The organism is Streptomyces sp. NBC_01275 (genome assembly GCF_026340655.1).
Taxonomy (GTDB): domain Bacteria; phylum Actinomycetota; class Actinomycetes; order Streptomycetales; family Streptomycetaceae; genus Streptomyces.
In genome coordinates this window covers 5,953,154-6,407,998 of record NZ_JAPEOZ010000001.1, presented here as the reverse complement: position 1 = coordinate 6,407,998, position 454,845 = coordinate 5,953,154, and the positions used below count along the sequence as shown (strand labels likewise).

410 protein-coding genes, 6 pseudogenes and 2 riboswitches (2 of these 418 only partly in view) are annotated in these 454,845 nt (G+C 71.3%); of the genes and pseudogenes, 185 read left to right on the top strand and 231 right to left on the bottom strand.

What is annotated here, in order from left to right; genetic code table 11:
* From OG562_RS28475 to OG562_RS28465, 3 genes are all read right to left on the bottom strand, one after another.
* On the bottom strand, positions 1–1,986 hold the 5' portion of the coding sequence (locus OG562_RS28475; RefSeq protein WP_266402752.1) for an ATP-dependent DNA helicase. Its footprint begins 1,599 nt before the window's first position; only the first 1,986 of its 3,585 coding nucleotides appear in the window; its start codon is at positions 1,984–1,986; its stop codon lies beyond the left edge, outside the window.
* A 105-nt stretch (positions 1,987–2,091) separates the two neighbouring features.
* The gene (locus OG562_RS28470; RefSeq protein ID WP_266402749.1) at positions 2,092–5,520 is read right to left on the bottom strand and encodes an ATP-dependent DNA helicase; all 3,429 of its coding nucleotides are present in this window, start codon (positions 5,518–5,520) and stop codon (positions 2,092–2,094) included.
* A 266-nt stretch (positions 5,521–5,786) separates the two neighbouring features.
* Positions 5,787–6,203: an MGMT family protein gene (locus OG562_RS28465; RefSeq protein WP_266402748.1), complete on the bottom strand. Its 417-nt coding sequence runs from the start codon at positions 6,201–6,203 to the stop codon at positions 5,787–5,789.
* A 186-nt stretch (positions 6,204–6,389) separates the two neighbouring features.
* On the opposite strand from OG562_RS28465, the gene OG562_RS28460 reads away from it, so the two are divergent.
* The 3 genes from OG562_RS28460 (at position 6,390) to OG562_RS28450 (ending at position 12,455) form a co-directional block, all read left to right on the top strand.
* Complete coding sequence (locus OG562_RS28460) at positions 6,390–9,098, top strand: lysylphosphatidylglycerol synthase domain-containing protein (RefSeq protein WP_266402746.1); 2,709 nt, start codon at positions 6,390–6,392, stop codon at positions 9,096–9,098.
* 84 nt (positions 9,099–9,182) lie between these two features.
* Positions 9,183–10,727: an alpha/beta hydrolase gene (locus OG562_RS28455; RefSeq protein WP_266402743.1), complete on the top strand. Its 1,545-nt coding sequence runs from the start codon at positions 9,183–9,185 to the stop codon at positions 10,725–10,727.
* A 162-nt stretch (positions 10,728–10,889) separates the two neighbouring features.
* Positions 10,890–12,455: an alpha/beta hydrolase gene (locus tag OG562_RS28450; protein WP_266402742.1), complete on the top strand. Its 1,566-nt coding sequence runs from the start codon at positions 10,890–10,892 to the stop codon at positions 12,453–12,455.
* Positions 12,456–12,520: 65 nt separating this feature from the next.
* On the opposite strand, the gene moeZ is transcribed toward OG562_RS28450, so the two are convergent.
* From moeZ to OG562_RS28395, 12 genes are all read right to left on the bottom strand, one after another.
* The gene (gene moeZ / locus OG562_RS28445; RefSeq protein WP_266402740.1) at positions 12,521–13,699 is read right to left on the bottom strand and encodes an adenylyltransferase/sulfurtransferase MoeZ; all 1,179 of its coding nucleotides are present in this window, start codon (positions 13,697–13,699) and stop codon (positions 12,521–12,523) included.
* 63 nt (positions 13,700–13,762) lie between these two features.
* A complete protein-coding gene (locus OG562_RS28440; protein WP_266402737.1) occupies positions 13,763–14,521 on the bottom strand; it encodes a spherulation-specific family 4 protein in 759 nt (252 codons plus the stop codon).
* A complete protein-coding gene (locus tag OG562_RS28435; RefSeq protein WP_266402734.1) occupies positions 14,509–15,471 on the bottom strand; it encodes an NAD(P)-dependent oxidoreductase in 963 nt (320 codons plus the stop codon). Before OG562_RS28435 ends, OG562_RS28440 begins: the two co-directional genes overlap by 13 nt.
* Before the next feature lie 579 nt (positions 15,472–16,050).
* Positions 16,051–17,235, bottom strand: a complete 1,185-nt coding sequence (locus tag OG562_RS28430; protein WP_266402732.1) for a hypothetical protein — start codon at positions 17,233–17,235, stop codon at positions 16,051–16,053.
* Positions 17,232–19,079: a DUF3492 domain-containing protein gene (locus OG562_RS28425; RefSeq protein WP_266402731.1), complete on the bottom strand. Its 1,848-nt coding sequence runs from the start codon at positions 19,077–19,079 to the stop codon at positions 17,232–17,234. Before OG562_RS28425 ends, OG562_RS28430 begins: the two co-directional genes overlap by 4 nt.
* 235 nt (positions 19,080–19,314) lie before the next feature.
* The gene (locus OG562_RS28420; protein ID WP_266402729.1) at positions 19,315–21,075 is read right to left on the bottom strand and encodes an ABC transporter ATP-binding protein; all 1,761 of its coding nucleotides are present in this window, start codon (positions 21,073–21,075) and stop codon (positions 19,315–19,317) included.
* 17 nt (positions 21,076–21,092) lie between these two features.
* Positions 21,093–22,109 (bottom strand): ABC transporter permease, encoded by a 1,017-nt coding sequence (locus tag OG562_RS28415; protein ID WP_266402727.1) that lies wholly within the window; start codon positions 22,107–22,109, stop codon positions 21,093–21,095.
* On the bottom strand, positions 22,106–23,131 hold the full coding sequence (locus OG562_RS28410) for an ABC transporter permease (RefSeq protein WP_266402725.1): 1,026 nt from the start codon (positions 23,129–23,131) through the stop codon (positions 22,106–22,108). The genes OG562_RS28415 and OG562_RS28410 overlap by 4 nt, the downstream gene beginning before the upstream one ends.
* Positions 23,132–23,135: 4 nt before the next feature.
* Positions 23,136–24,854: an ABC transporter substrate-binding protein gene (locus tag OG562_RS28405; RefSeq protein WP_266402722.1), complete on the bottom strand. Its 1,719-nt coding sequence runs from the start codon at positions 24,852–24,854 to the stop codon at positions 23,136–23,138.
* 207 nt (positions 24,855–25,061) lie between these two features.
* Entirely contained in the window at positions 25,062–25,157 is a 96-nt protein-coding gene (locus OG562_RS46055; RefSeq protein ID WP_323187565.1) for an Ms4533A family Cys-rich leader peptide, read from the bottom strand.
* Positions 25,158–25,213: 56 nt separating this feature from the next.
* Positions 25,214–26,617 carry a DUF3152 domain-containing protein gene (locus OG562_RS28400; protein WP_266402720.1) on the bottom strand — a complete coding sequence of 468 codons (1,404 nt, stop codon included), beginning with the start codon at positions 26,615–26,617 and terminating at the stop codon, positions 25,214–25,216.
* Positions 26,618–26,625: 8 nt separating this feature from the next.
* The gene (locus OG562_RS28395; protein WP_266402717.1) at positions 26,626–27,600 is read right to left on the bottom strand and encodes an alpha/beta fold hydrolase; all 975 of its coding nucleotides are present in this window, start codon (positions 27,598–27,600) and stop codon (positions 26,626–26,628) included.
* A gap of 174 nt (positions 27,601–27,774) precedes the next feature.
* On the opposite strand from OG562_RS28395, the gene OG562_RS28390 reads away from it, so the two are divergent.
* The 4 genes from OG562_RS28390 to OG562_RS28375 all read left to right on the top strand — a co-directional run bounded on the left by OG562_RS28390 (position 27,775) and on the right by OG562_RS28375 (position 29,820).
* On the top strand, positions 27,775–27,993 hold the full coding sequence (locus tag OG562_RS28390) for a hypothetical protein (protein WP_266402715.1): 219 nt from the start codon (positions 27,775–27,777) through the stop codon (positions 27,991–27,993).
* 301 nt (positions 27,994–28,294) lie between these two features.
* A complete protein-coding gene (locus OG562_RS28385) occupies positions 28,295–28,936 on the top strand; it encodes a TetR/AcrR family transcriptional regulator (RefSeq protein ID WP_266402712.1) in 642 nt (213 codons plus the stop codon).
* Positions 28,937–29,083: 147 nt separating this feature from the next.
* Positions 29,084–29,311 carry a DUF3107 domain-containing protein gene (locus tag OG562_RS28380; RefSeq protein WP_266402710.1) on the top strand — a complete coding sequence of 76 codons (228 nt, stop codon included), beginning with the start codon at positions 29,084–29,086 and terminating at the stop codon, positions 29,309–29,311.
* Between the two features lie 239 nt (positions 29,312–29,550).
* The gene (locus tag OG562_RS28375) at positions 29,551–29,820 is read left to right on the top strand and encodes a hypothetical protein (RefSeq protein ID WP_266402707.1); all 270 of its coding nucleotides are present in this window, start codon (positions 29,551–29,553) and stop codon (positions 29,818–29,820) included.
* An 82-nt stretch (positions 29,821–29,902) separates the two neighbouring features.
* Here OG562_RS28375 and OG562_RS28370 read toward each other — a convergent pair whose 3' ends face one another.
* Positions 29,903–30,649 (bottom strand): ferritin-like fold-containing protein, encoded by a 747-nt coding sequence (locus OG562_RS28370; protein ID WP_266402704.1) that lies wholly within the window; start codon positions 30,647–30,649, stop codon positions 29,903–29,905.
* A 531-nt stretch (positions 30,650–31,180) separates the two neighbouring features.
* Here OG562_RS28370 and OG562_RS28365 point away from each other — a divergent pair.
* Positions 31,181–33,937, top strand: a complete 2,757-nt coding sequence (locus OG562_RS28365) for a DEAD/DEAH box helicase (RefSeq protein ID WP_266402701.1) — start codon at positions 31,181–31,183, stop codon at positions 33,935–33,937.
* Positions 33,938–34,089: 152 nt separating this feature from the next.
* Complete coding sequence (locus OG562_RS28360) at positions 34,090–34,986, top strand: alpha/beta fold hydrolase (protein WP_266402698.1); 897 nt, start codon at positions 34,090–34,092, stop codon at positions 34,984–34,986.
* Positions 34,987–34,995: 9 nt separating this feature from the next.
* Here the strand turns inward: OG562_RS28360 and OG562_RS28355 are convergent, their stop codons facing one another.
* Positions 34,996–35,901 (bottom strand): NYN domain-containing protein, encoded by a 906-nt coding sequence (locus tag OG562_RS28355; protein WP_266409586.1) that lies wholly within the window; start codon positions 35,899–35,901, stop codon positions 34,996–34,998.
* A 228-nt stretch (positions 35,902–36,129) separates the two neighbouring features.
* On the opposite strand from OG562_RS28355, the gene OG562_RS28350 reads away from it, so the two are divergent.
* Positions 36,130–36,282 (top strand): hypothetical protein, encoded by a 153-nt coding sequence (locus OG562_RS28350; RefSeq protein ID WP_105968294.1) that lies wholly within the window; start codon positions 36,130–36,132, stop codon positions 36,280–36,282.
* A 117-nt stretch (positions 36,283–36,399) separates the two neighbouring features.
* On the opposite strand, the gene OG562_RS28345 is transcribed toward OG562_RS28350, so the two are convergent.
* From OG562_RS28345 to OG562_RS28335, 3 genes are all read right to left on the bottom strand, one after another.
* Positions 36,400–37,005: a MarC family protein gene (locus tag OG562_RS28345; protein ID WP_266402694.1), complete on the bottom strand. Its 606-nt coding sequence runs from the start codon at positions 37,003–37,005 to the stop codon at positions 36,400–36,402.
* A 53-nt stretch (positions 37,006–37,058) separates the two neighbouring features.
* Positions 37,059–37,916, bottom strand: coding sequence for a PHP domain-containing protein (locus OG562_RS28340; protein ID WP_266402693.1), 858 nt, complete (start codon positions 37,914–37,916; stop codon positions 37,059–37,061).
* A 224-nt stretch (positions 37,917–38,140) separates the two neighbouring features.
* Positions 38,141–38,782, bottom strand: coding sequence for a DUF6758 family protein (locus tag OG562_RS28335; protein ID WP_266402691.1), 642 nt, complete (start codon positions 38,780–38,782; stop codon positions 38,141–38,143).
* A 158-nt stretch (positions 38,783–38,940) separates the two neighbouring features.
* Between OG562_RS28335 and OG562_RS28330 the strand changes: the two genes are divergently transcribed.
* On the top strand, positions 38,941–40,176 hold the full coding sequence (locus OG562_RS28330; protein WP_266402689.1) for an MFS transporter: 1,236 nt from the start codon (positions 38,941–38,943) through the stop codon (positions 40,174–40,176).
* A gap of 93 nt (positions 40,177–40,269) precedes the next feature.
* Here the strand turns inward: OG562_RS28330 and OG562_RS28325 are convergent, their stop codons facing one another.
* Positions 40,270–40,854, bottom strand: coding sequence for a suppressor of fused domain protein (locus OG562_RS28325; RefSeq protein WP_266402687.1), 585 nt, complete (start codon positions 40,852–40,854; stop codon positions 40,270–40,272).
* A gap of 468 nt (positions 40,855–41,322) precedes the next feature.
* Here OG562_RS28325 and OG562_RS28320 point away from each other — a divergent pair, with 468 nt between their 5' ends.
* Together OG562_RS28320 and OG562_RS28315 are read left to right on the top strand one after the other, a co-directional pair.
* Entirely contained in the window at positions 41,323–42,453 is a 1,131-nt protein-coding gene (locus OG562_RS28320; RefSeq protein WP_266402685.1) for a magnesium and cobalt transport protein CorA, read from the top strand.
* 24 nt (positions 42,454–42,477) lie between these two features.
* Positions 42,478–42,990 carry a hypothetical protein gene (locus OG562_RS28315; protein WP_266402684.1) on the top strand — a complete coding sequence of 171 codons (513 nt, stop codon included), beginning with the start codon at positions 42,478–42,480 and terminating at the stop codon, positions 42,988–42,990.
* A gap of 46 nt (positions 42,991–43,036) precedes the next feature.
* On the opposite strand, the gene OG562_RS28310 is transcribed toward OG562_RS28315, so the two are convergent.
* Entirely contained in the window at positions 43,037–43,789 is a 753-nt protein-coding gene (locus OG562_RS28310) for a hypothetical protein (protein ID WP_266402682.1), read from the bottom strand.
* A gap of 235 nt (positions 43,790–44,024) precedes the next feature.
* Between OG562_RS28310 and OG562_RS28305 the strand changes: the two genes are divergently transcribed.
* Genes OG562_RS28305 through OG562_RS28295 form a run of 3 tightly spaced genes read left to right on the top strand, consistent with a single transcriptional unit; the run spans position 44,025 to position 47,164 of the window.
* The gene (locus tag OG562_RS28305; RefSeq protein WP_266402680.1) at positions 44,025–45,395 is read left to right on the top strand and encodes a CBS domain-containing protein; all 1,371 of its coding nucleotides are present in this window, start codon (positions 44,025–44,027) and stop codon (positions 45,393–45,395) included.
* A complete protein-coding gene (locus tag OG562_RS28300; protein ID WP_266402673.1) occupies positions 45,385–45,987 on the top strand; it encodes a DUF1003 domain-containing protein in 603 nt (200 codons plus the stop codon). The genes OG562_RS28305 and OG562_RS28300 overlap by 11 nt, the downstream gene beginning before the upstream one ends.
* 43 nt (positions 45,988–46,030) lie before the next feature.
* Positions 46,031–47,164, top strand: coding sequence for an Mrp/NBP35 family ATP-binding protein (locus OG562_RS28295; RefSeq protein WP_266402672.1), 1,134 nt, complete (start codon positions 46,031–46,033; stop codon positions 47,162–47,164).
* An 84-nt stretch (positions 47,165–47,248) separates the two neighbouring features.
* Here OG562_RS28295 and OG562_RS28290 read toward each other — a convergent pair whose 3' ends face one another.
* The 5 genes from OG562_RS28290 to sigE form a co-directional block, all read right to left on the bottom strand.
* Complete coding sequence (locus tag OG562_RS28290) at positions 47,249–47,911, bottom strand: hypothetical protein (RefSeq protein ID WP_266402671.1); 663 nt, start codon at positions 47,909–47,911, stop codon at positions 47,249–47,251.
* Positions 47,912–48,071: 160 nt separating this feature from the next.
* Positions 48,072–48,521, bottom strand: coding sequence for a sec-independent translocase (locus OG562_RS28285; protein ID WP_266402670.1), 450 nt, complete (start codon positions 48,519–48,521; stop codon positions 48,072–48,074).
* A gap of 286 nt (positions 48,522–48,807) precedes the next feature.
* Positions 48,808–50,592 carry a S1C family serine protease gene (locus OG562_RS28280; protein WP_266402668.1) on the bottom strand — a complete coding sequence of 595 codons (1,785 nt, stop codon included), beginning with the start codon at positions 50,590–50,592 and terminating at the stop codon, positions 48,808–48,810.
* Between the two features lie 124 nt (positions 50,593–50,716).
* Positions 50,717–51,706 carry an anti-sigma factor gene (locus OG562_RS28275; RefSeq protein ID WP_266402667.1) on the bottom strand — a complete coding sequence of 330 codons (990 nt, stop codon included), beginning with the start codon at positions 51,704–51,706 and terminating at the stop codon, positions 50,717–50,719.
* Positions 51,703–52,488: an RNA polymerase sigma factor SigE gene (sigE, locus tag OG562_RS28270; protein WP_266402664.1), complete on the bottom strand. Its 786-nt coding sequence runs from the start codon at positions 52,486–52,488 to the stop codon at positions 51,703–51,705. The genes OG562_RS28275 and sigE overlap by 4 nt, the downstream gene beginning before the upstream one ends.
* Before the next feature lie 163 nt (positions 52,489–52,651).
* On the opposite strand from sigE, the gene OG562_RS28265 reads away from it, so the two are divergent.
* Positions 52,652–53,350 carry an O-methyltransferase gene (locus OG562_RS28265; RefSeq protein WP_323187666.1) on the top strand — a complete coding sequence of 233 codons (699 nt, stop codon included), beginning with the start codon at positions 52,652–52,654 and terminating at the stop codon, positions 53,348–53,350.
* Positions 53,351–53,502: 152 nt separating this feature from the next.
* On the opposite strand, the gene OG562_RS28260 is transcribed toward OG562_RS28265, so the two are convergent.
* Positions 53,503–53,670: a DUF3117 domain-containing protein gene (locus OG562_RS28260; protein WP_003966491.1), complete on the bottom strand. Its 168-nt coding sequence runs from the start codon at positions 53,668–53,670 to the stop codon at positions 53,503–53,505.
* 380 nt (positions 53,671–54,050) lie between these two features.
* Between OG562_RS28260 and OG562_RS28255 the strand changes: the two genes are divergently transcribed.
* A complete protein-coding gene (locus OG562_RS28255; protein WP_266402663.1) occupies positions 54,051–54,854 on the top strand; it encodes an enoyl-CoA hydratase/isomerase family protein in 804 nt (267 codons plus the stop codon).
* Between the two features lie 41 nt (positions 54,855–54,895).
* Here OG562_RS28255 and OG562_RS28250 read toward each other — a convergent pair whose 3' ends face one another.
* Together OG562_RS28250 and OG562_RS28245 are read right to left on the bottom strand one after the other, a co-directional pair.
* Positions 54,896–55,480, bottom strand: a complete 585-nt coding sequence (locus OG562_RS28250; protein ID WP_323187564.1) for a DNA-3-methyladenine glycosylase I — start codon at positions 55,478–55,480, stop codon at positions 54,896–54,898.
* On the bottom strand, positions 55,477–55,842 hold the full coding sequence (locus OG562_RS28245; protein WP_266409583.1) for a DivIVA domain-containing protein: 366 nt from the start codon (positions 55,840–55,842) through the stop codon (positions 55,477–55,479). Before OG562_RS28245 ends, OG562_RS28250 begins: the two co-directional genes overlap by 4 nt.
* A gap of 140 nt (positions 55,843–55,982) precedes the next feature.
* Between OG562_RS28245 and folP the strand changes: the two genes are divergently transcribed.
* On the top strand, positions 55,983–56,843 hold the full coding sequence (folP, locus tag OG562_RS28240) for a dihydropteroate synthase (protein WP_266402661.1): 861 nt from the start codon (positions 55,983–55,985) through the stop codon (positions 56,841–56,843).
* Between the two features lie 16 nt (positions 56,844–56,859).
* Here folP and OG562_RS28235 read toward each other — a convergent pair whose 3' ends face one another.
* Positions 56,860–57,618, bottom strand: a complete 759-nt coding sequence (locus tag OG562_RS28235) for a TIGR00730 family Rossman fold protein (RefSeq protein WP_266402658.1) — start codon at positions 57,616–57,618, stop codon at positions 56,860–56,862.
* Positions 57,619–57,740: 122 nt separating this feature from the next.
* A complete protein-coding gene (dapE, locus tag OG562_RS28230; RefSeq protein WP_266402655.1) occupies positions 57,741–58,820 on the bottom strand; it encodes a succinyl-diaminopimelate desuccinylase in 1,080 nt (359 codons plus the stop codon).
* A 93-nt stretch (positions 58,821–58,913) separates the two neighbouring features.
* Between dapE and OG562_RS28225 the strand changes: the two genes are divergently transcribed.
* Together OG562_RS28225 and OG562_RS28220 are read left to right on the top strand one after the other, a co-directional pair.
* The gene (locus OG562_RS28225; protein WP_266402652.1) at positions 58,914–59,966 is read left to right on the top strand and encodes a heavy metal transporter; all 1,053 of its coding nucleotides are present in this window, start codon (positions 58,914–58,916) and stop codon (positions 59,964–59,966) included.
* 309 nt (positions 59,967–60,275) lie between these two features.
* On the top strand, positions 60,276–60,728 hold the full coding sequence (locus tag OG562_RS28220) for an ATP-binding protein (protein ID WP_266402650.1): 453 nt from the start codon (positions 60,276–60,278) through the stop codon (positions 60,726–60,728).
* Between the two features lie 102 nt (positions 60,729–60,830).
* Here the strand turns inward: OG562_RS28220 and OG562_RS28215 are convergent, their stop codons facing one another.
* Positions 60,831–61,925: a bifunctional succinyldiaminopimelate transaminase/glutamate-prephenate aminotransferase gene (locus tag OG562_RS28215; protein WP_266402647.1), complete on the bottom strand. Its 1,095-nt coding sequence runs from the start codon at positions 61,923–61,925 to the stop codon at positions 60,831–60,833.
* 92 nt (positions 61,926–62,017) lie between these two features.
* A complete protein-coding gene (gene fdxA, locus OG562_RS28210; protein ID WP_007495984.1) occupies positions 62,018–62,338 on the bottom strand; it encodes a ferredoxin in 321 nt (106 codons plus the stop codon).
* 140 nt (positions 62,339–62,478) lie between these two features.
* On the opposite strand from fdxA, the gene OG562_RS28205 reads away from it, so the two are divergent.
* Positions 62,479–63,603, top strand: a complete 1,125-nt coding sequence (locus OG562_RS28205; RefSeq protein WP_266402638.1) for a GNAT family N-acetyltransferase — start codon at positions 62,479–62,481, stop codon at positions 63,601–63,603.
* Positions 63,600–64,457, top strand: a complete 858-nt coding sequence (locus OG562_RS28200) for a transglutaminase-like domain-containing protein (protein ID WP_266402636.1) — start codon at positions 63,600–63,602, stop codon at positions 64,455–64,457. Before OG562_RS28205 ends, OG562_RS28200 begins: the two co-directional genes overlap by 4 nt.
* A 7-nt stretch (positions 64,458–64,464) precedes the next feature.
* Here OG562_RS28200 and OG562_RS28195 read toward each other — a convergent pair whose 3' ends face one another.
* The 9 genes and pseudogenes from OG562_RS28195 to OG562_RS28155 all read right to left on the bottom strand — a co-directional run bounded on the left by OG562_RS28195 (position 64,465) and on the right by OG562_RS28155 (position 73,395).
* Positions 64,465–65,082 (bottom strand): response regulator transcription factor, encoded by a 618-nt coding sequence (locus OG562_RS28195; RefSeq protein WP_266402634.1) that lies wholly within the window; start codon positions 65,080–65,082, stop codon positions 64,465–64,467.
* Positions 65,079–66,251, bottom strand: coding sequence for a sensor histidine kinase (locus OG562_RS28190; RefSeq protein WP_266409582.1), 1,173 nt, complete (start codon positions 66,249–66,251; stop codon positions 65,079–65,081). The genes OG562_RS28195 and OG562_RS28190 overlap by 4 nt, the downstream gene beginning before the upstream one ends.
* Before the next feature lie 5 nt (positions 66,252–66,256).
* Positions 66,257–67,015, bottom strand: coding sequence for an ABC transporter permease (locus OG562_RS28185; protein ID WP_266402632.1), 759 nt, complete (start codon positions 67,013–67,015; stop codon positions 66,257–66,259).
* A complete protein-coding gene (locus OG562_RS28180; protein WP_266402629.1) occupies positions 67,012–67,968 on the bottom strand; it encodes an ABC transporter ATP-binding protein in 957 nt (318 codons plus the stop codon). Before OG562_RS28180 ends, OG562_RS28185 begins: the two co-directional genes overlap by 4 nt.
* A 99-nt stretch (positions 67,969–68,067) precedes the next feature.
* Positions 68,068–70,602: a hypothetical protein gene (locus OG562_RS28175; RefSeq protein WP_266402626.1), complete on the bottom strand. Its 2,535-nt coding sequence runs from the start codon at positions 70,600–70,602 to the stop codon at positions 68,068–68,070.
* 154 nt (positions 70,603–70,756) lie between these two features.
* On the bottom strand, positions 70,757–71,167 hold the full coding sequence (locus OG562_RS28170; protein ID WP_266402624.1) for a DUF6113 family protein: 411 nt from the start codon (positions 71,165–71,167) through the stop codon (positions 70,757–70,759).
* Complete coding sequence (gene mshB, locus OG562_RS28165) at positions 71,167–72,063, bottom strand: N-acetyl-1-D-myo-inositol-2-amino-2-deoxy-alpha-D-glucopyranoside deacetylase (RefSeq protein ID WP_266402622.1); 897 nt, start codon at positions 72,061–72,063, stop codon at positions 71,167–71,169. The genes OG562_RS28170 and mshB overlap by 1 nt, the downstream gene beginning before the upstream one ends.
* Positions 72,064–72,112: 49 nt before the next feature.
* A pseudogene (locus tag OG562_RS28160) lies at positions 72,113–72,518 on the bottom strand (hypothetical protein); the annotation flags it as partial.
* A gap of 25 nt (positions 72,519–72,543) precedes the next feature.
* Positions 72,544–73,395: a helix-turn-helix domain-containing protein gene (locus tag OG562_RS28155; protein WP_266402621.1), complete on the bottom strand. Its 852-nt coding sequence runs from the start codon at positions 73,393–73,395 to the stop codon at positions 72,544–72,546.
* A gap of 342 nt (positions 73,396–73,737) precedes the next feature.
* Here OG562_RS28155 and OG562_RS28150 point away from each other — a divergent pair.
* Together OG562_RS28150 and OG562_RS28145 are read left to right on the top strand one after the other, a co-directional pair.
* A pseudogene (locus OG562_RS28150) lies at positions 73,738–73,902 on the top strand (transcriptional regulator); the annotation flags it as partial.
* 4 nt (positions 73,903–73,906) lie between these two features.
* A pseudogene (locus OG562_RS28145) lies at positions 73,907–74,056 on the top strand (DUF397 domain-containing protein); the annotation flags it as partial.
* Here the strand turns inward: OG562_RS28145 and OG562_RS28140 are convergent.
* Positions 74,053–74,247, bottom strand: a complete 195-nt coding sequence (locus OG562_RS28140) for a hypothetical protein (protein ID WP_093781468.1) — start codon at positions 74,245–74,247, stop codon at positions 74,053–74,055. The pseudogene OG562_RS28145 and the gene OG562_RS28140 overlap by 4 nt on opposite strands.
* 179 nt (positions 74,248–74,426) lie before the next feature.
* Here OG562_RS28140 and OG562_RS28135 point away from each other — a divergent pair, with 179 nt between their 5' ends.
* Positions 74,427–76,559 carry a S9 family peptidase gene (locus OG562_RS28135; RefSeq protein WP_266402618.1) on the top strand — a complete coding sequence of 711 codons (2,133 nt, stop codon included), beginning with the start codon at positions 74,427–74,429 and terminating at the stop codon, positions 76,557–76,559.
* Positions 76,560–76,801: 242 nt separating this feature from the next.
* Here OG562_RS28135 and OG562_RS28130 read toward each other — a convergent pair whose 3' ends face one another.
* Genes OG562_RS28130 through OG562_RS28110 form a run of 5 tightly spaced genes read right to left on the bottom strand, consistent with a single transcriptional unit; the run spans position 76,802 to position 82,477 of the window.
* A complete protein-coding gene (locus OG562_RS28130; protein ID WP_266402616.1) occupies positions 76,802–77,899 on the bottom strand; it encodes an ABC transporter ATP-binding protein in 1,098 nt (365 codons plus the stop codon).
* Positions 77,892–78,866, bottom strand: coding sequence for an ABC transporter ATP-binding protein (locus OG562_RS28125; RefSeq protein ID WP_266402615.1), 975 nt, complete (start codon positions 78,864–78,866; stop codon positions 77,892–77,894). Before OG562_RS28125 ends, OG562_RS28130 begins: the two co-directional genes overlap by 8 nt.
* A gap of 7 nt (positions 78,867–78,873) precedes the next feature.
* The gene (locus tag OG562_RS28120; protein ID WP_266409581.1) at positions 78,874–79,914 is read right to left on the bottom strand and encodes an ABC transporter permease; all 1,041 of its coding nucleotides are present in this window, start codon (positions 79,912–79,914) and stop codon (positions 78,874–78,876) included.
* Positions 79,915–79,918: 4 nt separating this feature from the next.
* Complete coding sequence (locus OG562_RS28115) at positions 79,919–80,842, bottom strand: ABC transporter permease (RefSeq protein WP_266402612.1); 924 nt, start codon at positions 80,840–80,842, stop codon at positions 79,919–79,921.
* A gap of 6 nt (positions 80,843–80,848) precedes the next feature.
* On the bottom strand, positions 80,849–82,477 hold the full coding sequence (locus OG562_RS28110; RefSeq protein ID WP_266402610.1) for an ABC transporter substrate-binding protein: 1,629 nt from the start codon (positions 82,475–82,477) through the stop codon (positions 80,849–80,851).
* 555 nt (positions 82,478–83,032) lie between these two features.
* Between OG562_RS28110 and OG562_RS28105 the strand changes: the two genes are divergently transcribed.
* The 6 genes from OG562_RS28105 (at position 83,033) to OG562_RS28080 (ending at position 90,158) form a co-directional block, all read left to right on the top strand.
* A complete protein-coding gene (locus OG562_RS28105) occupies positions 83,033–84,061 on the top strand; it encodes an ABC transporter permease (RefSeq protein ID WP_266402607.1) in 1,029 nt (342 codons plus the stop codon).
* A gap of 81 nt (positions 84,062–84,142) precedes the next feature.
* Entirely contained in the window at positions 84,143–85,903 is a 1,761-nt protein-coding gene (locus OG562_RS28100; RefSeq protein WP_266402605.1) for an ABC transporter substrate-binding protein, read from the top strand.
* 105 nt (positions 85,904–86,008) lie between these two features.
* Positions 86,009–86,989, top strand: coding sequence for an ABC transporter permease (locus OG562_RS28095; RefSeq protein WP_266402603.1), 981 nt, complete (start codon positions 86,009–86,011; stop codon positions 86,987–86,989).
* A 49-nt stretch (positions 86,990–87,038) separates the two neighbouring features.
* Entirely contained in the window at positions 87,039–88,076 is a 1,038-nt protein-coding gene (locus tag OG562_RS28090; RefSeq protein ID WP_266402601.1) for an ABC transporter ATP-binding protein, read from the top strand.
* Between the two features lie 26 nt (positions 88,077–88,102).
* Positions 88,103–89,164 carry an ABC transporter ATP-binding protein gene (locus tag OG562_RS28085; protein WP_266402598.1) on the top strand — a complete coding sequence of 354 codons (1,062 nt, stop codon included), beginning with the start codon at positions 88,103–88,105 and terminating at the stop codon, positions 89,162–89,164.
* A gap of 208 nt (positions 89,165–89,372) precedes the next feature.
* Positions 89,373–90,158 (top strand): BTAD domain-containing putative transcriptional regulator, encoded by a 786-nt coding sequence (locus OG562_RS28080; RefSeq protein ID WP_266402595.1) that lies wholly within the window; start codon positions 89,373–89,375, stop codon positions 90,156–90,158.
* 20 nt (positions 90,159–90,178) lie between these two features.
* Here OG562_RS28080 and OG562_RS28075 read toward each other — a convergent pair whose 3' ends face one another.
* Positions 90,179–93,523: a BTAD domain-containing putative transcriptional regulator gene (locus OG562_RS28075; RefSeq protein WP_266402593.1), complete on the bottom strand. Its 3,345-nt coding sequence runs from the start codon at positions 93,521–93,523 to the stop codon at positions 90,179–90,181.
* A 127-nt stretch (positions 93,524–93,650) separates the two neighbouring features.
* Between OG562_RS28075 and OG562_RS28070 the strand changes: the two genes are divergently transcribed.
* The 3 genes from OG562_RS28070 to OG562_RS28060 are packed head-to-tail and all read left to right on the top strand — an operon-like array spanning position 93,651 to position 96,974.
* Positions 93,651–94,121 carry a helix-turn-helix transcriptional regulator gene (locus OG562_RS28070; protein ID WP_266402590.1) on the top strand — a complete coding sequence of 157 codons (471 nt, stop codon included), beginning with the start codon at positions 93,651–93,653 and terminating at the stop codon, positions 94,119–94,121.
* Positions 94,122–94,131: 10 nt separating this feature from the next.
* The gene (locus tag OG562_RS28065; protein ID WP_266402589.1) at positions 94,132–94,542 is read left to right on the top strand and encodes a VOC family protein; all 411 of its coding nucleotides are present in this window, start codon (positions 94,132–94,134) and stop codon (positions 94,540–94,542) included.
* Positions 94,543–94,544: 2 nt separating this feature from the next.
* A complete protein-coding gene (locus tag OG562_RS28060; protein WP_266402587.1) occupies positions 94,545–96,974 on the top strand; it encodes an excinuclease ABC subunit UvrA in 2,430 nt (809 codons plus the stop codon).
* Here OG562_RS28060 and OG562_RS28055 read toward each other — a convergent pair.
* Together OG562_RS28055 and OG562_RS28050 are read right to left on the bottom strand one after the other, a co-directional pair.
* Positions 96,959–97,855 (bottom strand): ThiF family adenylyltransferase, encoded by an 897-nt coding sequence (locus OG562_RS28055; protein WP_266402586.1) that lies wholly within the window; start codon positions 97,853–97,855, stop codon positions 96,959–96,961. The genes OG562_RS28060 and OG562_RS28055 overlap by 16 nt on opposite strands.
* Positions 97,856–98,077: 222 nt before the next feature.
* Positions 98,078–98,584 carry a DinB family protein gene (locus tag OG562_RS28050; protein ID WP_266402585.1) on the bottom strand — a complete coding sequence of 169 codons (507 nt, stop codon included), beginning with the start codon at positions 98,582–98,584 and terminating at the stop codon, positions 98,078–98,080.
* A 101-nt stretch (positions 98,585–98,685) separates the two neighbouring features.
* Between OG562_RS28050 and OG562_RS28045 the strand changes: the two genes are divergently transcribed.
* Entirely contained in the window at positions 98,686–99,432 is a 747-nt protein-coding gene (locus tag OG562_RS28045) for a trans-aconitate 2-methyltransferase (RefSeq protein ID WP_266402583.1), read from the top strand.
* A gap of 111 nt (positions 99,433–99,543) precedes the next feature.
* On the opposite strand, the gene OG562_RS28040 is transcribed toward OG562_RS28045, so the two are convergent.
* The 8 genes from OG562_RS28040 to OG562_RS28005 form a co-directional block, all read right to left on the bottom strand.
* Positions 99,544–100,662, bottom strand: coding sequence for an ABC transporter ATP-binding protein (locus OG562_RS28040; protein WP_266402582.1), 1,119 nt, complete (start codon positions 100,660–100,662; stop codon positions 99,544–99,546).
* Positions 100,663–100,689: 27 nt separating this feature from the next.
* The gene (locus OG562_RS28035) at positions 100,690–101,751 is read right to left on the bottom strand and encodes an ABC transporter ATP-binding protein (protein ID WP_266402581.1); all 1,062 of its coding nucleotides are present in this window, start codon (positions 101,749–101,751) and stop codon (positions 100,690–100,692) included.
* A gap of 21 nt (positions 101,752–101,772) precedes the next feature.
* Entirely contained in the window at positions 101,773–102,753 is a 981-nt protein-coding gene (locus OG562_RS28030; RefSeq protein ID WP_266402580.1) for an ABC transporter permease, read from the bottom strand.
* 75 nt (positions 102,754–102,828) lie between these two features.
* Positions 102,829–104,637: an ABC transporter substrate-binding protein gene (locus tag OG562_RS28025; protein ID WP_266402579.1), complete on the bottom strand. Its 1,809-nt coding sequence runs from the start codon at positions 104,635–104,637 to the stop codon at positions 102,829–102,831.
* Positions 104,638–104,742: 105 nt separating this feature from the next.
* A complete protein-coding gene (locus OG562_RS28020) occupies positions 104,743–105,774 on the bottom strand; it encodes an ABC transporter permease (protein WP_266402577.1) in 1,032 nt (343 codons plus the stop codon).
* 168 nt (positions 105,775–105,942) lie between these two features.
* Positions 105,943–106,065: a hypothetical protein gene (locus OG562_RS28015; RefSeq protein WP_266402576.1), complete on the bottom strand. Its 123-nt coding sequence runs from the start codon at positions 106,063–106,065 to the stop codon at positions 105,943–105,945.
* 402 nt (positions 106,066–106,467) lie between these two features.
* Positions 106,468–108,375: a translational GTPase TypA gene (gene typA / locus OG562_RS28010; RefSeq protein WP_266402574.1), complete on the bottom strand. Its 1,908-nt coding sequence runs from the start codon at positions 108,373–108,375 to the stop codon at positions 106,468–106,470.
* A 208-nt stretch (positions 108,376–108,583) separates the two neighbouring features.
* Entirely contained in the window at positions 108,584–110,782 is a 2,199-nt protein-coding gene (locus OG562_RS28005) for an ABC transporter family substrate-binding protein (protein WP_266402573.1), read from the bottom strand.
* Between the two features lie 300 nt (positions 110,783–111,082).
* On the opposite strand from OG562_RS28005, the gene OG562_RS28000 reads away from it, so the two are divergent.
* From OG562_RS28000 to OG562_RS27985, 4 genes are read left to right on the top strand one after another with little or no spacing between them, the layout of a single operon-like run.
* Entirely contained in the window at positions 111,083–111,373 is a 291-nt protein-coding gene (locus OG562_RS28000; RefSeq protein ID WP_266402571.1) for a hypothetical protein, read from the top strand.
* 58 nt (positions 111,374–111,431) lie between these two features.
* Positions 111,432–112,268: a hypothetical protein gene (locus tag OG562_RS27995; RefSeq protein WP_266402569.1), complete on the top strand. Its 837-nt coding sequence runs from the start codon at positions 111,432–111,434 to the stop codon at positions 112,266–112,268.
* Between the two features lie 17 nt (positions 112,269–112,285).
* Positions 112,286–114,271: a fumarate reductase/succinate dehydrogenase flavoprotein subunit gene (locus tag OG562_RS27990; protein WP_266402568.1), complete on the top strand. Its 1,986-nt coding sequence runs from the start codon at positions 112,286–112,288 to the stop codon at positions 114,269–114,271.
* On the top strand, positions 114,268–115,038 hold the full coding sequence (locus OG562_RS27985) for a succinate dehydrogenase/fumarate reductase iron-sulfur subunit (RefSeq protein ID WP_266402566.1): 771 nt from the start codon (positions 114,268–114,270) through the stop codon (positions 115,036–115,038). The genes OG562_RS27990 and OG562_RS27985 overlap by 4 nt, the downstream gene beginning before the upstream one ends.
* Here OG562_RS27985 and OG562_RS27980 read toward each other — a convergent pair.
* From OG562_RS27980 to OG562_RS27970, 3 genes are read right to left on the bottom strand one after another with little or no spacing between them, the layout of a single operon-like run.
* On the bottom strand, positions 115,019–115,354 hold the full coding sequence (locus OG562_RS27980) for a hypothetical protein (protein ID WP_266402565.1): 336 nt from the start codon (positions 115,352–115,354) through the stop codon (positions 115,019–115,021). The two genes, OG562_RS27985 and OG562_RS27980, sit on opposite strands and share 20 nt — an antisense overlap.
* A gap of 4 nt (positions 115,355–115,358) precedes the next feature.
* Complete coding sequence (locus OG562_RS27975) at positions 115,359–116,375, bottom strand: phosphotransferase family protein (protein ID WP_266402563.1); 1,017 nt, start codon at positions 116,373–116,375, stop codon at positions 115,359–115,361.
* A gap of 24 nt (positions 116,376–116,399) precedes the next feature.
* Positions 116,400–117,602 carry a hypothetical protein gene (locus tag OG562_RS27970; RefSeq protein WP_266402560.1) on the bottom strand — a complete coding sequence of 401 codons (1,203 nt, stop codon included), beginning with the start codon at positions 117,600–117,602 and terminating at the stop codon, positions 116,400–116,402.
* A 154-nt stretch (positions 117,603–117,756) separates the two neighbouring features.
* Here OG562_RS27970 and OG562_RS27965 point away from each other — a divergent pair, with 154 nt between their 5' ends.
* Entirely contained in the window at positions 117,757–119,310 is a 1,554-nt protein-coding gene (locus OG562_RS27965; protein ID WP_323187563.1) for a hypothetical protein, read from the top strand.
* A gap of 97 nt (positions 119,311–119,407) precedes the next feature.
* Here OG562_RS27965 and OG562_RS27960 read toward each other — a convergent pair whose 3' ends face one another.
* The 6 genes from OG562_RS27960 to OG562_RS27935 form a co-directional block, all read right to left on the bottom strand.
* A complete protein-coding gene (locus OG562_RS27960) occupies positions 119,408–122,047 on the bottom strand; it encodes a SpoIIE family protein phosphatase (protein WP_266402558.1) in 2,640 nt (879 codons plus the stop codon).
* Between the two features lie 343 nt (positions 122,048–122,390).
* On the bottom strand, positions 122,391–122,819 hold the full coding sequence (locus tag OG562_RS27955) for an ATP-binding protein (RefSeq protein ID WP_266402555.1): 429 nt from the start codon (positions 122,817–122,819) through the stop codon (positions 122,391–122,393).
* Positions 122,820–122,931: 112 nt separating this feature from the next.
* A complete protein-coding gene (locus OG562_RS27950) occupies positions 122,932–123,354 on the bottom strand; it encodes a (deoxy)nucleoside triphosphate pyrophosphohydrolase (RefSeq protein ID WP_266402552.1) in 423 nt (140 codons plus the stop codon).
* A 46-nt stretch (positions 123,355–123,400) separates the two neighbouring features.
* Positions 123,401–123,604, bottom strand: a complete 204-nt coding sequence (locus OG562_RS27945; protein ID WP_266402550.1) for an SPOR domain-containing protein — start codon at positions 123,602–123,604, stop codon at positions 123,401–123,403.
* 406 nt (positions 123,605–124,010) lie between these two features.
* Positions 124,011–124,763 (bottom strand): GntR family transcriptional regulator, encoded by a 753-nt coding sequence (locus tag OG562_RS27940; RefSeq protein WP_266402548.1) that lies wholly within the window; start codon positions 124,761–124,763, stop codon positions 124,011–124,013.
* Between the two features lie 187 nt (positions 124,764–124,950).
* Positions 124,951–126,237, bottom strand: coding sequence for a DUF4190 domain-containing protein (locus tag OG562_RS27935; protein WP_266402546.1), 1,287 nt, complete (start codon positions 126,235–126,237; stop codon positions 124,951–124,953).
* A 166-nt stretch (positions 126,238–126,403) separates the two neighbouring features.
* Between OG562_RS27935 and OG562_RS27930 the strand changes: the two genes are divergently transcribed.
* On the top strand, positions 126,404–126,985 hold the full coding sequence (locus OG562_RS27930) for a Uma2 family endonuclease (protein ID WP_266402545.1): 582 nt from the start codon (positions 126,404–126,406) through the stop codon (positions 126,983–126,985).
* A 75-nt stretch (positions 126,986–127,060) separates the two neighbouring features.
* Here OG562_RS27930 and OG562_RS27925 read toward each other — a convergent pair whose 3' ends face one another.
* A complete protein-coding gene (locus OG562_RS27925; protein WP_266402543.1) occupies positions 127,061–128,479 on the bottom strand; it encodes a DUF234 domain-containing protein in 1,419 nt (472 codons plus the stop codon).
* Positions 128,480–128,906: 427 nt separating this feature from the next.
* Here OG562_RS27925 and OG562_RS27920 point away from each other — a divergent pair, with 427 nt between their 5' ends.
* From OG562_RS27920 to OG562_RS27905, 4 genes are all read left to right on the top strand, one after another.
* Positions 128,907–129,296, top strand: coding sequence for a CPCC family cysteine-rich protein (locus OG562_RS27920; RefSeq protein ID WP_266402541.1), 390 nt, complete (start codon positions 128,907–128,909; stop codon positions 129,294–129,296).
* Entirely contained in the window at positions 129,293–130,024 is a 732-nt protein-coding gene (locus OG562_RS27915) for a HEAT repeat domain-containing protein (RefSeq protein WP_266402539.1), read from the top strand. Before OG562_RS27920 ends, OG562_RS27915 begins: the two co-directional genes overlap by 4 nt.
* A 3-nt stretch (positions 130,025–130,027) precedes the next feature.
* Positions 130,028–130,660 carry a DUF6000 family protein gene (locus OG562_RS27910; protein WP_266402537.1) on the top strand — a complete coding sequence of 211 codons (633 nt, stop codon included), beginning with the start codon at positions 130,028–130,030 and terminating at the stop codon, positions 130,658–130,660.
* A gap of 229 nt (positions 130,661–130,889) precedes the next feature.
* Positions 130,890–134,414 carry an NB-ARC domain-containing protein gene (locus OG562_RS27905; protein WP_266402534.1) on the top strand — a complete coding sequence of 1,175 codons (3,525 nt, stop codon included), beginning with the start codon at positions 130,890–130,892 and terminating at the stop codon, positions 134,412–134,414.
* A gap of 105 nt (positions 134,415–134,519) precedes the next feature.
* On the opposite strand, the gene ychF is transcribed toward OG562_RS27905, so the two are convergent.
* Positions 134,520–135,608, bottom strand: coding sequence for a redox-regulated ATPase YchF (ychF, locus tag OG562_RS27900; protein WP_266402532.1), 1,089 nt, complete (start codon positions 135,606–135,608; stop codon positions 134,520–134,522).
* 327 nt (positions 135,609–135,935) lie between these two features.
* Here ychF and OG562_RS27895 point away from each other — a divergent pair, with 327 nt between their 5' ends.
* Entirely contained in the window at positions 135,936–136,343 is a 408-nt protein-coding gene (locus tag OG562_RS27895; RefSeq protein ID WP_323187562.1) for a DUF6542 domain-containing protein, read from the top strand.
* A 37-nt stretch (positions 136,344–136,380) separates the two neighbouring features.
* Here OG562_RS27895 and ppgK read toward each other — a convergent pair whose 3' ends face one another.
* Both ppgK and OG562_RS27885 read right to left on the bottom strand, forming a co-directional pair.
* Positions 136,381–137,127 carry a polyphosphate--glucose phosphotransferase gene (gene ppgK / locus OG562_RS27890; protein WP_266402527.1) on the bottom strand — a complete coding sequence of 249 codons (747 nt, stop codon included), beginning with the start codon at positions 137,125–137,127 and terminating at the stop codon, positions 136,381–136,383.
* Positions 137,128–137,156: 29 nt separating this feature from the next.
* Complete coding sequence (locus OG562_RS27885; protein WP_266402524.1) at positions 137,157–138,206, bottom strand: 4-hydroxy-3-methylbut-2-enyl diphosphate reductase; 1,050 nt, start codon at positions 138,204–138,206, stop codon at positions 137,157–137,159.
* 175 nt (positions 138,207–138,381) lie between these two features.
* Here OG562_RS27885 and xseA point away from each other — a divergent pair, with 175 nt between their 5' ends.
* The 3 genes from xseA to OG562_RS27870 all read left to right on the top strand — a co-directional run bounded on the left by xseA (position 138,382) and on the right by OG562_RS27870 (position 140,602).
* On the top strand, positions 138,382–139,596 hold the full coding sequence (gene xseA / locus OG562_RS27880; RefSeq protein WP_266402521.1) for an exodeoxyribonuclease VII large subunit: 1,215 nt from the start codon (positions 138,382–138,384) through the stop codon (positions 139,594–139,596).
* A 4-nt stretch (positions 139,597–139,600) separates the two neighbouring features.
* Positions 139,601–139,828: an exodeoxyribonuclease VII small subunit gene (locus OG562_RS27875; RefSeq protein WP_266402518.1), complete on the top strand. Its 228-nt coding sequence runs from the start codon at positions 139,601–139,603 to the stop codon at positions 139,826–139,828.
* Between the two features lie 183 nt (positions 139,829–140,011).
* Entirely contained in the window at positions 140,012–140,602 is a 591-nt protein-coding gene (locus OG562_RS27870) for a malonic semialdehyde reductase (RefSeq protein ID WP_266402516.1), read from the top strand.
* Positions 140,603–140,726: 124 nt separating this feature from the next.
* Here OG562_RS27870 and OG562_RS27865 read toward each other — a convergent pair whose 3' ends face one another.
* Positions 140,727–141,251 carry a DUF4245 domain-containing protein gene (locus OG562_RS27865; protein WP_266402514.1) on the bottom strand — a complete coding sequence of 175 codons (525 nt, stop codon included), beginning with the start codon at positions 141,249–141,251 and terminating at the stop codon, positions 140,727–140,729.
* A gap of 131 nt (positions 141,252–141,382) precedes the next feature.
* On the opposite strand from OG562_RS27865, the gene glpX reads away from it, so the two are divergent.
* Positions 141,383–142,417 (top strand): class II fructose-bisphosphatase, encoded by a 1,035-nt coding sequence (gene glpX / locus OG562_RS27860; RefSeq protein WP_266402512.1) that lies wholly within the window; start codon positions 141,383–141,385, stop codon positions 142,415–142,417.
* 167 nt (positions 142,418–142,584) lie between these two features.
* On the opposite strand, the gene OG562_RS27855 is transcribed toward glpX, so the two are convergent.
* Complete coding sequence (locus OG562_RS27855; RefSeq protein WP_266402511.1) at positions 142,585–142,965, bottom strand: WhiB family transcriptional regulator; 381 nt, start codon at positions 142,963–142,965, stop codon at positions 142,585–142,587.
* A gap of 182 nt (positions 142,966–143,147) precedes the next feature.
* Positions 143,148–143,837 (bottom strand): DUF1707 domain-containing protein, encoded by a 690-nt coding sequence (locus tag OG562_RS27850; protein ID WP_266402509.1) that lies wholly within the window; start codon positions 143,835–143,837, stop codon positions 143,148–143,150.
* A gap of 168 nt (positions 143,838–144,005) precedes the next feature.
* Here OG562_RS27850 and OG562_RS27845 point away from each other — a divergent pair, with 168 nt between their 5' ends.
* Entirely contained in the window at positions 144,006–145,673 is a 1,668-nt protein-coding gene (locus tag OG562_RS27845; protein ID WP_266402507.1) for a fumarate hydratase, read from the top strand.
* 74 nt (positions 145,674–145,747) lie between these two features.
* Here OG562_RS27845 and OG562_RS27840 read toward each other — a convergent pair whose 3' ends face one another.
* Positions 145,748–146,188, bottom strand: a complete 441-nt coding sequence (locus OG562_RS27840) for a hypothetical protein (protein WP_266402505.1) — start codon at positions 146,186–146,188, stop codon at positions 145,748–145,750.
* Positions 146,189–146,250: 62 nt separating this feature from the next.
* Positions 146,251–146,772, bottom strand: coding sequence for a SigE family RNA polymerase sigma factor (locus OG562_RS27835; protein WP_266402503.1), 522 nt, complete (start codon positions 146,770–146,772; stop codon positions 146,251–146,253).
* 146 nt (positions 146,773–146,918) lie between these two features.
* Between OG562_RS27835 and OG562_RS27830 the strand changes: the two genes are divergently transcribed.
* The 3 genes from OG562_RS27830 (at position 146,919) to OG562_RS27820 (ending at position 151,693) form a co-directional block, all read left to right on the top strand.
* Positions 146,919–148,304 (top strand): aspartate ammonia-lyase, encoded by a 1,386-nt coding sequence (locus tag OG562_RS27830; RefSeq protein WP_266402500.1) that lies wholly within the window; start codon positions 146,919–146,921, stop codon positions 148,302–148,304.
* 73 nt (positions 148,305–148,377) lie between these two features.
* On the top strand, positions 148,378–149,070 hold the full coding sequence (locus tag OG562_RS27825) for a DUF402 domain-containing protein (RefSeq protein ID WP_266402497.1): 693 nt from the start codon (positions 148,378–148,380) through the stop codon (positions 149,068–149,070).
* A 361-nt stretch (positions 149,071–149,431) separates the two neighbouring features.
* Positions 149,432–151,693 (top strand): SpoIIE family protein phosphatase, encoded by a 2,262-nt coding sequence (locus OG562_RS27820; RefSeq protein WP_266402494.1) that lies wholly within the window; start codon positions 149,432–149,434, stop codon positions 151,691–151,693.
* Positions 151,694–151,770: 77 nt separating this feature from the next.
* Here OG562_RS27820 and OG562_RS27815 read toward each other — a convergent pair whose 3' ends face one another.
* A complete protein-coding gene (locus tag OG562_RS27815) occupies positions 151,771–154,224 on the bottom strand; it encodes a transglycosylase domain-containing protein (RefSeq protein ID WP_266402492.1) in 2,454 nt (817 codons plus the stop codon).
* Between the two features lie 247 nt (positions 154,225–154,471).
* Here OG562_RS27815 and OG562_RS27810 point away from each other — a divergent pair, with 247 nt between their 5' ends.
* The 5 genes from OG562_RS27810 (at position 154,472) to OG562_RS27790 (ending at position 159,477) form a co-directional block, all read left to right on the top strand.
* Positions 154,472–155,437, top strand: a complete 966-nt coding sequence (locus OG562_RS27810) for an SPFH domain-containing protein (protein WP_266402489.1) — start codon at positions 154,472–154,474, stop codon at positions 155,435–155,437.
* Positions 155,434–155,688, top strand: a complete 255-nt coding sequence (locus tag OG562_RS27805; RefSeq protein WP_266402486.1) for a hypothetical protein — start codon at positions 155,434–155,436, stop codon at positions 155,686–155,688. Before OG562_RS27810 ends, OG562_RS27805 begins: the two co-directional genes overlap by 4 nt.
* A gap of 233 nt (positions 155,689–155,921) precedes the next feature.
* Positions 155,922–156,446, top strand: a complete 525-nt coding sequence (locus tag OG562_RS27800; protein ID WP_266402485.1) for a PadR family transcriptional regulator — start codon at positions 155,922–155,924, stop codon at positions 156,444–156,446.
* Positions 156,443–157,132: an ABC transporter ATP-binding protein gene (locus OG562_RS27795; RefSeq protein WP_266402482.1), complete on the top strand. Its 690-nt coding sequence runs from the start codon at positions 156,443–156,445 to the stop codon at positions 157,130–157,132. The genes OG562_RS27800 and OG562_RS27795 overlap by 4 nt, the downstream gene beginning before the upstream one ends.
* A complete protein-coding gene (locus OG562_RS27790) occupies positions 157,129–159,477 on the top strand; it encodes an ABC transporter permease (protein WP_266402480.1) in 2,349 nt (782 codons plus the stop codon). The genes OG562_RS27795 and OG562_RS27790 overlap by 4 nt, the downstream gene beginning before the upstream one ends.
* Positions 159,478–159,529: 52 nt before the next feature.
* On the opposite strand, the gene OG562_RS27785 is transcribed toward OG562_RS27790, so the two are convergent.
* From OG562_RS27785 to OG562_RS27745, 9 genes are all read right to left on the bottom strand, one after another.
* Positions 159,530–159,958 carry a hypothetical protein gene (locus tag OG562_RS27785; RefSeq protein ID WP_266402478.1) on the bottom strand — a complete coding sequence of 143 codons (429 nt, stop codon included), beginning with the start codon at positions 159,956–159,958 and terminating at the stop codon, positions 159,530–159,532.
* 4 nt (positions 159,959–159,962) lie between these two features.
* A complete protein-coding gene (locus OG562_RS27780; RefSeq protein WP_266402475.1) occupies positions 159,963–160,349 on the bottom strand; it encodes a roadblock/LC7 domain-containing protein in 387 nt (128 codons plus the stop codon).
* A 119-nt stretch (positions 160,350–160,468) separates the two neighbouring features.
* Positions 160,469–161,362 carry a MarR family transcriptional regulator gene (locus OG562_RS27775; protein WP_266402472.1) on the bottom strand — a complete coding sequence of 298 codons (894 nt, stop codon included), beginning with the start codon at positions 161,360–161,362 and terminating at the stop codon, positions 160,469–160,471.
* A 154-nt stretch (positions 161,363–161,516) separates the two neighbouring features.
* Positions 161,517–162,908: an AI-2E family transporter gene (locus tag OG562_RS27770; RefSeq protein WP_266402470.1), complete on the bottom strand. Its 1,392-nt coding sequence runs from the start codon at positions 162,906–162,908 to the stop codon at positions 161,517–161,519.
* A 134-nt stretch (positions 162,909–163,042) separates the two neighbouring features.
* Positions 163,043–163,759: a transglycosylase SLT domain-containing protein gene (locus OG562_RS27765; protein WP_266402467.1), complete on the bottom strand. Its 717-nt coding sequence runs from the start codon at positions 163,757–163,759 to the stop codon at positions 163,043–163,045.
* Between the two features lie 105 nt (positions 163,760–163,864).
* Positions 163,865–164,539: a transglycosylase SLT domain-containing protein gene (locus OG562_RS27760; protein ID WP_266402464.1), complete on the bottom strand. Its 675-nt coding sequence runs from the start codon at positions 164,537–164,539 to the stop codon at positions 163,865–163,867.
* Positions 164,540–164,968: 429 nt separating this feature from the next.
* On the bottom strand, positions 164,969–166,294 hold the full coding sequence (locus OG562_RS27755) for a PhoH family protein (RefSeq protein WP_266402461.1): 1,326 nt from the start codon (positions 166,292–166,294) through the stop codon (positions 164,969–164,971).
* A gap of 350 nt (positions 166,295–166,644) precedes the next feature.
* Positions 166,645–167,418, bottom strand: a complete 774-nt coding sequence (locus OG562_RS27750; protein WP_266402459.1) for an isoprenyl transferase — start codon at positions 167,416–167,418, stop codon at positions 166,645–166,647.
* A 750-nt stretch (positions 167,419–168,168) separates the two neighbouring features.
* Positions 168,169–168,960, bottom strand: coding sequence for a class I SAM-dependent methyltransferase (locus tag OG562_RS27745; protein ID WP_266402457.1), 792 nt, complete (start codon positions 168,958–168,960; stop codon positions 168,169–168,171).
* 197 nt (positions 168,961–169,157) lie between these two features.
* On the opposite strand from OG562_RS27745, the gene OG562_RS27740 reads away from it, so the two are divergent.
* Positions 169,158–169,535: a DUF192 domain-containing protein gene (locus OG562_RS27740; protein WP_266402456.1), complete on the top strand. Its 378-nt coding sequence runs from the start codon at positions 169,158–169,160 to the stop codon at positions 169,533–169,535.
* A 3-nt stretch (positions 169,536–169,538) separates the two neighbouring features.
* On the opposite strand, the gene OG562_RS27735 is transcribed toward OG562_RS27740, so the two are convergent.
* The 14 genes from OG562_RS27735 to OG562_RS27670 all read right to left on the bottom strand — a co-directional run bounded on the left by OG562_RS27735 (position 169,539) and on the right by OG562_RS27670 (position 181,129).
* On the bottom strand, positions 169,539–170,162 hold the full coding sequence (locus OG562_RS27735) for an OmpA family protein (RefSeq protein WP_266402453.1): 624 nt from the start codon (positions 170,160–170,162) through the stop codon (positions 169,539–169,541).
* 8 nt (positions 170,163–170,170) lie between these two features.
* On the bottom strand, positions 170,171–170,752 hold the full coding sequence (locus tag OG562_RS27730) for a hypothetical protein (RefSeq protein ID WP_266402451.1): 582 nt from the start codon (positions 170,750–170,752) through the stop codon (positions 170,171–170,173).
* A 34-nt stretch (positions 170,753–170,786) separates the two neighbouring features.
* Complete coding sequence (locus OG562_RS27725) at positions 170,787–171,443, bottom strand: pilus assembly protein TadG-related protein (protein WP_266409579.1); 657 nt, start codon at positions 171,441–171,443, stop codon at positions 170,787–170,789.
* 5 nt (positions 171,444–171,448) lie between these two features.
* A complete protein-coding gene (locus OG562_RS27720) occupies positions 171,449–171,685 on the bottom strand; it encodes a hypothetical protein (RefSeq protein ID WP_266402450.1) in 237 nt (78 codons plus the stop codon).
* Positions 171,686–171,793: 108 nt separating this feature from the next.
* Positions 171,794–172,606 carry a response regulator transcription factor gene (locus OG562_RS27715; RefSeq protein WP_266402448.1) on the bottom strand — a complete coding sequence of 271 codons (813 nt, stop codon included), beginning with the start codon at positions 172,604–172,606 and terminating at the stop codon, positions 171,794–171,796.
* A 35-nt stretch (positions 172,607–172,641) separates the two neighbouring features.
* Positions 172,642–173,868: a sensor histidine kinase gene (locus OG562_RS27710; protein ID WP_266409578.1), complete on the bottom strand. Its 1,227-nt coding sequence runs from the start codon at positions 173,866–173,868 to the stop codon at positions 172,642–172,644.
* Positions 173,869–174,089: 221 nt separating this feature from the next.
* Complete coding sequence (locus OG562_RS27705) at positions 174,090–174,977, bottom strand: DUF5936 domain-containing protein (RefSeq protein WP_266402446.1); 888 nt, start codon at positions 174,975–174,977, stop codon at positions 174,090–174,092.
* A gap of 29 nt (positions 174,978–175,006) precedes the next feature.
* Positions 175,007–175,951, bottom strand: coding sequence for a type II secretion system F family protein (locus tag OG562_RS27700; protein ID WP_266402443.1), 945 nt, complete (start codon positions 175,949–175,951; stop codon positions 175,007–175,009).
* Positions 175,952–175,996: 45 nt separating this feature from the next.
* Positions 175,997–177,334, bottom strand: coding sequence for a CpaF family protein (locus OG562_RS27695; RefSeq protein WP_266402440.1), 1,338 nt, complete (start codon positions 177,332–177,334; stop codon positions 175,997–175,999).
* A 17-nt stretch (positions 177,335–177,351) separates the two neighbouring features.
* On the bottom strand, positions 177,352–177,711 hold the full coding sequence (locus tag OG562_RS27690) for a TadE/TadG family type IV pilus assembly protein (RefSeq protein WP_266402438.1): 360 nt from the start codon (positions 177,709–177,711) through the stop codon (positions 177,352–177,354).
* A gap of 1 nt (position 177,712) precedes the next feature.
* The gene (locus tag OG562_RS27685) at positions 177,713–178,093 is read right to left on the bottom strand and encodes a TadE family protein (protein WP_266409576.1); all 381 of its coding nucleotides are present in this window, start codon (positions 178,091–178,093) and stop codon (positions 177,713–177,715) included.
* 68 nt (positions 178,094–178,161) lie between these two features.
* Complete coding sequence (locus tag OG562_RS27680; protein ID WP_266402435.1) at positions 178,162–179,418, bottom strand: AAA family ATPase; 1,257 nt, start codon at positions 179,416–179,418, stop codon at positions 178,162–178,164.
* A 13-nt stretch (positions 179,419–179,431) separates the two neighbouring features.
* Entirely contained in the window at positions 179,432–180,139 is a 708-nt protein-coding gene (gene cpaB / locus OG562_RS27675; protein WP_266402433.1) for a Flp pilus assembly protein CpaB, read from the bottom strand.
* 75 nt (positions 180,140–180,214) lie between these two features.
* Positions 180,215–181,129 (bottom strand): hypothetical protein, encoded by a 915-nt coding sequence (locus OG562_RS27670; protein WP_266402432.1) that lies wholly within the window; start codon positions 181,127–181,129, stop codon positions 180,215–180,217.
* Positions 181,130–181,381: 252 nt separating this feature from the next.
* Here OG562_RS27670 and OG562_RS27665 point away from each other — a divergent pair, with 252 nt between their 5' ends.
* Positions 181,382–183,112, top strand: coding sequence for a chitinase (locus OG562_RS27665; protein ID WP_266402430.1), 1,731 nt, complete (start codon positions 181,382–181,384; stop codon positions 183,110–183,112).
* Positions 183,113–183,387: 275 nt separating this feature from the next.
* Here OG562_RS27665 and OG562_RS27660 read toward each other — a convergent pair whose 3' ends face one another.
* Positions 183,388–183,738: a hypothetical protein gene (locus OG562_RS27660; protein ID WP_266402428.1), complete on the bottom strand. Its 351-nt coding sequence runs from the start codon at positions 183,736–183,738 to the stop codon at positions 183,388–183,390.
* A 153-nt stretch (positions 183,739–183,891) separates the two neighbouring features.
* Between OG562_RS27660 and OG562_RS27655 the strand changes: the two genes are divergently transcribed.
* Entirely contained in the window at positions 183,892–184,401 is a 510-nt protein-coding gene (locus OG562_RS27655) for a SigE family RNA polymerase sigma factor (RefSeq protein WP_266402426.1), read from the top strand.
* Between the two features lie 98 nt (positions 184,402–184,499).
* The gene (locus tag OG562_RS27650; protein ID WP_266402424.1) at positions 184,500–185,786 is read left to right on the top strand and encodes a hypothetical protein; all 1,287 of its coding nucleotides are present in this window, start codon (positions 184,500–184,502) and stop codon (positions 185,784–185,786) included.
* Positions 185,787–185,869: 83 nt separating this feature from the next.
* On the opposite strand, the gene OG562_RS27645 is transcribed toward OG562_RS27650, so the two are convergent.
* Entirely contained in the window at positions 185,870–186,460 is a 591-nt protein-coding gene (locus tag OG562_RS27645; RefSeq protein ID WP_266402422.1) for an isochorismatase family protein, read from the bottom strand.
* 398 nt (positions 186,461–186,858) lie between these two features.
* On the opposite strand from OG562_RS27645, the gene OG562_RS27640 reads away from it, so the two are divergent.
* Positions 186,859–188,214 carry a M14 family metallopeptidase gene (locus tag OG562_RS27640; RefSeq protein WP_266402421.1) on the top strand — a complete coding sequence of 452 codons (1,356 nt, stop codon included), beginning with the start codon at positions 186,859–186,861 and terminating at the stop codon, positions 188,212–188,214.
* A 20-nt stretch (positions 188,215–188,234) separates the two neighbouring features.
* Here OG562_RS27640 and OG562_RS27635 read toward each other — a convergent pair whose 3' ends face one another.
* The 4 genes from OG562_RS27635 to OG562_RS27620 form a co-directional block, all read right to left on the bottom strand.
* Entirely contained in the window at positions 188,235–188,933 is a 699-nt protein-coding gene (locus OG562_RS27635) for a hypothetical protein (protein ID WP_266402419.1), read from the bottom strand.
* Positions 188,934–189,217: 284 nt separating this feature from the next.
* Positions 189,218–189,628, bottom strand: a complete 411-nt coding sequence (locus OG562_RS27630) for a RidA family protein (protein WP_266402417.1) — start codon at positions 189,626–189,628, stop codon at positions 189,218–189,220.
* 26 nt (positions 189,629–189,654) lie between these two features.
* Positions 189,655–190,410: an IclR family transcriptional regulator gene (locus tag OG562_RS27625; protein WP_266402416.1), complete on the bottom strand. Its 756-nt coding sequence runs from the start codon at positions 190,408–190,410 to the stop codon at positions 189,655–189,657.
* On the bottom strand, positions 190,407–191,462 hold the full coding sequence (locus OG562_RS27620) for a sugar kinase (protein ID WP_266402413.1): 1,056 nt from the start codon (positions 191,460–191,462) through the stop codon (positions 190,407–190,409). The genes OG562_RS27625 and OG562_RS27620 overlap by 4 nt, the downstream gene beginning before the upstream one ends.
* Positions 191,463–191,588: 126 nt before the next feature.
* Here OG562_RS27620 and OG562_RS27615 point away from each other — a divergent pair, with 126 nt between their 5' ends.
* Positions 191,589–192,860 carry an amino acid deaminase gene (locus tag OG562_RS27615; RefSeq protein ID WP_266402410.1) on the top strand — a complete coding sequence of 424 codons (1,272 nt, stop codon included), beginning with the start codon at positions 191,589–191,591 and terminating at the stop codon, positions 192,858–192,860.
* 119 nt (positions 192,861–192,979) lie between these two features.
* Complete coding sequence (locus tag OG562_RS27610) at positions 192,980–194,605, top strand: amidohydrolase family protein (RefSeq protein ID WP_266402408.1); 1,626 nt, start codon at positions 192,980–192,982, stop codon at positions 194,603–194,605.
* 21 nt (positions 194,606–194,626) lie between these two features.
* On the opposite strand, the gene OG562_RS27605 is transcribed toward OG562_RS27610, so the two are convergent.
* A complete protein-coding gene (locus OG562_RS27605) occupies positions 194,627–195,529 on the bottom strand; it encodes a serine protease (protein WP_266402405.1) in 903 nt (300 codons plus the stop codon).
* Positions 195,530–195,723: 194 nt separating this feature from the next.
* On the opposite strand from OG562_RS27605, the gene OG562_RS27600 reads away from it, so the two are divergent.
* From OG562_RS27600 to OG562_RS27590, 3 genes are all read left to right on the top strand, one after another.
* Positions 195,724–196,935, top strand: a complete 1,212-nt coding sequence (locus tag OG562_RS27600; protein ID WP_266402403.1) for a pyridoxal phosphate-dependent aminotransferase — start codon at positions 195,724–195,726, stop codon at positions 196,933–196,935.
* Positions 196,936–197,091: 156 nt separating this feature from the next.
* Positions 197,092–197,520, top strand: a complete 429-nt coding sequence (locus tag OG562_RS27595; protein ID WP_266402399.1) for a hypothetical protein — start codon at positions 197,092–197,094, stop codon at positions 197,518–197,520.
* Positions 197,521–197,898: 378 nt separating this feature from the next.
* Positions 197,899–199,173 carry a glycosyltransferase gene (locus OG562_RS27590; protein ID WP_266402397.1) on the top strand — a complete coding sequence of 425 codons (1,275 nt, stop codon included), beginning with the start codon at positions 197,899–197,901 and terminating at the stop codon, positions 199,171–199,173.
* Here the strand turns inward: OG562_RS27590 and rfbD are convergent, their stop codons facing one another.
* The 6 genes from rfbD to OG562_RS27560 form a co-directional block, all read right to left on the bottom strand.
* The gene (gene rfbD / locus OG562_RS27585; protein ID WP_266402395.1) at positions 199,174–200,100 is read right to left on the bottom strand and encodes a dTDP-4-dehydrorhamnose reductase; all 927 of its coding nucleotides are present in this window, start codon (positions 200,098–200,100) and stop codon (positions 199,174–199,176) included.
* Positions 200,097–201,071: a dTDP-glucose 4,6-dehydratase gene (gene rfbB / locus OG562_RS27580; RefSeq protein ID WP_266402394.1), complete on the bottom strand. Its 975-nt coding sequence runs from the start codon at positions 201,069–201,071 to the stop codon at positions 200,097–200,099. Before rfbB ends, rfbD begins: the two co-directional genes overlap by 4 nt.
* A gap of 114 nt (positions 201,072–201,185) precedes the next feature.
* The gene (locus OG562_RS27575) at positions 201,186–201,926 is read right to left on the bottom strand and encodes a hypothetical protein (protein ID WP_266402393.1); all 741 of its coding nucleotides are present in this window, start codon (positions 201,924–201,926) and stop codon (positions 201,186–201,188) included.
* Between the two features lie 270 nt (positions 201,927–202,196).
* On the bottom strand, positions 202,197–202,796 hold the full coding sequence (locus OG562_RS27570) for a dTDP-4-dehydrorhamnose 3,5-epimerase family protein (RefSeq protein ID WP_266402392.1): 600 nt from the start codon (positions 202,794–202,796) through the stop codon (positions 202,197–202,199).
* A 4-nt stretch (positions 202,797–202,800) separates the two neighbouring features.
* A complete protein-coding gene (rfbA, locus tag OG562_RS27565) occupies positions 202,801–203,739 on the bottom strand; it encodes a glucose-1-phosphate thymidylyltransferase RfbA (protein WP_266402391.1) in 939 nt (312 codons plus the stop codon).
* 274 nt (positions 203,740–204,013) lie between these two features.
* Complete coding sequence (locus OG562_RS27560; protein WP_266402390.1) at positions 204,014–205,861, bottom strand: phosphoenolpyruvate carboxykinase (GTP); 1,848 nt, start codon at positions 205,859–205,861, stop codon at positions 204,014–204,016.
* Between the two features lie 383 nt (positions 205,862–206,244).
* On the opposite strand from OG562_RS27560, the gene OG562_RS27555 reads away from it, so the two are divergent.
* The 4 genes from OG562_RS27555 to OG562_RS27540 all read left to right on the top strand — a co-directional run bounded on the left by OG562_RS27555 (position 206,245) and on the right by OG562_RS27540 (position 210,083).
* A complete protein-coding gene (locus OG562_RS27555; RefSeq protein ID WP_266402389.1) occupies positions 206,245–206,958 on the top strand; it encodes a hemolysin III family protein in 714 nt (237 codons plus the stop codon).
* A 168-nt stretch (positions 206,959–207,126) separates the two neighbouring features.
* Positions 207,127–208,683 carry a DHA2 family efflux MFS transporter permease subunit gene (locus OG562_RS27550; RefSeq protein WP_266402388.1) on the top strand — a complete coding sequence of 519 codons (1,557 nt, stop codon included), beginning with the start codon at positions 207,127–207,129 and terminating at the stop codon, positions 208,681–208,683.
* A complete protein-coding gene (locus tag OG562_RS27545) occupies positions 208,680–209,318 on the top strand; it encodes a TetR/AcrR family transcriptional regulator (RefSeq protein ID WP_266402387.1) in 639 nt (212 codons plus the stop codon). Before OG562_RS27550 ends, OG562_RS27545 begins: the two co-directional genes overlap by 4 nt.
* A gap of 33 nt (positions 209,319–209,351) precedes the next feature.
* Entirely contained in the window at positions 209,352–210,083 is a 732-nt protein-coding gene (locus tag OG562_RS27540) for a Mut7-C RNAse domain-containing protein (protein ID WP_266402386.1), read from the top strand.
* A gap of 5 nt (positions 210,084–210,088) precedes the next feature.
* Here OG562_RS27540 and OG562_RS27535 read toward each other — a convergent pair whose 3' ends face one another.
* From OG562_RS27535 to OG562_RS27515, 5 genes are all read right to left on the bottom strand, one after another.
* Positions 210,089–212,467, bottom strand: a complete 2,379-nt coding sequence (locus OG562_RS27535; RefSeq protein WP_266409574.1) for a galactose oxidase-like domain-containing protein — start codon at positions 212,465–212,467, stop codon at positions 210,089–210,091.
* A gap of 23 nt (positions 212,468–212,490) precedes the next feature.
* On the bottom strand, positions 212,491–213,681 hold the full coding sequence (locus tag OG562_RS27530) for a glycosyltransferase family 2 protein (protein WP_266402385.1): 1,191 nt from the start codon (positions 213,679–213,681) through the stop codon (positions 212,491–212,493).
* The gene (locus tag OG562_RS27525) at positions 213,678–215,342 is read right to left on the bottom strand and encodes a glycosyltransferase family 39 protein (protein ID WP_266402383.1); all 1,665 of its coding nucleotides are present in this window, start codon (positions 215,340–215,342) and stop codon (positions 213,678–213,680) included. Before OG562_RS27525 ends, OG562_RS27530 begins: the two co-directional genes overlap by 4 nt.
* Positions 215,339–216,643, bottom strand: a complete 1,305-nt coding sequence (locus tag OG562_RS27520) for a glycosyltransferase (RefSeq protein ID WP_266402380.1) — start codon at positions 216,641–216,643, stop codon at positions 215,339–215,341. Before OG562_RS27520 ends, OG562_RS27525 begins: the two co-directional genes overlap by 4 nt.
* 202 nt (positions 216,644–216,845) lie before the next feature.
* Positions 216,846–218,879 (bottom strand): thioredoxin domain-containing protein, encoded by a 2,034-nt coding sequence (locus OG562_RS27515; RefSeq protein WP_266402377.1) that lies wholly within the window; start codon positions 218,877–218,879, stop codon positions 216,846–216,848.
* A gap of 160 nt (positions 218,880–219,039) precedes the next feature.
* Here OG562_RS27515 and OG562_RS27510 point away from each other — a divergent pair, with 160 nt between their 5' ends.
* Positions 219,040–222,264 (top strand): tetratricopeptide repeat protein, encoded by a 3,225-nt coding sequence (locus tag OG562_RS27510; RefSeq protein ID WP_266402375.1) that lies wholly within the window; start codon positions 219,040–219,042, stop codon positions 222,262–222,264.
* A 3-nt stretch (positions 222,265–222,267) separates the two neighbouring features.
* Here the strand turns inward: OG562_RS27510 and OG562_RS27505 are convergent, their stop codons facing one another.
* Together OG562_RS27505 and mca are read right to left on the bottom strand one after the other, a co-directional pair.
* Positions 222,268–222,534 carry a hypothetical protein gene (locus OG562_RS27505; RefSeq protein ID WP_266402374.1) on the bottom strand — a complete coding sequence of 89 codons (267 nt, stop codon included), beginning with the start codon at positions 222,532–222,534 and terminating at the stop codon, positions 222,268–222,270.
* The gene (gene mca / locus OG562_RS27500) at positions 222,527–223,387 is read right to left on the bottom strand and encodes a mycothiol conjugate amidase Mca (protein ID WP_266409572.1); all 861 of its coding nucleotides are present in this window, start codon (positions 223,385–223,387) and stop codon (positions 222,527–222,529) included. Before mca ends, OG562_RS27505 begins: the two co-directional genes overlap by 8 nt.
* Before the next feature lie 125 nt (positions 223,388–223,512).
* Here mca and OG562_RS27495 point away from each other — a divergent pair, with 125 nt between their 5' ends.
* Together OG562_RS27495 and greA are read left to right on the top strand one after the other, a co-directional pair.
* A complete protein-coding gene (locus tag OG562_RS27495) occupies positions 223,513–223,914 on the top strand; it encodes a DUF4307 domain-containing protein (RefSeq protein WP_266402371.1) in 402 nt (133 codons plus the stop codon).
* Between the two features lie 212 nt (positions 223,915–224,126).
* Complete coding sequence (gene greA, locus OG562_RS27490; RefSeq protein ID WP_266402369.1) at positions 224,127–224,627, top strand: transcription elongation factor GreA; 501 nt, start codon at positions 224,127–224,129, stop codon at positions 224,625–224,627.
* Between the two features lie 127 nt (positions 224,628–224,754).
* On the opposite strand, the gene OG562_RS27485 is transcribed toward greA, so the two are convergent.
* The 3 genes from OG562_RS27485 to ilvA all read right to left on the bottom strand — a co-directional run bounded on the left by OG562_RS27485 (position 224,755) and on the right by ilvA (position 228,100).
* Positions 224,755–225,618 (bottom strand): ABC transporter permease, encoded by an 864-nt coding sequence (locus OG562_RS27485; RefSeq protein WP_266402366.1) that lies wholly within the window; start codon positions 225,616–225,618, stop codon positions 224,755–224,757.
* Positions 225,615–226,688, bottom strand: a complete 1,074-nt coding sequence (locus OG562_RS27480; RefSeq protein ID WP_266402364.1) for an ATP-binding cassette domain-containing protein — start codon at positions 226,686–226,688, stop codon at positions 225,615–225,617. Before OG562_RS27480 ends, OG562_RS27485 begins: the two co-directional genes overlap by 4 nt.
* A 182-nt stretch (positions 226,689–226,870) precedes the next feature.
* A complete protein-coding gene (gene ilvA / locus OG562_RS27475) occupies positions 226,871–228,100 on the bottom strand; it encodes a threonine ammonia-lyase (RefSeq protein WP_266402361.1) in 1,230 nt (409 codons plus the stop codon).
* A 163-nt stretch (positions 228,101–228,263) separates the two neighbouring features.
* Between ilvA and OG562_RS27470 the strand changes: the two genes are divergently transcribed.
* From OG562_RS27470 to OG562_RS27460, 3 genes are all read left to right on the top strand, one after another.
* The gene (locus OG562_RS27470; RefSeq protein ID WP_266409570.1) at positions 228,264–228,770 is read left to right on the top strand and encodes a MarR family winged helix-turn-helix transcriptional regulator; all 507 of its coding nucleotides are present in this window, start codon (positions 228,264–228,266) and stop codon (positions 228,768–228,770) included.
* A 211-nt stretch (positions 228,771–228,981) separates the two neighbouring features.
* On the top strand, positions 228,982–229,527 hold the full coding sequence (locus tag OG562_RS27465; RefSeq protein ID WP_266402358.1) for a sigma factor-like helix-turn-helix DNA-binding protein: 546 nt from the start codon (positions 228,982–228,984) through the stop codon (positions 229,525–229,527).
* Positions 229,524–229,772: a hypothetical protein gene (locus tag OG562_RS27460; protein WP_266402355.1), complete on the top strand. Its 249-nt coding sequence runs from the start codon at positions 229,524–229,526 to the stop codon at positions 229,770–229,772. Before OG562_RS27465 ends, OG562_RS27460 begins: the two co-directional genes overlap by 4 nt.
* Positions 229,773–229,831: 59 nt before the next feature.
* On the opposite strand, the gene OG562_RS27455 is transcribed toward OG562_RS27460, so the two are convergent.
* Positions 229,832–230,986 carry a cystathionine gamma-synthase gene (locus OG562_RS27455; RefSeq protein WP_266402352.1) on the bottom strand — a complete coding sequence of 385 codons (1,155 nt, stop codon included), beginning with the start codon at positions 230,984–230,986 and terminating at the stop codon, positions 229,832–229,834.
* A gap of 112 nt (positions 230,987–231,098) precedes the next feature.
* Between OG562_RS27455 and OG562_RS27450 the strand changes: the two genes are divergently transcribed.
* The gene (locus OG562_RS27450; RefSeq protein WP_266402349.1) at positions 231,099–232,217 is read left to right on the top strand and encodes a hypothetical protein; all 1,119 of its coding nucleotides are present in this window, start codon (positions 231,099–231,101) and stop codon (positions 232,215–232,217) included.
* 145 nt (positions 232,218–232,362) lie between these two features.
* Positions 232,363–233,028, top strand: a complete 666-nt coding sequence (gene msrA, locus OG562_RS27445) for a peptide-methionine (S)-S-oxide reductase MsrA (protein WP_266402347.1) — start codon at positions 232,363–232,365, stop codon at positions 233,026–233,028.
* Positions 233,029–233,127: 99 nt separating this feature from the next.
* Here the strand turns inward: msrA (OG562_RS27445) and msrA (OG562_RS27440) are convergent, their stop codons facing one another.
* A complete protein-coding gene (gene msrA / locus OG562_RS27440; RefSeq protein ID WP_266402345.1) occupies positions 233,128–233,640 on the bottom strand; it encodes a peptide-methionine (S)-S-oxide reductase MsrA in 513 nt (170 codons plus the stop codon).
* A gap of 223 nt (positions 233,641–233,863) precedes the next feature.
* Between msrA (OG562_RS27440) and OG562_RS27435 the strand changes: the two genes are divergently transcribed.
* On the top strand, positions 233,864–234,457 hold the full coding sequence (locus OG562_RS27435; RefSeq protein WP_266402342.1) for a DUF4291 domain-containing protein: 594 nt from the start codon (positions 233,864–233,866) through the stop codon (positions 234,455–234,457).
* Positions 234,458–234,615: 158 nt separating this feature from the next.
* Here OG562_RS27435 and OG562_RS27430 read toward each other — a convergent pair whose 3' ends face one another.
* Positions 234,616–235,221, bottom strand: a complete 606-nt coding sequence (locus OG562_RS27430; protein WP_266402340.1) for a hypothetical protein — start codon at positions 235,219–235,221, stop codon at positions 234,616–234,618.
* Positions 235,218–235,736 carry an RNA polymerase sigma factor gene (locus tag OG562_RS27425; protein ID WP_266402337.1) on the bottom strand — a complete coding sequence of 173 codons (519 nt, stop codon included), beginning with the start codon at positions 235,734–235,736 and terminating at the stop codon, positions 235,218–235,220. The genes OG562_RS27430 and OG562_RS27425 overlap by 4 nt, the downstream gene beginning before the upstream one ends.
* A gap of 272 nt (positions 235,737–236,008) precedes the next feature.
* Here OG562_RS27425 and OG562_RS27420 point away from each other — a divergent pair, with 272 nt between their 5' ends.
* Positions 236,009–236,275, top strand: a complete 267-nt coding sequence (locus OG562_RS27420; RefSeq protein WP_266402334.1) for a DUF4839 domain-containing protein — start codon at positions 236,009–236,011, stop codon at positions 236,273–236,275.
* 270 nt (positions 236,276–236,545) lie between these two features.
* Positions 236,546–236,860: a hypothetical protein gene (locus tag OG562_RS27415; protein ID WP_266402332.1), complete on the top strand. Its 315-nt coding sequence runs from the start codon at positions 236,546–236,548 to the stop codon at positions 236,858–236,860.
* 136 nt (positions 236,861–236,996) lie between these two features.
* On the opposite strand, the pseudogene OG562_RS27410 reads toward OG562_RS27415, so the two are convergent.
* Positions 236,997–237,425: pseudogene (locus OG562_RS27410) on the bottom strand (TerD family protein); the annotation flags it as partial.
* A 4-nt stretch (positions 237,426–237,429) separates the two neighbouring features.
* Between OG562_RS27410 and OG562_RS27405 the strand changes: the two are divergent.
* The 9 genes and pseudogenes from OG562_RS27405 to OG562_RS27365 all read left to right on the top strand — a co-directional run.
* Positions 237,430–237,625, top strand: a pseudogene (locus OG562_RS27405) (DUF4291 family protein); the annotation flags it as partial.
* Between the two features lie 450 nt (positions 237,626–238,075).
* Positions 238,076–238,513: a hypothetical protein gene (locus OG562_RS27400; protein WP_323187561.1), complete on the top strand. Its 438-nt coding sequence runs from the start codon at positions 238,076–238,078 to the stop codon at positions 238,511–238,513.
* Between the two features lie 249 nt (positions 238,514–238,762).
* Positions 238,763–239,464, top strand: a complete 702-nt coding sequence (locus OG562_RS27395) for a DUF4389 domain-containing protein (protein ID WP_266402329.1) — start codon at positions 238,763–238,765, stop codon at positions 239,462–239,464.
* Positions 239,465–239,592: 128 nt separating this feature from the next.
* Positions 239,593–240,657 (top strand): iron-siderophore ABC transporter substrate-binding protein, encoded by a 1,065-nt coding sequence (locus OG562_RS27390; RefSeq protein WP_266402327.1) that lies wholly within the window; start codon positions 239,593–239,595, stop codon positions 240,655–240,657.
* Positions 240,658–240,667: 10 nt separating this feature from the next.
* Complete coding sequence (locus OG562_RS27385; protein ID WP_266402325.1) at positions 240,668–241,654, top strand: iron ABC transporter permease; 987 nt, start codon at positions 240,668–240,670, stop codon at positions 241,652–241,654.
* Between the two features lie 74 nt (positions 241,655–241,728).
* Positions 241,729–242,754: an iron chelate uptake ABC transporter family permease subunit gene (locus OG562_RS27380; protein WP_266409568.1), complete on the top strand. Its 1,026-nt coding sequence runs from the start codon at positions 241,729–241,731 to the stop codon at positions 242,752–242,754.
* Positions 242,755–242,836: 82 nt separating this feature from the next.
* Complete coding sequence (locus tag OG562_RS27375; RefSeq protein WP_266402324.1) at positions 242,837–243,067, top strand: hypothetical protein; 231 nt, start codon at positions 242,837–242,839, stop codon at positions 243,065–243,067.
* Positions 243,068–243,313: 246 nt separating this feature from the next.
* Positions 243,314–243,943, top strand: coding sequence for a hypothetical protein (locus tag OG562_RS27370; RefSeq protein ID WP_266402321.1), 630 nt, complete (start codon positions 243,314–243,316; stop codon positions 243,941–243,943).
* A 68-nt stretch (positions 243,944–244,011) separates the two neighbouring features.
* Positions 244,012–244,503, top strand: coding sequence for a hypothetical protein (locus tag OG562_RS27365; protein ID WP_266402319.1), 492 nt, complete (start codon positions 244,012–244,014; stop codon positions 244,501–244,503).
* A gap of 121 nt (positions 244,504–244,624) precedes the next feature.
* On the opposite strand, the gene OG562_RS27360 is transcribed toward OG562_RS27365, so the two are convergent.
* Positions 244,625–245,665, bottom strand: a complete 1,041-nt coding sequence (locus tag OG562_RS27360; protein WP_266402316.1) for an NAD(P)-dependent alcohol dehydrogenase — start codon at positions 245,663–245,665, stop codon at positions 244,625–244,627.
* A 228-nt stretch (positions 245,666–245,893) separates the two neighbouring features.
* On the opposite strand from OG562_RS27360, the gene OG562_RS27355 reads away from it, so the two are divergent.
* Positions 245,894–246,817 (top strand): helix-turn-helix domain-containing protein, encoded by a 924-nt coding sequence (locus OG562_RS27355; protein ID WP_266409566.1) that lies wholly within the window; start codon positions 245,894–245,896, stop codon positions 246,815–246,817.
* Between the two features lie 85 nt (positions 246,818–246,902).
* Here the strand turns inward: OG562_RS27355 and OG562_RS27350 are convergent, their stop codons facing one another.
* The 4 genes from OG562_RS27350 to OG562_RS27335 all read right to left on the bottom strand — a co-directional run bounded on the left by OG562_RS27350 (position 246,903) and on the right by OG562_RS27335 (position 251,115).
* Positions 246,903–247,589: an ABC transporter ATP-binding protein gene (locus tag OG562_RS27350; RefSeq protein ID WP_266402314.1), complete on the bottom strand. Its 687-nt coding sequence runs from the start codon at positions 247,587–247,589 to the stop codon at positions 246,903–246,905.
* A gap of 47 nt (positions 247,590–247,636) precedes the next feature.
* Complete coding sequence (locus OG562_RS27345) at positions 247,637–249,118, bottom strand: ABC transporter permease (RefSeq protein ID WP_266402311.1); 1,482 nt, start codon at positions 249,116–249,118, stop codon at positions 247,637–247,639.
* A gap of 155 nt (positions 249,119–249,273) precedes the next feature.
* The gene (locus OG562_RS27340) at positions 249,274–250,536 is read right to left on the bottom strand and encodes an Ig-like domain-containing protein (RefSeq protein ID WP_266402309.1); all 1,263 of its coding nucleotides are present in this window, start codon (positions 250,534–250,536) and stop codon (positions 249,274–249,276) included.
* A gap of 222 nt (positions 250,537–250,758) precedes the next feature.
* On the bottom strand, positions 250,759–251,115 hold the full coding sequence (locus OG562_RS27335) for a hypothetical protein (protein ID WP_266402307.1): 357 nt from the start codon (positions 251,113–251,115) through the stop codon (positions 250,759–250,761).
* A gap of 109 nt (positions 251,116–251,224) precedes the next feature.
* Here OG562_RS27335 and OG562_RS27330 point away from each other — a divergent pair, with 109 nt between their 5' ends.
* Positions 251,225–251,572, top strand: a complete 348-nt coding sequence (locus tag OG562_RS27330) for an LPXTG cell wall anchor domain-containing protein (protein ID WP_266402305.1) — start codon at positions 251,225–251,227, stop codon at positions 251,570–251,572.
* 42 nt (positions 251,573–251,614) lie between these two features.
* A complete protein-coding gene (locus OG562_RS27325; protein WP_266402304.1) occupies positions 251,615–252,406 on the top strand; it encodes a hypothetical protein in 792 nt (263 codons plus the stop codon).
* Between the two features lie 94 nt (positions 252,407–252,500).
* On the opposite strand, the gene hutH is transcribed toward OG562_RS27325, so the two are convergent.
* From hutH to OG562_RS27310, 3 genes are all read right to left on the bottom strand, one after another.
* Positions 252,501–254,039, bottom strand: coding sequence for a histidine ammonia-lyase (hutH, locus tag OG562_RS27320; RefSeq protein ID WP_266409564.1), 1,539 nt, complete (start codon positions 254,037–254,039; stop codon positions 252,501–252,503).
* 103 nt (positions 254,040–254,142) lie between these two features.
* Entirely contained in the window at positions 254,143–255,288 is a 1,146-nt protein-coding gene (locus OG562_RS27315; protein WP_266402303.1) for a GGDEF domain-containing protein, read from the bottom strand.
* A gap of 93 nt (positions 255,289–255,381) precedes the next feature.
* Entirely contained in the window at positions 255,382–256,185 is an 804-nt protein-coding gene (locus tag OG562_RS27310) for an enoyl-CoA hydratase/isomerase family protein (RefSeq protein WP_266409562.1), read from the bottom strand.
* A gap of 217 nt (positions 256,186–256,402) precedes the next feature.
* Between OG562_RS27310 and OG562_RS27305 the strand changes: the two genes are divergently transcribed.
* Positions 256,403–257,068, top strand: a complete 666-nt coding sequence (locus tag OG562_RS27305; RefSeq protein WP_266402301.1) for a hypothetical protein — start codon at positions 256,403–256,405, stop codon at positions 257,066–257,068.
* Positions 257,069–257,081: 13 nt separating this feature from the next.
* On the opposite strand, the gene OG562_RS27300 is transcribed toward OG562_RS27305, so the two are convergent.
* Positions 257,082–258,257: an adenylate/guanylate cyclase domain-containing protein gene (locus OG562_RS27300; RefSeq protein WP_266402299.1), complete on the bottom strand. Its 1,176-nt coding sequence runs from the start codon at positions 258,255–258,257 to the stop codon at positions 257,082–257,084.
* Between the two features lie 189 nt (positions 258,258–258,446).
* Positions 258,447–259,322, bottom strand: coding sequence for a biotin--[acetyl-CoA-carboxylase] ligase (locus tag OG562_RS27295; RefSeq protein ID WP_266402298.1), 876 nt, complete (start codon positions 259,320–259,322; stop codon positions 258,447–258,449).
* A 110-nt stretch (positions 259,323–259,432) separates the two neighbouring features.
* Between OG562_RS27295 and OG562_RS27290 the strand changes: the two genes are divergently transcribed.
* The 4 genes from OG562_RS27290 to OG562_RS27275 all read left to right on the top strand — a co-directional run bounded on the left by OG562_RS27290 (position 259,433) and on the right by OG562_RS27275 (position 262,135).
* On the top strand, positions 259,433–261,016 hold the full coding sequence (locus OG562_RS27290; protein ID WP_266402297.1) for an acyl-CoA carboxylase subunit beta: 1,584 nt from the start codon (positions 259,433–259,435) through the stop codon (positions 261,014–261,016).
* A gap of 17 nt (positions 261,017–261,033) precedes the next feature.
* On the top strand, positions 261,034–261,243 hold the full coding sequence (locus OG562_RS27285; RefSeq protein ID WP_266402295.1) for an acyl-CoA carboxylase epsilon subunit: 210 nt from the start codon (positions 261,034–261,036) through the stop codon (positions 261,241–261,243).
* A gap of 132 nt (positions 261,244–261,375) precedes the next feature.
* Positions 261,376–261,504: a morphogenic membrane protein MmpB gene (mmpB, locus tag OG562_RS27280; RefSeq protein ID WP_266402293.1), complete on the top strand. Its 129-nt coding sequence runs from the start codon at positions 261,376–261,378 to the stop codon at positions 261,502–261,504.
* 25 nt (positions 261,505–261,529) lie between these two features.
* Entirely contained in the window at positions 261,530–262,135 is a 606-nt protein-coding gene (locus OG562_RS27275; protein ID WP_266402291.1) for a nucleoside triphosphate pyrophosphatase, read from the top strand.
* Here the strand turns inward: OG562_RS27275 and OG562_RS27270 are convergent.
* A complete protein-coding gene (locus tag OG562_RS27270) occupies positions 262,104–262,619 on the bottom strand; it encodes a hypothetical protein (RefSeq protein WP_266402290.1) in 516 nt (171 codons plus the stop codon). The two genes, OG562_RS27275 and OG562_RS27270, sit on opposite strands and share 32 nt — an antisense overlap.
* A gap of 352 nt (positions 262,620–262,971) precedes the next feature.
* On the opposite strand from OG562_RS27270, the gene OG562_RS27265 reads away from it, so the two are divergent.
* Positions 262,972–264,744 carry a biotin carboxylase N-terminal domain-containing protein gene (locus OG562_RS27265; RefSeq protein WP_266402287.1) on the top strand — a complete coding sequence of 591 codons (1,773 nt, stop codon included), beginning with the start codon at positions 262,972–262,974 and terminating at the stop codon, positions 264,742–264,744.
* 111 nt (positions 264,745–264,855) lie between these two features.
* Here OG562_RS27265 and OG562_RS27260 read toward each other — a convergent pair whose 3' ends face one another.
* Together OG562_RS27260 and OG562_RS27255 are read right to left on the bottom strand one after the other, a co-directional pair.
* Entirely contained in the window at positions 264,856–265,824 is a 969-nt protein-coding gene (locus tag OG562_RS27260) for a DeoR/GlpR family DNA-binding transcription regulator (RefSeq protein WP_266402284.1), read from the bottom strand.
* Positions 265,825–265,935: 111 nt separating this feature from the next.
* On the bottom strand, positions 265,936–267,384 hold the full coding sequence (locus tag OG562_RS27255) for an NAD(P)H-quinone dehydrogenase (protein ID WP_266402282.1): 1,449 nt from the start codon (positions 267,382–267,384) through the stop codon (positions 265,936–265,938).
* Between the two features lie 116 nt (positions 267,385–267,500).
* Here OG562_RS27255 and OG562_RS27250 point away from each other — a divergent pair, with 116 nt between their 5' ends.
* The 4 genes from OG562_RS27250 to OG562_RS27235 all read left to right on the top strand — a co-directional run bounded on the left by OG562_RS27250 (position 267,501) and on the right by OG562_RS27235 (position 270,965).
* The gene (locus OG562_RS27250) at positions 267,501–267,938 is read left to right on the top strand and encodes a gamma-glutamylcyclotransferase (protein ID WP_266402279.1); all 438 of its coding nucleotides are present in this window, start codon (positions 267,501–267,503) and stop codon (positions 267,936–267,938) included.
* Positions 267,939–267,988: 50 nt separating this feature from the next.
* Entirely contained in the window at positions 267,989–268,267 is a 279-nt protein-coding gene (locus OG562_RS27245; RefSeq protein WP_266402277.1) for a type II toxin-antitoxin system RelE/ParE family toxin, read from the top strand.
* Positions 268,268–268,370: 103 nt separating this feature from the next.
* On the top strand, positions 268,371–269,195 hold the full coding sequence (locus OG562_RS27240) for a purine-nucleoside phosphorylase (RefSeq protein ID WP_266402274.1): 825 nt from the start codon (positions 268,371–268,373) through the stop codon (positions 269,193–269,195).
* 138 nt (positions 269,196–269,333) lie between these two features.
* Positions 269,334–270,965, top strand: coding sequence for a phospho-sugar mutase (locus OG562_RS27235; RefSeq protein WP_266402272.1), 1,632 nt, complete (start codon positions 269,334–269,336; stop codon positions 270,963–270,965).
* Between the two features lie 97 nt (positions 270,966–271,062).
* Here the strand turns inward: OG562_RS27235 and OG562_RS27230 are convergent, their stop codons facing one another.
* Together OG562_RS27230 and OG562_RS27225 are read right to left on the bottom strand one after the other, a co-directional pair.
* A complete protein-coding gene (locus OG562_RS27230; protein WP_266402271.1) occupies positions 271,063–272,760 on the bottom strand; it encodes a hypothetical protein in 1,698 nt (565 codons plus the stop codon).
* A gap of 217 nt (positions 272,761–272,977) precedes the next feature.
* Positions 272,978–273,781, bottom strand: coding sequence for a PH domain-containing protein (locus OG562_RS27225; RefSeq protein ID WP_266402269.1), 804 nt, complete (start codon positions 273,779–273,781; stop codon positions 272,978–272,980).
* A gap of 136 nt (positions 273,782–273,917) precedes the next feature.
* On the opposite strand from OG562_RS27225, the gene deoC reads away from it, so the two are divergent.
* Genes deoC through OG562_RS27210 form a run of 3 tightly spaced genes read left to right on the top strand, consistent with a single transcriptional unit; the run spans position 273,918 to position 277,259 of the window.
* Positions 273,918–274,877, top strand: a complete 960-nt coding sequence (gene deoC, locus OG562_RS27220) for a deoxyribose-phosphate aldolase (protein WP_266409560.1) — start codon at positions 273,918–273,920, stop codon at positions 274,875–274,877.
* A 5-nt stretch (positions 274,878–274,882) separates the two neighbouring features.
* Positions 274,883–276,319: an aldehyde dehydrogenase family protein gene (locus OG562_RS27215; protein WP_266402268.1), complete on the top strand. Its 1,437-nt coding sequence runs from the start codon at positions 274,883–274,885 to the stop codon at positions 276,317–276,319.
* Positions 276,312–277,259, top strand: coding sequence for an aldehyde dehydrogenase family protein (locus OG562_RS27210; protein WP_266402266.1), 948 nt, complete (start codon positions 276,312–276,314; stop codon positions 277,257–277,259). The genes OG562_RS27215 and OG562_RS27210 overlap by 8 nt, the downstream gene beginning before the upstream one ends.
* A 98-nt stretch (positions 277,260–277,357) precedes the next feature.
* On the opposite strand, the gene OG562_RS27205 is transcribed toward OG562_RS27210, so the two are convergent.
* Positions 277,358–277,765 carry a hypothetical protein gene (locus OG562_RS27205; RefSeq protein ID WP_266402265.1) on the bottom strand — a complete coding sequence of 136 codons (408 nt, stop codon included), beginning with the start codon at positions 277,763–277,765 and terminating at the stop codon, positions 277,358–277,360.
* Positions 277,766–277,824: 59 nt separating this feature from the next.
* Between OG562_RS27205 and OG562_RS27200 the strand changes: the two genes are divergently transcribed.
* Positions 277,825–278,532: a uridine kinase gene (locus tag OG562_RS27200; RefSeq protein ID WP_266402263.1), complete on the top strand. Its 708-nt coding sequence runs from the start codon at positions 277,825–277,827 to the stop codon at positions 278,530–278,532.
* A gap of 256 nt (positions 278,533–278,788) precedes the next feature.
* Here OG562_RS27200 and OG562_RS27195 read toward each other — a convergent pair whose 3' ends face one another.
* Positions 278,789–279,550 carry a SigE family RNA polymerase sigma factor gene (locus OG562_RS27195; protein ID WP_266402260.1) on the bottom strand — a complete coding sequence of 254 codons (762 nt, stop codon included), beginning with the start codon at positions 279,548–279,550 and terminating at the stop codon, positions 278,789–278,791.
* Positions 279,551–279,970: 420 nt separating this feature from the next.
* Between OG562_RS27195 and OG562_RS27190 the strand changes: the two genes are divergently transcribed.
* The 6 genes from OG562_RS27190 to OG562_RS27165 all read left to right on the top strand — a co-directional run bounded on the left by OG562_RS27190 (position 279,971) and on the right by OG562_RS27165 (position 285,249).
* Entirely contained in the window at positions 279,971–281,125 is a 1,155-nt protein-coding gene (locus tag OG562_RS27190) for a class I SAM-dependent methyltransferase (RefSeq protein ID WP_266409558.1), read from the top strand.
* Positions 281,126–281,129: 4 nt separating this feature from the next.
* A complete protein-coding gene (gene afsQ1, locus OG562_RS27185) occupies positions 281,130–281,807 on the top strand; it encodes a two-component system response regulator AfsQ1 (RefSeq protein ID WP_266402257.1) in 678 nt (225 codons plus the stop codon).
* Positions 281,804–283,417, top strand: coding sequence for a HAMP domain-containing sensor histidine kinase (locus OG562_RS27180; protein ID WP_266402254.1), 1,614 nt, complete (start codon positions 281,804–281,806; stop codon positions 283,415–283,417). The genes afsQ1 and OG562_RS27180 overlap by 4 nt, the downstream gene beginning before the upstream one ends.
* Before the next feature lie 71 nt (positions 283,418–283,488).
* A complete protein-coding gene (locus OG562_RS27175; protein WP_266402252.1) occupies positions 283,489–284,139 on the top strand; it encodes a hypothetical protein in 651 nt (216 codons plus the stop codon).
* Between the two features lie 262 nt (positions 284,140–284,401).
* Positions 284,402–284,953, top strand: a complete 552-nt coding sequence (locus tag OG562_RS27170; RefSeq protein WP_266402249.1) for a VanZ family protein — start codon at positions 284,402–284,404, stop codon at positions 284,951–284,953.
* A gap of 95 nt (positions 284,954–285,048) precedes the next feature.
* A complete protein-coding gene (locus OG562_RS27165) occupies positions 285,049–285,249 on the top strand; it encodes a PspC domain-containing protein (protein WP_266402246.1) in 201 nt (66 codons plus the stop codon).
* 167 nt (positions 285,250–285,416) lie between these two features.
* On the opposite strand, the gene OG562_RS27160 is transcribed toward OG562_RS27165, so the two are convergent.
* Both OG562_RS27160 and OG562_RS27155 read right to left on the bottom strand, forming a co-directional pair.
* A complete protein-coding gene (locus OG562_RS27160) occupies positions 285,417–285,770 on the bottom strand; it encodes an ATP-binding protein (protein WP_266402245.1) in 354 nt (117 codons plus the stop codon).
* A 139-nt stretch (positions 285,771–285,909) separates the two neighbouring features.
* Positions 285,910–287,073, bottom strand: coding sequence for an adenosine deaminase (locus OG562_RS27155; RefSeq protein WP_266402242.1), 1,164 nt, complete (start codon positions 287,071–287,073; stop codon positions 285,910–285,912).
* Between the two features lie 113 nt (positions 287,074–287,186).
* Between OG562_RS27155 and OG562_RS27150 the strand changes: the two genes are divergently transcribed.
* Positions 287,187–287,951, top strand: coding sequence for an alpha/beta hydrolase (locus tag OG562_RS27150; RefSeq protein ID WP_266402240.1), 765 nt, complete (start codon positions 287,187–287,189; stop codon positions 287,949–287,951).
* Positions 287,952–288,045: 94 nt separating this feature from the next.
* Here the strand turns inward: OG562_RS27150 and OG562_RS27145 are convergent, their stop codons facing one another.
* Entirely contained in the window at positions 288,046–289,008 is a 963-nt protein-coding gene (locus OG562_RS27145; protein WP_266402239.1) for a LysR family transcriptional regulator, read from the bottom strand.
* A 63-nt stretch (positions 289,009–289,071) separates the two neighbouring features.
* On the opposite strand from OG562_RS27145, the gene OG562_RS27140 reads away from it, so the two are divergent.
* The 3 genes from OG562_RS27140 to OG562_RS27130 all read left to right on the top strand — a co-directional run bounded on the left by OG562_RS27140 (position 289,072) and on the right by OG562_RS27130 (position 292,922).
* The gene (locus tag OG562_RS27140) at positions 289,072–290,391 is read left to right on the top strand and encodes an MFS transporter (protein WP_266402236.1); all 1,320 of its coding nucleotides are present in this window, start codon (positions 289,072–289,074) and stop codon (positions 290,389–290,391) included.
* A 157-nt stretch (positions 290,392–290,548) separates the two neighbouring features.
* Positions 290,549–291,679 carry a DNA polymerase III subunit beta gene (dnaN, locus tag OG562_RS27135; protein ID WP_266402235.1) on the top strand — a complete coding sequence of 377 codons (1,131 nt, stop codon included), beginning with the start codon at positions 290,549–290,551 and terminating at the stop codon, positions 291,677–291,679.
* A 214-nt stretch (positions 291,680–291,893) separates the two neighbouring features.
* Positions 291,894–292,922 (top strand): sigma-70 family RNA polymerase sigma factor, encoded by a 1,029-nt coding sequence (locus tag OG562_RS27130; RefSeq protein WP_266402234.1) that lies wholly within the window; start codon positions 291,894–291,896, stop codon positions 292,920–292,922.
* On the opposite strand, the gene OG562_RS27125 is transcribed toward OG562_RS27130, so the two are convergent.
* The 13 genes from OG562_RS27125 to OG562_RS27065 form a co-directional block, all read right to left on the bottom strand.
* Positions 292,806–293,192 carry an STAS domain-containing protein gene (locus tag OG562_RS27125; protein ID WP_266402232.1) on the bottom strand — a complete coding sequence of 129 codons (387 nt, stop codon included), beginning with the start codon at positions 293,190–293,192 and terminating at the stop codon, positions 292,806–292,808. The genes OG562_RS27130 and OG562_RS27125 overlap by 117 nt on opposite strands.
* Before the next feature lie 40 nt (positions 293,193–293,232).
* Positions 293,233–294,516, bottom strand: coding sequence for a thymidine phosphorylase (locus OG562_RS27120; protein ID WP_266402230.1), 1,284 nt, complete (start codon positions 294,514–294,516; stop codon positions 293,233–293,235).
* A gap of 74 nt (positions 294,517–294,590) precedes the next feature.
* The gene (locus tag OG562_RS27115) at positions 294,591–295,004 is read right to left on the bottom strand and encodes a cytidine deaminase (RefSeq protein ID WP_266402229.1); all 414 of its coding nucleotides are present in this window, start codon (positions 295,002–295,004) and stop codon (positions 294,591–294,593) included.
* Positions 295,001–296,263 (bottom strand): ABC transporter permease, encoded by a 1,263-nt coding sequence (locus OG562_RS27110; protein ID WP_266402227.1) that lies wholly within the window; start codon positions 296,261–296,263, stop codon positions 295,001–295,003. Before OG562_RS27110 ends, OG562_RS27115 begins: the two co-directional genes overlap by 4 nt.
* On the bottom strand, positions 296,260–297,381 hold the full coding sequence (locus tag OG562_RS27105; RefSeq protein WP_266402225.1) for an ABC transporter permease: 1,122 nt from the start codon (positions 297,379–297,381) through the stop codon (positions 296,260–296,262). Before OG562_RS27105 ends, OG562_RS27110 begins: the two co-directional genes overlap by 4 nt.
* On the bottom strand, positions 297,378–299,033 hold the full coding sequence (locus OG562_RS27100) for an ABC transporter ATP-binding protein (protein WP_266409556.1): 1,656 nt from the start codon (positions 299,031–299,033) through the stop codon (positions 297,378–297,380). The genes OG562_RS27105 and OG562_RS27100 overlap by 4 nt, the downstream gene beginning before the upstream one ends.
* A gap of 314 nt (positions 299,034–299,347) precedes the next feature.
* Entirely contained in the window at positions 299,348–300,400 is a 1,053-nt protein-coding gene (locus OG562_RS27095) for a BMP family protein (protein WP_266402222.1), read from the bottom strand.
* Between the two features lie 242 nt (positions 300,401–300,642).
* Positions 300,643–301,686, bottom strand: coding sequence for a BMP family protein (locus OG562_RS27090; protein ID WP_266409555.1), 1,044 nt, complete (start codon positions 301,684–301,686; stop codon positions 300,643–300,645).
* Positions 301,687–302,030: 344 nt separating this feature from the next.
* A complete protein-coding gene (locus OG562_RS27085) occupies positions 302,031–303,335 on the bottom strand; it encodes an amidohydrolase (protein WP_266402221.1) in 1,305 nt (434 codons plus the stop codon).
* A gap of 222 nt (positions 303,336–303,557) precedes the next feature.
* Positions 303,558–304,634, bottom strand: coding sequence for a hypothetical protein (locus tag OG562_RS27080; protein ID WP_266402220.1), 1,077 nt, complete (start codon positions 304,632–304,634; stop codon positions 303,558–303,560).
* 80 nt (positions 304,635–304,714) lie between these two features.
* Positions 304,715–305,653, bottom strand: a complete 939-nt coding sequence (locus tag OG562_RS27075; RefSeq protein WP_266402217.1) for an N-acetylneuraminate synthase family protein — start codon at positions 305,651–305,653, stop codon at positions 304,715–304,717.
* Between the two features lie 14 nt (positions 305,654–305,667).
* Entirely contained in the window at positions 305,668–306,948 is a 1,281-nt protein-coding gene (locus OG562_RS27070; protein ID WP_266402215.1) for an N-acylneuraminate cytidylyltransferase, read from the bottom strand.
* An 86-nt stretch (positions 306,949–307,034) separates the two neighbouring features.
* Positions 307,035–308,459, bottom strand: a complete 1,425-nt coding sequence (locus OG562_RS27065) for a DUF6716 putative glycosyltransferase (protein ID WP_266402212.1) — start codon at positions 308,457–308,459, stop codon at positions 307,035–307,037.
* A gap of 198 nt (positions 308,460–308,657) precedes the next feature.
* On the opposite strand from OG562_RS27065, the gene OG562_RS27060 reads away from it, so the two are divergent.
* The 5 genes from OG562_RS27060 (at position 308,658) to OG562_RS27040 (ending at position 313,882) form a co-directional block, all read left to right on the top strand.
* Positions 308,658–309,644 carry a glycosyltransferase family 2 protein gene (locus tag OG562_RS27060; protein ID WP_266402210.1) on the top strand — a complete coding sequence of 329 codons (987 nt, stop codon included), beginning with the start codon at positions 308,658–308,660 and terminating at the stop codon, positions 309,642–309,644.
* Positions 309,644–311,014 carry an alpha-2,8-polysialyltransferase family protein gene (locus tag OG562_RS27055; protein ID WP_266402208.1) on the top strand — a complete coding sequence of 457 codons (1,371 nt, stop codon included), beginning with the start codon at positions 309,644–309,646 and terminating at the stop codon, positions 311,012–311,014. The genes OG562_RS27060 and OG562_RS27055 overlap by 1 nt, the downstream gene beginning before the upstream one ends.
* A gap of 174 nt (positions 311,015–311,188) precedes the next feature.
* Positions 311,189–312,208: a glycosyltransferase family 2 protein gene (locus tag OG562_RS27050; RefSeq protein ID WP_266402205.1), complete on the top strand. Its 1,020-nt coding sequence runs from the start codon at positions 311,189–311,191 to the stop codon at positions 312,206–312,208.
* Positions 312,201–312,623, top strand: coding sequence for a GtrA family protein (locus OG562_RS27045; RefSeq protein WP_266402203.1), 423 nt, complete (start codon positions 312,201–312,203; stop codon positions 312,621–312,623). The genes OG562_RS27050 and OG562_RS27045 overlap by 8 nt, the downstream gene beginning before the upstream one ends.
* Positions 312,620–313,882 (top strand): NAD(P)/FAD-dependent oxidoreductase, encoded by a 1,263-nt coding sequence (locus tag OG562_RS27040; protein ID WP_266402200.1) that lies wholly within the window; start codon positions 312,620–312,622, stop codon positions 313,880–313,882. Before OG562_RS27045 ends, OG562_RS27040 begins: the two co-directional genes overlap by 4 nt.
* Positions 313,883–313,965: 83 nt before the next feature.
* On the opposite strand, the gene OG562_RS27035 is transcribed toward OG562_RS27040, so the two are convergent.
* From OG562_RS27035 to OG562_RS27025, 3 genes are read right to left on the bottom strand one after another with little or no spacing between them, the layout of a single operon-like run.
* Positions 313,966–315,651: a hypothetical protein gene (locus tag OG562_RS27035; protein WP_266402198.1), complete on the bottom strand. Its 1,686-nt coding sequence runs from the start codon at positions 315,649–315,651 to the stop codon at positions 313,966–313,968.
* 3 nt (positions 315,652–315,654) lie between these two features.
* Entirely contained in the window at positions 315,655–318,000 is a 2,346-nt protein-coding gene (locus OG562_RS27030; protein WP_266409553.1) for a glycosyltransferase, read from the bottom strand.
* A gap of 29 nt (positions 318,001–318,029) precedes the next feature.
* On the bottom strand, positions 318,030–319,451 hold the full coding sequence (locus OG562_RS27025; RefSeq protein WP_266402195.1) for a glycosyltransferase family 29 protein: 1,422 nt from the start codon (positions 319,449–319,451) through the stop codon (positions 318,030–318,032).
* Between the two features lie 318 nt (positions 319,452–319,769).
* Here OG562_RS27025 and OG562_RS27020 point away from each other — a divergent pair, with 318 nt between their 5' ends.
* A complete protein-coding gene (locus OG562_RS27020; RefSeq protein ID WP_266409551.1) occupies positions 319,770–320,843 on the top strand; it encodes an acyltransferase in 1,074 nt (357 codons plus the stop codon).
* A 97-nt stretch (positions 320,844–320,940) separates the two neighbouring features.
* Here the strand turns inward: OG562_RS27020 and OG562_RS27015 are convergent, their stop codons facing one another.
* Positions 320,941–321,591, bottom strand: a complete 651-nt coding sequence (locus tag OG562_RS27015; protein ID WP_266402192.1) for a TetR/AcrR family transcriptional regulator C-terminal domain-containing protein — start codon at positions 321,589–321,591, stop codon at positions 320,941–320,943.
* Between the two features lie 79 nt (positions 321,592–321,670).
* On the opposite strand from OG562_RS27015, the gene OG562_RS27010 reads away from it, so the two are divergent.
* Entirely contained in the window at positions 321,671–323,101 is a 1,431-nt protein-coding gene (locus tag OG562_RS27010) for an FAD-dependent monooxygenase (protein WP_266409549.1), read from the top strand.
* A gap of 61 nt (positions 323,102–323,162) precedes the next feature.
* On the opposite strand, the gene leuE is transcribed toward OG562_RS27010, so the two are convergent.
* A complete protein-coding gene (gene leuE, locus OG562_RS27005; protein ID WP_266402191.1) occupies positions 323,163–323,813 on the bottom strand; it encodes a leucine efflux protein LeuE in 651 nt (216 codons plus the stop codon).
* An 84-nt stretch (positions 323,814–323,897) separates the two neighbouring features.
* Positions 323,898–325,478, bottom strand: a complete 1,581-nt coding sequence (locus OG562_RS27000; protein WP_266402188.1) for a methylmalonyl-CoA mutase — start codon at positions 325,476–325,478, stop codon at positions 323,898–323,900.
* A gap of 134 nt (positions 325,479–325,612) precedes the next feature.
* Here OG562_RS27000 and OG562_RS26995 point away from each other — a divergent pair, with 134 nt between their 5' ends.
* A complete protein-coding gene (locus OG562_RS26995) occupies positions 325,613–326,476 on the top strand; it encodes a L,D-transpeptidase family protein (RefSeq protein WP_266402187.1) in 864 nt (287 codons plus the stop codon).
* A 224-nt stretch (positions 326,477–326,700) separates the two neighbouring features.
* On the opposite strand, the gene OG562_RS26990 is transcribed toward OG562_RS26995, so the two are convergent.
* The 6 genes from OG562_RS26990 to OG562_RS26965 all read right to left on the bottom strand — a co-directional run bounded on the left by OG562_RS26990 (position 326,701) and on the right by OG562_RS26965 (position 332,553).
* Positions 326,701–327,861, bottom strand: a complete 1,161-nt coding sequence (locus OG562_RS26990) for a hypothetical protein (protein WP_266402185.1) — start codon at positions 327,859–327,861, stop codon at positions 326,701–326,703.
* Positions 327,861–328,520, bottom strand: coding sequence for an RNA polymerase sigma factor (locus OG562_RS26985; RefSeq protein ID WP_266402181.1), 660 nt, complete (start codon positions 328,518–328,520; stop codon positions 327,861–327,863). Before OG562_RS26985 ends, OG562_RS26990 begins: the two co-directional genes overlap by 1 nt.
* A gap of 310 nt (positions 328,521–328,830) precedes the next feature.
* Positions 328,831–329,289: a hypothetical protein gene (locus OG562_RS26980; RefSeq protein ID WP_266402179.1), complete on the bottom strand. Its 459-nt coding sequence runs from the start codon at positions 329,287–329,289 to the stop codon at positions 328,831–328,833.
* A 94-nt stretch (positions 329,290–329,383) separates the two neighbouring features.
* Positions 329,384–330,022 carry a hypothetical protein gene (locus OG562_RS26975; protein WP_266402177.1) on the bottom strand — a complete coding sequence of 213 codons (639 nt, stop codon included), beginning with the start codon at positions 330,020–330,022 and terminating at the stop codon, positions 329,384–329,386.
* 133 nt (positions 330,023–330,155) lie between these two features.
* Positions 330,156–330,809, bottom strand: coding sequence for a DUF4328 domain-containing protein (locus tag OG562_RS26970; RefSeq protein WP_266402175.1), 654 nt, complete (start codon positions 330,807–330,809; stop codon positions 330,156–330,158).
* Positions 330,810–330,915: 106 nt separating this feature from the next.
* Positions 330,916–332,553: a glycoside hydrolase family 20 protein gene (locus tag OG562_RS26965; protein ID WP_266402173.1), complete on the bottom strand. Its 1,638-nt coding sequence runs from the start codon at positions 332,551–332,553 to the stop codon at positions 330,916–330,918.
* A gap of 242 nt (positions 332,554–332,795) precedes the next feature.
* Here OG562_RS26965 and OG562_RS26960 point away from each other — a divergent pair, with 242 nt between their 5' ends.
* The 9 genes from OG562_RS26960 (at position 332,796) to OG562_RS26920 (ending at position 340,550) form a co-directional block, all read left to right on the top strand.
* On the top strand, positions 332,796–333,374 hold the full coding sequence (locus OG562_RS26960) for a 2-oxo-4-hydroxy-4-carboxy-5-ureidoimidazoline decarboxylase (protein ID WP_266402170.1): 579 nt from the start codon (positions 332,796–332,798) through the stop codon (positions 333,372–333,374).
* A 248-nt stretch (positions 333,375–333,622) separates the two neighbouring features.
* Positions 333,623–334,003: a succinate dehydrogenase, cytochrome b556 subunit gene (gene sdhC / locus OG562_RS26955; RefSeq protein ID WP_266402166.1), complete on the top strand. Its 381-nt coding sequence runs from the start codon at positions 333,623–333,625 to the stop codon at positions 334,001–334,003.
* 5 nt (positions 334,004–334,008) lie between these two features.
* Positions 334,009–334,491: a succinate dehydrogenase hydrophobic membrane anchor subunit gene (locus OG562_RS26950; RefSeq protein WP_266402164.1), complete on the top strand. Its 483-nt coding sequence runs from the start codon at positions 334,009–334,011 to the stop codon at positions 334,489–334,491.
* A 24-nt stretch (positions 334,492–334,515) separates the two neighbouring features.
* Positions 334,516–336,270, top strand: coding sequence for a succinate dehydrogenase flavoprotein subunit (sdhA, locus tag OG562_RS26945; RefSeq protein WP_266402161.1), 1,755 nt, complete (start codon positions 334,516–334,518; stop codon positions 336,268–336,270).
* Positions 336,270–337,049 (top strand): succinate dehydrogenase iron-sulfur subunit, encoded by a 780-nt coding sequence (locus tag OG562_RS26940; protein ID WP_266402158.1) that lies wholly within the window; start codon positions 336,270–336,272, stop codon positions 337,047–337,049. The genes sdhA and OG562_RS26940 overlap by 1 nt, the downstream gene beginning before the upstream one ends.
* Positions 337,050–337,216: 167 nt before the next feature.
* Positions 337,217–337,837, top strand: a complete 621-nt coding sequence (locus tag OG562_RS26935; RefSeq protein ID WP_266402156.1) for a Uma2 family endonuclease — start codon at positions 337,217–337,219, stop codon at positions 337,835–337,837.
* Positions 337,838–337,935: 98 nt separating this feature from the next.
* Positions 337,936–338,727, top strand: a complete 792-nt coding sequence (locus tag OG562_RS26930; protein ID WP_266409548.1) for a hypothetical protein — start codon at positions 337,936–337,938, stop codon at positions 338,725–338,727.
* A 174-nt stretch (positions 338,728–338,901) separates the two neighbouring features.
* Positions 338,902–339,978, top strand: a complete 1,077-nt coding sequence (locus tag OG562_RS26925) for a serine hydrolase (protein ID WP_266402154.1) — start codon at positions 338,902–338,904, stop codon at positions 339,976–339,978.
* Between the two features lie 440 nt (positions 339,979–340,418).
* The gene (locus OG562_RS26920) at positions 340,419–340,550 is read left to right on the top strand and encodes a DUF397 domain-containing protein (protein ID WP_266402153.1); all 132 of its coding nucleotides are present in this window, start codon (positions 340,419–340,421) and stop codon (positions 340,548–340,550) included.
* Here OG562_RS26920 and OG562_RS26915 read toward each other — a convergent pair.
* On the bottom strand, positions 340,537–341,178 hold the full coding sequence (locus tag OG562_RS26915) for a hypothetical protein (protein WP_266402152.1): 642 nt from the start codon (positions 341,176–341,178) through the stop codon (positions 340,537–340,539). The two genes, OG562_RS26920 and OG562_RS26915, sit on opposite strands and share 14 nt — an antisense overlap.
* 312 nt (positions 341,179–341,490) lie before the next feature.
* On the bottom strand, positions 341,491–341,790 hold the full coding sequence (locus OG562_RS46255) for a DUF2750 domain-containing protein (RefSeq protein ID WP_353962851.1): 300 nt from the start codon (positions 341,788–341,790) through the stop codon (positions 341,491–341,493).
* A 76-nt stretch (positions 341,791–341,866) separates the two neighbouring features.
* On the opposite strand from OG562_RS46255, the gene OG562_RS26910 reads away from it, so the two are divergent.
* The gene (locus tag OG562_RS26910; protein WP_266402150.1) at positions 341,867–341,989 is read left to right on the top strand and encodes a hypothetical protein; all 123 of its coding nucleotides are present in this window, start codon (positions 341,867–341,869) and stop codon (positions 341,987–341,989) included.
* Positions 341,990–342,127: 138 nt separating this feature from the next.
* On the opposite strand, the gene OG562_RS26905 is transcribed toward OG562_RS26910, so the two are convergent.
* The gene (locus tag OG562_RS26905; protein ID WP_266402148.1) at positions 342,128–342,523 is read right to left on the bottom strand and encodes a hypothetical protein; all 396 of its coding nucleotides are present in this window, start codon (positions 342,521–342,523) and stop codon (positions 342,128–342,130) included.
* Positions 342,524–342,594: 71 nt separating this feature from the next.
* Here OG562_RS26905 and OG562_RS26900 point away from each other — a divergent pair.
* Positions 342,595–342,972 (top strand): annotated as a pseudogene (locus OG562_RS26900) (transposase); the annotation flags it as partial.
* A gap of 114 nt (positions 342,973–343,086) precedes the next feature.
* Here OG562_RS26900 and OG562_RS26895 read toward each other — a convergent pair.
* Positions 343,087–344,193, bottom strand: a complete 1,107-nt coding sequence (locus tag OG562_RS26895) for a hypothetical protein (RefSeq protein WP_266402146.1) — start codon at positions 344,191–344,193, stop codon at positions 343,087–343,089.
* Between the two features lie 170 nt (positions 344,194–344,363).
* Here OG562_RS26895 and OG562_RS26890 point away from each other — a divergent pair, with 170 nt between their 5' ends.
* From OG562_RS26890 to OG562_RS26875, 4 genes are all read left to right on the top strand, one after another.
* Positions 344,364–344,771: a VOC family protein gene (locus OG562_RS26890; protein ID WP_266402145.1), complete on the top strand. Its 408-nt coding sequence runs from the start codon at positions 344,364–344,366 to the stop codon at positions 344,769–344,771.
* A 146-nt stretch (positions 344,772–344,917) separates the two neighbouring features.
* Positions 344,918–345,331, top strand: coding sequence for a hypothetical protein (locus OG562_RS26885; RefSeq protein WP_266402144.1), 414 nt, complete (start codon positions 344,918–344,920; stop codon positions 345,329–345,331).
* 74 nt (positions 345,332–345,405) lie between these two features.
* Positions 345,406–345,879 carry a thiol-disulfide oxidoreductase DCC family protein gene (locus tag OG562_RS26880; RefSeq protein ID WP_266409546.1) on the top strand — a complete coding sequence of 158 codons (474 nt, stop codon included), beginning with the start codon at positions 345,406–345,408 and terminating at the stop codon, positions 345,877–345,879.
* 10 nt (positions 345,880–345,889) lie between these two features.
* Positions 345,890–346,687, top strand: a complete 798-nt coding sequence (locus tag OG562_RS26875; RefSeq protein ID WP_266402142.1) for a TetR/AcrR family transcriptional regulator — start codon at positions 345,890–345,892, stop codon at positions 346,685–346,687.
* 15 nt (positions 346,688–346,702) lie between these two features.
* On the opposite strand, the gene OG562_RS26870 is transcribed toward OG562_RS26875, so the two are convergent.
* A complete protein-coding gene (locus tag OG562_RS26870; RefSeq protein ID WP_266409544.1) occupies positions 346,703–349,171 on the bottom strand; it encodes an MMPL family transporter in 2,469 nt (822 codons plus the stop codon).
* A gap of 195 nt (positions 349,172–349,366) precedes the next feature.
* On the opposite strand from OG562_RS26870, the gene OG562_RS26865 reads away from it, so the two are divergent.
* Both OG562_RS26865 and OG562_RS26860 read left to right on the top strand, forming a co-directional pair.
* Entirely contained in the window at positions 349,367–350,056 is a 690-nt protein-coding gene (locus OG562_RS26865; RefSeq protein WP_266402140.1) for a response regulator transcription factor, read from the top strand.
* 41 nt (positions 350,057–350,097) lie between these two features.
* Positions 350,098–351,546: a HAMP domain-containing sensor histidine kinase gene (locus OG562_RS26860; protein ID WP_266409542.1), complete on the top strand. Its 1,449-nt coding sequence runs from the start codon at positions 350,098–350,100 to the stop codon at positions 351,544–351,546.
* 31 nt (positions 351,547–351,577) lie between these two features.
* Here the strand turns inward: OG562_RS26860 and OG562_RS26855 are convergent, their stop codons facing one another.
* The 5 genes from OG562_RS26855 to OG562_RS26835 all read right to left on the bottom strand — a co-directional run bounded on the left by OG562_RS26855 (position 351,578) and on the right by OG562_RS26835 (position 355,831).
* A complete protein-coding gene (locus OG562_RS26855) occupies positions 351,578–351,979 on the bottom strand; it encodes an ATP-binding protein (RefSeq protein ID WP_266402137.1) in 402 nt (133 codons plus the stop codon).
* A 120-nt stretch (positions 351,980–352,099) separates the two neighbouring features.
* Entirely contained in the window at positions 352,100–353,653 is a 1,554-nt protein-coding gene (locus OG562_RS26850; RefSeq protein WP_266402135.1) for an ABC transporter substrate-binding protein, read from the bottom strand.
* A gap of 227 nt (positions 353,654–353,880) precedes the next feature.
* Positions 353,881–354,237 carry a hypothetical protein gene (locus OG562_RS26845; RefSeq protein ID WP_266402134.1) on the bottom strand — a complete coding sequence of 119 codons (357 nt, stop codon included), beginning with the start codon at positions 354,235–354,237 and terminating at the stop codon, positions 353,881–353,883.
* A gap of 20 nt (positions 354,238–354,257) precedes the next feature.
* A complete protein-coding gene (locus tag OG562_RS26840; RefSeq protein ID WP_266402133.1) occupies positions 354,258–355,589 on the bottom strand; it encodes a metallophosphoesterase in 1,332 nt (443 codons plus the stop codon).
* Between the two features lie 2 nt (positions 355,590–355,591).
* Positions 355,592–355,831, bottom strand: coding sequence for an SCO4848 family membrane protein (locus OG562_RS26835; protein ID WP_266402130.1), 240 nt, complete (start codon positions 355,829–355,831; stop codon positions 355,592–355,594).
* Positions 355,832–355,922: 91 nt separating this feature from the next.
* On the opposite strand from OG562_RS26835, the gene OG562_RS26830 reads away from it, so the two are divergent.
* Positions 355,923–357,299 (top strand): D-alanyl-D-alanine carboxypeptidase, encoded by a 1,377-nt coding sequence (locus tag OG562_RS26830; protein ID WP_323187559.1) that lies wholly within the window; start codon positions 355,923–355,925, stop codon positions 357,297–357,299.
* Here the strand turns inward: OG562_RS26830 and OG562_RS26825 are convergent.
* The 4 genes from OG562_RS26825 to OG562_RS26810 are packed head-to-tail and all read right to left on the bottom strand — an operon-like array spanning position 357,253 to position 360,209.
* On the bottom strand, positions 357,253–358,170 hold the full coding sequence (locus OG562_RS26825) for a YihY/virulence factor BrkB family protein (protein ID WP_266402124.1): 918 nt from the start codon (positions 358,168–358,170) through the stop codon (positions 357,253–357,255). The two genes, OG562_RS26830 and OG562_RS26825, sit on opposite strands and share 47 nt — an antisense overlap.
* Positions 358,158–358,613 carry a GtrA family protein gene (locus OG562_RS26820; protein ID WP_266402121.1) on the bottom strand — a complete coding sequence of 152 codons (456 nt, stop codon included), beginning with the start codon at positions 358,611–358,613 and terminating at the stop codon, positions 358,158–358,160. Before OG562_RS26820 ends, OG562_RS26825 begins: the two co-directional genes overlap by 13 nt.
* A gap of 53 nt (positions 358,614–358,666) precedes the next feature.
* Positions 358,667–359,629 (bottom strand): decaprenyl-phosphate phosphoribosyltransferase, encoded by a 963-nt coding sequence (locus tag OG562_RS26815; protein WP_266402118.1) that lies wholly within the window; start codon positions 359,627–359,629, stop codon positions 358,667–358,669.
* Complete coding sequence (locus OG562_RS26810) at positions 359,622–360,209, bottom strand: phosphatase PAP2 family protein (protein WP_266409540.1); 588 nt, start codon at positions 360,207–360,209, stop codon at positions 359,622–359,624. The genes OG562_RS26815 and OG562_RS26810 overlap by 8 nt, the downstream gene beginning before the upstream one ends.
* Before the next feature lie 165 nt (positions 360,210–360,374).
* Between OG562_RS26810 and OG562_RS26805 the strand changes: the two genes are divergently transcribed.
* Together OG562_RS26805 and OG562_RS26800 are read left to right on the top strand one after the other, a co-directional pair.
* A complete protein-coding gene (locus OG562_RS26805; RefSeq protein ID WP_266402117.1) occupies positions 360,375–361,736 on the top strand; it encodes an FAD-binding protein in 1,362 nt (453 codons plus the stop codon).
* A 92-nt stretch (positions 361,737–361,828) separates the two neighbouring features.
* Complete coding sequence (locus OG562_RS26800; protein ID WP_266402114.1) at positions 361,829–362,584, top strand: decaprenylphospho-beta-D-erythro-pentofuranosid-2-ulose 2-reductase; 756 nt, start codon at positions 361,829–361,831, stop codon at positions 362,582–362,584.
* A gap of 14 nt (positions 362,585–362,598) precedes the next feature.
* On the opposite strand, the gene OG562_RS26795 is transcribed toward OG562_RS26800, so the two are convergent.
* The 5 genes from OG562_RS26795 to OG562_RS26775 all read right to left on the bottom strand — a co-directional run bounded on the left by OG562_RS26795 (position 362,599) and on the right by OG562_RS26775 (position 367,669).
* Complete coding sequence (locus OG562_RS26795) at positions 362,599–363,177, bottom strand: 2'-5' RNA ligase family protein (protein WP_266402110.1); 579 nt, start codon at positions 363,175–363,177, stop codon at positions 362,599–362,601.
* Positions 363,178–363,376: 199 nt separating this feature from the next.
* Positions 363,377–364,390, bottom strand: a complete 1,014-nt coding sequence (trpS, locus tag OG562_RS26790) for a tryptophan--tRNA ligase (protein ID WP_266402107.1) — start codon at positions 364,388–364,390, stop codon at positions 363,377–363,379.
* Between the two features lie 65 nt (positions 364,391–364,455).
* Positions 364,456–365,907 (bottom strand): glycine hydroxymethyltransferase, encoded by a 1,452-nt coding sequence (locus tag OG562_RS26785; protein WP_266402104.1) that lies wholly within the window; start codon positions 365,905–365,907, stop codon positions 364,456–364,458.
* Between the two features lie 39 nt (positions 365,908–365,946).
* Positions 365,947–366,035, bottom strand: a riboswitch (ZMP/ZTP riboswitch).
* An 80-nt stretch (positions 366,036–366,115) separates the two neighbouring features.
* On the bottom strand, positions 366,116–367,300 hold the full coding sequence (locus OG562_RS26780; RefSeq protein WP_266402102.1) for a glutathionylspermidine synthase family protein: 1,185 nt from the start codon (positions 367,298–367,300) through the stop codon (positions 366,116–366,118).
* Between the two features lie 15 nt (positions 367,301–367,315).
* The gene (locus tag OG562_RS26775; protein ID WP_266402100.1) at positions 367,316–367,669 is read right to left on the bottom strand and encodes a hypothetical protein; all 354 of its coding nucleotides are present in this window, start codon (positions 367,667–367,669) and stop codon (positions 367,316–367,318) included.
* 160 nt (positions 367,670–367,829) lie between these two features.
* Here OG562_RS26775 and OG562_RS26770 point away from each other — a divergent pair, with 160 nt between their 5' ends.
* Positions 367,830–368,819 (top strand): hypothetical protein, encoded by a 990-nt coding sequence (locus tag OG562_RS26770; protein WP_266409538.1) that lies wholly within the window; start codon positions 367,830–367,832, stop codon positions 368,817–368,819.
* Here the strand turns inward: OG562_RS26770 and OG562_RS26765 are convergent.
* The gene (locus OG562_RS26765) at positions 368,800–369,486 is read right to left on the bottom strand and encodes a DUF3050 domain-containing protein (RefSeq protein WP_266402098.1); all 687 of its coding nucleotides are present in this window, start codon (positions 369,484–369,486) and stop codon (positions 368,800–368,802) included. The two genes, OG562_RS26770 and OG562_RS26765, sit on opposite strands and share 20 nt — an antisense overlap.
* A gap of 284 nt (positions 369,487–369,770) precedes the next feature.
* Here OG562_RS26765 and OG562_RS26760 point away from each other — a divergent pair, with 284 nt between their 5' ends.
* The 6 genes from OG562_RS26760 (at position 369,771) to OG562_RS26735 (ending at position 377,879) form a co-directional block, all read left to right on the top strand.
* The gene (locus tag OG562_RS26760) at positions 369,771–370,394 is read left to right on the top strand and encodes an antibiotic biosynthesis monooxygenase (RefSeq protein WP_266402096.1); all 624 of its coding nucleotides are present in this window, start codon (positions 369,771–369,773) and stop codon (positions 370,392–370,394) included.
* Positions 370,395–370,441: 47 nt separating this feature from the next.
* Positions 370,442–372,652 carry an aminodeoxychorismate synthase component I gene (gene pabB, locus OG562_RS26755; protein ID WP_266402094.1) on the top strand — a complete coding sequence of 737 codons (2,211 nt, stop codon included), beginning with the start codon at positions 370,442–370,444 and terminating at the stop codon, positions 372,650–372,652.
* Positions 372,649–374,190, top strand: a complete 1,542-nt coding sequence (locus OG562_RS26750; RefSeq protein WP_266402091.1) for a benzoate-CoA ligase family protein — start codon at positions 372,649–372,651, stop codon at positions 374,188–374,190. The genes pabB and OG562_RS26750 overlap by 4 nt, the downstream gene beginning before the upstream one ends.
* Positions 374,191–374,234: 44 nt before the next feature.
* Positions 374,235–375,803 carry a class I adenylate-forming enzyme family protein gene (locus OG562_RS26745; protein ID WP_266402088.1) on the top strand — a complete coding sequence of 523 codons (1,569 nt, stop codon included), beginning with the start codon at positions 374,235–374,237 and terminating at the stop codon, positions 375,801–375,803.
* Complete coding sequence (locus OG562_RS26740) at positions 375,800–377,047, top strand: FAD-dependent monooxygenase (protein ID WP_266402086.1); 1,248 nt, start codon at positions 375,800–375,802, stop codon at positions 377,045–377,047. The genes OG562_RS26745 and OG562_RS26740 overlap by 4 nt, the downstream gene beginning before the upstream one ends.
* Positions 377,048–377,108: 61 nt before the next feature.
* A complete protein-coding gene (locus tag OG562_RS26735; protein WP_266409536.1) occupies positions 377,109–377,879 on the top strand; it encodes an aminotransferase class IV in 771 nt (256 codons plus the stop codon).
* 86 nt (positions 377,880–377,965) lie between these two features.
* Here the strand turns inward: OG562_RS26735 and OG562_RS26730 are convergent, their stop codons facing one another.
* Both OG562_RS26730 and OG562_RS26725 read right to left on the bottom strand, forming a co-directional pair.
* Positions 377,966–378,451, bottom strand: a complete 486-nt coding sequence (locus tag OG562_RS26730; RefSeq protein ID WP_266402084.1) for a carboxymuconolactone decarboxylase family protein — start codon at positions 378,449–378,451, stop codon at positions 377,966–377,968.
* A 69-nt stretch (positions 378,452–378,520) separates the two neighbouring features.
* Entirely contained in the window at positions 378,521–380,011 is a 1,491-nt protein-coding gene (locus tag OG562_RS26725; protein ID WP_266402081.1) for a PLP-dependent aminotransferase family protein, read from the bottom strand.
* Positions 380,012–380,058: 47 nt separating this feature from the next.
* On the opposite strand from OG562_RS26725, the gene OG562_RS26720 reads away from it, so the two are divergent.
* The 3 genes from OG562_RS26720 to OG562_RS26710 are packed head-to-tail and all read left to right on the top strand — an operon-like array spanning position 380,059 to position 381,745.
* The gene (locus OG562_RS26720; protein ID WP_266402079.1) at positions 380,059–380,556 is read left to right on the top strand and encodes a carboxymuconolactone decarboxylase family protein; all 498 of its coding nucleotides are present in this window, start codon (positions 380,059–380,061) and stop codon (positions 380,554–380,556) included.
* Entirely contained in the window at positions 380,553–381,017 is a 465-nt protein-coding gene (locus tag OG562_RS26715; RefSeq protein ID WP_266402077.1) for a carboxymuconolactone decarboxylase family protein, read from the top strand. The genes OG562_RS26720 and OG562_RS26715 overlap by 4 nt, the downstream gene beginning before the upstream one ends.
* On the top strand, positions 381,014–381,745 hold the full coding sequence (locus OG562_RS26710) for an isocitrate lyase/phosphoenolpyruvate mutase family protein (protein WP_266402075.1): 732 nt from the start codon (positions 381,014–381,016) through the stop codon (positions 381,743–381,745). Before OG562_RS26715 ends, OG562_RS26710 begins: the two co-directional genes overlap by 4 nt.
* Before the next feature lie 6 nt (positions 381,746–381,751).
* Here OG562_RS26710 and OG562_RS26705 read toward each other — a convergent pair whose 3' ends face one another.
* The 6 genes from OG562_RS26705 to OG562_RS26680 all read right to left on the bottom strand — a co-directional run bounded on the left by OG562_RS26705 (position 381,752) and on the right by OG562_RS26680 (position 390,145).
* Complete coding sequence (locus OG562_RS26705; RefSeq protein WP_266402072.1) at positions 381,752–382,699, bottom strand: ABC transporter substrate-binding protein; 948 nt, start codon at positions 382,697–382,699, stop codon at positions 381,752–381,754.
* A gap of 1 nt (position 382,700) precedes the next feature.
* Positions 382,701–384,671, bottom strand: coding sequence for an ABC transporter permease subunit (locus tag OG562_RS26700; protein WP_266402070.1), 1,971 nt, complete (start codon positions 384,669–384,671; stop codon positions 382,701–382,703).
* Positions 384,671–385,876, bottom strand: a complete 1,206-nt coding sequence (locus tag OG562_RS26695) for a glycine betaine/L-proline ABC transporter ATP-binding protein (RefSeq protein WP_266402067.1) — start codon at positions 385,874–385,876, stop codon at positions 384,671–384,673. Before OG562_RS26695 ends, OG562_RS26700 begins: the two co-directional genes overlap by 1 nt.
* Positions 385,877–385,890: 14 nt before the next feature.
* Positions 385,891–387,498 carry a GMC family oxidoreductase gene (locus OG562_RS26690; RefSeq protein ID WP_266402064.1) on the bottom strand — a complete coding sequence of 536 codons (1,608 nt, stop codon included), beginning with the start codon at positions 387,496–387,498 and terminating at the stop codon, positions 385,891–385,893.
* A 46-nt stretch (positions 387,499–387,544) separates the two neighbouring features.
* Entirely contained in the window at positions 387,545–389,065 is a 1,521-nt protein-coding gene (locus OG562_RS26685) for an aldehyde dehydrogenase family protein (protein ID WP_266402062.1), read from the bottom strand.
* 150 nt (positions 389,066–389,215) lie between these two features.
* On the bottom strand, positions 389,216–390,145 hold the full coding sequence (locus OG562_RS26680) for a LysR family transcriptional regulator (RefSeq protein ID WP_266402060.1): 930 nt from the start codon (positions 390,143–390,145) through the stop codon (positions 389,216–389,218).
* Between the two features lie 115 nt (positions 390,146–390,260).
* Here OG562_RS26680 and OG562_RS26675 point away from each other — a divergent pair, with 115 nt between their 5' ends.
* The 3 genes from OG562_RS26675 to OG562_RS26665 are packed head-to-tail and all read left to right on the top strand — an operon-like array spanning position 390,261 to position 392,702.
* Entirely contained in the window at positions 390,261–391,847 is a 1,587-nt protein-coding gene (locus OG562_RS26675) for an MFS transporter (protein ID WP_266402059.1), read from the top strand.
* Positions 391,750–392,529 carry a helix-turn-helix transcriptional regulator gene (locus tag OG562_RS26670; RefSeq protein ID WP_266409535.1) on the top strand — a complete coding sequence of 260 codons (780 nt, stop codon included), beginning with the start codon at positions 391,750–391,752 and terminating at the stop codon, positions 392,527–392,529. Before OG562_RS26675 ends, OG562_RS26670 begins: the two co-directional genes overlap by 98 nt.
* Positions 392,511–392,702 carry a DUF397 domain-containing protein gene (locus OG562_RS26665; protein WP_266402057.1) on the top strand — a complete coding sequence of 64 codons (192 nt, stop codon included), beginning with the start codon at positions 392,511–392,513 and terminating at the stop codon, positions 392,700–392,702. The genes OG562_RS26670 and OG562_RS26665 overlap by 19 nt, the downstream gene beginning before the upstream one ends.
* 77 nt (positions 392,703–392,779) lie before the next feature.
* Here OG562_RS26665 and OG562_RS26660 read toward each other — a convergent pair whose 3' ends face one another.
* The 7 genes from OG562_RS26660 to OG562_RS26630 form a co-directional block, all read right to left on the bottom strand.
* Positions 392,780–393,769, bottom strand: coding sequence for a malate dehydrogenase (locus OG562_RS26660; RefSeq protein ID WP_266402055.1), 990 nt, complete (start codon positions 393,767–393,769; stop codon positions 392,780–392,782).
* Positions 393,770–394,171: 402 nt separating this feature from the next.
* Positions 394,172–395,038: an XRE family transcriptional regulator gene (locus OG562_RS26655; RefSeq protein ID WP_266402052.1), complete on the bottom strand. Its 867-nt coding sequence runs from the start codon at positions 395,036–395,038 to the stop codon at positions 394,172–394,174.
* Positions 395,039–395,105: 67 nt separating this feature from the next.
* A complete protein-coding gene (locus OG562_RS26650; RefSeq protein WP_266402051.1) occupies positions 395,106–395,564 on the bottom strand; it encodes a helix-turn-helix transcriptional regulator in 459 nt (152 codons plus the stop codon).
* A gap of 79 nt (positions 395,565–395,643) precedes the next feature.
* Positions 395,644–396,318 carry a response regulator transcription factor gene (locus OG562_RS26645; RefSeq protein ID WP_266402049.1) on the bottom strand — a complete coding sequence of 225 codons (675 nt, stop codon included), beginning with the start codon at positions 396,316–396,318 and terminating at the stop codon, positions 395,644–395,646.
* 31 nt (positions 396,319–396,349) lie between these two features.
* Positions 396,350–397,510 (bottom strand): sensor histidine kinase, encoded by a 1,161-nt coding sequence (locus tag OG562_RS26640; RefSeq protein WP_266402047.1) that lies wholly within the window; start codon positions 397,508–397,510, stop codon positions 396,350–396,352.
* 180 nt (positions 397,511–397,690) lie between these two features.
* The gene (locus OG562_RS26635; RefSeq protein WP_266409533.1) at positions 397,691–398,140 is read right to left on the bottom strand and encodes a DUF3017 domain-containing protein; all 450 of its coding nucleotides are present in this window, start codon (positions 398,138–398,140) and stop codon (positions 397,691–397,693) included.
* A 115-nt stretch (positions 398,141–398,255) separates the two neighbouring features.
* Positions 398,256–399,110: a bifunctional methylenetetrahydrofolate dehydrogenase/methenyltetrahydrofolate cyclohydrolase gene (locus tag OG562_RS26630; RefSeq protein WP_266402044.1), complete on the bottom strand. Its 855-nt coding sequence runs from the start codon at positions 399,108–399,110 to the stop codon at positions 398,256–398,258.
* A 261-nt stretch (positions 399,111–399,371) separates the two neighbouring features.
* On the opposite strand from OG562_RS26630, the gene OG562_RS26625 reads away from it, so the two are divergent.
* The 5 genes from OG562_RS26625 to OG562_RS26605 all read left to right on the top strand — a co-directional run bounded on the left by OG562_RS26625 (position 399,372) and on the right by OG562_RS26605 (position 404,115).
* Positions 399,372–400,013: a hypothetical protein gene (locus OG562_RS26625; protein ID WP_266402042.1), complete on the top strand. Its 642-nt coding sequence runs from the start codon at positions 399,372–399,374 to the stop codon at positions 400,011–400,013.
* 136 nt (positions 400,014–400,149) lie between these two features.
* On the top strand, positions 400,150–400,914 hold the full coding sequence (locus tag OG562_RS26620) for an FHA domain-containing protein (RefSeq protein WP_266402040.1): 765 nt from the start codon (positions 400,150–400,152) through the stop codon (positions 400,912–400,914).
* A complete protein-coding gene (locus OG562_RS26615) occupies positions 400,911–402,503 on the top strand; it encodes a protein kinase (RefSeq protein WP_266402038.1) in 1,593 nt (530 codons plus the stop codon). The genes OG562_RS26620 and OG562_RS26615 overlap by 4 nt, the downstream gene beginning before the upstream one ends.
* Before the next feature lie 114 nt (positions 402,504–402,617).
* Positions 402,618–403,553, top strand: a complete 936-nt coding sequence (locus OG562_RS26610; protein WP_266402036.1) for a hypothetical protein — start codon at positions 402,618–402,620, stop codon at positions 403,551–403,553.
* Between the two features lie 109 nt (positions 403,554–403,662).
* A complete protein-coding gene (locus OG562_RS26605) occupies positions 403,663–404,115 on the top strand; it encodes a peptidase inhibitor family I36 protein (protein ID WP_266402034.1) in 453 nt (150 codons plus the stop codon).
* Between the two features lie 214 nt (positions 404,116–404,329).
* Here OG562_RS26605 and purH read toward each other — a convergent pair whose 3' ends face one another.
* Positions 404,330–405,895 carry a bifunctional phosphoribosylaminoimidazolecarboxamide formyltransferase/IMP cyclohydrolase gene (gene purH / locus OG562_RS26600; RefSeq protein ID WP_266402032.1) on the bottom strand — a complete coding sequence of 522 codons (1,566 nt, stop codon included), beginning with the start codon at positions 405,893–405,895 and terminating at the stop codon, positions 404,330–404,332.
* Positions 405,892–406,521, bottom strand: a complete 630-nt coding sequence (gene purN, locus OG562_RS26595; RefSeq protein ID WP_266402029.1) for a phosphoribosylglycinamide formyltransferase — start codon at positions 406,519–406,521, stop codon at positions 405,892–405,894. Before purN ends, purH begins: the two co-directional genes overlap by 4 nt.
* A 377-nt stretch (positions 406,522–406,898) precedes the next feature.
* Here purN and OG562_RS26590 point away from each other — a divergent pair, with 377 nt between their 5' ends.
* Positions 406,899–407,681: a hypothetical protein gene (locus tag OG562_RS26590; protein WP_266402028.1), complete on the top strand. Its 783-nt coding sequence runs from the start codon at positions 406,899–406,901 to the stop codon at positions 407,679–407,681.
* A 36-nt stretch (positions 407,682–407,717) separates the two neighbouring features.
* On the opposite strand, the gene OG562_RS26585 is transcribed toward OG562_RS26590, so the two are convergent.
* Positions 407,718–409,502 (bottom strand): DUF6350 family protein, encoded by a 1,785-nt coding sequence (locus tag OG562_RS26585; RefSeq protein WP_266402026.1) that lies wholly within the window; start codon positions 409,500–409,502, stop codon positions 407,718–407,720.
* A gap of 96 nt (positions 409,503–409,598) precedes the next feature.
* Between OG562_RS26585 and OG562_RS26580 the strand changes: the two genes are divergently transcribed.
* Positions 409,599–410,729 (top strand): sigma factor-like helix-turn-helix DNA-binding protein, encoded by a 1,131-nt coding sequence (locus OG562_RS26580; protein ID WP_266402023.1) that lies wholly within the window; start codon positions 409,599–409,601, stop codon positions 410,727–410,729.
* 191 nt (positions 410,730–410,920) lie between these two features.
* Here the strand turns inward: OG562_RS26580 and sucD are convergent, their stop codons facing one another.
* From sucD to OG562_RS26555, 5 genes are all read right to left on the bottom strand, one after another.
* Positions 410,921–411,808 (bottom strand): succinate--CoA ligase subunit alpha, encoded by an 888-nt coding sequence (sucD, locus tag OG562_RS26575; protein WP_266402021.1) that lies wholly within the window; start codon positions 411,806–411,808, stop codon positions 410,921–410,923.
* 21 nt (positions 411,809–411,829) lie between these two features.
* A complete protein-coding gene (sucC, locus tag OG562_RS26570; RefSeq protein WP_266402020.1) occupies positions 411,830–413,008 on the bottom strand; it encodes an ADP-forming succinate--CoA ligase subunit beta in 1,179 nt (392 codons plus the stop codon).
* A gap of 433 nt (positions 413,009–413,441) precedes the next feature.
* A complete protein-coding gene (locus OG562_RS26565) occupies positions 413,442–414,863 on the bottom strand; it encodes a VWA domain-containing protein (RefSeq protein ID WP_266402017.1) in 1,422 nt (473 codons plus the stop codon).
* Entirely contained in the window at positions 414,860–417,328 is a 2,469-nt protein-coding gene (locus tag OG562_RS26560) for a DUF5682 family protein (protein WP_266402015.1), read from the bottom strand. Before OG562_RS26560 ends, OG562_RS26565 begins: the two co-directional genes overlap by 4 nt.
* Before the next feature lie 109 nt (positions 417,329–417,437).
* Positions 417,438–418,625 (bottom strand): AAA family ATPase, encoded by a 1,188-nt coding sequence (locus OG562_RS26555; protein WP_266402014.1) that lies wholly within the window; start codon positions 418,623–418,625, stop codon positions 417,438–417,440.
* A 167-nt stretch (positions 418,626–418,792) separates the two neighbouring features.
* Here OG562_RS26555 and OG562_RS26550 point away from each other — a divergent pair, with 167 nt between their 5' ends.
* The gene (locus OG562_RS26550) at positions 418,793–420,166 is read left to right on the top strand and encodes an SWIM zinc finger family protein (RefSeq protein WP_266402011.1); all 1,374 of its coding nucleotides are present in this window, start codon (positions 418,793–418,795) and stop codon (positions 420,164–420,166) included.
* A gap of 44 nt (positions 420,167–420,210) precedes the next feature.
* The gene (locus OG562_RS26545; protein WP_266402009.1) at positions 420,211–421,824 is read left to right on the top strand and encodes a DUF5691 domain-containing protein; all 1,614 of its coding nucleotides are present in this window, start codon (positions 420,211–420,213) and stop codon (positions 421,822–421,824) included.
* Between the two features lie 99 nt (positions 421,825–421,923).
* Here the strand turns inward: OG562_RS26545 and OG562_RS26540 are convergent, their stop codons facing one another.
* Entirely contained in the window at positions 421,924–422,340 is a 417-nt protein-coding gene (locus tag OG562_RS26540; RefSeq protein ID WP_266402006.1) for a cobalamin B12-binding domain-containing protein, read from the bottom strand.
* 390 nt (positions 422,341–422,730) lie between these two features.
* Here OG562_RS26540 and OG562_RS26535 point away from each other — a divergent pair, with 390 nt between their 5' ends.
* Positions 422,731–423,696, top strand: coding sequence for a triacylglycerol lipase (locus OG562_RS26535; RefSeq protein WP_266402003.1), 966 nt, complete (start codon positions 422,731–422,733; stop codon positions 423,694–423,696).
* A gap of 246 nt (positions 423,697–423,942) precedes the next feature.
* Positions 423,943–425,514 (top strand): M23 family metallopeptidase, encoded by a 1,572-nt coding sequence (locus OG562_RS26530; protein ID WP_266402000.1) that lies wholly within the window; start codon positions 423,943–423,945, stop codon positions 425,512–425,514.
* A gap of 77 nt (positions 425,515–425,591) precedes the next feature.
* On the opposite strand, the gene pcrA is transcribed toward OG562_RS26530, so the two are convergent.
* Positions 425,592–428,093 (bottom strand): DNA helicase PcrA, encoded by a 2,502-nt coding sequence (pcrA, locus tag OG562_RS26525; protein ID WP_266401998.1) that lies wholly within the window; start codon positions 428,091–428,093, stop codon positions 425,592–425,594.
* A 229-nt stretch (positions 428,094–428,322) separates the two neighbouring features.
* A riboswitch (cyclic di-AMP (ydaO/yuaA leader) is annotated at positions 428,323–428,494 on the top strand.
* A gap of 37 nt (positions 428,495–428,531) precedes the next feature.
* On the opposite strand from pcrA, the gene OG562_RS26520 reads away from it, so the two are divergent.
* Entirely contained in the window at positions 428,532–429,671 is a 1,140-nt protein-coding gene (locus OG562_RS26520) for a C40 family peptidase (protein WP_266409531.1), read from the top strand.
* Between the two features lie 150 nt (positions 429,672–429,821).
* Complete coding sequence (locus OG562_RS26515; RefSeq protein WP_266401995.1) at positions 429,822–430,823, top strand: tellurite resistance/C4-dicarboxylate transporter family protein; 1,002 nt, start codon at positions 429,822–429,824, stop codon at positions 430,821–430,823.
* Here the strand turns inward: OG562_RS26515 and OG562_RS26510 are convergent.
* Positions 430,801–431,154: a hypothetical protein gene (locus OG562_RS26510; protein ID WP_266401993.1), complete on the bottom strand. Its 354-nt coding sequence runs from the start codon at positions 431,152–431,154 to the stop codon at positions 430,801–430,803. The genes OG562_RS26515 and OG562_RS26510 overlap by 23 nt on opposite strands.
* Positions 431,155–431,656: 502 nt before the next feature.
* Between OG562_RS26510 and OG562_RS26505 the strand changes: the two genes are divergently transcribed.
* Complete coding sequence (locus OG562_RS26505) at positions 431,657–432,751, top strand: C40 family peptidase (RefSeq protein WP_266401990.1); 1,095 nt, start codon at positions 431,657–431,659, stop codon at positions 432,749–432,751.
* 86 nt (positions 432,752–432,837) lie between these two features.
* Here OG562_RS26505 and OG562_RS26500 read toward each other — a convergent pair whose 3' ends face one another.
* Entirely contained in the window at positions 432,838–433,605 is a 768-nt protein-coding gene (locus OG562_RS26500; protein ID WP_266401987.1) for a response regulator transcription factor, read from the bottom strand.
* A complete protein-coding gene (locus OG562_RS26495) occupies positions 433,602–434,894 on the bottom strand; it encodes an ATP-binding protein (protein ID WP_266401984.1) in 1,293 nt (430 codons plus the stop codon). Before OG562_RS26495 ends, OG562_RS26500 begins: the two co-directional genes overlap by 4 nt.
* Positions 434,895–435,073: 179 nt before the next feature.
* Between OG562_RS26495 and OG562_RS26490 the strand changes: the two genes are divergently transcribed.
* Together OG562_RS26490 and OG562_RS26485 are read left to right on the top strand one after the other, a co-directional pair.
* Positions 435,074–436,555, top strand: a complete 1,482-nt coding sequence (locus tag OG562_RS26490) for a PspC domain-containing protein (RefSeq protein ID WP_266401982.1) — start codon at positions 435,074–435,076, stop codon at positions 436,553–436,555.
* Positions 436,542–436,787 (top strand): hypothetical protein, encoded by a 246-nt coding sequence (locus OG562_RS26485; protein WP_266401980.1) that lies wholly within the window; start codon positions 436,542–436,544, stop codon positions 436,785–436,787. The genes OG562_RS26490 and OG562_RS26485 overlap by 14 nt, the downstream gene beginning before the upstream one ends.
* 424 nt (positions 436,788–437,211) lie before the next feature.
* Here the strand turns inward: OG562_RS26485 and OG562_RS26480 are convergent, their stop codons facing one another.
* Both OG562_RS26480 and OG562_RS26475 read right to left on the bottom strand, forming a co-directional pair.
* Positions 437,212–437,745 (bottom strand): DoxX family protein, encoded by a 534-nt coding sequence (locus OG562_RS26480; RefSeq protein WP_266401979.1) that lies wholly within the window; start codon positions 437,743–437,745, stop codon positions 437,212–437,214.
* A 167-nt stretch (positions 437,746–437,912) separates the two neighbouring features.
* A complete protein-coding gene (locus OG562_RS26475; RefSeq protein WP_266401978.1) occupies positions 437,913–439,202 on the bottom strand; it encodes a hypothetical protein in 1,290 nt (429 codons plus the stop codon).
* Positions 439,203–439,426: 224 nt separating this feature from the next.
* Between OG562_RS26475 and OG562_RS26470 the strand changes: the two genes are divergently transcribed.
* Positions 439,427–440,344: a DUF4429 domain-containing protein gene (locus tag OG562_RS26470; protein ID WP_266401976.1), complete on the top strand. Its 918-nt coding sequence runs from the start codon at positions 439,427–439,429 to the stop codon at positions 440,342–440,344.
* A 55-nt stretch (positions 440,345–440,399) separates the two neighbouring features.
* Here OG562_RS26470 and OG562_RS26465 read toward each other — a convergent pair whose 3' ends face one another.
* Positions 440,400–441,194: a class II aldolase/adducin family protein gene (locus tag OG562_RS26465; protein ID WP_266401974.1), complete on the bottom strand. Its 795-nt coding sequence runs from the start codon at positions 441,192–441,194 to the stop codon at positions 440,400–440,402.
* Between the two features lie 173 nt (positions 441,195–441,367).
* Here OG562_RS26465 and OG562_RS26460 point away from each other — a divergent pair, with 173 nt between their 5' ends.
* Positions 441,368–441,994 carry a hypothetical protein gene (locus tag OG562_RS26460; protein ID WP_266401971.1) on the top strand — a complete coding sequence of 209 codons (627 nt, stop codon included), beginning with the start codon at positions 441,368–441,370 and terminating at the stop codon, positions 441,992–441,994.
* Positions 441,995–442,084: 90 nt separating this feature from the next.
* Positions 442,085–442,558, top strand: coding sequence for a pyridoxamine 5'-phosphate oxidase family protein (locus OG562_RS26455; RefSeq protein ID WP_266401968.1), 474 nt, complete (start codon positions 442,085–442,087; stop codon positions 442,556–442,558).
* Positions 442,559–442,576: 18 nt separating this feature from the next.
* Here OG562_RS26455 and guaA read toward each other — a convergent pair whose 3' ends face one another.
* Complete coding sequence (guaA, locus tag OG562_RS26450) at positions 442,577–444,157, bottom strand: glutamine-hydrolyzing GMP synthase (RefSeq protein WP_266401965.1); 1,581 nt, start codon at positions 444,155–444,157, stop codon at positions 442,577–442,579.
* A 401-nt stretch (positions 444,158–444,558) separates the two neighbouring features.
* Here guaA and OG562_RS26445 point away from each other — a divergent pair, with 401 nt between their 5' ends.
* The 4 genes from OG562_RS26445 (at position 444,559) to OG562_RS26430 (ending at position 448,853) form a co-directional block, all read left to right on the top strand.
* A complete protein-coding gene (locus tag OG562_RS26445; RefSeq protein ID WP_266401963.1) occupies positions 444,559–444,870 on the top strand; it encodes a chorismate mutase in 312 nt (103 codons plus the stop codon).
* Between the two features lie 874 nt (positions 444,871–445,744).
* Entirely contained in the window at positions 445,745–446,362 is a 618-nt protein-coding gene (locus OG562_RS26440; RefSeq protein ID WP_266401961.1) for a hypothetical protein, read from the top strand.
* Positions 446,363–446,443: 81 nt separating this feature from the next.
* Positions 446,444–447,514, top strand: a complete 1,071-nt coding sequence (locus OG562_RS26435) for a hypothetical protein (RefSeq protein WP_266401958.1) — start codon at positions 446,444–446,446, stop codon at positions 447,512–447,514.
* 217 nt (positions 447,515–447,731) lie between these two features.
* On the top strand, positions 447,732–448,853 hold the full coding sequence (locus OG562_RS26430) for a hypothetical protein (protein ID WP_266401956.1): 1,122 nt from the start codon (positions 447,732–447,734) through the stop codon (positions 448,851–448,853).
* A 208-nt stretch (positions 448,854–449,061) separates the two neighbouring features.
* Here the strand turns inward: OG562_RS26430 and OG562_RS26425 are convergent, their stop codons facing one another.
* From OG562_RS26425 to OG562_RS26410, 4 genes are all read right to left on the bottom strand, one after another.
* Positions 449,062–450,849 carry a GMC oxidoreductase gene (locus OG562_RS26425; RefSeq protein WP_266401954.1) on the bottom strand — a complete coding sequence of 596 codons (1,788 nt, stop codon included), beginning with the start codon at positions 450,847–450,849 and terminating at the stop codon, positions 449,062–449,064.
* 76 nt (positions 450,850–450,925) lie between these two features.
* Positions 450,926–452,539: a succinic semialdehyde dehydrogenase gene (locus tag OG562_RS26420; RefSeq protein WP_266401953.1), complete on the bottom strand. Its 1,614-nt coding sequence runs from the start codon at positions 452,537–452,539 to the stop codon at positions 450,926–450,928.
* A 172-nt stretch (positions 452,540–452,711) separates the two neighbouring features.
* Entirely contained in the window at positions 452,712–454,733 is a 2,022-nt protein-coding gene (locus tag OG562_RS26415; protein ID WP_266401950.1) for a serine/threonine-protein kinase, read from the bottom strand.
* A 76-nt stretch (positions 454,734–454,809) separates the two neighbouring features.
* A protein-coding gene (locus OG562_RS26410) for an MBL fold metallo-hydrolase (protein ID WP_266401948.1) crosses the window boundary here: on the bottom strand, positions 454,810–454,845 show its 3' end. Its footprint extends 879 nt past the window's final position; the window shows 36 of its 915 coding nt (coding positions 880–915); its start codon lies beyond the right edge, outside the window; it ends in the stop codon at positions 454,810–454,812.

The following is a 454,845-nucleotide window of genomic DNA, read 5'->3' as shown; positions in this document are numbered from 1 at the left end:
TTTGGACTTGTGCGCGGTGAGCACCTTGACGGTGTTCTCGCCGCCGGGGAGGGCGTTGTCGAGGCCCTTCTCGTACTGGGCCGCGGTGCGCAGGAACCCGAGGAAGGCGAGCAGGCTCGCCTCGCTCTCGACGGCCGCGAAGGCGGCGGCGACGTCGAGGAAGTTCGACAGGGTCTCCCGGCGGCGGGCGGCCAGGGCGTGCGGGGACGCCGACAGCTCGACCTCGAGGCCGGTGACGGCGAGGACGCGGTGCAGGACGTCCATCAGGGGGTCGGACAGCGAGCGGCGCAGATCGCGCAGTTCGGCGGCGAGGCGGGCGAAGCGCACGCGCGCGTACGGCGAGAAGGGCAGCCCGTCGTCGTCCCCCGTCCCGTCCAGGGGGGTCTCCAGGAAGGTGTCGAGGGCGTCCGCCAGCGATATCACCTCGGACGGATCGACCCCCTCGACGGCCTCGGCGAGCCGGCGGTCCGGGTCGTCGCCGTCGCTCCCGCGCGCGTGGGACACGAGCAGACGGGCCCGCCGCCCCAGGAGGGCGAGGTCGCGTGGGCCGATGCGCCAGCGCGGGCCGGTCAGCAGCCGGACCAGGGAGGCGTTGGCGCCGGGGTCCTGGAGGACCTCGCAGACGGCGACCAGGTCGGCGACCTCGGGCAGGTGCAGAAGACCGGACAGGCCCACCACCTCGACGGGGACGTCCCGTGCGACCAGCGCCCCCTGGATCTCCGCGAAGTCGGTGGCCGTACGGCACAGGACGGCGATCTCGCCGGGCGCCTTGCCGGTGTTCACGAGGTGGGCGATGGAGTCGGCGATCCAGTCGATCTCCTCGGCGTGGGTGGTCAGGAGCGCGCAGCGGACCACTCCGTCCCGCTCGGCGCCGGGAGCCGGGCGGAGGGCCTCCACGCCCGCGTGCATGGCGCGCAGGGGCTCGGCGAGGCCGTTGGCGAGGTCGAGGAGGCGGCCGCCGCTGCGGCGGTTCTCGCTGAGCGCCTGCCGGGCGGCGGGGCGGCCGTCGGCGTGCGCGAAGTGCTCGGGGAAGTCGTCGAGGTTGGCGACGGAGGCGCCGCGCCAGCCGTAGATGGCCTGGCAGGGGTCGCCGACGGCGGTCACCGGGTGGCCGGTGCCGCCGCCGAACAGGCCGGCGAGGAGGATGCGCTGGGCCACCGAGGTGTCCTGGTACTCGTCCAGGAGGACCACGCGGAACTCCTCGCGGAGGATGCGGCCCACGTCGGGGAGGTCCGCGAGCTGCGCCGAGAGCGCGATCTGGTCGCCGAAGTCGAGCAGGTCCCGCGCGCGCTTCGCGGCCCGGTAGCGCAGCACCAGATCGGCGAGCTCACGGCGGGCGGCGGCCGTCTCGGGCACCTTGCGCAGATCGGCGTTGGTGAGCTTGGCCCCCTCCAGCGTGCGCAGCAGCCCGGCGTCCCACGCGCGCAGGTCCTCGGGCCGTACGAGGTGTTCGGCGAGCTCGGAGTCGAGGGCGAGGAGGTCGCTGACCAGGTCGGCGAAGGAGCGGGTGAGTGCCGGATAGGGGCCCGGGGCTTCGCGCAGTACGCGCGCGGCGAGCTGGTAGCGGGTGGCGTCGGCGAGCAGCCGGGAGGTCGGCTCCAGGCCGATGCGCAGGCCGTGGTCGGTCAGCAGACGGCCCGCGAAGGCGTGGTAGGTGGAGATCACCGGTTCGCCCGGCGGGTCGTCGGGGTCGATGACGTCCGGGTCGGTCACTCCCGCCCTGACGAGGGCCTTGCGGACGCGTTCGGCGAGTTCGCCGGCGGCCTTGTTGGTGAAGGTCAGGCCGAGGACCTGTTCGGGGGCGACCTGGCCGGTGCCGACCAGCCACACCACGCGGGCGGCCATCACCGTCGTCTTGCCCGACCCGGCTCCGGCCACGATCACCTGCGGGGCGGGCGGCGCGACGATGCAGGCCGTCTGCTCCGGGGTGAACGGGATGCCGAGGAGCTCCTTGAGCTGCTCGGGATCGCTGATACGGGCGGGCATGTCGCCGAGGCTAGCGGCGGGCACTGACAGTCGGTGACCAATCGGCCCTCAGGGGTGGAAGACGCGCAGGTCGGCGCAGTCAGCGCGGTAGGTCAGTGCGGTAGGTCACTCGACCACCTGCCGTCCCTCTGGCCGTGCGCTGCACGAGGCGCGGAAGGCGCAGTGGGTGCAGTGCTGGCCGGTGGTCGGGGTGAACCGTTCGTCGAGGACCTTGCCGGCCGCCGTGGCCAGCAGATCGCCGACCCACTCCCCCTCCAGCGGCTCCTGGGCCTGCACCTTGGGCAGGCTGTCCCCGCCGTCCCGCTTGGCGGCGCCCTGGCGCAGCTGGACGAGTTCGGCACCGCCCGATTCGGGGCGCACGCCCTCGAAGGCCTCGTCGACGGCGCCCTCGCGGACGGCGAGCTGGTAGACGGCGAGCTGGGGGTGGCGCTCCACCTCGCGCGTGGTCGGGGCCTGCTTGCCGGTCTTGAAGTCGACGACGTAGGCGCGGCCCTCGCCGTCCGCCTCGACGCGGTCCATCTGGCCGCGGATGCGCACCTCGTAGTCGCCCGCTTCGAGGGTGACGTCGAAGTCGTGCTCGCTGGCCACCGGCGTACGGCCGATGCGGGCGCCGCCGGTGTCGATGTGCCAGGCCAGGAAGCGCTCCAGCGCCACGCGTGCGTGCTCCTTCTCCTGCGCGGACTTCCAGGGCGCGTCGAAGGCGAGCGCGTTCCACACGGAGTCGAGGCGTTCCATGAGGACGGCGAGGTCGGCCGGGGTGTGCCCGGAGGCGACCTCGTCGGCGAGGACGTGCACGACGTTTCCGAAGCCCTGGGCGACGGTCGCGGGGGCGTCGGCCTTCACCTCGCGGCCGAGGAACCACTGCAGGGCGCAGGTGTTGGCGAGCTGGTCGAGGGCGCTGCCGGAGAGCACGACGGGCTGGTCGCGGTCGCGCAGCGGCATCTTGCTCTCGGTCGGCTCGAACATGCCCCACCAGCGGTACGGGTGCGCGGACGGCACCAGGGGGCGGCCGTCCTCGTCGCTCAGCGCGGCGAGGCGGGCCAAACGGCGGGCGGCGGCCTCCCTGAGGGGCGCCGAGGCGCGTGGGTCGACCGTCGTGGCGCGCAGTTCGGCGACCAGCGCGGCGACCGACAGGGGGCGGCGCGGGCGGCCCGTGACGTCCTTTGGCTCGACGCCGAGCTCGGTCAGGAAGCGGGAGGGCTGGTCGCCGTCGTCGGCGGGCGCCTTCACCGCGGTGACGACGAGACGGTCACGCGCGCGGGTGGCGGCCACGTAGAACAGGCGGCGCTCCTCGGCGAGCAGCGCGCCCGGGGTGAGCGGCTCGGCGAGTCCGTCGCGGCCGATGCGGTCGGCCTCCAGCAGGGAGCCGCGGCGGCGCAGGTCCGGCCACAGGCCCTCCTGGACGCCGGCCACGACGACCAGGCTCCACTCCAGTCCCTTGGCGCGGTGCGCGGTCATCAGGCGTACGGCGTCGGGGCGCACGGCGCGCCGGGTGAGGGTGTCGGCGGCGATGTCCTCGGACTCGATCTCGGCCAGGAAGTTCAGGGCGCCCCGGCCGCCGGTGCGCTCCTCCGCGCGCGCGGCGGTGGCGAACAGGGCGCAGACGGCGTCCAGGTCACGGTCGGCGTTGCGGCCGGCCGCGCCGCCGCGCCGGGCGGACCGTTCCAGACGTGCGGGCCAGGGCGTGCCCTCCCACAGGTCCCACAGCGCCTCCTCGGCGGTCCCCCCGCGCGCGAGGCGCTCTCGGGCCCTGGCGAGCAGCGCGCCCAGCCGCTGGGCGCCGCGCGCGTACGCCGGGTCGTGCGTGACGAGCCGCTCCGGCTCGGCCAACGCGCGCGTGAGGAGTTCGTCGGACGGCGGCGGCAGCGGGTTGCCCGCGGCACGCTCCTCCTCGCGCAGGGCGCGTCCGAGGCGGCGCAGGTCGGCTGCGTCCATGCCGGCGAGGGGGGAGGCGAGGAGGGTCAGGGCGGTCTCGGTGTCGAGCCAGCAGACGTCCGGCTCCGCGGAGCGGCCCTGTTCCGCAGAGCGGCCCTGTTCCGCAGAGCGGCCCTGTTCCGCAGAGTGACCCGCGTCCTCGTCGGACATCCCGTCGGAGTGCCCTGCTTCCCCGGCGTCCTCCGCTGCCGCGGAGTGTCCCGCCGCCTCCGCCGTGGCCACCGCCCGCAGGGCCGTCAGCAGGGGAGCGACCGCCGGTTCGTGGCGCAGGGGCAGGTCGTCGCCGTCGATGTCGAGGGGGACGCCGGCGGCGGTGAGGGCGCGGCGGACCGTCGGGATCGTACGGGAGCCGGCGCGTACCAGGACGGCCATCTCGCGCCAGGGCACGCCGTCCTCCAGATGGGCGCGGCGCAGGATGTCGGCGACGTTGTCCAGTTCGGTGCCGGTCGTCGGGTACGTGTAGACCTCGGCGCGGCCGCCGTCGCGCGCAGGGGCGAGCTCGCGGTGGGCGCGGACCTTGTCCGCCGGGAGGCGGGTCAGGGGCATGCGCTGGGTCAGCAGCCGGGTGGCGGTCAGCAGCGCGGCGCCGGAGCGACGGGAGGTCCGCAGCACCTCGACGGGGGCCGGGCGGCCGTCGACGCGCGGGAAGGCGTCCGGGAAGTCCAGGATCCCGTTCACGTCGGCGCCCCGGAACGTGTAGATGGACTGGTCGGGGTCGCCGAAGGCGACGAGGGTGCGTCCGCCGCCGGCGAGAGCGTGCAGCAGCCGTACCTGGGCCGGGTCGGTGTCCTGGTACTCGTCGACGAACACGGCGTCGTACTGCGCGGCGAGCCGCGCGCCGACCTCGGGGCGGTGGGCGAGGAGGACCGCGCGGTGGACGAGTTCGGCGTAGTCGATCACGCCGTGCAGGTCCAGCACGTCGAGGTACTCGGCGAGGAAGGCGGCCGCGGCCCGCCAGTCGGGGCGGCCGATGCGGCCGGCGAAGGCGTCCAGGGCCCCGGGGCCGAGGCCCAGTTCGCGGCTGCGGGCGAGGACCGCGCGGACCTCGTCGGCGAAGCCGCGCGTGGTGAGGCAGGCGCGCAGTTCGTCCGGCCAGCGCACATGCGCGAGGCCGAGGCGTTGCAGGTCGAGCTGGCCGGCGAGCAGCTCGCGGACGGCCACGTCCTGCTCGGGTCCGGACAGCAGTCGTAGGGGTTCCACGAACAGATCGGCGTCCTGATGGGCGCGGATCAGGGCGTAGCAGTACGAGTGGAAGGTGGTCGCCTGGGGCGCGCGGGCGGCGCCCATGCGCAGCGCCATCCGGTCGCGCAGTTCGACGGCGGCCTTGCGGCTGAAGGTCAGCACCAGGACACGCTCGGGGTCGCCGCCGCGGGCGATCCGGGCCGCCACGGACTCGACGAGCGTGGTGGTCTTCCCGGTGCCGGGACCGGCCAGGACGAGCAGCGGACCGGCGGCGTGGTCAACCACGGAGCGCTGTACGGCGTCCAGACGAGGGGGATCCACCTGGGCCGGCGGGGTACGCACCAGTCGGTAAGCGCCACGGTTCCCCTGTCGCCCCTGAGGGTGCGGCAGGCGCCTGGTGGAGAAAGAGGAGCTCACGTGGTTCGCCGGTCCTGGTGGGTGTGCTGGTTTGCAGACAACCGCTTCGGGAGGGCGGTGGTCGCGGGATGAGGGAGACGCGTGCGGCCGACGCTACGCCGACGGACCGTTCGGAAGCAGGGCTTCCGCTTCTTCCCTCCCGGCCCGCACGCCACGCACGCCCCACGCCCATCGAACGTACGCCATGCCACGGACGTGCCCGCTTCCTCCCGGTTCCCCCGTACGGACCACGGGGTCGCCCCGACGCCGTCCGATGGCGGACGCTGTCAGGTGTGACCCTCCGCGCGTTCGCCGCCGTCCCATCGGGCCCGCTTCATGTCGAGGCGCGGCAGATGGCCCTGGGCGGCCCTGCTCGCCTCCTTCAGGGGCGTGCCCTCGGTGCGGTAGTGGTCGAGCGCGCGCAGCTCGTGGCCCGGGAGCAGCTGCCCGTCGGCGCGCACCACACGCCACCAGGGAGCGGCTCCTCCATAGAGGGCCATTACACGGCCGACCTGCCGGGGACCGCCCTCCTCGAGCCACTCGGCGACGTCCCCGTACGTCATGACGCGCCCGGGCGGGATCAGCTCAGCGACCTCGAGGACCCGCTCGGCGTACTCGGGCAGCGCGTCCGCGTACTCCGCGTACTCCGCGCGGGCGACGTCGTACTCCGGCCCGGCGTCGTCCGGAAGGCTCTGCTCGCTCATCCGCCCCATCCTGCCCCATCCCACCGACAATGCGACGGGCCGGCGACTGTGCGTGACCCTCGCCCCCGAGCGGCGCTTCGGGCAGACTGTGCGCCCCCGCGTTTGCACCCTGATGCCCCTGTGTGTCGGTGGGGCATGCCACCATCGTGCGGGCGGTGACCGGTGATACGAGATCAAGAAGAGACCATGAAGCAGCAGGGTGTGCATCCCGAGGACGCCGAGGGCACCTCTGACGCTGCCGCGCGCCCGGACAACGCGGACGAGACCCGGGAAGACGCACGGGACGAGTCGTGCGAAGAGGTGCACATCGACGAGGTGGAGGGCGACGAACCACTGCTCCCCGCGCGCGTGCACCGCCCCTCCGACCTGATGCGCCTGCTGGTGGGCGTGCTCGCCGTCATCGTGCTGCTGGGCATCGCCGCCTTCGCGCACGGGACGACCTCCGGCCTCGAACAGGACATCAACAAGGGCACCGGACAGGCGCCCGATCTGCTCATCAAGATCGCGGGGCTGGCGTCCAGCATCGCGATCCTGCTCGTGCCGGTCGCGTTCGCGATCGAGCGGCTGATCAAACGGGACGGGCTGCGCATCGCCGACGGCGTGCTCGCGGCCGTCCTCGCCCACGGTGTGACCCTCGCCACCGACCTTTGGGTCGCCAAGGCCGCCCCGGGCTCGATCCAGGAAGCCCTCACCCAGCCGTCCCCGAGCGACATCCACGCCCTCACCGACCCGGTGCACGGCTACCTCGCGCCCGTCATCGCGTACATGACGGCCGTCGGCATGTCGCGTCGCCCGCGCTGGCGGGCGGTGCTGTGGATCGTGCTGCTCCTCGACGCCTTCTCCATGCTCGTCACCGGCTACACGACCCCGTTCTCGATCATCCTGACGGTGCTGATCGGCTGGACGGTGGCCTACGGCACGCTGTACGCCGTCGGCTCGCCGAACGTCCGTCCCACCGGACGGAACCTGATGGCGGGCCTGCGGACCGTCGGCTTCCACCCGGTGAGCGCGGCCCGCGAGGAGGCGCCGGACACCGCGGAGACCGGCGACCGCGGCCGACGCTACTTCGTCACCCTGGAGGACGGCCCGCCGCTGGACGTCACAGTGGTCGACCGCGAACAGCAGGCCCAGGGCTTCTTCTACCGCGCCTGGCGCAACCTGACCCTGCGCGGCTTCGCCACCCGCAGCAGCCTGCAGTCGCTGCGCCAGGCCCTCGAGCAGGAGGCGCTGCTCGCCTACGCGGCGATCGCGGCCGGCGCCAACGCGCCGAAGCTGATCGCGACCTCCGAACTCGGCCCCGACGCCGTGATGCTGGTCTACGAGCACACCGGCGGTCGTACGCTCGACTCGCTGGCGGACGAGGACATCACCGACGACCTGCTGCGGGACACCTGGCACCAGGTACGGGCCCTGCAGTCCCGGCGCATCGCGCACCGCCGGCTGGTGGGCGACGCGATTCTGGTGGATCGTTCCGGCACGGTGATCCTCACCGATCTGCGGGTCGGGGAGATCGCGGCGGGCGACCTGCTGCTGCGCATGGACGTCTCCCAGCTGCTGGTGACCCTGGGCCTGCGGGTGGGCGCCGAGCGGGCGGTCGCCTCGGGCGTGAGCCTGCTCGGCCCCGACGCCGTGGCGAACTGTCTGCCGATGCTCCAGCCCATCGCGCTCAGCCGCTCCACGCGCGCGACGCTGCGCAGACTGGCCCGGGAGCGGGCGCAGCGCGAGCGTGAGGCGGTCCTGGAGGCGTCCCGGCTGGCGAAGCAGGCCCGGCTGGAATCCGGGCAGGACGAGGAGCCCGTCCCCGGGAAGTCCGACAAGAAGGCCGTACGGGCACAGGCGCGGGCCGAGAAGCGGGCCATCGACGACGCGCTGGAAGGGGCCCGCGAGGAGGATCTGCTCACCCAGATCCGGCACGAGGTGCTGCGGATCCGGCCCCAGGCGCCGGTCGAACCGGCCCGGCTGGAGCGGGTGCGGCCGCGCACCCTGGGGAGTGTCATCGCCGGCGCCATCGGCGCCTATTTCCTGCTGACGCAGCTCACACACATCGAGTTCGGCCCGCTCGTCGCCAACGCCGAGTGGGGCTGGGTCGCGGCGGCCGTGGCGTTCTCCGCGCTGAGTTATGTGGCCGCGGCGATGAGTCTGCTGGGGTTCGTGCCGGAGCGGGTGCCGTTCCCGCGGACGGTGGCCGCGCAGGTCGCCGGGTCGTTCGTGAAGATCGTCGCCCCGGCCGCAGTCGGCGGGGTCGCGCTCAACACGCGGTTCCTGCAGCGCGCGGGGGTGCGGCCGGGGCTCGCGGTGGCCAGCGTCGGCGCCTCGCAGCTGTTCGGGCTCGGCTGCCACATCCTGATGCTGCTGTCGTTCGGCTATCTGACGGGCACTGAGAAGACGCCGTCGCTGTCGCCGTCCCGCACGGTCATCGCGGGGCTGCTCACGGTGGCGGTGCTCGTGCTCGTGGTGACGTCGGTGCCGTTCCTGCGGAAATTCGTCGTCACGCGCGTGAGGTCGCTGTTCGCGGGCGTCATCCCGCGCATGCTGGACGTGCTGCAGCGGCCGCAGAAGCTGGTCACCGGCATCGGCGGCATGCTGCTGCTGACGGCCTGCTTCGTGATGTGCCTGGACGCCTCGATCCGCGCGTTCGGCGACGAGTCGACCTCGCTCAGCATCGCCAGCGTCGCCGTCGTCTTCCTCGCCGGCAACGCCCTCGGCTCCGCCGCCCCGACGCCGGGCGGTGTCGGGGCGGTCGAGGCGACCCTGACGGTCGGTCTGATCGCGGTCGGCCTGCCCAAGGAGGTCGCCGCTCCCGCGGTGCTGCTGTTCCGCCTGCTGACGCTCTGGCTGCCGGTGCTGCCGGGCTGGCTGGCCTTCAACCATCTGTCCCGCAAGGGCGCGCTCTAGAGGGGCGACGGCCCGCGGCGGCGGCCGTACCTCGTACGGACCGTGCCCCGCGCGCGCGGTCGGGCCCCACCGCAGGATGGGATCATGCCGAACCCCTCCCGTCCGCATGCCGCCGCGCTGACCGCCACCGCCCTGCTGCTGTCCTCCCTGGTGGCGGGCTGCGGCGACGACGCCCGCGACGAGGATCTGACGGCGCAGCAGCTGAGCTGGAAGGACTGTCCGGCCCCCTCCCAGGCGGAGGGCGGCGGCAGCGCGCCGTCCGCGCTGCCGGACGGCGACGAGTGGCAGTGCGCCACGATGAAGGCGCCGCTCGACTGGGACGACCCGAAGGGCGACACGATCGGGATCGCGCTGATCCGGGCGGCGGCGAGCGGCGACGCGAGCGAGCGGATCGGCTCGTTGGTGTTCAACTTCGGCGGCCCCGGCGGCTCGGGCGTCACCACGCTGCCCGCGTTCGGCGACGAGTACGCGGCCCTGCGTACCCGCTACGACCTGGTGAGCTTCGACCCGCGCGGAGTCGGCCGCAGCGCCGGCGTGCGCTGCGAGAACGACCAGCAGCTGGACGCCTACTTCCAGCAGGACACGACGCCCGACGACGCCGCCGAGCGCAGCACACTGCTGGACAACACCAAGGAGTTCAACGCGACCTGCGAGAAGAACTCGAAGAGGATGCTGCCGCAGGTGCGCACCACCGACGCGGCCCGCGACATGGACCTGATGCGCCAGGTCCTCGGCGACGACAAGCTGTACTACTTCGGCATCTCCTACGGCACCGAACTGGGCGGTGTGTACGCCCACTTGTTCCCGCAGAACGTGGGGCGCGCCGTCTTCGACGCGGTCGTCGACCCGACGCAGACGGCCGAGCAGGGCGCGCTCGGGCAGGCCGAAGGCTTTCAGCTCGCGCTCGACAACTTCGCCGAGGACTGCACGTCCCAGACCGAGGACTGCCTCGTCGGGGACAGCGTGCAGGACGTCAAGGACCGGATCGCCAAGCTGCTGAAGGACCTCGACGCCAAGCCGATCCCGGGCATCTTCCCGCGCGAGCTGACCCAGAGCGCCGCGACCAACGGCATCGCGCAGGCGCTGTACTCGAAGGACTTCTGGGAGTACCTCACCGAGGGCCTGGACCAGGCCTACAGCGGCGACGGCAAGATCCTGATGCTGCTGTCCGACCTGATGAACGGCCGCAACGACAACGGCGAGTACAGCAACATCACCGCCGCCAACGTCGCCATCAACTGCTCCGACGACAAGCCGCGTTACTCCGTGGGCGACGTGGAGGAGAGGCTGCCGCAGTTCCGGGCGGCCTCCGCCACCTTCGGGGACTTCCTGGCCTGGTCCATGGTCACCTGCACCGACTGGGCCGTGCCGGGCGGCGCCGACCATCCCGACGTGAGCGCGCCCGGGTCGGCGCCGATCCTCGTCGTGGGCAACACCGGCGACCCGGCGACCCCGTACGAGGGGGCGCGCAAGATGGTGACCGCGCTGGGCGAAGGCGTCGGGGTCGAGCTGACGTACAAGGGGCAGGGGCACGGTGCGTACGACAGCAAGAACACCTGCGTGCGGACGGCGGTGAACGGCTATCTGCTGGACGGCAAGGTGCCGGCCGCCGGAACCGTCTGCTCCTGACGCCTCCTCCCCCTCCGTCCTCCGCTTTCCCGCTAATTTCCTGGAAAACCCGCAGGTCAAAAGGTTATCCACAGGCTCGGACGGGCCGAGCGTGATCCGCCTACTATGGCCTGACAGCCGTACGCCGACTCGTGCGGACGGTCCGCAAGGGGGGAAGGGCACATGGCGCGACTCGGACGGTGGACGGCACTGGGCGCCGTCGCCGCACTGCTGGTGGCCGGTTGTAGCAGCGGCACGTCGGACGGCGGCAAGGACGACAAGGGGGGCAAGGGGAGTACGACCGGAGCGCAGCCGTCGGCCGGTTCCTCGGCCACGACCGCGGCGCTTCCGGCCTCGCTGACCGGTCAGAAGCTCGACTGGGGGCGCTGCAAGGCCACCGCGGACTCCGCCGCGCCGGGCAGCGACTGGCAGTGCGCGACGCTCAAGGCGCCGCTGGACTGGTCGAAGCCGGACGGCACGACCATCGATCTCGCCCTGGTGCGCGCCAAGGCCCGCGGCGGCGACGGCAAGCGGATCGGCTCGCTGCTGTTCAACTTCGGCGGCCCCGGCGGCTCGGGCGTGTCGACGCTCCCGGCCTTCGGCTCCACGATGTCCTCGTTCCGCGACCGCTACGACCTGGTGAGCTGGGACCCGCGCGGGGTCGGCGCCAGCGAGGGCATCCGCTGCCGCGCCAACAAGGACATCCGGGCCGCCGAGCCCATCGACTCCACCCCGGACACCCCGGCCGAGGAACAGGCGTACCTCCAGGACGCCACCGACTTCGGCAAGGGCTGCGAGAAGGCCGCCGGTGATCTGATCGCGCATGTCTCGACGACCGACACCGCGCGGGACATGGATCTGATGCGCCAGGTCCTCGGAGACGCCGAGATGCACTACTTCGGCATCTCCTACGGCACCGAACTGGGCGGCGTGTACGCCCACTTGTTCCCGAAGAACGTGGGACGCCTGATCCTCGACGCGGTCGTCGACCCGACCGCAGACGCGGTGGGCCACGCCGAGAACCAGGCGCGGGGATTCCAGCGGGCGCTCGACGACTACCTCAAGTCGACCGGCCAGGACCCCGAGCAGGGCAGCGAGAAGATCGCGGACCTCCTGGACCGGATCGACGCCGACCCGCTGCCGACGTCGGACGGGCGCAAGCTGACCCAGACGCTCGCCGTGACCGGCATCGTCCTGCCGCTCTACAGCAAGGAGGGCTGGCCGAGTCTGACCAGCGCCCTGAAGTCGGCGCAGAACGGGGACGGCTCCGAACTGCTGTCGCTCGCCGACGCGTACAACGAGCGGGACGCCTCGGGGAACTACGGCACGACGACCCATTCCCAACGGGTCATATCGTGCTTGGACGACAAGCAGCGGCCCACGCCCGAGGAGACCAAGAAGCTGCTGCCGGAGTTCGAGAAGATCTCGCCCGTGTTCGGCGACTTCCTCGGCTGGGACACGGCCGGCTGGTGCCACGACTGGCCGGTGACCGGGCAGTACGACACACCGGAGGTGAGCGCGGCGGGCGCGGCGCCGATCCTGCTGGTCGGCAATACCGGGGACCCGGCGACGCCCTACGAGGGCGCCCGGAAGATGGCGGACGAACTGGGCAAGGGCGTCGGAGTGCTGCTCACCTGGAAGGGCGAGGGACACGGTGCGTACGGGAGCGGGAGCGACTGCGTCGACTCGGCGGTGAACGCGTATCTGCTGAACGGCACCGTGCCGAAGGACGGCGCTGTCTGCTCATGACGACGGCGGGGGCTTCGGACACTCGTGGTGCGCGAAACCCCCGCCGGTCAGGCAGGCAGGTCTGCTCAGTAGACGGGCTTGCTCGGCTCGATCTGGTGGACCCAGCCGATCACGCCGCCGCCGACGTGCACGGCGTCCGAGAAGCCCGCGGACTTCAGGACCGCGAGGACTTCCGCACTGCGGACACCCGTCTTGCAGTGCAGGACGATCTTCTTGTCCTGCGGCAGACCCTCCAGGGCGGTGCCCAGGAGGAACTCGTTCTTGGGGATCAGCTTGGCGCCCGGGATGGAGACGATCTCGTACTCGTTCGGCTCGCGGACGTCGATGATCTCGATGTTCTCGCCGTCGTCGATCCACTCCTTGAGCTGCTTGGGAGTGATCGTGGAGCCGGCCGCCGCCGCCTGGGCCTCCTCGGAGACGACGCCGCAGAAGGCCTCGTAGTCGATGAGCTCGGTGACGGTCGGGTTGTCGCCGCAGACCGCGCAGTTCGGGTCCTTGCGGATCTTGACCTGGCGGTACTGCATCTCCAGGGCGTCGTAGATCATCAGGCGGCCGACCAGGGACTCACCCGTGCCGGTGAGGACCTTGATCGCCTCGGTGACCTGGATGGAGCCGATGGACGCGCACAGCACGCCCAGGACGCCGCCCTCGGCGCAGGAGGGGACCATGCCCGGCGGCGGCGGCTCCGGGTAGAGGCAGCGGTAGCAGGGGCCGTACTCGGACCAGAACACGGAGGCCTGGCCGTCGAAGCGGTAGATCGAGCCCCACACGTACGGCTTGTTGAGCAGAACGGCCGCGTCGTTGACCAGGTAGCGGGTCGCGAAGTTGTCCGTGCCGTCGACGATCAGGTCGTACTGGCTGAAGATGTCCATCACGTTCTCGGCCTCGAGCCGCTCTTCGTGAAGGACCACCTTGACGTACGGGTTGATGCCGAGGACGGAGTCGCGCGCGGACTCGGCCTTGGAGCGGCCGATGTCGGCCTGGCTGTGGATGATCTGGCGCTGCAGGTTCGACTCGTCGACCTCGTCGAACTCCACGATGCCGAGCGTGCCCACGCCCGCGGCGGCCAGGTACATCAGCGCCGGCGAGCCCAGGCCGCCGGCGCCCACACAGAGCACCTTGGCGTTCTTCAGCCGCTTCTGCCCGTCCATCCCGACGTCGGGGATGATCAGGTGGCGGGAGTACCTGCGGACCTCGTCTACGGTGAGCTCAGAGGCTGGCTCGACCAGGGGTGGCAGCGACACGGGGACTCCGTTGGTCGGTCAATCACTACAGTTGTTCTGCCTGTAACACTGCCACGCCCTTCTTCATTCCGAGACACCCGTTCCGATCCGCGAGACGATCGCGTCCCAGTGGCCGGGCATGGTCTCCCAGGGGTCGGCCCGACCGCCGCGATCACCCCGGTCGGTGAACCAGATCGTCGCCGCGCCCTGCCAGCGGGCGATGCGCAGCGCCTCGTCGAGATGGACCCGGGGCACGCCGTGCACGAAGTGGCAGAAGCGCTCGGGCGGATGGTCCGCGGTCCACTCCGCCACCTGCGACCAGCGGTAGTCGCTCCAGGAGCCGGAGAAGGTGACCAACTGGTCGGCGATCTCGGCGTAGCCGGGGTGGGGGTGGGCGCCGTGGCCGAGCACGAGGTGGGGCGAGTCCCGGAGCGTGCCGAGCGTGGTGACCGTACGGCGGATCTCGGGGAGCGCGGCGCGGTCGGTCGGGCAGCGGGCCAGAAGGAAGCCGTCGACCTGGTACCAGTCGAGGTACCGCTGGGCGTCGGAGAGCGTCTCGGCGAAGGCGCGGGCGCCGTGGCGGGTGTCGAGCCGGCCGAGGACGCGGACGCCGGCGTTGCGCAGTCGGCCGGCGGCCTCCAGACAGTGCGGGTCGGGGCGGACGCCGGGACCGTCGGCGACATCGAGGACGACCCAGTGCAAGGGTGTGCCGGGGCGGGCGAGTTCGCCCCATTCGGTCGGTGCGAGGAGGGGGTGGGCGAGGCCGGGGACGCCGAGGCCGACGCGGACGTCGGTGGTGCCGGCGCTCGCGGCGCCCGCCGGGGAGCCGGTCAGATACGACATGCCGCCTCCATCCAGATGTCGGCGAGCGACTCCTCGAGGTTGATCCGGGGCCGCCAGCCGAGCCGGTCGCGGGCGGTGCGCACATCGGCCTGCTGCCAGCTGCCGCAGCCGTCCGGGTACGGGTACGCGACCGGCGCGGCATGGTCGGAGTCAGGGCGGGGGTGGCCGATGGCCGACCTGAGGTGGCCGCCGGGCGGGGCGTCGAGTTCGTGGAGGGAGCCGCCGTATCCGGCCACGCGCGCGAGGACGGAGGCGGCGTCGCGCAGGCGGACGGCACGCCCCGAGCCGATGTTGATGACGCCCTGTGCGGCGGAGAGCGAGGCGGCGTGCACCGCGCGGGCCACGTCGCGGACGTCGATGAAGTCGCGCTGGGCGCCCAGACCGGCGAGCTTGAGCTCGCCGTCGCCGGACTGCATGGCGCGGCGCATGGCCTCCGCGAGGCGGCCGAGCGGGGAGCCGGCGGGGGTGCCGGGGCCCGCGGGCGAGAAGACGCGCAGGACCACGGCGTCCAGACCGGATCCCAGGACCAGTTCGGTGGCGGCGAGTTTGCTGACGCCGTACGGGCCGCCCGGGCGTGGCACGGCGTCCTCGGCGGTAGAGGAGCCGGGCTGGCTCGGGCCGTACTCGGCGCCGCAGCCGATCTGCACCAGCCGCGCTCCGCACCCGCTGCGGCGCAGGGCCTCGCAGACGGTGGCGACGGCGACGGTGTTGTGCCGGGTGAGTTCGCGGGCGCCGCCGCGGGTGGAGCCCGCGCAGTTGACGACGACCTGGGGGTGGACCGCGTCGAGGAAGCGGGTGAGCGCGCCGGGGCTGCCGGTCGCGAGGTCGAAGCGGACGTCGGCGTCGTCGCCGCGGCCGAGCGCGGTGAGCTGGACGGCCGGGTCGGCGAGCAGACGGTCGGCGACGAAGCGGCCGAGGTAGCCGTTGGCTCCGATCAGCAGGACCCTCATCGCGCGCCTCCCCGAGTGTGCGTTTCGGGCACTCCGACGGCGCCGGGCCCTTCAGGCACTCCGACGGCCGCGCACGCCTCGGCTGCTGCGCACGCTTCGGCTGCTCCGGTGACCGCGGGGGCTCCTGCGACCGCGGGTGCCCCGGTGGCTCCGGTCGCTCCGGATCGGGAGGTGGTCATCTGGTCTCTCCTTCAAGAGTGGTGCGGTTGCCTGCGGTGAGAGGGAGGAGCGCATACGTCGTGCGGTCGGAACACGGCGGGGGTGGCGCTGCGTGCGGTGGTCGGGAGGCGGACGGCTGACGACCCGCGCGGGAACGGCGACCCCGCGACGCGGCCGAGCCGGTCGGGCGCAGACGGCGGCGCAGCGGCGCGGCCGGGGCGGTCGGGCGGGAGCCGCTGGAGGGCAGCGCGGCCGGGGCCGTGGGGCGGGGGCAGCTCGGCGGCGGCACGGCTGGGGCCGTCGCGTCGGAGCGGCTGGGTTCGGGCGCGGCTGGGCGCTGGGCGCTGCTCCGGCTCCGGTTGTGGTTGCCGTTGTGGCTGCGGTTGCCCTTGCCGTCGCGGCTGCGGCTGCCGTTGCGGGTCAGCACGGCTGGTCCGGGATGGCGTGGGCCGAAGCCCTGGTCAGGGTGCGGGTCGCGTGGATCAGGAGGGTCAGGGCGGCGACTCCGCAGATGAGGGCCGGGACGCCGGCCGGGCCCCAGGCGACGATGAGGCTCTCCACGGGGACGGCCAGGAAGCCGCAGCCGGGGAGGCGGCCCGCGAAGACCGTGGCCGGGGCGAGCGCCTCGGCGGCCCCGGCGGCCCCGATGGCGACCGCGGGTACGTGGGTGAAGCCGTGCACGGTGAGGAGGCGGGCGAGGAAGAGCAGCGCGCCCAGGGTGAGTGTGTGGGCGTAGACGGCGGGCTCCCCCACGGCCAGGGCGCAAAGGGTGGCCAGAGTCGTGAGCGCGCACAGGAACAGGGCGCACGTGCCGAGCAGCAACGGTTGCACAGAGGCGGCGAACTCCTCCAGGCCACGGCTGGTGTTCAGGCGGCGGCGGGCGCGTACGGCGAGAAGGCGGGCGCACCAGGCGGCGGGCGCGCAGGCCAGGGCGAGGGTGAGCAGCGGGGCGGTGGCGACGGGCCAGACGCCGTCCGGCGTCCCGTCGGGCAGGCCGTCGGGGCCGCCGCCGACGGCGGTGCGCAGGAGGCTGTCGCCGAGGGCCGCGTAGACGAGCAGCCAGCAGGTCCAGGCGCCGGTGCGGTGCGGGCCGGGGTGGGCGCCGCGGTGCGGGCTCAGCGGGCCTCGGCGGAATGCCGCGCGCAGGGCCAGGGTCACGGCGAGGATGCCGCCGGCGACGACGAGGGGAGTCGTCGTCCCGTGGGTGAGACGCAGACCGGCCACCGTCGCGGCGCACAGGACGCCCGGCAGCAGCGCGAGCAGCGCCCAGTCCCGGCGGGACGGCGGGGCAGCGGTGGGTGCGGGACGCGGGGGCGGGTCGGCGTCGCGGGGGACGCGGGCGTACATCTCCTCCGCGAGGGAGAAGACGTCCCGGTGCCTGAAGCGGGCGGCGGTGCGGTCGGTGACGCCGTGGGCCTCCAGACCCGCCGCGATCTCCAGCGGGTCCACCGCCCGTTCGCACAGGTCACGGTGGCGGTGCATCAGGGTCTTCACCGGATCCACGGCGCCGCGGCGGGGTGCGGCCGCTGCGGCGGGCCTGCGGGGCGGCGGTGCGGTGTCTGGGGTGCCTGGGGTGCCTGTGGTGAATTCGCCGAGTTCGTTCATCGCGCCCCCTCAGTCGCGGCGACAGGCGCCGTCCCACGTACCGGCGTCGTCCCACGTACCGGCGTCGTCCCCAGCCCGGGCCCGGTCCCCCGCCCCGCCGCCGTCCCCCGTACCGGAGGTCCCGCCGCCCAGCCCGGGCCGCGCCGGGCCGTGACGCGTGTTTCCAGACCGGTCCACAGGCCCAGCAGTCGGGCCTCGGCGGGGACGGCGAACGGCCTGGGGTCGCCTGCGTCGTCGAGGACCACCTGGCGGACCGGGCTCTGGGAGACGATCTCCAGGTAAATGCTGTGAAACGCCTCGACGTTCCGCTCGACGGTGAACAGTTCCAGCGCGCGTGCGCGGGCGGCCGCGCCCAGGCGCGCACGGCGCTCGGGGTCGCGCAGCAGCGCCCCGCACGCCTCCGCGAGCGCCCGCGGATTGCGCGGCGGGACGACCAGCCCCGTACCGCCGATGACCTCGACCACCGCACCGACGTCCGTCGACACGGTCGCCCGCCCGCAGAACATCGCCTCGACCAGGCCGACGGGGAACCCCTCGACGACGCTGGACAGGACGACGACGGCGCCGGCCGCGTACGCCTCGGCGAGGGTGGGCGCCTCCGGGCCGCCGATCTCCTCGAAGGAGACGGGGTTGTCGCCGACGGAGTGGGGCCCCTCCGCCTCGTCGGGGAAGAGCTGGGCGGCGAGCATCCGGCAGTGGCCGAGGTAGGCCTCGCCCTCCGAGCCGGTCGACGCACCGGTCGGCGCGCAGATGATCCGCAGCCGCGTCCTCGGCTGCTCCTTGCGGACCTCCGCGAAGGCGTGCAGCAGGGACACCAGGTCCTTCGCCGGCTCCACCCGGCCGACCCAGACCAGGGTGTCCGGGTCGCCGCCGTCGGGCGCGTCGCCCACCTCGGCGAAGCGGGCGGCGGCCATGCCCGGGTAGACGGTGCGCAGCTTGGCGCGGTCGGCGCCGCAGCGTTCCTGCCAGCGGCGGGCGTGGGTGTTGCCGGGCGTGACGCACGCCGCCTGCCGGTAGACCTCGGCGGCGAGCCGCCCGTGGAAGGCGGCGAGCAGGGCGCGTACGGCGGGAGCCGCGGCCGGGGCGGACGAGGCGTCCGGGTCGGCGCTCGAGCCCGAGCTCAGATAGTGCGTCCGCAGCCGCACCCCGTACTCGGTCACCAGCAACGGCACGTCGAAGAAGTGCCGTGCGAGCAGCCCGGGCAGGGCGGCCGCGCCGCCGGACGTGGCATGGCACAGGTCGACCGAGCCGAGGCCGTGCCCCCTGTCCACCGCACTGCCCCCGCCACCCCCACCAACCCCACCGTCCCCGCTGTCGTCGTACCAGTCGAGTGAGAGGGGGCGCAGGGCGCGTTCGAGGTGCGCGGCGACGGCGAGCAGATCGGGTACGCGCGCCTCGCGCGCCGGGCTCAGCGCGCCGGGCGCACGGCAGGCGCGCTCCAGCGCGCGCACAGCGCCTTCCGAGCGGAGCGCTCCCACCAGCCCGCCCTCGTGGCGAGCGAGGTCGGCGAGGCCGTACAGCGCGTTGGCGAAACGGTCCGCCTGAGAGGCGGAAGCGTCGCACAAGGAGGCCGCCAGCTCCCCGTAGCACTCGGCGAAGCGCCGGCGTGCGCGCCGTCCGTAGGCGACCCCGTCGTCCTCCGCCGTCCACAGTGGAGCGGTCCGCACCCCGCTGACCTGCGGGGGAAGCTCCACCCAGCCCGCGTTCTCCTGGCGTTCGGCGCGACTGAGCGCGTAGACGTCGAACTCGTGCTGCCCGAGCCCGCGCACGAGCCGGTCGCACCAGAGTCCGGCATCACCGCTCACATACGGATAGCCGCCCTCCGTAAGCAGTCCGATGCGCACGCGCGCACCCCCGATCTCCCGTTGGGGGAGCCGCCGTTGACCCGGCGGCTCGCAGCGGGAAGAACGTATGCGGACAAGGCGGTGGCGCGACGGACGGTTGTCCATCGCGCCACCAAAAGGGGTGAACGGTCGTAACTTTCCCGTGCGGGTCGCGTTCCGTCGCGCTAAGAGATCACTTGAGCGCGCAACGTCACGCCGCGCCGCCCATGCGCAGACCCCGGCCGCGGTACGACCGTCACACCACGGCCAACTCCCGCCGCCGCGCCCGCCGCAGCGCGGCCACCGCCGGGTCGAGCGACGGTACGGCGGCCAGGAGCTGCTGGGTGTACGGGTCGCGCGGGGACTCGTACACCATGTCGGCCGGGCCCTCCTCGACGATCCGCCCGCGCCGCATCACCGCGACCCGGTCGCTGACCTGGCGCACCACGGCGAGGTCGTGGGCGACGAAGACGAGCGCGAGGCCGAGTTCGCGCTGGAGTTCGCCGAGCAGGGCGACGACCTGGGCCTGGGTGGTCACGTCGAGCGCGGAGACGGGCTCGTCGCAGACGATGACGCGCGGGTCGGCCGCGAGCGCCCGCGCGATGCCCACGCGCTGACGCTGACCGCCGCTGAACTCGTGCGGGTAGCGGTCGTAGTGCGCCCCTTCGAGCCCCACACGCCCCAGCAGTTCCGTGACGCGCCCCCTGATGCGCGCCTCGTCCAGCCCCCCGCGCGCGCGGAGCGGGTCGGCGATGGACTCGCCCACGCTGCGGCGGGGGTTGAGGGAGGAGACGGGGTCCTGGAAGACCATCTGCACGCTCGGGTTCACGCCCGACACGGCACGCCCCTCGTAGCGGACCTCGCCCCGCGTCGGCTCCAGGAGCCCGACCAGCATGCGCCCCAGCGTCGTCTTGCCGCTGCCGCTCTCGCCGACGACGCCCAGGGTCTCGCCCCGGCGGATCGCCAGCGACACGCCGTCCACGGCCGCGAACGCCCGCTTCCCCCGCCCGAACTCGCGCCGCAGACCGACCGCCTCGAGAACCACGTCGGCTTCGACAACCACGTCGGCTTCGACAACCACCTCGGCTTCGACAACCACCTCAGCCTCAGGAAGGGCGTCAGCCCCAGGAACCACCTCGGCCTCGGAAAAAAAGTCCGCCTCGGAAAGAACGTCCGCCTCGAGAACCACGCCGGTCTCCGGAACGCCGTCCGCCTCCGGCCCGCCCGCGGCCGGCCGCCGCCGTACGTCCACCCGTGGCACCGCGCCCAGCAGCTCCCGCGTGTACGGTGCGGCGGGCGCGCTCAGGACGGTTGCCACCGGCCCGTGCTCCACGACCCGGCCGTGGCGCATCACCAGCACCTCGTCGACGCTCTCGGCGGCGACGCCCACGTCGTGCGTGACCAGCAGCAGCCCCATGCCGGTCTCCTCGCGCAAGGTGTGCAGGAGGTCGAGGATCTGGGCCTGGACGGTCACGTCGAGGGCGGTGGTCGGCTCGTCGGCGATCAGCAGATCGGGTGCGCAGGCCAGCGCCATGGCGATGAGGGCGCGCTGGCGCATCCCGCCGCTGAACTCGTGCGGGCGCGACCGGGACCGCCGTACCGCGTCCGGAATTCCCACTCTCTCCAGGACCTGCACCGCACGCGCGCGTGCCGCGCGTCGGGACACGCGCGTGTGCACGCGGTGGACCTCGGCGATCTGGTCGCCGATCGCGTAGTACGGGTCGAGGGACGACAGCGGGTCCTGGAACACCATCGCGGCCCTGCCGCCGCGCAGTCGCCGCAGCTCCTCGTCGGACGCCGTCCGTACGTCGGTGCCGGCCACCCGCACCGAGCCGCCGACGGACGCCCCCGTGCCCCGGTGCAGCCCCAGCAGGGCCGAGGCGACCGTGGACTTGCCCGAGCCGGACTCGCCGACCAGGGCGAGCGCGGCGCCCTTCTCGAGGCTGAAGGAGAGCCCGTCGACGGCCCGCAGCTCGCCGAACTCGACCGACAGATCCTCGACTTGGACAAGGCTCATGCCAGGATCACCCGTGCTCATGTCAGCACCACCCGTCGGTCGGCCACCGCGTACAGGACGTCCGCGACGGCGTTGGCGAGGACCACGAAGAATCCGATGACCAGGACCATCCCGACGACCACCGGGAGGTCGACGACGTTGACCGCGTGCACCAGCTCCTGGCCGATGCCGGGAAGTCCGAAGAGGGTCTCGGTGAGCACCGCGCCGCCGACCGCGGAACCGAAGTTGTTCGCGTTCAGGGCGATGACCGGCGCGAACGCCCCGCGCAGCGCGTGCCGCCCGATGACGGACCGCTCGCCGACGCCGTACGCGCGGAAGGTGCGGATGTGGTCCTCGGCGAGGGTCTCCAGCATCGACGCGCGGGTCAGCCGGGCGAACGAGGCCGCCTCGATGAGGGCGAGCGACAGCCAGGGCAGGAGCAGGTTCCACGCCCACTGTTCGGGGTCGTCGGTGAAGTTCACGTACTGCGGGAAGGGCAGCAGCTGCAGCTCTCCGCAGACGACGATCATCAGGATCAGGCCGATGACGAAGACGGGCGTGGCCGTTCCGGCGAGGGTGACGGCGGTCAGGACGCGCTCGGTGAACCGTCCGCGCCGCCAGGCCGAGAGCACGCCGGTGCCGATGCCGAGGATCAGCCACAGCACCATCGCGCCGAACACCAGCGAGAGGCTGATCGGCAGCTTCGTCAGGATCAGCTGGGTGACCTGCCGGTCGCTCTGGTACGACAGTCCCAGGCAGGGCGCGGAGCAGTGCTCGACGGAGGTGCCCGTGGAGTAGTCCTGGCCTACGACGAGGCCCTCCAGGAAGTGCCAGTAGCGCAGGTACAGGGGGTCGTCGAGGCGCAGTTGCTCGGCGACCTGGTGCACCTGCTCCGGGGAGCAGCGCGGGCCGCAGGTGATCTGGGCGACGTTGCCGGGGGTCACGTAGAAGACGACGTAGACGATCACCGAGATGGCGAACAGGGTGAGCGCGGCGCCGATCGCGCGACGCAGCACGAAGCCGCCGAAGCCGCTCAAACCACTGAAGCCGCTCATGAGGAGTCCGCCTTGTTCTCGCGCCTGCGGCCTGTTCCGACCCGCAGTCGGGACGCCGCGCGCGGGTCGAGTGCGGTGCGCACGCCGTCGCCGAGGACGGTGAGCGCGAGGACGGTCACGAAGAGGGCGCCGGCGGGCAGCAGCAGGTACTGCGGGGCGGCCTGGTACCAGACGTCGGCGGCGGTGAGCATCTGCCCCCAGGACGGCGTGGGCGGCTTCACGCCGACACCGAGGAAGGACAGGGCGGCCTCGACGCTGATGTTCTGCGGCACGAGCAGCGCCGCGTAGGTGATGACGGGCGCGGCCAGGCCGGGCAGGAGTTCGCGGCGGGCGATCCGCCAGGCGCCCCAGCCGCTGAGCCGGGCCGCGGAGACGTAGTCGAGCCCCTTGAGGGTGAGCGTCTGGGCGCGCACGACCTTCGCGATGTTGCCCCAGGAGATCAGGCCGATGACCAGGGTGACCAGTACGGTCCGGGGGAAGCTGGCCGGGACGATCGCCAGCAGCGCCAACGACATGATCATCAACGGCATGGCGACGAAGATGTCCGTGATCCGGCTCAACAGTTGATCAACCCATTGATTGCCGAGTGCGGCCGCGATGCCCATGGTGACGCCGATGACGACCTGGACGACGGTCGCGGCCAGCGCGACGCCGAGCGACACCCGGGCGCCGTAGGCGAGGCGGGCGAACAGGTCGCGGCCGGTCTGCGGTTCGACGCCGAGCCAGTGGTCGCCGCTGACGCCGCCCAGCGAGCCGATGGGCACGCCCCCGCGCGCGGAGTCGATGAGGGAGGGGTAGTAGGTGGTCGGGTCCTGGCCCTCGATGGCGGTGAGCAGCGGCGCGGCGAGCGCGACCAGGACGAGCAGCGCGACGACGACCGCCGCGACGAGGGCGGCGCGCTGCGCACGCAGCCGCCGCCAGAACTGACGGGCCCCCGAGGCCCCCGGCACGGACGCGGGGTCCGTGCCGGGGGCCTGGGCGGCGAGGACGGCCTCGGCGGCCGCCTTGGTGACCTCGCTCACGGTGTTACTTCACCGCGACCTGCGACGGGTCCAGGACGCCGTCCCAGTCGCTGATGACGATGTTGCGGACGTCCTCGCCGTAGAGCCGCTTGTAGACGGGGTGGAACAGCGGGACGGTCAGCGCCTGCGCGCCGATCTTCTTGTCCAGTGCGCCCCACCTCTTGGCGGCCGCGTCAAGATCGGTCAACTTGTTGATCGCGTCAATCTCGGCATTGACCGACTTGTCATCGAGGAAGCCCGTGTTGAAGTTGGCTCCGTCCTTGACGATCTGCCGGCCGTCGAAGATCGGGGCGAGGAACGGACCGCCCGACGGCCAGTCGGCGCCCCAGTGGGCGAGGAAGAAGCCGGGCTCGGTCTTCACGTCGTGGATCGTGTCGGAGTAGTCGTTCTCCTCCAGACCCTGGAGCTTGACGGTGATGCCGGCCTTCTTGAGCGCGTCCTGGACGGCGGTCGCGATCTCCGGGCTGGTCTCGAAGTCCTGGCTGTTGGAGTGGGTGAGGGTGACGGTCAGCCCGTTGGGGTAACCGGCCTCCTTCAGCAGCTCCTTGGCCTTCGCCGCGTTCCCGGTCTCACCGGCCGGGAAGAGGTCGTAGGGCTCGTAGCCGAAGGACTTCTGGCTCGGCAGATAGGTGGTGGCGGCCTCCGCGAGCGACGAGCCGCCCGCCGCGTTGACGACCGACGACCGGTCGACGGCGTACGAGATCGCCTGCCGCACCTTGATGTCGTCGAACGGCTTCACCTTCGGGTTGAACGCGATGTAGTTGGTGTAGCCGAAGTGGCCGGTGCCCACGCGCGCGGCGAGTTCCTTGTCGCCGGTGACCTTGGCGAGCTCGGCCGGGCCGAGGTTGGTGTCCGTGGTGATGGCGGTGGCGTCCGCTCCCTGGGACGCGGACAGCCGCTGGTTGATCACCGAGGAGTCGAGCCCGGACCGTACGTCGATCTTGTCCGGGTACGCCTTGCGCTCGACGTCCGTCGAGGCGGACCAGTAGGTGTTGCGCTCCAGGGTGAGCCGCTCACCGTCGTTCTCGTTCTTGACGACCTTGTAGGGGCCGGACGAGACCGGGTGCTCCTCGTACTTCGTGCCGGTGTCCTTGGCCTTCGGCACGGGCGCGAACTGCGTCTGCGTGGCCAGGTAGGGGAACTCGCCCTCCGGCTTGTTCAGATGGAAGACGATCGTGAGGTCGTCCGGCGTCTCGATGGACGCGAGCCCCTTGGAGTCCTTGTACGGCCCCTGGTAGTCGGCCGCACCGACCAGCCAGTCCCGCAGATAGGGCGCGCCGCCGGAGAGCTCGGGCGCGAAGGACCGCTCGATCCCGTACTTGACGTCGGCCGAGGTGATGGCGGTCCCGTCCTCGTACTTGAGCCCCTTCTTCAAGGTGTACGTCCAGACGGTCGCGTCCTTGTTGGAGCGCCCGGTGTCGGTGGCGAGGTCGGGGACGACCTTGGCTCCGGCGGCCCCGTTCTCGCGGTTGCGCGTGGTGAGCGTGCGGAAGACCAGGGAGGGGACCTTGCCGCCGCCGGAGGTGTAGAGGCGGGCCGGGTCGAAGTCCTGCTGCGGGTTGCGGTTCAGGATGGTCAGCGTGCCGCCCTTGTGGGGCGTGGAGTCGCTGCCGGAGGCCTTGGCATCGTTGTCTTCCGGCCCGCAGGCGGCGGCGCCGGCCACCACCACCAGGCTGACGGATGCCACGGCCACGCGGCGCGCTATGAGGGACGGTTGACGCATCGGAAAGACGACCTCTCGGTTGGCGAGTCTCACCGCCCGTCTCGATGAATGAGACAGGGCGACGAGGAGTGAGACGAGGGAGAACAGACGTCTGCCCCGGCGCCGGGTCGTCGGAGAACCACGAGAAGGTCACCACCCGTGACCGGCTCACCAGTTCACGGAGGGGGACAAGGAGATTCGCGACGCACGCGCCTGAGGGGGCGGGCGTCAGCGACAGTGGATGTCGGCCACGCAGAGCGCGGCCACGCCGAAGAGCGCCAGCTCGATGGCGGCGCTGCTGTCGACGACATGACTAGACCACATGCGCAGCAATATGTATGAACTTTGCGGTCATGTCAATGTGACATAAGTGGCGTTCGTCAACTGCTCGGGTAAGGCCAGGGGTTGGGCAGACAGTGGATTCCGTCGTGGTCGAGGAACTTCGTCTGCTGTTGCATGACCGGCGCGAGGTCGCCGTCCTTGTCGCAGGTCACATGGCCGTGGCCGAGCCGGTGGCCGACCTCGTGGTTGATCAGCATCTGCCGGTAGGCGTACATCTCGTCGCCGTAGGTCTTCGAGCCCTGCGCCCACCGGTAGGCGTTGATCATCACGCGTTCGGTGGCGGCGGAGTCGCAGGAGACGTTGTCCTCGGTGGTGTCCAGACCGGACTTGGCGCACCAGAAGGCGGTGGTGCCGGGGCTGGCGAGGGTGATGACGAAGTCGGGCCTGCCCGAGTAGATCCGCTCGAAGGTGCGGGCGCCGTTGTGCGCCCAGCTGCGGTCGTCGTTCAGCGTCTTCTGCACGGCCTGCGCGAAGAGTTCCCCATCGAGCCCCAGCCCCTGCTCGACGTCCACGCGGTAGGTGTACTTCCGCCCCTTGCCGGGGGCCTTGGCGACGCCGGGGATCGCGTCGAACTTCCCGGACCCCTTGAGCTTCGCGGCGAGCGGGTACTTGGCGTCCATCTTCTGCGCGTACGTCAGCGCCACCGCGCTGGGGGACGCGGAGGGGCTCGGGCTCGCGTCGCCGCCCGGGGCGGAGCCGAGGTCCTGGTCCTCACGGGCCTGGCCGGTCGCGGACTGCGACTGGACGGTGTCCTCGTTCCGGGTGTCCGCGACCTGTCCGGCGACCACCACGGCCAGCACCGTGGTGACCGCGGCGGCCGCGATGCCGGTGAACGTCCGCCCCTTGGCGCCCTTGACGGGCGCGGGATCACCGACGGGCGGCGCGTCGTCGTCCTCGGCGGGGGCGACGGTCCGGGTGGCCGGGCCCCGGTCGTCGACGGAGGCGAACGGGTCGCTTCCGTAAGGGTCACTTCCGTAGGGGTCGCTCCCGTACGGGGCACTGCCGTACGGGCCGCTCGCATGCGAGGACGTGACGCCGACCGGCCTGCGCCGCGCGAAGACGTCGTCGTCCTCACCGGACTCACCGGACTCGCCGAACCCACCGGACTCGCTGAAGGCGTCGAGGTAGTCCTGCCGCGGACCCCGAGGGCCGCGCCGACCCTGAGGACCCCCAGGGGGCGCCGGCCGCTGACGCGGTATGGCTGGCCCGACTCCGGGCGCCCGGCCTCCGCCCCTCAACTCACCCCAGCCGCCCCCGACTTCACGCTGCTCGGGGTGGCCGCCACGTACCTGCGGCACACCGCGGGCGGGGGTGCCGTCGTAGGACCGGGGCTCGCCCTCAGGGGCCCCTTGCGAGGCACCTCGGGGAGCACCGGCGGCACCGGCGGCGTCCGAAGCGCCCGTGCCCTTGGGGGCGGGTCCGCGTCGGCTGTGGCGTCCCACGGCGCGCCTCAGCTCCCCGCGCCCGCGCCGCTGTCCGTCTCCGCGAGCAGGTCCCGGAACGCCGTGGCCACCGCCTCGGGGTACTCCATCATCGCCACGTGTCCGGCGTTCGGCAGCGTGAGCAGGCGGGAGTCGCGGAAGGCGCGGGCGGCCCGCTGGGCCATACGGAAGCCGACGAGCTGGTCGCGGCCGCCGTAGACGAGGAGCGTCGGGGCGAGGACCCGCTCGGCCTGACGCCAGAGCCCGTGCTGGCCGCCCAGTGTGTACGCGCTGAGCAGTCCGCGCGTGGACCGCGTCAACGCGTCCCAGAAGTACGGCAGTTGCAGCCGCCGTTCCAGTTCCTCCACCGCGTGCTGGAACGCCTCCGGGCTGACCCGCGCGGGATCGCCGTAGCAGAGGGCCGTGACGCCGCGGACGCGCTGTTCGGCCGTCCACTCGCGGGTGAGCCGGCTGAAGAGCGCGGCCACGCCGGGCAGACCGACCAGTCCCGTGGGCAGCGCGGTGCGCTGTACGCGCAGTTCCGGCAGGGCGGGCGAGACCAGGGTCAGCGTCCGGACCAGATCGGGCCGGACCGCTGCCACGCGCGTGGACACCGCGCCGCCGAGCGAGTTGCCGAGGAGATGGACGGGCCCGCGGTCGACGGCGTCGAGGTAACGGATCACGGCACGCGCGTGTGCCGTGATGGAGTAGTTGCCGTCGTCCGGCGGCGGGGAGTCGCCGAATCCCGGCAGATCGACGGCCTCGCTCGCCACGACCCCGTCGAGCAGCGCCATCAGCGCGGACCAGTTCTGCGACGAACCGCCCAGCCCATGGACGCAGAGCGCGGGCTCGAGCGTCTCGCGCGCGGGCGGCCTGGACCGGATCGACAGAGTGACGCCCGGCAGCCTCACCGACCTCATCCGCTCGCCCTCCGCGACCCTGACGGCGGGCGCGTTCGTCAGCACACTGGTGGCCGGCACGGACGGCAGCTCGGTCGAAGACATGCGGCAATGTTACGAGACGATCACGCAGGGGTTCGTGTGTTCGCCATCACAAGAAGTGGTCGTGTGTGTCACAAGAAGTGGGCGTCCGAAACGAGTGTCTCCTAGGCTCGTAGTGAGGGCACCCGCTTGTAGCACCTGCATCTCGCAGGGACGTTCGTAGGAAGGGAGCCCACCATGGCCGTTGACCCCTCCGACCCCGACACGTTCGCCGAGGACGACGAACCCACGGAGATCGACGTCGAGGCGCCGGAGAACGACGCCGCCGAACAGCTCGTGGACCTCGCGCACGACCGCGACGATCCCCTCGAAGGGGTGGACCCCGCCCAGGCGAACGAGGCCGACCTCGTCGAACAGGCCCGCGTCGTCTCGCTCGACGAGGACGACTACCGCTGAGAACGAGCACCACGGAGAACGAGTACCACCGAGAAACGCCTGCCGCTGAGGACGACTACCGCAACCGCCGAGGACGACTACCGCCACCGCCGAGGACGGCCGCCGCCGAGCAGGAGACGACCGCCGCCGAGCAGGAGCGGGGCTGCCCCCTGCCCGAACCGCACCGGTTTGAAACCTTCTGTGCGGCTTATGTCATCGTCCGGTCCGTGAAATTCTGCGCTCGCACCGCGCACACGAGGGTTACTGAAAAGTACGATGGCCGCGCGGCGCTCACCGCATGAGGACGACCTTGGGAGGCGGCGTGACAGCCATCGAGCAGACAGAGGCGGCACGCCCGCGAGGCACGCGCCTACCGCGCCGTGCCCGACGGAACCAGCTGCTGGGCGCCGCCCAGGAAGTCTTCGTGGCACAGGGCTACCACTCGGCCGCCATGGACGACATCGCCGAGCGGGCCGGCGTCAGCAAGCCGGTGCTCTACCAGCACTTCCCCGGCAAGCTCGACCTCTACCTCGCCCTGCTGGACCAGCACTGCGAGTCGCTCATCCAGGCCGTGCGCGGCGCCCTCGCGTCGACGACCGACAACAAGCAGCGCGTCCGCGCGACGATGGACGCGTACTTCGCGTACGTCGAGGACGACGGCGGCGCCTTCCGGCTGGTCTTCGAGTCGGATCTGACCAACGAGCCCGCGGTGCGCGAGCGCGTCGACAAGGTCACCAACGAGTGCGCCGAGGCGATCTGCGAGGTCATCGCGGAGGACACCGGCCTCTCGCGCGCGGAGTCCATGCTGCTCGCCTCCGGTCTGGGCGGCCTCGCGCAGGTCGTGGCCCGCTCCTGGCTGCACAGCGACCGCAGCGTCCCGCGCGACCAGGCGGTGCAGCTGCTGGCCTCGCTGGCCTGGCGCGGCATCGCCGGTTTCCCGCTGCACGGCACCGATCAGCACTGACCCGCAGGGGGCCTCGGCCGTTTGTTCCCGCCCGGTGTTCGCTCCTGGCGTGGACGCCCGCGCCGTGCACGTCGCCTCGCCGGGCTAATGTGTGCAGCGTACGGCGCGGACGCCCGCGCACCTCGTGACCGTCGGAGGGACATAGCCGTGGAGGTCAAGATCGGCGTGCAGCACGCGCCTCGCGAGATCGTTCTGGAGAGCGGTCAGAGTGCCGAGGAGGTCGAGCGCGTGGTGGCCGACGCCCTGGCCGGGAAGTCGCAGCTGCTCAGCCTCGTGGACCAGCACGGCCGCAAGGTCCTGGTCCCGGCCGACCGTCTGGCCTACGTGGAGCTCGGCGAGCCGGCCCCGCGCAAGGTGGGCTTCGGCGCGCTGTAAGCGGACGAACGGAGGGGGCCCGGCAGCCGAACGGCTGCCGGGCCCCCTCCGTTGTGCCTACTCCGCGGATCTCCCGCCTGCCCACTCCGCAGATCCCCGTCCGCCGTCTCCGCAGATCCCCGTCCGCCTCTCCACAGATGGAGCACAACTCCGCCACAGAGGAGGATTGCATTCCGCAGGTCACGGGTATGACGGGCTACGACCTTGGTGCACAGCCCCGCCGTCCGGAAGGGACCCCCATGATCTTGGAAGCGCTCGGCTCCGCTGTGCTCGGTGTCGTGCTCGCGTGGGCGGCGGTCAACCGCCTGTCCCACCGCCTGCCGGTCCGCACACTGGTGTTCGCCACGGGCGTCGCCGGAGCCCTGTTCGGTGACTTCGTCACCCACAGCGCGCTGGGCCCCGGCACCCTCCTGCTGAGCCTGCTCGGCGCGGCGGTCGTCTCCGCCGCCTCGCTCTCCCTGCTGCTGCGCCCTGCCGCCGGTTTCCGCCGCCGCTCAGCGCCGGCGTGACGGTTCCCGACGGCGCAGCCCTCCGGCCTGGCTCAGCCCTTCGGGCTCGCTGAGGCCTTCGGCCCGGCTCAGGCCTGACGAACTAGGCGGCCAGCCCCAGCGCCGCCATCCGCTTGGTGTGCGCCTCGGTGATCCGGGAGAACATCCGGCCGACCTCGGCGAGGTCGAAGCCGTCCGCGACCCCGCCCACGAGCATCGTCGACAGCGCGTCCCGGTCCGCGACCACGCGCTGGGACTGCGACAGCGCCTCGCCCATCAGCCGCCGCGCCCACAGCGCGAGCCGTCCGCCCACGCGCGGGTCCGCGTCGATCGCCGCGCGCACCCGGTCCACGGCGAACCCGGCGTGCCCTGTGTCGTCGAGCACGGCCAGCACCAGCGCGCGGCTGTCGGTGTCCAGGCGCACCGCGACCTCGCGGTAGAAGTCGCTGGCGATCGAGTCGCCGACGTACGCCTTGACGAGGCCCTCCAGCCAGTCCGACGGGGCCGTCTGCCGGTGGAAGCCGTCGAGCGCGGCGACGAACGGCTCCATCGCCTGCGTCGCGTCCTCGCCGATCTCCGCGAGCCGGTCGCGCAGCCGCTCGAAGTGGTGGAACTCGGCCGACGCCATCTTCGCCAGCTCGGCCTTGTCCTCCAGCGTCGGCGCCAGCTTGGCGTCCTCCGCGAGCCGCTCGAACGCCGCCAGCTCGCCGTACGCCAGCGCGCCGAGCAGATCCACGACCGCGGCCCGGTACTGCGGATCGGCGGACGCCTGCGCCCAGTCCTGGGCGGCGATACCGGTGGCGGCGGGGGACTCGGTGGACGCGTTGTCAGGCTTGTCAGAGGTCGTCATGAAGCGCACAATAGCCCGCTGGCCGCATGACGGAAGTCCCTGGTCAATCAGTGTGACCACGACGACCCGACCGACCACGTCCGGCGGTGCGAGAACCACTGTGACAACCACAACGTGACCGAATCGGCCATCGCATGTGCGTGATTCCGGGGTATGGTGGTAATGCGCCTGCCGAATATTCGACGGGCCGCACGTATGAGGATGCCCGGTCGGTGGCCCGATCGGCTCCGACCCGACAGCCCTCCTCGCCCGTACAGCACAGTGCGTAACGGCACAGTGCGTACGGCAACCCGGAGGGGACCCCCTCAGCGGTTCGAGCGCTCGAGCGTCGGCAGAGGTCCCGTGCCCTACGGCCAGCCCGTAAGGCGGCCGACGTCCCCGGCACGGTCTGACACGACCCCCGCGCTCGCCTCGCACCGCGCACACAGAAGAGGCAGCACCCTGACTACGTTCCGAGAGCTCGGGATCCTTCCCGAGACCGCCGAAGCCCTTGAAGCCGTCGGCATCATCACTCCCTTCCCCATCCAGGAGATGACGCTCCCCGTGGCCCTGACGGGCACGGACGTCATCGGCCAGGCCAAGACGGGCACCGGCAAGACGCTCGGCTTCGGCCTCCCGCTCCTCGAGCGCGTGACCGTCCCCGCCGACGTCGAGGCCGGCCGCGCGAAGCCCGAGTCCCTCACCGACGCCCCGCAGGCGCTCGTCGTCGTCCCCACGCGCGAGCTGTGCACCCAGGTCACCAACGACCTGCTGACCGCGGGCAAGGTGCGCAACGTGCGCGTCCTCGCCATCTACGGCGGCCGGGCCTACGAGCCCCAGGTCGAGGCCCTGAAGAAGGGCGTCGACGTCGTCGTCGGCACCCCGGGCCGACTGCTGGACCTCGCGGGCCAGAAGAAGCTCGACCTCAAGCACATCAGGTCGCTCGTCCTCGACGAGGCCGACGAGATGCTCGACCTGGGCTTCCTGCCCGACGTCGAGAAGATCATCAACATGCTTCCGGTGAAGCGCCAGACCATGCTGTTCTCGGCGACCATGCCGGGCGCGGTCATCGGTCTCGCGCGCCGCTACATGTCGCAGCCCACGCACATCAACGCCACGTCGCCGGACGACGCGGGCAGGACCGTCGCGAACACCAAGCAGCACGTGTACCGCGCGCACAACATGGACAAGCCCGAGATGGTCTCGCGCATCCTGCAGGCCGAGGGCCGCGGCCTGGTCATGGTGTTCTGCCGTACCAAGCGCACGGCGGCCGACCTGGCCGACCAGCTCCAGCAGCGCGGCTTCGCCTCCGGCGCGGTCCACGGCGACCTCGGCCAGGGCGCCCGCGAGCAGGCGCTGCGCGCCTTCCGCAACGGCAAGGTCGACGTCCTCGTCTGCACGGACGTGGCCGCGCGCGGCATCGACGTCGAGGGCGTCACGCACGTCATCAACTACCAGTCCCCCGAGGACGAGAAGACGTACCTGCACCGCATCGGCCGTACCGGCCGCGCGGGCGCCAAGGGCATCGCGATCACGCTGGTCGACTGGGACGACATCCCGCGCTGGCAGCTCATCAACAAGGCGCTGGAGCTCGACTTCAGCGACCCGCCGGAGACGTACTCCACCTCTCCGCACTTCTTCGAGGAGCTCGGCATCCCCGTGGGCACCAAGGGTGTCCTGCCGCGCGCCGAGCGCACGCGCGCCGGGCTCGCCGCGGAGGAGCTGGAAGACCTCGGCGAGCCGGGCGGCCGTCACGCACGCGGCGGTCGGAACGAGCGTGGCGGCCGTGGTGAGCGCGGTGGCCGAGACGAGCGCGGAGGCCGCGGCGAGCGCGGAGGCCGCGGCGAGTCCCGTGCCGCCGAGCGTCCGGTCGAGGGCGAGCGTCCGGCCCGGACGCCGCGCCGCCGCCGTCGTACGCGCAACGGCTCCCCCCTCGACGCCACGTCGACGCCCGTCGTCGGCACCACGGCGCCGGAGCAGGCCCCCGTGGCCGAGCAGACGCCGGTGACCGAGGAAGCCGCGGCGACGCGCACCCCGCGCCGCCGACGCCGTACGCGCGCCACGGCCTCCTCCGAGGCGGCCGTCGTGACGGCCGTCGCCTCCGCCGCCCCCGAGGCCGCGGAAGCGGCCGTGACGACGGCGGAGGGCCCCGCCCTCGAGGCGCCGGCCGTCGAGGCGCCGGCCGTCGAGGCCCTGGAAACCCCGGAGCCTGCGGCGCAGCCGCGCCGACGTCGTACGCGCAAGACCGCGGAGACCGCGCCGGCCACGGTGACGGAGCTGCCGGTTGCCGAGGTCCCCGCAGCCGAGGCTGTCGTCGACGCCGCGGAGGCCGTGGAGATCGTGGAGACCAAGCCGCGCCGCCGCACCCGTAAGGCGACGGCTCCGGCCGAAGCCGCGGTCGCGGCCGTCGAGACCGTGGAGGCCCCGGCGGTCGTCGAGGCCGAGGTCAAGCCGCGTCGCACCCGCAAGACGGCGGCAGCGGCTCCGGCGGAGACCGCGGCCGAGGTCGCGGTCGACACCGCCGAAGCCGTCGAGGCCAAGCCCCGCCGACGCACCACCCGCAAGACCGCCGCAGCCCCGGAGACCCCGGAGACGGCCACCGCCGACATCCCGGCCCAGGCCACGCAGGAACCGGAAGCCAAGCCCCGCCGCACCCGCAAGACCGCGGCAACGGCGACGGCCACGGCGACCGCTGCCGCCGCCGAGGCTGCCGTCGACACGGCCGAGGGCACGGTGGTGAAGCCGCGCCGGACCCGTAAGACGGCCGCCGCGACCGTCGAGGCCACCGAGGCTCCGGCAGTCGTCGAGGCCGAGGTCAAGCCCCGCCGCACCCGTAAGACGGCGGCAGCGGCGACGGCTCCGGCCGCCGAGGCGGCGGTCGACACGGCGGAGGCCGTGGCGGCCAAGCCGCGCCGTACGCGCAAGACGGCGGCCGCCGCTCCGGTGGAAGCCGTTGCGGAGGTCGCGGAGGTCAAGCCGCGTCGCACCCGCAAGACGGCGGCAGCGGCTCCGGCGGAGACCGCGGCCGAGGTCGCGGTCGACACCGCCGAAGCCGTCGAGGCCAAGCCCCGCCGACGCACCACCCGCAAGACCGCCGCAGCCCCGGAGACCCCGGAGACGGCCACCGCCGACATCCCGGCCCAGGCCACGCAGGAACCGGAAGCCAAGCCCCGCCGCACCCGCAAGACCGCGGCAACGGCGACGGCCACGGCGACCGCTGCCGCCGCGGACACGGCCGAGGCGGAAGCCAAGCCGAGGGTGCGGCGGACGCGCAAGGCGACCGCTGCCGCGGAGCCCGCGGACGGCTGATCGACCAGCCAGAGCGGCCAGAACAGGCCGGAACAGGCCGGAGCAGCACAGCCCGACGGCCCGGTCCTCCCCCGCGGAGGAGCCGGGCCGTCGGCGTTCGCCCGCCTCAGGGTGCCCGTGCCTCGCCTCACCCCTCCCGGTAGCCTCGGCTCGTGACCAGGCCGACCAGCTCCCCCTTCCCGCCGCCCCCCGGCGCCCGTTCGTACGCTCTGCGGACCGTGCGCGGCGAGTTCGCCGTCGTCGACGCGCCCGTGCCCGCCGGCGTCGAGCCGCGGGGCGTCGCGCTGCTGCTGCCGGGGTTCACCGGCAGCAAGGAGGACTTCCACCTGCTGCACGAGCCGCTCGCGGCCCGCGGCTACCGGACCGTCGCCGTGGACGGGCGCGGACAGAACGAGTCGGACGGCCCGGAGAGCGACGAATCCCCTTACGCCCAGGAGGAGTTGGCGCGGGACGTGCTCGCGCAGACGGAGACGCTCACCGCCTCCCTGGGGCCCGACACGCCTCTGCATCTCGTCGGGCACTCCCTGGGCGGTCAGATCGCCCGGGCCGCCGTCCTCCTCGACCACTCCCCGTTCGCGTCGTTCACCCTCATCGCCTCGGGCCCCGCCGAGATCTCGGACTCCCAGAAGCAGCGCGTGAAGCTGCTGCAGGACGCGCTCGCCGCGCTGACGATGCCCGAGGTGTGGCAGGCCATCCTGGCGATGGGTCCGCCGGAGGAGGTCGGCGGCCCCGCCCGGGGCTTCGGCGGCGTGGAGCAGCTGCGGCTGCGCTGGCTGAACCACAAGCCCGCCCAACTCCTCACAACAGGACGCCAGTTGTGCGCCGAGCCCAACCGGGTCGCCGAACTCGCCGCCGTACCGCTGCCGTTCCATGTGCTGTCGGGAGCACGCGACGACACCTGGCCGGTGACCGTGCTGGACGACATGGCCGTGCAGCTGCGCGCGCACCGGACGGTCGTCCCGGGCGCCGAGCACTCACCGAACCTGGACCAGCCCCTGCCGACGGCCCACGCCCTCGCCGACTACTGGGACCGCCGCTCCCAGAGCTAGTACCGCGAGTCAGTACTGCGTCTGCACGTGCTCCCAGAACCCGTCCCGCAGCGCCCGTCTCAGGTCCGCCTGGCCGCGCAGGGAGTACTGCAGGATGCCCTCGGCCTCCACGAGAAGGTCCTGGTCGACGGAGCCGGGCAGGTAGGGATGGCCGGGCAGCAGTTCCGCCAGGGCCTCCCTGCCCCGCGCCGCCAGCCATTTCGCGGCGATCTGCGCGCCTACGAAGCGGACGTCCTCGCGGGTGGGCCGGTTCGCGCCGGTCGCCTCGAAGGCCTGGGCGGTACGCCGTGACACGTACGGCTTGAAGAAGTCGAGGTCGAGGGTGCGCTGGCTGTCGACCTCCCAGAGCAGCGGCTCGGCCTGGTTGCGGCCCTCGGGGGCCTCGATGCCCCAGAGGTGCACCCGGGCGCCGTAGCCCTGGGCGGCCTCCACCGCCGAGACCAGGTCCTCGTCGCCGCCCAGCAGCGCCGCGTCGCTGATGGCGCGGTGCCGGGCCAGGGACTCCAGATCGGAGCGGATGAGCGAATCGACGCCCTTCTGCTGGTTGTTGGCGTTGAGGTTGCCCAACCGCACCTTCACGTCCGGGAGTTCGGCGATGGACTGCTGCTCGGCGGTGTGGATGCGGCGGCGGGCGCCGTCGTACCAGTAGACGCGCAGCAGGCGGCTGTCCGCGAAGATCGAGCGGGCTCGGTCGATGAGCGCCTCGATCAGGCCCTCGGCGTCGAGGTCGAACGCCCTGCGGTCCTCCGTCCCGGAGACCAGCCGGCCCGCGGCCGCGTACAGGTACCCCGCGTCGACGAAGATCGCGTGGGTCGAGGGCGTCTTGGCCACCTCGGCGAGCATGCGGGTCAGCAGCTCGTTCGTGCGGTCGATGCGGGCGGCGAGCGCCGCTGAGTCGTCGTTCATCGCCTCCATTGTCCCGGCGGTCACGCTGCGAACACAACCGGTCCCGTTCAGTCTCCGGCAGTCTGCCCAAACCCGCTTACCCGTCAGTAATTAGCCGTTCGAAAAATTTCTTTAGCGTAGGGAATGTTCGTAACAAGAGTCGCGTTGACTACTAGTGGAACCAGGGGCACCGATGCGACCTGGGCCAGCCACTCAGTAGTTCTCCTCAGGAGGATGACCAGACGAAGGGAGAAGCCAATGCGCTTCGAAATCATGCGACTCGACGATGTCGACGGCACGCCCGTGGACAGCACCGTCGTAGACGCCGCCTCCGTCAACCGGATCGTTCAGCAGGCCGCCGCCATCGGGCAGCGTCTGTGGATCCGCCCGGCCGACTCCTCGGCCTCGTAACGCGGTCCTCGCTCGATCCCCTTACAGATTTCAGAGCCCCCTACGGCGATGCCGTAGGGGGCTCTGCGTATGCCGGGGCAGAGGCTCCGCGCATGCCGGAGCCGGGTGCGGGCCGGCTCAGCTCGCGCGGATCACCTGTGTGACGCCGTTGATGATCTGCTGTACGGCGATCGCGGAGAGCATCATGCCGGCGAGCCTCGTCACCAGCACCACACCGCCGTCCTTGATGACCCGGATGATCAGCAGCGAGTAGCGCATGACCAGCCACAGCACGACGTGGATGGCGAGGATCGCCGCCCACACCGACGCCTGCGAGGCGAAGCTGTCGGCCTTCTGCACGGCGAGGATGACGGACACGATCGCGCCCGGTCCGGCCAGCAGCGGCATGCCCAGCGGGACGAGGGCGACGTTCACGTCCTTGGTCTGCTTCGGCTCGTCGGTCTTGCCGGTGAGCAGGTCGAGCGCGATCAGCAGGAGCAGCAGCCCGCCCGCGATCATCAGCGCGGGCACGGAGACGTGCAGGTAGTTCAGGATCTGGTGCCCCAGGAGCCCGAAGACGGCGATCACACCGCCCGCCACGCACACGGCCTGGAAGGCCATCCGCTTCTGCACCTTGGCGGGGCGTCCGGCGGTCAGCGCGAGGAAGATCGGGGTGATCCCGGGGGGATCCATGATGACGAAAAGGGTCAGGAAGAGGGAGCCGAAGACGGCGACGTCGAACATGGGTGAGGAAGCCTTGCCGAAGGTGAGCGGACGTGCGGGCGAGGGGCGGAGCCTCAGGCTCCGCCGGTCCCCGGCACCGGGAACGCCCCGGTCGCCCGCCGCGTGATCTCGCCGTACACCTCGGGGTCGGTCGTGTACTCGCCGAGCAGGACGGTCTTCCGGCTGCCGTGGTAGTCGCTGGACCCGGTCGTCAGCAGCCCGAGGTCGGTCGCCAGTCCCCGCAGCCGTACGCGCGTCTCGGCGTCGTGGTCCATGTGGTCGACCTCGATGCCGTCCAGGCCGGCCGCGGCCAGCTCGGCGATCGCCGACTCCGGCACCGTGCGCCCCCGCTTGCTGGCGCCCGGGTGGGCGAAGACGGTGACCCCGCCCGCGCCCTTGACCAGGCGGATCGCCTCGAAGGGGTCGGTCTCGTGCTTCTCGACATAGGCCCGGCCGCCGTCGGCCAGCCAGTCCTCGGTGAACGCGTCGCTCACGGTCGGCACGACGCCCAGCTCGACGAGGGCGGTGGCGACGTGCGGACGCCCGACGGACCCCTCCCCCGCGATCCGCGCGACCTGCTCCCAGGTGACGGGGACGCCCAGCTCGTTGAGCTTGGCGACCATGCCCCGCGCCCGCGGCACCCGGTCGTCGCGCACCAGCTCGCGCTCGGCGAACAGGGCGGGCTCCTCGGGGTCGAAGAGGTAGGCCAGCATGTGCATGCTGACGCCGTCGATACGGCAGGACAGCTCGGCGCCGGTGACCAGCGTGAGCCCCCGCGGCAGCGCGGCGACGGCCTCGGCGTATCCGCGGGTGGTGTCGTGGTCGGTCAGCGCGACGACGTCCAGACCGGCGGCGGCCGCGTTGCGGACCAGCTCGGCCGGGGTGTCCGTGCCGTCGGAGGCCGTGGAGTGGCAGTGCAGATCGATGCGCACGACGTGGACTCCAGGCGAGGACGGAACGGAAGCGGACGCTCAAGGATAACCGGATTTTTCAGCTCCCTTGTCACACCCGAAACCATCGAGCGCCCCCTACAGTCCGGCGAGCCGATCCCTCTATAGTCCAGCGGGCCGAGCCCCCTACAGTCCGGCGGGCCGATCCCTCTACAGCCCAGCGGGCCGAGCCCCCTGCCGCCCAGCGGACCGAGACTCCGGGCGCCCTACGGCTCGAGCAAGCGCGGCGACAACGCCCCGCACGGCAGCAGGTCGACCTCCGCGCCCGCGTCCCGCAGGTCGGTCAGCACCAGTTCGTCGTACATCAGCAGGCCGGACTGCTCGGGCCAGACCACCGCCCACAGCCACAGCCCGCGCGCCTCGCCCGCGAAGACGGCACGGTCGTCCGGGGTGGCGGAGACATGCCAGAGCGGGGTGGGACGGCCGGCGGCCAGGACCTTGGTCTCGGCGGGTTTCTCGACGCTCATGTACGGGCCCGGATCCGGGCCGTCGACGCCGGCGTAGCGCGCGCCGAGGCCGACGCCGAGCTCCTCGGCGACCAGGATCAGCTCGCCCATGCCGCCGAGCGGGCCGGGTCCGGAGCAGGCCACGGCGGTGGCGCGGCCGCCGCTGCGGTCGTCGCCGGCATAGGTCACGCCCGTGAACAGCCAGCCGACCGGCAGCGGCCACGGCATCCACACCGGCACCTGCGTGCGATGCACGACGACGCTGAGGGCCTCGACGCTGGGCGGGATCACGGGCTGCAGCGGATGCACCGTCCCGTGCACATCGCACTGCCAGGAATCGGCGAAGAGTCCGGGAGCCCTGACCCGGCCACCACACTTCGGGCAACTGGGTTCGCCCCTCATAGAGCCCCACGGTCCTACCCGAGCCCGCCCACGTCAAGGACGATCACCCGTCCGGACGGAACCGGTTCACCAGCGGAAACTAGATGCAGCTTGCATTAATTAGGTGACCTAACTTACTATGTGCATATACCAACCATCTTTCGGGACGGGAGAAAGCGATGGGCGCAGAGAACGACCCCTTCGACGCGGGAACCGGTGGCCTGCTGCGACAGCCCAAGGCGGTCTGGGCGACCGCGGGCGCCTCGGTCGTCGCCTTCATGGGCATCGGTCTCGTCGACCCGATCCTGCCCTCCATCGCCCAGGGCCTGGACGCCACCGCCGGCCAGGTCTCCCTGCTCTTCACCTCGTACTTCCTGATCACCGCGTTCGCGATGCTGGTGACCGGCTTCGTCTCCAGCCGCATCGGCGGCAAGAAGACCCTGCTGCTGGGCCTCGCCCTCGTCGTGGTCTTCGCCGGCCTCGCGGGCACCTCGGACTCGGTCGGCGAACTCGTCGGCTTCCGGGCCGGCTGGGGCCTGGGCAACGCGCTCTTCGTCTCCACCGCCCTCGCGGTGATCGTCGGCGCGGCGGCCGGCGGCAGCGCGGCCGCCATCCTGCTGTACGAGTCCGCCCTGGGCCTGGGCATGGCGTGCGGGCCGCTGCTGGGCGCGCTGCTCGGCGACGCCAGCTGGCGCTACCCCTTCTTCGGCACCGCGTTCCTGATGGCGATCGGCTTCCTGTGCATCACGGCGTTCCTGAAGGAGCAGCCGAAGCCGGCCCGCAAGACCTCGCTCCTCGACCCGCTCAGGGCGCTCGGCCACGGCGGACTGGCCTCCGCGGCCGCCTCGGCGTTCTTCTACAACTACACGTTCTTCACCGTGCTGGCCTTCACCCCGTTCGTGCTGAACATGACCCCCTACAAGTCGGGGGCGGTGTTCTTCGCCTGGGGCCTGCTGCTCGCCGTGTTCTCGGTCGTCGTCGCGCCGCGCCTGCAGCGACGGTTCGGCTCGCTGAAGGTGCTCGGCGGCTCACTGGTGCTGCTCGCGGCCGACGTGCTGGTCCTGGGCTACGGCGACCACACGACGGCCGTCGTCTGCACGATCCTGTCCGGCGCGTTCATCGGCGTGAACAACACCGTCTACACCGAGTTGGCGCTCGGCGTCTCGGACGCGCCGCGGCCGGTGGCGAGCGCGGGCTACAACTTCGTACGGTGGTTCGCGGCGGCGGCCGCGCCCTACTTCGCGCCGAAGATCGAGGAGTGGACCGACATCCACGTCCCGTTCGTCGTCGCGGCGGTCACCGCGCTGCTCGGCGCGGTCGTGGTCGTCGTACGGCGCAAGTCGCTCACGCACGAAGCGGAGGAGCTGGAGCCGATCCACGCGACCGAGGACGGGGTGGCGGTCTTCGCCAACTGAGCCCGCGGGCCCGACGAGCCCAACGAGCCCGACGAGCCCCCACAGTCAACTGACGGTTTTCGGCCACGGGTTGGTGAGCTTCCTCACGAAGCGTCAGTCGAGCGGGACGGATGTCCGGGACGGATCCCGGAGGTCCGTCCCGTTCGTCAGCCAGCGTTCCTGGAGGGCCTGGGCGCCGTGCACACGCTTCCAGGCGGCCTCGTTCGGGGTCATCGGCAGCAGGGGCAGGAAGCGGACCGGGTCGAGGGGCTCGTCCAGCTCCAGGTCCTCGACCAGACCGCCGGGCTCGGCGACCAGGACCGAGGTGAACAGCGCTCCGGGCCACAGCGGCTCGCCCACGTCGAGGGAGGCTCCGGGGGCCACGACCACCCCCTCGACCTGCGGGGACGCGGCGAGCACGGCGAGCGGGCGAAGCACCTTGTCGGTGTCGGCGAGGCCGGCGCGGACGGACAGGACCAGCTCGGCGCGCGGGCCCTTGACCGGGTCGGCGAGGATCGCGGTGGGGTCCGCCATCGGCTGGGCGGACATGCCGAGCGTGGCGTAGCGGACGATGTCGCCCCCGTGGAAACGCAGCACCTCGACGCGGTCCGTGCCCAGGAAGGTGACCGCGGCACGGGCGTCCGGCTCGCCCAGCGCGGTGCGCAACCGTGCCTCGACCAGAGGAAGAACATCAGCCATGACGCGAGCATAGAACTCGTCAGTACCGGGCAAAGCAGCGCCTTGACACTTCAGTCGGCTGATACTCTTGCCCGGTGGTTCGGGGCAGCACGCAGAAGCGTCGCGATCTTGCCTCGACGCCGACGAGACTCCCTTACGAGGGACCGGCTGGAGGAGGTGGGGCTGTCATGGATCGAAGTCACCCGTGCAGTACCACTCGCTCTTCCGGCCGCTGATGCAGCTGCTCTGATTCCGGCTGACCGCCGCCTTTCACCCTCGCGTCCGCACGCGGAAGAGCACTTCGTTTCGTTTTCCCTGAACTTGCAGTAGCTGAACCAGTAGCTGAGTCAGCAACGAAACTCGCCACCGCGACGGAGCGGTGCTCCCCGCTTTGTGGACGTGCCAAACATCCGCAGTCAGGACGTCCTCATTCCGGGTAGTTCCACCCGTCGCCACGGCCTTTCGTCGCCCGATGCGAAGGAGCCTGCCATGTCGATGATCCGCGACCTGCGCGCCGCCGTGGTCCGCCCGTCCCGCCCCTCGCTGCGCAAGAGCGTGCGCCTGGACAGCGGCGCCTACGACACCACCCGCGACCCCGGCACCCCCTCGGCCGTCGTCGACTGCGCCGTCTACCGCGACGGCGCCCGCGTCGTGTTCCCGACGCCCCCCACCCCGCAGGAGGCCATGCGGCAGGTGCGGCGCGACGGAGGCTTCGTGTGGATCGGTCTGCACGAGCCGACGGAGGGTGAGTTCGCCGGCATCGCCGGGGAGTTCGGGCTGCACCCGCTGGCCGTGGAGGACGCGGTACAGGCGCACCAGCGCCCCAAGCTGGAGCGCTACGACGACTCCCTCTTCACCGTCTTCAAGACCATCCACTACGTCGAGCACGACCGGCTGACCGCCAACAGCGAGGTCGTCGAGACCGGTGAGGTCATGTGCTTCACCGGCAAGGACTTCTTCATCACCGTCCGGCACGGCGGCCAGGGATCCCTGCGCGCGCTGCGCCACCGCCTCCAGGACGACCCCGAGCTGCTCGCCAAGGGCCCCTCGGCGGTGCTGCACGCGATCGCCGACCATGTCGTCGACGGCTATGTCGCGGTCGCCGACGCCGTACAGGACGACATCGACGAGGTCGAGACCGAGGTGTTCTCGCCGGGCCGCAAGGGCACCCCGCGCGGCACCGACGCCGGCCGGATCTACCAACTCAAGCGTGAGGTGCTGGAGTTCAAGCGGGCGGTCTCCCCGCTGCTGCGCCCGATGCAGCTGCTGAGCGAGCGGCCGATGCGGCTGGTCGACCCCGACATCCAGAAGTACTTCCGGGACGTCGCCGACCACCTGGCCCGGGTCCAGGAGCAGGTCGTCGGCTTCGACGAGCTGCTCAACTCGATCCTCCAGGCCAACCTCGCGCAGGCGTCCGTCGCACAGAACGAGGACATGCGGAAGATCACGTCCTGGGCGGCCATCATCGCCGTGCCGACGATGGTCTGCGGGGTCTACGGCATGAACTTCGACTACATGCCGGAGCTGCACTGGAAGTTCGGCTACCCCGTGGTCATGACCGCCATGGTGGGCCTGTGCCTGGGCATCCACCGCACCCTGAAGCGCAACGGCTGGCTGTAGGCGCCGCCTGGATAGGCTGGCGTCATGACAAGCGAGCTGCTCGACCAGGCCCTCGTCGAGGAGGCCACCAAGAAGTCCGGCCTCATCTGGGTCCGGGGCGCGGGCGAACCGACCGCACGGGCGCTGTGGCACGTGTGGCACGAGGGCGCGGCCTGTCTGGTCGGCGACGGGCCCGGCGAACAGCCGCTGCCGGGGCTGACCGACGGGGCCTCGGCCGAGGTCACCGTACGCAGCAAGGACAAGGGGGGCCGGCTGGTCTCCTGGACGGCGACGGTCGTACAGCTCGGGCCCGGCAGCGGGGCCTGGGAGGCCGCCGTCGCGGAGCTGAAGGGCAAGCGGCTCAACGCGCCCGACGGCGAGGCGATGACGGAGCGCTGGGCGCGGGAGTGCCGGGTGGTGCGGCTGGAGCCCACGGGGGCCCTGCTGCCGCTGCCCGACGGCGACCTGGCCGCGCGGCCGGCGCCGTCCCCGGCCACCACCCGTGAGCCGGCCCCGGCGGGCCTGCCGAAGCTGCTGTTCAGAAAGAAGCGGAAGTAGCGGAAGCAGCGGAAGCAGCGGAAGAAAAGGGGAGCGGGAGGAGCGGTCAGGACGTCGGCAGCTGCTGGCCGTAGTCCACCGTCTCGCCCTTGGCCGGCTCCTTCAGGGCGAACTCCTTGCCCCAGGAGGAGAAGGTCAGCGTGCCCGCGCCGCCCGCGCGCTCCAGGCGCAGCGGATACGGCTCGCCCTCCAGGGAGACGTCCAGCGTGCCGCCGGAGCCGCCGTCGCCGGTGATCCGGATGGTGCGCACCCCGGCCTGCTCGTGATGGCCGTCCGTCTGCACGGAACCCTGCAGCGACAGCAGACCGTCGAGAAGGAGGTCCTTGTCCGTGAAGCCGCTGAACTTCTTGTACGAGGGGTCCCCCGTCGGCACCTTCACATACTTGCCGTCGAGCTTGTCCGCGGCCGCCGTGTCCGTGCCGGAGTCGTCGGACTTGCCGTCCTCGTGGGTCCAGAACGCCGCGTCGGCCTTCAGGTACAGCTGCTCGCCGACCCGCAGCAGATGGAAGGTGGCCCCCTCCGCGGTGACCGACCCGGCGCCGCCGTCTGCCTTCAGCCGCAGGTCGACCTTGTACGTCTTGCCGCTGGTGACCACGCTCCCCGCCAGCCGCACCGCGTCGACGGAGGCGGCCGCCTTCTTCGTCTTCGACTGGATCTGCTCGGCCGTCAGCTTGCCCACCCCGTTCGTGCCCGCGTCCGGATCCTCGCTGCACCCGGTCGTCCCCAGTCCGAGGACCAGTGCGCACATCGCGCCCATCAGCGCGGTCCGGCGAGTACGGCCCTGGGCGATCGCAGTCACAGAGAAGGCTGCCTTTCTGCGGGGGTGTGCTGAGCGGCGTACGGCAGCGTACCGGGGTCGCGGACCCCGGTCGGAGCCGGACCGTCCGGACCGCTCACCAGGGCGTATCCGATCGGGACGGGCTAGCCTGAAGCCCGCAGGAGAGGGCATTTCGGAAATGGTCCCCACCATCGCCCCCACCCTCGCCCCCACCCTCGCTTTCACTGACGCAGCAGTACGCAAAGGAAGCACAGCCATGGCAGCCGGCGCCCCCCGGATCTTCGTCTCGCACCTCGCCGGCGTCCCGGTCTTCGACCCGGTCGGCGACCAGGTGGGGCGTGTGCGCGACCTGGTCGTCATGCTGCGCGTCGGGCGGCGGCCGCCACGGGTGCTCGGACTGGTCGTCGAACTGTCCACCCGGCGCCGCATCTTCCTGCCCATGACCCGGGTCACCGGCATCGAGTCCGGCCAGGTCATCACCACCGGCGTGGTCAACGTCCGGCGCTTCGAGCAGCGGCCCACCGAGCGGCTCGTCTTCGGCGAGCTGCTGGACCGGCGCGTCACCCTCGTCGAGAGCGAGGAGCCAGGTGAGACGGTCACCGTCCTCGACGTGTCGCTACGACAGCTGCCGGCCCGCCGGGACTGGGAGATCGACCGGGTCTTCGTCCGCAAGGGCCGCAAGGGCGGCGCCTTCCGGCGGGCCAAGGGCGAGACGCTGACGGTGGGGTGGTCGGCGGTCACCGGCTTCTCCCTGGAGGAGCACGGACAGGGCGCGGAGAGCCTCCTGGCCACCTTCGAGCAGCTGCGCCCCGCCGACCTCGCCAACGTGCTGCACCATCTGTCGTCGAAGCGGCGCGCCGAGGTCGCCGCCGCCCTCGACGACGACCGGCTCGCCGACGTCCTCGAGGAGCTCCCGGAGGACGACCAGATCGAGATCCTCGGCAAGCTGAAGGAGGAGCGCGCGGCGGACGTCCTGGAGGCCATGGACCCCGACGACGCGGCCGACCTGCTCTCCGAGCTCCCCAAGGACGACCAGGAGCGGCTGCTGAGCCTGATGGAGCCCTCCGACGCGGCCGACATGCGGCGGCTGCTGGCGTACGAGGAGCACACGGCGGGCGGGCTCATGACCACCGAGCCGATCGTGTTGCGGCCCGACGCGACCGTCGCCGACGCCCTCGCGCGCGTGCGCAACCCCGACCTCTCCCCCGCCCTCGCCGCCCAGGTCTACGTCTGCCGCCCGCCCGACGAGACGCCCACCGGCAAGTACCTCGGCACGGTCCACTTCCAGCGCCTGCTGCGCGACCCGCCGTACACGCTGGTCAGCTCGATCGTCGACGACACCCTCCAGACCCTGGCGCCGGACGCGGCGCTGCCGGTCGTCGCCGGGTTCTTCGCGACGTACGACATGGTCGCGGCGCCCGTCGTGGACGACGCGGGGTCGCTGCTGGGCGTGGTGACCGTGGACGACGTACTGGACCACATGCTGCCGGAGGACTGGCGGGAGACGGAGTTCCACCTGGAGGAGGACACCGCGCAGGACACGGCACAGGGCACGGTGGGGAACGGGGCCGCGAGCGCGGCCGGGACCGCTGCCGAGGCCGAGGGGGCTGGTCCCCATGGCTCCTGAGCGGGAGAGCGGCGGCGGGCGCGGCGAGCGCACCCCGGCCGGGGCCACGGCCGCCACGCGGTCCCGCCCGCGGCTGGACCAGCCGCGGGCGCCCCGGCGCCGGCTGCTGCCCGAGTGGGACCCGGAGGCCTTCGGACGGCTGTCGGAGCGGATCGCGCGGTTCCTGGGCACGGGACGGTTCATCGTCTGGATGACGATCGTCATCATCGTCTGGGTGCTGTGGAACATCTTCGCGCCGCGCGACCTGCGCTTCGACAACTACCCCTTCATCTTCCTGACGCTGATGCTGTCCCTCCAGGCCTCCTACGCGGCCCCGCTGATCCTGCTCGCGCAGAACCGGCAGGACGACCGCGACCGGGTCAACCTGGAACAGGACCGCAAGCAGAACGAGCGGTCGATCGCCGACACCGAGTACCTGACCCGGGAGATCGCCGCCCTGCGCATCGGTCTGGGCGAGGTCGCCACCCGCGACTGGATCCGCTCCGAGCTGCAGGACATGGTCAAGGAGCTGGAGGAGCGGGGCAACGGACGGGTCGTATTCCCGGCGGAACGGTCAGAACGGTCGAGGGGACGTGACGTAGAAGACCGGTGACGGGCTTACCGGGGCCCCCGCGCAGCGCCGTACCATCGTGTTCATGGCTACGGAAGACGCGGTGCGTGAAGCACTGGCGACGGTGAACGACCCCGAGATCAACCGTCCCATCACCGAACTCGGGATGGTCAAGTCGGTGGAGATCGGCGCGGACGGAGCGGTCGCGGTCACCGTGTACCTGACGGTCTCGGGCTGCCCCATGCGCGAGACGATCACGCAGCGCGTGACCGACGCGGTCGGCGCGGTGGAGGGCGTCACGCGCGTCGACGTCACGCTCGACGTGATGAGCGACGAGCAGCGCAAGGAGCTGGCGAGCGCGCTGCGCGGCGGCCAGACCGAGCGCGAGGTGCCGTTCGCCAAGCCCGGCTCGCTCACCCGCGTCTACGCGGTCGCGTCCGGCAAGGGCGGCGTCGGCAAGTCGTCGGTGACCGTGAACCTGGCGGCGGCGATGGCGGCGGACGGCCTGAAGGTCGGGGTCGTGGACGCCGACATCTACGGCCACAGCGTGCCGCGCATGCTGGGCGCGGACGGCCTTCCGACCCAGGTCGAGAACATGATCATGCCGCCGTCGGCGCACGGCGTGAAGGTCATCTCCATCGGCATGTTCACCCCGGGCAACACGCCCGTCGTCTGGCGGGGCCCGATGCTCCACCGCGCCCTCCAGCAGTTCCTCTCGGACGTCTACTGGGGCGACCTGGACGTGCTGCTCCTGGACCTCCCGCCGGGCACCGGCGACATCGCGATCTCGGTGGCCCAGCTCGTCCCGAACGCCGAGATCCTCGTCGTCACCACGCCTCAGCAGGCGGCGGCCGAGGTCGCCGAGCGGGCGGGCTCGATCGCCGTCCAGACCCACCAGAAGATCGTCGGCGTCGTCGAGAACATGGCCGGCCTGCCCTGCCCGCACTGCGGCGAGATGGTCGACGTCTTCGGCACCGGCGGCGGACAGTCCGTGGCCGACGGCCTGACCCGCACGACGGGCGCGTCCGTCCCCGTCCTCGGCTCCATCCCGATCGACGTCCGCCTGCGCGAGGGCGGCGACGACGGCAAGCCGGTCGTCCTCACCGACCCCGACTCCCCGGCGGGCGCGGCCCTGCGCGCCATCGCGGGCAAGCTGGGAGGACGGCAGCGGGGCCTTTCGGGACTGTCCCTGGGGATCACTCCGCGGAACAAGTTCTAGACCCGTTCCAGACCGCCGTACGTCTCCTGCGCACCTCTGCCGCGACCATGGGGTGCCCTCCTCGCCGGGAGGGCACCCTTGGTGCTACTGGGCGTGCGCCTCGACGTCCTTGACCACGGCGAAGCCGAGCCCGTACGCGCTCATGCCCCTGCCGTAGGCGCCCACGTGCACGCCCGCCTGCGTCGACCCGGCCAGTACCCAGCCGAACTCGGACTCGCGGTAGTGGAAGGGGGTCGGCACGCCGTCGACCGGCAGGGACAGCGTCGACCAGTCCGGCCCCGCGAGGTCGTCGGCGAGGACCCACGCCGTCTCGGTCTGCTGGTCCAGCCAGTCGTCGCGCAGGGTGTGGTCCATCTGACCCGGCCAGGTGAAGGACAGCAGCCCCACCCCCGCGAGCCAGGCCGCCGAGGACACGGACGTGGCCTCCAGCAGGCCCGTGCCGTCCGCGCTGCGCCGCACCGGGTTCGCGGCGACGGTCACCACGACCGCGAACTTCCCCCGGTCCTCCGTCGTCGTCTCATGCCGTACGGAGGGTTCGTCACCGTGTCCGATGGAACCGTGCTCGACGGCTCCGTCGGCCGCCGTGCCCACCTGCATCAACCAGCGCCGTCCCGTGAAGGCCTCGTCGAGGCCGTACCAGGGGAACGGCGCCTCCAGGAAGCCGTCGACCGTACGCCGGGCGGAGGGGACCTGCTGTCCATCCTCCGCGGCCGGCGTCTGCGCGACTTCCCGACTCGTCGTCTCCATTGCCCGGACGCCTCCTCGCTCTCGGCGGAGCGGTCCGGCCCGCCCCCCTTCGGGCGTACTCGTCCGCTGCGCACAACAACCAGGCAGCATAGCCACCCCGTTCCCGGCCGCGGGTGAGCCGCCCGGAGCGCAGGTCGCTCAGGTGGCGCTCAGACGGCGCTCAGGTGGCGTCGGCGTCGAAGGGCGGGCGGTCGTCCTTGCCCGGGTCCTCGGGCTTCTTCGTCATGTCGATCCGGCCGCCGGACGTGTCCGACGCGCCCGACGAACCCGCCGCGGAGGCGTCCGTGTCACGGCCGTGGACGGAGTCCGTGACCTCGGCCATCTCCTTCTTCAGGTCGAAGCCGTTGCGGATCTCCTTCAGCCCCAGCTCGTCGTTGTCCAGCTGCTTGCGGATGAAGGTCTTGGGGTTGAGGTCCTCGAACTCGAAGTCCTTGAACTCCGGCCCCAGCTCGCTGCGGATGTCGGCCTTGGCGCTCTCCGAGAACTCACGGATCTTCCGGACGGTGCGCATCACGTCCTGGATGACCTTCGGGAGCTTGTCCGGACCGAAGACGAGCACGGCCAGGACGACGATCGTCACCAGCTCGAGCGGTCCTATGTCATTGAACACCTGAAGCTCCTTGCGATGTCCGCGGCCCTCGGCCTTCGGCCCTCGGTGGTCAATGCGGTCTTCCGTGGTCCGGGCCGGGTCCACGGTACCTGTCGCACCTGTCCGACCGGTACCGTCCCGCGGCGTCCGGGTGCGTGTACGCGGCCGGTTTTTCGCGTTGTTTGCCTTGTGGGGGCCGGTAGGAGGGTCCGATCTGTGAGGTTTCTGTCAATCTCGCGGGCGCGGCTGTGGACGCCTCCGCGGACACCGCGCGGACACCCCGTCGGACGCCCTGTCCCGGCTGCCCTCAACTGCCGTCGGCGGAGCCCAGGACCAGGGAGAGCGTGCGCTCCTGGCCGCCGCGCTCGATCGTCAGCTCCAGGCGGTCTCCGGGGCGGTGGGCGCGCGTCTTGACGATCAGCTCCTCACCGGAGTGGACGCGCTGGCCGTCGACCTCGGTGATGACGTCCCCCGCCCGGATGCCGGCCCGGTCGCCGGGGCCGCCCACGGTGACCGGGGCGCCGCCGTCGCCGCCCTTGCTCCCCACGCGGGCGCCGTCGCCGGCGTAGTCCAGGTCGAGGGTGACGCCGATGACCGGGTGGGTCGCCTTGCCGGTGTTGATCAGCTCCTCGGCGACCCGCTTGCCCTGGTTGATGGGGATGGCGAAGCCCAGGCCGATGGACCCGGCCTGCCCCTCGGCCGTGTCCGAGCCGTCGGCGGCGGAGCGGATGGCGGAGTTGATGCCGATCACCCGGCCCTGCGCGTCGAGGAGGGGGCCGCCGGAGTTGCCCGGGTTGATGGGCGCGTCCGTCTGCAACGCGTCCACGTACGACACGTCGCTGCCGTCGCCACTCTCGCCGCCGGCCGTGATGGGCCGTTCCTTGGCGCTGATGATGCCGGAGGTGACGGTGCCCTCGAGGTCGAAGGGTGCGCCGATGGCGACGACCGGGTCGCCGACCTGGACGTTGTCGGAGTTGCCGAGGAAGAGGGGCTTCAGTCCCTTCACTCCGCCGACCTTCACGACGGCTAGGTCGTAACCGCTGTCCCGGCCGACCACCTCGGCCTTCGCGGTCTGGCCGCCGTTGAAGACGACGGATATCTCGCCGTCGCCTCCGGCGGGCTCCACGACGTGGTTGTTGGTGAGGATGTAGCCGAGCGAGTCGAGCACGAAGCCGGTGCCCGTGCCGGACTCCTGACTGCCGGTGACATGCAGGGTGACGACGCTGGGCAGCGCCCGGGCGGCGATCCCGGCGACGCTGTCCGACGCCCGCCCGGTGGGCTCCGCGGAGGCCTGCGGCAGCTCGACCCCGTTCAGCCCCCCGTTCCGCTCGAGATACACGCCTACGGCCCCGCCGACGATCCCGGAGACCAGGGCGAGCGCCAACGCCCCCACCGCCAGCCCCTTCCGCACCCGCCGACGCCGCTGCCCCTCGCTGAGCACAGCGGCGCCGGTCTGCTGAAGCGGCTGCTGACCATGACCACCCTGCGGGACGGGGGCGGCGGCCCAGGGGTCGTAGCGATGCCAGGGATCGGCGGGCGGCACGGAGTCCGGTGCGGCGCCGGGGTCGGGCGTCGGAACGGGGGCCGACGGCACGGGTGGGGGGTCCGTGTAGACGGGAGCCGGCGCGGGGGCTCCGGGCGCCGGCGGGACTGCCGCGCCCGGCACGGGCGGGGGCACGGGCTGGGGCGCCGGCGGGGGCACGGGCGCACTCGCCGTCGTGCCGTGGGCGGGGGTGACCGCCGGGTGCTGTACGGGCGGTGCGGGGGCCCAGGGGCCCGGTTCGCCGTACGGCGGGGTGCTGTAGGGGTCGGGGTCGTGCAGAGGCTTGGGACGCCCGACGTCAGCCGAAGACAAGGACACCGGCTCGACCGCCTCGCCCGACTCGCCTACGGCGACCGCCTCGACCGGCTCCCCCGCCTCGGTGGCCGCAGCGGCAGTCGCAGCCGTGGCCGCACCCGTGCTCACCGGGCGACTCAGTTCGTAGTCGCCGTCGCCGCTGTCGCCCGCAGGCCGATCGCTCGACGCCCCGGTGACCTGCTCACCCCCGGCCGCCGAACCGCCGGAGGCCTCCCTGGGCTTCCCCTCGTCCATGCTCTCCCCACAGTCGGGCCCGGTCAGGGCACGGCTCGGCGTACTCCGCCGACCGCGCCCGGCCACCTGGCAGGGCACGGTTCACTCTGGATTCAACCAGGTTCGCGGCGGACCGGCGCAGTGGTCAGCGGGCGCGGTACGGCGAAGGTGAGCTGGTGGGAGCGGAGGTGGTGTCGGGGACGGGTGCGGCGAGCAGCCCGGGGTCGGCGACCTCCGGGGCGGTGGCGGCGGTCCAGGCGGTCAGCGAGATCGGCTGGGCGGTGCCGAGCGGACGTATCAGCGGGGACATGGCCGCCGCGCCGGCCAGCATGGGCGTGGTGAGCCGGTGCAGGGCCTGCTCGACCTGCCCGAAGGCCGGGGAGGGCACGCCGGGCAGCAGCGGTGCGGACACCTCGGTCGGGGCGACCGCATTGCCGCGCAGCAGCTGGCCGCCCTGGGCGAGCAGCGGCCCGGTGGCCCGGCGGCGCTGGTTCTCGGGGGTGGCCGCGGAGCCGGCGCCGGAGGTGCGGGCCGGTGTCACGTTGCTCCCGGAGCCCGAGCCGCCGCGGGGGTCCGCGGTGGTGTCGGTCGGGGCGACGCTGGTCATCCCGCCGAGGGCGATCGCGGCCAGCGACACCGCGCCGGCGGCGACGAACGCGAACCGCAGACTGCGCGAGCGCTCGGCGTCGTGCCGGTCGCCGCGCCCGACGGGGTGGATGCGGAAGCCGCGGTCCGGGCCGGGCGACAGAACGGAGCCGGGGTCGCGGACGGGCGCATAGCCGAACTCGAAGGACTCGTCCCTGCGCACGCCGAACACCCCGGACGTTCCGAAGCGGCCGTCGAGGCCCCCGCCGCCGGTCGGCGTGGAGCCGCCGTCCGCGCCGCCGCCGGGGAGGCCCTGGAGGCGGGCCAGGAAGCTCTCGGAGGGGGGCGGTGGGGCGACCTCCGCGAAGACGTTCTTCAGACGGCGCTGTGCGTCGACCTCCGCCTTGCACTTCGGACAGGTCGCCACATGCGCCAGCACACGCTCGCGCGTGTCATGACCGAGCTCGCCGTCCACAAGGGCCGAGAGCCGGTCTCCCAGGTGCTGTTCCGCCATCAGTCGTTCGGCGGGATCGTGTCGGGATCCACTCACGCGGTCGCGCCCCCTCCTCCCAGAGCGGGAACGCGGGGCACGAAGGAGCGGCGCTCCGCGCGCGCCTTCGGCGAACGGTGTGCGAGTGCCTTGCGCAGCTGCGAACGGCCGCGGTGGATGCGCGAGCGGACCGTGCCCAGCTTGACGCCCAGGGTCGCGGCGATCTCCTCGTAGGACAGTCCTTCGATGTCACAGAGGACGACCGCGGCGCGGAACTCGGGCGCGAGGGTGTCGAGGGCCTGCTGGACGTCCGCGTCGAAGTGGGCGTCGTTGAACGCCTGCTGCGGGGTGGGCTCCTTGCTGGGCAGCCGCTCGGCCGCGTCGTCGCCGAGGGCGTCGAAGCGGATGCGCTGCTTGCGGCGGACCATGTCCAGGAAGAGGTTGGTGGTGATGCGGTGCAGCCAGCCCTCGAAGGTGCCCGGCGTGTAGGTCGACAGCGAGCGGAAGACGCGGACGAAGACCTCCTGCGTGAGGTCCTCGGCGTCGTGCTGGTTGCCGGTCAGACGGTAGGCGAGCCGGTAGACCCGGCCGCTGTGCATGCTGACGATCTCCTCCCACGTGGGCGGAGTCCACGCCTGCCCGTCCGCGTCGGTGGAGAAGGTCGCGGTCTGGGCCTGACCGGCGGCGAAGCCGGCGGTGTGGCTGGGGTCAGCTGCGGTGTCGTTCACGGATTTCGGCCTACCTGCCGAACCGAGAAAGCGCCGCAGCGCTCCTCCCCGATCCACAGGCGCGGCCGCACCTCCCCTGTCGGCTCTGGTGGTGTCCAGTGGAGCCCCTACCATAGCCACCTCGCCCGTTAGCTCCGGATAAGCGGTTTTACGAGAAATTGATCTGGGCTGATACGGCTCATACGGCTGCGTCAGCACTTGCTGGGCGTCTGGTCCCTCGTCGTGATCCAACTGTGTCCCCCGGTCGTCGTTCCCACCCCTTCAAACGCCCGGTCCCATCTGCGGGTTCCCGGCGGCAACGGATACAGTCACGCCGAGGCAACCACGGGGACAGGAGAGGGTCATTACCGGCAACCGGCAGACGAGCTGGGCGTTCGCCGACGCCTATGTCGCCGAGGACGAAGCGCTGCGTTGGGCCCGTGACCGGGCCCGCGACGCAGGGCTGCGCTCGGTGTCGCCCAGCACGGGTGCCGCGCTGCGCCTGCTCGCCGGCGCGGTGGACGCCAAGGCGGTCGCCGAGATCGGCACCGGTACCGGCGTCTCCGGGATCCATCTGCTGCACGGCATGCGCCCCGACGGCGTCCTGACCACCGTCGACCCCGAGCCCGAGCATCAGCAGTTCGCCCGGCAGGCCTTCCGGGCCTGCGGCTTCGCCAGCAACCGGGCCCGCTTCATCCCGGGCCGCGCGCTCGACGTCCTGCCCCGGCTCGCGGACGCCGGCTACGACCTCGTCTTCTGCGACGGCGACCGCCTGGAATTCCTGGACTATCTCGCTGAATCGTTGCGCCTGCTGCGCCCCGGCGGTCTGGTCGCCTTCGAGGGCGTCTTCGCCAACGGCCGCACGGTCGACTCGGGACCGCAGCCCACCGAGGTCATACGGATCCGGGAGCTGCTGCGGGCGGTGCGCGAGAGCCAGGAGCTGGTGCCGTCGCTGCTTCCGGTGGGCGACGGACTGCTGTGCGCGGTCAAGCGCTGAGTCCGCGTCCTGGTTCGACCGCGCCTGTTGGGCCTTTCGGGCCGACCGCGCCCTTCACCTCTGTGACCACTTCTGTGACCCACCTGTGAAAACAGCGGCTCCGGCACCCAGAAGGATGCCGGAGCCGCTGAAGGGGTATGGTCGCTGGCGCGTCAGCCGACGACCTTCTTGAGGGCGTCGCCGAGCGCGTCGGCCTCGTCGGGGGTCAGCTCGACGACGAGCCGCCCGCCGCCTTCGAGCGGAACGCGCATGACGATGCCCCGCCCCTCCTTGGTCACCTCGAGCGGACCATCGCCCGTCCGCGGCTTCATGGCCGCCATGCTCGTTCCCCTTCCTGAAACCAGCTCAACCGTCAAAGCCGACGGCCCACGAAGGGCACGCGCAGTCCAGCGTGGGATACGCGACACCGGCATCGAACACATTGCTTCCCGGCCATTATCCCGCATCTCAGGACCCGATGACCAACATCAGTCGGCATCGCTTGGGCAACGCGCGCGAGCAAAACCACTCAATTCGGCGATGTGGCTGCGATACTTCGCGGCCGCACAGACACCCACGGTCCGTAAACCCGCCCGAATTCTTTGACGCAGGTCACACGTCGGGTCCGGTCCGTGGACGGTGATCTCCGCCATGCTGTCCTGGTACACCGGACGTACTGACCAGTAGTACGTCCGGAGCCGCGACACGGAGGGGAAACGCCATGGCCGACACCGTGCTCTACGAGGTGAGCGACGGGCTCGCGACGATCACGCTGAACCGCCCCGAGGCGATGAACGCGCTGAACATCGCCGCCAAGGTCGCCCTCCGGGACGCGGTACGGGCCGCCGCGGACGACGACGCCGTACGGGCCGTGCTGCTGACGGCGGCCGGCGAGCGGGCGTTCTGCGTCGGGCAGGACCTGAAGGAGCACATCGGACTGCTGGTCGCCGACCGGGAGGCCGGGACCGGGCAGACCATGACGACCGTGCGGGAGCACTACAACCCGATCGTGAAGGCGCTGACGGGGATGCGGAAGCCCGTGGTGGCCGGGGTGAACGGGGTCGCGGCCGGGGCCGGGTTCGGGTTCGCGCTGGCCGCGGACTACCGGGTGGTCGCGGACACGGCGGCCTTCAACACCTCCTTCGCGGGCGTCGCGCTGACCGCGGACTCCGGCGTCTCCTGGACGCTGCCCCGGATGATCGGCCCCGGGCGAGCCGCCGACCTGCTGCTCTTCCCGCGCAGCATCTCGGCGCAGGAGGCGTACGAGCTGGGTATCGCCAACCGTCTCGTGCCGACCTCCGAACTGCACGCCGAGGCCGCCAAGGTCGCGCGGGCGCTCGCCTCCGGGCCGACCGTGGCGTACGGGGCGCTCAAGGAGGCGGTGGCCTACGGGTTGTCGCACTCGCTCGAGGAGACCCTGGAGAAGGAGGACGAACTCCAGGCGCGGGCCGGGGCGTCCGAGGATCACGCGATCGCGGTGCAGGCGTTCGTGAACAAGGAGAAGCCCAAGTATTTGGGCCGCTGACGCCTGACCGCCCGGGCCGCTCGGCGCAGGCGCCGGGCGGCTCAGCCCTGTCTCGCCACGCACGCCTGAAGGTGGTCGTCCACCAGTCCGCACGCCTGCATCAAGGCGTACGCCGTCGTCGGGCCCACGAACCGCAGTCCCCGCTTCTTCAGCGCCTTCGACAGGGCCGTCGACTCGTCGGTCACCGCCGGGACGTCGGCGAGGGTCTTGGGGATCGGGCGGGCGGCCGGGTCGGGGGCGTGGGACCAGATCAGCTCGTCCAGGTCGCCCGGCGCCCAGCCGACCAGCACGCGCGCGTTGGCGATCGTCGCGTCGATCTTGGCGCGGTTGCGGATGATGCCCGCGTCGGCCAGGAGGCGTTCGCGGTCGGTGTCCGTGAAGGCCGCCACGTCCGCGATCCCGAAGCCCGAGAAGGCCGCGCGGAAGCCCTCGCGGCGGCGCAGGATGGTGATCCAGGACAGGCCGGACTGGAAGGCCTCCAGGGAGAGCCGTTCGAAGAGCGCGCCGTCGCCGTGGACCGGGCGGCCCCACTCCTCGTCGTGGTACGTCACATAGTCCGGCGTGGACAGCGCCCAGGGGCAGCGCAGCACGCCGTCCGCGCCGGCGAGTGCCGTGCCGTCGCTCACGGCGTCTCGCCCTCGGCGGACGGCTTCTCCATGGAGACGTGGGGCGCGGCGGCCGAGAGGGTCTTCTCGGCGCCGGACAGGGCGGACTCCAGGTCGGCGATGCGGGCGTCGCGCTCTTCGAGCTCGGCGGCGAGGCGGTTCAGGGCATCGTCGACGTCCGCCATGCGGTAGCCGCGGGCGGCGAGGGGGAAGCGGAGGGCGTCGACGTCGGACCGGTCGACCGGGCGGTCCGGGGGCAGCGGGTCGTGCAGTCGCTCGGGGGCGACCTCCGGCAGCGGGCCGGTGCCCTCGCCGCCGCCCACCACGGCGAGTGTCACCGCGGCGACCACGACGGCGAGCGCGATGACCAGGAACAGGAACATAACCATCGGTGGGTCTCCACGCTCGGTGTGCTCGGTCTCGGATGTGTCAGGTGTGTCAGGGTCCGATCGTGCCATGCGGGTCCGACGGTTAGGGTCTCAGGCGGCGGATGTGCAGCAGGTACTAGGAGAGGTCACAGGCGATGCTCAGGCTGGGCGGGCGTGAATTCGGGGTCCACGAGCCGGTGATCATGGCGATCGTGAACCGGACCCCGGACTCCTTCTACGACCAGGGAGCCACCTTCCGCGACGAGCCGGCCCTCGCGCGCGTGGAGCAGGCGGTGTCGGAGGGGGCCGCCATCATCGACATCGGCGGGGTGAAGGCCGGACCCGGCGAAGAGGTGACCGCCGAGGAGGAGGCGCGGCGGACGGTCGGCTTCGTGGCCGAGGTGCGCCGCCGTTTCCCGGACGTGATCATCAGCGTGGACACCTGGCGGGCGGAGGTCGGGGAGGCGGTCTGCGAGGCGGGCGCCGATCTGCTGAACGACGCGTGGGGCGGGGTGGACCCGGGGCTCGCAGAGGTCGCCGCGCGGTACGGGGTCGGACTGGTGTGCACGCATGCGGGGGGCGCGGATCCCCGGACGCGTCCGCACCGGGTGACGTACGACGACGTCATGGCGGACATTCTCCGGGTGACCGTGGGGCTGGCGGAGCGCGCGGTGGGGCTGGGGGTGCCGAGGGAGTCGATCATGATCGATCCGGGACACGACTTCGGCAAGAACACGCGGCACAGCCTGGAGGCGACGCGGCGGCTCGACGAGATGGTCGAGACGGGGTGGCCGGTGCTGGTCTCGCTGTCCAACAAGGACTTCGTCGGGGAGACGCTGGACCGTCCGGTGAAGGAACGACTCCTGGGCACGCTGGCCACGACCGCGGTGTCGGCGTGGCTGGGGGCCCAGGTCTACCGGGTCCACGAGGTGGCGGAGACCCGGCAGATCCTGGACATGGTCGCGACGATCGCGGGCCACCGCCCTCCGACGGTGGCCCGCAGGGGTCTGGCGTGAGCGCCGGCGTCCCCGTCTAGCGGCCGGCCTCCTTCGACACCAGGGCCACCGCCTCCTCCACGTCGTCCGTGACGTGGAACAGGAGGAGGTCCTTGTCGGAGGCCTTGCCCTGGGCGATCAGGGTGTTCTTCAGCCAGTCGATGAGGCCGCCCCAGTACTCCGTGCCGAAGAGGACGATCGGGAAGCGGGTGACCTTCTGGGTCTGGACGAGGGTGAGGGCCTCGAAGAGCTCGTCCAGGGTGCCGAGACCGCCGGGCAGGACGACGAAGCCCTGCGCGTACTTCACGAACATCATCTTGCGGACGAAGAAGTAGCGGAAGTTCAGGCCGATGTCGACGTAGGGGTTGAGGCCCTGCTCGAAGGGCAGTTCGATGCCGAGGCCCACCGAGATGCCGCCGGCCTCGCACGCGCCCTTGTTGGCCGCCTCCATCGCGCCCGGGCCGCCGCCCGTGATCACCGCCCACCCGGCGTCGACCAGCGCGCTGCCCAGCTGGACGCCCGCCGCGTACTCCGGCGAGTCCACCGGGGTGCGCGCGGAGCCGAACACGCTGATCGCGGGCGGGAGTTCGGCGAGGGTGCCGAAGCCTTCGATGAACTCCGACTGGATGCGCAGCACGCGCCAGGGGTCGGTGTGGACCCAGTCCGAGGGGCCGCCGGCGTCCAGCAACCGCTGGTCGGTGGTGCTCGCCGTGACCTGGCCCCGCCTTCGGAGGACCGGTCCCAGGCGCTGTTCCTCCGGCGGCTGCCGCTTGCCCTCGGGGTTGCCTGTAGCCATGTGCGCTCCCTCCGCTTGCAGTGGTTCCATCTCAGCGTAGATCCACCCGGGTTACGTACGGGGGACGTCGGCGTGTCCGCCGTGCAGCGCCCTCGCGCCCGCCTCGCGCCGACCCCGCCCCGCTACGCCGTCAGCCAGGCCCGCAGACGCTCTTCACCCGCCAGGATCTTCCCGGTATCCACCCGTTCGTCCCGCTTGTGCGCCAAGTGCGGGTTGCCGGGGCCGTAGTTCACCGCGGGGATGCCCAGCGCGGAGAAGCGGCTCACGTCGGTCCAGCCGTACTTGGGCAGCGGGATGCCGCCGACCGCCTCGATGAAGGCCGCGGCGGCCGGGTGGGAGAGGCCGGGGAGGGCCGCCCCGCTGTGGTCGTCGACCACGAACTCCGCGACCCCGCAGTCCGCGAAGACCTCCCGCACATGGGCGACGGCCTCCTCCTCGCTGCGGTCGGGCGCGTAGCGGAAGTTGACGGAGACCACGCACTCGTCGGGGATGACGTTGCCCGCGACTCCGCCGGAGATGCCCACCGCGTTCAGGCCCTCCCGGTACTCCAGCCCGTCGATCACCGGGTACCGCGGCTCGTAGGAGGCCAGGCGGGCCAGGATCGGGGCCGCCGCATGGATCGCGTTGGAGCCCATCCAGCTGCGCGCGGAGTGGGCCCGCTCGCCCTTCGTCTTCAACAGGACCCGCAGGGTGCCCTGGCAGCCGCCCTCGACCTGGCCGTCGGAGGGTTCGAGGAGGATCGCGAAGTCGCCCTCCAGCCACTCCGGGTGGGCCTCCGAGACGTGCTTGAGGCCGTTGAGGTCGGCGGCGACCTCCTCGTTGTCGTAGAAGACGAAGGTCAGGTCGCGGTTGGGGGCCGGGACGGTCGCCGCGATGCGCAGCTGGACCGCGACGCCCGCCTTCATGTCACAGGTGCCGCAGCCCCACAGGACCCCGTCCTCGTCCAGGCGCGAGGGGACGTTGTCGGCGATCGGGACCGTGTCGATGTGGCCGGCGAGGATCACGCGCTGCGGTCGGCCCAGCTGGGTGCGGGCGACGACGTTGTTGCCGTAGCGGTCCACCGTCAGGTGGGGCAGCGCGCGCAGGGCCGTCTCGATCGCGTCCGCGAGCGGCTTCTCGGCGCCGCTCTCGGAGGCGAAGTCGACGAGCCGTGCGGTGAGGACGGCGGCGTCCAGCGTGAGATCAAGCGGGGTGTCGGCCATGCGGTCGACCCTAACGCGCCAGTTGTCCGTCCCGCTCTTCCCACTGTGCTCACCCACCTCCTACTCCTCAGTACTGTCCAGTACCTTGTACGCGTGCCAGAGCCGTCACCCTCCCCCAAGCGCCGCGGCCGCCTCCTCCGTTTCGGGGCGGCCTGCACGGTCCTGTCCGCCGTCGCGGGCTATGTCGTGGTCCAGTACGTCACCGGCGGCACCGGAGATCCCGGTTGCAGAGTCGTTTCCGACGAGGCGGGCGGGGGGTCGTACGAGTTCACGCCGGAGCAGGCGGTGAACGCGGCCACGATCGCCGCCGTCGGCACCAACCGGGGCATGCCCGAGCGGGCCGTGACCATCGCGCTGGCGACCGCGCTGCAGGAGTCCGGGCTGCGCAACCTCACGCACGGCGACCGGGATTCGCTCGGCCTGTTCCAGCAGCGGCCCTCGCAGGGCTGGGGCACCGAGAAACAGGTCACGGACCCTGCCTACGCGGCCGACGTCTTCTACGAGCACCTCGCCAAGGTCTCCGGCTACACCGACCTCCCGCTGACCGTCGCCGCGCAGCGCGTGCAGCGCAGCGGCTACCCGGAGGCGTACGCCAAGCACGAGTCGGACGCCACGCTGCTGGCCGCCGCGCTCACCGGCACCTCGGCCGCCGCGCTGACCTGCGAGGGACGCCCGCAGACCACGACGACGACCACCGGCACGGACGCGGTGCGCGCCGCGCTCGTACGGGACTTCGGGCGCGACGCGCTTCAGGAGGCGGGCGCGGAGGTGGGGGCCGAGGGGACGTCCTCGACCGCCGCCTCGCCCTCGCCCTCGGCCTCGTCCTCGACCGACCCGGACGCGCCCACCGCCGAGGCCGACGGGCGGACGGTGACGCTGCCCGTCTCCAAGGACACGGTGGCCGCCGGGCGCACGATCCGCGAGCGCGGCTGGCAGCTCGCCCACTGGGCGGTGGCCAACGCCTCGGCGCTGCACATCGAGCGCGTCTCGTACGCGGGCCGGGTGTGGACCGCCGGAACCGCCTCGGCCGCCGCCAGCCAGTGGCGGTCGACCGGCGCCACCCGCACGGAGGCCGCCGGGACCTCGGGGTCCTCGGGGACCTCTGGAACGGGCGGCGGCAGCGTGCGGATCGTCACCGCCCAGTAGGACCGCCCAGCAGGACCGCCGAGCAGGACCGCTCAGCAGTACGGGACATCCCTCGGACGGGTCATGTGCGGGGTGTTCGGGGGCCCGGGTGCTCAGGTTTTCGCGCCGTCACCCTCGTATCCGGCGAATCCCTTGCGGGCGCAGGGCTTCGAGGGTTTGCCGGACTTTCACATCGGGCGGTTTTTGCCCGTTTTTATCCACAGGCGATAATGCGACGCATTGCCAACTCTTTACATCGGGCGTCCGCAACCTTCATGGCCTTCGAGCGGTAGTCACGGCGTCTTTGTTCTCTCCCGTCGAAGGAGCATCATGTCTCTCCCCCTGACCCGCAGGATCGCCCGTGCCGCACTGCTTGTCGCTGCGGGAGCGGCCGCCGGGGTCGGTGCGGCCGGCGCCGCCAGCGCGGCCCCGTCCACCCTGCCCGCCGCTCCGGACCTCGGCGGGCTGACGGCCGTGGACGCGGCGAGCGTCGCGAACACGGCCGACGGCGCGACGCAGCACGTCACCGGGCTCGCGGGCGAGGCCGGCGGCAAGGCGGTCGAGCAGACGGTGCCGGCCGCGGGCAAGACCGGCGGCAAGGCCGTGAAGAAGGCGGCCCCGGCCGCGCAGAAGGCCGCCGGTGAGGCGGCGGGCTCCACCGGGGGCATCCTCGGGGACACCGCCACGACCGCGACGAAGGGCGGGCTGCCGACGGAGTCCCTCACCAAGGGCGGGCTGCCCGGCGCGGAGACCCTGCCGGTGAAGGGCCTGCCGCTCGGCTGACGCCCGAACACGACGAGGGGGCCCGGGGAACTTCCCTGGGCCCCCTCGTCGCGAGCGGCGTACGAGCCCGTACGAGCGCCGTACGACCGTCGTACGAGCCCGTTACAGGCGCGCCACCGCCGCCCGTACCCGCTCGTCCGTCGCCGTGAGGGCCACGCGTACGAAGTTCTTGCCCGCCTCGCCGTAGAAGTCCCCGGGGGCGACCAGGATGCCCCGGTCGGCCAGGTGGGCGACCGAGGCCCAGCAGGACTCGTCCCGGGTGGCCCAGAGGTAGAGGCTGGCCTCGCTGTGCTCGATGCGGAAGCCGTGGGCGAGGAGGGCCTCGCGCAGGAGGGTGCGGCGGGCCGCGTAGCGTTCGCGCTGCTCGTGGACGTGGGCGTCGTCGCCGAGGGCGGCCACGACGGCCGCCTGGGTGGGCGCCGACGTCATCATGCCGCCGTGCTTGCGGATCTCCAGGAGCGGGCCGAGGACCGCCGGGTCACCGGCGAGGAAGGCCGCGCGGTAGCCGGCCAGGTTCGAGCGCTTGGAGAGCGAGTGGACCGAGACGATGCCCTCGTACGAGCCGCCGTTGACGTCCGGGTGCAGCACCGAGACCGGATCGGCCTCCCAGCCCAGCTCGAAGTAGCACTCGTCGGAGAAGAGCAGGACGCCGTGCTCGCGGGCCCAGGCCACGATCCGGGTCAGTTCCGCCTTCGAGAGCACCTTGCCGGTGGGGTTGGAGGGCGAGTTCAGCCAGAGGAGCTTCAGACCGGCCGGGTCCAGCTCCGTGGGGTCGTCGTAGACCTCGTAGTCCGCCCGGGCCAGGCGCGCGCCGACCTCGTACGTCGGGTACGCCAGACGCGGGTAGGCCACCCGGTCGCCGGGGCCGAGGCCCAGCTGGGTCGGGAGCCAGGCGACGAGTTCCTTGGAGCCGACGATCGGCAGGACGTGGCGGTGGGTGACCTCGCGGGCGCCCAGTCGGCGCTCCAGCCAGCCGGTGATCGCGTCGCGCAGCGCCGGGGTGCCCCAGACGGTCGGGTAGCCCGGGGAGTCCGCCGCGTCGATCAGGGCCTTCTGGATCAGCTCGGGGACCGGGTCGACGGGGGTGCCGACGGAGAGGTCGACGATGCCGTCCGGGTGCGCCGCGGCCGTCTTCTTGTACGGCTCCAGCTTGTCCCAGGGAAACGTGGGAAGGCGGTCGGAGACTACGGAGGACACGGTGGTTGCTCGCTCTCTGAACGGATACGGCAAACGCCCCGGTCCCATGCGGGACCGAGGCGGCACGAGTACTGTGCGGGCCGCTTACGTGATTACTCGGCCTGCGGCGGCAGCGCGGCGACGAAGGGGTGGTCGCGCTCGATCAGACCCAGCTTGCTGGCGCCGCCGGGCGAGCCGAGCTCGTCGAAGAACTCGACGTTCGCCTTGTAGTAGTCCTTCCACTCCTCCGGAGTGTCGTCCTCGTAGAAGATCGCCTCGACCGGGCAGACCGGCTCACAGGCGCCGCAGTCGACGCATTCGTCCGGGTGGATGTACAAGGACCGCTGGCCCTCGTAGATGCAGTCGACCGGGCACTCTTCGATGCACGCCTTGTCCTTCACGTCGACACAAGGCTGCGCGATGACGTAGGTCACGCTGTCGTTCCTCCTCGATAGGGCGCTGGCGGGCCTCCTCAGGCTCCGCCGCCTGGCGCGCGGGAGCGCGGCGTCGTCGATGCCCGCCTCTAGTATCTCCGTTCTTGGGCATGATCCGAACAGGAGGGGTGAACTGACCTGTGGAAATCTCGGCCGCTGGACGCCTCGAGGTCCGTATCACCACTGCTGACGTGGGCAAACGTGTCTCCGTACGTCGGTTGAGCGGTCCTGGGGTCACCGAGGGGAAATTCACCGACACGGTGGGTGTTCTCACATCATGGACCGACGGTGTGCTGGTGATCACACGGAAGAGCGGCGAGAGCGTCCGCATTGACGAGTCCGCGCTGGTCGCCGGGAAGGTCGTCCCGGCGGCGCCGGCCCGCCGCCGTGGACCGGCCGCCTCCTACGAGGAGCTCGCCCGCGTCTCCTCCCGGGCCTGGCGGCCCCTGGAGAGCGAGCGGCTCGGCGAGTGGGAGCTGCGGGCCGCCGCGGGGTACACCCGGCGCGCCAACTCCGTGCTGCCGCTGGGCGACCCCGGCCTCCCGCTCGACGAGGCCCTGAGCGTCGTACGACGCTGGTACGGCGACCGTGGGCTGCCTGCCTATGTGCAGACCGCGACCGGCGCCGAGGGCACGCAGGAACTGCTCTGCGCCGAGCTGGAGCGGCGCGGGTGGGTGCGGGAGGTGAGTGCCGGGATGTGGATCGGGGCGCTGGCGCCGATCGCCGACCGGTCGGCGGCCGAGGGGGTCGTGCTGGCCCGGGAGGCGGACGAGGCGTGGCTGGCGCGGTATCAGCGCAAGGGGGTGAGCGAGGTGGCTCTGAAGGTGCTGGGAGGGGGGTCCCCCCGCTCGAGCGAAGCCGAGAGCGGGGGAGGGCCGTCGGTGTGGTTCGCCTCCGTGCCCGGCGAGGGGGCCGCTCCGGACGCCATCGGGCGGTGTGTCGTCGACGGGCGGTGGGCCGGGTTCGCGGCGGTCGAGGTGGATCCGGCGCAGCGGCGCAGGGGGCTCGCCACGACCGTGATGGCCGCGTTGGCCCGGCGGGCGCTGGAGGAGGGCGCCTCGGCCGCCTGGCTCCAGGTGGAGGACGAGAACGCGGGGGCGCGGGCGCTGTACGCCGGGATGGGCTTCGGCGCGCATCACACGTACCACCACTATCGCCACCACGCTCAGGACCACGATCGGGACCAGGATCGGGACCACGATCGGGACCACGATCGGGACCACGATCGGGACCAGGATCGGGACCAGGATCGGAAGCCGTCGTGAGCGGGGCCGGGGACGACTTCGGGCCCGGCGAGGTGCGGCGGCGGTTCGCCGAGGAGGCACGGGCCGAGCGGCCCGATCTGGCGCTGCTGTGCCTGCTGATCGGCGCGACGGCGGATCCCGAGCTGGACGAGGCGGGGCTGGACGCGGCGCAGATCGAGCTGGACCGGCTGGCGGGGCAGCTGCCGTTCCGGCCCGGGGGGCCGCGGGCGTGGGCGGTGGCGCTGCGGGAGCTGCTCGGCGAGCGGTACGGGTTTCGCGGCTCGGCCGCGGACTATCGACGACTGGAGTCGTCGCTGCTGCACGAGGTGCTGGCACGGCGGCGGGGGCTGCCGATCCTGTTGTCCGTGGTGTGGGTGGAGGTGGCCCGGCGGGCCGGGGCGCCCGTGTACGGGGTCGCTCTGCCGGGGCACTTCGTGGTCGGGGTCGGGCCCGTGGACGTGGGCGTGGAGCAGCGGCTGCTCGTCGATCCCTTCGACGGGGGGCGGGTGTTGACCGGCGGGGACGCGGAGGCGTTGGTCGTCGGGGCGACGGGGGGTCCGCTGGAGGCGTCGATGCTGGTTCCCGCTGAGCCGCTGGAGGTGGTGATGCGGGTGCTGAACAACATCAGGTCGTGGGCCGCGGCTCGGCCTGAGCGGTCGGATGTCGCCCTGTGGGCCGTGGAGTTGGCGTTGGCCGTGCCTTCTCATCCGGCCCGGTTGCGGCATGAGCGGGGGCAGCTGCTGGTGCGGCGGGGAGATTTCCTCGGCGGGGCCGCCGAGATGGAGGAGTACGCGGGCCTGGTCGAGGTGGTGGACGAGGGGCTCGCGGAGCGGGTACGGGGGGAGGCCGCGGCGGCCCGGGCCATGTTGAACTGAGGTTCGCCTACAGCCAGCCCTTCTCTCTCGCCGTCCGCACCGCCTCGGCGCGGTTGCGTACCGCCAGTTTCTGGATCGCCGTCGACAGGTAGTTGCGGACCGTGCCCTGGGACAGGTGGAGGGCGGCTGCCAGTTCCGCGTTCGTCGAGCCGTCGGCCGCCGCGCGCAGGACCTCGCGCTCACGGTCGGTCAGGGGGTTCGCGCCCCCGGCCAGGGCCGCCGCGGCCAGGGTGGGGTCGATGACGCGTTCGCCGGCGAGGACCTTGCGGACCGCCTGGGCCAGTTGGGCCGCCGGGGCGTCCTTGACGAGGAAGGCGTCGGCGCCGGCCTCCATGGCGCTGCGCAGGTAGCCGGGGCGGCCGAAGGTCGTGAGGACGACCAGTTTCAACGCGGGGAACTCCTTGTGGAGTTGGCCCGCCGCCTCGATGCCCGTCGCGCCCGGCATCTCGATGTCGAGGAGGGCCACGTCGACGTCGTGCGCGCGGGCGGCCGCCAGGACCTCGTCGCCGCGGGCCACCTGGACGACCACCTCGATGTCGTCCTCCAGCCCGAGGAGGGCCGCCAGCGCCTCGCGGACCATCGACTGGTCCTCGGCCAGGAGGACCTTGATCGTGCCACCAGTCATGCCCGGGATCCTATGTGCGGCGACGGGGCGGCCGGCACGCGGGCGGCCAGGCGGAAGCCGTGCTTGACCCGGCCCGCGTCCAAGGTGCCGCCGGTCTTCTCCAGGCGTTCGGTCAGACCGGTGAGGCCGTTGCCGGGGCCCTTGCCGGAGCCGCCCGAGCCGTCGTCCTCCACGGAGAGTTCGAGGACGGGCCCGTCGAGGGTCTGGCGGCGGACGACGTCCACGGTGCAGCGGGCGGCCCCGCTGTGCCGTACGACGTTGGTGATGGCCTCGCGCAGGGCCCAGGCCAGGGCGGACTCGCTGTCCTCGGGGACGCCGTCGAGGTCCGGTTCGACGGGGATCTGGGAGGTGATGCCGGCCGCCGTCAACGCGACCTGGGCGCCCGCGAGTTCGGCGGCCAGCCGGGGGCGCCGGTAGCCGGTGACGGCCTCGCGGACGTCGACCAGGGCCTGGCGGCTGACCTGTTCGATGTCGGCGACCTGCTGGGCCGCCTTGTCGGGGTGGTCGGGGAGCATCCGGCCGGCCAGCTCGCTCTTCAGGGTGATGAGGGAGAGGGAGTGGCCCAGGAGGTCGTGCAGGTCTCTCGCCAGACGCAACCGCTCCTCGTTCGCGGCCAGTTGGGCGACCGTGGCGCGGGCCTTGCGCAACTCCACCGTCGTGCGGACCAGTTGGCTCACGCCCGTCATCGCGAAGCCGATGAGCAGGACCAGGAGGAGGAGGTTGAGCGCCTCGTCCTCGTCGGTGCGCAGGCCGACGAGGACGAGCAGCACGCCCGTGCCCGGGATGGTCCAGAACGCCAGCCGCAGCGGGAGCACTATCCCGCAGGCCACGGAGACGTAGCAGTACAGGCCGAGCCAGGCGGAGCCGAGGGTGAGGCCGAGGACGGTGGCGAGCACCGCCAAGGAGACGATGACGGCGCCGATGAGCTTCGTGGGGTAGGGCGTCTCCCCCATGTTCCGGAAGAGGAGCGAGAGGTACAGCGCGACGAACACCGCCAGGCCCAGCCAGCCGGCGACCCTGCCCCCGGTGGAGTGGTCCCCGGTGAGCAGGTCGTGCACCGGCGAGCTGAGGAAGACCAGCCAGACGCCGATCCACAGCAGCTTGCGACGCCACAGGTCGCGCCGGTTGCGGGCGGGCTGGCCGAGCATGATCTGCTGTTCGTCCGTCATGACGCTCACGCCTTCAGCGTGTCCTTCCGGTACAGCCAGGCCGCTCCGCCCGTGAACAGGGCGAAGAAGACGACGAGGATGACGATGTCCTTGGCGTGCGGAGCCTGGCTCTGCTCGATCGCCTGGCCCAGCGAAGCGTACGCGTGCGTGGGCACCCACTTGGCGATGTCCTGGAGCCAGGTCGGGAAGGTCGTCGTGGGCATCCACAGGCCGCCGAGGATCGACAGGCCGAAGTAGGTGATCATCGTGATCGGACGGACCGCGTCCCCGTTGGCGAGGTAGCCGATCGCGACGCCCAGGGCGGCGAAGACGAGGCTGCCGGCCCAGATCGCGCCGGTGAGCGCGAGCCACTGCCAGGGGTCCAGCCGTACGCCCTTCACGGTCGCGGCGACGGCGAAGACCACGACGATGGACGGCAGGCTCACGACCGCCGCGCTCGCCGTCTTCGCCAGGACGTAGCCGCGCCCCGGCAGCGTGGTCAGCCGCAGCTGCCGTACCCAGCCGCTCTGGCGCTCCTTGGCGATGCGCTCGCTGTTGCCCATCAGGACGGCCGTGAGAGCGCCGAAGGAGGCCATCGAGACCATCATGTACGTCGGGAGGGTGAGGCCGGTGCCGTCGACCTTGGTCGTGGCGTCGGCGCTGCCCGCGATGAGCAGGAACAGGACCGACGGGTAGATCACGGAGAAGAACAGGAATTTGCGGTTGCGCAGGGCGCGGGTGAGTTCCAGCTTGATCAGGCTTCGTGAAGCGAATGCGTTCGTCACTTGGTCTTCGCCTCCTCGGCGGCGGTGATGGCGACGAAGGCCTGCTCGAGACCGAGCCCGGCGACTTCGAGGTTGCGGGGGTAGAGGCCGAGGCCGTAGAGGGCGTGGACGGTGGCGTCGGCGTCGGCGGACTGGATGCGGACCGTCTGGCCGGATACGTCGAGGGTGGTCAGGAACGGCAGGGCGCGCAGGGCGGGCTCGTCGATCGGGTCGTCGGCGAGGTCGAAGGAGATCCGCCGTGCGCCCGCCTTCGCCTTGATCTCGGCCGCCGTGCCGTCGGCCAGCAGCCGGCCGCGGTGCAGGACCAGCACCCGGTCGGCGATGGCGTCGGCCTCTTCCAGGTAGTGGGTGGCGAACAGGACCGTACGGCCCTGGTCGGCCTGCTCGCGCATGGTGGCCCAGAAGGCCTGGCGGGTGGTGACGTCCATGCCGGTGGTGGGCTCGTCCAGGACGATCAGGTCGCTGTCGCCGGCCGTCGCGAGGGCGAAGCGGACGCGCTGGGCCTGGCCGCCGGAGAGCTTGTCGACCTTGCGGTCGGCGATCTGGGCGACGCCCGCGCGGGCGAGGACGTCGGCGGGCCGGTAGGGCCTCGGGTGCAGGTCGCAGGCGAGTGCGACCAGCTCGCGGACGGTGACCTCGTCCATCAGGCCGCCGCTCTGGAGCATCGCGCCCACCCGTCCGGCGACGATCGCCTCGCGCGGGCTGGTGCCGAAGACGCGGACCGTGCCGCTGTCGGGCTGCTTGAGGCCGAGGAGCAGGTCGAGGGTGGTGGACTTGCCTGCTCCGTTGGGCCCCAGCAGGGCCACGGTCTCCCCCGGGTGCAGCGTGAGCGTGAGCCCGTCCACGGCCCGCACGTCCCCGTAGCTCTTGCTCACCTGGTCGAACCCGACCACCTGAGCCGCCGCCCCCGCCCCCGCCTGTGTCGTCGCCTGTGCCGCTGTCGTCTTCGTCATGACGGCAATCGTCGCGCCGAGGGCCTGGTGGGCGGCAGTGTCGGGCGTCCGGCGTGGCGCATGACAGATGTCATGCGCCACCCGGGGAGGCGCCCGGCGTCAGCTCGGGTCGGTGTCGATGACGCCGATCCGGTCGGTCTTGCTCTTCAGGGCCGGGCGCAGGGCGCTGATGACGTCCTCGACGGTGACGGCCGTCTTCTGGCCGGTGCCGCGGGTGATCAGGACGCCGTCGAACGCGTTGCCGTACAGCTCCTTCAGCGCTGCCTTGTCGTAGCTCTCCACCAGCTTGCCGTCGATGGCCTTGACCTGGAGGAACTTCCACAGGGAGTTCGCCGGGCTCATCGGGACGGAGTGCACCGCGTCGGTCTGGACCGTGGCGGTGGCGGACATCGCCGGTTCGGCGAACTCCTTCATCATCCGGTCGACCTCGGCGTTGGTGATGGTCGGCTGCTTGGTCGTCGTCGGGACCTTCACCGCGGCGCCCGTGCCGGTCTCCACCTGGGTGCGGTAGGCCTCTACGACGGCGTCGGCGGCCTTCGCCGCGTCGATGCCCTTGCCCGCCTTGCCGTAGACGGCGACGGCCTTGCCGGACTCGAACTTGATCGTGCCCTCGGTGGCCGTGCCGGAGCCGCCCGCGGCGCTCGCCAGAGCGGCCTGGAGCTTCTCCTCGTCGACCGGCATCTCGGGCTCGACCACGCGGTGCTGCCCGAAGAGCGAGCCGATCACGGAGACCGGGTTGTAGTCGCTCTTGGCGGCGTCGTCGACCGTGGCCTGGAGGTCGAACTGGAGGCCCGCCTGGTCCGGCTTCAGGGTGACGGTGTCGCCGTCGACGGACAGCTTCAGCGCCTGGGCGGCCCGCTTGTCGAAGGCGTCGTCGAGCTTCTTGACGGCGTCGTCGCGGGTGCCGCCGCCGATGTCGACGCCGAGCACGGTGGTGCCCTTGGGCACGTCGGAGTGGTTCATCAGCAGCCCGGCGCCGTACACGCCGACGCCGGCGAGGACCGCCAGGCCGGCGAGCAGGACCAGCTTGCTGCGGCCCTTCTTCTTTTTCTTCTTCGAACCGGCCGAGGACGCGTTCTGCGCGGCCGGCTCGGTCCGCTTGGGCGGGGTGTGCGGCACCGGTCCGTCGGCGGTGTGCGTGCCGCCCGGCGCGAAGGGGCCGCCCGGACCGCCCTGGCCGTCGGCGGGCACGACGGGGATGCCGCTGGTGACGGTCTGCCCGGACACGTTGTCGACGCGCCGGCCACCGCCGTTGCCGCCGTAGCCGCCGCCCGCGCCGGGGTCGGGGAGGTGCTTCTGCGGGGTCAGGACCGCGGTGTCGTCGCTCAGCCCGCCGCCGGGGAGACGGCCGGTGCCGGTTCCCGTGCCGGGGGCGGCGGAACGGGGGCCTCCGGGCCCGCCCGGACCAGGCCCGCCCGGACCAGGCCCGCCGGGCCCGCCGAAGCCGTTGGGGTTGCCGGGACCGCCCGGGCCGCCGGGGCCCATGGGCGCGCCGGGACGGCCCGGGGCGCCCGCGGGGGCGCCGGTCGCGTTGTAGCCCACCGGAGGCACCATCGGGCCGTCGCCGGTGACCGGGCCGCCGGTCGGGCCCGCGGGGCCCTGCGGACCGCCTCGGCCGCCGGGGCCGCCGGGCAGGTCGGGACCGTTGAAGTCGTACGACCCACCGGGACCGGCCGGACCGCCGCCGGGGCCGTTCGTCCCGGCGAAGCCGTTCTGGCCACCGCCGGCGCCCATGGGGTTGCCGTTGGGGTTGCCGTTGGGGTTGCCGTTGGGGTTCGCGTTGGGGTTGCCGCCGCCGGTTCCGGCGCCGGTGCCGGTGCCGTTCCCGTTGCCGGAGAAGTACGGCAGCTCGTCGCGGCGCGGTTCCGCGGCGCCGCCGCTCTGGCCCGGTCGGGGGCCGTTGCCGAGCGAGCCCGCGGCCAGCGCCTCGGTCACGTCGAAGGAGCCGGTGCCGCCGCCGTGCCCCGGAGCCACGGGACCGCCGGTCGCACCGGTGAGCCCTGCGGCGTTGGCGCCGCCGGGGCGGGAGCCGCCCGGCGCGCCCATGGAGCCGACCACGCCACCGGGCCTGCCCGCGCCCGGACGCGCGCCACCGGGCGCACCGGCGCCCGCGGACGCGCCCGCCGCCGAACCGCCCTGCATCCCGGCCCCGTTGGTGGAGCCGCCGCCCTGACCGCCCTTGCCGGGCGAGGACTTGCGCGGGGCGAACCAGTCGCTCGGCTTCTCCGGAGCCGGAGCACCAGGCGCGGACGCGGACGCGGGGTCGGCGGGCAGCGCGAAGCTGCCGGTGTCGTCCATGCGGGCGGGACCGGCGGAGGCCGCGCCGCCCGCCGGAGAACCCGCGGGAGACGTCGACTGCGCGTCGGCGCCCGTGTCGTCGCCCGCGCTCTCGGCGTCGGCGACGGTCTTGCGCACGACGACCGGCGGAATGGGCCGCGATCCGGGGATGTTGATGCGGATCCGGGTCGTCAGCGTGGTCTCGGTCTTGCGTTCCTCCGGCGGCGCGGCCGAACGGCCCGCGTCCGCACCGCCGTCGGGCACCACGGGGGTGCCGTACGGCGGGGTACCCGACGGGTATGCGGTTCCGCCGCGCCCGTTGGGCCCGGAGGACGGACTGTCAGTTTCACGACTCAAGGCAGGTTCTCCAGGTTGGCTCCGCCGCCCGCCACGACCTCACGGGCAGCTCGGCGGCGCGCACCACCATACTGGCCACTTCTGGCCCGTATCCCACGACCGTCTGGGAAACCCACATCGGACTCCCACGGCTCTGTCACGGAGAAGTGGTACGTCAATTGCCAAGTCGGACGTCGCCGCCGGTCGGTTGCCGTCCCAAACCAAGCGTGGCGCAGATCACAGCAAGTGCCATGCCTCCGAGCAGGAAGAGGTAGGAGCCGCCTCCCGCGCCGAAGAGGAAGTCGCCCTCGGGGCGACCTGCGGTGAGCAGCACGACGGAGATCATCCAGCCGGCGGCGGGAGCGACGGCGCCGGCCCGGGTGTCCAGGGCCCGCGCCCCGCCGACGAAGAGCCCGGCCGCGCCGACGAGCGCGAGCAGCAGCCCGCCGGGGAACCAGCCGGCCTGCACGAGGGCCCCGGCCGTCCCGGCGACCGCGCCGAGCACGAAGAGCCCCAGGTAGGCGGCGACGCGTATGGCGGGGGGCCGTTGGAGGGGCTGGGCGAGGAGAGAACCGCGGTCGGACATCACACGCTCCCCTCGGTGCCGGGGCCGTCGACGACGCCGGCGAACAGGTCGGTCTCCCTCTTCTGTGCGGACCCGCTCTCTCCGGCCTCGCCGCGCACCAGCTCGTAGTACTCGGTGGTGAAGAGGGGTTGCGCGAGTTCGTTGGAGAGGGCGAAACAGCGCCCGCCGGGGGCCACGTCGATCTGGGTGACGTGGGCGCGCATGGCGGCGGCCTTTGCAGTGGCGTACGCGGAGCCGTCGATCTCGGCGGTGATGCGCTCGTCGTCGACGACGCCGGGTACGTCGGCGATGGCCGCGCTCTTGGCGAAGGGGAGCTCGGGCAGCTCGTCCTGGAGCCGGGCGAAGGCGGCCTCGGCGACGGAGCGCGGGACGCGGTTGTAGTAGACCTTGGGGATGCGCCAGCCGGCCGCGTCGGCCAGTTCGACGGCGCGCAGGGCGACGCGGTGGGCCTGGATGTGGTCGGGGTGGCCGTAGCCGCCGTTGTCGTCGTAGGCGAGGAGGACCTGGGGGCGGGTCTCCAGGATCACCTCGACGAGGTGCGCGGCGGCCGCGTCGACGTCGGCCTGCCAGAAGCAGGTGGGGTCGTCGTTGTCGGGGATGCCCATCATCCCGGAGTCGCCGTAGCGGCCCACGCCGCCGAGGAGCCGGAAGTCGTCGACGCCGAGCTCCGCCATGGCGGCGGTGAGCTCACCCAGCCGGTGCGCGCCGAGCGCGGCCCCGGTCAGATGCCGCAGCTCGGGCGGAATCACCTCACCGCGTTCGCCGAGGGTGCAGGTGACCAGGGTCAGGTGGACCCCTTCGGCCGCGTACCTGGCCATGGTCGCGCCGTTGTTGATCGACTCGTCGTCCGGGTGCGCGTGCACCAGCATCAGACGCCGGGCGGGCAGTTCCGTCATGGAGCCACCCTACGAGGCGAACCCCTGGGCCACTCGCCCGCGTCCTGGGTCAGGCTTCGGCCGTGGGCTCCGTGAAGATGTCCTTGGCGGACGGCGCGGTGACGGCTCGGGTCAGCCAGCGGCGCAGGAGGTCGGGGTCGTCGCAGCCGGTGATGCGTTCACGGACCTCGCCGGGGATGTCGAGGCCTCGGGTTTCCAGGACGAGCAGGATGTCCTCCGCACGCCCCTGGGCGCGACCCTCGTCACGGATCTCTTCGGAGATGTACGACTTGTAGAAGGAGAGGTCCACGGCCACCAGGTTCCTCCAGAGTTCCCCGGCCCGACGGTAGAGGCGGGATCTTGTACTTCGTGTACAAGAAGGAGAGGCAGTAAGCCCAGCTGGCGGGCTTGTTCGGATCCTTCGCGCTCTGCGCTTCGACGGCCAGCAACATCGGCTCGTCGCCGTCGAAGCGCAGATCTTCGGTCGGCCGCCGCCGACAGCTACTGGCAGTCGCGACAGCGGGCGTCCGGATCGGACGAGCGGAAGCCGCGGTCGCAGCCGTCGCAGTTCCGCACCGGGTGCCTGGTGACCGGCGGTGGGGCGGCGGGTTCGCGAAACGGCGGTGGAGGCGGCAGCAGGGCCGTCAGCCGGTGCGCCAGGAGGGCACTGGGGCGGCGGACGCCTTCGGGTGGAAGGTCGGCGGTGAGTGCCTGCCGTACGGCGGCGGGGCTGACGTCCCGCTCCAGCCAGGCGGCGACTCCGGGGGCGAGGTGGGCCGTGTCGCAGGTGGAGAGGAGACAGCGGGAGTCGTGGCGGCGGAGGTCGGCGAGGAGGTCGGTGGCCGCCTGAAGAAGCTTGGGATAGGGGCGTGAGGGACGCGGGACGGCGGGGAGAGGCTTGGGCTTGCGGGGTGCGGGCCGCGTCGGCCGCGTCGGCTTGGAGCCGGCCTCGGACGCTGTCGTACGGCGGTGATGACCGGGCTGGTTGCAGGAGACCGTGCGGGTGATGACGCGGCCGTCCGGGATGCGTTCGCGCTTGCGGCGCAGGTAGCCGTGGGCCTCCAGCTCGCGGAGGGCTGCGGCGATGCGGGTCGCGCCCTCGGGGAAGCGGGCGGTGAGGGACTTGATGTCGATCTGAGCGCCCGAAGGCAACGACTGGATGTGGACGCCGAGTCCGATCGCCAGGAGGGACAACTCCCCGTGCTGGGCGAGATGGTTGCCGATCACCGTGAAGCGGGTGGTGTGGCGGGCGTTGTCGTGAACGAGACCGCCGAATTGCCGCCGGTTCGGGTGTTTGTTGGCGGCAGTAAGGGACTGGGCGCGCGGGGGCGCGCTAGGGTTCTGCGTATCCATCGGGAAGGTGCTTCTTCCTTGGCGGTGAGGCCCTCGCACTGGGATTGCAGTCCCGGCGGGGGCCGTCGCATTTCTGCGGGTGTGTGGTGCTGTTGCGCTGAGAGTAAGGCAGGCAACCGCTCCCGAATCCAGCCCAGTTGGTGATGTTCACCCGCAAGGGTGAGAGCGGGCCATGGGCGGGAGGGGTGGGGTTTGGTGAGGTCATTTCACCGCCGTGGTCCTTGGAAAAGAGCGCCCCTCGCGCCGGGGCACGCGTTGTCGGGTTCCGGGGCGAGGTCCTGACGGGACTGTCGGTCCGGGTGCCGGAGGAGTGCCGGATGACACCAGGCGAACGGCCAGGCGGTGCCACTCAAGGAGGAGTCCGACGAGCCGGGTCGGAAGGTGGACCCGGACGACGAGTGGGGCGTCGCCGTCGTGGAGACGGTCGGACGCCAGCTGAAGCTGCGGCGAGAGGCCGTGGGGATGCGCGCCGCCGCCTTCGGAGTGGCGGTCGGGTACGGCGAGGACGGGCGACGGCGAATCCTGCGTCGAGATCGCCACCAGCTCCGGCACTCCCGGCACCCCCGGCACCGTCCACGTCCGTGACTCCCAGCACGCCGAGGACAGCCCCCGCCTCGCGCTCTCGCCCGAGGCGTGGGCCGACTTCGTGCCGCACGTCTAGAACTTGATGCTGCCGATCATGCTGGCCACGCTCGTCGTCAGATCGCTGATCGTCGGTGCGATGGTGGATGACGCCAGGTAGAAGCCCAGCAGCATGCAGACGACGGCGTGACCACCCTTCAGTCCCGACTTCTTGATCAACAAGAAGACGACGATCGCCAGCAGCACCACCGCTGAAATTGAGAGTGCCACGGCGGCTCACCTCCAAGAACCCGGGAACGTGGGGGCAAAGACAGAACGGGGAACGCACAGATCGATACAACTGCCAGCAGGTTCATACCCACTCAGCGCTAGTGATCATAACTATGGGTGCGTGTGCATCTCGCGGCGCACAGCCGCACAAGGGGGCGCATGGCCAATATGGTCGGGGGATGACGACCGAGCCCGACTCCTTCCCCCTGCGGCACGCCCGCACCCAGCGTTTCACTCTCGGCGCGCCGCGTTCGTTCACCGTGGCCCCCGACGGCTCCCGGGTGGTGTTCCTGCGCTCCGGTTCCGGCACGGATCGCGCGGGTTCGCTGTGGGTCCTCGACCCGGCGGACGGCGCGGAGCGCGTGGCGGCCGAGCCGCGCGCGCTCCTCGGCGGCGTCCCGGAGGACCTCTCGCCCGAGGAACGGGCGCGCCGCGAACGCAGTCGCGAGGGCAGCGGCGGGATCGTCGGCTACGCCACCGACGCGGCCGTCGAGTTGGCGTCTTTCGCCTTGTCAGGGCGGCTTTTCACGGCCGAGCTGCGGGCCGGTACCGCACGTGAACTCCCCGTCCCGGGACCGGTGATCGACCCCCGGCCGTCCCCCGACGGGCGGTACGTCGCCTACGTCTGCGGGGGCGCGCTACGGGTCGTGGAGGCCGAGGGCGAGGGTGACCGGGCGGTGGCGGATCCGGCGACGGAATCGGACACGGGTACGGTTTCCTATGGATTGGCCGAGTTCATCGCGGCCGAGGAGATGGACCGTTCACGGGGCTTCTGGTGGGCCCCGGAATCGGACCGACTGCTGGTCACACGGGTGGACGAAGCGCCGGTGGAGCGGTGGTGGATCTCCGATCCGGCCCAGCCGAAACGTGACCCACACCACGTGCGGTATCCAGCAGCTGGGACGGCCAACGCGGACGTACGGCTGTTCGTGTTCGGGCTCGACGGGGTGCGCACGGAGGTCGTCTGGGATCGGGCGCGCTATCCGTATCTGGCGCGAGTGCACTGGTCAGGGGCGGGGGCTCCGCTGCTGCTCGTACAGGCGCGCGACCAGCGCAGTCAGCTGTTCCTGGCGGTGGACACCGCCACCGGAGCGACCCGGATGGTGCACGCCGACGAAGATCCGATTTGGCTGGATCTTTTCCCTGGCGTGCCGTGCTGGAGCCCCTCCGGACAGCTCGTGCGGATCGCCGACGAGGGCGGCGCACGCGTCCTGGCCGTGGGCGAACGGCCCCTGACCGGAGCCCAGTTGCACGTACGGGCGGTGCTGGACGTCACGGCCGACGACGTGCTGCTCACCGCCTCGGCCGGCGCGGACGCCGAGCACCCGGAAACCGGCGAGGTGCATGTCTACCGCGTCAACGAACTCGGCGTCGAGCGTCTCACCCAGGAGCCCGGCGTGCACTCGGCGGTGCGCGCGGGGGGCGTGACCGTGCTGGCGTCCCACACGCTCGACCGGCCGGGCGTCCAGGTCCAGGTACTGCGGGACGGGAAGCCCGCGACGACTGTCCGATCGTATGCGGAAGATCCCGGTCTGTCCCCGCGCGTGACGCTGACACAGGGGGGCGCACGGCAGATCCCGTGCGCCGTGCTTATGCCTACGGACTACGTCGGTGACACTCCCCTCCCCGTTCTCATGGATCCCTACGGCGGTCCGCACGGTCAGCGGGTCGTCGCCGCACACAACCCGCACCTCACCTCACAGTGGTTCGCCGACCAGGGGTTCGCGGTGATCGTCGCCGACGGCCGGGGCACTCCGGGCCGTTCGCCCGGCTGGGAGAAGGCGATCAAGGACGACCTCGCCGCGGTCGTGCTCCAGGACCAGATCGACGCCCTGCACGGCCTCGCCGACCGCTTCCCGCTCGATCTGACCCGGGTGGCCATCCGCGGCTGGTCGTTCGGCGGCTATCTGGCAGGGCTCGCGGCCCTGCGCCGGCCCGACGTCTTCCACGCGGCGGTGGTCGGCGCGCCCGTCACCGACCTGCGCCTCTACGACACCCACTACCAGGAGCGCTACCTCGGGCACCCCGCACAGCAGCCGGACGTCTACCGGCGCAACTCGCTGATCGACGACGAGGGCCTGGTGGACGCGGCCGAGCCGGCCCGGCCCATGATGATCATCCACGGGCTGGCGGACGACAACGTCGTGGTCGCCCACTCACTGCGGCTGTCCTCGGCCCTCCTCGCGGCCGGCCGCCCGCACGAGGTGCTCCCCCTGTCCGGCGTGACCCACATGACCCCCCAGGAGAAGGTCGCGGAGAATCTGCTGCTGCTCCAGCTGGACTTTCTTCGGCGCGCCCTCCATCTGACCTGAGCCGAAGGACCCACAGAGCACCGCAACCATCAATTGAGGAACCACGACGAAGCGCCGACCGCCTCCGCGAGAGCGGTGCCGGTTTAGGCGCAAAAAGGGGCAACGGGCCGGGAGACATGGCGCTCCCGGCCCGTTTACGGCACCCGCACGGCCGTACGTTGTTCAGACTGACGCGTCCGTATATCGGAATCGGGTCAGCCAAGTTGCCTGCGTGTTAACGCAGTTGCTGTGCGTATGCACCGCTATGCACCCTGGTCGTCATGATCGTCCGGCGTTTCGGACAGTGGTTCCCCCAGTGTCTTCTCCGGTGGTTCCTCCGGCGGCACCACCCGCTTCTCCTCCGCGAAATGGCACGCCGAGTCGTGGGCCGCGGGGCCGCTCGTGAGGCGGAACTCCGCCGGGACCGCGAGCAGCGGCACCTCCAGCGCGCAGCGCTCCTGCGCCTTCCAGCAGCGGGTGCGGAAGCGGCAGCCGGAGGGGACGTTCGTCGGGGACGGGACGTCTCCCGAGAGGATGATCCGCTCCCGGTGCTCGCGCGCCTCGGGGTCCGGCACGGGCACCGCGGAGAGCAGCGCCTGGGTGTAGGGGTGCGTGGGATGGTCGTAGATCTCGGCGTCGCGGCCGATCTCCACGATGCGGCCGAGGTACATCACCCCGACCCGGTCCGAGATGTGGCGGACGATGGAGAGGTCGTGGGCGATGAAGAGGTAGGAGAGGTCGAACTCGCTCTGCAGGCGGTCCAGCAGGTTGATCACCTGTGCCTGGACCGACACGTCCAGCGCGGACACCGGCTCGTCGGCGACGATCACCTCGGGGCGCAGGGCCAGCCCCCGAGCGATGCCGATGCGCTGGCGCTGGCCGCCGGAGAACTGGTGCGGGTAGCGGTTGAGGTACTCGGGGTTGAGGCCGACGACGTCGAGGAGGTCCTGCACCTTCCTGCGCCGGTCGCCCTTCGGGGCGACCTCGGGGTGGATCTCGTACGGCTCCCCGATGATGTCGCCGACCGTCATACGGGGGTTGAGTGAGGTGTAAGGGTCCTGGAAGACCATCTGGATGTTGCGGCGGACGGTCCGCAGGGCCCGGCCGGACAGCTTGGTGACGTCCTCGCCCTTGTACTTGATCGAGCCGGCCGTCGGCTTCTCGAGGTTGACCAGCATCTTGGCCACGGTCGACTTGCCGCAGCCGGACTCCCCGACGATGCCGAGGGTCTCCCCTTTGTCGAGCGTGAAGTCGACGCCGTCGACGGCCTTGACGGCCCCGACCTGTTTCCTGAACAGAATGCCCTGAGTCAACGGGTAGTGCTTGACCAGTCCACTGACTTCCAGGATCGGCTCAACCATGGAGGCACTCCCTCCAGAAGTGGCAGGCGCTCACCCGCTGGTCGTCCACCTCGTACAACGGCGGTACGTCCGTCCGGCACACGTCCTGGGCCATCGGGCAGCGGGGGTTGAAGGCGCAGCCCGGCGGGATCTTCATGAGATTGGGCGGCAGACCCTTGATGGCGTAGAGCTCCTGGCCCTTCTGGTCCAGTCGCGGGATGGAGGCGAGCAGGCCCTTGGTGTAGGGGTGCGCGGGGGCCTTGTAGATGTCGTGCACGGGCGCGGACTCGACGATCCGGCCCGCGTACATCACCGCGATCCGGTCGGCCACGTCGGCGACCACGCCCAGGTCGTGGGTGATGAGGATGAGCCCCATCCGCAGCTCGCGCTGCAACTCCGCGAGCAGATCCATGACCTGGGCCTGGACGGTGACGTCGAGGGCGGTGGTGGGCTCGTCGGCGATGATCAGGGCCGGTTCGAGAGCGAGCGCCATCGCGATCATGATGCGTTGGCGCATGCCGCCGGAGAACTGGTGCGGATAGTCCTTGACGCGTTCCCGGGCGGCCGGGATGCGGACCCGGTCCATCAGCTCGACGGCCTTGGTCCGCGCGTCCTTCCTGGAGAGCCCGCGGTGCACGACGAACATCTCGCCGAGCTGGTCGCCGACGGAGAGCACGGGGTTCAGGGAGGACAGCGCGTCCTGGAAGATCATCGCCATCTCGGCCCCGCGGACCTTGCGGCGCTCCTCCTCCTTCAGCTCCAGCAGGTTGCGGCCCTGGAAGAGGACCTCGCCGCCGGTGATCCTCCCGGGCGGGACGTCGAGGATGCCCATGATCGCCTGGGCGGTGACGGACTTGCCGGAGCCGGACTCGCCGAGCACGGCGAGGGTCTCGCCGGCGTCCACGCCGTAGCTGACGCCGTTGACGGCCTTGGCGATCCCGTCGCGGGTGCGGAACTCCACGTGCAGATCGCGCACTTCGAGCAGCACGGGGCCGTCACCTCAGCTTCGGGTCGAGGGCGTCGCGCACCGCGTCGCCGAGCATGATGAACGCCAGGACCGTGAGGGCGAGCGCCCCGGAGGGCCACAGCAGGGCGTGCGGGGCGTTGCGGATGTAGGGGGAGGCGGCGGAGATGTCGATCCCCCAGGAGACGCTGGGCGGCTTCAGACCGACGCCGAGGTAGGACAGGGTCGCCTCCAGCGCGATGTAGGTGCCCAGCGCGATGGTCGCCACGACGATCACCGGGGCGACCGCGTTGGGCGCGATGTGCCGCAGCAGGAGCCGGGAGTTGGAGGCCCCGAGGGCGCGGGCGGCCTGGACGTAGTCGTTCTGCTTGGCGGTGATCACCGAGCCGCGGGCGATGCGGGAGATCTGCGGCCAGCCCAGCAGCACCATGAACCCGATGACCGGCCAGACCGTATTGCTGGTCACCACGGAGAGGAGGACCAGGCCGCCGAGGACGACCGGGATCGCGAAGAAGACGTCGGTGATCCGGGACAGGATCGAGTCCGAGACGCCGCCGAAGAACCCGGCGAGGCCGCCGAACACACTGCCGAACAGGGCGACGCCGAGGGTGGCGCAGACGCCGACCGTGACGGACGTACGGGCTCCGTAGACGGTGCGGGTGTAGACGTCGCAGCCCTGGCCGTCGAAGCCGAAGGGGTGGCCGGGCTGGGAGCCCTCCTGGGCCTTGGCGAGGTTGCACTGCAGGGGGCTCTCCCAGGTGATGGCCCCGGGCCACAGGGAGATGAAGACCAGGAAGAGGATGATCAGGCCCGCGACGAGGAAGACCGGGTTGCGACGCAGGTCGCGCCAGGCGTCGGACCAGAGGGAACGCGCCCGTTCGCCGGAGGCGACTGATGGATGCAGCTCGGTGGTGTCCGGGCCCGGCGGGAGGTCCGGGATCTTCTCGAGGCTCTCGCCCTCCGCCGTGGCCAGGTCCATCGTTCCGCCCATGCCGGTGTCGGCGATGACGCCCTCCTCCGGGGTGCGGCCCGGGCCCGGCAGGTGCGGCTCCGGCTGGTGCGGCGGCGGCATCGGCTCAGGCATAGCGGATCCTCGGGTCGAGTACGGCGTACAGGAGGTCGACGAGCAGGTTGGCCACCAGGAAGACCAGGACGAGGACGGTCACGAAGCCGACCACGGTCTGGGTGTTCTGCCGCAGGATCCCCTGGTAGAGCTGGAAGCCGACGCCGTGGATGTTGAAGATGCGCTCGGTGACGATCGCGCCGCCCATCAGGGCTCCGATGTCGGTTCCGATGAAGGTGACCACGGGGATCAGGGAGTTGCGCAGCAGGTGCCGGGTGATCACCCGGCGGCGCGGCAGACCCTTGGCGACGGCCGTGCGGACGTAGTCGGACCGCTTGTTCTCCGCGATGGAGGTGCGGGTCAGGCGGGTGACGTAGGCGAGGGAGACCGAGGCCAGGACCAGGCCCGGCACGATCAGCTCGCCGAAGGTGGCGTCCGTGGAGACCGACGGCTTGATCCAGCCCCACTCGACGCCGAGCAGCAGCTGGAGGATCAGACCGGTGACGAAGGTGGGCACGGAGATCACCACGAGGGTGGCCAGCAGGACGCCGGTGTCGACGGGGCGGCCTCTGCGCAGCCCGGTGACGACGCCCAGGGTGATGCCGATGACGATCTCGAAGAGGATGGCGACGATCGTCAGTCGGATGGTGACCGGGAACGCCGACGCCATCAGCTCGGTGACCGGCTGGCCGTTGAACGCCGTACCGAAGTCTCCGGTGAAGACGTTCCCCATATAGGTCAGGTACTGCTGCCAGACCGGCTTGTCGAGGCCGAACTCCTTCTTCAGCTGGGCGGCGGTGGCGGGGTCGCAGCTGCGGTCGCCGCACAGGCCCGCGATGGGGTCGCCCATCACGTTCACCATCAGGAAGATCAACAGCGTCGCGCCGATGAAGACCGGGATCATCTGCAGCAGACGCCGGACGACGTACCGCCCCATGGCGGGTCAGCCCACCTTGATCTCGTTGTAGACCGGGACGGAGAACGGGTTGAGCTTGACGTTCGACAACCGCTCCGCGTAGCCGGCGCTGCCGTTCTGGTACCAGAGCGGGATGGCGGCCATGTTGTCCCGGACGACCTCCTCGGCCTTCTGGAAGGTCTCCACGGCCTTGGCGGTGTCGGTCTCGGCGTTGGCCTCGTCGACGAGCTGGTCGAAGTCCTCGTTGGACCACTTGCCGTCGTTGGAGGAGGCGTTGGTGTAGTAGAGCGGCTGGAGGAAGTTCTGGATGAGGGGGTAGTCCATCTGCCACCCCGCCCGGAAGGGGCCGCTCATCTTCTTGTCGCCGATCTGGTTGCGGAAGTCGGCGAAGGTGCCCACCGGGTTGCCGACGCAGGCCTTGTCGTTGCCCAGGGCGTTGTTGATGGAGTTGCAGACGGCGTCGACCCACTGTTTGTGGGAGCCGGTGTCCGCGTTGTACGTGATCTTGACCTGGCCGCCGGGGAGGCCGCCGCCCTCCTCGATCAGCTGCTTCGCCGCCGCGGGGTCGTAGTCGCAGGCGTCCCCGCACAGACCTTCCTTGAAGCCGCCCTCCTCGCCCAGCACCGGGGAGGTCCAGTCGGTGGCGGGGGTGCGGGTGTTCTGGAAGATCGTCTCGGTGATCTGCTTGCGGTCGATCGCCCGGGACAGTCCGGTGCGGACCTTCTCCGCGCCCGCCTTGCTCCAGTTCTTGTCGTAGTACGGGAAGGCGAGTGTCTGGATGATGCCGGCGGGGGTGTTGAGGTAGCGGTCGCCCAGGTCGTTCTTGACGTTCTTCAGCTGGGCGGCGGGCACGTCGTCGACCAGGTCCAGGTTGCCGGCCAGGAGGTCGGTGTAGGCGGTGTTGTTGTCGGTGTAGACCTTGAGGGTCACCCCGCCGTTCTGCGCCTTGTCCTCTCCGGGGTAGCCGTCCCACTTCTTCAGGGACATCTGGGAGCCCTTAGCGTAGGAGTCGATCGTGTACGGGCCGTTTCCGATCGGTTTCTTCAGCCAGCCGGCGTGGTCGGTGAAGAAGGACTGGGGCAGCGGGGCGTAGGCGACGTAGCCGAGGGTGTCGGGGAACGTCGAGAACTTCTGGTTGAGCTTGACCGTGAAGGTCTGGTCGTCGACGACCTTCAGCCCGGAGAGGGTGTCGGCGCTCTGTGCGCTGCCGTCCTCGGGGTGCGTCTCGTCGTAGCCGTCGATGTAGCTGAAGAAGTACGCGTTCTTCTGGTTGTTCTTCAGGCTCGCGCCGTAGTTCCAGGCGTCGACGAAGGATTTCGCCGTCACTTTCTCGCCATTGCTGAACGTCCAGCCGTCCTTGACGGTGATGGTGAAGTTCTGCGAGTCGGTGGTGTCGATCTTCTCGGCCAGCATGTCCTCGGCCTTGCCGCTCTCCGGGTCGTAGCGCTTCAGGCTGCGGAAGAGCATGTCGAGGACCTTGCCGCCCTGCACCTCGTTGGTGTTGGCCGGTTCCAGTGGGTTCTGCGGGTCACCCCAGGAGGAGCTGAGCACCGCGCTCGTGTCACCGCCGCCGCTGTCGCCGCCCCCGCAGGCCGTCGCCGCGAGCGCTACCGCGGCCGCGGCCGCGGCCCACTTGGCGTGCGTGGCTCCACGCATGGATGCCTCCTCATTGACCGCGCCTTTACCTGAGCGCTGTGCCGTCAGCGCCGAAACACTGATCCATTAACGGTCAATATCAACTCCAAAGCCGTATAACGCACTCGGGCCGCGCCCACCCGGGGGCCGACAGAGGGCTGTTCGAGGGATCGTGGAAGAGTGCCGGACGCCGGTTGCAACTTCCTGCTGGGGGGTCGAAAAGGATCTTCTTCGCACGTCACAATGGATCATCGGTGTAGTGCGCAACGGATCACCGGCATCCGATGCCGAACCGTTGGATTGTGACCACAGGATGTACGCATTCCGACACTGAGGCGTCCGGATATCGAACTCGTTGCCCGTTTCGCGCAGTTGGTCCGAATTCAGACACGGAACGATTACGGCGCGCTACACGCGTAGCTACGGAACAGTCAAGACAGAGCAAAGAAGGTAAAGAGAAGACCAAGGCGGACCAGAATTTATTGACCTTGAACGAATTAGGTTGAAAAAGTCCCGCGTAGCCCGTAGGGGAGTGCCCTGCGGAGTCATCAGTCCCTCCCGTGGGCCAGGAGCACCATGACCCCCCCAACTCCATCAGCGGCTGCCCCGCTCGAGGTGACCGACGAGAGCGTCGAGAAGTCGACCACTTCCGACGCTCCGAAGGCCAACGAGAGCCGGTCTCCCGGGCGACTGGCATGGAAGCGCTTCAAGCGTGACCGCGCGGGCGTCATATCCGCCTTTATCGTGATCTTCTTCTTCGTGATCGCGCTCGCCGCTCCGCTGATAGCCAAGCTCTACGGCAAGGACCCGTACACCACGTACGCGAGCCAGCGGCCGGAGCTCCTCAACGCCTTCTCCTACCCCTCCGGCCCGAACGGCGGGATGAGCTCCGAGTTCTGGTTCGGCATCGAGCCCCAGCTCGGCCGGGACGTCTTCACGTTCCTGCTCTACGGCATCCGGACCTCGCTGGGCATCGCCGTCGCCGCCACCCTGCTGACCACGGTCCTCGGCGTCATCGTCGGCATCACGGCCGGCTACCTGGGCGGCAGGACCGACTACCTCGTCGGCCGGATCATCGACATCCTGCTGTCGTTCCCGTCCACGCTGTTCTTCATCGCCTTCATGCCGGTGGTCTACGGGCTGTTCGTCGCCGCCGACGAGGACGTCCCGACCTCGCTGCGGGCCACCTGTCTGATCCTCGTCCTCTCCGCCTTCGGCTGGGCCTCCATCGCCCGTCTGCTGCGCGGCCAGGTACTCGGCCTGCGCGAGCGGGAGTTCGTCGAGGCCGCCAAGATCACGGGCGCGTCACCGCGGCGCATCGTTTTCAAGGAGCTGCTGCCGAACCTGTGGACGCCGATCATCATCCAGTCCACGCTGATGCTCCCGGCCTACGTGACCGCGGAGGCGGGTCTCGCCTTCCTCGGCGTCGGCATCATCGACCCGACCCCGGACTGGGGCGTCATGATCCAGCGGGGCGCCCAGTTCTACACCGAGGACATCACGTTCATGCTCTTCCCGGGCCTGTCGATGGTGATCTTCGTCCTCGCTTTCAACCTGCTCGGCGACTCGGTGCGCGACGCTCTCGACCCGAAGTCCAAGCGGTAACACCCAGCTCCACCACCGGCCCGGTTCAACGACGTCCGGCTGGTCCCGACCGTCCCGATTGACCTACTAGGCAGGCTCTCCATGTCCTTTTCCCGCAGAAACTTCATGATCGCCACCGGTGTGGTCGCAGCCTCCACCACGGTGCTGTCCGCCTGCAGCAGCGGCAGCGAGGGCGGCTCCGGCAACGCCAAGGCCCCCAAGGTCACCGGCACCAAGAAGACCGAGATCCCGGTCGGCACCAAGGCCGACTCCACGGGTCCGGCTCCGGAGGTCACGGGCGCGGTCAAGGGCGGGACGATCTACTCTCTCGACCAGTTCGACATGGACCACCTGGACCCGGCGCAGATCTACTCCTCGACCACCGGCGCCATCACCGTCCCGATCCTGCGCGGTCTGACCGGCTACAAGATCGACGACAAGGGCGGCGCCACGCTGGTCGGCGACCTCGCCACCGACGCCGGAACCATGAAGGACGGCGGCAAGACCTGGTCCTTCACCCTGAAGGACGGCCTGAAGTGGGAGGACGGCTCCGAGGTCACCGGCGACGACGTCCGCCACACCTTCGAGCGCATCTACGCCACGTTCATCACCGAGGGCCCCCGCTACGTCCAGAACTGGCTCGAGGGCGCGAAGGACTACAAGGGCCCCTACGGCGGCAAGCACCTCGACTCCATCGAGGTCTCCGGCAAGACCGTCACCTTCCGCCTCAGCGAGGCCCGCGGCGACTTCAACTTCACGCTCGCGATGCGCGGTTACGCCCTGGTGCCCAAGGCCAAGGACACCAAGGAGAAGTACGACAAGCAGCCCTTCTCCTGCGGCCCGTACCGCATCGACAGCCGCAGCATCGGCAAGTCGATGACCTACGTGCGCAACGAGCACTGGGACGCCAAGACGGACCCGATCCGCAACGCCTACCCGGACAAGTTCCTCTTCCAGTACGGCTTCGAGCTGCTGGCGTCGACCGACCGCTACATCGCGGACAAGGGCAACGACCAGTACACGATGTCGATCTTCAACGAGATCGCCCCTGAGCGCATCGCCCAGGTCCTGACCAACGCCACGCTGAAGAAGCGCGTCCTCACCGCGATCGACACGGTCACCTACTACTGGCCGATCAACACCAAGCGCATCACGGACGTCAAGATCCGTCAGGCGATCAACTGGGCGTGGCCGCACCAGCAGCTGCAGACCATCCGCGGCGGCGCCTCCACCAGCGAGCTGGCCACCACGATCCTCAGCCCGGTGACCCCCGGTTACGAGAAGTTCGACCTGTACGGCGTGGACAAGAAGCCCGGTGGCGACCCGGCCAAGGCCAAGGCCCTGCTGAAGGAAGCCGGCAAGGTGGGCCAGAAGCTGGTCATCGCCTACCAGCAGTCCGACAACGCGGTGAAGCAGGCCGTCGCCATCAAGCAGGCCCTGGAGGCGGCGGGCTTCACGGTCGTCAACAAGCAGGTCGACAAGTCGACCTTCTACACCCAGATCAGCAAGCTCGACAACGAGTTCGACCTGTTCGCCGCCGGCTGGAGCCCGGACTGGCCGGGCGGCTACTCCGTCTTCTACCCCTGCTGGTCCGGCAAGGCGGTCGCGGACGGCGGCACCAACTGGTCGCAGCTGAACGACACGAGCGTCAACAAGGCCATCGACGCCGCGTCCCTCGTCGCCGACGCGTCGGCCGCCAACAAGGCCTGGGGCGCCATCGACCGCCAGATCATGGAGCTCGCGGCCTGCGTGCCCGACTACCACTCGATCCGCAACTGGATGTACGGATCCAAGGTCGGCAACATCGTGTACGACGCCGGCAACACCTGCATCGCGCTCACCAAGCTGTACGCCATGAAGTAAGCGCGCACGATCCTCGGGGGGCGGCCGTCACGGCGGCCGCCCCCTGCGGCCCACCCCCCTCACAACTCCCCCGGCGACGGCGCCCCGTCCGGAAAGTCACGCCCCATGCTCCGCTTCCTTGTCCGCCGAGTCACCGGCGCGATGGTCATCCTGTTGATCATCAGCGCCGTCACCTTCTGGCTCTTCTACGCCGTTCCGCGTGACCCCGCCATGATGTCGTGCGGCAAGAACTGCACCCCCGACGTGCTCGCGCAGGTGCGGCACAACCTGGGCATCGACCACCCGATCCCGGTCCAGTACTGGGAGTGGCTCAAGGGCGTCTTCGTCGGCCGCGAGTACACCGGCTACGGCCACTGCGACGCGCCCTGCCTGGGCTACTCCTTCGCCAACCGCGAGCCCGTCTTCGCGACGCTCATGGACCGGCTGCCGCTGACCCTGTCGCTGGCCTTCGGCGCGGCCGTCGTCTTCCTGTTCCTCGGCGTCGGCGCGGGCATGCTCGCAGCCCTCAAGCAGGGCAAGTTCCTGGACAAGTTCGCCAGTTCGGCGTCGCTGCTCGGCTCGTCCCTGCAGATCTACTTCGTCGGCTACATCGCCATGTTCTTCCTGGTCTCGAAGCTGGGCATCCTCGACCAGCCGTCGTACACCCCGCTCACCGAGGACCCGGCCGCCTGGTTCTCCGGGCTGCTGCTGCCCTGGCTGGTGCTGGCGATCATCTTCACCGCCAACTACACCCGCATGGCCCGCTCCCAGCTGGTGGAGCAGCTCAGCGAGGACTACGTCCGCACGGCCCGCGCCAAGGGCCTGTCCCGGGCGAACGTGTTCTTCCGGTTCGCCTGGCGCGGTGCGATGGGCCCGATCGTCACGGTCTTCGGCATCGACCTGGGCACGCTCATCGGCGGCGCGATCATCACCGAGTCGACCTTCAGCCTCCAGGGCATCGGCCGGCTCGCGGTGCACTCCGTGGACCAGAGCGATCTGCCGATGCTGCTGGGCGTCACCGTGCTGGCCTCCGGTGCGATCGTGTTCTTCAACATCGTCGTCGATGCCGTCTACGCGCTCATCGACCCGCGGATCCGGCTCGCCTGACCTCCGCCGTAGCCCCCTACCCCCCGCATCACCCCCCAGGAGCGTCCCCGTGACGAGCACCGATCAGCAGCCCTTCCTCTCCGTCAGGGACCTGAAAGTTCACTTCTCCACCGAGGACGGCGTCGTCAAGGCCGTCGACGGTCTCTCGTTCGACCTGCTGAAGGGCAAGACGCTCGGCATCGTGGGCGAGTCGGGCTCCGGCAAGTCGGTCACCAACCTGGCCGTCCTGGGTCTGCACGACCGCGACCGCACCGCGATCGAGGGCGAGATCGTCCTCGACGACAAGGAGCTGCTGACGGCCTCCGAGAAGGAGCTGGAGCGGCTGCGCGGCAACAAGATGGCCATGATCTTCCAGGACGCCCTGGCCTCGCTGTCGCCGTTCCACACCATCGGCAAGCAGATCAGCGAGACGTACCGCAAGCACACCGGCGCCTCCAAGAAGGAGTCGCGTGCCCGGGCCATCGAGATGCTGACGCGGGTGGGGATCCCGCAGCCGGAGACCCGGGTGGACGACTACCCGCACCAGTTCTCCGGCGGTATGCGCCAGCGCGCGATGATCGCGATGGCGCTGGTGTGCGACCCCGAGCTGCTGATCGCCGACGAGCCGACCACGGCCCTCGACGTGACCGTGCAGGCCCAGATCATGGACCTGCTCAAGGACCTCCAGCAGGAGTTCGGCACCGCGATCATCTTCATCACCCACGACCTGGGCGTCATCGCCGACATCGCCGACGACGTGCTGGTGATGTACGGCGGCCGGTGCGTGGAGCGCGGCACCAAGCGGGAGGTGCTGCGCTCGCCGCAGCACCCGTACACGCTGGGGCTGCTGAGCTCGATGCCGAGCCTGGACCACCCGGTGGACGTGCCGCTCAACCCGATCCCGGGTTCGCCGCCGTCGCTGCTGAACCCGCCCTCGGGCTGCCGCTTCCACCCGCGGTGCGCCTTCGCCGACAAGGTCGACGGGGGCCGGTGCGCCAAGGAGAGTCCGCTCCTGGAGCTCACGGACGGACGGGGTTCCGCCTGCCACCTGACTGCCGACCAGCGCGCCGAGTTCTTCGCCGAACTCGCCGGCAGCGCGGCGAACTGACGTACAAGAGACGGGATTTCACCACCATGAGCAGCACCACTCCCCTCCTGGACGTCTCCGGGCTCACCAAGCACTTCCCGATCAAGGGCGGCTTCCCGATCCGGCGGACGGTCGGCGCCGTGCAGGCCGTCGACGGGCTCGACTTCCAGGTCGCCGAGGGCGAGAGCCTCGGCCTGGTCGGCGAGTCCGGCTGCGGCAAGTCGACGACGGGCCGGCTGATCACCCGGCTCCTGGAGCCGACCGGCGGGACGATCTCGTACCGCGGTCAGGACATCACGCACGCGGGACGCAAGCAGCTGGCGCCGATCCGGTCCGAGATCCAGATGATCTTCCAGGACCCGTACGCGTCGCTGAACCCGCGCCAGACCGTCGGAAAGATCATCTCCGGTCCGATGGAGATCAACGACATCCACCCGGCCGGCGGGCGCGAGGCGCGCGTGCGGGAGCTGCTGGAGATCGTCGGCCTCAACCCCGAGCACTACAACCGCTTCCCGCACGAGTTCTCCGGCGGTCAGCGCCAGCGCATCGGCGTGGCCCGGGCGCTGGCCCTCGAACCGAAGCTGATCGTGGCCGACGAGCCGGTCTCCGCGCTCGACGTGTCCATCCAGGCGCAGGTCGTCAACCTGCTCCAGAAGGTGCAGCGGGACCTGGGCATCGCCTTCGTCTTCATCGCCCACGACCTGGCCGTCGTACGGCACTTCTCGCAGCGCGTCGCGGTCATGTACCTCGGCCGGATCGTCGAGATCGCCGACCGCGACGACCTGTACGGCAACCCGCGCCACCCCTACACCCGGGCGCTGCTGTCGGCCGTGCCCGAGGCCACGGTGGAGGACGAGGGAGCCCCGGCCCGGGAGCGCATCCGCCTGGTCGGCGACGTGCCCTCGCCCATCAACCCGCCCTCCGGCTGCCGGTTCCGCACCCGCTGCTGGAAGGCGACGGACAAGTGCGCGTCCGAGGCCCCGCCGCTGGTGCAGGTGGAGGGCAACAAGCCCGGTCACCTGACGGCGTGCCACTACCCCGAGACGGCGGACGCCCAGGTCACCGTGCCCGCTCCCCGTCTCTCCAAGGACCCCGAGGCGGCGGTCTGACACACCCCTTTACCGTCAGTCGCCTCCTTTCGGAGCGGACATTCCCGGCCCATTGACCCGAGCCCACGAACGTCCGGTCCAGGGGAACGAAGGCCCGCGCTCACCCGGCGCGGGCCTTCACTCTTTCCACCCGTGCAGCATCCATGCGCCAGCCGAACACCCGCCGCGCACAGTAGAGACTCCAGTGGTTCGAGGTACGGGGAAAGCCATGGAAATTCAGCTGCTCGGCTGCGTCGAGGCACGCGCCCACTCCGGCGACAAACTGCCGCTGCCGCACGGCACCAGGCTGCTGCTGGCGGCGCTGGCGTGGGCCCCGGGCACGTTCGTGTCCGACGAGGCGCTGATCGAGCGGGTGTGGCCGGAGCGGCGGCCCCAGCATCCTCGCGACGCCCTGTACATCCAGGCCACCCGGCTGCGCAAGGCGCTGCAGCCCGACGGACAGGCCGGCCAGGGCTTCGAACTGGCCCGCAAGCGCGGCGGTTACGTCCTCGTGGTCGACGAGCACAGCGTGGACACCTCCCGCTTCCGCGCCCTGGTACGGCAGGCGCAGCACACGGCGCGCGTCGGCGAGACCGAGGCCGCGCTCGACCTCTACGGGCGGGCCCTGGAGCTGTGGCGGGGCGAGCCGCTGTCGGACGTGCGCACGGCCTGGGCGGAGTCGGCGCGGGTGGCGCTGCGCCGCGAGCACCGGGAGGCGCTGGTCGGCAGCACGGAGCTGTATCTGCGCTCGGGGCGGCACGAGGAGTGCCTGCCGCAGCTGCACTGGCTGGCGGAAATGCACCCGTTCGACGAGAAGGTCGCCGGCCTGCTGATGCTCGCCCTGTACCGGGGCGGCCGGCAGGCGGACGCCCTGGACTGCTTCCAGCTGCTGCGCCTGCGCATGGTCGACCTGCTGGGCTGCGAGCCCGGCCCGGAGGTGCGTGCCCTGCACGGGCGGATCCTGTCCGGCGACCCGCGCCTCCAGGGACGTACGGCGTACGCGGCGAGCGTCTGACCGACCCGCGTCGGGCGGCCTCAGTCCGCGAAGTGTTCGGTCAGGTACAGGGTCAGGCGGGACTCCGCGTCGAGGGGGAGGTCATGGTGACGGCGGTGGGGCAGGGGGCCTCCGGCGGCGCGGCCGCCGGGGTCGGGCGGGGGGCCGAGGCCCGCGATCGCGGAGAGCGCGGTCCCGGCCTCGGTGTGGGCGATGCGGGCCTGTTCGGCGTCGCCCTGGGCCTCGTGGGCGGACGCCAGGGCGGCGGCGGCCCGGGCGTGCACCAGGCGCTGGCCGGAGGTGTGGGCCAGCTTGACGGCCTCCGCCGCCGCGTCCTGGGCCCGGACCGGCTCGCCGGTCTCCAGCAGGGTCAGGGCGGCGGCGAGGTGGATGCGCGGGAGGGTGAGGGGGTTGCCGTCGGCCGCGAGGCGTTCGGCGCGCTCCAGGCGGTCCAGGGCCTCGGCGGGGCGGCCCTGGAAGCGGGCCAGGTCGGCGCGGGCCAGCAGGACCTCGACGAGGCCCGCGCGGTGCCCGGTGCGCTCGGCGGTCTCGAACGCGGCGTCGAGATGGTCGGCCGCCTCCTCCGCGCGGCCCGCGCGCAGCTTCACCGACGCCAGACCCACCAGCGAGTCGACCTGGCAGTTGCGGTTCTCCACCCGGCGGGAGACGGCGAGGGCGTCCTCGTAGGCGAGGAGCGCACGGTCGTCCTGGCCGGCGTCGGCGCGCACCCGGCCCAGCGCCTCCAGGGCCACGGCCTCGGTGTAGGTGGAGCCGGATTCGCGGGAGACGAGGAAGCAGGTGCGCAGCGCGCTCGCCGCCTCCGCGAACCGGGCCTGTCGCTGGAGCACCAGGGCGAGGTTGACGAGGGCCATCGCGCGGTTGTGGTGGGCGGTGTCGCCGATCAGGTCGAGGGCCGCGCAGGCCGCCTCCTCGGCCGCGTCGAGGCGGCCCAGGGCGAGGTTCAGGGACGCCGTGTTGATCAGCATGATCTCCACGTTCTTGACGTTGCCCAGGGTGCGGTAGAGCGCGAGGGCGCGGTCGTAGCAGGGCAGGGCGCGGCGCAGCTCGCCCAGGAGCTTGAGGGTGACGCCCTTGCCCTGGAGGCTGCCGGCCTCGCCGTACGTCCACCCGGCGCGGCGCGCCAGCTCCTCCGCCTCCTCGTACTCCGCCAGGGCCCCGCGCAGGTCGCCGTTGCGCCAGCGGGCGCTGCCCAGGGACAGGCACATGGAGGCCTGGCCGACCTCGTCCCCTTCGCGCGCGGCCACCTCCCGGGCGAGGCCGGCCAGCCGCATCCAGTCGGAGAGCGGGCGACGGTGGTGGAAGAGGTCCTGGAGGGCGTCCACCAGCCACCAGACGAAGCGGGCGGGGCCGTGCTCGGCGGCGTGGCCGATGGCGGCGGCGATGTCGTCCCACTCGCCGTCGAACCAGGCGTACGCCTCCTCGGCGGTGGCGAACTCCCGTGCCAGGGAGCCCTCGACGGGGCTCGGGCGCATGCGCATGACGTACAGGCCCGCGGTCGCGGCCGCGTGGACGACGCTCTGCAGATAGTGGTCGAGGACGCGTTCGACGGCGGCCGCCCGCTCCTGCGGCGCGTCCTCCGCGGCGGTGCGGTCGCGGGCGTACTCGTGCACGAGGTCGTGCCAGGCGGGGCGGCCGTGCTCGACGTCGCGCAGCAGGTGGACGCGCTGGGCCAGCCGCAGCAGGTCGGCGGTGCCCGGCTCGTCGAGCCCGGCGGCAGCGGCGGCCGCCGCGACCGACCGGCCCGTGCCCGGCAGCACGCCCAGCGAGCGGAAGGCCCGCCGCGCCTCCTGCGGCAGCACCCCGTAGGACAGGTCCAGCGCGGCCCGTACGGCGACGGACTCCTCGCCCTCGACGTGCAGCCGGGCCAGCCGGCCGCGGTCGGCGAGGTCGCGGACGTAGGCGCGGATGCTGCCCGGCCGGTCGCCGATCCAGGAGCCGGCGACGCACAGGGCGAGCGGCAGCCGGTCGCAGAGCTCGACCAGCCGGGCGGCGGCCTCCGGGTCGGCGGCGACGGCCTCCGCGCCGACCGCGCCGCTGATCAGCTCCAGGGCGGCGGCGCTGTCGAGGACGTCGCAGGAGACCCGGTAGGCCCCGTCGAGGGTGACCAGGCCGCTGAGCTTGTCCCGGCTGGTCACCAGCGTCAGGGAGCCCTCGGAGGCGGGCAGCAGCTGCCGTACGGAGGAGGCGTCGGCGACGTCGTCCAGGACGACCAGCACCCGGCGGTCCGCCAGCAGCGTCCGGTACAGCGCGGTCTGCGCCTCCGCGCCCAGCGGGATGTCGCGCGGGGCGCAGCCCAGGCCCTGGAGGAGGAGGGGCAGGGCCTCCTGAGGGGTCATCGGCTCGGCGTTGTCGAAGCCGCGCAGGTCGAGGAAGAGCTGCCCGTCGGGGAAGCGGTCGGCGACCCGGTGGGCCCAGTGCAGCGCCAGGGCGCTCTTGCCGACGCCGGCCGGGCCGACGATCAGGGCGAGGGGCTCGGCGGTGCGCAGACAGGCGTCGAGGCGGTCCAGCTCCCCGTCGCGGCCGACGAAGCGCCGTGGTGCGGGCGGGAGTTGGCGCGGGACGGGATGGGCGGGGGCGGTGGCGGCGGGGCGTCCGGGCGGGGCCGCTGCGGGGGCGCCGCCGCCTTGCAGCAGACGGCCGTGCAGGGCCCTGATGTCGTCCGACGGCTCCATGCCCAGCTCGTCGACCATGCGGCGGCGCAGCGCGGTGTACAGCTCCAGGGCCTCGGCGGTGCGGCCGTCCTGTTGGAGCGCGCGCATCAGCAGCGCGTGCGGGCGTTCGCGCAGCGGGTGGGCGGCCGTCAGCCGGAGGAGCTCGGCGATGGCCTCCCGGTGGCGGCCGGTCTCGATCTCCGCCTCCGCCATGCCCTCCCGGGCCGCGAGGTGCAGTTCGCCGAGGCGTTGCCGCTCGGCCTCGCGCACCGCCGCCTCCGACAGGTCCGACAGGGGCTCGCCCCGCCACAGCGCGAGGGCCTGTTCGCCACGGCCCCGGGCCGTGCGCCAGTCGCCGTCGGCCGCGGCCCGCGAGCCGTCCCGGATGAGGTCCTCGAAGGCGAGCAGGTCCAGTTCGTCGGGGCTCGCGTGCATGACGTATCCCGGGCGGCGGGTGGCCAGCACCTCCGGTCCCGAGGGGCCGAGCGCCCGGCGCACCTCCGCGACCAGGGCCCGTACGCGCGCCGCGCCCGCGCCCGGCGGACGGTCGTCCCACAGGCACTGAATCAGCCGGTCGACGGAGACGACGTGGTTGGCGTGCAGCAGGAGCACCGCGCACAGTGCGCGCTGCCGCCCGGTGAGCACGACGGCCCGGCCGTCGATCTCGACGTCCAGGGGTCCGAGCAGGCGGAACCTGAGCCGTGGGGTGAGCATTCACAGAACGTAATGCAGCCACGACGGCCGGGCAACGCCAGCCCCTTCCAACGGCGACCGAGGGGACGGACAGGGTCGGGATCAAGCCAACAGCTCCGCTTCGCGGCCCCGACCGCCGCCCCGTGCGATGTGGCAGGCTTCTGAGGTGACCAGCAGACCCGCCGGAGCCGCCGACCCGCAGCGCCTGCGCGACCTCGCGCGCCTGCGCCGCGTCCGCGACCGGATCGACCGGGAGTACGCGCAGCCGCTGGACGTCGAGGCCCTCGCCCGCGGGGTGCACATGTCGGCCGGACACCTCAGCCGCGAGTTCCGGGCCGCCTACGGCGAGTCGCCCTACGGCTATCTCATGACCCGCCGCATCGAGCGCGCGATGGCCCTGCTGCGCCGCGGCGACCTCAGCGTCACGGAGGTCTGCTTCGCGGTCGGCTGCCAGTCGCTGGGCACCTTCAGCACCCGCTTCAGCGAACTCGTCGGGATGCCGCCCAGCGCCTACCGGCGGCTCGCGGCGAGCGCGACGGCGGGGATGCCGTCCTGCGTGGCGAAACAGGTGACCAGACCGATCAGGAATCGAGAAGCGCCGTCCCAGAGCCCCGGCTAGCGTGACGGCCATGGACATCACGATTCACTCGAGCTTCCTCCCGCAGGACGACCCCGAGGCGGCGCTGGCCTTCTACCGCGACGCCCTCGGCTTCGAGGTGCGCAACGACGTCGGCTACGCGGGGCTGCGCTGGATCACGGTCGGCCCGGTCGGCCAGCCCGGCACGTCCATCGTCCTGCATCCGCCGGCCGCCGACCCCGGCGTCACCGAGGACGAGCGCCGCACGATCGCCGAGATGATGGCCAAGGGCACCTACGGCAGCATCCTCCTGGCCACCCCCGACCTCGACGACACCTTCGCCCGGCTCCAGGCAGGCGACGTCGAGGTCGTCCAGGAGCCGACCGAGCAGCCGTACGGGGTCCGCGACTGCGCCTTCCGCGACCCGGCGGGCAACATGGTCCGCATCCAGGAACGGCGATAGCCATGGCCGCCAGGACCCAGACGCAGACACCGACGCCGACATCGGCACCGCCCAAGACCCAGTCGTCCGAGCCGCATGTCGCCGACAGCCACGGTCTGATCCGGGTGCACGGCGCGCGCGTGAACAACCTCAAGGACGTCAGCGTCGAGATCCCCAAACGCCGGCTGACGGTGTTCACCGGCGTCTCCGGCTCCGGCAAGAGCTCGCTGGTGTTCGGCACGATCGCCGCGGAGTCGCAGCGGCTGATCAACGAGACCTACAGCGCCTTCGTCCAGGGCTTCATGCCGACGATGGCGCGGCCCGAGGTCGACGTGCTCGACGGGCTGACCACCGCGATCATCGTCGACCAGCAGCGGATGGGCGCCGACCCCCGCTCCACCGTCGGCACCGCCACCGACGCCAACGCGATGCTGCGCATCCTCTTCAGCCGGCTCGGCAGGCCCCACATCGGCTCGCCCAAGGCGTACTCCTTCAACGTCGCCTCGATCAGCGGGGCCGGCGCGGTCACCGTGGAACGCGGCGGGCAGACCGTGAAGGAGCGGCGCAGCTTCAAAATCACCGGCGGCATGTGTCCGCGCTGCGAAGGCCGCGGCGCCGTCACCGACCTCGACCTCACCCAGCTCTACGACGACTCCAAGTCGCTCAACGAGGGCGCGCTGACCGTCCCCGGCTACAAGGCGGGCGGCTGGAACTACCGGCTCTACAGCGAGTCCGGCTTCTACGACCCGGACAAGCCGATCCGCGAATACACCAAGAAGGAACTCCAGGACTTCCTCCACCGCGAGCCGACCAGGATGAAGATCGCGGGCATCAACATGACCTACGAGGGTCTGATCCCGCGGATCCAGAAGTCGATGCTCGCCAAGGACAAGGAGGGCATGCAGCCGCACATCCGGGAGTTCGTGGAGCGGGCGGTCACCTTCACCGCCTGCCCCGAGTGCGACGGCACCCGGCTCAACGAGGGGGCCCGGTCCTCGAAGATCGGGCGGATCAGCATCGCCGACGCCTGCGCGATGCAGATCAGCGACCTGGCCGCCTGGGTGCGCGACCTCGACGAGCCGTCGGTGGCCCCGCTGCTCACCACGCTCCGGCACACCCTCGAGTCGTTCGTGGAGATCGGCCTCGGCTATCTCTCGCTCGACCGCCCGGCCGGCACGCTGTCCGGCGGCGAGGCGCAGCGCGTCAAGATGATCCGCCACCTCGGCTCCTCGCTCACCGACACCACCTACGTCTTCGACGAGCCCACCATCGGCCTGCACCCCCATGACATCCAGCGGATGAACGACCTGCTGCTGCGGCTGCGGGACAAGGGCAACACGGTGCTCGTCGTGGAGCACAAGCCGGAGACCATCGCGATCGCCGACCATGTCGTCGACCTCGGTCCCGGCGCGGGCACGGCGGGCGGAGCGGTCTGCTTCGAGGGCACCGTCGAGGGGCTGCGGACCGCCGGCACGGTCACCGGCCGCCACTTCGACGACCGGGCCTCCCTCAAGGAGTCGGTGCGCAAGCCCACCGGCACGCTGGAGATCCGGGGCGCGCGGGCGAACAACCTGCGGGACGTGGACGTCGACGTCCCGCTCGGGGTCCTCGTCGTCGTCACCGGGGTCGCCGGTTCCGGCAAGAGCTCGCTGGTGCACGGCTCGATCCCGGCCGGCGCGGGCGTGGTCTCGGTCGACCAGGCCCCGATCAAGGGCTCACGGCGCAGCAACCCGGCGACCTACACCGGGCTGCTCGAGCCGATCCGCAAGGCGTTCGCCAAGGCCAACGGCGTGAAGCCGGCGCTGTTCAGCGCCAACTCCGAGGGCGCCTGCCCCACCTGCAACGGCGCCGGGGTCGTCTACACCGACCTGGCGATGATGGCCGGCGTCGCCACCACCTGCGAGGAGTGCGAGGGAAAGCGGTTCGAGGCGTCGGTGCTCGAATACCGCCTCGGCGGCCGGGACATCAGCGAGGTGCTGGCGATGTCGGTGACCGAGGCCGAGGAGTTCTTCGGCGCCGGCGAGGCCCGCGTCCCGGCCGCGCACACGATCCTCGGCCGGCTCGCCGACGTCGGCCTCGGCTACCTCAGCCTGGGCCAGCCGCTGACCACGCTGTCCGGCGGCGAACGGCAACGGCTCAAGCTCGCCACGCACCTGGGCGAGAAGGGCGGCGACCAGCCCGTCTACGTTCTCGACGAGCCGACCGCGGGCCTCCACCTCTCCGACGTCGAACAGCTGCTCGGCCTGCTCGACCGGCTCGTGGACTCCGGCAGGTCGGTCATCGTCGTGGAGCACCACCAGGCGGTCATGGCGCACGCCGACTGGATCATCGACCTCGGCCCCGGCGCCGGCCACGACGGCGGCCGGATCGTCTTCGAGGGCGCCCCGGCCGACCTCGTCGCCGACCGCTCCACCCTCACCGGCGAGCACCTGGCGGCCTACGTCGGCGCCTGATCGGCCGGACAGCCGGCCTGGGGATGGCACGACCGGCAGTCCGGGCGGGCCGGATGCCGTACGAAGACGTGCTGGTCGGGGGCGTTCAGGTGCAGGCCCCGGACATAGCCCGGCGGGGTCGTGGCGATGCCGGTGAGCAGGGAGACGACCTCGTGGGCGACGAGCTGTCCGCAGACCCCGGCGACGGGGGCCGGCGCTGGGGACGGCTTCCGGCCGGGCTCGGGCCGCTCCCCCTCGCCCGCGGCGACGCACTCGAAGCAGGGTCCTTCGGGGGCGTAGACGCCGACCGTGGCGAGGAGTCCGTCGGTTCCGGCGCAGACCCAGGGCACGCCCAGGGTGACGCAGACGCGGCTCGCCGCCTCGCGGATACGGTCGCCGTCCGTGCCGTCCGCACCGTCTGCGCCGCCTGTCCCGCCCGCCCCGTCCATCCCGTCCATCCCGTCCATCCCGTCCGTGCAGAGGGCGAAGACGTCGCAGTCCCGGACGAGCGCGGTCAGGGCCTCCTCGGTGTCGGCGCGCCGGGCCTCGTAGGTGTGGCGGCCCATGGAGTTGACGGCGGTGAGACGACGGGCGGCGACCTCCGCCTTGGGGCGGCCCAGATCGGCCTCGGTGTACAGCGACTGCCAGGCGAGATGGGGCTCCTCGACCCGCCCGGGGTCCACGAGGTGCACGGAGCCGACCCCGGCGGCGGCCAGCGACCAGGCGGCGTGGCTGCCCGCGCCGCCGACGCCGAGGACGGTCACCCGGGCGTGCTTCAGCAGGAGTTGGGAGTCCCAGGGATCGCCGGCGGGCCGCGGGTCGGCGGCGCGGAAGTAGGCGTGATTCGCACGGTAGCGCTCGCGCTCGCCCGCGGTGAGCTTCGTGTCATGCGCCTCGGACACCGGCGGCCCCTCCGAAAGCGGGGGCCCACCAGGCAGAAAAAGCGGGGCGGGCGCCGTGTTTCCCCCGTGGGTCGCCCGCCCCGCTCGAACAAGACTGCGGGCACAGCCTTTCCGCGCTCTTTCAGCGATCTTTCAGTGGTCTTTCAGTGGTCTTTCAGTGGTCTTTCACTGCCGCGGTCTTTCACTGCCCGTGGTCTCCCACTGCCCGCTTCGACGCCCGTTTCACACCCCGGTCTTCCCGTCGATCAGCTCGCGCAGGACGTCGAGGTGACCGTTGTGCCGGGCCGTCTCCTCGATCAGGTGCAGCAGGATCCAGCGGAGGTCCACCGCACGGCCGTCGCGGGCGGGCTGCTTCGCCTTGGCGTCCAGATCGTGCGCGGCGACCAACTCCCGGTACCGGGCGGCCTGTTCGTCGTACTCCGCCAGCAGCTGCGCGAGCGGGAAGTCGACCGCGATGCGCATCTCGCGGTCGGGGTCCTCGTCGGTCCACGGGCCCTCGTCCGCCTCGCCGAGGAACATCACCTGGAACCAGTAGTACTCGACCCACCGCAGATGGTTGATCAGGCCGCTCGGGGTCATCAGCGGCGAGCCGGACAGCGGCGCCTTGCGGGCGTCCCCGTCGGAGAGGTCCTCGCACTTCGCGCGGGCGGTGTCACGGGCGTAGTCGAGGAACGTGGTGAGCTGGGTGCGCTCGTCCCACGCCGGAGGCATGTCGTCTGTTCTGGTCATCGCGGGGGAGCATGTCCGGCCGCGGGCACGGTTGTCGAGGGAATTTCCCCATTGTTGTGGATCTTGTGCTGCCGTGCACCGCCGTGTGGCAGACTGCCGCGGTGGTCGATCATTCGTTCGCGGATCTCGCACTCGCCGCGCTGTACGACAGCATCAATCCGTGGGGTCCGGACGACGACTTCTATCTGGACCTCGTCAGGTCCGCCGGCACGGTGCTGGACGTCGGCTGCGGCACGGGCCGGCTGCTCGCGCGCGCCGGGAGCGACGGCCACCCGGGGCGGCTGGTGGGCCTCGACCCGGCGGCCGCGATGCTCGTCCAGGCCCGGCGGCGGGCGCCCGGCGTGGAGTGGGTGCTCGGCGACCTCCGCAGCCGGCTGTGGGACCGGGAGTTCGACCTCGTCGTGATGAAGGGGCACGCCTTCCAGGTGCTGCTCGGCGACGAGGAGGTGCGCACCGCGCTGCGGTCCGTGCGGTCGGCTCTGGGCGACGGCGGCCGGTTCGTGTTCGAGACGCGGCACCCCGGGGCGCGGGCCTGGGAGACCTGGACCCCGGACCGGGTGCGCGAGGCGACCGGCCCGGACGGCACGGTCGTACGGGTGTGGCACGAGGTCGAGGGCGTGCACGCCGGGGACCGGGTCACGTTCACCGAGACCTTCGAGAGCCCCGGCTGGCCCCGGCGCAGGGTCAGCCGCGCCACGCTCCGCTTCCTCGGCCCCGAGCCCCTCGCCGGCCTCCTCGCCGAGGCGGGACTGCGGGTGGTGGAGCAGTACGGCGACTGGGGGAGGGGGCCGTTGACCCCCGCGAGCCCCGAGATCATCACGGTGGCGGAGGCGGCCCCGACGGCTTGACGGACGCCGACGCCGACTCACCGGCACCGGCACCGCCGCCGACCCGCACACCCCCTCCCCCCGCCCAGTCCCCCGCCCCCACGCGCATCGGCGTCGATTCCGCCCCGGCGGCTACCCTTCGCCGCCCTCCTCCAGCGCAGCCAGCGCCGGGTCCAGGACGATGTCCTCCGCACGCCCCTCGATCGTCGGCTCCTCGGGGAAGTGGCAGGCCGTCAGATGGCCCTCGTGGTTGCCGGAGATCCGGACCAGCGGCGGCTCCTCGGCGGCGCACTTGTCCTGCGCCTTCCAGCACCGGGTGCGAAAGCGGCAGCCGGAGGGCGGGGAGATGGGCGACGGCACGTCTCCGGCCAGCCGGATCCGCTCCCGCCGGGGCGCGTCCCCCTCCGTGATCGCGACCTCGGGGACCGCGGAGAGCAGGGCGTGGGTGTAGGGGTGGCGTGGCCGGATGTAGATGGAGTCGCGGTCCCCGACCTCGATGATCTTGCCGAGGTACATCACGGCCACGCGCTGCGAGAAGTGCCGTACGACGGCCAGGTCGTGGGCGATGAACAGGAACGCGATGCCGAGGTCCCGCTGCACCTGCTGGAGCAGGTTCATCACCTGGGCCTGGATGGACACGTCGAGCGCGGAGACCGGCTCGTCGGCCACGATCAGCTTCGGTTCGAGGGCCAGCGCCCGGGCCACGCCGATGCGCTGGCGCTGACCCCCGGAGAACTCGTGCGGGAAGCGGTTGTAGTGCTCGGGGTTGAGGCCCACGATCTCCAGCAGCTCCCGCACCCGCTTCTCGCGCCCGCCCTCGGGCTCGATCCCGTTGATCTCCATCGGACCGGAGATGATCTTGCCGACGGTCTGGCGGGGGTTGAGGGAGGAATAGGGGTCCTGGAAGATCATCTGGATCTCGGACCGGATGGGCGCCAGCTGTTTGCGTGAGGCGCGGCTGATGTCCTGGCCGCGGTAGGTGATCGTGCCGGCCGTGGGCTCCATGAGCCGGGTGATCAGCCGCCCGGTGGTCGACTTGCCGCAGCCCGACTCCCCCACCAGGCCGAAGGTCTCCCCGACGGCCACGGTCAGGTCGATGCCGTCCACCGCCTGGACCGATCCGACGGTCCGCCGGATCGGGAAGCCGCCCTTGACCGGGAAGTGCTTGGTCAGCCCCGCCACCGCCAGCAACGGCTCCCCCTGCGGGGAGGCCTCCCTGGGTGCGGGGAGGACGAGGTCCTCTTTCTTCACGTGCTCCTCCTTGGGGCCGGCCTGTACCTACCCCAGTCGGGGCTTGATCTCTTCGACGAAGATGGTCCGCTTCTGCTCCGCCGTGAGATGGCAGGCGGAGGCGCGGTCGGGGGCGAGCAGCGGGCGTTCGTTCGCACAGCGGCCGCCGCCGACCCGGTCCTGGAAGGTGCAGCGGGGGTGGAACCGGCAGCCGGAGGGCGGGTTGAGCAGCGAGGGCGGGGCGCCGGGGATGGGGGCCAGGGGTGCGCCCAGGTCCGAGTCCAGCCGGGGCATGGAGTTCAACAGGCCCCAGGTGTACGGGTGTCGGGGTGAGCGCAGCACCTCGTTCGTGCTCCCGCGTTCGATCGCCCCGCCCGCGTACATCACCATGATGTCGTCGGCCATGTCGGCGATGACGCCCAGGTCGTGCGTGATGAACACGATGGCCGAACCGACCTCCTGCTGAAGGTCCTTGAGCAGGTCGAGGATCTGCGCCTGGACGGTCACGTCGAGGGCGGTGGTCGGCTCGTCGGCGATCAGCAGGTCGGGGTCGCAGACCAGGGCCATGGCGATCATCGCGCGCTGGCGCATGCCGCCGGAGAACTGGTGGGGGTAGTCCTTCGCCCGCTCCCGGGGGTGCGGGATGCCGACCTTGCCGAGCATCTCCACCGCCCGCTCCCAGGCGGCCTTCTTCGACGCGCCCCGGTGCTTCATATAGGGCTCGGCGATCTGGCGGCCCACCGTGTAGTACGGGGAGAGCGCGGTGAGCGGGTCCTGGAAGACCATCGCGACCTTGTTGCCGCGCAGCTTCTCCAGGTCCGACTCGCGGGCCGTGGTCAGCTCCTGTCCGTCCAGCAGGATCTCGCCCTCGACGGTGGTGAACATCGGGTTGTGCAGGCCGAGGATGGTCAGGTTGGTGACGGACTTCCCGGAGCCCGACTCGCCGACGATGCCGAGCGTCCGGCCGCGTTCGAGGTCGAAGGAGAGCCCGTCGACGGCCCGGACGACGCCGTCCTCGGTGCGGAAGCTGACGTACAGGTCCCGCACCGAGAGGAACGCGCCCGCGCCGGCCGGTACGGGGGCGCCGGCCTCCTTGGTCACAGTGGTCACGACAGTGCTCCTAACGGCGGTTCAGGAGAGCCGCACGCGCGGGTCGATGAAGGCGTAGCAGGCGTCGACGAGGATGTTGAAGATCAGGATCATGGTGGCGGAGAACAGCATCACGCCGAGCAGCAGCGGCAGATCGCTGAAGATGACGGCCTGCACGGCGAGTTGCCCGAGTCCGGGCAGTCCGAAGGTGGTCTCGGTGATGATCGCGCCGCCGAACAGGGTGCCCAGGTCGATGCCGAAGATGGTGATGATGGGGATCAGCGAGCCGCGCCAGGCGTAGCGGAAGAAGACGTAGCGGCGGGACATGCCCTTGGCGCGGGCGGTGCGCACGTGCTCCTCCTGGAGCTGCTCGATCATCGACGAGCGCGCCATACGCGTGTACTGCGCGGCGAAGATCGTCGACAGCACCACCCAGGGGATGATCAGTCCGGCGAACCAGCTGACGGGGTCGGCGGTGAACTCGTTGTACGCGGGCTTCTCGAAGGCGTGGGTCTGGTAGACGAGGACCGCGAGCGCCAGCGGGCCGAGGAAGTAGATCTGCATCGAGCTGATCACCATGGCGCCCGCGGTGAACGACTTGTCGATCAGCGTGCCCCGCTTCCAGGCGGCGATCAGGCCCGTGCTCAGGCCGATGAGCAGGAAGAAGAACGCGCCGCCCAGGGTGAGCGAGAAGGTCGTGGGCAGTCGGTCCAGGAGCGTCTCCCAGACCGGGTCGTCGGTGTGGAACGAGTAGCCGAAGCAGGGGGCCGGGCAGGGTCCCTGGATGAAGTCGTCGCTGCCGACCAGGAGGTTGTGCAGGAAGATCCAGTACTGCTCGGGGATGGACTTGTCGAGGCCGAGCACATGGTGGATGTTCTCGAGGTTGGCCGGGGTGCACGTCTTGCCGCACATCAGCAGGCCCGGGTCACGCGGCATCCCGAAGAAGATCAGGAAGGTCACGACACTGAGCAGGAAGAGGATGACGACGGCGCCGAGTGCGCGGCGTACGAGGAAGCGCAGCATGACAGGGCAGCTCTCAGACGTCGGCGGGGAGGCCGGGCACGCCCTCAGCACCGGAGGGCGTGCCCGGCGGGTGGCTTACTTGACGAACAGCCGGCGCGGGTCGATGCCGCCGATGACGTCGTCGTAGACCAGGCCGCCGATCTTGGAGCCGGCGATCTGGGTCTGCTTGTAGTACGCGGTCGGGACGACGTTGACGACGTCCTTCACGATGTACTGGTCGAGCTTCTCCCAGTCGGCCGCGGCCTGCTGCGGGTCGGTGACCTTGTTGATGCGGTCGATCTCGCTGTTGATCTTCGGGTCGTTGACCTGCGAGTAGTTCTGCGCGCCGTCGGCGATCGCACGGCCGTCGTACAGCGGCGGGATCACGGTCGAGGCGGACGGCCAGTCGGCGCCCCACGCGGTGTGGAAGATGTCGTAGTCGTTGTCCAGCTTGCTGACCTGGTCGTAGTAGGTCTCGGCCGGGATCTCCTGGCGCTGGACGTCGAAGCCGGCCTTCTCCAGGCCTGCCGCCATGGCGGTGGAGTACTGCTGGCCCTCGGGGGTGTTGATGTAGCCGAAGGTCAGCTTCATGCCGACCTTGCCGGCCTCCTCAAGGAGCTTCTTGGCCTTGGCCGGGTCGCCGGCGGGCTTCTTCTTCTTGCCCCACGGGTCGAAGGCGGCGTCGTAGCCGCTGACGGTCGGGCTGATCAGACCGCCGGCGACCTCCATCGCGTCGGTGCCGCCGAAGGCGCGGACGAACGGCGTGATGGGCAGCGCGTAGGCGATGGCCTGGCGGATCTTGATGTCCTTGAGCGCCGCGTGGCTCATGTTGATGTTCATCTGGCCGACGTAGGACTGGAAGCCGGAGACCGTGCGGGACTTCAGCGCCGGGTCCTTCAGGACGTTGGACAGGTTGCCCGCGTCGACCTGGTTGTTGAGGCTGAGGCCGGTCTGGTCGGCGCCGCTGTCGGCCAGCAGGGCCTTGGTGGAGGCCTCGAACTGCTGGTTGAAGGTGAAGTCGAACTGGTCCACGTACTGGTGGCGGATCGGGTCCGTCTTCGGGTCCCAGTTGGTGTTCTTCACCAGGATCATGGACTTGCCCGACTTGAACTCCTTGATCTTGTAGGGGCCGCTCGTCACCGGGGCCTTGTCGTACTTGGCCTGGGTGTCGCCCTTCTGGGAGACGACCGAGTAGCCCGCCATGGCCAGGGCGTACGGCAGGTCGGGGTGGGCCGTCTTGAAGTGGAAGACGATCGTCTTGTCGTCCGGCGTCTCCAGGACGGTGTCCGGGAGGTGCTTGCCCTTGTAGGGGCCGCCGGGCAGCAGCTTGCGGTAGTCGGCGCCGGGGGCGTCGGACAGCCACTGCTGGATGTAGGGCGGGCCCTGGTTGATGAAGTCGGCGAACTGTCTCTCGAAGGTGTGGCGGATGTCCTTGGACGTGATCGGCGACCCGTCCTCGAACTTGATGCCGTCCTTCAGCGTGTACGACCAGGTCTTGCCGCCGTCCGAGGTCTTGCCGGAGTCCGTGGCGAGGTCGCCGACGACCTCGTGCGCCTGGCCCTTGTCGTCGGTCGCCTTGTAGCCGGTCAGGCCTCTGTGGATCAGCTGGGAGAGCGACATCTCGTCGGAGACGTAGATCTGCCCCGGGTCGAAGTGCGCGTAGCTGTCCCGCTGGAGGACTTCGACCGTGCCGCCCGACTTGGCCCCCGCGATCTCGGCGGCGGGGCCCGTGGAGTCCTTCGCGTCACCGAACTTGATGGACGCCTGCTGCCGTTGGGCGTTCTGCTTGTCCTGTTTCTTGTCGTCGCCTGCGTCGCTGCCGCCCTTGCTGCAACCGGTGAGCACGAGAGCTCCGGCCGCGAGCACGGAAAGCGCGGCGTATGCGTGGCGTCCGCCCCTACTCATCACTCAGTTTCCACCCATCTGTGTATCACCAGTGCACGGAGTTGCCAGGAAAAACCAGGGGGTAAAACAGGGGTACTGCGGCGAGTGCGGTGCCGAACTGCCCGGTCAGCGGGCCGTCTTCGGGTCGAAGGCGTCCCTGACCGAGTCCCCGAGCAGGTTGAAGGCCACGATGAAGATGATCATCGAGACGCCGGGGAAGAACATGTAGGTGATGTCGTTCTGCATCACCAGCTGGGTGGACGCCTTGGAGAACATCTGCCCCCAGTCCGGGGTGGGTTCGACGATGCCCACCCCGAGGAAGGACAGACCGGCCTCGGCCGTCACGAAGTTGGGCAGCAGATACGTCGACTGCACCAGCAGCGGGGTGACCACGTTGGGCAGGATCTCCTTGCTGATGATCCGCCACGGCGAGGCCCCGCTCACCTTGGCCGCCTCGATGAACTCCCGTTCCCGCAGGGCGAGCGAGGTGCCGCGCAGGATGCGGGCGAGACTCATCCAGCCCAGGAACCACTGCACCGCGATGAGCGCGACGACCCGGACGTACGTCGGCGTCTCGTCGCGTGGGCTGACGAACAGCGAGACCACGACGGGCATGCTCGCGATGAAGAACAGCTGGGCGGGGAAGGCGAGAAGGAAGTCGATGAGGCGGCCGATGAAGTAGTCGGTCCGGCCGCCGAGATAGCCGGCCGCGATGCCCAGCAGGATGCCGGTGACGACGACCGCGACGGTGACGGCGACGGAGATCGTCAACGAGGTGCGGACGGCGTAGATCAGCTTGGTGAAGACGTCGTAGCCGTTGCCGGGTTCGAGGCCGAACCAGAACTCGCCGCTGATCCCGCCGTTGGGCTGCACCGGCACGCCCGCGCTGTCGAACAACTCCGGTCGCTCGTCGGCGTACACGGTGTACGGGTCCTTGCCGTACAGCTTCGCGATCAGAGGGGCGGCCAGGGCGATCAGGAAGAAGAAGCCCACGACGTAGGCCGAGATCACGCCCGTGCGGTCGCGCTTGAAGCGCAGCCACATGAGCCGGCCGGGGGACCGGCCCTCGGGCACCTTGGCCTCGGTCGTCGAAGGCGGCTGGTCGCCGTCGGCCACGACCGGCGTGCCGCCGCCCTCAATGTCGGTAGGACTCGTCACAGTTCGCCCATCTCACAGGTGTGGGTGTGCCGAACCGGCGAGGGGCGCGCGGTGGACGCGCGGTCGCCGACCGGTTCGTGAAGGGACGTCAGAACACTCCGGGACGCGGGGAAACCCGCAGCCGGACGCGCGTAGTCGAACGGCCGCACTGAACGGCCGAACGGGAACTCAGTGACAGCCGCCGGACGCCGGGACGATCCGGCCCACGGTGAACGGCGCGGTCGGCACAGCCGACTCGGCCGCCGTGGGCTGCGGGAACGGCACGGACCGCAGGAACGACATGGACCGCATGGGGATCCTCCTCGTGACTCCACGTGTTCACCGACAGGAGAGGGCGCTCGTCTGTCCTCCGACACCCCTGACGGAGGGTCAGACACCCCCTGGTGCTCGCGAGTCGGCGCTGTCCCCACAGCGCGAGACCCATTGACCCGAGCGTTACGCGGCTAACTATCTGCCATGCGGTCAGATGCCGACCACCGTCTTTAAATCTCAATTCAGTCACAGCTGACGCGTAGATCTTCCAAAATCCGGACAAACACTCTGCCGCGAGAAGGCCACGAAACGGACTTGTTACATGGGTATCGGTCGCGGGTCTCCGGATTCCGGACGGTCGACCCCGAAAAATGGGTTGCAAAAAGCCCGGGCGCCCCCACCATGGGGGCACCCGGGCCTCAGCCGTGAACTTCCTTTGGATCAGCCGTGCTTGGCGCGGCTCGCCGTGCGGGCCCGGTCACGCTGGTCCAGCACGACCTTGCGGATACGGACCGCCTCCGGGGTGACCTCGACGCACTCGTCGTCGCGGCAGAACTCCAGGGACTGCTCCAGGGAGAGCTTGCGCGGCGGCACGATCGCCTCGAACGAGTCGGCCGAGGACGACCGCATGTTCGTGAGCTTCTTCTCCTTGGTGATGTTCACGTCCATGTCGTCGGAGCGCGAGTTCTCGCCGACGATCATGCCCTCGTACACCTCGGTGCCGGGGTCGGTGAACAGGACGCCTCGCTCCTGGAGGTTCGTCATCGCGAAGGCGGTGACGGCGCCGGCGCGGTCGGCGACCAGCGAGCCGTTGTTACGGGTCGTCAGCGTGCCGAACCACGGCTCGTGGCCCTCGTGGATGGAGTGGGCGATGCCCGTGCCCCGCGTGCCGGTCAGGAACTCGGTCCGGAAACCGATGAGACCACGGGACGGGACGACGAACTCCATGCGGACCCAGCCGGAGCCGTGGTTGGACATGTTGTCCATCCGGCCCTTGCGGACGCCCATGAGCTGCGTGACCGCGCCCATGTGCTCCTCGGGCACGTCGATCGTCATGCGCTCGACGGGCTCGTACGTCTTGCCCTCGACCTCCTTGGTGACCACCTGCGGCTTGCCGATGGTCAGCTCGAAGCCCTCGCGGCGCATCTGCTCCACCAGGATGGCCAGCGCCAGCTCGCCGCGGCCCTGCACCTCCCAGGCGTCGGGGCGCTCGGTGTCGAGCACGCGGAGCGAGACGTTGCCGACCAGCTCGCGGTCCAGGCGGTCCTTGACCTGGCGGGCGGTGACCTTGCGGTCCTTGACCGCGGCCTTGTTCTCCGCGCCCTTGCCGGTGCCGCCCCGGCCGACCAGCGGCGAGGTGTTGGTGCCGATGGTCATGGAGATGGCCGGCTCGTCGACCGTGATGAGCGGCAGCGCGATCGGGTTCTCGGGGTCGGCGAGGGTCTCGCCGATCATGATGTCCGCGATGCCGGCGACGGCGCAGATGTCACCGGGGCCGGCCTTCTCGGCGGGCTTGCGGGTGAGCGCCTCGGTCATCAGCAGCTCGGTGATGCGCACGTTGGACATCGTGCCGTCGCGCTTGATCCAGGTGACGGTCTGGCCCTTGCGCAGCTCGCCCTGCTCGACGCGCAGCAGCGCGATACGGCCGAGGAAGTTGTCGGCGTCCAGGTTGGTGACGTGCGCCTGGAGCGGGGCCTCCTCGTCGTACTCGGGGGCCGGGACGTGGGACAGGATCGTGGAGAAGAAGGGCTCCAGGCTGTCGCTGTCGGCCGGGACGGTGCCGTCCTCCGGCTTGGTCAGCGAGGCCACGCCGTCCCGCGCACACGCGTAGACGATGGGGAACTCGATCTGCTCCTCGTCCGCGTCCAGGTCGAGGAAGAGGTCGTACGTCTCGTTGACGACCTCGTCGATCCGGGAGTCGGGGCGGTCGGTCTTGTTGATGCACAGGATGACCGGCAGGCGCTGCTGCAGCGCCTTGCGCAGCACGAACCGGGTCTGCGGCAGCGGGCCCTCGGAGGCGTCGACGAGCAGCACCACCGCGTCCACCATCGACAGACCGCGCTCGACCTCGCCACCGAAGTCGGCGTGACCGGGGGTGTCGATGATGTTGATGGTGATGACGTCGGAGCCATCCTTCGGGTGGTACTTCACCGCCGTGTTCTTGGCCAGGATCGTGATGCCCTTCTCACGCTCCAGGTCGTTCGAGTCCATCATGCGGTCGTCGAGCGACTCGGCGGCATGCGCGGCGAAGGCACCGGCCTGCTTGAGCATGGCGTCGACCAGGGTGGTCTTGCCATGGTCGACGTGGGCGACGATGGCGACGTTGCGGATGTCGTGGCGCGTGGCCATATTGCGGCGATCTCCCGGAGTGAAGGACGGCCCTGCTGCGTACGTCTGTGGTACGCGGACCCTGCCGGGCTTGACATGCCACGGCCTCACCCCATGGTACGTGGCCCCGCGGGGGACGGCCTCCGCAGGGCCACGCAAGGCCCCGTTCGGTCACTTTTCCGGTGCCTCTGCGGTCGTTGCGTCGGTCACTTCCGGATCGTTTCCTCGGTCATTTCTTCGATGGGCTCGCCGAGGCCTTCGTGCCCTTCTTCAGGAAGCCCATGTCCTCGTAGACCGGCGTCTGGAAGCCGAACGCGCCCGCGTTGGCGACGTTCTTCTTCGCGGCCGTGAGCTGGGGGCGCTGGTAGAGAGGAATCGATCCGGCAGCGGCCCAGATGCGGGCGTCGGCCTTGCGGATCAGGGACCGCTCCTCGTCCTCGTCCAGCGTGGCGATCGCCTGGTCGAACAGCTGGTCGACCTGGTCGGTGCCGACCCGGGTGTAGTTCTGCTCGACGCTCAGCGACCCGTCGGCGGCCGGCACCGGCTTGGCGTAGATCGGGCGGGCGTCGGTGGCCGGGAAGGCGGAGGCGGGCCAGGAGTACAGGGCGAGGTCGTACTGACCGGAGGCGACGTGGTCCTTGAAGTAGCTCTCGTCCGAGACCTTGGTGATCTCCGTGCGGATGCCGACCTTCCGCAGCATCTTCGCGATCCGGTCGGCCACCGTGCGCAGCGAGTCCGAACCCGCCCCGGACGGCAGCACGAACCGCAGCGACAACGCCTTGCCGTCCTTGGCCAGCACCCCGGCCGAGGTGCCCGCCGGAGCGGCGGTGCCCTTCGGGGCGTACGCGCCGGCCGCGCCGCCCTGGTGCGGGTGCTGGTACTGCCTGCCGTCCTGCGCGAGCTGGCGGCCCCCGTCGCCGTGCCGCTCGCCGTCGCCGTCCGTCTCGCCACGCGCCTTGTCGTCCTCGCCGACGATGTACGTTCCGTCGCCGTCGGCCGCGTCGTCCGCGCCGGCCTCGCCGTCATCGGACGTCTCGCCCTTGCCGCCGGCCGCCTCCTCGCCCTTCTTCCGCTCCTTGACCGGGCCCCCGGGCACCCACCCGGCGTCGGCGAGCAGCGCCTGCGCCTCGGAGGTGTCCTGGCCGCCCAGCGCCCCGCTGTTGTCGGCGTAGGCGTCCTGCCCGGACAGCGCCAGATGGCTGCCGACCGGTACGGCGGGCAGGCCCAGCGGCTTCAGGGCGATCTTCGCCAGCTCCTTGCGGTTCAGCGCCCGGGCCACGGCCCGCCGCACCCGCTCGTCCGCCAGCGGACCGTCGGCGCCGTTCAGCGCCAGCTGCGTGTACGCGGGCTCCAGCGATCTGCGCACCTCGAAGTCGCGCAGCGCCTTCTGCTGCTTCTCCCACTTCGCGATCGCCTTGAGGAGCTTCTTGTGGGCGTACAGCTCGCCCTCGGCGGCCTCCTCGTCGGAGCCGTGCGCCAGCGCCCAGGACCGCAGCGCCTTCGCCGCGGTGCGTCCGGCGCCGGGACCGCCCAGCGGCCCCGCGCTGCCGTGCGCCGCGCTGTCGACGCGCTGCGCGGTGGCGGGGTCGATCTCGGCCAGCTCGATCTTCCCGGCGGCCAGCGCGGCGGCCCGCTTCTCCCGGGGCACGGCCTTCAGCACGATCTCGGTGAGCTTGGCCGGACGGCCCCACCAGCGCGGGTTGCGGGTGAGCCGCACCTGGTCCTTCTTGCGATCGACCTTCTTCACCACGAACGGCCCGGCGGTCACCTTCAGCTTGCGCCGCGCCCCGTCGTTGAACGAGTCGGGCGTGCCCATGACGCCCTTGGGGTAGAGCGGCGAGAACAGGGACTGCCAGTCGGAGTAGGGCCGGCCGAAGGTGACCCGGACCTCCAGGTCGTTGGCGCCCCGCTCGATCTTCTCGATGCGGTCGTAGCCGGCGTTGCGGGCGGTCCAGTAGGCGCTGTCCTTGCCCGACAGGGCCCGCCACTGGGCGGCGAAGTCGGCGGCGCCGATCTCGCGTCCGTCGCTCCAGACGGCCTGCTGGTTCAGCTTGTACAGCACGACCTGCTTGGGCTCGGTGTCGACGACCTTCGCCGACTCCAGATAGTCGGCGTTGCGCTGCGGCCGGCCGCTGGCGGAGAGCCGGTACATCGACGGCAGGACGGCCTGGGCGACCCGCGTGGTCGTGGCGTCGGCGTCCGACTGGAAGGTGTTGAAGGTCTCCGGGATCGCGTCCACAGCCCAGTGCAGGGTGCCCCCGTCCGCCACCTGGGCCCGTCCGGCCGCGGCGATGTCCTGGCGGGCCAGCGGTTTGCCGGCCTCGTCCTCGGCGCCGCAGGCGGTCAGCAGGGGCACCGCGAGCACGCCCGCGGTGAGGAAGGCGACCGAGCGCATGACCGCGCGCAGTCCAACGCCGTCGTGGGACATCTCTGGTACCTCCGGGGGAGCCGCTGCCGCCGGTGACACGGGTGCGTTCTGATCACGTTTGGCGGTATTTTGGAGTTGATCAGATCTACGGCTCACTGAAGAGGAAAGGGTTCGCCTGCCGGGAGCGACACGGCGACGAGGACACGCAAGCCCACCCGTGCGGAGCAACCGAGAGCCATCCGGGGGCCCCGCGTCCGCCAATCGCTGCACACGCCTTCACACCGACCGGTGTGACGCGCAACACTCGCAGGCGCATGAACGTTGCCGTCCCGGGCACCGCCCATGGAAGCGAGGTACGTCATGTCCGTGCACGACGACCTGACATCGGTCCAGCGCTGTCTCGACGACCTCTCCCGGTCCGTCGGCCGCCTGGAGCAGCAGCTCGGCAGCGGCGGCCTGGAGATGCGCCGCGTCCGCACCGACTCCGACCACCTGAGGGAGAGCGTCGCGCTGCTGCGCGAGGCCGCCGCGGGGCCCGCCGCCCCGGCCCGGCCCCAGCTGGTCACCATCCCCGACACCCCCTACGACGACAGCCTGTGGGTGGACACCGACGACGAGGGACTGGGGGCCCGCGACCGGCACGCCCCCTGACGCGCGCCCGGCGCCCGCGCCCGGCACGCACGCCCCCTGACCCGACCGGAGTCATACGTTGGCCACTGGTACGGAACCCCCAGCCACCGAACCCCATCCCCGAAGCGGCGGCGTGCACTCCGCCACGCGCGCCGCGATCACCCCCCGCCATCTGCGGACCGACCGCTGGTGGCTGGCCCCCGCCGCCACCGCCGCCGGGCTGCTCGCCTTCATCGTGTACTCGACATGGCGGGCGTTCGCGAACGCCGACTACTACGCGGCGCCGTACGTCTCGCCGTTCTACTCGCCGTGCCTGGCGGAGAACTGCCGGACCATGCGCGCCGGACCCAACGCCGACCTCTTCGGCGGCTGGTGGGGGATCTCCCCGGCGATCATCATCCTGATCTTCCCGCTCGGCTTCCGGCTGACCTGCTACTACTACCGCAAGGCCTACTACCGGGGCTTCTGGGCGTCCCCGCCGGCCTGCGCGGTGGCCGAGCCGCACGCGAAGTACACCGGCGAGACCCGCTTCCCGCTGATCCTGCAGAACATCCACCGGTACTTCTTCTACGCGGCGATCGTCGTGGCCGGGATCCTCACCTACGACACCGTGCTCTCCTTCCGCGACGAGCACTACCGCTGGGGCCACATGGGCCTGGGCACCCTCGTCTTCCTGCTCAACATCACGCTGATCTGGGCGTACACGCTCTCCTGCCACTCCTGCCGGCACATCGTCGGCGGCAAGCTGAAGCACTTCTCCCGACATCCCGTGCGCTACCGGGCATGGCAGCTGATCGGGAAGCTGAACGCCCGCCACATGCAGCTGGCCTGGGCGTCGCTGGTGAGCGTGGCGCTCGCCGACTTCTACGTGTACCTGGTCGCTTCCGGCGCCTTCGACGATCCGAGGTTCTTCTAGATGAGTGGGGCCAACTGATGTCCGTGGTCGACCGCCAGGAGTGGGACGTCGTCGTGGTCGGCGCGGGAGGCGCGGGCCTGCGGGCCGCCATCGAGGCGCGCGAGCGCGGCGCCCGTACGGCCGTCATCTGCAAGTCGCTGTTCGGCAAGGCGCACACCGTGATGGCCGAGGGCGGCATCGCCGCGGCCATGGCCAACGCCAACGAGCACGACAGCTGGCAGGTGCACTTCCGCGACACCATGCGCGGCGGCAAGTTCCTCAACCAGTGGCGGATGGCCGAGCTGCACGCGCAGGAGGCCCCGGACCGGGTGTGGGAGCTGGAGACCTGGGGCGCCCTCTTCGACCGCACCGCCGACGGCCGCATCTCCCAGCGCAACTTCGGCGGCCACGAGTACCCGCGCCTCGCCCACGTCGGCGACCGCACCGGCCTGGAGCTGATCCGCACCCTCCAGCAGAAGATCGTCGCACTCCAGCAGGAGGACCACCGGGAGACCGGCGCATACGAGTCCCGCCTGAAGGTCTTCCAGGAGTGCACGGTCACCCGCATCCTCAAGGACGGCACCGGAGTCTCCGGCGTCTTCGCCTACGACCGTGAGACGGGCCGTTTCTTCGTCCTGGAAGCCCCCGCCGTGGTGATCGCGACCGGGGGCATCGGCAAGTCCTTCAAGGTCACGTCGAACTCGTGGGAGTACACCGGCGACGGCCACGCGCTGGCTCTGCTCGCCGGCGCGCCGCTGCTGAACATGGAGTTCGTGCAGTTCCACCCGACGGGCATGGTCTGGCCTCCGTCGGTGAAGGGGATCCTGGTCACCGAGTCCGTCCGCGGCGACGGCGGCGTGCTGCGCAACTCCGACGGCAAGCGGTTCATGTTCGACTACGTCCCGGACGTCTTCAAGGAGAAGTACGCCGAGTCGGAGGACGAGGGCGACCGCTGGTACGAGGACCCGGACCACAACCGGCGTCCCCCCGAGCTGCTCCCCCGCGACGAGGTCGCCCGCGCCATCAACTCGGAGGTGAAGGCGGGCCGCGGCTCCCCGCACGGCGGCGTCTTCCTCGACGTGTCCACGCGGATGCCGGCGGAGGTCATCCGCCGCCGACTGCCCTCCATGTACCACCAGTTCAAGGAGCTGGCGGACGTCGACATCACGGCGGAGGCGATGGAGGTCGGGCCGACCTGTCACTACGTGATGGGCGGCATCGCGGTCGACTCCGAGACGGCCGCCGCCCGCGGGGTGCCCGGCCTGTACGCGGCCGGTGAGGTCGCCGGAGGCATGCACGGCTCCAACCGGCTCGGCGGCAACTCCCTCTCCGACCTGCTGGTGTTCGGCCGCCGGGCGGGCCTGCACGCGGCTGAGCACGCGGCGGGCGTCCCCGCGAGGTCCCCGGTGGACGACGTACAGATCGACGCGGCGGCGGCCGAGGCCCTGCGCCCCTTCTCGGCGGAGCTCTCGGCCGAGGCGGAGAGCGGGGAGCCGTCCGCGAGCACGTCCGCGGCCACGTCCGCGGGCACGCCCTCGAGGCCGCCGGAGAACCCGTACACCCTCCATCAGGAGCTCCAGCAGACCATGAACGACCTGGTCGGCATCATCCGTCGCGAGGGCGAGATGGAGCAGGCCCTGGAGAAGCTCGCGGAGCTGCGCGTCCGGGCCCGGCGGGCCGGGGTGGAGGGCCACCGGCAGTTCAACCCCGGCTGGCATCTCGCCCTGGACCTGCGGAACATGCTGCTGGTCAGCGAGTGCGTGGCGCGGGCCGCGCTGGAGCGCACCGAGTCGCGCGGCGGCCACACCCGCGAGGACCATCCTGCGATGGAGCGCCGGTGGCGCAACGTGAACCTGCTGTGCCGGCTCGTCGACCCGACCGGCGGCCTGGCGGCGACGGACCCGGTCCGCGGCCAGATCGACCTCGCACGGGAGAACACCGAACCCATCCGAACCGACCTGCTCGCCCTCTTCGACAAGGAGGAGCTGGTCAAGTACCTCGCCGAAGAGGAGCTGTACGAATGAGCAGCTACACGGCCCACTTCAGGGTGTGGCGGGGTGACGTCGGGGGCGGCGGCCTGGAGGACTACAAGATCGAGGTCAACGACGGCGAGGTGGTCCTGGACATCGTCCACCGCCTCCAGGCGACCCAGGCCCCCGATCTCGCCGTCCGCTGGAACTGCAAGGCGGGCAAGTGCGGTTCGTGCTCGGCGGAGATCAACGGGCGGCCCCGGCTGATGTGCATGACCCGTATGTCGGTGTTCGACCGCGAGGAGACGATCACCGTCACTCCGCTGCGCGCCTTCCCGGTGATCCGCGATCTCGTCACGGACGTCGGCTTCAACTACCAGAAGGCCAGGGAGGTTCCGGCGTTCGTGCCGCCGGAGGGGGTGGGTCTCGGCGAGTACCGGATGATGCAGGAGGACGTGGACCGCTCGCAGGAGTTCCGCAAGTGCATCGAGTGCTTCCTGTGCCAGGACACCTGTCATGTCGTGCGCGACCACGAGGAGAACAAGACGGCGTTCGCGGGCCCGCGCTTCCTGATGCGGGTGGCGGAGCTGGACATGCACCCGCTGGACGCGGCCGAGGAGTCCGGCCTGGACCGCAAGCGCACGGCCCAGGACGAACACGGCCTCGGCTACTGCAACATCACCAAGTGCTGCACGGAGGTCTGCCCCGAGGGCATCAAGATCACGGACAACGCGCTGATCCCCTTGAAGGAACGGGCGGTCGACCGCAAGTACGACCCGCTGGTGTGGCTGGGGTCGAAGATCAGGAGGCGGTCGTCGTAGACGTCGGGGGCAGTCCGGGCGTGCGGCCGGGACGCCTGGCGAGCGCCTGAACGGCGAGCCCGGCGAAGTTGACGGCCATCCCGACGAGCGGGACGTAGAAGTTCACCGCCAGGTCGTCGGAGCCCAGCGGGCCCAGGAACATGAAGAGACTCAGGCCCAGGGCGCTCATCAGGACGCCGGTGCCCCAGAGCCTCGGCCGCAGCACCAGCACGCGGCCGAACGGCGGCACCCACTCCCGCGTGACGGCCGCGACGCCGACCGCCGTCGAGGCCGTCACGCAGACGACCGCCGTGATCACCAGAGTCCAGTGCAGCATGCGGTCATGGTCCCACCAGCTCCAGCACCCGCAAGAGATTTGACTCGGCGATGGCCCGCATTTCCGCAGGCCTTGGGAAATCGCCGTCCAGCAGGCGCAACGGCCCTGCGACGAGGGAGACGTGCATGGCGAGCCGGTAGAACGCCAGCCGGTCCTCGTCGAGTTCGAGACCGGGGGCGCGCAGCCGGTCGTACCACTCGCCGAAGCGCAGGGCGAGGAAGACGTGTTCGTGCTCGACGTCGAAGTACATCAGACCCTCGACGTCGATCAGGACCGGTTCGCCGTCGGCGGTCAACAGAACGTGGTCGGGGCCGAGTTCGCCGTGGATGAGGGTGTACCGGCTGCGGGGCTCGACCGCGGCGGCGAGGTCGCGCACCCGCTCGGCGATCGCCTCGCGCAGGACGCCGATGCGCGCGTCCCGGCGGGCGGCCTCCTCGACGTCGCGCAGGGCCCCGTCGAGGACGGCCTGGACGCAGGAGGTGCCGTGCGAGGAGAGGCCCGCGTCGACGACGGCGACCTTGCCGTAGCGGGGGCCGGCGTGGGCGTGCAGCGCGCGCAGCTGCCCTGCCAGCCGGTCCACGATCGGGGCCGCCGCGGCCGGGTCCCGGTCCAGGGCCTCCTCCAGGCTGCCGCCCCGGACGTCCTCGACGACGACCGCGTCCGCCGGGAGGTACCGGCGGTCGGGGTCCACCAGGAGCAGCCGGGGCGCACGGACCCCGGCGGCCGTCAGCCGGTCGTGGGCGGCGACGAACAGGTCGAGGCCGGTGGCGGGCGAGAAGGGGGCGCGCGGGTCGGGGGCGGCCACGCCCGCGCCGGCCTCCGGGTCGTCCCAGTAGTTCTCCTGCGGCGACCAGACGTACGCGATCGCCGTCGAGCCGTCGTCGTACGCGAGCCGGTAGGAGCCCTTCTTGGTGCCGCCGTGCACCCGGCTGACACCGGCCAGGGCGCGGTGGGGTCCCGCGGCGGCGGCAGCGAGAGGGGCGAGGTCGGACAGGGCGAGATGCTGCCGGATACGGGTCACCGGGCCAGTCTCGCGTCAGGCGGCCTACCGGACCCAGCCCTTTTCGTACGCCGTCCAGTCGGCCTCCGTCGCCGCGAAGTCGACGTACGCGGCCACGCCGAAGTGCGCGCGGCCGGCGTCGGTGCGGGACAGCCCCAGGCGGACGCCCCGGACCGCGGCGGCGACCGTCTCGGCGTGCGCCCAGTGCCCGAACCGGTTCTCGTGGTAGAAGGGCAGGCCCATCAGCAGGTCGGTGGAGGGCGGGGTGACCTCCAGGGCGAGGGAGGTCTGCTGGGCGACGTAGCCGCCGTAGGTGCTCTCCAGCGGCTGCATGGTGTCGTACGACATCACGGCGATCTGGTCGACGCGGCGCGCGACCTGCCCGAAGAACCACTGCGACCACCACTTCGGATGACCGGTGGTCGCGCCCCAGAAGGAGTGGAAGCCGGGGACGGGGTCGATCTGGTGGGCGGCGACGGAGAGTTGGGCGTGGTGCGCGCGGGTGAGGGCGTGCAGTGAGTCGAGGAGGGCGAGGTAGTCCCGGTCGCCGGAGTGGAGGGGTTCGAGGTCGAAGTGGACGCCCTCGAAGCCGGCGTCGAGGATCTCGCGGGCGGACCGCACCACGGCGGACCGCGTCCCGGCCCGCTCCAGCCGCATGCCCGTCGGTCCCTCACTGGCGAGCACGTCCCCCAGCCAGGCCTGCACCCGCAGGCCGGGAGCCTCCCGATGCACGGCCGCTATGAACCACCGCGCGTTCGCATACGCGGACTCGGGAAGCGTGCCGTCGTGCTCCAGCGGACCGGCATGGACGTAGAGATCGCGCATGCCGGTGTCGCGCAGACGCCCGGCCAGCGCGCGCACATCGGCCTCGCCCTTACGCCCGTCGACCCAGGCGTGCCCCAGCCAGACGGCGTCCCTGCCCCGGGTGTACGTCCCGTCGGCGGGGTCCCCCAGGTAGTTCACGCCGAGCGCGACCTGGACGACGACGAGGGGCGCGAGGAGCACCAGAACGAGGGCGAGGCCGGCGCGACGCCAGCGCCTACGGCGTCCACGCCGCCGAGCCGCCTCGGCCGCCGCCTCGTCGGGGGCGGGCGGCCCCGGCGAGGCCTCTTCGCCGTCATCGGGCGCGGGGCGGATCTCCCCCTTCGCCCCCGGGTCCTGGCCGACCTCCGCCCCCGGGTCCTGATCAGCCTCCGACCGCGGCTCGGTCCCGGCCTCCGTCGGCCCCGTGCGCCCCGTCTGGTTCATCCCCGTGTCCCCTCCCGTGTCGGTCTGCCTCACGGTCCCCGAGTCGGGTGTATTCAGCTCGCGTGGCTGCATTCGCGGCCATACGCTCCGAAATGTGACGCCATCTCCGCCCCGAGGTCGAGCCCGGCATGCCAAGTCGCACATATCCGTGCGCGTGGCGCATGCCCTGGTGGGCGGTGCGGCCGGGGTCGTGTGGCTGGTGTTGCCGGGGATGACGTCAGGGGCGGACGCTCCGGTTGCGATCAAGGAGCCCGCGCCCGCCGTGTCCGCCGTGTCCGCCGTGTCCGCCCTGCCCGCCGCCGAGGACGAGACGTCCGGCGCCGACCTCGTGCTTCCCCTCGTCGCGGTCGGCGCGGTGGGTGTGGCCGCCGGATACGGGTACGTGCGCCGGGTCCGGCGGGCCCGGCGTCGGACCACGCCCGGCGGGGTCGGCAGTCCGCCGCCCCGGGCCGCGTCCCCGCCGCTCGCCGGGCTCGACGAGCGGGCCTGTGCGGCGCTGGTCGAGGCCGACGACCGACTGCGGGCCGCACGCGCCGAACTCGGCTTCGCCGAGGCCCTGTTCGGGCCGGGGGCCGTGACCCCCTTCCGCCGGGCGACCCGCGACGCCGAGAACGAGCTGGCCGCCGCCTTCCGTATGCGGCAGCGGTACGACGAGGGCGTCCCGGCGGAGGAGGCCGAACGGCGGCACGCGCTCGCCGGGATCGTGGGGCGGTGCGTGGAGGCCGGGCGGCGGCTGGACGCCGTGGCCGGGGACTTCGACCGGCTGCGCGGGCTGGAGGGACAGGGGGTGGACGCGGCGCTGGGCGTCGCCGAGGCCCGGTTCCGGGAGCTGGCCGGGCGGACCGGGGCCGTGGACGCCGTACTCGCCGGGCTCGGCGCCCGGTACGCGCCCACCGCGAGCGCCGCCGTCACCGGAAGCGTCGAACAGGCCAAGGACCGGCTGCTGTTCGCCACCGTACGGCTCAACCAGGCCCGGCAGGCGGCCGATTCGGGGCAGCCGGAGCGGGCCGCCCGGCAGCTGCGGGCAGCCGAGGGCGCGGTCGCCCAGGCGGCCGTCCTCGTCGAGGGCGTCGACCGGCTGGCCGGCGAACTACGGGAGGCGGAAGGGCTGGTGGCGGCCGCGCTGACCGGCGCGGAGGCGGAGCTGGCCGATGCGCGAGGTCGTCCCGACGCGGCCGAGGGGGCCGGCGGAGAGGGCAAGGACCCGGGCGCGGCGGCACGGTTGCCGCACGCCGACGCCGTCCTCGCCGCCGTACGCCAGGAGTCGACCGGTCGGCAGCCCGGCGATCCGATCGGCGTGCTGCGGCGGATCGTACGGGCCACCGCGCCCCTCGCCTCGGGGCGGGCCGGGGTGCTGGCGGCCGCCGGTCTGGTCGTCGCCCGCAGTTCCACCGCCGCCGCGGCCGACTTCGTCACCACGCACCGGGGCGCGGTGAGCGCCACCCCCCGCACCCGGCTCGCGGAGGCGGAACGCCTCCTCGCCGCCGGCGACCCGACGACCCGCGCGCAGGCCGACACGCTGGCCCTGGAGGCCCTGGAACTGTCCGAGCGGGACGTGCGGGCGCACGGAAACCCCTACACCGGCTCCGCCGGGGCGGGCCGTACGACCGCCGGAACCGGCGGGGCCGTCCTCGGCGGGGTCGTCCCGGCGGACGACCCCGAGAACGGGCCGCCGGCCGGATTCGGCAGACCGACGACTCCCGGATGATCCCCCGTCCGCCCCGGCCCGTCCCAGTCCGTCCCGGCCCGCCCCACTCCGTCTCGGCCCGTCCCGGTCGGGTCCCCGTCGGTCCCCGTCCGTCTCGTCAGAACAGGCTCAGCAACGCCTCCGCCGGGTCCGCGAGGCCCGTCTCGCCGTCGGGAAGCGGAAGTTCGAACCACACCGTCTTGCCGCGTGGCGTGCGGCGGGAGCCCCAGGCGGCCGACAGGAGGCCGACGAGCTGGAGTCCGCGGCCGCCCTCGTCGGTGTCCCGGGCGCGTCGGCGGCGCGGTTGGACGAGGCCCGCGTCCCAGACCTCGCACACCAGCGTGCGGTCCAGGAGGAGACGGAGCCTGATCTCGCCCTCGCCGTACCGCAGCGCGTTCGTCACCAGCTCGCTGACCAGCAACTCGGTGGTGTCGACGAGGGGTTCGAGGCCCCAGCCGATCAGCCGGGTGCGGGCGTACTCGCGGGCGCGGCCCACGCTGCGCGGCTCGCGCGGCAGCGTCCAGTCGCCGACGGAATCGGCGGGCATGCCCTGGACACGTGCCATCAGCAGCGCGATGTCGTCCTCGCCGTGGTGGGTGTCGAGGGTGTTCAGGACGTGGTCGCAGACGTCCTCCAACGGCGCCGAGGGGTCGGTGAGGGCTCCCACGAACGCGTTGAGGCCCTCGTCCAGCGGATGGTCGCGGGATTCGACGAGGCCGTCCGTGTAGAGCGCGAGCAGCGCGCCCTCGGGGAGTTCGACCTCCACCTCCTCGAAGGGCTCCCCCCCGACGCCGAGCGGCATGCCCGGCGGCACGTCGAGCATCAGGGCGGGCTCGCCGGGCTCGACCAGGACGGGGGGCAGATGGCCCGCGTTGGCGAAGGTGCACCGGCGGGTCACGGAGTCGTAGACCGCGTACACGCACGTCGCGAGGTAGACCTCGGACAGGTCGGCCTCCCGGGGGCGGCGGGCCGCGCGGGTGGCCTGCTGGACTCCGCCGGGGGTGCCGAGACCGCGCGCGATCTCGTCCAACGCCGAGAGCACCTCCGCCGGTTCGAGGTCGAGGAGGGCCAGGGTCCTGACCGCCGTGCGGAGTTCGCCCATGGCGACGGCGGCCCGCAGACCGCGGCCCATCACGTCGCCGACCACCAACGCCGTACGGTGGCCGGGGAGCTCGATGACGTCGAACCAGTCGCCGCCGACCTCGCTGGGCCGCCCGGTGGAGACGTTGCCGGGCAGATAGCGGCAGGCGATGTCCAGACCGGAGGCGACTGGGTCGCCGGGCGGCAGCAACGACCGCTGCAGCATCAACGCCCGCTCGTGCTCACGCCGGTACAGCCGGGCGTTGTCGATACAGACCGCCGCCCGAGCCGCCAACTCCACCGCCAGATCCCGGTCCCGGTCCCCGAACGGCTCACTCCCCTTGGTCCGCGAGAACTGCGCCAGCCCTACGACCGTGTCGTGGGCGACCATCGGGATGGCGAGGGTGGACTGCACGAGGCCGCCCTCCTCGCCGGGGATGGACTGCGGGCGGGCGGTGCGCAGGGCGTCCGCGCAGGGCGAGTTGAACGGGAAGTGGTGGACCGCGCCGACCGCGACGGGCGGGCCCGAGCCCGCGAAGGGGGCGTCGGAGACGGCGGAGGAGAAGGCCACCCGGCGCAGTTCGGCGCTGCCGTCGGCGAGGCCGGGCGGGGTCTCGTCGCCGGCCAGGAGGCCCTGGTAGAGGTCGACGGTGGCCAGGTCGCAGAATCCGGGCACGACGACGTCGAGAAGCTCGCGCGCGGTCGTCTCCAGGTCGAGGGAGTTCCCTATGCGGGCTCCCGCCTCGTTGAGAAGGGCGAGATTGCGCCGTGCCGCGGCGGCCTCGCGGGCGGCGGCGCGGCGGGCGGTGATGTCGGTGCCGAGCCAGGCGACGCCGATGGGACGGCCGGTGCCGCTGTGCACGCGGTAGAGGTTGATCGACCAGTGCCGGCGCTCCTCGGAGTCCGGCACGAAGCCCGTGACGTGCATGTCCGTGATGGAGTCGCCGGTCTGCAGCACCCGGCGCAGTATCGCGCTGACCCGCTCGGCCTCGGACCTGGGCAGGTAGTCGTGCACCCCCTTGCCCCGGTGGTCGTCGGGGGTCCCGCCGAAGAGGGAGGCGAACCGCTCGTTGGCCCGGCGGACCCGCAGGTCGGGGTCGATCAGCAGGAACCCGAACGGGGATTGACCGAAAATCGCCTGTGAGGCGGCGAGGTCGGTCTCGATGCTGCGCAGGGTGCGGACGTCGACGACGATGCACACGGCGGCCTTGTCGCCGTCCAGGCTGCGCGTCGGCATGACGTACACCTCGGCGAGGCCCCGCTCGCCGCGTCCGCCGCCCGGCACGGCGTCGGGGATGCGGAAGGGGACCACTCCGGTCCACTCCCGCCCGTCGAGGATCTCGGCCATCTTGCGCTGACCGCGCTCGCGCAGGTCCGGGTCGATGAACGCGTCGATGGGGTCCATGCCCACGGCCCGCTCGGCGGGGATGCCGAAGACCTGCTCGGCGCGCAGGCTCCACTGGTCGACGAGACCGTCGGGACCGATCGAGAACGAGGCGACCCTGATGTAGTCGTAGATGGAGCCGGGCGGACTGCTCTGCCACATGGCGTCACCGAGCGTCGTCCCGCCGTCCGCGAGGCCATGCCCGGCGTCGGCGGCGAGCGCACCATCGGCTTTCGCCCTCGCGCCGCCCGACGGGTCCTCGGACTCCGTGGCCTTCGCTGGTATCTCGCTCACGCGAACCGTCCCCTCCAGCTCACCGCGTCCGGCACCGGTCACCGGCAGCGGCTGCCCGCAGTATCCAGCACTACGGGTCCGCACGACACGGTGTTCACGATCACAGCACGGTCCAGGCGCTTTTTGGCCCGTCCCGCGACAACACTTCCAGTCTTCTAACCAGCGGGCACGCCGTCGAACCACACCTTCCGGAACCGACCTGCGGCCGGAACCGATCGGCGACACGGACCCGCCGTGTGTACATGCGCCTGCACACCCCCTCGTACACCTTCTGGTACTCCCGCTCGCACACCTTCCGCCACTCCCGCTCGCACGCCTTCCCGTACACCTTCTCGGGCACCCCTCAACCCGGCACCGCCAGTTCGAACCACACCGTCTTCCCGGTGTCACCCAGACGGGTGCCCCAGCGGCGCGAGGAGGAGGCCACCAGCTGAAGTCCACGGCCGCTCTCGTCCTCCGGCCGGGCGACACGCTCGCGCGGCGGGTCCGGCAGAGGGTCGGAGACCTCGACCAGCAGGACGCCCTCCAGCCCGGCCGGGCGGACCAGCCGGACGCCGATGGGGCCGGTGGCGTGCCGCAGGGAGTTGGTCACCAGCTCACTGACCAGCAGGGTCGCGACGTCGCCCAGACTGTCCAGGCCCCAGCCGCGCAGCTGGCCCCGGACGGCTCGGCGCGCGGTGCGCACCGCGCCGGGGTCAGCGGGGAAGGTCCACTCGACGCGGTCGCCTTCGGTGTCGATCACGCCGATCACTTCCCAGGCCAGCGAGTTCACCCATGTCCGGTTTAGTGGGGTTAATGGGCACATACCCGATATCCGGGGGGCATTACCGCCCCACAGGGCGCACTGTGGGCGAACGGCGTAGAGGGCGAGGCATACGCCCCGGTCAGCGAGCCCCGGCTCCCAGGTGCGCGAGGGCCTGGCGTACGGCGGGGACGTCCTGGTCGAGCCAGTTCACGTCCCAGACGTCGACGGGGGCCAGCCAGCGCAGCTCGTCGTGGTCCTCCAGCGGCGCGGGGGCTGCGGAGCCGGGGCGCAGCCGGGCGGTCCACACCTGCAGGACGTAGGGCGGCTTCAGAGGCCACTCCCCCGGGACGCGCTCCACGGCCTCGGCGTCGACGCCGAGTTCCTCGCGCAGTTCGCGCACCAGGGCCGCCTCGGGGCGCTCCCCGGCCTCGACCTTGCCGCCGGGCAGCTCCCAGCGCCCGGCGAGTTCGGGGGGCGCGCTGCGGCGCGCGGCGAGGAGGCGGACGCCGTCGAGCAGGGCGGCCGCGACCACCACGATCCGTTCCGCGGTCCGTTCGGTCATGCGCCGGAGCCTACGGGACCGCCGCGCGGGTCCGTTCCCGGCGCCGTCAGTTCCTGGTGCCCTCTTCGCTGGGGCTCGAGGTCTGGCCGATCCTTTCGACCCAGTAGAGCTGCTTGTGTCCGCGACCGTCGAGGCTGTCCGCGATCTTCTGGGCCTCGGCCCGGGTCGCGTACCGGCCCACTCGGTAGCGGTTGCCGTTGTCGTCCTGCCGTATGACGAGCCAGGGGAGGGAGAGGGCGCCGTCGTTCATCGCGCCCCTCTCTCTAGGGAAACCGCAGTCCGCATATGCCCGAGCGTACGCCTTACCTTTACTCAGCGAACACGGATTTTCACAAAGAGGTACGCAACCAGCCAAGACGGAGGGGGCGCACGAGAGAGAACGCGCCCTGCGCGCGCTGCGAGGCCTCCGGTCGGCGGGGTAACCGGCACTGACCGGACGACCTGCGAGAACGACCGGAAACGACCGGATTCCGACGCCCTGCCCCCGACTCCACGCCGGGCCGTCACCGGGGGCGATCACCGGAGGGTGTGCGCCGTCGGGCTGCGGGCGCGGGGGCAGGCGAGGTGCGCCGGGCGGGGGCAGGCGGGGTGCGCCGGGCGGGGGCAGGCGGGGACGCCGACACAGGGGACCCTTGCCCGCCCCTCCCTTCTCCCCGCTATCTCACCGGCAGGTGGTACGCCACCCGGTAGCGGTCGGCCGGGATGACCACGTCGGCCGTTTCCACCGGGCGGCCCGAGGCGTAGTAGGTGCGCTGGACGACCAGGACGACATGGCCCGGGACGCCTCCGAGGGCGAGGAGCTCCTCGGCGAGACCGGGGCGGGCTCCGACCTCCTCCGTCATGTTGTCGACGATGACGTCGATGGCCCGCATGCGCTCGACGACGCCCATGCCGCCCAGCGGGCCCTCCTCGGGCAGCATCACGGGCGTGCGGCCGGTGACCGCGAGGGGCTCCCAGGAGGTGGAGAGCATCATCGCCTCGCCGGCCTCCCGGAACACATACCGCGTGCACATCACACGGTCACCTGCGTTGATGCCGAGCCGCTCGGCGACGGCCACGCTCGCCTCGGCCTGCTCGCTGCCGGACTCCCACGTCCCGCGCGTCTGGACGTCGGCCTGCTCCTGGCGGAACGGCGTGGCCCCGCTCTCGGGGCGGTAGCCGGAGCGGGCGATCCGACGCGGCACGGGCCGCTCACGCACATACGTGCCCGAACCGGAGCGGCCCTCGACCAGCCCCTCCGCCATCAGCACCTTGCGCGCCTCGAGCGCCACGGTGTCCGAGACGCCGTACTCCTCGCGGATTCTGGCCTGCGACGGGAGTCGGGTGTGCGGTGGCAACGAGCCGTTGACGATCTTCTTGCGAAGATCCCCCGCGACCCGCAGATATGCCGGCTGCTCACCGAATGTCACTGGCCGCTCCCATCAGGTTGTACAGACAGCTACAGCCTGGCAACCGTGGGTTCAACGATGCAAGCAAAGGCCAGAGAATCACTCGATGTGATGACATGTGCCCGGGAAAGCCTTTACGCAGGCACTTTCTCCCCACTATGGGCGTGATCAACACATGGAGATCACGTCGGCGTCATCAGCATCGGCGTCACACGTCGAGCCCCCCACTGCCGCCGCCGCCCCCGCCGCCGCCCCCGCCGCCGCCCCCGCCGTCGCCCCCACCCTCGTCGTACGACGGCGGGGTGGTCGCCAGACCCAGGGCCTCGCGCGCGGCAACTGTCGTGTCGCCGTCGACGTAGTCGTAGGCGTTGTCGTAGTGCTCGTAGAACGTGTCGACGTCGGTCGCCTCGGCCGCCCCCGCCCACTCGTCGCTCGCGTCCCGCATGTCCTTCACCAGCGCGGCGACGGGCTCACGGCCCGCGCCGGACCAGGTGTGCCCGCTCAACGCCTTCGCCTGCGCTCCGGTCACGTCCCCGGTCTCGCCCGCCCAGGTCCGGTTGCTCTCCAGGTCCTCCTCGGCGTACTCCTCCGGCTCCTCGAAGAGCACTTCGTCGACGGCGGCCATCGCCTTGAGGAAGGCCAGCTGGTCGGCGTCGAGGGTCGTCGCGTCGGCGCGCAGCGAGCCGGTCAGGGTGCCCTGCTCGTCGGTGTTGGCGAAGACGCAGGTGATCTCGCGGTCGCCCCAGCTCCAGCTGTCGGAGGTGGGCGTGAGGTAGTAGACGTCGACCTCGTCGGTCAGCGCCCAGGTGTCCATCGCATACGCGTCCTGGAGGGTGTAGCACTTGTCCTCGGCCACGTCCGTGACATGGTCGTCGCCCGGATAGTCGGCCCCGGACAGCGGGATCGTGCCGAACACCTCGGCGTCGTGCCTTCCCGCGCAGGGCACCTCGTCGACGTCGTAGACGTCCTGGTCGAAGCCGGCTCCCGGCACGTCGAAGCAGTCGCCCTTGGCGAGCGAGAAGCTGCTGTTGCCGCTCGCACCCTCCTTGAACCCCTCCCAGGCCTCGGAGACGACGCCGGTGGACAGCGACACGATCCACAGCGCGAGCCCCACGGTGGACAGGATCGCCCCAGCGATCGCCATCCCCTTGCCCCGCTCTCCGCGCTTCTTGATCTGCACCAGCGCGATGACCCCGAGGACCAGTCCCACGGCCGGCAGGAAGCAGAGGACGCCCAGGACGAGCGCGGCGATGGCGACCCCGTTGACCGGCGTCGGCCGCGCGAAGGGACTGTAGCCCTGCCCCCAGACCTGATAGGGAGCACCTCCGTACGAGCCCTGGGGGTACGGCGCATACGGGGAGTACGGCCCCTGAGTCCCGTAGGGAGGCTGTTGGGCGTACGGCGGCTGGGCGTACGGATCCTGGGGTTGGGGCTGGGGCTGGGGCTGGTACGGGTCCTGGGGCTGGTGAGGCCCTGGGGGCGGGGGTATGGACACGAGTACCGTGCTCCTGGTTCGAACGATTCCGACAGCTGCGTAGAACTGCCGTACGACTGCGCGCATCGTAAGCGGGCAGCGCACCGGGGCGGAACGGCGATCTCGGGCCAGGTGCGCGGCCGACGATCTCGTGGCCCGCACCCCGCCGAATCGCTACGGTTGAGCCATGACCGCACTGCCCGACTGGATGCGCCCGCCGCGCTTGGAAGGCTGGTTCGCGGAGGACCTGGACCACCTCCCCGAGGCACCACGCCACACCGAGCTGATCGACGGAGCCCTCGTCTTCATGATGTCGCCCCAGCGGTCCTGGCACGGCCGTCTCGTCACTGCCCTGACCACGACGCTCACAGCGCAGGCACCAGCCGGCTTCGAGGTCGAGCGGGAGATGACGATCCGCCTCGATGCCCGTAACCGCCCCGAGCCGGACCTCTTGCTCACGGACCTGCCCTACGACCCGGACCGCACCTGGTACGCCCCGGAGGCCGTGAAGCTCGTCATCGAGGTCGTCTCACCCGAGTCCGCGCACCGGGATCGCGCGGTCAAGCTCCGCAAGTACGCGGAGGCCGGCATCCCGCACTACTGGTGCATCGAGGACGAGAACGGCGCCCCCGTCGTCCACGCCTACGAACTGGACGAACCGACCGGCGCCTACGCCCCTGCCGGCATCTTCCGCGGCACCCTGAAACGCCCCGTCCCCTTCGAGATCACCCTGGACCTCACCGGGCTCACCCCGCCCCGGCCCGCCTAGAAGCCGGCGCCCACGTGACACGTCTGCGGCGGGATCGCGCTCCCCAACTCCCTTGTCTTGCCCGTTATCCGCCACTCACAGCGACCAGGCGGTCAGCAAATCGCCAGGGCCGTAGACGGCATCGAGCCCCGGACAGTCGACTCCGCTGCGCGAGACCGCCACGACTGGAACGGGTTCGCCGGTGAGGGCGGCGCGGTGGCGGTGGAGAGCTGCCAGGTCGTGCCGGTCGAAGGGCGACTGCTCCAGCCACTTGATGGAGCCGACGAAGAACATCTCCTTGGCGATGGGGGCGTGGTCCGCCCCGACGATGTCGATCTCGACGTCGTTGGTACGGGTCCAGTAGCCGCCCACTGCGGGGGCCGCGGGCAGCCTGTCATCGGGCAGTATCCGCGCCAGGGCCTCGCGGACAAGGGGCTCGACGGCTCGGCCGCGCCAGCTGGTCCAGTTCTCCCGGATCCGCGCCAACGTCAGATCGCCCCGTCCCCGCTCGATCTCCTCCATGGACGGGCCGAGCAGGTGCAGCCAAAACCGCAGGTAGGGGTCTGTCACCCGGTAGCGGCGATCCTTCGACGGACGCAGCGATACGGGCAGCTCCGCCGCGACGATCCGCTTGCCCGTAAGCAGCTCCAGCGCCCGCTGCAGCGGCGTGGCCCCGATCCCGCCGGCCGCACGAGCGATGTTGGTGAAGGTCCGCTCACCACTGCCGATAGCCGCCAGCACCGTACGCGCCTGAGCCTGCGGGGGGAATTCGGCAGCCAGCGAGCGCTCGGCCGACACCAGCAGGGCCGAGACCGGGTCGCTCAGCGCCTCGCCGAGGAAATCCCACAGCCCTGCGCCCCGCGGCCACTCCGCGCAGATCAGCGGCAGACCACCGGTGACCAGCGCGGCGTCGAAGGCTTCCGCCGGTTCCAACCCGAGCATCTGCCCCACCTCGGCGGGGTTCAGCGGCCCTAGCACCATCTCCCGGCCGCGCTGATGGAAGGGGCGTCCGTAGCTGTTCAGGGCCTCCATCATCGACAGGTCGGAGCCGATGAGGACCAGCAGCACCGGCTTGGTCTCCAGCACCCGGTCCCAGGCCCGTTGCAGCATCCCCTCAAAGGCGCCGTCAGCGTCCATCAGGTACGGCACCTCGTCGATGACCAGCACGCTCGCCCCGTCGGCGGGCAACGCCGCGGCGAGCACATCGAACGCGGCATCCCAACTCTCCGGCCGCGCTGCGGCCACCAGCCCCGCCGACGGCAGTGTCGACGCTTGGGCGTCCCGGGCCAGCCGTGCCAGATCATCCCTGGGAGACGCACCGGTCGCCGCGTAGAACAAGAACGGGGCTCCGGAGCGCTCCGCAAACCGCTCGACCAGCCGCGACTTGCCCACCCGGCGCCGCCCACGCAACATCACACACCGACCGGGCCGCTCCCCGCCAACCCCTGCCGCCACCTTCTGCAGCTCTCGCTCCAGCGTCGCCAGCTCCTGCCGACGGCCCACAAAGTCCACCATGTCCGCCGACCTCCACGCATGACACTAACGACGATGTTACTAACATGGACATTAGTATGCGACCTCAGGTGCGGATGACCAGGCATGATGACAGGCGACGAGGGGTCGGCCATCCCAGCGCCATCCCAGCACGAGAAAGAATCAAGGGCCCGACTCCGAAGAGTCGAACCCTTCCCGACCTGCATGTTTGCCAGATCAGCGACGTGGTGAGATGTCACCCGCTACACGTTGAAGCGGAACTCCACCACAACCTGCCTGACTGCGGCGGAGCCCCGCGCAGGACCCTGACCTGGGATTTCCTCGTTGGCAGACGTTGGCACCCGACGGCCGTTTACGGGCGTCCCGCGGACTGGCTGCGGACTGGCTGGGTACGCCGAGGCAGAGAAATCCATGGCCCACCGGCGGGACCTGCAACGAGACTGCGCAGGTGAGCGACTCCTACCCCTGTCCCTGCTGCGGGCACCGCGTGCTCGACGACATGCCCGGCTCCCACGAGATCTGCCCCGTCTGCTTCTGGGAGGACGACGGGATCCAGTTCCGCTGGCCGACCATGGACGGCGGAGCGAACAGGGTCTCCCTGATCGAGGCGCAGCGGAACTACCAGGACTTCGGGGCCTGCGACCAACACGGCCGGCAGTACGTCCGCCCGCCAGCCGCGGACGAGCCGCTCGACCCCGCCTGGCGCCCCATCGACCTGACGCGCGACTCCTTCGAGGACTGGGAAGCCGAGGACCGAGCCCCGTGGCCCGACGACCGCTCGGTGCTCTGCTGGTGGCTGCCCACCTTCTGGCGTCGCGGTCACCCGGCGGCATCATGACGTCCCCCATCGAGGCCCTCGTCCAACAGCTCGACGGGGATGACGACGCCTCGTACGCCGCCCGCGTGCAGCTGGTCGACATCGGTCGTGACGCAACCCTCACGATCACCGACGGACTACCCGCCCTGGGCAGCTTCGGTCAGCTGACCGCCATCGAGGTCTTCGAAGAGGTAGCGGACCCACGCTGCGGCCCCGCTCTGATCGCCCTCCTGGACAGCGACGACCCGACCGTCCGGGAATGGGCGGCGATGGCCTTGGCGAGCCTGGAGATCGACGGCGCGGTCGAGCCCCTGCGCCGCGCCAATCGCGCCTGCCTGGAACGGGCGACGCCACCGGACTGGAGCGAGCCCGACGGCATCCGCTGGGCCCTGACCGAACTCGGCGCACGCAGCCCTGTCGTCCCGCCGCTCACCGCGCGCCTACGAGCCACCGCTGCGGACGACACCCCTGGCTGGCCCTCGGCTCACTTCGCCGAGATCATCAACGACCTGGCCGACCACGCCCAGGTGATCCTCTACTCCCAGGTCTGGCGGGTGGACGCGGGCCGCACGTACGGCGTCTCCGGCACCGGCCTGGACTGGGAACTCGACTGGACTGCGCCCTGGGAGCACCTGGTCGAAGAGTCCCGCACCTGGTCCCTGCTGGAAGCCTCAGAAGCCCCCGCCGGCGACAACATCTTCGTCGCCCCCACCTGGATCGACCGTACCGACCTATACCCGGAGAGGTGACCGATGCCGTTCCAGCACCCCGAGGAGATCGGCTACGGCTACGTGATCGAGCGCTACGTGACGAGGAAGGACTCGGACCACCCGCGCTACCGCGACCTGAAAAGCGGTCGTGTCCTGCGGCCCGGGTGGCCACACGCCGAACGCTTCGCCTGGCACCTCATCGACGACGCAGCCACGATCACCGATGCCGAGCTGGAGGCCCTCCTCGGCTACGAGTGGCGCTCACGCCTCACCGCCGCCTGGCTGATCGGCGTAGGCCGACGCGCCACGTTCCGCGAACGCATCGGCGACCTACTCCTGGCCAGCGAGTTCTGCTTCTCTGGCGGCGGCTACTGCTTCGCCCTGGCCCGCTTCGGCACCCACGCGGACGCCGAGATCCTCGCTTCCTACCTGGACCGCTACCTCCCCCGCCCCGACCTCCGCTACGACCAGCCCGCAGCCCTCGGTGCCCTCCTCCGCCTCGACGCCCACCTCGGCACCCACCACGCCGACCGCTTCACCCAGCCCGACGGCCTCTGGGACCAGTGGGTCAACGCCCTGGTCCACCTCCGCGACGACCCCGCCTACACCGTTGCTGAGCAGCGCCGCTGGACGGACCTCCACTGCGACTTCACCAACGGCTGGTCCCGCGCATAGTCGAGAACAGTGCCTCAGGCCACGGCGTCAGACGCTCACCTCGAAAAGACGACGTGGATGGGCTAGTCAGAGGGTCACAACGCTCCCCCCTGCCAGGTCCAGGGGGACGCCTACGTGGCAGCTTGTGAACCGTTGCGATGTGGACTGTCAGTGGTGCCCTGCATGCTAGAGGGCGACACCGAGGCCAAGGGGGAATCGCCATATGGGCGGAGTCGATACGGCACGGGGCATGAGTTTCCAGACGGCGTGCGCCATTCTGCAGCTCATCCGCACTCCGGAGGAGTACCCGGACGCCGAGACCTTCCGGGTCGAGGGCGCTGATGAGGCCATCGACTTCGAAGTACGCGACGCGCAGGGACGGCCGCTGCTGCTCGCACAGGCGAAGACCCGCGTCGAGCCGGGCTCGTGGTCAGGTCCGGAACTGGTAAGGCTGGCTCGACGCTGGGGCTCCGCAGATCCCGGAGGCACGGCGGTGCTGCGGTTCCTCTCGGACGCACCCGTGCACTCATCAGGACATGCACTGCGGAACGCGGTGGCACGTGCTCGGGCCGTGCCGGACCCTGGCCAATGGCTGGCAGAGTGCAAGGACGAAGTGCCGGCCTCGATCAGGCTGACCGTCAACGATCACGCGTTGCTCCGACGGCTGGAGATTGATACTCGGATCGGGCCCTGGGAGCAGATCCTCGACCAGGCCCGGTTGGAGCTGCTGCGCCTGTCCCCCGTCGCCATGGCGGCGGAAGACATCGACAGCACGGTCGACGCACTGTTTGTGAAGATGTTTCAGTGGTCCGGGGACCACCTGCTCGCCCGACGCACGTTCCGGTTGGCCGAGCTTCCGCGGCTCGTGCGCGGACGCCGTGCCACGCCTGGGGCCGAGGCAATCAAGCTGCCCGGGCCCGGCCGCGCGCTCTTCCGTGAGGTCCCTTCGGCTGCCGGTGTGCGCGGCCGGAGCAGGGAGCTGACGACGCTCAGGGAACGATTCAGCAGGGAGCCCGATGCAGGGACACCCCGGGTGGTGGTGTCCGGACTCGGTGGGATCGGCAAATCGAGCATCGCACGGCTGTATGCCCACCGACACCGAGACCAGTACGACTTTGTTTGGTGGATCCCGTCCGATACCCGGGAGGACGTCATCGCCGCATATCGGCGGATGGTCACCGAGGAGCGACAGGACACCGAGCCAGCCACCGACGTGGAGATCCTCACTCAGGTCGGCCTCCGCCTAGCGCACCTGGGCACCAGGCTGCTGCTCATCTACGACAACGTCGCGGACCGGGAGCAGCTGCAAGGTCTGCTGCCGACCTGCGAAGGTGCGCATGTGTTGGTCACCACCCGCGACTCGGCCTGGGCTGCGGCAGACGGCGGGCTAGTCGTTGAACGGATGACGGCCGAGGAGGCCACTGCCTGGGCTGGAGAACGGCTGCCGGATATCTCCGAGTCCGAGGTGTCCGCGCTGGTCAACGCAGTGGAGGGCATCCCGCTCGGCATCGCCCAGGCCATCGGCTACATCGCGGCGACCCAGTGCCCGGTCGGCGTCTATCTGACTGAACTCGCCAACTGCCGCGCCCAGTTGCTCGACGACCGCGGCTTCGTGCCGCTCGACTACCGGGAGGGCGCGACACTGACCGCGGCGGTCACCCTCAGCGTAAAAAGGGTGCTCGATCAGGCGCTGCACTCGTCCGACGACTCGGGACAGCATCTCGCCGCGGGGCTGCTCGCCCGCTGTGCCCTGCTCGCCCCAGACTTCATTCCGCTTCACCTCGCAACACTCGACCTGCCGACCGGATCTGCCGTCTACAGGGCTGTGGCGGAGCTGCGCAGATTTTCCCTGGTCGACCCCCGAGACGGCTTTCTCGCAATCCACCGCATCGTCCAGGAAATCATCCGCGCGATGCTGGACGGCGAGGCCGTCAATACGATGCAAGGACGCTTCCAGCACGAGCTGGTGAAACGGCTGGTGGACTGCCAGAAACAGCACTCATGGGCCGAGGCCGCCACCCTGATTGAGCATGCGGTTCATGTGGCGCATCGCGTGACCAATAGCGGCTATGCGGACGCCAACACCGTGGCACTGCTGGCCAATGTCGCGGGAGCGATCTCAAACATCCACGGTGATCTGGTGCGCAGCGAGGGACTGTTACGTGAGGCACTGACGATCGTGGAGCACGCCGGCGAAGGGGCAATCGACGATCCCGTCTACCGCCGAGCCGCCACGACGACCACACTGGCCCAGTGCCTGATGAATCAGTCGCGGTTCGACGAGGCCGCACAGGCGGCACAGACTGCCTGGACTTTGCTGGAAGGCATGGACTCACTCCACGCTGAGGGCGTCGAGCACCTGCTGTTGGCCCACGTCGCCGACATGCGCGCGGCAGTGGCAACGGACCGCTTCGCTGACATCGCCCGCGCCAACGCCAGGCTCGAGGCGGTTCTGCAGCGCGAGGATGTGGCTCCCTCGACAGCCTTCGGAATCCGGTTGGAACAGGTGCAGTCGCTCGTGTGGATCCAGAACTGGGACGACGCGGCTATGGCCATCGACCAGGCTAAGGCGGCGGCTCCGGCAGACGCCGAGACGAGCGCGGAACTCCACTTCCTGGACGCCATCGTCAAAGCATCCACGGGTCGGCTGGAGGAGGCCCTCGCCGTCACCGCGGGAATCCCCGAGCCCGCCGAGCGGGAAGCCGTGAACATCATGCGCCACCACGCGGACCATATGGTGGACGCGGCCCATGCCCTGACGGTGGGCAGCCTCCGCAGGCAGGAGAAGGGGCTACCCACTGAAGCCTGGATCCTCAAAGCCGCAGGGTTGTTGATCGACCAGGCTGAGGCGCTGCTCGTAGCACACACCGAAGCCGGGCCGGACGTACTGGCCCATGTCACGCACCGACGCGCTGTGCTCGCCTGGACCCGACACCTTCTGGGGCATCCAGACAGTGACCCGGAGCTGTGCCGCGCCCTGATGCGAGAGAGCCTTGAGCTGTTCGAGGCTGCGGGGCAGAGCCACGTACCGCTCGCGGTCACAGCACGCCAGTTCCTGGAGCTGCATGAACAGGATCCGCACGACGAGCCTTCCGAAACGGTGAGCCTGGAGGGGCCTCCTCACTTTCCGCTGCCACCGTCGGGAGGCAGTGGAACGTATCTGATAGACGAATACCCCTGGCGCAACGCCGTAGCTCTCACCCGGGCCGTTCCGCCCGATGCGCGCTCGCTTTACAGCCTGCTGGGAGCCACCTCTTATCACCTGGGTGGGCAAGCAGCGCCCTCTCCTGCCTTCCTCGTGCTGGCATTCACCACGGCCCTACGCTTCCTGGGACTGGAGTGCCGACTGGTCCCTACCATGTTGCGGGTAACCCGAGGTGACGGTAGATCGGTCGACCTGCCGGACTGGGGGCTTCCGCCGGTGGTCACACAGAACGGGGAAGTCCGGGGGCACGTAACCGTCTGGTGCGAGGAAGCAGCGCGGTTGGTAGACCCGGCCCTCCTGATCGGCCAGAGCCTGCTTGCCCCGGGCGCCGCGGAGCGCGAGATCTTCCGGTCCCCCGTAGTCTTTCCGGCGCCCGATTTGAACGCTCTGCTCGGCATCAACCCGGCCACCCACCGAGAGGGGCACCTACTCGCTTACGAGTTCCGCCTCGACTGGGAGGAGCGCCTCCGTGGGGCGATGGAGCACCTGGACGAGCCGGCTGTAGCCAGCTTTGCGCGAGTACTGGCCGCTACCGCCACCCTGGCAGCCGACACCGATCTGTATGCCTGAGTACGACTCCCCGGGCTGAAGTCCTGCGGACTGCTGCGGACAGCTGCGGACAGCACGACGGCCTGACCTGCATCGCCGCAGGTCAGGCCGCCTCTAGGTACCCGGTCACACGTTGAAGCGGAACTCCACCACATCCCCGTCCTGCATCACGTAGTCCTTGCCCTCCATCCGGGCCTTGCCCTTCGCGCGGGACTCGGCGACCGAGCCGGTCTCCACCAGGTCGGCGAAGGAGATGACCTCCGCCTTGATGAAGCCCTTCTGGAAGTCGGTGTGGATGACTCCGGCGGCCTCGGGGGCGGTGGCGCCCTTCTTGATGGTCCAGGCGCGGGATTCCTTGGGGCCGGCCGTGAGGTACGTCTGGAGGCCGAGGGTGTCGAAGCCGACGCGGGCGAGGGTGGCGAGGCCGGGCTCCTCTGCGCCGACGGACTCCAGGAGCTCCATCGCGTCCTCCTCGTCCAGCTCGGCGAGGTCCTGCTCCAGCTTGGCGTTGAGGAAGATCGCCTCGGCCGGAGCGACCAGGGCACTCTGCTCGGCCTTGAACGCCTCGTCGGTCAGCTCGTCCTCGTCGACGTTGAAGACGTAGAGGAACGGCTTCGTCGTGAGGAGGTGCAGGTCGTGGAGGAGCTCCTCGTTGCCGGAGCCCTGGACGATGCCCTGGGAGAAGAGCGTGTCGCCCTTCTCCAGGATCTCCTTCGCCGCCTCGACCGCCGCGACCTTGGGCACGATGTCCTTCTTGATGCGCGACTCCTTCTGGAGACGCGGCAGGACCTTCTCGATGGTCTGGAGGTCGGCGAGGATCAGCTCGGTGTTGATCGTCTCGATGTCGTCCTTGGGCGAGACCTTGCCGTCGACGTGCACGACGTTCTCGTCCTTGAAGGCACGGATGACCTGGCAGATCGCGTCGGACTCGCGGATGTTCGCCAGGAACTTGTTGCCCAGGCCCTCGCCCTCCGAGGCGCCCTTGACGATGCCCGCGATGTCCACGAAGTCGACGGTCGCCGGGAGGATGCGCTGGGAGCCGAAGATCTCGGCCAGTTTCGTCAACCGCGCGTCGGGGACGCCGACCACGCCGACGTTGGGCTCGATCGTGGCGAACGGGTAGTTGGCCGCCAGCACGTCGTTCTTGGTCAGGGCGTTGAACAGGGTCGACTTGCCGACATTCGGCAGACCGACGATTCCGATCGTGAGCGACACGTTGCGACTTCCCGTTGTGAGAGGGCCAGGGGGCCGGTCCCGTAGTGAGAGGGCCAGAGGCCAGGGGGCTGGCCGATCCCCCAGTTTACGGCGTGTCCGACACCCGATTCGGCACATAAACCGACCTAAGTTGGTGCAGTGGAGCAACACAGGACGCGCCCCCCGCACCAAGGAACGCGACGCCGGGACACACCGCCCCTTCCGCCCCTTCCGCCCCAGGCGAGCCGGGACCGGGAGCGGATCCGCGATCGTGCCCCGAGCCGTGACGCGTCCCGTGCCACCGTCCGAGCTGTCCGGGCCGTCCGAGCTGTCCGGGCCGTCCGGCGGATGCCGAACCCCCGGCTCACCGGGCTCGGCGGCGGGCTGTTCAGCGGGGCGGTGATGTTCGCGCTGGGCTGTCTGGACCAGCTGCTGTTCGAGGGCTCGCTGACCGTGTACGGCGTGCTGTTCCTGCCGCTGAGCGTGCTGACCGCCCTGTGGATCCGCCGGGGCGACCAGCTGTCGGCGCCCGTGGTCATGCCGATCGCCTTCACCGTCGGCCTGCTGCCCCTGGCCGAGAGCGGGAACGGCTTCGCCGCCCGCCTGATGGGCCTGGTCACGGCCCTGGCCACCCAGGCCGGCTGGCTGTACGGCGGGACGGCGACGGCCGGTGTGACGGTCCTCGTCCGCGGGTTCCGGTTCGCGGCCGCCCGTCGACGAGCCGCCGCGAACCGACGCCCCGCCGCCCGCGCGTAACGCCCCGCGCACAGCGCCCGGAGCCTCCGAAAGGCGCCTAGTGCCCCTTCACCGCGTGCATCGCCGCGCCCACGATCCCCGCGTTGTTCTGCAGCTGCGCCGGGACGATCTCGGCCTTGACGTCCTCGATGAAGTGCAGGAACTTCTCGGACTTGCGGCTGACTCCGCCGCCGATGATGAACAGCTCGGGCGAGAAGAGCATCTCGACGTGGGCGAGGTACTTCTGGACGCGCTGCGCCCAGTGCTCCCAGGTCAGCTCGCCGTCCTCCTTGGCCTTGCTGCTGGCGCGCTTCTCCGCGTCGTGGCCGTGCAGCTCCAGGTGGCCGAGCTCGGTGTTGGGCACGAGCGTGCCGTCGACGAAGAGGGCGCTGCCGATGCCGGTGCCGAACGTCAGCAGCACGACCGTGCCGCTGCGGTCGCGTCCCGCGCCGAAGGACATCTCGGCGACGCCTGCCGCGTCCGCGTCGTTGACCACCGTCACGGGCAGCCCGCCCAGCCGCTCGCTGAACAACGCGCGCGCGTCCAGGTCGATCCAGCTCTTGTCGACATTGGCCGCCGTACGGATCGTGGACCCGCCGGTGACCACGCCGGGGAAGGTGAGGCCGACCGGGCCGGTCCAGCCGAAGTGGTCGACGACCTCCTTCACCCCGTCGGCCACGCCGTCGGGCGTCGCCGGTTGCGGGGTGAGCACCTTGAGGCGCTCCTGGGCCAGGTCGCCCTTGTCCAGGTCCACGGGAGCGCCCTTGATCCCGGATCCACCGATGTCCACGCCGAAGATCTGCATGGCTCTACGTTACGACGATCGACTGACAGTCACTCAGTCGAGGTGCCCGCCGGACCAGAGGCCGCACCCGACACCGCACCGCTCACGCCGCGCTCGGCCAGCAGCGCGGCCGCCTCGTCGCGCAGGTCACGGCGGAGTTCCTTGGGCAGCGAGAAGGTGATGTGCTCGTCGGCGGCCTTGACCAGCTCGACGTCCGCGTAGCCGCGCTCGGAGAGCCAGGCCAGGACCTCTTCGACGAGGACCTCGGGAACGGACGCACCGGAGGTGACGCCGACCGTGGTCACGCCCTCCAGCCAGGCCTCGTCGATCTCGCTCGCGAAGTCCACGAGGTGGGCCGAGCGCGAGCCGGCGAGCTTGGCGACCTCGACCAGCCGCACGGAGTTGGAGGAGTTGCGGGAGCCGACCACGATCACCAGCTCGGCCTCGGCGCCCATCTGCTTCACCGCGAGCTGACGGTTCTGCGTGGCGTAGCAGATGTCGTCGCTGGGCGGGGAGATGAGCTGCGGGAACTTGCCCTTGAGCGCGTCGACGGTCTCCATGGTCTCGTCGACCGACAGCGTGGTCTGGGAGAGCCAGACGACCCTGGACGGGTCGCGGACCTCGACCTTCGCCACGTCCTCGGGGCCGTCGACGATCGTGATGTGGTCGGGGGCCTCGCCGGAGGTGCCGATGACCTCCTCGTGGCCCTCGTGCCCGATCAGGAGGATGTCGTAGTCCTCCTGGGCGAAGCGGACGGCTTCCTTGTGGACCTTGGTGACCAGGGGGCAGGTCGCGTCGATGGTGGCGAGGCTGCCGCGGGCGGCCTCCTCGTGGACGACGGGGGCGACGCCGTGCGCGGAGAACATCACGATGTTGCCCGGCGGGACCTCCTCCGTCCGCTCGACGAAGACGGCGCCCTTCCGCTCCAGGGTCTGCACGACGTACTTGTTGTGGACGATCTCGTGCCGGACGTAGACCGGCGCCCCGTACTGCTCGAGGGCTTTCTCGACGGCGATCACGGCACGGTCGACGCCCGCGCAGTAGCCCCGGGGGGCGGCGAGCAGGACACGGCGGCCAGACGAAGCAGTCATGCGTCCCATCGTAAGGCCGCGCCCGAGGGGTCGAAGATCGCCTCGTCGCGGAGGGCGGGAGGCCGGGGAGGGCAGGGAGGCCGGGGAGGGCGGCCGGGAGCCGAGGGGGAAGCCCGGGGGGACCCTCGAGGTGGGCTGGAGCGCGGGACGCGGCGTTGTCGGTGGTGGCCGTTACGCTCGCGACATGGCTGTGAACACGTCCGCTGAGACTCCGCTGCCCGTCGGCGAGATCTCGCGGCTCATCGGGAGCTGGATCGACCGGCTCGGCGCGGTGTGGGTGGAGGGGCAGATCACCCAGCTGTCGCGGCGCCCGGGCGCGGGCGTCGTGTTCCTGACGCTGCGCGATCCGTCGTACGACGTCTCCGTGAGCGTGACCTGCTTTCGGCAGGTGTTCGACGACGTGGCGGACGTCGTCGGCGAGGGCGCGCGGGTCGTCGTCCACGCGAAGCCGGAGTGGTATGCGCCGCGGGGGCAGCTGTCGCTGCGGGCGGTCGAGATAAGGCCGGTGGGCGTCGGGGAGCTGCTGGCCCGGCTGGAGCAGCTGAAGAAGTCCCTGGCGGCCGAGGGGCTGTTCGCGCCGGAGCGCAAGAAGCCGCTGCCGTTCCTGCCGCAGCTCATCGGGCTGGTGTGCGGCCGGGCGTCCGCCGCCGAGCGGGACGTCCTGGAGAACGCCCGGCACCGCTGGCCCGCCGTCCGCTTCGAGGTGCGCAACGTCGCGGTGCAGGGGGTGCACGCGGTGCCGCAGGTGGTCCAGGCCGTGAAGGAGCTGGACGCGCTGGCGGAGGTGGACGTGATCGTCGTCGCGCGCGGCGGCGGCAGCGTGGAGGACCTGCTGCCGTTCTCCGACGAGCAGCTGATCCGCGCGGTGGCGGCCTGCCGTACGCCGGTGGTCTCGGCGATCGGGCACGAGCCGGACAACCCGCTGCTGGACCATGTGGCCGACCTGCGCGCCTCGACGCCGACCGACGCGGCGAAGAAGGTCGTGCCGGACGTCGGCGAGGAGCTGGAGCGGGTGCGGATGCTGCGCGGGCGGGCGCGCCGGTGCGTGGCGGGGTTCCTGGAGCGGGAGGAGCGCGGGCTCGCCCATGCGCTGGCGCGGCCCGCCATACAGGATCCGCACCGGATGATCGACGAGCGGGCCGCTCATGTCTCGGCGCTCGTCGACCGTTCCCGGCGCACGCTCGGGCACCTCCTGGACCGCGCGGACTCCGAGCTGACGCACACGCACGCGCGCGTGGTGGCCCTTTCGCCGGCCGCGACGCTGAAGCGGGGGTACGCGGTGCTGCAGAAGGTTGACGGGCATGTGGTCCGGGATCCGGGCGAGGTGACGGCGGACGAGCCGCTGCGCGCGCGGGTCGCCGAGGGTGAGTTCAGTGTTCGTGTCGACGACCAGGGATGAGTGCATGACGAGCAAGACGGACGAAGCGCTCGGATACGAGCAGGCACGCGACGAGCTGATCGAGGTCGTCCGCCGGTTGGAGGCGGGGGGTACGACGCTGGAGGAGTCCCTCGCCCTGTGGGAGCGCGGCGAGGAGCTGGCCAAGGTGTGCCGGCGCTGGCTGGAGGGCGCACGGGCCCGGCTGGACGCGGCGCTGGCCGAGGAGACGGGAGAGAAGGAGAGCGGCGAGTAGCCCCGGCGGCGCGGTCAGGGCGGGGTGAGCCGACACAAGTCGGCGCGGCGACTGTGATGCGGGTCACCACTCCCCGGCTTTTGTTGAACCTTGAACCTTCTCTCGCGTACCGTCGGTCTCGTCAGCCGATCCGGACCACGGTCCGGTACCTCCGCCCGGACCCCACCCCGAGGAAGTTCACGCATGTCTCTCGTTCTTGACCCCGCCGCCCAGGACCTGCTGTTCCGCGAGGCCCGCACCGCGAACACCTTCACCGACGAGCCGGTGACCGACGAGCAGATCCAGGCGATCTACGACCTGGTCAAGTACGGCCCGACCGCCTTCAACCAGACCCCCCTGCGCATCACCCTGGTCCGCTCCGCCGAGGCCCGCGAGCGCCTGGTGAAGCACATGGCCGAGGGCAACCAGGCCAAGACCTCCACCGCCCCGCTGGTCGCGATCCTCTCCGCGGACAACGAGTTCCACGAGGAGCTGCCGACCCTGTTCCCGGCGTTCCCGCAGGCCAAGGACCTCTTCTTCAGCGAGCGCCCGGCCCGTGAGGGCTCGGCCACGGTGAACGCCGCCCTGCAGGCCGCGTACTTCATCGTCGGCGTGCGCGCCGCCGGCCTCGCCGCCGGCCCGATGACCGGCGTGGACTTCGAGGGCGTCCGCAAGGAGTTCCTCGACGACGACCACACCCCGCTGATGGTGGTCAACATCGGCAAGCCGGGCCAGGACGCCTGGTACCCGCGCTCCCCGCGCCTGGCCTACGACGAGGTCATCACCACCGTCTGACGGACGTGCGCTGACGCCTGACGGACGTGTACGGACGTAGGACACGCACGTACGAAAGAGGCCCCCGGACACCGGGGGCCTCTTTCGTACGTCTCACGTACCTCTTTCGTAGGTCACACCGCGCTCACGCCAGCTTCAGCGCTCCGACCATCGTCTTCAGCCGGTCGAAGGACGCCGTGCCTGCGACGACCGTCGTCGAGCCGTCGGTGTCCTGCAGGACGAGCGCGTCGTAGCGGCCGCCGGTGTAGCGGATCCAGGTGCGGCCGCCGATCTCCTCGGCGACCTTGGTGGCCCGCCCGCCCTGACTGGCCTCGTCGATGAACGTCGAGCGCTTCTGAGTGGACTGCTCGATGGTCACGTACTCCCCGTCGGGGGCCTGGAAGCCGAGATGCCAGGCGTCGAAGTCGTCGCCGCGGAAGCGCACGGAGGTCGCCTTCCAGCTCTCGGGCAGACCCTCGGGTGCGGCCACCGGGTACGAGGCCGCGCGGCGAGCCGTGAGGAGCTCGACGCGGTAGTCGACCCGTTTGACGTCGGGAGCGCGATCGTCGTGCGGGATGAAGAGGTATATGACCCACGCCGCGATCATGATCAGGCCCAGGGAGAGGATCATGTCCCGGGCCGTCTTCTGCTTGCCGTTCGAACCTGCCACGCCCCCTATCGTCGCAGGTGCCCGATGCGCTCATCCGTGGGGTCCCCTGCTCATTTTGTCGGACTGACGATAGAGTCGAGAGTCGAACCCTCATCCGGCCGTCGTCGTATCAGTCAGAAAGGTGCGCTCCGATGACCGAGCATCATCACTTGCCGTCCGAACTCGATGTCCCCTCCGAGGCCCCCGACCGCAACCTCGCCCTGGAACTCGTCCGGGTGACCGAAGCCGCCGCGATGGCCGCGGGCCGCTGGGTGGGCCGCGGCGACAAGAACGGCGCCGACGGCGCCGCTGTCCGCGCGATGCGGACCCTCGTCTCCACCGTGTCGATGAACGGCGTGGTCGTCATCGGCGAGGGCGAGAAGGACGAGGCGCCGATGCTCTTCAACGGCGAGCGCGTCGGCGACGGCACCGGGCCCGAGGTCGACATCGCCGTCGACCCGATCGACGGCACCACGCTGACGGCCAAGGGCATGCCGAACGCGATCGCCGTCCTCGCGGCCACCGAGCGGGGCGCGATGTTCGACCCGTCCGCCGTGTTCTACATGGACAAACTGGTCACCGGCCCCGAGGCCGCCGACTTCGTCGACATCGACGCACCCGTGGCGGTGAACATCCGCCGGGTCGCCAAGGCGAAGCGGGCCACGCCGGAGGACGTCACCGTCGTCATCCTGGACCGGCCCCGGCACGAGGGCATCATCGAGGAGATCCGGGCGACCGGGGCGCGCATCAAGCTGATCTCCGACGGCGACGTGGCCGGCTCGATCCTGGCGCTGCGCGAGGGCACCGGCATCGACCTGCTGCTCGGCATCGGCGGCACCCCCGAGGGCATCATCTCGGCCTGTGCGGTGAAGTGCCTGGGCGGCACCATCCAGGGCAAGCTGTGGCCCAAGGACGACGAGGAGCGACAGCGGGCGATCGACGCCGGGCACGACCTCGACCGGGTGCTGACCACCGAGGACCTGGTGACCGGGGAGAACGTGTTCTTCGTCGCGACCGGGATCACCGACGGCGAGCTGCTGCGCGGGGTGCGGTACCGGTCGGAGACGGCCACGACCGACTCGATCGTGATGCGGTCGAAGTCGGGGACGGTCCGTCGGATCGACTCCGAGCACCGGCTGAGCAAGCTGCGCGCGTACAGCGCGGTGGACTTCGACCGGGCGAAGTAGCGCACAGAGAAGCAGATCGCAGAGAAGCAGCTCACAGAGAAGCGACCCGAAAAGGTGGGGCGCCCCCGGTGCGGAGGGGGCGCCCCGTTCGCTTGGCCGTGAGCCTGAGCCGCGTGCCGTGAGCCTGAGCCGCGTGCCGTGAGCCGCGTGCCGCGGCCGCCCGCCGGCTAGCCGGCTGCCGCTATGCGGTCCGTCGTCGACCTCGCGGCCTTCTTCAGCTCCATGTCGCGGCGGCGGCGCCGGGCCAGGACCACACGGCGCTCGGCGGCCGTGAGGCCGCCCCAGACGCCGTACGGCTCGGGTTGCAGCAGCGCGTGTTCGCGGCACTCGACCATGACGGGACAGCGGGCACAGACCCGCTTGGCGGCCTCCTCGCGGGAGAGGCGGGCGGCGGTGGGCTCCTTCGACGGTGCGAAGAACAGGCCTGCCTCGTCGCGCCGGCACACCGCCTCGGTGTGCCAGGGAGCGTCTTGGTCCCTGTCGCGCGCTGGCACCCGCGGGGCCGGAACAGCGGCGACCTGCAGGGACGAATGCGGCGGTTGCAGCACGGGTCTACTCCTGACGACGGCTTCGCGAGCGAGAGACGATGCAGCAAGGCCTACCCGCTGTGCGCGTGCCTATGCACTGAGTTCCGAACCGCTGGATTACGGGGTTTTCTGAGCGCTCCCGGGACGGGACGGGCCGGATTCGGGACCCGACCGGGCCCGACCGGATTCACGACCGTCAACGGTCACAGGTGCTTGCGCAAACCCTTGTCGACCTTGCGCTGAACGCGATCGAGGATGTCCGCGACGAGCTTGCCGCGCTTCGGCTTGCCTTCGATGTTGCCCAGAACGGCCCACCCGTCGACGTAGACGACCGGGGCCTCGGGGTCGGCCGAGTCGAGCGTGTCCACCTCGAAGTTGCCGAGCACTCCGGCGCCGGTGCCCCGCAACGAGACGTTCTCCGGGACGCGGACCTCGACGTTCCCGAAGACCGCCATCGCCTTGATCACGACCTGCTGGTGCTCGAAGAGCGCCTCGCTGAGGTCGATCTCGACGCTGCCGAAGACGGCGTACGCGTGGATACGGCGGCCCGCGCGCCAGCGGCCCCGGCGGACGGCGCTGCTGAAGACCGCGATCACGTTGTCGTCGGGGTCGGCGGGTATCGCGCCGGCGGCGGGGCGGTTGGGGGTGACGCCCGGGCCCGTGCGCGGCTCGTGCGCGGCGGGCAGGTCCCGTACGAAGACGTCCAGTTCGCCGACCGTCTTGGCGGACAGCACGCCCTCGACGCGCTCCGCGTGCTCTTCGGCGGTCAGCCGGCCCTCCGCCAGGGCGTCGCGGAGGATGTCGGCGATGCGGTCACGGTCGGCGTCCGAGGCGCGCAGCTCGGCGGCCGGTGTGGGTGCGGTCGTCGCGGTCGTCTGCTTCTGAAGGTCCACGACAGCAGCGTACCCAAACACGATAGATCGCGATACCCCTGTCCGGGAACGAGCGGCGGGCGAACTGAGTCTTACCTCACCAGCTCGCCGTCAGAGACAGGTTCTACCCTGGAGGGCGCCCGCCAATGGCGGCTGGCCGCGCCGTCTGTCGAAAGAGGAATGGGCGACATGCCTGAGTTCGCGTACACCGATCTGCTCCCCATGGGAGAGGACACCACCCCGTACCGGCTGGTGACCTCCGAGGGTGTCTCCACCTTCGAGGCCGACGGGCGGACGTTCCTCAAGGTGGAGCCGGAGGCGCTGCGCAAGCTGGCCGCCGAGGCCATCCACGACATCCAGCACTATCTGCGCCCCGCCCACCTCGCCCAGCTGCGCCGCATCATCGACGACCCCGAGGCGTCGAACAACGACAAGTTCGTCGCGCTGGACCTCCTGAAGAACGCGAACATCGCGGCGGCGGGCGTGCTCCCGATGTGCCAGGACACCGGCACGGCCATCGTCATGGGCAAGCGCGGGCAGAACGTGCTCACCGAGGGCGGCGACGAGGCCGCCCTCTCGCGCGGGATCTACGACGCGTACCTCAACCTCAATCTGCGGTACTCGCAGATGGCTCCGCTCACCATGTGGGAGGAGAAGAACACCGGCTCCAACCTCCCGGCCCAGATCGAGCTGTACGCGACCGACGGCGGCGCGTACAAGTTCCTGTTCATGGCCAAGGGCGGCGGCTCGGCCAACAAGTCGTTCCTCTACCAGGAGACGAAGGCGGTCCTCAACGAGGGCTCGATGATGAAGTTCCTGGAGGAGAAGATCCGTTCGCTGGGCACGGCCGCCTGCCCGCCGTACCACCTGGCGATCGTCGTCGGCGGCACGTCGGCCGAGTACGCGCTGAAGACCGCGAAGTACGCCTCCGCGCACTACCTGGACGAGATCCCGGCCGAGGGCTCCGAGCTCGGTCACGGCTTCCGGGACAAGGAGCTGGAGGAGAAGGTCTTCGAGCTGACGCAGAAGATCGGGATCGGCGCGCAGTTCGGCGGCAAGTACTTCTGCCACGACGTACGGGTCGTGCGCCTCCCCCGGCACGGCGCGTCCTGCCCGGTCGCGATCGCCGTGTCCTGCTCCGCCGACCGGCAGGCGGTCGCGAAGATCACCGCCGAGGGCGTGTTCCTGGAGCAGCTGGAGACGGACCCGGCGCGGTTCCTCCCGGAGACGACCGACGAGCACCTGGACGAGTCCTCGGACGTCGTCCGCATCGACCTCAACCAGCCGATGGACGACATCCTCGCCGAGCTGACCAAGTACCCGGTCAAGACCCGGCTGTCCCTCACCGGCCCGCTGGTCGTGGCCCGGGACATCGCGCACGCCAAGATCAAGGAACGCCTGGACGCGGGCGAGGAGATGCCGCAGTACCTGAAGGACCACCCGGTGTACTACGCGGGCCCGGCCAAGACCCCCGAGGGCTACGCGTCAGGCTCCTTCGGCCCGACCACGGCCGGCCGGATGGACTCCTACGTCGAGCAGTTCCAGGCCGCCGGCGGCTCCAAGGTGATGCTCGCCAAGGGCAACCGCAGCAAGCAGGTCACCGACGCGTGCGGCACGCACGGCGGCTTCTACCTCGGCTCCATCGGCGGCCCGGCCGCCCGGCTCGCCCAGGACTGCATCAAGAAGGTCGAGGTCGTCGAGTACGAGGAGCTCGGCATGGAGGCCGTCTGGAAGATCGAGGTCGAGGACTTCCCGGCCTTCGTCGTCGTCGACGACAAGGGCAACGACTTCTTCCAGGATCCGGCCCCGGCACCGACGTTCACGAGCATTCCGGTGCGGGGGCCGGGTCTGGTGTGACGGATGTGATCCTGTGACGGACGCCCGCCCCTGATTGGTGCAGGGGCGGGCGTCGTTGTCAGGTCAGGGCCCGGTCAGCCGGCGCAGATGGTGAAGTTGACCGTGTCGCCCGGCTTGATGGTCTTCGGGGCGTGCGGAGTCACCTCGAGCACCGAGGTCGGCTTGCAGCCCTTGACGGCCTTCTTGGTGACGGTGCCGAGTTTCGTCTGCGTCTTTTCGAGCAGCGGCTTGGCCATGTCCAGGCTGAGGCCCGCGAGGGGGAGCCGCGTGGTCGTACCGTCGCTGAAGAGGTAGAGCAGGGTGGTGGCGTCGTCGTTCGTGGTGGCCGTGCCGGTCGCCGCCGGGGTCGAGCTGCTGTTGCTCGCGACCGAGGTGGCCAGGGCCGTCCCGCCGCCCGCCGCGATGAGGGCGGCGGCGACGGCGGCGATGCCGATGGTCCGACGGCGACGGGTGCGCCGCAGGATCTGCGGCGCGTCGAAGTCGGGGCTCTCGGCGGAGTTCGCGAATCGGTTCATGGCGTTGATCAGTTCCTCTTCGAAAGGTGTGCAGCTGGAAGGCCGTGCATCGCCGTACGAGGTCATCGGATTCCTTCCGTGTGCCGCCGCGGTGGAGGGCCGGAGAGTGCGGGGAACTGACTTCTGAGCTTCTCGATGCCCCGGGCCAGCTGGGAGCGGACCGTGCTCGTCGTGATGCCGAGGTCGGCCGCTATCTCGCTGTCCGAGAGATCGTCGAAGTATCGCAGCACCACCACGGTCCGCATCCGCATGGGCAGTTGCTGCAACGCGCGCACCAACTGGTCCCTGCTGTCGACCTGCCCGTACTCGTCCCCCGGGGCGACGGCCTCGCCGCCTTCGGTGTGGTGAGTCGTGGTCAGTCGGCGGAACCTCCGCCAGCGGTCGTTGGCCAGGTTCACCATGATCCGCCGGACGTAGGCGTCCGGAGCGTCCTTCGCCGCGATGGTGCGCCATCTGCGGCACGCCCGCTCCAGGGTCTCCTGGACCAGGTCCTGTGCCGCCTCGCGGTTTCCCGTCAGCACGAAGGCGCCCCGGAACAGCGCGGCCGACCGGGCGGCGACGAAGCCGTCGAAGTCCGTCTCCACACTCTCCCTCCCTTCCTGTCACCCGTCCTCGACGTGGCAGCCCCCCGATCTGCTGCACGGGACGGATGAGACCTGAGTCACAGGGGCGGCGCACCCGGACGGACCAAGCCCGGAACATCCCCGGCGCGTCGATCGCTGTACCGGGTATGAGCGACTACCGCATCGAGCACGACTCCATGGGCGAGGTCCGCGTCCCGGCGGACGCCAAGTGGCGGGCCCAGACCCAGCGCGCCGTGGAGAACTTCCCCGTCTCGGGCCAGCGCCTGGAGCGCGCCCACATCGAGGCCCTCGCCCGGATCAAGGGGGCGGCCGCCAAGGTGAACGCCGAACTCGGGGTGCTCGACAAGGAGATCGCCGAGGCGATCCAGGGCGCGGCCGAGGAGGTCGCCGACGGGACGTGGGACGCGCACTTCCCCGTCGACGTGTTCCAGACCGGGTCCGGGACCTCCTCCAACATGAACGCCAACGAGGTCGTCGCCACCCTCGCCACCGAGCGCCTGGGCCGGGACGTGCACCCCAACGACCATGTCAACGCCTCCCAGTCCTCCAACGACGTCTTCCCCTCGTCCATCCACATCGCGGCCACCGCCGCCGTCACCCGTGACCTGATCCCCGCCCTGGAGCACCTGGCGGCCTCCCTGACCCGCAAGTCCGAGGAGTTCGCCGACGTGGTGAAGTCCGGGCGTACGCATCTCATGGACGCCACGCCGGTGACGCTCGGCCAGGAGTTCGGCGGGTACGCCGCCCAGGTGCGGTACGGCGTGGAGCGGCTGCACGCCTCCCTCCCCCGGCTCGCCGAGCTGCCGCTGGGCGGCACCGCCGTCGGCACCGGCATCAACACGCCCCCCGGCTTCTCGGCGGCCGTCATCGAGGAGGTCGCCCGGGCCACCGGGCTGCCGTTGACCGAGGCGCGCGACCACTTCGAGGCGCAGGGCGCGCGGGACGGGATCGTCGAGACCAGCGGGCAGCTGCGGACCATCGCGGTCGGACTCACGAAGATCGCCAACGATCTGCGGTGGATGGCGTCCGGGCCCAGGACCGGGCTCGCCGAGATCAGCCTGCCCGACCTCCAGCCCGGCTCATCGATCATGCCCGGCAAGGTCAACCCGGTCATCCCGGAGGCCGTGCTGATGGTCGCCGCCCAGGTCGTGGGGAACGACGCGACGGTGGCCACGGCGGGCGCGGCGGGCAACTTCGAGCTCAACGTCATGCTGCCGGTGATCGCCAAGAACGTGCTGGAGTCGATCCGGCTGCTGGCCAACGTCTCCCGGCTGCTCGCCGACCGCACCGTCGACGGGATCGTCGCGCACCGCGACCGCGCCCGGGAGTACGCCGAGTCGTCGCCGTCGGTGGTCACCCCGCTGAACAAGTACATCGGGTACGAGGAGGCCGCCAAGGTCGCCAAGAAGGCGCTGGCCGAGCGGCAGACCATCCGGCAGACGGTCCTCGAGGGCGGGTACGTGGAGCGCGGCGATCTGACGGTCGAACAACTCGACGAGGCGCTGGATGTCCTTCGGATGACACACCCGTGACGTTTCGCGCCCCGGCGTGAGAACCGTGACGCGCGCCGCAGCGTCGTATGGCCATGGCACCTAATATCTGTGCATGGCAGACGGTGGAGCGGTGAGACGCGCGGGAACGGGTGGTGCTGCGGCTTTCTGGAGACCCGGGGATCAGATCCTGTGGCGCTACCGGGAGAACGGCGGCGCGCGCTTCCACATCGCCCGGCCGGTCACCGTGGTCCGCGACGACGCCGAGCTGCTCGCCGTCTGGATGGCCCCGGGCACGCAGTGCGTGAAGCCCGTGCTCGCGGACGGCACGCCGCTGCACCAGGAGCCGCTGCGGACCCGGTACACCAAGCCACGGACCGTCCAGCTCGACCGGTGGTTCGGCACGGGCGTGCTGAAGCTGGCCCGGCCCGGCGAGCCCTGGTCGGTGTGGCTGTTCTGGGATCCGGGCTGGCAGTTCAAGAACTGGTATGTCAATCTCGAGGAGCCGCTGGCCCGTTGGGACGGCGGGGTGGACTCCGAGGACCACTTCCTGGACATCTGCGTGTATCCGGACCGTACTTGGGGCTGGCGCGACGAGGACGAGTTCGCGCAGGCCCAGCAGGACGGTCTGATGGACGCCGAACTCGCCGAGCGGGTGCGGGAGGCGGGCCGCTCGGCGGTGGCGGCGATCCGTGCCTGGGGGCCGCCGTTCGGCGACGGCTGGCAGCACTGGCGCCCGGATCCGTCCTGGGCCGTACCGTTGCTTCCGGAGGACTGGGACCGTATGCCGGCGCACATGTCCACATGAGACCCTTGATGCGCCCCCGGGCTGCAAACGTAGGATCGTCCTCCGCAAGAGCATGCAACAGCAACTCCCGGGGCCGACACCGGGTCTGACCGAACGTCACCGAGGGGCGGCAGGACGTGAGCGAGGGGTACGAGGGCAACGCCGGTGGCGCCGCCGGGACTTTCGGCGTCGACCCGGGCTGCGGCCCAGGCGTCGGCCCGGGCTTTGGCCCAGAGGACCGTGAGCGGTCCTCCGGCGACACAGGAACAGCCTCTGACCACGCGGGAATTCCGTTCCGGGGACAGGTATTCCGGGTATCGGGTTTTCTGCGGGACCAACTGCGTGCGCGGCACGCAGCCCCGGACGGACGGATTCGACACGCGTGACGGAGCAGCCCACGTCCTACGAACGCCCCCAGGGCGTCGACGACCCCACGGACACCCGCGGGGCGCTCCTGCGTACCCCGGCGACGGGCGCGGCGGCCTTACCTCCTCCCGCGGCGGGCCAGGCCCGCACGGAGAACAAGGACGGCAAGAACGACAAAGGCGGCCTGGACGGCTTGGACGGTCTGGACGGCAAGGGAAAAGATCCGGCCGATTCGAGTCCGGAATCGGGCTCCGGCTCGGGTCTCGGCGCGGCTCCTGGTTCGAGCCCCGGCACGGGTCCCGGCACGGGCATCGGCTCGGGCTCCGGCACGGGTCTCGGCGCGGGCTCCGGTACAGGCATCGGCGCGGGTCCTGATTCGGATCCCGAGCACTCCCAGCCCTCGGCCGTCGCCGAGCCGGACACGCACCGGCCGCGGCCCGCGCCGGAGGGCATCCCGGTCCAGCCGGGCTCCGAAGCGCGCCCTGAGCGCAGTGCCGGCGGGCTGGATCGCCGGGGCGGCGGGCAGGGCACGACACCGGGCCGGCCCACGCCCATGCGGCGGGACGGCGACCGGCTGCGCTTCGTGGGCGCCGCGACCCGACGGATCGCCCGGGGACTGGACCTCGACGAGATCGTGATGGGGCTGTGCCGGGCCACCGTGCCGACCTTCTCCGACGCGATCCTGGTCTATCTGCGCGACCCGCTGCCGGTCGGCGACGAACGGCCGGTGGCGGACCGCGTCATGCTGCGGCTGCGGCGCACCGACCGGATCCCGGAGGAGCGCGACACCGAGACCGGCTTCGCGGCCCTCGCCCTGCCTCCCCCGGACCCCGCCGAGCTGACCGAGCTGTCGGCGGCGATCGGGGAGCTGTGCGAGGTGCGGCCCGGCGGTGCGCTCGCGGAGGTGCTGCGCGGGGTGCGTCCGGTGTTCGCGGACAATCCGGCCGCGCACACCGCGCTGCCGGAACTCCTCGGCGAGGACAGCCAGTTGGTCATCCCCGACGGCCAGCGGGCGATCCTGGCCCCGCTGCGCGGCCGCCGCCGGGTGATCGGCGCCGCGGTCTTCCTGCGCCGCCCGGAACGCATCCCGTTCGAGAACGACGACCTCCTGGTCGCCGCCCAGCTCGCCACGCACAGCGCCCTCGGCATCGACAAGGCGGTGCTGTACGACCGCGAGGCGTACATCGCCGACGAGCTCCAGCGGACCATGCTGCCGGAGACCCTGCCGCGCTGCACCGGCGTACGGCTGGCGTCCCGCTATCTGCCGGCCGCGGAGACCGCGCGGGTCGGCGGCGACTGGTACGACGCCATCCCGCTGCCCGGCAGCCGGGTGGCGCTGGTGGTGGGCGACGTCATGGGGCACTCCATGACCTCGGCGGCCATCATGGGCCAGCTCCGGACGACCGCCCAGACCCTCGCCGGGCTCGACCTGCCGCCGCAGGAGGTGCTGCACCACCTCGACGAGCAGGCCCAGCGCCTGGGCACCGACCGCATGGCGACCTGTCTGTACGCCGTCTACGACCCGGTCTCGCACCGCATCACCATCGCCAACGCGGGCCATCCCCCGCCCATCCTGCTGCACCTGGGCGGCCGGGCCGAGGTGCTGCGGGTGCCGCCGGGCGCGCCGATCGGGGTCGGCGGGGTGGACTTCGAGGCGGTGGAGCTGGACGCGCCCGCCGGGGCGACGCTCCTGCTGTACACCGACGGCCTGGTGGAGTCCCGGCTGCGGGACGTGGCGACCGGGATAGAGCAGCTGCGCGAGAAGCTCGCCGCGACCGCACAGCTGACCGGCCCCGACCATCCGCCGCCCCTCGAGGCCCTGTGCGACGAGGTGCTCGACATGCTCGGGCCCGGCGACCGGGACGACGACATCGCGCTGCTCGCCGCCCGCTTCGACGGGATCGCGCCGAGCGACGTGGCGTACTGGTTCCTGGAGCCGGAGGACGCGGCGCCGGGCCGGGCCCGGCGGCTGGCGCGGCGCGCGCTGTCCCGCTGGGGCCTGGAGGACATGACCGACTCGGTCGAGCTGCTGGTCAGCGAGGTCGTCACCAACGCGGTGCGGTACGCCACCCGGCCGGTCACCCTGCGGCTGCTGCGCACGGACGTGCTGCGCTGCGAGGTCGGCGACGACGTGCCGCAGCTGCCTCGGCTGCGGCAGGCCCGGGCCACCGACGAGGGCGGGCGCGGACTGTACCTGGTGAACCGGCTGGCCCGGCGCTGGGGCGCGACCCGGCTGAGCACGGGGAAGGTCGTCTGGTTCGAGCTGAACCGGAGCTGAGAGAGGCGAAGGAAGCGAGCGGAGAGGGCGCCCGGAGATCTCCGGGCGCCCTCTCCGCTGTCTGCCGTCGGTGGCCGCTACTGGCCGGAGAGCGGATCGTCCGGATTCTCTGGTTCGGTCGACGGATCCTCCGTGCTCGGTTCCGTCGACGTGCCACCCGTCGGTGTGCTGGACGGGGACGAACTCGTCGACGGGGACGAGGACGGGGAGGAACTCGTCGACGGGGACGAGGACGGGGAGGAACTCGTCGACGGGGACGAGGACGGGGACGAACTCGTCGACGGGGACGAGGACGCCGACGGCGACGCGGTCTGGACCGCCGCGCCCTGGTCGGTGTCCAGGTCGAACTTGGTGACCTTGGTCGACACGCCGAACGTGTAGTCCGCCCAGATCTGCGCCGGGAAGCCACCACCGTTGATCCGGCCCGCGACCGTGGTCAGGCCCGTCGTCGCGCCGGTCAGCGCGACCTGCGGGTGCGGGGCCTTCGCCGACTCGCCGAACAGGCCGACCGAGGTCACCAGGTCCGGGGTGTAGCCGGTGAACCAGGCCGACTTGTTGCCGTCGGAGGTGCCCGTCTTGCCCGCGACCTTCTGGCCCTTGCGCTTGGGGTTGTCCCGCACGGAGGTCTTGGCCGTTCCGTCGTCGACCACGCCGGTGAGGACCGAGGTGACCGAGTCGGCGGCGTTGCGGCTGATGACCTGCTTGCCGATGGGGTCGGACAGCTTCAGCGAGTGGACGCTGTTCTCCACCGACTTGATGAGCGCCGGGGTGACCTGCTTGCCGTGGTTGTCGAGGGTCGCGTAGACGGCGGCCATCTGCAGGGGGCTCGCGCCCATGGTGCCCAGGGTCTGCGCGGGCACCGCCTTCAGGTCCTCGGTGTCCATGCCGAGGTCCTGAGCGACCTTCAGCACCTTGTCCATGCCGACGTCGACGCCCATCTGCGCGAAGACGGAGTTGATGGACTTGTTCAGCGCCGTCTGGACGGTGACGTCGCCGTAGTCCTGGTCGTCCTCGTTCTCCGGGGCGAAGGCGATGTCGCTGCCGACGACCGGGCGCTTGCTGGTGCCGTCGTAGATCGTGTTGGCGCCGATCTCCTTGCCGTCCTGCGTCTTGGCGGCCTGGTCGATGGCCGCGGCGAGGATCACCGGCTTGAAGGTCGAGGCGGGCTGGTAGTCGGTGCGGGTGGCGTTGTTGAGGTAGTGCTCGGTGTAGCCGACACCGCCGTACATCGCCTCGACGGCGCCCGTCTTCGGGTTCACCGACACCGCGCCGGCCTGGACGTCGCCGTCGACCGAGCGCTTCTTCTTGTCGAGCTTGCTGGTCAGCTGGTCCTTGACGGACTGCTCCAGCGCCTTCTGCTTCTTCTTGTCGATGTTGAGCTCGATGGTCCAGCCGCCGCGCCTGACAAGGGCCATGCCCGACTCGAAGTCGTCGGCGAGGCCCTGGGAGACCAGCTGCTTGGCCAGTTCGGTGTTGGCCGCGTCGACGAGGTAGCCGACCTGACCCTCCTGGCCGGGCGCCGCCTTGGGCTCCTCGGGCTCGGGGAAGGTCATGGCCTCGCGCTTGGTCTTGTTCAGCCAGCCCTCCTCGACCATGTTGTCGAGGACGTAGTTCCAGCGCGCCTTGACCAGCCTCTTGCCGGTGTCGGTGGCGACGGCCCAGTCGTACTGGCTGGGCGCCTGGAGCAGCGCGGCGAGGTAGGCGCCCTGCTGGACGTTGAGCTTGTCGGCGTCGACGCGGTAGTAGGCCTGGGCGGCGGCCTGGATGCCGTAGGCGCTGCGGCCGTAGTAGCTGGTGTTGATGTAGCCGGCCAGGATGTAGTTCTTGGACTTCTCCCGTTCCAGCTTCAGCGAGATGACCAGTTCCTTCAGCTTGCGCGTGACGGTCTGTTCCTGCGTCAGGTAGTAGTTCTTGACGTACTGCTGGGTGATCGTCGAACCGCCCTGCGCGCCCTTGCCCATGAGCGTGTTGATCATGCCGCGTGCGGTGCCCCTGAGGTCGACGCCGGGGTCGTCGTAGAAGCTCTTGTTCTCGGCGGCGACGAAGGTGTACTGGACGGCCCTGGGGACGCTGGCGAGGTCGACGTTCTCGCGGTTGAGTTTGCCGTCGCGGGTGAGGATCGCGCCGCCGCTGTACTCGTAGACGTTGCTCTGCAGTTCGGCGTCGGGGTTCGCGGAGGGGATCGGCGTCGTCATGTACAGCGCGATGAAGGCGCCGACGGTGAGGACGACCAGGCCGAGGAACGTGCCGAGGACCTTCTTCCAGGTGAAGAGCCGGCGTATGAAGCTCTTGTCCTTCTTGCCGCCCTTGCCGTCCTTCTTGCCGCCGCTCGCGGCCCTGCCGCTCCGGCCCTTCTTCGCGCCCCTGCGGGCGGCCGCGCGGCCCCCGCCCTCGGCGGACGCCACAGGCTCCGACACGGGCTCCGAGGCCGACGAGGGGGCCGGGGGCGCCTCCGTCGCCGACGAGCGGTCCCTGGGCGCCGCGCGGTGGCCACCGCGCTGTCGCGCTCGTCTCTCTTCCGCTCGTCCCATGAGTCCGCTCGCTCCGCTTCCTACTCGGCAGTCACACCAGTGCCCGGAGGCAGGTCAGCTCAGAAAGCTAACACCGCTGTCTATGTCAAGGGGGCCTCGTTCCGGCCTTGCCGGGGCGTGAGAATCAGCACGCCTCCCGAACCCTGCCCCATCTTCTCGACGTACGAGAGGGGTTCAGGGTTGCCGTGACGGGTAAAAGTGATATCACTTAGCTAAGCAGAAGCTAGCGAAAGACGGGGGATCTTCCATGTCCATGTCCGCATCCGAGCACGCCTCTTCCGCACCGCCCGAGGCGACCGGGACCACCGACGCGCTCGACACGCCCGCCCCGCGCATCGAGGAGTTCACCGCGCACAGCGTGGCCGGCGGGCTCGCGCTGCTGCTCGGGCTCGCCGGGCTGCTGGCCGGCGGCGGGATGATCGCGGGGGCCACCATAGTGACCGCGGACGGCCTCAAGGCCGCCCTGATCGCCTTCGGCGTCCTGGTCGGTCTCGCCGCGTTCCTCGCGATGTGCGGGCTGAACACGGTGGCGCCGGGCGAGGCGCGCGTGGTGCAGCTCTTCGGGCGGTACCGGGGGACGATCCGCGAGGACGGACTGCGCTGGGTGAACCCCTTCACCTCCCGCGAGAAGATCTCCACCCGCGTCCGCAACCACGAGACGCCCGTACTGAAGGTCAACGACGCCTACGGCAACCCCATAGAGCTCGCCGCGGTCGTGGTGTGGCGGGTACAGGACACCGCGCAGGCCACCTTCGAGGTGGACGACTTCCTGGAGTTCGTCGCCACCCAGACCGAGGCCGCCGTACGGCACATCGCCATCGAGTACCCCTACGACGCCCATGACGAGGCCGGTCTCTCGCTGCGCGGCAACGCCGAGGAGATCACCGAGAAGCTCGCCGTCGAGTTGCACGCGCGCGTGGCGACGGCCGGTGTGCGGATCATCGAGTCGCGCTTCACCCACCTCGCGTACGCTCCCGAGATCGCCTCGGCGATGCTCCAGCGGCAGCAGGCCGGCGCGGTGGTCGCGGCGCGGCGGGAGATCGTGGACGGGGCCGTCGGGATGGTCGAGGCGGCGCTGAACCGGATCTCCGAGCAGGGCATCGTGGAACTGGACGACGAGCGGAAGGCGGCGATGGTGTCCAACCTGATGGTGGTGCTGTGCGGGGACCGGGCGCCCCAGCCGGTGCTGAACACCGGGACCCTCTACCAGTGACGGTTCCTTCCGGGGATTCAGCCCCTCAAGGTCGGCCGCAGCGCAAGCAGGTGCTGCTGCGGCTCGATCCAGCGGTGTACGAGGCGTTGGCCCGCTGGGCCGGGGAAGACCTTCGGTCGGCGAACGCGCAGATCGAGTTCCTGCTGCGCAGGGCGCTGAAGGACGCGGGGCGCCTGCCCGGCGAGGCCGGACCGATCCCGCGTCGAGGTCGCCCCCCTGGGGGCTCCGCCCCCAGACCCCCGTCGACCTGAACGGCCTCGTCCTCGGACTCCCCCGGAGGGGGCACCCCCGGACGGGCTGGCGGGCGCGGACCGGCCTCGAGGCAGACGCCAGGCCCGAAGGGGGGCGTCGGGCCCGAAGGGGGGCCTCGGGCCTGTAGCAGAACGGTGACAATCGGCCCCCACCTGCGCACTCACACCCCCCGCCGCCACCTCCACACTCCGCGTATACACACCGGGTATACACCGCATGTACAGTCCTCTCCATGTCCATCGGTCACACCCTCCTGGGACTCCTGGAGTCCGGGCCCCGCCACGGTTACGACCTCAAGCGGGCCTTCGACGAGAAGTTCGGTCACGACCGGCCGCTGCACTACGGCCAGGTCTACTCGACGATGTCGCGGCTGCTGAAGCACGGGCTCGTCGAGGTCGACGGCATCGAGGCCGGCGGCGGTCCCGAGCGCAAGCGGTACGCCATCACCGACGCCGGTGTCACCGACGTGGAACGGTGGCTCGGCACGCCCGAGAAGCCCGAGCCGTACCTTCAGTCCACGCTGTACACCAAGATCGTCCTCGCGCTGCTCACCCACCGCGACGCGGCCGACATCCTCGACACCCAGCGCGCCGAGCATCTGCGCAGCATGCGCATCCTCACCGATCGCAAGCGCAAGGGCGACCTCGCCGACCAGCTGATCTGCGACCACGCACTGTTCCACCTCGAGGCCGACCTGCGCTGGCTGGAGCTGGCCGCCGCGCGTCTCGACAAGCTGAAGGCGCAGGTGACGGCATGACCGCTCCCGAGGGATCCCTGCTCACCGCCGAGGACCTGCACAAGGCGTACGGCCCGACGCTCGCGCTGGACGGCGCCGAGTTCTCCATCCACGCCGGCGAGGTCGTCGCCGTGATGGGCCCGTCCGGGTCCGGCAAGTCGACGCTGCTGCACTGTCTCGCCGGCATCGTGACGCCCGACTCGGGCTCGATCCTGTACAACGGCCAGGACCTCGCGACGATGAGCGACGCCGGGCGCAGTGCGCTGCGGCGCTCGGAGTTCGGGTTCGTGTTCCAGTTCGGGCAGCTCGTGCCGGAGCTGACCTGCGTGGAGAACGTGGCGCTGCCGCTGCGGCTGAACGGCGCCCCGCGCAAGCAGGCCGAGCGGACCGCGCTCGGCTGGATGGAGCGGCTGGAGGTCGACGACCTCGCCAAGAAGCGGCCCGGCGAGGTGTCCGGCGGCCAGGGGCAGCGGGTGGCCGTGGCGCGTTCGCTCGTCACCAGCCCGCGGGTCGTCTTCGCCGACGAGCCGACCGGCGCGCTGGACTCGCTCAACGGCGAGCGCGTGATGGAGCTGCTCACCGAGGCGGCCCGCTCGGCCAACGCGGCCGTGGTGCTGGTGACGCACGAGGCGCGGGTGGCCGCCTACTCCGACCGCGAGATCGTCGTACGGGACGGCAAGTCGCGCGACATGGAGCGCGTCGTATGAGCGTGCGCCAGTGGTCCCAGGACCTGGGGATGGGGATCCGGTTCGCCTTCGCGGGCGGGCGGGAGGGATGGGTCCGGGCGGTGCTGACCGCGCTCGGCGTCGGGCTCGGGGTGGCGCTGCTGCTGCTGTCGACCGCGCTGCCGAACGCCCTCGCGGTGCGGCACGAACGCGAACAGGCCCGGATGGACTACTCGTTCACGGAAAAGCCGGTGCCGAAGGCCGACGACACCGTGCTGGTCGCCCACGCCGACACGACGTTCCGCGAGCAGGACGTACGCGGCCGGCTGGTGGAGCCCGAGGGGACGCACGCCCCGCTGCCGCCCGGCGTGAACGCCTACCCGGCCAAGGGCGAGATGCTGGTCTCGCCCGCCCTGAAGAAGCTGCTCGCCTCCGACGGGGCAGGGCTGCTGCGGGAGCGGCTGCCGTACCGGATCGTCGGGAGCATCGGGGAGAGCGGGCTCATCGGCTCGCACGAACTCGCCTACTACGCGGGCGCCTCCGGACTCGCCCCGCGCATCAACGGCTTCGGCGTGTCCCGGCTGACGAAGTTCGGGGACCCGAATCCGACGCCCGAGGCCACCGACCCGGTGCTGGTGCTGCTGAACATCGTGGTGATCGTGATGCTGCTGATGCCGGTGGCCGTGTTCATCGCGGCGGCCGTGCGGTTCGGCGGCGAGCGGCGCGACCGCAGGCTGGCCGCACTGCGCCTGGTGGGTGCCGACGGCCGGATGACCCGCCGCATCGCGGCGGGCGAGGCGCTGGCCGGCGCCCTGCTCGGCCTGGTCATCGGCACCGGCTTCTTCCTGGTCGGACGTCAGGTGGCGGGCTCCGTCGAGATGCTCGGCATCAGCGTGTGGCCCAGCTACCTCAACCCCTCCCCCGCACTGGCCGCGCTGGTGGCGGTGGCGGTGCCGGCGTCCGCCGTCCTCGTCACCCTCCTCTCGCTGCGCGGTGTGGTGATCGAACCGCTCGGCGTGGTGCGCGCGGCGAAGCCCGCCCGGCGCCGGCTGTGGTGGCGGCTGCTGCTGCCGGTGGGCGGCCTCGCGATGCTCTACCCGATGATCGGCCAGGGCCGTGAGAACGGCGACTTCAACCAGTACCTGGTGGTCGGCGGCGTCCTGCTGCTCCTCGTCGGGGTCACCGCACTGCTGCCCTGGCTGGTGGAGGCGCTCGTCGCCCGGCTCGGCTCCGGCGGCGTCGCCTGGCAACTGGCGGTACGGCGGCTGCAGTTGAGCAGCGGCACGGCGGCCCGGATGGTCAACGGCATCGCCGTGGCGGTGGCCGGGGCCATCGCGCTGCAGATGCTGTTCGCCGGTGTGGACAGCGACTACACCCAGGCGACGACCGACCAGGACGTCCGGCGGGCGCAGATGCAGGTGCAGGTGCCGCAGGGCGCTCCGATGGCCACGACCGTCAAGGCGTTCCAGGAGACCAAGGGCGTCCGCAAGGTCACGGCGCTGTGGGAGGAGTACCTAGGCGACGTCACCTGGACGAACGAGGACGGCCCGACCCTGTCCGACTCGCTGGCCATGGGCGACTGCATGACCCTGCGCGAGGTCGCGAAGCTGCCTTCCTGCAAGGACGGCGACATCTTCGTCCTCGACGGCTACGACGGGTACTCCGGGGACGCAACAAAGATGAACGAGCCCGGCAAGAAGCTGTACATGTCGTCGTCCTCCTACTCCCAACGCGGCCACGAGGTCGTCTGGACCGTCCCGGCCGGCATCAAGCAGGCCCACTCGATCGACGACCCGACCGGCAACCGGCGCAGCGGCTTCCTGATGACGCCGGGCGCGATGCCGAAGGACGCCGAGAAGATCCTCTCCGGCCAGCTGTACCTCTCGATCGACCAGTCCGTGCCCGACGCCTTCGACTACGCCCGCAACACCGCGGCGCGGGTGGACCCGCAGGCCGACCCGATGATGTGGGCGTCCAGCCGGGAGGCCGCCCGGTTCACCTCCCTGCGCACCGGCCTGCTCGTCGGCTCCGCCGCCGTGCTGGCGCTGATCGGGGCGAGTCTGCTGGTGTCGCAGCTGGAGCAGTTGCGCGAGCGCCGCAAGCTGCTGTCGTCGCTGGTCGCCTTCGGCACCCGGCGCCGCACGCTGGGCCTGTCGGTGCTGTGGCAGACGGCGATCCCGATCGTGCTGGGCCTGCTGCTGGCCTCGGCGGTGGGCATCACGCTGGGCGCGGTGCTGCTGAAGATGACGGGCACGTCGGTGAGCGTTGACTGGGCGAGCGTGCTGTCGATGGTCGGCATCGGCGGGGCGGTGGTCCTGGTGGTGACGCTGCTGAGCCTGCCCCCGCTGCTGCGGCTGCTGCGGCCGGACGGGCTGCGCACGGAGTAGCGACCGACCGACCCCGAAGGGCCCCTCGCCTGCGCGAGGGGCCCTTCGCCGTTCACAGCTGGTACTCCTTCACCACCCTGCGCACCTGGGCGAACAGCATGCCGACGTTGACGGACTTGCGGCAGACGACCACCGCGACGACGTCCTGCTGCTCGGTCATCCTCACGAACAGGTGAGTGAGGTTCTCGCTGTTGACGAGGATCTCCTGGAAGAAGTGGTTGTCGCTCGCGATCCCGCGGCGCTCCTTGAAGACGTCCTCGATCATCACGACCGTACGGCCCTGGAACAGGTCGAGGGTCGCGCCCGCCAGCAGGTCGAGGACCTCGGGCGGGTGGTTGTCGACGGTCTCGTAGGAGAGCAGCATGCCGGTGGACATGTCGACGACGCCGGAGGCGACGCAGTCGGGTGCGTCCGTGCGCAGTGACTTGACCAGGCCCATCACCTGGTCGGAGAAACCGGGGGTCATACGTTTCGTCGCCATCCCTTCAGACTCCTTCGGCGGCTTTCTGGGTGAGGATCCGGTCGATCCGGCGCAGGGCGGGCTGGGTCGCCGTGTGCAGGCGCTCCACGTCCATGCCCTCGTCGCCGAGTACGACCATCAGCGCGCTGTCGCCGACCGCGTAGAACGCGGCGCAGCCGTGACTGCCGTAGGCCACCGTGCGGTGCAGGGCGCCGCGGGCGGTCGCCGCGGCGGTGCGTCGGGCGAGGCCGAGGCCGGCCGCGGCGAGGGCGGCGAGGCCCTCCGGGTCGATGGCGTCGGCGGTGTCGGCGGCGATGAGCAGTCCGTCGGCCGCCGCCACCGCCGTGTCGGTGATACCGCTCACCTGCTCACGCAGGCCGCGCATCTCCCGCGCGAGGGCTTTGTGGTCCATCAATGCAACTCCCCTAACGGATCTCTATTCGTCTATTCGGTCTTCACGCGTCTTCATGAGCCTTCGTTCTTCTTCGTTCGCCTTCGTTCGTCTTCAGTCGCTTCACTCGCCTGTTTCGCCTATTTCGCCGTGGGATTCCGTAGGCGGAAGAACTCCTTCCAGCCGGGGCCGTTCCGTTCCGGTGTGAGGGCCTCGTTGATGCCGCTGGCGCCGGGGAGGCGGCGGGGCAGGGCGGCCGGTTCCGCAGCCGGCGCGGGCGGCGGCGGGGGCGGCGGGGCGGGTTCGCGGGGGCGGACCCCGTGTCCGTCGGGCGGCAGCCGGACCGGGATCGGGGCGGGCGCGCCCGCGCACTCCAGGAGCCCCTCGCCGAGCATCCGCGCCACCTCGACGGTGACGGTGTAGACCCCGCGCCCGGTGCGGAAGGCGAGGTCGCGGGCGGTGCGCCGGCCGTCGGCGTGGGTGAGCAGCTCGCGCTGGAGGGCGCTCAGCCGGGCGGCGGCGTAGGAGAGGGAGGCGGGCACGGGACGTTCCCGCTCCGGACGTACGGGGTAGGGCAGCGCCAGCAGCGCGCCCAGCTTGCGGGACGCCTCCTGGAGCAGCCGGGTGGGCGGTTCGCCGACGGCGATCGAGGCGGGCGGCGGACCGGGCGCCGGACCGCGTTCGCAGCCGTCGACGCTGCCCGCGACGACTGCGAACACGGCGTCCTGGAGGGCCATCGCGCAGACCACCCGGAGTTGGGCGGCCCCCGCGTAGCCGTGGGCGATCAGCCCGGCGGCGGGCCAGCGCGAGCCGCCGGACTCGCGCACCAGGGCCGCCCACTCCTCGCCGGCGATCCGCCCGGAGCGCAGCAGCAGGGCCTCGGGTGCGGGCGCGCCGGGCGATTCGACGGCGACGACCAGCCCGCCCGCCAGATGGAAGGAGCCGCCGGGCGAGCCGGACACGCGCACTTCCCCGGTGAAGCCGTCACGCCCGCACGCGGCCAGGTCGCGTGCCAGCAGCTCGTAGCCCGACATCACTCCCCTTGCCCTGTCGTACATACGCCTGACGCGTAGCACTGAGGGGGGAATTTCTATCAGCCCGGGCGCATATTCCAGACGGGGATTCCCTACCTGCCCCCACCTGACGGAAGTTGTTCCTCAGGGGAAGTCAAATCGCGTTGTCCGGCGCTCATTTGACCGAATCGGTGGAGTCGGTGGAGGGGATGGAGTCGGCGGATTCGGTGGAGTGCCGGTCCGTCGGCGCCGACACCGGGGCCACGTGCGCCGCCGTGGCGCCCCGCGGCTGCGGGGACTGCCGTAGCGCCTGTTCGCGTGAGTAGGTGTTCAGATAGCCGACCACCGTGTTCGTCACGGCCACCAGGGGTACGGCGACGATCGCGCCGCCGATGCCGGCCACCATGCCGCCCGCCGCGACCGAGAGGACCACCGCGAGCGGGTGGACCCGTACCGCCCGGCCGAGGATGAAGGGCTGGAGGATGTGCCCCTCGATCTGCTGCACCGCCAGCACGACCGCGAGGGACATCACGGCGGTGAACACGCCCTGCGTGACCAGCGCGACCACCACGGCCAGCGCGCCGGAGGCGACCGCGCCGACCAGCGGGATGAAGGAGAACAGGAAGATGAAGACGGCGAGCGGCACGGCCATCGGCACATCGAGGAAGTAGATGCCGAGGCCGATGAAGATGGCGTCGATGAGGGCCACTATCACCGTGCCGCGGACGTACGCCGTGAGCGTCGCCCAGGCCCGCGGGCCCGCGCCCGCCACGCCCGGCCGGGCCGCGGCGGGGACCAGCTTGAGCGTCCACTCCCAGATGCGCTTGCCGTCGTAGAGCAGGAAGAGCGTGGAGAAGAACGCCAGCAGGATGCCGGTGAGCGCCTCGACGACGACCGTGACGCCCTCCAGGCCCGCGGAGGTGATCGAGTCGGTGTTGGTGCCGACCGCCTCGCGCAGGTTCTTGGCGATGCCGTTGATCTGCTTGTCGGTGACGTGGAAGGGGCTGTTGAGCAGCCAGCGGCGCAGGTCGTCGATGCCGTCCTGGACCTGGTCGGAGAGGTTGTCGATGTTCTCCATGACCTGCCAGGTCACGAACCAGCCCATCAGGCCGATGACGACGAACCCGAGGATGGCCGTCAGCGCGGTCGCCAGCCCGCCGGGCACGCCCGCGCGCTTCAGCCGGGTGACGGTGGGCTCGAGCAGCGCGGTGAGCAACAGTGCGACCACGAAGGCCAGGACGACCAGTTGGACGGCGCTGATGACCCTCATCAGGACCCAGACGGTCCCGGCCAGCACCAGCAGCCGCCAGCCCGCCTCGGCGGCGACCCTGACCCCCCACGGCACGGCGTGCGCGGGATCGGACCGCGGCCCGGGCGGCGGCCCGGCGGGCGGGGGCTCCTCCTCGACGGGCGGCGCCACGGCGGTGTCGGGCGGGTCCGGTACGGGGTCGGCGTCGACGCCCTCCCGGCCCTCCCGCTCGACCTCGGCACGGCGTTCGTCCAGCCGCTCACCCATCTCGGTCAGACCGGCGCCGAGCCGGCCGAGCCACCCTGGCACTCGCGACATGATCCGTCCTCTTCCCCCGTCCGTCCCCACCACTCCCCTGGAGTGCCTCGGCTAAGACCGTACAGGGCTGAAGCCCCTCCCCTGAGGACGGGGAGGGGCTGCACAGGGTTGAGCGTGAGGGCGGTTTCGGCCGACTAGTAGGAGCCGTTGGCCTGCCAGAAGGCCCAGGCGTCGCAGGGGCTGCCGTACCGGCTGTCCATGTAGCTGAGGCCCCACTTGATCTGGGTGGCCGGGTTGGTGCGCCAGTCGGCGCCGGCGGACGACATCTTCGAGCCGGGATAGGCCTGGACGAGGCCGTAGGCGCCGGAAGAGGGGTTGACCGCCCGGTAGTTCCAGGTGGACTCGTGGTTCACGATGTTGCTGAAGCACTGGAACTGGCTGCTGGGCACCATCTGGCGTGCGATGGCCTGCACCTCGGCGACGGTGTACGACGCCTGCTGGGGGAAGCTTCCGCTGGTCGAGGTCGTCTCGACGGCGGAGTCGACCTCGGCCTTGGCCGCGTCGGCGGCGGCCTTGGCCGCCTTGTCGGCCTTCTCCTTGGCCGCCGCGGCCTTCTGCTTGGCCACCGCGTCCTTGGCGGCCTGCACCCGGGCGGCTTCCTCCGCCGACTTCTTGGCGGTGGTGTCCGCGGCGATGGCCTGGGTGGTGGCCTGCTGGGTCAGCGAGGCCGACTGCACCTGGACCTGCTGGCCTACGGGTAAGTCGGCGAGAAGGGTGGAGTCGCCCGCCGTCGCCTCCGCGTCGTCGCCGGGCTGCCCGGGATTGGCCTGGGCCACTCCCATGACGGCGCCGACGGTGGTGACCGCGGTGGCCGAGACCACGGCGAATCCCCGGACCGATATCCGACTCACACGGTTTCCTTCTGTCGTGACGTCAGCCTGCGGCGACATCAGCGGAAAGAGCGTAAAGGGCGCACGTGGTGGGGGGATGCGCCGAGCGGCCGAGGGCCGCACGGGCTAGTACCAGTGGTTGGCCTGCCAGAACGACCAGGCCTCACAGGGGCTGCCGTACCGGCTGTCCATGTAGTTCAGGCCCCACTTGATCTGGGTGGCCGGGTTGGTCTGCCAGTCGGAGCCGGCGGAGGCGTACTTGCCGGCGGGCAGGGCCTGGAAGAGTCCGTAGGCGCCGGAGGAGGCGTTGACGGCGTGGTAGTTCCAGCTGGACTCGTGGTCCACGATGTTGCTGAAGCACTGGAACTGGCCGCTCGGCACCATCTGCGCGGCCATGGCCTGGATCTGCGCGACCGTGTAGGAGCTCTGGATCGGGAAGTCGCCCGCGCTGCGGCTGGCCTTGGCCTTCGCCTCGGCGCGGTCCTTGGCCGCCTTCTCGGCGGCCTCCTTCTTCGCGACGGCGGTCTCGGCGGCGGCCTTGCGGGCCGCTTCCTCGGCGTCCTTCTTGGCGCCCTCGTCCGCGGCGATGGCCTGGTAGCTGGCCTGCTGCGTCAGGGAAGCCGTCTGCACCTGGGCCTGCTGGCCCACGGGTATGTCGGCGAGGAGCGTCGCGTCGCTGGCCGTCGCTTCTGCGTCGTTGGGCTGCGCAACGCTGCCCGAGGCAACGCCGACGACGCTTCCGACGGCGGTGACCGCCGTGGCCGAGGCCACTGCGAATCCCCGGACCGAGATCCGGCTCACACGGTTTTCCTTCCAGCATCGCCCGCTTCGGTGACCCTGGCGGACGCAATCGTGCCCCTGAACACTGGTCTCCGAACTGCGGGGTCACAGGAGACACGGGCCCGGTGGGCAGCTCCCGGAAGGGGAGCGCCGCGTGGTGCTCGGGCGGCATACGACGGTCGCTATGGAGTTGGCGGTGGTGCTCAAGTGATGCCATACCGCTGGGGGTACAGAAGTGCCGTATGCGGGGCCTGACAGGAGTGAGACTCTGCCGTAACCGGACGGCGGGAGGCAATTCAGAGTTGCGTGTGAAAGCTCACACCTCTCGGGACCCCGGGGATTTCGCGAAACCTCTACATACGTCGGCGCCGCCCGGCTAGGCTCACTGCCTTTGCCGGGCGACGCCGCACGTCAACTGACGCGCAAAGCATATGAACTTGGGCGGTCAGGTCAGATCTGCCCGTCCTCCAGCATTTCCGTCACAAGCGCCGCGATCTGGGACCTCTCGGACCTGGTGAGCGTGACGTGCGCGAAAAGCGGATGCCCCTTCAGTTTCTCGACGACGGCGACGACGCCGTCGTAGCGGCCGACCCGCAGATTGTCCCTTTGCGCCACATCATGGGTCAGAACGACCCGGGAATTCGCGCCGATTCGCGACAGAACGGTCAGCAGGACGTTCCGTTCGAGGGACTGGGCCTCGTCCACGATCACGAAGGCGTCGTGGAGGGAGCGGCCGCGGATGTGGGTGAGCGGGAGGACCTCCAGCATGCCGCGGGCGGTGACCTCCTCGATGACCTCCCGCGAGGTGACCGCCGACAGCGTGTCGAAGACCGCCTGTGCCCAGGGGCCCATCTTGTCGGCCTCGGAACCGGGCAGATAGCCCAGTTCCTGTCCGCCCACCGCGTACAGCGGCCGGAAGACCATCACCTTCTGGTGCTGGCGGCGCTCCAGGACCGCCTCCAGACCCGCGCACAGCGCGAGCGCCGACTTGCCGGTGCCGGCCCGGCCGCCCATCGACAGGATGCCGATGTCCGGGTCGAGCAGCATGTCGAGCGCGATGCGCTGCTCGGCGCTGCGGCCCTTGATGCCGAAGGCCTCCCGATCGCCGCGCACCAGACGGACGTTGCCGTCGGCGGTGACCCGGCCCAGGGCCTTGCCGCGCTCCGACTGGATGGTCAGACCGGTGTGCACGGGAAGGTCGGCGACCTCGGGCACATAGGCGTGCCCCTCCTCGAAGAGGATGTCCACCTGCTCGCCGGACAGGGTCAGTTCGGACATTCCGGTCCAGCCGGAGGAGCCCGTGATGGCGAGCTCGGCCCGGTACTCCTCGGCGAGGAGGCCGACCGAGGACGCCTTGATCCTGAGCGGAAGGTCCTTCGACACCACGGTGACGTCGAATCCCTCGGCCTGCAGATTGCGGGCGACCGCGAGGATGCGGGAGTCGTTGTCCCCCAGGCGGTAGCCGGAAGGCAGCACACTGGGGTCCGAGTGGTTGAGCTCGACACGGACGGTCCCGCCCAGTTCGCCGATCGGGATGGGGGCGTCGAGGCGACCGAACTTCACCCGGTAGTCGTCCAGCAGGCGCAGGGCCTGCCGGGCGAAGTAGCCGAGTTCGGGATGGTGCCGCTTCGCCTCCAGCTCCGTGACCACGACGATCGGGAGCACTACCTCGTGCTCGTCGAAGCGGGTCAGGGCGTTCGGGTCGGCCAGCAGGACGCTGGTGTCGAGAACATAGGTGCGCCGGTCTGGCATACGGCGCTTTGTGCTGGTCACCACGGAAGGACGTACCCCCTCGGATGAGGTCGGGGAGCGACGGAGTGGAGCTGGACCGGTCGTCGGCCGCCCTGCACGGGCCGAGAACCGGCCCCCCGCTGCTTCTTCCGTGCCGTGACCGCACGGTCGGGCTGGTGCAAAAGGGCCTCCCGGGCGGACGGCCCCGTGCCGCCCGCTGAGATCCGACACCCGTGGTTCGGGCGTCGACCTGCTTGGCTTATGCCCTCGAACATGCGCCGCCATGCCACGGCATATGACGGCGCGCCGGTGAACTCCTTGTTACTTCCGTCCCAGCGGCCGTCCGGACAGCCGCCTCACCAGCCGTCTCGCCGGCCGCGCCGGGGGTACGCGGTTCAGCCGCCGTAGCGGCGGTGGCGGGCCGCGTAGTCGCGCAGGGCGCGCAGGAAGTCGACCTTGCGGAAGGCCGGCCAGAAGACCTCGCAGAAGTAGTACTCCGCATGGGCCGTCTGCCACAGCATGAAACCGGACAGCCGCTGCTCGCCGCTGGTGCGGATCACCAGGTCGGGATCGGGCTGGGCGCCGGTGTAGAGGTGGCGGCCGATCTTGTCGACGGTGACGGAGTCGGCAAGGTCCTCCATGGAGGCGCCCTTGTCGGCGGCGTCCACGATCATCGCGCGCACCGCGTCGGCGATCTCCTGCCGACCGCCGTACCCGATGGCGACGTTGACCAGTATCCCGTCGACGTGGGCGGTGCCCTCCTCGGCCTCCTTCAGCGCGGTCTGCACATGGGAGGGGAGGATGTCGGGCGTGCCGACGTGGTGGACGCGCCAGCGGCCGTCGGCGGCGAGGGTGCGCACGACGTCCTCGATGATGCCGAGGAGCGGGACGAGTTCGTCCTGGGGGCGGTCGAGGTTGTCCGTCGACAGCAGCCAGAGGGTGACGACCTCGACGTCCGTCTCGGTGCACCAGCCGAGGAACTCCTCGATCTTCTCGGCGCCCGCCCGGTGACCGTGTTCGGTGGTGGAACCCGCGGCCTTCGCCCAGCGTCGGTTCCCGTCCATGATGACGCCGATGTGCTTGGGCACCTGAGCGTGGTCCAGGTGGCCTTCCACCCGGCGTGCGTACAGCCTGACCAGAAGGCCGCGCAGCTTGTCGCGCAGGTTCACGTGATTGTCAGCCCCTCCGTACGGTGGCGGTCCCCGCGGGCCGAAGCCTACCCCCGCGGGGCCGGGGCCCTGCGACAGGGGTGAGACGGGGCCGAGTTGGGGCGGGGGCGGGGAGCCGGGTGCGAAACGGCGGGGAGCCGGGCACAAAAAAACGGGCCGGTCCGTGGGGGGGAGACGGACCGGCCCGAGGGGGGGAGCTCCACCATAACCCTTCGTGAGTGATGCTGCGCGCATCAGCGCGCGAAAACTACTCTCCGGAGTCGCCCGGCGACGCGGCGGTGGCCGCCAGAGGTGTTGTTCATGGGTTAAACATGGCCGGAACACAGCGGATTCCCAGGAGGATGGGGCCGTTTACCGAGGGAAGTGGGGTTTTTGCGGCGACTTCGCTAGAGGTCGGCCACTTGTCCGGCCGTCCCTCCGACGGGCTAACCCACCCATGAACGCCGCCTTGACGCGGACGCACCGCGCAGCCCCCTCCACCGCGCGGTGACGCCCGCGCAGCTTTGCTCACGCGAATTCCTCGCCTGTGAACTTACGCGAGCTCGACCAGGGATGTGAACGGCTCGGGATAACGATGTGGAAACCCCATGGAGAGGGTGGTGGTTCCGGGGTTTCTAAGGGATCTAGGGGATATAAGGCGGGAGTCATACGGAATGCCCTTTTCGTATCCGCCCGGACGCTGGGCCTCCGCCCGGCGGTTCGAGGAGCGGTTCCCGGCCAATCCCGCCGCGATCAGCTGTCGCGGCGGCTCTACCGTCGGCGGGCCTCGAAGAGATGCCGGGCGCTGTGGGCGACGAAGGGGCCCTCGGCCTCGATCTGTTCGTGCAGGGCGCGCAGCCGGGGCCGGTACGCGGCCACGGTGAAGCCCGGCACCATCCACACCACCTTGCGCAGGAAGTGGACGACGGCGGCGACGTCGTGGAACTCGACCCGCAGGCGTTCCGCCCGCAGGTCCACGACCTCCAGGCCCGCCGCCTCGGCGTCGGCGCGCTCGCGGTCGGGATGCCGGGCGCTGCTCCCCGCCTCCGGCTGCGGCCCGAGGAAGTACTCGACGAGCTCGAAGACGCTGCGCGGACCGACGTGCTGCGCGAAGTACGTACCGCCGGGTCGCAGGACGCGGGTGATCTCGCCCCACAGGGGACGTACGGGGTGCCTGCTGGCGACGAGGTCGAAGGCCCCGTCCGCGAAGGGCAGCGGGGCGTCCTCCGGAGACGCGACGACCGCGACGCCCCGCGGCCGCAGCAACGCCGTCGCCTTGGCCACGTTCGCCGGCCACCCTTCGGTCGCGACCACGAGACCGGGGGCCTCGGGCGCGACCCGGCCGAGGGCGAAGTCCAGGACCTCCCCTCCCCCGGTCTGCACATCGAGCACGGCACTCCCCCCGGCCAGCCGCCCGGCCAGGGACACCGCATACCCCCAGGTCGGCCGCGCCTCACTGGCTCGCCCCTCGAACCACGAGAAGTCCCACCCGTCCGTGGGCACGGCGGCCCCCTCGGCGAGCAGCTCTTCGAACGTGGGGCGTCTGGTGCCGTCGTCCTTCATGGCGCGATCGTGGCAGAGGAGGGTGTGGGGTGTCGCGGGGTTTCCGGGACGGTGCAACGCGGCGGTTCGACGCCGTAGGTGAAGGTGTGGGTCCCGGCGAGGTGGAGCGGGGTCGGCGTCGCCTCGGTGTGCGGGAAGAGGGGTTGAGGGCAGTCTCGTTCACGGGATCAGAGCAGTGGAGCAGAGGGGAGTCGGGGATGACACGGCGGCGCTGGAGTGACGGGCGGGGGGAGCTTCTGGTGGGCGGCGAGGGGGGCCTGCGGCTTCCGTTGGAGGTCGCGACCTCGTACCGGGCGCGGACCAAGGGGCTGCTCGGGCGGGACCGCGTCGACGGGGCGATGCTGCTGTCGCCCGCGGGCAGCGTCCACACCTTTCGGATGCGGATTCCGATCGACGTCGCCTACCTCGACCGCCGCCTCACCGTCATCGCCGTGCGCACCATGCGGCCGGGGCGGCTGGGGCTGCCTCGGCTGCGGTCCCGGCATGTGCTGGAGGCGGGGGCGGGGGCCTTGGAGGAGTGGGGGGTGCGGGTGGGGGTACGGGTGGAGGTCGTCGTTCAGGGCAAGGGGAGGTGAGGGTCAGCTCACTGTGCGGGGGAAGGTGACCTCCACTCGGCGGTTCTTCTTGCGGCCGGCCTCGGTCGAGTTGTCGGCGATCGGGTACTGCTCGCCGTAACCGCGTACCTCGAAGGTGATGTTCGGGTCGTTCAGGTCGCCCGCGAGTTCGGCCTGGACGGCGTCCGCGCGCTGCTTGGACAGGACGTCGCCGTGGGCCGAGGAGCCCAGGTCGTCCGTGAAGCCGAAGACACGGATCAGGTTGGTGTTCTGCTTCTTGATCTCCTCCGCGATCGTGGCGATACGGGCCTTCGCCTGCGCGCCGAGTTTCGCGCTGTTCTTGCTGAAGAGGACCTCCGCCTGGAGCGCGAAGGTCACGTCCGCGTTGGTGTCCTCACGGCGCTCGTCACCGGACTCGTCCTCCACGACCTGCTTGATGTCCAGCACCTTGGGCTCGGCGAGGGTCCCGCCCTCCGGGAGCTTGAGGTCCGGGTCGTTCGGGTCGACCTCGACGGGGGCGGTGGCGGTGGGTTCGGTGCCCGGGGGCACGCTCGGGGTGTCGTCGGCGTGGGCCGAGGGCAGCACGGCGAGGTTCGCGGCGACCAGAAGCGTCACGGTGGTGACGGCGAGGGTGAGACGAGGGGTCATGACCGGCCTCACCCGGAGATCTTGATGACCGCGCTGGGGAACAGCGGGAGTTGGAAGGTGACGTCGGTGGTGCTCGTCGGCGGCGCGGGGAACTGCAGGAAGACGTCGATCGATTCGCCGGCCTTGAGCGTGGAGAAGCCTGTGGTGGTGAGGGGGCGGCCGTCTGTGTCGCGGAGGACGTAGTAGCGTTTTTTGCCCTTGGAGTCGATGAGGGTGGCTCCGCCGAGAGATCTCCCGTTGTTCATGATCTCGGTCTCGTTGCCGCTCAACTCCAGTGGAATGACCGCTACTTCACCGCCGTCGTTCTTCAGCTCACCGTTCACCGTCACGAAACCGCCTGAATCGCGAACGGCAGAGGCGATCTGGAGAAGCAGCCCGCTCGGCCCCTTCATCTCGGCCAACGGCTCGTCGGACTGTCCCTCCTGCGTGTCCGGCTGCGATCCAGTCGCCTTGGAGGCGGAAGGCGAACTCTGGGGCTTCTTGTCGTCGCCACCGCCACCTCCGCAGGCGGTCGCGCCGAGTGCCAGCCCGGCCACGACGGCCAGCGCGACCATCCCCCTACGGGCTTCCGCCGTGAACCGCATGCTCATCACTCCGCTTCCTTCTCCACTCGTCGTTCGCTCGTCAGCCTGTGGCCAGGTGGACGTCGAAGAGGTCTTCGGGGCCGGGCAGATCGGTGAGATCGGCCGGGTCCAGGTCCCAGATCCTCCCGTCCTTGCAGGTGAGCCTCGGCAGCACGACGTCCTGGGGGTCATCAGGATCTTCGGGGTCACCCGGATCCTCGGGCTCGCCGGTGTTCCCCGGGTCGCCGGACTCCTCTGGCGCAGGCTCGAACGTGCACAGCGACTCGATCACGGCAGTGGCGGAGGCGTGTGCCTGCGTGACGCTCGTGGCAGGGATCACGGACTTCCCCGCCGACTTGTTCGCCTGGACGGTGACGTCATAGCGCAGGCCGATGCGGTCGCACCGGACATCGCCCGCGTCGTTCAGCGCCGCGAGCCGGGCCGCCTCCCCGCACTCGGTCGTCGCTCCGACGCCGTCGAAGATGTCCTGCCATTGCGTCGGGTCGAGGACGTCCAGCGTCCACCGGTCGGCGAGTCGGTCCCTGGTCTCCTGGGCCGCCGCCAGCGCCGCCGCGTCGGCGGCCGTCTGCGCGCCGTTGCGGTTCACCGCGGCCTGCCCGACCGCGAAGTACGCGAACGCGAGAAAGAGCAGGCCCGCCACCACCGTGATGTAGATGGGGAAGACCTGCCCTGCGTCGCCGTGCGTGCGCTTGCGCAGTCGTGTCAGGGAGCCACCTTGGCGATCTGAGCGGTGAGCTTGTTGACGATGGTCGCGCCCAGGTTCGTGTTCGCGATCAGCACCACGATCGCCACCACCACCGCGATGATGCCCAGATACTCGACCGCGGTCTGCCCCTTGTCGTCGCCCGCGCGGCGGCGTACGGCGTCCACTGTCGTGTTCTTCCAGCCGCTCACCCGGACCTTGGCCGCGACGGCGGTCTTCAGCAGCAGGTCGCTCATGGCGTTCCTCTCCGTTCGTGGCGTGACCGGCACCGTACGTCACGAAGGTCGCCTCGGCAGAGGGTCCGTGGGCCCAATCCCGGGCCCAGTGGAGGGTTCGGCGGCGTTTCATGAAGTCACCGCCGTGCCGAGCCACTTCGCGGCCGCCTCGGAACGACTGCTGCTGTGCAGTTTGGCGAAGATGCGGTTGATGTGGTTCTTGACCGTCTTCTCGCTGATGAAACAGGTGGCGGCGATCTGCTGGTTGTTCATCCCCGACGCGATGAGGTCCATGATCTCCGCCTCCCTCGCGCTGAGTGGGAACCCCGCCCTGTGTTGCCTTGCCCTGTGTTCAGACGACGACTGTCCCATATTCGGTTGCAACTGCGAAAGCGGTTTCGAAGAAGTCAAAGGAAATAGGGGTGTTGCATCCGTTTCTCTGTGTGCAGTCGCATCGCTCTGGATATGCGCCAGCACCGCCGTCGCCGCGGCCGGAGTGAAGTGCGCCCGGCCTCGGGTGATGTCCCGCACCGCGGACGCCAACTCCTCGACGCTGAACTCCCCGTGGACGAGGTAGCCCCCCGCCCCCCGGCGCAGGGCCTCCTGGACGATCTCCGACTCATGGCTGTAGGTGAGCATCACCACCCGGGCGATCCGCACCAGGTGGGGCAGGGCCGACAGGCCGTCCACGACGGGCATGCGGACGTCCAGGAGGACGACGTCGGGGCGGTGACGCAGGGCGGCCTCGTAGGCTTCGCGGCCGTCGGCCGCCTCCGCGACGACCGTGATGTCCTCACGGCCGGAGAGCAGGGCGGTCAGGCCCGCGCGGACCACGGGGTTGTCGTCGGCCACGACCACGCGGACGGGCACGGGCCGGGGCAGTTCGGGGAACGGCGGGAAGGGCGGCTGCGCAGCGCCGGGGTGGGGCGGTCGGTCCGGCATCGAGCGGCCTCCTCTCGTGGGGTGGGGGGAGCCGCTCATGGGGTGAGGGCCGTTGGGGTGAGGGTCGTGAGGGGGAGTTCCAGGCGCACCGCGGTGCCCCGGTCGTGGTCGCCGGGGTCGATCCGGATGCGGGCCCCGACCGAGGCGGCCCGCTCCACCATGCCGACCAGGCCGAAGTGGCCGGTGCGGCGCAGCTGTTCGAGGGTGGTGCCGGGCGGCAGGCCGCGTCCGTCGTCGTGGACGGTGAGGGTGAGGACTTCGCCCTGTACGGCCGCCCTTACCTCCACCTGGGTCGGGGCCGCGTGGCGGTGGGCGTTCTCCATGGCCTCGGCGGTGATCGTGAGGAGCTGACGGGCCACGGCGGACGGTACGGGGAGCGTCGTACGGTCGCCTGTGAGGCGGCAGGCGGTGGGCAGACCGGTGCGGGTGCCGAAGTCCTCGGCACGGGCGGCCAGTTCGGGCAGCACGTCGATGCCGTCGCCGTCGCCGTTGCCGTACCCCTGCGCAGGGTCGCTCTCGCGGCGCAGGTCGGTGAGGAGTTCGCGGGACTCGGCGGCGGCGCGGCGCGCGGCGCGGGCGACCAGTTCCGCGTGTTGCCGTACGCGGGCCGGGTCCATGTCCGGTGAGCTCGCCGAGCGGGCCAGGGCGTCCGCGGCGAGGGCCACGCCGTGCAGGGTCTTGGCCACGGAGTCGTGCATCTCGCGGGCCAGTCGGGCGCGTTCTGCGGCGACCGCCTCGGTGGCGGCGAGACGGGCCTTGACCGTGGTCAGGGCCTGGGTGGCCGAGCCGAAGCGGAGCATGAGGTTGCGCAGGGTGGAGCCCACCGCGCCGGTGATCAGGCAGAGGCCGGGCAGGAGCAGCCGTTCGGCGAGGCTCGCGTGCGACTCCTGCCTCAGGGTCGCGTAGACCAGCAGCAGGATCAGCGACTGGAGGGAGGCGAAGCAGGCCGCGCCCCGCCAGCCGTAGACGATGCCGGCGAGGAGCGGGGTGCAGACGCTGACGTAGGCGAGGGTGGTGTCGGGGCCCGCGGAGATCAGCAGCAGGGTGCCGAAGAGGGTGTCGGCGGCCAGGAGGGTGGGGTGGCACAGGAGGAGGGGGCCGAAGCGTTCCCAGTCGCGGAAGAGGACGTAGGAGCCCATGAAGGTGACGACCACGGCCGCGCCGACCAGGCGGACGCCGAGGCCCGGGGAGGCGTTGAGGAGGGCGGCCGGGGCGGCCACGGCGATCATGGCCAGCCGGAAGCCGAAGACCTGACGGCACATCGCCTGCAGGGCGTTGACCTGGAGGGGGATGGGGGTCGGGGGCACGGAGGACGTACGCGGGAACCTCAGCAGACCCTTGCGAATCAGCGACCTCCCGCGCCTCCGCCTGGTCGCCGTAGTCGTAGTCGTAGTCGTAGTCGTAGTCGTAGTCGTAGTCGTCGCCGTAGCCGTCACCGTGGTCATCGCCGTGCTCATCGCCCTCACCCCTCCCGCCCCCGCCCCTACCCGCCCGTGATCGAGCTGAAGTCCGTGCCGGAGCCGAGCAGCATGCCCGCGCCCAGGAGGAGCATCGTCGCCGGGACCATGAACGTCGTGATCATCAGCGTGGCCTTGGGGACCGCGCGGGCCGCCTTGCGGCGGGCGTTCTGCGCGTCCGTACGGCGCATGTCCTTGGCGATCGCGACCAGCGTGTCGACGATCGGCGCGCCGAGTTCCTCGCCCTGCTGGAGCGCCGTGACGAACATGGCGACCTGCTCGGAGTCGTTGCGGCGGCGCAGTTCCTCGAAGGCCTCGCGGCGGCTGACGCCGAGGTCCATCTGGCGGAGCGTGATGCGGATCTCGTCCGCCCACGGGCCCTCGTACTTGGAGGCCACGCGGTCGAGGGCCTGGCGGAAGCCGAGGCCCGCGCTGACCACCACGGCGAGGACGTCCAGGAAGTCCGGCAGGGTCCGTTCGATGGCGTCCTTGCGGACCCGGATCGCGGACCAGATGCCGACCTCGGACCAGAACGCGCCGAAGGCGAGCATGAGGAGGGCGACGAAGAAGCTGCCCTGGAGCAGGGCGGCCAGGGCTCCGAAGCCGCCGATCGCGCCGTACACGGCGCGCCGGGCCGCGTAGCGGTCGATGGTCAGGCCGCCCGGGTTGCCGGCGAGGTCGATCCGGCGGCGGTACCTGGCGACCTGTTTGGGGCCCATCAGCCGCAGGACGGCGGGGGCGTAGCGCATGCCCAGGCGGTCGACGAGCGAGCCGACGGCGCTGGTGCGGGTCGCGCCGACCTCCAGGGCCAGCGCCAGGTCGGCGGGGAGTTTGACGTCGGCCCGGTACATGCGGATGCCGGCGAAGGCTCCCCAGACGCTCAGCCCCATGACGAGTGCGAGCAGAAGTTCCATGGTCCCTCCTCCCCTCTCCCTCTTGCGATTCAGACGTCGATGCGGGACATGCGGCGGATGAGGACGAAGCCGACGGCGTACAGGGCGAAGGCGACGATCACGCAGGCCTGGCCGACGGGCGAGCCCGTCATGCGGTCGAGCGTGCCGTCCTCGACGCTGTTCATCAGGAACAGCGCGCCCACCCCCAGCGCGGGCACCGCGTACGACGTCATGTTGACCTGCGACAACTGCGTCCGCACCTCACGTCGGGTCTCCTTGCGCTCCTCCAGCGTGTCCGTCAGGTTCCGTAGGGCTCCGACGACCTGGCCGCCCGCCCGGTTGGAGAGGACGAGGGTGGTGACGAGGACGACGAGTTCACGGGAGGGAAGGCGGTCGGCGAGTTCGCCCAGCGCGTCGTCCATGGACTGGCCGACGGCCAACTGGTTGGCGACCTTGGCCAGTTCCTCGCCGGCCGGGGCCTCCAGCTCCTCCGCCGCCATGCCGATCGCGGTGCGCAGGGCGAGGCCGGCGTGGGTGGCGTTGGCCAGGATGCGGGCCAGTTCGGGGAGTTGGTTGATGAACTTCTCGATGCGTTTCTGGCGTTGCCAGTTGAGGAACTGCCAGGCCGCCCAGACGCCGAGGAGGCCGGCCAGCGGGCCGAAGAAGGGGGCCAGGGTGGCCTGGCCGACCAGCCAGAGGCCGGCCACGGTCGTCAGCATGTAGACGAGGAACTCGCCGGGCGTCACGTCCAACCCCGTGGCCACCAGCCGCAGTTCGAGCTTGCGTCCCGCCTTCGTACGGCGCAGTCGGCGATCCAGGTTGCGGAAGCGGCGCCGGCGGCCGGTGAGCGGCAGCTGGCCGGTGTACGACAGCCGGTCCACCAGGTCGGCGCGCTGGGCCTGGCCCTTGGCATAGGTGTGCAGGCCGATGACGGCCAGGGCGCAGGTCAGCAGCGTCACGCCGGTGGTGAGGGCGATCAGGCTGTCGAGGTCCATGGGTGGCGTCCTGTCTGTCCTGCCCGGAAAAGGCCCTGCCGGGCCCTATCGGGCTTCCCTGGTCGTGAGTTCGTGTGCCGCGTGCGCCACTCCGAACGCCTGCGGGATCGGCTGGCTGGCCATGTAGAGCCGGTCGGCGGTGCGGCGCGGGAGGGGGAAGTACTCGAAGGCGCCGTAGATACGGCCGTCGGCGGCCATCGGCTGGGCGTTGAAGCGGGAGATCGTCGCCAGCCGGTACGGCTCGCCGCCGTGGCTGTCGAGGAGGGCTATCTCGGTGATCCGGCGGGCGCCGTCGGCGAACCGGGTGAGCTGGACGATGACGTCGACGGCGCTGTTGATCTGGTCGTGGAGGGCGACGAAGGGGATCTCGACGTCGGACATGGACGCCAGGGTCTGCAACCGCATCAGCGCGTCCTCGGCGCTGTTGGCGTGGACGGTCGCCAGGGAGCCGTCGTGGCCCGTCGACATGGCCTGGAGCATGTCGAGGGACTCGCCGCCGCGGACCTCGCCGACCACGATCCGGTCGGGGCGCATCCGCAGCGAGTTGCGGACCAGGTCGCGGATGGTGATGCGGCCGCTGCCCTCGACGTTCGGGGGACGGGACTCCAGACGGATCACGTGCGACTGCTGGAGCTGGAGCTCGGCGGAGTCCTCGATGGTGATGATGCGTTCGCCGTCCGGGATCAGTCCCGACAGCGCGTTCAGCAAGGTGGTCTTGCCGGTGCCGGTCGCGCCCGAGACGATCACGTTGAACTTCGCCTGCACCAGGCCCGCCAGCAGATACAGCATCTGCTCGTCCAGCGAGCCGAAGCCGATCAGCTCATGGAGCGTGAAGGAGCGCGGGAAGCGGCGGATGGTGAGGGTGGGGCCGGTGAGGGAGAGCGGCGGGATGATGACGTTGACGCGCTCGCCGGACGGGAGTCGGGCGTCGACCATCGGGTTCGTCTCGTCGACGCGGCGGTTGACGGTGGAGACGATGCGTTCGATGGTCTGCATCAGCTGGTCGTTGGAGGCGAAGCGGATCGGCAACTGCTCGACGCGGCCCGCCCGTTCGACGAAGATCGCGTCCGGCCCGTTGACCATGATCTCGGTGATCGACGCGTCTTCGAGCAGCGGCTCCAGGATGCCCAGGCCGAGGGCCTCGTCGACCACCCGCCGGATCAGCTGCGAGCGTTCCCCCGTCGACAGCACCGGGCCCTCGCGGCTGATGATGTGCCCCAGCACCCGCTCGAGCCGGGCCCGGCGCTCGGCCGCCGCCAGCGAGCTCATCTCGGCGAGGTCGATCTCCTCCAGCAGCTTGGCGCGGTAGGAGGAGACCAGGTGGCCGTCCTCGCCCCGGTTGCCGTTCTCCTCGGGGGAGGTGATGCGTGCCCGAAGGCTCATGGGTTCGCCGCCTTCCTTCAGTGGTCGACCGGCATGGTGGCCGTCTTGTGGGCCTGGCCGAAGTTCCCGATGCCGGGGATGACGGACGGGATGGTGACGGTGGAGGTGACCCGCACCTCGTCGCCCAGATACGCGGACGAGCAGCTCGCCGCCAGCCAACTGCTCACCGCCCGCTGGCAGTCCCCCGCATAGTCCTCCCGCAGGGACGCGCTGCGCGCCCCCGCCCGCGCCGCCGTCCCCGCCTGCTGCGCCGCGTACGCGATCACCCCGAGCTGTACGGCGGCCAGCGCGACCAGCAGCAGGATCGGCAGGAAGCCCAGGTACTCCAGGGCGACCTGCCCCCGGTCCCGGCCGCCGCGACGGCGTTGGTACGACATCTCAGTCGTCCTCTTCCTCGACGGCGCCCGCGTGTCCGTGCACCGTGAACGGGAAGTCGATGAGCCCCGGGAAGAGGACGGGGACCCGGAGGGAGACGTCCGCCGTCACATACCCGGACCCCGAGCAGCTCACGGTGGCCCCGGAGCGCCACGCCTCCGACAGCTTGTCCTTGCCCGCCTGCTCGCACACTGCCTGTCGCTCCCCCCGGTGCGCCGCCGTTCCCGCACGCACCGCCTCGTCGGCAGCATTCCCCGCGAGCGTGAACGTGTACCCCACGAGCACGAACTGCCACACCACCGTCAAGGTCACGATGATCAGCGGTGTCATGCCGAGGAGTTCGACGGTGACCTGACCCCGGTCACCGCGCGTCGGCCGCCGCATACGACTCAGACATCCCGCACGGCTCAGACATCTCATATGGCTCAGATATCTCATACGGCTCATACGGCTCACTCCCTCCGCCGCCGGAACCCGGCCGCTCCCCGGTCCCCGCCGCGCGCCCGTCCGCCGCCCCGGCGTTCGAGAGCGGTTTCCGGCGCTTTCACCAGGCCCAACTCCCCCGCCAGCGCCCACAGAGCCTGGCGGACGGCGCCCTTGCCGTCGAGGGCGTGGACGCGGCCGGCGTCCACCGCGGCCTGGAGTTCACGGAAGTTGGCGGGGACCGTGGTCGCGGCGAGGGCGGTGCCGGTGATCTTCTGGATGAGCGGGGGCTGGATCTCCGTACCGCGCGTGTGGCGGTTGACGACGACGGTCGTCTCCTCGGCCTTGCGGATCTGGAGCCGGTCCCACATGCGGACGGTGCGTTTGGCGCCGCGGACGGCGACCACGTCGGGGGTGGTGACCAGGAGCGCGCGGTCGGCCATCTCCACGGCGGCCGCGCCGGCCCCGCTGAGCTGGGCGCCGCAGTCGACGACGACGACCTCGTAGCGGGAGCGCAGGGCGCTGACGATCTGGCGGGCGGCGCGGTCGGTGACCTCCTCGCCGCGTTCGCCCTCGGCGGGGGCCAGCAGCAGGGCCACGCCGGTGTCGTGGCGGAAGACGGCCTCGGCGAGGATGCGGGGCGAGATGTCGGTGATGGCGGCGAGGTCGACGACCGAGCGGCGGAACTGGACGTCCAGGTAGGAGGCGACGTCGCCGGCCTGGAGGTCGAGGTCGACCAGAGCGGTGGGGCGGCCCGACGCCTGGGCGGCGAGGGCGAGTTGGACGGCGGTGAGAGTGGTGCCGACGCCCCCCTTGGCGCCGCTGACGGTGACGACCGTGCCGCCGACCCCGGTGAACACCTCGGCGCCGTGGCCGAGATGACGTCGTACGCCGACCGACCACTGGGCGACCGCCTGGACGCGGCTGGCGAGGTCCTCGTAGCTCAGCGGCAGGGCGACCAGGCCGCGGGCGCCCGAGTCCATGGCGGCGGCGAACAGACCTGGTCCCGCGTCGGTGGTGACGAGGATGACGCCTACCGCGGGGAAGCGCAGGGCGACCTCGCGGACCAGCTCCAACGCCGGTACGGGGCCGATGCGTTCATGGACGATCACGACCTCGGGGAGTTCGTCGACGGACTCGGCGGCGAGGTGGGCGAGGGTGTCCACGAGCTGGGTGGAGTCGGTGACCGGGGCGACCGGCTCGGCGTCGGGGAGCTGGCTGAGCAGGGTGGTGAGGGCGCGGACCGCGTCCGCGTCGCCGACGGCCGGGAGGATCCTCGTGGGCATGGGCGGCGGCCTCTCACTTGTCCGTGACGAGTTCGTACGTACGGTCCTGTTCGGGGACCGTGGTGTCGCCGCCGGGTGCGACGAGGGCGAGGCGGACGCGTTTGGCGAAGGACTCGGCGTAGGTGATGCGCTGGGCGTCGAGGGTGGACAGCGCGAAGGTGATGGGGACGGCGTCCGTGGGCGACTGGCTCCGGTCGTTCGCGTCGGGTTCGAGGGCGGTCAGCTCGCCGACGTCGAGGACCCGGGCGTTCGTCACGATGATCTTCGACTGGTCGGGGTCGCTCTCACGGGCGCCCTCGAACGTGGCGTAGACGTTGACCGTGGAGCCCGGGGTGATCTTGCCGGCCACGCCGGTGGCCGCGTCGATCATGATGGCGACCTCCTGCTCCCCTGGTTTGAGGGCGGGCTGGTCGACGATCATGTCGCTCTGCAGCAGGGAGCCCTTGCGCAGCGTCGTCACGGCGATCTTGCCGCGGATCGCGGAGAGATCGGTCACCGCGTTCTCCGACAGCCAGCGCTCGGGCATCTCGATCTTCTTGAACTGGCCCGCACCGAGGGCGGTGTAGGGCGCCACGTCGGAACGCACCTCGTAAGCGGTCACCTCGGGGCCGACCTTGGACTTCACGTCGTCGACGACGGAGAGGACGCCGGCGAACGCGCCGAGGGCGCACACGACCGACAGGAGCAGGAGAAGCACGCCGCGGCGCTGACGGGAGTTCATGAACCGTGCAACCTCGTTGGGGGTCGGGTCGAGCGGGACAGGCAGGCGGAGCGAGTACCCATGGGACGGGGGGCTTCAGTCGCCCGCGGTGAGCGCGCGGGCCGAGTGGGCGGAGTGGGCCGGGCCGGCGGAGCGGGCCGGGCCGATGGCTCGGACGGCGGGTTCGGAGGCGGGCGGCGGGGTGGCGGAGCAGAAGACGCAGCGGTCGCCGATGACGTCGATGCCGCACCAGTGGCAGACGCTCTGCCGTACGGAGGCGACCAGTTGGTAGAGGACCGAGAGGTCGGGCAGATAGGAGCAGAACTCGATCAGCTTGCCGGTGCCCCACCAGTCGGCGGACTCGGCGGGCAGTTCCGTCTCGCGCAGGCCCTGGGTCCGCCAGGCGGGGGCGAGGGTCCCGGTCACCCAGTCGGACTGGAGCTGCCCCCGGCCGACCAGCATCCAGGTGCCGAACTCCGGGCCGGGCAGGGTGACATCGGGGGCGGCCTTCACCAACTGGGGCTGAGGATGGGCGAGCACGGCGAACTGGCCGCCGGGCACCCATGACCTGGCGTGCGACTTCAGTCCGACGACGGGGACGCGGTCGAGGCGGGCGACCGAGCCGAGCAGCGCGCCGGCGTGGAGGTAGTGGGTGAGCAGCCGGCCGGCCGAGGCGAGCACGCCGGGGCCGAGGTCGCAGGAGGCGAGCTGGCGCAACTGACGGGCGAGGACAGCGACTCCGAGCGGGGGCAGCTCCGGCCGGAACAGGGCGATGCGGTCGCTCTCCAGGAGGGAACGGATGGTGTGCAGCCGTTGCTCCACGGCGACCGGGGCGCCGCGCGAGTACACGACGATCACATGCCCGTGCTGTTCGACGAGCGTCTGGACGGCGGCGAGGGCCTCGTCGAGCGGGCGGCGGTCGAGGTCGGCGAGGACGGCCGCGGGCAGGGTGCGTTCGTCCTGCGGCGGCAGCGCCAGGTCGGCGCCGGTCACGGCAATGGCAGTTGGCACGCGCAGCTCCCCGATTCCCGCGGTCCCGGTGCATCGGCGTTACTCCGGTGCACCGGGGTGACTTCATTGCGTGACTACCTCAGCACTGTATCCACGCGCCTACGGCCGGAGAACAGCTTTCCGTAGAGCTTTCCCCGGCTGCGAAGCAACTCCTCTTCCCACAAGTCCCGCCAAAACAGGGCAGATTACGCACACCAACCCTCCGCAAGCGGAGCCCTTGACAAGCGAATTGGTCTGGACCAGCTTATTGTCATGTACCTACACAGACGAGCGACACGGCCGACACGGCCGACACGGCCGACGTCATCGACACGGCGGCTGTGGGCGGGAGCGGTCACGGCCGCCCTCGCCCTGTCCCTGACGGGCGCGGCTCAGGCGTCCGCCGCGGACCTCAACAACGCCAAGAACGCCGGCTTCGAGTCCGGCCTGACCAACTGGACCTGTACGGCGGGCAGCGGTACGACCGTCTCCTCTCCGGTGCACGGCGGCGCGGCCGCGCTGAAGGCGACGCCCGCCGGGCAGGACAACGCCCAGTGCACCCAGACCGTCGCCGTGAAGCCCAACTCCACGTACACGCTGAGCGCCTGGGTGCAGGGCGGCTACACCTACCTGGGCGTGACCGGCACGGGCACCACGGACGTCTCGACCTGGACCCCCGACTCGTCCTCCTGGAGACAACTCTCCACGAGTTTCACGACAGGCTCCTCGACGACGTCCGTGACCCTCTACACCCACGGCTGGTACGGCCAGGCCGCGTACTACGCCGACGACGTGTCCGTGTACGGCCCCGACGGCGGCGGAGGCGGCGACCCGGCCCCGACGGTCCCGGGCGCCCCGAGCGGCCTCACCGTCTCCGGCACGACGTCGTCGTCCGTGTCCCTCGCCTGGAACGCGGTGTCCGGCGCGACGGGCTACTCCGTCTACCGCGGCGGCACGAAGGTGACGGCGGTGACCGGCACCTCGGCCACCGTGACCGGGCTCGCGGCGTCGACGTCGTACGGTTTCCAGGTGACGGCGACCAACGCGGCGGGCGAGTCGGCGAAATCGGCGACGGTGACGGGCACGACGTCCGCGAGCGGCGGGGGCGGAGGCGGTGCGCTGCCGAAGCACGCCGTGACCGGGTACTGGCAGAACTTCGACAACGGGGCGACCGTCCAGCGGATCTCGGACGTCTCCTCCCAGTACGACATCATCGCCGTGGCGTTCGCGGACGCGACGACGACTCCGGGCGCGGTGACCTTCAACCTGGACTCCGCCGGTCTGGGCGGCTACACCGTGGACCAGTTCAAGGCGGACGTCAAGGCGAAGCGGGCGGCCGGGAAGAAGGTCGTCGTCTCGATCGGCGGCCAGAACGGCACGGTGTCGGTGAGCGACGGCACGTCGGCGACGAACTTCGCGAACTCGGTGTACGCGCTGATGCAGACGTACGGCTTCGACGGCGTGGACATCGACCTGGAGAACGGGCTCAACGCGACGTACATGAGCCAGGCGCTGCGGTCGTTGTCGGCGAAGGCGGGGGCGTCCCTGATCCTGACGATGGCGCCGCAGACGATCGACATGCAGTCCACGTCCAACGCGTACTTCCAGACGGCGCTGAACGTGAAGGACATCCTCACGGTCGTCAACATGCAGTACTACAACAGCGGTTCGATGCTGGGCTGCGACGGCAAGGTCTACAGCCAGGGCTCCGTGGACTTCCTGACGGCCCTCGCCTGCATCCAGCTGGAGGGCGGACTCGCCCCGTCCCAGGTGGGCCTGGGCCTCCCGGCCTCGACGCGCGGTGCGGGAAGCGGTTACGTCTCGCCGACCGTGGTCGACAACGCCCTGGACTGCCTCGCCAAGGGAACGAACTGCGGCTCCTTCAAGCCGTCGAGGACCTATCCCGACCTGCGGGGCGCGATGACCTGGTCGACGAACTGGGACGCGACGGCGGGGAACGCGTGGTCGGCGGCGGTGGGGGCGCATGTGCATGGGCTGCCGTAGGCCTGACTGCCGTGGGCCTGACTGCCGTAGGTCTGACTGCCGTAGGTCTGACTGCATTCCGTAACCGGCTCGCGTGATCTTTGGGAACATGCGTACGGCGGGGGATGCGGTCGATCTGGTTGACGTCGTGCGGCGGGCGCGGGAGGGACAGGCCCCGCCGCAGGACGTCTTCGACGCGTTCCTCCGGGCCCGGGTGTACTGCGAACGGCCGGAGGAGTCGGGGCCTTGTTCCAGCCGTCGAAGAGGGCCGCGATCTGCTTCTTGGAAGGGGGCGGTCAGCCCATCGGGCGGTAGTAGCCCAGCACCCACGCCAGTTGGGCGAACCAGCTCTGGAGCTTTTCGCGGGGCTTCGCCGTCAGCACGCACTCGTAGACCCGGCCGTCCAGGTGGACGACGGCGATCATGAGGGCCTTGCCGTTGGGGCTCGCCTTGTAGTGGACGCTGCGGATCTCCGGCCAGGGGAAGTCGACGGTGATGTCGTACATCTCGAAGGCCACGCCCGAGACGTCGACGACGACCGCGTTGTGCTTGTCGACTGCCAGGAACTCCGGGCCGGGGACCGGGGCCGGGGGTGGGGGTGGGCCGAAGCCCGGTGGGGTGGGAGGAGGAGGCGGCTGGTCTGTCACACCGGGAACCTACCCCGGCGTAGACAGGTCCTTTCCATGGCTCCCCCGGTTCCCCGGCGACCCCCGCCGAAGATTCCTTCCGTCTCCCCTGAAACATTTTCCGCGCCCCACCGCATCAGTGAGATGAAGGCAGTCTGCATAGGGGGAACACGCATGAGACAGGTCCGTGCGGACGAGTACGCCGAGTTCGCGGCGGCGCGCGCCGGGCATCTCTACCGGTCGGCGTGTCTGCTCACCGCCGGGGACACGCATCTCGCCGAGGATCTGGTCCAGGAGACCCTCGGCAGGCTGTACGTCCGCTGGGGACGGGTCTCCCGGGTGGACAACCCGGCCGGGTACGCACAGACCGTGCTGACCCGGACCTTCCTCGCCCATCAGCGGCGGCGCAGCAGCCGGGAGCGGGCCGTGGACGCGTTTCCCGACGTTCCCGACGGCGCCGGCACCGACACGCCGTTGCGGCTCACGCTGTTGCAGGCACTCAGGCGGCTGCCCGCCAAGGACCGGGCGGTGGTGGTCCTGCGGTACTGGGAGGACCGTTCGATCGAGGAGACCGCCGGCGCGGTGAACGCCAGCTCGGCGGCCGTCCGGACGCGGTGCTCGCGGGCCCTCGGGCGGCTGCGGGAGCTGCTGGGCGAGGACATCGACGAGTACGCCCGCCCCTGAACCGTTCGTCTTCCCTGCGCCTCATCGCCTCGGCATCGCTTCAACGGCCTCGACGCCTCGACCTCATCCAACCAACCTCACGGAAACGGTGGTTCACCATGCCCGTCGGTCAGCACGGCGATCCCTTCGAGGACCGCCTCTCCGCCGCCCTGCACCAGGTGGGCGGAGCCTTCGACTCCCCCCGCGCCGAGCTCGTCGCCGGCGGCGCGGCACGTGGGCGGCGGCTGCGGCTTCGGCGTCGCACCGCCGTGGTGGGGAGTGCGGCAGGCCTCGCCCTCGTGGGGGTGGGCGGGGCGCTGCTCGGGCCCTGGGGCTCGTCCGCCCCCCGGCCCTCCTCCGTCGCGAACGGCACCGCCAAGCCGTCGGCCTCCGCCTCCACGTCCGCCGCCTTCTCCGCCGAGGAGGTGATCCGGACGCTCGAAAAGCTGCTCCCCAAGGGGAGGTTCAGCTCTGTGCAGGGGCGCGGGACGGGCGAGAAGCTGCCGCCGCTCGCTTTGGTCGTCTTCGACGACGGCGAGGGCGCGGCGGCGATCTCCGTGGGCCTGGACCGGATTCCGGCGAGCAGTGATCCGGGCGGCAAGGGCGGTGTCGATCCGGCCCGCGAGGTGATGCCGTGTCCGGACAGCGCGACGACGAGCGACGAGACCTGCGTGACCGAGACGCTGGCCGACGGGTCCGCCGTCACGCTCTACCAGGGGTACGAGTATCCCGACCGCCGCGTCGCCACCAAGGCCTGGGGCGCGGACCTGGTCACGCCCGACGGGTATCACGTGAGCGTCGCCGAATGGAACTCCCCGGCGGAGAAGGGCAAGCCCGTCACCCGTCCCGAACCCCCGCTGACGACTGCGCAGTTGAAGACGCTGGCCACGGCCGGGGAGTGGCGTCGCATCGCCGACGCCATTCCCGGGATCGAAGAGCCGGCCGCCCCGACCACCTCCTCCACCGGTCCCGCGCCCATGACCGGCACAATCATCCTGCGCAAGCTCAGCCTCCTGCTGCCCAAGGGCCTGGACCGGGTCTCTCACGGCAGCGACGAGACCGAGTTCGGCTACTTCGTCGTCGACGACGGCAAGGGCGAGAGCCTGGTCCAGGTCAACGTGCAGCGCAACATGTCCGACGTCGCCGACGAGCTCTTCGGCGCCGACGCCGAAACCCTCGCCGACGGCACACGCGTCGCGACGCGTCAGGCGCCGGGCGAGAAGGGCGGGGCCGGGGTCGTGATGTGGACCGTCGACACCCTGCGCACGGACGGCACCCGGGTCGTCGTCAGCGCCTTCAACTCCGGTGACCAGGAGCAGGCCGCGACCCGCGCGAAGCCCGCCCTCACCATGGACCAGCTGCGGGCGATCGCGATCAGCCCGCGCTGGCAGAGCAGCGAGGACTGAGGGCCGGGGACCACGGGGTGGACTGGCCCTCGGGCGCGGGAACAGCAACGGGAACGGGAACGGGAACGGGACCAGCAACAGGCTCAGGCGCGGGCGCCCGCCAGCAGCGCCAGGATCTCGTCCGTCGTGCCCGGCTCGCCGATCAGCGGGAACAGGTACGACACGCTGTGCCGGTGCGCTTCCTTGTCGATGTCGGTCATCGCGTCGACGGCGAACGTGACGTGATAGCCGTGCTCGTGGGCGGCGCGGGCGGTCGACTCGACGCCGAGGCTGGTCGCGATGCCGCCCAGCACGATCTGGGTGACGCCCCGGCGGCGCAGCTGGATGTCGAGGTCGGTGCCGTGGAAGGCGCCCCAGTTCCGCTTGGTGACCAGGATGTCCCCGTCATGGCCGGCGAGCGGCTCTGCGACGGGTCCCAGGTCGTAGGGGCGGGAGCGGCCGCCGGCCAGCCGTGCCGCCTCGCTGCGGCCGGGCACCGCGTCGGCGCCGTCGGGCGAGGTGGCCATGCGGACGAGGACGACGGGGGCGCCGACGGCGCGGAACCCGTCGGCGAGTGCGGCCGCGCGGGCCACGACGTCGACGGCCGCGTACGGCTTGGTGGGTGCGGCGAGGGTGCCCGCCTGAAGGTCGATCAGCACGAGCGCGGTCTTGTCGTCCAGCACGGTCACAGCCACGGCAGCACAGCACCTCTCCTAGGGAGAACAGCAGCCTAGGAGAGTTACTTGCGAAACTCAACCTTCGAGCGTCGCCCTGCAGGGCTACCCCGTTCGACATGAGGGCGCGCGCGAACTCCCGAGACCCCCCGAGATCCCCCGCGAACTCCCGCGACACCCCGCGAACTCCCGCGAACTCCCGCGAACTCCCGCGATCTCCACCCGATGCGCTCACGTGTCGCGCGTGCACCGCGTGGCCGAATTCCGCATGATTCCGGCCAGCGGCTCTTTGTTGTCCCTTGACCTGCTCATGCCACAAGCCGACGATGAGCGGCACCGCACGCACGCCGCACACAGCAAGCGCACAGCACGTCGCAAGGAAGAACCGCCCCCCACTCCCCTCCCCACAAGGAGACTTCATGCGACTTCGTATCCGCGGCTCAGGCGCCCGCAGCGGCAGACGGACCGCCACGCTCGCCGCCGTACTGGCCCTCGCCCTCGCCGCGCCGATCTCGGCGTCGGTCACCGACGCGGCGGCGGGCAGCGCCCCGAAGGCGGCCCCCTCCCCCGACGACATCCGCCAGTACGAGATCCACGTCGACCACAGCACCCCCGTCACCCGCACCGCGATCGCCGCGTCCGGGGTGAGCGTCGACGAGGCCGACGAGGAGACCGTCGTCGTCTCCGGCCGGGCGGACCAGGTCAAGAAGCTGCGGGCGCAGGGGTACGACGTGTCCCTGCTGGGTTCGGCGCCGGACCGCACCGCCGAGGACGAGGTGCGGCTCTTCGACTTCCCCTCCGCCGACTCGACCTACCACAACTACGCCGAGGCGACGGCGGAGATCAACCAGCGGATCGCCGCCTACCCGAGCATCATGAGCAAGCGGGTCATCGGCAAGTCCTACGAGGGCCGGGACATCGTCGCCATCAAGATCAGCGACAACGTCGCCACCGACGAGGCCGAGCCGGAGGTGCTGTTCACCCACCATCAGCACGCCCGCGAGCACCTCACCGTGGAGATGGCGCTGTATCTGATCCGCGAGCTGGGCGCCGGCTACGGCTCCGACTCCCGCGTCACCAACATGGTCAACGGACGCGAGATCTGGATCGTCCCCGACCTCAACCCGGACGGCGGCGAGTACGACATCGCCACCGGCTCCTACCGCTCGTGGCGCAAGAACCGCCAGCCCAACTCCGGTTCCTCGTACGTCGGTACGGACCTCAACCGGAACTGGAACTACAGGTTCGGCTGCTGTGGCGGGTCTTCGGGCTCCACGTCCTCCGAGACCTACCGGGGCGCCTCCGCCGAGTCGGCGCCCGAGGTGAAGGTGGTCGCGGACTTCGTGCGCAGCCGGATCGTCGGCGGGAAGCAGCAGATCACCGCCGGGATCGACTTCCACACCTACAGCCAGCTCGTGCTGTGGCCCTTCGGCTACACCACCGCAGACACGGCGACGGGGATGACCGCGGACGACAACGCCGCGTTCAAGGCGGTCGGGCAGAAGATGGCCGCGAGCAACGGGTACACCCCTGAGCAGTCGAGCGACCTGTACATCACGGACGGGTCGATCGACGACTATCTCTGGGGCACGCAGAAGATCTTCTCGTACACCTTCGAGATGTACCCGTCGTCCAGCTCGGGCGGCGGCTTCTACCCGCCCGACGAGGTCATCGAGCGGGAGACGTCCCGTAACCGGGACGCGGTGCTGCAACTCCTCGAGAACGCGGACTGTATGTACCGGTCGATCGGGAAGCAGACGCAGTACTGCAGCTAGTCGGCGGGTCGGCTAGTCGGCTAGTCGGCGGACTTATCCTTGACGGGCTTGTCCTTGAGGAGCTTGTCCTCCGCCGACTTGGCCTCCGCCGGCTTGTCCTCGGTCGACTCGTCCGCGGCTGAGCTGTCGTCGGTGGGCTCGTCCGCCACGACGACCTCGTCCTCGGCGCCCGCTTCGGGTTCCTCTTCCTCGAAGTAGGCGTCGAGGACCGCGTCCAGCTGCTCTTCCCACTCCTTGAAGCGGGCCCTGGCCGTCGCCTCGATCTCGATCGGGTACCAGCGGCGGTCAGGGGTGTGCACCGTGATGGTGAACCGCTTGCCGAAGCGCGGCGCCTCCGTCTCGATCGCGCCGATCTCGTCCCAGCGGAACTCGCACGCCTCCTCGTCGAGGCGGAGCCGGACGCCCTTGGCGTCGGCGGTGATCCGCGCACGGCGGTCAGAGGCCTCGAAGACGGGGCCCTCGGAACCGTCGGAGGACTCGTCCGACTCTTCGGACGCCTCCCCCGACTTCTCCTCGGACGCCTCTACGGACTTCTCCTCGGCGGGAGTCTCCTCGGCCGCCGCGTCCGTTTCCGCGGACTCGGCGACCTCCGCCTCGTCCTCGGCCGGCTTCGCGTCCTCCGGCTTCGCGGTCACGGGCGACGTGAGCCCGGGGATGAATGCCGGGTCGAATCCGGCGCCCTCCAGGGGCTGGCTGCCTGAACCTATGCGCTGCTCCACAGCGGGAAGTATGGTCGACGATCCTGTGCCGGACACAGTCAGCCCCCAACTTCGTTATGAGACGCCTACACGCGGCCCGCACCCGGTCCGGGACGCACCTACACGAAGACGCTCAACACGGCCGCCGTCGCGAAGCCCGCGACCGACAGCACCGTCTCCGGCACGGTCCTTGTCCGTGGTCGCCCTCGGCGAGCAGGGGCGCCACGATGCCGGCCGTCGTCACGATCGCCACCGTCACCGCTGCAGAAGCGGGCCGCCGGTGCGCAGGGGCGGTCGGCTGAGGGTCAGCTCAGGACGGCGAGGGCGTCGATCTCGATGAGGAGGCCGGCGGGCAGGCCGACGTAGACCGTCGTGCGGGCCGCGGGCGGTGCAGTGAGGCCCTGCTCCTCGAAGTACGCGTTGTAGAGCGCGTTCATCTCGGCGAAGTGGTCCACGTCCGTCAGATAGACGCGGATCATCATCGCGTCGTCCCAGCTCGCGCCGCCCTCCTCCAGGATGGCCTGGACGTTGGCGAGGGTCTGGAGGGTCTGTTCGCGCAGGGTGGGGCCGGCGGGCGTGGGGGGCTTGCCCTCCTCGGCGGGGAGGAAGCCGACCTGGCCGGCGACCTGGAGGATGTTGCCCTTCCTCACGCCGTGCGAGAACTTCGCGGGCGGGGTGGTGTGGGTCTTCGGGGTGAGGGCGATCTTGTCCGTCATACGAGGTCCTTCATACGGAGGGGCTTTCACTGAGGCGCTGGGGTCCTGCCGGAGTACTCGCCGCTGATCGCGTCCGCCGTGCGGCGCACCAGCGGGAGCAGGGTGAGGAGTTCGTCGGCGGTGACGACGACGTTCGGCGCGGAGACCGACATCGCGGCGACCACCCGGCCGGACGCGCCGCGGACGGGGGCGGCGACGCAGTTGATGGACTCCTCGTGGCCGCCGAGGTCGGTGGCCCAGCCCTGTTCGCGCACCTTCTCCAACTCCCGCAGGAAGGCGGGAGCGTTGGGGGTGGAACGGGACGTGTAGAGGGGGTAGTCGAGCTTCTCGGCGACCGCCCTGCGCTCGCTCTCGGGCAGATCGGCGAGGAGCAGCTTGGCGACGGCGGCGACGGTGATGGCGACGGGCTTGCCGATCCGGGAGTACATCCGCACCGGGTAACGGCTCTCCACCTTGTCGATGTAGAGGACCTCGCCCTCCTCGTGCACGGCGAGGTGGACGGTGTGTCCGCAGCGCTCGTTGAGGCGTACGAGGTGGGGGTGGGCGATCTCGCGGATGTCGAGGTTCTCCATCGCCTCCTGGGCGAGGGCGAAGAGGCGGGCGCCGAGGCGGTAGCGCTGGTCGGACTGGCGGTAGACGAGCCCGTGCTCGTGGAGCGTGCGCAGCAGCCGCAGGGCCGTCGACTTGTGCACGCCGAGGCGGTCGGCGACCTGTCCGAGATCGGCGGGGCCCTCGGCGAGCAGCGGCAGGATGCTCAGGGCGCGGTCGACGGTCTGACTCATGGCGTACGTACCTCCTCGTCGGCCCCCTCAAGTGCCTGGATCCAGCCAGGGCCGAGTCGAAGTGTCCCCCACGCCTCCTCGTCGAGGGCGGCCAGGCGGTCGGCGTGGTCGCGGGAAAGGGGGGCGGCGAGGTCGCCGGGGACGGTGAGGGCGGCGGCCGCGACGAGGTGGCCGTGGCGCAGCCGCTGCCGTGCGGGCAGTCCGCGCAGGGTGGCGGAGAGGAAGCCGGCGGCGAAGGCGTCGCCGGCGCCGACGGCCGCGACGACGTCGACGTGCGGGGCGGGGACCTGGTGGACGCCGTCGTCGTCGAAGACGGTCGCGCCGCGGGCGCCCTGTTTGACGACGAGCGTCCGGGGGTCGGGGAACGCGGCCCGGACGGCGTCGACGCCCTTCAGGCCCCACACCTCCTCCGCCTCGTCCTCGCCGACGAAGACGAGGTCGGCGCCGCGCGCGAGCTCCAGCAGCGCCCGGGGGCCGGCGCCCTCCTGCCAGAGCCGGGGCCGGTGGTTGACGTCGAAGGAGACGAGCGGCCGGCCGGGGCGGGGGGCCATGAGCTCGCGCAGCAGGTCCAGGCAGTCGCCGGAGAGGGCCGCGGTGATCCCGGTCAGATGCAGGACGCGGCCCGCGCGCACCGCGTCGAGGTCGGTGTTCCCCACGGTCATCGCGGAGGCCGCGGACCCGGCCCGGTAGTACGCCACCTCGTGGGCGTCGGTGGCCCGGTCCCCGGCGGTGCGGAAGTAGACGCCGGTCGGGCGGGCGGGATCGCGTCGTACGGACGTGACGTCGACGCCGTAGGAGCCGATGGCGTCGAGGAGGTGGTCGCCGAAGCCGTCCGCGCCGACCCGGCTGACCCAGCGCACGGTGTGTCCGGCCGCCGCGAGGACGCAGGCCACGTTGGACTCCGCGCCGCCGATGGCCCGGTCGAAGGAGGGCACGTCGGCGAGGCGGCCCGGCCGGTTGGGCACGAAGGTGACCAGGGACTCGCCGAGCGCGACGACGTCCGGGACGCCGGAAGCGACGTCGGGGGCGTTGCGCGGTCCGGTGACAGTCACGATGGTCGAAGCTCCCAGCGCCGGGGCGGGTCCGTTGACCTCGCGTTGGGCGAGATGTTAGACAGCAGTCAGCGACATACGCAATGGATGTTGCACAGAATGCAACGATCCTGATCAGGAGGTTCCATGAGCACCGAGGCGCTCGCCCGACTGGCCGAGGAACGGATCGACCACCGCTTCAAGGGCCTCCCGCCGGACGCCGAGGGCCGCACGGTCGGCGAGCTGGCCGCCGAGCGCCGCAACCTCTTCACCAGCGGATTCACCACCCCCGTCCTGGCCCTGTCCGCCGAGCGCCTGGAGCACAACCTCGCGCTCATGGAGACGTACGCCCTCCGCCACGGCCTCTCCTTCGCGCCGCACGGCAAGACCTCCATGGCCCCGCAGCTCTTCCAGCGGCAGCTCGACCGCGGCGCGTGGGGCGTCACCCTCGCCGTGCCGCACCAGGTCCGCGTGGCCCGGGCGTACGGCGTCCGGCGGATCTTCCTCGCGAACGAACTGGTGGACCCGGCGGCCCTGCGCTGGATCGCCGCCCAGCTGACCGCCGACCCCGACTTCCGTCTCGTCTGCTACGTCGACTCCGTGCGCGGAGTCGAGCTGATGGACGCCGCACTGCGCGGGTCCGGCCGCCCGCTGGACGTCGTCGTCGAGCTGGCCGCGGGCGAGGGCGCGCGCACCGGGGTCCGTACCGAGGCGGAGTGCGCGGCGATCGCGGACGCGGTGGCCGCCGCGCCGACGCTGCGGCTGGTCGGGGTCGCGGGCTACGAGGGCGAGGTGCCGCAGGCGACGCCGGAGCGGGTGCACGCCTGGCTGCGCCGACTGGTCGCGCTCGCCGCGGACTTCGACAAGGCGGGGCGGTTCGCGGGCGTCGGCCTCGAGGAGATCGTCGTCAGCGCCGGCGGCAGCGCCTGGTTCGACGCGGTCGCCGACGTCTTCGCCGGGATCCCCGAACTCTCCCTGCCCGTGCTGAAGTTGTTGCGCTCGGGCGCGTACGTCTCGCACGACGACGGCCACTACCGCAAGCTGACCCCGTTCAACCGCGTCCCCGAGGAGGGCGCGCTGGAGCCCGCCTTGCGGCTGTGGACCCAGGTCGTCTCGCGCCCCTCCCCCGACCAGGCGTTCGCCAACGCGGGCAAGCGCGACGCGGCCCACGACCTGGACCTGCCCTCCGCCCAGGCGATCCGCCGGGACGGCGTCGAACGCCCCGCGACCGGCGTCTCGGTGACCGGCCTGTCCGACCAGCACGCCTGGCTGCGCACGACCCCGGAAGCGGACCTCCAGGTCGGCGACTGGGTCGGCCTGGGGCTGTCCCACCCGTGCACGGCCTTCGACAAATGGCAGCTGATCCCGCTGGCCGAGGCGGACGGCACGGTCGTCGACTACATCCGCACGTTCTTCTAGACCATCAATCCATCAGCCCATCAGCCCATCAGCCCATCAGCCCTCAGTCCCCTCAGTCCCCTCAGTCCATCCGCACGTTCGCCTGGATGCCAGTCCAGACGCCAGCAGGAGGCACCGGCATGGAAGACCTCGTCATCCGGGACGCGGACGTCGTCGACGGCAGCGGCGCGGACTCCTACCGCGCCGATGTCGTGATCGACGGCGGCAGGATCGTCGCAATCGTCCAGGAGGCCGCGGCGGCGGGCTGTCAACGCCCCAAGGCGCGAAGGGAGTTGGACGCTGAGGGGCTCGTCCTCTCCCCCGGCTTCATCGACATGCACGCCCACAGCGACCTCGCCCTGCTGCGCGACCCCGACCACAGCGCGAAGGCCGCGCAGGGGGTGACCCTCGAAGTCCTGGGCCAGGACGGGCTGTCGTACGCCCCGGTCGACGACCGGACGCTTCAGGAGGTGCGCCGGGCGATCGCCGGGTGGAACGGGTACGGCGAGGACGTCGACTTCGACTGGCGGTCGGTGGGCGAGTACCTGGACCGGCTGGACTCCGGCGTCGAGGGCCGGGGCATCGCCGTCAACGCGGCCTATCTGGTCCCGCAGGGCACGGTCCGCGCCCTCGTCGTCGGCTGGGAGGACCGCCCGGCCACGCCCCAGGAGCTGGACCGGATGCGGCAGTTGACGGCGGAGGGGCTGGAGCAGGGGGCGATGGGTCTGTCGTCGGGGCTGACGTACACCCCCGGGATGTACGCCGAGGACGCCGAACTCACCGAACTGTGCCGGGTGGTGGCGGGGTACGGCGGCTACTACTGCCCGCACCACCGCTCGTACGGGGCGGGGGCGCTGGAGGCGTACGCGGAGATGGTCGAGCTGACCCGGGAGGCCGGCTGCCCCCTCCATCTCGCCCACGCCACCATGAACTTCGGCGTGAACGAGGGCCGCGCGCCCGAACTGCTGGCGCTGCTGGACGAGGCGCTGGCCGCCGGCGCGGACATCACCCTCGACACCTACCCCTACACCCCCGGCTGCACCACCCTCGCGGCCCTGCTGCCGAGTTGGGCGAGCGAGGGCGGCCCGGCGGAGATCCTGCGCCGGCTCGCGGACGACGACACGGCCGCCCGGATCCGCCACGCCCTGGAGGTGACCGGCGCGGACGGCTGCCACGGCGTGCCGGTGGACTGGGACACGGTCGAGATCTCGGGCGTGGGCGACCAGCGGCTGGCGGACCATGTGGGCCGTACGGTCCTGGGGTCGGCGCGGCTGCGCGGCGAGGAGCCCTGGGCGACCGCGCGTCGACTGCTCCTGGACGACGGGCTCGCCCCGACGATCCTCCAGCACGTGGGCCACGAGGAGAACGTCCGGGCGATCATGCGCCACCGCGTCCACACCGGCGGCTCGGACGGCGTCCTGCAGGGCGCGAAGCCGCACCCGCGCGCGTACGGCACGTTCCCGCACTATCTCGGCCGGTACGTAAGGGAGTTGGGGGTGCTGTCGCTGGAGGAGTGCGTCGCCCATCTCACGGGGCGACCGGCGGCCCGGCTGCGGCTGCCCGACCGGGGTCTGGTCCGCGAGGGGTACCGGGCGGATCTGGTGCTGTTCGACCCGGCGACGGTGGCCGCGGGCTCGACGTACGACGCCCCGCGCACCCTGCCGACCGGCGTCCCGCACGTCCTGGTCGACGGGCGGTTCGCGATCGAGGACGGGCGGCGTACAGACGTGCTGGCGGGGCGGGCGGTCCGTCGCAGTCCCGTGTGACGGAACGCCCCCCGCATCGCCTTACGGCTTGGGCAGGGTGCAGGTGCTCGCGCTCAGGTTGAGCTGGTTTCCGGTCGTGAAGCAGGCCGGGATGATGTACGTCTCCTGGGCGTAGTTGATGCCCTCGCGCACGGTGACGTTGCCGCTGGCGTCGACCTCGCAGGGGTTGTTCTCCGTGCAGGTCTCGCCGTCCTCGTTGCCGGTGTTGTTGACGGCGACGACCTTGCCGGTGGACTGGTCGATCACCGGCGAGCCGGAGGTGCCGCCGATGGTCTGGCAGGCGGAGGTGTAGCGGAGGGAGTCCTTCCAGGTCCAGTCGCCCTCCTTGAGGCGGTACACGAACCCGTCGATGTTGCAGTTGTAGAGGGTCTTCCAGTAGCCGGAGGCCACGGTGATGGCGGCGCCGGCGGTCGGGTGCGTGTCCTGGACGGTCAGCGCGGAGATCCCGTACGAGCTCTGGATCGTCGCGTAGGTGCTGGTGAGCTGGTAGATCGACACGTCGGTGTCGGTCATCGTCGCGTAGGCCAGCTTGCTGGCGCGCAGGGTGGCGACGCGGGTGCCGGAGGAGTTCAGCAGACCGAAGGTGCGGGTGGAGGTCTGGTTGGTGAGCACCTCGCCCGGGTCCAGGAAGCCGGAGGTCAGGCAGTGGCCGTTGCTGAGCACCAGCGCCGGGTCGGTGGACAGCGAGTTCGGGAAGCGGATGACCGAGCCGGAGCAGTTGCTGAGCGCGACGGTCCCGGCCAGGGTCACGGCCTGGAGGGTCGGCGTGGCGGCCGCCTTGGTGTCCGCCTTGACCGCGGCGGCGTCCGCCTTGGCCGCGACCGTGGTCGTGGGCGCTGTCGTCGATGGCGCCGCGACCGCGGGCGCCGCACCGATCCCGGCTATGGCCAGGGCGATGAACGCGGCGACGAGAGGCTTTCTCATGTGGGGGTCCCCTCTTATGACAAGGCGACCGGAGATCTTCCGGCCGCCGCTGCTTGTCACGTGTTTTTTGTCATGTGCATTTTCGGCACGGGACCCTCTGGGAACAAGCACTCGTTTTCGGCCGCACGACAAACACCCCCCGCGTGGCGGAAAACACGCCCCAAGCCGCGTTACCCGGCCGTAAGCTCCTTGACATGCAGGTGATCCAGTCGACCAAGCTCGCCAACGTCTGTTACGAGATCCGGGGCCCGGTTCTCGAGGAGGCGATGCGGCTGGAAGCGGCTGGTCACCGCATCCTGAAGCTCAACACCGGCAATCCGGCCGCCTTCGGCTTCGACTGCCCGCCGGAGATCCTGGAGGACATCCTCCGCAACGTCTCCACGGCGCACGGTTACGGCGACGCCAAGGGCCTGCTGGCCGCGCGCCGGGCGGTCGTCATGCACAACCAGACACTCGGCATCGAGACCGACGTCGAGCACGTCTTCATCGGCAACGGCGTGTCCGAGCTGATCGTGATGGCGATGCAGGGCCTGCTGGACGACGGCGACGAGGTCCTCGTGCCGTCCCCGGACTACCCGCTGTGGACCGCCGCCGTCGCCCTGTCCGGCGGCACGGCCGTGCACTACCGGTGCGACGAGCAGTCCGACTGGATGCCCGACCTCGCGGACGTCGAGCGCAAGGTCACCGACCGCACCAAGGCGATCGTCATCATCAACCCGAACAATCCGACGGGGGCCGTGTACGACGAGGCGATGATCCGGGGGCTGACCGACATCGCCCGCCGCCACAACCTCCTCGTCTGCTCCGACGAGATCTACGACAAGATCCTCTACGACGGGGCCACGCACACCCCGACCGCCTCCGTCGCGCCCGATCTGCTGACCCTCACCTTCAACGGCATGTCGAAGGCGTACCGGGTGGCCGGCTACCGGGTCGGCTGGATGGCGATCTCCGGGCCGCGCGCCCACGCCGACTCCTACATCGAGGGCCTGACGATCCTGGCGAACATGCGGCTGTGCGCCAACATGCCGGGCCAGCACGGGGTCGTGGCCGCGCTCAGCGGACGCCAGACCATCAACGACCTGGTGCTGCCGGGCGGCCGGCTCAAGGAGCAGGTCGACACGGCGTACGAGCTGCTGACGCAGATCCCGGGCGTGACGTGCGTACGGCCGAAGGGGGCGCTGTACCTCTTCCCGCGGCTGGATCCGAAGGTGTTCAAGATCAAGGACGACCGGCGGATGGTCCTGGACCTGCTGCGCCAGGAGAAGATCATGGTCGTCCAGGGCACCGGCTTCAACTGGCCCGAGCCGGACCACTTCCGGGTGGTCACACTCCCCACGGCGGCTGACCTACGGGACGCGGTCGGCCGGATCGGACGCTTCCTGGACGGCTACAGCCAGCCGTAGCGGGGGCGGGCGCCGCTCGCTGCAGACGGGCGCCGCTCGCAGCGGGGGCGGCTCGCTCACCCTGGGTGCGCGGGCGGCCCTGTTCCGTGAAGCGCTCAACTTTAGACGAAATCTAAGCTAGGATGGTTTCCTGTCAGAGTCCAGGAGGCCATCCCCATGTACGAGCCGATCCGCACCAAGTCGGTCCACAGCACGATGGCCGGCACCAGCTCCGACTTCCCGCACCGTTCTCGCGAGGAGGAGCTGGACATCCAGCTCGCCGCCCACCTCGCGGCGCTGCTCGCCGTCACCGACGAGCTGCGCACGTCGACCGCGTCCACGGACCTGGACGCCGCGGCCGACCGGCTCGCCCAGCAGGTGACCCGGCTGCGGGGCGGACGGACCCCGGTCCGCGCGTCCCTCCCCGCCGGCCCGGCCGAGCCGCATGCCGCCGCCCTGCACGAGCGGGCGCACGCCCTCGCGGGCCGCGCCCTCCTCGTCGCCGCGTCCCGTGCGGACACGGCGGCGGCGATCCTGGCGGCCGAGCGCATGGACGTACACGCCGCCGCGCTGGCGGAGCGGCAGGAGCTGAGCACCGCCGGCTGAGCAACATCGGTGTGAGCGAGACCGGCTGAAGCAACGCCAGCCGAGCACCTGCAGCCGAGCATGGCCGGCTGCGCAGGGCTGGCCGACCCCCGCCGGGGTCCCCTCGAACGGCCCCGGTCCGCGTGCACCCGCAGCGACGCGCGGACCGGGCGCCACGACCGTGTGACGGGTGTCGCCTACGACGACGTCTCGCCGCGGCTTCCCCCTCCCCCCATTCGGGTGATCTGTACACCACAAGCGCCTGCCGGACGGCGGCGTCATCACAGCGGACTCGTAACGTCGGCGCCCATGACGGTGGTTCGGCTCCGGCGCGTCGGCATGCTCGCGGTCCGCCAGGGCCGGCCTCCTGCGCACTTCGAGCCAAGCAGGGAGCACCAGATGACGTCGACCGCCACCCCGAGGTTCTCCGTCTTCACCCCCAGCCACCGGCCCCGTTTCCTCGACGAGTGCCTGGCGACGCTCCAGGCCCAGACCTGCTCGGACTGGGAGTGGATCGTCCTGCTCAACAACGGCGCCCGCTGGCGACCGGAGCACCCCGACGACCGGGTCCGGGTGGAGATCGCGGACGACGTGGTCGGCGTCGGAGCGGCTAAGCGCAGGGCCTGTGAACGGGCGCGCGGCGAGATCCTCGTGGAACTCGACCATGACGACCTGCTGGCGAAGGAGTGCCTGGCGGAGCTCGGCAAGGCGTTCGACGCACACCCCGAGGCCGTCTTCGTCTACAGCAACACCGCGCAGATCACCGAGGACGGGAAACGGGACGACAGCCGTTTCAACGAGGCGCACGGCTGGCACTACGAGGAGGTGCGCGTCGACGGCCGCACCCTGCTCCAGGTCAGGTCCATGGCTCCGACTCCGCACAACGTCGCGTACATCTGGTACGCGCCCAACCATGTGCGGGCGTTCCGCAAGGACGCCTATGCGCAGGCCGGCGGGTACGACGCCACCCGTTCGGTCCTGGACGACCAGGACCTGATGTGCCGTCTGTTCCACGTCGGCGACTTCCACCACATCCCCAGCTGTCTGTACCTCCAGCGGATGCACCCGGCGAACACCCAGCGCGACCCGGAGATCAACGCGCACATCCAGCGCGAGACGGTCGCCCTGTACGACAAGTACATCGAGGCCAACGCCCTCGCCTGGACCTACCGCAGGGGTCTGCTCGCGCTGGACCTCGGCGCGGCCCGCCGGAAGCCGCCCGGATACGTGGGCGTGGACAAGGCCCCCGGCGAGGGCGTCGACATCGTCGCGACCCTGCCCGGAAAGCTGGATCTGCCCGACGACTCCGTCGGCCTGATGCGGGCCGTGAACTTCCTCGAGCACGTGCCCGCGAAGGTGGCGCTGATCAACGAGCTGTACCGGCTGCTGGCGCCCGGCGGCATGCTCCTCACCACGACGCCCAGCTCCGACGGCCGCGGCGCCTACCAGGACCCGAGCCACACGGCCTACTACAACGAGAACTCGTTCTGGTACTACACGGACGACCAGTACCGCGCCTTCGTGCCCGACCTCGAGGCCAGGTTCCAGAGTTCGCGGCTGGCCACCTGCTTCCCCTCCGAATGGCACTCCCAGAACAAGATCTCGTACGTGATCGCCAACCTCATCGCGATGAAGGACGGCGCCGCACGCTGCGGCGGCCCGCTGCTGGTCTGACTAGCTCCCGGCGGTCCGTGCAGCGGGGCTCGTCGCTCGTGCCGCTGCGGCGAGAGCGGCGAAGTCGGGCTGTTTCAGGGCCGCGGCCAGCTGGTCTTCCCATCGTGGGAGGGGTGTGAGCCCGGCCCGCAGCCAGTTGTCGTGACCGAGCACGCCGAAGGCCGGACGAGCGGCCGGACGCGGGAACCTCTCCGAGCCCACCGGGCGGATCCGCTCGGGATCGAGGCCGCTGAGACGGAAGGTCTCCCGCGCCAGACCGCACCAGGTGGTCTGGCCGGCCGCCGTGCCGTGATAGACGCCCGCCGGCGCCTGCCCGGTCAGCGCGGCGCGGCCGAGGGCGGCCAACTGCCGGGCGAGCGCTCGGGTCCAGGTCGGCTGACCGTGCTGGTCGGCCACCACCTCGAGGGTCTCGCGCCGGGTGGCGAGGTCGAGCATCGTGGCCACGAAGCTGGAACCCTGCGCGCCGTAGAGCCAGGCGGTGCGCACCACGTAGCCGGTGTGCGGCAGCAGTTCGGCGACGGCCAGCTCCCCCGCCCGCTTGCTCCGCCCGTACGCGTTGACGGGTCCGGTCGGGGCGTCTTCGGGGTACGGCAGGCGGGCGTCGCCCGGGAACACGTAGTCGGTCGAGAGGTGCAGCAGGACCGCGCCGTGGTCCGCGCAGGCGCGTGCCAGGTGGCGGACGCCCGTGCCGTTCACGGCCGTGGCCGCCGCCTCGGATCGCTCGGCGCCGTCCACGTCCGTCCAGGCGGCGCAGTTGACGACCACTCGGTGACCGGCGACGGCCGTGTGCACGGCGGCCGGGTCGGTGATGTCGAGCCGGTCACGGCCCGGTCCCGTCACCGCGGCGTCCGGATCGACGGCGAGCTCGGCCAGCACGTCCCGGCCGAGGAGCCCGTGCGCGCCGGTCACCAGCCAGGGCGTGGTCATCGCGGCTCGGCCCGCTCTTTCAGCGGCTCCCACCAGGAGCGGTGTGCGCGGTACCAGTCCACCGTGGTGGCCAGGCCCTCCGTGAAGGGCACCCGCGGGGCGTAGCCGAGCTGCTCGCGGATCTTGCTGTCGTCCAGCGAGTAACGCAGGTCGTGACCCTTGCGGTCGGCCACGTGCTCGACCCGGTCCCAGTCCGCGCCGAGCGCGTCCAGCAGCAGACCCGTGAGTTTGTGGTTGCTCAGTTCGACGCCGCCGCCGATGTGGTAGACCTCCCCGGCTCTGCCGCCGTGCAGGACCAGGTCGATGCCCCGGCAGTGGTCGGAGACGTGCAGCCAGTCGCGTAGGTGGCGGCCGTCCCCGTAGAGGGGGACCGTCCTCCCGTCGAGCAGGCGGGTGACGAAGAGCGGGATGATCTTCTCGGGGAACTGGTACGGCCCGTAGTTGTTGGTGCAGCGGGTGACGACGACGTCCAGGCCGTGGGTGCGGTGGTAGGCGAGGGCCAGCAGGTCGGAGCCCGCCTTCGACGCGGAGTACGGGGAGTTCGGCGCCAGGGGCCGGTCCTCGGTCCAGGAGCCTTCGCCGATCGAGCCGTACACCTCGTCGGTGGACACATGGACGAAGCGGCCGACGCCGTGCCGGTGGGCGGCGTCGAGGAGCACCTGCGTGCCCGTCACATTGGTGCGGACGAACGGACCCGCCCCGTCGATCGACCGGTCGACGTGCGACTCGGCGGCGAAGTGCACCACCGCGTCCTGACCCGCCATCACCTGGTCGACCAGGTCCGGATCACAGATGTCGCCCCGGACGAAGGTGTGGCCGGGGAGTTCCGCCACCGGCGCCAGGTTGGCCTCGACCCCTGAGTAGGTGAGTTTGTCGAGGACGGTGATCCGTGCCGTCGGATCCGCGCCCAGCCGCCGCCGGACGTATTGGGAACCGATGAATCCGGCGCCGCCGGTCACAAGGACGCGCATGGTTCTCCGAGCTCTCTTGCTGCCCGGCGTTCGACGCCGGGCGGTTCGACGTGTTCGCACGCGGACGGCGCCCCGAGGCCGAGGCCTCGGGGACGGCGGCCGCTCCCAGGGGAGTTACGGCAGATCGGCGCAGATCACATAGGCGGTGATGTTGTTCGCGTTGCTGGCGGTGGTGGTGGCCTGCCATCCGGTGGGAGGCGTGGTGGCGGTGCCGCCGGTCGGGAAGTTCTCCCTGAGGTTGCCGTTGGTGAGCGTCACTCCGCCGCCGGTGGCGACGTCGCCGGCATTGCAGGTGACGGCCGCGGTGCCCGTACCGGTGACGGTCTTGACGTACGAGCTGCCGAGCGTGCCTTGGGCACCCTGGGCTCCTTGAGCACCCTGAGCTCCCTGCGCGCCGTCGGCACCGTCAGCTCCGTCAGCTCCGTCAGCTCCGTCAGCTCCGTCAGCGCCCTGCGGGCCTTGCGGACCCGGCCTGCCGGGCCTGCCGGGCTTGCCCTCATCACCCTTGGGGCCACGAGGCCCCTGGGGACCGCGAGGACCCTGGGGCCCCCGGGGGCCGACGTGATCACGGTCGCCATGGGAATGGTGATCCCCGTCTCCGCCGGCCCTCGTCATGCCGTCGGGCTGTACCGTCGCCTGGCCCTCGGCCCCGGCCCTGCGGATCGCGTCGGCGATGGCCACCGAGGGCTGTTCGTCCGGGCGCAGCTGCACCACAGCGCTGTCGGCGGCGGGCTGGTGCATCACGTCGGCGACGGCGACCGCGCTCGGGACGACGCTGAGCGCCACGGCGACCGCGCCCGCCGACACCAGCGTGGCGGATTTCAGGCGCGAAATTCGGATCGTTCTGCGGCTCAAGAGAACCTTCCTCACGATAGGGAGGGGATCAGACAGCAAGCGCGCACGGAGTGAGTTTCATGCCGCTCGCACGTCACATCACCTTCGGTCAGAACGATGGAATTCTTCACCTTTAATGAAAGAATTACGAAGAACCGACCCGAACCGTGAACAAGGATCACCCGGGTGGCGTCAATACCTTCGACATCCCGTCGGCACCCCGTCGGCACCCTTTCGCCCTACCTCCGAAAGGGTGGGTCTCATCGAATGGCCGACCCTTTCAAACCTTGTTCAAGCCCCGCTCACCAGACGTCCGCGATACGCGGTGCACTCCTCGAACGAAGGCAGCAGACCTTCCCGCTCCGCCTGCTCCAGCGTCGGCGCGGCGGCGTCCTTCTCGGAAAGGAGCGGTGTGAGGTCGTCGGGCCAGGCGATGGCCAACGCCGGGTCGAGCGGATTGATCCCGAACTCGCGCTGCGGCGCGTATCCCTGTGAACACAGGTAGACGACGGTGGAGTTGTCCTCCAACGCCATGAAGGCGTGCCCCAGCCCTTCCGAGAGATAGACGCAGCGGTGCGTCGTGTCGTCGAGCCGAACCGCCTCCCAGGTCCCGAAGCCCGGGGAGCCGACGCGGATGTCGACCACCACGTCGAGGACGGCGCCGCTGACGCAGGTGACGTACTTCGCCTGCCCCGGCGGGACCGCCGCACAGTGAATGCCGCGGAGGGTTCCGCGAGCGGAGCGAGAGCAGTTGGCCTGCTCGAGTCGGAGCCCCTGGCCGACGGAGTCCTGGAAGTCGCCGCCCTTGAACCACTCGTGGAATCGGCCTCTGTCGTCCGTGAACACGGTGGGCGTGTCCACCCATGCCCCTTCGATGCCCAGCGGTTTCACGTGCTCAGCCCCTTCCGCCGGCCGGCCCGTTGACGTCACACAGGAGTCGCCCGCCCCGGTGGGGCAGGGCGACGTGCCGGGAGTCCTCCAGCAGCCCCAGCAGGTAGTGGCCGTAGCCGCTCTTGAGCAGCGGTCGGGCCAGCTCCCGGAGCCGGTCGTCGTCGATCAGACCTGCCCGCCAGACCACCTCTTCGACGCAGCCGACCTTGAAGCCCTGACGCTCCTCGATCACCCGGACGAACTCCGAGGCCTGGACCATGGACCTGAAGGTGCCGGTGTCGAGCCACGCGGTGCCCCGGTCCAGCCGGGTGACCTGCAGCGCCCCGGCTTCCAGATAGACGCGGTTGAGGTCGGTGATCTCCAACTCGCCTCTGCCGCTGGGCCGTAGACGACGGGCGATGTCCACGGCCCGGTTGTCGTAGAAGTACAGTCCGGGCACCGCGTACCGGGACCTGGGACGGTCCGGTTTCTCCTCGATGGACACCGCCCGGCCCCGTTCGTCGAACTCCACCACGCCGTAGGCCGAAGGATCGGCGACCTGATAGGCGAACACCCTGCCGCCCTCCGGATCGTCGTGCAGAGCCAGCCGTGTGCCGAGGCCGCTCCCATGGAAGATGTTGTCGCCCAGAATCAGGGCGATCGCCTCGTCACCGATGAATTCGGCCCCCAGCACCAAGGCGTGCGCAATGCCCTCCGGGCGCTCCTGTGCCAGGTATTCCAGCCGCAGACCCCATTGACCGCCGTCGCCGAGCAACCGACGGAACTGCCCCTGGTCTTCGGGCGTGGTGATGATCAGGGTCTCCCGAACGCCTGCCATCACCAGCGTGGAAAGCGGATAGTAAATCATGGGTTTGTCGAAGACCGGCAGCAGCTGTTTCGACACCGAGCGGGTCAACGGCCAAAGTCGCGAGCCGGTGCCTCCGGCCAACAGGATTCCGCGCACTGCATCACCATAGGCTGATCAGCCTTGAATGCCAGTATTTAACTGTTTTATGGCGCGTGTTCGGAAACTTATCCACGCCAGAAAAGCCTCCACAACAGGCGAAGGCCCGTCGTCACGTCTCCGTCGGGGCGGACGGGGATGTGACGACGGGCCCAGGGCTCCACACGCCGTTGTGCGAAACCTCGCCGGTCTGTGGTGCTCTCACCGCGGCCGGCCGTGACGATACAGCTGGTCAGGGCACGATCGGAGCCGGCCGCGGCGTATCAGGAGGGCGTCAGCCCAGGCGCTGCACCAGTGCGCGGTACTCGTCCCACAGTTCCTTCGGGGTGTGCTCGCCGAAGGTGTTCAGGTGCTCGGGGACCAGGGCGGCCTCCTCGCGCCAGACCTCCTTGTCGACCGTGAGGAGGAACTCCAGGTCGGAGTCGGCCAGTTCGAGACCCTTGGTGTCCAGGGCCTCCTTGGTCGGCAGGACGCCGATCGGGGTCTCGACGCCCTCGGCCTTGCCGTCGAGGCGCTCGACGATCCACTTCAGGACCCGGCTGTTCTCGCCGAAGCCGGGCCAGACGAACTTGCCCTCGTCGTTCTTGCGGAACCAGTTGACGTAGTAGATCTTCGGCAGCTTGGACTGGTCCTTGCCCTTCGCCACGTCGACCCAGTGCCCCATGTAGTCGCCCATGTTGTAGCCGCAGAACGGCAGCATGGCGAAGGGGTCGCGGCGCAGCTCGCCGACCTTGCCCTCGGCGGCGGCGGTCTTCTCGGAGGCCACGTTCGCGCCGAGGAAGACTCCGTGGTTCCAGTCGAAGGACTCCGTCACCAGCGGTACGGCGCTGGCGCGGCGGCCGCCGAAGAGGATCGCCGAGATCGGCACGCCCCGGGGGTCCTCCCACTCGGGCGCGATGATCGGGCACTGTGCGGCGGGGACGGTGAAGCGGGCGTTGGGGTGGGCGGCGGGCGTGTCGGCTCCCGCCGCCGTCCAGTCGTTGCCCTTCCAGTCCGTCAGGTGGGCCGGGGTCTCCTCCGTCATGCCCTCCCACCAGATGTCGTTGTCGTCGGTGAGCGCGACGTTGGTGAAGACCGAGTTGCCCCACAGCGTCTTCATCGCGTTGGCGTTGGTGTGCTCACCGGTGCCGGGCGCGACGCCGAAGAAGCCGGCCTCGGGGTTGATGGCGTACAGCCGGCCGTCCTCGCCGAAGCGCATCCAGGCGATGTCGTCGCCGATGGTCTCGACCGTCCAGCCCGAGATCGTCGGCTCCAGCATGGCCAGGTTGGTCTTCCCGCAGGCGCTGGGGAAGGCGGCGGCGACGTACTTGGACTGGCCCTGCGGCGGGGTCAGCTTGAGGATCAGCATGTGCTCGGCCAGCCAGCCCTCGTCACGCGCCATGACGGAGGCGATGCGCAGGGCGTAGCACTTCTTGCCGAGCAGGGCGTTGCCGCCGTAGCCGGAGCCGTAGGACCAGATCTCGCGGGACTCCGGGAAGTGCGAGATGTACTTGGTGGAGTTGCACGGCCAGGGGACGTCCGCCTCGCCCTCGGCCAGCGGCGCTCCGAGCGTGTGCACGGCACGCACGAAGAAGCCGTCGGAGCCGAGCTCGTCCAGGACGGGCTGTCCCATGCGGGTCATGGTGCGCATGGACACGGCGACGTAGGCGGAGTCGGTGATCTCGACGCCGATCGCGGAGAGGTCCGAGCCGAGGGGGCCCATGCAGAACGGGACGACGTACATCGTCCGGCCGCGCATCGAGCCGCGGAACAGGCCCTTCTCCCCCGAGAAGCTGTTCTCTTCTCCAGTAAAGATGGCCCGCATTTCCGCGGGGGCCTTCCAGTGGTTGGTCGGGCCGGCGTCCTCCTCCTTCTCGGAGCAGATGAACGTCCGGTCCTCGACCCGTGCGACATCGGTCGGGTCGGAGGCGGCGTAGTAGGAGTTGGGGCGCTTGATCGGGTCGAGTTTCCGGAAGGTGCCCTTCGAGACGAGCTCCTCGCACAGGCGCTCGTACTCGGCCTCGGATCCGTCACACCAGACCACGTTGTCCGGCTGCGTCAGTTCTGCGATCTCGTTCACCCAGGAGACGAGTTCCTGGTGGTGGGTGGGGATGACGGGGGGAGCCGCGATGTCGCGCGCCACGATTGCTCCTAGATGAGGGGTTTTTTGTTGGAGGCCCCGTGGGGGCTGCGACCCGGATGCTTCTCGGATGCTGGTGCTTCTCGTGGAGCTCTGGCGTCTCTGGCGCTCATCCGGTGTCGACCGCACTCATCTGATCATCCGACGCGCGCGCCCATCTGTCCAGAAGGCGTCACAGGTGAGCAGAGTGAGGATCGCCACGCATAACCGCGCCTCTTTGCGTCCACATGGTGTTCAGCGGAAGGTTCTTTGGGGTGAAGGAGGCTCCCGTAGGGCCTGAAACCGGCTCCGGCGGACCTGAACGACCGTGAGATGATGGCCACTCTTCGCCCTTCACACCCCCGGACTGATCCGTAACTTACGGTTCCGTAGGTACGATTCAGCGCATGACTGCGCCCGTCCCCGACGCGCCCACGGACACGCCGGCCGCCAGCCACGGCCCCGTCGGGCTCCCCCTGTCGCACGAGATCAAGCCCAAGCTCCGCGGCTGGCTGCATCTCGGCATGTTCCCGGCCGTCCTCGTCTCGGGCCTCGTGCTCACCGCTCTCGCCGACTCCACCCGCGGCCGGATCGCCTGCGGCATCTTCGCCTTCACCGCCTGCCTGCTGTTCGGCGTGAGCGCGCTGTACCACCGGGGCAACTGGAGCCCGCGCATGGACGGCATCCTGCGCCGGCTCGACCACGCGAACATCTTCCTGATCATCGCGGGCACCTACACGCCGCTGACGATGCTGCTGCTGCCCGAGGCCAAGGGCCAGTGGCTGCTGTGGGGCATCTGGGGCGCGGCGACGGCGGGCATCGCCTTCCGGGTGTTCTGGGTGGGCGCTCCGCGCTGGCTCTACACCCCCTGCTACATCGCGATGGGCTGGGCCGCCGTCTTCTTCCTGCCCGACTTCCTGCGCACGGGCGGCATCGCCGTCCTGGTCCTGGTGGTCGTCGGCGGGCTCCTCTACAGCGCGGGCGGCGTGATCTACGGCATCAAGCGGCCCAACCCGTCACCGCACTGGTTCGGCTTCCACGAGGTCTTCCACTCCCTCACGCTCGCCGCGTTCGTCGTGCACTACGTCGGCATCTCGCTGGTGGCGTACCAGCACGGGTGACGACAGATGACGTCAAGTGACAGCGGGTAGCGATCGACGCTTTTCCGCCTTCTTTCTGGCCACGGCTCTCGAGCCGTGGCCAGTTTTCGTGTGCCTCCTGCACCGACCCTCCCCCTGACAGCGCCTACAGATTGACAGTAACTATATTTTGAGAGCTACTCTCATTTTATGGCTACTGTCACTCAACCGTCCGGGTCGCTTCCCGACCCGCGCCGCTGGTGGGCCCTCGGGGCCCTGGTCGCGAGCATGCTCACGCTCGGCTTCGACATGACGATCCTCAACGTGGCGCTCCCGACGATGGCCGGGCAGCTCGGCGCGACCACCGGCGAGCAGCAGTGGATGGCGGACGCGTACGTCGTCGTCTTCGCCTCGCTGATGCTCCCGGCCGGGCTCCTCGGGGACCGGTTCGGCAGGCGGCGGATGCTGATCGTCGGGCTGGGGATCTTCCTGGCCGGTTCGGTCGTCGGCGCGCTCGCCGGGGACGTGAACGCGGTGATCGCCGCCCGTGCGGTGATGGGGATCGGCGGCGCGCTGGTCACCCCGCTCGCCCTGTCCGTCCTGCCCTCGCTCTTCGCACCGGACGAGCGCACCAAGGCCGTCGGCATCGTCTCCGCCGGCTCGACGCTGGGCCTGCCGCTCGGCCCGATCATCGGCGGCTGGCTGCTCGACCACTTCTGGTGGGGCTCGGTGTTCCTGATCAACGTCCCGATGGCCGCGATCGGCATCGCCGCCTGCGTCTTCCTGCTGCCCGAGACCCGCGACCCGGCCTCCCCCAAGGTCGACACCGTCTCCACGGCGTTCACCGCGGCCGGGCTCGGCGCGCTGATCTACGCGATCATCGAGGCCCCGGTCCGCGGCTGGGGCGACCCGCTGATCCTCACGCTGATCGCCCTGGCCGTCGTACTGATCGCCGCGCTGGTGCTGCGGGAGCGGCGGGCCGTACGGCCCATGCTCGACATGGGGCTGCTGGCGCACCGCGGGTTCCTGTTCAACACGCTCGCGGCGACCCTCGTGATGTTCGTCCTGTCCGGTCTGCTGTTCGTGCTGCCGCCGTACCTCCAGGCCGTCCTCGGCCATGACGCCCTGGGCACCGGGGTGCGGCTGCTGCCGATGATGGGCGGCCTGCTGATCGCCGCCCGCGCCGCGCAGCCGGTCGTCGTCCGGTTCGGGGCGCGAGCCGTGGTGAGCGCGGGCCTGGTGGCGCTGGCCTTCGCCGCGCTGCTCGGCAGCCGTACGACGGTGGACTCCGGCTACGGCTTCACCGCGCTGTGGCTCTCCGTGACCGGTTTCGGCTTCGGTTTCTCGGTCGTGCCCGCGATGTCCGGAGCCCTGGGCACCCTGCCCACCGACCGCGCCGGCAGCGGCTCCGGTCTGCTGATGACCCTGCGCCAGGTGGGCAGCGCCATCGGCATCGCCCTGCTCGGCAGCCTGCTCGCGGGAGCATTCCGCGACCGCCTCGACGTCACCGGGCTGCCGGCCGGGGCCGCCGACACCGCCGGGGACTCGGTGGTCGCCGCCCATCTGATCGCCGAGAAGGCCGGTTCGGCCCGCCTCGCCGCCTCCGCGGACAGTGCGTACGTCCACGGCATGGGCCTGGTCCTGCTGGTGTGCGGCGTCGCCGCCCTGGTCTCCGCGCTGCTGGCGGCCGCGTTCCTGCCGGGGACCCGGCAGGACGAGGGCGTCGACTCCGACGTGGCCCCCGCGAAGGCCGATGCCCGACAATGAACCCCATGACGGCCGCACGAACCAGCTCCCCCGCCGACCGCCCCCAGCTGAGCCTGCGCGAGCGCAAGAAGATCAAGACGCGCGAGGCGATCCGTACGGCGACGTACGCGCTGGTCAAGGAGCAGGGGTACGACGCCACGACGATCGACCAGATCGCCGAGCGCGCCGAGGTGTCGCCGTCGACCGTCTTCCGGTACTTCCCGACCAAGGAGGACATCGTCCTCACGGACGAGTACGACCCGATCCTCATGGAGGAACTGCGCGCCCGGCCGACCGACGAGCCGTGGTCGGACTCCATGCGGTTCGTGATGCTGGAGGCCGCCCGCCAGGGCATCGAGGAGGACGAGGAGGTGGCGCGGCTGCGCACCCAGCTGATGGTCCAGGTGCCCGCGGTGCGTTCACGGATGATGGAGAGCATGTCGGTCACCGGCCGCATGCTCTGCACCGCCATCAGCGAGCGCACCGGCCGCGACCCCGACAGCCTGGAGGTCCGCGTCTACGCGATGTCCCTCATCGGCGGCCTGATGGAGACCTCCCTGTACTGGGCGGAGAACGGCCACCAGGGGGACTTCACCGCCCTCCTCGACCGCACGATGACGGTGCTCCAGCACGGACTGCCCCACGAAAACCGCTGAGACCGCGCCCCTCCCCCATGCCATCCTGACCAGGTGAACCGACCCGAGATCCACGTCGAAGTGGCCCCCGAGCTGGCCCTGTTCGTCCCGCACGCCCGCCGCTGCGGAGCCACCGCGCTCGCCGTGGACGGCGTCTCCACCCTCGGGCACGTCGTCGAGTCGCTCGGGGTGCCGCTGACGGAGGTCGGCGCGCTGGTCGTCGACGGCCGGGAGACGCCGGTCGGGCACATCCCGGCGGACGGCGAGCGAGTGACCGTCCGCCCGGTGACCCGCCCCCAGCAGGTCCCGGGAGCCCCGCTCCGCTTCCTCCTCGACGTCCACCTCGGCACCCTCGCCCGTCGGCTGCGTCTGCTCGGCGTGGACACGGCGTACGAGTCGACGGACATCGGCGACCCGGCGCTCGCCGCCCGGTCCGCCGCCGAACGGCGGGTCATGCTCAGCCGCGACCGGGGCCTGCTGCGCCGCCGCGAACTGTGGGCGGGCGCGTACGTCTACAGCACCGACCCCGAGGAGCAGCTTCGGGACGTCCTCGACCGGTTCCGCCCCGAGCTGCGGCCCTGGGCCCGGTGCACCGCCTGCAACGGCATGCTCAGGGAGGCGTCCAAGGAGGACGTGGCGGACCAGTTGCACGGCGGGACGCAGCGGTCGTACGACGTCTTCGCGCAGTGCGGGGACTGCGGGCGCGCGTACTGGAAGGGCGCGCACCACGAGCAGCTGGTGGCCATCGTGGAGCGCGCCCTGGCGGAGTTCGCGGGTGACCGCTAGTCCGGTCAGCTCCTCTTCTTCAGGTCGCCCTTTCCGCAGGCGAGGCCGTCGTTGTTCGGGTCGAGTCCGAGCGGGTCGTCCTTGCCGTTGACCTTGAGGCGGCCGTAGTCGTTCGCCTTGAGCCAGGTGCAGCGGGCGGCGGTGGTCTTCTTGACGGTCGCCGGGAACGCGGTCGGCACGCACACGTTGATCGAGCCGTAGTGCCGGTCGCAGCCGGAGACGGTGGCGGGGACCTTCTGCGAGGTCCGCTTCTTCCCCTGGCCGGTGACCTTGCCCGTCAGGTCGTCGGCGAAGGTGTGGACGTGCGCCGAGGCGTCGGAGGCGCTCAGGGCCGCGGGGCCCTGGAGGTGCACCCACTTCGCCACCGACGGCACGCCGTTGGCATCGACCGCGAAGAGCATGTACCAGCCGGGCGGAGCCAGGTTCGGGTTGCTCGTCACGTTCAGGTCGACGTTGTTCCCGTCGACGGACAGGGGCAGGTCCACGTACCGCTGGTTCGGGTCCGAGGAGTGGGTGACCGCCGCGGGGCGGATCAGCTCCGCCTTGGCGATGGGCCGGTCGACGGTGATGCGCTGCGTGTCGCCGTACGTCCACTCGGTGTCGATCACCGAAGTGATCGTGGGCCGTGCGCCCTTGAGCAGATAGGGCGGGGTGTAGATCGACACGTTGTGGTTCCAGGTGCCGTTGCCCGGGTTGTCGCCGGTCGACATCACCCGGCCGTCGGGCAGCAGGAAGGACGAGGAGTGGTAGCCGCGGGCCTGCGGGTCGGCGGCCACGGGATCGAACGTGTTCACGGCCGGGTCGTAGAGCGAGGACTCGAAGACCGGGTCGGCGCGGTTGTGCAGCGCCCCGCCCGTCTCCAGGACCTTGCCGTCGGGCAGGAGCACGGCGGAGACGTACATCTTGCCCTGGTTGCCGGTCTCGGCCACCGGGCCGTTGCCGAGGTCCACCGTGCCCTGGGGAAGCGGCGGGCCCGCGACGTACGACGGGTTGGCGGCCTTCAGGTCGATGACGTCGGTCAGCCGGTTGCCGTCCGGGTTGGAGTCGATGTTGCCGCCGCCCAGGGTGAGGACCTTCTGGTCCTGCGCCGGGGGCAGCAGCACGCTCGCCGACTGGTCGCGCTGGTCCTTGTTCTGAAGCCCCGGTATCTGGGTGACCGTGTTGGCGTCGTAGTCGTAGATCGCCGCGCCGGTGCCGGGGATGTTGTTGCCGAAGACATGGCTGCCCGAGTAGAAGAGGCGGCCGTCCTGCATCAGGATCATCGACGGGTACAGACCCCAGTACGACCAGGTCTGGTTGACCTTCCACAGCGGCTGCCACTGCTGCTCGGCCTCGGAGAACAGCTCGGCGGTCACCGAGCCGGTCGAGTCCTCGCGCAGCCCGCCGAAGGACAGCACGTCACCGTTGCCCATGACGGTCGCCGACGGGTACCAGTGGCCGTCGTTCATGTCGTTGGTCTTGCTGTACGTCTCGGTGACGGGATCGAAGACGTACGAGTCCTTGAAGCCCTCGTAGCCGTGCCCGCCGACCACCGGGTAGGCCTTGTTGCCGCTCATCACCAGCACCCGCCCGTCCTGGAGCTGGACGTGCCCGGAGCAGAACATGTCCTTCGGGGTGGGGATGACCTTGTAGCTGCCGTTCGCCGGGTCGTAGACGGCGGAGGTGAAGGTGCCCGCGTTGAACTGCTCCTCGCTGTTGCCGGAGCCCGCGATCAACAGCACCTTGCCGTTGTTGAGGACGACGGAGTGCATGGAGCGGACCGGGTTCTGCGTGGGCAGCACGTCCCAGCGGCCGTTGGCGCACTGGTCGGCGGTGGCGGTGCAGGTCGCGGGCGGCAGGACGTCCGGGACCTGGTCCATCGTGTAGTCGTCGGTGGTCGCCGAGCCGGTGCCGTAGACGGAGACGCCCCAGGTGATGCGGTCGGTGCCGGCGGGCGCCTCGGGGGTGCGGACCGTCGCCTGGGTCCAGCTGCCCTGCATCTCCAGGGTCTTGAGGTCGGTCCAGTACTGCCAGCCGGCCGTCGTGTCGTGCCGGAAGAGGGTGACCGCCGCGTCCGGGGTGGTCGTCTTGTACCAGAGCGACAGATCGTACTGCTTGCCCGGCGTCACCGTCGGCGCGCACTCCGTGGACTCGGTGATCAGCGCCTTGCGGTCGCCGTCGACCCGCCGGGTCAGCGTCACCTTCATCGCCTTGGCCCCGGTGTGGGCGTCCGAGGTGTGCTCGAATGTGAAGTCGTTGTCGCCCCACCCGGACTTCTCCCAGCAGTACGGCATCCCGTCGGCCCCCGCGGTCTCGAAGCCGGCGTTCTTGATGAGGTTGGCGGCGGACGCGGGCTGCGGACTGGTCAGCAGCAGGCCCCCGGTGAGGCCCGCCACCGCCAGCATCGCGACCCGTCTACGGCGTCTGTTCACACGGCTCTCCTTGCTGTGCGGCTTCCCCGCGGCCCCTTGCGGGGGAGGTAGACCAGTGCCTCGGTGCCCGCGAAGCGCAGGACGAACGTCGTCACCAGCGCCAGCGCGGTCGCGGACAGCGCGCCCATCCCGAACCGGTGCACGAACAGCGCGATCAGCGGGATGCGCAGCACCAGATCGGCGTTGGCGAGCAGCGCGAACCGGCCCACCCGGTCCCACCAGCGGCGGTGGGAGCGGCGGTCGCGGAACAGCAGATGCTCGATGAGCACGAAGTTCCAGGCCACGCCGAGCTGGTTGGCGAGGATCTCCGCCGGTACGTAGTGCAGTCCGGCGGCGGTGAGGGCGTACAGGCCGAGCAGGTTCGGGAGGAAGCCCGTGGCTCCGATCAGACCGAAGCCGACCATGCGGGCGATCGGCGAGGCGGTGCGCAGGCCGATCAGATGGCGCAGGAAGCGGACGCCCTCCTGGGCGCTGGACTTGGACTCGCCGGCGAAGCGGTCCTGGAAGACGAAGGGGACCTCGCTGACCTTGCGCGGGCGGCTGCGGACGGCGAGCTCGAGGAGGATCTTGTAGCCGAGGGGCTTGAGGACGTCGGCGGTGACCGCGCTGCGGCGGATCGCGAAGAAGCCGCTCATCGGGTCGCTGATGCCGTGCAGCCTGCGCGGGAACAGGGACTTGGTGAGCCAGGTCGCCCCGCGTGAAACCGCTATCCGGTAGTTTCCGGCGAGTCCGGCGCGGCTGCCGCCCTTGATGTAGCGGGAGGCGACGACGAGCCCGGCGTGCGACCGCTCGCCGGTGGCCACCAACTCCGGTACCAGGGACGGGGGATGCTGGCAGTCGCCGTCCATAACGACGATCCAGTCCGAGCCGGCCGCCCGGATGCCCTCGACGACCGCGCCTCCGAGCCCGCCGACCGGCTCGTCCCGGTGCAGCACGGCCACCGGGAACGGGCAGTCGCGCGCCGCGTCCCGGATGACCTCGGGGGTGTCGTCGGTGGAGTCGTCCACGAAGACGACCTCGCAGGGCAGCCGGGCGGGCACCGACTCGGTGATCTGGCGCAGGAGTCGGCGGATGTTCGCGGACTCGTTGAAGGTCGGTACGACGATGGTGACCGCGCCGGGCTCGGCGACCTCGGACGCGCGCAGTTCGGGGACGGGTGCGCTGTATTCGGTGTAGTCGTGGGTCATCGGACGCCTCCGGAGACGGTCTGGATCCGCCGGATCTCGATCCGGTCCTCGCCGGAGCCGAAGACGGCGACCGGTGTCGAGTGCTTCAGCGCCGCGTCGACGCCCGGCAGGTCGCTGGCGTCCCGGCGTACGGTCGGCGAGGCGACGACGTAGTCGAGGTCCCGCCAGCCGTTCGGCAGGGTCTTCGTCACGGCCGGGTCGAGATCGGCCTTGTAGAACCAGATCGCGCCGAGTCCGGGCTGGTAGCCGGCGTGGACGAGGTCGAGCCAGAGCGCGTCGTCGACCAGGACGCGGGTGTCGGCCGGGTCCTCGACCTCGGTGGACAGCCAGGTCGAGGCGGCCCGGTAGGGGGCGTTGGCGTCGGCGGTGACGGCGGTGCGGTCGCCGTCGTACCAGTGCGGGACGACGTACGCCCCGGCGGCGAGGGCGAGGACGGCGGCGAGGGCGTAGCGGCCGCCGGTCTTCCAGCGCACCTCGTCGGGTCCGCGCCGTCTGCGCAGGACGGCGTGGGCGACGCTCGCCGTGGCTCCGGCGAGGACGAGGGCGAGGAAGGGCAGGGCCTGGATGACGTACATCGCGGGCAGGTAGCCGCCGGGGCGCAGGGCGACGACGGCGAGGATCGCCACCGCCAGGGAGGGTCCGGCCAGGGCGCGGGCGGTGACCGACCAGCGCCAGGTGAGCAGGAGCAGCAGCGCGCCCGCGAGGCCGCCGACGATCAGGACGCGGTCGTAGTAGAGCCAGGACTGCAGGACGCCGTGGGAGCCGGAGCCCTGGTCGAGGATGAAGCCCGAACCGGGTCTCGTCATCTGGTACTTGATGCCGTCCCAGAGGGAGACATGGCCGCTGCCCGGCAGCAACTCGCCCTTGAGGAGGGCGAAGAGGGGGTACGACAGGCCGATCAGGACGCAGGCGGTGATCGCGCCGGTGAGGGCGAACTTGCGGGTGTCGCGGTGGCTGTGCCGTCCCATGGTGAGCAGGACCGCCGGGAGGACGAAGAGCATCGTCTCCTTGGTGAGGACGGCCGTGGCGGCGGCGACGCCCGCGCCGAAGTGGTGCCAGAGGTGGCGGTTGGGCGAGGCGGCGAGTGTGAACGCCACGAGCGTCCACATCACCGCGAGGTTGTCGAGGAAGATCTCCCGCTGGAGGACGACCGAGAGGGGCGAGAGCCCGAAGAGGACCATGCCGAGGCCCGCCGCCCAGCGGGGCAGGGACAGTCGCCGGCCCAGGACGTAGAGGAGGGCGGCGCTGATCGCGCTGACCACGAGCATGGTCGCCCGCATGGTGCCGACGGTCATCGAGTCGGGGCTGATCAGCTTGGGGATCCAGGTCAGCAGGGCGATCTGGATCCAGCCGAGCGGCGGGTGGTCGTACCAGTAGGTGTAGTGGGCGAGGCCCCGGCCCTCCTGGACGGCCCAGGCCTGGGCGAGGTAGGTGCCCTCGTCGTCGCTGAGGGTCGGGTAGTCGGCGATGTTCCAGCCCTGCACGACGAGGATCGCGACCAGGAGCGCGCCGCACAGGAGCAGGTCGGGACGGGAGGCGCGCAGCCGCGGCCGTCTCGGCGGGACCGGCGGGTCTGTTCGGCCGGTCGAACGTTCATCAGGCACAGGCTGGCGCTGCGCGGGGACCGTGCCTGTGGTCGCCGCGGGAAGGGTGGAGGTCACGCAGGAACGTCCTCTCGGGTCACTGCGGGATCGGAAACGGGTCCGGAAGCGGTTGCGGTGTCGCCTGCCGTCAGATGCGCGCCGACGTGCGTGGTCAGCTCCCAGTCCGTACGGCCGCGTTGCTCACGCCAGACGGCGCGCATCGCGGCCCCCGCGAGGAGGACCTGGTAGAAGGGGCCGCCCACGACGAGCTTGAGGTAGTGGACGAGGCGGACGCGCAGGCCGTACTGCTTGCCGAAGTCGTGCAGTCCGACGAGTTCGAAGACGAACGTGACCAGCGCGGTCACGGCCGGCAGGAAGGTGACGAAGGCGATCCCGACGGGGACGTCGAGGAAGAGCGCGATCGCCACGTTGAGCGGGATGACGACGCCGGAGAACGCTTGCAGGAACGGTGTCATCAGGGTGTAGCGGGCCAGCAACCGCTGCCCGAAGCCCGGGAGTTGCTTCCAGTCCTTCTTCCGGTAGACCTGGAGGAAGCCCTGGTTCCAGCGGGTGCGCTGCTTGAGCAGCGACATCAGCGAGCCCGGGGTCTCCTCCCGGGTCACCATGGCGGAGTCGTAGGCGACGACGACCTTCTTGCCGACGCTGGAGAGGCGCACGCCCAGGTCGCAGTCCTCGGCGAGGCAGTTCGGATCCCAGCCGTCGGCTGCCCTCAGCACGTCCGTGCGGACGAAGACGGTGTTGCCGCCGAGCGGGATGAATCCTTTCTGCGCGTGGAGATGCAGCCGGGAGCGGAACCAGAAGAAGTACTCCAGGCAGTTGCGCAGGCTGTACCAGCTGGAGTGGAAGTTGATGAGCTGGACGCCTCCCTGGACGACGTCCGCTCGCGTGGTGCGGAAGGCGTGGTCGACGTGGGCGAGCAGCGCCGGATGGACCTGGTCCTCGGCGTCGAAGACCCCGACGACGTCGCCGCGGCAGTGCGGCAGCGCCGTGTTCATGGCTTTGGGCTTGTTCTTCTTCTCGTGGGTGTCGACGACGACCCGGACCCGCGGGTCGCGTGCGGCGGCGCTCTCGGCGACCGCCGCGGTCTCGGGGTCGTCGTGCCCCACGATGACGATGATCTCGAAGTCGGTGTGCGTGGACTCCAGCAGCCGCTGGATGGTGTGGTCGAGGACGGCCTGCTCATGGCGAGCGGGCAGCAGCAGCGAGAAGGAGACGTGTTCGTCGCCGTCCGGACTGCTGAACCGGGTGGAGGCGAGCACCTCTGGCGTACGCCAGGCGTGCATCTGCCACCACAGAGTGAACGCCGCCATCCAGAACAGGGCAAGCGAGACGGCAGCGATGAAGAAAGACGTGAGCAAACAGATCCCCCCAGATCCCAGAGCCCCCTGTCGCGACGAGGAGTCACATCCGCCGCGTCACTGTGGAGAGGCTAGGGGGAGACTGTGAAGCCCTGGAGTTCTTCCGATAAATAGATTGTTTCCGAACCCAGTCACTCCTAAGGGGACTTATCCGAACAGGTGCTCACTTTTTCGTACTGGAGTACCGCCGTCCGTTCACGTCTCACCCGCTCAGCGCGGTGCGCAGCCGCTCGGGGTCGGTCGTCGGGGCGTCACACGTGAAGTTACGGCAGACGTACGCCGTCGGTTCACCGCCGATCGAAGGCCGGTCGGCCAGCAACGGGAACTCCTCACTCCCCGTCACGCCGAACGCGACCACGGCCCCCGGCGCGGTACCCAGAAGTGCCGTGCGGTGCAAGGACTTTGCGGCCGGGACCTCGGTCGCGGGGGCCACCACGGCGACCTCGCGGGGCCCGTCAAGGAGCGCCTCGGCGGCGGCGAGCCCCCAGCCGATGAACCGGGGCACCCGCGGCCCGAGCGCCTTGACGACCCCCAGCGCCCGCTCGGCCGCGGAGCGGTGGGGCTCGGAGCCGGTGTGGGCGGCATAGCTCAGCAGGGCTCCGGCGGCGGCGGACCAGCCGGAGGGCGTGGCGTTGTCGGTCGGGTCCTGCGGGCGGCGGATGAGCTGCTCGGCGTCGGAGGCCGTGTCGTACAGCGCTCCGGACCCGGGGTCGGTGAAGCGGACGAGGACGTGGTCGAGGAGGAACCCGGCGAAGTCCAGCCAGACGCCCTCCCCGGTGACGGAGGCCAGGGCGAGGAACCCCTCGGCGACGTCGGCGTAGTCCTCCAGGACGCCCGCGTTCGCGCCGACGCGCCCGTCCTTGCTGGTGCGCGACAGCCGCGCCTGGTCGTCGAGGTGCAGCCGGACCAGGAGGTCCGCGGCGGCGACGGCGGCCTCCACCAGGTCGGGGCGGTCGAAGTAGGCCCCGGTCTCGGCGAGCGCGGCGACGGCGAGCCCGTTCCAGGCGGCGACGACCTTGTCGTCCCGGCCGGGAGCGGGGCGCACGGCGCGGGCGGCGAGCAGACGGCGCTTGACCGAGTCGATCCTCTCCGCGTCGAACACCGTGTCCTGCTGCGGGAGCTGCAGAACGGAGGAGCCGTGCTCGAAGGTGCCGTCGTCGGTGACGCCGAAGTAGCGGGCGGCGACCTCGGCGTCGTCGCCGCCGAGCACCTCCGTCAGCTGCTCGGGCGTCCAGACGTAGTACGCGCCCTCGACCTGCCGGCCGGCGCCGTCGTCGCTGTCGGCGTCGAGCGCGGAGGCGAACCCGCCCTCGGCCGTGCGCAGTTCACGCACCATGAAGTCGGCGGTCTCCAGAGCGACCCGGCGGGCCAGCTCCGAGCCGGTGGCGCGCCAGAGGTGGGCGTAGACCCGGCACAGCAGCGCGTTGTCGTACAGCATCTTCTCGAAGTGGGGCACGACCCACTCCCGGTCGACGGAGTACCGGGCGAAGCCGCCGCCGAGCTGGTCGTAGATCCCGCCGCGCGCCATCCGCTCGCAGGTGTCCCGCGCCATCTGGAGCGCGCCCTCGGCCCCGGTCCGCGCGTGGTGCCGCAGCAGGAACTCGACGACCATGGACGGCGGGAACTTCGGCGCTCCGCCGAATCCGCCGCGCTGCGCGTCGTACTCTCGGGTCAGCCCGAGCAGCGCCTGGGCGAGCTCCTCCTCGCCGGGGGCCTGGGCGGTGCCGTAGTCGATCTCCCGGCCCGCCAGATCCCGGACGATCTTCCCGGCGACCTCGCCGACCTCGTCCCGCCGCTCGGTCCAGGCCTGGCGGACGCCTTCCAGCACCTGCCGGAAGGAGGGCATGCCGTGGCGGGGGGCGGGCGGGAAGTACGTGCCGAAGTAGAAGGGCTCCCCGTCGGGCGTGAGGAACACGGTCATCGGCCAGCCGCCCTGCCCGGTGGCGGCCTGGACGGCCTCCATGTAGACGGCGTCGACGTCGGGGCGTTCCTCCCGGTCCACCTTGACGGCGACGAAGTGCTCGTTGACGCGGTCGGCGGTCTCCTGGTCCTCGAAGGACTCGTGCGCCATGACATGGCACCAGTGACAGCTGCTGTATCCCACGCTCAGCAGCACCGGCACATCCCGCCTGCGCGCCTCCTCGAACGCCTCCGCCGACCAGGGCCACCAGTCGACGGGGTTGTCGGCGTGCTGGAGGAGGTACGGGGACGTCTCATGGGCCAGTCGGTTCGCCATGGGTCCATCCTGCCGCAGGACCCCGCCGGGCACGCGGCAGGCCGCCTCGCCCCGCGCCGTGCGCTCCCGTCCGTCGGGGCACGTTCGCACCCTCGCGCCCGTGCGCCCGCCGCCGCACACTTGACCGAGGACAGCTGTGGCCGCCGGAGGGGGACGGGACATGCGGAACGGTCATCGGGCGGAAGCCGAGGGGCTGTTGGCACGGGCCGTGGAGGAGGAGGTGCGGCGCTCGGGCGGCCGCGCCGACCGGCAGGTGCTGATGACCCGGGCGCGCGGCGAGTGGGAGGCGATGGCGCGGACCGCCGCCGAGGAGTACGAGGCGTACGCGCGCGCCCTGGAGGAGACGGAGGCCGGACGGGTCAGCTTCGGGCAGCGCTACGCGCGCGAGACCGGTGGGCGAACTCCCTTGCTGGTGGCGGGCGTTGCCGCGGTCACGACCGCGGTCGCCGACCTCGCGCTGGGCACGGGCCCGGGCACGGCCATCGGAGCGGGGGTCGCCGTCGGGGTCGTCGGGGCCGCGGCGACCGTGGTGAAGGTGGCCGGGTCGCATCTGCCCGCCGCCCACCACCGGGCCGGCAAGGCCGGCCAGCCCGGCGGCCCCGAGCAGCTGCGGCTGCAGTGGCTGACGGCGCTGGAGGTACGGGGCATCCGGCCGTTCCTGGACCAGCAGCGGATGATCAGCGCGGCGACCGGCCCGACGGCCGGCACCGCGGCCCGCGCGAACAAGCAGGGGCCGCGGCTGCGCGGCGCGGACAAGAGCGCGGCGGCCCGCGGACGGACGGCGCTGGAACAGTCGTACGGCCAACTGCCCGACCCGGACGGTCCGTTCGCCGGACGTCGGGCGGAGCTGGCGCGGATCCGGCAGTGGGTGCAGGCGGCACGGGCCGGCACCGAGACCCGGCCCACGGTCGTCGTGCTCTACGGGGATCCGGGCAGCGGTCGCAGCGCGCTCGCCGTACGGGCCGCGCACGAGCTGCGGGACCAGTTCCGCGGCGCGTGTCTGGTGGATCTGCGCGGCGACAGCGCCCAGGAGACCCCGCTGCCCACCCGGGACGCCCTGCTGCATCTGCTCAACCGGCTCGGCGCGCCCCGCGAACAGCTCCTCTTCCGGGAGCGCTCATCCCCCGACCAGCAGGTCAAACGGCTCGGCGAGCTGTACCAGCAGCACCTCCACGGTCTGCCGGTCACCGTCGTCCTGGACGACGCCTCCGATCCGGAGCAGGTCCGCGCACTCGTCCCCGAACGCTCCGAAAGCCTGGTCCTGGTCACCGCCCGCACCCCGCTGCGCCTCCCCGCCGAGCTGTCCGCCCTGGTGCACGAGCTGCCGGTGCGGCCGCTGGAGGCGGCGGGCGCGGAGGAGCTGCTGGGCGCGGTCGCGCGGGACGCCTCGGGGCCCTACGACGCCGAGTCCGCCGACCGGATCACCCTGCTGTGCGGCGGGCTGCCGCTGGCGCTGCGCGTCGCGGGCTCCTCGCTGGGCCCGCGCTCGCCACGCGCCCTGGCGGCGGACCTCGGGGCGTACGGCCCGGTGGAGCCCGTCGAGCGCGCGCTGTGGCTGCGCTACACCGACCAGCCGGACGTCACCCGCCGGCTGCTGCGCCGGCTCGCGCTGGCCGGCCGGGCCTCGCTCGGCGCGGCGGCCGCCGCCGCCCTGCTGGCCACGGACCGCGCCGAGGCGACCCGCCATCTCGCCGCGCTCGCCGACGCCGGGCTGGTCGACCGGGTCCGCGGCGACCGCTACCGGCTGCACGACCTGGTCCGCGCCTTCGCCCAGGCCCGCCTCCTGGACGAGGAGGAACCGGCCGAGCGCGCGGCGGCCCAGGAACGACTGATCGTCAGCCACGCCGAGCTCGCCGACTCCGTGCTGCGCCTGGTCGACGGGAACATGTCGACCCGCTCGGACCGCTTCACCCCGCACGGCTTCACCTCCCTCGACGAGGCGCTGCGCTGGCTGGACGACGAGTCGAGCTTCATCACGGCGACCCTGCGCCAGGCGGAGGGCGTGAACCAGACGGCCGTGCTCAGTCTGCTCGGCGCGCTGTGCGACTACTGCCTGCTGCGCGGCGACCTCTACCGCCTCGGCGAGATCAGCGAGCTGGCCCAGTCGCTCGGCCAGGACCTGCTGGTGCGGTCCGTGCAGTGGCGCACGGGGATCGCGGCCCGGCAGCTGGGCGAGCTCGACAAGGCCCGCACCACGCTCAGCTCGGTCGTCGACCTCTACCTCCAGGCCCATCACGACGCCGGCGCGGCCCGCGCCCTGTGCTCGCTGGGCATCACCCTGCACCACCAGGGGCAGCTCACGGAGGCGGCGGCGAAGCTGCGGGAGGCGATGGACCTCCAGGCCGCGCCCGAGCTGGCGACGGACCGCGCGTGGACGATGCACGCGCTGGCCGCGGTGGAACGGGACCGGGCCCGCCTCGCCGAGGCCCTGGACCTGCTCACCCGTTCCCTGGTGCTGCACCGCGAGGGCGGTTCCGTGCACGGCGAGGCATGGGCGCACTTCCAGCTGGGCCAGCTGCATCTGCGCCGCGGCGACGTCCCCGCCGCGCAGGACGCCCTGCGCCAGGCCCTCGATCTGTACGGCCGCACCCGCGACGCCCGCGGCGAGGCGTGGGCGCTGACGCAGCTGGCCCGGGCGCGGCTGATCGCCGGCGATCCCTCCCCGGCCGCGGAGAGCCTGCGCCAGGCGGCCGCCCGGCACCGCGACAACGAGGACGCGCGCGGCGAGGCCTGGACGGTGTACTACCTGGGCCTGGCCCTGGAGGAGACCGGCGACCTGGACCGGGCCGTGCGCGAGCTGGAACGCTCCCGCTCGCTCTTCTCCCGGCTGCGTGACGTCTACGGCCTGGCCTGCGCCCGGCACCACTCGGCCCGGGTGACCCGCGACCAGCGCGCCGCCCAGACCGGTTCGCTGCGCAACTCCGGCTTCGCCCGCCAGCTCCTGGTCGACGCCCGCGCCGACTTCCAGCGCATCGGCGTCGCCCACGGCGAGGCCTGGACCTGCCTGGAACTCGCGATCGTCGAGGCGGGCAACGCCCGCACCCAGCAGGCGCTGGCCCTGTGCGACGAGGCAGCGGGCCTGTTCGCCTCCTACGGCGACCGCCGCGGCGACGACTGGGCCCGCTTCCTGCGCTGCACCCTCCTGCCCTACGCCTCCCCGGGCGGGGTGGAGGTCGGCACGGCCGTCGCCCAGGAGGAGCTGACCCAGCTCGGCCGCTCCCCCCACCCCCTGCGCGACGCCGGGCTCACCGCGTACATCCGCGCCTACGAACTGCTGCTGGAGCGCGGCGTACGCCTGGAGTCGGGCTGGCAGGCCTGGCGTCTGGGCATGGTCCCGGGAAGGCGTGCCCGCGAGGTGATGGGGGTCGTGGTGGACCGGGGGTAGGGGTCAGCTCTTCGCCGGGGTGCTCCTGGGCTCCGGCTGTGCCGCCGGACCCTGCGACTCCGCCGGACCCTGCGACTCCTGCGACTCCTTGAAGTCGACCTTGCCCATGTGCTTGCTCATGGACTTCATCAACGCCCACACCGCCAAGGCCATCGCCGCGAAGACGATGAAACCGAGGACGCCGGGAGTGACCTTGTTCTCGTCGACCTCCTTGGCGAGGGGGACGAGATGCGTCATTGCCAGGCTCACGCTTGCGCTCATGTCAGGCATTGTCGCGGATGCCCGCAAAGAGGTCGTCCTCGGGGAGGGAGGTATCCACGCGGGACTTCGCGAGCTCGTACTCCTCCGTGGGCCAGACCTCCTTCTGGATCTCCATCGGGACCCGGAACCAGCCGCCGTCGGGGTCGATCTGCGTGGCGTGGGCGATCAGCGCCTTGTCACGGATCTCGTAGAACTCGGCGCACGGCACATGCGTGGTGAGGGTGCGCTCCTTCTGCCCGAACTCCTCCCAGCGCTTGAGCCACTCCCCGTAGGGGGACTCCAGGCCGCGCTCGAGCAGCGCGTGGTGCAGCGCCTCGGTGCGCGGCCGGTTGAAGCCCTGGTTGTAGTACAGCTTCAGCGGCCGGTACACCGGACCGAACTCGGCCTCGGGGTACTTCTCGGCGTCGTCCGCGCCCTCGAACGCCACCATCGAGATCTTGTGCGTCATGATGTGGTCGGGGTGCGGATAGCCGCCGTTCTCGTCGTAGGTGGTGATCGCCTGGGGACGGAAGGCGCGGATCTGCTTCACCAGCTCGCCGGCCGCCTTGTCGACGTCCTCCAGCGCGAAGCAGCCCTCGGGCAGCGGCGGCAGCGGGTCGCCCTCGGGCAGCCCGGAGTCGACGAAGCCGAGCCACTCCTGCTTGACGCCGAGGATCTCGCGGGCCTCGTCCATCTCCTTCTTGCGCACCTCGTGGATGTGCTCCTCGATGTACTTGTCGCCCTGCAGCTTGGGATTGAGGATGGAGCCGCGCTCCCCTCCCGTGCAGGTCACGACCAGCACGTCCACCCCCTCGGACACGTACTTCGCCATGGTGGCCGCGCCCTTGCTCGACTCGTCGTCGGGGTGCGCGTGAACGGCCATCAGTCGCAGCTGGTCAGTCAAGACTCAATCCTCGGTAAGTCGGCGCCCGGTGTGAACCGGCGCGGTCGCAGGCTCCTATAGTGACCGAATCGGGAGGCGAATAATTCCGCGCCGGGAGGACGACCATGAGTACGGCGAGCACGCGACTGCCCGAGGGCCGCTACGGCCGTTCCTCGGACGCGCGCGCCGACCACAAGCTCAAGATCGCCGCTGCCGTGCTGAGCACGCTGCTGCTCGCCCTGGTGGGCTACTTCGCCTACCACTACGTCGGCCAGAACAAGATCAGCGCCGAGGTGATCGCCTTCGAGGCCACCTCCGACGACGCGGTGCAGGTGCATCTGGAGGTCCGCAAGGACGCGGGCGCGAGCGGCTACTGCACGATCCGCTCGCAGGCCGCCAACGGCGCCGAGGTCGGCCGGGCCGACTTCCGCTTCTCCGGTCCGGACACGCGGATCGACAAGGTCGTCACGCTCCGTACGACGGCCAAGGGCACGACCGGCGAGCTGCTCGGCTGCCACGCCGACTGACCCCGGGGCCCCGCGACGCCGTCCCGGCCGACGACCGCCCCCGTCGTCCTCCTCAATGCATACGCGCTGACCTGCGTTGACGTAATTCTGATGGCTTATGTCCTCCCCCTTCGGCCCGTGAATTGTTAGGCTCGTGGTTTCGCCCATCCACCGAGGAACATGCTTGTGGGTACGGCGATGCTTTGTATTCCCAGTACCGACGAGGAGCACCTGTGACCCAGACCAGCGAGTCCGTCACCTGGCTGACCCAGGAGGCGTACAACAAGCTCAAGGTCGAGCTTGAGTACCTTACTGGTCCTGCGCGCACGGAGATCGCCGCCAAGATCGCGGCCGCGCGCGAGGAGGGCGACCTGCGTGAGAACGGCGGTTACCACGCGGCCAAGGAGGAGCAGGGCAAGCAAGAGCTCCGCGTGCGCCAGCTGACCCAGCTTCTCGAGAACGCCAAGGTCGGCGAGGCCCCGGCCTCCGCGGACGGTGCGGTGGCGCCCGGCATGGTCGTGACGATCGCCTTCGACGGCGACGAGGACGACACGATGACCTTCCTGCTCGCCTCGCGCGAATACGCGAGCACCGACGTCGAGACCTACTCGCCGCAGTCCCCGCTGGGCACCGGCGTGATCGGCCACAAGGTCGGCGAGGACGCGGAGTACGAGCTGCCCAACGGCAAGAAGGCCTCCGTGCGCATCCTCAAGGCCGAGCCCTACCGCGACTGAGCCCCTCCCCCTTCCTTTCGCGGCTTCGGGCTTTCCCGTTCCGCCCGCTTTCCGCTTCGCCTGCTTTCCGCTTCGCCTGTTTTCTCCTGGACGTTGCCCCCGGCGCCCCGTGCCGCCGGGGGCTTCGTCATGCGGTGGCCGAGCGGTACTTGCGCACCGCCAGCGTCCGGAAGACCAGGACGATCAGCACCGAGTAGATCAGCGAGGCCCACACCGGGTGCTGCATGGGCCAGGCGTCGGACTGCGACTGTCCGGGGTTGGCGAACAGCACACGGCACGCCTGGACGGTCGCGCTGAAGGGGTTCCACTCGGCGACATGACGCAGCCAGGGCGTCATGTTCGCGGTGTCGACGAACGCGTTGGATATGAAGGTCACCGGGAAGAGCCAGATCAGTCCGCCGGAGGTGGCCGCCTCGGGGGTGCGGACGGTCAGGCCGATCAGGGCGCCGATCCACGTGAACGCGTACCCGAGCAGGAGCAGCAGACCGAAGGCGGCCAGGACCCGGGCCGCGTTGGTGTCGCCGTTGGAGCCGACGCGCCAGCCGACCAGGAGGGCGACGACGGCCAGGACCAGCAGGGTGAGGGCGGTCTGCACGAGGTCGGCGAGGGTCCGGCCGGTCAGCACCGCGCCGCGCGCCATGGGCAGGGAGCGGAAGCGGTCGATGAGGCCCTTGTGCATGTCGTCGGCGATGCCCGCGCCCGCGCCGGCGGTGGCGAAGGTGACGGTCTGGGCGAAGATCCCCGCCATGAGGAAGTTCTTGTAGTCGGTGGCGCTGGTGCTGCCGCCGATCTGCATCGAACCGCCGAAGACATAGGTGAACAGCACCACGAACATGATGGGCTGTATCAGCCCGAAGATCACCATTTCGGGAATCCTGGACATTCTGATCAGGTTGCGTTTTGCAACGACCAGCGAGTCGCGGACGGACTGCCCGAGGGGGTGGGCGGGGGCGGGGGCGGCGCTGCGTACAGCGTCGGTGGCGGCGCTCATCCGACGGCCTCCTTGCCGTTCTTCCGACTGCCCTTCCGGATGTCCTTCCGACTGCCCTTCGGAGTGTCCTTCGGGCTGTCCTTCTGACTGCTCTTCGGGCCGTTCTCCTGGTCGTTCTCCGCGCTCTTGCCCTCGGCCGCGTGTCCCGTCAGGGAGAGGAAGACGTCGTCGAGGGTGGGGCGGCGCAGACCGATGTCGTCTATCTCTATGCCGCGGGCGTCCAGTTCACGGATGACCTCGGCGAGGAGCTTCGCGCCGCCGGTGACGGGCACGGTGAGTTTGCGGGTGTGCTCCTCGACGGAGGTGTCGCCCTTGCCGAAGCCGGCGAGCACTTCGACGGCCGTGGGGATGTGCTCGCGCTGGTGGACGACGACCTCGACGCGCTCACCGCCCGTGCGGGCCTTGAGCTGGTCGGAGGTGCCGCGGGCGATGACGCGGCCGTGGTCGACGACCGCGATGTCGTGCGCGAGGTGGTCGGCCTCTTCCAGATACTGGGTGGTCAGCAGCAGTGTCGTACCGCCGGAGACGAGCCGTTTGATCACGTCCCACAGGAGTTGGCGGTTGCGCGGGTCGAGGCCGGTGGTCGGCTCGTCCATGAACATCACAGGCGGCGAGACGACCAGCGCCGCGGCCAGGTCGAGGCGACGGCGCATGCCTCCGGAGTACGTCTTCGCGGTGCGGTCGGCGGCATCGGCGAGGCCGAACTCGTCGAGCAGCTCCGCCGCCCGGACCTTCGCCGCGGCAGCCCTCATCTGGTAGAGCTGTCCGACCATCTGGAGGTTCTCCCGGCCGGTCAGATACTCGTCGACCGCGGCGAACTGGCCGGACAGGCCTATCGAACGCCGCACTTCGTTGGGATGCTTGAGCACGTCGAGGCCGGCGACGACCGCGCGACCGCGGTCGGGCCGCAGCAGGGTGGTGAGACAGCGGACCGTGGTGGTCTTGCCCGCGCCGTTGGGCCCGAGCAGGCCCAGGACCGTGCCTTCCGGGACGTCCAGATCGACGCCGTCCAGAGCCTTTACGTCGCCGAAGGCCTTCACCAGGCCTTCGGCGTAGATGGCGCCTGGCATATGAGTCTCCTGAGTCTCCGCGTCTTCGGGGATTCTTCGAAAAGCCTAGATTTGCACCTTTTGATCCGCCCGATGAGGGTGGCGTGAGACACACCATAACGCGATGTATCGCGTCTCACAACAGACTTCCTCGAACGAGTGAACGCCCCCACGGCGAAGGTACCTCCGACGGGCCTCCGACCTCAGACGATGACCGTGTACCCCGCGTCGCGCAGGGCCTGGCCGACCTCGGCGCAGTGCACCGGCCCCTTGGTCTCCAGGTGCAGCTCGACCTCCGCCTCGGTCAGCCCGAGCCGGGGGTCGGTCCGCACATGGCTCACGTCGAGGACGTTGGCGTCGACCGCCGACAGCACTCCCAGCAGCGTGGCGAGGGCGCCCGGGCGGTCCGTCAGCCGCAGCCGAACGGCCAGGTAGCGGCCCTGCGCGGACATGCCGTGCCGCAGCACGCGCTGCAGCAGCACCGGGTCGACGTTGCCCCCGGACAGCACGGCGACGACCGGGCCCTCGAACGCGCCGGGCTCGCTCAGCAGCGCCGCGACCGGACTCGCCCCGGCCGGCTCGACGACCAGCTTGGCCCGCTCCAGGCACAACAGCAGCGCGGCGGACAACTCGTCCTCCGTCACCGTGCGCACCTCGTCCACCAGATCGCGGATGATCCCGAACGGCACCTCGCCGGGCCGGCCGACCTTCATGCCGTCGGCCATCGTCGCCGGGTTCTCGAGCGACACCGGGCGACCGGCCGCCAGCGAGGGCGGGTACGCCGCCGCGCCCGCCGCCTGCACACCGACGATCCGCACGTCCGGCCGCAGCGCCTTCACCGCGACCGCCAGGCCCGCGGCCAGGCCCCCGCCGCCGATCCCGACGACGATCGTGCGCACCTCCGGGCACTGCTCCAGGATCTCCAGGCCGACCGTGCCCTGCCCGGCGATGACGTCGGGGTGGTCGAAGGGGTGGATGAACACCGCGCCCGTCTCGGCCGCGTACTCCTGGGCGGCGGCCAGCGTCTCGTCGACCACCTGACCGTGCAGGCGCACCTCGGCGCCGTACTCGCGGGTCGCGCTGATCTTCGGCAGCGGGGCGCCCTGGGGCATGAACACCGTGGAGCGCACGCCCAGCAGCGACGACGCCAGCGCCACGCCCTGCGCGTGGTTGCCCGCGCTCGCCGCGACGACGCCGGCGGCCCGCTCCTCCGGCAGCAGCCCGGCGATGCGGACGTACGCGCCGCGCAGCTTGAACGATCCCGTCCGCTGCAGGTTCTCGCACTTGAGGTGCACGGGCGCCCCGACGAGCTGGGACAGGTGCCTGCTGCCCTCCATCGCGGTCGCCCGCGCCACGCCCGAGAGCATCTTCTGGGCGCCGCGTACGTCGTCGAGAGTCACGGGTCGCAAGGAGTCAGCCGTGCTGTAGCTCATGACTCCAGCATCGCAGTTCACAGGCGGGAACGACCGCTGTGACCAACCTCCGAGACTGGTTTGCGCAGCGTCGGTACGGCCCGGCTTCCGGCCGCGTACCCTGTCCCCCAACCCAGCACCCCCTTCATGAAGCGAGCCTCCGGCCATGCCCACAACACCTGAAATGTCGATGGACATGACGACAGTCGGTGACACCGGCCTTCTCGACACGCTGCAGCACGAGGTCGCGGTGTTCGCGCGTCGCGCCGAACAGACCCGGCTCGGCGGTGTGGGGCAGGTGCGCAACTCCATGGACCGCGCCGCGTACCTGCTCCTCAACCGCCTCGACAACGAAGGCCCGATGGGCGTCAAGGCGCTCGCCGCGAGCATGGGCATCGACTCCTCGACCGTCACCCGGCAGGTGGCCCCGCTCGTCGACACCGGGCTGGTCAAGCGCACCTCGCACCCCGAGGACGGGCGGGCCGTGGTGCTGCAGCTGTCCCCTCGCGGGCAGTCCCGGCTGGAGGAAGTGCGTTCCTCCCGACGTCAGTTGATGGCCGAGCTGACCGAGGACTGGGAGCCGGCGGAGCGCGAGGCGTTCTGCACGCTCCTCACGCGCTTCAACACCGCGCTGTCCTCCCGGATGGCCCAGGCCGTGCCGGGCGCGGAGTCGTCGCCGTCCGTTTCCTGAGGCCGCGTCCTGAGCCCGCCTTCTGAACGCCGGTTCCCCGGAATCCGGTTCCCCACATCCGGTTCCCTGACGCCGCGCGTGCGCGGGTCTTGACCGAAAGCCCGCACCTGGCCTCATATGAGACCGGGTCCCCGTTCGTCGTACGCAGGTCGGCGCCCGTACATCGCCGGGATCCGTTTCCAGGGGGTCGCCGTCAGGCGGGAGGCTCGGTGTGCGCAAGAGGCATGCGGCCCAGGAAGCCCGCCGGGCCCGGGAGTTCGAGGCGTTCGTCGCGGGAGCCGGCGGACGGCTGCTGCACACCGCCACCCTGCTCACGGCGGAGGCCTCGGACGCCAACCCGCGCGCGCGGCGCCTGCTGACGCTCGCCCTCGCGCACACGTACGCGTGCTGGGACCGGCTGCACGGCGAGGACCCGTACGACCGCGCCCGCGAGTATCTGGCCACCCGCTTCGCGCGCGGGGCCTGGCACCGGTACGGCGGTCTGGCCCCCTACCTGTACCTGCCGCTGCCCTTGCCCCTCGGCCGCGCCCACGCGCGCGTGCGCCCCGTCGGACCGCTGGCCCGGCTCGGCCATCAGGAGCGCCTCATCCTGGTCCTGAGGCTGTACGAAGGGGTCGCCGAGGAGCAGGTGGCGGCCCTGCTCGGGCTGCCGACGGAACGCGTCCGCACGGTCTGCGACCGGGCGACGGCGACCCTGCTGCACCCCCCGCGCGGACCGGCCCCCGCGCGGGTGCGCCCGAAGGCGGCGACGTCGTGAACCGGCCCCAACGGGAGGCCGCGGTACGGCAGCTCATGGACGGGACGGCGCCGCACGTGCCGCCGGACCTGTACGCGGACGTCGTACGCCGGGGCGGTCGCCTTCTGCGCCGCCGGACGTTCGCCCGCCGACTGCTGTGGCTGCTGCTGTTCGCGGCGACCGTGGCCTTCGTCGTCTGGGCGGTGATCGCCCAGCCCTGGGTGGAGCCGCCGTCGCAGACGACTCCACCGCTCACCGGCTGGTAAGCCCGCAAGGGCGGCCCCTGGATCCTCCAGGGGCCGGTCCCAGCCGTCCCGGACCTGTCCTAGCCGAGGGCCTGCTGGAGATCCTCCAGAAGGTCGTCGACGTTCTCGATGCCCACGGAGAGGCGGACGAGGTCCGAGGGGACCTCCAGGGCCGAGCCGGCGACCGACGCGTGCGTCATACGACCGGGGTGCTCGATCAGCGACTCGACGCCGCCCAGGGACTCGCCGAGCGTGAACACCTTGGCGCGGTTGCAGACCTCCACGGCCGCCTCCTCACCGCCCGCCACCTGGAAGGACACCATCCCGCCGAAGGCCCCCATCTGCTTGGCGGCGACCTCGTGACCGGGGTGGTCCGGCAGGCCGGGGTACAGCACCTTCGTCACGCGCGCGTGCCGGGTCAGCATGTCGGCGACCTTGGCGGCGTTCTCGCTGTGCCGGTCCATGCGCACCGCCAGCGTCTTGGCGCCGCGCAGCACCAGCCAGGAGTCGAAGGGCCCGGCGACCGCGCCCATCGCGTTCTGGTGGTACGCCAGTTCCTCGCCCAGTTCCTGGTCGCCGACGACCAGCGCACCGCCGACGACGTCGGAGTGACCGCCCATGTACTTGGTCAGGGAGTGCACCACGGCGTCCGCGCCGAGTGACAGCGGCTGCTGCAGATACGGCGTGGCGAAGGTGTTGTCGACGACGAGCCGGGCGCCCGCGTCATGGGCGACCTGGGCGACGGCGGCGATGTCGGTGATGCCGAGAAGCGGGTTGGAGGGGGTCTCCACCCACACAGCCTTGGTCTTCGGGGTGATCGCGGCCCGTACGGCGGAGGGGTCGCTGGTGTCGGCGACCGACCACTCCACGCCCCAGCGGGCGACGACCTTGGCGAACAGACGGAACGTGCCGCCGTACGCGTCGTTCGGGATGACCACGTGGTCGCCGGGGCTGAGCAGCGTACGCAGCAGGCAGTCCTCGGCCGCCAGTCCGGACGCGAACGCGAGGCCTCGCCGACCGCCCTCGAGGGCGGCGAGGTTCTCCTCCAGGGCGGTCCTGGTCGGGTTGGCGCTGCGGCTGTACTCGTAGCCGCCGCGCAGACCGCCGACGCCGTCCTGCTTGTAGGTCGAGACCTGGTAGATCGGGGGGACGACCGCACCCGTGAGGGGGTCGGCGGTGTTGCCCGCGTGGATCGCCAGAGTCTCGAAGTGCTGACTGATGTGCCTGTCGCTCATGAGCACCGAGCGTAGTCCGCTCGCGGGCCCGGTGCCGGACGGGTCCGGGGAGTTTTCCACAGGAGCGGGGACGGGTTGGCCAATTGTCGGCGTGGTCTGGTTCGCTGGTGACATGGAGATTCTCTGGGTCCTGATGGCGCTGATCATGATCAGCTTCGTGCTGCTCCCGTTCCTGCGGCGCAGGCGCGGCATGATCGAGCAGGTCCCGGCGGGCCACCCGGACGCCGCGGACCCGGCGGACTACGGGTTCGTGCGGACGGAGGAGCTCGACATCCGGATGCCCGGCCCCGACCAGGACCTGTTGGACGTCCTGGACGTGGTGCAGCACACGCAGGACTACCGGGCGGCGCAGCAGCTGCTGGCCGGCACGGAGGCGGAGGGCGAGCTGCGCTGGCAGCGTGTGCAGGCCTTCGCGGGCGCGGCGGCGCTGGAGCTGCAGCAGCGGCCGGGCGGCGTCAGCGAGGCGCCGGGCGGGCAGTGGCTGCGGGTGTGGCGGGCGGAGGCGCCCAAGGACGCGGGCGGTGCGGCGGTGCACGCCGAGTTCCTGGTGCAGCAGGCGTGGCGGACGTCGACGCGGGGCACGGACGACTTCCGGATCATCATGGAGGAGGCGAAGGACGCCTGCGGGCAGGCGGCGCTGCTCTCCCCCGGCGACCCGGTCCCGTACATCGTCGAACTGTCGGTGGCCCGGGGCCTGGAGTACACGCAGCCGGAGTTCGAACAGCTCTGGCTGAAAATCCTGGACCGCGCTCCGGCCCACATGGGGGCGCATCTGGCGGCCCTGCACTACTGGTGCGAGAAGTGGCACGGTTCGCGCGACCTGGCGAACTCCTTCGCGGAGGCGGCCGCGGCGCGGGCCCCCCGGGCGTCCCTGCTGGCGGCCATGCCGCTGTTCGCGGTGTTCGAGCACCTCCCCGAGGTGAACCTGGTCAGCAGCTTCTACCAGAGCGAGGTCGTGACGAAGGCGATCCACGGCGCGCTGTTCGCGGTGCACGCGGCCCGTCCCGACGACCCGATGCTGGCGCACGTCCGCCATCTGCTGGTGTTCTTCCTGGTGCGCGGCGAACGCTGGTCGGAGGCGATGAGCCAGCTGATACACGTCGACGGCCATGTGGGCGCCCTCCCCTGGACCCTCTCCCCGGACCCGGCGGGCGAGTTCGCGGTCTACCGGGCGCTGGCGGTGGCGGGCTACGAGGCGAACGGCGGCAGCCCGGCGACGCTGCTGCACTGACGTCACCGCCCGCGCCGGAGTCGACGCCGAACCGGCCGGAACAGGCGCCGGAGCAGGCGCCGGAATGGGGGGCGGCACGGAGACGTTGTCGCCCGTGCTGTCCCGCGACGACTGCGAAACCTGCGAAGACGAAGGAGCCCGCGTCATGCTGTTCGGCCGTACGCCCGTCCTGCCCACCCCCGAGCAGGCGCTGAAGGGCCGCCCGGAGCCGATCTTCGCCGTCCCCGACCGCCACACGGTCCTCGGCACCCCGCTGCTCGGCCCCTACCCCGAGGGCTACGAGATCGCCGACTTCGGCCTGGGCTGTTTCTGGGGCGCCGAACGCAAGTTCTGGCAGCTCCCGGTGGGCGTGTGGACGACCCTGGTCGGCTACCAGGGCGGCCACACCGAGCACCCCGCCTACGAGGAGGTCTGCTCGGGCCTGACCGGCCACACGGAGGTCGTCCGCGTGGTCTACGACCCCGCCCTGATCTCCTACGAGCGTCTCCTGAAGACCTTCTGGGAGTCCCACAACCCCACCCAGGGCTTCCGCCAGGGCAACGACGTCGGCACCCAGTACCGCTCCGCGATCTACACCCACTCCCCGTCCCAGGCCACCACCGCCGACTCCTCCCGCACCGCCTACCAACAGGTCCTCACCGCCTCGGGCCACGGCACGATCACCACGGAGATCCTCCCGGCGGAGGGCCGCGCCTTCTACCCGGCAGAGGCGTACCACCAGCAGTACCTCGACAAGAACCCGGCGGGCTACTGCGGAATCGGCGGAACGGGCGTGTCCTGCCCGATCGGCGTGGCGAAGGCCGAAGGCTGATGTCAGCGTCCTGCCCCACCGGCGTCGCCACGTCCGTCGGCGGGGTCTCGGCCGGCCTCCGTCTTTCGACGGGTCGCCTCGCGGTCGGCCCTCGGCCGGTCAGCCCTCCGCGCGGGCGGGCAGCCGCCATCCCGGGCGCGGGAAGTGGCAGGTGTAGCCGTCCGGGTATCGCTGCAGGTAGTCCTGGTGCTCGGGCTCGGCCTCCCAGAAGGGGCCGACCGGCTCCACCTCGGTGACGACCTTGCCGGGCCACAGTCCGGAGGCGTCCACGTCCGCGATCGTGTCCTCGGCGATCCGCTTCTGCTCGTCGTCCACGTAGTAGATCGCCGAGCGGTAGCTGAGGCCGATGTCGTTGCCCTGGCGGTTCTTGGTGCTCGGGTCGTGGATCTGGAAGAAGAGCTCCAGGATCGCGCGGAAGTCGGTCTTCGCGGGGTCGAAAAGGATCTCGATGGCCTCCGCGTGCGTGCCGTGGTTGCGGTACGTCGCGTTCGCCACGTCGCCCCCGGTGTATCCGACCCGGGTCGCCGTCACGCCCGGGAGTCGGCGGATCAGCTCCTCCATCCCCCAGAAGCATCCGCCAGCCAGCACGGCCCTCTGCGTCTGCGCTGCCATTACGGCCCCTCCAATATCTGTCAGCTCGCTCACTCGGGCTGCTCGGCTCGCACACCACCGGCATCCCATGCCCACTGTCCTCAACGCGCGAGGGTTCCAGGCGATTCCGTGCCCGTCCAACCCGCTCTGGGGCCGCCGACCACCTGCCACCTGCCACCGGCCACCGCGAGGAGCAGCCGAAAATCAGTGGCCGCCCGCACCGGCCGACCCCACGCTGTACGCCATGGAAGAACCACAACGCGGGATCCGTGCGGCCCACTCGGACTCCACGATCACCGTCTACCAGGCGTACTCCCCGAAAATCGGCCTGCCCGCCGTCCGGGAGGGCCGTTTCCCCGCCGAGTGGAAGCGGGACCGGATGACGTGGATCAAGCCCAGCTTCCTGTGGATGATGTACCGGTGCGGCTGGGCCGCGAAGGAGGGGCAGGAGACCGTCCTCGCTGTCGAGATCAGCCGTGACGGTTTCGAATGGGCGCTAAGCCAGGCGTGTCTGTCGAGCTACGTCCGCGGGGTGCACCCCGACCGAGCCACCTGGCAGCGTCAGTTGAAGCGTGCGCCCGCTCGCGTGCAGTGGGACCCCGAGCGGGACCTGCGCCTTCAGCCCCTGCCGTACAGGTCCTTGCAACTGGGGCTCTCCGGTGAGGCCGTACGACGCTACGCGGACGAGTGGACGGTCGGCATCCGCGACGTGACCCCGCTCGCCCACGAGATCCACGCCCTCGTCAGCGGTGGTGACTTGGACTCCGCCAGCCGGCTGCTGCCCCAGGAACCCCCCTATCCCGCTGGAGACGAACTTCTTGCCCACCTCCTGGGATGACGAGCCGGCTCACCCGACAGCCGAACCGCTGCCGATGCTCCGCGTCGGGCCTGCACGCACCTCTCCTCCTGAGGATCATCGCGGCGCGAACACGGTCAACCGGCCCGAGCCCGCCGCGGCCGTCGGTGGGCTCGGATCGTCCGTGCAGCTGGTTTCCGTTACTTCCCGAATGCCTGGCGGAACTCGTCGACGGTCTCGTCCGAGACCCCGTTCGCACCGCACACCGGGACGACGCCGTTCTCGGCGGCCACGATGTAGCGCTCACCTTCCGAGAACGTCAGCGCCTCCGGCCGGCTCGCGTCGCTGTCGAGCACGACCGTCTCCGTGTCGCCGCCCTTCAACCAGTAGTCGACGCGGAGGGTGACCGTGGAACCCTTGATGGAGGTGACCGTTCCCACGAAGAGGGTCGGGTACCCACGCAGGGTGTCGGGACTGGGTGTCACACACTTCTGGCTGCCGAAGCCGCTGTGGGTGGTGAGTGCCAGCGGGCCGGCCGAAGCCGAGTGCCCGTTGTCGTTGTTCGCCATGACTCCTCCGGCGATGCCGCCGCCGAGCAGAAGCAGACCGGCAGCCGCCGCGAGTCCGAGGAGCTGACGGCGACTCCGTCGCGCAGCGGTCTTCGCGGGGACCGTATTGCCGGTCTGGAGCGCGGTGTCAGTGGTCAAGACGTCCTCCACAAGTCGGTCGATGTCGGGCAGCGGAGCATGTGGGGTCAGCGCCGGGTCCGCGGACTTCAGCCGCGCCAGCAACTCGTCGTCATTCACTGACCGCTCCTTCCTTCATCTCTCCTGTGTCCGGACGGTTCGTCATGCTTTCGCCCCAACTGTTCGGCGAGTTTCTTTTTCGCCCGGTGCAGCCGGATGCTCACGGCGTTGGACGTCAGCCCGGTCGCCTCCGCGATCTGCCGGGGCGCCAGCCCCTCCCACGCCCACAGCCGCACCACCTCACGGTCCAGCGCCCCGAGGGCGGCGAGCGCGGCGTGCAGATCGCTGTGGTCGGCGACCCCGGCCGGCTGCTGCTCCTGCGTCCGGATCAACCGCTCCACCAGCCGGAGCCGGCGCCCGTCGGCACGGCGGGCATTCGCCAGGCAGCCCCGCGCCACCCCGTAGCACCACGGCAGCACGTCATCGGGGTCGGGCAGGGAACCTGGCGCCGACCCCAGGCCGGGGACGTCGTCGATACGGCGCCACAGCACCAGCATCGCCTCCGCCAGGATGTCGTCGACCATGTCGGCGCTCGTCCGTCGCAGCAGATACCGGTGCAACGGTTCCACCACCACGTGCGCCAGTCTTTCGAAGCGCGCCCGCCGCCTGTGGCGCGACTCCTCTTCCGTCATGGATTCCACAACCCGTCCTGTCCTGCACTGGCCGGATCCTTTCAGGCGAGGGCGTACGGACACCGGTGGTCGTTTCCCGCGATGGTCACGGCCTCTTCGACGCCGTCACGGGCCCCCGACCGAGTGCTCCTTGGCCCGGATCGGGCTCGGGACCGAGGGTGAAATCGGTGACGCCGAGTCCCTCACGGAGTCCCTTATGTCACGAGGCAGTTGGTGTGAGCAGCCCATTCAGGGGGCGCGGAGCCGCATGGCCGACGAGATCAAGTACGAGTACAAGACTTCGCGACCAGGGACCGAACGCGGCGATCGGCCCCGCCTTCAAGTACGAGGACGTCACCATCCTTGACCTGAAACTGACCGGCAAAAAGATCCCCGCCACCGTCGGCGCAGGCGACAAGTTCCGTTTCATCGCCGAGGTGGGCGAGTTCAACGCGGACCGGTGCCTCTTCTTCCTCGACCCGGTCCCGACGGAAGTCCGGTAGTCAGATGGGCAGCCGCGTCATCAGCCGCGGCCAGCAGCACCCTTCGATCCACAGGTCTTGACTATCCGAGACCCGGACCGTCAGGTGAACTGGCAATTTCGTGTCATCCGTGCCCCACGCCGGCCGTTCCACAAGCCTTTTGGGTTGCCAGCGCCGTGACCGCATAGGTTCACCAGGTTGGGGCCGCACGCGTTCCGATGCGCAGTGACGTCCGTTCCAGTCATGCGAACCACACCTGGATACCTGCGTGTGCCTGGCATGATCGCCGGCATGTTCGAAGAGAAACTGGATGCACTCTCGCGGATGACGGCCGAGCACATGGCCATGCCGTTCCCACCCGGCTTCCGCGGCCTGGACGTCGAGGACCAGGACATGGTGATGCTTGACGCGGACGCCTACGGCTACGCGGCGAGCGTCCTCAAAGGACCTCTTTCCGAACAACACCGCGAAAGCCTCACCCGGCTGACGGCGGTGTTCGACAAGGTCCTCCCAGCGATCGACGACGAGTACGCGACCAGGTACTACACGCATGTGCGCGGCATGGCCGTGCTGGCCGCCGAGGTCGAGAACCTGCGCGAGAAATAGGGCTCTGATCGGGAACGGTCGGCGGGTCGGTCGCTCCGACGGTTGGATGTGCGGTGGCGGCCGTCCAAGTCAAGAAATGTCATCAAGCCGCGGTCACAGCCCTCATCCAGCGCACGAGCTCTGGCCCCAGGTGGATCTACTCCACCTCGATGCCGAAGTCCTCAACGAGTTCCTCCAGGCCGCCCGTGTAGCTCTTGCCGCCCAGCACGAAGTCCCAGTCTCCGTTTGCCCTGCGGCGGAAGGAGCCGAGTACCAAGGCGGTTTCGTGCGGCCGGCCGTCGGAGACTTCCAGCTGTCCCAGCTCAGCCAGCCCTGGGTCGAGCAGGCGGATGCTGGCGTCTGTGAATCCAGAGAGGTCGGCGTCCGGGTTGACCTCTGGGTCGATGGCCGCCACGAGTACGAACCGGTCAGCCTCATCGGGCAATCCATCGAAGGAGACACAGATCGCCGCCTTGTCAGGTGCAGTGGCGGGGAGAACACGCACTGAGCCGTCCGGCGTCTGCGGGTTGTTGAAGAAGACGAAGTGATCGTCACTGAGGACGCGGTTGCCGCGGCAGACGAGAGCAAACAACGAGGCCGAGTGGAAGCGGCAGTTGAAGCAGGCTCCGGCGCGGGTGCAGTGGGATCCGGAGCGGGACCTGCACTTCAACGCCCTTCCGTACCGGTCTCTTCAGCTGGGGCTCGCGGGCGAGAGAAGTACACGCGCAGGTGCGGGCCGGTGAACTCGGCCGCGCGACCGCGCTGTTGCCGGAGGAGCGGTCGTAACCGGTGGCGGAGGAGGAGCTGGCCCACCTGCGGCGTTGGCTCACCGCTCACCCTCGTCACCGTGTTCTTACGCAGTTGAGCCGGGCGGCTCCTGCGCGGGGTGCGGCGTACGTCAGCGGGAGCGGCCGGACGATCGGGACCTCAACGGGGTCGCGGGGGCGCTTCCTCGGTCGTTTGACTGTTGCCTTTTCGTGATGGTCCGGGCCAGGTCCGATCACATTGCGGGCCCAGTCTCAACCACCGCGGCCTCCCGAGGCCTGCTCTGGTGGGCAGGCCCTGGCGCCGTACCCATGTACTCGATCTTTGGGAGCAACCATGCGACGACTCGGAACCACACTGGCAGCTCTCATGCTGGCGGGAGCCGGGATCGCAGGAGCGGCGGGGACGGCACAGGCCGACACCGGCGCGTCGGCAGTGTGTGAGACCGGGTGGGGGAGCCTCGAGAAGCACGTGTCGCCGACGGAGGGCTACAAGCCCCCGCTGGCGAACATCAGGACCGGTCAGCACGAGTGCTTCGACCGCATGGTCCTCGACTTCAAGGGTTCGACGGCCGGGCCGATCGGCTACCGCGTCAAGTACGTCGACAAGCTGACCACGCCCGGTACGGGGGAGATCCCCGTCGACGGCGGGGCGATCCTCCAGATCTCCGTGGGCCCGAACTACGACCCGTCGACCGGCTCGCCGTCCTACCCGGGGCAGCACGGGCAACCGCTGCCCGGAGTGGACATCACGGGCTACCAGACGTTCAAGGACACTCGCTACGCCGACGCCCTTGAGGATGATGTGCTGATCGGGGTCGGCGTGCGTGCCCGGCTGCCGTTCCGGGTGACGCAGCTGGATGATCGCGTGGTCATCGACGTCGCACACTCCTGGAACGCCACCTCCTGAGCCACGACCGCGCACGGGGATGACGGGCCGCTTTGCTCGACAGCCGGCTGCGGCCGGTGGGTCATATGTCGGCGCAGCCGCCATTGAAGTGGTTTCCCGACGGGACTCTCAGGACTCGGCGGCTCGGAATGACGTGTTCTTGGCCTCGGCTTCCCCTGTCGCGGCCTTCCACTCCCCGTGCGAGCCTGAAAGGAGGAGGGTGCGGGCCGTAGTCGCCGGGGTGGGGATGCTCGGAAGGAGCTGAGCCACGTGAGTCCGGTCGGTCTGTCGCCAGTCCGTTTCGAGGCGTCGCTCGATCCTCGGTTGTCCCGGTGGTTGTGGCTGGTGAAGTGGCTTCTCGCGATTCCGCATTACATCGTGCTGTTCTTTCTGTGGATCGCGTTCTCCCTCGTGACCGTCGTCGCGTTCTTCGCCGTTCTGTTCACCGAGCGATACCCGCGGGCCCTCTTCGACTTCAACGTCGGTGTGATGCGCTGGAACTGGCGGGTCGGCTATTACGCCCACGCCGCGCTCGGCACCGACCGGTATCCGCCGTTCACCCTCGCGGACGTGCCCGACTATCCGGCGCACTTCGACGTCGCGTATCCCGAGCGGCTGTCCCGCGGCCTGGTTCTGGTGAAGTGGTGGCTGCTGGCGATCCCGCAGTACATCGTCGTCGAGATGCTCGTCGGCGGCTGGGGGTGGGGGTGGGGAAAGATGGGCGGCTGGCATGGCGGCGGGCTGATTTCCTTCCTCTCCCTGGTCGCCGTGATCATCCTGGCCTTCACCGGCCGCTACCCGGTTCCCCTTTACGACTTCCTGCTCGGCCTGGCCCGTTGGGTCGCGCGGGTGGCCGCCTACGCGGCGCTGATGACCGATGTGTATCCGCCGTTCCGTCTAGACATGGGCGGGCAGGACGTCTCCCCGCTGACCAAGGCCTCCCCGGGCGCGGGCGGTTCCGGACCACGGTGACCAGCCCGCCCCTCCCGCCTCCCGCCCCTCCTGCCCCTCCGTCATCACCCACAGCAACACCAGTTAAGGTAAGCCTCACCTTAGCGAGTAACCCCTCGCGGTGAACAAGCCTCGGACTCGGAGTAGCTGTGCGTACGTTGAAGTGGAAGGCCGCCCTGGGCGCGTCCGTCGTCGTCGGAGGGCTGTTGGCCGGGTGTTCCACCGCAGCTGACAACGATGCCAAGTCGTCGTCCTCCGCCGCGAAGTCCGACGGCGACCGCAACCTCGTCGCGGGCGCGTCCGAGGGCCCGGACGCCGCTCCCAGCGCCCTCGCCGACGGCATGGGCGCGGACACCGACACCGATGGAACGTTCCCTCGCACGGTCAAGCACTTCCAGGGCAGTACGACCGTCAAGACGGCGCCGAAGAAGATCGCCGTGCTCAGCACGGGACAGCTCGACGACCTGCTGGCCCTCGGCGTCGTCCCCACCGCCTCCACCCGCGCCGACAACGCCGGCCTGGTCCCGGACTACCTGGCGGACGCCTTCCCGCAGTACGAGTCGAAGCTCGCCGCGATGACCGACGCCGGCACCCGCCAGGCCCCCAACCTGGAGTCGCTCGCCGCCGCCAAGCCCGACCTGATCCTGGTCAACGACTCGCTCGGCGACCTCTACCCCACGCTGTCGAAGATCGCGCCGACCGTGGTCACGGCCGGCCAGGGCATCAACTGGAAGCGGGACCTGCTGCTCGTCGGCGCGGCGATCGGCAAGGGACAGGCGGCGCAGAAGCTGCTCGACGGGATCGTCTCCGACGCGCAGACCGAGGGGAAGGCCGTCGAGGGCGGCCCGACCGTCTCCATGGTGCGCTTCACCCCGGACCGCACCCGGATGTTCGGCGTGTCGTCCTTCACCGGTTCCATCGCCGTGGACATGGGACTGTCGCGCCCCGAGTCGCAGCAGTTCAAGGCCATTTCACAGGACATCAGCAGCGAGAAGATCGACACCGCCGACGGCGACTGGATCTTCTACTCGGTGCAGGGCGACGCGTCGAAGACGGACGCGGCGAGCACGCTGGCCGGTCCGCTGTGGAAGGGCATGGACGCGGTCAAGGCGGGTCAGGCCGTCAAGGTCGACGACGACCCGTGGTACCTCAACGCCGGTCCGACGGCGGCCCGCCTGGTCGTGAACGAGCTCGCGGACAACCTCGGCAAGTGACGTTCCTCAAGTGAAGTTCCTCGCCTGGCCGGCGGCCGCCCTCCTGGTGGCCGTCGCGGCCGTGCTCAGCCTCGCCGTCGGCACCCGCGCCGTGCCGCCGTCCGCCGTGCTCGACGCCGTGCTGCACGGCGGCAGCACCCCGGACGCACTCGTCGTACGGTCGCTGCGGCTGCCGCGCACGGAGATCGGGCTGACGGCCGGCGCGGCCCTCGGTCTGGCCGGGGCGGCCCTCCAGGCCATCACCCGCAACCCGCTCGCCGACCCCGGCGTCCTCGGCCTGAGCCAGGGCGCCGCGGCCGGCGTCGTGCTGGCCGTCTCCCTCGGCCTGGCCAACGGCTTCACCGGCTATGTCTGGTACGCCTTCGCCGGCGCCGTCGCCGCCGCGTGCCTGGTGTACGCCATCGCAACCCGCGGCCGGGGCGGGGCCTCACCCGTGAAGCTGGCGCTGGCCGGCACCGCCCTGTCCGCCATGACCGCGGGCGGCACGACCGTCGTCCTGACGTCGAGTTCGGCGACCCTCGACCAGTTCCGGTTCTGGCAGGTCGGCGCGCTGAGCGGACGCGACGCCGACACCGTCGTACCCATGCTGCCGTTTCTGCTGGTGGGGGCGGTACTGGTGGGGGCGTGCGCGCGGGGGCTGGACGCGCTGGCCCTCGGGGACGAGACGGCTCGGGCGCTGGGGCACCGGGTGCACACGGTACGGGCGTGTGCGGCGCTCGGGGCGACCCTGCTGACCGCGTCCGCGGTGGCCGCGGCGGGGCCGATCGCCTTCGTGGGCCTGGCGGTGCCGCATCTCGCGCGCCGGCTCTCACGCGGGGGCGCGCACCGGCTGGTGCTGCCCCTGTCCGCCCTGCTGGGCGCCGCGTTGCTGCTGCTCGCCGATGTGGCCGGGCGGGTGGTACGGGCGCCGGCGGAGGTGCCGGCCGGAGTGATGACAGCACTGGTGGGAGTGCCGGTACTGGTGGTGCTGGTACGACGGAAGGGTGCGGCGAGTTGAGCGGCGACCGGGGCCGGAGGACGGTCGGGGCGGAGGGCGCGGCCGGTGCCGGGGTCGCCCGTGGGTGGACGGCCCTGCGCCCGCATCCCCGTGTCTCCGTCCTCCTGCACCGCCGTTCCCTCGGCGTCGCCGCCGCTCTCCTCGTCCTCCTCGGCGCGGTCATGCTCGCCTCCGCCTGCCTGGGACAGACGTACGTCCCGCCGGGCGAGGTCTACCGCACCCTGCGCGGCGAGCCGGGCCCGTACGACCTGATCGTCGACGAGCTGCGGGCGCCCCGTATCGTCCTCGGCGCCCTGGTCGGCGCGGCGCTCGGGCTGTCCGGGGCGCTCGTGCAGACGGTCACCCGGAACCCGCTGGCCAGCCCCGATGTGATCGGCGTGGGGCACGGGGCCGCCGCCGCGACGGTCCTCGCGCTCGCCACCGGCGCCATCGCCTCGCCCGGGGCGATGCCCGCCGTGTCCGTCGCGGGCGGTCTCGCGGCGGCGGCCCTCGTGTACGCCCTCGCATGGCGCCGCGGGATGCAGCCGAACCGTTTCGTCCTCACCGGGGTCGGCATCGGCGTCGCCCTGTCCGCCGTCGTCCAGCTCTACATCGCCGACAGCGAGCTGGAGGCCGCCGAGCAGGTCAAGCTGTGGCTCACCGGCAGCCTCAACGGGCGCGGCTGGGAGCAGGCCAGGCCGCTCTCCGTCGTCCTGCTGCTCTCCGTCCCCGCCCTGGTGTGGGCGGCCCGGGCCGCGCGTCCGCTCGGTCTGGACGCGGACACCGCGTCCGCGCTGGGCGTACGGGTGGACCGGGTGCGGCTCGGGCTGACCGTGCTCGGGGTCGTCCTGGCCGCGACGGCGACCGGCGCGGCGGGCCCGATCGGGTTCGTCGCCCTCACCGCGCCCCAGCTGGCCCGCCGTCTCACCAGCACGCCCCAACTCCCGCTCGTCACCTCGGCGTTGACGGGAGCGTTCATCCTGGTCGCCGCCGATCTCGTCGCCCGCACCCTGCTGCCGCCGCTGGAGATCCCGGTCGGCGCGCTGACCGCGCTGATCGGGGGGCCGTATCTGCTGTGGCTGTTGGGACGGGAACCCGGCAGTGCCCGGCGCCCTTCCTGAGGAGCATGGGTGCGACGCGGTCGCGCACGCGCGTCCCGAGGCCGAGTCGGCCGCCTGCCACGCTCTGGCGAGCAGCCGGCCGATGTCCGCGGCGGCGTACGCCGGGCTCCGCGCCGCCCTCGCCGCCCTCGCCGCTCTCGCCGCCCTAGCCGCCGTGGTGTCGGCCGGGAGGCGGCTGCTGCAGGCGCTGCGCCCGCGCGGGCCCGTGCAGCTGGCCGGGAGGGCGCCGCCCGCGCCGGTCGCTCTCCGGGGCCTGATCATCCGGACGCTGTACCAGCCGTCGCCGGGCGGGCCGATCGACTGCGTCGGATGACCACCGAACGAGGGAGTTCCGATCGGCATTTGGAGATCTCTTGGATGAGATTTGGGAAAAGGATGCGACAGTCGAAACACTTAATTTGGTTTTGCCCTTGAGGTACGGTTCGACCGGTCGAACCATTCCATAAAGCCTCAGGCTTTGCTCAACTGCCTGTTATTCGCCGGTCGGAGTGTGCTCTGATCACTCCGCAACGGCGGCCTCGACCGGGCGGCCGGGAATTCAGGGGGTAAAAACGTGAAGATGCGTGCTGCAGCAGTCATGACCGGTCTGCTGCTCATGGGGAGTGCGACACCGGCACTCGCGGGAGAGATCGATGCGCAACCGTTGGCCGCGGACTCGACGGCGGTGGCCGGGGTGCAGAGCGACGAGGTACTGGACGAGGATCTTCCGATTCCCGGCGAGGTCGACGGACCGACGTTCCAGGAGCCCCAGTATTCGGCGGACAGCCACTGCAGCGTGACGGGGCCCTTTGTCCACATCACGAAGAACGTGAAGAACACGATGTCCGTCAAGTACTCGACGTACGTCACGAACAACAAGTCCTACGCGATCGATTACAACTTCAGCTCACAGAAGTCGGGAACGACGACCATCGGCGCATCCGTCACCATCAGCGCGGAGTACAAGGTGCTGTGGCTCGGGAAGATCAAAGCCGATATCAACGCCAGCGCCTCGAAAAGCTGGACGTCGTCGCTGAACGTCGGGACCAGTGGCCAGGTCAAGGCACATTCGACCGTAACCGGCGATTACGGAATCATGAAGGAGAACATCCAGGGGTACACGGCCACCCTCAATGGTGACTGCTCGGTCACCAACAAGAAGAACATGACGGTGTGGGCGCCCTACCGAGAGGGCTGGGAGGTCAACTGACCTCGGCCGACCATCGGCGCGGCCCCGGCTTTTCCGCCGGGGTCGCGGCATCCCACCAAGGAGAACCCATGGGCCGCCGTGCCATCGCCGTCCCCGCCCCGCTCGTCCTGCTCGTCCTGCTGCTCACGGCCGCCTGTACGGCGACTGACGACACGGCGACCCACGACACCAGAAGTTCCCGCGCCGCGCGGTCCACTCCGTCCGCGCAGGCCAACCCGTCCGCGCAGACCAACCAGTCCGCCAAGGGATCGGGACTCGACCTTCCGGCCGGGTCACAGCTCCTCGTCCCCCTGACCAGCGGCACCGCGGACACCGACCTTCCTGCGTTCAAGCCGTTGACGGACGTCTACACCGTCCACGCCAGATGCTCAGGAGCGGGCACGGTGACCATCGTCGACCGCAAGCACCCGGACCAGGCCCCCAACAGGGTCAAGTGCGACGGGCCCATCACCATCGGGCAGGTCTACACCGATCCGGTCGAGCAGGCTCTGTCCGTGCACGTCAGCGATGGTGCGGCGACCTGGAGGATAGCCGTCGTATCGGGCACCCACGCCATGTGACCGTAAGCGGAAGGGCCCCGGCGCATCGCCGGGGCCCTTCGGCACACAGGTCGGATCACACTGGCCGGATCACACAGGTCGGATCACACGGGCCGGATCACACGGGCCGGATCACACAGGATCAGATCGTCGCCGTGTCGATCACGAACCGGTAGCGGACGTCACTCGCCAGCACCCGCTCGTACGCCTCGTTGATCTGCTCGGCGCCGATCAGCTCGATCTCGGCGCCGAGGCCGTGCTCCGCACAGAAGTCCAGCATCTCCTGGGTCTCCTGGATGCCGCCGATGCCGGAGCCGGCGAGGGTCTTGCGGCCCATGATCACCGAGAACAGGTTGAGGGCGACGGGCTCCTCGGGCGCGCCCACGTTGATGAAGGCGCCGTCCGTGCGGAGCAGGGCCAGGAAGGCGCTCAGGTCGAGCGGGGCGGAGACGGTGGACAGGATCAGGTCGAAGGTGCCCGCCAGCTCCTTGAACGTCTCCGGGTCGCTGGTGGCGTAGTAGTGGTCGGCGCCCAGCTTCAGGCCGTCGTCCTTCTTGCGCAGCGACTGGGACAGGACGGTCACCTCGGCGCCGAGCGCGTGCGCGATCTTGACGCCCATGTGGCCGAGGCCGCCCATGCCGAGGACGGCGACCCGCTTGCCGGGGCCGGCGTTCCAGTGCTTCAGCGGGGAGTACGTGGTGATGCCGGCGCACAGGAGCGGGGCGGCCACGTCCAGGGACAGGCCGTCCGGGATCCGTACGACGTAGTTCTCGTCGACGACGATCTTCTCGGAGTAGCCGCCGTAGGTGGGCTCGCCGTCCTTGCCGACGGCGTTGTAGGTGCCGACGCCGCCGACGGTGCAGTACTGCTCCAGGCCCGCCTTGCAGTTGTCGCACTCACGGCAGGAGTCGACGAGACAGCCGACGCCCACCCGGTCGCCGACGGCGTGCTTGGTGACGCCGGAGCCGACCTCGGAGACGATGCCCGCGATCTCGTGGCCGGGGACCATCGGGAAGATGGCCTCGCCCCAGCCCTCACGGGCCTGGTGGATGTCGGAGTGGCAGATGCCGGCGAACTTGATGTCGATCAGTACGTCGAACTCGCCGACCGCGCGCCGCTCGATGGTGGTGCGCTCCAGCGGGGCCTTGGCGGAGGGGGCGGCGTACGCAGCAACAGTGGTCATGCTGGGGGTCTCCTAGGAGGGGGGTCCGTGCCCGGCTGCCTTCTGATCCTGTTGGATTCCGACTGGGTTGCCGCCGGATTCCCGCCGGATCTGACCGGGTACGACGTCCAGCCTGCCCCATCGCCCAGGATTCACCCAGGCCACGCCTCTGCGTACGTCTGCCGTGCCTACCACTGGCGGGGTCAGGATGCTGGACGTACGACCGTGAATACTGGACGCATGGACGCGATGGACCCCGTGCACGCCTGGACCGAGCAGCCGGAGGCCGCCTCCGGCGCCTCCCTGGACCGGCGCGCCGAGCTCAGCGAGTTCCTGCGCACCCGGCGGGCCCGGCTGAAGCCCGAGGACGTGGGGCTGCCGGACTTCGGGCGGCACCGCAGAGTGCCGGGGCTGCGGCGCGAGGAGCTGGCGCAGCTGGCCGGGGTGTCGGTGGCGTACTACACGCGGCTGGAGCAGGGCAACGGGCGGAACGTGTCGGCGGAGGTGCTGGACTCCATCGCCCGCGCGCTGCGGCTCACCGACGCCGAGCACGCGCATCTGACCCATCTGGCGAAGCCCAAGCAGCACAAGAAGAAGCCGGGGGCGCGGACGCAGCAGGCACGGGCGTCGCTGCAGCAGTTCCTGGACCTGCTGGACGGGGTGCCCGCGTACATCGTGGGGCGGCGCACGGAGGTCCTGGCCTGGAACCGGATGGCGGCGGCCGTCTTCGGCGACTGGGCGGAACTGCCCGTCGCGGAGCGCAACTGGGCGCGGATGGTGTTCCTGCGGCCCGCGTACCGCGAGCTGTTCGTGGACTGGGAGCAGAAGGCGATCGACATCGTGTGCGTGCTGCGGATGGACGCCGGCTGCTATCCCGACGACCCCCGGCTGTCGGCGCTGGTCGGCGAACTGTCCGTCAAGAGCGAGGACTTCCGCCGCCTGTGGGCGACCCACGACGTCAAGGAGAAGAGCCACGGCGTGAAGCTGCTGAAGCATCCGCTGGTGGGCGACCTGTCCCTGAACTTCGAGGGATTCAGGCTGGCCGACGACTCCGAGCAGTCGATGGTGACGTACCACGCGGAACCGGGTTCGGCTTCGGCGGAGGCCCTGCGCCTGCTGGCGAGCTGGGGCGCGGACGCGACACGGACGGGCTTCCGGACGCCGTCCGTCTGACGGCGTCCGGGTTCGGCTCGATACGACGTTCGGCTCGATACGACTCTCGGCTCGATACGACTCTCGGCTCGATACGACGTTCAGCTCACTTCGACGCCGCGTTCTCCTTCACCGTGATCTTGCCCTTGCGGATCGTCGCGACCCGCGGGGCCTTCTTCGCGATCGAGGAGTCGTGGGTGACCATGATGAAGGTGAGGCCGTGCTCCTTCCACATGGTGTGGAGCACGTCCATGATCTCGTCGCGCATCCCCTCGTCGAGGTTGCCGGTGGGCTCGTCGGCGAGCAGCACCTTCGGCTGCTTGACCAGCGCGCGGGCGATGGCGACGCGCTGCTGCTGGCCGCCGGACATCTCGCCGGGCAGATGCCCGAGCCGCTCGCCCAGGCCTACGGACTTCAGCGCCTCGGCGGCCCGTTCGCGCCGCTCCTTCGTCTTCACGCCCATCGGCACGAGGGCGGTCTCGACGTTCTCCTGCGCGGTGAGCGTCGGGATGAGGTTGAAGGACTGGAAGACGAAGCCGATGTTCTCGCTGCGCACCTTCGTGAGCTTGGCCTCGGACAGCTTGGCCAGGTCGACGCCGTCGAGGACGACCTCGCCCTCGGAGGGCCGGTCGAGGCCGCCGAGCATCTGGAGGAGGGTGGACTTGCCGCCGCCGGTGGGACCCTGGATGACGAGCCGGTCGCCGTCCGGGATCGTCAGGTCGACGCCGTCGAGCGCGTGGACCGTCTCCTTGCCGCGGGTGTAGCGCTTGGTGACGCCGCTGAGTTCGTACATGGGGACAACAACTCCTGGGATGCGTGAGAGAGGTGAGGGTCGGTCGGCTACTCGACGCGCCGCAGCGCGTCGGCCGGCCGCAGCCTCGACGCCCGCCAGCCGCCGAACGCCCCCGCGATCAGACCGCCGGCGACGGCGAGGCCGACCGCGACGGCCACCGTGGTGACGCTCACCGGCGCGGTCAGTGCGACGTCGAGCGTCTTGGCCGCCGCCTGCCGACCGGGGCCGCCGAAGCCGCCGCCTCCGCCGGGACCGCCCTGACCGCCGCCGCCCCCGGAGCTGCCCAAATGGGCCTGGAGGGTGGGGCTGATGGCGGTGACGACGTACGCGCCCGCCAGACCGATCCCGATGCCCAGCGCACCGCCCAGCAGACCGTTGACCATGGCCTCGCCGACGACCTGCCGGGTGACCCGGCCGGACTTCCAGCCCAGCGCCTTCAGCGTGCCGAACTCGCGCACCCGGCGGGAGACCGCCGAGGAGGTCAGCAGACCGGCGACCAGGAACGCGGCGATCAGAACCGCGATGGACAGCCACTTGCCGACGTTGGTGGCGAGGGAGGACGCCGTGGAGAGGGAGCCGGAGACGGTGTCCGCGAGGTCCGCGGAGGTCGTCACGGTCGTACCCGAGACGTTCTTCTGGATGGTCGACTTGACGCTGTCGATCTGCTGGGAGTCCGTCGCCTGGACGTAGATCGTGGTGACCTTGTTCTTCGAGTCGCTGATCGTCTGCGCCTGGGTCAGCGGGATGTAGACGTTGGCGGCCGAGTCGCCGCTGTCGGCCGTGGCGACGCCGACCACCTTGAACTTGACGCTCTTGATGGTGACGGTCGAACCGACCTTGAGCTTCTTCTCCTTGGCGTACGCCGAGTCGAGGACGGCGACCTTGGCGGCGGCCTCCGTCGTCTTGAACGTACGGCCGCTGGTGATCTTGGAGGAGGTCAGCGGGCCGAGGGCCGGCTTGGTGACGTCGGTGCCGTACACGGAGTAGTTGTTGACGTCGAAGTTGGCGCCGCCGCCCTGGACCTCGCCCTGCGGCTGGCCGGTGCCGCCGCCGTTGCCGCCCTGGCCGCCGCCCTGCTGGCCGCCGGTGCCGCCGTTGCCGTTCTGCTGGAACTGGCCGCGGGTGAACTGGCCGCTGACCTTGATGACTTGGAGGCTCAGCCCGCCGACCGCGTCGGAGACCCCGCTCTGCTTGCCGACCTTGGCGACGGTCGAGGTCGACAGGGTCTGGAAGCCCTGCACCATGACGCGGTCGGTGCTCTGCTCCGCGTCCGAGTCGTTGTCCTGCGCGTCGAACTGGAAACGCGGACGGTCGGAGGCGCTGGCGGTGGGCGAGGCCGCCTTGGTGACCGTCATGTCCGTACCCAGGCCGTACAGGGACTGCAGGACCTTGTCCTGGGCCTTCCCCATGCCGGAGGACACGGAAGAGACCACGATGACCAGCGCGATGCCCAGCGCGAGGCCGGAGGCGACGACGAGGGCCGCCTTTCTGCGGCGGCGCAACTCGCGCCTCAGGTAGGTGAAGAACATGGCCGCACGGTAGGTACGGCGCGTGATGACTGGATAAGGCAGAAATAAGAGAATGATGAGAAGGCTGTGGTTGACCCCGGAAACACCGATGCCGCCCCTGAGGGCGGCATCGGAATGCTGTGAATCGGCCAGGGATCAGACCGCCGGAAACCGTCTCAGACGGCCGAACCGGCCTTCCACTGCGCCCAGTCCATGTTCCAGCCGTTGAGGCCGTTGTCCGGGGCCACGGTCTTGTCGCCGGTGTTCTTCACGACCACGACGTCACCGACCATCGAGTTGGTGTAGAACCAGTAGCCCGCGGTGCCCGTGTCGTTGGCGCCCTTGGTGTCCGACAGGCCCACGCAGCCGTGGCTGGTGTTCACCGAGCCGAAGACGGACTTCGCGCCCCAGTAGTTGCCGTGCACGAAGGTGCCGGAGTTGGTGAGGCGGATGGCGTGCGGCACGTCCTTGATGTCGTACTCGCCCTTGCCGTCGTCGTCGGTGAAGCCCACGGTCGCGCCGTTCATGCGCGTCTCCTTGAACTTCTCCGACATCACCATCTGGCCTTCGTACGTCTTGTTGTCGGGCGAACCGGCCGAGATCGGGATGGTCTTGATGACCGCGCCGTTGTGCGTGACCTTCATCTGCTTGGTCTGCGCGTCGACGACGGAGACCTGGTTGCGGCCGATCTTGAAGGTGACCGTCTTCTGCTGGACCCCGAAGACACCGTTGGCGCCCTCCACTCCGTCGAGCGCGAGCTTCAGCGTGACGGTGGAGTTCTCCTTCCAGTAGTCCTCGGGCCGGCAGTCCATGCGCTGGGTGGAGAACCAGTGGCAGACGACCTCCTGGCCGCTGGTGCTGGTGACCGTGACGCCCTTCTGGACGGCCGCCTTGTCGGTGATCTCCTTGTTGAAGTTGATCGACACCGGCATGCCCACGCCGACGGTCGAGCCGTCCTCGGGCGTGAAGTTGCCTATGAAGCTGTTGTCCGGCGAGACCGTGGTGAAGGACGCGTTCTCGTGGGCCTCGAGGCCCTTGGAGTCCTTCGCGCTGGCCGTCACCTTGTAGGTGGTGGAGCGCTCCAGCTGGGCGCTGGGCTTCCAGCTGGTCTTGTCGGCCGAGAGCGCGCCCTGCACGGCCGTGCCGTCGGAGGTGGTCATCGTCACGGAACTGAGCGTGCCCTTGCTCACCGTGACGGCCGCCGAGTTGTTGATCGAGGCGTTGTCGGAGCCGTCCGTCGGCGTGATCTTGATCTGGGCCTCGGAGGACTTCTGCGCCGCCGCCTCGTCGGCCTTCGCCTGCGAGGAGCTGTCTCCGCCGTCGGAGGCACTGCTGTCGCCGCCGGAACAAGCAGAGAGCACCAGAACACCACCGAGCAGTGCGGACGCGGTCATCAGACCTCGACGCCGCCTACTGTCCGTCATCACACGCTTCTCCATCGTCGCCGATTTCCCGAAACCCCGAGAGTCCCCGCAGTCCCCGTTAACAAACTTCAACGCCAAGACCGGTTCATCCCGTTCCACTTTCGCGGAACGTGTGGGCCACGCCACGTCCCCGGAAATAGGGGGGACAGGTGGTGCGGGTGTCGGTCAGTGCGTCCCCTGAGACGACGAGACCCCGGTCGGCGGTTGCCGTCCGGGGTCACGAATTCCCCAAGACGTTCAGCCGTCCGCGTTGTCACCCTCGTCATTCTCGTCGCCATCATCCTCGTCGAGGTCCCAGTCCGGCGAATCGGGGTCGTAGTCGATCTCCTCGCTGGACCAGGAGGCCTGTTGGAGTTCCACCCCGGGAACCTCACTGACCAGGTCGAACGGATCGACGAGATACGCGAGGGCCTCCGCGGTGTCTTCCGTCACAGCACTCTCGGCATGCGCGCGCTCGCCCTCCGAAGCCTCCGGGTCGGACTCCTCCTCCGCGAGCCGCCGCAGCGCCGCCTTCGCGACCGCGTCCTCGTCGTGAACCTCGAGGACGAGTTCCACCCGAAGGCGTACAAAACGTGATGTCTCTTCAGTGCTCATGCCCGGAGCGTACGGCTCACAGCTCCCGCGGCTTTCCCGCGACCCGCGCCTTTCATTAGCATCGGGGCACACGGCCAATTCACCAGCGCCACAAGGGGATCGATATTCCGTGTCATCCGCTCGCCGTCCGTTGCTGACCGCCACCGCCGCGGGGACCCTGCTGGGCGCCCTGTGGTTCGTCCCGTCCGCCAACGCGTCCCAGGACACCCCGGCCAGAACGGAAGCGACGGCGCAGGTCACGACCCAGGCGCGGGCCGCCTCCGTGACCACGGCCTCGTCCGGGACGTCGTCCGCGACCTCGACCGTGACCTCGTCCACCGACTCGGACGAGGGCGTCCGGCTCGCCGACACCGGAAGCTTCGACACCACCCCGTACATGGTCGGCGGAACCACGCTCCTCGCCCTGGGCGCGGGCTTCGTGCTCTATTCGGTTCGCCGGGAACGCCTGGACTTTTGAATTAACTTGACTCTTCTTTGGCAGAACCTTCATAGTCCGCTCATGAAGAGATCAACGGGGGCGCGGCTGTGCGCCATAGCCGCGGTGAGCGCCCTGTCGCTCGCGTTCGTCACGGGTTGTTCGTCGGACTCGGACGAGAAGTCGACCGACGCCAAGGACTCCAAGGGTTCGGCCTCCGCGTCGGCGGCGGCGTCGGACGTGAAGGCACTCACGTCGGCCGAGCTGGAGAAGCTGCTGCTGGCGAAGGGCGACGTCAAGGGGTACACGTTCGACTCGGGGGACGACACCCTGCCGAAGTCCAAGTCCGCGGTGAAGACCGACAAGGCCGCGTGCGACCCGCTCGCCTGGGCGACCGCCGGCCTCGCCCCGGGTGACACGGACGCGAACGCCAGCAACTCCCTCACGGAGGACAAGACGTCGTCCGCCACCGCGTCGCCCGACGCGGCGGACATCGAGGACGCCTTCGACGTCAGCCTGACGTTCGTGGGCCTGTCCTCCTACGACGGCGACGGCGCCGAGAAGGCCATGAAGACCGTCTCCGACGGCGTGACGGCCTGTGCCTCCGGGTACGGCCTCAAGGCCGACGGGGAGGACTCGAAGGTCACCAAGGTCGCCTCGGAGAAGGGCACCGGGGGCGGCGACGAGGCGATCGCGTTCGCGGAGACGGTCGACATGGACGGCGAAGGCACCGCCACCTTCCACGCCGAGGCGATCCGCACGGGCAACACCATCGCCACGTTCTACACGGTGAGCTTCGCCGCGCTCGCGAAGGGCGGCGAGATGGACGTCAACCCGGCCGCCGTCGTCACCGCGCAGGTCGCCAAGCTCAAGTAACAAGTAACAAGCTCAAGTAACAAGTAACTCGACTGTCCGTCGGGGCCCTGCCGTCACCTTCGTGCGGCAGGGCCCCGACTGCGTCTCGACTGCTCTACCGCAGCGGCCCGGTGACCGCCTCCGCCGCCGCGACCAGCCGCCCGTCGCGCACGAACGCGTCCGCCGCCGCGAGGTCGGGCGCGAGGAAGCGGTCCGGGCCGGGGCCCTGGACGCCCGCCTTGCGGACGCCCTCGATGACCGCCCGGGTGGCCGCCGCCGGGGTCAGCCCCTCGCGCAGCTCGACGGCGCGCGTGGCGGCGTACAGCTCGACGGCGAGCACGCGCGTGAGGTTGTCGACGGCCGTGCGCAGCTTGCGCGCCGCGGACCAGCCCATCGAGACGTGGTCCTCCTGCATGGCGGAGGAGGGGATCGAGTCCGCCGAGGCCGGTACGGCCAGCCGCTTCAACTCGCTGACCAGCGCGGCCTGCGTGTACTGGGCGATCATCAGGCCGGAGTCGACGCCCGCGTCGTCCGCGAGGAACGGCGGGAGACCGTGGCTGCGGTTCTTGTCCAGCAGCCGGTCGGTGCGCCGCTCGGCGATGGAGGCGAGGTCGGCGACCGCGATGGCGAGGAAGTCCAGCACGTACGCCACCGGGGCGCCGTGGAAGTTGCCGTTGGACTCCACGCGCCCGTCCGGCAGGACGACCGGGTTGTCCACCGCCGACGCCAACTCCCGTTCCGCGACCAGGCGGGCGTGGGCCATGGTGTCGCGGCCGGCGCCGGCGACCTGCGGGGCGCAGCGCACCGAGTAGGCGTCCTGGACGCGGGGCGCGTCGTCCTGGTGGTGCCCGGTCAGCTCCGAACCCGCCAGCACGGCCAGCATGTTGGCGGCGGAGGCGCCCTGTCCCGGGTGCGGGCGGATGGCGTGCAGCTCGGGGGCGAGGACCTTGTCCGTGCCGAGCAGGGCCTCGAGCGACAGGGCCGCCGTGATGTCGGCGGACTTGTAGAGCAGGTCCAGGTCGGCGAGGGCCATGACCAGCATGCCGAGCATGCCGTCGGTGCCGTTGAGGAGGGCCAGGCCCTCCTTCTCGCGCAGCTCGACGGGGGCGATGCCGTGCTCGGCGAGCAGCTCGCCCGCGGGCCGTACGGCCCCGTCCGGGCCCTCCGCGTCGCCCTCGCCCATGAGCGTGAGGGCGCAGTGGGAGAGGGGGGCCAGGTCGCCGGAGCAGCCGAGGGAGCCGTACTCGTGGACGACCGGGGTGATGCCGGCGTTCAGGATGTCGGCCATGGTCTGCGCGACCTCGGGCCGTACGCCGGTGTGTCCGGAGCAGACGGTCTTCAGCCGCAGGAACATCAGCGCCCGTACGACCTCGCGCTCGACCCGCGGGCCCATGCCGGCGGCGTGCGAGCGGACGATGTTGCGCTGGAGCTGGGCGCGCAGCTCGGGGCTGATGTGCCGGGTGGCGAGGGCGCCGAAACCGGTGGAGACGCCGTAGACCGGTTCGGGCTTGGCCGCGAGCGCGTCCACGATCCCGCGGGCCGCGGCGAGGGCCGCCACCGCCTCCCCGGACAGCTCGATGCGGGCGCCGTCGCGCGCCACGGCGAGCACGTCGGACGCGGTCACCCCGGACGTCCCCACCACCACAGTATGCATATCCATATTCAGGAGCGTACGCAGTGAAGACGAAGATGTCACCAGTGGGGCCCGGGTTCGCCCCTTACCGAAAGGTCACAGCAGGTCGCGCGCCTCACGGCCCTCACGGTCGGCCGCGGAAGCGGCGGCGCTCGGCGGCGGTCCGCTCGTGCGACGGCTCGTCGGCGAGCCGTACGACGGGGTCGTCGGGGCCCTCCCGGCCCGCGACGACCGGACGCACGGCCCGCACGGCCTTGGCCCGGTACTGGGCCGCGTCGGCGAGCCGGAAGAGCCGGCGGGCCGAGCGCACCTCTCCGATGGGGTCCGCGGTGCAGGCGACCCCGCAGGCCACGCCCTCGCCCAGCTCCAGTTCGGCGGCCCGGCGGCAGAGGTCGTCGGCGACCTTCACCACGTCGTCGGCGGGCGCCCCGACGGCCAGCAGACAGAACTCGTCCCCGCCGAGCCGGGCGGCCAGCGCCCCGGGCAGCATGGCCCCGCACAGCGACAGCACGGACCCGAAGCGTTCCAGCAGCCGGTCCCCGACGGCGTGTCCAAGGGTGTCGTTGACCCGCTTGAGCCCGTTGAGGTCGCAGACGACGAGGCCGACGACCAGGCCCTCCGCCCGGTGCCGCTCGATCGCCTCCTCCAGCCGTACGTCGACGGCGCGGCGGTTGGCCAGGCCGGTGAGGGCGTCGGTGTAGGCGAGGCGGCGGGCCTCCTCCAACTGGTCGGTCTGGGCGATCCCGGCGGCGACGACGGCGGCCAGGACCGTGGCGAAGTCGGCGTCGGCGCGGTCGAAGACGGGCGTGCCGGCCGAGCGGGCGACATACAGCTCGCCCCAGGCGCGGCCGTGCAGCACGATCGGCGCGACGACGCAGGAGCCGCGGCCCCGGCGGCGCAGGGCGGCGACCCGCTGATGGCAGTAGCCGGGCCGGCCGGCGGCGGGGCCCTGCGCGGTCTCCACCCAGGCGTTGGGCTCGCCGCCGGCCACCCAGCGTTCGTGCAGGAACTCGGTGATCTCGGGGAACTGGTGGACCGGGTAGGCCTCGTCCTCCGGGAACTCCTCCTCGTCGGCCGCCCGGTCCCCCACGTTCACCAGGACCCGCAGCCGTCCGAGGTCGCGCTCCCACACCGAGAGCGCCGCGAACCCGCCGGCCAGCGCCCGGCACGCCCCGAGCGCCGCCGCGCGCCAGGACTGCCGGGGCGTGTGCGCGGCCGCCATCCCCTGCGCCAGCGCCACCACCGCCGCGAGGCGTCTGTCGTCACCCATAACCCCAGGCTAGGGACATTTGTGCGGATAAGAGAGGTCGAAGGGTCACCGGGAGTCACATCCCCTGGTGCACCCCGCCCCCGCCCCGGGAACTCACTCCCCCGGCCACTGCGGCCTCCGCTTCTCGTTGAACGCCGCGACCCCCTCCGCCCGGTCCCCCGAGAACGCCACCGCACGCCAGGCCGCGTCCTCGACCTCCAGGCCCGTCCGCAGGTCCAGCCCGTGGCCCAGCCGCAGCGCCCGTTTGGCCGCCCGCAGCCCCACCGGCGAGTTGCCCCCGATCCGGGCCGCCGTCGCGAGCGCCTCCTCCCGGTCCCGGCCCTCCTCCACCAGCACGTCCACCAGGCCCAGCTCCCGCGCCTCGGCGGCCTCGACCCGCCGGGCCGTGAACACCAGCTCGGCCGCCCGCCCCGCCCCCACCCGGCGCGGCAGCAGCTGGGTGCCCCCGCCGCCCGGGATCACCCCCACCGACACCTCGGGCAGCCCCACCACGGCCGTGCGGTCGGCCACGATCACATCGCAGGCCAGCGCCAGCTCGAACCCGCCGCCCAGCGCGAACCCGTGCACCGCCGCGACCGTCGGCATCGGCAGCTCCAGCACCCCGGTGTAGGCCGCCCGGGCCACCGGCCGCTGCCGCAACAGCTCGGCGTCGCTGAAGGAGTTGCGCTCCTTGAGGTCGGCGCCGACGCAGAACGCCCGCTCGTGCGTCGAGGTCAGCACGACCACCCGTACGTCCCGGTCCTCGCCCAGCGCCGCACAGGCGCCGGCGAGGGAGCGGGCCATCTCGGTCGACATGGCGTTCATGGCCTTCGGCCGGTCGAGGGCGAGCTCCGCGACATGGCCGCCGTCCCCGTGCCGGCGCACCAGCACGAACTCCCCGAACCGCTCCTCGCTCAATTCTCCGCTCACGACGCCCTCCGGTTAACGCGGGTTAACATCTCCGCCCCGATCATCGCAGCCGGGGTCCGTCAAGGAAAGGGCGGTCAGCCCCGCACACCCCGCCGACCCGTTCGGGTGACGCATCGCCCAACTCCCCCACAAGCGCCCAGGAGAGCGCATAACGTGCGTCCGCCCCGGCGCATCGGGGGCGCGACCGCATCGGAGAGGGAACGCGATGACGAGCACGCCGGACACCACGCGAACCGGGCAGGAGCCGACCGAACCCCAGGCCTGGGCTCCGCGCCCCCGTGGGCGGCATCGGCGGCCCCGGCCCCGCAAGGTGCTGTTCACCGCGGGCGGTCTCGCCCTGGCCGCCGGGGTACTGAGCCTGGTACGGCTGACGCCCGATCCGGGGGGCGTCGAAGGGATCGGCGCCGCGGAGGCGGAGCCCCGGCCGGATCCCGTCACCGACGCCGACGACGCCGACCCCGGCACGGACCGTACGGCCAACGCGGGGGCCACCGTCTCCGCCGCCCCCACCGCCCCGGCCCCCATGGGCGGGGCGGGCGCCCGCCCGACTCCCGAGGTCAGCCTCCTCCCGGGCGCCCCCGGCGCCCCCACGTCCGTCGCCCTCACCCCCGGGGCCAGCTACACCCCGGCCGCCCCCGGCGTCACACCCGCACCGGCCGCGCCGCACGCCCCGGCTCACCCGCCCACGGCGACCGTCGCGCCGCAGCCGACGGCCACGGCCACCCCGGCGCCTGCGCCCGCCCCGACCACCGCTGCGCCCGCGCCCAGGCCGCAGCAGCCCGGTCAGCCGGGCCGGCCGGGCCAGCCGGGCCTGTGCGTGCCCGTCGTAGGACTGTGCGTGGATCCGTTGCACGCGGGCGCGGGGCTCTGAGAGCCCGCCGGGGTCACTCCGAGGCGTAGGTGCGGCGGGTGAGGAGCCAGGGTTCGACGACGCCGAGCCCGCGCACCGGCCGCTGCCACATCGGCTGCAGCGCGAAGCGGTACGTCGGCGGGTCCTCGCCCTCCTTCTCCGCGGCGACGGCCGCCTCCGCGGCCTCGGCCTCCGAGGCGGGCGCGTCGCCGGTGCGGATCAGCTCCTGCGCGAACGCGCTGTCGACGAGGACGGCGTCCCGGGGCGCTATCGACGTCAGCCGGGAGGCCAGGTTGACCGTCGTGCCGAAGACGTCGCCCATCCGGGTGGTCACCGTGCCGAAGGCCATGCCGACGCGCAGTTCGGGCATCGTCTCGTCGTTGCTCATGGTCTCGACGAGCAGCAGCGCGATGTCGGCGGCGGTGCCGGCGTCGTCGGCCGCGTAGAGGACCTCGTCGCCGAGGGTCTTGATCAGCCGTCCGCCGCGGGCGGCGACCAGGTCGGCCGCGGTGGTCTCGAAGGCCTCGACGAGCTCGCCGAGCTCCTCCTCCTCCATCCGGCGGGTCAGCCGGGTGAACCCGACCAGGTCCGCGAAGCCCACGGCCAGCCGCCGGTCGACCATCTCCTCGTCGTCGGTCGCCTGCACGACCCGCCCGGCCGACGCGGCGAGTTGCCGGCGCCAGACGTAGACGAGGAACTCCTCCAGCTCGGGCAGCAGCAGCTCGACGATCGGATACGTGACCTCGGTGCGGGTCATCCCCGGCTCGGGCGGCTCGGTCAGGCCCTCCAGGAAGGAGTCGATCTGCCACTCCGCCAACCGGGCGGTGGTCTGCCCGGTGGACCGGGCCACCTGCACCGCCATCGCCTCGCTCAGCAGCCCCGCCTCGACGAGACCGGACAGCCGGCGCAGCGCGAGCACGTCCGCCTCGGTCAGCGCCCTGGCCTGGCCGATGTCGGCGAAGCCCATCGCCCGCCAGAAGCGGGTGGCCAGCTCCACGGAGACACCGGCGCTGCGGGCCGCCTGGAAGGGGGTGTAGCGCCGCTCGGCGCCGAGGATGAGCTGCTCCAGCCGCAGGGCGAGCGGGTCGCCGTCGGAGTCGTCGTCGGGGCCGGCGGCGTGCGGATCCCCGCGATCGAGGGAAGCCGGGAGTGGGGGAGGGTCCACCCGGCCGTCCGCGCCCGCGCCGGAGCCCGTGTCGTCGACGGTCACGCCTGCTGCCCTTCCGATCTTCCGCGGTCAGGTATCGACCGGCCTCAACTCTACGGTAGGTGTGCGGTAGCTCACTCCCGTCCTGAACTCCGGAAATCCTGTGAAATCTCCTGGACTCGCCGGGTTCTCCGTGGTCCTGCGCGGGGTTCTCCGTGCAGCCGACGGTAAGCCCCCCGGGCCGTTCTCGCCTCAGGCCGGCCTGAGATGGACGATGTCCCCCGCGCCCACCGGCTCCTGCACGCCCTCCTCGGTGGCGATCACCAGCCGCCCGTCCCCGTCGATCGCGACGGCCTCCCCGACGACCGACCGGTCCCCCGGCAGCTCCGCCCGCACCACCCGCCCGAGCGTCGCGCAGCCCGCCGCGTACGCCTCCTGCAGACCGCTGGCCGCCGGGTCGCCGCCCGCGGTGCGCCAGCGGCCGTACCACTCCTCCAGCGACCGCAGGACGGCCCGCAGCAGCGGATCGCGGTCGGTGCCGACGGCCCCGGCCAGTGCCAGCGAGCCCGCCTGGGGCACCGGGAGCTCGTCGGCGCGCAGGGTGACGTTGACGCCGACGCCGACGACCACGCCGTGCTCCCCGGCCCGCTCCGCGAGGATTCCGCCGGCCTTGCGCTCCGCGCCGTCCACGGTCACCAGCAGGTCGTTGGGCCATTTGAGTGCGGTGTCGACGCCCGCCGCCCGCGACAGGCCCGTCGCCACGGCGACCCCGGTGAGCAGCGGCAGCCAGCCCCAGCAGGCCACCGGGACCTCACTCGGCGTGAGCAGGACGGAGAAGAACAGCCCGGAGCGCGGGGGCGCCGTCCAGCGCCGGTCCAGCCGGCCCCGCCCGGCGGTCTGCTCCTCGGCGACCAGCACGGCCCCCTCGTCCGCGTCGCCCGCGACCGCCCGGGCCGCGAGGTCGGAGTTGGTGGAGCCGGTGCGCTGCACGACCTCCACGTCGCAGTACAGCCCGCCGTGTCCGCCGTCCCTGACCAGCGCCCGGCGCAGGGCGGTGGCGTTGAGGGGCGGCCGGTCGAGGTCGGACCACCGGCTGTCGTTCGCGTCTGCTGCATCTCGCGGCGTCATGCAAGCCACCCTAGGTGTGGTAAACGCCGCACTGCCGATCGGTAGGGGCACCACTACGCTGCGGAGCAGCAACCGTCCCCCCTTGTGAGCAGCCAGGGAGCCGCATCCCGATGTCCGAGCCGGAAGAGATCGACCTTCACACGACCGCGGGAAAGCTCGCGGATCTTCAGCGCCGTATCCAGGAAGCGACGCACGCCGGTTCGGAACGCGCCGTCGAGAAGCAGCACGCCAAGGGCAAGTTGACGGCCCGTGAGCGGATCGATCTGCTGCTGGACGAGGGCTCCTTCGTCGAGTTGGACGAGTTCGCCCGGCACCGGTCCACCAACTTCGGCCTGGCGGACAACCGTCCGTACGGGGACGGCGTCGTCACCGGCTACGGCACGGTCGACGGCCGTCCGGTCGCCGTGTTCTCCCAGGACTTCACCGTCTTCGGCGGCGCCCTGGGCGAGGTCTACGGTCAGAAGATCGTCAAGGTCATGGACTTCGCGCTGAAGACCGGCTGCCCGGTCATCGGCATCAACGACTCCGGCGGCGCCCGCATCCAGGAGGGCGTGGCCTCCCTGGGCGCGTACGGCGAGATCTTCCGCCGCAACACCCATGCGTCCGGGGTGATCCCGCAGATCAGCCTGGTCGTCGGCCCGTGCGCGGGCGGCGCGGTCTACTCCCCCGCGATCACCGACTTCACGGTGATGGTCGACCAGACCTCGCACATGTTCATCACCGGCCCCGACGTCATCAAGACGGTCACCGGCGAGGACGTCGGCTTCGAGGAGCTGGGCGGCGCCCGCACCCACAACTCCGTGTCGGGCGTGGCGCACCACATGGCCGGCGACGAGAAGGACGCCGTCGAGTACGTCAAGCAGCTGCTGTCGTACCTGCCCTCCAACAACCTCAGCGAGGCCCCGGCCTTCCCGGAGGAGGCGGACCTCGCCGTCACCGACGAGGACCTGGAGCTGGACGTCCTCGTCCCGGACAGCGCCAACCAGCCGTACGACATGCACACGGTGATCGAACACGTCCTGGACGACGCCGAGTTCTTCGAGACGCAGCCGCTGTTCGCGCCGAACATCCTCACCGGCTTCGGCCGCGTCGAGGGCCGTCCGATCGGCATCGTCGCCAACCAGCCCATGCAGTACGCGGGCTGTCTGGACATCAAGGCGAGCGAGAAGGCCGCCCGCTTCGTGCGCACCTGCGACGCGTTCAACGTCCCGGTCGTCACCTTCGTGGACGTGCCCGGCTTCCTGCCCGGCGTCGACCAGGAGCACGACGGCATCATCCGCCGCGGCGCCAAGCTGATCTACGCCTACGCCGAGGCCACGGTCCCCCTCATCACCGTCATCACCCGCAAGGCCTTCGGCGGCGCCTACGACGTCATGGGCTCCAAGCACCTGGGCGCCGACCTCAACCTCGCCTGGCCGACCGCCCAGATCGCCGTCATGGGCGCCCAGGGCGCGGTCAACATCCTGCACCGCCGCACCATCGCGGAGGCGGAGGACCCCGAGGCGGCGCGCGCCCGGCTGATGCGGGAGTACGAGGACGCGCTCCTCAACCCCTACATCGCGGCCGAGCGCGGCTACATCGACTCGGTGATCAAGCCGTCCGACACCCGCCGGCACATCGTGCGCGGCCTGCGTCAACTGCGCACCAAGCGGGAATCCCTGCCCCCGAAGAAGCACGGCAACATCCCCCTCTAGACCTGCTGGGAGCCGTCATGAACATCAAGGTCGTACGGGGAAACCCGACCCCGGAGGAGCTGGCCGCCGCCCTGGCGGTGGTCCGAGCCCGCGCCGCGGCGGCAGCCCCCTCGCCGTCCGGCGCGGAGCCCCCGAGGGACGCGTGGTCCGACCCGTCCCGCATCGCGGCACGCCACGTACCGCAACCAGGTCCGACGTCATGGACCCGCACCTACTGGCCCGTCTAGGGGACTCTCAGGGGCGCGGGGCCGCATCGATGTGCGGCTCGGCCGCGCGGGCGCACAGAGCAGCGGCACGGGCCGCCGATTTAAGTACGCGTACTCAGGCACCCAGGACCCGCGAAGCCCCACGCTGGTGGCATGCTGTGGTCCGACCCCGAGAACGAGCCGCCCAAGGAACTCCGCGACATGCAGGAGTCCCTGAGGCGGCTCGGTCTCTTCCTGGCGCTCGCCATGGTGGTGGCAATGATCGTTCTGGGCCTCAGATAAGCGGCGGCGGCACTACGCTGACCGTATGCGCAGACTCGTCCTCGCCTCCCAGTCCCCCGCCCGGCTGAACCTGCTGCGGCAGGCCGGCCTCGCCCCCGAGGTCATCGTCAGCGGGTTCGACGAGGACGCGGTCACCGCCCCCACCCCGGCGGAGCTGGCGCTCGCCCTCGCCGAGGCCAAGGCGAGCCTGGTGTCGGCCCGGCCGGAGGCCAAGGGCGCGCTGGTGATCGGCTGCGACTCGGTGCTCGACCTGGACGGCCAGGCGCTGGGCAAGCCCGCGGACGCCGAGGAGGCCACCGCGCGCTGGAAGGCGATGCGCGGCCGGGCCGGGACGCTCCAGACCGGGCACTGCGTCTACGACACCCTCAGCGGGCGTCACACCTCCGCCGTCGCCTCCACCGTGGTCCGCTTCGGCGACCCGACCGACGACGAGATCGCCGCCTACGTCGCCTCGGGCGAGCCCCTCCACGTCGCCGGCGCCTTCACCCTCGACGGCCGCTCGGCGCCGTTCATCGAGGGCATCGACGGCGACCACGGCAACGTCATCGGCCTCAGCCTGCCTCTGATCCGCAGGCTGCTGGGCCGATTGGGCGTCGGCATCACGGAGTTGTGGGCGCCGGCGGACCACTGACCGGGGCAGGCCCCTGATCCTGCGGGGCGGGACCCTGATCCTGCGGGGCGGGACCCTTGTCCTGCGGGGCGGGACCCTTGTCCTGGGGTCGCGGCTGGGCGTCGTACGTCATCAGGAGCAGCACGATCAGGGCCAGGACCACTACCATGAACAGGAACTGCGGCCAGCCCAGCAGACCCCAGGCGAACGCGCCCAGCAGCCCGTGCACGACGGCCACGCTGATCAGCAGCACGCGGCCGAAGCCGGCGGGCGGGCGGCCCCGCAGCGCCACCAGCAGGGCCACCAGGCCGCACAGGGCGAAGTAGAGCCCGAAGACGATCCCGCCGACCTTCGAGGACGTCGACATCACGTCCGGGTCCAGGCCGGCCAGGGACATGTCCTGCCGGTCGACCACCACCCCCATGAACCAGTTCAGCGCGGCGATGCCGAACGCCTCCGCGAACAGCACGATCGCCACGATCCACGCCACCGGTCTGCGCACCACCGGTCCCCACCCGCCTTCGACCCGTCACAGACTTTCTTCAGCATCGCGAACGCTACTAACGGGTAAACCGCGGGACAAGGGTTCTGCGGGCGGCAAAGAATCGTTGGGCCATTCGTAGGGACTCCACAAAGAAACGGAGTGGGCCGCAGCACCTCGTCACAGAGACCTTGACCACATGAGGGGGCTAGGGTTTCTCGGAGGAGTGCTGCCTACGGCGGTACTACAAGGGATTTCGCGGGTCGAGCGAGCCTCGCATCACGCTCCGTGTGGGCAAGCTCACCATTGGGGACGGGTCGATGTGTCGTGTCGGCTGTCCCTAAACTCGGCTTGTTTCAAGGAGGGAGCCTCAATCGTGCGCAAGGTGCTCATCGCCAACCGTGGCGAAATCGCAGTCCGCGTGGCCCGGGCGTGCCGGGATGCCGGTATCGCGAGCGTGGCCGTATACGCCGACCCGGACCGGGACGCTCTGCATGTCCGCGCCGCGGATGAGGCGTTCGCCCTGGGCGGTGACACTCCGGCCACCAGCTATCTCGACATCGAGAAGGTGCTGAACGCGGCACGCGAGTCCGGGGCCGACGCCGTCCATCCCGGCTACGGGTTCCTCTCCGAGAACGCCGACTTCGCGCAGGCGGTCCTGGACGCGGACCTGATCTGGATCGGCCCGCCCCCGCAGGCCATCCGCGACCTCGGCGACAAGGTGGCCGCCCGGCACATCGCCCAGCGGGCCGGCGCGCCCCTGGTCGCGGGCACCCCGGACCCGGTCTCCGGGGCCGAGGAGGTCGTCGCGTTCGCGCAGGAGCACGGGCTGCCGATCGCGATCAAGGCCGCCTTCGGCGGCGGCGGCCGCGGTCTCAAGGTCGCCCGGACGCTGGAGGAGGTCCCCGAGCTCTACGAGTCGGCCGTCCGTGAGGCGGTCGCCGCGTTCGGCCGGGGCGAGTGCTTCGTCGAGCGGTACCTGGACAAGCCGCGGCACGTGGAGACGCAGTGCCTGGCCGACTCCCACGGCAACGTGGTCGTCGTGTCCACCCGTGACTGCTCGCTCCAGCGCCGCCACCAGAAGCTGGTCGAGGAGGCCCCCGCGCCCTTCCTCTCCGACGCCCAGGTCGCCGAGCTGTACGCGTCCTCCAAGGCGATCCTGAAGGAGGCCGGCTACGTCGGCGCCGGCACCGTCGAGTTCCTGGTGGGCGTCGACGGCACGATCTCCTTCCTCGAGGTCAACACCCGCCTCCAGGTCGAGCACCCGGTCACCGAGGAGGTCGCCGGCATCGACCTCGTCCGGGAGATGTTCCGCATCGCCGACGGCGAGGAGCTCGGCTACGGCGACCCGGAGCTGCGCGGTCACTCCTTCGAGTTCCGCATCAACGGCGAGGACCCGGGCCGCGGCTTCCTCCCGGCCCCCGGCACGGTCACGACGTTCGCCCCGCCGTCCGGCCCGGGTGTGCGGCTGGACGCGGGCGTGGAGTCCGGCTCGGTCATCGGCCCGGCGTGGGACTCGCTCCTGGCCAAGCTGATCGTCACCGGCGCCACCCGTGAGCAGGCGCTCCAGCGGGCCGCCCGCGCCCTGGAGGAGTTCCAGGTCGAGGGCATGGCGACGGCGATCCCGTTCCACCGCGCGGTGGTCAAGGACCCGGCGTTCGCCCCCGAACTGACCGGCTCCGCGGACCCGTTCACGGTCCACACCCGGTGGATCGAGACCGAGTTCGTCAACGAGATCCCGGCCTTCGCCGCCCCCGCCGACACCGAGGCGGACGAGGACACCGACCGCGAGACGATCGTCGTCGAGGTCGGCGGCAAGCGCCTGGAGGTCTCGCTGCCCTCCTCGCTCGGCATGTCGCTGGCCCGCACGGGTCTGGCGGCGGGCGCCAAGCCCAAGCGCCGCGCGGCCAAGAAGTCCGGCCCCGTGGCCTCCGGCGACACCCTCGCCTCCCCGATGCAGGGCACCATCGTCAAGGTGGCCGTCGAGGAGGGCCAGGAGGTCAAGGAGGGCGACCTGGTCGTCGTACTCGAAGCGATGAAGATGGAGCAGCCGCTGAACGCGCACCGCGCCGGCACCATCAAGGGCCTGGCCGCGGAGGTCGGCGCGTCCATCACGTCCGGCGCGACGATCTGCGAGATCAAGGACTGACGTCACCGTAGGACCGACGGCGAGATCGTCGTCGTAGGCGATACGGCGTGAAGCGGGCGCCCGGTGGACCGATGCGGTCGGTCAACCGGGCGCTTTCGTGTGGAGGCGTTCTCAGCGACGGCGGAGGTCCGCGGCCCGGGCGCGCTCGGCGCCCGGCGGCAGCTCACCCATGGCCGTGAGCGCACGCACCGTCGCCGAGCCGCTCTGCGGCAGTTGGCCTCGACGCGGGGCCGGTACCGGCACGTCCCGGCGCTGTTGCTGCTGGCGCGCCGGGACCGCCTCACCCCCCGGGCTCCCCGACGCCCCCGCCACGGCGATCTGCACCCCCTGGTCCGCGAGGGCCTGCAGCTCGGTGGCGGCGCGGTCGTCGTGCGCGGGCGGCTCGTCGGTGATGAGCCGGGTGATGAGGTCCGTGGGCACGGTCTGGAACATGGTGTCGCTGCCGAGCTTGGTGTGGTCGGCGAGGACGACGACCTCGGAGGCCGCCTGCACCAGCGCCCGATCGACGGACGCCGACAGCATGTTGGACGTGGACAGGCCGCGCTCGGCGGTCAGTCCGCTCCCGGACAGGAAGGCTCTGGAGACCCGCAGCCCCTGGAGGGACTGCTCGGCGCCGCTCCCGACGAGCGCGTAGTTGGACCCGCGCAGGGTGCCGCCGGTCATGACGACCTCCACCCGGTTCGCGTGGGCCAACGCCTGGGCCACCAGCAGGGAGTTGGTGACGACGGTCAGTCCCGGCACCCTGGCGAGCCGGCGGGCCAGCTCCTGGGTGGTGGTTCCCGCCCCGACCACAATGGCCTCGCCCTCTTCGACGAAGTTTGCGGCGAGATCCGCGATGGCGGTCTTTTCGGCGGTCGCGAGATGGGATTTCTGCGGAAAGCCGGACTCACGCGTGAACCCGCCCGGCAATACCGCACCGCCATGCCGGCGGTCGAGGAGTCCTTCTGCCTCCAGTGCGCGCACGTCCCGCCGTACGGTCACTTCGGAGGTCTGGACGACGCGGGCGAGCTCACGGAGCGACACGGCCCCGTTCGCTCGCACCATTTCGAGGATCAATTGGCGACGTTCTGCAGCGAACACGAAACTGACAGTAACGCGGACGACCGTCTGCTTTCAGCTCTTTGCGCCGAATAGTAGAAGTTGTTCGCACAGGGGGACGGGGAGTGGTATAGAGCCCCGATTCCGGCACGGTCAGGCCTCGCCCGTCGCCTTCCGCGTGTGCAGCTGCCGGGCCACCTCGGCGATCGAGCCCGAAAGGGACGGGTACACGGTGAAGGCGTTCGCGATCTGCTCGACCGTCAGATTGTTGTCGACGGCGATCGAGATGGGGTGGATCAGTTCCGAGGCGCGGGGCGCGACGACCACGCCGCCGACCACGATCCCGGTGCCGGGCCGGCAGAAGATCTTGACGAAGCCGTCGCGGATGCCCTGCATCTTGGCGCGCGGGTTGCGCAGGAGGGGCAGCTTCACCGACCGGGCGTCGATCTTGCCCGCGTCGACGTCGGCCTGGGTGTAGCCGACGGTGGCGATCTCGGGGTCGGTGAAGACGTTCGACGAGACCGTCTTCAGGTTCAGCGGGGCCACCGCGTCGCCGAGGAAGTGGTACATGGCGATCCGGCCCTGCATGGCGGCGACGGAGGCCAGCGCGAACACCCCGGTCACGTCACCCGCCGCGTACACGCCGGGGGCGGTGGTCCGGGAGACCTTGTCGGTCCAGATGTGTCCCGACTCTCGGACCCTGACGCCCGCCTTGTCCAGCCCGAGGCCCGCGCTGTTGGGGATGGCGCCGACGGCCATCAGACAGTGCGAGCCGGTGATGACGCGTCCGTCGGAGAGGGTGACCTCGACCCGGTCGCCGACCCGTTTGGCGGACTCGGCGCGGGAGCGGGCCATGACGTTCATCCCGCGGCGGCGGAAGACGTCCTCGAGCACGGCGGCGGCGTCCGGGTCCTCGCCGGGCAGCACGCGGTCGCGCGACGAGACGAGGGTGACCTTGGAGCCCAGGGCCTGGTAGGCGCCGGCGAACTCGGCGCCGGTGACGCCGGACCCGACCACGATGAGCTCCTCGGGGAGCTCGGCGAGGTCGTAGACCTGGGTCCAGTTCAGGATGCGCTCGCCGTCGGGCTGAGCGTCGGGCAGCTCGCGCGGGTAGGCGCCGGTGGCCAGCAGGACGGCGTCGGCGGTGAGGGTCTCCTCGGTGCCGTCGGCGGCGGTGACGATGACCTTGCGGGAGCCGTCGAGGGCCTGCATGCCCTCCAGCCGGCCCCGACCGCGCAGCACGCGGGCGCCGGCCCTGGTGACGGAGGCGGTGATGTCGTGCGACTGGGCGAGCGCGAGGCGCTTCACCCGCCGGTTGACCTTGCCGAGGTCCACGCCCACGACCCGGGCCGCCTGTTCCAGCGGCGGGGTGTCGTCGGCCACGATGATCCCCAGCTCCTCGTACGAGGAGTCGAAGGTGGTCATCACCTCGGCCGTGGCGATCAGGGTCTTCGACGGCACGCAGTCGGTCAGCACCGACGCTCCGCCCAGACCGTCGCAGTCGACGACGGTCACCTCCGCGCCGAGCTGCGCGGCCACCAGCGCCGCTTCATAGCCGCCGGGTCCGCCACCGATGATCACGATCCGAGTCACGTACCCCATTGTCCCGCACCTTCGCAGCGCCACCGCCCCAGGGGGCCCCAGGGGCCGCCACTGTTACGAGAGTGACGCGAGACGACACGAGATGAGGCGCGTGCGGGCTGCCGTACTCTCGTCGCATGTCGCTCTACGCCGCGTACGCCGGCAACCTCGACGCGCGGCTGATGACCCGCCGCGCCCCGCACTCGCCGCTGCGCGCCACCGGCTGGCTGAGCGGCTGGCGGCTGACCTTCGGGGGCGAGCAGCTGGGCTGGGAGGGCGCGCTGGCGACCGTCGTCGAAGACCCCGCCTCGCAGGTCTTCGTCGCGCTGTACGACATCGCCCCCATGGACGAGGACTCCCTGGACCGCTGGGAGGGCGTGAGCCTGGGCATCTACCGCCGCGCCCGGGTCCGCGTGCACACCCTGGAGGGCGAGGAGTCCGCCTGGATGTACGTGCTCAACGGCTACGAGGGCGGCCTGCCGTCGGCCCGCTACCTCGGGGAGATCGCCGACGCGGCGGAGTCGGCGGGGGCGCCCCACGATTACGTGATGGAGCTGCGGAAACGGCCCTGCTGAGGGGTGCCTGTCCCTAGACTTGGGGAATCGACACGCCAACGGGAGAGCACATGGCCCCCACCACGTACGACGTCTACTACACAGTGCAGGCCGCCGAAGCCCGCGATCGACTGGAGGACCGGCAGCGCGTCGCGTTCGACAAGGGCATCGCGCTGCTGGCCCGCGACCCGTTCCTTTCCGTGTCTCGGGCCATAGGGTCCACTGGCGACGACCGCACCATCCGCCTCACCCAGAACGTCCTGGTCGAGTACACGGTCAGCCGCGGCCGCCTGCTGATCTTCATCGTCGAGGTCTTCAACGACAAGGACATCCTCGTCACTGACGAGTGATCGCCCGGCAGCACCCCCTGGTTGGAAACGACAAGACAACGATCGCCTTCCCGTGGGCTCTGTCATCTACGCGCGTAGGCCCGAACCGGCTACCCTCATCCGCGTGAACGCATCTCTTCTCCCGGACGACATCCAGGGCGACCCCCACGCCTTCGCCGACGCCGCGGCCGCGCGCCTGCGCGAACTGACCGGCGCCGAGACCCACGACGTCGCCCTCGTGATGGGCTCCGGCTGGGCGCCGGCCGTGGACGCCCTGGGCGCCCCCGAAGCCGAGTTCCAGGTCACCGAGCTGCCCGGCTTCCCGCCGCCGGCGGTCGAGGGCCATGGCGGCACGATCCGCTCGTACAAGATCGGCGAGAAGCGCGCCCTGGTCTTCCTGGGCCGCACCCACTACTACGAGGGCCGGGGCGTCGCCGCCGTCGCGCACGGTGTGCGCACCGCGGTGTCCGCCGGCTGCAAGACGATCGTCCTCACCAACGGCTGCGGCGGTCTGCGCGAGGGCATGCGCCCCGGCCAGCCGGTCCTGATCAGCGACCACATCAACCTCACGGCGACGTCCCCCATCGTCGGCGCGAACTTCGTCGACCTGACCGACCTGTACTCCCCGCGGCTGCGCGCCCTGTGCAAGGAGATCGACGACACGCTGGAGGAGGGCGTCTACGCCCAGTTCCCCGGCCCGCACTACGAGACGCCGGCCGAGATCCGCATGGCGCGGGTCATCGGAGCGGACCTCGTCGGCATGTCCACCGTGCTGGAGGCCATCGCGGCGCGAGAGGCGGGCGCGGAGGTGCTGGGCATCTCGCTGGTGACCAACCTCGCCGCGGGCATGACGGGCGAGCCGCTGAACCACGAGGAGGTCCTCCAGGCGGGACGCGACTCGGCGACCCGGATGGGCTCCCTGCTGGCGCAGGTGCTGGACCGGCTGTAGGAAGGCTCGGTTCTCGGCGCCGGTGACTGCGATTCAGTCCGTCCGGCGCTTGAGGACGAGGCCTTTCGGGCCGAAGGGGGGTCTGGGGGCGCAGCCCCCGGGGCCCGCACCACGAGACGACGAGAGGTTGACCAGGACGTGCACGCCGAACTCATCGCGAGAGCCCAGTCATGGCTCGCCGAGGACCCCGACCCGGAGACCCGCGAGGAACTCGCCGAGCTCCTGGACGCCAAAGACGTCACCGAGCTCGCCGCCCGCTTCGGCGGCACCCTCCAGTTCGGCACGGCCGGTCTGCGGGGCGAGCTCGGCGCCGGCCCGATGCGGATGAACCGCTCGGTCGTCATCCGCGCCGCCGCCGGCCTCGCCGCGTACCTCGACGGCAAGGGGCAGCGCGGCGGCCTCGTCGTCATCGGCTACGACGCCCGTCACAAGTCGGCGGACTTCGCCCGGGACACCGCCGCGGTGATGACGGGCGCCGGGCTGCGGGCCGCCGTGCTCCCGCGTCCCCTCCCCACCCCCGTCCTGGCGTACGCCATAAGGCACCTCGGCGCGGTCGCCGGAGTCGAGGTCACCGCCAGTCACAACCCGCCCCGCGACAACGGCTACAAGGTCTACCTCGGCGACGGCTCGCAGATCGTGCCGCCGGCGGACGCGGAGATCGCGGCCCGGATCGACGCCGTGCGCTCCCTCCACGACGTGCCCCGTCCGGACGCCGGCTGGGAGACCCTCGACGACAGCGTCCTGGACGCCTACCTCGCCCGCACGGACGCCGTCCTCGCCCCCGACTCCCCCCGCACCGCCCGCACCGTCTACACGGCGATGCACGGCGTCGGCAAGGACGTGCTGCTCGCCGCCTTCGCCCGGGCCGGGTTCCCGGAGCCGGTGCTCGTCGCCGAGCAGGCCGAGCCCGACCCGGACTTCCCGACCGTCGCCTTCCCCAACCCGGAAGAGCCCGGCGCGATGGACCTCGCCTTCGCGAAGGCCCGCGAGACGACCCCCGACCTGATCGTCGCCAACGACCCGGACGCCGACCGCTGCGCCGTCGCGGTCCCGCACGCCGGCGACTGGCGGATGCTGCGCGGCGACGAGGTCGGCTCGCTCCTCGCCGCCCACCTCGTGCGCCGCGGGGCGCAGGGCGTCTTCGCCGAGTCGATCGTCTCCTCCTCCCTCCTCGGCCGGATCGCCGCCAAGGCCGGCCTGCCCCACGAGGAGACCCTCACGGGCTTCAAGTGGATCGCCCGCGTCGACGGTCTGCGCTACGGCTATGAGGAGGCCCTCGGCTACTGCGTCGACCCCGAGGGCGTACGGGACAAGGACGGCATCACCGCCGCCCTGCTGATCACGGAACTCGCCTCGCAGCTCAAATCGGAGGGCCGCACCCTCCTCGACCTCCTCGACGACCTCGCCGTGGAGCACGGTCTGCACGCCACGGACCAGCTCTCGGTGCGCGTGGAGGACCTGTCGGTCATCGCCCGCGCCATGGAACAGCTGCGCACACAGCCGCCGACCGCCCTCGCGGGCCTGGCCATCACCCGGGCCGAGGACCTCACGCAGGGCACGGACCGGCTGCCGCCCACCGACGGCCTGCGCTACACCCTCGACGGCGCCCGGGTCATCGTCCGCCCCAGCGGCACCGAGCCGAAGCTGAAGTGCTACCTGGAGGTCGTGGTCCCGGTCGCCGCCCACGCCGACCTCCCGGCCGCCCACGCCCGGGCCGCGGACCTCCTCACGGCGATCAAGCGGGACCTGTCGGCGGCGGCGGGCATCTGACCGTACGGCCGTACGGTCTGCATGGGCTGTCGTACGGCCTGCATGGGCTGTACGGCCCACCCGCCCTGACGGGGGCCGGCGATCCCGCCCGTCCCCGTCACGGCAGGAACAGCACCACCGCCAGGCCCACCGCCCCGAAGACCACCCCCAGCGGCCACAGCAGGCCCCCGCGCCGGCGTGCGTCGACCGTGCCGACCGGACGCAGCGCCGGGTCCTGCCACATCGCGGCGAGCTCGGCGGCCGTCCGCTCGTAGGGGTGCAGCACGCCGAGCCGGTGCTCCAGCCAGGGCCAGCGAGGCGTGTGCACCGACCACTCCTCGAACGACGCCCGCTTGCTGTCGATCTTCAGCTCGACGCCCGTGCACCTGACGACCCGGATGTCGTCCCAGGCGATGTGCCCGGTCCGCCGGAAGCCGTTGAACCACAGGCCCGCGCTGTCGGCGGTGATGCGCCAGGCGAGCCGACGGGGCAGCAGCAGCGCGGCGATCAGGGTCAGGCCGAGACCCGAGGCGTAACGCCACCAGCCCGAGTCCTCCCAGAAGTTGAAGCCCCACAGCACCGCCAGCGCCACGGCGAACCAGTCGGCCCACCCGGCGCCCCACCGCCGTACCTCCACTGGACCCTCGTCGCGTGCCCGCTCGGCGACGGCCTCGGCCGCGGCCCGGCGCCGCTTCTCGTAGTGGGCCTCGCGGACGCTCCGCCCCTTCTCGGCGACGACCCTCCGGCGCACGGCCCACTCCGTCACCGGCCGCACCGGCCCCACGGACACCTCGATCCCGGGCGGCTCGTCGGCCATCTCGGCGGCGGCGAGGAACACCAGTTCGGCGCCGTCGTAGGGCGTTCCGTAGAGGACGGCCTCGCGCAGGGGGCCGGACCGGCCCTCGTCGATCCGGTCGAAGAGCTCCCGCAGCTCCTCGTCGTCGTCCTCGTCCTCGCCGTCGCCGGAGCCCTCTTCGCCCTCTTCTCCGTCCTCGCTGTCGTCGTCCTCGTCGTCCTCGTCGGACTCGGTGGTGGCGACCGTGAACAGCGGGCGCAACGCGGCCACGTCGTCGGCGGCGAACACCTCGGTCTCGAGGTCGGTGTTCTCGCGCAGCAGCACCCGCAACACGGGGACGGGCCCCCGGCGCAGCGCGGCGGCCCGGCGGCGGGCCAGCAGCGCCGAGAGCAGCAGGGTGAGGCCGAGCCCGGTCACGCATCCGCCGACGGCCGGCACTGCCTGCCAGTCGTCCGTCTGCTCCCAGAGGCCCGCGCTGGCGTACAGCACCCCGCCGACGAGGACCGTCACCAGCCCGGCCCCGTAGAGGAACGCGCCGCGTCGCGGGGTCACGCCCGTCCCGGGCGGCGTCGCCGTCACGCCCCCGGCGGCCGTCAGGGCCGCCGCACGCTGCGGCCCGCGCGCGCTCAGCCGCACCACGGCGGCCGCCCACACGAGCACGAGCGCCGCCGCGACGCCCAGCCGCGCCGACCACGGAAGGTGGCCGGGCACGAGGATCACGGCGAGCGCGACCGGCGCGAGGACGCGGGCCGCCTCGGGCCGCAGCACCAGCCACACGCCGTGCAGGCCGACCACGGCCGCGCCCCACCCCGGCAGCCCGCCGAACTCGCTCAGCGCGCCTGCGGCGGCCACGCCCAGCAGCGGCAGCCCCACGAGGACGGACGTCCGCGCCCGCACCGGCACCCAGCGCGGCGGCAGCGCCCGCGTCCAGCGCCGCGCCCGCTCACCGTCCCAGGCCTCACAGCCGTCGGGTATCGCGGAAGCGGGCAGCCGCAGCACTCCACCAGAATCCGTACTCATCGCTCCCCCGACTCACCAGGCCCGCGGAAGAGGCCGTCGCGGCCCGGGCACGCGCCGATGATCTCGAACAACCCTGTGCTCCACGAGAACGGCCGGATCACGATCCCGGCCGGATCACGACCCCGCCGCACCCCGGAAACCCACCCTCACCACCACGAAGCCCCGCCCGACCCGCGCATCTCGCCCCACCTAGAAACCTCGCCCCCCCGGCGAACCCTCACCCCACCGCGATCAGAATCCCCAGCACCACCGCGCCCGCGACCGCCGGTCCCAGGATCTCCCAGGCCCAGCGCACGGTCACCTCGCCCTGCGCGCTCTCCTCCTTCTCCCGCGCCTCCCACAACGCCCGCACCTCGTCCATCACCCGGTCGGTCTCCGCCCGCACAGGCCCCTCCGGCGCGGCCCGGCCCCCACGCGAGAGGCCACCCCCGAGTCCGGCCCCGCTCCCGCCGCCGAAGCCCCCGAACCCGCCGAAACCGCCGAGCCCCCCGGACCCCCGACCGCCCCGGCCGCCCCGCTCGCTCTGACCGCCCTCCCGCTCGACGGCCCGGTCCGCCGCCGCCCGGGCCTCCCGGGCGGTCGCCTTCTTGCGCGCCCGCAGCGAGACCGGAATGGCCCACAGCTGGAACTTCCCGCCGGACGCGGCGACGACCTCGTTGGAGTAGCCGGAGCGCAGCGAGGCGATCTGTCCCCAGGGCAGCACGATCACCCGGAACGGGTTGCGCACCCGCAGCCGGTCCTGGCCGGCGAACACGGCGGGCCGCAGGGTGAAGGCCACGGCCAGCGGCACCACCAGGATCAGAGTCGCGAGCGCCAGCCACGGCGTACGCCCCTCGCCCGCCACGATCGCGTCGACGCCGAGCCAGCCGACGATGCCCAGCAGCACCACGCCACCGGCGATGCCCGCGGGCGACCGGTAGATGCGGTCCTTGGTCTCGGGCACCGAGGAGCCCGAGGAACCTGAGGATCCCGAGGATCCCGAGGGCTCCGGCGCTGGTGACTGGTCTTCCGGGGTCGTCATGGCCCCGATTCTGCCCGACGCTCCGGCACCGCTCATCCGCACTCCCCTCGCCCGGCACGAGCATCACGGAACGCCTCGTACCAGGCCTCGGGGGATGTACATCCGCTACGCGCGTAGATATGCTCGTCTGGTGACCATGCCCACCAATGCATCTATCGCAGCTCACACCCTCACGGACGTCACCGCGTCCGACAGCTCGCTGCGCCGCTTCCTCCACGGGCTGCCCGGCGTCGACGCGGTCGGCCTGGAGGCGCGAGCCGCGGCCCTCGGCACCCGTTCCATCAAGACGACCGCGAAGGCGTACGCCATCGACCTCGCCATCTCGATGGTCGACCTGACGACGCTGGAAGGCGCGGACACTCCGGGCAAGGTCCGGTCGCTCGGCGCGAAGGCGGTCCATCCCGACCCCACCGACCGCGCGACCCCCTCCACGGCCGCGGTCTGCGTCTATCCCGACATGGTGGCCACCGCCAAGGAGGCCGTCGCCGGCTCCTCCGTGAAGGTCGCCTCGGTCGCCACCGCCTTCCCGGCCGGTCGCGCCGCCCTCCCCGTGAAGCTGGCGGACGTCCGTGACGCGGTCGCCGCGGGCGCCGACGAGATCGACATGGTCATCGACCGCGGCGCGTTCCTCGGGGGCCACTACCTGAAGGTGTACGACGAGATCGTCGCCGTGAAGGAGGCCTCCGGAGCGGCCCGCCTCAAGGTCATCTTCGAGACGGGCGAGCTCTCGACGTACGACAACATCCGCCGCGCCAGCTGGCTCGGCATGCTCGCCGGGGCGGACTTCATCAAGACGTCGACCGGCAAGGTCGCCGTCAACGCGACCCCCCCGAACACCCTCCTGATGCTGGAGGCGGTCCGCGACTTCCGCGCCCAGACCGGCGTCCAGGTCGGCGTGAAGCCGGCCGGCGGCATCCGCACCACCAAGGACGCGATCAAGTTCCTCGTACTGGTCAACGAGACCGCGGGCGAGGACTGGCTGGACAACCACTGGTTCCGCTTCGGCGCGTCCTCGCTCCTGAACGATCTGCTGATGCAGCGTCAGAAGCTGGCCACCGGCCGCTACTCCGGCCCCGACTACGTGACGGTGGACTGATCACCATGGCTTCCGTATTTGAGTACGCACCGGCGCCCGAGTCCCGTTCGGTCGTCGACATCGCCCCCTCCTACGGCCTGTTCATCGACGGCGAGTTCGTCGAGGCGGCCGACGGCAAGGTCTTCAAGACCGTCTCGCCCTCGTCCGAAGAGGTCCTGTCCGAGATCGCCCAGGCGGGCGAGGCGGACGTCGACCGCGCGGTGAAGGCCGCCCGCAAGGCCTTCGAGAAGTGGTCCGCGCTGCCCGGCGCGGAGCGCGCGAAGTACCTCTTCCGCATCGCCCGCATCATCCAGGAGCGCAGCCGCGAACTGGCCGTCCTGGAGACGCTGGACAACGGCAAGCCCATCAAGGAGACGCGCGACGCCGACCTCCCGCTGGTCGCCGCGCACTTCTTCTACTACGCGGGCTGGGCCGACAAGCTCGACCACGCAGGCTACGGCGCGAACCCGAGGCCGCTGGGCGTGGCCGGCCAGGTCATCCCCTGGAACTTCCCCCTGCTGATGCTGGCGTGGAAGATCGCGCCCGCGCTCGCCACCGGCAACACGGTCGTGCTGAAGCCGGCGGAGACCACTCCCCTGTCGGCGTTGTTCTTCGCGGACATCTGCCGTCAGGCGGGCCTGCCGAAGGGTGTCGTCAACATCCTTCCCGGCTACGGCGACACGGGCGCCGCGCTGGTCGCGCACCCGGACGTGAACAAGGTCGCGTTCACCGGCTCGACGGCCGTCGGCAAGGAGATCGCGCGCACGGTCGCGGGCTCCCGCAAGAAGCTCACCCTGGAACTGGGCGGCAAGGGCGCGAACATCGTCTTCGACGACGCCCCGATCGACCAGGCGGTGGAGGGGATCGTCACGGGGATCTTCTTCAACCAGGGCCAGGTCTGCTGCGCGGGCAGCCGTCTCCTCGTCCAGGAGTCGATCCAGGACGAGCTGCTGGACTCCCTGAAGCGCCGGCTGTCCACGCTGCGCCTCGGCGACCCGCTGGACAAGAACACGGACATCGGCGCGATCAACTCCGCCGAGCAGCTCGCCCGCATCACCTCGCTCGTCGCGCAGGGCGAGGCGGAGGGCGCCGAGCGCTGGTCCCCGGCCTGCGAACTGCCGACGTCCGGCTACTGGTTCGCGCCGACCCTCTTCACCAACGTCGCCCAGGCCCACACCGTCGCCCGCGACGAGATCTTCGGCCCGGTCCTGTCGGTCCTCACCTTCCGCACCCCGGACGAGGCCGTCGCCAAGGCCAACAACACCCCGTACGGCCTGTCGGCGGGCGTCTGGACGGAGAAGGGCTCCCGCATCCTCGCGGTGGCGGGCAAGCTCCGTGCGGGCGTGATCTGGTCCAACACGTTCAACAAGTTCGACCCGACCTCGCCGTTCGGCGGCTACAAGGAGTCGGGCTTCGGCCGCGAGGGCGGTCGCCACGGCCTGGAGGCGTACCTCGATGTCTGAGAAGACCGACAAGACCGAGCAGCAGCGACTGAGCGTCTTCAAGACCTACAAGCTGTACGTCGGCGGGAAGTTCCCGCGTTCCGAGAGCGGCCGGGTGTACGAGGTGACCACGCAGACATCAGCCGCTCACGCGGCGGGCAAGGGCAAGTGGCTGGCGAACGCGCCGCAGTCCTCCCGCAAGGACGCCCGTGACGCCGTCGTGGCCGCCCGCAAGGCGTTCGGCGGCTGGTCCGGGGCCACGGCCTACAACCGGGGCCAGATCCTCTACCGCGTCGCCGAGATGCTGGAGGGCCGCCGGGAGCAGTTCGTGCGCGAGGTGGCCGACGCGGAGGGACTGTCGAAGGCGAAGGCGGCGGCCGTCGTGGACGCGACGATCGACCGCTGGGTCTGGTACGCGGGCTGGACCGACAAGATCGCCCAGGTCGTGGGCGGGGGCAACCCGGTCGCGGGCCCGTTCTTCAACCTCTCCTCGCCCGAGCCGACGGGCGTGGTCGCGGTCCTCGCGCCCCAGGAGTCGTCCTTCCTGGGCCTGGTCTCGGTGATCGCCCCGGTGATCGCGACCGGCAACACGACGGTGGTGGTCGCGAGCGAGAAGTCCCCGCTCCCGGCCCTCTCCCTGGGCGAGGTCCTCGCCACCTCCGACCTCCCCGGCGGTGTCGTCAACATCCTCTCCGGCCGTACGGCGGAGATCGCGGCGCCTCTGGCCGCCCACCAGGACGTCAACGCCATCGACCTGGCCGGCGCGGCCGCCGACGACGTACTGGCGAAGGAGCTGGAGATCGCGGCGGCGGACAATCTGAAGCGGGTGCTGCGTCCACAGCCTGTGGACGAGCGCGACTGGACCGCCGACCCCGGCACGGACCGTATGACGGCCTTCCTGGAGACGAAGACGGTCTGGCACCCGACGGGCTCGCTGGGCGCGTCCGGATCGTCGTACTGACGCCCTGACGCCCTGACGCACCCGATGACCGGAGGGCCGCGCCTTCTCCCCGTCCGGAGGAGGCGCGGCCCTCTGCCGTAGTGCCCGGCGGTTCCGGCTCAGCCGCCCAGCAGCTTCGTCGCGTCCCCCAGGACCGGGATCGAGCCGATCGACTGCGCCTGGGCCACCGGCCCGGTCAGCATCTGGGAGGTCAGCGGCTTGAAGTCGGCGAGCTGGGTGCCGACCCCGTTGTCGAGGGGGTCGACGCCGGTGCCCGCGAGCGGGTTGGGCTTGAGGCCGGAGACGGCGCCGGTGACGTACGCCAGGGAGCCGAGGGCGCCCTGCACGCCCGCCTGGGGGTCGAGGTGGCCGACCGAGGTGGGCCTCGTCCGCATCGCGTCGACGACCGGCTCGCCGGCGGCCGCGGCGGCGGTGCCGGCGCCCGCGCCCAGCGCCACTCCGGCGGTCGCGAGGGCGGCGAGGGCGCGCCGGCCGGTGGAGGTCTGAGGGCTGTCGTGTCGGGCCATCGCTGGTGCCGCCTTCTGCTGCGTAAGGTAATCGGGTCGACACGAAGGGTAGTTGAGGTGTGACGCGCGCTTCAAAGCCGACCCGCGGGGTCGTTGACGGCGGGGTGGATGCCTCACACTGGTGTCCCGTGAGCTCCCATCCGCCCATACCCACGCGAGTCGTGCTGCTCTGCGGCCCTTCCGGCTCCGGCAAGTCCCTCCTCGCCGCCCGCTCCGGTCTCCCGGTGCTGCGGCTCGACGACTTCTACAAGGAGGGCGACGACCCGACGCTGCCGCTGGTCGCCGGGAGCTCCGACATCGACTGGGACCACCCCGGCTCCTGGGACGCGGACACGGCCGTCGCCGCGCTGGTGGAACTGTGCGCCACGGGCCGTACGAACGTTCCGGTGTACGACATCTCGCTCAGCGCCCGCATCGGCGAGGAGGTCATCGAGATCGGGCGGACCCCGCTGTTCATCGCCGAGGGCATCTTCGCCGCCGAGATCGTGAACCGCTGCCGGGAGCTGGGCGTTCTGGCGGACGCGCTGTGTCTGACCCGCGGGCCCGCGACAACGTTCCGCCGCCGTTTCCTGCGCGATCTGAAGGAGGGCCGCAAGTCGGTCCCCTTCCTGCTGCGCCGCGGCTGGCGCCTGATGCGCGCCGAACGCTCCATCGTCGCCCGCCAGCGCGCGCTCGGCGCCCACGCCTGCGACCGCGACGAGGCGATGGGCCGCCTGGCGTCCGCGGCGGCGGGCGACCGCACCCCGACGACGCGTACGGCCGTGTGAGCGAAGAGAAACAAAAAAGAAGAAGAAAAGAAGAAAAGAAGAGAACAAAGCGAAGCGGGACTGGACGGACCCCCCGGCCCTCCAGTCCCGCTTCCCCCGTTCCCCCGTGGTGTGCGGTACCGCTCCCCGACGTCCCCCGTTGGGTCCCCCTGCGGTACCGCTTCCCCCCTGTTTCCCCCTGTTTCCCCCGTTCACCGGCTTACCTGAACGAAGCCGGCTGCTTTCCCCCGTTTCCCCCGTGTTCCCCCGTGAACCCTCAGGCGACGAGCTCCCCGAAGGCGTCCTCCTCGTCACGGCCGAAGCTGAGGACCTCGTCCTCGCGCAGCCGGCGGAGCGACCGCCAGATGCTGGACTTCACCGTGCCGACACTGATGTCGAGGATCTCCGCGATCTCCGGGTCGGTGCGGCCCTCGTAGTAACGGAGGACCAGCATCGTCCGCTGGAGTTCGGGCAGCCGGGTCAGCGCCTGCCACAGGACCGTGCGCAGTTCGGTGCCGCGCATCGCGTCCGTGTCGCCGGGCGTCTCCGGCAGCTCCTCGGTCGGGTACTCGTTCAGCTTGCGGCGACGCCACGCGCTGATGTGCAGGTTCGTCATGGTGCGGCGGAGGTATCCGCCGACCGCGGCCTTGTCACTGATCCGGTCCCACGCACGGTAGGTCGAGAACAGCGCGCTCTGCAGCAGGTCCTCGGCCTCGAAGCGGTCGCCGGTGAGGTGATAGGCGGTGGCGTACAGAGAGGCGCGGCGCTCCTGGACGTAGGCGGTGAACTCCGCCTCCGTCAGGGAGCGACGCTCCCCCGTGCCCTCCCCGTACGCAGCTCCCCCGACAGTGCCCATGGCGGCCACCGCCGCGGGCTCCCCCGTGCGGGCGTCGACCACCGTCATGAACCCGGTGTGCTGACGCCCGGCGCCGCGAGCGCACCCCCGCCCGCTCACGGCGCCGGACTTCTCGGAACCCCGGTGCACGTCGTGAAGACGCGTGATCACTGCGCTGGTGCTCATACCCTGCAGCGTGTTCATCTCGCGCCCCCCGTCGTGGACTTCCGGTGTCTTGTTCTGTTGCTCCGGCCCGGTCCCGCGGTGTTGTTCCGCGTTTCCTTGCCTGTGCCGAAAAGACTGCCGGGGCCACTTCATCGCCGTGTCCGCCGACTGTCACAGACCTGTCACAGGGGTCGGCCACGGTGACACCACAGTTCCTTCACAGCAGTCGGCGGTACGGCGGCTGTGCGGGAGTGGAATCCTTGGGGGATGACTCTCGGCATGGTGCTGTTCGACTCTCGCCTCCGCGCTTCGACGCGGACGCGGTAGCGGCCACCCCCTCTTCCCGGTCTTTCCCGACCTCGCACGCCCGCCGTCCCCGGCCCGGCGTGGGTCCCGCCTGCTCCCCGCCCGTCGAAGTGCCCTTCGCGCCCTGGCACTTACGACCACGAGGAGTACGTGGTGTTTCCCGAGTCTCCTGCGTTTCCCGGTGTTTCCGCCGCTCCCGACGAGGGCTCTGTCGTCGTCGCCGACGACCGGTTGCGGGCCGCCGCCGCACACCGCCTGGCCTGCGCGGGCACGTCCCTGCTGTGGCGGGGCGACTTCCACAACGGCCGCCAGTTGCTGGCGGCGATGAAACGTCGTACGGACCGGACGGACGGGCGGCAGGCGTCCGCCGTCGGCTCGCTCGCCGACGCCTTCCGCCGCGAGCGGCGGGCGCGTGCCCGCCGGGCCCAGGTCCTGGACCGGCTGCTCGTCGAACTGACCGACGACTACACGGTGGCGCTGCGCCGGGCCCCGGACGTGCGCGAGGCGTGCCGCGCGGCGTACGGCCCGCCGGCCGGGACCTCGACGGTCCCCCTGCGGGAACTGCTCGGCGTGATCGGCGCCCACCAGTGGCGACTGAAGGGCGTCGAGGTGCCCGCGCTGGGGGACCGGATCCATCCCCACTACGGCGTGTTCGCGCCGGTGCGCGGCGAGTACGTCGACCTGGTGGCGCAGGCGCCGCTGCCCCCGGCGGTCCGGGCGGACCCGGGCGGAGCCGTCGCGTTCGACCTCGGCGTCGGCACCGGCGTGCTCGCCGCGGTGCTGGCACGCCGGGGCGTCGGCCGGGTCGTGGCCACCGACGCCAACCCGCGCGCGCTGGCCTGCGCCGAGGACAACGCCCGCCGACTGGGTCTGGGCGGACGGATCGAGGTGGCCGCGTCACCCGGGCTGTATCCGACAAACCGGGCCGATCTGGTGGTCTGCAATCCGCCGTGGCTGCCCGGTCGGGCGGTCGCCGCTCTGGAAATGGGGGTCTACGACGAGGACGGGGCGATGCTGCGCGGGTTCCTGGCAGGTCTCGTGGAGCATCTGCGGCCCGGCGGGGAGGGCTGGCTGGTGCTGTCCGATCTTGCCGAACACCTCGGCCTGCGTACCCGCGCCGAGCTGCTCGAACTCATCGAAACCGCAGGTCTGCGGGTCGTCGGCACGGCGGATGCGAGGCCCCGGCACCGGCGTGCGCGGGACGCCTCCGACCCCCTGCACGCCGCCCGCGCCGCGGAAACCACCTCCCTCTGGCGTCTGAGCCCCACCCCACAGGTCGAACGACAGCCCCTCCATGGGCCAGAATGAGCCCGTGCCTTCCCTGTTGCTGATCGAGGACGACGACGCCATCCGTACGGCCCTGGAGCTCTCACTGACGCGCCAGGGGCACCGCGTGGCGACCGCTGCGAGCGGTGAGGACGGTCTGAAGCTGTTGCGCGAGCAGCGGCCGGATCTGATCGTTCTGGACGTGATGCTGCCCGGCATCGACGGTTTCGAGGTGTGCCGTCGTATCCGGCGCACCGACCAGCTGCCGATCATTCTGCTCACCGCGCGCAGCGACGACATCGACGTGGTCGTCGGGCTGGAGTCCGGCGCCGACGACTACGTCGTGAAACCCGTGCAGGGCCGGGTGCTGGACGCCCGGATCCGGGCCGTGCTGCGGCGCGGCGAGCGCGAGTCGAGCGACGCGGCGACCTTCGGCAGCCTCGTCATCGACCGTGCGGCGATGACGGTGACGAAGAACGGCGAGGACCTCCAGCTCACCCCGACCGAGCTCAGGCTGCTGCTCGAACTGAGCCGGCGGCCCGGACAGGCCCTGTCCCGGCAGCAGTTGCTGCGGCTGGTGTGGGAACACGACTACCTCGGCGACTCCCGCCTGGTGGACGCCTGTGTCCAGCGGCTGCGTGCCAAGGTCGAGGACGTGCCGTCGTCGCCGACCCTCATCCGTACCGTGCGGGGCGTCGGTTACCGCCTGGACACTCCTCAGTGACACCACCGCAGGAGGAGTCCCGCGGCTGGTCCGCGGTGCGCAAGGGAAAGTTGTCACGGCTGCGCTTCACCAGCCTGCGGCTGCGCCTCGTCGTGGTCTTCGGGCTGGTGTCGCTGACCGCCGCCGTCTCCGCGTCCGGCATCGCCTACTGGCTCAACCGCGAGGCCGTGCTCACCCGTACCCAGGGCGCGGTGCTGCGGGACTTCGAGCAGGAGATGCAGAACCGGGCGGGTTCGCTGCCCGCGGATCCCTCGCAGGACGAGCTCCAGCACACCGCCGGGCAGATGGCCAACAGCAGCCAGCGCTTCAGCGTGCTGCTCGTCGGCGAGGACTCCGGCGGCCGCACGGTGTACGGCAACTCCGGCGGGCTGAACGGGTTCTCGCTGGAGGACGTGCCCGACTCGCTGCGCCGGGCGGTGAACAAGAAGCAGGACGTCACGGGCGGCAACAAGTCCCCGTACCACCTGTACTGGCAGCGGGTCGTCGACCACGGGACGCCGTATCTGGTGGCCGGGACCAAGGTGATCGGGGGCGGGCCGACCGGGTACATGCGCAAGTCGCTGGAGCCGGAGGCCAAGGACCTCAACTCGCTGGCCTGGTCGCTGGGGATCGCCACCGCGCTCGCCCTGATCGGCGCCGCGCTGCTCGCGCAGGCCGCCGCGACCACCGTGCTGAAGCCGGTGCACCGGCTGGGGGTGGCCGCCCGGCGGCTCGGCGAGGGGCGGCTCGACACCCGGCTGCGGGTGTCGGGGACCGACGAACTCGCCGACCTGGCACGGACGTTCAACCGTGCGGCGGAGGCGCTGGAGAAGCGGGTGGACGACATGGCCGCCCGCGACGAGGCCTCGCGCCGGTTCGTCGCCGACATGTCGCACGAGCTGCGTACGCCGCTGACCGCCATCACCGCCGTCACGGAGGTGCTGGAGGAGGAGCTGGACGCCGAGTCGGGCAGCATCGACCCGATGATCGAGCCGGCCGTGCGGCTGGTGGTCAGCGAGACGCTGCGGCTGAACAACCTCGTAGAGAACCTGATGGAGGTCACCCGCTTCGACGCCGGCACGGCGCGGCTGGTCCTGGACGACGTCGACGTCGTCGACCAGATCACCGCCTGCATCGACGCGCGCGCCTGGCTGGACGCGGTCGACCTGGACGCCGAGCGGGGCATCCACGCCCGGCTCGACCCGCGTCGGCTGGACGTGATCCTCGCCAACCTCATCGGCAACGCGCTCAAGCACGGCGGTTCGCCGGTGCGGGTGTCGGTGGCGGCGGCGGACGACGAGGTCGTCATCGCGGTGCGCGACCACGGGCCCGGCATCCCCGAGGAGGTGCTGCCGCACGTCTTCGACCGGTTCTACAAGGCGAGCGCCTCCCGGCCGCGCTCCGAGGGCAGCGGGCTCGGCCTGTCCATCGCCCTGGAGAACGCCCACATCCACGGCGGCGAGATCACCGCCGCCAACTCCCCCGAGGGCGGAGCGGTGTTCACCCTGCGGCTGCCCCGGGACGACGCCTCCGATCCGACGCGGGACGGCGAACCGGGCGAGCACGGGGAGCACGGGGAGCCGGGCGAACAGCCCGTGCAGCCCGTGCAGGACAAGGGGGACTACGTATGAGGGCCCGCACCACCGCGCGCACGACCGCTCCCACGGCTTCTCAGGCCCCTACGGCTCCTACGGCCGCCCCGATGACCGCGCAGCCGCGCGCCGGCCGTACGGGCGCGCACCGTGCGACCGTACGGCGGCTGCTCGCCCTGCCCGTCCTGGCCGCGCTGCTGACCGGCTGCGGGATCCGGGCCACCGAGGTGCCGACCGACTTCGGGGCCGCGCCCTCCCGGGTGCGCTGCTCGCTCGCCGAGCCGGACATCTCGGCGCAGTCCGCGCGCGCGGGCGTGCCGGTGCAGGTGTTCCTGCTGTGCGGCTCGTCGCTGGTGGCCGTGGACCGGGCGGTACGGGTGCCGGAGGGCGCGGCCGACTCCCAGCGGCGCGCGCTGGTGGCGCAGGGCCTGCTCGACCAGCTCGCCGAGTCGCCGTCGGCGGCCGAGAAGGAGGCCGGGTACACCACCGACGTGCGCGGCGGCATGACGGTGGGCGGCCCGGCCGCGAAGGACCCCGAGGACGCGCTGCGGCTGAGCACTCCGCCCCGCGACCTCACCTCGTACGCCCTCGCGCAGCTCGTCTGCACCTTCTCCGACTCGGCGGCGGCCGAGGGCGACGGCTCGGTGATCCTCGGCGGCCCCGGCGGCGAACCGCTGCGCCGCTACGAGTGCACGGACGAGGTCCGCTCCCGCCCCGGGAGCACGGAGCCCCCGTCGACGGAGGTCACGGAGGGCGGCTGAGGGCCTGCAGAGGCTCGTGCGGGCCTGTGCGGGTGCTCGTGCGGGCGCGCGGGGGCTCGTGCGGGCGCAGGGGCTCGTGCAGGCGTGCAGGGCTCGTGCAGGCGCGCGGTGTGGCGGACGACTCATGCAGTGCGCCCGAGTTGTCGTCGTCGCAGGTCACCGTCGGGTGAGGGGGCGGCTGCGGACAGGGGCGGCGGGGGCGCGCGCGGGTGGCGGGCGGGGAGCCGGAACCGATCGTGCCGGGGGGTGCGTCTAGGGGGTCGTGCAGCGTCAAGGCTCCATCGGCGGCAGCGCCGCGATCCGCATCCGTGCGGCCGGGATTCTCCTCCTGGCCGCCCACCTCGTGCTCGTCGCCTGGGTCACGCTGCGCCCGCTGTCCGTTCCCTGGGTGATGCCCGCCAACCTGCATCCGTTCGCCGGGATCCGCGCCGATCTGGCGCTGGGCTGGCCCGGGGCGGCCCGGCGGATCGGCGCGGGGCTGGGGCTGCTCGCCCCGCTGGGCGTGCTGCTGCCGCTGGTGCACGGCAGGCTCCATGTCTCGCCGCTGGCCTCCCTGCTCCGTACGGTCGCGGCGGGGGCCCTGCTGTCGCTGGGCATCACGCTGTTGCAGACCGGGGTGCCCGGCCAGGTCGTGGACGTCGACGCGCTGCTGCTGAACACCGTGGGCGTGGCCCTCGCGCACACCGCGGTGGTGCCGGCGGTCCGGGCGCGGCTGCGCCGCAAGGAGGAGCGGCGGGGGCTGGCCGCGGTCCGTCAGGAGGAGGCGGCTCAGGGTCGGACCCCGAGGATTCCCAGGGTGGGGATCGCCCCGTAGAGCGACGCTTCGTCCCCTTCGTCTCCGTAGCGTTGAAGACAGATGGAGCGGCGCACAGGGGCCGCCTCCGACAGACGCTCACGAAGGAGCCGCAGATGTCCAGCCTCGCCCGCCCCACCAACGGCCGCATGATCGGCGGAGTGTGCGCCGCGCTGGCCCGCCGCTTCGGCACCTCCGCGACGACGATGCGCGTGATCTTCCTGCTCTCCTGCCTGCTGCCCGGCCCGCAGTTCCTGCTCTACATAGCGCTGTGGGTGCTGCTGCCCTCGGAGGACAAGGCGCGCACGGCCTGGTGACGGCCGACGCACAGAACGCCGTCAGGGGCGCGCCCGGTTCTTCCGGGCGCGCCCCTGCAGCGTGTGCGTGGCGCGACGTCTGTGCGTGACACGGCGTCTGTGCGTGACACGGCGTCGTGGGCGTGACGCGGCTCGGTCGGGCTCGGCCCAGCCGGACTCGGCCGAGCTCAGCCCAGCGGAATGCCGTTCACCGGCAGACCGTGCGTGGGCAGGCCCTTCAGCGGCAGGCCGCCGAGCAGACCGGCGACCGGCGCGGTGGGGCCGTCGGCGAGGATCTTCTCGGCGACCGGCTGAGCGGCGGCCAGGCCCGCCCCGAGCGCCGGCTGGGCCTGTGCCAGCGCCTCACCGGCGCCCGGCAGCGCCTTGGCGACGTTCTCCGCCGGGAGCGTCTTGGTGACGCCGTCCAGCGTCTGCGCGGCGTCCGGGAGGGACGGGGCGGCGTTGGCGGCGCCCGCACCGACGGCGGCGATGGCGGCGCCGAGAGCGGCGACGCCGAGGGTCTTGGCAGCAGACTGCTTCATGATGAATGCGTCCTCGAATGGGATACGGGGAACTTGAGCGGTCCACGACCGTAAACACGGGAAGGGGCCCGCCGCAAACATCGAAATGCGGACGGATGGTGAACACCCGCCCGCATTTCAGGGAACGAAAATCCCGCGATCAGTCCTCCGCGGCGACGGAACCGCTGGTGGAGGCGGTCTGCTGGAACAGCCATTCGGACTTCAGCTCGGCATAACCCGGCTTGACCACGTCATTGATCATGGCCAGTCGTTCATCGAAAGGAATGAATGCTGACTTCATAGCATTGACCGAGAACCATTGCAGGTCGTCGAGCGTATAACCGAATGCGTCGACCAGGTGCTCGAATTCACGGCTCATGCTGGTGCCGGACATCAGGCGGTTGTCGGTGTTGACGGTGGCCCGGAAGTGGAGCCGGCGCAGCAGTCCGATGGGGTGCTCGGCGTAGGAGGCGGCGGCGCCGGTCTGGAGGTTGGAGCTGGGGCACAGCTCCAGCGGGATGCGCTTGTCGCGGACGTAGGAGGCGAGCCGGCCGAGCTTCACCTGGCCGTCGGCGGCGACCTCGATGTCGTCGATGATGCGCACCCCGTGCCCGAGCCGGTCGGCGCCGCACCACTGCAGGGCCTGCCAGATGGACGGAAGGCCGAAGGCCTCGCCGGCGTGGATGGTGAAGTGGTTGTTCTCGCGCTTGAGGTATTCGAAGGCGTCGAGGTGCCGGGTGGGCGGGAAGCCCGCCTCCGCGCCGGCGATGTCGAAGCCGACGACGCCGAGATCGCGGTGCCGGTTGGCGAGTTCGGCGATCTCCAGGGAGCGGGCCGCGTGCCGCATGGCGGTGAGCAGGGCGCCGACGCGGATGCGGCGCCCGTTCTCCCGGGCCGTCCGCTCACCCTGACGGAAGCCCTCGTTGACGGCGTCGACGACCTCTTCGAGGCTCAGCCCGCCGTCGAGGTGCTGCTCGGGGGCGTAGCGCACCTCGGCGTAGACGACGCCGTCCTCGGCGAGGTCCTCAGCGCACTCGCGGGCGACCCGGATCAGCGCGTCCCGGGTCTGCATCACGCCGACGGTGTGCGAGAAGGTCTCCAAGTACCGTTCCAGGGAACCGGAGTCGGCGGCCTCCCGGAACCAGACGCCGAGCTTGTCGGGGTCGGTCTCCGGGAGTTGGGCGTACCCGGCGTCCCGGGCGAGGTCGACGATCGTGCCGGGGCGCAGCCCGCCGTCGAGATGGTCGTGCAGCAGAACCTTGGGCGCCCGCCGGATCTGGTCCGAGCTCGGGGTCATGCCCGCCTGGATGGTCTGGCTCGTCATTTCCGCACTCTAACTCCTACGCGCGTAGACGGCGCGCTGTACAACTCCGTCGATACGTAACGGTGACCGCACGGACGGGTGGAGTACACCAGCGCTTCTGACACTGTTCTGTCATGGCACACCAAGCGACGCCGGTCCGGACGGCCCGGCTGGGGAGGGCGCTCGGCCCCGAGCCGACGGCGGTGAGCGGAGCGGTGTTGCTGCTCCCGGGCGGCGAGGAGGTCTCCAGCCGTAGGCCCTCCCCCATGTGGGCGACGGCCTCGGTCCGTGGGCTGGGGCGAAGGCTCACGCGCGCGGGCGCCGCGGAGGGCCTGACCGCCCATGTCGTGCACTACCGCTACCGCGGCTGGAACGGCAGCGAGGCGCATCTCGCCGCCGACGCGACCTGGGCCGCCGACGAGATCGTACGGCGCTACGGCGACGTCCCCGTGTGTCTGGTCGGGGTCGACATGGGCGCACGGGCCGCGCTGCACGCGGGCGGACACGAGGCCGTCAACTCCGTCCTGGCGATCGCCCCCTGGCTGCCGGAGGAGGATGTGGCGGCGCCACCCGAACCGGTGAAGCAGTTGGTGGGGCGGCGGGTGTTGATGGTGCACGGCACGAATGACCAGCGGTGCGATCCCGAGTTGTCGTTCCGGCTTGCCTCACGGGCGAAGAAGGCGAATCGGGACGTGTGTCGGTTCGAAGTGCACTCCGACGGTCATGCGTTGCATCAGTACCGGGATGAAGTGCTGGCGCTCGCGGAGGATTTCGTGATGGGGGTGTTGTTCGGGAAGGCGTTCGCCCGGCCTGTGGAGGACGCGTTGGCGGCTCCGCCGCCTTTGGGGCTGCGAATGCCGCTCGCCTCCGGCTTCGGGCGGTCGATTCGCAGAGGCTGAGGTTGCGGTCGGAGTACCGGCCGTCCTGGGCTGGTCGCGCCCACGCGGCGGAGCCGCACGTCGACACAGCCCCGCGCCCCTGGGCAGGCGACCCTCACGTGGGGAGCAAGTTGCCCCTTTTCGACAACAAGAACCTCTTGAAGGCCGCCACCGGCGGGGTGTCCGGGTGGCCGTCCAGCCAGGCCACGCCGATTTCTCTTGCGGCCCTTGGGGAGGTGACCGTCAGTTCGGCCACTCCGGGGCGGGGGACCGCCGGAGGGGGCAGGAGGGCCACGCCCAGGCCGGCCGCCACCAGGCCCCGCAGTGTCTCCGCCTCCTCGCCCTCGAAGGCGATGCGGGGGCGGAAGCCGGCCTCCTTGCAGAGGTCGTCGGTGATGCGGCGCAGGCCGTAGCCGGGTTCGAGGGTGACGAAGGTTTCGTCGGCGGCCTCGGCCAGGCGGACGCGTTTGCGGGCGGCGAGGCGGTGGTCCGCGGGGACGACGAGGCGCAGTTTCTGTTCGTCGAGGCGGCGGGCGACGAGGTCGGGGGCGTCCGGGACCGGGGAGGTCAGGCAGAGGTCCAGCTCGCCCGCCCGCAGGCGCTCGATCATGGCCTCGCCGTAGTTCTGGACGAGGCTGAAGCGGACGCGGGGGTGGTCGGCGCGGAAGGCGTGGATGAGGCCGGGGACCGTCTCCGCGCCCATGGTGTGCAGGAAGCCGAACGCGACCTTCCCGGTGGCCGCGTCGGCGTCGGCCCGCACCTCCTCGGCGGCCCGCTCGACCTCGGCGAGGGCCCGCTCGACGGAGGTGAGGAAGGTACGGCCGGCCGGGGTGAGGGAGACGGTTCGGCCTCGACGGGCGAACAGGTCGACGCCCAGGTCCTGTTCGAGGCGGACCATGGCCCGCGACAGGGTCGACTGCGGGACCCGCATCTCCTGTGCGGCACGGGTGACGTGCTCCATGCGGGCGACCCCGGCGAAGTAGGCGAGCCTGGGCGCCAGCAACCTCGACATGTCTGTCATGTCTTCTGTGTCACTGGACGGTGACAGACGAGCCCCTGACCTCTGCTGATGCACCATGGGAACGATTATGACGATTCCATGCATTGGACGGATGAGCGGGGGCGTACGTAACTTCGAAGCATGTCTCCCGCCAGTACCCAGGCGTCCACGATCGTGGGCGCCGCATCCGCCGTATCCGCCGCATCCGCCGTATCCCCTGCTCCCGCCGCCTCCTCCGCCTCCTCCCCCTCCCCCGACTCCCGGCTGACCCCCGGCGGTCCCGGCTATCGCCGGATGAGCTTCGCTCTCTTCCTCGCCGGGGTGGCGACCTTCGCCCTGCTGTACTCCACGCAGGCGCTGCTGCCGTTGATCTCCGGGGACTTCGGGGTCGCGGCGAGCGAGGCGAGCTGGACGGTGGCGGCGGCGACCGGCGGGCTGGCGCTGTTCGTGCTGCCGATGAGCGCCCTCTCCGAGCGCTACGGCCGCCGTACGGTGATGACGGCTTCGCTGGCGGTCGCGGTGGGCGTCGGCGTGCTGGTCCCCTTCGCGCCGTCGCTGGGCACGCTGGTGGCGCTGCGGGCGGTGCAGGGCGCGGCGCTGGCCGGGCTTCCTGCGTCGGCGACCGCGTATCTGGCGGAGGAGGTCCGGCCGAAGGCGCTGGTCACGGCGATCGGTCTGTTCGTGGCGGGCAACAGCGTGGGCGGCATGAGCGGCCGGGTCATCACCGGCTGGGTCGCGCAGGAGTGGGGCTGGCGGGTCGCGGTCGGCGTGATCGGCGCGCTGGCGGTGGGCTGCGCCGTCGCCTTCCGGCTGCTGCTGCCCGCCCCGAAGCACTTCACGCCGGGCTCCCTGCGCCCGCGTGTCCTGGCCCGCACGGTCCAGGGCCACCTCGCCGACCCGCTGCTGCGTCGGCTGTACGCGATCGGCGCGCTGTTCATGACCGTCTTCGGCGGTGTGTACACGGTCATCGGCTACCGGCTGACGGAGGAGCCGTTCTCGTTGCCGCAGGGCATCGTGGGCTCGATCTTCCTGGTGTACCTGGTGGGCACGGTGTCGGCGTCCACGGCGGGGCGGCTGGTCGGGCGGCTGGGCCGGCGGGGCGCGCTGTACCTGGCCGGCGGCACGACCGCGACGGGTCTGCTGCTCTCCCTCGCCGACTCCCTGCCCCTGGTGCTGCTGGGCCTGGTCCTGATCACGGGCGGCTTCTTCGCGGGGCACGCGGTGGCGTCCTCGGCGGTCAGCAAGACGGCGACGACCGGTCGGGCGCAGGCCTCGGCCCTCTACCAGTCCGCGTACTACATCGGCTCCAGCGCCGGCAGTACGGTCGGAGCGCTGGCGTTCCACTCGGCCGGCTGGGCCGGAACCGTCGGCGTGGGCGTCCTGGCGGTGCTCGGCGTCGTGACGATCACGGTGCTCGGCACACGCGCGGCCCGGCGGGAGCTGCTGGTCGCGGCTCACTGAGAAGCCCGCGAGAAGTCCCCCGAGTGCGCGTTCCCCCTGTTCAGGACCGGTTGTCAGTGGTCGCCGCTAGCGTCGGCGGTCACTGACAGCCGGTCCGTTGACGGCTGGAACGTTGGCGGCTGGTCCGTTGGCGGCTGGTCCTGAGCAGGGGGTTTTCATGGAGTTCCGGATCGACCGAGGCGACCTCGTCGAAGCCGTCGGGTGGGCGGCCCGCGCGCTGCCCGCCCGTACACCCGTGCCCGTGCTGGGCGGACTGCTCCTGGACGCGGGGACGGGGACGGGCGGGCTGAGCGTGTCGGGGTTCGACTTCGAGACGGCGGCGCGGATCGAGACGGACGCCGAGGTCACGGTCGCCGGGCAGGTCCTCGTCCTCGGGCGGCGGCTGCTGGACATCTGCAAGGTGCTGCCGGACGGGCCGGTGAGCTGCGCGCTGGACGGGACGCGGTTCACGGTCGAGGCGGGCGGCACCGGCTTCGGCCTGTCGACCCTCCCCCGCGACGAGTACCCCACCCCGCCCGCCCCGCCTCGGACGTACGGCATCGTGGACGCGGGCGCGTTCGCGGCGGCCGTCGCCCAGGTCGCCGTGGCGGCGGGCCGGGACGACACGCTGCCGGTGCTGACGGGCGTCCAGCTGCGGCTGGACGGCGACGAGATGACCCTGTCGGCGTCGGACCGCTACCGGTACGCGGTGCGGCGGCTGGAGTGGAAGCCGGAGGGGGAGGCGGGCGCGGCCGAGGACGTCGTGGAGGCGCTGGTGCCCGCGCGGCGGCTGCTGGACGTGTCCCGGTCGCTGGCCCGGTGCGGGGTCGTTCGGGTGGGGCTCGACGGGCCGTCCGGCGGTGGGCCGATCGGCTTCGAGGGCGGGCGTATGCGGAGCGTCGTACGGCGGCTGGACGGGCGGCTGCCGGCGTACGGGAAGCTGTTCGACACGGCGGGGGCCGCGGTCGCCGAGGTGGACTGCGGGGCGTTGACGGAGGCGGTGCGGCGGGTCGCGGTGGTGGCGGAGGCGAACAGTCCGGTGCGGCTGGACTTCTCGGCGGAGTCGGTCCTGCTGCGGGCCGGATACGGCGACGACGTGGCCGCGCAGCGGCTGCCGGCCGAGCTGACCGGCGCCGACGAGGTCACCGTCGCCTTCAACCCGGCGTACCTGCTGGACGCACTGGCCTCCTTCGAGGCGTCCAGGCTGCGGCTTGAGCTGCTGGGGACGGGACAGCGGGCGCTGCTGGGCGCGGCGCAGGAGCCGCGGGTCCATCGTCATCTGCTGATGTCCGTGAAGCAGCTGGTCTGACCGCTGCCCGAGCGCTGACCCGAGCGCCTGGCCCGACCCGTTGCCGGACTGCTGGCCCGACCAGTTGCCGGACTGCTGGTCCACCGCGCAATGCAGCCCATCTGACCTGCTCTTTCATCGACTCGACGGGCCATTGTCAGTGGGCTGCGATAGCTTCCGAAGTGCTGGGCGCACAGGCGCGTGACAGAACGGCCACAGGGGCGGGTGGACGACGATGAGTGACGGCAGGGCCGGTACGGCGACGGTGGAGGACCTCGACGTCAGGCTGGAGAAGCACCGGGTCGAGCTGACCGGGTACTGCTATCGCATGCTCGGTTCCTCCTTCGAGGCCGAGGACGCGGTGCAGGACACGCTGGTGCGGGCCTGGCGGAGCTACGACAAGTTCGAGGGCCGCTCCAGCCTGCGCTCCTGGCTGTACCGGATCGCGACGAACGTCTGCCTGGACATGCTGGCGGCGGGCAACAAGCGGGCGAGACCGATGGACCTCTCCGAGTCCACTCCCCTCGCGCAGGCGGCTCTGTCCCCCCGCCCGGACCACACCTGGCTGGAGCCGATGCCCGACGCCCGCGTGCTGCCGACGGTGGAGGATCCGGCGGACGCGGCGATCGCCAAGGAGTCGGTGCGGCTCGCCTTCATGGCCACGCTGCAGCAGCTCCCGCCCAAGCAGCGGGCGGTGCTGATCCTGCGCGAGGTGCTGGCGTGGAAGGCGAGCGAGGTCGCCGAGCTGCTCGACACCTCGGTCGCCTCGGTCAACAGCGCGCTGCAGCGGGCACGGGCGACGCTCGCCGAGCGCGCCGACGCGCAGGGCGCCGGCGCGGCGGTGTCGAACCCGCTGGACGAGGAGCAGCAGAAGCTGCTCGACCGCTATGTGGCGGCCTTCGAGGGCTACGACATGACGGCGCTGACGGCTCTTCTGCACGAGGACGCCATCATGACGATGCCGCCGTTCGACCTGTGGCTCACCGGCCACGACGACATCGCGGGCTTCATGACCACGCTCGGCTCCGCCTGCGAGGGCTCGCGTCTGCTGCCGGTCCAGGTCAACGGGCTGCCGGGCTTCGCCCAGTACAAGCCGGATCCGGAGGAGGGCGGGTACACCCCGTGGTCGATCCAGGTCCTGGAGATCTCAGACGGCCGCCTCACCGGATTCCACTTCTACCTCGACACCCAGCGCTGGTTCCCCCTCTTCGGCCTCCCCCTCCACCTGGACGGGAAGTCCGACGAGATCGAGCAGGGCGCGTAGCGCGGGGTCGGGGGCGCGGAGCCGTATCCGTCCCCCAGCCCTGCGGGCGGCCAGCTGAAGCCGGGCCAGCAGGTCCACCGTGGCCAGCCCCGGCGGCCCGATCCCGCCCACATCACAGACGACGACCCCGGCGGAGCCGTCTCTCAGCAGGCGGCGTACGTCGTCGGCCGCCCCTGTCACCTGGTCACGGGTGACAGGACCGGTCAGCACGAGTACGGGCAGTGTCTCGGGGTCCACGTGCGGTAGACCGGGCAGGCGGGCGGAACTCATCGACGGCCGACCCGACGCCCGACGGGACGGCTCGGCGTCGTCAGGCGATGCGCTCCAGCACCACCGGCGACGCCGTGAACGTCGTGCCGGGCGCGGCGACGTCGTAGGAGCCCTCGACCGCCTCCAGGGCGTAGGCGAAGCGCTCCGGGGTGTCGGTGTGGAGGGTCAGAAGGGGCTGGCCCTCGGTCACCGTGTCGCCGGGCTTGGCGTGGAGTTCGACGCCGGCGCCCGCCTGCACCGGGTCCTCCTTGCGGGCGCGGCCCGCGCCGAGGCGCCAGGCGGCGATGCCGATGTCGTAGGCGTCGAGGCGGGTCAGGACGCCCGAGGCGGTCGCCTTGACCACGTGCTGTTCCTTGGCGGTGGGCAGGGGGGCGTCCGGGTCGCCGCCCTGGGCCGCGATCATGCGGCGCCAGACGTCCATCGCGGAGCCGTCCGCCAACGCCTTCGCGGGGTCCGCGTCCCTCACTCCGGCCGCGTCGAGCATCTCGCGGGCCAGGGCGATGGTCAGCTCGACGACGTCCGCCGGGCCGCCGCCCGCCAGGACCTCCACCGACTCGCGGACCTCCAGGGCGTTGCCCGCGGTCAGGCCGAGGGGGGTCGACATGTCCGTCAGGAGGGCGACCGTCTTCACGCCGTGGTCCGTGCCCAGGCCCACCATCGTGGCGGCCAGCTCGCGGGCGTCCTCGATGGTCTTCATGAAGGCGCCCGTGCCCACCTTGACGTCCAGGACCAGCGAGCCCGTGCCCTCGGCGATCTTCTTGGACATGATGGACGAGGCGATGAGGGGGATCGCCTCGACCGTGCCGGTCACGTCCCGCAGGGCGTACAGCTTCTTGTCGGCCGGGGCCAGACCGTCGCCCGCCGCGCAGATCACCGCGCCGGTGGTGTCGAGGACGTGCAGCATCTCCTCGTTGGAGAGCAGGGCGCGCCAGCCGGGGATCGACTCCAGCTTGTCGAGGGTGCCGCCGGTGTGGCCGAGGCCCCGGCCGGAGAGCTGGGGGACGGCCGCGCCGCAGGCCGCGACCAGCGGGGCCAGCGGAAGGGTGATCTTGTCGCCGACGCCGCCCGTGGAGTGCTTGTCGGCGGTCGGGCGGGACAGGGACGAGAACTCCATGCGCTCGCCCGAGGCGATCATCGCGGCGGTCCAGCGGGCGATCTCGCGGCGGTTCATGCCGTTGAGCAGGATCGCCATGTTGAGGGCGGCCATCTGGTAGTCGGCGACCTCGCCGCGGGTGTACGCGTCGATGACCCAGTCGATCTGCTCGTCGCTGAGCTCGCCGCGGTCCCGCTTGGTGCGGATGACGGAGATGGCGTCCATGGCCATGGTTCCCTTCTGAAGTGAAACACGCGGCCCCTCTGCGCCGGTCGAGGACGTCGGTCAGAGGGGCCGCGCGGGAGTTACTTGGTGAGGTGGTCCGGCCCGAAGGCCTGCGGGAGCATCTCGGAGAGGGGCAGGATCCCGGCCGGCGTCTCCAGCAGGAGGTCGGCCCCGCCGAACTCGTAGAGCAGCTGGCGGCAGCGGCCGCACGGGACGAGGATCTCGCCGCGGCCGTCGACGCAGGTGAAGTGGGTGAGGCGGCCGCCGCCGGTCCGCTGGAGCTCCGAGACCAGCCCGCACTCGGCGCACAGGCCGAGTCCGTAGCTGGCGTTCTCGACGTTGCAGCCGGAGACCGTACGGCCGTCGTCCACCAGGGCCGCGACCCCGACGGGGTAGCCCGAGTAGGGGGCGTACGCGTGGCGCATGGCCTCGCGGGCCACCTCGCGCAGCGTGTCCCAGTCGGCCGGGGCGGCCGGGGCGGCGGCCGGGGTCACTTGCCCTGTCCCTTCCGGTACGGCAGGCCGTCCGCCTTCGGCATCCGCAGACGCTGCGAGGAGAGGGCGAGCACCAGGAGGGTGACGAGGTACGGGGCCGCCGTCACGACCTGGCGCGGGACCTCGTTCGTGGTGGAGTACCAGACGAACATCAGGGCCGACACCGCGGCGGTGATCAGGGCGGAGACGTACTTCTTCTTCCAGGCGAGGTACGCGGCGCCGAACACCAGCAGGATCGCCAGCAGCAGGATCAGCGCATGCACGTTGGTGGTGCCGCCGCGCAGGTTGAGGCTGTCGGTGTAGCCGAACAGGCCCGCGCCCAGCGCCAGTCCGCCCGGCATCCAGTTGCCGAAGATCATCGCGGCGAGACCGATGTAACCGCGGCCGGCGGTCTGGCCGTCCAGGTACACGTTCGAGGCGACGATGGACAGGAAGGCGCCGCCGAGGCCGGCGAAGCCGCCCGAGATGATCACGGCGATGTACTTGTACTTGTAGACGTTGACGCCGAGCGACTCCGCCGCGACCGGGTTCTCGCCGCAGGAGCGCAGCCGCAGGCCGAACGCGGTGCGCCACAGGACCCACCAGGTGACCGGGACGAGGGCGACGGCGACGACGGTGAGCGGCGACAGGTCGGTGATCAGACCGCCGACCAGGCCGGCGATGTCCGAGACCAGGAACCAGTGCTTCTCGTTGAGCGTGTCCAGCCAGCTGGAGAGTCCTGGGATGTCGAAGGTGCCCAGCGAGTCGATCGGCGGGGACTGCTTGGAGGAGCCCTGCGGGGCGTCCTCGAAGGTGAACTTCGACAGGTAGCGGGTGGTGCCCAGGGCCAGGATGTTGATCGCCACACCGGAGACGATGTGGTTCACGTTGAAGGTGACGGTCGCGACGGCGTGCAGGACGGCGCCCAGCGCGCCGCCGAGGATGCCGAAGACGACGCCGGTCCACGGGCCCCACTGGTAGCCGGCCCAGGCGCCGAACCAGGTGCCGAGGATCATCATGCCCTCGAGGCCGATGTTGACGACGCCCGCGCGCTCGGCCCACAGACCGCCGAGGCCGGCGAGGCCGATCGGGACGGCCAGGCGCAGCGCGGTGGACATCTGGCCGGTGGAGGTGATGCCGTCCGCGCCGGTGATCAGCCGGACGACGGAGGTCAGCACCAGCACGCCCGCGATGACCAGCAGGAGGACCGGGAGCGACATACGGCGGCCGGACTTGGCGGGCTGCTTCGCCGACGGCTTGGCGGTGGTCGTGGCGCTCATCGGGCCGCCACCTCCTTCTCGGTGTTCTGGGCGGCGGCCGCGAGCTCGGCGCCGACGCGCTTCTGCTGGCGGCGCAGACCCCACTGGCGTACGGCCTCGTAGGAGATGACGACCGCGAAGACGATGAGACCCTGCATGATCGTGGCGATCTCCTTCTCGTACGCGACCGGGGTGGCGTAGTCGAGGGCGGGAGAGGCCTTGTCGAGGAAGGCGATCAGGAGGGCGGCGAAGGCGATGCCGACCGGGTTGTTGCGGCCGAGCAGGGCGATGGTGATGCCGGTGAAGCCGAGGCCGGTGGGGAAGCTCAGGCTGTAGGTGTGCGCGTCGCCGAGCAGCAGCGGCAGGCCGGAGAGGCCCGCGATGCCGCCGGAGATCAGCATGGCGGTGAGGACCATCCGCTTGGCGTCGACGCCGGAGGCGGCGGCCGCGGTCTCCGACTCGCCGGTGGCGCGCAGGTCGAAGCCGAAGCGGGTGCGGTTGAGGACGACCCAGTAGACGACGCCGAGGGCGATGGCGAGGAAGACCAGGCCGTAGATCTCGCCGACGTCCGCGCCCAGGTTGATGCCGGGCATCCAGCCGGAGTCCTTCATGATGCCGGTGGTGTTGTTGTTGCCGACCTGCACGCCCCACATGTTCTCGAGGGTGAGGTAGCCGATGACGCTGGTGGCGATGGCGTTGAGCATGATCGTCGCAACGACCTCGCTGACGCCCCGGGTGACCTTCAGGACGCCCGCGATGCCGGCCCAGAAGGCGCCGGTGAGCGCGCCGACGAGCAGCAGGAAGGGGATCTGGAGGGCGGCCGGCAGGGCGACGTGCGCCCCGACGACGGCGGTCATCATGGCGGCCAGCCGGTACTGGCCGTCGACGCCGATGTTGAACAGGTTCATCCGGAAGCCGATGGCCACCGCCAGCGCGGCGATGTAGTACATCGACGCCTGGTTGAGGATCAGCACCTGGATGTCGGAGTAGCCGATCTGCTCCAGCATCAGGGAGTACGGCTCGAACGGGTTCTTGCCGGAGGCGACCAGCACGACCGAGGTCAGCAGGATCGCCGCGACGAGCGCGATGACCGGGCCGGCCACCGCGAGGAGCACGCGCTCCTTGTCGAACTTCTTCATCGGGCCTCGTCCTCCGGACCGGCGGCTGCGTCGCCCACTGCGGACTCTGTGGACTCTGCGGGCTCTGTGGGCGTCTCTACGTGTTCGAGGTGACCGGACGCGGCGCCGGTCATGGCGGAGCCGAGCTCCTCCGGGGTGACGGCGGCCGGGTCGGCGTCGGCGACCAGCCTGCCGTTGTAGATCACCCGCAGGGTGTCCGACAGGCCGATCAGCTCGTCCAGGTCGGCGGAGATCAGCAGCACCGCCAGTCCCTCGCGGCGGGCCTCGCGGATGCGGTCCCAGATCTGGGCCTGTGCGCCGACGTCCACACCGCGCGTGGGGTGGGCGGCGATCAGGAACTTCGGGCTGTGGCTCATCTCGCGGCCGACGATCAGCTTCTGCTGGTTGCCGCCGGAGAGGGAGGCGGCGGTGACGTCGATGCCGGGCGTGCGGACGTCGTACTCCTCGACGATCCGGCGGGTGTCGGCCTGTGCGCCCTTGGGGTTGAGCCAGAAGCCCTTGGCGTTGGGGGCCTCGGTGACATGGCCGAGGATGCGGTTCTCCCAGAGGGGGGCCTCCAGGAGCAGGCCCTGGCGGTGGCGGTCCTCGGGGATGTAGCCGACGCCGGACTCGCGGCGCTTGCGGGTGGGCCAGGGGGTGATGTCCTCGCCGAGGAAGGCGATCTGGCCGGAGTCGGCGTTCTTGGTGCCGATCAGCGCGTCGATCAGCTCGGTCTGGCCGTTGCCCTCGACTCCGGCGACGCCCATGACCTCGCCGGCGTGGATGGTGAAGCTGACGTCGTCGAGGGCCCTCTTGACCTCGCCGGGGGCCTCGACCATGGAGCCGGGGCCCACGGGCTCGGCCTCGACGCCCAGGGAGGCGCCGCCGCTGGCGTAGACGGTGAGGTTGCGGACCTCGATGACCGGCTTGTCGGTGACCGTGGACTCGGCGGTCTCCGGGGTGGGCAGTTCGCTGCCGACCATCATCTCGGCGAGCTGACGCGGGGTCGTCTCGGCGGGGACGGCGGTGCCGACGGTCGTACCGCGCCGGATGACGGTGATCTCGTCGGCGACGGAGAGCACCTCGCCCAGCTTGTGGGAGATGAAGATGACCGACAGGCCCTCGGACTTCAGTTCGCGCAGGTTGTCGAAGAGTGCGTCGACCTCCTGCGGGACGAGGACGGCGGTCGGCTCGTCGAGGATGAGGGTCGTGGCGCCGCGGAAGAGGACCTTGAGGATCTCCACGCGCTGGCGGTCGGCGACGCCGAGGTCCTCGACCAGGGCATCCGGGCGTACGCCGAGGCCGTAGCGGTCGGAGATCTCCTTGATCTTCTTACGGGCGTTGCCGCCGATGCCGTACAGCTTCTCGCTGCCCAGGACCACGTTCTCCAGGACGGTGAGGTTGTCGGCGAGCATGAAGTGCTGGTGGACCATGCCGATGCCGCGGGCGATGGCGTCGGCGGGGCTGGAGAAGGCGACCTGCTCGCCGTCGATCGCGATGGTGCCCTCGTCCGGCTTCTGCATGCCGTAGAGGATCTTCATGAGCGTCGACTTGCCGGCGCCGTTCTCGCCGACGAGGGCGTGCACGGTGCCCTTGCTGACGGTCAGGTGGATGTCGTGGTTGGCGACGACACCGGGGAAGCGCTTGGTGATCCCCGTCAGCTCTACCGCGATCGGCGACGGTGCGGTGAGCGGAGGGCTGCTGGACGCGTCGATGGCGCACTCTCCTTGGGAAAGGGGCCGCTCTACGCGCGTAGCGCCCCTGCTTTAAATAGTGCCCGGACCAGGATCTGATCGATCAAGTTTCCGTGTCGATCCGTTGTCGATCAGTTCCGAACGTTCCGAGCATTCTGCCGCGTGAACGGGGCGCGGGGAGGTCATCCTTCCCCGCGCCCGTTCCGAGGCCGTAACGCTGTCATTACAGCGTATTTTTGGCCATGCCTACGACAAGTCTCCGACAGGCCCACGACGGGCCCGTGGACCTCGGGTCAGGAGGTCTTGACGGTGATCGTGCCGTCCTTGATGCCGGCCTCGGCCTTCTTGAGCGCGGCCTGGATGTCGGCGTTGTCGGCGAAGGTCGGGTTCGAGTTCGACACGCTCACGCCGCCGTTCTCGAGGCTGCCGCGGACCACGCCGGTCTCCGGCTTGCCGTCCTTGACCGACTTGGCCAGGGTGTAGACCGCGCCCTCGACGTTCTTCATGGCGGAGGTCAGGATCGAGTCCTTGTACTTCGCCAGCGCGTCCTGCTTGTACTGGTCGGAGTCGACGCCGATCGCCCAGACCTTGTGGGCGTTGGCGGCCTTGATGACGCCCTGGCCGGACAGACCGGCGGCGGCGTAGACAACGTCCGCACCGGCGTCGATCTGGCCCTCGGCGGCGCTCTCGCCCTTGTCGGGGCTGGAGAAGCCGCCCTCGGCCGCGGTCTCGGTCAGGTACTGCGACTTGACCGTGACGCCCTTCTTGGTGTCCTCGACGCCCTGCTTGAAGCCGGCCTCGAACTTGTGGATCAGCGGGACGTCCACGCCGCCGACGAAGCCCACGGTGTTGGTCTTGGTGGCCTTGGCGGCCGCGACGCCGGCGAGGTAGGAGGCCTGCTCCTCGTGGAAGACGAGGTCGGCGACGTTGTCGGCCTTGATGGTCTCGTCGTCGACGATGCCGAAGGTGGTCTTCGGGTACTTGGCCGCGACCTCCTTGACGGCCGGCGCGTAGGCGAAGCCGACGCCGATCACCGGGTTGTAGCCCTGCTTGGCGAGGCTCTCCAGACGCTGCACCTTGTCCGCGTCGGACTCACCGTCCTGCGGCTCGACCGCGGTGGACTTGTAGCCGAACTCCTTGTCGGCCTTGTCCAGGCCGGCGGTGGCGGCGTCGTTGAAGGACTGGTCGCCCTTGCCGCCGACGTCGTACGCGAGGGCGAGGCCCAGGTTCTTGTCGCTGCTGGCGGAGGAGGACGAGGACGTGGACGAGCTTCCACAGGCGGAAACGGTCACGGCGAGGGCTGCGGTAGCAACACCCGCAACGGCGATACGGGACACCCGGCGCATGGAACTTGACTCCTTTGTGCATGCGCCCATACCAGGCGCTGGTTCCGCCGCAGCGTAACGCGCGTAGACCAGACGGAAAAACCCTTCTGTCCGGTCCGTTACCGAGCTGTGGCCACAGATGCGGCCCAGACTACGGACAGCAAAGCGCCCCTTGCGGGAAGCAAGGGGCGCATGGGCTGCGAGGACGCCCATTAGGGCGTAGAAAACGGCTCGGCGGGGTTCCGGAAAGCCGTTGCCCGGCGTTACTTGGTGTTGACCGTGATCTTGCCGTCGATGATGTCCTTCTTCGCCTTGTCGACGGCGGCGACCACGTCGGTCATGGCCTTGTACTTCGGGTTGGAGTCGGCGAAGCCGACGCCGTCGTTGGAGAGGCTGCCGCGGACCACGCCGGACAGGGGCTTGCCCTCGTAGACGGACTTCACCAGGTCGTAGACCGCGCCGCCGACGTTCTTCAGCGCCGAGCCGAGGATGTAGTCCTTGTACGAGGCCAGTGCGGACTGGCTGTACTGGTCGGAGTCCACGCCGATCGCCCACACCTTCTTGGCGGCGGCCTCGGTGATCACGCCCTGACCGGACAGGCCGGCCGCGTGGTAGAGGACGTCCGCGCCGGCCTCGATCTGACCGCTCGCCGCGTCCTTGCCCTTGTCGGGGCTGGAGAAGCCGCCCTCCTGGGCCGTCTCCGTCAGGTACTGCGACTCGATCTTGATGTTCGGCTTGACCGACTTGGCGCCCTGGACGTAGCCGGCCTCGAACTTGTGGATCAGCGGGATGTCCACGCCGCCGATGAAGCCGATGTGGTCCTTCTTGGTGGCCTTGGCCGCGGCGACGCCGGCCAGGTAGGAGGCCTGCTCCTCGTGGAAGACCATGTCGGCGACGTTCTTCGCCTGGATCTGCTCGTCGTCGATGATGCCGAAGGTGATCTTCGGGAACTTGGCCGCGACCTCCTTGACGGCCGGCGCGTAGGCGAAGCCGACGCCGATCACCGGGTTGTAGCCGGCCTGGGCGAGCTGCGTCAGGCGCTGCACCTTGTCCGCGTCGGACTCGCCGTCCTGCGGCTCGATGTCCTGGCCGCTGATCTTGAATTCCTTCTCGGCCTTCTCGAAGCCGGCGTAGGCCGCGTCGTTGAACGACTGGTCGCCCTTGCCGCCGATGTCGTACGCGAGGCCGATGCCCTTGCCCGAGTACGTGCTGCTGCCGCTGCTGCCGGACTCCGTGTCGCTGGACTTGGAGTCGGTGCTGGACTTGCCGCAGCCGACGGCCGCGAGCGCGACGACCGTGACGGTCACCGCTGCCTGGGAGAATCTGGTCCTCCGGGATATGAGACGCACAGCAAGCACCCTTCGATTCGCCACGGCGCCGTGACCGGGCCGTTTCCCCTTGGTGGCGCCGTTCCGGGAGGGCTCCCCAACAAGCCGTTCCCGGTGGCGATTTCGCGCACAGTAACGCGCGTAGACGGCGAGGGGAACGGGGTTTCTCCGGGCTGTTATCGATTCGTGCCGCCACCGGGTTACAAGCGTCTCCCGACGGTTACGGGCGGGTGACACAAGGGGATGAAGGGGCGCGTTTCCGGCGCCCCTTCATCCCCTTGCCCATCCCTTTGTCTTCGGTCCGTCTCAGGCGACCTTTCCGGTCACGCCTGCCGTGTCGCCGCGTCCAGCAGCGCGGCCGCCGTGAACAGCTCCACGCCCACGGTGATCGCGGACTCGTCGGCGTCGAAGTCGCCCTGGTGCAGATCCCGGACCGTGCGCTCGCCGGGGGTGCGGACGCCGAGCCGGGCCATGGCGCCGGGCACCCGCTCCAGGTACCAGGAGAAGTCCTCGCCGCCGAGGCTCTGCTCGGTGCTCTGCACGGACGCCTCGCCGCGCCGGGCCACCATGGCGTCGCGCAGCAGCCCGGTGACGTCGGCGTCGTTGACGACCGGGGGGACGCCGCGGACGTAGGTGATCTCGGACTTGGCGCGGTGCAGGTTGGCGACCTCGTCGATCGCGGCGACCACGATGTCCGGGGCCTGCCGCCAGGCCTCGAGGTCCAGGCAGCGGACGGTGCCGGAGAGCTCGGCGTGCTGCGGGATCACGTTCGGGGCGTGGCCGCTCTCGATGCGGCCCCAGGTGACCGCCAGCCCGGCGCGCGTGTCGACGCGGCGGCCGACCAGCGCGGGCACGTCGGTGACGACCCGGGCGACGGCGGTGACCAGGTCGGTGGTGAGGTGGGGGCGGGCGGTGTGGCCGCCGGGCCCGTCCAGGGCGATCTCCAGGCGGTCGCAGGCGGAGGTGATGGCCCCCTCGCGCAGCCCGACGAAGCCGGCGTCGACCCGCGGGTCGCAGTGCACGGCGATGATCCGGCCCACGCCGTCCAGCGCCCCGCACTCGATGACGTCGGCGGCGCCGCCGGGCAGCACCTCCTCGGCGGGCTGGAAGATCAGCCGCACGGGCCGCGGGAGCCGCCCCTGCCGGTGCAGCTCGGCGAGGACCAGGCCGGCGCCGAGGACGACGGTGGTGTGCACGTCGTGGCCGCAGGCGTGCGCGCGGTCGGGCACGGTCGAGCGGTACGCGCACTCGGTCTTCATGTCGGGGATGGGCAGCGCGTCGATGTCGGCGCGCAGGGCGAGGATGGGCGTGCCGCCGCCCCGGAAGCCCTCGCCCTCCCCGGTGCCGGTCTCCTCTGCGCCGATCCCCCCTGCGCCGATCTCCTCTGTCCCGATGTCACAGATGAGGCCGGTCCCGACGGCGAGTACGCGCGGCCTGAGGCCCGCCTGCTCCAGGCGCGCCTTGATCGCGGCGGTCGTACGGAACTCCTGGTTGCCGAGCTCGGGGTGCATGTGCAGGTCGCGACGGAAGGCGACGAGTTCGGCGCGCAGGGCGTCCGGCAGTGTGCCGGGCAGGGCGCCGGGGAGCACTTCTTCCCCTGAAGGATCGGCCTCGGACTCTCGGGACATCAGTTGCTTCACCCTCTGAAGGGTAGGACGCCGAGGCGGTCAACTGACCCGATCAACAAAAGTTCAACCTGTTGGAGGAAGAAAAGTTGGCCGCGCGGCGCATGGCTGCTGTGGAGGATGGGTAAAATCGCCGACTTCACGTCCGGCTCCCCACCCTTCTCCTTCCTTCCACGGATACCACGAGCCGCACCGGCACGCGGCCTCTGTCCACGGACCGGGATGTCAGACCACGCTCACCGCCGCCAGCCGATGCACATCCCTCGCGGTCCCCGTCACGCCCGACAGGAAGCCCTGTGCGCGCGGTGACGCGGTCTCCGTCAGCCACGCCGGGTCGATGTCGCAGACCGCTACGCGGACGTCCGTGCCGGCCAGGGCGAGGGGGAGGGTGTGGACGACGGTGGAGGGGAAGCTGAGGACCGTTCGGCCGATGGGGCCTCTGCGGGCGATCAGTTCCAGGGGGAGGTCGGGGCGGACCACCTCCAGGCCCGTCTCCACGGCGAGGCGGTGGAGTTTGTCGGTGCTCTCGCGGCGGTGCGCGAAGTAGCGGGCGGCGCCGTGGGTCCTGGCCAGGGCGCTGACGGCTTCCAGGTAGCGGTCGGCGTCGACCACGCCGGTCTCGACCAGGGACGTGCCGACCATGTCCGCGCCCTTCGTCACGCGGGGCGGGCCGAAGCGGGTCCGGGTCCAGGCGAAGGCGTTGGCGGTGACCGTGACGCCCTGGGGGGAGTCCTCTATCGGCATGGAGGAGAAGACCTCCACCCGCCTCTCCTCGCTCGGGGTCAGACGGCGGCGGGCCGCGGCGGACACCGGGGCGAAGAGCAGGTCGCGGGGGCCGGGGCGGCCGCCCTTGCGGTGCCAGCGGACCAGGCGTTCGCCGCGGGCGAGCTGGCCCACGAACTCCATCGTCGCCGTGCCGTCGTCCACCACGACCAGGTCGGACGCCGTGGTGATGGTCAGCAGGAGCTGGACGTAGCGGGAGAAGGGGTCGCCCATCACCACCCGCCTCGCCCTGCGCAGGAGGGGGGTCAGGCCGCCGATCGTGCGGAAGGGGGCCGTCGTGCCGCCTCTCGCCTCCTCCCAGCGGACCGTGTGGCCCTCCTCGCGGGCCAGTTCCGCCATGCGGCGCAGCTGGCCCCGGGTCATCGGGTCGGTCGGGGACAGGACGACGAGGGTGAACCCCGCGCCGGGCTGTTCCTGGGCGTGCGCCCATTCGAGCACGTTCAGGAGCTGCACCGGGCTCTCGACGAACGCGAGGGTGTGGGGGGTGGGGCCGGTGCTCTCACCGGCGCGGGGGCTCATCCTCGTATGACCGTCCCGTTGTCGTGTATCTGTCGGGTATCTGATCGGGTGTCTGTCGGGTGTCTGTCGTGGACCGCTGGTCAGACCGCGACCGGCTCGCCGGCCGCCGCGGCGATGTCCGCCTCCGCGACGACGCCGCTGACCCGGCGCAGCTTCTTCATGGGGCCGAGCTCGGAGTCGTAGACCTTCTTGACGCCGTCGCCGAGGGAGGCCTCGATGGTGCGGATGTCGCGGACCAGGCGGGACAGGCCGCCCGGCTCGACGGAGGCGGCCTGGTCGGAGCCCCACATCGCGCGGTCGAGGGTGATGTGGCGCTCGACGAAGACGGCGCCGAGGGCGACGGCGGCGAGGGTGGTCTGCAGGCCCGTCTCGTGGCCGGAGTAGCCGATCGGGACGTTCGGGTACTCCTTCTCCAGCGTGTTGATCACGCGGAGGTTGAGCTCCTCGGCCTTCGCCGGGTAGGTCGACGTGGCGTGGCAGAGCAGGATGTTGTCGCTGCCCAGGACCTCGACCGCGTGGCGGATCTGACGCGGGGTCGACATGCCGGTGGACAGGATGATCGTCTTGCCGGTGCCGCGCAGGGCGCGCAGCAGCTCGTCGTCGGTGAGGGAGGCGGAGGCCACCTTGTGCGCGGGGACGTCGAACTTCTCCAGGAACGCGACCGCCTCGGTGTCCCACGGGGACGCGAACCAGGCGATGTTCTTCTCCTGGCAGTACGCGTCGATCTGGCGGTACTCGTCCTCGCCGAACTCGACGCGGTGGCGGTAGTCGATGTACGTCATCCGGCCCCAGGGCGTGTCGCGCTCGATGTCCCACTGGTCGCGCGGGGTGCAGATCTCCGGGGTGCGCTTCTGGAACTTGACGGCGTCGCAGCCGGCCTCGGCGGCGGCGTCGATCAGCCGGAAGGCGTTCTCGAGGTCGCCGTTGTGGTTGATGCCGATCTCACCGGTGACGTAGACGGGGTGGCCGGGGCCGACGGGGCGTGAACCGAGCAGGCGGAAGCGGGAGTTGGTGCTCATGGCGGAACGTGTCCTTACTGAGTGAGGGGCGTGAGGGGCGTGAGGGGAGCGGAGGAATCGGCGTGATCGGCGGATTCGTCGGAAGAGTCGAGAGAGGGTCCGAGGATCCAGCCGGCGATCTCCCGGATCGCGCCGTCGCCACCGGGTACGGCGGTGACCGCGCGGGCGGCGCCGCGCACGACGTCGTGGGCGCTCGCGACCGCCACCGGCCAGCCCACGAGGGCGAAGCAGGGGAGGTCGTTGACGTCGTTGCCGACGTAGAGCACGCGCTCGGGCGCGATGCCCTGCTCCTCGCACCACTGCTTGAGGGCGAGGTCCTTGCGGTCGATGCCGTGCAGGACCGGGAGCTTGAGCTTCCGGGCCCGCGCGGCGACGACCGGGTTCTGTTCCGTGGACAGGATCAGCATCTTCAGGCCCGAGTTGCGCAGAGCGGCGATGCCGAGGCCGTCTCCGCGGTGCACGGAGACGAACTCCCGTCCGTCGGAGTCGATCAGCACCCGGTCGTCGGTCTGGGTGCCGTCGAAGTCGAGGACCACCGCGTCGATGTCGTCGGCGGTCGGGAGGGAACCGGAGCGGCCCGCGTCGAAGAGGGGGGCCAGGGCCCGGGCCCGCGCCAGCTCGTGCGCGTCGTCGATCTCCAGCACGCGGGCCGGGTCGGTGCGCACCAGCTCCGTGTGGCCGAAGAAGCGGTGGCGGTGCTCGCGGAAGCCGGCCGCGTCCATGGCGTAGGCGGCGCCGGTCTCCAGGAAGTCCTGGGGGCGGTCCTGGCGGCGCGGGCGGTAGGACTTGTCGTGGTTGACGCCGTTCCCGCCGCCGGCGCCCTCCGCGTTCTCCGCGGCGCGCCAGACGAAGCCGTGGAACGGGGCGACCGTCACCGCCGTGTCCGCGCCCTGCTCGGCGACGGCGGCGGCGACCCCGTCGACGTCCTCGCGGACCAGGAACGGGCTGGTGCACTGCACGAGCAGCACCACGTCGACCGGGGAGCCGTGCAGGGTCTCGTGGGCGTCCATGGCGTGCAGGACGGCGGCCTCGGAGGTGGCGGTGTCGCCGGCGATGGCGGCCGGCCGCAGCACGACCTCCGCCCCGGCCTCCCGGGCCGCCGTCGCGATGGCCTGGTCGTCGGTGGAGACGACGACGTCCGTGACGAGCCGGGTGGCCCGGCACTCGCGGACCGCGCGGGCCACCAGCGGCACACCGCCGACGGGGGCGAGGTTCTTCGCGGGGACGCCCTTGGAGCCGCCGCGCGCGGGGATCACGGCGAGGACGCGACGCACCCCCGCTGGTGAGTCGGACATGACCTTTTCTCCTTGCGGCTTCAAAACTCCTTGCGGCTTCAAAACTCCGTGCGGCTTCGCATCTCCGTGCGGCTTCGGGTCGGCGCTCACAGCTCCCCCATCCGGCGGATGACCGGCGCCACCCGCTGCACCCCGTGCCGGTAGGCGCCGCGGGCCGCCCTGCGGACGATCTGGCGGACCGGGCCCGGCTCCCGGTCGGCGGCCGGGGCGCCGGGCAGCGGGCTGCCGTCGGGGCCGAGGTGGTGGCGGGCGAGGATGCCGGGCAGATAGCCGGGCGCGGTGGCGGGCGTGTAGTAGGGGGTCAGCGGCGGCAGACCGCCGGGCCGGCCGAGCAGCTTGGCGATGCGTTCGCGGGCCGGGTCGAAGGCGGTGGCGTACCCGCCGTCCGGGGCGACGCCCTGCCGGGCCACCCACTCCGGGTCTTCGGCGGGCCGGTGCCCGGCGTCGAGCTGGTCCCAGGAGGCGAGGCAGCCGGAGCCGACGAAGTGGTGGTTGCCGAGCGCCTCGCGCACCCCGAGGTCGGTGAGGACCACGGTGGGGATACGGCGGTGCAGGGACTCCAGGGCGGCCGTGGAGCTGACCGTGACCATGAGGTCGGTGCGGTCGAGGACCTCGCCCATGTTCCCGTAGACGAGGCGGAAGTTGGACGGCAGCTCGTGCCTCTGCGCCAGCTTCTGGTAGGGCAACTCCTCGATGTGGGTGGTGTGTTCGCCGGGCTTGGAGCGCAGCTTCAGCAGCACCTCGCGCTCGGGGTGCAGCCGCGCGTGCCGCACCAGCCGCTCCAGCAGGTACGCCCGGTCCCTGCGGCTCTCCGGTACGGAGGGCTGCGCGGCGAAGACGACCGTGTAGGGCCTGCTCCCCTGCTCCGCGGCCGGGTCGGGCTCGCCCGCGTACGGGGCGCCGCCCAGGAACGGCAGGGCCACCTCGGTCACCGCCGAGGCGTCGGCGCCCACCCCCTCGTACACCGCGCGGAAACGCTCGGCGTCCTGACGGGAGTTGGCGAGGACCAGGTCCGCGCCGTGGCGCAGCAGCAGTCCGTCGGCGAGCTTCTCGTAGACGACGCCGACATAGCCGGTGACGACGACGGGACGCCTCGCCCGGCCCTCGACTCCTCCGTCGGTCCCGCCCTCGCCGTCGGCCTGCCCGTCGGCCTCCCAGATCCGCTTGAGCCCGTGCAGGATCGCCTGGACGCCCCCGCCGACCAGCGCCAGCACGAGGACGTCGTACGACGACTGCGCCATGGCGCGCAGGAACTCGACGGCGGTGACCTCGCGCAGGGAGTCGGCGCGCACGCCGACCTCGGCCAGCTGGCGTGGGGTGGGCGTGGCACGGCCGCGCAGCAGGAAGCCGTCGAGGACGGGGGCGACTTGCGCGCCCTCGCGCGGTCCGGCTTCCATGGACGGGCCGCTGCCCGGTGCGATCCTGGCAGCGGTCAGCGCACCCCATTTCCATCGGGTGTCGGAGTCCGCGAGGACGGCGATCCGCGGGGGCTGAGAAGTACTTGCTGGCACGAGGAAGACGCTAGGAAGCAAAACCCTGGCTTTACCCAACCAGGACTCAACGAAAAGTTAACAGCACGCCACCGAACGTCGAACTGGCCGCCCGGCTCCCGGAAAGTACAGGGGATGCACCATTCCGACACATCGAGTTCACCCCCTGTATCCGCACCGGAAAGTTTCGCTGCCGGGGGCGCTCCTAGGGTTTCGCAGGTGCCAAAGCTTTCTGTGATCGTGCCGTTCTACAACGTCCAGCAATACGCCCCGGACATGCTCGGAAGTCTGCGGCTGAACGCCCGCCCGGACTTCGAGTTCGTGCTGGTGGACGACAAATCGAAGGATGAGACCCCGGCCATTCTCGAACGGGCGGTCGAGGACCTTTCGCAGGTCGCCCAGGTGCGCTTCGTCCGTCATGAGGAGAACGGCGGACTCGCCACCGCCCGCAACACCGGTCTCGACGCGGCGCGGGGCGAGTACCTGACGTTCCTGGACGGCGACGACTGGGTCGCCCGGGGCTACCTCGGCGAACTCCTCGCCTCGATCGAGTCCCTGGGCTGCGACTTCGTCCGCACCGACCACGTCCAGGCCACCGGCCGCGCCCGGACGATCGTCCGGCATCCGCTCGGGCGGCGCGGGGAGGTGCTGAACCCCCGCGAGGCGATCCTGCCCACCGACCGCTCGACGTCCGTCGACTACGCCTACGCCTGGGCCGGCGTCTACCACCGCCGGCTGGTGGACCGGGGCCTGCTGCACTTCACCGACGGGCTGCGCACCGCCGAGGACCGGCCCTGGATCTGGAAGCTGCACCGGGAGGCGGAGTCGTTCGCCGTGGTGAACCTGCACGGCGTCTTCTACCGCCGCGGGGTCGCCTCCTCCCTCACCCAGATCGGCGACGCCCGCCAGCTCGACTTCATCCGCGCCTTCGACCAGGTCGTCGAGGAGACCGCGGCCGACCGCGAGGCCGACCGGCTGCTGCCGAAGGCGGTGCGCACGTACTGCGCGATCATCGCCCACCATCTCGCGGAGATCGACAAGTTCGAGCCGGCCGTCGCCAAGCAGCTGCGGGCGATGAGCTCTGCGGCCATACAGCGCATGCCGCAGGAACTGCTCACCGACGTCCTCGACCGCATGGACCTGCGCCGCTCCTCCAAGCTGCGGCGACTGCGGCGCAGGATCACCACCGCGAAGGCGGCCGCCTGATGTCCCCCACCCAGCCCCACGCCCAGCCCCCCGCCCAGTCCGGTACCCAGTCCCGTACCCAGATCTTCTGCGCGTCCACGCTGTACGGCGTCGCCACGCTCGCCGCCGCGCTCGACTCCGACTGCTTCCCGGCGGCGGACCGCCGGCTGCTGCTGGTGTGCAACAACGCCACGACCCCGGAGACCACCCCGGCCGTCGACGAGATGCCGGGCTTCGAGCCGCTGCGCGGCCGCTTCGACCAGGTGCTGTCCTGGAACGACGCGATCAGCCCGTTCCACCCGGGGGCGTGGTCGCCGCGCCCCGACGACGTCCCGCTGTTCGAGCGGTATCTGCGGCTGCTGTGGGAGCTGGGCGAGGACCAGGTGGAGATCGTCCTGGAGTCGATCCAGGTCAACCCCGCCCAGGCCATCGCCCAGGTGTTCCCCGGAGCGCCCGTCGAGGTCTACGCCGACGGGCTGATGAGCTACGGGCCCACCCGCAACAAGCTCGATCCGCTGATCGGCACCCGGGTGCGCCGACTGCTCCACCTCGACCTGGTGGCAGGCCTCACGCCCCTGCTGCTGACCGAGTTCGGGGTGCCCGCGCAGACGGTGCCGACGAGCGCGTTCCTGAAGGTGCTCGGCCAGGTCGCCGAGGCCGTGCCGGCCCTTCCCGAGCTGCCGGACGACTCCGCGCTGCTGCTGGGCCAGTACCTGTCCGCGCTGGACATCCTCTCCGTCAAGGAGGAGGAGGACCTGCATGTGCGGATGATGCGGGGGGCGGTGGCCCGCGGGCACCGCTCGGTCGTGTTCAAGCCGCATCCGACCGCCCCGGCCCGCTACAGCCGCCTCCTGGAGGCCGAGGCGGAGAAGCTGGGCGTGGCGCTGACGGTGCTCGACACACCGGTCCTCGCCGAGGTGCTGTTCGACAGGGCGCGGCCCGCGCTGGTCGTGGGCTGCTTCTCCACCGCCCTGTTCACCGCGTCCGCGTTCTACGAGCTGCCGGTGGCCCGGCTGGGCACCGAGCCGCTGCTGGACCGCCTGACGCCGTTCCAGAACAGCAACCGGGTGCCGGTGGTCCTGGCCGACGCGCTGCTGCCGGACCTGGAGGAACGGGAGGAGACCGTGCCCGCCGACACGGTGGCCGGGCTGGTCGGCGCGGTCGGCTTCGTCATGCAGCCGCAGATCCACCCGGGTCTGCGCCCGACGGCGGAGAACTATCTGCGCACGCGTCTCGGCCCGCGCACCCAGCGCTTTTTCAAGCGCAAGCGCCTCACCTCGCTGGGTCTGCCCGGCGGCATCCCGGAGCGGCTGGCATTCCTGCCGCGAAACTCCACGGCCCGCCGGGTGGTACGGCGAGCGAAGTCATTGCGGAAATCGATCAAGCGTTGAACCGGCGATGACCATCGCGAAATGAAGCAATAAACCAGAAAAGATGAAGAGCAATGGGGCCGCCCTCTTCCGGATGCGAGGAGTTGGCCTGGGGTTAACCGTGGCTCCATAGCTTCCCCGAATGCTGCAAATAGCGTTCTCCACAGTCCCGTTCAGGATCGCGGGCGGGCCGAGATGACCCAGCAGGACATACGCCCGCCCGCTGCCGCCTCGTTGACCCTGGCCGCAGTGGAACCCGCGCCGGACCGGCGGCCGCTGATCTCCTATGTCCTGCCGGTCTACAACGAGCAGGACGGCATCACCGCCTTCCACACCGAGCTGACCGCCGCCTTCGAAGGCCGCCCGGACCTCGACTTCGAGCTGGTCTACGTCAACGACGGCTCCGCCGACGGCTCGCTCGCGACCCTGCGGGGTTTCGCGGAGCGGGACGACCGGGTCCGGGTGGTCGACTTCGCCCGCAACTTCGGGCACCAGATCGCCATCACGGCCGGTCTGGACGTCGCCAGGGGCGACGCGGTGATCGTCATGGACACCGACCTCCAGGACCCGCCGCGGGTCAGCCTGGAGCTGGTGGACGCCTGGCGCGAGGGCGCGGAGATCGTGCACGCGCGGCGGCGCAGCCGCCAGGACACGCTGTTCAAGCGGACCACCGCGCACCTCTACTACCGCGTCCTGCGCTCCACCACCGAGGTGGACATCCCGCTGGACACCGGGGACTTCCGGCTCCTGGACCGGCGGGTCGCCGACGAGCTGCGCAAGTACCGCGAGCGCAGCCGGTTCGTGCGCGGGATCGTCGCCTCGATGGGCTACCGGCAGGCGACGGTGGCGTTCGACCGGGACGAGCGGTTCGCGGGCGAGACGAAGTACCCGCTGCGCAAGATGGCCAAGCTCGCCATCGACGGCGTCACCAGCTTCTCCACCGTGCCGCTGAAGATGATCACCCGGCTCGGTTTCCTCGTCCTGGCGCTCTCCCTGATCGGCATCGTCTACGCGCTGGCGATGAAGTTCTTCCGGCCCGACATCACGGTCTCCGGCTGGACGATGCTCATGGTCGTCGTGCTGTTCCTCGGCGGCGTCCAGATGCTCTCCGTCGGTGTGATCGGCACGTACGTGGGGCGCATCTACAGCGAGACGCAGGGGCGTCCGCTGTACCTGGTGCGCGAGGTGATCGGCGGTTCGAAGGCCGATGACTGAGACCACGGCCGGGATCCAGGCGACGCCCGGGTCCTCGGACTCCCAGACCGTGCGCCAACTGGTCCGCTACACCCTCATCGGGGGCAGCGGCGTCGCTCTCGACCTCGCCGTCTTCCTGCTGCTGCACAACGTGGCGGGGATGGACGAGCAGCTCGCCAACGTGATCAGCACGACGCTCGCCATCACCAACAACTTCGTCCTCAACGCACGGTTCACCTTCGAGCGCCGGGACCGGATCGTCGTCCGCTTCCTGCGCTTCTACGCCGTCGGCCTGACCGGCATCGCCCTGACGAACCTGCTCTTCCTCGCCTTCACCGACGGCCTGGGGATCGACGCCAACCTCGTCAAGGCGGCCTCGCTGCCCCTGGTCCTGGCGCTGCAGTTCGTGCTCAACAGAAAGTGGAGCTTCGCATGAACCTCGGCATCATCGGCGCGGGCGCCACCGGCCTCACCGCCGCCTGGGACGCCGTGCGCGCCGGCCATCAGGTGACCATCCTGGAGGCGGCCGCCGAACTCGGGGGGCTGGCCGCCTCGTTGGAGGTGGGCGGGGTCCCGTTGGAGCGCTACTACCACCACATCTTCCGCAGCGACAAGGCCATGATCGGGCTGATCGAGGAGTTGGGGCTCGGGGACGCGCTGCGCTTCCACAAGCCGACGACCGGCATCTTCCGGGGCGGGAAGCTGATCGACTTCACCACCCCGTTCGACATGCTGCGCTTCCCGGAGTTCTCCCCGGTGGACGCCGTGCGGTTCTCCGGTTCGGCGGCGGTGCTGAAGGCGGTGCGGGGCGGGGAGCGGTTCAACGATCTCACCGCGCTCGCCTGGCTGCGGAAGTGGGCGGGGCGCAGGGCCACGGCGGCGATCTGGGAGCCGCTGCTGAAGGGCAAGTTCGGCGACCGGGCCGAGCAGGTGTCGATGGCGTGGCTGTGGGCCCGTATCCACTGCCGGACGTTCGAACTCGGCTATGTGGACGGCGGGTTCGAGCGGGTCTACGCGGCGCTGCGGGACGGGATCGAGGAGCGCGGCGGGAAGGTGGAGTTCGGCAAGGCGGTGCAGACCATCCGGCAGGACGGCGACACGCCCGTCGTCACCTGCGCGGACGGCTCGACGTACCGCTTCGACCGACTGATCGTCACCACCCCGCAGCCGGCCTTCGCCAAGGCGGCCGGGCTGCCGGCCGAGGACGCGGTGTGGAAGAACCAGTACCTGGGCGCGACCTGCTTCGTCCTCGAACTGGACCGCAGCGTGATCCCGTACTACTGGCTCAACATCAACGAGCCCGACTTCCCGTTCCTGGCGGTCGTCGAGCACACGCGGATGATCGACCCGGCCGTGTACGGCGGGCGGCACGTCCTCTACGTCGGCAACTACGTCGAGCGGGAGGACTGGCGGTTCACCGGCGAGCCCGGTGAGCTGCTGAACGCGTTCGTGCCGTATCTGCGGCGGATCAACCCCGCCTTCGACACGTCCTGGATCAAGGACTGGCACTTCTCGAAGGCCGGGTTCGCCCAGCCGGTCGTGACGCCGCAGTACCGGGCGCTGATCCCCGGCCACGAGACCCCGATGAGCCGGGTCACGCTGGCGACGATGGCCCAGATCTACCCGCAGGACCGCGGCCAGAGCTACTCGGTGGAGATGGCCCGCAAGGTGACGGGGTCGCTGGGGCTGCGCTGACCCGCACCCACGGCATGAGGGACATGAGGGAGGGGCCCTGGGTGACCGGGGCCCCTCCCTCATGTCCCTCATGTCCGGGCAGGCTACCTGCGCCTGCACACCACCAGCGGTGTCTTCGGGTCCAGCGGCGGGCAGTCGTACGTCGCCTGCACGCGCCGCCGCAGGCCGGCGTCGACGTAGGCGAGGCGGAACCAGGCGCGGTCCAGGATCGCGTAGGGCGCCGGGTCGTGGTCGACGCAGTCCGCGTTCTCCTTGAAGGACTTCAGGTCGGCGACGTCCGGGAGGAAGCGGGAGCGCTGGAGGAAGGTGGCGATGGGATAGCGGCACTGGGCGGGGTGGTCGACGTAGTACGTCGTGTCGCCGAAGGCCAGGTACAGGACGCGGGCGCCCGCCGGGATCCGGGCGCGCAGCCGGTCGGCGTCGGCCTGCTTGCGCTCTGTGTTGCGCAGGAAGGACGCGCTGGTCGAGGAGACCTTGCCGTACTGCACCAGGTGCGGGGAGTCGGGCCAGACGGGGCCGGCCAGCAGGACGACCCCGCAGAGCGCGACCAGGGCCGCCGATCGTCCGGGCCGGCCTCGCAGCCGGGTGTCGGCCACCGCGGCGAGCAGGGCGAGGAGCCCGAGCGCCCACACCGCCGCCGGCCTCTGGAGCCCCTTGGACGCGTGGGTGTAGAGCGCGGGCAGTGCGCCGTACAGCAGTGACACGGCGCCGAAGCACCACGGGGGTGTCGGTGAGCCGGCCACCGCGAGGCCCCACATCGCGGCGGCCACGACCGTCAGTTGGACGGCGTGGTAGAGGAACCAGTTGCCCTGGACGACCACCACGGCCAGCGAGCCGAGGCCGATGAGGACGGCGATCGTGAGGAGTTCGAGGCGGCGGGCGCGGCCCTGGACGCGGGTGAGGAGCAGCAGGAGCGCGCCGGGCAGGAGGAGGAGCACCGGGGTGAGGACGGCCCGGTCGGCGAGGAACTCGAAGGAGCGGTGGAGGATGAAGCCCGGGTGGACGCCGGTGCGGCTGAGGGCCGACTGGTTGATCTGCGGCATGTCCTCGGTCCACTGCAGCTCGTGGGAGCCGGCGAGGACGCTCAGCCCGAAGAGCGTGATCGCGCCCACGACGGCGACCAGGGCGACGCGTACGGCGCGGCCGCGGTCGACGGCCCACAGGAGAAGGATGCCGAAGGCGGCCGTGGAGGCGGTGGAGTACTTCATCATCACCGCGAGCCCGAGCGGGAGTGCGGCGAGGAGGGCGGCCGGCCAGGGGCGGCGGACGCCGAGGGCGGCGGCGATGCCGAAGACCGTCAGCACCGCCGCCGTCCACTCCGGCTGCAGGAAGTCGGTGCGCGGCGCGAGGACGAGGACGAGCCCGGTGGCGCCCGCCGTGAGAGCCGCCTCGCGGGGGGTGGTCCGGCGCCGGAGCGCCGTGTACAGGGCGAGGGCGGCCGCGGCCACGATGACCGCGCCCTCGGCTTCGATGATCGTCTCCCGTACGACCACGCCGCCGGAGGTGGGCAGGTCGAGCAGGGCCACGAACCACCGGTAGAAGAACGGCCGGTGGGTGAAGACCTCGGACGGGGAGTAGCCGGCCTCGCCGCCCACGCGCAGGGCGGCGAGCACGTACTGGAGGTCGCCCGTCAGCCGGCGGGTGAGGACCGTGTACACGACGGCCGCCGCGGCCGGGGCCGCGACCACCGGCCACCACAGGGGTGACCGGCGGGCGCGGTTGTCTCTCGCGGTGGCGGGCGCGTCGGCCTCGGCGGCGGTCGTCGCCATGGCTCAGCCGCCCAGGACGGCGCGCAGGTCTGCGGCGTTCGCCTCGGTGGTCTTCCACAGCTCCTGCTGCCGGCCGTGGACGTCGGCGACGGTCCGGTCGTGGTCGGCGAGCAGGTCGCGGGAGCGCTCCACGAGGACGGCGGCGAGGTCGCGGTCGTGCACCGAGACGCCCCATTCGGGCCGGTCGATGTCGCGCAGGAAGTACGCCATCTTGGGGTGCGAGATGAGGCTGATGATGGGCGTGCCGCAGCCGAAGGGGATCATCCCGGCGTGGCCGCGCATGCCGATGACGAGCTTGGTGCGGGCGTACAGGGCGCGGATCTCGTCGTTGTCGAAGTCGTACATCGGGATGACGGGCAGTGAGACGCCGTGCTCGCGGCGCAGGTCGAAGGCGAGCTTCTCGTCGTCGAGGGAGTGCGCGACGCACTTCACCTCGGCCAGCTCGCCCAGCTCGCGCACGGCCTTGGCCGTCTGGGCGAGGAAGTGGCCGTAGTCGTGCCCGAAGCGCAGGCCCGCGCGGTCGTAGGCGGCGTTGAGGAGGATGGTGTCGTCGCGTCGGGCCGGGTCCTGCCAGCCGTCGACCAGCTGGCGGGTGACGGTGGTGGGGCAGGGCTGGAAGCGGACCCGGTCGTGCAGACGGGACGGGAGCATCGCCCGCACCTTCTCGATCGAGCCGTGGTTGCGCAGCCCGAAGAAGGAGGACCGCTCGACGAGTTGGCGCAGCGAGGACCGGAAGCGCTCGGCGCGGTAGGACTGGCCGTCGAAGGCGTTGAAGCCGACGGCGTAGACCGCGATGGGCACGTCGATGCGGTTCAGGAGGTCGTCCGGGACGTTCCACTGCCAGGCGCTGTTGCCGTTGGGCATGGTGTCCGGGATGAACAGGCCGCCGCCGCCGATGACCAGGCCCTTGCGGGCGTTGACGCGTTCCAGGGCGGCCTCGTCGAAGAGCCGGTGGGCGTGCACGGAGTGCCAGCGGCGGCCGGTGGTGTCGGGGCCGAAGGCGAGCCGGACGCTCTCCGGGAGCAGTTTGTCGCCGGCGTTGCCCTGGCGGTCCATGTAGAAGGCGACGTGCGCGAGCTGGTCCTCGGGGCGGCCGGCCGGCTGGGCGGGGACGCCGGTGGTGCGCTGGTGCCAGATGCGGCTGGCGCGGTGGGTCGGGTCGACGGTGAGGCCGGCCGTCGCGTGCTTCTGCGCCTGTGTGTCGTCGCCGTGCACCCACTCGATCTGGGCGAGGCGGGCGTAGGCGGTCGCGGCCCGGTTGGGGGCGGCGGTGGCCAGTTGCAGCTGGGCGCGGGCCTCGTCGTAGCGGGAGACGCTCATCAGGGCGTTCCCGTACACCTCGTGCGGCCAGGCCTCGTCGACGGGCAGGTGCACGCGCTCCAGGATGTCGACGGCCGACTGGTAGTCGCCGGCGCCGATGTGGGCGAGGGCGACCTTGCGGGCGGTGTCGACGTCGCCGGTGCGCTCGACGTGCGGGGTGCCGTAGTGGACGAGGAGGTCGTGGTGGAGGGTGTCGCCGGCCTCCAGGTAGGCGGCGTGCAGTTCGGCGTCGGGGACGTCGAACTCGGTCCAGCGCTCCTGTGCCTGGCCGTAGCCGGCCTCGCCGCCCTGCCAGGGCTTGTGGCGGCCGGTGAAGTGCAGGACGGCCGTCTCCTCGGGGACCGGGAGGTCGCCGGAGAGGCGGCGCTTGACGTAGTTGTACCGGGGGTCGAGGTCGACGAAGTCGCCGTCGAGGAGGGCGTTGAGGATGCCCTGGTCGTGCTTGTCGAGCTCGTACTTCCCGCTGCGGCCGATGGCGTCGAGCTGTGCGCAGAACGCGTCGGTGAGGTACTCCTTCTGGATGACGAGGAGTCCGCTGTTGAGCATGCGGGTCTTGTCGCCGTAGAAGAACTGCGGGACGGCGGCCAGGCCGTGGCGCAGGGTCAGCAGCTCGGTGATCGGGCCGAGGACCACCATGTCGGTGTCCAGGGTGATCACGGTGTCGTAGTCGCGGACGCGGAAGACGTCGAGGATGAAGTACGCCTTGCGGACCAGGTAGTTGTCCTGGTCGCCCTTGACGTAGGAGTCGTAGTGGTCGGCGTCGACGCGGCGGAACCGCACGCGCGGGTGCAGGGCGCGGACGGCGGCGACGGAGGCCGGGCGCAGGTCGTCGTGGAAGACGAGGAAGTCCTCGCAGACGTCCGGGTTGGACAGGGCGAGGGAGCGCAGCAGGACGAGGAAGCCGGGGAGGTAGTTCTCGTCGACGAAGCTCGCGAAGGCGATGCGGCGCTTGCCGGTCAGAGCGGCGGCGTCGGTGGCCGGCGCGCCCGTGGCGGAGGCGGCGGCACCGGATATCTCGGTGGCGGACATCGCGGAGGTGGTGGCGGGGCTGGTGGTCGTCATCGCAGGGAAATCCTCATGCCGGAGACGCTCTGGGCCCGTTCCATGACCCACGCCTTCTCGCTGCCGTATTCGTGCACGTTGGTGATGGCCAGCTTCATCGCCTCGGGGAGGCGGTAGGCCCCGCTCTCGTAGAAGTCGAAGCCGATCAGGTCGAGGGTGGGGCTGACGTCGAGGAAGTCGAGCAGCCACAGCATGTTGAAGCCGGAGGTGGGGATGGCCGCGAACTGCTCCTGCGTCCAGCCGCCGATGTTGCGCACGGGCCAGCGCAGGGACTCGTCGTTGACGTACGTCTGCGCGCCGGGGACGAGCTTGTTGCGCACCGAGTGCTTCCAGTCGGGCGAGCTGCCGCCGAAGACGAGCCGGATGTCGACCGGCTGCTCCCAGTTGTAGGCGTGCTTGTGGATGCTGACGTGGATGTCGGTCTTCTTGCCGGTGTGCGCCGCGTCGATGCGGTACGAGTTGAAGCGCACGACCAGGTCGTAGCCGTCGATGTCCGTGCCCAGGCCGCTCTCGCCGACCTTGCCGGAGTTGGCGACCAGGCAGATGGACCTGCCGGCGATCCGGTTGCGGAACTCGCCGAGGCTGAGCCACTGCACGCCCCCGAACAGGGGGTCGGGGACCGGGCCGCGCATCCGGTTGCGCCGGGTGTCGGCGTACAGGGCGAGCGCCTGGGTGAGCTCCGGGGCCGGGCGGCCGGGCAGGGCGGTCGCCAGGTCGAGGTAGTGCGCGAGCGCCTCCTGGATCTCCTGCTCGGGCACGCCCTGACGGTCCATCGCCAGGAGCGCGCCGACCAGGCGGGCCTGCGCGCCGCTCTGGTCGCCGACGGCGTGCGCGGCGAGGCCCTCGGCCCAGACGTCGGTGGCGGCGGCGTCCGCGAAGCGGGTGGACTCCGGGACCGTGCGCTGGAGGAGGGCGAGCAGCTCGGTGCGGGCCTGGGTGGAGGCGTGGATGCCGTCGACGCGGGCGCGGACGCCGAAGCCGTCGTCCTTGGTGAGGTCGAGGTAGCGCTCGTAGGCCTCGGCGGCGGCGACGGGCAGGCCCATGGCCTCCAGCAGCCGGCCGCGCAGCCGCCAGCCGGCGCGGGAGTTGCGGCGCTGGCCCAGGATGGCGTCGGTGATGAGCAGGGTCAGGTTCAGCTCGTCGTCGTAGCCGCAGACGACCGCCTTGTTGCCGACGCCGAGGAGCGCGTCGAGCACCTCGTTGCTGATGCCGCCGCCGGACGCCGCCGCCTTGGTGCGCCTCAGGAGGCTGGTGGCCGTGACCGCCGGCGCGGCCGTCTCCTGGGTCGCCCACACGGCGAGCAGCTGGCGCAGCGCCTCGGCGAGCGCGAGGCGGCGGGGGTCGAGGCTGCCGACCAGCTTGCCGCTGTGCACCGAGCACGCGCGCAGGCAGTCGGCCGGCGTGACCGGGGACGGCACCGCCGAGGGCCTGACCGGCCTGGTGTCTGACCCTCTGCTGCGGACCCTCGTCATGGTTCTCCTGGCGTATGGAAATGACACAGAACTAGTGAGTTTCGATTGAAGGTTGGGAGAATGTAAGAAAGGAAAACGACGCTCAGGTGAACCCCTCGGAACTACAGAGCGAATGCTGCCGCCGTCGAACAGAAGTTTTGCGGGTGACGTCATAGGGTCCACATAGACGGCTCCAGACCCACTTATACGAGGGACACCGGCGTGACACAGACGGTCGTGAACACGGCACAGGGGAAGCGGCAGGAGAACCCGCCGGTCGCTCCCCTGAAGGCGGCACGGTCCGGCGGCCGGCTGCGCGCGCTGGACGGGCTGCGGCTGATCGCGGCCCTGATGGTCGCCTGCTACCACTACGGCGGCCGCGGCGGCGACATCACGCACGCCTGGGGGACCTCGGCGTCGAAGGTGTTCCCGACCCTGCACACGCCGTTCGCCTACGGCTGTCTGGGCGTCCAGGTCTTCTTCGTGATCAGCGGCTTCGTCATCTGCATGAGCGGCTGGGGCCGTTCCCTGCGCTCCTTCTTCGCCTCGCGCGTCGCCCGTCTGATGCCCGCGTACTGGGTGGCGGTCCTGCTGGTGAGCCTGGTGTTCGCGCTGCCGGTCGTCGTCTACGACGCGGTCGCGCCGAGCGACGTCCTGGTGAACCTGACCCTGCTTCAGCAGCCGCTGGGCGTCGACCGGGTGCTGGGCGTGGACTGGACGCTGTGGGCGGAGGTCCGCTTCTACGCGCTGTTCGCGCTGTGCGTGGTCCTGCCGGGCGCGAACCGACGCCGGGTGATCATGTTCTGCATGGGCTGGATCCTGGCGGCGGCGATCGCGCAGGGCGCGCACCAGCCGCTGCTCGACATCGTGCTGATGCCGGAGTACGCGCCGTTCTTCGTCGGCGGCGTCGGCCTGTACCTCGTCCACCGCGACCGGCGGGACCCCTACGCGTGGGGGATCGTCGGCGTGAGCTTCCTGATCGGGCAGCACTACGCGGTGCGCGCCCTGTGGAACGTCTCGGACCCGCACGCCTTCGCCCACCGCACGTCCTACGGCATCATCGCCGTCGTCGCCTTCGGGTTCGTCGCCGTCGCCGCGATCGCGCTCGGCTGGCTGGACCGGGTGAACTGGCGCTGGCTGACGGTCGCGGGCGCGCTGACCTACCCGTTCTACCTGGTGCACGAGCACCTCGGCTGGGTCGTCGTCGAGACCCTGCACCGACGCCTGGGCGTGCCGTCGTACGGGACGTTCCTGCTGACCATCGCGTCGATGCTGGTCCTGGCGTGGCTGCTGAACCGGCTGGTGGAGGAACGGCTGACACCGAGGCTGCGAAAAGCACTGGCCGCGCCGAGGGCGTGAGAGAAGCGCCGGGGCCGGTTAACGAACAGTGAATTCCCGGCTTCTTCGAGTCGTATTGCACGCGGTACCGCTCAGCCGTATTGCACAGCCGTCTCGCTCAGCCGATTCCGTAACGCGCCCCGATTCCGGAGATCACGATCTCCAGCCCTTCCTCGAATTGCCGGTCGTAGTCCTCGAAGATCTCCGCGCCCGCCATCGCCGACAGCGGGAAGTCGGCGAGCAGCCGGGCGCGTTCCGCCACGTCGAAGCCCTCGCGCCGCTCGTCTGGCAGCGGCTGCACGCCCTGCTCCTCGATGACGAACCCGACGGTGTACGCGTAGGAGGTCGCCGCCGCTCGAACGGCTCGGGCGAGGGAGAAGCCGGCGGCCGTGAACAGGCGCAGGGTCTCCTCCATCTGGACGGCGTGGTCGGTGCCGGTGAAGCGTGAGCCGCTGTACACCCGTGCGCCGTCGCGGTAGGCGAGGAGCGCCCGGCGCAGCCCGCGGTTGGCCTTGCGCAGCCGCTCCTGCCAGGTGTCGGCGGGGTCGAGGGCCGCGCCGGCGACCATCCTCCGGTACATCTCGGTCGCCATCTCGTCGAGCAGCGCCTGCTTGTCCTTGAAGTGCCAGTACAGGGCCGGCGCCTTGACGTCGAGCTCCTTGGCGATGGCGCGCAGGGTCAGCCCGTCCAGACCCGTGTCGTTCAGGAGCGCCAGGGCGGTGTCGGCGACGCGTCTGCGGTCGAGCGGGGCTCGTCGTTCGGTACTCACACTTGACAGCTTAACGCCGTTAAGGCCACTCTCGTGGTCGACGGCACTTAACAGCGTTAAGGAGAGCGTTATGAACACCGTGGACACGGATGTCCTGATCGTCGGCGCGGGCCCCACCGGCCTCGCCCTCGGCATCGACCTGGCCCGGCGCGGGGTGCGCGCGCTGGTGGTGGAACGGGGCGAGACCCTGACCCCCGGCTCCCGCGGCAAGGGCCTGCAACCGCGCACGATGGAGGTGTACGAGGATCTCGGCGTCCTCGACGCGATCCTCGACGCCGGCGGCCCGTACCCGGTGGGCATGATCTGGCGGGACGGCGAGCAGGTCGGGGAGCACATGATGTTCGACCCCGCGGAGGACGGCGGGGCGGACGGCGAGGAGAACGGCGGAGTGGACGGCGGGCAGGGCTCCCGGTTCGCCACCCCCTGGATGGTTCCGCAGTGGCGCAACCAGGAGATCCTGCGGGCCCGGCTGGAGGAGCTGGGCGGCGGGGTGGTCTTCGGCCGTGAGGTCGTGGGCGTGGAGCAGGACGCGGACGGCGTGACGGCGCGCTTCGTCTCCGGTGCGCCGGTGCGCGCCCGGTACGCCGTCGCCGCCGACGGGGGCCGCTCGGCGGTGCGCCGCGCGCTGGGCATCGGCATGACCGGCGAGACGGTCGACCCGGACCCGGTGCTGGTGGCGGACGTGCGGATCAGCGGCCTGAGCCGCGACCACTGGCACATCTTCCCGCCGCACGACGAGGTCGGCTTCCTCGCCATCTGCCCGCTGGCCGGCACGGAGGACTTCCAGCTGGTCGCCCAGTTCCCGGACGGCGCCGGGCCGGACCTCACCCTCGGCGGCATCCGCAAGGCCGTCGCCGACCGCACCCACCTCGACCCCGAGGACGTGACCGAGGTCCGCTGGGTGTCCGACTTCCGGCCCCGCGCCGCCCTGGCGGACCGCTTCCGCGAGGGCAGGGTCTTCCTCGCCGGGGACGCGGCCCACGTCCACTCCCCGGCCGGCGGCCAGGGCCTGAACACCAGCGTCCAGGACGCCTACAACCTGGGCTGGAAGCTGGGCGCGGTGCTCGGCGGGCGGGCGTCGGCGGACCTCCTCGACACCTACGAGGAGGAGCGCCGCCCCATCGCCGCCCATGTCCTCGGCCTCTCCACCGCGATCCACCGCGACGAGGCGAGGCGCGGCACGGCGACCATGCAGCTGGGCCTGGGCTACCGGGAGTCGTCCCTCGCACAGGAGACCCGCCAGTCCCCGACCGGCAGGATCCGGGCGGGCGACCGCGCACCGGACGGTACGACGGAGGGCGTACGGCTCTTCGACGCGCTGCGGGGACCGGGGTGGACGCTGCTGACGGTGGGCACACGGTCGTCGGCGCCGGGCCTCGACCCGGTCCACCTCCCCGCGCACGGGGCGTACGGCACGGGCGTCTTCCTGATCCGCCCGGACGGATACGTGGGGTGGGCGGGCGAGACGACGGAGGGGCTGGACCGATACAGGGCGACGACAGGCGCTTGAGGACGGGCGCTTGAGGACTGCTCAGCGACGCGGGGGCCGTCTCACGTACTCATGGGCCGCCTCACGTACTGGCGAGCGACAGCTTCACCGCGAACCCGAGGAACAGCGCCCCGGCGGCGGAGGTGGCCCCGGCCGCCAGCCGCTTGCGCCGCCGGAAGGCGGTGGCCAGCTTCGTCCCGCTGAATATCAGCGCGCTGAGGTAGAGGAAGCTGGCCAGCTGGGCGAATGCGCCGAGCACGACGAAGGACAGCGCCGGATACGCGTACCCCGGGTCGACGAACTGCACGAAGAAGGCGACGAAGAACAGGATCGCCTTGGGGTTGAACAGGCTGATGACGAACGCCCGCCGGTAGGGCCGCTCGTCGGCGACGGCCCCGGACTCGTCCTCGACGACGGCCCGCTCCTGCCGACTCCGCCACATCCCCCACGCGGCCCGCAGCATCCCGACCGCCAGCCACGTCAGATACCCGGCTCCCGCGTACTTCACGATCCCGAACAGCACGGCGTTCGCCTGGAGCAGGGACGCGACCCCGGCGGCGGAGAGGGTCATCAGCACGGCGTCCCCGCACCACACCCCGGCAGCGGCGGTGTAACCGGCGCGGACCCCTCGGCGGGCGGCCACGGACAGCACGTACAGGGAGTTGGGACCGGGCAGCAGGACGATCAGGACGAGTCCTGCCAGATAGGTGGGGAGATCGATGACACCGAGCATGAGAACGAGTGTCGCACGGGGGTACGACAACGCCTTCGACGGTGACGGTGACGGTGACGGTGACGGTGACGGTGACGGTGACGATCAGAACGCGTCGGAGGGAACGTAGGTCCCCCATACTCCGCGCAGCGCCTGGCACACCTCGCCCACCGTCGCCCGGGCCCGCAGGGCGTCCTTCATCGGGTAGAGGACGTTGTCCTCGCCCTCCGCCGCCTTCTTCAGGGCGTCGAGGGCGAGGTCCACGGCGGCCTGGTCGCGTTCCGCGCGGAGGCGGGCGAGGCGTTCCGCCTGCTGGGCCTCGATCGCCGGGTCGACGCGCAGGGGTTCGTAGGGCTCCTCCGCGTCGAGTCGGTAGCGGTTGACGCCGACCACGACCCGTTCGGCGGAGTCGGTCTCCTGGGCGATGCGGTAGGCGTTGCGTTCGATCTCGTTCTTCTGGAAGCCGTGCTCGATGGCGGACACCGCGCCGCCGAGGTCCTCGACCTTCCGCATCAGCTCCAGCGCGGCCGCCTCGACGTCGTCGGTCATCGTCTCGACGACATAGGAGCCGGCGAAGGGGTCGACGGTCGCGGTCACGTCCGTCTCGTAGGCGAGGACCTGCTGGGTGCGCAGGGCCAGGCGGGCGCTCTTGTCCGTGGGCAGCGCGATCGCCTCGTCGAAGGAGTTGGTGTGGAGGGACTGGGTGCCGCCGAGGACGGCCGCCAGGCCCTGGACGGCGACCCGGACCAGGTTCACCTCGGGCTGCTGGGCCGTCAGCTGGACGCCCGCCGTCTGGGTGTGGAAGCGCAGCATCAGCGACTTGGGGTTCCTCGCGCCGAACTCCTCGCGCATCACCCGCGCCCAGATCCGGCGGGCGGCGCGGAACTTGGCGACCTCCTCGAGGATCGTCGTACGGGCCACGAAGAAGAAGGACAGGCGGGGGGCGAAGTCGTCGACGTCCATGCCGGCCGACACCGCCGTTCGGACGTACTCGATGCCGTCCGCCAGGGTGAACGCGATCTCCTGCGCGGGGGACGCGCCCGCCTCCGCCATGTGGTAGCCGGAGATCGAGATCGTGTTCCACTTCGGGATCTCGGCCCGGCAGTACTTGAAGACGTCCGCGATCAGCCGGAGGGAGGGCTTGGGCGGGAAGATGTACGTTCCCCGCGCGATGTACTCCTTCAGGACGTCGTTCTGGATCGTGCCCGTCAGCCGGGCGGCCGGCACGCCCTGCTCCTCGCCCACCAGCTGGTACATCAGCAGGAGCAGGGCCGCGGGCGCGTTGATCGTCATCGACGTCGACACCTTGTCCAGCGGGATCCCGCCGAACAGCACCCGCATGTCGTCGACCGAGTCGATCGCCACGCCCACCTTGCCGACCTCGCCGTGCGCGATCGGGGCGTCGGAGTCGTGGCCCATCTGGGTCGGGAGGTCGAAGGCGACCGACAGACCCGTGGTGCCGTGGGCGATCAGCTGCCGGTAGCGGGCGTTGGACTCCACCGCCGTGCCGAAGCCCGCGTACTGGCGCATCGTCCAGGGGCGGCCCGTGTACATCGACGGGTAGACGCCCCGGGTGAAGGGGTACGCGCCCGGCTCGCCGAGCTTCTCGGCCGGGTCCCAGCCCGCCAGGGCGTCCGGCCCGTACACCGGTTCGATGGGCAGTCCGGACTCCGACTCACGCGCCATGGGTGTGCCGCCTTCCCTGAGCACTCACAGAACAGAACGGAACAGAACAGACGGACAGAAAAGAGCGGTGGTGCTACCGGTCATAACAATGCCGGGTCGTTCGGGAAGCGTCATCCGGGGGGAACATCTCAGGCATGTTGACGCGGAGATCGATCGCCGCCCTGGCCGGCACGGCGGCCCTGACGGCCCTGGCGACGGTGTGCGGCTGTACCGTGCAGGCCCCGGACGCGGACGGCGGGGCGCGCGCCCCCGCCCCCGTCCACATCGACGCCACCGGCACGCCGGCCAAGACCGCCGACGACAAGCCGGACGGCCCGTCCCCCACCACTCCCTCCCCCACCGCCCCGACCTCCAGCGCCCCGCCGCCCGCCGTCCTGTGGTCCCGCGGCGACACCGGACGCGACGTCCGCGAACTCCAGGCCCGGCTACGGCAGGTCGCCTGGCTCTTCGCCGGACCCACGGGGACCTACGACGATCTCACCGAGCAGGCCGTCAAGGGCTTCCAGGGCAAGCGGGGGCTGCCGACGACCGGCGAGACGGACGCCGTCACCTGGGAGCGGCTGCTGAGGATGACCCACGAACCCGGACAGTGGGAGCTGTACCTGATGGGCGGTCAGCCGGCCGACGCGCCCGACGCCCGGTGTCTGACCGGGCGGGTGATCTGCGTCGACAAGACCAGCCGCACCCTGCGCTGGATGATCGACGGGCGGACCCTGTCGACGATGTCGGTCCGGTTCGGCTCGCAGTACACGCCCACCCGGGAGGGCGTGTTCCACGTCTTCTGGAAGTCCCGCGACCATGTGTCGACGCTCTACCACTCGTCGATGCCGTACGCGATGTTCTTCAGCGGCGGTCAGGCGGTGCACTACTCGGCCGACTTCGCGGCCCGCGGATACGCCGGTGCGTCGCACGGGTGCGTCAACGTACGGGACGAGGCGGCGATCGCCGAGCTGTTCGCGCAGGTGAGGAACGGCGACAAGGTCGTCGTGTCCTGGTGAACCCGGCCGGGTGAGGCGGATGAGGTGTTTGGGGCGCGAGCGGGACCGGGGGAACGTGTCCCGCCCGCGCCGTGCGCACGAGCCGTAGGTACGGGGGGAACCCCGGCTCAGTGCAAGGGCCGATGACCAGTCGGCTCACTTCTTACTGCGCCCCGGGCTCCAAAAACGTCACACCCGTCGCGAAGTAATTTCACCTCACCACGAAGTAGCAGGTCAGGAGGGGTTCAGTGGCCTTTCCCACCGGAGGCGGAGTGGTGGCGTCCGCTGCCGTGACCGCCTCCGTAACCACTTCCGTAGCCACTTCCGTAGCCACTTCCGTAGCCGCCTCCATGGCGTCCTCCGTGGCCGGAGGCCGTTCCCCCGCGGCCGTCCTTGTCGTCCTGGTCGTCGCGATCGCCTTTGTCGCCCTGATCGCCCTGATCGCCCTGGCCGCCCTGATCGCCCTCGTTGCTCCGGTCGCTCAGGCTGGCGCCCTGGCCCGCGGTGCCGGTGCGGCCGCTGCGGTCGTCGGAGCGGGGGGACCGGGAGGATCGCGGGGAGCGGGGAAACTGGGCGGTGGGGCCGTCGAGGACGCCCGCGCAGTACGTCGGGACGCGCGCCGCGCCGCCCGCGAGGCCCTCCAGGCTGCGCCGGCGCTGGGTGTCCAGGGTTTTGCCTGCGCGTACGTCGCGGCAGGACGAGGTCACGTCCTTCGGCACGGCGCCGAGGCCGTCCGCGCCGGCGGAGGGGTCTGCGCTCGCGTTCGCGCTCCCGGCGCCGTTGGAGTCGGACCCGCCGGGGGCGCCGGACGTCCCCTCGTCCGTGCCGTCGTCCGGGCCGGTCGGCGAGGGCGAGACGAGCGGCAGCTCGTCGGGCACGGCGGCCGGGACGGAGGCCGCGGGGCCTGGTTCGGCGCCGTCGAAGGGGGTCGGCAGCGCTCCGGTGCCGGCCGCCACGGCGACCCCGCCGAGCACGCCGACGACCAGCGCGGCGGCAAGACCCAGCCGGGCCGGGCGGCTCCAGCGGGGGCGGGCGGCCTCCTGTGCGCGGCCACGGGCGCCGATGCGGACCAGCCCGGCGTCGGCGGCGTGCACGGCGCCGGCCCGGGAAGCGTGGGCCCCATGCGCCTCGTGCGCCCCGTACGCCTCATGGACCGCACGATCCTCGCGGGCCTCGCGTGCCTTGCGGAAGGCCGCGAGCGCCGCGGCCTCGCCGGGGAGCTCCGGATCGGCGGACAGGGGCTCGGCGGCCAGCGCGGAGAGGGCGCCGAGGGTCCTGGCGAGCCGTTCGGCCTCGTCACGGGCGGCGTGGGACACCTCGGCGGGTACAGCGTCGACGGCTGACTCACCGCACAGCAGCCGCTCCGCCGTCGCGCGGTCGAGCCACCTGTCCTGCTTGTCGGCCATCACATGTCCTTCTGCGTCCGCGTGCGCGCATGCGTCACACTCGCGGACGTCGGCGCGCGCGAGCGCGGTCCTCGCTGGGGCGGCAGCGCGTCCAGCGCGTCCACCGTCTCCGGGTCCTCGCCGAGCAACTCTGCCAGCTTCTTCAGGCCCCGGTGCGCGGCCGTGCGGACCGCTCCGGGCCGCTTGCCGAGCGTCTCGGCGGCGGTCTTCGCGTCCAGGCCCATCACCACACGCAGGACGACCGCCTCGGCCTGGTCCTGCGGCAGCCGGGCGATGAGGGACAGCGTACGGCCCGTGGCCAACGCCTCGATGGCCTCCCCCGCGGTGTCGGACTCGGCGGGCCGACCGGCCAGTTCGGTCTCGTCGCCGGCGGTGGCGGGACGCCGTCCGCGCATGCGTATGTGGTCCAGCGCGCGGTTGCGGGCTATGCGGGCGGCCCAGCCGCGGAAGCGGTCCGCGTCTCCGCTGAACCGGTCCAGGTCGCGGGCTATCTGCAGCCAGGCCTCGGAGGCCACGTCCTCGGCGTCGAGATCGCCCACCAGCGTCCGCACGTACCCCAGCAGCCGCGGGTGCACCGTGCGGTACACAGCCCGGAACGCGGTCTCGTCCCCGTCCTGTGCCGCAAGCACCGCGGCTGTCAGCTCCGCGTCGTCCCCCACGTCGTGGTTCCTCGGTCGATGAGTCGGTGATGCGCGGTCTCGGGACCGCAGGTGGATGCGGTGGTCATGCCGCTTGGCCGTCCGGCGCGAAAGGCACGTTACGACCTGAAACCGCCAGTCGTCCATGTCCGTAGAACATGCAACTAACTCGTGACGCATGCGGGTGTGACAGAAAACGCATTCATGGCGCTGTAGCTAGTACGGGCCGCCGCGCGGCCCGTGCCGCGCGACGGCCGGGGCCTCTCCTGTGGGGGGTGGCGGCTCCGGCCGTTGCACTGGCGGCACGCTCCGGGACGTGACGAGCCCGGCCTCAGTTCCGCTTCCCCCGCATCGCGTCCCGGCACAGCAGGCGCAGCGAGCCATGGCCGCCGAAGCAGCGGCGGGCCTCGTCGAGCGGCTCCCACAGGCGGCCGTCGGGGGTGCGGACCCAGTGGTCGCCCCCGCTCGCCCACCACTGGGCGCCGGTCTGGCGGACGATCACCTCACCGGCGTACGCCCCGAGTCCGCGCAGCGTGATCTCCACGGCGGCGTACGGCGTGCCCTCGCGCCGTAGGTCCTCGATGTGCCGGTCGACGCGCCACAGGCTCTGCGCCGAGTGGTCGAGGTGCAGTCGGGCGTCGTCCCGCAGGGCGGCGACCGCGTCCGCCGCCCACTGCGCGGGCCTCGCGGCGGCGGTGGGGCGGGGCGCGTGGCCGGTGACCTGGTGGGAGCCCTGGGGGGAGCCTTCGTGGGAGCCCTGGTGGGAGCGCTGATGCGCGGTTGGCGTCACTTTTCCTCGCTGCCCTCTCTCCCGTTGTTCACGCAGGTCTTCTTGGTCACGCAGGTCTTCACGGATGTCTTCGCGCAAGCCTTCACACGCGTCTTCACGCGCGTCCACGCGCCCGGCGCGACACCACCGCGCGCAGTACGCGACGCCCTTGCGTGGACACCTCGAGCGCTCGGCGCAGTCCGCCCACGCCATGCCCGGCGAGCAGCTCCAGGACGGTGATCTGGCGGCGCAGCTCGGCGGCGACGAGCGGCGGCATGCCCTCCGTACGGCCCTCGCGGCGGGAGTCGAGCGAGGAGGCGTCCTCGGCCGGGTCGAGGAGGCGGTGGATCTGGAGGGAGGCGACGGAGCAGGCGTCGGCCCACACCCGTACCTCGGCGGCGCGGAAGTCGGCCGGGGTGGCGGCGAGCATCCGGCGGGCGAGCAGCGCGGCTTCGCCGCCACGGCCACCCTCGCCGTCACCGTCACGGTCCCCGCCCTCGTCCCCGCCACCGGAGCCGTCGCCGGAGTCGGAGCCGTCGCCGGAGTCTCCATCCGCCCCCAGCTTGCCGCGCGCCTGTTCCAGTCGTTCGCCCCAGTCGCCGGGGGCGGAGTCGGGGTCGGCGAGGCTGGCCCACAGGGGGCGCAGGATCTCGTCGTCACCGCCGAGCAGGGGCACGCACCGATCCAAACAAGCCAACCCGCTGGCGGCCAGTCCGCGTTCGTCGGCCTGAGCGATCAGTTCCACCAGGCTCATCCACACCTCCCTCGCCAGGGCGCCTACCTTACGGAGCCCACACTTCCCCTTACTGCGTGCAACAGATCAGGAGTGTCACAGAAGATTTTCGGCCAAGGAAGGAGAGCGCGAAGGGAAGTACGAAGGGACGTACTCAGACCGTGACCGACGCCGGTTCCGTCTCGGGCCCCCGCAGGGCCTTCTCGTGCTGCATCCGGGTCAGGCGCAGCACGACGAGGATGGCGAGGACGGCGGCCACGACGTCGACCGCGTCCGCGAACATCACCTGGGCGACGGCGGCGTGGATCTCCTCGGCCGTGTCGGCCTTGCGGTACGCCTGGTACCCGGCCCGGCCGGCGGCCAGAGAGACGAGCCACAGCGTCCACCACGTGGTGACCAGCCCGTGCGGCCGGGGCGGGCCCCAGGGGACGCCGGGGCTGCTGGCGTCCCAGATGTCGAGCATGATCCGGCGCGGGTACCAGAGGTTCACGACAGGCGTGAACCAGGAGCCGATCACCCAGCCGCGCGACTTGCTGTGCCCGTCCGGCCGGAACACCTCGGCGTTGATCCGCACACGGGAGAACCAGAACAGGTACACGACGATGCAGACGACGAGGGCGATCGTCTGGACGATGCCGGCCGAGCTGTAGAGGCGGTCGGCGCGGTCGGCCGACGCGCGCACGGCCCCCTCCAGCCGGCCGTCGGCGATGTGGCCCGTGACCTCGTACATGTCGTAGTCCGCCCAGAGGGCGAACAGGTCGGTGGCGATGACGAGGCCGAGCGCGGCGACGGCAGCCCGCGCGAGCATGACAGGTGAGCGCAGCAAGTGGATCCCCCGAGGTGTGTGCGTGTCCGTGCGTGTGTGCGTGTCCGTGCGTGCGAAGGCCGCGCTCGGTTCTCCCCTGAGCCGGGGTTCAGCCCAGCCGGTCGGCCAGCGCCTTGAACTGCGTCCAGGACAGGGCGGGCTGTCGGGAGTCCCACAGCTTCTGGACCGTGGCCCGCAGCGGCATCCGGATCCCGGCGGCGACCTGTGCCTGGGTCTGCGACTGGGAGAGGTCGCACCAGACCGAGAAGGACCCGCCGAGGATCTGGGCGTCGTACGACGCGGGCACCGCCGTCGTGCCGCGCAGCACCCTCGGCGTCCACTGCTGGTAGATCCGCTGACCGGTCGGGTAGACGAAGGTCTGCGGTTCGCCGAGGACGTAGTAGAGGTACTCGTCGTTGTAGTTGAGGACCTTGCGCCCGGCGCTCAGATAGTCCGCGGGGACCCGCGCGCCGATCTCCTTGCCGGTCCAGTAGGCGACCACGAGGTCGGAGGCCGGCTTGACCGACGTACCCCGGAAGAAGCCGTCGTTCCACACCCGCATGGTGCGGTCGTGGGCGCGGACGGTGTCGGCGCGGTCGTTGAGCCAGCCGGTCGCCAGGTCGGCGACGCCCGCTCCGGCGCCGTACGCCGACCGGGCTGCGGCGGCGAGCTGGGGGTAGGAGGCGGCGGGGTTGGACACGGTCAGGGCCTGGTACTCGTCGCCGCCGAGATGCCAGTACGCGCCCGGGAAGACGCCGGCGAACTCGTTCAGCAGGTCGTCCAGGAGGCTCGCCGAGGCGGCCTTGGAGATGTCGATCGCGCCGCGCGTCGCCACCCCGCTCGCGTTGCGCAGCTGCAGCTCGGGGTGGGCGGCGAGCACGGCGCCGAGGTGTCCCGGCGAGTCGATCTCGGGCACGACGGTGATGTGCCGACTGGCCGCGAGGGCGACGATCTTCTTCACCTGCGCCTTGGTGAGGTGCTCCCTCGCCACGATCTCCGGGTGGGTGTCGGACTGGATCCGGAAGGCCTGGTCGTCGGAGAAGTGCAGCCCGAGCTGGTTGAACTTCAGGTCCCCGAGCTCACGCACCCGGGCCTCGATCCAGCCGGGGCTGAAGTACTTGCGGGCGATGTCGAGCGTGAACCCGCGCTGCGGCTTCGCCGGCTGGTCGCGGACGACGCCCTCCGGGGCCGTACCGCCGCCGTGCACCTCCTGCTTGAGCGTGCGGGTGCCGTAGAAGACGCCCGCGTCGGAGGGCCCGCTGACGGTGACCCGCCCGCCGCGCACGGTCATGGTGTACGACTCCGGGTTCGCGCCCTCGTCGTCGTTCAGCGCCAGTCGCAGGTCCCCGGCGCGTACGTCGTCCTTCTCCCCGGCGTACGTCATGCCCAGCTCACCGGCGATCAGTCTGCCCTCGTCGGCGAGGTCGGCGTCGCTCACGACCACCCGCCGCCCGGCCGCCGGCCGCCAGCCCGGACCGCGCGCCGGGGTGTGGGAGCGGACGGCGGGGATGGTGCGCGGGGCGGTGGAGAGGGCGTACGAGCGGGTGGGCGTCGGACTGACGGCCGCGCCGGCGTCGGACCCGGCACCGGCGGCCTCGCTCGCCGTCGACGTCCCGCCGGAGGGCTCCCGGGCCGCCGACCCGGCCGGCACGCCGCCGTCCCCGTCCTCGCCCCCGGACGCCCACAACCCCAGTCCCACACCGGTTCCGACGACCAGGGCGCCGGCCAGCAGCGCCCGTATCGCCACCGTCCGGTGCACTCTCTTCTGCGCCGCCGGGCGCCGATGCCTATGCCTGCTCACCCCGTCAACCTACGACGGCGACACGCCCGATGCCCGCCGAAGGAGTTCATCCCCGGTGCCTCCATCGGTTCTGAAACTCTCTCGTTCGGGTGAAATTCGGGCATCCATCGGACACGTCATGACCGGTCTCGATAACGTGTCGTCCGCATGTCGTCACACACTTCACTGCATCCCCTGCCACACCACACGTGACTCGAGGATCCACGCTGCCTCCGCACCGTCTCTCCCACCCCGCCACTCGCCTCCCCATACCGGCACAGACCCGGACCTCGCCGCCCGCGCCTCCGGAGGGGGCCGCGGAAGGCGCTCTGGAGGGCTTCAACGCCGCACCCGCCGACGAGGCCCACCACATCCTCCTCAGCCGCCTCCGCAGCATCCGCTGGGCCCGCCGCCTCGCGGACCACCGCCCCTACCCCACCCTCGACGCCCTCCTGGCCGCGTCCGACGAGGCGGCCTACGACCTGACGGCGGGCGACCTCGCGGAGGCCCTGGCAGGCGAGACCTTGCCGACCCTGCCGGACGACACATACGAGGCGGCCCACATGGCACTGGGCGCGGCACACGCGGCATACGAGGCGAGATTCGGACACGTGTTCGTCATCTGTGTGGACGGACTGGCGCCGAACGAGGTCCTGGACCATCTCCTGGCGGCCATCCGGTCACGTTTGGCGAACGATCCGGAGGACGAGCGGGTGGTGGTGGCGGAAGAACTCCGCCGCCTGGCAAGAGGACGTCTGGTCAACCTCCTCAGGGGCGCGGGGCTGTGACATGCGCGGCTCCGCCGCGGGGCGCGACCGGCCACCACGCCGCCGCACCCGCCAAATAACCGGACACCCCACCCCAGATGCCACAAAGCTCACCCATACGCGTGCCAGTTTGATCACACAGGTAGGCCCGGCTTAAACCCAGCGCCAGCGCGTCGCTACGATGCTGGGGGCCGGAGGACCGTACCCGGCCGGGCCCGTCCGACGCCGAAGCCGGCAGGCCCCAATCCCCGCTCCCGGAGGGTTCTTCCGTGCCGGCTGGAACGCTGTACCGCGGCCGGGAAGGAATGTGGTCCTGGGTGGCTCATCGAGTCACCGGCGTCCTCATCTTCTTCTTCCTGTTCGTACACGTGCTGGACACCGCTCTCGTGCGTGTCTCCCCCGAGGACTACGACAAGGTCGTAGCCACGTACAAGACGCCGATCGTGGCCGTACTGGAGTACGGCCTCGTCGCCGCCATCCTCTTCCACGCGCTCAACGGCCTGCGCGTCATCGCCGTCGACTTCTGGTCCCAGGGCCCCCGCTACCAGAAGCAGATGCTCTGGGGCGTCGTAGGCCTGTGGCTGGTGCTGATGCTCGGGGCGATCTACCCCGTCCTCGGACACGCCGCTCGTGAACTGTTCGGGAGCTGAGACCGATGGCCACCACTGAAACCACCGCGTCCGGGATCGGCCCCGTCGAGGGCGGCCCCCTCTACAGCGTCGACAACCCTGCGCCCCTCATCGAGGCCCCGCGTCAGCGCACCAAGAAGACCCCGAGGTCCACCCGGGGCAACTTCGAGATGGTCGCCTGGCTGTTCATGCGCCTCTCCGGCATCGTCCTGGTCGTCCTGGTCATCGGCCACCTGCTGATCCAGCTGGTGCTGGACGGCGGCGTCTCGAAGATCGGCTTCGCCTTCGTGGCCGGCCGCTGGGCCTCGCCGTTCTGGCAGGTCTGGGACCTGCTGATGCTGTGGCTCGCGATGCTGCACGGCGCCAACGGCCTGCGCACGGTCATCAACGACTACGCGGAGCGCGCGAACACCCGGCTGTGGCTGAAGGGCCTGCTCTACACCGCCACGGTGTTCACCATCCTGCTGGGCACGCTGGTGATCTTCACCTTCGACCCGAACATCCGCTAGGCACGGGGCTGAGGTAAACCACAGATGAAGATCCACAAGTACGACACCGTCATCGTCGGCGCCGGCGGCGCGGGCATGCGCGCCGCGATCGAGTCGACGAAGCGCAGCCGCACCGCCGTGCTGACGAAGCTCTACCCCACCCGCTCCCACACGGGCGCCGCGCAGGGCGGCATGGCCGCCGCGCTGGCCAACGTGGAGGAGGACAACTGGGAGTGGCACACCTTCGACACGATCAAGGGCGGCGACTACCTGGTCGACCAGGACGCCGCCGAGATCCTGGCGAAGGAGGCCATCGACTCGGTCCTCGACCTGGAGAAGATGGGCCTGCCGTTCAACCGGACGCCCGACGGGACGATCGACCAGCGCCGCTTCGGCGGGCACAGCCGTAACCACGGCGAAGCGCCCGTCCGCCGCTCCTGCTACGCGGCCGACCGCACCGGTCACATGATCCTTCAGACGCTGTACCAGAACTGCGTGAAGGAGGGCGTGGAGTTCTTCAACGAGTTCTACGTCCTGGACCAGCTGATCACCGAGGTCGACGGCGTCAAGCGGTCGGCCGGCGTGGTCGCGTACGAGCTGGCCACCGGTGAGATCCACGTCTTCCAGGCGAAGGCCGTGATCTACGCGTCCGGCGGCACCGGCAAGTTCTTCAAGGTGACGTCGAACGCGCACACGCTGACCGGTGACGGCCAGGCGGCCGTGTACCGGCGCGGGCTGCCGCTGGAGGACATGGAGTTCTTCCAGTTCCACCCGACCGGCATCTGGCGCATGGGCATCCTGCTGACGGAGGGCGCCCGTGGTGAGGGCGGCATCCTCCGCAACAAGGACGGCGAGCGCTTCATGGAGAAGTACGCGCCGGTGATGAAGGACCTCGCGTCGCGTGACGTCGTGTCCCGCTCGATCTACACGGAGATCCGGGAGGGCCGCGGCTGCGGTCCCGAGGGCGACCACGTGTACCTGGACCTGACGCACCTTCCCCCGGAGCAGCTGGACGCCAAGCTCCCGGACATCACCGAGTTCGCGCGCACCTACCTGGGCATCGAGCCGTACACGGACCCGATCCCGATCCAGCCCACCGCGCACTACGCCATGGGCGGCATCCCGACGAACGTCGAGGGCGAGGTGCTGAGCGACAACACCACCGTCGTCCCGGGCCTGTACGCGGCCGGCGAGGTCGCGTGCGTGTCGGTGCACGGCGCGAACCGCCTGGGCACCAACTCGCTCCTGGACATCAACGTGTTCGGGCGCAGGGCCGGCATCGCCGCCGCCGAGTACTCCCAGAAGGCGGAGTACGTCGAGCTGCCGGAGAACCCGGCGCAGCAGGTGATCGACCAGGTCGAGCACCTGCGCAGCTCCACGGGCACCGAGCGGGTGGCGGTCCTGCGCCGCGAGCTGCAGGAGACCATGGACGCGAACGTCATGGTGTTCCGCACCGAGCAGACCATCAAGACGGCGGTCGAGAAGATCGCGGAGCTGCGCGAGCGCTACCGCAACGTCTCGATCCAGGACAAGGGACGACGGTTCAACACCGACCTCCTGGAGGCCATCGAGCTGGGCAACCTGCTCGACCTGGCCGAGGTCATGGCGGTGTCGGCGCTGGCCCGCAAGGAGTCCCGCGGCGGTCACTACCGGGAGGACTACCCCAACCGCGACGACGTCAACTTCATGCGCCACACCATGGCGTACCGCGAGGTCGGCGACGACGGCGCCGAGTCCATCCGTCTCGACTACAAGCCGGTCGTCCAGACCCGCTACCAGCCGATGGAGCGTAAGTACTGATGGCAACCCCGACCCTCGACAAGGCGGACGCGGCCGGCGCCCCCGAGCCCGGCTTCGCCGACTCCCCGTACATCACGGTCACCTTCCGCATCCGCCGCTTCAACTCCGAGGTCTCGGCGGAAGCGACCTGGGAAGACTTCCAGCTGGAGATCGACCCGAAGGAACGCGTCCTCGACGGCCTCCACAAGATCAAGTGGGACCTGGACGGCACGCTGACCTTCCGCCGGTCCTGCGCGCACGGCATCTGCGGCTCGGACGCGATGCGGATCAACGGCAAGAACCGCCTCGCGTGCAAGACGCTGATCAAGGACCTCAACCCCGAGAAGCCGATCACGGTCGAGCCCATCAAGGGCCTGACGGTCCTGAAGGACCTGGTCGTCGACATGGACCCGTTCTTCCAGGCGTACCGCGACGTCATGCCCTTCCTCATCACGAAGGACACGAACGAGCCGACGCGCGAGCGTCTCCAGACGGCCGAGGACCGCGAGCGCTTCGACGACACCACGAAGTGCATCCTCTGCGCCGCCTGCACGTCCTCGTGCCCGGTCTTCTGGAACGACGGCCAGTACTTCGGCCCGGCCGCCATCGTCAACGCCCACCGCTTCATCTTCGACAGCCGTGACGAAGCGGGCGAGCAGCGCCTCGAAATCCTGAACGACCGCGACGGCGTCTGGCGCTGCCGCACCACGTTCAACTGCACGGACGCCTGCCCGCGCGGCATCGAGGTCACGAAGGCGATCCAGGAGGTGAAGCGAGCGCTGATCACGCGCCGCTTCTGAGGTCTGGGATTCGTTTTCCGGTACGTGCGCGAGGGCCCCGTTTCTCTGTGGAGACGGGGCCCTCGGGCGTACCGCGCCACGATCGGGTGAAACCAGCGGGACGGGACACGTGCGGGCCCCCCGGCCTACGATGATGCTCTCGACACCAGCCCAGCAGGAGGCAAGCGATGTCCGCAGCATCCGTCGAGCGGCCCCACGACGACCGTCCGCTGATCGCGGAGGCGAACCGCATCGTGGATCGCAACCCGGGCTACCGCGTCGAGATCATCGGGGGCCAGATCCTCATGTCCCCGCCCCCGGATGGTGCACACGCCTGTGCCCTGACCGACCTCATGGTCCCCTTCCTCGCGGCGGGACTGCACGGAGCGGAGTCAAAGGTGCTCCAGGGCATCGGGCTCTGGCTGCCCAGCGGCGCCGAGGACTACGCCATCCCGGATCTCGCGCTGGTGGATGCCGACGTCCAAGAACACCTCGTCGAGAACAACTGCTACGAGCCCATCGCCTTCCGTCTCGTCCTGGAAGTCACATCCAGCAACTACCAGTCCGACCTGCGCACCAAGGTCGCCGCCTACGCCGGCGCCGATGTTCCCGTGTACGTCATCGTCGACCGCAAACACCAACGCCTCCATGTCCTGACCGACCCGGCCAACAGCGAGTACGGCAATCACCGCGTCCACGCCCCCGGCGAACAGGTCACCCTCCCCGACTCCATCGGCGCCAAGGTCACCCTTGACGTGGCGGAGATCCTCAGGGCCGGCCGTCCAGTCGAGGACGAGCGCAAGCGATAGTTGAGAGTTCAAGCCAACTGGCGGCCCGACCCGGCCAGTTGCCCGTGCGACTGCTGTGATGCAAGGGGCTGCCGTCGCAGACTGCTCCCATGGCACCCCTGGCACTCCTGAGAAAAGCAGCCGCCGCGCTCTCGGCAGCGGCGGCCGCACTGCTCGCGATACCCCCCACGGCCTTCGCGACACCCGCCCCGCACACCCCGCACACTCCCACCACCCTCGCGCGGGAGACCTTCGACCGCCTCCCCCTGGGCCCGGTCACGGCCGGTCGCGGCTGGACCACGGACACGTCCGACGGCACGCTGACGGTGGAGCCCAGCACGAGGGGCGGCGCCGGCCGCGAACTCCACCTCCGCACCGAGGCCAACGGCCGCGCCTTCCTCGTCTTCCCGGACCTGACCCCGCCCGGCAACAGCTTCTGGGCCCGTCTGCGCCTGCGCGTCGACGCCTTCCCCACGGCTCCGGACTGGGCCCACTGGACCATCGCCGAGGCGTCGGGCGCCGACTCCCCCACTCTGGTCCGCCCGCTCGGCGGCCAGTACGCCCCCACCGACCAGGGCAACTTCTGGGGCGTCGGCTCGGACCTGGGCCCCACCGGCGACTGGACGTCCTGGCGCACCTCGTCCCCGGCCACCGCCGGCGCCTGGCAGTGCGTCGAATTCCACCTGGACGCCACGGACAACCGCGTCACGGTGTACCTGAACGGCACGGAGCAGTCGGACCTCACGGTCTCCACCACCCGACACGGCGGCACGACGGACGCCTTCACGTTCCCGCACTTCGACAAGCTGAAGCTGGGCTGGCAGCTGTACCAGTCCGACCCGAACCCGTCGTCGTACGACGTCCGCATGGACGACATCACGCTGAGCACGCGGCGGGCGGGGGGCTGCTGAACCCGCGCCGCCGGGGCCGCCCGGAGGCGGTGTCAGGGCTGGGTCGGGGACGGGTCCGGGACGGGTCCGGGATCTTCCTGATGCCGGGGCCTGCGGTACGGCGCGAAGCTGGTGCGCATGGCGAACTCATCGTTCTCATCGTTACGCAGGGGGAGTCGAGGCGCGGTCCTCGCGATGGCGACCGCTGCCCTGGCGACAGTACTCACGGTCGGCGACGCCGTACCGGCGATGGCGGCCGGGGCGGTGCCCGCCGTCGGCACACACCAGCACCAGACGCTGGACAAGGCGGCCTTGCGGGCGGCCCTCTCCGGCCTACCGGACGCGAACGTCTCCGGTGGCCTGATCCGCATGACCGGACGGGACGGCCGCTGGACGGACACCGCCGGCCCCTCGGTCCCCTCCCCCGACGCGCACTTCCGCATCGGCAGCATCACAAAGCTCTTCACGTCGACGGTCGTACTCCAGCTGGCGGCCGAGCAGCGCCTGAGTCTGGACGACACGGTCCAGGACCTGCTGCCCGGCCTCCTTCCCTCCTCCTACCGTCCCGTCACCGTCGGCCAGTTGCTCAGCCACACCAGCGGTCTCCAGATCCCCCTGTGCGCCAGGAAGGACGTCCCGCCGAGGGAGTGGGTGGAGTCGGCCCTCTCCTGCGGCGAACCGACCGAGCCCGGCAAGGTCACCCAGTACAACGGCATCAACTACTTCATCGCAGGCCTGATCGTGGAACAGGTGTCGGGCCACTCGTACGGCGACGAGGTCCGCACCCGCATCCTGCGCCCCCTGAACCTGCGCGACACGTCGGTGCCGACCCTGGACGACTGGTCGATACCGGTGCCGTACACAAGGGGAGCGACAGTGCAGCCGGGCTCGGGCTCGGACGAGCTGACCGACGTGAGCGTCCAGAGCCCGTACGCCTGGGCCGAGGGCGGCATGATCTCCAACGCCCCGGACCTGTCCCGCTTCCTCACCGCCCTGTACCAGGGCCGTCTCCTGCCACCCGCCCAGCAGGAGACCCTCTTCACCCTCCCCACGGGAGTGACCGGCACCAGACAGTTCACCTACGGCGGCCTCGAACGCACGGTCCTCCCGAACGGCACGACAGTCTGGGGCAAGAGCGGCTCGTACCCGGGCTACACGAGCGGCGTCTTCGCCACGCGCGACCTGCGCCGGGTCTTGGTGTACTCCCTCAACCCGACAGGCCGGACTCCGGAACTGCCGTACGTGATGCGGATCGCCGAGGCCGCGTTCTGAGCGGCTTTCCGCATCACACCGCACGGTCTTCACGCCGCGGGGTGTGCCTGCGCCGTCGCGCGCGAAGAATCTCCGCCGCCAAGGACAAGGCAGCGGTGACGACACCGAGAAAGGCATCTACTGACAGAAGAATCATGTCCATGAGAGGGATCCGATCTCCGGAACCCCTGACAGACAGTCACAGGCCCGGATGCGACGTTCCGCGTCGACGGCCCCCGGGGACGTTCCCTCGCCCACCATGATGACGATGACGACCGGTCTGCGCTAGGGGCGCAGTCCAAGACGACGGCGGCCGGACCCGGCGAACTCGTGAACGCTACTGGCCAGTTGGAGAAGTATCGGCTCGTCGCCCTGGACCGCGTGGAAGCGGTCGCCCTGAAGCCCGTCGACTCCCGCGACCTCATCCACCGCATCGTCGAAGACATCTGAGGAACGAAGGCATGACCGAACCGAACTGGCAGAAGTCGACCTACAGCGAAGAAGGCTCCGCCTGCGTCTACCTCGCCACCGGCCCCTGCCAACTGGCCGCGCTGACAACCACCCTCAAACCCGCTGCGGTTAACCGTTGGTGATGGGCGAGCAGGTGGGGGACGCGGTGAGGATCGGTGCGAGGAGGAGGAAGACCGCGACCGCGGCGGACACGAGCCAGACCGCGTACAGCGCGATGTGGGGAATCCGACGCCGTGTCACGGTCCACGCGCCGAAACCGGCCAGCGATCCGAGGGCGAGCGAGGCCGCAAGACAGACCGGAACCATGAGTGCCGGTTCCAGGTACGCCGGCGTCGGGGGCGGGTTCGTCTCGCACAGGTCGGCGCTGCTCGCGGCCAGCAGCAACGGCAGGCTGAGGCTCGTGAGCACGGACGCCGTCCAGGCGAGGGCGGACAGCGAGCGGCGGAAGACGCTGTTCCGTCGAGCCGTGAGCGTGCCGGCGAGAGCCCCGCACATGAGCAGGACCGAGGGGGCCGTCCATGCCGCCAAGAACCAGCCCAGCGGCGACCGGGGCCAGTTGCTGTCGGCCCAGTAGTACCGGCCGAAAGCGACGGCGACGGAGAACTCCAGGACAAGCCCGGCCAGTCCGTACGCCGTCGAGCGGGCCTGCGGGGCATCCCGGAAGGACACCGGCCAGAGGACCTCTCCGCCGCGAGCGTCCCGCCCGCCGACCTCCGACCCCGGCCGACGCCTGCCCGTCACGGTGTCCACAGCGCCTCCTCAGCCGACCCGGCATCACTTGGCAGGACGGACGCCGTCGACAACCGCCCCGGTTCCCGCTTCGATTCCGGGGCCAGTTCGTGCAGCACCGCGCGAGGTGTCTCTCTGTGCCGCACCCGTCCGCTGACGTTGCCGTCAACTACTTCCGTCAGACACCCCAGAGGCCCCACCGGAAGCAAACTCCGGTGGGGCCTCTGCACTATTTTCAAGGGGTCTCCTCAGAACTTCCCAGCCGCACCGAATCAGAACTTCCGTCTCTACACACGCTTTGAGATCGTTGCAACAGCTGTCACTCGGCCGAATCTACCGGTCGTATGGTGGCTCGCCGAGCGCATGAATGAGACGATTGACTGCTTCACCGACAGTGAAGTCCCATCCGGTTGGGCGCTGTCCGCTCCAGTTAATCCCTACCCGGAAGTCGTCCTTGGCTAGATCCGGCAAAGCCGCGCTTCGCCAATGATCCAGCGGCATTGAAACAGCCCGAAATTGAGAACCCCATAGCTGAGCAGCGCGCTGCGCACGGGTCTTCGACGACCAATAGGGGAAAGCTGGTTGCCCAGAACTTGAGACCGGGGTCGGACTGCATCGTCCCGACTTCAGCATCACGCTTGAGCGCGGCACCAAAGGGCCCCAGTGCTGCGCCCCGTTCGCAACGTGAGTAACCGGGCGGGAGCCTACGGTGTCCGCCTGGATCCATGAGGACATGATCCTCTGGCCAGGCAGCAAGACCGCGCTGTCCGGTTCCGGCACCGGGATCATCACGCCGAATACGTATGGGAAAACGCGTATCGCCATCGGCTAAGGCTTGTCCCGTAACACCTGACCGCAATGGAGATTTCTTCGCCGTGCCTGCCTCCACGACCTGCTCCTCGAAGCCGAGGTTCTGCAGGTTCTGCAGGTAGTGGCGGCTGCGTCGGGCAGAGGGCGGATGCGGATCAGCTCAGGGCTCGAACGAGTCCTTCGTGCTGGGCCTCCGAGAGCGTTTGACACCGCTGCACGCCAGGAGCTCGGTCCCGGTGGCGTCGAAGTACAGAGTGAAGGACCAGAGCCGGTCTGCTGCGTCGATGATCCCGGTACGCAGTTGCTCGCCGCGGTGCTGCGCGAGGATCTCAACGGTCTCGTCGAGGCCGATGATCTCCTGCAGGCCGCGGGCCAACGACCGTCTCAACCTCGCTGCGGCGATGCCGGCGACCATCCAATGGGGCGCCTCCCTATCCAAAACCCTTACCTCGGCGCCGGCGGCGATGGCCTCGCGTGCCGGCTTGCACGCGCTCGTCTGGTTGGTGAGCATCGCGGCGACGTCGGGCTGACTTGGGGGCTCGTCTTCGGTGGCCATGCGGTGACTGTAGAGATTGAACGTGGGCGTTGCTACAGGATTGCGGCGTGGCTTGGGCTGCTGGACGGGGACACCAGGTCGTCATCGACGCCGACACCCGCCTGGTCGTCGTGGTCGGCCGGCCGCTCGCCGGCAACCGCAACGACTGCAAGGCGTGGGAGGAGTCCGGTGCCAAGGCCGCTGTCGGCAAGACTCTCACGATCGCCGACGGCGGCTACCCGGGCACCGGACTCGTCATCCCGCACCGCCGCGAGCGTGGCCAGGCAGAACTCCCGGATGGGAAAGAGGAACACGACAAGTCCCACAAGCAGGTCCGCGCCCGCGTCGAGCACGTCTTCGCCCGCATGAAGACCTGGAAAATCCTCCGCGACTGCCGCCTCAAAGGGGACGGCGTCCATCACGCCATGCTCGGCATCGCCCGGATGCACAACCTCGCCCTCGCCGGCTAGATCAGAGGGCCGTACGGCGGCCAACCCTGCCCGAGCCGATCCGGAGATCATTTACGGGACATCCTTAGAACCAGTTCAGGGCCCTGTTTCCGCGCCATCGGAAACAGGGCCCTTTCACGTGCCCGCGGCCCGCGCCCTCAGGGCCGTGTCGATGAGCTTGGCCGTGCTCCGGTACGTCACTACGGCGGCCAGGCGCGCGAGTTCGGCGTGCGCCGGTTCGTCGGCGATTCGGGTGAGGGCCAGGACGGCCGCGTTGGCGATCTTCGGGCTGCGGGGGCCGTGAGCGGGGACCGCGGTCAGGGAGGTTTCCGCCAGGGCGGCCAGGGCGGGCGGGGTGTCCGGGTGCGGGGGCAGGAGGGCGAGGAACCAGGTCAGGCCGCGTAGGGCCGTGGCGTTGTGGGGGTCGTAGGTGTGGTTGATGTTCGGTTCGTGGGGGTGGTGTCGGAGGGGGAAGGTGCGGGGGCGGCCTACGAGGGTCAGCCAGGGCAGGACGGTGGTGCGGACCTGGGCGGGGGCGAGGGGGGCCAGCAGGGTGCGGGCCCGGTTTTCCCAGGTCGCCGTGGGATGGGGTTTGGTCGCCTTCGTCGCGTGGGTCAGGAGCGACTGCCAGTCGGGGGTCGTGGTGTCTCGTAGGGCCTGTTCCGCCCATTCCTCGCCCACGTTGAGGGGTGGGGTGGTCAGGGTCTTCGTCAGGCGGAGGAGGGGTTCGGCGTCCCCGGGCACCGTGGTCTCCAGTGCTGCGCGGCGGAAGGTGGCCACCGTGGGCGGGGGCAGGGGGTGGCCTGCGGCCAGTTCCGCCTCCGCGAGGAGTTCCAGGCGGGCCTCCGGGCTGAACGCCCGGCGTCGGCCCAGGTCGTGCAGGGCCGCACGGCGTTGCGCGGCCAGGAGGTCGTCGTCGGCCGGGGCGTCGGCGTTCAGAGCGTCGGGGTTCAGAGCGTCGGCGTTCAGGTCCTGGGAGAGGCACGTCCGCAGGACCAGGGCTCCGCAGCGGACGTCCGTGTCGGCTTCCGTCTCAGGGTGGCGGGCCGCCAGGGCGTGAAGGAGTGCGTGGCGGCTCGGGGCCGGTAGGGCCACCAGCTGGTCCAGTACCCTCCCCCAGCCCGCATGCCAGCAGCCTCGGCTGGAGGTCAGCGTTCTCAGCGCCTCGTCGGCGATCCGGTCGGCGTCCCCCGCGGCGATCCGGTTGCGGATGCGGTCGGCGTGCGATTGAGGCGTGCGCATCAGACCGGGTCCGTCGGCGGCGGCTCGTGTGCGGTTCCCGTTTCCATGTCGTCGACCGTACGAGGCGGCACTGACAACGCGGGCCCTCGGCACCCGTCTTCGCGTCCGCGCGAGTGACCCCCACGGTCAGTCCCCCTTCGCCCTCGCACCCACCCCCCTAGTCTGACGACATGTCAGATGACCAGTCGTACGAGCTGCTCGGCTTCGACAACCTGCTGCTGCCCGTCGGGGATCTCGGCGAGGCCGTCGGCTTCTACGAGCGTGCCGGGTTCGAGGTGGCGCTCCGGTTCGACGAGGCCGGGATCGCGTTGTTGAAGGTGGGGGGCGAGACGCCCGGGATCCTGCTGCGGCTGGAGGAGGGGCTGGGGCACCGGCCGCCGCCGTGGCCCTCGCCCCGGGTGTGGCTGGAGGTGGCGGACGCGCGCAGGACGGCCCGGCGGCTGGCCGACGCGGGGGTCGCTCCGCTCGGCGCGCCGTTCTCCGTGTCCACCGGGTGGACCGTCGAGGTCGCCGACCCCTGGGGGAACGTCGTCGGGTTCACGGACTACACCAAGCGGCCCGAGCTGGCCCGGCGGTAGACACCCGGCGGCATCACCCACCCCCCTCACCCCCACCCCCAACCCCACCCCGCCCGCATCCCACTTGAACGTGTTCAAAAAGCGGTCTACAGTCATCCATGACAGCGTTTTGAACGCGTTCAGAAATGCAGGAAAGAGTGGGGAACATGGACCGTACGGTCGTCGCCTACGTCATCTACCTGGTCGTCAGCATCGCCCTGACCGTCTGGGTCGCCAGGACCCTCAGTCGCAACGGGCGGATATTCCTCGCGGACGTGCTCCAGGGGAACGAGAAGCTCGCCGACGCCGTCAACCACCTCCTGGTGGTCGGCTTCTACCTCGTCAACCTCGGCTTCGTCGCGCTCTACCTGAGCGGGGACGACACCATCGAGGACACCCGGGGGATCTTCGAGGCCCTGTCGACCAAGCTGGGCGTGGTGCTGCTGGTGCTCGGCGCGATGCACCTGGCCAACGTGTACGTGCTCAACCGGATCCGGCGGCGCGGGCTCATGGAGCGCGAGCAGGTCCCGCCGGTCGCCCCGCAGGGCTGGGCCGCGCCGTCGCCGTCGGCCCAGGCGTGAGCACCGTGACCGCCGAACCGGTCGGACACCCCGCTCAGGTCGAACAGGCCCCCGTCGACCGGGACGTCGCCGCCGTGCGCGTCCCGGTTCGCCGGCTCACCGTTCTCTACGACGCCGACTGCTCCCTGTGCACCTTCCTGCGCGACTGGCTGGGCCGCCAGCCGCAACTGGTGCCGCTGGAGTTCGTGCCCGCGGGCTCGGCCGAGGCGGCCGCCCGCTTCCCCGGGCTCGACCACCGCGCAACCCTCGACGAGATCACCGTCGTAGGGGATGGGGGGCAGGTCTACCTAGGGGCCGGGGCCTGGATCGTCACCCTGTGGGCGCTGCGCGGGCACCGGCCGCTCGCTCATCGGCTGAGCACTCCCGCCGGGGCGAAGTTCGCCCGGGGCGCCGTTCTCGCGGCCGCCAAGTGGCGCGGGGCGCAGCGCAAGGACACCCGGTGGGGCGCGAACGCGTACTACGGGGCCGACGGGTGGGCCTTTGACCGGCAGCACGGCTGGACCTACACCCCGCCCACCTGTGCCGACGGCGCCTGCCCGACTCGTTAGGCTCGTGTCCGTGTCCGCGAACCACGACGGCCCCGCCGAGGCCGCTCCCCCGACCGAGCCCCACGAGGCGTCTCCCGCGTCCAAGTCGGAGCAGACCCGTGCGCTGATCCTGGAAACGGCGATGCGGCTGTTCCAGGAACGCGGTTACGACAAGACGACGATGCGGGCGATCGCCCAGGAGGCCGGGGTCTCCGTCGGAAACGCCTACTACTACTTCGCCGGCAAGGAACACCTGATCCAGGGTTTCTACGACCGGCTCGCCGTCGAGCACCGGGAGGCGGTCCGGGGGGTCCTGGCGCGGGAGACGAGCCTGGAGGCGCGGCTGGCGGGCGTGCTGCGTACCTGGCTGGAGGTGGCCGAGCCGTACCACGAGTTCGCGGTGCAGTTCTTCAAGAACGCCGCCGACCCGGACAGCCCCCTCAGCCCGTTCTCCGCGGAGTCGGAGCACGCGCGTGTGGAGGCGATCGGCGTCCACAAGGAGGTGCTGGCCGGGTCGAAGGCGAAGGTCCCGGAGGAACTGCGGGAGGTGCTGCCCGAGTTGATGTGGCTGTCCCAGATGGGGCTCGTCATGTACTGGATCTACGACCGCACCGAGGACCGCGAGCGCAGCTACCGGCTCGCAGACCGGGGCGCGCGCCTCACCGCTCGGGGTGTGGCGCTCGCCCGGTTCCGGGTGCTGCGACCGCTCGTCCTGGAGGTCCACGACCTCTTCACGGACTTCCTGCCCGGCATGACCAACGCCCTGCCGGACCCGACGAAGAAGCAGAACCAGAAGCCGAACCAGAAGCCGAAGCCGGGGGACGAGTAGGCCCCCGGCCCCGCGTCAGTTCACCTCCGACGCCTCCGACGCCTCCTCCGTCGAGTCCGTCGCATCCGTCGACTCCGTCAGCTCCACGTCGTACACCAGCGGCTCGTCCGCGATCGTCAGCTGCCGCGCACGGGAGGTGTACGACGATCCCGTCGTCGCCAGCAGATACGTCCCCGGGGCCGGGACCGAGAGGATGTAGGAGCCGTCGGCGAGGGAGGTGACCTGGTCCAGTCGACGTCCGCCCTTCGACCTGAGGGTGACGGCCGCGCCCTCCACCGGGTCGCCGGACTCGTCCCGTACGAAGCCGTGGACGACCGTGGCGGATCCCTCGCCGTGTGCGGCGACCGTTTCCGGCGTTTCCTCCCTGGGCTCCACGGCCAGATGCGGCAGCCGCTTCTCCAGGCCGGCCGGCAGCCACCAGTTGGAATTGCCGAGCAGATGCATCGCGGCCGGCACCAGGGCCGTACGCAGGATGAACGCGTCCAGTGCGACCGCCGCCGCGAGGCCGACGCCCGCCATCGCCGCGCCCGAGTCTCCGCTCAGCACGAAGGCGAGGAACACGCAGACCATGATCAGGGCCGCGGAGTTGATGACCCGGCTGGTCTCGGCCAGACCGACGCGTACCGCGCGCGCGTTGTCCTTCGTGTGCACCCACTCCTCGTGCATCCGGCTGACCAGGAACACCTGGTAGTCCATCGACAGGCCGAAGAGCAGCGACAGCATGATGACGGGCAGGAAGGCGTTGATCGGGCCCTCCTTGCCGAGGCCGAGGGCTTCCAGGCCCCAGCCCCACTGGAAGACCGCGACGAGGACGCCGAAGGAGGCCGCCGCCGCGACCAGGTTCATCACGGCGGCCGTCAGCGGCACCACCAGGGAGCGGAAGGCGACCAGGAGGAGCAGGAAGCCCAGGCCGATGATGGTGGCGATGAAGAGGGGCAGGCGGTCGCCCGTGACCGTCGCGAAGTCCTTGGAGACGGCCGTGACCCCGCCGACGTGCGCCTCGGCGCCCGCCTTCGGGATGACGTCGTCGCGCAACCGGTCGATCAGGGCGTCCGTCTGCTCGGACTGGGGCGAGGTGGTGGGGACCACCTGGATGACGGTGACGCCCTGGGCGGGCGGCAGCGCGGCCACCCGGGCCACGCCGGGGGCGTCCTGGATGCCCTTGACCAGCGTGGCGGTGTCGCCGTTCGCCACGACCACCTGGAGCGGGCCGTTGAAGCCCGGTCCGAAGCCCTCGGCGAGCAGGTCGTAGGCCTTGCGGGTGGTCGTCGAGGCGTCGTCGTTGCCCTGGTCGGTGGCGCCCAGCCGCAGTGACAGCACGGGCAGCGCGAGGACGGCCATGACGACCAGCGCGAGCACGGCGACCGTACGGGGCCTGCGCTGCACGGTCGTCGACCAGCGGGCCGCGGGGCTGTTCTCCTTCTCCGGCTCGGGGCCCGTCGCCGCGAGCCTGCGGCGCTGCTTACGGCTCAGCACGCGCGTGCCGAGGAAGCCGAGCAGGGCGGGCAGGAGCGTCGTGGCGGCGAGGACGCTGAGCACCACCGTCAGGGACGTGCCGATGACGACGCCGTCCAGGAAGCGCAGGTTCGTGACCAGCATGCCGGCGAGCGCGATGCACACCGTGCCGCCCGCGAACAGCACCGCCCGGCCGGAGGTGTTGAGGGCGGTGACCGCCGACTCCTCGGGTTGCTGGCCGCGCAGGATGCCCTTGCGGTGGCGGGTGACGATGAAGAGGGCGTAGTCGATGCCCACGCCGAGGCCGATCAGCGAGGAGAGCAGCGGGGCCAGGTCGGGGACGTCGGTGACATGGCTGAGGAGCTGGGTGGAGAACAGGCCGGTGCCGACGCCGAAGATCGCCACGGCGAGCGGCAGCAGCATCGCGAACAGCGAGCCGAAGGCGAGGAACAGGACGACCGCGGCGGCCGCGAGACCGACCATCTCGGCGAGGCCGGTGGGCGGCTCCTGCACGCGCATGATCGCCTGGCCGCCCAACTCGACCTCGAGACCACTCTGTTCGCCGCTCTTCTCGACGCCCTGCGCGGTGTCGACGACGTCCTGGACCAGTTCCTTCGGTACGGCGTTCGCCTGGTCGGCGAAGGTGATCTCGGCGTAGGCGATCCGTCCGTCGCCGCTGATCTGCGCCGCGGCCGCCGTGCCCGCCGCGCCGTCCGCGTAGGGGCTGGTGACCCCGCCGACGCCCTTCATCTTCGCGATCTTCTCGAGCGCGGGCTGGACCCGGGACCGTACGTCCTGGTCCCGGACCGAGCCGTCGTCGACCTTCCACACGACCGTGTCGGTGTCGCCCGCGCGCGCGGGGAACGCCTTCTCCATCAGGTCGTACGCCTTCTTGGAGTCCGTGTCGGGGAGGGAGAACACGTTCGCGTAGTCCGTGCCCGCCGTCGAGGCCGAGAATCCCAGGCCGAACAGCGTCCCCACCCACAGCAACAGGACCACCAGCCGGTGCCGATAGCACCACCGCGCCAATGCCGCCACGCTCAAACTCCTTCGTCGCATCGTCAGTCGATCCGTCGGTCCGTCAGGCCGTCGGTTGGTCCCCCAGGTCCTGGGCAACAGGATTGGCGGCGGCACGCGTGCGTGGACACCGGGCTGGCATGACTCTCAAGGAACTCCAAAGAGCGAACCGGTCCGGATGTCAGTGGGGCCGCCGATACTGGGGGCATGACGACGGCTTCCGGCACCGTGCTGGTCGTGGAGGACGAACCGAGCATCGCGGACGTCCTCGCCATCGCCCTGCGCTACCACCGCTTCGAGGTCATGATCGCGGGCACCGTCCGCGAGGCCCTCGCCCTGGCCGACCGCACCCGGCCCGACGTCGCGCTGCTCGACGTCATGCTGCCGGACGGGGACGGCCGGGCCCTGGGGCGCGAGCTGCGGGCGCGGCGGCCCGACCTGGCGCTGGTGTTCCTCACCGCGCGGGACGCGCCCGCCGAGATCGTCGGCGCGCTCGGCTTCGGCGACGACTACATCACCAAACCGTTCGACATCGACGTGGTCGTCGCCCGTATCACCGCGGTGCTGCGCCGCACGCGCCCGGCGGACGTCCTCCCGCAGCGGCCGCCGCTGCGCTACGGCGACCTGGAGCTGGACGAGACGACGTACAGCGTGCATCGCGCGGGTCGCTCGGTCGAGCTCACCCCCACCGAGTACGCGCTGCTGCGCTTCCTGGTGCGCAACGGCGGCCGGATCGTCCCCAAGGAGCAACTCCTGCGCCATGTCTGGCAGTACGAGCACACCCCGCCCGAGTCGACCGTCGTCGAGACCTACATCAGCTATCTGCGGCGCAAGCTGGACGCGCTGGGGGCGCCGGTGATCACCACCCGGCGGGGCGTGGGATACGGGCTGGCATGAGGCCGCCGCAGACATCGCACATCTGGCAGGCGCTGCGGTCGATGGCGGCGCTGCGCTGCGAGCGCGGCGTCCACTCCCTGCGGGTGAAGCTGACGCTGGCGAACGTGGCGCTGCTCGCGATCGGCATCGTCGCGGCGACCGCCGTCAGCCTGATGGGGATGCGGCACTACCTGCTGGACCAGGTCGACACCGATCTGTCCAAGACCCGTGACTCGTTGGTCAGTTCACAGCTCACCCTGCGGAAGATCGACTCGCTGAGCGTGCTGGGCTTCGTCCGGGACCGGCTGGTGCCCGAGCGGACCGCCGAACAGCCCACGCCGGACTCGGTGTTCGCCGCCGTCGACGACCGGGGCGTGGCCCTGACCGTCTTCGGCGTCAAGCCGACCGAGGCCCAGCTGGGGTTGGCGGACGCGGTCGACGATCCGGGCGTCTTCGCCCGGGACCCCGGCCCGCACGACCTGACCGTGCACGGCTCCGCCTACCGGGCGACCGCGACCCGGCTGGCCGACGGCACGTACATCCTGCTGGCCACCTCCACCGAGGCCCTGCACCAGGGCATAGCGAAGGCCCTGCGGCTCGATCTCGCCGTCGGCACGCTGCTGTTGGCGCTGCTCGCCTGTCTGACGCTGTTCAGCGTGCGGCGCCGGATGCGACCGCTGGAGGACATGGTGGAGACGTCGTCGGCGATCGCCGAGGGCGACCTGACCCGGCGGGTGCCCTCCAGCCACCATCCCACCCAGGAGGTCGAGCAGCTGCGGCTCGCCCTGAACTCCATGCTCCACCAGGTGGAGACGGCGTACCGCACGCGCGAGCGCAGCGCGGGCCAGCTGCGCCGGTTCGTCGCCGACGCCTCGCACGAGCTGCGCACCCCGCTGTCCGCGATCCGCGGCTACCTCCAGCTCTACGACCAGGGGATGCTGCGCGAGCCGGAGGAGCGCGTGCGGGCCTGGGAGCGGATGAACGGGGAGGTGGACCGCATGGGGCGGCTGGTCGACGAGCTGCTCACCCTGGCCCGGATCGACCAGCGTCCCGAACTGCGGCTGCGGGGCGTCGACGTGAGCCGTCTGGTGCGGGACGCGGCGCAGGATCTGCGGGCGCAGCAGCCCGGGCGGCCGGTCACGGTCGAGGCGGACGGCGCGGTCCTCGTCCAGGCCGACGAGTCGGGGCTGCGTCAGGTCCTGGGCAATCTGCTGGCCAACGTGCGCACGCACACGCCCGCCGACGTGCCGGTGCGGCTGGGCGTGGAGCGCGTGGACGGCGTCGTACGGCTGTCGGTCGAGGACAAGGGGCCGGGGCTGGAGCCGGAGGACGCGGCGCGGGTCTTCGACCGCTTCTTCCGGGCCGGAGGCGGCGCGGGGAGCGGGCTGGGGTTGGCGATCGTGCAGGGGGTGGTGCGGGCGCACGGCGGCGAGGTGAGCGTGCGGACGGCGCCGGGCGAGGGGCTGGGGGTGACGGTGCTGCTGCCGACGCGACCGGTGTCCTGCGGCTAGCCCGGCGTCCTGCGGCCGGCCCGGTGGCTTGCTAGAGCGAGACGGGGGTCGTGATCAGGGCCCAGACGGTCTTGCCGTGGCGGCCTCTGCTCCAGGTGCCCCAGGCGGCGGCGAGGTGTTCGACGAGGTGGAGGCCGCGGCCGTGTTCCTCGGTGTCGGAGACCGGGCGCGGGCAGGGCGCGCGGTGGCCCTCGTCGGAGACCTCTATCAGGCAGGAGCCGTCGGCCAGGGCGGTGACGGCGACCTCGAACTCACCCGGCGGGCCGTGGCGTACGACGTTGGTGGACAGCTCGGAGACGATCAGGAGCGTGTCGGTCAGCGCCGGGTCCTCGGGGCCGTGCCCCCAGTCGGTGAGGTGGTCCCGCACCCGGCGCCGGGCCAGGGCGACGGACGCCGGATGCCGGGGCAGCCGGAAGGAGTCGCGTCTCGACACGTCTGCTCCTCATCCCGTGCACACCTCCGTCACATGGGCCTACGTCGGGTGACTGCCCGGTGGCGCGGGGGCGCATGCCCGGGCGGGGGAACCTGAGGAACTCCAGGAGCCGGGAAGGGATCAGATCCAGTCGAGCTTCCACAGCCGGAACACGCCGTTGCCGTCCGCCAGGTACTGGCCGCCGCCGACGTCCGCGCTGGTGACGATGTACTCCTTGCGCTGCCACAGCGGGATGACCGGCACGTCCTGGGCGATGACCTGCTGGATGGCGCGGAAGGCGTCGGAGACCCGGCTGCGGTCGGCGAACTGCTGGCTGTCGGCGATGTACTTGTCGACGGTCTTGCTGCTGTAGCCGGTGTTCATGGTGGAGCCGGTGCCGACGAGCGGGCCCGCGAAGGTGTCCGGGTCGGGGTAGTCGGCGACCCAGCCGACGGCGTACGCGTCGAGCTTGCCGTTCGCCCACCGCTTCTGGAAGTCGGTCCACTCGTAGCCCTTGACCGTCACCTTGAACAGGCCGCTGGCCTCCAGCTGCCGCTTGATCTCCTTGGCCTCCGCCGCGGCGGCGCCGCTGCCCAGGCCGTAGCCGTAGGTGAAGCGCACCGGGATGCTGACGCCGGCCTGTTCCAGGAGTTGGCGCGCCTTCTGGGAGTTCTGGTCCGGGTAGTTGTCGAAGAACGAGGTGGTGTGGCCGGTGAGGCCGGCCGGGATGAGCGAGTACAGCGGTTCGACGGTGCCGTCGTACACGGTCGCGGCGAGCTGCTCGCGGTCGATCAGCCAGGCCATGGCCTTGCGGACGTCGGTGCTGTGCAGCGGCGAGCCGTCGCGGGTGTCGAAGTACAGGTTGCGGGTCTCGGAGCTGTCGGCCTCGGTGACGCGCTGGTCGGGGTCGCTGGCGTTCAGGGCGGCGAGGGCCGCGGGCGGCAGCTGGCGCGCGGCGGCGTCGACGGCCTTGGCCTTCCAGGCCTTCTCCAGGGCGTCGGGGTCGGCGTAGTAGCGCAGCTCGATCGGCTTGCCGGTGTCCACCGCGCCCTTGTAGCGCGAGCTGGGCGTGAGCTCGACCTTCTTGCCCTTCGTGTACCCGGTCAGCTCGTAGGGGCCGGTGCCGTCGACGCCGTTGCCGGTGCGCAGGGCGTCCGCCGGGTAGCGGGTGCGGTCGACGATCGAGCCGGCTCCGGTGGCCACCTTGAACGGGAAGGTGGCGTCCCGCGAGGACAGGTGGAAGGTGACGGTCGCGCCCTTGGCGTCCACCGACTTCAGGGTGGAGAACAGGGAGGACGGACCGACATCGGAGTTGATCTTCTTGACCCGGTCGAAGGAGTACTTCACGTCCTCGGCCGTGACCTTGCGCCCGCTGGGGAAGGCGAGGTCGTCGCGCAGCTCGCACTTGTACGTGGTCAGCCCGCCGCCGTCGAAGTCGCAGCTCTTGGCCGCGTCCGGCACGGGCGAGACGCCGCCGGGCTCGTACGTCAGCAGCGACTGGAAGACGTTGCTGAACAAAGCCCAGGAACCGGCGTCGTAGGCGCCCGCCGGGTCGAGCGAGGTGACGGTGTCCGTCGTGCCGACCGTGATGGTCGCGCCGCTGCTGTCGTCCGACGGCAGCAACTGCCAGCCGCCCACTCCGACGACCGCGAGAACCAGCAGCGTCATGAGGATCCGCATGCGAACCGAGCGCATGGTGATGCCCTGCCCTCCCCGGGCCGCGAACGGGCCCAGCACGCAAAAAAGCCACTCCCCTGTGGTGGCGCGGCTACCTAACCACACGGGTTTCAGGTGGCGGAAGAGGATTCTGGTGAGATGAGAAAGATCTTACCGACGGGTGTTTCGGACGGGTTTCACAGCTCGTTCTCAGGTTCTTTCCCGGGTTCCTCACCGGGTTCCCTCCCGGTTCTTCACGGCTCCTGTCAGAGCGTCAGCAGAACGATCGCGAGCCCCGCCGTGACCACGACGGATGCCCCCGCCCGTGCCAGAACGGCCCGGTCGACGGCGCGTCGCAGCGCGGGCAGGGGCAGCGCGCGCAGGGCCCAGGTCAGGGGCAGCGAGAGGCCGATCGCGTACACGAGCACCAGAATGCGCCCGGCGACGGAGGGCTCGGACGCCAGGCGCACCAGGCCCGCCAGGGCGTACCAGACCAGGAGGCAGGCGCCGGTGAGCAGGGTCTCGAAGCCGGCGAAGAGCAGGGGTCTGCGCACCGGGCGCGCCGGCCGCGTCCATCGCACCGGTCGCGCCGGTCGCACCGCTCCCCGCGAGGCTGTCGTCATACGAGGAGCGTGACAGAGCGTCAGGCCTGCGTCGAGGCCAGTTCGACGACCGTGATGTCGGACGGGGCGCCCACGCGCGTGGGCGGGCCCCAGGCGCCGGCGCCCCGGGAGACGTACAGCTGGGTGTCGCCGTAGCGCTCCAGGCCGGCGACGGTCGGATTGGCCGCCGCGGCGAGGAGGTTGCCGGGCCAGAGCTGGCCGCCGTGGGTGTGGCCGGAGAGCTGGAGGTCGACGCCGTGGTCCACCGCGTCGTGGATCTGGACGGGCTGGTGGGCGAGGAGGACGCACGCGCGCGTGGTGTCCCGGTCGCCGAGGGCCCGGCCGAAGTCGGGGCCCTGGCCCTCGCTCTCGCCGGCGATGTCGTTGACGCCCGCCAGGTCGAACCAGGGCAGTTCGGTGCGGGCGTTCTCCAGCGGGAGGAGCCCGAGCCGCCGTACCTCCTCGACCCACTGCTCGGCCCCGGAGAAGTACTCGTGGTTGCCGGTGACGAAGTAGGCGGGAGCCTTCAGCTGCGCCAGCGGGGCCGCCGCCGGACCGAGGTCCTTCACGCTGCCGTCCACCAGATCGCCCACGACCGCCACGAGGTCGGGCTGGGTCGCGTTGATCGTGTCGACGACCTTCTGGGCGAAGCCCCGCCCCAGGACCGGGCCCAGGTGGATGTCGCTGACGACCGCGATCCGGTAGCCGTGGGCCGCCCGCGGGAGCTTGGCCAGCGGGACGGTCACCCGCTTGACCCGCGGGCCGCTCAGGACGCCGTACGTGCCGTAGCCGACCGTTCCGACGGCCGCCGCGGCCGCCGCACCGCCGACGACCCGGGAGACGAAGAGGCGGCGGGAGGGGGCGGCGAGCGACGCGCCCGCGGGCTCGGGGGCGGAGGCGGAGCCAGGATCGGGGGCGGGGCCAGGATCGGGGGCGGGGCCAGGATCGGGGGCGGACGCGGGCTCCTGGCGGGAGGCGGGCGTCGGTACCGGCTGCGGGTTCGGCTGCGGGTTCGGCTGCGGGTGCGGGGCCGGTGCGGCGGCCGGGGTCCGGCGGTCCAGGAAGCGCCGCAGCAGCGGTCGTACGACCTCGCCGGCGAGGACCGCGAGGAGCAGGTAGACGGACAGCGCCAGCCACAGGAAGCCCGGCCAGGCCAGGGTGCGCTGGAGCCAGAAGGGGGCGCCCGTGCGTTCGGCGACCAGGGCGCCGATCGCCAGGGCCCAGCCGCCCGCGATCAGCACGGCGCCGCCGCGGCGGGCCCGGCCCGGGGCGCGGGTGGTGTCGCGGAACAGCCGACGCCACAGATACCAGTTGGCCGTGACCAGCACGGTCAGGGCGAGGAGCCCGACGAGAATCGCGATCAAGACCGTCATCGTCACGCCGTCCGACGCAGTGCGCGCAGACCGCGCAACCCGATGCCCCCGATGACCGTCCCCCATACGAAGGAGACGACCGCGAGCGTCAGGTGCACCCAGAAGTAGGCCGTCGGGTGACCGTCGTCGAACGCGAGACCGCTGCCGTCCTTGACGAGATTCTTGACGAAAGTGACCCAGATGACCCAGCTCCACACCCCGAAGACGAGCAGGAACCAGGAGAGCCGACGGCTGAGCTTCATACGCCCAGTATCTCCGGCGGGTGTCCGGTTCCATGACCGGGGTGCGGCGGGCGCTGGGACTTCGCTGTGCGGGCCATGTACGTTCTCCGTCGTGCCCGCACCCATGAAGCAGACCGTCAGGCGACCGCTCACGCGATCCCTGCTGGTCACCTCCGCGACCCTCGCGTCCCTCGCGCTGACCGCGCCCATGTCCCTGGCGGCCCCGAGCCCGACCCCCTCGGCGTCGAAAAGCCCTTCGGCCAGCCCGTCGAGCAGCCCGTCGGGCAGCGCCTCGAGCAGTGCGTCGGGCAGTGCGACGGCCACTCCGCCGGCGAACACGTCGTCCGTGGGCGGTACGCGCCTAGGGCAGGCCGGGACGCAGGTCGCGCTCGCGGGCGACGCGCCGGTGCTGCCGAAGGACCTCACCTCGCGGTCGTGGATCGTCGCCGACGCCGAGTCGGGGGACGTGCTGGCCTCGCACAACGCGCACTGGCGGCTGCCCCCGGCGAGCACGATGAAGATGCTGTTCGCCGACACCGTGCTGCCGAAGTTCCCCAAAACCACCACGCACAAGGTCGACCCGAAGGACCTGGAGGGCATGGGGTCCGGCTCCAGCCTGGTCGGGATAAAGGAGGGCGAGACGTACTCGGTCCACGACCTGTGGCTCGGCGTCTTCCTGCGCTCCGGCAACGACGCCGTGCACGTGCTGTCGGCGATGAACGGCGGCGTCGCCGACACCGTCAAGGAGATGAACGAGCACGCCGACGACCTCCAGGCCCTCGACACGCACGTGGTCTCCCCCGACGGCTACGACGCCCCAGGCCAGGTGTCCTCGGCGTACGACCTCACGCTCTTCGCCAGGTCCGGGCTGCAGAAGGCCGACTTCCGGGAGTACTGCTCGACCGTGACGGCCAAGTTCCCGGGCGAGACGAAGAAGAACAAGAAGGGCAAGAAGGTCCGCGAGACCTTCGAGATCCAGAACACCAACCGGCTGCTGAGCGGCGACTACGACATCTCCCAGTACCCGGGCATCGCGGGCGTCAAGAACGGCAACACCACCAACGCGGGCGCCACCTTCACCGGCGTCGCCGAGCGGGGCGGGCGGGTGCTGCTGGTGACGGTCATGAACCCGGAGAAGAGCGACCACAACGAGGTCTACAAGGAGACCGCCGCCCTGTTCGACTGGGGTTTCAAGGCGGCCGGCAAGGTGACGCCGGTGGGCGAGCTGGTCGCGCCGAAGGGCAGCGCGCAGGCCAGTGCCCAGCCCGGGGCGAACCCGTCCGCGTCCGCCTCCGGGAAGGCCGGGCAGGCGGGCGGCGCCGGGGACGCCTCGCCGCAGGCGGCGGTGAGCGCCGTCGCCGAGAACGGCACGCGCGGGATGTGGACCGCGCTGGCGATCACCGGCGGGGTGCTGGTGCTGCTCGCGGGCGGCGCGTACCTGGTCAACCGCCGTTGGCCGCTGCCGGACCTGGTACGACGTCGTCGCTGACGTCGATGTCGAGGGGGTTGTCCGGGACGCTGTCCGTGGCCGTCCAGGCGGCGCAGTACAGGAGCAGCTTCGCGGTGAAGTTGATCCACAGCAGCAGGGCGATGGGCACGCCGAACGCGCCGTACATGCTCTTGGCGGCCACGCCCTGCATATAGCCGCTGAGCAGCAGCTTCAGCAGCTCGAAGCCGACCGCGCCGATCAGCGCGGCGACGATCAGGCGGCGGCGGGGCGGCTCGACGCCGGGCAGCAGGGTGAGGACGTACAGCAGGAGCAGGAAGTCGGCGAGGACGGCGACGGTGAACGCGGCGACGCGCAGCAGGATGCCGCCCCAGCCCGCCCGGTCGATGCCCAGCTCGTCGGTGATCCAGCCGACCAGGGCCGAGGCGACGGTGGAGATGGCGAGGGTCAGCAGCACCGCGCCGCCCAGACCGATCAGGACGCCCGTGTCCTTGGCCTTGCGCAGGACGGGGTTCTCCTCGGGGTCGGGCAGCTCCCACACCGCGCGCAGACAGTCGCGCATCTGGCCGACCCAGCCGATGCCGGTGAGCAGCAGGACGGCGCCGGCGATCAGGCCGATGGCGCCCGCGTTCTGCACCAGGTTGTTGATGTCGAGCTGGTCGGAGATGCCGGGGACCTGGTCGGCGAGCTTGTCCTGGAGCTCCTGCTGCCGGGACGTGCTGAGCGTGGCGGCGGCGATGGCGGCGGCCACGGTCAGCAGCGGGAACAGCGCGATGAAGCTGACGAACGTCATCGCGGCGGCCAGCCGGGTCCACTTCACCCGGTCGAGGCGTTCGTACGACCGCCACGCGTGCGTGGCGGTCAGGCGCATGACCAACGGCCCGACGCCGGGAAGCTTTTTCAGCCAGTCCATGATCCGACTCTGCCCTCCTCGCGGCGAATGACGCCGAAGACCAGGGTCCGGGTACCCCAGAAGCGCAGAACAGTGGCGAGCGCCATGCCGATTCCCGCGCCGGAGACGGTGTCCGCGCGCTGCGAGGTGAGCCCGAGGCCGTAGTGGCTGACGGCGAGGCAGAGGAGCTGGACGAGCGCGCCGGCCACGTTCACCGCGAAGAACACGGCGTACGGGCGCGGCCCGCGCGGGCGCGTGTGCCGGTAGGTGCCGCGCGCGTTGCCCGCGTAGGCGACCGTGCAGCCGACGAGGAAGGACAGCACCTTGGCGGTGAGCGGGTCGAGGCCGCCGGGGCCGCGGAGACAGGTGAACAGGGCGAGGTCGGCGGCGTAGGCGAGGAGGCCGACGGCGGCGAAGGCGCACAGCTCGCGTCTGGCCGGGGCGGCCGTCCATTTCGCCGACATCGCCGACAACACCGACCTCACTGACCTTACCGACCTCACTGACCGCACCGACCTCACCAATTGGCCACTGCCAGCCCGTACATGGCGAGCCAGGCCAGGCCGATCAGGGCGAGGGCGCGGTCGCCGAGGACGACCTCCTCGGGTTCACCGGCGGTGCCGCGGTCGGCGAAGACGGCGTAGCGCAGGACCGCCAGGATGAAGGCGACCATCGAGAGCTGACGCCAGGGCAGCACGCTGGTGTGCGGGACGCCGCCCTCCTCCAGGGCCCACAGGCAGTACCCGAGGACGGCGACCCCGGCCGCCAACTGCCAGACGAAGCGCAGGTAGCCGGTGGTGTACTCGGTGAGCAGCGCGCGGGTGGCGCCCGCCTTTCCGTCCATCTGGACGGCCTCGGAGTAGCGCTTGGCCGCGACCATGAACAGCGCCCCGAACCCGGTGGTGATCAGAAACCAGCGCGACAGCGGGATGCCGAGCGCGAGCCCGCCGATCATCGCCCGCATCAGGAAGCCGGTCGTGACGACGACCAGGTCGATGACGAGGACGTGCTTGAGGCTGACGCAGTACGCCAGCTGCATGCCGAGGTAGGCGGTCAGGAGCCCCGCGACGACCGGGGTGGTCAGCCAGGCCGCGGCGACCGGGGCGAGGACGCCGAGGGCGCCTCCGACGGCGTAGGCGACGGGCACGGGGACCTGTCCGGCGGCGACCGGGCGGCGGCGCTTGGTGGGGTGGGCGCGGTCGGCGTCGGCGTCACGGGCGTCGTTGATCAGGTAGACGGCGGCGGCGCAGGCGGTGAACAGGGCGAAGACGAGGGCGAGTTGGGTGAGGGCGTGCAGCGAGAAGAGCCGGCCGGCGGCGGCGGGGGCCGCGATGACCAGGGTGTTCTTGACCCACTGCTTGGGGCGGGCGGTGCGGAGGAGTCCTCCGAGAAGGGTGCGGGTGCGGATTGCGGGGCGGGGGCCGGTGGGCTCGGGGTGCTGGGCGGGGGTGCGCTGCTTGTGGAGAACCGCCTCAGTCATGTGCGCCCCCTCGCCCGCTGTGCACGCTATGCACGCCGTGTGCGCCGTCTTGCATCCAGCGCGCCCCCATGCGCGCCGTGAGCGCCCCCAGGACCGCGCCGGCCGCCACGTCGGAGGGGTAGTGGACGCCGACGACCAGCCGCGAGAGGCACATCGCGACGGCGAGCGGGGGCACGGCGTACGCGCCCAACGTGCCGTAGGCGACGGCCGCGGCGGCGGCGGAGGTCGCGTGCGAGCTGGGGAAGGAGTGCCGCCCGGCGGTGCGCACCAGCGGTTCCACATGGGCCGGGCGAGGACGGCGCACGATGCGTTTCACGCCCATGCTGGCGAGGTGCGCGCCCGCGGTGAGCGCGGTCGCGCGCAGCCAGGCCCGGTGCCGGGGTCGGTCCACGGCGGCGCCCGCCAGGCCCGCCGCGAGCCACAGCGCGCCGTGCTCGCCCGCCCAGGACAAGGCGCGCGCGGCCCCCGCCACCCGCGGGTCCGCCCCACGGGCGCGGAGCGCCGAGAGGATGCGGTGATCGATGCCGGTCCCCACGCCTCCGGCCCCCACGTCTCCGGCCCGCACGCCTCCGGTCCCCATGCCGGTCTCCCTGTCGGTCTCCCTGTCGTCCATGTGGACTCACTGTTCACGCCGACATCGTCATAACTCCGGCAATATTGAGCGACATCCCATTAATCACCCATTTCGGGGAGTGGGTGAGGTTTCAAGACCTCTCCCCCATATAGGGGCGATACGGTCGCTCACATGCCTGCCGAGACCGCTCCAGAGACCGTCTCCGTCACGGGATGGGGCCGTACCGCTCCCTCCGCCGCCCGGTTGATCCGCCCGCGGACGTACGAGGAGGCCGTGGCCGCCGTCCGGGACTGCGGGGCGCGCGGGAGCATCCCCAGGGGCCTGGGGCGGGCGTACGGCGACGCCGCGCAGAACGCGGGCGGGGCCGTGCTCGACATGACCGGCCTGGACCGGATCCACGCCGTCGACGTGGCCGGCGGGACCGTCCTGTGCGACGCGGGCGTCTCCCTGCACCGGCTGATGGAGGCCCTGCTGCCGCTCGGCTGGTTCGTGCCCGTGACGCCGGGCACCCGCTATGTGACCGTGGGCGGCGCGATCGGCGCCGACATCCACGGCAAGAACCACCACGTCTCGGGCTCCTTCGCCCGCCATGTGCTGTCCTTCGAGCTGCTCACCGCCGACGGCACGATCCGCACGGTGGACCAGGGCGCCCCCCTCTTCGACGCGACCGCCGGCGGCATGGGCCTGACCGGGGTGATCCTCACGGCCACGGTCCGGCTCCAGCCGGTCGAGACCTCCCTCATGTCGGTCGACACCGAGCGGGCCGCCGACCTCGACGACCTGATGGCCCGGCTGACCGGCGCCGACCACCGCTACCGCTACTCGGTCGCCTGGATCGACCTCCTCGCGCGCGGGCGGGCCACCGGGCGCGCGGTGCTCACCCGGGGCGACCATGCGCCCCTGGACGCCCTGCCCGCCCGCGCGCGCAGGGCCCCGCTCGCCTTCCGCCCCGCGCAGTTGCCGGCCGCCCCCGCCGTCCTCCCGGAGGGCCTGCTCACCCGCACGACCGTCGGGCTGTTCAACGAACTCTGGTTCCGCAAGGCCCCCCGCGCGCGCAGCGGCCAACTCCAGAAGCTGTCCGCCTTCTTCCACCCTCTCGACGGCGTCCCCCACTGGAACCGCGTCTACGGCCGGGCCGGCTTCGTGCAGTACCAGTTCGTCGTCGGACACGGCCAGGAGGACGCGCTGCGCCGGATCGTGGGCCGTATCTCCGCGCACCGCTGTCCGTCCTTCCTCGCCGTCCTCAAGCGCTTCGGGGACGCCGACCCCGGCTGGCTCTCCTTCCCCCGCCCCGGCTGGACCCTCGCCCTGGACATCCCGGCCGGGCTGCCCGGCCTCGCCGCCCTCCTCGACGAGCTGGACGAGGAGGTGGCCACGGCCGGCGGGCGCGTCTACCTCGCCAAGGACTCCCGGCTGCGGCCGGAGCTGCTCGCCGCGATGTATCCGCGCCTGGACGAATTCCGCGCCCTGCGCGCGGATCTCGACCCCGACGGCGTGTTCGTCTCCGACCTCGCCCGCCGCCTCTCCCTCTGAGCCCGCTCGCCCCTCACCTCCCCGCTCTCCCCTCGCTCTCCCCCCCCCCACTTCTCCCACGCCCCCACTCCCCACCCCCCACAGGAGCTGTCGTGAAGGACGCCTTCGGCCTCCCCCAGTCCCTTCTCGTCCTCGGCGGCACGTCCGAGATCGCGCTGGCCACCGCCCGCCGCCTGATCGCCCGCCGCACCCGCACGGTGTGGCTCGCCGGCCGCCCCTCGCCCGCCCTGGAGCAGGCAGCCGACGGACTGCGCGCCCTCGGGGCCGACGTCCGCACGGTCGCCTTCGACGCGCTCGACCCCGATTCCCACGAGACCGTCCTCGGCAAGGTGTTCGCCGAGGGGGACGTCGACCTGGTACTGCTCGCCTTCGGCGTCCTGGGCGACCAGGCGCACGACGAGCGCGAGCCTGCGGCCGCGGTGCGCGTCGCGCAGACCAACTACACGGGGGCGGTGTCGGCGGGCCTGGTCAGCGCCCGCGCCCTGCAGACCCAGGGCCACGGTTCCCTGGTCGTCCTGTCCTCCGTCGCCGGGGAGCGCGCCCGGCGCTCGAACTTCATCTACGGCTCGAGCAAGGCCGGCCTGGACGCCTTCGCCCAGGGCCTGGGCGACGCGCTGCACGGGACGGGCGTCCACGTCATGGTCGTACGCCCCGGGTTCGTCCGGACGAAGATGACCGCCGGGCTGGCGGAGGCGCCGCTGGCGACCACGCCGGAGGCGGTCGCGACGGCGGTCGAGCTGGGGCTGCGGCGACGCGCGGAGACGGTGTGGGTGCCGGGGGTGCTTCGGGTGGTGATGTCGGCGCTGCGGCACGCGCCTCGGGGGCTGTTCCGGAGGCTGCCGATCTGACGGCCCGGCAGGTCCTAGCGGGTGGGCAGGGTGCCGTGGTCCGCGTGGGTGGCCTGCGGGGGGACCACCGCGCTGCCGAAGGCGTACTCGTACAGCTTGCGCCATACGCCGTCGGGGCCCTGCTCGTAGAGGGCGAAGCCGGTGCAGGGCCACTGGGCCTCGTAGTCGGCGAGCTCCTCGTAGGCCCGGTCCATGGCCGCCTCGTCGATGCCGTGCGCGACGGTGACGTGCGGGTGGTAGGGGAACTGCAGCTCGCGCGCGAGGGGACCGGAGGCGTCGCGGACCTGCTGCTGTAGCCGGGAGCAGGCCTCGGCGCCCTCGACGACCTGCACGAACACGACCGGCGACAGCGGCCGGAAGGTGCCCGTGCCGGACAGCCGCATCGGGAACGGGCGGCCCGCCGCGGCGACCTCGACGAGATGCGCCTCGACGGCCGGCAGCTCACCGGCGGGGACCTCGGTCGGCGGCAGCAGGGTGACATGCGTGGGGATGCCGTGAGCCGCGGCGTCGCCGAAGCCCTCGCGGCGCTCCTGGAGCAGGCTGCCGTGAGGCTCCGGGACCGCGATCGACACGCCGATCGTTACGGTCCCCACGTCTTTCTCCTGTCTTCTTCGGGTCGTCATGCCGTCGTGCCGGGTTCGTGCTCAGTCGTGCGGCTATCGACTGTACGGCCATGGCTGTGCTCTGGGCAGGCGCAGGGGAAGTGATGTGCAGCGCTCTGCCCAGAGGAACGTGTGTGCGATGCGCCCTCGGTGCTTCCGAGCGCTGCTCAGTGCTTCGCCCGTGCGCCGCTCAGTGCTTCGCGGGCAGGAAGCCGACCCTCTGGTAGGCCTGCGAGAGGGTCTCCGCGGCGACCGCCCGGGCCTTCTCCGCGCCCTTCGCCAGGATCGAGTCGAGCGTCTCGGGGTCGTCCAGGTACTGCTGGGTGCGGTCCCGGAACGGCGTCACGAAGTCGACGACGACATCGGCGAGGTCCGTCTTGAGCGCGCCGTAGAGCTTGCCCTCGTAGCGCTGCTCCAGCTCCGGGATGCTCGTGCCGGTCAGCGTCGAGTAGATGGTGAGCAGGTTGCTCACGCCCGGCTTCTCCACCGCGTCGTACCGGACGACCGTGTCGGTGTCGGTGACCGCGCTCTTGACCTTCTTGGCCGTGGTCTTCGGCTCGTCGAGCAGGTTGACGAGGCCCTTCGGCGTGGACGCCGACTTGCTCATCTTGATCGACGGGTCCTGAAGGTCGTAGATCTTCGCCGTCTCCTTGAGGATGTACGGCTTGGGGACCTCGAAGGTCTGGCCGAAGCGGCCGTTGAAGCGCTCGGCGAGGTCGCGGGTCAGCTCGATGTGCTGACGCTGGTCCTCGCCGACGGGGACCTCGTTGGCCTGGTAGAGCAGGATGTCCGCGACCTGGAGGATCGGGTACGTGAACAGGCCGACGCTCGCGCGGTCCGCGCCCTGCTTGGCGGACTTGTCCTTGAACTGGGTCATGCGGCTGGCTTCGCCGAAGCCGGTGAGGCAGTTCATGACCCAGGCGAGCTGGGCGTGCTCGGGGACGTGGCTCTGGACGAAGAGCGTGCAGCGGTCCGGGTCGAGTCCGGCCGCCAGCAGCTGCGCCGCGGCCAGCCGCGTGTTGGCGCTCAGGTCCTTCGGGTCCTGCGGGACCGTGATCGCGTGCAGGTCGACGACCATGTAGAAGGCGTCGTGCGACTCCTGGAGGGCTACCCACTGGCGGACGGCGCCGAGGTAGTTGCCGAGGTGGAACGAGCCTGCGGTGGGCTGGATTCCGGAGAGCACGCGGGGTCGGTCTGAGGCCATGCTCACCATTGTCTCAGAGCGTGGGGACCGCCTGGAACGGGTCCCCACGCCCCCTGGGGGTCGGCTCAGCCGAGGTCGATCTCCGGGTACAGCGGGAAGCCCGCCACCAGGTCCGTCGCCCTTGTCGCGATCTCGTCGGAGACCTTCTCGTCCAGGATGTGGGAGGCCTTGGACGGGGCGCCCGACTTCGTGACGCCCGGCTCGGCCGTGGTGAGGACTCGGTCGATCAGGGCCGCCACCTCGTCCATCTCCGCCGTGCCGAGACCCCGCGTCGTCAGCGCCGGGGTGCCGATGCGGATGCCGGACGTGTACCAGGCGCCGTTCGGGTCGGCGGGGATGGCGTTGCGGTTGGTGACGATGCCGGAGTCGAGCAGGGCGGCCTCGGCCTGGCGGCCGGTGAGGCCGTAGGAGGACGCCACGTCGATCAGGTTCAGGTGGTTGTCCGTGCCGCCGGTGACCAGGGTCGCGCCGCGCCGCATCAGGCCGTCGGCGAGGGCGCGGGAGTTGTCGACGATGCGCTGGGCGTAGTCCTGGAAGGAGGGCTGCCGGGCCTCCGCCAGGGCCACCGCCTTGGCCGCCATCACGTGCGGGAGGGGGCCGCCGAGGACCATCGGGCAGCCGCGGTCGACCTGGTCCTTGAGGGAGTCGTCGCACAGGACCATGCCGCCGCGCGGGCCGCGCAGGGACTTGTGGGTGGTGGTGGTGACGATCTGGGCGTGCGGGACCGGGTCGAAGTCGCCGGTCAGGACCTTGCCGGCGACCAGGCCCGCGAAGTGCGCCATGTCGACCATGAGGGTGGCGCCGACCTCGTCGGCGATCTCGCGCATGATCCGGAAGTTCACCAGGCGGGGGTACGCGGAGTAGCCGGCGACGATGATCAGCGGCTTGAAGTCGCGGGCCGACGTGCGCAGCGCCTCGTAGTCGATCAGGCCGGTCGCGGAGTCGGTGCCGTAGGAGCGCTGGTCGAACATCTTGCCGGAGATGTTGGGGCGGAAGCCGTGGGTGAGGTGGCCGCCGGCGTCCAGGGACATGCCGAGCATGCGCTGGTTGCCGAAGGCCTGGCGCAGCTCGGCCCAGTCGGCGTCGGAGAGGTCGTTGACCTGGCGGACGCCCGCCTTGGCGAGGGCCGGGACCTCCACGCGGTCGGCGAGGATCGACCAGAAGGCGACGAGGTTGGCGTCGATGCCGGAGTGCGGCTGGACGTAGGCGTGCCGGGCGCCGAACAGCTCGCGGGCGTGCTCGGCGGCCAGCGACTCGACCGTGTCGACGTTGCGACAGCCGGCGTAGAAGCGGCGGCCGATGGTGCCCTCGGCGTACTTGTCGCTGAACCAGTTGCCCATCGCGAGCAGCGTGGCCGGGGAGGCGTAGTTCTCGGAGGCGATCAGCTTGAGCATCTCGCGCTGGTCGGCGACCTCCTGGCCGATGGCGTCGGCGACGCGCGGCTCGACGGCGCGGATCACGTCGAGGGCGGCGCGGAAGGCGGTGGACTCGGTGGAGAGGGGCTGCTGCTCGGACATGTCGTCGGCCTCCGGGTGGCGTGAAAGCGGTCACGGTCACGGTCTGGCCCAGGCGCACGGCACTCGGTCACGCAGGGCCGCTCCCCGATGGTCCGTCCCATCCCAGCGCGCCAGTCACGGCCCTGCCGGTCAGCCTACCGGCCGGGTCGTGGGGCGGCCGTCCCCCGTCCACCATGCGAGCGACGGCGGGACGGGGGCCGACAGGCCGTTACAGGATCACGTGGGGCAGGAAGCGGGCGTACTCGTCCGTGATCAGGCCCGAGGACTCGCGGATGCCGAGGCCCGCCGACTCGTCGCCGACCGTCCAGGCGCCGAGGACGACGTGGTTGCCGTCGAAGGCGGGCAGCGGGGCCAGCTCCTGGTAGCAGCAGGGCTCGTCCCGTACGACGGGTGCGGCGCCCTTCTCGTGGATCGTGACGCCCGCGCCCTCGCGGCCCAGCAGCGGCTTGGCGACGTAGCCGGCGGTGGCGGCGAGGTCGCGGGGGCCGTCGAGAAAGGCCGGGAGGAGGTTGGGGTGGTCCGGGTGGAGCTCCCAGAGGATCGCGAGGAGGGCCTTGTTGCTGAGGAGCATCTTCCAGGCCGGTTCGATCCACAGGGTCGTGCCGGTGCCGCCGCCGTTGTCGAGGGTGTCCAGGACGTGGTCGGCGAAGCGGTCGGAGGTGAGCCACTCCCAGGGGTACAGCTTGAAGCAGCTGCGGATGAACCGGAGCCGTTGGTCGACGAAGCGGTCGGAGAGCCGGTCCCAGCCGATGTCCTCGACGGGGATGAACTCGGTGTCCAGGCCTGCCTGTTCGGCGGTCTCCTTGAGGTAGGCGACCGTCATCAGGTCCTCGCCGAGCTCGTCGGCGGTGGAGTGGGCGAAGTAGAGCGGGCTGCCGGGCGGGAGGAGGGCGGCCTGCCTCTTCCAGGCGGCGACGAGGCGTTCGTGGAGGGAGTTCCACTGGTCGGCGCCGGGGAACCGTTCCTCCATCCAGAACCACTGGCAGGAGGCCGCCTCCACCAGGGAGGTGGGGGTGTCGGCGTTGTACTCCAGCAGCTTCGCCGGGCCCGTGCCGTCGTAGTGCAGGTCGAACCGGCCGTAGACGGAGGGGAGTTCGGCGCGGCGGCGCCAGGACTCGGTGACGGCCTCGGCGAGCCGCGGGTCGGTGATGCCCAGGTCGGCGAGACGGTCGGCGGAGACGATGTGCTCGGCGGCCGCCAGGCACATGGCGTGCAGTTCCTCGACGGTCTCCTCCAGCGCCTCGACCTCGTCGAGGGTGAAGACGTAGTACGCGCTCTCGTCCCAGTACGGGCGCAGGGAGCCGTCGGGGTGGCGGGTGAGCGGGTAGACGAGGCCCTGTTCCTCGACGGTCTGCTGCCAGCCGGGGCGGGGTTCGATGGTGTGGCGTCGCATGGGGTGCCGTCCTGTTCAGCCGCCGGAGCTGCCCTTGCCGCTGCCGAAGCCGCCGCGGTCGACGTCGCTGCCGCCGCTGTTGCTGCCGCCCGAGCCGCTGGACCCCTTGCTCGGCTTGGTGAGGGAGCCGCCGGTGACGTAGGAGCCCTTCTTCTTGCCGCCGTAGTACCAGACGCCGTTCGCCGTGCTCTTGGTGGACTTGCAGTTCTTGTCGGCGACGACCTTGTAGCCCTTGGCGAGGGTGTAGCTGTCGCGGTCGACGCACCGCTTGTCGGGGTCGGAGGAGCAGGCGGTGAGGGCCGCGGCGAGCAGCCCCATGCCGCCGAGCACGACCGTGCCCGAGCGCAGCCTTCTGCGTACGTCCGCCATGTCCTGTCTCCCCGTTGTCGTGCACGCGTTGTCGTGCAGCCGCTGTCGTAGTCGCCCCGGTGGGGCGATTTCCGGCCGTCAGCCTAGAGATCGGTGAGAGCGGGCGTGCAGGGGCCCCCCGCGTCGCCGGTTGGCCTAGAGTCCGTTTGTGCTGTTTGGAATGGTGTGCGCGCTCGCGGCCGCGGTCTGCTTCGGTACGGCGACGGTGTTGCAGGCGATGGCGGCGCGCGCGGCCGCCGACGAAGACGACAGCGCGAGCGGAGGCGGCAGCTCGGGCGCAGGGGGCTCGGAGGCGGCGCTGCTGCTGCGGGCGCTGCGGCAGTGGCGGTATCTGGCGGGGCTGGCCCTGGACGGGCTGGGGTTCCTGTTCCAGATCGCCGCACTGCGTTCGATCCCCATCTACGCGGTCGGCGCGGCCCTCGCGTCGAGCCTCGCGGTGACGGCGGTGGTCGCGGCACGGCTGCTGCGGGTGCGGCTGAGCCGGACCGAGTGGGCTGCGGTGGCGGTGGTGTGCGCGGGGCTGGCGATGCTGGGGCTGGCGGCGGGGACGGAGGGCGAGCGGGCCGGGTCGGACGCGTTGAAGTGGGTCATGCTCGCTGCGGCGGCGGCCGTGCTGGCGCTCGGGCTGCTCGGCGGGCGGCTGCCGGGGCGGGCTCGGGCGTTGACGCTCGGGCTGGGGGCGGGGTTCGGGTTCGGGGTGGTCGAGGTGGCGGTACGGCTGATCGACTCGCTCGAGCCGTCGGAGCTGGTCGCCAACCCCGCGGCGTACGCCCTGCTGCTGGGCGGCGGGGCGGCGTTCCTGTTGCTGACGTCGGCCCTGCAGAAGGGCTCGGTGACCACGGCCACGGCCGGGATGGTGATCGGCGAGACCATCGGCCCGGCACTCGTGGGCGTGGTGTGGCTGGGCGACCGTACGCGAGAGGGTCTGGGCTGGCTGGCGGTGCTCGGCTTCGCTGTGGCCGTCGTGGGCGCACTGGCCCTGGCGCGGTTCGGGGAGGCGCCGGCGGAGGGGACGTCGACCGGGACGACCAGGGAGACGGAGGAGCCAGAGGAGCCAGAGGTGGCAGAGGCGACGGGAGAGACCGGGGAGACCGGGGAGACGGGGGAGGCGCCGGGCGAGGAGCCGTCCGTCAGGCCATCGCCTCGGTGATGCCGTCCCACAGGCGGGAGCGGGCCTCCAGGGCCAGGGTCGCCGTTTCGACGGCCTCCTGCCAGCGGGTGTCGTCGGCGCCGCAGAGGTCGGAGACCATCTGCATGGCCATGGGGGTGTGCTCCTCGCCGTCGACCTCGATATGGCGGGCCAGGTAGTCGCAGAAGAGGGGGAAGCGGTCCGTGCCCTCCTTCTTGATCACCTGGTCGAACATGTCCGGGATGAGGTCCTCCCGGGAGAAGGCGAACGCGGCCGCCCGGCAGTGCAGCGGGCGGTCGGCGATGATGCCGAAGGTCGTGCGGACGAACTCGGCGGCCGGGAGCGGGACCTGGGCGACCCGTAGGGACGACGGCACGTCGTGGCCCTCGCCGATCAGCGCGAGGAAGGCGTCGATCCGGGTGGTGTCGGCCCCCGCCTCGTCCATGCCCGCGCGGTACAGCTCGAAGTGGCTGGTGAAGCCGCCGTTGAGCTCGTCGCTCTCCTCGACCAGCACGATGTCGTTGATCAGGCGCCGGCTCACCTCCGAGCCGCGCGGCACCCAGGGGACGTCGACGCAGGTGAGGTCCCGCTGGAGCGACTTGAGCAGGGACATGAAGTCCCACACCGCGAAGACGTGGTGCGCCATGAACGTCGCCATGTGTTCCCGGGTGTCTATCCGCTGGTACATCGGATGAGCGGTCACTTCTTTCCGCGCGGATTCGATCACGGAACGGGCCCGGTCTATTCCGTCATCCTGGCCCATATTCCAGTCGTACCTGGACATGAAATCTCCTTCTGTCTACTTGAATCGTTTATCGGGGGCCGATCGTGCACTCCCCTCCGACCCGCCCGCAAGCGCTTCCGAAAATCCCCGAAAAGTTACCGCCGGTATCGCTCAGCAGAAGATGCCAAGACAGCCGAAAAAGCAATGAAGAGACACTTTTCGGACAGCCGGAAAACTTTGAAGATTGTGTGAACGCGGCGACCCTTCATTCCGTACTCGATGCCGTGACCAGTAATCCCGTCACCGTCACCATGGCCTACCACGTGGTGCCGGGCCACGAGTCCGAGTTCCACTCGTGGGGGTGGGCCATGCTGGGCGCGAGTGCGCAGCAGCCGGGCTTCCTGGGCGGAGGCGTTCTTGTCGACCGAGAGGCGGAGTGGCATGTGGTCTATCGCTTCGCCAGCGAGGGTATGGCCCGGGACTGGGAGGAATCGCCCGACTGGGTGCGCTGGGACGCACGGCTCGCGGGGTTCGCCCGGCCGACCGGCCGCACGAGCGTGCGCGGCTCCAAGACCTGGTTCGAGTCCCAGACCGCCCGGCCCGCCGCACCGTCCCCGCCGGCTCCGCCGTCGAAATGGAAGCTCTGGTTCGTGAACATGAGCGCGGTGTTCCCACCAGTGCTCTTATTCAATCTGATCGTGCTCCCCTATCTCGGCGGAATCAATCCGTTCGTCCGTACGCTGCTGTTGTGTCTGTGTGTGACAGCGCTTGTCACCTGGATTCTCATGCCACGACTCCAGCGTTTCTTCAAGAAATGGCTGTATCCGCCGCTCCAGGCGCTTCGCGGACGGCACAAACGGCGGACCGCTTAGGCCCGCGAGCCGCGCGGGCCAGAGAAAGACCAGAGGGAGGTGGGCGGGTGAAGACGCTGCTCATCGACAATTATGATTCGTACACGTACAACCTGTTCCAGCTGATCGCCGAGGTCAACGGCGAGGAGCCGACGGTGATCCTCAACGACACCCCGGCCGACTCGATCCCGGACCTCACCCGGTTCGACAACGTGGTGGTGTCGCCGGGCCCCGGGCATCCGGCCGACGCCCGTGACTTCGGCATCAGCGCGCGTGTGCTCGCCACGTCCCCGATCCCCGTGCTCGGCGTCTGCCTGGGCCACCAGGGCGTGGCCCTCGGCGAGGGCGGCCAGGTGACCCCCGCCCCGGAGCCCCGCCACGGGCACCTGTCCACGGTCCGGCACGACGAGCGGGACCTGTTCCAGGGGCTGCCGCAGGGCTTCACCGCGGTCCGCTACCACTCGCTGGCCGTGCGCGAGCCGCTGCCCGAGACGCTGGAGGCCACCGCGTGGTCCGAGGACGGCGTCCTGATGGGGCTGCGGCACCGCACCCGGCCCCTGTGGGGACTGCAGTTCCACCCGGAGTCCGTCCTCACCGACTTCGGCCACCGCATGCTCGTGAACTTCCGCAACCTCACGGCCGACCTGGCCCACAAGCCGCGTTCGAAGAACACCGCGGTCTCGTCGTCGGCGGTGGCCGTCCCGCGCCCCCGCCACCCCGATCACTCCGCCCACCCCGGCCGCCCGGCGCGTCCCGGCCGCCCGGCCCACCGGCTGCACACCCGGCGCATCGCCACCGCGGTCGACACGGAGGCCGCCTTCACCCGGATGTACGCCGCCTCCCCGCGGGCCTTCTGGCTGGACAGCTCCCGGGTCGAACAGGGCCTCTCCCGCTTCTCGTTCCTCGGCGACGACAGCGGCCCGCTCGCCGAGTTCGTCCGCTACGACGTCACCACAGGGCGCTGTGAGATCGAGCGGGCGGGACGGCCCACGCGCACCGTCCGGGCCGACGTCTTCGACTATCTCCAACGGCAGCTGACCACCCGTCGGGTGGACGCCACCGGGCTGCCCTTCGACTTCACCGGCGGCTACGTCGGCTATCTCGGCTACGAGACGAAGGCCGACTGCGGCTCCCCCAACCGCCATCGCTCCCCCACGCCGGACGCCTGCTGGCTCTTCGCCGACCGGCTGATCGCGGTGGACCACGAGGCGGGGTTCACCTACGCGGTCTGCCTGGCCGAGGACACCCCGCAGGCCGCCCGGGAGGCCGCCGACTGGCTGGAGCAGGCGGTGGCCCAGCTCACCTTCGTCGCCCCGGACCTGGACCAGCCCCCGGCGCCCGCCCAGGCCGAGCCCGACCTCGACGCCGCCGAGCCGTGGCTGGTGCGCGACCGGACGACGTATCTCGCCGACATCGAGGCCTGCCAGCGGGAGCTGCGCGCGGGCGCCAGCTATGAGATCTGCCTGACCGACGCCGCCCGTTTACCCGCTCCGTCCGACCCGTACGGCTACTACCGGACCCTGCGCCGCATCAACCCGGCGCCGTACGCGGCCTTCCTGAGATTCGGGGACCTGGACGTGGCCGGCTCCTCCCCCGAGCGCTTCCTGCGGATCACCCGGGACGGCGTCGCCGAGGCCAAGCCCATCAAGGGCACCGCCCCCCGCGGCGACACCCCGCACGAGGACGCGCTGCTGCGGGACGCGCTGGCGGCGGACGCCAAGACGCGCGCCGAGAACCTGATGATCGTCGACCTGCTCCGCAACGACCTGGGCCGCGTCTGCCAGACCGGGACGGTGCGCGTCTCCCGGCTCATGGCCACGGAGACGTACGCGACCGTGCACCAGCTGGTCTCCACGGTCGAGGGGCGGCTGCGCGAGGACACGGACGCGGTGGACTGTGTGCGCGCCTGCTTCCCCGGCGGGTCGATGACCGGCGCGCCGAAGCTGCGCACCCTGGAGATCATCGACTCGCTGGAGACCGAGGCCCGTGGCGTGTACTCGGGCGCGCTCGGCTACCTCGGGTGCAGCGGCGGCGCGGATCTCGCGATCGTCATACGCACCGCCGTACTCGCCGACGGGGTGATGCATCTGGGCGCCGGCGGGGCGATCGTCCTCGACTCCGATCCGGCCGCGGAGTACGACGAGATGCTGCTGAAGACCGCCGCCCAGATGCGGGCCCTGCGGGAAGCGGGGGCGACGGCGGACGGGGCGGGGCGCGCGGCCCTGACACGGGGGAACACCGAGGCCGTATCGGCCGCCGTAGAGGAGCCCGCACGATGACCGTCCTGCCGCAGACCGTCACCACTGCCCTGCCCGCAGCGGCGGTTCCGTATCCCGCCCCCGGCAATCTCGCGGCGAGTCTCGCCGTGCTGGCCGAGGCGCGGGGATGGACGGACCGGCCCGCGTTCCATCAGGGACATCGGGTCTGGAGCCACGGCGCGGTGCACGCGCTCGCGGCGCGGGCGGCCGCCGTGCTCGCCGGTCAGGGCGTGCGTCCCGGCGAACGGGTGCTGCTGGCGCTGCCCGACGGGATCGCGTGGGTGGCGGCGTTCCTCGCCGTCGCCCGGCTCGGGGCCGTGGCCGTGCTGGTCAACCCCGAACTGCCCGCAGCGGAGCACGCGTTCATGGCCGAGGACAGCGGGGCCGTGCTCTGTGTGACCGGGCCCGGGCTGGAGGACCGGTTCGCCGGGCGGGCGCAGCTCGGCGCCGACCAGCTGCTCGCCCTCGCCGCGGCCGCCGAGCCGGCCGCCGCCCAGCAGGTCGACGCGCACACTCCCCTGTACGTCCAGTACACGTCCGGAACCACGGGCCGCCCCAAGGGGGTCGTGCACGCGCACGGCGACCCGAAGGCGTACCACGATCTGATCGGCCGACGGCTGCTCGGGATCACCGCGGACGACGTGACCCTGTCGGTGTCGAAGCTGTACTTCGCCTACGGCTTCGGCAACGCCTTCGTCTTCCCGCTGTTCTCCGGTTCGTCCGCCGTGCTGGTGGACCGGCGTCCGACGCCGGCCGCCGTCGACGAGCTGGTCGCCCGGCACCGGGTGACGCTGCTCTACTCGGTGCCCTCGGCGTACGCGGCGCTGGTCGCCGACCGGGGCAGCGGGCACGAGGCCTGTTTCGCCTCGGTGCGCGCCGCGGTGTCGGCCGGCGAGGGTCTGCCGACGGAACTCGGGCGTCAGGTCCAGGAGTTGCTGGGCGCGCCGGTGCTGGAGCAGATCGGCTCCACCGAGGCCGGGCACGCCTTCTGCGCGAACAGCGTCGGCCACGACCACCCGGGCACGGTCGGCCGGCCCGTGCCCGGCTTCGAGGTGGAGCTGCGCGACCGGGCCGGACGCCCGGTGCCCGACGGCACGGAGGGCGAGCTGTGGGTACGCGGGCCGACGGTGACGTCCGGCTATCTGAACCGGCCCGAGGAGACCGCCCGCGCCCTGGTGGGCGGCTGGCTGGCCACCCACGACCGGGCGCTGCGCGAGAGCGACGGGGCGTACCGGCATCTGGGCCGCACCGACGACATGGAGATGGTCGGCGGCATCACCGTCTCCCCGCTGGAGGTGGAGGCCGTGCTGCGCGGCCACCCCGCGGTGAAGGAGATCGCGGTCGCCGCGGTCGTCGACGGGCGCGGGGTCAGCAAGCTGCGCGCCTTCGTCGTAGCCGCCGCCACACCCGCGGACGGGCTGCAGGAAGACCTGCTCGGGCTGGCCCGTGAGCGGCTGGCCGCCTTCAAGGTTCCCCGGAGCGTCGCCTTCGTCCCCTCCCTGCCCCGCACCCCGACCGGAAAGCTCCGCCGCCACCTCGTCCGTCAGGGCGCGTGGTGACCCCCGGAGCCACGACAGAAGACACGACAGAGAGGAACGGCCGCATGCGACAGCAGCAGCCTCTGTTCGCCGAGCGCGGTTTCTATCTCGGCCCGCTGTTCCGCCGGGCGGCCGACCGGCACGGCGCCGTCTTCGTCACCCTGGACCGGCCGCTGGACACCCACCCCGGCCTCGGCGTCGACCTCAGCTACCGGGTGCTGGCCGACGTCGTCGAGGAGCTGTCCGGCCGGCTGTGGGAGGCCGGGGTACGGCCCTCGGAGCAGGTCGTCGTACACAAGACGGACAACGTCGACATCGTGCTCCTGACCTGCGCCGTCTCCCGGATCGGCGCGGTGCCCGTGCTGCTCTCGCCCGGTCTGGCCGGTCCCGTCGTGGGGCAGTTGCTGGGACGGCTGCGGCAGCCGTGGCTGATCACGGACCGGGCGAAGCTGACGGGCCCGCTGGGGGACGTCGAGGTCTCCTCGCTGGTGCGGCGGACACTGTCCGTGGACGACGCGCCCGGCGCCGACCCGCTGGAGAAGTACTCCGGCGCCGAACCCCCCGCGCCGGTGCGCCTGCACCCCACCGAACCCGCACTCATCACCCACAGTTCGGGCACGACGGGCGTCCCCAAGCTCGCCGTGCACTGCCCGAACACGATGTGGAACCGGCTCGTGCCGCAGCAGGCGATGGGCTGGCCCACCCGCGGCGAGACCGCCGCCCTGCACATGTCCTTCGTGCACTCCCGCTTCTACCATCTGCTCGGCGTCCTGCTGCACTTCGGCAGCCCGCTGGTGCTGATCACCGACCCGGAGCCGGCCGCGGTCGGCCCGCTGCTGGCCCGGCACCGGCCCGGCATCGTCGAGACCCACCCCAACACCTTCGTGCTGTGGGAGGAGTTGGCCGACGCGCCCGGAGCGCCGCTGTCCCGGGTCCGCTCCTACGGCTCCACGTTCGACGCGATCCACCCGCGCACCGTACGGCGGCTGCTCGACGCCTCGAAGCGGCGCGCGCCCTGGCTGATCCAGCTGTACGGGCAGAGCGAGACGGGCCCGGTGGCGTTCCAGTGGTTCACCCGGCGCAGCGCCGCCCGCGCGGACGGCCGCCGGGTCGGCATCGGGATACCCGGCTTCACCCGGGTCCGGATCACCGACGACTCCGGACGGCGCGCGGCCCCCGGCACGCCCGGCCGGATCGAGGCTCGCACCAGGGGCCGCATCCTCACCTACCTCGGCGCCCGGGAGCAGTACGAACGCCAACTCGACGGCGCGTGGTGGCAGATGGGCGACATGGGGTACATGAGCCGCCTGGGCGCGCTGCATCTCATCGACCGCGAGATCGACCGCATCGACTCCGTGCACAGCAACCTGGAGGTCGAGGACGCGCTGATGGACCGCCTGGAGGAGCTGCGGGAGGTCGTCATCGTGCCCGGCGCGGACCGGGAGCCGGTCCCGGTGGTGTGCGTCCGGGGCGAGGAACCACTGGACCCGGACCGCTGGCGGGCGGCCACCGCCGATCTGCCCGCGATGGCCGAGCCCCGGCAGTGGCGGTTCGAGGAGCTGCCGATGACCGCCACCTGGAAGGTGAAGCGGGTGGAGATCACCCGCATGCTGGCCGAGAGCGCGCGCGCATGAGTGCGCAGGTCGTAGTGGTCGGCGCCGGTCCCGTGGGCCTGTCGGCGGCGCTCGCGCTGCGCGCCCACGGGCTGGCCGTCGTCCTGCTGGAGGCCGACCCGAAGGACCGCGAACGGCCCGGCAGTCGCGCCCTGTTCGTGCACCGCGAGTCCCTCGCCCTGCTCGACGGGATGCAGCCCGGGCTCGCCGCGGAGCTCACCTCGTACGGGCGGACCTGGCAGACCCGGCGCACCCTCTACCGGGGCCGCGAGGTGTACTCCCGCACCTTCCCGCCCCCGTCGGGGAAGGGCCTGCCGCCCTTCACCAGTCTGCGCCAGGTGGACACCGAACGCTTCCTTCGGGCCGCCTGCGAGCGGGCCGGGGTGGAGTTCGAGTGGGACGCCCGCGTCATCGGCGTACGCGCCACGGAGAGCGGGGTCGCGGTCATCGGCGAGGACGGGCGGGAGTGGCACGGCGGATACGCCATCGCCGCCGACGGCGCCCGTTCCGCGCTGCGGCGGGACCTGGGCATCGCCATGGAGGGCAGCCACGGCGAGGGCTTCCACGTCGTCGTCGACGTCGCCGACGCCCCCGGCGCCGAGCCGTCCTCCGCGCGGGTCTTCCACTACGAGCATCCGGCGGTCGGCGGGCGCAGCGTCATGCGGGTGCCGTTCACCGGCGGCTTCCAGATCGACCTCCAGTGCCACGACGACGACGCCCGGGAGGAGTACGGCACCCAGGAGGCCGTACGGAGATGGCTGCCCTCGGTCGTGGAGGACGGGGGCGCTGGCGGGAGCGAGGGCGGGGCCGGGAGCGGGGTCGGGAGCGGGGCCGGGGCCGGGGGCGTTGATCAGATTCTGTGGGTGTCGACGTATCGCTTCCAGCACCAGGTCGCGGCCTCGTTCACCGATCCCGGCCGGCGGGTGCTGCTCGTCGGCGAGGCGGCGCATCTCTTCCCGCCGTTCGGCGCGCGCGGCATGAACAGCGGGATCGCGGACGCGGCGGCGGCCGCCGCGGCCATCGCCGCGGGGACTCCGCAGGCCGTCGACCGCTTCGCCGAAGTCCGGCGTGCGGCGGCCCTGTTCAACAGCGCCGCCGCGTCCACCGCGCTCGACCATCTGCGGCCGCAGCGCCGGATCGTCCGCGTCAAGCAGCGTGCGGCGGCCGCCCTCGCGCCCGTGCTGCCGTGGTGCGGGTCCTGGCTGGAGCACGCGCCGTACGGGCCGCGGCACGGGGCGCCGGCCGTCGCGGGCCGCAAGTACTGAGGAAGCCCAGGAAGGGGTGTCTGTGACGCAACCGGTGAGCGTGGACGTGGGCAGGGAAGAGCTGTTGGCGTGGACGCCCCAGCACGGCCTGAAGGCCGCCGGTCCAGGGGCCGAACGGCGGCTGCTCGTCGCGGACTCCTGGCTGGTGCGCGACGGCCGGATGCGCGGCCCGGACCGGCACCGGGAGCGTTTCCTGCGGTCCTGCGCCGAGTGCGACGGGCCGCCGCTGCGCCGGCTCCTCGAGTTCTGGCAGGACATGACGGCGGCCCTGCCGCGCACAGGCGACTGGTTCCCCCGCGTCGAACTCACCGCGGAATCACCGGAGTTGCGGCTGCTGCTGCGCCCCGCTCCCCCGCTCGGCTCCGAGGTGCGGCTCTGGGCGGCGGGGCAGCCCGATCCGCGTGCCGTCCCCCGTCGCAAGGGCCCGGACCTGGCCGCCCTGGCCCAGGTCCGACGGCGGGCGGCCGACAGGGGCGCTCAGGAGGCGGTGCTGGTCACGCCGTCCGGTGTGGTGCTGGAGTCGGCCACCGCCAGCGTCCTGTGGTGGGAGGACGACACCCTGTGCCTGCCGGCGGCCCGGCTGCCCGTCCTGCCCGGCGTGACCATGGGCCTCGTCCGCGAACGGGCCGTGCGCCTCGGCGTCCCCGTCGCCCACCGCGAGCGGGCCCTGGCGGAACTGGACGGCCGTGAGGTGTGGCTGGTCAACGCGCTGCACGGAATCCGGCCGGTGACGGGCTGGACGGGAGAAGCGATGACGGCCGGTCCCGCGACGCGGGCGGCGGAATGGCGGGAGTGGCTGGACGGATTGATGCAACCGCTTCCGGATAAATAGAGAACATAAGACCACGGGCATCGGCGGATATCGCCGATGCCCGAATTCTGCATTACTTCATCACTTCTTGCGCTGCGTCTCTGAAACTACTTCTGAGCGGGCTGATAAGCCCCCGGAGCCATCCGGGTCGCGATCGCGATCCGGTTGTACGCGTTGATGACGGTGGCTGCCCAGATCAGCGCCGCGATCTGCGCCTCGTCGAAGACCTCCGCGGCCTCGGCGTAGACGTCGTCCGGGACGCGGCCGTCGTGGACCAGGGTCACGGCCTCGGTCAACGCCAGTGCGGCGCGCTCGCGTTCGGTGAAGAAGGGGGTCTCCCGCCAGGCGTTCAGCGCGTAGATCCGCTGCTCGGCCTCGCCCTGGGCGCGGGCGTCCTTGGTGTGCATGTCGAGGCAGAAGGCGCAGCCGTTGATCTGCGAGGCGCGGATCCTGATCAGTTCCAGGAGTTCCGGCTCGACCTTGGCGTCCTGGGCGGCGGAAACAGCGGCTCCGTGCAGGGAGCCCATCGCCGAGGACACGGCGGGGGTGATTTTCTTGAGGGCGACACGGGGTGCGGAATCACTTGTGCTCATGGGGCGACTCTATCCGCCCGAACGCATTACGGAACAGCCGGGTCGGAGAATTCCAGAATATGGCTACGACTATTCGGGCAAGGCCGCGCACAACGCGTCCAGCGCTGCCGACCAAGCGTGGTCCGGCGGTGTGCCGTACCCCACGACCAGCGCGTCGCAGGGCTCGGCGGTCGCGTCGGGGTGGCGGTGGCGGTGCAGTCCGTCCACCGCGAGGCCGTGCCAGGCCGCCGCCCGCAGCGTCGCCTGCTCGGTGCCGGACGGGAGCCGCAGCACCACGTGCAGGCCGGCCGCGATGCCGGTGGCGCGGACCGAGGGGGCTCGGCGGGCGAGTTCGGCCACCAGGGCGTCCCGGCGGCGGCGGTAGCGCAGACGGGCGGCCCGGATGTGGCGGTCGTACGCGCCGGAGGCGATGAACTCGGCCAGGGTCAGCTGGTCGAGCACCCCGCAGGTGTCGATGCCGCCCTTCGCCTCCACCGCCTCCCCCGCCAGTCCGGGCGGCAGTGCCATCCAGGCCAGCCGCAGACCGGGGGCGAGGGACTTGCTGGCGGTCCCGAGGTAGACGACGTGCTCGGGGTCCAGTCCCTGGAGCGCGCCCACGGGCTGGCGGTCGTAGCGGAACTCGCCGTCGTAGTCGTCCTCCACGACCAGGCCGCCGGTGCGCCGCGCCCACTCCACGACGGCCGCCCGCCGGTCGCGGTGCAGGGGCACGCCCATCGGGAACTGGTGGGCGGGGGTGAGCAGTACCGCCCCCTCGTCGCTCAACTCGCCGGGGTCCGTGCCCAGTTCGTCGAAGGGCAGCGGTGTGTCGCTCAGACCGGCCGCACCCAGCAGAGCGCGGTGCCAGCGCAGCACGTAGGACTCCACGGCGACCGTGGGCACCCCGCGTGCGGCGAGGACCGTGCCGAGGATCTTCAGGCCGTGGGAGATCCCGCCGCACACCAGGATCCGCTCGGGGTCGGTGCGCACGCCCCGGGCCCGGGCGAGATAGCCGGCGAGGGCGGTGCGCAGTTCGATGCGGCCGCGGGGGTCGCCGTAGCCGAAGGCGTGATAGGGGGCCGAGTTCAGGGCGCGGCGGGCGGCCTTGAGCCACTCCGTGCGCGGGAAGGAGGCGAGGTCGGGCATGCCGGGGCGCAGGTCGTGGACGGGGCGGTCGGGCTCATGGGGGCGGGACACGGGGCCGGTGGTCGCGGGGGCGGCCGCGCTCCCCGGCCGGACGCCGGACCCGGCAGGCGCGCCGGGCGGGAAAGCCGCGCCGGACGGGGAAGGCTCGCCGTGCGGGGAGGCCGCCCCCGTCGCCACTCCCGCCGCCACGCGCGTGCCCGAGCCCTGGCGGGCGGTGAGCCAGCCCTCGGCGACGAGATCGGCGTAGGCGTCGGCGACCGTGTTGCGGGCGATGCCCAGGTCGGCGGCGAGGGAGCGGGAGGGGGGCAGCCGGGTGCCGGGGGCCAGCCGGCCGGTGCGGACGGCCTCGCGCAGGGCGTCGGTCAGGCCCCGGCGCAGACCGGGACCGGTCGGCTCCAGATGCAGGTCGACGCCGAAAGTGGCCCAGGAATTCACCATGGAAATGGACCATACCCCTGGGCTGCCTCGCTCCTAGGGTCGATGGCATGACCACCGAGGAACCGCTTGAGTACGCACCCGAACCCACCCAGCGTCTGCAATGGGCCCAGCACGCCCCCGAGGTCTACAAGGCGATGGTCCGGCTGGAGGCGGCCGCCCGGCGCGGTCTCGAACCGAGGCTGTACGAGCTGGTGAAGATCCGCGCCTCGCAGATCAACCACTGCGCGTTCTGTCTCGACATGCACACCAAGGACGCGCTCGCCGCGGGGGAGAGCGTGGAGCGGATCGTGCAGCTCACCGCGTGGGAGGAGTCCCGGCACTTCTACACGGAGAAGGAGCTGGCGGCCGTCGAGCTGACGGAGGCCGTGACCGTCCTCACGGACGGCTTCGTGCCGGACGCGGTGTACGAGCGGGCCGCGAAGCACTTCGAGGAGGCCGAACTGGCCCAGCTGATCGCCGCGATCGCCGCGATCAACGCCTGGAACCGGTTCGGGGTGACCACCCGGATGACGCCGGGTCACTACCAGGCGGGACAGCACGGATGAGCCGTACCCTGCCTGCCCGCCGTACCGCGCTCCTGGACCGCGAGGTCGGGCAGGCCATGTCCCGGCTCAGCGCGGTCGCGAAGAAGGGGCTCGACGATCCGGCGCTCGCCGAGCTGGTCGTGATCCGGGCCTCGCAGCTCAACCACTGCGCGTTCTGCCTGGACATGCACCTGGGGATCGCCCGCGCCCACGGGGTGAGCGAGCAGCGGCTGGCTCTGCTGGCCGCCTGGGAGGAGGCCGGGGACGGGGTCTACGACGCCCGGGAGCGGGCGGCGCTCGCGCTGACGGAGGCGGTGACCGAGCTGACGGAGGGCTTCGTGCCGGACGCGGTGTACGAGCGGGCGGCCATGCACTTCGACGACACGCGCCTCGCGCATCTCATCGGGCTGATCGTCGCGATCAACAACTGGAACCGGGTGATGGTCGCTCGCCGGGTCCCGCCGGGGGGTTACACGCCGTGAACGGGGTCGAGGTCTTTCGCGCACTGCATCGAGGGCGGCTGCCCGACGACCCCCTGATCCTGCCCGGGCCCTGGGACGCGGCCAGCGCGCGGTCGCTCGCGGAGGCCGGGTTTCCGGCGCTCGCCACGCCCAGCGCCGGCGTCGCCGCCTCGCTCGGGTACGAGGACGGCGAGACCCCGGCCGACGAGATGTTCGCGGCGGTCGCCCGGATCGTGCGGGCGGTGGACGTGCCGGTGTCGGCGGACGTCGAGGACGGCTACGGGCTCGCCCCGAAGGAACTGGTCGAGCGGCTCCTGGAGACCGGAGCCGTGGGCTGCAACCTGGAGGACTCCGACAGGGGCGTCCTCAAGGACCCGCGGGCGCATGCCGAGTGGCTCGCCGAGGTGCGGTCCGCGGCCGGCCGCCGGCTCTTCGTCAACGCCCGGGTCGACACCTTCGTGTACGGGGACGGGAACCCCGAACGAGCCATCGAACGGGCCGCGCTGTACGTCGCCGCGGGCGTCGACTGCGTGTACCCGTTCGGCGTCCCGGCGGAGGTGCTGCCCCTGCTGCGGTCCGGGATCCAGGGCCCGATCAACGTGTTCGCCCGGCTGGGCGGCGAAGGCCCCTCGGCCGCCGAGCTCACCGGACTCGGTGAACTCGGGGCCACCCGCGTGACGTTCGGGCCGGGGCTGCAGCGCTGGGCGGCGTCGGCCCTGGAGGGGATGGCCGACCGTCTCCGGCGGTAGCAGTGCTCAGGACAGCCACGTCTTCCACGTCGAGGCGTGGCCGTCCACCCACTTCTTCGCCGCCTCCTCGGGGGTCAGCTTCTGGTCGGCGATCATCAGGGACACCTCGTTCTGGTCCTCGGTCGTCCACTTGAACTTCTTCAGGAAGGCGGCCGCCCTGCCGCCGTCCTTCGCGAAGTCGGCGTTGAGGTACTTCTGCAGCGGGGTGTGCGGATAGCCGCAGGCGACCTTCGCCGCGTCCACGTCGCAGCCCTCCTTGTACGCCGGGAGCTTCACCTCGGTCATCGGGACCTTCTTGAACAGCCACTGCGGGGCGTACCAGTAGGTGAGGAAGGGCTTCTTCTCCTTGGCGAACTGCTTCATCTGGGTGATCTGGGCGGCCTCGGAACCGGCGAACACCACCTGGTAGTCGAGGTCCAGGTTGTCCACCAGGGCCTTGTCGTTGGTGACGTAGGACGGGGAGCCGTCCATGAGCTGGCCCTTGCCGCCGCTCTCGGCGGTGCGGAAGAGGGACGCGTACTTGTCGAGGTTCTTCCAGTCCGTGACGTCCGGGTGCTGCTCGGCGAAGTAGGTGGGGACGTACCAGCCGATGTGCCCGGTGACGCCGAGGTCGCCGCCGCGGGCGATCGTCTTCTTGTCGTCGACGTAGCGCTTCTCCTGGTCGGGGTGGCCCCAGTCCTCCAGGATCGCGTCGACCCGGCCCTGGCTGAGCGCGTCCCAGGCGGGGACCTCGTCGACCTGGACGGTGTCGACGCGGTAGCCGAGCTCGTGCTCCAACAGGTACTGGGCGACGGCCACGTTGGACTGTGCGCCCACCCAGGACTGGACGGACAGGGTCAGGGTCTTCGCGCCCTGGGCGTTCGCGAAGGGGGACGCCTGCTTGGTCATGTCGGCGGCGCCGCAGCCGGTCAGCAGGACCAGCGACGCCACGGCAGCGGTCGTACGCACGCGCATGTCACGCTCCCTTCTTGGCGCGTCGGTCGGCGGGCTGGGTCACCCGGTCGAGCATCAGGCCGAGGCAGACGATCGCGGCGCCGGCCACCAGACCGGTGGCGAGGTCGCCCTGGGCGAGGCCGAAGACGGCGTCGTAGCCGAGCGCGCCGCCGCCGACCAGGCCGCCGATGATGACGACGGCGAGGACGAGGACCACGCCCTGGTTGACGGCGAGCAGCAACGCGGGCCGGGCGAGCGGGAGTTGGATCTGGCGCAGCTGCTGGCCGCCGGTCGCGCCCAGCGAGCGGGCCGACTCCAGGGCCGCCGGGTCGACCTGGCGCAGGCCCTGCGCGGTGATGCGGACGACGGCGGGCAGCGCGTAGACGACGGCCGCGGCGACCGCCGGGGCGCGGCCGACGCCGAACAGGGCGACGACCGGGATCAGGTACACGAACTGCGGCATCGTCTGGAAGACGTCCAGGACGGGCCGCAGCAGCCGTTCGCAGCGGGCGCTGCGGGCGGCCGCGACGCCGGTCGCGATGCCGAGGACGAGGGTGACGGCGACGGCGGCCAGCACCTGGGAGAGGGTGTCCAGGGACGGCTCCCACACGCCGAGCACGCCGGTCGCGGCCAGGGCGAGGACGGCGGTGAGCGCGGTGCGCCAGGTGCCGATCGGCCAGGCGACGGCCGCGACCAGCAGCAGCACCGCCCACCAGGGCAGGCCCTGCAGTCCGTCCCGGACGGGGTCGAGGATCCAGGTGGTGAAGTGTCCGGCCCAGTCCGCGGTGCCGCCGACGACGGGGACGCCGGAGTAGAGGTGGTCGGTCATCCAGCCGACGGTCCGGTTGACCGGCTCGGCGATGGCGACCGTCCAGGAGTCGGGCCAGTCGAGCCGGCCGGCCGTCCGGCCCGCGAGCGCGACGGCCACGGCGGCGACGAGGGCGTACGTCCGTCCCGCGCGCCCCGATGACCCTGTGCCGCCGGACGTGCCGACCGGCGCGCCGCCCGACCGCTCCCCCGCCGCGGCCGTCACCCGGTCCAGGACGACCGCGAGCAGCACGATCGGGATTCCGGCCGCGAGGGCCGCGCCGACGTCGACCGAGGCCAGCGCCTGGTAGACGCGGTCGCCGAGGCCGCCGCCGCCGATCACCGACGCGATGACCGCCATCGACAGGGCCATCATGATCGTCTGATTGAGGCCGAGGAGGAGTTCCTTGCGGGCCAGCGGGATCCGGGCGGTCAGCAGGCGCTGGCGTCCGGTCGCGCCCAGCGAGTCCACCGCCTCCAGGACCTCCGGGTCGGCGCCGCGCAGACCGAGCGCGGTGAGCCGGGCCATGGGCGGGGCGGCGTAGACGACGGTGGCGAGGACGGCCGCGGGCACGCCGATGCCGAAGACGAGCACGACGGGCAGGAGGTAGGCGAAGGCCGGCAGCACCTGCATGGTGTCGAGGACCGGGCGCAGGGCGCGGTCGAGGCGCTCGGAGAGGCCTCCGGCCAGGCCGAGGAGCACGCCCACGGCGACGGACGCGAGGACCGCCACGACCATCAGAGCGAGCGTCTGCATCGTCGGCGTCCACATGCCGAGCAGCCCGCAGGCCAGGAACGCGGCCGCCGTGCCCAGCGCCGTCCGCACCCCGGCCGCCCGCCAGGCGACGAGCGCGCCCACCGCGGTGACACCGGCCCAGCCGGCCCCGAGCAGCACCAGATAGACGGCGCGTACGGAGAGGACGACCGCGTTGCTGACATGGCCGAAGAAGTAGAGGAACAGCGGATGGCTGTCGCGGTTGTCGATGATCCAGTCGCTGACCCCGGTGAGGGGTCTGGTGAGGTCGACGGTGAGCGCGTCCGGCCAACTGCCGCTGGACCAGCGAGCGTTCGCCAGCGGAACGAGGACGGCCGCGCAGACCGCGAGCAGCAGGAGCTTGCGGACGGCCTGGCGCTTGAGGACGCCGGGAAGGGCGATGCGGGGGACGGCTGCGGTCAGCGTGGCCATCAGACCGCCTCCTCACGGGCGATGCGCACCAAACGGGGGTCCGGGTCCGTGCCGGGCTGGGCGCCGGGTTCCGTGCCGGGCTGGGCGCCGGGTTCCGTGCCGGGCTGGGTGCTGGTGGGCTGGGCGCTGGTGGGCTGGGTGCCGGCCACGACGGCGAGCAGGCGCTCGTGGTCGACGACGCCCAGGCAGCGGCCCGCGTCCATGACCCGGGCCGGGGCGCCCGACCGGGCGACCGCCTCGATCGCCTGGGACACCGTCGCGTCCGGACGCACCGCCGGACCCCGGCCGGCCTCCTCCGCCGACGCGGGCCGCATGGCCGTACGCACCGTCAGGACCTGCTCACGGGGCACGTCCCGGACGAACTCCCGGACGTAGTCGTCGGCGGGCGAGCCGACGATCTCCTCCGGGGTGCCCAGCTGGACGACCCGCCCGTCCCGCATCAGCGCGATACGGTCGCCGAGTTTCAACGCCTCGCTCAGGTCATGGGTGATGAAGACCATCGTGCGGCCCTCCTCCTCGTGCAGCCGGACGACCTCCTCCTGCATGTCGCGCCGGATGAGCGGGTCGAGCGCGCTGAACGGCTCGTCGAAGAGCAGGACTTCGGGGTCGACGGCGAGGGCCCGGGCCAGGCCCACCCGCTGCCGCTGGCCGCCGGACAGCTGACCCGGCCTGCGCTGCTCCATGCCCTCCAGGCCGACCTTGACGACGACCTCCTGTGCCCGGGCCCGCCGCTCGGAGCGGCCCACGCCCTGGATCTCCAGGCCGTACGCCACGTTGTCGAGGACCGTGCGGTGCGGGAGGAGGCCGAAGTGCTGGAAGACCATCGCGGCGCGGTGCCGGCGCAGTTCGCGCAGCCGGGTGCGGTCCATCGCGCGGACGTCCTCGCCGTCGACGACGATCGTGCCGGCCGTCGGCTCGATCAGCCGGGTCAGACAGCGTACGAGGGTCGACTTGCCGGAGCCGGACAGGCCCATCACGACGAAGACCTCGCCCTTGCGGACGTCGAAGGAGACGTCCCGGACGGCGGCCGTGCAGCCGGTGCGGGAGCGCAGTTCGGCGGGGGCCAGCCCGGCCAGCTCCGGGTCGGCGGGGATCTGGCCGGCCTTGGGGCCGAACACCTTCCACAGGCCCTCGACCGAGAAGACGGGGGTGGCGGCAGCGCTGGGGGTGCTGGAAGCAGTAGGGCCACCGGAGGCACTGGACATGCCGGAAGCACTCATCACGCACCGCCTCCGATCAGGTCCACGGCCCTCTCGCCGACCATCAGCACCCCGATCATCGGGTTCACGGCGGGCATGGTCGGGAAGACGGAGGCGTCGGCGATCCGGATGCCGTCCAGGCCACGGATGCGCAACTGCGGGTCGACCACGGCGAGTTCGTCGTCCGGTGAGCCCATCCGGCAGGTGCCCGCCGGGTGGTACACGGTGTGCGCGACCTTGCGGGCGTACTCGCTCAGCTCGGCGTCGTCCGTGATCTGCGGGCCGGGGGCCACCTCGCGCTTGAGCCAGCCGGCCAGCGGCTCGGTCTTCGCGACCTCGCGGGCGATGCGGATCCCGTCGACGAGGGCACGGCCGTCGTAGTCGTCCTCGTCGGTGAAGTACCGGAAGTCCAGGGCGGGTTTGACGGACGGGTCGGCGCTGGTCAGGTAGAGGCGGCCCCGGCTGCGGGGCTTGGGGATGTTCGGGGTCATGGAGACGCCGAACTCGGGCCGCTCGTAGCCCAGTCGCTCGGGGTTGTCGGTGAACGGCACCTGGTAGAAGTGGAACATCAGGTCCGGGCCGGGGTGTTCGGGGTCGCGGTGGACGAACAGGCCCGCGTCGGAGTCCATCGCGGAGTTCTCCGGGATCGGTCCGTAGGTCTCCCAGACGATCACCGACTCGGGGTGGTCGAGGAGGTTCTCGCCGACGCCCGGCAGTTCGTGCGCGACGGGGATGCCGAGGGCCTCCAGGTCCGCCCTGGGGCCGACGCCGGAGTGCAGCAGCAGCCGGGGCGAGTCGACGGCGCCCGCGCAGAGCACGACCTCGCGGCGGGCCCGGACGAGGATCTCCGCCCCGTCCTTCGTGCGGACGTGCACGCCCTCCGCGCGCTTGTGCGGGCTCAGCTCCAGGCGGTGCGCCCAGGTCTCCAGCAGGATCGTCAGGTTGGGGCGCTCGTCCATCACCGGGTGCAGATAGGCGACGGACGCGCTCGACCGCTTGTTGTCCTCCGGGTGGTAGGCGAGGTCGAAGAAGCCGACGCCGTCGGTGAACGGCGCCTTGTTGAACCCCTCGACGCGCGGGACGCCCAGCGCCTTCCGGGCCGCGTCGACGAAGTCGCGGGCGACGGCGTTGCGGTCCTTCTCGTCGACCGGGACGATGTTGTTGAGGAGCCGGGCGTAGTACGCCTCCATCGAGATCGAGCCCCAGCCCCTCGCCCCGGCCGCCTCCCACTCGTCCCAGTCGGACGGCAGCGGCTTGAAGGCGATGAGGGTGTTGTGGGAGGAGCAGCCGCCGAGGACGCGGGCGCGGCTGTGCCGGATGTGGGAATTGCCGCGCGGCTGCTCGGTCGTCGGGTAGTCGTAGTCCAGCTCGCCGCCGAGCAGGCCCGTCCAGCGGCGCAGGGTCAGGACGTCGTCCCGGCCCACGTCGCTGGGGCCGCCCTCGATGACGGCGACGGTGACGTCGGGGTTCTCGGTGAGGCGGGAGGCGATGACGGAGCCCGCGGTGCCGCCTCCGATCACTACATAGTCGTACTCATGCTCGTCATGGTCGTGCTCATGGTCGTGCTCATGGTCGTGCTCATGGTCGTGCTCATGGTCGTGCTCATGGTCGTGGGTGTTCTCGGGCATGGGGGTGCTCCAGGGGGCTTGCGAAGTCTTGTGGACGGGCCGGGGGTCAGCCGGCGAACCAGCGGACCGGCTTCGGCGCGAGGTTCTGGTACACGTGCTTGGTCTCGCGGTACTCGGCGAGACCTGCGGGGCCCAGCTCGCGGCCCACGCCGCTCTTTCCGAAGCCGCCCCACTCCGCCTGCGGGAGATAGGGGTGGAAGTCGTTGATCCAGACGGTGCCGTGCCGCAGCAGCCCCGCGACCCTGCGCGCCCGGCCCGCGTCGGCGGTCCAGACGGCGCCCGCGAGGCCGTACTCGGTGTCGTTGGCGAGGAACACGGCCTCGTCCTCGGTGCGGAAGGTCTCGACGGTGAGGACCGGTCCGAAGACCTCCTCGCGGACGACCCGCATCTCACGGTGACACTGGTCCAGGACGGTCGGCTCGTGGAAGTAGCCGGCGGCGGGGCGCATGTCGGCGGGCTCGGGCCGCTTGCCGCCGGTGCGCAGGACGGCGCCCTCGGCGAGCGCGGAGGCGATGTACGCCTCGACCTTGGCGCGCTGCTGCTCGGAGACGAGCGGCCCGCACTCGACGCCCTCCTCCGTGCCGCGCCCGAGGCGGATCCTCTCGGCGCGGCGGGCGAGTTCGGCGACGAAGCGCTCCCTGACGGTCTCCTCGACGATGAGCCGGGAGCCCGCCGAGCAGACCTGGCCGCTGTGGACGAAGGCCGCGTTGAGGGCCTGGTCCACGGCGGTGTCGAAGCCCTCGTCGGTGGCGCAGGCGTCGGCGAAGACCACGTTGGGGTTCTTGCCGCCGAGTTCGAGGGCGACCTTCTTGACGGTGGGGGCGGCTGCCTGCGCGACCTTGACGCCGCTGACCAGGCCGCCGGTGAAGGAGACCAGGTCGACGGCGGGGTGTTCGGCGAGCCGCGCGCCGACGGTGTGGCCGGGGCCGGTGACGATGTTCGCGACCCCGGCGGGCAGCCCGGCCTCGAGAAGCAGGTCGATGAGCGCGATCGTCGTCAGCGGGGTGATCTCGCTCGGCTTCACGACGAAGGCGTTGCCGGCGGCGAGGGCCGGGGCGATCTTCCAACTGGCCTGGAGGAGGGGGTAGTTCCAGGGGGTGATCAGCGCGCAGACGCCGACGGGTTCGTGTACGACGACGCTGTGCACATCGGGCGAGCCCGCGTCGACGACCCGGCCGGGGGCCTCGGCGGCGACCAGGTCGGCGAAGTGCCGGAAGGCGTCGGCGACGCAGGTGATGTCGACCCGGCCCTCTTCGAGCGTCTTGCCCGCGTCCCGGCTCTCCAGCAGACCGAGCCGTTCGCGGTCGCGTACGAGGAGGTCGGCGACGCGGCGCAGCAGCGCGGCGCGTTCGGCGACGGGGGTACGGGGCCAGTCGCCCGCGTCGAACGCCCGCCGGGCGGCCGCGACCGCCAGGTCGACGTCCCTCTCGTCGCCCTCCGCGACGACGGCGAAGGGTCGCCCGTCGGCGGGGTCGAGGATCTCCCGGGTGGCTCCGGAGGCGGCTCCCAGCCATTCTCCGCCCACGCGAATCGTTCGGCGCTCCTGCTCCTGCGTACTGTCGGCCATGATCGGCATTGCCTTCCGTTCCTGTTCAGTCCCCCTGCGTCGCCCACGGGTCTCTCTCGGGGACCGCGATCACCTGCCCCCGCCCTCCGATTGCATGCGCAATCTTTGGCCGAAAGTGCGCTACGCCACTCGTAGCCGGTCGCTCACCGCTCACCGGGAACGCCGCCGCACCAGATCCCGCACCGCCGCCCGCAGCCACACATGGGCCGGGTCGACGTCATGCCGCGGATGCCAGGCCATGCCCAGCAGGAGCGGCGGCAGGGGCAGGGGCACCTCGAAGGAGACCAGGCCCAGGCTCTGCGCCAGCGGCAGTCCCCAGGCGGTGTTCAGACCGACCAGGTCGGTGTCGCGGAGGACGAAGAGGGAGGACGGGAGGGAGCCGACGGTGCCCACCACCCGTCGCCGTAGGCCGAGTTCGGCAAGGGCCGCGTCGACGGGCCCGTGCAGCTTGCCGCGTCGGGACACGATCAGGTGGTCGGCTTCGAGCGCGAACCGCTCGGGCGTCAACTCGCCTTCCAGCAGCGGGTGTCCGGCCCGTACGACGCCCATCATCCGGTCGTCGCAGAGGTGTTCGCGGTGCACCTCGGGGGCCGCCGTGTCGATGACGCCCACCTCCAGGTCGGCGGTGCCCTCGCGCAGGAAGGGCGTGTCGACGTGGCTCTCGCCCAGGAAGCGGATCCGGACGCCGGGCGCCTCCGCGGCGGCGCGGGCGTACAGGGCCGGGCCGTGGGCGGCCGCTATGGCGTCGTGGCCGAGGATCGTGAGGGTGCGGGTCACCGTCCTGAGGTCGGTCCCCTCGGCCGGCGCGAACAGCGCCCACGCCCGCTCCACCACCGCGCTCACCTCGGCCCGTACGGCCAGGGCGCGCGGCGTCGGCACCATCCGGCGGCCCGCCCGCACCAGGACCGGGTCGCCGAGCGCCTTGCGGATGCGGCCCAGAGTGCGGCTCATCGCCGGTTCGGAGAGATGCAGGCGGCGGGCCGCGCCCTGGACGCTCTCCTCCTCCAGCAGGACGTCCAGCGCGACCAGCAGGTTCAGATCCATCGCCGCAGGTCCCGCCACGGATTGCGTCATACGCATGTACCCCTTGCAAAGGTTGCACTGGAAAGCAGGTCAGGGTCGAGCCTACGGTGAAACAGGCCCGGCGAGACCGGGCGACCCACCCCACCCGTCCACCGAGCTCCCGGGAGGAGCCGTGCCCTCGCACGCCCTGAAACGGTCCACCCTGCTGACCCTGTGCGCCTGCGTGCTGGTCGCCCAGAGCATGGTCGCCGCGATCAACCTCCTCATCCCGCAGCTGAGTTCGTCGCCCCTGCACCCCTCGCACACCGAAGTCCTGTGGACGGTCGACGCCTACGTCATCGTCTTCGCCGGACTGCTCGTCCCGGCCGGTGCGCTCGGCGACCGGTACGGCCGCAAGGGCGCCCTGCTCGCCGGGCTCGGCCTGTTCGCGGCGGGCGCCGCCGTCAGCGCGTGCGCGCAGGACCCGGCGCTGCTGATCGCGGGCCGGGGCGTCTCGGGCGCGGGCGCGGCACTGGTCACGCCGGCGACGATGTCGATCCTGGTCCACCTCGCCGGTCCACAGCGGCGGGCGCAGGCCATGGCCTCCTGGACGCTGGCCATCGGCCTCGGCGGGATGTTCGGCAACCTGGGCGGCGGACTGGTCGGGCAGTATCTGACCTGGCGGGCGCTCTTCGCCGCGATGGTCCCGCTGGCCGCACTGCTCGCGCTCGCCGTGGCCGCGACGACCCCGCGCACCGCCCGCTCCACGCACAGCCGTCTCGACCCGTGGGGCACGCTCCTGCTCACCGCCGGTCTGGTCGCCGTCCTCCACGGCATCATCGAGGGCCCGGACCACGGCTGGACCTCGCCGCTGATCCTCGGTTCGTTCACGACCGGGGCCGCCCTGATCGCCGGCTTCACGCTTCGGTCCCTGCGCTCGCCCGCCCCGCTCTTCGACCCACGGGTGTTCCGGTCCGCCCGGCTGCGCGCGACCTCCCTAGGCATGACCACCGGTTTCTTCGGTCTGTTCGCGCTGTTCTTCGTCAACTCCCAGTACCTCCAGGAGGTCAAGGGCTACGAGCCCGCCGTCACGGGGGTCGCGATCGTCCCGCTGATCGTCGGCATGGCCCTGGTCCCGAAGTTCGCAGCCCGCTTCTCGACGCACCCTCGCCCGGTCGTCGGCACGGGACTGGCCCTGATCGGCCTGGGCCTGCTCGGCGCGTCCACCGCGAACGCCGACACGCCGTACCCCCTGTACGCCGTCTGGCTGCTGGTCATCTCTGCGGGCACGGGCCTGTCGATGCCCGCCCTGACCCTGGGCGTCGTCACCTCGCTCCCGCCCCACCAGGCGGGCCTCGGCTCCGGCCTCGGCACCTCCGCCCGCGAGATCGGCGCGGCGCTCGGCGTGGCGATCGCCGGCACCGCCCTGGCCGGACACGCCGACTTCGCCTCCGGCATGGGCCCGGCGCTGCGCGTGGTCGGACTGACGGTCCTGGCGGCGACGGCGGTGGTCGTGACCGGCTTCCGGGATGGATCACGGCAACGGCCTGAACGCGAAAAGGAGTTGGATTACCCTTCGTATGCAGATCGTTACGCTGAGCCGCGCGAGGGAGCACAGGATGCCCGCGAGACGAGTGGTCACCGGACGGAGCCAACAGCCTCGCAGGCGCTTCGCCGAGGAGCTGCGGCTGCTGCGCAACGCGCGGGGGGAGACCCTGCGGGAGCTGGGCGAACGGCTGGGCTGGGACGCATCGACGCTGGGCAAGATGGAGGGCGGTAGCAGTCTGGGCAGCCCGGAGATCGTGGAGGCCCTGGAATCGCACTACGGAACGCCGGGGCTGTTGCTGGCCCTGTGGGAAGTGGCGGTGGGGGACAACACCCAGTTCAAGGAGCAGTACCGCACGTACATGGATATGGAGGCGGAGTCGCTGGGCTTGTGGCATTTCGGTGTGAGCACCGTCCATGGCCTGCTTCAAACAGCGGCGTACGCACGTGAGGTCCTCACCCTGGGCGGTCTCAAGGGGTTGGAACTGGACCAGCAGGTCGAAGCCCGCACCGGGCGACGAAAGCTGCTGGAGGGGGATGACGCACCGCCGTTCCGCGCCATCCTCTCCGAGGCGGTACTGCGGACCCCGCTGCGTGCCTGGCAGGAGTGGCGGGAGCAGTTGGAGCACTTGCTGGAGGCCGGCGAGCGCCCGAACATCACCCTTCAGGTGCTGCCGCAGAGCATTGGTCTCCACTCACTGGTCAGCACCGACATGATGATCCTGCGGCTGTCCGACGGCAGCACGGTGGCGTACGCCGAGAACGCCCACCGGGGCGAACTCGTGGAAGAAACCCGAGCAGTTGACCTACTCCACCGGCGCTACGATGCGATGCGCGACCTGGCGCTTTCCCCGGCCGAGTCACGCAAGTTCATCACGCGGATGTTGGAGGAAGTGCCGTGCGAGCCATTGACCTGAGCAACGTCACCTGGCGCAAGTCCAGCCACAGCAACCCCGACGGCGGAGCCTGCCTCGAAGTAGCCGACACCGTATCCGCCCCCCTCGTCCCAGTCCGCGACAGCAAGGACCCCTCCCAGGGAGCCCTGGTCTTCGGGCACGACGCCTGGACGGAGTTCATCCGCACCCTGTAAGCGGAGCTGAACGCGGAGCTGAACACACTGATCCCCGGGCGGTCGAAGCCTCCCGGGGATCGTCATGTCTGAAGAACTCAGATGAGGCCGAGCGCGCGGACCGCGTCGCGCTCCTCTGACAGCTCCTGCACCGACGCGTCGATGCGGGCGCGGGAGAACTCGTTGACGTCCAGGCCCTGGACGATCTCGTAGACGCCGTCCTTGGTGGTGACCGGGAAGGACGAGATGAGGCCCTCCGGGACGCCGTAGGAGCCGTCGGACGGGATGCCCATGGAGGCCCAGTCGCCGTCGGCCGTGCCGTTGACCCAGGTGTAGACGTGGTCGATGGCGGCGTTGGCGGCGGAGGCGGCCGAGGACGCGCCACGGGCCTCGATGATGGCCGCGCCGCGCTTGGCGACGGTCGGGATGAAGTCCTCGGCGAGCCACTTCTCGTCGTTGACGACCTCGGCCGCGTTCTTGCCCGCGATGGTGGCGTGGAAGATGTCCGGGTACTGGGTGGCCGAGTGGTTGCCCCAGATGGTCAGGCGCTTGATGTCGGCGACCGTCGAGCCCGTCTTCTTCGCGAGCTGGGTCAGCGCGCGGTTGTGGTCCAGGCGGGTCATCGCGGTGAAGCGCTCGGCCGGTACGTCCGGGGCGGCGGCCTGCGCGATGAGCGCGTTGGTGTTGGCCGGGTTGCCGACGACGAGGACCTTGATGTCGTCCGCCGCGTTGTCGTTGATGGCCTTGCCCTGCGGCTTGAAGATGCCGCCGTTGGCCTCCAGGAGGTCACCGCGCTCCATGCCCTTCGTGCGCGGGCGGGCGCCGACGAGGAGGGCGACGTTCGTGCCGTCGAAGGCGACGTTCGGGTCGTCGGTGATGTCGATGCCCTGGAGGAGGGGGAACGCGCAGTCGTCGAGCTCCATGGCGGTGCCCTCGGCGGCCTTGAGCGCGGGGGTGATCTCCAGCAGGCGCAGCCTGACCGGCACGTCCGCGCCGAGCAGCTGGCCGGAGGCGATGCGGAAGAGCAGGGCGTAACCGATCTGGCCGGCCGCGCCGGTGACGGTGACGTTCACGGGAGTGCGGGTCATGGCGTTCTCCGTATGACAGCTGTCGGTGGGGCGTCCCTGCCCCGGGTGGGACGTACAAATGATCGATCTCTTGGCGTCAAGAGAGATCCAGCGGTCAGGCTATCGCGCATCCGGGATCTCGGATGCGCGGGGTTGTGTGGCCCGTCCCACAGAGTGAGAAACAGAGCGGGAAACAGAGTGCGAGACCGAGTGCGCGACGGAGTGCGCTACAGATCGGGCGTCCGGACGTGGCACGGCGGCCGCCGGTTCGGGAGAGAAAGGCCGGCGGCCGCCGTGGTGGGGGTACCGGGTCGTGCCGGACTCCCGTGGGGGTACCGTGCGGGTGCCCCGGGGCGGAGGCGGGTATTCCTGTGCGCTCCGGTTCTTCACGCGGCCGACACAGCCTCTGCATCTCGCCGGCTCTCAGGGCGTGCAGCCCGTCTGCCCCGACGCCAGCACCGCGCACGCCGTCGCCTCCTTCGCGTCCTTCACCGCCACCATCGGCGTGTACGCGATCGTCTCGCCGGGGTCCGTGACCGTGCCGGTCCGTGCTGCCGACCCCACGGTCACCCGCACCTCGTCGCCCTGCCCGGCCTGCATGATCCGGCCCCAGGCCGTGCCGCAGGTCCTGCTGTAGCGGACCTCGACGAGCGTCGGGCCGACGGTCGCGCTCTTCGCCGTGGTCACGAGGTCGCCGCTGCACCCCATCTCCTCGGCGTCCTTGCCCGTGCAGTCGGCCCCCGCGCACAGCACCCCGGCGGGCAGGGTGGAGGAGCGAGGGTCCGCCGGCGTCGAGGAGGAGGACTCCGGGGAGCCGCCCACGGTCGCCCTCGGGTCCCCTCCGTCGGTCAGCAGGAACGCGCCCACGACGACGATCACCACGCCCACGACTCCGGCGAGGAACATCCAGGTCCGCTGCGCTCCGGCGCCCCGGGAAGCGCCGGTCGCAACTCTCTCGGCGTCTGCGGTCGCGTCTGTAGCTGTGTCCGCAGCCGCAGCCGCCGTCGCGGGCACGAGCTCCGAGCGGCTCCAGGCGCGCTCGGCCAGCTCCCACAGGGTGGTCAGATGGACGGGGGGCGTGCCGGTGACCTCGGCCAGGGCGACGACCGCGCCCTTGGGGGCGAGCAGCCGCCCGTTGAGATACCGCTCCCAGGACGCCTTGCCGTAGCCGGTGCGGTCGGCCACCGTCGCGACGCTCAGCCCACTGTCGTCCACGACCCGCCGCAACTGCTCGACGAACTCCCGCAGCTGCGGATCGAGTGCGTCCGGCAGGGCCTTCCAGCGAGGCATCGAGCCCCCTCTCAACGTCCCGATAAGAAGACCATTCGGGACACTTCCCCGACCTGTCAACCGACCGTCAACCGAAGGCGACGGCTCCCCCGACCGCCGTGAGCAGCAGGACGAGCAGCAGCAGGACGGCGTAGAGGAGCAGACGTCCGGCGGGGCGGGGCTGCTCGGACCGTTCCGATCCGTCCGACCGTTCCCACCAGGGGACCGTCGGATCGTCCTCGTACCCCTCCCCGGCGGCGGGCGGCGCGGGGCGCGGCCAGGCCTCGACGGCCAGTTCCCAGCGCACGCAGTGGCGTTCGGTGTCCGTGTCGGACAGGCCCACGACCCGGCACAGCGCGGCGACGGCCTGCCTCGGCGGCGGCTGGACCGCGTTGAGGTAGCGGTGCCAGGAGGACTTGCTGTACGCGGTGCGCGCGCCGAGCGCGGCCAGGCTGAGGCCCGTACCGTCCTTGAGCTGCCGCAGCTGCTCCACGAAGTGCCGTACCTCCGACGGCAGCCCGTCCGGCAGCGGCTGCCAGGAGCCCATCCCGCCCACCTCCCCTTTCGCCCGTCTGAGGGACGACGGCGCACGGCCGGACGGTTCCCGCGACGACCCGGCCGGCAGGTCAGCCGCCCGGCGTCACCAGACCCGTCTCGTACGCCACCACCACCGCCTGCGCCCGGCTGCCCAGGTCGAGCTTGGTCATCGTGCGGTTGAGGTGGGTCTTGACGGTGGCCTCGCTGATGTAGAGGCGGCCGGCGATCTCCTGGTTGGACAGACCGCGGGCGGTCAGCTTCAGCACCTCGACCTCGCGGGAGGTCAGCACCTCCAGGTCGGGCGAGGCCCCGTCGGCCGCGGCGGCGGCCGCGCCGCCCTGCCGGGCGAAGGCCTCGACCAGGCGGCGGGTGACGCTGGGCGCGAAGAGCGCGTCGCCGCCCTGCACCGCGGCCACCGCGGCGAGCAGCCGCTCGGGCCCCGAGTCCTTGAGCAGGAACCCGGACGCGCCGGCCCGCAGCGCCCCGTACACGTACTCGTCGAGGTCGAAGGTGGTGAGGATCAGGATGCGGGGCAGCCGGTCTGCGGGGCGGGCGAGGATGCGTTCGGTGGCCTCGATGCCGTTCATTCCGGGCATCCGGATGTCCATGAGGACCACGTCGGGCCGCGTCTCGGCGGCCAGCCGCACCGCCTCGTCGCCGTCCCCGGCCTCCCCCGCGACCTCGAACCCGGGCGCGGCGTTCAGCAGCCCCACGAGTCCGGCCCGGATCAGGAACTGGTCGTCGACGACAAGGACCCTGGTCATCCCGTACGGCCGTCCTCCCTCCCCGCCGGGCCTAGGCCGGCAGGGTCAGCTCGACCGCGAATCCGCCGCCGGAGCGTGGGCCGACGCTGATCGTCCCGCCGTAGAGCCTGGCCCGCTCGCGCATTCCGATCAAGCCGTGTCCGGGGCCGTGTCCGAGGTCCGCCCCGAGTCTGGCTTGAATCGCTCCTCTGCCCACGTCCTGGCCGGCCGCCTCCCCGTCGTCCGTGACGTGGACGCTGAGGTCGCGCTGCCCGTAGTGGAGCGTCACGCGCGCGTGGGCGTGCCGGGCGTGCTTGAGGACGTTGGTGAGGGCCTCCTGGACGATGCGATAGGCGCAGAGTTCGACGCCGGGCGGGAGCGGGCGCGGGGCGCCCTCGACGGTCAGCTCGACGGCGACGCCGCCGGCGCGGACCCGGGCCACGAGGTCGTCGAGGCGGGCCAGGGTGGGCATCGGGGCGGCCGCCGCGGCCTCCGGGTCCTCCTCGCGCAGCACGTACAGCATGCGGCGCAGCTCCTCCAGGGCCTCGCCGCTGGTGTCCTCAATGGTGCCGAGCGCGCCGCGGGCGGTGACCGGGTCGGCGTCGAACACGAACCGGGCGAGACCGGCCTGTACCGAGATCACCGACATGTGGTGGGCGACCACGTCGTGCAACTCCCGTGCGATGCGGCCGCGTTCCTCGGCGACCGCGCGAAGGGCGCGTTCGGCCTGTTCCTCGCGCAGCCGGAGGGTGAGTTCGGCGGAGCGGCGGGCCAGGATGCCGAACCGGACCAGTACCGCGGCGTACATCAGCGCCTGGGCGAGGACCGACGCCATCGACGGACTGTCGCTGACGACACCCGCGTACAGCCAGAACGCGATCAGGGTCGCCGCGCAGGCCAAGGCGACGCGCGTCGTGCGCACGGACGCCACGGTGTAGAGGGCGAGCATGGGGCCGAAGGTGCACACGACCGGCCAGTAGCCGAGGGTGACGTAGACGACGGCGGCGGTCTGCGCGGCCACGAAGACGGCGACCGGCCATCTGCCGCGCACGGCTGTCGGGAGATGCGCCAGGACGACCAGGAGGAAGGCCCGCGCGTCGAGTTCGGGCCAGCCCTGCGACACGGACTCCCGCCCCAGCAGAACGGCGGCCCACACCGTGCCGCACGCGATCGACGTATCGACGACGAAGGGGCGGGGCGCCGGGATACGCATCGCCGCAGCGTAACGCCGAGACCGGCTCCGGTGAGTCAACCTCCGGCACTACCACGGAAGTTGTACGCCCGCTGCGGGATTCGGGGGACGCGGGGCGGCGCCCGCGCCGCACGCACCGTGGCCCGCAGCTCCCGGGGGGGAGGTGCGGGCCACCGGCGTACGAGCGACCTGGCCGGCGGTCTAGCTGTCGACCGTGAAATGCAGCGTGTCCTTCAGGAACGGGATCTGGAGCCACGGGTCCGGCTGGGCCATCAGGGCCAGCAGGACGATGGCCGCGCCCAGGACGCCGTAGGTCGCGATGTCGGTGAAGCGGGAGCGTACGGCGAGCATGCCGACGCCGGGGAGGGTCCAGCGCAGGGCCGCCCCGGCGAGGAGGGCCGCGCCGATCAGTATCGTGCCGATCCGGAACTGGTCGAGCGCGGTCACCAGCAGGCCGAGCGCCACGACGCCCAGCACCGCGATGATCGGCCACTGCCGGGCGGGCGCCGGGGCGTCGCCGGGAGCGGCCCGGCCGCCGCCCTCGGGGCGCGCGGTGTCCCGGGTGAACAGCGGGAAGCGGCGGGTGACCCGGCGCGGCTTGCCGTCGGCGTCGGGCGCGCTGACGGGGTCCCGGACCTCGATGTCGTCCATGTCCTTGCCGTCCTTGCCGTCCTCGCCGTTCTCGCCGCCCTCGCCGCCCTCGTTGCCCTCGTTGCCCTCGTTGCCCTTGCCGTCCTCGTTGCCCTCGGCCTTGCCGGAGGTGTCGTCAGCCGGCACTGCGCTCGGCCGCCTCGACCACGTTGACGAGCAGTTGGGCGCGGGTCATCGGGCCGACGCCGCCGGGGTTGGGGGAGATCCAGCCGGCGACCTCGCGGACGTCCGGGTGGACGTCGCCCACGATCTTGCCGTCCGCGTTGCGGGAGACGCCGACGTCGAGGACGGCCGCCCCCGGCTTGACGTCCTCGGCCCGGACCAGATGGGCGGAGCCCGCGGCCGCGATGACGATGTCCGCGCGCTTGAGGTGGGCGGAGAGGTCGCGGGTGCCGGTGTGGCACTGGGTCACCGTGGCGTTCTCGCTGCGCCGGGTCAGCAGCAGCGGCATCGAGCGGCCGATGGTGACGCCGCGGCCGACGACCACGACCTCCGCGCCGTTGATCTCCACGCCGTGGCGGCGCAACAGGGTGAGCACGCCGTTGGGGGTGCAGGGCAGGGGCGCGGGCTCGTTCAGGACCAGGCGGCCGAGGTTGGTCGGGTGCAGACCGTCCGCGTCCTTGACCGGGTCCATCAGCTCCAGGACGCGGTTCTCGTCGATGCCCTTGGGCAGCGGGAGCTGGACGATGTAGCCGGTGCAGGCGGGGTCGTCGTTCAGCTCGTGGACGACCGCCTCGATCTCCTCCTGCGTGGCCGTGGCGGGCAGCTCGCGCTGGATGGAGGCGATGCCGACCTGGGCGCAGTCGCGGTGCTTTCCGGCGACGTACTTCTGGCTGCCGGGATCGTCCCCGACGAGGATCGTGCCGAGGCCGGGCGTCACACCCTTCTCCTTCAGCGCCGCCACGCGGGCGGTCAGATCGGACTTGATCTCGGCTGCGGTGGCCTTGCCATCGAGAATCTGGGCGGTCATGGTGACCATCCTCCCGGATGACGGGCCCCCGGTTCCAATCCGGCCCCTCCGACCGGTCCGGTCCTGTTCGCCCTTGATCGTTGATGTTGCACTTGCACAACACCTACGGAATGCGGCTGGACAAGAAACCGGCCATTGCAGAACGATTGACGCCACAGTGCCGCGGGCAGTACCGGGGGGACGAACCGCATCTGTAGACCTTCCTCCGCGCCAGACCGCCCGTCGTCCCCGCACTCACGTGCACACGGAGGAAGGACCGCCATGAGTTTCGGCGACCCGAACAACCCCTACGGCCCGCCGCCCCAGCAGCCGCCGCCCGCCGGACCCGGCGGACCGGGCTACGGCTACCCGCAGCAGCCCCCGCCCCCTCCCCAGGGCTACGGCATCCCGCAGGCGCCGCCGTACCAGCAGCAGCCGTACCCGGCCGCCGCCGGCCAGTTCCAGGGCGGGTACCCGGGCGGCCCCGCGGGCCCGTTCGCGATGCCCGGCATCACCCGTGCCGCGCAGATCTTCCTGGCCGTGCTCGTCCTGGCCCACGTGATCGTCACCGGCGTCTACGCCTACACGCTGTCCAAGTGGGACCAGACCATGGCCGACGCGGGCATCACCGGCGACTCGGAGACGGAGAAGTTCGCGGACCTCGGCAAGGGCGTCGTCGTCTTCTTCCTGGCCCTGGCCGCCGTGTTCGCGGTGCTCGGCCTGATCCTCCTGCTCCAGTACGCCAAGGGCGGCAACGGAGTGCGCGTGTGCTCCATCGTCTACGGCTCGTTCGCGATCATCTCCGGCATCTTCACGCTCGCGATCTACGGCCTCGGCCTCGTCGTGCTCATCGTCGCCATCCTGCTGATCGTCTTCGCCTCGAAGCGGGCGACGGCGGACTGGTTCCGCCGTCCGAGGTTCTGAGCGCACGCGGGACGAGGCGGTCGGACAACGACGTCTTCGCGCCAATCCTCGCCGGGGTCGTGTCATGCCGTGACACGACCCCGTCCCGTCGCCCACCCTGATGCCGTAGGCGCGGGTGGGGAGCGGGAGACACACCGTGTACAGCATCATCGTCGTAGCTCCGGCACAGCGGCCGGAGGACGGGCGCGGCGGCCATGAGCCCCGGCGCCGGCTTCGACTCGCCCCTGGTGAACGGCTGGCCTTCGGGCGGTCCGTCCACGAGAACGACCTGGAGATCGCGCACGAGGGCGTCTCCCGGCGGGCCGGCGAGATCACCGCGCAGGGCGCGTTCTGGATACTGAGCAACTTCAGCCGGGACCAGACGTACGTCGTGGAGAACCCGGAGGGCGCGGGCGAGCACATCAAGGTCGCGCCGGGGCGGCTGGACGCGCCGGTCCCCTTCGAGTTCGCCCGGATCGTGCTGCCCGCGGCGGGCGATCTGCTCGGCGTCGAGGTGTGGGCACCGCGCCACGACTACCTGGACACGGCGTTCGGACCGGACGGGGCCGCCACGACGCCCGCGTTCTCCCTGGACCGCAGCAAGCGGTACTTCGCGGTGCTGGCCGCGCTGTGCGAGCCCCGGCTGCGCGGCGAGCCGCACGCCCCGCTGCCCACGGTCGACCAGGTCGTGGCCCGGCTGCGCCCCGGCTGGCCGGCCGCCTCCCGCACCTCCGTGCAGTGGAACATCGACTACCTGGCCGTGAAGCTGCGCCTCAAGCCCGGCCCCGACACGGCGGACCCGGGCCCGCGCCTCAACGGCAAGAAGGAGTCCCTCGTCTCGCTGGCGCTCCGCTTCGACCTCGTACGCGAGGACGACCTCGCTCTCCTGTCCGTGTCCACGCCCACACCGGGGGTGCGGTGACCGAGCCGTACGCCGTCCGGGTCCCCCGCGGCTACCGGGTCGGGCGGTGGGAGGTGCGGGAGCCGATCGCGACGGGCGCGTTCGGCAGCGTGTACGCGGCGCTGCGGCTGCGCGCGGGCGGCCTCCCTGACAACGATGCCCTGCCCGACGTACCGAAGACCGCCGCTCTCAAGTTCCTGCCCACCGGCACCCGCACCCCTCGTCAGCTCGCCCATCTGCGGGAACTGGCCGAGCGGGAGGTGGAGTTGCTGAGCCGGCTCGCCAGCCCGCGGCTCATCCGGCTGTACGAGACCCTCACCGTCGACGACCCGTCCCGGCCCGAGCTCGACGGCGCGACCGTGCTCGTGCTGGAGAAGGCCGAGGACTCCCTGGCCGCGCTGCTGAAGCGCGACCCCGGGCCCGCGGCCGGTCAGGCGCTGCTCGGCCAGGTCTGCGCCGGGCTGGCCCAGCTGCACCGCGCGGGCTGGGTGCACGGCGACCTCAAGCCCGCCAACGTCCTTCTGATGAAGGACGGTTCGGCCCGGCTCGCCGACTTCAACATGGCCGCGGAGATGGAGGGCACGCACGCGTACACCCCCGCCTTCTCCACCCCCGACTACACCCCGCCCGAACTGCTGTGGGCCGAGATCGGCGAACGCGGCCGCCGGATCCGTCCCTCGGCCGACGTGTGGGCCTTCGGCGTCCTCGCCCACCTCGTGCTCACCGGTTCCTTCCCGCTGCCCGGCGGCACGCCGTCGGCCCGCCGGGACGCGGCCGTCGCCTACGCCCGGGGCGCCGACGAACTGCGGCTGTCCCCCGAACTCCCGCCCTGCTGGGGCGAGATCGTCCGCGCCTGCCTGGCCCGCACCCACGCCGACCGCCTCGGGACCGAGGCCTTGCTGCGCCTCGTGGAGACGGCCACCGGCGCCGCGTCCGCCGGCCGCCGCTTCCGCCGTCTGCTGCCGGCCCGCCTCGGACGTCGTACGGCCGGCCTGGCCGCCGCTCTGGCCACCGCCGCCGTGGCGGGCCTCGGGTACGGCATCAGCAGCTGGAACTGGGCCGTGGGCTCCGGGTCCGGCGGTGGGGCCGGCGGCGCGGCGGCGGACAGTGCGGCCCAGTACGGGGCCACGGACCTGCGTACCGACAAGGGCGTGCCGGCCGCGTACCGGCTGCTGATCGTCGAGACGGCCCGCGACTGCGACCAGCGGCCCGTCACGTCCGCGCTGATCGCCGCCATGCTGAAGGTGGAGAGCGACTTCGACCCGGCCCTCTCCGACCCGGCGATGGACGAGTACGGCATCGCCCGCTGGACTCCTCACGTACTGCGCTGGTGGATGAACCCGGACGGCACGCCCGGCGAGACCGTCCCGTCGCCGCCCTTCCCGCCGGCCGAGTCCATCCCGGCCATGGGCCGCTATCTGTGCTGGATCGCGCCCCGCCTGAAGGACGACCTCACCGGCGACCGGCGCGTCCTGGTCGCCGCCGCCTACCGGACGTCGTGGGACGTGGTGAACAAGGCCGGCGGGGTCCCGACGAAGTACCAGGCCTACGCCACGCGGGTCGCGCACTATCTCGAGGAGTACACGCCCCCCGGCAAGCCTGGGAAGTGACCCTGAGAGTTCCGAGGTACCCCTCGTCCCTGCCGTGCCCGATGGTGTGAGTGCCGGAGAGAAGAGCCGGCAACGGGGGAACGCCCCGTCGACAGGGAAACGGGGGAACGGGGCATGAAGCGTGGACTCGCTTCGCTGTGTGCGGTCGCGGCGGTTACGGGGGTCGTCGCGACCGTCACGACGGGATGCGGTCCCGGCGGCTCGGACTCCCCGGGTCATGGCAGGCCGGCCGCGCCGCTGACCTGGCAGCAGGAGCTCCGCGTCGGCGACGCGGCCCAGCACCTGACCGGGCAGTGCATGAAGCGGCACGGCTTCTCCTACTGGGAGGACCGCACCCTCACCCTGCGCGAGAGCAAGCCGGTGCGATACGTGCAGGACGACGTGGCGTGGGCGCGGACGTACGGGTACGGCGGCCGGATCGACGCGAAGAACGAACGGATCCATGAGCGCAACCCCAACGGCGTCTACCGCCAGAGCCTCTCCGCGTCCCGGCGCACCGCCTTCGACACCGCGCTCGACGGCGGCGCCGACGCCCGTACGGTCGTCGCGCCGCTGCCGGGAGGCGGCGGGGAGATCCGCAGACGCCTCGGCGGCTGTACGGAGGAGGCCGAGCGCGCGCTCTACGGCGACCCGGCCGAATGGTTCCGCACCAGCAAGGTCGCCATGGGCGTCGACTCCCTCTACAGCGCGCAGCTGATGAAGGACCGTCGGCTCACGGCGGCGGTCCGGGACTGGGCTCGCTGCATGAAGGACGCCGGGCAGCCCTACAAGGACCCGCAGGCGGCCCGTGACGCCGTCCGGGTCAGCACCGCCCGGCTGGGCGCGGCCCGCGCCGACCAGGCGTTCACCGCCGAACGCAGGACCGCCGTCGCCGACGCGACCTGCGCCCGCACGACCTCCCTGCGGTCCGTGGCCGAGGCCCGGGAGACGTACTACCAAGACCGCCTGCTCGACCGGAACGCCCAGTACGGCAAGGACGTCGGGACCTTCCGGCTTCTCGGTCAGCAGGCCTACGACCGGGCCGTGCAGATCGTTCCGGAACGCGGCTGACCACCGCGCAGCAAGAAACAGAAGAAACAGAAGAAACAGAAAACAAAGAAACAGCAGCACAAACAGCAGCACAAACAGCAAGAGAAACAGCGAAACGAGGGGAAACACCATGCGCAAGTTCACCGTCACCGCAGCGCTTCTCGGGCTCACCGCCCTGGCCGTCGTCGTGCCCGCCACCACCTCGCAGGCAGCGGGCAGCGCCGTCCCCGGTCCTGGCTGCAACAGCAAGTGGGGCGCGCGCAACGGCAACATGTACGCCTGGCAGGACCTGGACTGCACCGGCACCCTGCTGATCAGCACCCCGGGGAACAGCAGCTGGTGGGGCGACGGCGCCAACGACAAGGCCACGTCCGTCATGAACCGCGGCTACACCGGCGGCAACGACGTCGTGAAGTTCTACCAGGACGTCAACTACGGCGGCGGCCACGCCTGTCTGCTCCCGGGCGAGCTGTACGCCGACAACCTCACCGACAACGCGTTCAGCAACGGCGTCGGCGTGAACGACAACATCACCTCCCACCAGTGGGTGAGCAGCAGCGCCTGCTCCACCCTGCTGACCTGACCCACGACACGGCACAGCGCAGCGGGCGGTACGGCGCACTGCCGTACCGCCCGCTCCGTGGGTGCGGGGTGCGGGGCGTGCGGTGCGGGGCGTGCGGTGACGCCCTGTGTCTGCGCGAGGTTAGCTCAGCACGCTTGTGCGAAAGGCGAGTTGGACCGGTTATACAGCGGGACGGCCCGCCGAAGAATCCGACGGGCCGTCAACTGCGCATTCCTTAGTGGAAGAAGTGGCGCGTGCCCGTGAAGTACATCGTCACGCCCGCCTTCTTCGCTGCCTCCACGACCAGCTCGTCGCGGATCGAACCGCCGGGCTGGACCACGGCCTTGACACCCGCCTCGACGAGGATCTCCAGCCCGTCGGGGAAGGGGAAGAACGCGTCGGAGGCGGCGTACGACCCCTGCGCGCGCTCCGCGCCGGCCCGCTCGACGGCCAGCTTGGCGGAGTCGACCCGGTTGACCTGGCCCATGCCGACGCCGACCGAGGCGCCGTCCTTGGCGAGCAGGATGGCGTTGGACTTCACCGCCCGGCAGGCCTTCCAGGCGAAGGCCAGCTCGGCCAGCTCGGCCTCGGACAGCGCCTCGCCGGTCGCCAGGGTCCAGTGGGCCGGGTCGTCGCCGTCGGCCTGGAGCCGGTCGGTGACCTGGAGCAGCGCGCCGCCGCCCACGGGCTTGAGCTCGACGGGGTTGGACGGACCGGACGGGGCCTTGAGCACCCGGATGTTCTTCTTCTTGGCGAGGGCTTCGAGGGCCCCCTCCTCATAGGCGGGCGCGACGATGACCTCGGTGAAGATGTCCGCGACCTGCTCCGCCATCTCCTTGCTGACCGGCCGGTTCACGGCGATGACGCCGCCGAACGCCGACAGCGGGTCACAGGCGTGCGCCTTGCGGTGCGCCTCGGCGACGTCCGCGCCGACCGCGATCCCGCACGGGTTGGCGTGCTTGATGATCGCGACGGCCGGCTCGGCGTGGTCGTACGCGGCACGGTGGGCGGCGTCCGTGTCCGTGTAGTTGTTGTACGACATCTCCTTGCCGTGCAGCTGCTCGGCCTCGGCGAGTCCGCCGCCCGTCCCGTCCACGTAGAGGGCGGCGGGCTGGTGCGGGTTCTCGCCGTAGCGCAGGGTGCTCCGGCGCTCCCAGGTCGCGCCGAGGAAGTCGGGGAACCGCGACTCGTCCACGGGCGCGTAGGACGACGCGAACCAGGAGGCGACGGCCACGTCGTAGGCGGCCGTGTGCTGGAACGCCTCGGCGGCGAGCCGCTTGCGCGTGGTGAGGTCGAATCCGCCGGACTGCGCGGCGGCCAGGACGTCGGCGTAGCGCGCCGGGCTGGTGACGACGGCGACGGAGGGGTGGTTCTTGGCGGCGGCGCGCACCATGGACGGCCCGCCGATGTCGATCTGCTCGACGCACTCGTCCGGCGAGGCGCCCGAGGCGACCGTCTCGCGGAACGGGTAGAGGTTGACGACGACCAGGTCGAACGGCTCCACGCCCAGCTCGGCGAGCTGCTCGCGGTGGCTCTCCAGCCGCAGGTCGGCGAGGATGCCCGCGTGCACCTTGGGGTGCAGGGTCTTGACCCGGCCGTCCAGGCACTCGGGGAAGCCGGTCAGCTCCTCGACCTTGGTCACGGGAACGCCGGCGGCGGCGATCCTGGAGGCGGTGGAACCGGTCGACACCAGCTCGACACCGGCCGCGTGCAGCCCGCGGGCGAGCTCCTCGAGCCCGGTCTTGTCGTAGACGCTGACGAGCGCCCGGCGAAGGGGCCGCTTGTTGCTCTCGGCGGTCACTGGATAACTACCTTTCGTCCCTCAATGCGATGGCCGTTACGGGCGATCCGCCCCACGACCTCGACGAGCAGCCTTCGCTCGACTTCCTTGATGCGCTCGTGCAGAGCGCTCTCGTCGTCCTCGTCCCGGACCTCGACCACGCCCTGCGCGATGATCGGCCCGGTGTCGACGCCGTCGTCGACGAAGTGGACGGTGCAGCCGGTGACCCGCACGCCGTACGCGAGAGCGTCGCGCACGCCGTGGGCGCCCGGGAAACTGGGGAGCAGGGCGGGATGCGTGTTGACGAACCGCCCGCCGTACCTCGCCAGGAACTCCTTCCCCACGATCTTCATGAACCCGGCGGACACCACCAGGTGCGGCTCGTAGGAGGCGACGGCCTCGGCGAGGGCGGCGTCCCACTCCTCGCGGGTCCCGTAGTCCTTGACCCGGCGCACGAAGGTGGGGATCCCGGCGCGCTCGGCACGGGCGAGCCCCTCGATGCCGTCCCGGTCCGCGCCCACGGCCACGATCTCGGCGCCGTAGGTCTGCGCGCCGACGGCGGCGATCTCGTCGAGGAGTGCCTGCAGATTCGTACCGGATCCGGAGACCAGCACGACCAGGCGCTTGGCCACGGGCTTGGCGGCCACGGTGGGGCCCTTTCTCGGGGGAGCGTTCTGCCACGGCCGGCTTCTTCGTACGAGTGCCAGTTCCGGTTCTGGTGCTGGTTCCGGTTCTGGTTCATGCGTTCATACGAATGCTTCGCGCCCCCCGATACGGGGAAGTCTACGAAGCGGTCGACCGCTCGCAACGATACCGGCACACCGGACGGCCCCCACGGGACGGGGGCGTGGCCGGAAGGTAGCGTCTGCGGAGAGCGGGCTCGGGAACGCGGGTGCTGTGCGGTGCGTTCACCGGGTGACAGCTCATGTCGTCATGAAGCGACAGCTCATGTCGTCATGTCGGCCAGACGTACTCACGAGACGCGATCACCAGACGCAATCACCAAGGGGAAGACGCTCACTTGATGCCGGACCGCAGTCTGCGACTCCTCACGCTCCCCCCGCAGTCACCGCAGGGAGGGGAGCGCGGCGCCGTGCTGCTGCGGGAGCGCCCAGCGTCTCCCCCCGAGGCCCCCTCGGGCGGCGACGCCCCCAAGGACGACAACCCCTTCGCCCCGCCCCCTGAGGGCGCGCCCGACCGCCCCTGGCAGCCTCGTCGCCCCGCCGGCGGCAGCTCCCCGGAGTCCCCCGAGAACGGGCACTCCCCCTACACGCCCTGGGGCAGCCAGTGGAGCGACCAGCAGCCCGGCCGTGCGCCCGGCGGCGGCTTCGGCGAGCGCCCCGGCGGCGGCAACAGCAACGGCAACGGCCCGGAGGGTCCCGGCGGTCCCGACCAGGGCAAGCGCTGGGATCCGACGGACCCGGCCCAGCGCCGGGCGCGCTACGCCCTGCTGTGCGGCATGTGGGCCTTCTTCTTCGCCCTCTTCGGCTGGCCGTACGTGGCCCTGCTGCTCGGCGCGCTCGCCCTGAACTGGGGCATCGCCGCCCTGCGCACCAAGCCCCGCACCCCCGACCCCGACACCCCGGCAGCCCCCGAGACGAACGGCCGCCCGCAGACCACCGCCGCGATCAGCGGCCTGGTCACCGCGTCCCTCGCCCTGGCCCTGGTCGCCGTGGGCTTCACCGCGCAGCTGGTCTACAAGGACTACTACACCTGCACGAACGACGCGCTGACCAACGAGGCGAAGCAGTCGTGCAGCGATCTGTTGCCCAAGGAGCTGCGAGGGATCCTGGGGACGGGTAGCTGAGCAGGTCGAGGTCGTGAGGGCGAGGCCCTTCGGGGCCTACGCCCCGCCTTGGCCTTGATCTTGGCCTTGATCTTGGCCTTGGCGCTGGCCTTGGCGCTGACCTTCGCCTTGGCCTGGGCCTTGACCTTCGCCTGGGCCTTGGCCGTGGCCGTGGCCTTCCAGGTCTCCTTCCCCCTCCCTCGGCAACTCCTCGCCCACCTCCCGCAAGGCCGCCCACCGAATCTCCCGAGCGGCGTCCCCGAGCCACACCGGCCCCTCCATCGCCTCGAGCCCCTCCCCCGCCTCAACGGCGGCAAAGTCGTACGGCTCGTACCCGAATCCGTCGCCCTCGTCGTCGTACACCTCGACCTGCTCCACCGCCGCCGCACCCCCCGCCCCCGCCCCCGCCCCCGCCACACCTTCCAGCGCCGCCACCGCAGCCACCACAGCGGCCTCCCGTCGCCAGAAACCCACCGGCCCCACCGGCCCCCGCCGCCGCGACCGCCATCCCCGCGCCCAGACGGCCACCGGCACCCCCACCCCCACGACCCACGCGGTCACCGCGCCCCCCACCTGCCACCACACCGGCCCGAACCGCGCCAGCGCCCCCACCCCCAGCGGCCCGCCCGCCAACACCGCGAGCCCTCCGAGCACCACCCCACACACCGCGCCGGCCACCACCGCACCCCCGGCGGTCCTCCGCCGCGACCACCCGGCCCCCTCCACGCCCCCACCGGCCGCCCGTGCCACGAACACCCCCACCGTCACACCGGCCAGCACCGGCACCGTCCCAGCCGCCCAGTTCACCCAGGTCCCCGCCCCCGGCTCCGGCACCGCCGCCAGCAGCGGAAACGGCGGCAGCAGCGGCGCGGGATCGGAGGACAGCGGCGCGACCACATGCCCGGACCCGAGGACGTACCCGGGCCCCAGCGCATACGCCGCGCCCCACACCGCCGCGTTGGGCACCAGCGCCACGCACAGCAGCAGCACCGCGAACCGCCCCGACCAGCCCTCCGTCAGCTGGAGAAACGCCCCGCGGGCGATGTCCGAGTGCCACACCGACGACACGGCGACCAGCAGCGCCCCGCCCCCGACGAGCACCGCGGCCCCGGCCCCCGCGGCCCGCAGCGCGGTGCCGAGCCAGTCCCGCCCGTCGTCCCCGACCCCGCCCCCGAGATCCCCGAGGTCTCCGAACAGAATCCGCCGCATCCGGCGAGGCAGCGCCCCGTCCGCCGCCACCGGCCCGCGAGGCCGACCGCACGCCGTCCACACCCCCGCGCCCGCCGCGAGCACGGCGACCGCCGGCACGCACACGCCCGTCCACGCCCACGAGGGGCGCAGCACCCCGCCGGCCGCGTAGAGCGCGGCGCCCGAGCCCACGGCGAGATACCCGAGCACGACACCCGCCCAGGCGGTAGGGGCGCTCACCTGCACCCCGCCGTGGTCGCCCGGGTCGCCGTCGTCGCCGTCGTCGTCGCCCTCGGCCATCGCGTCCCGCGCCGCCCGGTGCACCAGCCATACCGGCAGCACGAACAGCAGCAACGGCGTGACGCCGACCGGCGCCGACACCCCGGACAGCGTGTCGGTGCGCACCAGTTCCGCGCCGTGCGCGAGCAGCCACAGCCCGGCGGCGACGTGCAGTGCCCCGCCCGGCCCGCTGTCGGGATACGGCGAACTGATCCACAGCATCATCACGAGCGCGGCGAACGAACCGAGCCCCAGCCCGGCCGCCAGCGCGCCGCCCGCAACGGCGGCGGCCAGTCCGGGCGATCGGTCGCGGATCCGGCCGAGCAGGGGCGACAACGACAGTCGACGAACGGTCATCTGGATCACGACCGTCATGCTCCCAACGACACGCGCTTTCCCGTCGTAACAGGCGAACTTCCGCTGTGTCGCTCAATATACGGTTATGTACTTTTTCGTACGGAGGGGCGCCCTGTGACACAGAGCCCCGCCACCCCGCTCCCTCCGCCCGAGGAACGCCGACGCCTGCGCGAGACAGGCGCGTTGACGCAGGATCAGATCGCCGTACGGGTGGGCGTCACCCGGGCGACGGTGCGCTCGTGGGAGACCGGCCGCACGACACCCCGCGGCCGCAAGCGGGAGGCGTACGCGAAACTGCTGACCTCGGTGACGCAGACGGCCGAACCGACGGTCACTCAGATGCCGGACAGATACGTGGCGGCGGTCGAGGCGGAAGCGGTGGCCGCGACAGCGGGAGCGGCGATCGAGGCTGAGCCAGGAGCCGCCGAACCCCCTTCCGCCGCAACCTCGCCGACCCCCGCTCAAGCCTTCGACGCCCTCTACGCCTTCTGCGCCCCCGCCCTCGTACGCCAGACCTACCTCCTCTGCGGCCGTCGCGAACTCGCGCGCGAGTCGGTCGAGCGGGCCTTCCACATCGCGTGGCAGCGCTGGCCCGAGGTAGCCGTCGACCGCGACCCGGCGGGCTGGATGCGGGCGACGGCGTACGAGTACGCGCTCTCCCCCTGGCACCGGTTCCGCCCCCGTTTCCGCCACCCCGAACCACCGCCGGCCGACGCCTTCGGCCGCGCGCTGCTGGACGTACTCCTGACGCTCCCGCCGCCCTACCGTCGCACTCTGCTGCTGTACGACGGGGTCGGTCTCGGTCTGCCGGAGACCGCGGCGGAGACGGAGGCGAGCACGCCCGCGGCGGCGAACCGGCTGCTGCACGCGCGCCGGGCGATCGCCGCGCGCCTGCCCGAGCTGGCGAACCCCGCCGCGCTGCGCCGGCGGCTGGCGGAGGTGGCGTCGGCGGAGCGGCTGCGCGCGGCCAAGCCGACGATCGTGCGGACGGGCAGCGAGCAGCGGGCCCGATTCTGGACCCGGGCGGCGATCGCGTTCACGGTCGCGATCATCGGCGCGACCGCGCTCACCCTGCACACGGCCCCCACCCAGTACGAGCCTCCGGTCCCGCCGGGCGAGGCGGTGCAAGGGGTTCCGCCGCGGGCGGCCCCGGGCGCACTGTCGGACGCGGAACTGGCCCTGCGGGCGAAGTTGCGTTCGGAAACGGCCCATGGGCCGGAACGGCTGGTTCCGGAGCTGAGGTGACGCGAGGTGGGGTGGGGTGATGTGGGTGATGTGGGTGATGTGGGTGATGTGGGTGATGTGGGGTGGGGTGGGGTGACGTGGGGCGGGGTGGGCATGCGGAAGGGCCCGCACCCCTTGTTCGAGGGTGCGGGCCCTTCCGTCAGAATTCCGTCGAGCTTCCGTCAGGCGGTACGCCCGGCGTCGGCTCGGCCTCAGCCGGCGGCGAGGATCTCGCGGGCCAGCTTCGCCGTCTCGGTCGGCGTCTTGCCGACCTTGACGCCGGCGGCCTCGAGGGCCTCCTTCTTCGCGGCGGCCGTGCCGGAGGAGCCGGAGACGATGGCGCCGGCGTGGCCCATGGTCTTGCCCTCGGGCGCGGTGAAGCCCGCGACGTAGCCGACGACCGGCTTCTTCACGTTGTCCTTGATGAAGGCCGCGGCCCGCTCCTCGGCGTCGCCGCCGATCTCACCGATCATCACGATCAGGTCGGTGTCGGGGTCGGCCTCGAACGCGGCGAGCGCGTCGATGTGCGTGGTGCCGATGATCGGGTCGCCACCGATGCCGACGGCGGACGAGAAGCCGATGTCCCGCAGCTCGTACATCATCTGGTACGTCAGCGTGCCGGACTTCGAGACCAGGCCGATGCGGCCCGGCTTGGTGATGTCGCCCGGGATGATGCCGGCGTTCGACTGACCCGGGGTGATGAGACCGGGGCAGTTCGGGCCGATGATCCGGGTCTTGTCGCCCTTGGACCCGGCGTACGCGTAGAACGCGGCCGAGTCGTGGACGGCGATGCCCTCGGTGATGACGACCGCGAGCGGGATCTCCGCGTCGATCGCCTCGACGACGGCGGCCTTGGCGAAGGCCGGCGGCACGAAGAGGACGGACACGTTCGCGCCCGTCTTCTCGATCGCCTCGGCGACCGTGCCGAAGACCGGGATCTCGGTGCCGTCGATGTCGACGGAGGTGCCCGCCTTGCGCGGGTTCACGCCACCGACGATGTTGGAGCCGTCCGCCAGCATGAGCTTGGTGTGCTTCATGCCCGTGGCACCGGTCATGCCCTGGACGATGATCTTGCTGTCCTTGTTCAGGAAGATAGCCATGGCTGTTCTGTCCCTCTTCCCTTACTTCGCAGCCGCGAGCTCGGCGGCCTTGTCGGCCGCGCCGTCCATGGTGTCCACGCGCTGGACCAGCGGGTGGTTGGCGTCGGAGAGGATCTTGCGACCCAGCTCGGCGTTGTTGCCGTCGAGACGGACGACCAGCGGCTTGGTGACTTCCTCGCCCTTGTCCGCGAGCAGCTGCAGCGCCTGGACGATGCCGTTGGCGACCTCGTCGCACGCGGTGATGCCGCCGAAGACGTTGACGAAGACGGACTTGACGTCCGGGTCGCCGAGGATGATCTCCAGGCCGTTCGCCATCACGGCCGCGGACGCGCCGCCGCCGATGTCGAGGAAGTTGGCGGGCTTGACCCCACCGTGCGCCTCACCGGCGTACGCGACGACGTCCAGGGTGCTCATGACGAGACCCGCGCCGTTGCCGATGATGCCGACCTCGCCGTCGAGCTTGACGTAGTTGAGGTTCTTCTCCTTGGCCGCGGCCTCGAGCGGGTTCGCCGAGTCCTTGTCCTGGAGGGCGTCGTGCTCCGGCTGACGGAACTCGGCGTTCTCGTCGAGGGAGACCTTGCCGTCGAGGGCGATGACGTCACCGGAGGCGACCTTGGCCAGCGGGTTGACCTCGACGAGGAGCGCGTCCTCGGCGACGAAGGTCTTCCACAGGGTGACCAGGACGTTCGCGACCTTGTCGGCGACCTCGGCCGGGAAATTCGCGGCCGCGACGATCTCGCGGGCCTTCTCCGGGGTCACTCCCTCGTTGGCGTCGATCGGCGTCTTGGCGACGGCCTCGGGGCGCTCGACCGCCACCTCCTCGATCTCCATGCCGCCCTCGACGGACGCGATGGAGAGGAAGGTGCGGTTGGCGCGGTCGAGGAGGAAGGAGACGTAGTACTCCTCCAGGATCTCCGGGGCCGTCTCGGCGATCATCACCTTGTGGACCGTGTGGCCCTTGATGTCCATGCCGAGGATGTCCGTCGCGCGGGCGACGGCCTCGTCCGGCGTGGCGGCAAGCTTCACGCCACCGGCCTTGCCACGGCCGCCTACCTTCACCTGGGCCTTGACGACGGACTTGCCGCCGAGACGCTCGGTGGCTGCGCGGGCCGCCTCAGGCGTGTCGATGACTTCACCGGCCAGCACCGGTACATCGTGCTTGGCGAAGAGGTCCCTCGCCTGGTACTCGAACAGGTCCACGCGCTTCCGTCCTCAGTGATCTCGCGGTTCGTTGGATGCGTGGGCGTGCCGCGAAGGGCAACGTGACGTCCGCCGTCTGTCACAAGGGAGGCGCACACGGTGTCCGAGCGCGCGGCATGTCCGTCTCGCAGGTTATCGCTGCTTGCAGGAGGCCCCTAAATCGAGGGTCACACCTGAGCGGTGATACCTGTCACATGATGTCGCGCTCACTGGCACGGCGTGCCGCGTGTGAGGCGCCGGGGGCCGGGCGGGGAGGGCCTCAAGGGGTTGGGGACCGTCCGGGCCGCGATCACTATGAGGTTCCGGATGAGATTCCGGATTGCCGACGGGCACCCGTCTCGGCACCGCGTTGCACGGCGTGTCGTACGGCGTGTCGCACGACAGGTCACCCGGTGCGTCGCACGGCGGGTCACCTGGTGCGTCGCACGGCGGGTCACCCGGTGTCCGGCACGGGCAGCTGCCGTTTCTCGATCGCCGCCGCCATCACCTCCGGAAACAGCTCGGGGGTGCAGGCGAACGCCGGTGCGCCCAGCGCGGCGAGCGCGGCCGCATGTTCCCGGTCGTAGGCCGGAGCGCCCTCGTCCGACAGCGCGAGCAGCGCGACGAACTGCACCCCCGACGCCTTCATGGCCGCGACCCGCTTCAGCATCTCCTGCCGTATGCCGCCCTCGTACAGGTCGCTGATGAGCACCACCACCGTCTCCGCCGGTCGGGTGATCCGGGCCTGGCAGTACGCGAGCGCCCGGTTGATGTCGGTGCCGCCCCCGAGCTGGGTGCCGAAGAGGACGTCGACGGGGTCGTCGAGCTGGCCGGTGAGATCGACGACCGCCGTGTCGAAGACGACCAGCCGGGTGCTGATCGACCGCATCGACGCCAGCACCGCGCCGAACACCGACGCGTAGACCACCGACGCCGCCATCGAACCGGACTGGTCGACACAGAGGATCACCTCCTTCTTCACGGACCGCGACGCGCGCCCGTACCCGACGAGCCGCTCCGGCACGACCGTCCCGTACTCGGGGAGGTAGTGCTTGAGGTTGGCGGCGATCGTGCGGTTCCAGTCGATGTCGTGGTGGCGCGGCCGGGCGATACGCGCGCTGCGGTCGAGGGCGCCGGTGAGGGCGGCCCGGGTGCGGGTGGCGAGCCGCTTCTCCAGGTCCTCGACGACCTTGCGCACGACGGCCCGCGCCGTCTCCTTCACCGTGTCCGGCATCGCCTTGTTGAGGGAGAGCAGCGTGCCGACGAGGTGTACGTCGGCCTCGACCGCCTCCAACATCTCCGGCTCGAGCAGCAGCGCGGACAGCCCGAGCCGGTCGATGGCGTCGCGCTGCATGACCTGGACGACGGAGGAGGGGAAGTACGTCCGAATGTCCCCGAGCCAACGCGCCACGGCCGGCGCCGACGCACCGAGCCCCGCCGAGCGCTCGTGCCCCGCCCGTGGCCTGCCCTCCTTGTCCCCCTTCCCGTAGAGCGCCCCGAGCGCCCCGTCCATCGCGGCGTCCCGCCCGGAGAGCCCATGTCCGGTGCCGTCCGCCGCATCCCCACCCAGCACCAGCCGCCACCGCCGCAACCGCTCCGGCGAGGGGTCGTCGCCCGTGGCGGGTCCGGCCGGGAAGGCGGCGGTCGGCGGCTCAGCTGGGGATTCGGCCGAGAGGTCCGTCGAGGCCGAGGGATCCGCCGCAGAGCCCGTCGCGGAGGCCGTCGTGGAAGCCGCCGCAGGACGCGTCGCGGAGGCCGTCGTGGGGTCCGCCGTAAAGCCTGCCGCAGAGGCGCCCGCAGAGCCCGTCGCGGAGGCGCTCCCCGAGGCAGCCCCGGAATCCGTCGCCGTCGGCCCGGTCGTCGTCGTGCTCTTCATGTGCCCACCCCCGCCGGCTCCTTGTCGTCGCTCCCGTCGGGATCCGGTCCCAGCCCCAGCAGCAGCCGGACCGCCGGCAGGACCGCGTCCGCGCGGCCCGTGTCGAGGTCGGCAGCGAAGCCATGTGGCCCGGAGGCCGTCGCCGCCGTCCTCCCCCGCTCCCCGGGACCGCGCCGGACCAGTTCGCCGAGGGTTCTGCGCACCGCCGGCTCATACACCGAGAACGTCCGCCGCAGCAGCGGCAGCACGTCCGTGAACGCCTCCGTCGACACCCCGGTGAGCCATCCGTCGACGAGCCCGAGCAGACGCTCGTCGTGCACAAGGAGCAGTCCGCCCCCGGAAGCTCCGCCGACGAAGCCCTCGATCCAGGCGGCCGCCTCCCCCGGCGGGGTCCCCTGCGACAGGGCGAGCCCCATGAGCCGCGCCGCCTCGTCCTGCCCCAACTCCCCGCCGTCCAGCAGCAGCCGCACCGCACGCCCCCGAATGACGCCGGGCACGCTGTCCCGCCCGGACAGCACCCGCAGCACGGCCCGCCATCGGCTGCGCAGCTCCCCGGAGCCGGGGAGGGCGTCCCCGTCGTCCGTCGCCCGAGCCTCCTCCAGCAGCCCCACCGCCCCGTGCACCGCGTCCACATGACGCCGCATCTCCTGCGCGGCGTCCGTGTCCAGGGCGGCGCAGGCCGGGGGCAGGCCGACGAAGATCCGTTCGGCGAGGCCCGCGGCGACCTCCGCCAGTGCGCCGGTGTCGGTGCCGCGCACGTCGCCGTAGCGCAGGGAGCGGACCAGCGCGGGCAGGGCCTGGGCGAGGTGGCCGACGTCCGTGTCGAGGGCCGCCCGGTCGACGAGGATCCGCATCACGGTCGGGAGCGCGGCGGGCAGCCCGGCCAGCAGGCAGGCCTCGGCGAGCGCGGTCACCTCGGCGAGCCCCCGCGCGCCGACGGCGTCCGCCCGCGCCCTGCCGGTCGCCGCGGCCAGTACGGTCGTCCCCCAGATCCCGGCCTCGGCGACCCGCACGGACAGCTCCGGCTCCCACCGCAGCCGCCACGTCTCCCGGAACGTCCCCGTGCTGCCCCGCGAGACCACCGGCTCCCCCCACGGCACCCCCACCAGCCGCAGCCGGTGCAGCAGCCTGCTGCGGTCGGCGTCGTTCTCCCTGCGCAGGTCGAGCTCCCACTCCCGGTCCGCCGCCTCCGGTTTGAGGCGCAGCCGGCGCTGCTGCCGGTCGAGGTCGCGCTGGAGGGGCACCGCCGGCGCGGTGACCGGCACCTCGCCCAGCACGTCCCCGACCACCAGCCGGTCGTGGATCAGCGCCAACGGCACGTCGGAGCCCTCGCACAGCACCGCCCGCACGGCGTCGGTCGTCTCGCTCAGCCCGGGCAGCGGCCGGCCGCGCAGCACGGCGAGCGTCTCGGCCAGCCGGACCGCCTCGATGACATGCGCCGGGGACACGGTCAGGTCCTCCTCGCGCAGCAGGCCGGCCACCTTGGTCAGCCAGCGCTCGACCGGCCGGTCCCGCGCACCGAACAGATGCGCGTACCAGCCCGGCGAGTCGATGCCCGCGCCGTACCCCCCGGCCCGCGCCAGCCTGCGATACGTCCACGGCACCCACGTCAGGTCGGCCTTGACCTTGGCCAGCCCTTTCAGCAGCGCCCGGTCGGCGGCGACGGCCGGCTTCCGCCGCAGCGCGGGCACATGCCAGGCCCCGCACACCACGGCCACCCCGTCGTCCCCGAACTCCCTTTGCGCCGCCCGTACTTGAAGACGCATATACGCCTCCCGCACGGCCTCCCGACCGCCTTCGCGACCATTTTCGTGACCGCTTTCGCGCCCCCCGGCGTCGGTGTCGTCCGCCTCCCGCAGCGCTCCCATCGCCTCCTCCAGCGCGGCGAACGGCGCGAACGGGTCCCCCTCCCCCGTCCCCCGGTGCTCGACGACGTCCTCCCACCAGCGCTCGGCGTCGTCGTACCCGGCGGCCTCGGCCAACGCCCCGAGCGGATCATCACGGAGCCCGTCGGCCGACGTCGCCCCCTCGCCCTCCGCCTCCGCTGCCGTCTCCCCTTCTGTCTCCTTCTCTGTCTCCCTTTCCCTCTCCCACGCGAGCGTGTACGTGGCGGGCAGGTCGATGAAGCGGGCGGGCACGCCGTGCTCCAGGGCCCAGCGGAGCGCGACCCACTCCGGGGAGAACTCGGCCATCGGCCAGAACGTCGAACGGCCGGGCTCGTCGACGGCGTGGGCGAGCAGGGCGACCGGCGGCCGCATGTCCTCGTCGGCGGCCAGCGGGATCAGCGCGTCGGCCTCCGGCGGCCCTTCGACCAGCACGACCCGGGGCCGGGCGGCCTGCAACGCCGCCCGCACCGCCCGCGCGGACCCCGGCCCGTGGTGCCGCACCCCGAGCAGGAGCGGCCGCCCCGCCCCGGGGCCGACGGCTCCCTCGACGGCCGCCGGCCCCCTCTCGACCGATGTCATCCGGTCCCCCCTCGCCTACGGCCCCACCTCGAGTCGTCGTCCCCGAACGCCCCGTGTCCCGGCGTCGTGCAGCCCCACCGTGTGTCCTCGGAACCGTTGTCGTTGTTCATCACGCGCTCACCTCCCGGCAGGCCCGGTAGAAGTCCGTCCATCCCTCGCGTTCGCGGACCACCGCCTCCAGGTACTCCTGCCAGACGATCCGGTCGGCGGCAGGGTCGCGGACGACGGCCCCGAGGACGCCCGCGGCGACGTCCCCCGGCCGCAGCACCCCGTCGCCGAAGTGGGCGGACAGCGCGAGTCCTCCGGTGACGACGGAGATGGCCTCGGCCGTGGACAACGTGCCGCTCGGCGACTTCACCTTCGTACGGCCGTCGGCGGTGACGCCGTCGCGCAGTTCGCGGAAGACGGTCACCACACGGCGGATCTCGTCGATGCCGTCGGGTGTGGACGGCAGGTCGAGGGAGGCGCCGAGCTGTTCGACGCGCCGGGCGACGATGTCGACCTCGGCCTCCACGCCGGCCGGCAGCGGCAGCACCACCGTGTTGAAGCGGCGGCGCAGGGCGCTGGACAGCTCGTTGACCCCGCGGTCGCGGTCGTTGGCCGTGGCGATGAGGTTGAAGCCGCGGACGGCCTGCACCTCCTGCCCCAGCTCCGGTATCGGCAGCGTCTTCTCCGACAGGATCGTGATGAGGGCGTCCTGTACGTCGGCCGGGATGCGGGTCAGCTCCTCGACCCGGACCGTCGTCCCCTCCGCCATGGCCCGCATGACGGGGCTGGGCACCAGCGCGTCCCGGCTGGGGCCGTGCGCGAGCAGCTGCGCGTAGTTCCAGCCGTAGCGGATGGCCTCCTCCGGTGTGCCCGCCGTGCCCTGCACGAGCTGGGTCGAGTCGCCGCTGACCGCCGCGGCCAGGTGCTCGGAGACCCAGGTCTTGGCGGTGCCGGGCACGCCGAGCAGCAGCAGGGCGCGGTCGGTGGCGAGCGTGGTGACGGCGACCTCGACGAGTCGGCGCGGCCCCACGTACTTCGGTGTGATCACGGTGCCGTCCGGCAGCGTGCCGCCGAGGAGATAGGTGGCGACGGCCCACGGCGACAGCTTCCAGCGGGCCGGGCGCGGACGGTCGTCCTGCGCGGCCAGCGCGGCGAGTTCATGGGCGAAGGCGTCCTCGGCGTGCGGCCGCAACGCCTCGCTCGCGGGTGCGGACGCCGATACGGACAGCGGTGTCGACGCGGGTGCGGACCCGGGTGCGGAATCGTACGGACTCGGTTCGGTGGACGTCGGATCAGCGGTGGCGGACATGGCTGAGGCCCCCTCCAGCTCGGCCGGTTCGGATCTGGTGTCCACCGTGCACCACGCCACTGACAATGCGATCCGACCTGCGGAAACGCGCTCGCAAGGCCCTCGGCGGCACTCCCGCCGACGTGCTCGCCGGCCGATTGTCAGTGGGGGCGTCTACCTTCGATGGCATGACTCAGCAGGGGGTGCGCTGGACCGCGGACCAGGTGCTGGCACTGGCGCCTGACATCGCGTCACGCACAGCGGGAGGCGAACTCGGCGCGGCCGGTCCGTGGTCCGAGACAGGCAGTTCCGAGGAGGGGGAGGAGCGGGCGGTGTGGGGGCTGTGCAAGGGCAGCGGGGGCACGCCGTACCGGACGGTCGTCGAGGTCGTCGCCGCGCCCAGTGCCACCGCTCCGGCGTACCACTGCAGTTGCCCGAGCCGTAAGTTCCCGTGCAAGCACGCGCTCGGGCTGCTGCTGCTCTGGTCGGGCGAGGAGGCGGCGCTGCCCGCGGGGCGCGCGCCGGACTGGGCGCGGGAGTGGATCGAGGGGCGGCGCAGTCGCCCACAGGAGAAACGGGCGGCGGACACGGCGAGTTCCGCGTCCGGCGCCGCCGATCCCGAGGCGGCGCGCCGTCGCGCCGAGCGGCGCGCCGAGCGGATCACCGCAGGAGCCACGGAACTGGAGCAGCGGCTGTCCGACCTGCTGCGCTCCGGCCTGGCCACGGCGGAGCAGGCCGCGTACGGCCTCTGGGAGGAGACCGCGGCCCGCATGGTCGACGCCCAGGCGTCCGGGCTGGCCTCCCGTGTACGGGAGTTGGGGGCGATCCCGGCGTCCGGCCCCGGCTGGCCGGTGCGGCTGCTCGAAGAGTGCGCGCTGCTCCACCTCCTCGACCAGGGGTGGCTGCACCGCGAGCGGCTGCCGCAGGCCCTGGCGGCGACGGTCCGCACTCGCGTCGGCCTGCCCTCGTCGCCGACCGGCCCGCCGGTGCGCGACCACTGGCTGGTCCTCGCCCAGTACGACACGCCGGACCCGAAGCTGACGACCCGCCGCATCTGGCTTCACGGCCTCGCCTCGGGCCGCACAGCGCTCCTCCTCTCCTACGGCCCCGCAGGCCGGGCCCCCGACCTCGCCCTGCCGGTCGGCCTGGCCCTGGACGCGGAGCTGTCCGCCCACCCGGGCACCGGTCAGCAACGGGCCTCCCTGGGCGAGCGGTTCGCCCCACCTGCTCCCACCGACACGCGCCCGCCCGGCGTGTCGACGGCGCAGGCCGCCGCGCTCTACGGCGAGGCCCTGCGCGACGATCCCTGGCTGGACGCCGTCCCGGTGACCCTGGACGACGTGGTACCGACCCCGGACGGCGACTCCTGGCAGCTGGCGGAAGCCGCCGGCGACACGGCCCTGCCGCTCACCCCGGGCGCGGCCGCCCGTCCCAGCCTGTGGCGTCTGGTCGCCCTCTCCGGCGGCGCCCCCGTCAAGGTCTTCGGCGAGTGCGGCCACCGGGGCTTCACCCCCCTGACGGCCTGGTCGACGGGCCCGGGAGAGGCGGTACCGCTGTGCTGAACGAACACCCGCCGACCACCGGTCACCGGCACACAGGGAGCGACATGACCGCCACCCCGGCTCTCCCCACCCCGGCCGCCTGGGAGGACCTGGTCACCGCGGCCCTCCTCGGCACCGACCGCCGTACGCCCCCGGGAGCCGCCCCCGGCCGGGCGGCCCCGAAGGCTCTGCTGGACGCCGCCGCCGCGGAGACCGTACGCCGACGGGCCGGCCTCCGGCCGGGGCGGGCGGCACGGCCTCCGGAACCGGCCCCCGGCGACCCACGCCCCGCGCTGCCCGCCCCGGCGACCCGCAGACTCGCCCTCCTCCTGGCCGACCGCCCCGGCGCGGGCGGAGGCGGCCGCCGGGGCACGGCCCCGGACCTGATGGAGCTGCTGCCCCAATGGCTGGCGACGGCGAACGCCCACGGGTTCGCGGCCCCCGCCGAGGCCCTGCCCGCGCTGCTCGACGCGGCACGCGGGCGTACGGACCTGCGCCCGGCGGCACTGGAGTTCGCGGGCCCGCGCGCCCTGTGGCTGGCCCGGCTGAACCCCGACTGGCGATTCGCCCTGCGCGGGACGCCGGGCGGCGGTACGGCGCTGCCGGGCCCGCAGGAGACCGAGCGCACCGAAGCCCTGTGGCAGGAGGGCCTGTTCGCCGAGCGGGTCGCCCTGCTGGCGTCGCTGCGCGCCCGCGACCCCGACGCCGCGCGCGAGCTGCTCGCGAGAACCTGGCCGACGGAGCGCGCCGAGGACCGGCTGATGTTCCTCGACTCGCTGCGCACCGGCCTCGGCGCCCGCGACGAGCCGTTCCTGGAACAGGCGTTGGCCGACCGCAGCCGTAACGTCCGGGCGACGGCCGCGGAGTTGCTGTCGGCGCTCCCCGGCTCGGCGCTCGCCGCGCGGATGGCGGTCCGGGCCGCCTCGTGCGTGGCCGTCGACCGTACGCAGGACACGCCCACGCTCGTCGTGGAGGCCCCGCACGAGTGCGACGCCGCCATGGAGCGCGACGGCGTGACGGCCAAGGCCCCGACCGGTCGGGGCGAACGGTCCTGGTGGTTCGGCCAGTTGGTGGAGGCGACCCCGCTCACCGCCTGGCCGGCCCGGCTGGGCGGCCGTACGCCGGAGCAGATCGTGGCGCTCCCGGTGGCCGACGACTGGCTGAACGAACTGCACGCAGCATGGTGCCGGGCCGCCGTACGGCAACGGAACGCCGACTGGTCGCGCGCGCTGCTCGGAGCGCCCTCCGCACCCGGGGCCGGCGGCCCGGGCGCGGTCTCCCTCGCCGAGCGGGCGAAGCTCCTGGGCACATTGCCGGCGGCCGAACGGGCCGGGTGGGTCGCCGGGTTCATCGCGGTGCACGGGCTGTCGGAGGCGTTCCAACTGCTCGGCGTGTGCGCGGTGCCATGGGCCGAGCCGCTCGGCCGGTCCGTGGTCGACGCGCTCAACATCGCCCGGGACGCCGGGAGTTACCCCTGGAGCTTCAGCGGAGTGATGGGCCTGGCCGAACGCTGCCTGAACCCGTCGGAAGCCGCCCGCCTGGACGCCCTCCTGGCCGTCCCCGACGAACCGGAGGACGCGTCGCCCGGCGCCGGGGGCTATTGGGCGGAGGCGTTCCAGCGGCTGGGGACGACACTGCGGCTGAGGGCGGTGATGGCAGAGGAGTTCAGGACGACCTAGGGGCTTGGGGACCTGGGGGCCTGAGGGCTGGGGGCTTGGGCAAGAAGGTCACCCTGGACTACCCGCACCTGCACGGAGACCCACCCGAGCGCCGCAGGCCTACGTTTCCGCCGACTCCCGGACATTCGCCCGCACCCACTCCACGATCGACGCCGTCGTCGCCCCCGGGGTGAAGATCTCCGCGACGCCGATCTCCTTCAGCGGCGCGATGTCCGCCTCCGGGATGATCCCCCCGCCGAAGACCAGGATGTCCGCCGCGTCCCGCTCCTTGAGGAGCTCGATCACGGCGGCGAAGAGCGTGTTGTGGGCGCCGGAGAGGATGGAGAGTCCGATCGCGTCGGCGTCCTCCTGGATCGCGGTGCCGACGATCTGCTCGGGGGTCTGGTGGAGCCCCGTGTAGATGACCTCCATACCGGCGTCGCGCAGGGCCCGCGCGATCACCTTGGCCCCGCGGTCATGGCCGTCGAGGCCCGGCTTGGCCACCACCACGCGGATCGGACCGGCTGCCACACCCATCACTGCCTCCATGAAGCGACTAGGTCCATCCTCGCCCATCCCTGTCCATCGCCGCCCATCCTCATACGACACGGACTCATACGGCACGGACACTCCGTGTCACCGCCCGAGGAAGTGAACGAACGTTATCTCCAGCATCCCGCAACCGGCAGTTTCGCGGTGCCGGCCGAGGGGGAAATCACACGGAGGGACACGTTCACCGCGCACCGCTCCCCCTCCCCAGGGGGACCGTCGCAACGGGAGCCGCAACGGGGTCGCCGTACCGCCGCGCACAGGCCGCGCGTCGCGGCGGTACGGCGCATCGGCGACGGGCCGAGATCCTCCGCCGCGACTACCACGAGAGCACACGGGGGACAGAGCCGTCCTCGGCGTGCCGACAGGAGGTCGGCCATGCAGGTCACCCGGGCGTTCCAGCCCCTTCTTCCGCTGTGCCGACGCCTGCTGCCGGACCTCCCCGGCCTACCCGACCTGTCCGACATACCCAGCCTGCCCGGAATACCCAGCCTGCCCGACATACAGAGCAGGCTGGCGGGACTCTCCATGGCCCTGCTGAAGGCGACCGCGCTGGACATCGCGATCCTCGCGGGCCATCTCCTTCTCTACCCCTCCGGCATCGCCCAGGAGCGCCGCACCCCGGCCGCGCTCCCCGGACCCGGCGAGGCGGACCCGGCCCGGCTGCCCGTCCAGGCCCCGCCCCCGGTCGTCCTCCTGCACGGCTTCATCGACAACCGCTCCGTCTTCGTCCTGCTGCGCCGCAACCTCGCCCAGCACGGCAGGCACCGGGTGGAGTCGCTCAACTACTCGCCGCTGACCTGCGACCTCCGCATCGCCGCCGAGCTGCTCGGCCGGCACATCGAGGAGATCTGCGAGCGCACCGGCAGCCGTCAGGTCGACGTCGTCGGGCACAGCCTGGGCGGCCTGATCGCCCGCTATTACGTGCAGCGACTGGGCGGTGACGTCCGGGTGCGGACGCTGGTCACGCTCGGCACCCCGCACTCCGGCACCCGGGTGGCGCCGCTGGCGAACGCGCACCCGATCGTGCGCCAGATGCGCCCCGGCTCGAAGGTGATCGAGGAGCTGTCCCGGCCCGCGCCCGGCTGCCGTACGCGCTTCGTCAGTTTCTGGAGCGACATGGACCACCTGATGGACCCGCTGGAGACCGCCCGCGTCGACCACCCCGACCTGCTGGCGCAGAACGTCCGGGTGACCGGCATCGGACACCTCGCCCTGCCCGTGCACCCGGCCGTCGCCACCCGCATCCGACAGGCCCTCGACTCGAGCTGGACGCACCCGGCGGCCGACGCGCACACCGACGCGCACACCGGCGCGCACGCCGACGACGTGACGGTGGCCTGAGCGAGACGCGGCCTGAGCGAGACGGCGGCCTGAAGCGGACCTGCGGCGACTGAACCAAAAAAGGGTCTCCGCGATCGAACACTCTTCGAACATAGGGCCAAACCCGCGCCCGCCGTCCCCCGAAACACGGCCGAATGCCCGTTTCCTGAGAGCACGAAACCTGCAGAAGATTGTCGTGCCCGCGTACTGCCGGGTACAGTCGCCGCACTGCTCTGGCAGCCCCTGTTGTCGGCGAAAGAGAAGTTGGTGAACGACCGTCACCCGTCGGGGACCATGACCACCCCGGCCCCGGCTTCCGACGCCGAATCCGCGCCCTACGCGCAGTACGGCACCCCCGAAGCCCAGCACGACGGCTTCTCCACGTACAACGGTTACGACAACAGCGGTTACGACGCCGTCGCCCACACCACCGGCCACTTCGCGGCCGACCCCCTCTTCGGCGAGCTGCCCGGCGACGGCACGAACCCCGCCACCGGCGCGTACGACGCCACGCAGTGGACCAGCGGCCACCAGAACCTGGACACGGGCGGCCACCAGACCCTGAACTACGACCCGTACGCGGCCCAGCACCACGCCGCCTACGACTCGGGGGCGTACGACACGACCGGCTGGCCGACCGACCAGCAACAGCAGCAGCAGCAAGAACACCTGTCGGGCATCCCGCCGCAGGCCACCGCCTCCGACGCCAGCGGTCAGTGGGACGCCGGCTCCTGGCTGCAGCCCGACCAGTCGGGCAGCCCGGCCGACCGGACCCAGCAGTGGGAATGGGGCACGCAGGCCTTCGACACCGGCGCGTACGACGCCACGCAGTGGAACTCCGACGGCGGCCACAGCGGCCACGGCGGTGAGGCCGCACCGGCTTCCGACGGGTACGAGCAGTCGGCCGAGGTGCCCTTCGACCAGCAGGCCACCGCCACCTTCGAACAGGTCTCCTACGGCGAACACGCCCCGGCGGACGGCGAGTTGACCGCCACCGGCGAGCTGCCCGCCGTAGCCGCGCTGCCTCTTCTCGACGACCAGGAGGAGGCCGCCGCTCCGGTTCCGGCTCCCTCCTCGCGGGCGGCTGCCCGGGGCGCGAGCCGTTCCCGCCGTCGTACGCCCGCGAAGCGCTCCGCGCTGCTGACCGTGGCCGTGCCCTCGGCCTGCGTGATGGGGGTCGCCGGCATCGCCGCCGCCTCCGTCGGCACACTGAGCGGCAGCGACGAGAAGGACACGACGGCCTCCGCCTCGGACGCGCAGCCGGTGAAGCCGTCCGCCGCCAACAACAAGCTGGACTCCCAGCTCCAGACCCTCACCGCCGAGGCCGACGACTTCGCCGACCGGGCCAGCCGTACGCAGGAGCGCATCGACCTCAAGGCGCAGCAGGCGGCCGAGAAGAAGAAGGCGGCGGCGGAGGCGGCCCGCAAGGAGCGACTGCGCCCGAAGTACGCGCTGCCGGTCGCCCAGCACGGACTCAGCGCCTACTTCGGACAGGCCGGCATCAACTGGATGTCCCAGCACACCGGCATCGACTTCCCGGTCTCCTACGGCACGACCGTGATGTCGGCGACCGACGGCACCGTACGGACGCAGTGGAACAGCGCGTACGGCAACATGCTGATCGTGACGGCGAAGGACGGCACGGAGACCTGGTACTGCCACCTCTCCAGCTACCGGGTCGCCTCCGGTACGACGGTGCAGGCCGGCGACCCGATCGCGTACTCCGGGAACTCCGGCAACTCCACCGGCCCGCACCTGCACTTCGAGGTCCGGCCGGCCGGCGGTTCGGCGATAGACCCGCTGCCGTGGCTGCGCAGCCACGGACTCGACCCGACGTAGAGGACTTTCCCCCGTGTGACGAGCCCCCGCTGTCACAGCGGGGGCTCACTCCATTCCTGCCCCTGCGCGTGACGCGCCTACAGCTTCTCCACCGGCGCGTACCGCAGCAGCAGACGCTTCGGCTTGACGTCGCCGAAGTCGACCGTCGCCTCCGCGTTCGCGCCCGTCCCGTTCACCCCGACGACCGTGCCCAGACCGAACTGGTCGTGCGTCACCCGGTCGCCGACGGCCAGCGCGACGACCGGCTTCTCCGCCGCGCCCCTGCGTGTGGCGAAGCCGGACGCGCCCGACGCCGACGAGCGCGAGCGGGACGACGACAGCGAGGCCGCGATCCCGGACGCCGGACCGGAGGACACCGGGGCCGTCGCGCCGGTCCGCTTCCAGTCCAGATGCTGCGCCGGGATCTCCTCCAGGAAACGCGACGGCGGGTTGTACGACGGCTGCCCCCATGCGCTGCGCAGCGCCGACCGGGTCAGATACAGCCGCTCCCGCGCGCGCGTGATGCCGACGTACGCCAGACGGCGCTCCTCCTCCAGCTCCTTGGCCTGGCCGAGGGCGCGCATGTGCGGGAACACGCCGTCCTCCATGCCGGTGAGGAAGACGACCGGGAACTCCAGGCCCTTGGCGGTGTGCAGGGTCATGAGCGTGATGACGCCCGAGCCGTCCTGCTCCTCGTCGGGGATCTGGTCGGAGTCGGCGACCAGGGCGACCCGCTCCAGGAAGGCGGCGAGCCCGGCGGGCGTCTCGCTCTCGCCCTCCCCCTCCCCGGACTCCTGCTCGAACTCCAGGGCCACAGAGGCGAGTTCCTGAAGGTTCTCGATGCGGGTCTCGTCCTGTGGGTCCGTCGAGTTCTGCAACTCGGCCAGATAACCGGTGTGTTCGAAGATCGCTTGGAGCACGGTCGCCGGGCCGGCCCCGGACTCGACGATCGTACGGAGGTCCTCCATCAGCGTGTTGAACCGCTTGACGGCGTTCGTCGACCGCGCGGCCATGCCGTACGCCTCGTCGACGCGCTTCAAAGCCTGCGGGAAGCTGATCTTCTCGCGCTGGGACAGGGCGTCGATCATCGCCTCGGCGCGCTCGCCGATGCCGCGCTTGGGCACGTTGAGGATGCGACGCAGCGGGACCGAGTCCTCCGGGTTGGCGAGCACGCGCAGGTAGGCCAGGACGTCCCGGACCTCCTTGCGCTCGTAGAAACGGACGCCGCCGACGACCTTGTAGGGCAGGCCTACGCGGATGAAGATCTCTTCGAAGACACGGGACTGGGCGTTCGTACGGTAGAAGACCGCGACGTCGCCGGCCTTCGCGTCGCCCGCGTCGGTGAGACGGTCTATCTCCTCGGCGACGAACTGGGCCTCGTCGTGCTCGGTGTCGGCGACATAGCCGGTGATGCGCGCGCCCGCGCCCGCGTTGGTCCACAGGTTCTTCGGGCGGCGGGACTCGTTGCGCTCGATGACCGCGTTGGCGGCACTCAGAATCGTCTGCGTGGAGCGGTAGTTCTGCTCGAGGAGGATCGTCGTCGCGTCCGGGTAGTCCTCCTCGAACTGGAGGATGTTGCGGATCGTCGCGCCCCGGAAGGCGTAGATCGACTGGTCTGCGTCACCGACGACGCACAGCTCGGCGGGCGGCACGTCGTGCTCGCTGGGCGGTACGTCGACCGGGTGCTCCGCGCTGCCGACCAGTTCCCGCACGAGGGAGTACTGGGCGTGGTTGGTGTCCTGGTACTCGTCGACGAGGACATGGCGGAAGCGGCGGCGGTAGTGCTCGGCGACGTCCGGGAAGGCGCGCAGCAGATTGACCGTCGTCATGATCAGGTCGTCGAAGTCGAGGGCGTTCGCCTCGCGGAGACGGGACTGGTACATGGCGTAGGCCTGGGCGAGGGTCTTCTCGAAGCCGTCGCCGGCCTGGGCGGCGAAGTCCTCCTCGTCGATCAGCTCGTTCTTCAGGTTGCTGATCTTGGCGCTGAAGGACTTGGGCGGGAAGCGCTTGGGGTCGAGGTCCAGGTCACGGCAGACCAGGGCCATCAGACGCTTGGAGTCGGCCGCGTCGTAGATCGAGAAGGAGGAGGTGAAGCCGAGCTTCTTCGACTCGCGCCGCAGGATGCGCACGCACGCGCTGTGGAAGGTCATCACCCACATCGCGTTCGCACGCGGGCCGACGAGCTGCTCGACGCGCTCCTTCATCTCGCCCGCGGCCTTGTTGGTGAAGGTGATCGCGAGGATCTGGCCCGGGTGGACGCTGCGCTCGGCGAGCAGATGGGCGATGCGGTGGGTCAGCACGCGCGTCTTGCCGGAGCCTGCGCCGGCGACGATGAGCAGCGGGGCGCCGGCGTGGACGACGGCCGCGCGCTGGTTGTCGTTCAGCCCCTCCAGGAGCGCGGCCGCGTCGATCGCCGGGCGCGGGGCGCCGTCGCGGTAGTAGGCGTCCCGGTCCGGAGGCACGTCGAACTTCCCGCCGAACAGATCGTCCGGAACCTGCTCCGGTACGTGATCGTCCTCGGGCGGCGGCGGGGGCTCCCCCTCGTGGCCGCGAGGGCCCTGGAGGTCCGCCAGGAAGCTGTCGTCAAAGAGGCTGCTCATCGCTCTCCGAGTTTAGAGGGCCGCACTGACAACCGGCCGCCGTCCCGAAAACATCCCCCCTCACCTTCCGAGGTGGCCTTATCACCAACCGTGACCGCTTACCCGGCTTTCGTCGAAGGTCACGAAAATGTATCGGGCATATCACCCACCAACCTTCACACGAGCCACACGAGTTGGTTACCGTTTCGAGCAGGCCGTACGACCCCCACCGGCGAACGTCGCCGGGCCGCGCGGCCTTCCGCCGAGTCCGGCGCGCCCCCTCGCGGCAGCCGGAGCCGGGAACCCACCGTGACTCTGGGTGAGTCGGCCTGCCTTCCGCTCAAGGACGGGCCGTAGGGCAACCCTTCCGAACCACCCGCCCGAACCCGAGCCAACCCGGTAGGCGGATCACGGAAGGAGTCGCCTCCCTTGGCGTCGCAGCACCGCAAGCCACGCCTCATGGGCACGCGCGCAGCAGGCACCCGTCCCCCCGCTCTCGCCACTGCCGCCCTCACCTCCGTCGCCCTGCTCTCCCAGACGGCGAACGCCGCCCCCTCCGGCGACGGCGCGCCGAGTCTGGAGGAGGTCGAGAAGAAGGTCGACGACCTCTACCGTCGGGCGGAGTCGACGACCGAGAACCACAACGCCGCCAAGGAGAAGACGACCAAGCAGCGCCGGCGCGCCGACGGCCTCCTCGACGACGTCGCGCAGCGCACCCAGAAACTCAACGAGACACGGGAGCAGCAGGGTTCCTTCGCCGCCGCCCAGTACCGCACCGGCGTCTCCGCGCCCGACACGGCGACCTTCCTGCCCGCGGACACCCCGCAGCACTACGTCGACCAGACCCAGCCGAGCCTCGAGGCGCTGACCGACACGCAGAGCGACCTCAAGGCTGCCAAGTCCACCGTCCAGAAGAAGCTCGGCGACGCGCGCGTGCTGCTGTCCCAGCTGGCGACCCAGGAGAAGGCGCGGCTCGCGGCGATCGAGCAGCAGAAACAGGAGGAGGCCGCACGCCAGGCGGCGGAGCTGGCGCAGCGGCAGGCGGCGGAGCTGGCGCAGCGGCAGGCGGCGGCGGAACAGGCCGCCGCGCAGCGGGAGAGCGCCGACTCGACGAGCGCGGGCGCGGGCGTGAGCACGGGCGCTGGCACTGGCACTGGCACTGGCACTGGCACTGGCACTGGCACTGGCACGAGTACGGGCACGCCCGCCCCTGCCCCCGCCCCCGCCGACTCCTCGTACACCACCAAGGCCGAGAAGGCGCTCGCCTTCGCCCGCGCGCAGATCGGCAAGCCGTACGTGTGGGGCGCGACCGGACCCGACTCCTACGACTGCTCCGGGCTCACCCAGGCCGCCTGGAAGGCCGCGGGCGTCACCCTCCCGCGCACCGCCTACGACCAGGCCAACGCCGGCGCCGGCATCTCTCTCACCGACGCGCAACCCGGTGACCTGGTCTTCTTCTACGACGACGTCAGCCAGGTCGGCGTCTACATCGGCAACGGCATGATGATCCACGCCCCGAAGCCCGGCGGCTACGTCCGCGAGGAGTCGATCTACTACGACGGCGAGTCGGGCATCCACAGCGTGGTGCGGCCGGCCTGAGGGCACGCGCGGGCACCGGCGGGTTCCCGAAGGCACGCGCGCGTAGACGGTTACCTGAGGGCACGCGCGCGTAGAGGTGCGTCTTCCGCGTTTTCCCACCCCTCGCGTGTGCCCCTCGTATGCCGCAGCGTCCTCTTTAGCATCAGCCGCATGCCCGTCTTCTCCCCCCACCGCCTCCTGCTCCGCGTCCGGCGGGCGCAGCGTCCCCCGGCGGCCGGCGCCGCCGTGCTGGCGACCGCGATCCTGTCGGTGGGCCTGCGGCTGACGGGCCACGAGGCCCTGTCCCGCATCTCCCTGGCGCTGGCCGGCGCAGCGTGGCTGGCGCTGGGCGCGGACTTCGTCGTACGGCTGTTGTGGGAGCGTGAGCGGTGGCTGGCGGAGGCCGGGACGCCGGGGGCGCTCACCGCCGTGGCCGCGACGACGGTCCTCGGCACGCGTGTCTCGGCCCTCGGCCGGCAGTCCCTCGCGGAGGCGCTGCTGGCACTGGCGGCGGCGCTGTGGCCGGTGCTGCTGGCGGTCGTCGTACGGCACTGGCGGCGGCGTATGCGCGGGGCGGTGTTCCTGTGCTGTGTAGCCACGCAGGGGCTCGCCGTGCTGGCCGCCGCCCTCGCCCGGGCGGAGGCGACGGCCTGGCTCGCGCACACCGCGCTCGTGCTGTTCTGGCTGGGGCTGGTGCTCTACTGCCTCGCGCTGGCCCGCTTCGACCGGCGGCAGATCGCCGAGGGCGCCGGGGACCAGTGGGTGGCGGGCGGCGCGCTCGCCATCTCGGCGCTCGCCGGGGCGACGCTACTCGACGCCGAGGGCGGGGGCCTGTACCTGTGGAACGCCGACGACCGGGGCGTCCTGCGCTCGGTGACCGTCGCACTGCTGGTGCTCGACCTGGTCTGTTACGCCGTCCTCCTGGCCGCCGAGGTGCGGTGGCCGCGGCCGTACTACGACGTGTGCCGCTGGGCGACCGTGTTCCCGATGGGGATGACGGCGACGGCGACGCTCTCCGTGGCCGCGGCCGTCGACGTGCCATGGCTGAAGGGGCCGGGGCGGGTGCTGCTGTGGGTCGCGGTGGCGGCGTGGCTGACGGTCGCCGTCGGGGCGCTCGCGGCGGTCCGGGGCGGCGAAGGCGGCGCGTCCGTCAGGTCCAGAGCACCGCGATGAAGATGTTCACCACGGTCAGCAGCCCGACCAGGCCGAACAGGGGCTTCTCCACCTTCTCGTCGTCCCGCTTCACATAGACGAGGCCGAGGATCACGATCAGCAGGGCCAGCTTCACGCCGATCTTGATGTTGTTGACATGCTGGTCGTCCGCCTGGTTGAGACCGACCAGGATCACGCCGGTGACCAGCATCGTCGCCGCGCCGTGCAGCATCGCGGGCACGAAGCGCGCCGTGCCCTGACCCATCGCCTTCAGCTGGGTGAGGAAGCCGCCCAGGAGCGCGGCGATGCCGACGATGTGCAGGCCGACGAAGAGATGGATGAGTACGTCCATGAGCCGGATGCTAGTCAGCCGCACCGGAGCCTCCGGACACCGGCCCCTCCCCGGGTGACCGGGCCCGCGATACCGGACTTGCATATATGCGTCCCATAGCACCCGGCCGCTCCACGATGTCCCGGATTCACCCCTTCGGTCAGCGCGCCGCGTGAACCCGACGCGCCCGGCCCGGATTCTCGGACACATACGGTCACCCGACAGTCCGCTCACGCCACTTCCGCACATCGCGTTACCCACCCGACACCTACGGGCCTAGCGTCCTCCCCCAGGTGACCGGCTCCCCACCGCCGCCCGGGCCAGGGGCGGCAGTCGGCCACCACCGCCGAGAAGTCCGGCGGCGGCCCCGCTCCCCCTGTGCGGGCCGCCGTCGGACGCGTCAGCCGCTCCCCGCGGCCGTCCGTCCGCTCCCCCGCCGACGGCCGCGGGCTCGCTGACAGCCCGCGGCCGCCGCGGCGGCCGTGCGGACGAGGCGGTCGTACGAAAGGACGTGCAGTCCCACGTGGCAGCGCACCGCAAGCCCCGACAGCGCTCGCTCGGCGGCCAGACGGCCCGGACGGCGGCCACGCTCGCCCTCGCGGGCGTGGCGACGGCGACCGCCTTCGACGGCACCGGCCACGCCGAGCCGAATCTGACACCGGACCAGGTCAAGGCCAAGGTGGACAAGCTGTACCGGGAGGCGGAGGAGGCGACGGAGAGGTACAACGGCGCGCAGGCGAAGGCGACGGCGGCCGAGCAGCGTCTGGAGACTCTCCGGGACGAGGCGGCGCGCAAGGAGGAACGGCTCAACTCGGCTCGGGAGGCGCTGGGTTCGATGGCGGCGGCGCAGTACCGCAGCGGCGGCCTCGACCCGGCCGTGCAGCTGGCGCTCTCCGACGACCCCGACCAGTACCTCGACGGCGCCGCCTTCGCCGAACGGGCCGGCGACCGGCAGTCGGCCGCCGTCGCCGAGGTCCGCGGCCAGCTGCGGGAGATCGAACAGCTGCGCGGCGCCGCGCGCGTCGAGCTGACCTCCCTCAAAACGCGCCAGGCCGAGCTGAGAACCCACAAGAAGACCATCACCGGCAAGCTCGACGCAGCCCGCCGTCTGCTGTCCCAGCTGACGGCGGCGCAACGCGCCCGCATCGGGGAGGGCACAGGCGGCGGTGCGTACGGCGGCGGCACGGGTGACCGCGCGTCACGGGCGGCCGGGACCGGAGCGCGCGACAGCCTCCGGACACCCGGCTCTTCCGGCGCCGACGCCCCCAACTCCCGTGCGGCGGCCGCCGTCTCCTTCGCCTACTCCAAGCTGGGCAGCCCCTATGTGTGGGGGGCGACCGGCCCGGACGCCTTCGACTGCTCGGGGCTCATGCTGGCCGCGTACCGCTCCGCCGGCGTCTCCCTGCCCCGCACGACGTACGCCCAGATCGGCGCCGGACAGCGCGTCTCCCGCTCCGAACTCCTCCCGGGCGACCTGGTGTTCTTCTACTCGGGCATCTCCCACGTCGGCCTCTACATCGGAAACGGCCAGATGATCCACGCCCCCAACCCGTCGGCCCCGGTACGCGTGGCGCCGATCGACGAGATGCCGTTCGCGGGGGCGACGCGGGTGGTGTGAAGGGCCGAAGGGCCCCGGCCACCGGAGGCGGCAGCGCGACTCCCCCGTCCCGATCGCGCCGTCCGGTCACACCAGGCGGCTCCCGCTCACACCAGGCGGCGTGCCGTCGCCCACCGTGTCAGCTCGTGGCGGTTGGACAGCTGGAGCTTCCTGAGGACCGCCGAGACATGGGACTCGACCGTCTTCACGGAGATGAAGAGCTGCTTGGCGATCTCCTTGTAGGCGTACCCCCGGGCGATGAGGCGCAGGACCTCGCGCTCGCGCTGGGTGAGGCGGTCCAGGTCCTCGTCGACCGGCGGGGCGTCCGTGGAGGCGAAGGCGTCGAGGACGAATCCGGCCAGCCGCGGGGAGAAGACGGCGTCGCCCTCCTGGACGCGGAAGACGGAGGCGACCAGATCGGTGCCGGTGATCGTCTTGGTGACATAGCCCCGGGCGCCGCCGCGGATCACCCCGATCACGTCCTCCGCCGCGTCCGACACGGACAGGGCGAGGAAGCGCACCGGCTGTTCGGCGTCGGACATCAACGCGGCACAGCGGCGCAGCACCTCGACCCCGCCGCCGCCCGGCAGATGGACGTCGAGGAGCACCACCTCGGGCCGGGTCGCGGTGATGACCGTGACCGCCTGGTCGACGTCCGCGGCCTCGCCGACGACCTCGACGCCCGTCTGCTCGGTCTGGCCGATCTCGGCCTGCACCCCTGTGCGGAACATACGGTGGTCGTCGACGAGGACCACGCGCACATGTCGCCCGCTCGCGCCCTCGCCGTGGCCGACCTCGGCCGAACCGGCCGCTCCCGCCGCACTGTTCGTCCCGCTCGTCCCGCTCGTGCCGTTCGTGTCCGTCGGGTCGCTCATGACGTCTTCTCCGCCCTCTCCATCTCCAGCTCGACCTCCGTGCCGCCGCCCGGGACCGCCCGCAGCCGCGCCGTGCCGCCGTGGCGCTCCATGCGGCCGATGATCGATTCTCTGACGCCCATGCGGTCGGCGGGTATCGAGTCGAGGTCGAAGCCGGGGCCGCGGTCCCGGACGGACACGAAGACCGTCCTGCCCTCGACTTCGGCGTAGACCTGTACCGCGCCGCCCTCGCCACCGTACTTGGCGGCGTTCACCATCGCCTCGCGCGCGGCCTGCATCTGTGCCCCGACCCGGTCGTCGAGCGGGCAGTCGCCCACGACCACGACCTCGATCGGCACGCCGTGCTTGTCCTCGACCTCGGCGGCGCTGCGACGCACCGCGTCGGCGACCGTGGTCGGCTCGTCCTCCTCATCCTTGCCGGTGCCCTCGGGTTTGTAGAGCCAGGTACGCAGGTCGCGCTCCTGGGCCCGGGCGAGGCGGCGCACCTCGCCCGCGTTCTCCGCGTTTCGCTGGATCAGGGTCAGGGTGTGCAGCACCGAGTCGTGGACATGGGCGGCGACCTCCGCACGCTCCTGGGCCCTGATGCGCATCAGGCGCTCCTCGGAGAGGTCCTGGGTCATCCGGACCAGGTAGGGGCCGGCGAGAAGCGTGATGCCGACCAGGACGGCGAGGGCCGCCTGCAGGACGGAGCCGAGGTGGGCGGCGGAGCCCTGCAGGACGAAGATGCCCGAGACGCCGGCGGTGACGAGGAGGACCCCGGCGCCGGCGCGCAGCAGCGTGAGCGTCCGGCGTCTGCGGCCGACCTCGACCCAGCGGGCCCGGCGGGCGTTGTCCGCCTGACGCCAGACGAGGGCGACGCCCGCGCCGACGAGGACGGCGGGCAGCAGATAGGCCTTGGCGCCACTGCCCAGATTCACATTGCCCACGAAGACCATGGCGACGACGACCATGAGGAGCAGGGCGACGATCTGGCCCTTGTCGGGTCTGCGGGCGACCAGCCGGCGGCGGCCGTCGGGCGCGGTCTCGGTGGCGACGAGGGAGGGGGGCTTCTGGTCGCCGACACCGCCGACACCGAGCGGCACGAAGAACCAGAAGGCCGCGTAGAGCAGGGCGCCGAGGCCGTCCGCCATGAACAGGCCGACGAAGACGAGCCGCACCCACACGACGGGCAGCCCGAGATGCCCGGCGAGCCCCCGCGCCACGCCACCCAGCCAGCGTCCGTCGCTGCTGCGGTAGAGCTTGCGCGGCGGCCGCGGTTCGACGAGTGGCGTTGTGGCGGCTTCCGGCATGCCAACGATGGTCACACGGCGGGCGGGCCCGGGCATCAGGGTTCGCCCCCGAGACGCCCCTGATCTTCGACGCCGCCGCAGGTCGAACACCTCCCCCGCCCGGGGTCAGGGCCGATATCAGGGTCCGACCAGGGTCATTCCGACTGCCGCCGGAGCGTTCCGCTTGCCACCATGGAGTCATGACAGATCACCAGCACGCCGCGGACGCCGTGCCCGACGGGGGCGCCGCGCCCGACGCGGCCGCCCCGTCCACCGGCGCCCCGGGCGCCGCAGGTGAGAAGCCTCGCGCGCACGGAAAGCAGGACAGGCACGGAGGGCAGGGAAGGCACGGAACCCAGGCCGATGCGGGCCAGGCTCCGGAAGGCGGCGAGGCGGTCGAGCGCCCGCCCAGGTTCCGGCGCGACCGGCGGCACAAGATGCTCGCCGGGGTGTGCGCGGGCCTCGGGCGGCAGTACGACATGGACCCGGTCATCTTCCGGATCACCCTCGCCGTGCTCTCCGCGACCGGCGGCATCGGCCTCATCTTCTACGGTTTCGCCTGGCTCTTCGTCCCGTATGCCGACGAGGAGGAGAACGAGGTACGGAAGCTGCTGACCGGCCGGGTCGACGGCCAGGCCCTCACGGCCGTGCTGTTCGCACTGGTCGGCTGCGGGGTGTTCCTGTCGATGCTGAACAACGGCAGCGTGCTGACCTTCGCCGTCGTCCTCTCCCTGCTCCTCGCGGGCGCCGGGTACTGGTCGCGGCACCGGGACTCCTCCGACCCCGACCCGCTCGCCGCGCAGGCCGTCGCCGACGCCCCGCCGGAGGCGCAGGCGCCGCCGGTCCCGTCCGCCTACCCCTCCTGGTGGCGCGACCCCATCGTCAAGGACGGCACACACGTCGGCGGCACGGGCTATCTGTGGGGTCCGCGCGACTCCCGAGGCCGGGACATCTCGGCGTATGTCAACGTCAGCCTGACCGGCCACGAGCACGACCCGGACGGCCCCGAGGACATACGCACCCCGCCCGGCCGCTCCTCCGGGCCGCGCGGCCCCCGCTGGATCGGCGGCTGGGTCTTCCTGCTGGCCCTGCTCGCGGGCACCCTGGCCACCCGGCTCCTCTGGGACGACCACGCGCTCGGCACCAGCCTGCAGGCCGGCCTCGCGGCCGCGCTCATCGTGCTCGGCGCCGGCATCGCGGTCAGCTCGTTCCTGGGGCGCACGGGCGCGGGGTCGGTGTTCCTGGCGATCCTCACAGCGGCCCTGCTGGCCGGCTCGACGGCCCTGCCCAAGGACATCGGCACGCACTGGATCGACACGACCTGGCAGCCCACGGCGGTGGCGGACGTGCGGGAGGCCTACGACCTGGGCACCGGCGCGGGCACCCTGGACCTGTCCCGGCTGGAGCTGGCCAAGGGGCAGACGGTGAGCACCAACGCCGAGGTGGGGGTGGGCAAGCTGAGGGTGATCGTGCCGCCGGACGTGACCGTGAAGGTGAAGATCGACGTGGGGCTGGGGGACATCCAGCTGCCGGGCGACGACAAGAAGGACGTGGACGTGGAGCCGGGCAAGCACCAGGAGACGACCCTGACCCCGGTGTCGGGCGCGAAGGACGCCGGGACGATCGACCTCGACCTCCAGGTCGGAGCGGGACAGGCGGAGGTGGCCCGTGCTACGTCATGAGTTCCGGCCGGGCAGGCTGGTCGCCGGTCTCTTCTTCACCCTCGCGGGCGTCGTCTACGCAGGTGACGCGGGCGGGCTCTGGGAGACACCGTGGTTCGCCGTCATCCCGCTGGTCGTGGCCGGGCTCTGCCTGGCGGGCGCGACGGCTGCCGTGACCCGGGCCCTGCGCAGACGGAGCGGACGGGGCCGGGGCATACCGGCCGAGGCGGGCGGGCCAGACCAAGTGGCCTGACCGATGGTCCTTGGCTTCTGACCCCATGCTCGGCTGGTTCCTGCCCTACTGGCCCTTGGGTCCTTGGCGCCTGCCCTGCCGGCCGGGGTCCTGGTGCCCGCTCTCCTGACCGGGGTCCCTGGGTCCGCCCCCGCCTGGCCGGAGATCCCTGGCCCCCGCCCGCTGGTTCTTGCCCCCGTCCCCTGGCCCCCGCCCGCTGGTACTTGCCCCCGTCCCCTGGCCCCCGGCCGGAGACCGCTTGGCCGGAGACCACTTGGCCGGAGCCCGCTTGACCGGAGACCACTTGACCGGAGGCCGGAGGATCCTGACCGGGGCCCGGAGAAAGCCTTGCCGGAGGCCGGAGGATCTCTGACCGGGGCCAGACCCCGCTCGCCCCGCTCCAAGGCCCCGCCCGTTTCCTGCGACTTGACCTGCCGGTCAGGTCCTAGCTGAGGCCGCCTGAGCGTTGGCGGCGGCGGTTGTGCAGGAGGGCGTCGAGGGAGAGGTAGGGGGCGCCTGCGAGGACGAGGGGGAGCCAGGCCATGAGGTAGGCCAGGTCGTTGCCGTAGTAGTACGGCTCCGAGGCCCAGCTCACCGTCAGCCACAGGCTGAGCGAGATCAGCGCGCCGCCGAGTGCGGCGAGGCGGGTGAGCAGGCCGAACAGGGCGCCGAGGCCGACGGCGAGTTCACCGAGGGCGATGGCGTAGCCGAAGCCGACCGGGTTCTTCAGGGCCAGGTCGACCAGGGCGGGGATGGCCGAGGAGTCACGGACGGCGCGCATGGTGTCGCCGATCGAGCCGGCGCCGCTGTCCTTCATGAAGGCGCTGTCGGTGAGTTTGTCGAGGCCCGCGTAGATGAAGGTGACGCCGAGGAAGACGCGCAGAGGAAGGAGGGCGTACCGGGTGGCGGTGTCCCGCCAGCCGCGGCCGCCGCCGTCGAGATAAGGGGGGTAGGTGTCCGTCCGCATGCCGTGAGCCATCGCCGTAGCCGCCTCTCGCCCGCCTGAGTGGGACCCCTCAACAGACCATACGTACGAAATGGGGGATGCGCTCAACTGTTTGAGCCGACAAAACTGTCCGTGCCGCCCATCTGTCGCCCCGCCCCGCCCCGGCCTTCGCCGCTGCGGTCACTCCGTCGCTCTCTCCCTCACTCCGTCACGTCGATCGCGTACCGGTTCGTCTCCACGCCGGCCGCCGTCACGACCTGTACCTCCACCCGGCCCGGCTCCACGTCCGCGGGGACCGGGACGGTGAGGACCGCGTCGGCGGGGTTGCTGAAGCCGCCCGTGACCGGGACGAGGGGGACGTGGACGTGGACCGGGCCGATGCGGACCACCATGCGGGAGAGCCGGTCGGCGCCCTGCGCGCCGGGCGGGACGAAGCCGGCGCCGCGGATCTCGATGTCGTCGCCGGTGCGGATCGGGGCGTCGAGGTCGCCGGCCTCGCGGGAGCGGACGACGGAGAGGATGACGGGCCGACCGCCCTCGGCGTACTTGCCGGCGACGTAGGTCGCGGCGGACACGAGGACCACCACAGCGAGGCCCCAGGGCAGGTCGGGCAGCTGGTCGGGGCGGCGGGCCAGCCGGACGGCGGCGAAGACCAGGGCGACGGCGCTGATCGCCACGTACTGGATGTCGGCGAAGGTGCCGCGGCCGGCGTCGTCGGTCAGGAGGTCGGCGGCCCGGGGGCGGTGGGCGCGGACCTTCTGCAGCCGCTGGCCGAGGACGCGCAGGCCGACCACGCGGCGCACCAGCACGGCGATCCCGCAGACCACGGCGAGGACGGTGACCACGCCGGCCCCGCGGGCGAGGTCGAGCCCGGAGATCAGCGCGTCGCGCTCGGCGTGCCCGGAGGCGGCGGCGAGCCGGCCGACCAGGACGAGCACGGCGTAGGCGACGAGCAGCACCCAGGCCGCGGCGACCGCGCGGGAGGTGGACAGCCGGTTGTCCTCGCCGATGACGGGGGCGAGGACGCCGCCGCGCGCCCGGTGGAACCAGGAGGCGGTGGTCAGCGCGCCGGCGACGAGGAGCGCGGCGAGGAGTCCGGCGGTGCGGGCCGAGGTCCAGCCCGCGCCGATCGCGGTCAGGGACTGGACCAGCAGCAGCGCGACGACCGTCGCCCACACGGTGACCGCCGTCCGCAGCCACAGACGGGTCAGCCAGGCCTCGCCCTCGGCGCGGCCGCGTTCGGCGACGAGTTCCGCGGACTGCGTCAGCTCCTCGGAGACCCACTGGCGGGAGGCCGAGGCGGAGTGGGCGACCGCGGCGGGCAGCCCCTGTCCGGCGGCGAACTCCTCGCGTTTCAGCAGGAACTCCGCCACCGCGCGCCGATGTCCCTCGCGCGCCCCGTGCGGACAGTCCCCGCAGGCGCAGCCGCCCTCGTGAGCGCCCGGTCCCGTGCCCGGGTTCACGCTCCGTCTCGCCTCCTGCACCGCCACGTCCGACGCCCGCCTTCCCCACAACCCGAACGGAGGGCGGCCCTTGAAGAACCGATGAAAACCGGATGAAGGGCCCGATAAAGGACCCGGCCGCCGCCCTGTGAACAACTCCCCTGTGCCGACAGCGAATTGTGCCCTACGGCACACCCTCTGTTGTCGGCAGGTCTGGTCAGCGCGGGTGAAGAAGGGCACGGTCGTGTTGACCCGGCTGCAAGAATTTCCGTATGGCCGAGATCATCCAGCGTGACGGGACCTGGGCCTTCGACGGCACGACGGTCCGGATCACGCCGGGACTCCACCGCTCCGTGCCGCTGTTCCGGCAGACGTACGGGGAGATCGCCGTGCCGCTGGAGGCGGTCGCCGGGGTCGTCTACGAGCCCGAGCGCAGGCGTGGGCGGCTGCGGCTGCGACTGCGCGAGGGGGCCGACCCGCTGCTCCAGTCGACCGGCGGACGGCTGCCCGAGGCGGCCGATCCCTATCGGCTCACGGTGGACGCGGACCGTTCCGGGGTCGCCGAGTACGTCGCCGAGGAGATCCGGCACGCTCTGCTGCTCGACCAGGTCCCGCAGGAACCGGCCCAGGCGTACCTCCTGCCGGGGCCGCCGGTGCCGGTCTCCGTCCGGTCCTCCGACGGCACGGTCTCCTTCGACGGGCTCCAGGTGCGGATCGACTGGGCGGACACCTCGGACCGGGTGAAGCGGGCGACCGGCCCGCGCATCATCGCCGTCGGCGACCTCGCGCAGGTCGAGTGGCTGCCCAACTCCGGCCACGAGGACGGCTTCCTGCGCTTCGTGACCCACGAGACGGTGTTCTCGAAGCTGCCGGCGGAGAAGGACCCCTACACCCTGGATCTGTGGGGCAGTGTGCGGCGGGATCTGTTGACGGCGCTGGTGGCGACCGCGGTCACGGCGCGGCTGCCGCACCCTTCGACCTCCGTCGAGGACAGGGCCGCCCCTCGCCAGGCAGTCCCGGGCCAGGCAGCCCCGGGTCGGGCGGTCCCGGCCGCGGTCGTCCCGGCCCAGGCCGACCGGCACGACGTACTGCTGCGACGGCTGCGGGAGTTGGGCGAGCTGCATCGGGACGGGGTGCTCACGGACGAGGAGTTCGCGAGGACGAAGGCCGTGATACTGCGCGACTTCTAGACGAGTTCCGGACAAGCGGTTCGGGAACGGCTCGGGACAGGCCTGTTCAGCACACCTAGCTCAGCAGATCCGGTTCGCTGCGGCTGATGTCCTGCCAGAGGGGCTGGTAGTTGATCCAGGCCACCAGGTCGCCGCCGAGCTGCTCCCGGGTCGCCACCGCCGCCTTGTGGTCGATCAGGATCGGCCGGCCGGCCGCGCGGGCGGTGAGCTGGACCTGGCTGGAGCGTTCCATCGACAGGAACCACCAGGCCGCCGCGTCGATCGAGTCCCCGACGGTCAACAGGCCGTGGTTGCGCAGCACGAGGGCCTTGCGGGAGCCGAGCGCGGACGCGATGCGCCGGCCTTCCTGGGCGTCGACGGCCACGCCGGTGTAGGCGTCGTAGAGGGCGTGGTCCTCGTAGAAGGCGCAGCTCTCCTGGGTGATGGGGTCGAGCAGCTCGCCGAGGGCGGCGAGGGCACGGCCGTGCACGGAGTGGCAGTGGGCGACGGCGACGACGTCGGGGCGGGCCGCGTGCACCTGGGCGTGAACGGTGAAGGCGGCCTGGTTGACGTGGTAGCCGCCCTCGACGACCTGTCCGTCGGCGTTGGCCAGGACCAGGTCGCTGACGGTGACGTGCTTGAACGGCATCCCGAACGGGTTGACCCAGAAGCAGTCGCTGAACTCGGGGTCGCGCGCGGTGATGTGCCCCGAGACGCCGTCCTCGAAGCCGAGCCGCCCGAAGATCCGCACTGCGCCCGCCAGCCGTTCCTTACGGTGGCGGCGCTCGTCCTCCACCGAGTCGTGCATCGGCGGCATCGCGAACTGCAGCCGTTCGGTGGGCAGCGGGGCAGGCGGTGTGGGCCCGTGCATCGGTCCTCCAGCACTGGGTGGGTGTACGGGCGGAAGTTACCGTCGGTCAGCGCAGGAGAACAGCGCTGTTCTGTAAAGATGACGCACGCAACCGTTCCGGTGGCTCGCGGGTCTGGTGTGCAGAACCAGAGGTTCACCGTCCCTTTTCAGCCAGCACAGCACCGGAGCCCTCCTTGAGCAACGCCGAACGCCACCTCAACAGCCTCATGCGGCAGCTGGCGGCCCAGCAGACCGTCGAGCTGGTGCACCCCTTCTCCGACCTGAAGACCTTCGGCTCGCTCGTCTACGTCGCCGAGTGCTTCGGCTTCCGCTATGCGGGCGTACGGATCGTCGGCCGCCACAAGGTGCTGCACGTGGACCTCGTCCGCGATCCCGAGCCGTGGGCGCAGCAGCGCGCGGCGGCGAACGTGGCCGCGTTTCCGCAGGTCGGCCTGGGCGGCCCGGTGCCCGGCATGTACCTGAACTCGCTCACGCCGGTGCCCGAGGCGCAGGCCGACGTCGACCTGATCACCTCGCTCATCAGATACGACGGCCTGGTCGTGGCCGGCGACCGCAGAAAGCTGCTGACCATCGGCTGGGGCTCCGGCGCCCTGTTCCTGCTCCTTGCCCTGCTGACCGGCACGTATGTCGTCCTGCTGCCGCTCGCCGTGGTGATGCCGGCGTTCGTGCTCGGCGCCCTGCGCATCAACACGGTCCGCCGCGCGAACCTGGCCCGACGGCTTACGGCCGCGGGCTGCACGCCGGTGCGCGACGAGAAGGGCGTGGAGCGGTTCGTCCGGCCGGTGCCGTACACGGCCTGAGTGCGTGAGCTCACGGCCTCGTGGGCGCGTGGGCGCGTGGGCTCTGAATACCTGCCAGAAGATGTCGGGTATCGGCGTCACACTCGCCGTATGACAGTCAACTGGGCGGCCTTCGTCGCCGTGGAGCCCGAGTTCGCCGGGATCGTCGAGGCTCGGTTCGGCGCGTTCACCCATCACGTCCTCGCGACCCTCCGCAGGGACGGCTCACCGCGCACCAGCGGGCTGGAGGTCCGTTTCCTGGGCGGCGAGCTGTGGCTGGGCATGATGCCGGGCTCGCTGAAGGTCCTCGACCTGCGCCGCGACCCGCGTTTCGCCCTCCAGGCCAACCTCGGCGAGGGCACGGGGATGGGCGGCGGGGACGTACGGATCGCCGGTCGGGCCGTCGAGGCGGCGGACGGCGCGGCGAAGGCGGCGTACGTGAAAGAGGTGGAACCGCCGCAGCCGTTCCACCTCTTCCGCACCGAGCTGACGGAGGTCGTACGGACCTACGTCGAGGACGACACGTATCTCGTCGCCCAGGTGTGGACGCCCGGAGAGTCGGTGCGGACTCTCAAGCGGACGTGACCCTCAAGAACAGCGGGACTACTCCCACTCGATCGTGCCCGGCGGCTTCGAGGTGACGTCGACGACCACGCGGTTGACGTCACGGACCTCGTTGGTGATCCGGGTGGAGATCTTCGCCAGGACGTCGTACGGCAGGCGGGACCAGTCGGCGGTCATCGCGTCCTCGGAGGAGACCGGGCGCAGCACGATCGGGTGGCCGTAGGTGCGGCCGTCGCCCTGGACGCCGACACTGCGGACGTCCGCGAGGAGGACCACCGGGCACTGCCAGATCTCACGGTCGAGACCGGCGGCCGTCAGCTCCTCGCGGGCGATGGCGTCGGCGTCGCGGAGCAGGTCGAGGCGGTCCTTCGTCACCTCGCCGACGATCCGGATGCCGAGGCCCGGGCCCGGGAAGGGCTGGCGCTGGACGATCTCCTCCGGCAGGCCGAGCTCCTGGCCGACCATCCGGACCTCGTCCTTGAACAGCTTGCGCAGCGGCTCGACGAGCTGGAACTCCAGGTCCTCGGGGAGGCCGCCGACATTGTGGTGCGACTTGATGTTGGCGGTGCCGGTGCCGCCGCCGGACTCCACCACGTCCGGGTACAGCGTGCCCTGGACCAGGAAGGCGACCTCGGGGCCGTCGTCCGCGATGATCTCCGCCTGGGCCTGCTCGAAGACCCGGATGAACTCGCGGCCGATGATCTTCCGCTTCTCCTCGGGGTCGCTGACGCCCTTGAGCGCGGTGAGGAAGCGCTCCTCGGCGTCCACGACGACCAGCTTGACGCCGGTCGCGGCCACGAAGTCCTTCTCGACCTGCTCGGTCTCGCCCTTGCGCATCAGGCCGTGGTCGACGTACACGCAGGTCAGCTGGTCTCCGATGGCCCGCCCGACCAGGGCGGCGGCGACGGCGGAGTCCACGCCGCCGGACAGCCCGCAGATGGCGCGCTTGTCGCCGACCTGCTCGCGGATCGCGGCGACCTGCTCCTCGATCACGTTGCCCGTGGTCCAGGACGGGGTCAGGCCCGCGCCCCGGTACAGGAAGTGCTCCAGGACCTGCTGGCCGTGCGTGGAGTGCATGACCTCGGGGTGGTGCTGGACGCCGTAGAGCTTCTTCTCGTCGTTCTCGAAGGCGGCGACCGGGACGACGTCCGTGGACGCCGTGACGGTGAACCCCTCGGGGGCGGCGGAACAGGCGTCGCCGTGCGACATCCAGACGGCCTGCTCGGCCGGGGTGCCCTCGAAGAGGGTGGAGGACACGCGGGAGACGTGCAGGTCGGTGCGGCCGTACTCACGGGCGCCGGTGTTGTCGACGGTGCCGCCGAGGGTCTGCGCCATCAGCTGGAAGCCGTAGCACATGCCGAAGACGGGGACGCCGGCCTCGAAGAGCGCGGGGTCGAGGCGGGGGGCGCCCTCCTCGTACACGGACGAGGGGCCGCCGGACAGGATGATCGCCGCCGGGTTCTTGGCGAGGATCTCCGCGACCGGCATGGTGCTCGGCACGATCTCGCTGTAGACCCGGGCCTCGCGGACTCGACGGGCGATGAGCTGGGCGTACTGCGCGCCGAAGTCGACGACCAGGACGGTGTCGGGGGCGGTGGCAGCGGGAGTCGCTGATGACACGGGTTGCCTTCCGGCGGCTGGGCAGGTCTCTGTGTCAGCGATTCTACCGAGGTGGGCGTGGGACAGGTCCCGGCTGCCAGGGGCTGCCGCCCCCGAACCCCCGCTTCGGCCCTGAACGGGCCTCTTCCCCAAACGCCGGACGGGCTGGATGTGAGGGCCTGGATGTGACGAACACCGCTTGGAAGGCACCCTCGGCCCATGCATACTGGGTCCATGCTTTCGCCCACGACCTTCCTCTTTACCTATGGCAACCGGCCCACCGGCTGCCATGGTCGTGCTGCTTGAGCAACTGACAAGCGACTTCCCAGGCGCCCCGGGCCGACAAGGCCCGGGGCGTCTGGCGTTTTCCCGGGTCCTGTCCTTCCGGGGCGCCTCACCCCACCTTTCGAGGAGCCCCCGAGATGACCGTCACCGCCACCGACAAGACCGCGCGGACCTCCGCCGACAAGACCGGCGCCCGTACCGACGAGGCCGCCGGGGTGATCACCGGCGCCCGCGAGCGCGTCGACGCGCTCGACGATCGGATCATCGGTCTCGTACAGGAACGCATGGCCGTGTCCGCCGTGATCCAGGACGCCCGGATCGCCTCCGGCGGCCGGCGCGTGAACCTCTCCCGGGAGATGGAGATCCTCGACCACTACCGCGAGGCCCTGGGCAAGCCCGGCACGGCCCTCGCCATGACGCTCCTCGAACTGTGCCGCGGGCGGGTCTGAGGTGCGGATCGCATCTGAGTTCGTGCCGCCTCTCACCCGTACGGCGCGTGACCGGCCCCGGGCGGGCTTCGTTGGTACCGGTGTCCGCTCCAGCCAGGGGTGGGCCCGGAGAACCACGCGTGGCTCACTGGGGCGATGAGGCGTACGGATCGTGCCGTGCGTCGTGGGACCTCGCTCCAGGTAAGTGACCGGACGGCAGGGGACAGCAGCCCGGTCACCCAAGAGAACGGCCGGCCTCGGGGACGCCCGGGGCCGACCGGCGGAAAATGCAAAAATGCACAAGGGCTGGGTCAAACGGTTGCGGGCGCCGCGTTCATCCAGCACGATGCGTAGAAAGCCCCTGAGACAACCCTCGGGACAGCTCCGAGCAGCCTCAAGTCCCGTCCCGGACAACAGTGTTGCGCGCCATGGCCGCAATGCCCTGCTCGACTGCCAGAGGTCCAGACCTGCGAAGCGCGGCACCCCACGAAGCGCGGGCGCGACACAACAGGACAAGCCAGCGGCGCAACCCCCCGGCGCCGCTCCCAGGCACCGGCGCTGCCCTGACGCCGGTGCTGACGATAAAGAAGGGCCTCGCGGCTCCGTCCCGCGAGGCCCTTCGTCATGTCCGGACCGTCATGTCCGGACCGTCATGTCCGGAAAATCAGGTCCGGATCCGTGATCCTTCACAGCCCCTTCGCCGTTCTTTCACTACCCTTTCGCGCCACTTTCACTGTATGTACACATCAAGCCTCTTAGGACCCCCTTCAAGCCAAACAGCACTTGAGCAACTTTCAGCCAGCCACCGATCGCTTTAGATCACCCCACCCGCCCCACGTTCATCGGACTCTCCGAGGAATCCCACAGGTGGCGGACAGACAGGGGGATCACGCGCGTGGCGATCAAACGGCGGACGCTCTTCGTCATAGGGGTGGCGACCGCGGCCGTGGCCGCGGGGACCACCGCCGTGCAGGCGGCCCTGACCGACAACATGTATCCGACCCAGAACTACTTCCACACCTGCGTGGACGGGAACATGGGCGACGGCTTCTGCCAGACCGACAACAAGACCCTGACGATCTACCGCGAGGGCAGTCTGACCTCGGCGGAGAAGAGCACGATCGCCCGTGCGGCGAAGGACTACTACGGTCCGACCGACCTCGTCGTGAAGATCCAGTCCTCGGGTGTCTACCGGGGCGGCGCCGAGACGGACGTCGTCTACAAGGCGAAGACCCTCTCGCGCGGCAAGATCGGCATCACCTGGTGCGACGACGCCGTGGACGCGAAGAAGTGCGACCAGCACTACATCGTGTTCAACAAGGACCACACCGGAATCGGCTCCGTCAACAAGTCGGACGCCTGCCACGAGACCGGGCACGCCGTCGGCCTGACGCACGGCCCCAACGCCAGCCCCCGCCTCGACCTGTACGACGACCGCCTCGGCTGCATGTCGTACAACGACGTCTACCGGCTCGGCGCCAACAACAAAGAAAACATCAACGCGACCTACTGAGATCCGGCCATACGGCCATACGGCCATCCGACCAGGGGGAATCTCGTGGCACCGAGCACCAGAACAAGTACTCGAACGAAGATGAAGACGACGGGGACGGTGTTGGGCACAGCCCTGGCCGGTGTCCTGATCGGCACGGCCGCGCTCGCCCCGTTCGCGGACGGCGCTCGCCCGAACGACGCTCTCGCGGACGTGACCCGCGCGAGTGACGCAGGAGGGCGCGGGGACGTCATCCTGGGCGAGTCGAAGGACGCCATCCCCTCCCGCACCGCGAGCGACTGGATCTCGTACGGCGACCAGGCCGCGGTCGTCCACGTGGCCGCCGAGCACGAAGGGGTCGCCGACAGCGAGGAGGTGACGGCCGGCGAGGGCTATCTGTCGCGGACGGTCGACCTCCAGGTCAAGGAGCGCGTGTGGGCGCGGTCCGGCGCCACGGCGCTGCCCGACACCCTGTCGATCGTCGTGGACGGCTGGGAGTTCAAGGACGACGGCAGGCTCCGCGTGAGCTCGCAGGACGCGTCCCGTATGGAGGTCGGACACGACTACCTGGTCTCCTTCGCCCACTTCTCCGACGGTGAGTGGTCGACGCTGGGGACCGGCGCGATCCTGCCCTACGACGGCAACGAGGTGGGCCGGGGCGAGTACCAGGGCGCGACGGTCACCAGCGCGGCCTACCGCACGACGATGGCGGCCCAGCTGGTCACCGGCGTGGCGGAGCCCATGACCTACCAGGCCGCCGGCAAGACCGCGGCCGCCGTCAAGACGCTCCTGGCCGCCGCCGCCCCCGACGCCACCGCGGCCGCGAACTACAACCTCGACGCGGTGTCCCGGGCCAGGCTGGTCGCCAAGGCGGCGGTCGCCGCCGCCTTGGCCGCGGACACCTTCTGCCGGGTGGCGGCGCCGCTCGCGACCGACGCCGGCAGCAAGTACGCGCCGGGTGAGCTCTCCGGCATCCTGTCGGACCTCGGCGGAATGACCGACACGCCGGCGGACGGCGTGGTTCTGCGGGCCTACGCCGCGCAGCTGAGCGCCGGCGACGCCGACACCTGGGTCGGCAGCGCCATCCGCAGGGCCGCGGCCACCCGCATCGAGCGCGCCTGCACCATCGACGTGGGCGACCTCCTGCCGAACGACACGGAGGGCGCGGAGTAACTCGGCGGCTGAAGCACTTCGGTAGCCGAGCAGCGCGACCTCCGTCCGCGGACGGCACGGCCGGGGTGGCCCGGACGCTCGGGTCACCCCGGCCGCATGAACGAACAGGGCTCCTACGGCGTCACAGTGGCGGCGGACCGGAGACCACCGGAGCCGCCGCGACCTGCTGGACAGACATCGGACCGAGACCGGACCGACAAGGGGGAGTCCCGTGGCCATGACCACGCCGACCGAGCGAAGGAAGATCTCGACCATCCCGGGGGCGGTGCTGGGCGTCGTCGTCGCCGGTTCACTGGCACTCGTCTCGTGCGGCGCCGACGGCACGAGCGGCACGGACAACGCGAGCGACGCGGGCCGGGGCGACGAGCGCGGCGCCGGCCAGGTCGTGTTCACCGACGCGGAGGCGAAGGAGGCCGTCCCCTCCTTCACCGCGACCGACTGGGTGTCGTACGGGGACCAGGTCGCCGTCGTGCGGGTGGCGGCCGAGCACGAACGCCCCGACCCGGAGTCCGGAGACGACACGGAGTCCCAGAGCGGTGAGGAGTCCGGGAGCGGTGAGGAGTATCTGCCGAGGACGGTCGACCTGCGGGTGACCCAGCACGTGTGGGAGCGCTCCGACGCGCCGGCCCTGCCCGACTCCCTGACGGTCACCGTCGACGGCTGGGAGGTCAAGGACGGCGTCCGGGTCCGCGTGGGCACGCCGGACGCCTCGCGGCTGGAGGTCGGGCACGACTACGTGATCTCGTTCGCCCGCTACTCCGACGGCGTCTGGTCGCCGCTGGGGTCGGGCGGTGTCCTGCCGTACGACGACGGGCGGGTCGGGCAGGGGGAGTTCGAGGGCGACACCGTCACCGTCGGCGCCTACCGCTCGGCGCTGGAGCGGCGGCTGGTGTCCGGCGAGGAGCCGCCGGTGGCCTACCGGACCGTCGGGAAGGCCGCGGCCGGCGTCGGGAAGGTCCTGCGGAGCGCGAAGCCCGACCCGACGGCGGCGGCGCACTTCGACCTGGACGCGCCCGCCCGGCACCAGAAGGTCACGGGGGCGACGACCGAGCCCGCGGACACCTTCTGCTCGGTCGCGGCGCCGCTCGCGGTGTCCGAGGACAGCCGCTACACACCGGACGAGCTCGCCTCCGTCCTCACCGACCTGACCGACCTCACGGGACCGGCGGCGGACGACGTCACGGCGCTGCGCGCGTACGCCGCCTCCCTCGACGCCGGCACGGAGGCCGACGCCGGCAAGGGTTCGGCGGACGACAGCGCCCGCAAGACCTCGATCCGCGCGATCGAGAAGGAGTGCGGCATCGACGTGGGAGAGCTGCGCCCCACCGCGAACGGCTGAGGCGGACGCGACCCTACGACACGACAATGTGACGCAGGCCACATAAAGATCCTGTGTGGAGAGGGCAACTCTTCACAGGCCCCACCAGTCACACCTACTGAACCAAGGATCAACTCCGCGGTTCCCGCATACCTGCACCGGCCCCGTCGGCCGACGGGGAAGCGACACGGGACCTGCGCTCGGAGGGGGGCGCAGGTCCCTTCGTGTTTCACCCCCGCTTGGGCGGCACCGCCGGGATCCCCAGGAACGGCAGCTTCAGCGCGCCGAACGCGTCCGCGGGCACCGCGGGGTCGCACGGCTCCACCGGCTTCAGCCGCCGGTACGCCGCTCCCGGGTCGGGGCGCGGGTCCGCCTCGCCCTTGTTCGGCCAGTACGACATCGCCCGCTCGGCCTGGGCGGTGATGGTGAGCGAGGGGTTCACGCCCAGGTTCGCGGAGACCGCCGCGCCGTCGACGACCGAGATGCCGGGATGGCCGTACAGCCGGTGGTACGGGTCGATCACGCCCGTCTCGTGTGAGGCGCCGATCGGGCAGCCGCCGAGGAAGTGGGCGGTCAGCGGGGTGCCCATCAGCTCGCCCACGTTGGAGCCGGCGAAGCCGTTGATGTCGGCGGCGATGGCGGAGGCGGCCTCCGAAGCGGCCCTGATCTGCTTGGGGTTGGGGGCGCCATGGCCCTGACGTGCCGTCAGCAGCCCCTTGCCGACGCCGGTCGGCTTCAGATACGTCGTCAGCGAGTTGTCCAGGGACTGCATCACCAGGCCGATGATGGTCCGCTCCGACCAGCGGCGGTTGGAGAGCGAGCGCAGGACGAGGAGGGGGTGGCGGGCCGCGTTCGCCAGCCAGCCGCCGACCCTCGACGAGCCCTCGGCGTAAGGGACCTGGAGGATCGACAGGCCGCCCATCGAGTTCGAGCCCCGGCCGTAGCGGACCGGCTCGATGTGGGTGGACTCGTCCGGGTGGACGGAGGAGGTGATGGCGACTCCGCGCGTGAAGTCGACCCGCGCCTTCCCGGTCGCCTTGCGGTAGCGCCGGTCGGTGGTCTGGGAGCCGACCAGGGCCTCGGAGTTGGTACGGGTCAGCTCGCCCAGCTTCTCCGAGAGATACGGCAGTTGCCCGCCGGACTTCATACGGTGCAGCAGGGTCTGGGTGCCGTAGGTGCCGGCGGCGAGGACGACGCGGCGGGCCGTGAAGGTACGTCCCTCGGCCTTGCGGCGGCCGTCGGTGGGGAGGGTGGCGACCGCGTACCCGCCGCGCGAGTCGTCCGTGAGCGACACCACCGTCGTCATGGGGTGGACGACCGCGCCCGCCTTCTCGGCGAGGTGGAGATAGTTCTCGTTGAGGGTGTTCTTCGCGCCGTGCCGGCAGCCCGTCATGCACTCGCCGCACTCGGTGCAGGCCTTGCGGGCCGGGCCCGCGCCCCCGAAGTAGGGGTCGGGCACCTGCTCCCCCGGCCTCGCCTTCGCCGCGCCGTCCGCGTCCTCGCCGTCGCCGAAGAACACGCCGACCGGCGCCATGTGGAAGGTGCTCCCGACGCCCATCCGCTCGGCCGCCGCCTTCAGATGCACGTCGGACGGGGTCATCGTCGGGTTGAGCCGCACGCCCAGCATGCGCCGGGCCTGGTCGTAGTACGGCGTCAGCTCCTCCTGCCAGTCCGTGATGTCCCGCCACTGCGGGTCCTCGAAGAACGGCTTCGGCGGTACGTAGAGGGTGTTGGCGTAGTTGAGGGAGCCGCCGCCCACGCCCGCGCCGGCGAGGACCATGACGTTGCCCAGCAGATGGATGCGCTGGATGCCGTACATGCCGAGCTTGGGGGCCCAGAGGTAGTTCCTGAGGTCCCAGGAGTTCTTGGGGAGCGTGCCGGGGGTGAAACGGCGTCCCGCCTCCAGGACCCCGACCCGGTAGCCCTTCTCCGTCAGGCGCAGGGCGGTGACGGAACCGCCGAAGCCCGAACCGACGACGATGACGTCGTAGTCGTAGTCGTATGCGTCCTGGGACACGTGCTCTCCTCGTTGAAAGCCGTAAAACTTGCCGAGCCCGTAGAACCTGCCGAGCCCGCTGAGCCCCCAGCCCGATCTAGCGCAGCCGGAATGCCTTCATCGCCCTCAGGCTGCGGGTCATGAACTCCGCGTACTTCTCGTCGCTCATTCCCAGGGACGGGGCCATCGGGAGCAGGCGCTGCTGGGCGACGGTCTGGGCCTCGGTGTACTTGAGGATGCCCTCGGAGCCGTGGCGGCGGCCGAGGCCGGAGTCCTTCATGCCGCCCATGGGCGACTGGACGCTGCCGTAGGCGGAGGCGTACCCCTCGTTGACGTTCACGGTGCCGGCGCGGACGCGGGCGGCGACCTCGCGGCCACGGCGGCCGTCCTTCGTCCAGACCGACGAGTTCAGGCCGTACGGTGTGGCGTTGGCGAGCTCGATCGCCTCGTCCTCGGTCTTGAAGCGGTAGATCGAGACGACCGGGCCGAACGTCTCCTCCGTGCACACCGACATGGGCTCGGTGACCCCGTCGAGGATGGTCGGCTCGTAGAAGTAGGGGCCGATGTCGGGACGGGCCACCCCTCCCGCGACCACCTTGGCGCCCTTCTCGACCGCCTCGTCGACATGCCGCGTGACCGTCTCCAGCTGGCGTTCGCCCACCAGCGAGCCCATGTCGGCGCCGTAGGCGAGGGAGTTGCCGAGCCGCATGCCCTTCGTGCGGGCGGCGAAGCGCTCGACGAAGACGTCCGCGATCGACTCGTGGACGTACAACCGCTCGATGGAGATGCAGAGTTGGCCCGCGGAGGAGAAGCAGGCGCGGACCGCGCCCGCGGCCGCCTTCTCTATGTCGGCGTCGGCGAGGACCAACATGGCGTTCTTGCCGCCGAGTTCGAGGGAGACGCCGACCAGCCGGGCGGCGGCGCCCTGGGCGACCTCGCGGCCGGTGCGGGTGGAGCCGGTGAAGGAGACGTAGTCGGCGTGCTTGACGACCTCCGGGCCGATGACGGGGCCCTCGCCGAGGACGACCTGGAAGACACCGGCCGGCAGACCGGCCTCGATGAGCAGGTCGCGGGCCCACAGGGCGGTCAGGCAGGTCTCCGTGTCCGGCTTCATGACGACCGCGTTGCCTGCCGCGAACGCGGGGATCGCGTCGCCGACCGACAGTTCCAGCGGGTAGTTCCAGGGGGCGATCTGGCCGACGACACCGCGCGGGTGGCGCAGTTCGGTGACCTTCGTCAGGGTCGGCATCGCGCCGGCGTGCCGCTTGGGGCGGAGGTAGGCGGGGGCCTTGCGGCCGTAGTGGCGGGCCGCGACGGCGACGGCCTGCACCTCCTCGTGGGCGTGCAGCCGCGCCTTGCCGGTCTCCAGCTGGATCAGGTCCAGGACCTCGGCCTGGCGGGCCAGGATCAGGTCGTGGAAGCGCAGCAGCACGGCGGCGCGCTCCCGTACGGGCGTCCGCTCCCACACGGCCTGCGCGACGCGGGCCGCCGCGAAGGCCTCGCGCACGTCGTCGGGGGTGGACTCGGGCAGGTCGGCGAGCTTCTCGCCGGTGAACGGCGTGTGGTTCGCGGTCCGGCCGGAGCCGACGACGCCCTTGGTCAGCTGGGCGACGAGCTGGGGGGTGACCACGTCGGCGGCCGTGCGGACGCCGGTGGGGGCTGGGGCGAGCGGGTTGGTGCCGGTCTTTTCCGGGGCCTGCGAGTCCGTCATGAGGCGCAGGGTATGACGTGCGGAAGACTTTGGGTACCCGTGGGTAACGCGCCTTCACCTGCCTCGCACACGACGCCAGTGCGCACTGGCATGGAATGCGCTGATCAGGGCGTTGTACGGCGACACGCCGACCGTTTTGAGCTCGTTCTCCAGCCGTTCCTCGGCCCGTTCTTCAGCCCGCTCCGATCTCCAGACGGCCGCGCGCCTCCTTGAACACGGCCGTGCCCTGCTTCTCCTGCGGGGTGCCCTTGGGCATGTCGACGCGCAGTTCGTACATCCGGCTGTCGTCGGTGCGGACGAAGAGCTCCATGACCCGGGTCGGGACCTCGTCCAGTCCGTACGTGGTGTCGGCGAGCGCGGCCTCGTCCCCGTGGAACGAGGTGCGGGTCGTCTGCGTGCGCGCGTCCTGCGCGTAACCGCTCCATATCTCGTGCGCCTGAGCCGCCCGAGCCATCGGCGCATCCGGCGCACTGTCCCACTGCGTGAGGCGTACGTCGATGGAGCCGGCCGAGTAGACCACCAGCCGCGGCTGGTCGCTCGCGTCGTCCTGCCGCGCGGTCTCCCGGTACCGGCTCGGGAGGGACAGTACGGCGTCCAGGCCGGTCTCCCGGTGGGCCTGCCAGGGGTCGGGCGAGACCGACGGGGTCACCGGCCCCGACGAAGCCTCCGACGTGCCCGGAGCCGCCGGGGCCGAGCTGTAGGTCGCGGTCTGCCCGCCGATCGCCCTGCCGTCGGAGTCCCGGAGGAGAGACGTACCCAGCCAGGCACCCGAGACGAGGACACCGACGAGGAGAGCGAGAGGAAGCGGACGGAGGGGGAAGGGGCGGAGGGGGCGAGGGCGGGGGCGGGAGACGGAAGGCTGCGCCTGTATTCGGGGGCCGGGATCGGGGTCGGGGCCAGGGCCGGGGTCGGAGGCGGGGTCGGGGTCGGGGTCGGATCCGGGGTCGTCGGATCCGGGGTCGGGAGCGGAGTCGGGGCCGGGAGCGAGGTCGGAGCCGAGGTCGACGTCGCGGACGGGATCGGGGTCGGGTTCGGGATGGGGATGGGGATGGGGATGGGGGCCAGAGGCGGAGCCGGGACCGGAGCCGGAGCGGAAACCTGGGTCGGGATCGAGGTCGGAGCCCGGCGTCTCCGTCGAGTCGGGGCCTGCGGGCCCCACCCGGACCGTCCCCACGTCCTCCCCGAACTCCCGCAGCCACCCCACGTCCTGAGGCTCCACCCCGGCCTCTGCCCCGGCCTCTGCCCCTGCCCCTGCCCCTGCCCCCGCCTCGGCGCCCACCCCGGTGCCCGCCCAGGCCCCGTCCTCCTCCGATTCCTTCGTTTCCTCCGATTCCGCCGCGCCCGCCGCAGCCACCGCCTCCAGAGCCGCGGCGACCGTCTCCGGGCCCGGACGCGCTTCCGGGGCGCGGGCCAGGAGTCGTACGACGAGAGGGGCGAGCGGGCCGGCCTGCTTCGGCTCGGGCGGGTCGGCGGCGAGGATCGCGGCGAGGGTGGACTCCACCGTCGTACGGCGGAACGGGGACCAGCCCTCTACGGCCGCGTACAGCAGGACTCCCAGGGACCACAGGTCGGAGGCCGGACCCGCGCCTCGGCCGGACATCCGCTCCGGGGCGATGAACTCCAGCGAGCCGACGAACTCACCGCTGGCGGTGAGGGACTCCTCGCCCTGGATGTGGGCGATGCCGAAGTCGGTGAGGACGACGCGGCCGTTCGGGCCGAGCAGGACGTTGGCCGGCTTGACGTCGCGGTGAACGATGCCGACGGCGTGCGCGGCCCGCAGCGCCCCGAGGACGGCGAGGCCGATGCGGGCGGACTCGACGGGGTCGAGAGGCCCCCGTCTCAGCAGCTCGTGCAGCGACTCGCCGCGGATCAACTCCATGACGATCCATGGGAGTCCGCCCTCGACGTCGGGGTCTCCCTCCACGACCACGTCGTACACGGAGACGGCGGACGGATGGTCGACGCGGGCGGCGGCCCGGGCCTCCCGGTAGAGACGGTGGGCGGCGCGGCGGTGGGCCTCGTCCTCCGGGTCGCCGGGCAGCCGTGGCTGTTTGACGGCGACCTCGCGTTCCATGAGTTCGTCGTACGCCCGCCAGACCGTGCCCATCCCGCCGGAGCCGATGCGTTCGAGCAGCCGGTAACGCCCGCTGACTGTCCGGCCCTTGTCGCCCCCTGGGTCCCCGCCGTTGCTCATGTCCCATGACTACCGTGCGGGACGCCCGCTTGTCGACGCGACCGGGCACCGCGCGGCCCGGGATGGTCTTACCCCCTCACCCTCCGAACTCGCCGAGTGTCAGCCGCCCGTC

Bases quoted from the DNA above. Each gene is read 5' to 3' on its own strand.
- OG562_RS28465 (WP_266402748.1), bottom strand. From the start codon at position 6,203: ATGAGCGAGCAGAGCCTTCCGGACGACGCCGGGCCGGAGTACGACGTC.
- OG562_RS28460 (WP_266402746.1), top strand. From the start codon at position 6,390: ATGAAGCAGCAGGGTGTGCATCCCGAGGACGCCGAGGGCACCTCTGAC.
- OG562_RS28455 (WP_266402743.1), top strand. From the start codon at position 9,183: ATGCCGAACCCCTCCCGTCCGCATGCCGCCGCGCTGACCGCCACCGCC.
- OG562_RS28450 (WP_266402742.1), top strand. From the start codon at position 10,890: ATGGCGCGACTCGGACGGTGGACGGCACTGGGCGCCGTCGCCGCACTG.
- OG562_RS28440 (WP_266402737.1), bottom strand. From the start codon at position 14,521: ATGTCGTATCTGACCGGCTCCCCGGCGGGCGCCGCGAGCGCCGGCACC.
- OG562_RS28435 (WP_266402734.1), bottom strand. From the start codon at position 15,471: ATGAGGGTCCTGCTGATCGGAGCCAACGGCTACCTCGGCCGCTTCGTC.
- OG562_RS28430 (WP_266402732.1), bottom strand. From the start codon at position 17,235: ATGAACGAACTCGGCGAATTCACCACAGGCACCCCAGGCACCCCAGAC.
- OG562_RS28420 (WP_266402729.1), bottom strand. From the start codon at position 21,075: ATGAGCCTTGTCCAAGTCGAGGATCTGTCGGTCGAGTTCGGCGAGCTG.
- OG562_RS28415 (WP_266402727.1), bottom strand. From the start codon at position 22,109: ATGAGCGGCTTCAGTGGTTTGAGCGGCTTCGGCGGCTTCGTGCTGCGT.
- OG562_RS28405 (WP_266402722.1), bottom strand. From the start codon at position 24,854: ATGCGTCAACCGTCCCTCATAGCGCGCCGCGTGGCCGTGGCATCCGTC.
- OG562_RS46055 (WP_323187565.1), bottom strand. From the start codon at position 25,157: ATGTGGTCTAGTCATGTCGTCGACAGCAGCGCCGCCATCGAGCTGGCG.
- OG562_RS28395 (WP_266402717.1), bottom strand. From the start codon at position 27,600: ATGTCTTCGACCGAGCTGCCGTCCGTGCCGGCCACCAGTGTGCTGACG.
- OG562_RS28390 (WP_266402715.1), top strand. From the start codon at position 27,775: ATGGCCGTTGACCCCTCCGACCCCGACACGTTCGCCGAGGACGACGAA.
- OG562_RS28375 (WP_266402707.1), top strand. From the start codon at position 29,551: ATGATCTTGGAAGCGCTCGGCTCCGCTGTGCTCGGTGTCGTGCTCGCG.
- OG562_RS28370 (WP_266402704.1), bottom strand. From the start codon at position 30,649: ATGACGACCTCTGACAAGCCTGACAACGCGTCCACCGAGTCCCCCGCC.
- OG562_RS28365 (WP_266402701.1), top strand. From the start codon at position 31,181: ATGACGCTCCCCGTGGCCCTGACGGGCACGGACGTCATCGGCCAGGCC.
- OG562_RS28355 (WP_266409586.1), bottom strand. From the start codon at position 35,901: ATGGAGGCGATGAACGACGACTCAGCGGCGCTCGCCGCCCGCATCGAC.
- OG562_RS28350 (WP_105968294.1), top strand. From the start codon at position 36,130: ATGCGCTTCGAAATCATGCGACTCGACGATGTCGACGGCACGCCCGTG.
- OG562_RS28345 (WP_266402694.1), bottom strand. From the start codon at position 37,005: ATGTTCGACGTCGCCGTCTTCGGCTCCCTCTTCCTGACCCTTTTCGTC.
- OG562_RS28335 (WP_266402691.1), bottom strand. From the start codon at position 38,782: ATGAGGGGCGAACCCAGTTGCCCGAAGTGTGGTGGCCGGGTCAGGGCT.
- OG562_RS28330 (WP_266402689.1), top strand. From the start codon at position 38,941: ATGGGCGCAGAGAACGACCCCTTCGACGCGGGAACCGGTGGCCTGCTG.
- OG562_RS28325 (WP_266402687.1), bottom strand. From the start codon at position 40,854: ATGGCTGATGTTCTTCCTCTGGTCGAGGCACGGTTGCGCACCGCGCTG.
- OG562_RS28320 (WP_266402685.1), top strand. From the start codon at position 41,323: ATGTCGATGATCCGCGACCTGCGCGCCGCCGTGGTCCGCCCGTCCCGC.
- OG562_RS28315 (WP_266402684.1), top strand. From the start codon at position 42,478: ATGACAAGCGAGCTGCTCGACCAGGCCCTCGTCGAGGAGGCCACCAAG.
- OG562_RS28305 (WP_266402680.1), top strand. From the start codon at position 44,025: ATGGCAGCCGGCGCCCCCCGGATCTTCGTCTCGCACCTCGCCGGCGTC.
- OG562_RS28300 (WP_266402673.1), top strand. From the start codon at position 45,385: ATGGCTCCTGAGCGGGAGAGCGGCGGCGGGCGCGGCGAGCGCACCCCG.
- OG562_RS28295 (WP_266402672.1), top strand. From the start codon at position 46,031: ATGGCTACGGAAGACGCGGTGCGTGAAGCACTGGCGACGGTGAACGAC.
- OG562_RS28290 (WP_266402671.1), bottom strand. From the start codon at position 47,911: ATGGAGACGACGAGTCGGGAAGTCGCGCAGACGCCGGCCGCGGAGGAT.
- OG562_RS28280 (WP_266402668.1), bottom strand. From the start codon at position 50,592: ATGGACGAGGGGAAGCCCAGGGAGGCCTCCGGCGGTTCGGCGGCCGGG.
- sigE (WP_266402664.1), bottom strand. From the start codon at position 52,488: ATGGTAGGGGCTCCACTGGACACCACCAGAGCCGACAGGGGAGGTGCG.
- OG562_RS28260 (WP_003966491.1), bottom strand. From the start codon at position 53,670: ATGGCGGCCATGAAGCCGCGGACGGGCGATGGTCCGCTCGAGGTGACC.
- OG562_RS28255 (WP_266402663.1), top strand. From the start codon at position 54,051: ATGGCCGACACCGTGCTCTACGAGGTGAGCGACGGGCTCGCGACGATC.
- OG562_RS28245 (WP_266409583.1), bottom strand. From the start codon at position 55,842: ATGTTCCTGTTCCTGGTCATCGCGCTCGCCGTCGTGGTCGCCGCGGTG.
- folP (WP_266402661.1), top strand. From the start codon at position 55,983: ATGCTCAGGCTGGGCGGGCGTGAATTCGGGGTCCACGAGCCGGTGATC.
- OG562_RS28235 (WP_266402658.1), bottom strand. From the start codon at position 57,618: ATGGCTACAGGCAACCCCGAGGGCAAGCGGCAGCCGCCGGAGGAACAG.
- dapE (WP_266402655.1), bottom strand. From the start codon at position 58,820: ATGGCCGACACCCCGCTTGATCTCACGCTGGACGCCGCCGTCCTCACC.
- OG562_RS28220 (WP_266402650.1), top strand. From the start codon at position 60,276: ATGTCTCTCCCCCTGACCCGCAGGATCGCCCGTGCCGCACTGCTTGTC.
- OG562_RS28195 (WP_266402634.1), bottom strand. From the start codon at position 65,082: ATGACTGGTGGCACGATCAAGGTCCTCCTGGCCGAGGACCAGTCGATG.
- OG562_RS28190 (WP_266409582.1), bottom strand. From the start codon at position 66,251: ATGACGGACGAACAGCAGATCATGCTCGGCCAGCCCGCCCGCAACCGG.
- OG562_RS28180 (WP_266402629.1), bottom strand. From the start codon at position 67,968: ATGACGAAGACGACAGCGGCACAGGCGACGACACAGGCGGGGGCGGGG.
- OG562_RS28170 (WP_266402624.1), bottom strand. From the start codon at position 71,167: ATGTCCGACCGCGGTTCTCTCCTCGCCCAGCCCCTCCAACGGCCCCCC.
- mshB (WP_266402622.1), bottom strand. From the start codon at position 72,063: ATGACGGAACTGCCCGCCCGGCGTCTGATGCTGGTGCACGCGCACCCG.
- OG562_RS28155 (WP_266402621.1), bottom strand. From the start codon at position 73,395: ATGGATACGCAGAACCCTAGCGCGCCCCCGCGCGCCCAGTCCCTTACT.
- OG562_RS28135 (WP_266402618.1), top strand. From the start codon at position 74,427: ATGACGACCGAGCCCGACTCCTTCCCCCTGCGGCACGCCCGCACCCAG.
- OG562_RS28130 (WP_266402616.1), bottom strand. From the start codon at position 77,899: ATGGTTGAGCCGATCCTGGAAGTCAGTGGACTGGTCAAGCACTACCCG.
- OG562_RS28120 (WP_266409581.1), bottom strand. From the start codon at position 79,914: ATGCCGCCGCCGCACCAGCCGGAGCCGCACCTGCCGGGCCCGGGCCGC.
- OG562_RS28115 (WP_266402612.1), bottom strand. From the start codon at position 80,842: ATGGGGCGGTACGTCGTCCGGCGTCTGCTGCAGATGATCCCGGTCTTC.
- OG562_RS28110 (WP_266402610.1), bottom strand. From the start codon at position 82,477: ATGCGTGGAGCCACGCACGCCAAGTGGGCCGCGGCCGCGGCCGCGGTA.
- OG562_RS28105 (WP_266402607.1), top strand. From the start codon at position 83,033: ATGACCCCCCCAACTCCATCAGCGGCTGCCCCGCTCGAGGTGACCGAC.
- OG562_RS28100 (WP_266402605.1), top strand. From the start codon at position 84,143: ATGTCCTTTTCCCGCAGAAACTTCATGATCGCCACCGGTGTGGTCGCA.
- OG562_RS28095 (WP_266402603.1), top strand. From the start codon at position 86,009: ATGCTCCGCTTCCTTGTCCGCCGAGTCACCGGCGCGATGGTCATCCTG.
- OG562_RS28085 (WP_266402598.1), top strand. From the start codon at position 88,103: ATGAGCAGCACCACTCCCCTCCTGGACGTCTCCGGGCTCACCAAGCAC.
- OG562_RS28080 (WP_266402595.1), top strand. From the start codon at position 89,373: ATGGAAATTCAGCTGCTCGGCTGCGTCGAGGCACGCGCCCACTCCGGC.
- OG562_RS28075 (WP_266402593.1), bottom strand. From the start codon at position 93,523: ATGCTCACCCCACGGCTCAGGTTCCGCCTGCTCGGACCCCTGGACGTC.
- OG562_RS28070 (WP_266402590.1), top strand. From the start codon at position 93,651: ATGTGGCAGGCTTCTGAGGTGACCAGCAGACCCGCCGGAGCCGCCGAC.
- OG562_RS28065 (WP_266402589.1), top strand. From the start codon at position 94,132: ATGGACATCACGATTCACTCGAGCTTCCTCCCGCAGGACGACCCCGAG.
- OG562_RS28060 (WP_266402587.1), top strand. From the start codon at position 94,545: ATGGCCGCCAGGACCCAGACGCAGACACCGACGCCGACATCGGCACCG.
- OG562_RS28050 (WP_266402585.1), bottom strand. From the start codon at position 98,584: ATGACCAGAACAGACGACATGCCTCCGGCGTGGGACGAGCGCACCCAG.
- OG562_RS28030 (WP_266402580.1), bottom strand. From the start codon at position 102,753: ATGCTGCGCTTCCTCGTACGCCGCGCACTCGGCGCCGTCGTCATCCTC.
- OG562_RS28025 (WP_266402579.1), bottom strand. From the start codon at position 104,637: ATGAGTAGGGGCGGACGCCACGCATACGCCGCGCTTTCCGTGCTCGCG.
- OG562_RS28015 (WP_266402576.1), bottom strand. From the start codon at position 106,065: ATGCGGTCCATGTCGTTCCTGCGGTCCGTGCCGTTCCCGCAGCCCACG.
- typA (WP_266402574.1), bottom strand. From the start codon at position 108,375: ATGGCCACGCGCCACGACATCCGCAACGTCGCCATCGTCGCCCACGTC.
- OG562_RS28005 (WP_266402573.1), bottom strand. From the start codon at position 110,782: ATGTCCCACGACGGCGTTGGACTGCGCGCGGTCATGCGCTCGGTCGCC.
- OG562_RS28000 (WP_266402571.1), top strand. From the start codon at position 111,083: ATGTCCGTGCACGACGACCTGACATCGGTCCAGCGCTGTCTCGACGAC.
- OG562_RS27990 (WP_266402568.1), top strand. From the start codon at position 112,286: ATGTCCGTGGTCGACCGCCAGGAGTGGGACGTCGTCGTGGTCGGCGCG.
- OG562_RS27985 (WP_266402566.1), top strand. From the start codon at position 114,268: ATGAGCAGCTACACGGCCCACTTCAGGGTGTGGCGGGGTGACGTCGGG.
- OG562_RS27980 (WP_266402565.1), bottom strand. From the start codon at position 115,354: ATGCTGCACTGGACTCTGGTGATCACGGCGGTCGTCTGCGTGACGGCC.
- OG562_RS27970 (WP_266402560.1), bottom strand. From the start codon at position 117,602: ATGAACCAGACGGGGCGCACGGGGCCGACGGAGGCCGGGACCGAGCCG.
- OG562_RS27950 (WP_266402552.1), bottom strand. From the start codon at position 123,354: ATGACCGAACGGACCGCGGAACGGATCGTGGTGGTCGCGGCCGCCCTG.
- OG562_RS27945 (WP_266402550.1), bottom strand. From the start codon at position 123,604: ATGAACGACGGCGCCCTCTCCCTCCCCTGGCTCGTCATACGGCAGGAC.
- OG562_RS27930 (WP_266402545.1), top strand. From the start codon at position 126,404: ATGACCGCACTGCCCGACTGGATGCGCCCGCCGCGCTTGGAAGGCTGG.
- OG562_RS27925 (WP_266402543.1), bottom strand. From the start codon at position 128,479: ATGGTGGACTTTGTGGGCCGTCGGCAGGAGCTGGCGACGCTGGAGCGA.
- OG562_RS27915 (WP_266402539.1), top strand. From the start codon at position 129,293: ATGACGTCCCCCATCGAGGCCCTCGTCCAACAGCTCGACGGGGATGAC.
- OG562_RS27910 (WP_266402537.1), top strand. From the start codon at position 130,028: ATGCCGTTCCAGCACCCCGAGGAGATCGGCTACGGCTACGTGATCGAG.
- OG562_RS27905 (WP_266402534.1), top strand. From the start codon at position 130,890: ATGAGTTTCCAGACGGCGTGCGCCATTCTGCAGCTCATCCGCACTCCG.
- OG562_RS27895 (WP_323187562.1), top strand. From the start codon at position 135,936: ATGCCGAACCCCCGGCTCACCGGGCTCGGCGGCGGGCTGTTCAGCGGG.
- ppgK (WP_266402527.1), bottom strand. From the start codon at position 137,127: ATGCAGATCTTCGGCGTGGACATCGGTGGATCCGGGATCAAGGGCGCT.
- OG562_RS27885 (WP_266402524.1), bottom strand. From the start codon at position 138,206: ATGGGACGCATGACTGCTTCGTCTGGCCGCCGTGTCCTGCTCGCCGCC.
- xseA (WP_266402521.1), top strand. From the start codon at position 138,382: ATGGCTGTGAACACGTCCGCTGAGACTCCGCTGCCCGTCGGCGAGATC.
- OG562_RS27875 (WP_266402518.1), top strand. From the start codon at position 139,601: ATGACGAGCAAGACGGACGAAGCGCTCGGATACGAGCAGGCACGCGAC.
- OG562_RS27870 (WP_266402516.1), top strand. From the start codon at position 140,012: ATGTCTCTCGTTCTTGACCCCGCCGCCCAGGACCTGCTGTTCCGCGAG.
- glpX (WP_266402512.1), top strand. From the start codon at position 141,383: ATGACCGAGCATCATCACTTGCCGTCCGAACTCGATGTCCCCTCCGAG.
- OG562_RS27845 (WP_266402507.1), top strand. From the start codon at position 144,006: ATGCCTGAGTTCGCGTACACCGATCTGCTCCCCATGGGAGAGGACACC.
- OG562_RS27840 (WP_266402505.1), bottom strand. From the start codon at position 146,188: ATGAACCGATTCGCGAACTCCGCCGAGAGCCCCGACTTCGACGCGCCG.
- OG562_RS27830 (WP_266402500.1), top strand. From the start codon at position 146,919: ATGAGCGACTACCGCATCGAGCACGACTCCATGGGCGAGGTCCGCGTC.
- OG562_RS27825 (WP_266402497.1), top strand. From the start codon at position 148,378: ATGGCAGACGGTGGAGCGGTGAGACGCGCGGGAACGGGTGGTGCTGCG.
- OG562_RS27815 (WP_266402492.1), bottom strand. From the start codon at position 154,224: ATGGGACGAGCGGAAGAGAGACGAGCGCGACAGCGCGGTGGCCACCGC.
- OG562_RS27810 (WP_266402489.1), top strand. From the start codon at position 154,472: ATGTCCATGTCCGCATCCGAGCACGCCTCTTCCGCACCGCCCGAGGCG.
- OG562_RS27800 (WP_266402485.1), top strand. From the start codon at position 155,922: ATGTCCATCGGTCACACCCTCCTGGGACTCCTGGAGTCCGGGCCCCGC.
- OG562_RS27795 (WP_266402482.1), top strand. From the start codon at position 156,443: ATGACCGCTCCCGAGGGATCCCTGCTCACCGCCGAGGACCTGCACAAG.
- OG562_RS27790 (WP_266402480.1), top strand. From the start codon at position 157,129: ATGAGCGTGCGCCAGTGGTCCCAGGACCTGGGGATGGGGATCCGGTTC.
- OG562_RS27785 (WP_266402478.1), bottom strand. From the start codon at position 159,958: ATGGCGACGAAACGTATGACCCCCGGTTTCTCCGACCAGGTGATGGGC.
- OG562_RS27780 (WP_266402475.1), bottom strand. From the start codon at position 160,349: ATGGACCACAAAGCCCTCGCGCGGGAGATGCGCGGCCTGCGTGAGCAG.
- OG562_RS27775 (WP_266402472.1), bottom strand. From the start codon at position 161,362: ATGTCGGGCTACGAGCTGCTGGCACGCGACCTGGCCGCGTGCGGGCGT.
- OG562_RS27770 (WP_266402470.1), bottom strand. From the start codon at position 162,908: ATGTCGCGAGTGCCAGGGTGGCTCGGCCGGCTCGGCGCCGGTCTGACC.
- OG562_RS27745 (WP_266402457.1), bottom strand. From the start codon at position 168,960: ATGAAGGACGACGGCACCAGACGCCCCACGTTCGAAGAGCTGCTCGCC.
- OG562_RS27740 (WP_266402456.1), top strand. From the start codon at position 169,158: ATGACACGGCGGCGCTGGAGTGACGGGCGGGGGGAGCTTCTGGTGGGC.
- OG562_RS27735 (WP_266402453.1), bottom strand. From the start codon at position 170,162: ATGACCCCTCGTCTCACCCTCGCCGTCACCACCGTGACGCTTCTGGTC.
- OG562_RS27730 (WP_266402451.1), bottom strand. From the start codon at position 170,752: ATGAGCATGCGGTTCACGGCGGAAGCCCGTAGGGGGATGGTCGCGCTG.
- OG562_RS27720 (WP_266402450.1), bottom strand. From the start codon at position 171,685: ATGAGCGACCTGCTGCTGAAGACCGCCGTCGCGGCCAAGGTCCGGGTG.
- OG562_RS27715 (WP_266402448.1), bottom strand. From the start codon at position 172,606: ATGCCGGACCGACCGCCCCACCCCGGCGCTGCGCAGCCGCCCTTCCCG.
- OG562_RS27710 (WP_266409578.1), bottom strand. From the start codon at position 173,868: ATGTGCCGTCAGGTCTTCGGCTTCCGGCTGGCCATGATCGCCGTGGCC.
- OG562_RS27705 (WP_266402446.1), bottom strand. From the start codon at position 174,977: ATGGAACTTCTGCTCGCACTCGTCATGGGGCTGAGCGTCTGGGGAGCC.
- OG562_RS27700 (WP_266402443.1), bottom strand. From the start codon at position 175,951: ATGGACCTCGACAGCCTGATCGCCCTCACCACCGGCGTGACGCTGCTG.
- OG562_RS27695 (WP_266402440.1), bottom strand. From the start codon at position 177,334: ATGAGCCTTCGGGCACGCATCACCTCCCCCGAGGAGAACGGCAACCGG.
- OG562_RS27690 (WP_266402438.1), bottom strand. From the start codon at position 177,711: ATGTCGTACCAACGCCGTCGCGGCGGCCGGGACCGGGGGCAGGTCGCC.
- OG562_RS27685 (WP_266409576.1), bottom strand. From the start codon at position 178,093: ATGCGGCGGCCGACGCGCGGTGACCGGGGTCAGGTCACCGTCGAACTC.
- OG562_RS27680 (WP_266402435.1), bottom strand. From the start codon at position 179,418: ATGCCCACGAGGATCCTCCCGGCCGTCGGCGACGCGGACGCGGTCCGC.
- cpaB (WP_266402433.1), bottom strand. From the start codon at position 180,139: ATGAACTCCCGTCAGCGCCGCGGCGTGCTTCTCCTGCTCCTGTCGGTC.
- OG562_RS27665 (WP_266402430.1), top strand. From the start codon at position 181,382: ATGTACCTACACAGACGAGCGACACGGCCGACACGGCCGACACGGCCG.
- OG562_RS27655 (WP_266402426.1), top strand. From the start codon at position 183,892: ATGAGACAGGTCCGTGCGGACGAGTACGCCGAGTTCGCGGCGGCGCGC.
- OG562_RS27650 (WP_266402424.1), top strand. From the start codon at position 184,500: ATGCCCGTCGGTCAGCACGGCGATCCCTTCGAGGACCGCCTCTCCGCC.
- OG562_RS27640 (WP_266402421.1), top strand. From the start codon at position 186,859: ATGCGACTTCGTATCCGCGGCTCAGGCGCCCGCAGCGGCAGACGGACC.
- OG562_RS27630 (WP_266402417.1), bottom strand. From the start codon at position 189,628: ATGACGGACAAGATCGCCCTCACCCCGAAGACCCACACCACCCCGCCC.
- OG562_RS27625 (WP_266402416.1), bottom strand. From the start codon at position 190,410: ATGAGTCAGACCGTCGACCGCGCCCTGAGCATCCTGCCGCTGCTCGCC.
- OG562_RS27615 (WP_266402410.1), top strand. From the start codon at position 191,589: ATGAGCACCGAGGCGCTCGCCCGACTGGCCGAGGAACGGATCGACCAC.
- OG562_RS27610 (WP_266402408.1), top strand. From the start codon at position 192,980: ATGGAAGACCTCGTCATCCGGGACGCGGACGTCGTCGACGGCAGCGGC.
- OG562_RS27605 (WP_266402405.1), bottom strand. From the start codon at position 195,529: ATGAGAAAGCCTCTCGTCGCCGCGTTCATCGCCCTGGCCATAGCCGGG.
- OG562_RS27600 (WP_266402403.1), top strand. From the start codon at position 195,724: ATGCAGGTGATCCAGTCGACCAAGCTCGCCAACGTCTGTTACGAGATC.
- OG562_RS27595 (WP_266402399.1), top strand. From the start codon at position 197,092: ATGTACGAGCCGATCCGCACCAAGTCGGTCCACAGCACGATGGCCGGC.
- OG562_RS27590 (WP_266402397.1), top strand. From the start codon at position 197,899: ATGACGTCGACCGCCACCCCGAGGTTCTCCGTCTTCACCCCCAGCCAC.
- rfbD (WP_266402395.1), bottom strand. From the start codon at position 200,100: ATGACCACGCCCTGGCTGGTGACCGGCGCGCACGGGCTCCTCGGCCGG.
- rfbB (WP_266402394.1), bottom strand. From the start codon at position 201,071: ATGCGCGTCCTTGTGACCGGCGGCGCCGGATTCATCGGTTCCCAATAC.
- OG562_RS27555 (WP_266402389.1), top strand. From the start codon at position 206,245: ATGACTGCGCCCGTCCCCGACGCGCCCACGGACACGCCGGCCGCCAGC.
- OG562_RS27550 (WP_266402388.1), top strand. From the start codon at position 207,127: ATGGCTACTGTCACTCAACCGTCCGGGTCGCTTCCCGACCCGCGCCGC.
- OG562_RS27545 (WP_266402387.1), top strand. From the start codon at position 208,680: ATGAACCCCATGACGGCCGCACGAACCAGCTCCCCCGCCGACCGCCCC.
- OG562_RS27535 (WP_266409574.1), bottom strand. From the start codon at position 212,467: ATGCTGGCGGTGGCGGGCCTCACCGGGGGCCTGCTGCTGACCAGTCCG.
- OG562_RS27530 (WP_266402385.1), bottom strand. From the start codon at position 213,681: ATGACCCACGACTACACCGAATACAGCGCACCCGTCCCCGAACTGCGC.
- OG562_RS27515 (WP_266402377.1), bottom strand. From the start codon at position 218,879: ATGGCGAACCGACTGGCCCATGAGACGTCCCCGTACCTCCTCCAGCAC.
- OG562_RS27510 (WP_266402375.1), top strand. From the start codon at position 219,040: ATGCGGAACGGTCATCGGGCGGAAGCCGAGGGGCTGTTGGCACGGGCC.
- OG562_RS27505 (WP_266402374.1), bottom strand. From the start codon at position 222,534: ATGCCTGACATGAGCGCAAGCGTGAGCCTGGCAATGACGCATCTCGTC.
- mca (WP_266409572.1), bottom strand. From the start codon at position 223,387: ATGGCCGTTCACGCGCACCCCGACGACGAGTCGAGCAAGGGCGCGGCC.
- OG562_RS27495 (WP_266402371.1), top strand. From the start codon at position 223,513: ATGAGTACGGCGAGCACGCGACTGCCCGAGGGCCGCTACGGCCGTTCC.
- OG562_RS27485 (WP_266402366.1), bottom strand. From the start codon at position 225,618: ATGAGCGCCGCCACCGACGCTGTACGCAGCGCCGCCCCCGCCCCCGCC.
- OG562_RS27480 (WP_266402364.1), bottom strand. From the start codon at position 226,688: ATGCCAGGCGCCATCTACGCCGAAGGCCTGGTGAAGGCCTTCGGCGAC.
- ilvA (WP_266402361.1), bottom strand. From the start codon at position 228,100: ATGAGCTACAGCACGGCTGACTCCTTGCGACCCGTGACTCTCGACGAC.
- OG562_RS27470 (WP_266409570.1), top strand. From the start codon at position 228,264: ATGTCGATGGACATGACGACAGTCGGTGACACCGGCCTTCTCGACACG.
- OG562_RS27455 (WP_266402352.1), bottom strand. From the start codon at position 230,986: ATGAGCGACAGGCACATCAGTCAGCACTTCGAGACTCTGGCGATCCAC.
- OG562_RS27450 (WP_266402349.1), top strand. From the start codon at position 231,099: ATGGAGATTCTCTGGGTCCTGATGGCGCTGATCATGATCAGCTTCGTG.
- msrA (WP_266402347.1), top strand. From the start codon at position 232,363: ATGCTGTTCGGCCGTACGCCCGTCCTGCCCACCCCCGAGCAGGCGCTG.
- msrA (WP_266402345.1), bottom strand. From the start codon at position 233,640: ATGGCAGCGCAGACGCAGAGGGCCGTGCTGGCTGGCGGATGCTTCTGG.
- OG562_RS27435 (WP_266402342.1), top strand. From the start codon at position 233,864: ATGGAAGAACCACAACGCGGGATCCGTGCGGCCCACTCGGACTCCACG.
- OG562_RS27415 (WP_266402332.1), top strand. From the start codon at position 236,546: ATGTTCGAAGAGAAACTGGATGCACTCTCGCGGATGACGGCCGAGCAC.
- OG562_RS27375 (WP_266402324.1), top strand. From the start codon at position 242,837: ATGTCCGCGGCGGCGTACGCCGGGCTCCGCGCCGCCCTCGCCGCCCTC.
- OG562_RS27370 (WP_266402321.1), top strand. From the start codon at position 243,314: ATGCGTGCTGCAGCAGTCATGACCGGTCTGCTGCTCATGGGGAGTGCG.
- OG562_RS27365 (WP_266402319.1), top strand. From the start codon at position 244,012: ATGGGCCGCCGTGCCATCGCCGTCCCCGCCCCGCTCGTCCTGCTCGTC.
- OG562_RS27360 (WP_266402316.1), bottom strand. From the start codon at position 245,665: ATGACCACTGTTGCTGCGTACGCCGCCCCCTCCGCCAAGGCCCCGCTG.
- OG562_RS27355 (WP_266409566.1), top strand. From the start codon at position 245,894: ATGGACCCCGTGCACGCCTGGACCGAGCAGCCGGAGGCCGCCTCCGGC.
- OG562_RS27350 (WP_266402314.1), bottom strand. From the start codon at position 247,589: ATGTACGAACTCAGCGGCGTCACCAAGCGCTACACCCGCGGCAAGGAG.
- OG562_RS27345 (WP_266402311.1), bottom strand. From the start codon at position 249,118: ATGTTCTTCACCTACCTGAGGCGCGAGTTGCGCCGCCGCAGAAAGGCG.
- OG562_RS27340 (WP_266402309.1), bottom strand. From the start codon at position 250,536: ATGGAGAAGCGTGTGATGACGGACAGTAGGCGGCGTCGAGGTCTGATG.
- OG562_RS27335 (WP_266402307.1), bottom strand. From the start codon at position 251,115: ATGAGCACTGAAGAGACATCACGTTTTGTACGCCTTCGGGTGGAACTC.
- OG562_RS27325 (WP_266402304.1), top strand. From the start codon at position 251,615: ATGAAGAGATCAACGGGGGCGCGGCTGTGCGCCATAGCCGCGGTGAGC.
- hutH (WP_266409564.1), bottom strand. From the start codon at position 254,039: ATGCATACTGTGGTGGTGGGGACGTCCGGGGTGACCGCGTCCGACGTG.
- OG562_RS27315 (WP_266402303.1), bottom strand. From the start codon at position 255,288: ATGGGTGACGACAGACGCCTCGCGGCGGTGGTGGCGCTGGCGCAGGGG.
- OG562_RS27305 (WP_266402301.1), top strand. From the start codon at position 256,403: ATGACGAGCACGCCGGACACCACGCGAACCGGGCAGGAGCCGACCGAA.
- OG562_RS27295 (WP_266402298.1), bottom strand. From the start codon at position 259,322: ATGACGCCGCGAGATGCAGCAGACGCGAACGACAGCCGGTGGTCCGAC.
- OG562_RS27290 (WP_266402297.1), top strand. From the start codon at position 259,433: ATGTCCGAGCCGGAAGAGATCGACCTTCACACGACCGCGGGAAAGCTC.
- OG562_RS27285 (WP_266402295.1), top strand. From the start codon at position 261,034: ATGAACATCAAGGTCGTACGGGGAAACCCGACCCCGGAGGAGCTGGCC.
- mmpB (WP_266402293.1), top strand. From the start codon at position 261,376: ATGCTGTGGTCCGACCCCGAGAACGAGCCGCCCAAGGAACTCCGCGAC.
- OG562_RS27275 (WP_266402291.1), top strand. From the start codon at position 261,530: ATGCGCAGACTCGTCCTCGCCTCCCAGTCCCCCGCCCGGCTGAACCTG.
- OG562_RS27255 (WP_266402282.1), bottom strand. From the start codon at position 267,384: ATGGGGTACGTGACTCGGATCGTGATCATCGGTGGCGGACCCGGCGGC.
- OG562_RS27250 (WP_266402279.1), top strand. From the start codon at position 267,501: ATGTCGCTCTACGCCGCGTACGCCGGCAACCTCGACGCGCGGCTGATG.
- OG562_RS27245 (WP_266402277.1), top strand. From the start codon at position 267,989: ATGGCCCCCACCACGTACGACGTCTACTACACAGTGCAGGCCGCCGAA.
- OG562_RS27230 (WP_266402271.1), bottom strand. From the start codon at position 272,760: ATGAGTACGGATTCTGGTGGAGTGCTGCGGCTGCCCGCTTCCGCGATA.
- OG562_RS27225 (WP_266402269.1), bottom strand. From the start codon at position 273,781: ATGACGACCCCGGAAGACCAGTCACCAGCGCCGGAGCCCTCGGGATCC.
- deoC (WP_266409560.1), top strand. From the start codon at position 273,918: ATGCCCACCAATGCATCTATCGCAGCTCACACCCTCACGGACGTCACC.
- OG562_RS27215 (WP_266402268.1), top strand. From the start codon at position 274,883: ATGGCTTCCGTATTTGAGTACGCACCGGCGCCCGAGTCCCGTTCGGTC.
- OG562_RS27210 (WP_266402266.1), top strand. From the start codon at position 276,312: ATGTCTGAGAAGACCGACAAGACCGAGCAGCAGCGACTGAGCGTCTTC.
- OG562_RS27205 (WP_266402265.1), bottom strand. From the start codon at position 277,765: ATGGCCCGACACGACAGCCCTCAGACCTCCACCGGCCGGCGCGCCCTC.
- OG562_RS27195 (WP_266402260.1), bottom strand. From the start codon at position 279,550: ATGAACACGCTGCAGGGTATGAGCACCAGCGCAGTGATCACGCGTCTT.
- OG562_RS27175 (WP_266402252.1), top strand. From the start codon at position 283,489: ATGACCGCGCAGCCGCGCGCCGGCCGTACGGGCGCGCACCGTGCGACC.
- OG562_RS27165 (WP_266402246.1), top strand. From the start codon at position 285,049: ATGTCCAGCCTCGCCCGCCCCACCAACGGCCGCATGATCGGCGGAGTG.
- OG562_RS27160 (WP_266402245.1), bottom strand. From the start codon at position 285,770: ATGAAGCAGTCTGCTGCCAAGACCCTCGGCGTCGCCGCTCTCGGCGCC.
- OG562_RS27155 (WP_266402242.1), bottom strand. From the start codon at position 287,073: ATGACGAGCCAGACCATCCAGGCGGGCATGACCCCGAGCTCGGACCAG.
- OG562_RS27150 (WP_266402240.1), top strand. From the start codon at position 287,187: ATGGCACACCAAGCGACGCCGGTCCGGACGGCCCGGCTGGGGAGGGCG.
- OG562_RS27145 (WP_266402239.1), bottom strand. From the start codon at position 289,008: ATGGTGCATCAGCAGAGGTCAGGGGCTCGTCTGTCACCGTCCAGTGAC.
- OG562_RS27140 (WP_266402236.1), top strand. From the start codon at position 289,072: ATGTCTCCCGCCAGTACCCAGGCGTCCACGATCGTGGGCGCCGCATCC.
- dnaN (WP_266402235.1), top strand. From the start codon at position 290,549: ATGGAGTTCCGGATCGACCGAGGCGACCTCGTCGAAGCCGTCGGGTGG.
- OG562_RS27130 (WP_266402234.1), top strand. From the start codon at position 291,894: ATGAGTGACGGCAGGGCCGGTACGGCGACGGTGGAGGACCTCGACGTC.
- OG562_RS27125 (WP_266402232.1), bottom strand. From the start codon at position 293,192: ATGAGTTCCGCCCGCCTGCCCGGTCTACCGCACGTGGACCCCGAGACA.
- OG562_RS27120 (WP_266402230.1), bottom strand. From the start codon at position 294,516: ATGGCCATGGACGCCATCTCCGTCATCCGCACCAAGCGGGACCGCGGC.
- OG562_RS27110 (WP_266402227.1), bottom strand. From the start codon at position 296,263: ATGAGCGCCACGACCACCGCCAAGCCGTCGGCGAAGCAGCCCGCCAAG.
- OG562_RS27105 (WP_266402225.1), bottom strand. From the start codon at position 297,381: ATGAAGAAGTTCGACAAGGAGCGCGTGCTCCTCGCGGTGGCCGGCCCG.
- OG562_RS27095 (WP_266402222.1), bottom strand. From the start codon at position 300,400: ATGCGCCGGGTGTCCCGTATCGCCGTTGCGGGTGTTGCTACCGCAGCC.
- OG562_RS27085 (WP_266402221.1), bottom strand. From the start codon at position 303,335: ATGTCCCGAGAGTCCGAGGCCGATCCTTCAGGGGAAGAAGTGCTCCCC.
- OG562_RS27080 (WP_266402220.1), bottom strand. From the start codon at position 304,634: ATGAGCCCCCGCGCCGGTGAGAGCACCGGCCCCACCCCCCACACCCTC.
- OG562_RS27075 (WP_266402217.1), bottom strand. From the start codon at position 305,653: ATGAGCACCAACTCCCGCTTCCGCCTGCTCGGTTCACGCCCCGTCGGC.
- OG562_RS27070 (WP_266402215.1), bottom strand. From the start codon at position 306,948: ATGTCCGACTCACCAGCGGGGGTGCGTCGCGTCCTCGCCGTGATCCCC.
- OG562_RS27055 (WP_266402208.1), top strand. From the start codon at position 309,644: ATGTCCCCCACCCAGCCCCACGCCCAGCCCCCCGCCCAGTCCGGTACC.
- OG562_RS27050 (WP_266402205.1), top strand. From the start codon at position 311,189: ATGACCCAGCAGGACATACGCCCGCCCGCTGCCGCCTCGTTGACCCTG.
- OG562_RS27045 (WP_266402203.1), top strand. From the start codon at position 312,201: ATGACTGAGACCACGGCCGGGATCCAGGCGACGCCCGGGTCCTCGGAC.
- OG562_RS27040 (WP_266402200.1), top strand. From the start codon at position 312,620: ATGAACCTCGGCATCATCGGCGCGGGCGCCACCGGCCTCACCGCCGCC.
- OG562_RS27035 (WP_266402198.1), bottom strand. From the start codon at position 315,651: ATGGCGACGACCGCCGCCGAGGCCGACGCGCCCGCCACCGCGAGAGAC.
- OG562_RS27030 (WP_266409553.1), bottom strand. From the start codon at position 318,000: ATGTCCGCCACCGAGATATCCGGTGCCGCCGCCTCCGCCACGGGCGCG.
- leuE (WP_266402191.1), bottom strand. From the start codon at position 323,813: ATGCTCGGTGTCATCGATCTCCCCACCTATCTGGCAGGACTCGTCCTG.
- OG562_RS27000 (WP_266402188.1), bottom strand. From the start codon at position 325,478: ATGGCGCGTGAGTCGGAGTCCGGACTGCCCATCGAACCGGTGTACGGG.
- OG562_RS26995 (WP_266402187.1), top strand. From the start codon at position 325,613: ATGTTGACGCGGAGATCGATCGCCGCCCTGGCCGGCACGGCGGCCCTG.
- OG562_RS26990 (WP_266402185.1), bottom strand. From the start codon at position 327,861: ATGGCCGACAAGCAGGACAGGTGGCTCGACCGCGCGACGGCGGAGCGG.
- OG562_RS26975 (WP_266402177.1), bottom strand. From the start codon at position 330,022: ATGAGCCTGGTGGAACTGATCGCTCAGGCCGACGAACGCGGACTGGCC.
- OG562_RS26970 (WP_266402175.1), bottom strand. From the start codon at position 330,809: ATGCTCGCGCGGGCTGCCGTCGCCGCGCTCGGCCTCGTCATCGCCACC.
- OG562_RS26950 (WP_266402164.1), top strand. From the start codon at position 334,009: ATGGCCACCACTGAAACCACCGCGTCCGGGATCGGCCCCGTCGAGGGC.
- sdhA (WP_266402161.1), top strand. From the start codon at position 334,516: ATGAAGATCCACAAGTACGACACCGTCATCGTCGGCGCCGGCGGCGCG.
- OG562_RS26940 (WP_266402158.1), top strand. From the start codon at position 336,270: ATGGCAACCCCGACCCTCGACAAGGCGGACGCGGCCGGCGCCCCCGAG.
- OG562_RS26935 (WP_266402156.1), top strand. From the start codon at position 337,217: ATGTCCGCAGCATCCGTCGAGCGGCCCCACGACGACCGTCCGCTGATC.
- OG562_RS26925 (WP_266402154.1), top strand. From the start codon at position 338,902: ATGGCGACCGCTGCCCTGGCGACAGTACTCACGGTCGGCGACGCCGTA.
- OG562_RS26920 (WP_266402153.1), top strand. From the start codon at position 340,419: ATGACCGAACCGAACTGGCAGAAGTCGACCTACAGCGAAGAAGGCTCC.
- OG562_RS46255 (WP_353962851.1), bottom strand. From the start codon at position 341,790: ATGCTGAAGTCGGGACGATGCAGTCCGACCCCGGTCTCAAGTTCTGGG.
- OG562_RS26905 (WP_266402148.1), bottom strand. From the start codon at position 342,523: ATGGCCACCGAAGACGAGCCCCCAAGTCAGCCCGACGTCGCCGCGATG.
- OG562_RS26895 (WP_266402146.1), bottom strand. From the start codon at position 344,193: ATGCGCACGCCTCAATCGCACGCCGACCGCATCCGCAACCGGATCGCC.
- OG562_RS26890 (WP_266402145.1), top strand. From the start codon at position 344,364: ATGTCAGATGACCAGTCGTACGAGCTGCTCGGCTTCGACAACCTGCTG.
- OG562_RS26885 (WP_266402144.1), top strand. From the start codon at position 344,918: ATGGACCGTACGGTCGTCGCCTACGTCATCTACCTGGTCGTCAGCATC.
- OG562_RS26865 (WP_266402140.1), top strand. From the start codon at position 349,367: ATGACGACGGCTTCCGGCACCGTGCTGGTCGTGGAGGACGAACCGAGC.
- OG562_RS26860 (WP_266409542.1), top strand. From the start codon at position 350,098: ATGGCGGCGCTGCGCTGCGAGCGCGGCGTCCACTCCCTGCGGGTGAAG.
- OG562_RS26850 (WP_266402135.1), bottom strand. From the start codon at position 353,653: ATGCGCTCGGTTCGCATGCGGATCCTCATGACGCTGCTGGTTCTCGCG.
- OG562_RS26845 (WP_266402134.1), bottom strand. From the start codon at position 354,237: ATGACGACAGCCTCGCGGGGAGCGGTGCGACCGGCGCGACCGGTGCGA.
- OG562_RS26840 (WP_266402133.1), bottom strand. From the start codon at position 355,589: ATGACGGTCTTGATCGCGATTCTCGTCGGGCTCCTCGCCCTGACCGTG.
- OG562_RS26835 (WP_266402130.1), bottom strand. From the start codon at position 355,831: ATGAAGCTCAGCCGTCGGCTCTCCTGGTTCCTGCTCGTCTTCGGGGTG.
- OG562_RS26825 (WP_266402124.1), bottom strand. From the start codon at position 358,170: ATGGACTGGCTGAAAAAGCTTCCCGGCGTCGGGCCGTTGGTCATGCGC.
- OG562_RS26820 (WP_266402121.1), bottom strand. From the start codon at position 358,613: ATGTCGGCGAAATGGACGGCCGCCCCGGCCAGACGCGAGCTGTGCGCC.
- OG562_RS26815 (WP_266402118.1), bottom strand. From the start codon at position 359,629: ATGACTGAGGCGGTTCTCCACAAGCAGCGCACCCCCGCCCAGCACCCC.
- OG562_RS26810 (WP_266409540.1), bottom strand. From the start codon at position 360,209: ATGGGGACCGGAGGCGTGCGGGCCGGAGACGTGGGGGCCGGAGGCGTG.
- OG562_RS26805 (WP_266402117.1), top strand. From the start codon at position 360,375: ATGCCTGCCGAGACCGCTCCAGAGACCGTCTCCGTCACGGGATGGGGC.
- trpS (WP_266402107.1), bottom strand. From the start codon at position 364,390: ATGGCCTCAGACCGACCCCGCGTGCTCTCCGGAATCCAGCCCACCGCA.
- OG562_RS26785 (WP_266402104.1), bottom strand. From the start codon at position 365,907: ATGTCCGAGCAGCAGCCCCTCTCCACCGAGTCCACCGCCTTCCGCGCC.
- OG562_RS26780 (WP_266402102.1), bottom strand. From the start codon at position 367,300: ATGCGACGCCACACCATCGAACCCCGCCCCGGCTGGCAGCAGACCGTC.
- OG562_RS26775 (WP_266402100.1), bottom strand. From the start codon at position 367,669: ATGGCGGACGTACGCAGAAGGCTGCGCTCGGGCACGGTCGTGCTCGGC.
- OG562_RS26770 (WP_266409538.1), top strand. From the start codon at position 367,830: ATGGTGTGCGCGCTCGCGGCCGCGGTCTGCTTCGGTACGGCGACGGTG.
- OG562_RS26765 (WP_266402098.1), bottom strand. From the start codon at position 369,486: ATGTACCAGCGGATAGACACCCGGGAACACATGGCGACGTTCATGGCG.
- OG562_RS26750 (WP_266402091.1), top strand. From the start codon at position 372,649: ATGACCGTCCTGCCGCAGACCGTCACCACTGCCCTGCCCGCAGCGGCG.
- OG562_RS26745 (WP_266402088.1), top strand. From the start codon at position 374,235: ATGCGACAGCAGCAGCCTCTGTTCGCCGAGCGCGGTTTCTATCTCGGC.
- OG562_RS26740 (WP_266402086.1), top strand. From the start codon at position 375,800: ATGAGTGCGCAGGTCGTAGTGGTCGGCGCCGGTCCCGTGGGCCTGTCG.
- OG562_RS26730 (WP_266402084.1), bottom strand. From the start codon at position 378,451: ATGAGCACAAGTGATTCCGCACCCCGTGTCGCCCTCAAGAAAATCACC.
- OG562_RS26725 (WP_266402081.1), bottom strand. From the start codon at position 380,011: ATGGTGAATTCCTGGGCCACTTTCGGCGTCGACCTGCATCTGGAGCCG.
- OG562_RS26720 (WP_266402079.1), top strand. From the start codon at position 380,059: ATGACCACCGAGGAACCGCTTGAGTACGCACCCGAACCCACCCAGCGT.
- OG562_RS26715 (WP_266402077.1), top strand. From the start codon at position 380,553: ATGAGCCGTACCCTGCCTGCCCGCCGTACCGCGCTCCTGGACCGCGAG.
- OG562_RS26705 (WP_266402072.1), bottom strand. From the start codon at position 382,699: ATGCGCGTGCGTACGACCGCTGCCGTGGCGTCGCTGGTCCTGCTGACC.
- OG562_RS26700 (WP_266402070.1), bottom strand. From the start codon at position 384,671: ATGGCCACGCTGACCGCAGCCGTCCCCCGCATCGCCCTTCCCGGCGTC.
- OG562_RS26695 (WP_266402067.1), bottom strand. From the start codon at position 385,876: ATGTCCAGTGCCTCCGGTGGCCCTACTGCTTCCAGCACCCCCAGCGCT.
- OG562_RS26690 (WP_266402064.1), bottom strand. From the start codon at position 387,498: ATGCCCGAGAACACCCACGACCATGAGCACGACCATGAGCACGACCAT.
- OG562_RS26685 (WP_266402062.1), bottom strand. From the start codon at position 389,065: ATGGCCGACAGTACGCAGGAGCAGGAGCGCCGAACGATTCGCGTGGGC.
- OG562_RS26680 (WP_266402060.1), bottom strand. From the start codon at position 390,145: ATGCGTATGACGCAATCCGTGGCGGGACCTGCGGCGATGGATCTGAAC.
- OG562_RS26660 (WP_266402055.1), bottom strand. From the start codon at position 393,769: ATGACCCGCACTCCCGTGAACGTCACCGTCACCGGCGCGGCCGGCCAG.
- OG562_RS26655 (WP_266402052.1), bottom strand. From the start codon at position 395,038: ATGCCTCGCTGGAAGGCCCTGCCGGACGCACTCGATCCGCAGCTGCGG.
- OG562_RS26650 (WP_266402051.1), bottom strand. From the start codon at position 395,564: ATGGGCTCCTGGCAGCCGCTGCCGGACGGGCTGCCGTCGGAGGTACGG.
- OG562_RS26645 (WP_266402049.1), bottom strand. From the start codon at position 396,318: ATGACCAGGGTCCTTGTCGTCGACGACCAGTTCCTGATCCGGGCCGGA.
- OG562_RS26640 (WP_266402047.1), bottom strand. From the start codon at position 397,510: ATGCGTATCCCGGCGCCCCGCCCCTTCGTCGTCGATACGTCGATCGCG.
- OG562_RS26635 (WP_266409533.1), bottom strand. From the start codon at position 398,140: ATGGACGACATCGAGGTCCGGGACCCCGTCAGCGCGCCCGACGCCGAC.
- OG562_RS26630 (WP_266402044.1), bottom strand. From the start codon at position 399,110: ATGACCGCCCAGATTCTCGATGGCAAGGCCACCGCAGCCGAGATCAAG.
- OG562_RS26625 (WP_266402042.1), top strand. From the start codon at position 399,372: ATGAGTTTCGGCGACCCGAACAACCCCTACGGCCCGCCGCCCCAGCAG.
- OG562_RS26610 (WP_266402036.1), top strand. From the start codon at position 402,618: ATGAAGCGTGGACTCGCTTCGCTGTGTGCGGTCGCGGCGGTTACGGGG.
- OG562_RS26605 (WP_266402034.1), top strand. From the start codon at position 403,663: ATGCGCAAGTTCACCGTCACCGCAGCGCTTCTCGGGCTCACCGCCCTG.
- OG562_RS26590 (WP_266402028.1), top strand. From the start codon at position 406,899: ATGCCGGACCGCAGTCTGCGACTCCTCACGCTCCCCCCGCAGTCACCG.
- OG562_RS26585 (WP_266402026.1), bottom strand. From the start codon at position 409,502: ATGACGGTCGTGATCCAGATGACCGTTCGTCGACTGTCGTTGTCGCCC.
- sucD (WP_266402021.1), bottom strand. From the start codon at position 411,808: ATGGCTATCTTCCTGAACAAGGACAGCAAGATCATCGTCCAGGGCATG.
- OG562_RS26565 (WP_266402017.1), bottom strand. From the start codon at position 414,863: ATGAAGAGCACGACGACGACCGGGCCGACGGCGACGGATTCCGGGGCT.
- OG562_RS26560 (WP_266402015.1), bottom strand. From the start codon at position 417,328: ATGACATCGGTCGAGAGGGGGCCGGCGGCCGTCGAGGGAGCCGTCGGC.
- OG562_RS26555 (WP_266402014.1), bottom strand. From the start codon at position 418,625: ATGTCCGCCACCGCTGATCCGACGTCCACCGAACCGAGTCCGTACGAT.
- OG562_RS26550 (WP_266402011.1), top strand. From the start codon at position 418,793: ATGACTCAGCAGGGGGTGCGCTGGACCGCGGACCAGGTGCTGGCACTG.
- OG562_RS26545 (WP_266402009.1), top strand. From the start codon at position 420,211: ATGACCGCCACCCCGGCTCTCCCCACCCCGGCCGCCTGGGAGGACCTG.
- OG562_RS26540 (WP_266402006.1), bottom strand. From the start codon at position 422,340: ATGGGTGTGGCAGCCGGTCCGATCCGCGTGGTGGTGGCCAAGCCGGGC.
- OG562_RS26535 (WP_266402003.1), top strand. From the start codon at position 422,731: ATGCAGGTCACCCGGGCGTTCCAGCCCCTTCTTCCGCTGTGCCGACGC.
- pcrA (WP_266401998.1), bottom strand. From the start codon at position 428,093: ATGAGCAGCCTCTTTGACGACAGCTTCCTGGCGGACCTCCAGGGCCCT.
- OG562_RS26520 (WP_266409531.1), top strand. From the start codon at position 428,532: ATGGGCACGCGCGCAGCAGGCACCCGTCCCCCCGCTCTCGCCACTGCC.
- OG562_RS26515 (WP_266401995.1), top strand. From the start codon at position 429,822: ATGCCCGTCTTCTCCCCCCACCGCCTCCTGCTCCGCGTCCGGCGGGCG.
- OG562_RS26510 (WP_266401993.1), bottom strand. From the start codon at position 431,154: ATGGACGTACTCATCCATCTCTTCGTCGGCCTGCACATCGTCGGCATC.
- OG562_RS26500 (WP_266401987.1), bottom strand. From the start codon at position 433,605: ATGAGCGACCCGACGGACACGAACGGCACGAGCGGGACGAGCGGGACG.
- OG562_RS26495 (WP_266401984.1), bottom strand. From the start codon at position 434,894: ATGCCGGAAGCCGCCACAACGCCACTCGTCGAACCGCGGCCGCCGCGC.
- OG562_RS26490 (WP_266401982.1), top strand. From the start codon at position 435,074: ATGACAGATCACCAGCACGCCGCGGACGCCGTGCCCGACGGGGGCGCC.
- OG562_RS26480 (WP_266401979.1), bottom strand. From the start codon at position 437,745: ATGGCTCACGGCATGCGGACGGACACCTACCCCCCTTATCTCGACGGC.
- OG562_RS26470 (WP_266401976.1), top strand. From the start codon at position 439,427: ATGGCCGAGATCATCCAGCGTGACGGGACCTGGGCCTTCGACGGCACG.
- OG562_RS26465 (WP_266401974.1), bottom strand. From the start codon at position 441,194: ATGCACGGGCCCACACCGCCTGCCCCGCTGCCCACCGAACGGCTGCAG.
- OG562_RS26455 (WP_266401968.1), top strand. From the start codon at position 442,085: ATGACAGTCAACTGGGCGGCCTTCGTCGCCGTGGAGCCCGAGTTCGCC.
- OG562_RS26445 (WP_266401963.1), top strand. From the start codon at position 444,559: ATGACCGTCACCGCCACCGACAAGACCGCGCGGACCTCCGCCGACAAG.
- OG562_RS26435 (WP_266401958.1), top strand. From the start codon at position 446,444: ATGAAGACGACGGGGACGGTGTTGGGCACAGCCCTGGCCGGTGTCCTG.
- OG562_RS26430 (WP_266401956.1), top strand. From the start codon at position 447,732: ATGACCACGCCGACCGAGCGAAGGAAGATCTCGACCATCCCGGGGGCG.
- OG562_RS26420 (WP_266401953.1), bottom strand. From the start codon at position 452,539: ATGACGGACTCGCAGGCCCCGGAAAAGACCGGCACCAACCCGCTCGCC.
- OG562_RS26415 (WP_266401950.1), bottom strand. From the start codon at position 454,733: ATGAGCAACGGCGGGGACCCAGGGGGCGACAAGGGCCGGACAGTCAGC.